The sequence below is a fragment of the Pseudoalteromonas sp. KG3 genome, from assembly GCF_030436385.1.
Lineage (GTDB): Bacteria > Pseudomonadota > Gammaproteobacteria > Enterobacterales > Alteromonadaceae > Pseudoalteromonas > Pseudoalteromonas prydzensis.
In genome coordinates, this window is record NZ_CP098523.1 from 2,447,501 (window position 1) to 2,875,000 (window position 427,500).

General features: G+C 41.3%; 378 protein-coding genes, 7 tRNA genes, 10 rRNA genes, 14 pseudogenes and 1 riboswitch (1 of these 410 running past the window's edge). Of the genes and pseudogenes, 205 read left to right on the forward strand and 204 right to left on the reverse strand.

All coding sequences use genetic code 11. The annotated features are described in order from the left end of the window. The first annotated feature begins 286 nt into the window (after positions 1–286). Positions 287–766 carry an RNA-binding protein gene (locus NDQ71_RS11640; protein WP_064668535.1) on the forward strand — a complete coding sequence of 160 codons (480 nt, stop codon included), beginning with the start codon at positions 287–289 and terminating at the stop codon, positions 764–766. On the opposite strand, the gene murI is transcribed toward NDQ71_RS11640, so the two are convergent. Continuing rightward, positions 729–1,520 (reverse strand): glutamate racemase, encoded by a 792-nt coding sequence (gene murI / locus NDQ71_RS11645; RefSeq protein ID WP_192542685.1) that lies wholly within the window; start codon positions 1,518–1,520, stop codon positions 729–731. The two genes, NDQ71_RS11640 and murI, sit on opposite strands and share 38 nt — an antisense overlap. A gap of 63 nt (positions 1,521–1,583) precedes the next feature. Then, a complete protein-coding gene (locus NDQ71_RS11650; protein WP_192542684.1) occupies positions 1,584–2,705 on the reverse strand; it encodes a DUF5610 domain-containing protein in 1,122 nt (373 codons plus the stop codon). Positions 2,706–2,870: 165 nt separating this feature from the next. Between NDQ71_RS11650 and trmA the strand changes: the two genes are divergently transcribed. Further along, complete coding sequence (gene trmA, locus NDQ71_RS11655; RefSeq protein WP_192542683.1) at positions 2,871–3,971, forward strand: tRNA (uridine(54)-C5)-methyltransferase TrmA; 1,101 nt, start codon at positions 2,871–2,873, stop codon at positions 3,969–3,971. Positions 3,972–3,979: 8 nt separating this feature from the next. Here the strand turns inward: trmA and NDQ71_RS11660 are convergent, their stop codons facing one another. The 5 genes from NDQ71_RS11660 to ccoG all read right to left on the reverse strand — a co-directional run bounded on the left by NDQ71_RS11660 (position 3,980) and on the right by ccoG (position 8,271). Continuing rightward, positions 3,980–4,429, reverse strand: a complete 450-nt coding sequence (locus tag NDQ71_RS11660) for a DUF523 domain-containing protein (protein ID WP_192542682.1) — start codon at positions 4,427–4,429, stop codon at positions 3,980–3,982. A gap of 60 nt (positions 4,430–4,489) precedes the next feature. Beyond that, positions 4,490–5,125 (reverse strand): thiol:disulfide interchange protein DsbA/DsbL, encoded by a 636-nt coding sequence (locus NDQ71_RS11665; protein ID WP_192542681.1) that lies wholly within the window; start codon positions 5,123–5,125, stop codon positions 4,490–4,492. An 18-nt stretch (positions 5,126–5,143) separates the two neighbouring features. Continuing rightward, positions 5,144–5,767, reverse strand: a complete 624-nt coding sequence (locus tag NDQ71_RS11670; RefSeq protein WP_192542680.1) for a thiol:disulfide interchange protein DsbA/DsbL — start codon at positions 5,765–5,767, stop codon at positions 5,144–5,146. Positions 5,768–5,794: 27 nt separating this feature from the next. Beyond that, the gene (locus NDQ71_RS11675) at positions 5,795–6,772 is read right to left on the reverse strand and encodes a serine/threonine protein kinase (protein WP_192542679.1); all 978 of its coding nucleotides are present in this window, start codon (positions 6,770–6,772) and stop codon (positions 5,795–5,797) included. A gap of 68 nt (positions 6,773–6,840) precedes the next feature. Beyond that, positions 6,841–8,271: a cytochrome c oxidase accessory protein CcoG gene (gene ccoG / locus NDQ71_RS11680; RefSeq protein WP_192542678.1), complete on the reverse strand. Its 1,431-nt coding sequence runs from the start codon at positions 8,269–8,271 to the stop codon at positions 6,841–6,843. Between the two features lie 292 nt (positions 8,272–8,563). Between ccoG and NDQ71_RS11685 the strand changes: the two genes are divergently transcribed. Together NDQ71_RS11685 and NDQ71_RS11690 are read left to right on the forward strand one after the other, a co-directional pair. Beyond that, the gene (locus tag NDQ71_RS11685; RefSeq protein WP_064668565.1) at positions 8,564–8,923 is read left to right on the forward strand and encodes a hypothetical protein; all 360 of its coding nucleotides are present in this window, start codon (positions 8,564–8,566) and stop codon (positions 8,921–8,923) included. Further along, positions 8,923–9,126, forward strand: coding sequence for a hypothetical protein (locus tag NDQ71_RS11690; RefSeq protein WP_064668566.1), 204 nt, complete (start codon positions 8,923–8,925; stop codon positions 9,124–9,126). Before NDQ71_RS11685 ends, NDQ71_RS11690 begins: the two co-directional genes overlap by 1 nt. Positions 9,127–9,128: 2 nt before the next feature. Here the strand turns inward: NDQ71_RS11690 and NDQ71_RS11695 are convergent, their stop codons facing one another. The 13 genes from NDQ71_RS11695 to gspC all read right to left on the reverse strand — a co-directional run bounded on the left by NDQ71_RS11695 (position 9,129) and on the right by gspC (position 21,263). Then, on the reverse strand, positions 9,129–9,749 hold the full coding sequence (locus NDQ71_RS11695) for a UPF0149 family protein (RefSeq protein WP_192542677.1): 621 nt from the start codon (positions 9,747–9,749) through the stop codon (positions 9,129–9,131). Positions 9,750–9,767: 18 nt separating this feature from the next. Continuing rightward, entirely contained in the window at positions 9,768–10,526 is a 759-nt protein-coding gene (locus NDQ71_RS11700; RefSeq protein WP_192542676.1) for a type II secretion system protein N, read from the reverse strand. Between the two features lie 3 nt (positions 10,527–10,529). Then, positions 10,530–11,003, reverse strand: a complete 474-nt coding sequence (gspM, locus tag NDQ71_RS11705; RefSeq protein ID WP_064668569.1) for a type II secretion system protein GspM — start codon at positions 11,001–11,003, stop codon at positions 10,530–10,532. Continuing rightward, positions 11,000–12,208, reverse strand: coding sequence for a type II secretion system protein GspL (gene gspL / locus NDQ71_RS11710; RefSeq protein WP_192542675.1), 1,209 nt, complete (start codon positions 12,206–12,208; stop codon positions 11,000–11,002). Before gspL ends, gspM begins: the two co-directional genes overlap by 4 nt. Further along, positions 12,205–13,200, reverse strand: coding sequence for a type II secretion system minor pseudopilin GspK (gspK, locus tag NDQ71_RS11715; protein ID WP_064668571.1), 996 nt, complete (start codon positions 13,198–13,200; stop codon positions 12,205–12,207). Before gspK ends, gspL begins: the two co-directional genes overlap by 4 nt. Then, complete coding sequence (gene gspJ / locus NDQ71_RS11720; protein ID WP_192542674.1) at positions 13,190–13,915, reverse strand: type II secretion system minor pseudopilin GspJ; 726 nt, start codon at positions 13,913–13,915, stop codon at positions 13,190–13,192. The genes gspK and gspJ overlap by 11 nt, the downstream gene beginning before the upstream one ends. Further along, positions 13,916–14,293: a type II secretion system minor pseudopilin GspI gene (gspI, locus tag NDQ71_RS11725; RefSeq protein ID WP_064668573.1), complete on the reverse strand. Its 378-nt coding sequence runs from the start codon at positions 14,291–14,293 to the stop codon at positions 13,916–13,918. After that, positions 14,293–14,895, reverse strand: coding sequence for a type II secretion system minor pseudopilin GspH (gspH, locus tag NDQ71_RS11730; protein ID WP_192542673.1), 603 nt, complete (start codon positions 14,893–14,895; stop codon positions 14,293–14,295). The genes gspI and gspH overlap by 1 nt, the downstream gene beginning before the upstream one ends. Before the next feature lie 49 nt (positions 14,896–14,944). Next, a complete protein-coding gene (gene gspG / locus NDQ71_RS11735; protein ID WP_064668575.1) occupies positions 14,945–15,364 on the reverse strand; it encodes a type II secretion system major pseudopilin GspG in 420 nt (139 codons plus the stop codon). Positions 15,365–15,438: 74 nt separating this feature from the next. Continuing rightward, positions 15,439–16,674, reverse strand: coding sequence for a type II secretion system inner membrane protein GspF (gspF, locus tag NDQ71_RS11740; RefSeq protein WP_192542672.1), 1,236 nt, complete (start codon positions 16,672–16,674; stop codon positions 15,439–15,441). Between the two features lie 2 nt (positions 16,675–16,676). Then, positions 16,677–18,236, reverse strand: a complete 1,560-nt coding sequence (gene gspE, locus NDQ71_RS11745; RefSeq protein WP_301561661.1) for a type II secretion system ATPase GspE — start codon at positions 18,234–18,236, stop codon at positions 16,677–16,679. Beyond that, positions 18,229–20,292: a type II secretion system secretin GspD gene (gspD, locus tag NDQ71_RS11750; RefSeq protein ID WP_192542671.1), complete on the reverse strand. Its 2,064-nt coding sequence runs from the start codon at positions 20,290–20,292 to the stop codon at positions 18,229–18,231. The genes gspE and gspD overlap by 8 nt, the downstream gene beginning before the upstream one ends. A 23-nt stretch (positions 20,293–20,315) precedes the next feature. Further along, complete coding sequence (gene gspC / locus NDQ71_RS11755; RefSeq protein WP_192542670.1) at positions 20,316–21,263, reverse strand: type II secretion system protein GspC; 948 nt, start codon at positions 21,261–21,263, stop codon at positions 20,316–20,318. 251 nt (positions 21,264–21,514) lie between these two features. Between gspC and hslR the strand changes: the two genes are divergently transcribed. From hslR to NDQ71_RS11780, 5 genes are all read left to right on the forward strand, one after another. Next, positions 21,515–21,889 (forward strand): ribosome-associated heat shock protein Hsp15, encoded by a 375-nt coding sequence (gene hslR, locus NDQ71_RS11760; RefSeq protein WP_064668584.1) that lies wholly within the window; start codon positions 21,515–21,517, stop codon positions 21,887–21,889. Positions 21,890–21,901: 12 nt separating this feature from the next. Next, positions 21,902–22,747 (forward strand): Hsp33 family molecular chaperone HslO, encoded by an 846-nt coding sequence (hslO, locus tag NDQ71_RS11765; protein WP_192542669.1) that lies wholly within the window; start codon positions 21,902–21,904, stop codon positions 22,745–22,747. A gap of 254 nt (positions 22,748–23,001) precedes the next feature. After that, complete coding sequence (locus NDQ71_RS11770) at positions 23,002–24,540, forward strand: phosphoenolpyruvate carboxykinase (RefSeq protein ID WP_192542668.1); 1,539 nt, start codon at positions 23,002–23,004, stop codon at positions 24,538–24,540. A gap of 580 nt (positions 24,541–25,120) precedes the next feature. After that, positions 25,121–25,531: an MATE family efflux transporter gene (locus NDQ71_RS11775; protein ID WP_192542667.1), complete on the forward strand. Its 411-nt coding sequence runs from the start codon at positions 25,121–25,123 to the stop codon at positions 25,529–25,531. Positions 25,532–25,608: 77 nt separating this feature from the next. Then, positions 25,609–26,553 (forward strand): MATE family efflux transporter, encoded by a 945-nt coding sequence (locus NDQ71_RS11780; protein WP_192542666.1) that lies wholly within the window; start codon positions 25,609–25,611, stop codon positions 26,551–26,553. A 319-nt stretch (positions 26,554–26,872) separates the two neighbouring features. Here NDQ71_RS11780 and rrf (NDQ71_RS11785) read toward each other — a convergent pair. From rrf (NDQ71_RS11785) to NDQ71_RS11795, 3 genes are all read right to left on the reverse strand, one after another. Then, positions 26,873–26,987, reverse strand: a 5S ribosomal RNA gene (gene rrf / locus NDQ71_RS11785). A 204-nt stretch (positions 26,988–27,191) separates the two neighbouring features. Next, positions 27,192–30,180: ribosomal RNA gene (locus NDQ71_RS11790) — 23S ribosomal RNA — on the reverse strand. Positions 30,181–30,478: 298 nt separating this feature from the next. Then, positions 30,479–32,020, reverse strand: a 16S ribosomal RNA gene (locus NDQ71_RS11795). A gap of 589 nt (positions 32,021–32,609) precedes the next feature. Between NDQ71_RS11795 and NDQ71_RS11800 the strand changes: the two genes are divergently transcribed. After that, positions 32,610–33,143, forward strand: a complete 534-nt coding sequence (locus NDQ71_RS11800; RefSeq protein WP_192542984.1) for a gamma carbonic anhydrase family protein — start codon at positions 32,610–32,612, stop codon at positions 33,141–33,143. Here NDQ71_RS11800 and NDQ71_RS11805 read toward each other — a convergent pair. Both NDQ71_RS11805 and aroE read right to left on the reverse strand, forming a co-directional pair. Further along, on the reverse strand, positions 33,140–33,394 hold the full coding sequence (locus NDQ71_RS11805) for a DUF1488 domain-containing protein (RefSeq protein WP_192542983.1): 255 nt from the start codon (positions 33,392–33,394) through the stop codon (positions 33,140–33,142). The genes NDQ71_RS11800 and NDQ71_RS11805 overlap by 4 nt on opposite strands. After that, the gene (aroE, locus tag NDQ71_RS11810; RefSeq protein ID WP_301561662.1) at positions 33,391–34,215 is read right to left on the reverse strand and encodes a shikimate dehydrogenase; all 825 of its coding nucleotides are present in this window, start codon (positions 34,213–34,215) and stop codon (positions 33,391–33,393) included. Before aroE ends, NDQ71_RS11805 begins: the two co-directional genes overlap by 4 nt. A 66-nt stretch (positions 34,216–34,281) precedes the next feature. Here aroE and NDQ71_RS11815 point away from each other — a divergent pair, with 66 nt between their 5' ends. Then, positions 34,282–34,719 (forward strand): group II truncated hemoglobin, encoded by a 438-nt coding sequence (locus NDQ71_RS11815; RefSeq protein ID WP_192542981.1) that lies wholly within the window; start codon positions 34,282–34,284, stop codon positions 34,717–34,719. A 28-nt stretch (positions 34,720–34,747) separates the two neighbouring features. Here the strand turns inward: NDQ71_RS11815 and hemF are convergent, their stop codons facing one another. From hemF to NDQ71_RS11845, 6 genes are all read right to left on the reverse strand, one after another. Further along, entirely contained in the window at positions 34,748–35,698 is a 951-nt protein-coding gene (hemF, locus tag NDQ71_RS11820; RefSeq protein ID WP_192542980.1) for an oxygen-dependent coproporphyrinogen oxidase, read from the reverse strand. Between the two features lie 2 nt (positions 35,699–35,700). Beyond that, the gene (locus NDQ71_RS11825; RefSeq protein WP_192542979.1) at positions 35,701–36,267 is read right to left on the reverse strand and encodes an L-threonylcarbamoyladenylate synthase; all 567 of its coding nucleotides are present in this window, start codon (positions 36,265–36,267) and stop codon (positions 35,701–35,703) included. A 33-nt stretch (positions 36,268–36,300) separates the two neighbouring features. Then, the gene (locus NDQ71_RS11830; protein WP_283709769.1) at positions 36,301–36,873 is read right to left on the reverse strand and encodes a type I DNA topoisomerase; all 573 of its coding nucleotides are present in this window, start codon (positions 36,871–36,873) and stop codon (positions 36,301–36,303) included. Between the two features lie 73 nt (positions 36,874–36,946). Next, positions 36,947–37,420, reverse strand: a complete 474-nt coding sequence (locus NDQ71_RS11835; protein WP_192542977.1) for a DUF494 family protein — start codon at positions 37,418–37,420, stop codon at positions 36,947–36,949. 31 nt (positions 37,421–37,451) lie between these two features. Next, positions 37,452–38,534: a DNA-processing protein DprA gene (gene dprA, locus NDQ71_RS11840; RefSeq protein ID WP_192542976.1), complete on the reverse strand. Its 1,083-nt coding sequence runs from the start codon at positions 38,532–38,534 to the stop codon at positions 37,452–37,454. Positions 38,535–38,563: 29 nt separating this feature from the next. Then, positions 38,564–39,685 carry a LysM peptidoglycan-binding domain-containing protein gene (locus tag NDQ71_RS11845; RefSeq protein WP_192542975.1) on the reverse strand — a complete coding sequence of 374 codons (1,122 nt, stop codon included), beginning with the start codon at positions 39,683–39,685 and terminating at the stop codon, positions 38,564–38,566. 118 nt (positions 39,686–39,803) lie between these two features. On the opposite strand from NDQ71_RS11845, the gene def reads away from it, so the two are divergent. The 5 genes from def (at position 39,804) to NDQ71_RS11870 (ending at position 46,314) form a co-directional block, all read left to right on the forward strand. Beyond that, complete coding sequence (gene def / locus NDQ71_RS11850) at positions 39,804–40,310, forward strand: peptide deformylase (protein WP_064668282.1); 507 nt, start codon at positions 39,804–39,806, stop codon at positions 40,308–40,310. 28 nt (positions 40,311–40,338) lie between these two features. Next, positions 40,339–41,292, forward strand: coding sequence for a methionyl-tRNA formyltransferase (gene fmt / locus NDQ71_RS11855; protein ID WP_192542974.1), 954 nt, complete (start codon positions 40,339–40,341; stop codon positions 41,290–41,292). Beyond that, a complete protein-coding gene (gene rsmB, locus NDQ71_RS11860) occupies positions 41,285–42,574 on the forward strand; it encodes a 16S rRNA (cytosine(967)-C(5))-methyltransferase RsmB (protein WP_192542973.1) in 1,290 nt (429 codons plus the stop codon). The genes fmt and rsmB overlap by 8 nt, the downstream gene beginning before the upstream one ends. Positions 42,575–42,591: 17 nt before the next feature. Continuing rightward, positions 42,592–43,968, forward strand: a complete 1,377-nt coding sequence (gene trkA / locus NDQ71_RS11865) for a Trk system potassium transporter TrkA (protein WP_192542972.1) — start codon at positions 42,592–42,594, stop codon at positions 43,966–43,968. 195 nt (positions 43,969–44,163) lie between these two features. Beyond that, positions 44,164–46,314, forward strand: coding sequence for a TonB-dependent siderophore receptor (locus NDQ71_RS11870; RefSeq protein ID WP_301561663.1), 2,151 nt, complete (start codon positions 44,164–44,166; stop codon positions 46,312–46,314). Positions 46,315–46,386: 72 nt separating this feature from the next. Here NDQ71_RS11870 and NDQ71_RS11875 read toward each other — a convergent pair whose 3' ends face one another. From NDQ71_RS11875 to NDQ71_RS11925, 11 genes and pseudogenes are all read right to left on the reverse strand, one after another. Beyond that, complete coding sequence (locus NDQ71_RS11875; protein ID WP_064668278.1) at positions 46,387–46,602, reverse strand: EF-hand domain-containing protein; 216 nt, start codon at positions 46,600–46,602, stop codon at positions 46,387–46,389. A gap of 68 nt (positions 46,603–46,670) precedes the next feature. Next, entirely contained in the window at positions 46,671–46,883 is a 213-nt protein-coding gene (locus tag NDQ71_RS11880) for a calmodulin (protein ID WP_064668277.1), read from the reverse strand. Between the two features lie 484 nt (positions 46,884–47,367). After that, positions 47,368–47,838 carry an OsmC family protein gene (locus NDQ71_RS11885; RefSeq protein WP_192541294.1) on the reverse strand — a complete coding sequence of 157 codons (471 nt, stop codon included), beginning with the start codon at positions 47,836–47,838 and terminating at the stop codon, positions 47,368–47,370. A gap of 27 nt (positions 47,839–47,865) precedes the next feature. Continuing rightward, a pseudogene (locus tag NDQ71_RS11890) lies at positions 47,866–48,447 on the reverse strand (DUF998 domain-containing protein). 169 nt (positions 48,448–48,616) lie between these two features. Beyond that, positions 48,617–48,829, reverse strand: coding sequence for an EF-hand domain-containing protein (locus NDQ71_RS11895; protein WP_192541293.1), 213 nt, complete (start codon positions 48,827–48,829; stop codon positions 48,617–48,619). Between the two features lie 149 nt (positions 48,830–48,978). Beyond that, the gene (locus NDQ71_RS11900; protein ID WP_192541292.1) at positions 48,979–49,191 is read right to left on the reverse strand and encodes a calmodulin; all 213 of its coding nucleotides are present in this window, start codon (positions 49,189–49,191) and stop codon (positions 48,979–48,981) included. Between the two features lie 443 nt (positions 49,192–49,634). After that, entirely contained in the window at positions 49,635–50,315 is a 681-nt protein-coding gene (locus NDQ71_RS11905; RefSeq protein ID WP_192541291.1) for a flagellar brake protein, read from the reverse strand. 71 nt (positions 50,316–50,386) lie between these two features. Further along, positions 50,387–51,838 carry a TrkH family potassium uptake protein gene (locus NDQ71_RS11910; RefSeq protein WP_192541290.1) on the reverse strand — a complete coding sequence of 484 codons (1,452 nt, stop codon included), beginning with the start codon at positions 51,836–51,838 and terminating at the stop codon, positions 50,387–50,389. Positions 51,839–51,889: 51 nt separating this feature from the next. After that, positions 51,890–52,504, reverse strand: a complete 615-nt coding sequence (locus NDQ71_RS11915; RefSeq protein WP_064668269.1) for a YigZ family protein — start codon at positions 52,502–52,504, stop codon at positions 51,890–51,892. 61 nt (positions 52,505–52,565) lie between these two features. Further along, positions 52,566–53,888: a Xaa-Pro dipeptidase gene (gene pepQ / locus NDQ71_RS11920; RefSeq protein ID WP_192541289.1), complete on the reverse strand. Its 1,323-nt coding sequence runs from the start codon at positions 53,886–53,888 to the stop codon at positions 52,566–52,568. Between the two features lie 88 nt (positions 53,889–53,976). After that, positions 53,977–55,863, reverse strand: coding sequence for a transglycosylase SLT domain-containing protein (locus tag NDQ71_RS11925; RefSeq protein ID WP_283709764.1), 1,887 nt, complete (start codon positions 55,861–55,863; stop codon positions 53,977–53,979). Positions 55,864–56,057: 194 nt separating this feature from the next. Here NDQ71_RS11925 and fadB point away from each other — a divergent pair, with 194 nt between their 5' ends. The 3 genes from fadB (at position 56,058) to tusA (ending at position 59,831) form a co-directional block, all read left to right on the forward strand. Continuing rightward, complete coding sequence (gene fadB, locus NDQ71_RS11930) at positions 56,058–58,217, forward strand: fatty acid oxidation complex subunit alpha FadB (protein ID WP_283709763.1); 2,160 nt, start codon at positions 56,058–56,060, stop codon at positions 58,215–58,217. A gap of 4 nt (positions 58,218–58,221) precedes the next feature. Beyond that, positions 58,222–59,391 carry an acetyl-CoA C-acyltransferase FadA gene (fadA, locus tag NDQ71_RS11935; protein ID WP_283709762.1) on the forward strand — a complete coding sequence of 390 codons (1,170 nt, stop codon included), beginning with the start codon at positions 58,222–58,224 and terminating at the stop codon, positions 59,389–59,391. 200 nt (positions 59,392–59,591) lie between these two features. Further along, complete coding sequence (gene tusA / locus NDQ71_RS11940) at positions 59,592–59,831, forward strand: sulfurtransferase TusA (protein WP_192541285.1); 240 nt, start codon at positions 59,592–59,594, stop codon at positions 59,829–59,831. A 48-nt stretch (positions 59,832–59,879) separates the two neighbouring features. Here tusA and NDQ71_RS11945 read toward each other — a convergent pair whose 3' ends face one another. The 8 genes from NDQ71_RS11945 to dnaA all read right to left on the reverse strand — a co-directional run bounded on the left by NDQ71_RS11945 (position 59,880) and on the right by dnaA (position 71,048). Continuing rightward, positions 59,880–61,280 carry an IS4 family transposase gene (locus NDQ71_RS11945; RefSeq protein WP_301561664.1) on the reverse strand — a complete coding sequence of 467 codons (1,401 nt, stop codon included), beginning with the start codon at positions 61,278–61,280 and terminating at the stop codon, positions 59,880–59,882. A gap of 86 nt (positions 61,281–61,366) precedes the next feature. Beyond that, positions 61,367–61,816, reverse strand: a complete 450-nt coding sequence (locus NDQ71_RS11950; RefSeq protein WP_192541284.1) for a hypothetical protein — start codon at positions 61,814–61,816, stop codon at positions 61,367–61,369. 59 nt (positions 61,817–61,875) lie between these two features. Then, positions 61,876–63,945: a glycine--tRNA ligase subunit beta gene (gene glyS / locus NDQ71_RS11955; protein WP_192541283.1), complete on the reverse strand. Its 2,070-nt coding sequence runs from the start codon at positions 63,943–63,945 to the stop codon at positions 61,876–61,878. A gap of 2 nt (positions 63,946–63,947) precedes the next feature. Further along, on the reverse strand, positions 63,948–64,850 hold the full coding sequence (gene glyQ / locus NDQ71_RS11960; protein WP_064668260.1) for a glycine--tRNA ligase subunit alpha: 903 nt from the start codon (positions 64,848–64,850) through the stop codon (positions 63,948–63,950). Positions 64,851–64,993: 143 nt separating this feature from the next. After that, positions 64,994–67,420, reverse strand: coding sequence for a DNA topoisomerase (ATP-hydrolyzing) subunit B (gyrB, locus tag NDQ71_RS11965; RefSeq protein ID WP_192541282.1), 2,427 nt, complete (start codon positions 67,418–67,420; stop codon positions 64,994–64,996). Between the two features lie 12 nt (positions 67,421–67,432). Next, positions 67,433–68,527 (reverse strand): DNA replication/repair protein RecF, encoded by a 1,095-nt coding sequence (gene recF, locus NDQ71_RS11970; protein WP_064668258.1) that lies wholly within the window; start codon positions 68,525–68,527, stop codon positions 67,433–67,435. 6 nt (positions 68,528–68,533) lie between these two features. Next, positions 68,534–69,637, reverse strand: a complete 1,104-nt coding sequence (dnaN, locus tag NDQ71_RS11975; RefSeq protein WP_064668257.1) for a DNA polymerase III subunit beta — start codon at positions 69,635–69,637, stop codon at positions 68,534–68,536. Between the two features lie 13 nt (positions 69,638–69,650). After that, positions 69,651–71,048, reverse strand: a complete 1,398-nt coding sequence (gene dnaA / locus NDQ71_RS11980; RefSeq protein WP_192541281.1) for a chromosomal replication initiator protein DnaA — start codon at positions 71,046–71,048, stop codon at positions 69,651–69,653. A gap of 507 nt (positions 71,049–71,555) precedes the next feature. Between dnaA and rpmH the strand changes: the two genes are divergently transcribed. The 24 genes from rpmH to NDQ71_RS12100 all read left to right on the forward strand — a co-directional run bounded on the left by rpmH (position 71,556) and on the right by NDQ71_RS12100 (position 93,409). Further along, positions 71,556–71,690 carry a 50S ribosomal protein L34 gene (rpmH, locus tag NDQ71_RS11985; RefSeq protein WP_004335215.1) on the forward strand — a complete coding sequence of 45 codons (135 nt, stop codon included), beginning with the start codon at positions 71,556–71,558 and terminating at the stop codon, positions 71,688–71,690. Positions 71,691–71,697: 7 nt separating this feature from the next. Then, positions 71,698–72,123, forward strand: coding sequence for a ribonuclease P protein component (gene rnpA / locus NDQ71_RS11990; protein WP_016710423.1), 426 nt, complete (start codon positions 71,698–71,700; stop codon positions 72,121–72,123). Positions 72,124–72,249: 126 nt separating this feature from the next. Further along, entirely contained in the window at positions 72,250–72,525 is a 276-nt protein-coding gene (yidD, locus tag NDQ71_RS11995; RefSeq protein ID WP_064668255.1) for a membrane protein insertion efficiency factor YidD, read from the forward strand. Between the two features lie 8 nt (positions 72,526–72,533). Next, a complete protein-coding gene (yidC, locus tag NDQ71_RS12000; protein ID WP_301561665.1) occupies positions 72,534–74,168 on the forward strand; it encodes a membrane protein insertase YidC in 1,635 nt (544 codons plus the stop codon). A gap of 137 nt (positions 74,169–74,305) precedes the next feature. Beyond that, positions 74,306–75,670: a tRNA uridine-5-carboxymethylaminomethyl(34) synthesis GTPase MnmE gene (gene mnmE / locus NDQ71_RS12005; RefSeq protein WP_064668253.1), complete on the forward strand. Its 1,365-nt coding sequence runs from the start codon at positions 74,306–74,308 to the stop codon at positions 75,668–75,670. A gap of 307 nt (positions 75,671–75,977) precedes the next feature. Continuing rightward, positions 75,978–76,304, forward strand: a complete 327-nt coding sequence (locus NDQ71_RS12010) for a phage integrase SAM-like domain-containing protein (RefSeq protein ID WP_301561666.1) — start codon at positions 75,978–75,980, stop codon at positions 76,302–76,304. Positions 76,305–76,399: 95 nt separating this feature from the next. Beyond that, positions 76,400–77,299 carry an IS982 family transposase gene (locus tag NDQ71_RS12015; RefSeq protein WP_033103763.1) on the forward strand — a complete coding sequence of 300 codons (900 nt, stop codon included), beginning with the start codon at positions 76,400–76,402 and terminating at the stop codon, positions 77,297–77,299. A 189-nt stretch (positions 77,300–77,488) separates the two neighbouring features. Beyond that, entirely contained in the window at positions 77,489–78,121 is a 633-nt protein-coding gene (locus tag NDQ71_RS12020) for an isocitrate lyase/phosphoenolpyruvate mutase family protein (protein WP_301561667.1), read from the forward strand. A gap of 635 nt (positions 78,122–78,756) precedes the next feature. Further along, positions 78,757–79,206: a flavodoxin domain-containing protein gene (locus tag NDQ71_RS12025; RefSeq protein WP_064668246.1), complete on the forward strand. Its 450-nt coding sequence runs from the start codon at positions 78,757–78,759 to the stop codon at positions 79,204–79,206. Positions 79,207–79,634: 428 nt separating this feature from the next. Next, entirely contained in the window at positions 79,635–81,524 is a 1,890-nt protein-coding gene (gene mnmG / locus NDQ71_RS12030) for a tRNA uridine-5-carboxymethylaminomethyl(34) synthesis enzyme MnmG (protein WP_301561668.1), read from the forward strand. Between the two features lie 15 nt (positions 81,525–81,539). Further along, positions 81,540–82,160, forward strand: coding sequence for a 16S rRNA (guanine(527)-N(7))-methyltransferase RsmG (gene rsmG / locus NDQ71_RS12035; RefSeq protein ID WP_301561669.1), 621 nt, complete (start codon positions 81,540–81,542; stop codon positions 82,158–82,160). A gap of 14 nt (positions 82,161–82,174) precedes the next feature. Further along, positions 82,175–82,960 (forward strand): ParA family protein, encoded by a 786-nt coding sequence (locus tag NDQ71_RS12040; RefSeq protein WP_064668243.1) that lies wholly within the window; start codon positions 82,175–82,177, stop codon positions 82,958–82,960. A gap of 17 nt (positions 82,961–82,977) precedes the next feature. After that, a complete protein-coding gene (locus NDQ71_RS12045; RefSeq protein ID WP_301561670.1) occupies positions 82,978–83,895 on the forward strand; it encodes a ParB/RepB/Spo0J family partition protein in 918 nt (305 codons plus the stop codon). A gap of 142 nt (positions 83,896–84,037) precedes the next feature. After that, positions 84,038–84,418 carry an ATP synthase subunit I gene (locus NDQ71_RS12050; RefSeq protein ID WP_064668241.1) on the forward strand — a complete coding sequence of 127 codons (381 nt, stop codon included), beginning with the start codon at positions 84,038–84,040 and terminating at the stop codon, positions 84,416–84,418. A 15-nt stretch (positions 84,419–84,433) separates the two neighbouring features. Further along, positions 84,434–85,288 carry a F0F1 ATP synthase subunit A gene (atpB, locus tag NDQ71_RS12055; protein ID WP_192541264.1) on the forward strand — a complete coding sequence of 285 codons (855 nt, stop codon included), beginning with the start codon at positions 84,434–84,436 and terminating at the stop codon, positions 85,286–85,288. Positions 85,289–85,348: 60 nt separating this feature from the next. Further along, entirely contained in the window at positions 85,349–85,582 is a 234-nt protein-coding gene (atpE, locus tag NDQ71_RS12060) for a F0F1 ATP synthase subunit C (protein ID WP_004588071.1), read from the forward strand. 41 nt (positions 85,583–85,623) lie between these two features. Then, the gene (gene atpF, locus NDQ71_RS12065; protein WP_016710497.1) at positions 85,624–86,094 is read left to right on the forward strand and encodes a F0F1 ATP synthase subunit B; all 471 of its coding nucleotides are present in this window, start codon (positions 85,624–85,626) and stop codon (positions 86,092–86,094) included. A gap of 16 nt (positions 86,095–86,110) precedes the next feature. Continuing rightward, a complete protein-coding gene (atpH, locus tag NDQ71_RS12070; RefSeq protein WP_283709752.1) occupies positions 86,111–86,644 on the forward strand; it encodes a F0F1 ATP synthase subunit delta in 534 nt (177 codons plus the stop codon). 14 nt (positions 86,645–86,658) lie between these two features. Beyond that, positions 86,659–88,200 carry a F0F1 ATP synthase subunit alpha gene (atpA, locus tag NDQ71_RS12075; RefSeq protein WP_064668238.1) on the forward strand — a complete coding sequence of 514 codons (1,542 nt, stop codon included), beginning with the start codon at positions 86,659–86,661 and terminating at the stop codon, positions 88,198–88,200. Between the two features lie 60 nt (positions 88,201–88,260). Then, on the forward strand, positions 88,261–89,121 hold the full coding sequence (gene atpG / locus NDQ71_RS12080) for a F0F1 ATP synthase subunit gamma (RefSeq protein WP_301561671.1): 861 nt from the start codon (positions 88,261–88,263) through the stop codon (positions 89,119–89,121). A gap of 33 nt (positions 89,122–89,154) precedes the next feature. Further along, positions 89,155–90,540, forward strand: coding sequence for a F0F1 ATP synthase subunit beta (atpD, locus tag NDQ71_RS12085; RefSeq protein WP_064668236.1), 1,386 nt, complete (start codon positions 89,155–89,157; stop codon positions 90,538–90,540). A gap of 13 nt (positions 90,541–90,553) precedes the next feature. After that, on the forward strand, positions 90,554–90,976 hold the full coding sequence (locus tag NDQ71_RS12090; RefSeq protein WP_283709751.1) for a F0F1 ATP synthase subunit epsilon: 423 nt from the start codon (positions 90,554–90,556) through the stop codon (positions 90,974–90,976). Between the two features lie 343 nt (positions 90,977–91,319). Next, positions 91,320–92,678 (forward strand): bifunctional UDP-N-acetylglucosamine diphosphorylase/glucosamine-1-phosphate N-acetyltransferase GlmU, encoded by a 1,359-nt coding sequence (glmU, locus tag NDQ71_RS12095; protein WP_192541260.1) that lies wholly within the window; start codon positions 91,320–91,322, stop codon positions 92,676–92,678. A 185-nt stretch (positions 92,679–92,863) separates the two neighbouring features. Beyond that, positions 92,864–93,409 carry a DcaP family trimeric outer membrane transporter gene (locus NDQ71_RS12100; RefSeq protein ID WP_301561672.1) on the forward strand — a complete coding sequence of 182 codons (546 nt, stop codon included), beginning with the start codon at positions 92,864–92,866 and terminating at the stop codon, positions 93,407–93,409. Here the strand turns inward: NDQ71_RS12100 and NDQ71_RS12105 are convergent. Beyond that, a protein-coding gene (locus NDQ71_RS12105; protein ID WP_192543254.1) for an IS3 family transposase occupies positions 93,334–94,514 on the reverse strand; the annotation gives its coding sequence in 2 pieces (ribosomal slippage) (positions 93,334–94,256 and positions 94,256–94,514; 1,182 coding nt in all). The genes NDQ71_RS12100 and NDQ71_RS12105 overlap by 76 nt on opposite strands. A 47-nt stretch (positions 94,515–94,561) precedes the next feature. On the opposite strand from NDQ71_RS12105, the gene NDQ71_RS12110 reads away from it, so the two are divergent. Continuing rightward, positions 94,562–95,266, forward strand: coding sequence for a hypothetical protein (locus NDQ71_RS12110; RefSeq protein ID WP_301561673.1), 705 nt, complete (start codon positions 94,562–94,564; stop codon positions 95,264–95,266). A 40-nt stretch (positions 95,267–95,306) separates the two neighbouring features. On the opposite strand, the gene NDQ71_RS12115 is transcribed toward NDQ71_RS12110, so the two are convergent. After that, positions 95,307–96,209, reverse strand: coding sequence for a LysR family transcriptional regulator (locus tag NDQ71_RS12115; protein WP_192541258.1), 903 nt, complete (start codon positions 96,207–96,209; stop codon positions 95,307–95,309). A 197-nt stretch (positions 96,210–96,406) separates the two neighbouring features. On the opposite strand from NDQ71_RS12115, the gene NDQ71_RS12120 reads away from it, so the two are divergent. The 3 genes from NDQ71_RS12120 to NDQ71_RS12130 all read left to right on the forward strand — a co-directional run bounded on the left by NDQ71_RS12120 (position 96,407) and on the right by NDQ71_RS12130 (position 101,070). Beyond that, complete coding sequence (locus NDQ71_RS12120) at positions 96,407–98,113, forward strand: L-lactate permease (RefSeq protein WP_192541257.1); 1,707 nt, start codon at positions 96,407–96,409, stop codon at positions 98,111–98,113. Then, a complete protein-coding gene (gene dld / locus NDQ71_RS12125) occupies positions 98,110–99,882 on the forward strand; it encodes a D-lactate dehydrogenase (RefSeq protein ID WP_225736535.1) in 1,773 nt (590 codons plus the stop codon). Before NDQ71_RS12120 ends, dld begins: the two co-directional genes overlap by 4 nt. 288 nt (positions 99,883–100,170) lie before the next feature. Continuing rightward, positions 100,171–101,070 (forward strand): IS982 family transposase, encoded by a 900-nt coding sequence (locus NDQ71_RS12130; RefSeq protein WP_033103763.1) that lies wholly within the window; start codon positions 100,171–100,173, stop codon positions 101,068–101,070. Positions 101,071–101,177: 107 nt separating this feature from the next. On the opposite strand, the gene NDQ71_RS12135 is transcribed toward NDQ71_RS12130, so the two are convergent. After that, positions 101,178–103,283 carry a TonB-dependent siderophore receptor gene (locus NDQ71_RS12135; RefSeq protein WP_301561674.1) on the reverse strand — a complete coding sequence of 702 codons (2,106 nt, stop codon included), beginning with the start codon at positions 103,281–103,283 and terminating at the stop codon, positions 101,178–101,180. Positions 103,284–103,927: 644 nt separating this feature from the next. On the opposite strand from NDQ71_RS12135, the gene NDQ71_RS12140 reads away from it, so the two are divergent. The 7 genes from NDQ71_RS12140 (at position 103,928) to creD (ending at position 113,032) form a co-directional block, all read left to right on the forward strand. Further along, a 16S ribosomal RNA gene (locus tag NDQ71_RS12140) occupies positions 103,928–105,463 on the forward strand. A gap of 442 nt (positions 105,464–105,905) precedes the next feature. After that, positions 105,906–108,792 (forward strand): 23S ribosomal RNA (locus NDQ71_RS12145). Between the two features lie 238 nt (positions 108,793–109,030). Continuing rightward, positions 109,031–109,145, forward strand: a 5S ribosomal RNA gene (gene rrf, locus NDQ71_RS12150). Positions 109,146–109,207: 62 nt separating this feature from the next. Then, positions 109,208–109,322 (forward strand): 5S ribosomal RNA (gene rrf / locus NDQ71_RS12155). 185 nt (positions 109,323–109,507) lie between these two features. Next, a complete protein-coding gene (locus NDQ71_RS12160) occupies positions 109,508–110,188 on the forward strand; it encodes a response regulator (RefSeq protein WP_192541884.1) in 681 nt (226 codons plus the stop codon). Next, entirely contained in the window at positions 110,175–111,656 is a 1,482-nt protein-coding gene (creC, locus tag NDQ71_RS12165; protein ID WP_192541885.1) for a two-component system sensor histidine kinase CreC, read from the forward strand. The genes NDQ71_RS12160 and creC overlap by 14 nt, the downstream gene beginning before the upstream one ends. Positions 111,657–111,733: 77 nt before the next feature. Beyond that, on the forward strand, positions 111,734–113,032 hold the full coding sequence (gene creD, locus NDQ71_RS12170; RefSeq protein WP_192541886.1) for a cell envelope integrity protein CreD: 1,299 nt from the start codon (positions 111,734–111,736) through the stop codon (positions 113,030–113,032). Positions 113,033–113,145: 113 nt separating this feature from the next. Here creD and NDQ71_RS12175 read toward each other — a convergent pair whose 3' ends face one another. Further along, entirely contained in the window at positions 113,146–114,417 is a 1,272-nt protein-coding gene (locus NDQ71_RS12175; protein ID WP_192541887.1) for a LysM peptidoglycan-binding domain-containing protein, read from the reverse strand. 66 nt (positions 114,418–114,483) lie between these two features. Beyond that, positions 114,484–115,347 (reverse strand): LytTR family DNA-binding domain-containing protein, encoded by an 864-nt coding sequence (locus NDQ71_RS12180; protein WP_192541925.1) that lies wholly within the window; start codon positions 115,345–115,347, stop codon positions 114,484–114,486. A 183-nt stretch (positions 115,348–115,530) separates the two neighbouring features. On the opposite strand from NDQ71_RS12180, the gene NDQ71_RS12185 reads away from it, so the two are divergent. Beyond that, positions 115,531–116,811 carry an acyltransferase family protein gene (locus NDQ71_RS12185; protein WP_192541888.1) on the forward strand — a complete coding sequence of 427 codons (1,281 nt, stop codon included), beginning with the start codon at positions 115,531–115,533 and terminating at the stop codon, positions 116,809–116,811. 130 nt (positions 116,812–116,941) lie between these two features. Here the strand turns inward: NDQ71_RS12185 and NDQ71_RS12190 are convergent, their stop codons facing one another. Both NDQ71_RS12190 and NDQ71_RS12195 read right to left on the reverse strand, forming a co-directional pair. Continuing rightward, complete coding sequence (locus NDQ71_RS12190; RefSeq protein WP_192541889.1) at positions 116,942–118,258, reverse strand: PAS domain-containing sensor histidine kinase; 1,317 nt, start codon at positions 118,256–118,258, stop codon at positions 116,942–116,944. Positions 118,259–118,260: 2 nt separating this feature from the next. Continuing rightward, positions 118,261–119,679 (reverse strand): sigma-54 dependent transcriptional regulator, encoded by a 1,419-nt coding sequence (locus tag NDQ71_RS12195; RefSeq protein ID WP_192541890.1) that lies wholly within the window; start codon positions 119,677–119,679, stop codon positions 118,261–118,263. A gap of 225 nt (positions 119,680–119,904) precedes the next feature. Here NDQ71_RS12195 and NDQ71_RS12200 point away from each other — a divergent pair, with 225 nt between their 5' ends. From NDQ71_RS12200 to NDQ71_RS12210, 3 genes are read left to right on the forward strand one after another with little or no spacing between them, the layout of a single operon-like run. Then, positions 119,905–121,158 (forward strand): efflux RND transporter periplasmic adaptor subunit, encoded by a 1,254-nt coding sequence (locus tag NDQ71_RS12200; protein ID WP_192541891.1) that lies wholly within the window; start codon positions 119,905–119,907, stop codon positions 121,156–121,158. An 11-nt stretch (positions 121,159–121,169) separates the two neighbouring features. Beyond that, the gene (locus NDQ71_RS12205) at positions 121,170–121,874 is read left to right on the forward strand and encodes an ABC transporter ATP-binding protein (protein ID WP_301561675.1); all 705 of its coding nucleotides are present in this window, start codon (positions 121,170–121,172) and stop codon (positions 121,872–121,874) included. Position 121,875: 1 nt separating this feature from the next. Continuing rightward, entirely contained in the window at positions 121,876–124,278 is a 2,403-nt protein-coding gene (locus NDQ71_RS12210) for an ABC transporter permease (protein ID WP_301561676.1), read from the forward strand. 169 nt (positions 124,279–124,447) lie between these two features. Here the strand turns inward: NDQ71_RS12210 and NDQ71_RS12215 are convergent, their stop codons facing one another. After that, positions 124,448–124,975, reverse strand: coding sequence for a sugar O-acetyltransferase (locus NDQ71_RS12215; protein WP_192541893.1), 528 nt, complete (start codon positions 124,973–124,975; stop codon positions 124,448–124,450). A gap of 2 nt (positions 124,976–124,977) precedes the next feature. Beyond that, a complete protein-coding gene (locus NDQ71_RS12220) occupies positions 124,978–125,877 on the reverse strand; it encodes a pepsin/retropepsin-like aspartic protease family protein (protein WP_192541894.1) in 900 nt (299 codons plus the stop codon). Positions 125,878–126,112: 235 nt separating this feature from the next. On the opposite strand from NDQ71_RS12220, the gene NDQ71_RS12225 reads away from it, so the two are divergent. Both NDQ71_RS12225 and glmS read left to right on the forward strand, forming a co-directional pair. Then, the gene (locus NDQ71_RS12225) at positions 126,113–126,871 is read left to right on the forward strand and encodes a DeoR/GlpR family DNA-binding transcription regulator (protein ID WP_192541895.1); all 759 of its coding nucleotides are present in this window, start codon (positions 126,113–126,115) and stop codon (positions 126,869–126,871) included. Between the two features lie 113 nt (positions 126,872–126,984). Continuing rightward, a complete protein-coding gene (gene glmS / locus NDQ71_RS12230) occupies positions 126,985–128,805 on the forward strand; it encodes a glutamine--fructose-6-phosphate transaminase (isomerizing) (protein WP_192541896.1) in 1,821 nt (606 codons plus the stop codon). Positions 128,806–128,860: 55 nt separating this feature from the next. Here the strand turns inward: glmS and NDQ71_RS12235 are convergent, their stop codons facing one another. After that, positions 128,861–129,223: a hypothetical protein gene (locus NDQ71_RS12235; protein ID WP_192541897.1), complete on the reverse strand. Its 363-nt coding sequence runs from the start codon at positions 129,221–129,223 to the stop codon at positions 128,861–128,863. 3 nt (positions 129,224–129,226) lie between these two features. Continuing rightward, positions 129,227–129,418 (reverse strand): hypothetical protein, encoded by a 192-nt coding sequence (locus tag NDQ71_RS12240; RefSeq protein ID WP_301561677.1) that lies wholly within the window; start codon positions 129,416–129,418, stop codon positions 129,227–129,229. Here NDQ71_RS12240 and NDQ71_RS12245 point away from each other — a divergent pair. Continuing rightward, positions 129,409–129,903: pseudogene (locus NDQ71_RS12245) on the forward strand (tetratricopeptide repeat protein); the annotation flags it as partial. The gene NDQ71_RS12240 and the pseudogene NDQ71_RS12245 sit on opposite strands and share 10 nt — an antisense overlap. A gap of 112 nt (positions 129,904–130,015) precedes the next feature. Here NDQ71_RS12245 and NDQ71_RS12250 read toward each other — a convergent pair. The 6 genes from NDQ71_RS12250 to NDQ71_RS12275 all read right to left on the reverse strand — a co-directional run bounded on the left by NDQ71_RS12250 (position 130,016) and on the right by NDQ71_RS12275 (position 134,540). Then, the gene (locus NDQ71_RS12250) at positions 130,016–130,843 is read right to left on the reverse strand and encodes a hypothetical protein (protein WP_192541899.1); all 828 of its coding nucleotides are present in this window, start codon (positions 130,841–130,843) and stop codon (positions 130,016–130,018) included. After that, positions 130,836–131,522 carry an iron-containing redox enzyme family protein gene (locus NDQ71_RS12255; RefSeq protein ID WP_192541900.1) on the reverse strand — a complete coding sequence of 229 codons (687 nt, stop codon included), beginning with the start codon at positions 131,520–131,522 and terminating at the stop codon, positions 130,836–130,838. The genes NDQ71_RS12250 and NDQ71_RS12255 overlap by 8 nt, the downstream gene beginning before the upstream one ends. Position 131,523: 1 nt before the next feature. Beyond that, the gene (locus tag NDQ71_RS12260; protein WP_301561678.1) at positions 131,524–132,093 is read right to left on the reverse strand and encodes a 3-oxoacyl-[acyl-carrier-protein] synthase III C-terminal domain-containing protein; all 570 of its coding nucleotides are present in this window, start codon (positions 132,091–132,093) and stop codon (positions 131,524–131,526) included. Positions 132,094–132,180: 87 nt separating this feature from the next. After that, a complete protein-coding gene (locus tag NDQ71_RS12265) occupies positions 132,181–133,398 on the reverse strand; it encodes an IS4 family transposase (RefSeq protein ID WP_301562640.1) in 1,218 nt (405 codons plus the stop codon). Between the two features lie 75 nt (positions 133,399–133,473). Then, positions 133,474–133,980: a hypothetical protein gene (locus tag NDQ71_RS12270; protein ID WP_301561679.1), complete on the reverse strand. Its 507-nt coding sequence runs from the start codon at positions 133,978–133,980 to the stop codon at positions 133,474–133,476. After that, the gene (locus NDQ71_RS12275; RefSeq protein ID WP_192541902.1) at positions 133,977–134,540 is read right to left on the reverse strand and encodes a diguanylate cyclase; all 564 of its coding nucleotides are present in this window, start codon (positions 134,538–134,540) and stop codon (positions 133,977–133,979) included. Before NDQ71_RS12275 ends, NDQ71_RS12270 begins: the two co-directional genes overlap by 4 nt. Positions 134,541–134,828: 288 nt before the next feature. Here NDQ71_RS12275 and NDQ71_RS12280 point away from each other — a divergent pair, with 288 nt between their 5' ends. Further along, entirely contained in the window at positions 134,829–136,130 is a 1,302-nt protein-coding gene (locus NDQ71_RS12280; RefSeq protein ID WP_192541903.1) for a DEAD/DEAH box helicase, read from the forward strand. A gap of 54 nt (positions 136,131–136,184) precedes the next feature. Here NDQ71_RS12280 and NDQ71_RS12285 read toward each other — a convergent pair whose 3' ends face one another. Continuing rightward, positions 136,185–136,430 carry a DUF3297 family protein gene (locus tag NDQ71_RS12285; protein ID WP_192541904.1) on the reverse strand — a complete coding sequence of 82 codons (246 nt, stop codon included), beginning with the start codon at positions 136,428–136,430 and terminating at the stop codon, positions 136,185–136,187. Positions 136,431–136,513: 83 nt separating this feature from the next. Beyond that, complete coding sequence (locus tag NDQ71_RS12290; RefSeq protein WP_192541905.1) at positions 136,514–136,960, reverse strand: energy transducer TonB; 447 nt, start codon at positions 136,958–136,960, stop codon at positions 136,514–136,516. Positions 136,961–137,131: 171 nt separating this feature from the next. On the opposite strand from NDQ71_RS12290, the gene NDQ71_RS12295 reads away from it, so the two are divergent. The 3 genes and pseudogenes from NDQ71_RS12295 to NDQ71_RS12305 all read left to right on the forward strand — a co-directional run bounded on the left by NDQ71_RS12295 (position 137,132) and on the right by NDQ71_RS12305 (position 140,771). Further along, complete coding sequence (locus tag NDQ71_RS12295) at positions 137,132–139,210, forward strand: TonB-dependent siderophore receptor (protein ID WP_192541906.1); 2,079 nt, start codon at positions 137,132–137,134, stop codon at positions 139,208–139,210. After that, positions 139,200–140,345 (forward strand): annotated as a pseudogene (locus NDQ71_RS12300) (DUF1624 domain-containing protein). Before NDQ71_RS12295 ends, NDQ71_RS12300 begins: the two are co-directional and overlap by 11 nt. A gap of 84 nt (positions 140,346–140,429) precedes the next feature. Next, on the forward strand, positions 140,430–140,771 hold the full coding sequence (locus NDQ71_RS12305) for a hypothetical protein (protein WP_225736628.1): 342 nt from the start codon (positions 140,430–140,432) through the stop codon (positions 140,769–140,771). Between the two features lie 28 nt (positions 140,772–140,799). Here the strand turns inward: NDQ71_RS12305 and NDQ71_RS12310 are convergent, their stop codons facing one another. Continuing rightward, a complete protein-coding gene (locus NDQ71_RS12310; RefSeq protein WP_192541908.1) occupies positions 140,800–142,110 on the reverse strand; it encodes a mechanosensitive ion channel family protein in 1,311 nt (436 codons plus the stop codon). 169 nt (positions 142,111–142,279) lie between these two features. Here NDQ71_RS12310 and NDQ71_RS12315 point away from each other — a divergent pair, with 169 nt between their 5' ends. After that, positions 142,280–142,507 carry a hypothetical protein gene (locus NDQ71_RS12315; RefSeq protein ID WP_192541909.1) on the forward strand — a complete coding sequence of 76 codons (228 nt, stop codon included), beginning with the start codon at positions 142,280–142,282 and terminating at the stop codon, positions 142,505–142,507. 68 nt (positions 142,508–142,575) lie between these two features. Here NDQ71_RS12315 and nudB read toward each other — a convergent pair whose 3' ends face one another. From nudB to NDQ71_RS12380, 13 genes and pseudogenes are all read right to left on the reverse strand, one after another. Then, positions 142,576–143,019, reverse strand: a complete 444-nt coding sequence (nudB, locus tag NDQ71_RS12320) for a dihydroneopterin triphosphate diphosphatase (RefSeq protein ID WP_192541910.1) — start codon at positions 143,017–143,019, stop codon at positions 142,576–142,578. A 65-nt stretch (positions 143,020–143,084) separates the two neighbouring features. Further along, positions 143,085–143,813, reverse strand: coding sequence for a sulfite exporter TauE/SafE family protein (locus tag NDQ71_RS12325; RefSeq protein WP_192541911.1), 729 nt, complete (start codon positions 143,811–143,813; stop codon positions 143,085–143,087). 12 nt (positions 143,814–143,825) lie between these two features. Further along, positions 143,826–144,515 (reverse strand): pirin family protein, encoded by a 690-nt coding sequence (locus NDQ71_RS12330; protein ID WP_301561680.1) that lies wholly within the window; start codon positions 144,513–144,515, stop codon positions 143,826–143,828. Positions 144,516–144,634: 119 nt separating this feature from the next. Beyond that, entirely contained in the window at positions 144,635–145,531 is an 897-nt protein-coding gene (locus tag NDQ71_RS12335; protein WP_192541913.1) for a LysR family transcriptional regulator, read from the reverse strand. Further along, positions 145,524–147,062: pseudogene (locus NDQ71_RS12340) on the reverse strand (cation:proton antiporter); the annotation flags it as partial. The gene NDQ71_RS12335 and the pseudogene NDQ71_RS12340, both read right to left, overlap by 8 nt. Beyond that, entirely contained in the window at positions 146,959–147,798 is an 840-nt protein-coding gene (locus NDQ71_RS12345) for a DUF4097 family beta strand repeat-containing protein (protein WP_301561682.1), read from the reverse strand. The pseudogene NDQ71_RS12340 and the gene NDQ71_RS12345, both read right to left, overlap by 104 nt. A gap of 198 nt (positions 147,799–147,996) precedes the next feature. Next, positions 147,997–148,839 carry a DUF4198 domain-containing protein gene (locus NDQ71_RS12350; RefSeq protein ID WP_301561683.1) on the reverse strand — a complete coding sequence of 281 codons (843 nt, stop codon included), beginning with the start codon at positions 148,837–148,839 and terminating at the stop codon, positions 147,997–147,999. 46 nt (positions 148,840–148,885) lie between these two features. Further along, entirely contained in the window at positions 148,886–149,389 is a 504-nt protein-coding gene (locus NDQ71_RS12355) for a DUF2271 domain-containing protein (RefSeq protein ID WP_064666724.1), read from the reverse strand. Continuing rightward, positions 149,389–150,021: a PepSY-associated TM helix domain-containing protein gene (locus NDQ71_RS12360; protein WP_064666872.1), complete on the reverse strand. Its 633-nt coding sequence runs from the start codon at positions 150,019–150,021 to the stop codon at positions 149,389–149,391. The genes NDQ71_RS12355 and NDQ71_RS12360 overlap by 1 nt, the downstream gene beginning before the upstream one ends. 81 nt (positions 150,022–150,102) lie before the next feature. Further along, complete coding sequence (locus tag NDQ71_RS12365) at positions 150,103–150,492, reverse strand: YbaN family protein (RefSeq protein WP_192541914.1); 390 nt, start codon at positions 150,490–150,492, stop codon at positions 150,103–150,105. Further along, a complete protein-coding gene (locus NDQ71_RS12370; protein WP_301561684.1) occupies positions 150,489–150,707 on the reverse strand; it encodes a biliverdin-producing heme oxygenase in 219 nt (72 codons plus the stop codon). Before NDQ71_RS12370 ends, NDQ71_RS12365 begins: the two co-directional genes overlap by 4 nt. Positions 150,708–150,907: 200 nt before the next feature. After that, the gene (locus tag NDQ71_RS12375) at positions 150,908–152,260 is read right to left on the reverse strand and encodes a porin (protein ID WP_192541916.1); all 1,353 of its coding nucleotides are present in this window, start codon (positions 152,258–152,260) and stop codon (positions 150,908–150,910) included. A 120-nt stretch (positions 152,261–152,380) separates the two neighbouring features. Further along, positions 152,381–152,875: a MarR family winged helix-turn-helix transcriptional regulator gene (locus tag NDQ71_RS12380; protein WP_192541917.1), complete on the reverse strand. Its 495-nt coding sequence runs from the start codon at positions 152,873–152,875 to the stop codon at positions 152,381–152,383. 332 nt (positions 152,876–153,207) lie between these two features. On the opposite strand from NDQ71_RS12380, the gene NDQ71_RS12385 reads away from it, so the two are divergent. From NDQ71_RS12385 to NDQ71_RS12415, 7 genes are all read left to right on the forward strand, one after another. Beyond that, positions 153,208–154,059, forward strand: a complete 852-nt coding sequence (locus tag NDQ71_RS12385) for a D-hexose-6-phosphate mutarotase (RefSeq protein ID WP_192541918.1) — start codon at positions 153,208–153,210, stop codon at positions 154,057–154,059. 68 nt (positions 154,060–154,127) lie between these two features. Next, on the forward strand, positions 154,128–154,700 hold the full coding sequence (locus NDQ71_RS12390) for a PH domain-containing protein (protein ID WP_192541919.1): 573 nt from the start codon (positions 154,128–154,130) through the stop codon (positions 154,698–154,700). Next, a complete protein-coding gene (locus NDQ71_RS12395; protein ID WP_192541920.1) occupies positions 154,693–156,213 on the forward strand; it encodes a PH domain-containing protein in 1,521 nt (506 codons plus the stop codon). Before NDQ71_RS12390 ends, NDQ71_RS12395 begins: the two co-directional genes overlap by 8 nt. Positions 156,214–156,360: 147 nt before the next feature. Further along, positions 156,361–159,198 (forward strand): PD40 domain-containing protein, encoded by a 2,838-nt coding sequence (locus NDQ71_RS12400; protein ID WP_192541927.1) that lies wholly within the window; start codon positions 156,361–156,363, stop codon positions 159,196–159,198. Positions 159,199–159,482: 284 nt separating this feature from the next. Next, complete coding sequence (locus NDQ71_RS12405; protein WP_192541921.1) at positions 159,483–160,097, forward strand: PQ-loop domain-containing transporter; 615 nt, start codon at positions 159,483–159,485, stop codon at positions 160,095–160,097. A 96-nt stretch (positions 160,098–160,193) separates the two neighbouring features. Continuing rightward, positions 160,194–161,021, forward strand: coding sequence for a hypothetical protein (locus NDQ71_RS12410; protein WP_192541922.1), 828 nt, complete (start codon positions 160,194–160,196; stop codon positions 161,019–161,021). Continuing rightward, entirely contained in the window at positions 161,018–161,506 is a 489-nt protein-coding gene (locus NDQ71_RS12415; protein WP_192541923.1) for a pilin, read from the forward strand. Before NDQ71_RS12410 ends, NDQ71_RS12415 begins: the two co-directional genes overlap by 4 nt. 17 nt (positions 161,507–161,523) lie before the next feature. Here the strand turns inward: NDQ71_RS12415 and NDQ71_RS12420 are convergent, their stop codons facing one another. The 8 genes from NDQ71_RS12420 to NDQ71_RS12455 form a co-directional block, all read right to left on the reverse strand. Beyond that, positions 161,524–161,898 (reverse strand): TM2 domain-containing protein, encoded by a 375-nt coding sequence (locus NDQ71_RS12420; protein ID WP_192541924.1) that lies wholly within the window; start codon positions 161,896–161,898, stop codon positions 161,524–161,526. 10 nt (positions 161,899–161,908) lie between these two features. After that, the gene (gene yidD, locus NDQ71_RS12425) at positions 161,909–162,133 is read right to left on the reverse strand and encodes a membrane protein insertion efficiency factor YidD (RefSeq protein WP_301561685.1); all 225 of its coding nucleotides are present in this window, start codon (positions 162,131–162,133) and stop codon (positions 161,909–161,911) included. Next, the gene (locus NDQ71_RS12430) at positions 162,126–162,350 is read right to left on the reverse strand and encodes a DUF4177 domain-containing protein (RefSeq protein WP_192541768.1); all 225 of its coding nucleotides are present in this window, start codon (positions 162,348–162,350) and stop codon (positions 162,126–162,128) included. The genes yidD (NDQ71_RS12425) and NDQ71_RS12430 overlap by 8 nt, the downstream gene beginning before the upstream one ends. Before the next feature lie 95 nt (positions 162,351–162,445). Then, the gene (locus NDQ71_RS12435; protein ID WP_192541769.1) at positions 162,446–163,681 is read right to left on the reverse strand and encodes a PAS domain-containing sensor histidine kinase; all 1,236 of its coding nucleotides are present in this window, start codon (positions 163,679–163,681) and stop codon (positions 162,446–162,448) included. Further along, on the reverse strand, positions 163,668–165,023 hold the full coding sequence (locus NDQ71_RS12440; RefSeq protein WP_225736600.1) for a sigma-54 dependent transcriptional regulator: 1,356 nt from the start codon (positions 165,021–165,023) through the stop codon (positions 163,668–163,670). Before NDQ71_RS12440 ends, NDQ71_RS12435 begins: the two co-directional genes overlap by 14 nt. A 12-nt stretch (positions 165,024–165,035) precedes the next feature. Continuing rightward, entirely contained in the window at positions 165,036–167,531 is a 2,496-nt protein-coding gene (locus tag NDQ71_RS12445) for an FtsX-like permease family protein (protein ID WP_301561686.1), read from the reverse strand. Continuing rightward, positions 167,528–168,220 carry an ABC transporter ATP-binding protein gene (locus tag NDQ71_RS12450; RefSeq protein ID WP_192541771.1) on the reverse strand — a complete coding sequence of 231 codons (693 nt, stop codon included), beginning with the start codon at positions 168,218–168,220 and terminating at the stop codon, positions 167,528–167,530. The genes NDQ71_RS12445 and NDQ71_RS12450 overlap by 4 nt, the downstream gene beginning before the upstream one ends. Before the next feature lie 11 nt (positions 168,221–168,231). Further along, a complete protein-coding gene (locus NDQ71_RS12455) occupies positions 168,232–169,488 on the reverse strand; it encodes an HlyD family secretion protein (RefSeq protein ID WP_301561687.1) in 1,257 nt (418 codons plus the stop codon). 372 nt (positions 169,489–169,860) lie between these two features. Here NDQ71_RS12455 and NDQ71_RS12460 point away from each other — a divergent pair, with 372 nt between their 5' ends. The 5 genes from NDQ71_RS12460 (at position 169,861) to NDQ71_RS12480 (ending at position 177,591) form a co-directional block, all read left to right on the forward strand. Beyond that, on the forward strand, positions 169,861–171,039 hold the full coding sequence (locus NDQ71_RS12460) for an efflux RND transporter periplasmic adaptor subunit (RefSeq protein WP_301561688.1): 1,179 nt from the start codon (positions 169,861–169,863) through the stop codon (positions 171,037–171,039). 15 nt (positions 171,040–171,054) lie between these two features. After that, positions 171,055–174,210 (forward strand): efflux RND transporter permease subunit, encoded by a 3,156-nt coding sequence (locus NDQ71_RS12465; RefSeq protein WP_301561689.1) that lies wholly within the window; start codon positions 171,055–171,057, stop codon positions 174,208–174,210. 130 nt (positions 174,211–174,340) lie between these two features. After that, a riboswitch (cyclic di-GMP riboswitch) is annotated at positions 174,341–174,431 on the forward strand. A gap of 121 nt (positions 174,432–174,552) precedes the next feature. Next, entirely contained in the window at positions 174,553–175,119 is a 567-nt protein-coding gene (locus NDQ71_RS12470; protein ID WP_301561690.1) for a chitin-binding protein, read from the forward strand. 101 nt (positions 175,120–175,220) lie between these two features. Beyond that, entirely contained in the window at positions 175,221–177,302 is a 2,082-nt protein-coding gene (locus NDQ71_RS12475) for a S9 family peptidase (RefSeq protein ID WP_301561691.1), read from the forward strand. Positions 177,303–177,333: 31 nt separating this feature from the next. Further along, positions 177,334–177,591 (forward strand): hypothetical protein, encoded by a 258-nt coding sequence (locus NDQ71_RS12480; RefSeq protein ID WP_301561692.1) that lies wholly within the window; start codon positions 177,334–177,336, stop codon positions 177,589–177,591. A 33-nt stretch (positions 177,592–177,624) separates the two neighbouring features. Here NDQ71_RS12480 and NDQ71_RS12485 read toward each other — a convergent pair whose 3' ends face one another. Further along, positions 177,625–178,098 (reverse strand): Dps family protein, encoded by a 474-nt coding sequence (locus tag NDQ71_RS12485; protein ID WP_301561693.1) that lies wholly within the window; start codon positions 178,096–178,098, stop codon positions 177,625–177,627. 366 nt (positions 178,099–178,464) lie between these two features. Between NDQ71_RS12485 and NDQ71_RS12490 the strand changes: the two genes are divergently transcribed. Beyond that, the gene (locus NDQ71_RS12490) at positions 178,465–178,674 is read left to right on the forward strand and encodes a hypothetical protein (RefSeq protein ID WP_301561694.1); all 210 of its coding nucleotides are present in this window, start codon (positions 178,465–178,467) and stop codon (positions 178,672–178,674) included. Here NDQ71_RS12490 and NDQ71_RS12495 read toward each other — a convergent pair. The 8 genes from NDQ71_RS12495 to NDQ71_RS12530 all read right to left on the reverse strand — a co-directional run bounded on the left by NDQ71_RS12495 (position 178,671) and on the right by NDQ71_RS12530 (position 186,472). Further along, the gene (locus tag NDQ71_RS12495; RefSeq protein WP_301561695.1) at positions 178,671–179,267 is read right to left on the reverse strand and encodes an alpha/beta hydrolase; all 597 of its coding nucleotides are present in this window, start codon (positions 179,265–179,267) and stop codon (positions 178,671–178,673) included. The two genes, NDQ71_RS12490 and NDQ71_RS12495, sit on opposite strands and share 4 nt — an antisense overlap. 26 nt (positions 179,268–179,293) lie before the next feature. Then, positions 179,294–179,830 (reverse strand): YaeQ family protein, encoded by a 537-nt coding sequence (locus NDQ71_RS12500; protein WP_193050055.1) that lies wholly within the window; start codon positions 179,828–179,830, stop codon positions 179,294–179,296. A gap of 119 nt (positions 179,831–179,949) precedes the next feature. Then, positions 179,950–180,909, reverse strand: coding sequence for a siderophore ABC transporter substrate-binding protein (locus tag NDQ71_RS12505; RefSeq protein ID WP_192541780.1), 960 nt, complete (start codon positions 180,907–180,909; stop codon positions 179,950–179,952). Position 180,910: 1 nt separating this feature from the next. Then, positions 180,911–181,684 (reverse strand): ABC transporter ATP-binding protein, encoded by a 774-nt coding sequence (locus NDQ71_RS12510; protein WP_192541781.1) that lies wholly within the window; start codon positions 181,682–181,684, stop codon positions 180,911–180,913. Continuing rightward, positions 181,681–182,628, reverse strand: a complete 948-nt coding sequence (locus NDQ71_RS12515; RefSeq protein WP_301561696.1) for an iron chelate uptake ABC transporter family permease subunit — start codon at positions 182,626–182,628, stop codon at positions 181,681–181,683. Before NDQ71_RS12515 ends, NDQ71_RS12510 begins: the two co-directional genes overlap by 4 nt. Continuing rightward, entirely contained in the window at positions 182,625–183,578 is a 954-nt protein-coding gene (locus NDQ71_RS12520; protein WP_192541783.1) for an ABC transporter permease, read from the reverse strand. Before NDQ71_RS12520 ends, NDQ71_RS12515 begins: the two co-directional genes overlap by 4 nt. Before the next feature lie 26 nt (positions 183,579–183,604). Continuing rightward, entirely contained in the window at positions 183,605–184,282 is a 678-nt protein-coding gene (locus tag NDQ71_RS12525; RefSeq protein WP_192541784.1) for a TetR/AcrR family transcriptional regulator, read from the reverse strand. A gap of 102 nt (positions 184,283–184,384) precedes the next feature. Then, positions 184,385–186,472: a TonB-dependent receptor gene (locus NDQ71_RS12530; RefSeq protein ID WP_301561697.1), complete on the reverse strand. Its 2,088-nt coding sequence runs from the start codon at positions 186,470–186,472 to the stop codon at positions 184,385–184,387. A gap of 122 nt (positions 186,473–186,594) precedes the next feature. Between NDQ71_RS12530 and NDQ71_RS12535 the strand changes: the two genes are divergently transcribed. Then, positions 186,595–188,187 (forward strand): ABC transporter ATP-binding protein, encoded by a 1,593-nt coding sequence (locus NDQ71_RS12535; RefSeq protein ID WP_192541785.1) that lies wholly within the window; start codon positions 186,595–186,597, stop codon positions 188,185–188,187. A gap of 4 nt (positions 188,188–188,191) precedes the next feature. After that, a complete protein-coding gene (locus NDQ71_RS12540; protein WP_192541786.1) occupies positions 188,192–189,757 on the forward strand; it encodes an ABC transporter ATP-binding protein in 1,566 nt (521 codons plus the stop codon). A gap of 123 nt (positions 189,758–189,880) precedes the next feature. Here the strand turns inward: NDQ71_RS12540 and NDQ71_RS12545 are convergent, their stop codons facing one another. Then, a complete protein-coding gene (locus tag NDQ71_RS12545) occupies positions 189,881–191,980 on the reverse strand; it encodes a TonB-dependent siderophore receptor (RefSeq protein ID WP_192541787.1) in 2,100 nt (699 codons plus the stop codon). A gap of 144 nt (positions 191,981–192,124) precedes the next feature. On the opposite strand from NDQ71_RS12545, the gene NDQ71_RS12550 reads away from it, so the two are divergent. The 13 genes from NDQ71_RS12550 (at position 192,125) to ylqF (ending at position 207,904) form a co-directional block, all read left to right on the forward strand. Further along, the gene (locus NDQ71_RS12550; protein WP_192541788.1) at positions 192,125–192,307 is read left to right on the forward strand and encodes an AlpA family transcriptional regulator; all 183 of its coding nucleotides are present in this window, start codon (positions 192,125–192,127) and stop codon (positions 192,305–192,307) included. A 139-nt stretch (positions 192,308–192,446) separates the two neighbouring features. Then, complete coding sequence (locus NDQ71_RS12555) at positions 192,447–193,064, forward strand: hypothetical protein (RefSeq protein ID WP_193050058.1); 618 nt, start codon at positions 192,447–192,449, stop codon at positions 193,062–193,064. A gap of 264 nt (positions 193,065–193,328) precedes the next feature. Further along, on the forward strand, positions 193,329–194,804 hold the full coding sequence (locus NDQ71_RS12560) for a class I SAM-dependent DNA methyltransferase (RefSeq protein ID WP_301561698.1): 1,476 nt from the start codon (positions 193,329–193,331) through the stop codon (positions 194,802–194,804). Then, positions 194,804–196,960 carry a DUF262 domain-containing protein gene (locus NDQ71_RS12565; RefSeq protein WP_301561699.1) on the forward strand — a complete coding sequence of 719 codons (2,157 nt, stop codon included), beginning with the start codon at positions 194,804–194,806 and terminating at the stop codon, positions 196,958–196,960. The genes NDQ71_RS12560 and NDQ71_RS12565 overlap by 1 nt, the downstream gene beginning before the upstream one ends. Then, complete coding sequence (locus NDQ71_RS12570) at positions 196,957–198,420, forward strand: class I SAM-dependent DNA methyltransferase (RefSeq protein ID WP_152965240.1); 1,464 nt, start codon at positions 196,957–196,959, stop codon at positions 198,418–198,420. Before NDQ71_RS12565 ends, NDQ71_RS12570 begins: the two co-directional genes overlap by 4 nt. After that, positions 198,421–199,545: a restriction endonuclease subunit S gene (locus NDQ71_RS12575; RefSeq protein ID WP_301561700.1), complete on the forward strand. Its 1,125-nt coding sequence runs from the start codon at positions 198,421–198,423 to the stop codon at positions 199,543–199,545. Positions 199,546–199,547: 2 nt separating this feature from the next. Then, positions 199,548–202,508 (forward strand): type I restriction endonuclease subunit R, encoded by a 2,961-nt coding sequence (locus tag NDQ71_RS12580; RefSeq protein ID WP_301561701.1) that lies wholly within the window; start codon positions 199,548–199,550, stop codon positions 202,506–202,508. Between the two features lie 24 nt (positions 202,509–202,532). Then, complete coding sequence (locus NDQ71_RS12585; RefSeq protein WP_301561702.1) at positions 202,533–203,852, forward strand: hypothetical protein; 1,320 nt, start codon at positions 202,533–202,535, stop codon at positions 203,850–203,852. Between the two features lie 80 nt (positions 203,853–203,932). Continuing rightward, the gene (locus tag NDQ71_RS12590; RefSeq protein WP_301561703.1) at positions 203,933–204,541 is read left to right on the forward strand and encodes a DUF4433 domain-containing protein; all 609 of its coding nucleotides are present in this window, start codon (positions 203,933–203,935) and stop codon (positions 204,539–204,541) included. 7 nt (positions 204,542–204,548) lie between these two features. Beyond that, a complete protein-coding gene (locus NDQ71_RS12595) occupies positions 204,549–205,616 on the forward strand; it encodes a macro domain-containing protein (protein ID WP_301561704.1) in 1,068 nt (355 codons plus the stop codon). A gap of 184 nt (positions 205,617–205,800) precedes the next feature. Next, complete coding sequence (locus NDQ71_RS12600) at positions 205,801–206,454, forward strand: hypothetical protein (RefSeq protein ID WP_152609344.1); 654 nt, start codon at positions 205,801–205,803, stop codon at positions 206,452–206,454. A 14-nt stretch (positions 206,455–206,468) separates the two neighbouring features. Next, positions 206,469–206,729, forward strand: a complete 261-nt coding sequence (locus tag NDQ71_RS12605) for a hypothetical protein (protein WP_039488691.1) — start codon at positions 206,469–206,471, stop codon at positions 206,727–206,729. Between the two features lie 221 nt (positions 206,730–206,950). After that, positions 206,951–207,904 carry a ribosome biogenesis GTPase YlqF gene (ylqF, locus tag NDQ71_RS12610; RefSeq protein ID WP_301561705.1) on the forward strand — a complete coding sequence of 318 codons (954 nt, stop codon included), beginning with the start codon at positions 206,951–206,953 and terminating at the stop codon, positions 207,902–207,904. Between the two features lie 174 nt (positions 207,905–208,078). Here the strand turns inward: ylqF and NDQ71_RS12615 are convergent, their stop codons facing one another. Further along, positions 208,079–208,204 (reverse strand): hypothetical protein, encoded by a 126-nt coding sequence (locus NDQ71_RS12615; protein ID WP_301561706.1) that lies wholly within the window; start codon positions 208,202–208,204, stop codon positions 208,079–208,081. An 803-nt stretch (positions 208,205–209,007) separates the two neighbouring features. Then, positions 209,008–209,658 carry a hypothetical protein gene (locus NDQ71_RS12620; protein ID WP_192541802.1) on the reverse strand — a complete coding sequence of 217 codons (651 nt, stop codon included), beginning with the start codon at positions 209,656–209,658 and terminating at the stop codon, positions 209,008–209,010. A 258-nt stretch (positions 209,659–209,916) separates the two neighbouring features. Between NDQ71_RS12620 and NDQ71_RS12625 the strand changes: the two are divergent. The 4 genes and pseudogenes from NDQ71_RS12625 to NDQ71_RS12640 all read left to right on the forward strand — a co-directional run bounded on the left by NDQ71_RS12625 (position 209,917) and on the right by NDQ71_RS12640 (position 214,587). Further along, positions 209,917–210,681: pseudogene (locus NDQ71_RS12625) on the forward strand (transposase). 54 nt (positions 210,682–210,735) lie between these two features. Next, on the forward strand, positions 210,736–211,458 hold the full coding sequence (locus tag NDQ71_RS12630) for a response regulator (RefSeq protein WP_064666766.1): 723 nt from the start codon (positions 210,736–210,738) through the stop codon (positions 211,456–211,458). A 198-nt stretch (positions 211,459–211,656) separates the two neighbouring features. Then, entirely contained in the window at positions 211,657–213,741 is a 2,085-nt protein-coding gene (gene fusA / locus NDQ71_RS12635; RefSeq protein ID WP_192542815.1) for an elongation factor G, read from the forward strand. A gap of 414 nt (positions 213,742–214,155) precedes the next feature. After that, positions 214,156–214,587, forward strand: a complete 432-nt coding sequence (locus NDQ71_RS12640) for a hypothetical protein (protein ID WP_283709683.1) — start codon at positions 214,156–214,158, stop codon at positions 214,585–214,587. 40 nt (positions 214,588–214,627) lie between these two features. On the opposite strand, the pseudogene NDQ71_RS12645 reads toward NDQ71_RS12640, so the two are convergent. From NDQ71_RS12645 to NDQ71_RS12700, 12 genes and pseudogenes are all read right to left on the reverse strand, one after another. Continuing rightward, a pseudogene (locus NDQ71_RS12645) lies at positions 214,628–217,366 on the reverse strand (ExeM/NucH family extracellular endonuclease). 137 nt (positions 217,367–217,503) lie between these two features. Continuing rightward, positions 217,504–218,511 carry a porphobilinogen synthase gene (gene hemB, locus NDQ71_RS12650; RefSeq protein ID WP_301561707.1) on the reverse strand — a complete coding sequence of 336 codons (1,008 nt, stop codon included), beginning with the start codon at positions 218,509–218,511 and terminating at the stop codon, positions 217,504–217,506. A gap of 9 nt (positions 218,512–218,520) precedes the next feature. After that, positions 218,521–220,371 carry a diguanylate cyclase gene (locus NDQ71_RS12655; RefSeq protein WP_301561708.1) on the reverse strand — a complete coding sequence of 617 codons (1,851 nt, stop codon included), beginning with the start codon at positions 220,369–220,371 and terminating at the stop codon, positions 218,521–218,523. Between the two features lie 2 nt (positions 220,372–220,373). Continuing rightward, on the reverse strand, positions 220,374–221,156 hold the full coding sequence (locus tag NDQ71_RS12660; protein ID WP_301561709.1) for a TatD family hydrolase: 783 nt from the start codon (positions 221,154–221,156) through the stop codon (positions 220,374–220,376). Then, a complete protein-coding gene (locus NDQ71_RS12665; RefSeq protein WP_192542821.1) occupies positions 221,156–221,686 on the reverse strand; it encodes a hypothetical protein in 531 nt (176 codons plus the stop codon). Before NDQ71_RS12665 ends, NDQ71_RS12660 begins: the two co-directional genes overlap by 1 nt. Then, complete coding sequence (tatC, locus tag NDQ71_RS12670; protein ID WP_192542822.1) at positions 221,687–222,430, reverse strand: twin-arginine translocase subunit TatC; 744 nt, start codon at positions 222,428–222,430, stop codon at positions 221,687–221,689. It abuts the gene before it with no gap. A gap of 47 nt (positions 222,431–222,477) precedes the next feature. Further along, on the reverse strand, positions 222,478–222,810 hold the full coding sequence (gene tatB, locus NDQ71_RS12675; RefSeq protein ID WP_064666783.1) for a Sec-independent protein translocase protein TatB: 333 nt from the start codon (positions 222,808–222,810) through the stop codon (positions 222,478–222,480). Positions 222,811–222,815: 5 nt separating this feature from the next. Beyond that, the gene (tatA, locus tag NDQ71_RS12680; protein ID WP_064666784.1) at positions 222,816–223,055 is read right to left on the reverse strand and encodes a Sec-independent protein translocase subunit TatA; all 240 of its coding nucleotides are present in this window, start codon (positions 223,053–223,055) and stop codon (positions 222,816–222,818) included. A gap of 67 nt (positions 223,056–223,122) precedes the next feature. After that, positions 223,123–224,730, reverse strand: coding sequence for a ubiquinone biosynthesis regulatory protein kinase UbiB (ubiB, locus tag NDQ71_RS12685; RefSeq protein WP_192542823.1), 1,608 nt, complete (start codon positions 224,728–224,730; stop codon positions 223,123–223,125). A 17-nt stretch (positions 224,731–224,747) separates the two neighbouring features. Next, complete coding sequence (locus NDQ71_RS12690; protein WP_064666786.1) at positions 224,748–225,353, reverse strand: SCP2 domain-containing protein; 606 nt, start codon at positions 225,351–225,353, stop codon at positions 224,748–224,750. 40 nt (positions 225,354–225,393) lie between these two features. After that, positions 225,394–226,149 (reverse strand): bifunctional demethylmenaquinone methyltransferase/2-methoxy-6-polyprenyl-1,4-benzoquinol methylase UbiE, encoded by a 756-nt coding sequence (gene ubiE / locus NDQ71_RS12695; protein ID WP_064666787.1) that lies wholly within the window; start codon positions 226,147–226,149, stop codon positions 225,394–225,396. A 102-nt stretch (positions 226,150–226,251) separates the two neighbouring features. Further along, positions 226,252–227,238 carry a diguanylate cyclase gene (locus NDQ71_RS12700; protein ID WP_064666788.1) on the reverse strand — a complete coding sequence of 329 codons (987 nt, stop codon included), beginning with the start codon at positions 227,236–227,238 and terminating at the stop codon, positions 226,252–226,254. A 355-nt stretch (positions 227,239–227,593) separates the two neighbouring features. Here NDQ71_RS12700 and NDQ71_RS12705 point away from each other — a divergent pair, with 355 nt between their 5' ends. Both NDQ71_RS12705 and NDQ71_RS12710 read left to right on the forward strand, forming a co-directional pair. Continuing rightward, complete coding sequence (locus tag NDQ71_RS12705) at positions 227,594–229,372, forward strand: DUF885 family protein (RefSeq protein WP_301561710.1); 1,779 nt, start codon at positions 227,594–227,596, stop codon at positions 229,370–229,372. 122 nt (positions 229,373–229,494) lie between these two features. Further along, complete coding sequence (locus tag NDQ71_RS12710; RefSeq protein ID WP_283709676.1) at positions 229,495–230,976, forward strand: FMN-binding glutamate synthase family protein; 1,482 nt, start codon at positions 229,495–229,497, stop codon at positions 230,974–230,976. A gap of 87 nt (positions 230,977–231,063) precedes the next feature. Here the strand turns inward: NDQ71_RS12710 and mtnK are convergent, their stop codons facing one another. Beyond that, on the reverse strand, positions 231,064–232,281 hold the full coding sequence (gene mtnK / locus NDQ71_RS12715) for an S-methyl-5-thioribose kinase (protein WP_192540802.1): 1,218 nt from the start codon (positions 232,279–232,281) through the stop codon (positions 231,064–231,066). Between the two features lie 132 nt (positions 232,282–232,413). Here mtnK and mtnA point away from each other — a divergent pair, with 132 nt between their 5' ends. Continuing rightward, the gene (gene mtnA, locus NDQ71_RS12720; RefSeq protein ID WP_192540803.1) at positions 232,414–233,439 is read left to right on the forward strand and encodes an S-methyl-5-thioribose-1-phosphate isomerase; all 1,026 of its coding nucleotides are present in this window, start codon (positions 232,414–232,416) and stop codon (positions 233,437–233,439) included. Positions 233,440–233,442: 3 nt separating this feature from the next. On the opposite strand, the gene NDQ71_RS12725 is transcribed toward mtnA, so the two are convergent. From NDQ71_RS12725 to NDQ71_RS12745, 5 genes are all read right to left on the reverse strand, one after another. Further along, positions 233,443–234,507 carry a RelA/SpoT domain-containing protein gene (locus tag NDQ71_RS12725; RefSeq protein WP_192540804.1) on the reverse strand — a complete coding sequence of 355 codons (1,065 nt, stop codon included), beginning with the start codon at positions 234,505–234,507 and terminating at the stop codon, positions 233,443–233,445. An 81-nt stretch (positions 234,508–234,588) separates the two neighbouring features. Beyond that, positions 234,589–234,924 carry a gamma-glutamylcyclotransferase family protein gene (locus NDQ71_RS12730; protein ID WP_192540805.1) on the reverse strand — a complete coding sequence of 112 codons (336 nt, stop codon included), beginning with the start codon at positions 234,922–234,924 and terminating at the stop codon, positions 234,589–234,591. Positions 234,925–234,936: 12 nt separating this feature from the next. Then, positions 234,937–235,488, reverse strand: a complete 552-nt coding sequence (locus NDQ71_RS12735) for an acireductone dioxygenase (protein WP_192540806.1) — start codon at positions 235,486–235,488, stop codon at positions 234,937–234,939. After that, positions 235,485–236,171, reverse strand: coding sequence for an acireductone synthase (gene mtnC / locus NDQ71_RS12740; protein WP_192540807.1), 687 nt, complete (start codon positions 236,169–236,171; stop codon positions 235,485–235,487). Before mtnC ends, NDQ71_RS12735 begins: the two co-directional genes overlap by 4 nt. Next, positions 236,168–236,785: a methylthioribulose 1-phosphate dehydratase gene (locus tag NDQ71_RS12745; RefSeq protein ID WP_064666797.1), complete on the reverse strand. Its 618-nt coding sequence runs from the start codon at positions 236,783–236,785 to the stop codon at positions 236,168–236,170. Before NDQ71_RS12745 ends, mtnC begins: the two co-directional genes overlap by 4 nt. A gap of 90 nt (positions 236,786–236,875) precedes the next feature. Here NDQ71_RS12745 and NDQ71_RS12750 point away from each other — a divergent pair, with 90 nt between their 5' ends. After that, the gene (locus NDQ71_RS12750) at positions 236,876–238,018 is read left to right on the forward strand and encodes a methionine aminotransferase (protein ID WP_192540808.1); all 1,143 of its coding nucleotides are present in this window, start codon (positions 236,876–236,878) and stop codon (positions 238,016–238,018) included. Then, the gene (locus tag NDQ71_RS12755) at positions 238,006–238,782 is read left to right on the forward strand and encodes an amidohydrolase (RefSeq protein ID WP_192540809.1); all 777 of its coding nucleotides are present in this window, start codon (positions 238,006–238,008) and stop codon (positions 238,780–238,782) included. The genes NDQ71_RS12750 and NDQ71_RS12755 overlap by 13 nt, the downstream gene beginning before the upstream one ends. A gap of 21 nt (positions 238,783–238,803) precedes the next feature. On the opposite strand, the gene NDQ71_RS12760 is transcribed toward NDQ71_RS12755, so the two are convergent. From NDQ71_RS12760 to NDQ71_RS12775, 4 genes are all read right to left on the reverse strand, one after another. Beyond that, positions 238,804–239,340 carry a sugar O-acetyltransferase gene (locus NDQ71_RS12760; protein ID WP_301562671.1) on the reverse strand — a complete coding sequence of 179 codons (537 nt, stop codon included), beginning with the start codon at positions 239,338–239,340 and terminating at the stop codon, positions 238,804–238,806. A 636-nt stretch (positions 239,341–239,976) separates the two neighbouring features. Next, positions 239,977–240,069: transfer RNA gene (locus NDQ71_RS12765), tRNA-Ser, on the reverse strand. A gap of 51 nt (positions 240,070–240,120) precedes the next feature. Next, positions 240,121–240,211 (reverse strand) — tRNA-Ser (locus NDQ71_RS12770). A gap of 211 nt (positions 240,212–240,422) precedes the next feature. After that, positions 240,423–240,563, reverse strand: coding sequence for a hypothetical protein (locus tag NDQ71_RS12775; protein WP_167542975.1), 141 nt, complete (start codon positions 240,561–240,563; stop codon positions 240,423–240,425). Between the two features lie 322 nt (positions 240,564–240,885). Between NDQ71_RS12775 and NDQ71_RS12780 the strand changes: the two genes are divergently transcribed. Further along, the gene (locus NDQ71_RS12780; protein WP_192540811.1) at positions 240,886–241,740 is read left to right on the forward strand and encodes a diacylglycerol kinase family protein; all 855 of its coding nucleotides are present in this window, start codon (positions 240,886–240,888) and stop codon (positions 241,738–241,740) included. Positions 241,741–241,817: 77 nt separating this feature from the next. Here NDQ71_RS12780 and NDQ71_RS12785 read toward each other — a convergent pair whose 3' ends face one another. Further along, positions 241,818–242,753, reverse strand: coding sequence for a DMT family transporter (locus NDQ71_RS12785; RefSeq protein WP_064666802.1), 936 nt, complete (start codon positions 242,751–242,753; stop codon positions 241,818–241,820). A 128-nt stretch (positions 242,754–242,881) separates the two neighbouring features. Here NDQ71_RS12785 and NDQ71_RS12790 point away from each other — a divergent pair, with 128 nt between their 5' ends. After that, positions 242,882–244,339 (forward strand): PLP-dependent aminotransferase family protein, encoded by a 1,458-nt coding sequence (locus NDQ71_RS12790; RefSeq protein ID WP_064666803.1) that lies wholly within the window; start codon positions 242,882–242,884, stop codon positions 244,337–244,339. Between the two features lie 64 nt (positions 244,340–244,403). Here NDQ71_RS12790 and NDQ71_RS12795 read toward each other — a convergent pair whose 3' ends face one another. Further along, positions 244,404–245,201, reverse strand: a complete 798-nt coding sequence (locus tag NDQ71_RS12795) for a YggN family protein (RefSeq protein WP_064666804.1) — start codon at positions 245,199–245,201, stop codon at positions 244,404–244,406. 407 nt (positions 245,202–245,608) lie between these two features. On the opposite strand from NDQ71_RS12795, the gene NDQ71_RS12800 reads away from it, so the two are divergent. Then, positions 245,609–245,797 carry a PA3496 family putative envelope integrity protein gene (locus tag NDQ71_RS12800; protein ID WP_029216238.1) on the forward strand — a complete coding sequence of 63 codons (189 nt, stop codon included), beginning with the start codon at positions 245,609–245,611 and terminating at the stop codon, positions 245,795–245,797. Positions 245,798–245,847: 50 nt separating this feature from the next. Here the strand turns inward: NDQ71_RS12800 and NDQ71_RS12805 are convergent, their stop codons facing one another. Both NDQ71_RS12805 and NDQ71_RS12810 read right to left on the reverse strand, forming a co-directional pair. After that, a complete protein-coding gene (locus NDQ71_RS12805; protein WP_192540812.1) occupies positions 245,848–246,339 on the reverse strand; it encodes a glutathione peroxidase in 492 nt (163 codons plus the stop codon). A gap of 67 nt (positions 246,340–246,406) precedes the next feature. Continuing rightward, on the reverse strand, positions 246,407–247,273 hold the full coding sequence (locus NDQ71_RS12810) for a LysR family transcriptional regulator (RefSeq protein WP_192540813.1): 867 nt from the start codon (positions 247,271–247,273) through the stop codon (positions 246,407–246,409). Positions 247,274–247,438: 165 nt separating this feature from the next. Here NDQ71_RS12810 and NDQ71_RS12815 point away from each other — a divergent pair, with 165 nt between their 5' ends. After that, on the forward strand, positions 247,439–248,593 hold the full coding sequence (locus NDQ71_RS12815; RefSeq protein WP_192540814.1) for an iron-containing alcohol dehydrogenase: 1,155 nt from the start codon (positions 247,439–247,441) through the stop codon (positions 248,591–248,593). Between the two features lie 16 nt (positions 248,594–248,609). Here NDQ71_RS12815 and NDQ71_RS12820 read toward each other — a convergent pair whose 3' ends face one another. Both NDQ71_RS12820 and NDQ71_RS12825 read right to left on the reverse strand, forming a co-directional pair. Further along, positions 248,610–248,909 carry an AzlD domain-containing protein gene (locus NDQ71_RS12820; protein ID WP_192540815.1) on the reverse strand — a complete coding sequence of 100 codons (300 nt, stop codon included), beginning with the start codon at positions 248,907–248,909 and terminating at the stop codon, positions 248,610–248,612. Next, entirely contained in the window at positions 248,906–249,613 is a 708-nt protein-coding gene (locus NDQ71_RS12825) for an AzlC family ABC transporter permease (protein ID WP_192540816.1), read from the reverse strand. Before NDQ71_RS12825 ends, NDQ71_RS12820 begins: the two co-directional genes overlap by 4 nt. A 123-nt stretch (positions 249,614–249,736) precedes the next feature. On the opposite strand from NDQ71_RS12825, the gene NDQ71_RS12830 reads away from it, so the two are divergent. After that, positions 249,737–250,393 carry a cytochrome b/b6 domain-containing protein gene (locus NDQ71_RS12830; protein WP_192540817.1) on the forward strand — a complete coding sequence of 219 codons (657 nt, stop codon included), beginning with the start codon at positions 249,737–249,739 and terminating at the stop codon, positions 250,391–250,393. Positions 250,394–250,656: 263 nt separating this feature from the next. After that, the gene (locus NDQ71_RS12835; RefSeq protein WP_192540818.1) at positions 250,657–254,331 is read left to right on the forward strand and encodes a S8 family serine peptidase; all 3,675 of its coding nucleotides are present in this window, start codon (positions 250,657–250,659) and stop codon (positions 254,329–254,331) included. Positions 254,332–255,213: 882 nt separating this feature from the next. Here NDQ71_RS12835 and NDQ71_RS12840 read toward each other — a convergent pair. Further along, positions 255,214–255,666, reverse strand: a complete 453-nt coding sequence (locus tag NDQ71_RS12840; RefSeq protein ID WP_192540819.1) for a cytochrome c — start codon at positions 255,664–255,666, stop codon at positions 255,214–255,216. A 124-nt stretch (positions 255,667–255,790) separates the two neighbouring features. Further along, complete coding sequence (locus NDQ71_RS12845; RefSeq protein ID WP_192540820.1) at positions 255,791–256,261, reverse strand: DUF2721 domain-containing protein; 471 nt, start codon at positions 256,259–256,261, stop codon at positions 255,791–255,793. Positions 256,262–256,512: 251 nt separating this feature from the next. Here NDQ71_RS12845 and NDQ71_RS12850 point away from each other — a divergent pair, with 251 nt between their 5' ends. The 3 genes and pseudogenes from NDQ71_RS12850 to NDQ71_RS12860 all read left to right on the forward strand — a co-directional run. Next, entirely contained in the window at positions 256,513–260,568 is a 4,056-nt protein-coding gene (locus NDQ71_RS12850) for a S8 family serine peptidase (protein WP_192540821.1), read from the forward strand. A gap of 156 nt (positions 260,569–260,724) precedes the next feature. Further along, entirely contained in the window at positions 260,725–262,917 is a 2,193-nt protein-coding gene (locus tag NDQ71_RS12855; RefSeq protein WP_301561711.1) for a S9 family peptidase, read from the forward strand. A gap of 186 nt (positions 262,918–263,103) precedes the next feature. After that, positions 263,104–263,397, forward strand: a pseudogene (locus NDQ71_RS12860) (DUF4870 domain-containing protein); the annotation flags it as partial. A gap of 24 nt (positions 263,398–263,421) precedes the next feature. On the opposite strand, the gene NDQ71_RS12865 reads toward NDQ71_RS12860, so the two are convergent. Next, positions 263,422–264,390, reverse strand: coding sequence for an IS30 family transposase (locus NDQ71_RS12865; RefSeq protein WP_086959932.1), 969 nt, complete (start codon positions 264,388–264,390; stop codon positions 263,422–263,424). A gap of 64 nt (positions 264,391–264,454) precedes the next feature. Between NDQ71_RS12865 and NDQ71_RS12870 the strand changes: the two are divergent. Together NDQ71_RS12870 and NDQ71_RS12875 are read left to right on the forward strand one after the other, a co-directional pair. After that, a pseudogene (locus tag NDQ71_RS12870) lies at positions 264,455–264,562 on the forward strand (DUF4870 domain-containing protein); the annotation flags it as partial. A gap of 65 nt (positions 264,563–264,627) precedes the next feature. After that, positions 264,628–265,062 (forward strand): YqaA family protein, encoded by a 435-nt coding sequence (locus NDQ71_RS12875; RefSeq protein WP_192540824.1) that lies wholly within the window; start codon positions 264,628–264,630, stop codon positions 265,060–265,062. Here NDQ71_RS12875 and folX read toward each other — a convergent pair. From folX to NDQ71_RS12905, 6 genes and pseudogenes are all read right to left on the reverse strand, one after another. Then, a complete protein-coding gene (gene folX / locus NDQ71_RS12880; RefSeq protein ID WP_192540825.1) occupies positions 265,059–265,418 on the reverse strand; it encodes a dihydroneopterin triphosphate 2'-epimerase in 360 nt (119 codons plus the stop codon). The genes NDQ71_RS12875 and folX overlap by 4 nt on opposite strands. Before the next feature lie 4 nt (positions 265,419–265,422). Continuing rightward, positions 265,423–265,977 carry a GTP cyclohydrolase I FolE gene (folE, locus tag NDQ71_RS12885; protein ID WP_064666818.1) on the reverse strand — a complete coding sequence of 185 codons (555 nt, stop codon included), beginning with the start codon at positions 265,975–265,977 and terminating at the stop codon, positions 265,423–265,425. Between the two features lie 22 nt (positions 265,978–265,999). Then, positions 266,000–266,719, reverse strand: a complete 720-nt coding sequence (gene folM / locus NDQ71_RS12890) for a dihydromonapterin reductase (RefSeq protein ID WP_192540826.1) — start codon at positions 266,717–266,719, stop codon at positions 266,000–266,002. 197 nt (positions 266,720–266,916) lie between these two features. Further along, complete coding sequence (nadE, locus tag NDQ71_RS12895; RefSeq protein ID WP_192540827.1) at positions 266,917–267,747, reverse strand: ammonia-dependent NAD(+) synthetase; 831 nt, start codon at positions 267,745–267,747, stop codon at positions 266,917–266,919. A gap of 53 nt (positions 267,748–267,800) precedes the next feature. Continuing rightward, complete coding sequence (locus NDQ71_RS12900) at positions 267,801–268,430, reverse strand: YceH family protein (protein ID WP_192540828.1); 630 nt, start codon at positions 268,428–268,430, stop codon at positions 267,801–267,803. A 37-nt stretch (positions 268,431–268,467) separates the two neighbouring features. Further along, positions 268,468–271,024 (reverse strand): annotated as a pseudogene (locus NDQ71_RS12905) (response regulator). Between the two features lie 259 nt (positions 271,025–271,283). Here NDQ71_RS12905 and NDQ71_RS12910 point away from each other — a divergent pair. From NDQ71_RS12910 to NDQ71_RS12920, 3 genes are all read left to right on the forward strand, one after another. After that, positions 271,284–273,575, forward strand: coding sequence for a penicillin acylase family protein (locus NDQ71_RS12910; protein WP_301561714.1), 2,292 nt, complete (start codon positions 271,284–271,286; stop codon positions 273,573–273,575). 183 nt (positions 273,576–273,758) lie between these two features. Next, entirely contained in the window at positions 273,759–275,291 is a 1,533-nt protein-coding gene (locus NDQ71_RS12915) for a bifunctional GNAT family N-acetyltransferase/carbon-nitrogen hydrolase family protein (protein ID WP_192540829.1), read from the forward strand. Next, complete coding sequence (locus NDQ71_RS12920) at positions 275,291–275,608, forward strand: multidrug efflux SMR transporter (RefSeq protein WP_064666825.1); 318 nt, start codon at positions 275,291–275,293, stop codon at positions 275,606–275,608. Before NDQ71_RS12915 ends, NDQ71_RS12920 begins: the two co-directional genes overlap by 1 nt. A 55-nt stretch (positions 275,609–275,663) precedes the next feature. On the opposite strand, the gene NDQ71_RS12925 is transcribed toward NDQ71_RS12920, so the two are convergent. Continuing rightward, entirely contained in the window at positions 275,664–276,545 is an 882-nt protein-coding gene (locus NDQ71_RS12925) for a DMT family transporter (protein WP_084448173.1), read from the reverse strand. Between the two features lie 260 nt (positions 276,546–276,805). Between NDQ71_RS12925 and NDQ71_RS12930 the strand changes: the two are divergent. Continuing rightward, a pseudogene (locus NDQ71_RS12930) lies at positions 276,806–277,189 on the forward strand (MAPEG family protein). Positions 277,190–277,258: 69 nt separating this feature from the next. On the opposite strand, the gene NDQ71_RS12935 reads toward NDQ71_RS12930, so the two are convergent. From NDQ71_RS12935 to NDQ71_RS12945, 3 genes are all read right to left on the reverse strand, one after another. Next, positions 277,259–278,470: a TonB family protein gene (locus NDQ71_RS12935; protein WP_064666828.1), complete on the reverse strand. Its 1,212-nt coding sequence runs from the start codon at positions 278,468–278,470 to the stop codon at positions 277,259–277,261. 9 nt (positions 278,471–278,479) lie between these two features. Next, the gene (locus NDQ71_RS12940) at positions 278,480–278,854 is read right to left on the reverse strand and encodes a BlaI/MecI/CopY family transcriptional regulator (RefSeq protein ID WP_064666829.1); all 375 of its coding nucleotides are present in this window, start codon (positions 278,852–278,854) and stop codon (positions 278,480–278,482) included. 80 nt (positions 278,855–278,934) lie between these two features. Further along, the gene (locus NDQ71_RS12945; RefSeq protein WP_192540830.1) at positions 278,935–279,627 is read right to left on the reverse strand and encodes a pseudouridine synthase; all 693 of its coding nucleotides are present in this window, start codon (positions 279,625–279,627) and stop codon (positions 278,935–278,937) included. A gap of 85 nt (positions 279,628–279,712) precedes the next feature. Here NDQ71_RS12945 and NDQ71_RS12950 point away from each other — a divergent pair, with 85 nt between their 5' ends. Continuing rightward, entirely contained in the window at positions 279,713–280,018 is a 306-nt protein-coding gene (locus NDQ71_RS12950) for a DUF6482 family protein (RefSeq protein WP_192540831.1), read from the forward strand. A 121-nt stretch (positions 280,019–280,139) separates the two neighbouring features. On the opposite strand, the gene NDQ71_RS12955 is transcribed toward NDQ71_RS12950, so the two are convergent. The 8 genes from NDQ71_RS12955 to NDQ71_RS12990 form a co-directional block, all read right to left on the reverse strand. Then, positions 280,140–280,520, reverse strand: coding sequence for a HopJ type III effector protein (locus NDQ71_RS12955; RefSeq protein WP_064666835.1), 381 nt, complete (start codon positions 280,518–280,520; stop codon positions 280,140–280,142). A gap of 18 nt (positions 280,521–280,538) precedes the next feature. Then, positions 280,539–281,657 (reverse strand): TIGR02281 family clan AA aspartic protease, encoded by a 1,119-nt coding sequence (locus tag NDQ71_RS12960; protein WP_192540835.1) that lies wholly within the window; start codon positions 281,655–281,657, stop codon positions 280,539–280,541. A gap of 12 nt (positions 281,658–281,669) precedes the next feature. Beyond that, positions 281,670–282,377: an HAD-IA family hydrolase gene (locus tag NDQ71_RS12965; RefSeq protein WP_064666837.1), complete on the reverse strand. Its 708-nt coding sequence runs from the start codon at positions 282,375–282,377 to the stop codon at positions 281,670–281,672. 24 nt (positions 282,378–282,401) lie between these two features. After that, positions 282,402–283,355: a tyrosine recombinase XerC gene (locus tag NDQ71_RS12970; protein ID WP_064666838.1), complete on the reverse strand. Its 954-nt coding sequence runs from the start codon at positions 283,353–283,355 to the stop codon at positions 282,402–282,404. After that, entirely contained in the window at positions 283,352–283,975 is a 624-nt protein-coding gene (locus tag NDQ71_RS12975) for a DUF484 family protein (protein ID WP_064666839.1), read from the reverse strand. The genes NDQ71_RS12970 and NDQ71_RS12975 overlap by 4 nt, the downstream gene beginning before the upstream one ends. Next, complete coding sequence (gene dapF / locus NDQ71_RS12980; RefSeq protein WP_064666840.1) at positions 283,972–284,802, reverse strand: diaminopimelate epimerase; 831 nt, start codon at positions 284,800–284,802, stop codon at positions 283,972–283,974. The genes NDQ71_RS12975 and dapF overlap by 4 nt, the downstream gene beginning before the upstream one ends. A 62-nt stretch (positions 284,803–284,864) precedes the next feature. After that, positions 284,865–286,118 (reverse strand): diaminopimelate decarboxylase, encoded by a 1,254-nt coding sequence (lysA, locus tag NDQ71_RS12985; protein ID WP_192540836.1) that lies wholly within the window; start codon positions 286,116–286,118, stop codon positions 284,865–284,867. Beyond that, positions 286,118–286,312, reverse strand: a complete 195-nt coding sequence (locus tag NDQ71_RS12990) for a lipoprotein (RefSeq protein WP_192540837.1) — start codon at positions 286,310–286,312, stop codon at positions 286,118–286,120. The genes lysA and NDQ71_RS12990 overlap by 1 nt, the downstream gene beginning before the upstream one ends. 148 nt (positions 286,313–286,460) lie before the next feature. Here NDQ71_RS12990 and cyaY point away from each other — a divergent pair, with 148 nt between their 5' ends. The 9 genes from cyaY (at position 286,461) to add (ending at position 297,275) form a co-directional block, all read left to right on the forward strand. Continuing rightward, entirely contained in the window at positions 286,461–286,784 is a 324-nt protein-coding gene (gene cyaY / locus NDQ71_RS12995; RefSeq protein WP_064666843.1) for an iron donor protein CyaY, read from the forward strand. Continuing rightward, positions 286,781–287,437, forward strand: coding sequence for an alpha/beta hydrolase (locus NDQ71_RS13000; protein ID WP_192540838.1), 657 nt, complete (start codon positions 286,781–286,783; stop codon positions 287,435–287,437). The genes cyaY and NDQ71_RS13000 overlap by 4 nt, the downstream gene beginning before the upstream one ends. A gap of 24 nt (positions 287,438–287,461) precedes the next feature. Continuing rightward, a complete protein-coding gene (locus NDQ71_RS13005; RefSeq protein ID WP_192540839.1) occupies positions 287,462–288,325 on the forward strand; it encodes a DUF2914 domain-containing protein in 864 nt (287 codons plus the stop codon). Positions 288,326–288,419: 94 nt separating this feature from the next. Beyond that, a complete protein-coding gene (locus tag NDQ71_RS13010; protein WP_086959932.1) occupies positions 288,420–289,388 on the forward strand; it encodes an IS30 family transposase in 969 nt (322 codons plus the stop codon). A gap of 87 nt (positions 289,389–289,475) precedes the next feature. Next, positions 289,476–290,414 carry a hydroxymethylbilane synthase gene (gene hemC / locus NDQ71_RS13015; protein WP_192540852.1) on the forward strand — a complete coding sequence of 313 codons (939 nt, stop codon included), beginning with the start codon at positions 289,476–289,478 and terminating at the stop codon, positions 290,412–290,414. Next, complete coding sequence (locus NDQ71_RS13020) at positions 290,415–292,280, forward strand: uroporphyrinogen-III C-methyltransferase (RefSeq protein WP_301561715.1); 1,866 nt, start codon at positions 290,415–290,417, stop codon at positions 292,278–292,280. Further along, positions 292,277–293,386: a heme biosynthesis HemY N-terminal domain-containing protein gene (locus tag NDQ71_RS13025; protein ID WP_283709645.1), complete on the forward strand. Its 1,110-nt coding sequence runs from the start codon at positions 292,277–292,279 to the stop codon at positions 293,384–293,386. Before NDQ71_RS13020 ends, NDQ71_RS13025 begins: the two co-directional genes overlap by 4 nt. A 40-nt stretch (positions 293,387–293,426) precedes the next feature. After that, the gene (locus NDQ71_RS13030) at positions 293,427–296,123 is read left to right on the forward strand and encodes a CHASE domain-containing protein (protein WP_301561716.1); all 2,697 of its coding nucleotides are present in this window, start codon (positions 293,427–293,429) and stop codon (positions 296,121–296,123) included. A 150-nt stretch (positions 296,124–296,273) separates the two neighbouring features. Then, positions 296,274–297,275 carry an adenosine deaminase gene (add, locus tag NDQ71_RS13035; protein ID WP_283709643.1) on the forward strand — a complete coding sequence of 334 codons (1,002 nt, stop codon included), beginning with the start codon at positions 296,274–296,276 and terminating at the stop codon, positions 297,273–297,275. Positions 297,276–297,310: 35 nt separating this feature from the next. On the opposite strand, the gene NDQ71_RS13040 is transcribed toward add, so the two are convergent. The 8 genes and pseudogenes from NDQ71_RS13040 to ubiD form a co-directional block, all read right to left on the reverse strand. After that, complete coding sequence (locus NDQ71_RS13040; protein WP_064666850.1) at positions 297,311–297,715, reverse strand: CBS domain-containing protein; 405 nt, start codon at positions 297,713–297,715, stop codon at positions 297,311–297,313. Between the two features lie 121 nt (positions 297,716–297,836). Then, positions 297,837–298,511, reverse strand: a complete 675-nt coding sequence (locus NDQ71_RS13045) for a YafY family protein (protein WP_301561717.1) — start codon at positions 298,509–298,511, stop codon at positions 297,837–297,839. A gap of 318 nt (positions 298,512–298,829) precedes the next feature. Next, positions 298,830–299,150 (reverse strand): hypothetical protein, encoded by a 321-nt coding sequence (locus NDQ71_RS13050; protein WP_192540844.1) that lies wholly within the window; start codon positions 299,148–299,150, stop codon positions 298,830–298,832. Positions 299,151–299,227: 77 nt separating this feature from the next. Then, entirely contained in the window at positions 299,228–299,611 is a 384-nt protein-coding gene (locus NDQ71_RS13055) for a DUF86 domain-containing protein (protein WP_301561718.1), read from the reverse strand. Beyond that, positions 299,598–299,741, reverse strand: coding sequence for a hypothetical protein (locus NDQ71_RS13060; RefSeq protein ID WP_301561719.1), 144 nt, complete (start codon positions 299,739–299,741; stop codon positions 299,598–299,600). The genes NDQ71_RS13055 and NDQ71_RS13060 overlap by 14 nt, the downstream gene beginning before the upstream one ends. 39 nt (positions 299,742–299,780) lie before the next feature. Further along, positions 299,781–299,852 (reverse strand): annotated as a pseudogene (locus NDQ71_RS13065) (nucleotidyltransferase domain-containing protein); the annotation flags it as partial. 164 nt (positions 299,853–300,016) lie between these two features. Next, on the reverse strand, positions 300,017–300,730 hold the full coding sequence (gene fre, locus NDQ71_RS13070; RefSeq protein WP_064666854.1) for an NAD(P)H-flavin reductase: 714 nt from the start codon (positions 300,728–300,730) through the stop codon (positions 300,017–300,019). An 86-nt stretch (positions 300,731–300,816) separates the two neighbouring features. Next, positions 300,817–302,283: a 4-hydroxy-3-polyprenylbenzoate decarboxylase gene (gene ubiD, locus NDQ71_RS13075; RefSeq protein WP_064666855.1), complete on the reverse strand. Its 1,467-nt coding sequence runs from the start codon at positions 302,281–302,283 to the stop codon at positions 300,817–300,819. A gap of 165 nt (positions 302,284–302,448) precedes the next feature. Between ubiD and NDQ71_RS13080 the strand changes: the two genes are divergently transcribed. Continuing rightward, positions 302,449–305,079: an EAL domain-containing protein gene (locus NDQ71_RS13080; RefSeq protein ID WP_301561720.1), complete on the forward strand. Its 2,631-nt coding sequence runs from the start codon at positions 302,449–302,451 to the stop codon at positions 305,077–305,079. Here the strand turns inward: NDQ71_RS13080 and NDQ71_RS13085 are convergent. After that, entirely contained in the window at positions 305,076–307,097 is a 2,022-nt protein-coding gene (locus NDQ71_RS13085) for a methyl-accepting chemotaxis protein (protein ID WP_192540847.1), read from the reverse strand. The two genes, NDQ71_RS13080 and NDQ71_RS13085, sit on opposite strands and share 4 nt — an antisense overlap. Before the next feature lie 76 nt (positions 307,098–307,173). Next, on the reverse strand, positions 307,174–307,458 hold the full coding sequence (locus tag NDQ71_RS13090; protein WP_064666858.1) for an MliC family protein: 285 nt from the start codon (positions 307,456–307,458) through the stop codon (positions 307,174–307,176). Between the two features lie 121 nt (positions 307,459–307,579). Between NDQ71_RS13090 and NDQ71_RS13095 the strand changes: the two genes are divergently transcribed. Continuing rightward, positions 307,580–308,500 carry a DUF808 domain-containing protein gene (locus NDQ71_RS13095; protein ID WP_064666859.1) on the forward strand — a complete coding sequence of 307 codons (921 nt, stop codon included), beginning with the start codon at positions 307,580–307,582 and terminating at the stop codon, positions 308,498–308,500. A 49-nt stretch (positions 308,501–308,549) separates the two neighbouring features. Here the strand turns inward: NDQ71_RS13095 and NDQ71_RS13100 are convergent, their stop codons facing one another. Further along, on the reverse strand, positions 308,550–309,839 hold the full coding sequence (locus NDQ71_RS13100; RefSeq protein ID WP_301561721.1) for a hypothetical protein: 1,290 nt from the start codon (positions 309,837–309,839) through the stop codon (positions 308,550–308,552). A gap of 169 nt (positions 309,840–310,008) precedes the next feature. Between NDQ71_RS13100 and NDQ71_RS13105 the strand changes: the two genes are divergently transcribed. Then, complete coding sequence (locus NDQ71_RS13105; protein ID WP_225736490.1) at positions 310,009–311,970, forward strand: S9 family peptidase; 1,962 nt, start codon at positions 310,009–310,011, stop codon at positions 311,968–311,970. A 37-nt stretch (positions 311,971–312,007) separates the two neighbouring features. Here the strand turns inward: NDQ71_RS13105 and NDQ71_RS13110 are convergent, their stop codons facing one another. Together NDQ71_RS13110 and NDQ71_RS13115 are read right to left on the reverse strand one after the other, a co-directional pair. Next, on the reverse strand, positions 312,008–312,949 hold the full coding sequence (locus NDQ71_RS13110; protein WP_192540849.1) for a tetratricopeptide repeat protein: 942 nt from the start codon (positions 312,947–312,949) through the stop codon (positions 312,008–312,010). A 95-nt stretch (positions 312,950–313,044) separates the two neighbouring features. Beyond that, the gene (locus NDQ71_RS13115) at positions 313,045–314,448 is read right to left on the reverse strand and encodes a M20/M25/M40 family metallo-hydrolase (RefSeq protein WP_064666862.1); all 1,404 of its coding nucleotides are present in this window, start codon (positions 314,446–314,448) and stop codon (positions 313,045–313,047) included. A 225-nt stretch (positions 314,449–314,673) separates the two neighbouring features. Between NDQ71_RS13115 and dbpA the strand changes: the two genes are divergently transcribed. Beyond that, a complete protein-coding gene (dbpA, locus tag NDQ71_RS13120) occupies positions 314,674–316,062 on the forward strand; it encodes an ATP-dependent RNA helicase DbpA (RefSeq protein WP_064666863.1) in 1,389 nt (462 codons plus the stop codon). Here the strand turns inward: dbpA and NDQ71_RS13125 are convergent. Beyond that, positions 316,059–316,649 (reverse strand): DNA-J related domain-containing protein, encoded by a 591-nt coding sequence (locus tag NDQ71_RS13125; RefSeq protein ID WP_192540850.1) that lies wholly within the window; start codon positions 316,647–316,649, stop codon positions 316,059–316,061. The two genes, dbpA and NDQ71_RS13125, sit on opposite strands and share 4 nt — an antisense overlap. Positions 316,650–316,730: 81 nt before the next feature. On the opposite strand from NDQ71_RS13125, the gene NDQ71_RS13130 reads away from it, so the two are divergent. Next, positions 316,731–319,550 carry a tetratricopeptide repeat protein gene (locus tag NDQ71_RS13130; RefSeq protein ID WP_192540851.1) on the forward strand — a complete coding sequence of 940 codons (2,820 nt, stop codon included), beginning with the start codon at positions 316,731–316,733 and terminating at the stop codon, positions 319,548–319,550. Between the two features lie 114 nt (positions 319,551–319,664). Here the strand turns inward: NDQ71_RS13130 and rho are convergent, their stop codons facing one another. After that, positions 319,665–320,924 (reverse strand): transcription termination factor Rho, encoded by a 1,260-nt coding sequence (gene rho / locus NDQ71_RS13135; RefSeq protein ID WP_064666866.1) that lies wholly within the window; start codon positions 320,922–320,924, stop codon positions 319,665–319,667. Positions 320,925–321,104: 180 nt separating this feature from the next. Beyond that, on the reverse strand, positions 321,105–321,431 hold the full coding sequence (gene trxA / locus NDQ71_RS13140) for a thioredoxin TrxA (protein WP_029216246.1): 327 nt from the start codon (positions 321,429–321,431) through the stop codon (positions 321,105–321,107). A gap of 90 nt (positions 321,432–321,521) precedes the next feature. On the opposite strand from trxA, the gene rhlB reads away from it, so the two are divergent. From rhlB to rrf (NDQ71_RS13175), 7 genes are all read left to right on the forward strand, one after another. Continuing rightward, on the forward strand, positions 321,522–322,799 hold the full coding sequence (rhlB, locus tag NDQ71_RS13145; RefSeq protein WP_064666867.1) for an ATP-dependent RNA helicase RhlB: 1,278 nt from the start codon (positions 321,522–321,524) through the stop codon (positions 322,797–322,799). Positions 322,800–322,846: 47 nt separating this feature from the next. Next, a complete protein-coding gene (gene gppA / locus NDQ71_RS13150; protein WP_064666868.1) occupies positions 322,847–324,340 on the forward strand; it encodes a guanosine-5'-triphosphate,3'-diphosphate diphosphatase in 1,494 nt (497 codons plus the stop codon). Positions 324,341–324,870: 530 nt separating this feature from the next. Further along, positions 324,871–326,412 (forward strand): 16S ribosomal RNA (locus NDQ71_RS13155). A 76-nt stretch (positions 326,413–326,488) separates the two neighbouring features. Next, positions 326,489–326,565 (forward strand) — tRNA-Ile (locus tag NDQ71_RS13160). A 111-nt stretch (positions 326,566–326,676) separates the two neighbouring features. Continuing rightward, a tRNA-Ala gene (locus tag NDQ71_RS13165) sits at positions 326,677–326,752 on the forward strand. Positions 326,753–327,057: 305 nt separating this feature from the next. Beyond that, a 23S ribosomal RNA gene (locus tag NDQ71_RS13170) occupies positions 327,058–329,944 on the forward strand. 238 nt (positions 329,945–330,182) lie between these two features. Beyond that, a 5S ribosomal RNA gene (gene rrf, locus NDQ71_RS13175) occupies positions 330,183–330,297 on the forward strand. A 226-nt stretch (positions 330,298–330,523) separates the two neighbouring features. On the opposite strand, the gene NDQ71_RS13180 is transcribed toward rrf (NDQ71_RS13175), so the two are convergent. Next, a complete protein-coding gene (locus NDQ71_RS13180; protein WP_301561722.1) occupies positions 330,524–331,387 on the reverse strand; it encodes a chemotaxis protein in 864 nt (287 codons plus the stop codon). Between the two features lie 10 nt (positions 331,388–331,397). On the opposite strand from NDQ71_RS13180, the gene NDQ71_RS13185 reads away from it, so the two are divergent. Together NDQ71_RS13185 and NDQ71_RS13190 are read left to right on the forward strand one after the other, a co-directional pair. Then, positions 331,398–331,856, forward strand: coding sequence for a winged helix-turn-helix domain-containing protein (locus NDQ71_RS13185; RefSeq protein ID WP_301561660.1), 459 nt, complete (start codon positions 331,398–331,400; stop codon positions 331,854–331,856). Positions 331,857–331,881: 25 nt separating this feature from the next. Next, positions 331,882–332,415, forward strand: coding sequence for an IS630 family transposase (locus NDQ71_RS13190; protein ID WP_301561659.1), 534 nt, complete (start codon positions 331,882–331,884; stop codon positions 332,413–332,415). 148 nt (positions 332,416–332,563) lie between these two features. Here the strand turns inward: NDQ71_RS13190 and NDQ71_RS13195 are convergent, their stop codons facing one another. Genes NDQ71_RS13195 through uvrD form a run of 3 tightly spaced genes read right to left on the reverse strand, consistent with a single transcriptional unit; the run spans position 332,564 to position 337,878 of the window. Beyond that, a complete protein-coding gene (locus tag NDQ71_RS13195; protein ID WP_192543009.1) occupies positions 332,564–333,673 on the reverse strand; it encodes an ABC transporter substrate-binding protein in 1,110 nt (369 codons plus the stop codon). Further along, positions 333,642–335,735, reverse strand: a complete 2,094-nt coding sequence (locus NDQ71_RS13200; RefSeq protein ID WP_192543008.1) for a GNAT family N-acetyltransferase — start codon at positions 335,733–335,735, stop codon at positions 333,642–333,644. The genes NDQ71_RS13195 and NDQ71_RS13200 overlap by 32 nt, the downstream gene beginning before the upstream one ends. Then, positions 335,713–337,878: a DNA helicase II gene (uvrD, locus tag NDQ71_RS13205; RefSeq protein WP_192543007.1), complete on the reverse strand. Its 2,166-nt coding sequence runs from the start codon at positions 337,876–337,878 to the stop codon at positions 335,713–335,715. Before uvrD ends, NDQ71_RS13200 begins: the two co-directional genes overlap by 23 nt. Positions 337,879–338,187: 309 nt before the next feature. Here uvrD and NDQ71_RS13210 point away from each other — a divergent pair, with 309 nt between their 5' ends. After that, complete coding sequence (locus NDQ71_RS13210; protein WP_064668528.1) at positions 338,188–338,412, forward strand: hypothetical protein; 225 nt, start codon at positions 338,188–338,190, stop codon at positions 338,410–338,412. 112 nt (positions 338,413–338,524) lie between these two features. Next, entirely contained in the window at positions 338,525–338,893 is a 369-nt protein-coding gene (locus tag NDQ71_RS13215; protein ID WP_192543006.1) for a YacL family protein, read from the forward strand. Positions 338,894–338,925: 32 nt separating this feature from the next. Here the strand turns inward: NDQ71_RS13215 and NDQ71_RS13220 are convergent, their stop codons facing one another. Then, on the reverse strand, positions 338,926–339,555 hold the full coding sequence (locus NDQ71_RS13220; protein WP_192543005.1) for a peroxiredoxin-like family protein: 630 nt from the start codon (positions 339,553–339,555) through the stop codon (positions 338,926–338,928). Between the two features lie 122 nt (positions 339,556–339,677). Here NDQ71_RS13220 and NDQ71_RS13225 point away from each other — a divergent pair, with 122 nt between their 5' ends. Beyond that, positions 339,678–340,301 (forward strand): dUTP diphosphatase, encoded by a 624-nt coding sequence (locus NDQ71_RS13225; RefSeq protein WP_064668525.1) that lies wholly within the window; start codon positions 339,678–339,680, stop codon positions 340,299–340,301. Here NDQ71_RS13225 and yrfG read toward each other — a convergent pair. Beyond that, positions 340,298–340,948 carry a GMP/IMP nucleotidase gene (yrfG, locus tag NDQ71_RS13230; RefSeq protein ID WP_192543004.1) on the reverse strand — a complete coding sequence of 217 codons (651 nt, stop codon included), beginning with the start codon at positions 340,946–340,948 and terminating at the stop codon, positions 340,298–340,300. The genes NDQ71_RS13225 and yrfG overlap by 4 nt on opposite strands. Positions 340,949–341,009: 61 nt before the next feature. On the opposite strand from yrfG, the gene nudE reads away from it, so the two are divergent. The 5 genes from nudE (at position 341,010) to NDQ71_RS13255 (ending at position 342,969) form a co-directional block, all read left to right on the forward strand. After that, positions 341,010–341,582, forward strand: coding sequence for an ADP compounds hydrolase NudE (nudE, locus tag NDQ71_RS13235; RefSeq protein ID WP_192543012.1), 573 nt, complete (start codon positions 341,010–341,012; stop codon positions 341,580–341,582). Next, positions 341,575–342,372: a 3'(2'),5'-bisphosphate nucleotidase CysQ gene (gene cysQ / locus NDQ71_RS13240; RefSeq protein ID WP_192543003.1), complete on the forward strand. Its 798-nt coding sequence runs from the start codon at positions 341,575–341,577 to the stop codon at positions 342,370–342,372. The genes nudE and cysQ overlap by 8 nt, the downstream gene beginning before the upstream one ends. A gap of 142 nt (positions 342,373–342,514) precedes the next feature. Continuing rightward, positions 342,515–342,591: transfer RNA gene (locus NDQ71_RS13245), tRNA-Met, on the forward strand. A gap of 78 nt (positions 342,592–342,669) precedes the next feature. Then, positions 342,670–342,746, forward strand: a tRNA-Met gene (locus tag NDQ71_RS13250). 146 nt (positions 342,747–342,892) lie between these two features. Continuing rightward, a tRNA-Met gene (locus NDQ71_RS13255) sits at positions 342,893–342,969 on the forward strand. Positions 342,970–343,315: 346 nt separating this feature from the next. Here the strand turns inward: NDQ71_RS13255 and NDQ71_RS13260 are convergent. Beyond that, positions 343,316–343,588, reverse strand: coding sequence for a hypothetical protein (locus NDQ71_RS13260; protein ID WP_192542487.1), 273 nt, complete (start codon positions 343,586–343,588; stop codon positions 343,316–343,318). A gap of 12 nt (positions 343,589–343,600) precedes the next feature. Next, on the reverse strand, positions 343,601–344,176 hold the full coding sequence (gene nfuA, locus NDQ71_RS13265; protein ID WP_064668520.1) for a Fe-S biogenesis protein NfuA: 576 nt from the start codon (positions 344,174–344,176) through the stop codon (positions 343,601–343,603). Between the two features lie 145 nt (positions 344,177–344,321). On the opposite strand from nfuA, the gene NDQ71_RS13270 reads away from it, so the two are divergent. Beyond that, positions 344,322–346,874, forward strand: a complete 2,553-nt coding sequence (locus NDQ71_RS13270; RefSeq protein ID WP_192542486.1) for a M14 metallopeptidase family protein — start codon at positions 344,322–344,324, stop codon at positions 346,872–346,874. Positions 346,875–346,890: 16 nt separating this feature from the next. Here the strand turns inward: NDQ71_RS13270 and NDQ71_RS13275 are convergent, their stop codons facing one another. Then, entirely contained in the window at positions 346,891–347,592 is a 702-nt protein-coding gene (locus NDQ71_RS13275; RefSeq protein ID WP_192542485.1) for a ComF family protein, read from the reverse strand. A gap of 58 nt (positions 347,593–347,650) precedes the next feature. On the opposite strand from NDQ71_RS13275, the gene bioH reads away from it, so the two are divergent. From bioH to NDQ71_RS13310, 7 genes are all read left to right on the forward strand, one after another. Continuing rightward, complete coding sequence (gene bioH, locus NDQ71_RS13280) at positions 347,651–348,388, forward strand: pimeloyl-ACP methyl ester esterase BioH (RefSeq protein WP_192542489.1); 738 nt, start codon at positions 347,651–347,653, stop codon at positions 348,386–348,388. A gap of 100 nt (positions 348,389–348,488) precedes the next feature. Then, positions 348,489–348,797 carry a hypothetical protein gene (locus NDQ71_RS13285; protein ID WP_064668516.1) on the forward strand — a complete coding sequence of 103 codons (309 nt, stop codon included), beginning with the start codon at positions 348,489–348,491 and terminating at the stop codon, positions 348,795–348,797. 6 nt (positions 348,798–348,803) lie between these two features. Beyond that, positions 348,804–349,676, forward strand: coding sequence for a putative metalloprotease CJM1_0395 family protein (locus NDQ71_RS13290; RefSeq protein WP_192542484.1), 873 nt, complete (start codon positions 348,804–348,806; stop codon positions 349,674–349,676). Positions 349,677–350,062: 386 nt separating this feature from the next. Beyond that, a complete protein-coding gene (locus tag NDQ71_RS13295; RefSeq protein ID WP_301561723.1) occupies positions 350,063–352,714 on the forward strand; it encodes a S8 family serine peptidase in 2,652 nt (883 codons plus the stop codon). Positions 352,715–352,828: 114 nt separating this feature from the next. Continuing rightward, entirely contained in the window at positions 352,829–354,667 is a 1,839-nt protein-coding gene (locus NDQ71_RS13300) for a hypothetical protein (protein ID WP_301561724.1), read from the forward strand. A 17-nt stretch (positions 354,668–354,684) separates the two neighbouring features. Beyond that, on the forward strand, positions 354,685–355,512 hold the full coding sequence (locus NDQ71_RS13305; protein WP_301561725.1) for a GlyGly-CTERM sorting domain-containing protein: 828 nt from the start codon (positions 354,685–354,687) through the stop codon (positions 355,510–355,512). Positions 355,513–355,713: 201 nt separating this feature from the next. Further along, entirely contained in the window at positions 355,714–356,499 is a 786-nt protein-coding gene (locus NDQ71_RS13310) for a hypothetical protein (protein WP_301561726.1), read from the forward strand. Between the two features lie 64 nt (positions 356,500–356,563). On the opposite strand, the gene NDQ71_RS13315 is transcribed toward NDQ71_RS13310, so the two are convergent. The 4 genes from NDQ71_RS13315 to greB form a co-directional block, all read right to left on the reverse strand. Beyond that, complete coding sequence (locus NDQ71_RS13315) at positions 356,564–358,897, reverse strand: Tex family protein (RefSeq protein ID WP_301561727.1); 2,334 nt, start codon at positions 358,895–358,897, stop codon at positions 356,564–356,566. Positions 358,898–359,060: 163 nt separating this feature from the next. After that, the gene (locus NDQ71_RS13320) at positions 359,061–359,642 is read right to left on the reverse strand and encodes a CBS domain-containing protein (protein WP_064668511.1); all 582 of its coding nucleotides are present in this window, start codon (positions 359,640–359,642) and stop codon (positions 359,061–359,063) included. A 50-nt stretch (positions 359,643–359,692) separates the two neighbouring features. Continuing rightward, a complete protein-coding gene (locus tag NDQ71_RS13325) occupies positions 359,693–360,004 on the reverse strand; it encodes a hypothetical protein (protein ID WP_064668510.1) in 312 nt (103 codons plus the stop codon). A 143-nt stretch (positions 360,005–360,147) separates the two neighbouring features. Next, the gene (greB, locus tag NDQ71_RS13330) at positions 360,148–360,627 is read right to left on the reverse strand and encodes a transcription elongation factor GreB (protein ID WP_064668509.1); all 480 of its coding nucleotides are present in this window, start codon (positions 360,625–360,627) and stop codon (positions 360,148–360,150) included. Positions 360,628–360,816: 189 nt separating this feature from the next. Between greB and ompR the strand changes: the two genes are divergently transcribed. From ompR to NDQ71_RS13345, 3 genes are read left to right on the forward strand one after another with little or no spacing between them, the layout of a single operon-like run. Next, positions 360,817–361,545: a two-component system response regulator OmpR gene (ompR, locus tag NDQ71_RS13335; RefSeq protein ID WP_301561728.1), complete on the forward strand. Its 729-nt coding sequence runs from the start codon at positions 360,817–360,819 to the stop codon at positions 361,543–361,545. A gap of 6 nt (positions 361,546–361,551) precedes the next feature. Continuing rightward, a complete protein-coding gene (gene envZ, locus NDQ71_RS13340; protein WP_192542479.1) occupies positions 361,552–362,850 on the forward strand; it encodes a two-component system sensor histidine kinase EnvZ in 1,299 nt (432 codons plus the stop codon). Positions 362,851–362,898: 48 nt separating this feature from the next. Further along, positions 362,899–363,174 carry a hypothetical protein gene (locus NDQ71_RS13345; protein WP_192542478.1) on the forward strand — a complete coding sequence of 92 codons (276 nt, stop codon included), beginning with the start codon at positions 362,899–362,901 and terminating at the stop codon, positions 363,172–363,174. 120 nt (positions 363,175–363,294) lie between these two features. Here NDQ71_RS13345 and NDQ71_RS13350 read toward each other — a convergent pair whose 3' ends face one another. Then, positions 363,295–365,337, reverse strand: coding sequence for a glycoside hydrolase family 97 protein (locus NDQ71_RS13350; RefSeq protein WP_301561729.1), 2,043 nt, complete (start codon positions 365,335–365,337; stop codon positions 363,295–363,297). Positions 365,338–365,525: 188 nt separating this feature from the next. On the opposite strand from NDQ71_RS13350, the gene NDQ71_RS13355 reads away from it, so the two are divergent. The 3 genes from NDQ71_RS13355 (at position 365,526) to NDQ71_RS13365 (ending at position 369,043) form a co-directional block, all read left to right on the forward strand. Further along, on the forward strand, positions 365,526–366,155 hold the full coding sequence (locus tag NDQ71_RS13355) for a methylamine utilization protein (RefSeq protein WP_192542477.1): 630 nt from the start codon (positions 365,526–365,528) through the stop codon (positions 366,153–366,155). Continuing rightward, a complete protein-coding gene (locus NDQ71_RS13360) occupies positions 366,142–367,371 on the forward strand; it encodes a hypothetical protein (protein ID WP_192542488.1) in 1,230 nt (409 codons plus the stop codon). The genes NDQ71_RS13355 and NDQ71_RS13360 overlap by 14 nt, the downstream gene beginning before the upstream one ends. Positions 367,372–367,441: 70 nt before the next feature. Next, positions 367,442–369,043, forward strand: a complete 1,602-nt coding sequence (locus NDQ71_RS13365) for a methyl-accepting chemotaxis protein (RefSeq protein WP_192542476.1) — start codon at positions 367,442–367,444, stop codon at positions 369,041–369,043. Positions 369,044–369,123: 80 nt separating this feature from the next. Here NDQ71_RS13365 and speE read toward each other — a convergent pair whose 3' ends face one another. Further along, the gene (gene speE / locus NDQ71_RS13370; protein WP_192542475.1) at positions 369,124–369,987 is read right to left on the reverse strand and encodes a polyamine aminopropyltransferase; all 864 of its coding nucleotides are present in this window, start codon (positions 369,985–369,987) and stop codon (positions 369,124–369,126) included. A 201-nt stretch (positions 369,988–370,188) separates the two neighbouring features. Here speE and speA point away from each other — a divergent pair, with 201 nt between their 5' ends. The 3 genes from speA (at position 370,189) to NDQ71_RS13385 (ending at position 374,414) form a co-directional block, all read left to right on the forward strand. After that, the gene (gene speA / locus NDQ71_RS13375) at positions 370,189–372,066 is read left to right on the forward strand and encodes a biosynthetic arginine decarboxylase (RefSeq protein WP_192542474.1); all 1,878 of its coding nucleotides are present in this window, start codon (positions 370,189–370,191) and stop codon (positions 372,064–372,066) included. 63 nt (positions 372,067–372,129) lie between these two features. After that, a complete protein-coding gene (locus NDQ71_RS13380; RefSeq protein WP_192542473.1) occupies positions 372,130–373,023 on the forward strand; it encodes an acyltransferase in 894 nt (297 codons plus the stop codon). Positions 373,024–373,154: 131 nt separating this feature from the next. Then, positions 373,155–374,414 (forward strand): mechanosensitive ion channel family protein, encoded by a 1,260-nt coding sequence (locus NDQ71_RS13385; protein ID WP_192542472.1) that lies wholly within the window; start codon positions 373,155–373,157, stop codon positions 374,412–374,414. Here NDQ71_RS13385 and chrA read toward each other — a convergent pair. After that, complete coding sequence (gene chrA, locus NDQ71_RS13390; protein ID WP_192542471.1) at positions 374,377–375,528, reverse strand: chromate efflux transporter; 1,152 nt, start codon at positions 375,526–375,528, stop codon at positions 374,377–374,379. The two genes, NDQ71_RS13385 and chrA, sit on opposite strands and share 38 nt — an antisense overlap. 122 nt (positions 375,529–375,650) lie before the next feature. On the opposite strand from chrA, the gene NDQ71_RS13395 reads away from it, so the two are divergent. The 3 genes from NDQ71_RS13395 (at position 375,651) to NDQ71_RS13405 (ending at position 377,393) form a co-directional block, all read left to right on the forward strand. Continuing rightward, positions 375,651–376,445 (forward strand): ABC transporter substrate-binding protein, encoded by a 795-nt coding sequence (locus NDQ71_RS13395; protein WP_192542470.1) that lies wholly within the window; start codon positions 375,651–375,653, stop codon positions 376,443–376,445. Positions 376,446–376,521: 76 nt separating this feature from the next. Next, a complete protein-coding gene (locus tag NDQ71_RS13400; protein WP_064668498.1) occupies positions 376,522–377,154 on the forward strand; it encodes an OmpA family protein in 633 nt (210 codons plus the stop codon). 32 nt (positions 377,155–377,186) lie between these two features. Continuing rightward, positions 377,187–377,393 carry a hypothetical protein gene (locus NDQ71_RS13405; protein ID WP_301561730.1) on the forward strand — a complete coding sequence of 69 codons (207 nt, stop codon included), beginning with the start codon at positions 377,187–377,189 and terminating at the stop codon, positions 377,391–377,393. Here NDQ71_RS13405 and NDQ71_RS13410 read toward each other — a convergent pair. Beyond that, positions 377,364–379,145, reverse strand: coding sequence for an ABC transporter transmembrane domain-containing protein (locus tag NDQ71_RS13410; protein WP_192543023.1), 1,782 nt, complete (start codon positions 379,143–379,145; stop codon positions 377,364–377,366). The genes NDQ71_RS13405 and NDQ71_RS13410 overlap by 30 nt on opposite strands. Before the next feature lie 88 nt (positions 379,146–379,233). Here NDQ71_RS13410 and NDQ71_RS13415 point away from each other — a divergent pair, with 88 nt between their 5' ends. The 5 genes from NDQ71_RS13415 (at position 379,234) to NDQ71_RS13435 (ending at position 388,308) form a co-directional block, all read left to right on the forward strand. Continuing rightward, positions 379,234–379,632, forward strand: a complete 399-nt coding sequence (locus NDQ71_RS13415; protein WP_192543024.1) for a DUF3224 domain-containing protein — start codon at positions 379,234–379,236, stop codon at positions 379,630–379,632. Positions 379,633–379,826: 194 nt separating this feature from the next. After that, positions 379,827–380,444, forward strand: coding sequence for a LysE family translocator (locus tag NDQ71_RS13420; protein WP_192543025.1), 618 nt, complete (start codon positions 379,827–379,829; stop codon positions 380,442–380,444). A 302-nt stretch (positions 380,445–380,746) separates the two neighbouring features. Beyond that, entirely contained in the window at positions 380,747–383,629 is a 2,883-nt protein-coding gene (locus NDQ71_RS13425; protein ID WP_301561731.1) for a TonB-dependent receptor, read from the forward strand. Between the two features lie 21 nt (positions 383,630–383,650). Next, entirely contained in the window at positions 383,651–387,655 is a 4,005-nt protein-coding gene (locus tag NDQ71_RS13430; protein WP_301561732.1) for an alpha-1,6-glucosidase domain-containing protein, read from the forward strand. Positions 387,656–387,765: 110 nt separating this feature from the next. After that, entirely contained in the window at positions 387,766–388,308 is a 543-nt protein-coding gene (locus tag NDQ71_RS13435) for a PH domain-containing protein (RefSeq protein WP_192543028.1), read from the forward strand. 574 nt (positions 388,309–388,882) lie between these two features. Here NDQ71_RS13435 and NDQ71_RS13440 read toward each other — a convergent pair. Beyond that, the gene (locus NDQ71_RS13440) at positions 388,883–389,557 is read right to left on the reverse strand and encodes a hypothetical protein (RefSeq protein WP_013463096.1); all 675 of its coding nucleotides are present in this window, start codon (positions 389,555–389,557) and stop codon (positions 388,883–388,885) included. A gap of 120 nt (positions 389,558–389,677) precedes the next feature. Further along, entirely contained in the window at positions 389,678–390,190 is a 513-nt protein-coding gene (locus NDQ71_RS13445) for a hypothetical protein (RefSeq protein WP_024604506.1), read from the reverse strand. A 361-nt stretch (positions 390,191–390,551) separates the two neighbouring features. On the opposite strand from NDQ71_RS13445, the gene NDQ71_RS13450 reads away from it, so the two are divergent. The 4 genes from NDQ71_RS13450 (at position 390,552) to NDQ71_RS13465 (ending at position 393,437) form a co-directional block, all read left to right on the forward strand. Then, positions 390,552–391,343 carry a transposase gene (locus NDQ71_RS13450; protein WP_301561733.1) on the forward strand — a complete coding sequence of 264 codons (792 nt, stop codon included), beginning with the start codon at positions 390,552–390,554 and terminating at the stop codon, positions 391,341–391,343. Positions 391,344–391,435: 92 nt separating this feature from the next. Continuing rightward, complete coding sequence (locus NDQ71_RS13455; protein WP_301562640.1) at positions 391,436–392,653, forward strand: IS4 family transposase; 1,218 nt, start codon at positions 391,436–391,438, stop codon at positions 392,651–392,653. Continuing rightward, positions 392,643–393,119 carry a hypothetical protein gene (locus NDQ71_RS13460; RefSeq protein ID WP_301561734.1) on the forward strand — a complete coding sequence of 159 codons (477 nt, stop codon included), beginning with the start codon at positions 392,643–392,645 and terminating at the stop codon, positions 393,117–393,119. The genes NDQ71_RS13455 and NDQ71_RS13460 overlap by 11 nt, the downstream gene beginning before the upstream one ends. Before the next feature lie 33 nt (positions 393,120–393,152). Continuing rightward, the gene (locus NDQ71_RS13465; RefSeq protein ID WP_301561735.1) at positions 393,153–393,437 is read left to right on the forward strand and encodes a transposase; all 285 of its coding nucleotides are present in this window, start codon (positions 393,153–393,155) and stop codon (positions 393,435–393,437) included. A 437-nt stretch (positions 393,438–393,874) separates the two neighbouring features. Here NDQ71_RS13465 and ltrA read toward each other — a convergent pair whose 3' ends face one another. The 4 genes and pseudogenes from ltrA to NDQ71_RS13485 form a co-directional block, all read right to left on the reverse strand. Continuing rightward, entirely contained in the window at positions 393,875–394,864 is a 990-nt protein-coding gene (gene ltrA, locus NDQ71_RS13470) for a group II intron reverse transcriptase/maturase (protein WP_301561736.1), read from the reverse strand. A gap of 620 nt (positions 394,865–395,484) precedes the next feature. Further along, on the reverse strand, positions 395,485–395,652 hold the full coding sequence (locus NDQ71_RS13475; RefSeq protein ID WP_301561737.1) for a hypothetical protein: 168 nt from the start codon (positions 395,650–395,652) through the stop codon (positions 395,485–395,487). Between the two features lie 346 nt (positions 395,653–395,998). Next, positions 395,999–397,786 carry an alkaline phosphatase gene (locus NDQ71_RS13480; RefSeq protein WP_301561738.1) on the reverse strand — a complete coding sequence of 596 codons (1,788 nt, stop codon included), beginning with the start codon at positions 397,784–397,786 and terminating at the stop codon, positions 395,999–396,001. Between the two features lie 62 nt (positions 397,787–397,848). Beyond that, positions 397,849–398,115: pseudogene (locus NDQ71_RS13485) on the reverse strand (rhodanese-like domain-containing protein); the annotation flags it as partial. An 84-nt stretch (positions 398,116–398,199) separates the two neighbouring features. On the opposite strand from NDQ71_RS13485, the gene NDQ71_RS13490 reads away from it, so the two are divergent. Then, positions 398,200–399,336: an ISAs1 family transposase gene (locus tag NDQ71_RS13490; RefSeq protein ID WP_024602346.1), complete on the forward strand. Its 1,137-nt coding sequence runs from the start codon at positions 398,200–398,202 to the stop codon at positions 399,334–399,336. A gap of 8 nt (positions 399,337–399,344) precedes the next feature. Here NDQ71_RS13490 and NDQ71_RS24415 read toward each other — a convergent pair. Continuing rightward, a pseudogene (locus NDQ71_RS24415) lies at positions 399,345–399,428 on the reverse strand (rhodanese-like domain-containing protein); the annotation flags it as partial. Position 399,429: 1 nt separating this feature from the next. Then, positions 399,430–399,618: a DUF2892 domain-containing protein gene (locus NDQ71_RS13495; protein WP_054562832.1), complete on the reverse strand. Its 189-nt coding sequence runs from the start codon at positions 399,616–399,618 to the stop codon at positions 399,430–399,432. A 133-nt stretch (positions 399,619–399,751) separates the two neighbouring features. On the opposite strand from NDQ71_RS13495, the gene NDQ71_RS13500 reads away from it, so the two are divergent. Genes NDQ71_RS13500 through NDQ71_RS13510 form a run of 3 tightly spaced genes read left to right on the forward strand, consistent with a single transcriptional unit; the run spans position 399,752 to position 404,399 of the window. Continuing rightward, positions 399,752–400,057: a metalloregulator ArsR/SmtB family transcription factor gene (locus NDQ71_RS13500; RefSeq protein ID WP_062568294.1), complete on the forward strand. Its 306-nt coding sequence runs from the start codon at positions 399,752–399,754 to the stop codon at positions 400,055–400,057. A 3-nt stretch (positions 400,058–400,060) separates the two neighbouring features. Next, positions 400,061–403,348 carry an efflux RND transporter permease subunit gene (locus tag NDQ71_RS13505; protein WP_192542539.1) on the forward strand — a complete coding sequence of 1,096 codons (3,288 nt, stop codon included), beginning with the start codon at positions 400,061–400,063 and terminating at the stop codon, positions 403,346–403,348. Further along, positions 403,338–404,399, forward strand: a complete 1,062-nt coding sequence (locus NDQ71_RS13510) for an efflux RND transporter periplasmic adaptor subunit (protein ID WP_192542538.1) — start codon at positions 403,338–403,340, stop codon at positions 404,397–404,399. Before NDQ71_RS13505 ends, NDQ71_RS13510 begins: the two co-directional genes overlap by 11 nt. Here NDQ71_RS13510 and NDQ71_RS13515 read toward each other — a convergent pair. Then, positions 404,392–405,069 (reverse strand): annotated as a pseudogene (locus NDQ71_RS13515) (nitroreductase family protein). The gene NDQ71_RS13510 and the pseudogene NDQ71_RS13515 overlap by 8 nt on opposite strands. 182 nt (positions 405,070–405,251) lie before the next feature. Here NDQ71_RS13515 and NDQ71_RS13520 point away from each other — a divergent pair. Then, positions 405,252–405,704 (forward strand): hypothetical protein, encoded by a 453-nt coding sequence (locus NDQ71_RS13520; protein ID WP_192542537.1) that lies wholly within the window; start codon positions 405,252–405,254, stop codon positions 405,702–405,704. A 68-nt stretch (positions 405,705–405,772) separates the two neighbouring features. On the opposite strand, the gene NDQ71_RS13525 is transcribed toward NDQ71_RS13520, so the two are convergent. Further along, the gene (locus NDQ71_RS13525) at positions 405,773–406,147 is read right to left on the reverse strand and encodes a YfeK family protein (protein WP_064668481.1); all 375 of its coding nucleotides are present in this window, start codon (positions 406,145–406,147) and stop codon (positions 405,773–405,775) included. Then, positions 406,128–407,003, reverse strand: coding sequence for an endonuclease/exonuclease/phosphatase family protein (locus NDQ71_RS13530; RefSeq protein ID WP_192542536.1), 876 nt, complete (start codon positions 407,001–407,003; stop codon positions 406,128–406,130). Before NDQ71_RS13530 ends, NDQ71_RS13525 begins: the two co-directional genes overlap by 20 nt. 203 nt (positions 407,004–407,206) lie before the next feature. Between NDQ71_RS13530 and NDQ71_RS13535 the strand changes: the two genes are divergently transcribed. Together NDQ71_RS13535 and NDQ71_RS13540 are read left to right on the forward strand one after the other, a co-directional pair. After that, positions 407,207–407,521 (forward strand): Bor family protein, encoded by a 315-nt coding sequence (locus NDQ71_RS13535; protein WP_192542535.1) that lies wholly within the window; start codon positions 407,207–407,209, stop codon positions 407,519–407,521. Beyond that, a complete protein-coding gene (locus NDQ71_RS13540; RefSeq protein ID WP_064668478.1) occupies positions 407,518–407,847 on the forward strand; it encodes a hypothetical protein in 330 nt (109 codons plus the stop codon). Before NDQ71_RS13535 ends, NDQ71_RS13540 begins: the two co-directional genes overlap by 4 nt. Here the strand turns inward: NDQ71_RS13540 and NDQ71_RS13545 are convergent, their stop codons facing one another. The 3 genes from NDQ71_RS13545 to NDQ71_RS13555 are packed head-to-tail and all read right to left on the reverse strand — an operon-like array spanning position 407,848 to position 410,889. Beyond that, positions 407,848–409,086 carry an ABC transporter permease gene (locus NDQ71_RS13545; RefSeq protein WP_064668477.1) on the reverse strand — a complete coding sequence of 413 codons (1,239 nt, stop codon included), beginning with the start codon at positions 409,084–409,086 and terminating at the stop codon, positions 407,848–407,850. Continuing rightward, positions 409,079–409,786: an ABC transporter ATP-binding protein gene (locus tag NDQ71_RS13550; protein ID WP_064668476.1), complete on the reverse strand. Its 708-nt coding sequence runs from the start codon at positions 409,784–409,786 to the stop codon at positions 409,079–409,081. Before NDQ71_RS13550 ends, NDQ71_RS13545 begins: the two co-directional genes overlap by 8 nt. Further along, positions 409,786–410,889, reverse strand: a complete 1,104-nt coding sequence (locus tag NDQ71_RS13555; RefSeq protein WP_301561739.1) for an efflux RND transporter periplasmic adaptor subunit — start codon at positions 410,887–410,889, stop codon at positions 409,786–409,788. Before NDQ71_RS13555 ends, NDQ71_RS13550 begins: the two co-directional genes overlap by 1 nt. A gap of 80 nt (positions 410,890–410,969) precedes the next feature. Between NDQ71_RS13555 and NDQ71_RS13560 the strand changes: the two genes are divergently transcribed. Continuing rightward, entirely contained in the window at positions 410,970–412,106 is a 1,137-nt protein-coding gene (locus NDQ71_RS13560) for an ISAs1 family transposase (RefSeq protein WP_024602346.1), read from the forward strand. A 127-nt stretch (positions 412,107–412,233) separates the two neighbouring features. Here the strand turns inward: NDQ71_RS13560 and NDQ71_RS13565 are convergent, their stop codons facing one another. Beyond that, positions 412,234–412,944 (reverse strand): YIP1 family protein, encoded by a 711-nt coding sequence (locus NDQ71_RS13565; protein ID WP_064668474.1) that lies wholly within the window; start codon positions 412,942–412,944, stop codon positions 412,234–412,236. A 168-nt stretch (positions 412,945–413,112) separates the two neighbouring features. Between NDQ71_RS13565 and NDQ71_RS13570 the strand changes: the two genes are divergently transcribed. Continuing rightward, complete coding sequence (locus tag NDQ71_RS13570; RefSeq protein ID WP_192542532.1) at positions 413,113–414,006, forward strand: aldo/keto reductase family oxidoreductase; 894 nt, start codon at positions 413,113–413,115, stop codon at positions 414,004–414,006. 148 nt (positions 414,007–414,154) lie between these two features. On the opposite strand, the gene NDQ71_RS13575 is transcribed toward NDQ71_RS13570, so the two are convergent. From NDQ71_RS13575 to NDQ71_RS13590, 4 genes are all read right to left on the reverse strand, one after another. Further along, complete coding sequence (locus NDQ71_RS13575) at positions 414,155–414,832, reverse strand: TorF family putative porin (protein WP_301561740.1); 678 nt, start codon at positions 414,830–414,832, stop codon at positions 414,155–414,157. A 290-nt stretch (positions 414,833–415,122) separates the two neighbouring features. Then, positions 415,123–416,286 (reverse strand): hypothetical protein, encoded by a 1,164-nt coding sequence (locus tag NDQ71_RS13580; RefSeq protein ID WP_301561741.1) that lies wholly within the window; start codon positions 416,284–416,286, stop codon positions 415,123–415,125. A gap of 150 nt (positions 416,287–416,436) precedes the next feature. Continuing rightward, positions 416,437–416,637 (reverse strand): helix-turn-helix transcriptional regulator, encoded by a 201-nt coding sequence (locus NDQ71_RS13585; RefSeq protein WP_016710191.1) that lies wholly within the window; start codon positions 416,635–416,637, stop codon positions 416,437–416,439. An 8-nt stretch (positions 416,638–416,645) separates the two neighbouring features. Further along, on the reverse strand, positions 416,646–417,071 hold the full coding sequence (locus NDQ71_RS13590) for a hypothetical protein (RefSeq protein ID WP_283709595.1): 426 nt from the start codon (positions 417,069–417,071) through the stop codon (positions 416,646–416,648). A gap of 223 nt (positions 417,072–417,294) precedes the next feature. Between NDQ71_RS13590 and NDQ71_RS13595 the strand changes: the two genes are divergently transcribed. From NDQ71_RS13595 to rpoA, 17 genes are all read left to right on the forward strand, one after another. Beyond that, on the forward strand, positions 417,295–419,235 hold the full coding sequence (locus NDQ71_RS13595) for an AsmA family protein (protein ID WP_301561742.1): 1,941 nt from the start codon (positions 417,295–417,297) through the stop codon (positions 419,233–419,235). Positions 419,236–419,510: 275 nt separating this feature from the next. Continuing rightward, the gene (gene rplN, locus NDQ71_RS13600) at positions 419,511–419,879 is read left to right on the forward strand and encodes a 50S ribosomal protein L14 (protein WP_011329449.1); all 369 of its coding nucleotides are present in this window, start codon (positions 419,511–419,513) and stop codon (positions 419,877–419,879) included. 10 nt (positions 419,880–419,889) lie between these two features. Beyond that, positions 419,890–420,204, forward strand: coding sequence for a 50S ribosomal protein L24 (gene rplX, locus NDQ71_RS13605; protein WP_016710194.1), 315 nt, complete (start codon positions 419,890–419,892; stop codon positions 420,202–420,204). Positions 420,205–420,220: 16 nt separating this feature from the next. Continuing rightward, positions 420,221–420,760 carry a 50S ribosomal protein L5 gene (gene rplE, locus NDQ71_RS13610; RefSeq protein ID WP_016710195.1) on the forward strand — a complete coding sequence of 180 codons (540 nt, stop codon included), beginning with the start codon at positions 420,221–420,223 and terminating at the stop codon, positions 420,758–420,760. 10 nt (positions 420,761–420,770) lie between these two features. Further along, entirely contained in the window at positions 420,771–421,076 is a 306-nt protein-coding gene (gene rpsN, locus NDQ71_RS13615) for a 30S ribosomal protein S14 (RefSeq protein ID WP_058562128.1), read from the forward strand. A 21-nt stretch (positions 421,077–421,097) separates the two neighbouring features. Further along, a complete protein-coding gene (rpsH, locus tag NDQ71_RS13620; RefSeq protein WP_064668469.1) occupies positions 421,098–421,490 on the forward strand; it encodes a 30S ribosomal protein S8 in 393 nt (130 codons plus the stop codon). 13 nt (positions 421,491–421,503) lie between these two features. Continuing rightward, the gene (gene rplF, locus NDQ71_RS13625; RefSeq protein WP_064668468.1) at positions 421,504–422,037 is read left to right on the forward strand and encodes a 50S ribosomal protein L6; all 534 of its coding nucleotides are present in this window, start codon (positions 421,504–421,506) and stop codon (positions 422,035–422,037) included. 9 nt (positions 422,038–422,046) lie between these two features. Continuing rightward, positions 422,047–422,397: a 50S ribosomal protein L18 gene (gene rplR / locus NDQ71_RS13630; RefSeq protein ID WP_008115388.1), complete on the forward strand. Its 351-nt coding sequence runs from the start codon at positions 422,047–422,049 to the stop codon at positions 422,395–422,397. Positions 422,398–422,406: 9 nt separating this feature from the next. Further along, a complete protein-coding gene (gene rpsE, locus NDQ71_RS13635) occupies positions 422,407–422,913 on the forward strand; it encodes a 30S ribosomal protein S5 (RefSeq protein ID WP_002959485.1) in 507 nt (168 codons plus the stop codon). Between the two features lie 3 nt (positions 422,914–422,916). Further along, positions 422,917–423,099 (forward strand): 50S ribosomal protein L30, encoded by a 183-nt coding sequence (rpmD, locus tag NDQ71_RS13640; RefSeq protein ID WP_016710201.1) that lies wholly within the window; start codon positions 422,917–422,919, stop codon positions 423,097–423,099. A gap of 5 nt (positions 423,100–423,104) precedes the next feature. Beyond that, a complete protein-coding gene (gene rplO / locus NDQ71_RS13645) occupies positions 423,105–423,539 on the forward strand; it encodes a 50S ribosomal protein L15 (protein WP_064668467.1) in 435 nt (144 codons plus the stop codon). A gap of 10 nt (positions 423,540–423,549) precedes the next feature. Next, the gene (gene secY / locus NDQ71_RS13650) at positions 423,550–424,878 is read left to right on the forward strand and encodes a preprotein translocase subunit SecY (protein ID WP_064668466.1); all 1,329 of its coding nucleotides are present in this window, start codon (positions 423,550–423,552) and stop codon (positions 424,876–424,878) included. Positions 424,879–424,900: 22 nt separating this feature from the next. Continuing rightward, entirely contained in the window at positions 424,901–425,014 is a 114-nt protein-coding gene (gene rpmJ / locus NDQ71_RS13655; RefSeq protein WP_002959476.1) for a 50S ribosomal protein L36, read from the forward strand. 125 nt (positions 425,015–425,139) lie between these two features. Then, complete coding sequence (gene rpsM / locus NDQ71_RS13660) at positions 425,140–425,496, forward strand: 30S ribosomal protein S13 (protein ID WP_016710204.1); 357 nt, start codon at positions 425,140–425,142, stop codon at positions 425,494–425,496. A 12-nt stretch (positions 425,497–425,508) separates the two neighbouring features. Beyond that, on the forward strand, positions 425,509–425,895 hold the full coding sequence (gene rpsK, locus NDQ71_RS13665; RefSeq protein WP_002959471.1) for a 30S ribosomal protein S11: 387 nt from the start codon (positions 425,509–425,511) through the stop codon (positions 425,893–425,895). Between the two features lie 21 nt (positions 425,896–425,916). After that, the gene (rpsD, locus tag NDQ71_RS13670; RefSeq protein WP_016710205.1) at positions 425,917–426,537 is read left to right on the forward strand and encodes a 30S ribosomal protein S4; all 621 of its coding nucleotides are present in this window, start codon (positions 425,917–425,919) and stop codon (positions 426,535–426,537) included. A 24-nt stretch (positions 426,538–426,561) separates the two neighbouring features. Beyond that, positions 426,562–427,500 carry the 5' portion of a DNA-directed RNA polymerase subunit alpha gene (gene rpoA / locus NDQ71_RS13675; protein WP_064668465.1) on the forward strand. The gene runs 48 nt beyond the window's last position, so only the first 939 of its 987 coding nucleotides appear in the window; the start codon lies at positions 426,562–426,564; its stop codon lies off the right edge, out of view.

A 427,500-nucleotide genomic window follows, 5' to 3' on the forward strand; every position in this document is an offset into this window, starting at 1 on the left:
CTAAGTAGCTCATGCCCCGCTATGCGTTGCGCTCTGCCGTCTCAGTGGGGTCGCATTATAGGGAGTTCCAAAAACAGATCAACCCTTTTTTTCGATCTTTTAATCGTTCGCTCAAAAAGCATGCAAAACCGCTTAAAAAATACATTTCCCCCCCTTTTTATGAGCTTTTTTTGATGCAAATTAAATAATTTCACACAAATAACATTGCTATGTTCATTTATCGCGTTAAGATAGCAAGTTCACAATGTTAAATTAATGTTTATTTCCTGTTTATTGGTAGATCAAAATGAAATTACCCGATCAAAAATCTCTTATCTCTTCAGTTATCCTTGCTGTTATTGGTTTCGTTATAGTTAACTTTGCACTTTCAAGCCTACAATTAAGTCCTGCATTATTATTTGCTGCTGGTTTATTAATTGGTGGTGTGGTTGTTGCTGCAATGTCGTCTGGCGATGTGGAAGAAGCCGAAGTAAAAACAAAAACACTTTATGTTGGCAATCTTCCTTATCGTGCAAATGAAGGTGTAGTACGCACTTTATTTGAAGAACAAGGCAAAGTATTTAATGTTCGTTTATTAAAGGATAAAAATACTGGCAAACGTCGTGGCTTTGGTTTTGTTGAAATGGCAGAACTAGATGCAGATAACGCCATTGCTAAACTAAACGATAGCGAGTTCCAACAACGTACGTTGAAGGTTCGTGAAGCAAAACAAAAACAAGATGATGAATCTAACTCTTTTCGTTCTGAGTCAGATCAATCAGCGTAACTAGCTTCACTGGTTGCTTATCAATACAAATAGAAGCCGTTGCATAATAATGCAGCGGCTTTTTTTTGTCTGTAAAACTAACTTTTTGTTCGGCTAATAACGCCATCACTCTATTTGCTATCGCAGCTCCAGAATCCAACAAAACTACCGTCTTGTTAAAATAGCTATTTATACCCTCTGCTAGAATAGGAAAGTGTGTGCATCCCAATACCAGCACATCAACACTTGGATGAATAGCGAGCTCATTAAGTTCTGCTGCTAATCTTTTTTGGTCTAGCTGTTTAGTTATATATGCTTGCTCGGCAATAGTGACCAACTCCACACTTGCATAGAGGTGCACCGTAACGTTTGCTGCGTACTCGTTTATTAGTTGCTGTATATAACGACTTTGTATCGTTGCAGGTGTTGCTAGTAATGCAATATGCTTTGTTTGCGTTACTAAGGTGGCTGGTTTTATTGCCGGTACAACACCAACAATGGGAATATCGGTTAATTTCCTAACTGCTGACAGAGCTGCTGTTGAAGCGGTATTACAGGCGATCACTATGATATCAACCGCTAATTGATTAACTGCGATAAACTCAAGCAAAGCACTAAGACGGTTAATGATGGTTTGTTGACTTTGCTTACCATAGGGTAAGTAGGCATTATCCATAAAATAACTAAATTGTGCATCGGGCAGCGCGCGTTGAATATGCTCAAGCACTGTGGTGCCACCAAGGCCTGAATCAAAAACCAAAATATGTGCAGACAAACTACTCGCCTCGTGTTTACTTTAAGCGAAGCAGTTTGCCATGCAGTTAAGCAGAAATAAAGTTTACGCTTCGCTTTCTGACGCTGCTGAACGTAGCTTATTCATTTGCTCAAACATCGATTTAGTGTATTCAACCAACTTACCAATCTCTTCTTTATCTTGGTTTAACCACTGTAAGATACCGGCAAGTTCATTTTGTAAACCTAGATCGCCCGCCTTATTAAACGCCTCTTTTAAGTCATCATTAAATGGCGCGATTTTTTCAGCAACCTTTTTCTCTGGTGCAGGTTTATTCTCTTCATAACCCTTTATAGCTGCGAAGGTTTTGGTCTGTCTTAAATCCATTGAAAACACCACCAGCTGTTCATTCCCAAGATTTAGCTCTTGTGCTTGCTCAAACGCCTGTTCAAACGACCCAGAAAAGAAGGTTTGGCTCACACCTTGTAAGTCTTCCATCAGCTCATTAATAGCCTGCTGTTCATCCTCGTTCAAATCACCATTGACCGACATACTAAATGATAACTCGCGCGATTGTGATGACTCACTGGCATAGCCTTCATTTTGGCCATTACGTTGATAGCTACTAGCAGATTGCTGTTTAAAGGCATCGGCAAAGCTAATCGTCACTTCATCACCCTCTGCAGTGGTAAAGTTATATTCTGCGTTATTACTTAAACTTAAATACTGTGCTTGGCTCACACTCACAGATTCGGGTTTTGGGTTAAATAAGTTCTCTTCAAATTCATCGAGGCCACTAAAAATACCTGCTTTTGATTTTTCGATGCCTTCTTCTATTTCGTCATTTAAAACCCCTGTGCCTTTGAGCTCTTCATAAGCATCATCGATACCTATTTGCACACCTTTACGAGCATCGCCTAACATGCCTTTGAGTTTTTCATCATCGGCACCATTAGCTTGGGCTTTTTTTACTGCACCAGTTACAAACTCCAGTACATTTTTGACGATTGCGTCAAAATCAAATAGCGGCTTGTCCTTTTTTTCTTCAGCGACAGGTAAACCTAGGGCTTGTGCCATTTTATCGCCTAATACTTTTGCGGCTAACTCCCTACCACGTTGCTGGTAACTATCTTGGGGAGACTGTATTGTAGGTTGCTGTAATGCAGCTTTGTTACTGTATTTATTGACATTGTTATTTGGAACAAAGCCAAAGTTACCAATTTTCATGATCCGACTCCTATAGTTGCATTCTTTAGTATCGGCCTAAAAATAAATAACTGAAGCGAAATGTACAAAAAAACAGCAGTATTCATTACGCAAAACTAGACAAATACTCCCTGCCCCCTACAATAGCGCCGATAAATAGCTTAAAGATAGAAGGTAGTGGGCATAATGGCAGTTATTAAGATCGATACATCAATATACGATGCGCAATTAAGCGAAAAAGAGCAGCGTATTATTGCGCAATTCCAACGCTTTGGGGTTGAGCAGTTAGAAGTATTTGGCTCTGAGCCTATTCACTACCGTCAACGTGCTGAATTTAGAGTCTGGCATGATGGGGATGATTTATTTCACATTATGTTTGACCAAGCTAGCAAAGAAAAAATTCGTGTTGATAGCTTTGATCCAGCTGCACCGCTAATTGGCGAAGTTATGCAAGCGATGATCGAAAATTTAAAGGGTTGTGAGATATTACGCCGCAAGTTATTTCAAATAGATTATTTATCAAGTCTCAGTGGTGAAATTCTTGTAAGCTTGCTTTACCACAAACCATTAGATGATGAATGGCTAACAGCCATTAAAGCGTTAAAAGTGGCGCTGAGTGAACGCTTTAAAATTGATTTTATTGGCCGTGCCCGCAAACAAAAAGAAGTGTTGGGTGATGACTTTGTTACTGAGCGCCTAACCGTTAATGGCCAAGAGCTTATTTATCAACAAGTAGAAAATAGCTTCACCCAGCCTAATGCCAAAGTAAATATTAAGATGCTAGAGTGGGCTCAGGATTTATGTAAGCCATTAAAAAATGATTTGCTTGAGCTGTATTGTGGCAATGGTAATTTTTCGATTGCATTGGCAGGCTCGTTTAATCGTGTGTTAGCTACAGAGATCTCAAAGTCATCAGTGCACTCTGCGCAGTACAATATTGCCAAAAACAAGGTGACTAACTTAGATATTATTCGCATGTCGAGTGAGGAATTCACCCAAGCGATGAATGGCGAGCGCACGTTTTCACGCTTAGAGGGTATTGATTTAACAAGCTACGACTGCCAAACCATTTTAGTTGACCCGCCACGGGCTGGCATGGATACACTCACCTGTGATTTAGTGGCTAACTATGAAAGCATTATTTATATTTCATGTAACCCAGATACCCTCGAGCGAGACTTAGAGCATTTAACCCGTACTCACGAAGTTAAGCGCTTTGCTATTTTTGACCAATTCCCTTATACCCACCACATTGAATCTGGGGTATTTTTACAACGTAAATTGTAAGGTACTTATTATGCCAGTGCTTGTACTAGCGCTGGCATTTGCTGCTCACTAAACACTTTAATACCATTCTTTTCTAATAACGAAGCCGTCAAGCCCATTCCCGTTATTTTACGACCACTGTGCGAACCATCGTAAATTGTATTACGACCACAAGAAGGGCTTGATTCCTTTAACAGTGCAAAGCGAATATTGTGCTGCTGGCAAAGTTGTAGCGCTTTGCGTGCACCTAACTTAAATTCAGTGGTCACATCATCACCCGTATTGGTAATCACTTTATCATTACTAATTTCTGCTGGATCTCTGGGAGTAGGTAAACCACCAGCAACCTCTGGGCAAAAAGACACTATCAGCTTTTGCTGTTGCCAGGCCATTATTTGCGGATGAAGCAATTGCTGTCCGGTGCCATCGTAACGCACAGGTGTGCCAAGCAAGCAGCTTGAAATCAGGATTTTATGCATTGTTATTTTTGCCAATAAAAAAGCTCCGTGTACGGAGCTTGTTATAAAATTTAACTGCGCTTATTTTGCAGCTAAATAGTTAATTAATTTACTAATATCTTCTGGCTCGGTAATACCTGATTCACGGCCTAAGTTAAGCTTATATTTACCATTTACGATAAAAGTGGGTACACCACGCAGTGCGCCTTTTTCTTTGTAGTAATCTTGGTCACGCTTCATTTTTGAGCTCATAGTACGTACTGAAAAGCTTTTATAAAGTTTGTCGAATTTATCGCCGTCAACGCCTTGCGCTACAAACACATCTTTAACATCGGCTAACTCATTAAACTTAGCGCGCTTAACGTGAACATGGCTGAACATAGCTGCAATGATGGCATCTTTTTGTGGTAACACTTCGGCGGTTGCCAGTGCTTGAGAAATCATTTGTTGATTTTCAGTATCGCGAACCCCAACAAAATCGACATGACTCTTTTTGAACTCTACGTTTTTATCCAGTTTTGGTTTTACGTCAGCCAATAAAGACTCATAGTTATTACAGGCAGGGCAATAAAATGAGAAGAACTCTTTTACTTCCGGTTTTTTACTCGCACGTTCTGATACTACATCGTAATGCACACCTTCTTCGTACGTCGCTGCAGCATTTGCTGCTAATGGTAATAACAGCGCTAGTAATCCAGCTTTAACTAATTTGATCATTGCTAAAAACTCCAAAAATTATTGTTTTAATAAAAAGGCAACTAACTCATCAAGCTGCTGTTGGCTCTTGATGGTATTGATATTAATTTTGTATTTATCGTTAACGATAAAGGTTGGCACACCGGTTAAAGCACCCATTTGTGAGAATTTATTCTGCTTATCTTGCATTGCTTTTTCAGCACTAATAACTGGCATGCTGGCAATATCTTTATCAAATGTATCGCTATCAATACCATTAACGTCGAGCAATGCTTTTACATCTTTAATATTATCAAGCGGCGCACGTTGTACATGGATGCTCTGAAAAATTTGCTCAGCAACTTGCTCGCCCTTGTTATGCTGCTTGGCAATAATGTAAGCATAACTCAGGTTAGATTGCACCTCAGGTGCTAAGCCACCTAAAAAGTTAACGTGGTTTTTTACAAACTCAGTGCCTGCAGGCAAGCTTTTTTCCATCGCTTTCGCAACGGCTTCAAACTTAAAACAGTGCGGACAATAAAAAGAAAAGAACTCGGTTACTTGAGGCGTTTTACTTTTTTCGATATCTAATACCGTATAGTCGTCACCCGCTTTGAAGTCCGCGGCCATGGCGGCAAAGGGTAGACATAATATTAGTAAACTCAGTTTTAGTTTTTTAAGCATTGGACTCTCGTTTCGATATTTTAATAATTAGTTAGGTAACAACTTTAACGGTGGCTCTTGCAGTGCAGAATATTGCTCTTTTAACGCTAAAATCTGTTGTTCCCAGTATTTGTCATCAGCGAACCACGAAAAGTTCCGTGGAAATGCCGGATCTTCCCAGCGTTTAGCTAGCCACCCCATGTAATGAATCATACGCATAGCGCGTAAAGGTTCAATTAATTTGAGCTGAGTGTGATCAAAATCACAAAATTCTTCATAGGCTGCGACTAAGGTGTCTAACTGTAACAGTTGATTGTGTCGATCGCCACTGAGCATCATCCATAAATCTTGAATGGCAGGTCCTTGACGGCTATCGTCTAAATCTACAAACATTAAAGCATCCCCTGCCCAGAGAATATTACCAGCATGGCAATCGCCGTGTAGGCGAATCGTTTCGACTTGTTGATAGAGCGATTTCGTTTTTGCGATCACCATATCCAAAATAGTATAAAATGCGGTAGTTAAACTGCTAGGCACCAGATTACTGTTTTGTAACTGAATTTTAGCTGTATCTAAATATTCATCACACCCTATGACCGGCCGCTTGCTAAAAACATTGGCTTTAGCTGCTTGGTGCATGCGACCAATCAAACGTCCTAACACATCTAACTGGTCAAGATTGTCCATTTCAAAGATGCGCCCACCAACACTTGGGAACAGCGTAAATAGGTAACCATCGTGTTCGAATAAACTTTCGCCATCACGAACAATAGGTGCAACAACAGGCACCTCGGCATCAGCTAACTCAAATGTGAAGCTATGCTCTTCTAGTATTTGCGCCTTACTCCAACGCTCTGGACGATAAAACTTCACCACATAACGCAGACCATCGTCCGCTTTAAATTGATAAACACGATTTTCGTAACTATTCAGTGCAAGTAAGCCAGATTCAGCATAAATGCCAATACTTTCTACAGCATCTAAAATCGAATCGGGGGTAAGATCTACAAAACTAAATTTACTCATAATTCTCATCAGTTATAAAAAAAGCGAGAACATCCCGCTTTTTATGTGCTTATCTATAGTGTACTTAACTATCGCGCTTTAAAGAAGTTACTCGGCTGCGATATTTGTGAACTAGGGTCATTTACTGGTGACAACACAAAACTAAACTCTGTCATTGGCGCTTTCAAATCATAAGGGTCCATGACTAAAGACAGTGGTACATTGTGCGACTCGCCCGCTTGTACGGTAAAGGTTTGCTTACCAATGTATTTAAAGTTCTCCAACCCTTCCACTTTAATATTAAAAGTTTGCTCATATTGCGCTTTGTTGATCACCTTAAGTGTATAGGTGTTTTCAACAAGGCCATTAAAATCAACACGGTATAATTGATTACGATCGCGAATAATATCTAAATCCATAGGTTTACGCATCACGATATTAGCCACCAGCGCAGCACTTAACACCACTAAGATAACACTATAGCCGATGATTTTAGCACGCAGCGGATTAGTTTTATTCTCTGGCGTTTCTAAATTACGCTCAGTGGTATAAGAAATAAGGCCACGTGGATAATTCATTTTATCCATAACCCCATCACACGCATCAATACAGGCGCCACAGTTGATACACTCTGCCTGTAAGCCGTTACGAATGTCGATCCCTGTTGGGCATACTTGCACGCACAAATTACAGTCAATACAATCACCTAGGTTAAGCTCTTCTCGATCTTGTTTACGACTACGTGGCCCGCGGTTTTCACCGCGCTTTTCATCATAACTTACCGTATAAGTATCTTTATCAAACATTGCCGATTGAAAACGTGAATATGGGCAGATGTGCAAACACATAATTTCCCGCATCCAGCCAGCATTGCCATAAGTACATACCGTAAATACAACAATACTGACTAGTGCATAACCACCAACATTAAAGGTAACAAAATCAGGTAAAAGCTCACGTATAGGCGTGAAATAACCGACAAAAGTCAGCGCAGTGTACAAAGAGAATGCCACCCAACTAGTATGTTTGGCTGTCTTACGCCAAAACTTATCAAAGTCCATTGGCCGTTGATCTAGCTTTTTGCGTTGATTGGCGGTGCCTTCAAACTTTTCTTCAAACCAAATAAAAATAAAGGTCCAGACTGTTTGCGGGCACGTGTAACCACACCAAACCCGGCCATAAAAGGTGGTCACTAAAAATAATGCAAATGCGGCAAGCATGAGGATAAAGGCAAGGATGGTGAAATCTTGCGGCCATAACGTTAGCCCAAAGATATTATATTTTTGACCAATAAGGTCAAACAACACAGCTTGCTGGCCGTTAAAGTTTATCCATGGCAAAGCCATAAACGCCAACATGCCAAGAAAACCTATGCGCTGTCTTAATAATTGATGTAACCCAGTTACCGCACGCACATAAATTCTATTACGAGGGTTAAACCTATCCTGCTGTGCATGCAGATCGGGCTTTTCGATCTTTACCTCACTGGGAATATTTTTTACTTTTATTTGCTTGTCCATCGAAGTTCCTCAACGCCGCTTAGAGAATGAAAGTCAAACAATCATATAACGCCATTTTACTAGCGAATCACTCCGCTAATCTTTAAAAATAGTGCAAACTGAACCACAATGCAGTAAAAGTTCAGAGATTTCTGAAAAATCTAATTGTTCCTGTCCATTATACCTACTATTACTAAAAATGCTGAAGTTGATCGCTAATAATTTATTCATCTAACTTACTTGCTTTACAAAGGTGCAGTTTATTACACTGGTGGTCAATTCGTACCCGTTCAGATCAAAGTTTACTTACAATATGAAAAAATTCCTTGTACTCGTAGTAGTGATACTCGCATTATTTACAATTGATCACCCAATGATAAAAGAGCCTAGAGAAAAGCTGCTAGGTGAAGGTGTGGGTCTATTAAGTAGCGCTAGTAACGTAAACCGTGGACCTGCCGCCAGCATGGCCAAAAACCGGATTAAATCTGAATTAACACTCTCAGAAACAGAATTAGATTATCTTGAAGAAACCATGCAAACTGATGAGCAGTTACAGCTATTTCACACCCGCTATTGCCGCAGTAAAGATCTCAACTTATATTTTTACGAAGATCGTTTAAATACAGTGTGTGACATTGTTTCAACATCATTAGCTGAGCGTAGAGGTAAATAGTGGACTTTTCAGCTTTAACAAAAAAAAGCAGTGCGTCCTTTAATCAGCATAAAAATCTGCTGAAAAAGCTCGCTAAGGGACAAACGGTAAAGTGTGAAGTGTGCCAAGGCACACTAACATTGGATTTAAAAACTCAGCAACCCGGTCAAGGGGTTGCTAAATGCCCGAAGGGCTGCACAGAAATCGTGTTGGATTTAGCATAACGCTAGCTCCAACTCTCTTCTTCATCGGTATATAGGCCACTTTGTACCGCGATGATCTCTATTAGCTCTGCAAAGCCTAATGCAAAATCTCCCATAACAGCAAACTGTTGCTGACTTAGCTGTACTTCACTAAGCTGATTTTGCTCAGCAATTGTTGTAATAAGCTGTGGCTCTAAAGCAAAAAAACCTAAGCTCGCATAAGCAGTTTGCAATGCTTCAATTAAATCGCTCGTAAGAGTATCTGCTTGCAACAGTTTATCAATATAGCTTTGTGCGCCTTGTACAAAACCCTCGCACCATTGCTGACACTCATGTAAATCAAGGTAGCTGTCATCTTCGCCACTGACTTGTAAACTAACAGGTAGCTTAAATCCCGTCTCATACACTTGTTCACTGATCTGATGGTACAAGGCCATAAAAGCAAATAATACTTGCTCTTCTAACTGCCCATTTGTATTTGGCACAATCTGTTCAAGCCACTCATGAACATCTAATGGCTCGGGTGAACATATTACCGCAAACAAGTACCCTTTACTTTGCACTAAGGTCATAGCACCGTCATGACCCGCTAAATAGCTACTTAACTGTTGGCCATGTTGCGCTGAAAACTCAGGGATTTGCATATAACACTCTAACCTTACTTAAAAATTTAATGGATAACGGCCATCACTATCCGCACGGCCCAAAAATTTAGCGGCATCATGTACTTCTTTGGGTAGCGATGCTTCAGGTTTAATAAAACCAGCTACTTTGAAATCTAGATTAGCTTTTAAAGTGGCGTCGGCGGCTAGTCCTAAACGATTTTCTGGATCAACTAACACAGCAATGTCACCTGATTTACAACTTAGCTTGCCGCTTAGTGGGCCCACACTAAACCAACCAGATAGTCCTTGCACGTCTATGTTTGGGCTAGCAATTTCACCGCTTAACGCCTCGCAATAAGGCAGCCCAGAATTATATTGATCTAATTCAACAATCACCCGACCTTTAGCGCTAATCGGTAATGGTAACTGCAAGCGCTGCATCGCACGTTCAACACTTAAGCGTAAAGTGGCGTCATTTAAAGCCACGGCTTGATTAAATAAGCCATAACTAAAATCACCACGGCCAGACATTTCATCAGTGTTACGCACATCACCAAACTTCAAATTGCCCTTGAGCTGACCGGTGAACAATGCCCAACCAGACACATCCCAGTTTAGATTATTAATTTGCTCGCCCTGATAACGCAGCTGCATGATCCGACCCTGCCAAATACTGCCCGAAGCTTTACCTATTTGCAGATCTTTTGGTAAATAAGGGTTTGCTAAATTAAGTGCAACGGCAGCAGGCGTTTTTAATAATGCAAAAAAGATAAAAGCAAACAAAAACACTACTATAAGAATCGCTATTTTTTTCATTCTTTACTTCTCTAATACCAATCGGCTAACACGCACATAGCCTGGTTTATCGTCGCGACTAAGATCTAAATTTTCAATCAATACGCCTTTTGTATTTACTAGCTCATCCAGCCATTGCACAAGTTTATTAAACTGTACTGAGTCGATGGTTAACCTTAGTGAATTATCGCTAGGTTGCATTTTGCTAATGGTAATATCAAAACGGCCACGGGTGGCATTCACGATTTGACTCAAATTTTGATTACTTGTAATAGCACGCGCATTGCCAGCTTTGAGCTTAACAATGCTGCTATCAACCCAAGTTAATAACTCTTGCTGTTTAATTTGATTTTTTTCAGCTTCTGCAATGGCATTATTTAATGGTCTAAAAATTCCCATTACTAAAACAAAGATAACAAAAATAACACCCGCAACCATCACTAGTTGTTGCTCTTGCTCTTTTAAGCTACGCCACTGTTTTAAAAGTTGTTGTTTCATGCAGCACCTCGTAGTTTGATTTCACCGACTACAAAGTCGCCGTCATTATTTAATGAACCCTGATCAACCGTTAAACCTCGTTGTTCGAGGATTGATTTAACTTTGCCAAACGTTTGAAAGTCTTTGCCCCGAGCACGAATTCTGAGTTCATTACGACGTTGGTCATAACGTAACGTCTCTGGGGTAAAGTCTTTAACCTGATTAAATACCCCGACAAGCTCATTGGTTAAATCAAGAAAACCAGCGCTGTTGCCCCCCTCTAATTTAGCCAGTTCACCCTGAATTTGATTTTTAATTAAATGTGGGCGCACGGTTTTACCTGGAAAAGCAGTTTGGTAACGCGTAACGACTTGTGTTTTAGCAATCTCAAGCTCGCTATTTAACTGGTGTAATTCAAAGCCTTTAACAGCAACGGAGCCAACTAAGGCGATACTTGCTGCAATGGCTGCACTTTGCCAATACCCCCACCATAACGCGCTTTTCTTTTTCAGTTGATACTGACCTTGACGTAGGTTGAACTTAATATTCGGTAATTGCTTGGCAAATAACGCCAATGGTAAATCATAGGCATCAGTTTGTGCTGTAAGAGTCACGGTCTCTGGAAATTGTGATGCAGGGCTGTAATGAGCAACATCAGGATGACCTAACGCAGTTAAGTATTCAGCTAACCAACTTTGCTCTACAGCACTAATGCGCCATGAACCTTGCTTACACAGCCACTGATTATTAAGCTCTATAACACTTAGGCCGCCATTTTCAGCAATAGGTAATAATAATGCATCTGGTAACAGTTTGAATACTTCTATGTCATGCTCAGCAAATACAGTTAGCCAAGTTTCAAACCAGTCCCTATCTGTCATGGCTACTTTAATCGCATGTTTATCTTCCACCATCGTCGGCTCAGCAATGGCTATAAATAAATCATCTACATCACATGCAATTTCTTCTTCAAGCATATACGGCAGTGCTTGCTCAAGCTTGCGATTGAATTTAGTAGGTAGTATTACCGTTTTTAGTTGCACTTGATCGCAAGGCAACAATACAACAACTTCACGGCTTTGTGATTTTTCAGCAAGCTCACTTAGTTGCTCAGCGTTGGGCAATTCGCCACTGGCAATTATTTCTTGTTCTAATGGTGAGTAAATCAGCCAATTAATACTATCTTGTTGAGTTTGACCCGTGCGGATCAACAGTATTTCTGTCACTGTACGCCTCCAAATTTTCGCGCCAGTATAGTTACTTCGCCATTTTTGGCTTGCAGTAAAGTGGTCATCGAAAAACGCAGATCGACAAATTTAGCCTGCGCTTGTAGTTTAAAATATTCGCTCTTTATGGTGAACAAGTTCTCAACGGACTTAACATTTTGCGCCCCTTGTTGATTAACTTGTTCAAAAAATTCTTCTATATCAGTAAAACCATCTTCTGGTCGAGCAGATAACACAGCTTGTGCCCCTGACTCACTTAGGCCATCAATCAATGCGCTCAATAATAATGCTTGCTCAGGAGCGAGGGTATTGACATTAATCGCTAATAATTCGCTGCCTGGGATCACACAAACATAAGGTAATACTTTTTCCATTACTAAGGGGTTAAAGCCTTTTACTAAGCGTAACTCTGAGGTTGATGCAAAATAACTATTCGCGGTCATATAAGGAGTTTGACGAGATAAGTACTCGTCCTCTTCTGCACCCGAGCGATACGTAATGCTGTCTTCATCTAACCAGTCGTATACGCTGTCTGCCATTGCTTCTTCTGATTCTTCGGCTGGCAAATTTTCAATATTTTCCAATAATGCTAATAGCGCCGAATGGGCAGGGTTGGTTTTATTCGTACTACCGCTACCCGTTTGCGGAGCTTGGGCTCGTAATGCGTTAAGGTTCAAACACGCCTGCAAATCAGTGATATTACCTTGCAAGGTACCATTATCAACCGGATACGGTATATCACCTTGCTGTGCCCATATTTGTTTTAAAGTGGTTTTATCAGGATCATCTTTTTTGCTCTGTAAAATAGCTTTTATGGCAAGCTCTTCAGCTGCATAGGCATACCACTTAGCTTGCTGGTGACCTTGTATATTGGTACTTTTTTGCACTTGAACGAGTAAGTTAGCACTCATCTCAACAGCTAGAATAGAGGCTAAAGCAACAATAAATAAAACAATGATAAGCGCAGCACCACGGGAAGATCTAATTGCCATTAGCCCCCCCTCGCTGGTTTTGCCCACTATTACTATTACCGCCTGTTCCACCATTACCAGTATTATTGCCGTTATTGCCCGCAGCACCATTTCCGGCAGATGCTTGTACAGTAACTTTCCCATCACCAGGGACTAAAAATACACGGCGAATAGGCTCGGCCTCAATTTGTTGCATTGTCACTGCAATCGCTTTTGGCAATGCTTTAATTTGCCATTGCTCTTGCCATTCATTCTTGTCATCTAAAAATTCAAACTTAAGATCTTCAATATCATGAAGGATCACTTGTACACGCGGCTCAATATTATCGAGTTGATCAACATACACACGGTAGACACGTTCAAGATTATCATCAACTACCCGATAGCCAACGGCTTGAAGCTCTGAGCGTGGCAGTAAATTAATTGGGTTGATCCAGCCATCACGTACAAAGCCAATGCCATCATATTGGCTATCTAAAGTGTAACGTCCGGCAAGTATGTATAGCTCTTGCACATCACCCGCTTCATTACGCACTGCGCGCTTGGTCATTTGGCTAAAATCTTGATCCATTAATCTAAAGGTGGTTTGCAGCCCATTTAACTCAGCAATTTTTTCATCTGATGCATCTTTAGCTTTAGTAGTTGAATCCAGAATTTGGTGAGTCGCTAACACTACAAAGGCCAAAATACCCAGCGCTACCATCACTTCTAAGAGTGTAAAACCGCGCTGCTTCACTTATTTGCTGCCTTTATTTAAATAGCTGGTTAACTCATAAACTGAGTGCTCTAGCTTTTCATCACTAAATACATTAATCGTGACTTTTAAAAAGCTTTTATCAGCTGTTGCTTCAGTATCTTGGCGCCAATACCAATCTATACCGGCCATTGTTTCAGTGCCTTTGGTGCCATTTTTACCTTGCCACTTTTCACCTAAGGTACGCTGTTCAATCAATACATTTTCAGCGACCCAAGATGCATAAGTTTGCTCTTCGAGGCTTGATAAGTGATTAATATGCTCACCAGTCGCTTGCATCGCTGCGATGCCGGCCATAGCGCAAATACTTAGCGCCACCATAACTTCTAATAAGGTAAAACCTTGATATTTGTTATGCATTATTCTGGCTCTCTACGTAAGTTAACCGGCGCCGAAAACTCTCCTTCAATGAAGTACACAGGTTCTTTTTCGTCTTGTAATTCATAGATAAGTTGAAAGGCACTTACTTCACCTGAAGATAAAAGTAGTACTTGTGGAATTTTCATTTTTTGTAATTCGAGTAAACTTTCGTCGTCGCCACCACTCATTAGCTCACGCCAATTGGATTGCTCTAGTAAGTTATCCTGTGACCATGCTAAATCGTCTAAATTGAGAGTTAGTTTTAAACGTTCATCGACGGTGATTGGCGCAAACAGTTTTTCACGATCAAAGGTGATCCACTTTTCACCATCAAACACTAAAAACTCAAAGGTGTTTTTATCCAAGTGGAAACCGAGTTCAAGCTGATTTAATATCGCAAATTCAGAGGCCATATTAATAGTGGTATGCAGTCTCAGCGCCTGTTTATCAAGCTCATCTTCGTCGCCGCCATCAAGGCTGTATACCACCATTTTAGTGGCAAAAGCTATCACCACTAGCACAACTAAAATCTCAATTAAGCTAAAGCCACGATTCGGTGACTTTAGCTTTGCAAGGCGTGACTCATTAGCACTTAACAGCATATTAAGCTCAGTGCAGAGTGTAATAACGCCTTTAGTTCACTGCGCATTATTATTTTTCTTCATCCCAGTTACCAATGTCATCATCAGTACCTACTTCGCCATCTGGTCCCATAGAAAAGATATCAATTTTACCAATTTCCCCTGGGCTGATTAACTGATACGGGTTACCCCATGGATCTTCTGGTAATTTAGAAATAAAGCCACCTTCAGGAAAACGCTTTGGTACTGGCTCAATGCTAGTTTTAGTTACTAAGCCTTCAAGACCTTGCTCTGTGGTTAGGTACGCTTTGTTCTTTAATTTATAAAGACTCATAGCATCTTCTAGTTGCTGAATATCAAGATGCGCTTTATCTAACGCCGCTTCTTCTTGCTGGCCCATAATATTGGGTGCCACGATTGACATGATCATGCCAATGATAACCAGTACCACCATAACTTCGAGTAATGAGAAACCTGCTTGTTTATTCACGTACATACCTCTGTTGTTCTTAATAATTAACCATCGTAACACGCTGAAAATGCATTACGAAATCCCTAAAAATATTAAAGTCCAATCGCTTTATTCATAGCCATAATCGGTTGCAATATAGCCATAACGATAAACAATACAATAACCGCCATAGACGCTATCATCGCAGGCTCTAAGAGTTTTAGCGAGACATTTACCATGGTTTCAAATTCGCGATCTTGGTTGTTTGCAGCGCGCTCCAGCATCTGCTCAAGTTCACCTGATTTTTCACCACTGGCGATCATATGCAGCATCATCGGCGGAAATAATTTTGTTTGCTGTAGCGATGCTCTTAAGCTCGCCCCTTCACTAACACGTGTGGCTGCATCGGCCACTGCTTTTTTAATTTTTTCATTGATCAATACGCCACCAGAAATACGCATACCTTCGAGTAATGGCACCGAGCTTGACGACAAAATACTTAAAGTACGAGCAAATCGAGCGGTATTGATACTGCGCGCTACTTTACCGATACCCGGCATGATCAAAATTTTCGAATCATACCAAAAACGGATCTTAGGCTGTTTTAATGCGTGTTTAATACCAATCACTGTCGCGGTAAATAATACTAAAGTAATGAACCAATAATTTTGTACATAGTTACTGGCAGCCATTACCCACTCGGTTGTCCAAGGAAGAACCTGTTTTGACTTTTCAAATGTCTTTAATATCTTAGGCACCACAGTACCTAATAGTATTGAAACAATACCAATGGCAAATATCACTAAGATCACCGGATATACCATTGCTTGCGTTATTTGACTACGCATGTGCTGGCGCTGTTCCGTGTAATCGGCCAAACGGTTTAATACCGCGTCTAAGTGGCCTGACTTCTCACCCGCAGCGACCATGGCGCGATATAAATTATCAAACACATGCGGAAATTCTGACATACCGTCAGCAAGCGTATAACCTTCAACAACTTTTGAGCGTACCGACATTAGCATACGTTTCATACGCGGTTTTTCACATTGCTCAGCCACTGCCATTACCGCCCCTTCAACTGGCAGTGCCGATTGAATTAAGGTCGCTAATTGACGAGTGATTAGTGCAAGATCAGAGGTGGATATTTTTGGCTTAAAAAAGCTGCCAAACAGTGTGCTTTTCTCACCTTTGACGTGCTTTTCACCTTCCGCCGCCGGAACGACTTCAAGTGGAGTAAGCCCTTGCTCGCGTAAGGACTGGCGAATTTGTTTCGCAGTATCCGCTTCTTGAATACCTTTTTTTTCTTTGCCACGACTATCGAGTGCGCGGTATTCAAATGCTGCCATGGTTAACCTTCCTCACGCGTTACACGTAATACTTCTTCAAGGGTCGTTTTACCAGCTAATACACGACTACAGCCATCTTGGCGAATACTTGGCGTATGTTTACGAATGTATTTTTCAACACTTTGCTCGCCTTTACCGCTGTGCACGAGCTCGCGAACTGTTTCATCAACAACCAGTAATTCATGAATACCGGTACGGCCACGGTAACCATTAAAGTTACACTCTTCACAGCCTACAGCGCGGTAAATTGTCGGAGGCTCAGCAAATGGTACACCAAGCAATTCACACTCTCGCTCATCGGCAACATGTGCTTCTTTACAGCTGTTACATAGAGTACGTACTAGTCGTTGTGATAGCACGCCGAGCAAAGAGGATGATAATAAGAAAGGCTCTACGCCCATATCTTCCATCCGAGATATAGCACCGGCTGCGGTATTGGTATGTAGCGTTGACATCACTAAGTGACCCGTAAGTGAGGCTTGTACGCCAATTTGCGCGGTTTCAAGGTCACGTATTTCACCGACCATCACCACATCAGGATCTTGACGTAATATGGCGCGCAGGCCACGGGCAAAGGTCATATCCACTTTAGTATTTACTTGTGTTTGCCCAATACCAGGAATTTCATACTCGATAGGATCTTCAACGGTAAGAATATTACGATCGCGAGAGTTAATTTGGCTCATGCCCGCATACAGCGTGGTACTTTTACCGGAACCTGTTGGCCCGGTCACCAAAATAATACCGTGGGGTTTGCTGATCAAATCAGAAAATAATTCACGGTTACGCAGCGTCATACCTAAATCTTCAAGATTTAGACGGGCGTTATTTTTATCTAGTAAACGCAGTACTACGCGCTCACCGAAACTTGACGGCATAGTTGATACCCGGACATCAACGGCACGTCCGGCAATTCGCAAACTAATACGACCATCTTGTGGAATACGTTTTTCAGCAATATCGAGTTTCGCCATTACTTTAATACGCGAAACAAGTAACGAGGCCAGCTTGCGGTTTGGTTTCAGTACTTCTTTAAGCACACCATCGACTCGGAAACGGATCACCAGCTCTTGCTCAAAGGTTTCGATATGAATATCCGAAGCACCTTCTTTGATAGCTTCACTGAGCATCGCATTGATCAGCTTAATGATTGGCGCATCATCATCGCCCGCTAATAAATCTTCGGTCTGCGGCATCTCTTCAGCAAGGGAAAACAAGTCAACCTCGTTGCCAATATCTTCCATCATTTGCTGGGTTTCAGAACTATCGCGTTGATACGATGCTTCTAATAACAACTCAAATTTATCATCAGGCAATTGCTCAAGCGTAAAACCATGACCAGCGATACGTCGCACCTCTAACAGTGCATCAATATCAAGCTCGCCGCGGTAGAAAACCACTCGGTCATCATTATTTTTACTTAATAACATGCCTGCGCGTCGTGCATAGGAAAATGGCAATCGCTTATTTGGCAGCTCGACCAAGTCGTCACTGGTCATCAATTCGCTGTTATCTAACGGCGTAGCTTGCTCGTCGGTGATCTCAGTGATTGCATCAGTCATTATTGCGCTCATCTGCATTTTGCTGTTTTAAATATTCTTCGTACGTTGGTGGCAGCACAAGTGCATCATTCCACTCAGGTAAAATAGGTGCTTCCGTAAGCGGCATTAAATCAATGCCATCTTCTTTCTGTTTATACTGCTCACCACGAATAAAGTTATACTTACTGTGGCTTAATTTATTCATTTTAATGCCATCACGAACGATAGTTGGGCGAATAAACACGATTAAGTTACGCTTACGTTTACTAGTACTGGTTGAGCGGAATAAATGGCCTAGAATTGGAATATCCCCTAACAATGGTACTTTAGAGACACTTTCCTGCACGTCTTCATCGATTAGACCACCTAGCACTACCATGCCACCATCATCAGCCATTACTGTGGTTTTAATTGCACGTTTATTAATTGAAATATCAACCGAGGTAGCACCACTGACGCCAGACACTTCTTGCTCGATAGTCAACTGTACAGCAGTACCGTCATTAATCTGCGGTGTTACTTTAAGTTTTACACCCACTTCTTGGCGTTCAACTGTTTGGAATGGATTTGAGTTATTAGAACCGGTTTGTGAGCCGGTGATAATAGGCACTTCTTGACCAACAATGATTGACGCTTCTTCGTTATCCATAGTGGTTACAGAAGGCGTAGCAAGAATATTAGAGTTAGTATCGGTAGAAACCGCCTGAATAATCGCACCCCAGTCATTTTTGATAATACCCATGGCTAAGCCATTGATACCCCCTAACAACTCACCTAACGGGCCAAGATCACCTTCTACAGTTTTCTGAATTGGAGTAACTACTGCATTGTCAGTGCCTATAACGTTATCAGTAATGGTTTTATCACGGGCTTGCTGAGCTGCCACAGCTAAAGAACCAACTGGAACGGTTGTGCCGTTATTAAACTGCACCATACCACCTTGCTCTGAAATCCACTGTAAGCCAAAGTTAATCCCATCAGCTTCCATGACTTCAACAATGATTGCTTCAACAAGTACTTGCGCGCGGCGAATATCTAAACGCTCAATAACTGATTCAAGTGAACGCATGGTATCGGGCTGTGCGGTAATAACTAACGAGTTAGAATCTGGATGAGCTTCAATACTGGTTTCATTTTGACTGCGACTACGGGTTTTAGTTGCCGCGCCTTGACCTTCTTCGGCAAGGGTTTTACTCACCCCTTGCAACACTTTAACTAAATCTTCAGAGTTAGCGTAATTTAGGTAGATAACCTTAGTATTACCTTGGTTTTGCAATTCACCATCAAGGCGTTTGATCAATTCAATGGCGCGAGTTCTAGCTTGGCCTTCACCGCTGACAATCACACTATTTGTACGACCATCGGCAACCACTTTAGGGATCAAAAATTCTGGAATACTGCCTTTACCGCTATCTTTATAAATATTATCAACGACGGAAACTACATCATCAGCGGTGGCAAAGTTTAGCTTAACGATATCAACCCGCTTATCACCTGCTTGGTCTACAGAGCGAATAATTTCAACCAGACGATTCACTGATGCTGCGTGACCGGTCAACATCATGACGTTGGCGGCGTTGAAGTTAGCGACATGACCACCATCTTTTTGATCGCTGAACTGACGTACTAATGGGCCGAGCTCTTGCACACTGACGTTTTTAACGCGCACCACACGGGTGATCATCATGTCACCGCGAGCCTGATCATCTGCAGTGACTAACGGCACGCTTGACTTTTTAGCATCAGAGCTTTTTTCTATCTTTAAAATGCCATTATCCATTTCGACGACTGAATAGCCGTAAACTTCTAAAACATTTAAAAAGAATTGATAATAAAGTGCTTCGTCCATCAATTCATAACTGCGTACATTTACTTTACCACGCACGTTAGGGTCGATAATGACGGTTTTATTCAGATTCTTACCAACGATATTTATAAACTCGTTAATATCGGTCCCTTTAAAGTTTGCAGCGTACTCAACGGCTGACACCGATAGAGATAAACTAGCCGCAAAAAAAAGTGTTGCGTACTTAGCTAACCCTTTTCTGATTTTTTTGAGGTGTAGCGCGTGAACCATTATATTAGAACTCCAAAGCTAGGTTATTGCAGGCTAAATTGTACATCGATTTGCTCGCCATCACGTTCAATCGTGATATTTGCATCGGTGCTATTACGCAGCTCATTAATAGCTGACATGGCCTGTTGTAAATCATTGAGTTGATAGCCGTTAATCGAAACAGCTAAATCATTATTTTGTAATCCCATCTTCGTAAATAAAGCGGGGTCTTTGCCTGGGCTTAAACGGTAACCAATTAACTCACCGTCTTTCATGGCCTGAGATACACGAATATAGTCAAATAGTTTACCGGGATCTTTTAATAGCTCTTCGCGGGTTTCTATAATCTCTTCTTTTACATCTTGGTCCGCTGTTACATCAATTTGGCGGTCACTTTCCATTTGCGGGCCATCGTCAAGTTCTGGCTCATCATTTTCGCTCTCTGCAAGTACAGGCATTGATACAGTTTTAGTAAAGTCCATGCCATCTAGCATTAATGTCTCAAAACGACCGCTGACATCTAAAATCACTCGGTCAGGCAATACTTGAGCAAGCTTTGCTCGTGTTCCTTGCACAACGTCATCAACTAGATACGTTGTTTGTTGACCTTGAGATTCTATAATTGCTAAGCCAGTCAGGTCGTTACCACTGACCGCAACAATACCAGTTAAATTAATGCTTAATCGTGTTTCTGGCGCATTGTTAATAACTTGTACTTGTTTGTTTGCTGGTTTTTTAGCCACGGCATCAGCCTTGCCAAACAAGTTTTGTTCTAAAATGGATTGCGTATTAACACGCTCAGATTTACCTGTAGCAGTGTTTATATAGCTGGGGGAAAGGCTTGAATTAGCAGGCACTGGCCATATTAACCAAAATAGTTTTGCAGCTAAAAAGGCAATATAAACAACGGCTAAAAGCGTTACCGCCCAACTCAATTTAGCGTGGGGTAATTTACTTACTAAGTGTTTTAGCTGTTGTAATTGTTGTTCCATAAATGATGTTCTTATTTTAATTTACTGCTTTATCGCTGGCCTATAGTACCTTTTCATTTTTCATTCAACAAGCGCACTAATATTAAACTTTGTAAACAGGGTAAATTAACGCTTACGTTGAGTGTGAAAAGCTTCGACTATTTCTTTGTTAGTAAGTTTCATGCTAAATTTTGCCTTACAGAACCGCGCGTTAAAAGAGTACAATTGTGTCAAAAAGTAACACTCGTAATACTACGTCAAAAGATGAAACAATGAGTATCCGTTTAGACAAGTGGTTGTGGGCTGCACGCTTTTATAAAACCCGTGCCATAGCACGGGACATGGTGCAAGGCGGCAAAGTGCATTATAATGGTCAGCGCACTAAACCTAGCAAAATAGTTGAATTAGATGCCGTGATTAAACTTGCCCAAGGAGTTGATGAAAAAGTTATCACTGTGCTTAAATTACTTGATAAACGCTTAAGTGCCCCCATTGCTCAAACCTTGTATCAAGAATCAGATGCAAGTATCGAAAAACGCGAAGCCAATAGCATCGCGCGCAAAAACAATAGCTTTTTTGCACCGCATCCGGATCGAAAACCAGATAAAAAGCAAAGACGCGAACTTTTAAAAATGAAATCAAGTTAGGTAAAGCCACTCATGCAACAAGATCTACTTCATCGTTATACATTTGATCAACTAGACGTCCGCGGCGAACTCGTGCAAATAGAGCAAGCTTATAATGAAATGATTGCCAACCATAATTACCCAGCCCCCGTGCAAGCTTTATTGGGTGAATTACTGGTGGCAACTTGCCTACTTACTGCCACCTTAAAATTTGAAGGTGATATAGCCGTGCAACTGCAAGGCGATGGTCCTGTTAAATACGCAGTGATCAATGGTGATCATAAACAAAATATGCGCGGTATTGCCCGCTTACAAAGTGAAGTAACAGGCTCAACCATTCAAGACTTAATTGGCAATGGCGTAATGGTATTAACTATTACTCCAACTAAGGGTGAGCGCTACCAGGGTATCGTACCGCTTGAGCACGATACCCTAGCTGCATGCCTAGAAGCTTACTTCACCCAATCAGAGCAACTACAAACGCGTTTGTGGTTTGCAACTGACACAACACAAGGTCACGCGAAAGCTGCTGGTTTACTACTACAGGTGTTACCTGTAAATAAAGAAAAGTCGATTACTGACTTTACTCACCTTGAAGCACTCAGCAATACGATTAAAGCTGAAGAGTTGTTAGAGCTTGATGCTGCTACTGTCCTTACTCGACTTTATCATGAAGACAATCCGCGTGTTTACGAACCGCAAGCAATCCAATTTAAATGTGGTTGTAGTCGAGAAAAAACCATCACTGCACTTGTTAATGTAGGTCAACAAGCATTATTAGATGATGTTGCCGAAAATGGTGAAGTAAAAATCAGCTGCCACTATTGCTTAAAAGATTATGTTTTTAATGAGCAAGATGTGAAGAGTATTTTCAACTAACATAACTGTACAAAATAGCAGCAAAAAACCAACCGCATTTATTGCACTAAAAATTGATACCGGTGTCATGAATTGTATTACTTTTATGACACCGGTATCATTGAAATTATTCATGTTTTTTACCAAATATATGTGTTTTTAGGCCTTTCATAGGCTCGAATATCCCTAATCCATCTGTTACTATAATTACAGCTTAAAGGGAAACAAGAACCCCAGAGCTATCCCGTTCAATCTCACACAATTTAGGTATAAACATGACTTCAAGCGCTACTCGTTTTGTCGATCTAACTGCAGCTGAACTTGTCGAACACGCGATCCGTCGTGGCGAAGGGACTTTAGCCGCCAATGGAGCTTTTGTTGCGAACACTGGTCGTCGTACTGGCCGTTCTCCAAAAGACCGTTTTATTGTTCAAGAATCAAGTACTGAAAATGAAATTCAATGGGGTAATGTAAACCGCCCTTTCGATGCAGATAAATTTGACGCTTTATGGGCACGTGTAGAAGCACATGTGCAAAGCAATGACCACTTCATCTCTCACCTTGAAGTTGGCGCTGATCCTGAGCACTATTTACCAGTTGTTGTTACAACTGAAACTGCATGGCACCATATTTTTGCCAAAAACATGTTTATCGAGCCTAAATCTTATAATGCATCTGATTTACCCCAATGGCAGGTAATGAATGTACCTTCTTTTGTCTGTGATCCAGAGCGTGATGGCACAAACAGCGATGGCACAGTAATTATCAACTTTGCACAGCGCAAAGTACTGCTTGCAGGTATGCGTTATGCCGGTGAAATGAAAAAATCAATGTTCTCTGTTCAGAACTTCCTACTGCCAGCGAAAGGTGTATTACCAATGCACTGCTCAGCTAACGTAGGTGAAGCTGGTGATACCGCATTGTTCTTTGGCCTATCAGGCACAGGTAAAACAACTTTATCAGCCGATCCAACTCGCTTTTTAATCGGTGATGATGAGCATGGCTGGGCACCTGGCAGTGTTTTCAACATCGAAGGTGGTTGTTACGCTAAATGTATCGATCTATCACAAAAGAATGAGCCTGTAATTTGGGATGCTATCCGCTTCGGTACTATTTTAGAAAACGTAGTACTTGATGAAAACCGCGTACCAGATTTTAACGATACTAGCCTAACGCAAAATAGCCGCGCAGCTTATCCGCTTGAGCACGTTGAAAAGCGTAAAGTAGAAAACCGTGCTGGCGAGCCAAAAGCAGTGGTATTTCTAACTTGTGATGTAAGTGGTGTATTACCACCAGTATCAATCCTTAGTGAAGAAGCCGCAGCGTTTCATTTCCTAAGCGGTTACACAGCTAAAGTAGGTTCTACCGAGATTGGCTCTACAAGTGATATTGAATCAACATTTTCAACCTGTTTCGGTGCACCTTTCTTCCCACGTCCAGCTGGTGTGTACGCAGAGCTGCTGATGAAACGTGTACGCGAGTTCGGCGCTAAAGTTTACCTAGTTAATACAGGTTGGACTGGCGGCCCTTACGGAACAGGCAAACGTTTTGATATTCCAACTACGCGTGCAGTAGTGGATGCTATCGTATCTGGCAGCCTTGTAGGTGTTGAAACACAACATATTGACGTGCTAAACCTAGACGTACCCGTTGCAGTACCTGGTGTAGACAGTGAGCTACTTAACCCAATCAATACTTGGGAAGATAAAGCTAAATACGCAGAATATGCAGCTAAACTAGCAGCAGACTTCACTGAAAACTTCGCAAAATACGATGTTTCAGACAAAATTAAAAATGCCGGACCAAAAGCGTAATAATTCGCTTTAAACCGAATTTAAACGCCAGCCTCGTGCTGGCGTTTTCGTTTACTTGCAATAGGCCTGCTATTGACGCGGAAATTCACCTTGTTATTGCTAAAAGTCTCCAGCTGGGGACTGATACCAATCGACTTAAATACTTAACCATTCTAGCGAAGCTAAATAAAGCGCTAACTGCGTTATAAATTTTTCATGTAGAACAATGACAAATACATTCGCTCTTTAATACCAATACATAAGTACATCTCTTAACCAAAGTTCCGATTAAATATCTTTATATATCAAAGATAAAACAGCATTATCGCGATTTGTTAAAACTTCCACAATTTTTTATAACGATAATATTGGATACAATACTTTGGTCGAATCTAAAACTTAGCTAGAGTAGAAAATAAACTTAATCGCTTACCAATGTCCGTGCTAATTTTACCGTTAGCAAAAACCCACAATCATCAAACTTGAGCTAAACGCACAATAAAAAGTATCGTCTTAATTGTTTTGATTTGTCGATTGTGTGCTTACTCATGCGACTACTAAGTAGAGATCTATTGTCATTTAAATTCAGGAAAGTTAAACAATGCAAGGACAAAATCTAACAACAGGCCCTATTCCAAAGCAGTTATGGTCTTTGGCATGGCCTATGATGCTCTCAATGTTTTTTCACTCGCTCTACAACTTAGTGGACGCATTTTGGGTTGCGAAAATTTCAGCTTCCGCCATTGCCGCGGTATCAATTTCACAAATAATTTTATTTATTATGATCAGCTTGGCAATGGGCATCTCTGTTGGCACTTCTGTCTTAGTTGGGCAAAATATTGGCGCAAAAAAAATAGCCGTCGCAGAGCGAGTACTTGGTCAAGGCTTTCTATTAACCATTATTGCGGCACTACTTTTTACCATAATCATTTTTAGCTTCAGTAATGAGTTTCTGATTATTTCAGGCGCAGTTGGTGACAATTACCGCTCGCAACCCCCTACTTCACAGTAATTACTGCGGGATCGATACTGACATTTTTAATGATGATGATCTCGATTTCTTATAATGCCCAAGGTGATAACTTCACCATGACTAAACTCTTCGCCCTATCTACTATGATTAATATGGTGCTTGATCCCATTTTTATTTTTGGTTTTGCTGGCTTCCCAGCATTGGGTATTGTTGGTGCCGCGTATGCAACCTTGATCTCTCAAGCTGTTTTTATTGTGTTAGCCTTAAGGTTGTTGATGAAACCCAGCATGATGGTGCCACTACACCTAAAGTATCTACAGCTAAATTGGTCCTCGGTAAAAAAAGTCATCGATATTGGATTACCTGCCTCGCTCAACCAAGTGCTGAATCCGCTAGGTTTTTCTGCATTAATGTTTCTTGTTTCTGCTACTTTTTTAGAAGCGGGAGCCGCCGCATTTGCCATCGGTTTTAGAATAGAGTTTTTTGCTTTCATTCCCGCAATTGGCTTTGGTTTTGCTGCAATGTCGATGATTGGACAAAATATCGGAGCAGGTAATCATGATAGAGTTCGCGCAGTTTTAAATGTGTCTGTATGGTATGGCTCAGGCTCTGCCTTGCTGTTCAGTTTACTCGTGTTAATTTTTGCTCCTTATATTGTAGCCATTTTCACAGCCGATCCGCTTGTCACAGAATATGCCCTGCAATATTTTCGCATCGTGCCATTAGGCTATCTCTTTTTTGCCGTTGCTTTCATTGAAGCCAGTATTTTTCAAGGTATAGGAAAGTCATGGCCAGGTTTTTGGATTACATTTGCAAGAATTGGCATTGCTCTCGCCATTAGCTTTATTACCATTAACATATTTGAGTTAGAAATTTGGACTGTTTGGATAGCTATCGTTGCTGGTAGTGTCATTGCTTCTTTATTTGGGCTGCTATGGCTTAAACGTGCACTCACATCGGCACAACAAGAAGCGCAACAAGCAGATAGAAGCTTAGGCACCGAGGAAGCAATTACCATAACAAAGCTAAGAGCTGATGATAATGCCATTCCTAGTGAGTGAATGGCTTTATCCAATTCGCTTATACCAATCGTATTAAGTTGTTTGCGGGTTTGCGAGTTTGCGGGTTTGCGGGTTTGCGGGTTTGCGGGTTTGCGGGTTTGCGGGTTTGCGGGTTTGCGGGTTTGCGGGTTTGCGGGTTTGCGGGTTTGCGGGTTTGCGGGTTTGCGGGTTTGCGGGTTTGCGGGTTTTGTCAGAATGAATTTTTAAACACGGTAGTCAAGTACTTCGTCTCTTTACTCTCGCTAACTTTCCCCTAGCTAACTAAGCAATAAACGTAAAAAAGCCGATTCATTTCTGAAGCGGCTTTCTTTAATTTGGAGCCTGGCGATGTCCTACTTTCACATAACAAATGCTACACTATCATCGGCGCTGTTTCGTTTCACTACTGAGTTCGGCATGGGGTCAGGTGGGTCCAAAACGCTATTGTCACCAAGCAAATTTGGTGTAAGTTCGATTTAATCAAACTTACTAAAATTTGGAATTTCTGATAATAAAAAGTCTTCAGTAATCTACTTTAGTTCTATTAACTTCTGCGCTTAAACTATCACATAAAAATCTGTCTGGAACAGATTTTAACGCACGTAGTGCGGCTTTAATAATTTACATGGACGTAAATTATAAAACGCGTTTGGCGTTGTATGGTTAAGCCTCACGGGTAATTAGTACAAGTTAGCTTAACATATCACTATGCTTCCACATCTTGCCTATCAACGTTGTAGTCTTCAACGGCCCTTCAGAGACTTTAAAAGTCTAGTGAGAACTCATCTCGAGGCCTGCTTCGCGCTTAGATGCTTTCAGCGCTTATCAGTTCCGAACGTAGCTACCGGGCAATGCCATTGGCATGACAACCCGAACACCAGCGGTTCGTTCACTCCGGTCCTCTCGTACTAGGAGCAACCCCTCTCAATTCTCAAACGCCCACGGCAGATAGGGACCGAACTGTCTCACGACGTTCTAAACCCAGCTCGCGTACCACTTTAAATGGCGAACAGCCATACCCTTGGGACCGACTTCAGCCCCAGGATGTGATGAGCCGACATCGAGGTGCCAAACACCGCCGTCGATATGAACTCTTGGGCGGTATCAGCCTGTTATCCCCGGAGTACCTTTTATCCGTTGAGCGATGGCCCTTCCATTCAGAACCACCGGATCACTATGACCTACTTTCGTACCTGCTCGACGTGTCTGTCTCGCAGTTAAGCTGGCTTCTACCATTACACTAACCGTACGATGTCCGACCGTACTTAGCCAACCTTCGTGCTCCTCCGTTACTCTTTGGGAGGAGACCGCCCCAGTCAAACTACCCACCAGGCACTGTCCGTAACCCCGATTCAGGGGCCAACGTTAGAACATCAAAACTACAAGGGTGGTATTTCAAGGACGACTCCACAAAAACTAGCGTCTCTGCTTCTTAGTCTCCCACCTATCCTACACATGTAGGTTCAATGTTCAGTGCCAAGCTGTAGTAAAGGTTCACGGGGTCTTTCCGTCTAGCCGCGGGTACACAGCATCTTCACTGCGATTTCAATTTCACTGAGTCTCGGGTGGAGACAGCGTGGCCATGGTTACACCATTCGTGCAGGTCGGAACTTACCCGACAAGGAATTTCGCTACCTTAGGACCGTTATAGTTACGGCCGCCGTTTACCGGGGCTTCGATCAAGAGCTTCGTCCGAAAACTAACCCCATCAATTAACCTTCCGGCACCGGGCAGGTGTCACACCGTATACGTCATCTTGCGATTTTGCACAGTGCTGTGTTTTTAATAAACAGTCCCAGCCACCTGGTCACTGCGGCTCCCGTCCGCTTAGAGAGCAAGTCTCATCACAGATAGGAGCGTACCTTCTCCCGAAGTTACGGTACGATTTTGCCTAGTTCCTTCACCCGAGTTCTCTCAAGCGCCTTAGTATTCTCTACCTGACCACCTGTGTCGGTTTGGGGTACGATTCGGTATAATCTGAAGCTTAGAGGCTTTTCCTGGAAGTATGGCATCAGCAACTTCATCACCTTAGTGACTCGTCTCGTGTCTCAGCCTAACAGCAACCCGGATTTACCTAAGTCGCTAGCCTACTCACTTTCACATGGACTACCAACGCCATGCTTGCTTAGCCTGCTCCGTCCCCCCATCGCAATTATACCAAGTACGGAAATATTAATCCGTTTCCCATCGACTACGCCTTTCGGCCTCGCCTTAGGGGTCGACTTACCCTACCCTGATTAACATGGGATAGGAACCCTTGGTCTTCCGGCGTGCGGGTTTTTCACCCGCATTATCGTTACTCATGTCAGCATTCGCACTTCTGATACCTCCAGCATACCTCCCGGTACACCTTCAACGGCTTACAGAACGCTCCCCTACCACTTGAGCATACCCCGAAACTATCTTTTATCATCACCGACTCACGTTCGGGTGACGCTTGAACGTTGTGCGCTTCGCGCTGTCAACGTTAATCAAAATAGCTTGGGTGGTATGCTCAAATCCGCAGCTTCGGTGCATAGTTTAGCCCCGTTACATCTTCCGCGCAGACCGACTCGACCAGTGAGCTATTACGCTTTCTTTAAAGGATGGCTGCTTCTAAGCCAACCTCCTGGCTGTCTGGGCCTTTCCACATCGTTTCCCACTTAACTATGACTTTGGGACCTTAGCTGGCGGTCTGGGTTGTTTCCCTCTTCACGACGGACGTTAGCACCCGCCGTGTGTCTCCCGGATAGTACTTTACGGTATTCGGAGTTTGCAAAGGGTTGGTAAGTCGGGATGACCCCCTAGCCTTAACAGTGCTCTACCCCCGTAAGTATTCGTCCGAGGCTCTACCTAAATAGATTTCGGGGAGAACCAGCTATCTCCCGGTTTGATTAGCCTTTCACTCCTAGCCACAGGTCATCCCCTAACTTTTCAACGTTAGTGGGTTCGGTCCTCCAGTTGATGTTACTCAACCTTCAACCTGCCCATGGCTAGATCACCGGGTTTCGGGTCTATACCTTGCAACTATTCGCCCAGTTAAGACTCGGTTTCCCTACGGCTACCCTAATCGGTTAACCTCGCTACAAAATATAAGTCGCTGACCCATTATACAAAAGGTACGCAGTCACAGAACAAGTCTGCTCCTACTGCTTGTACGTACACGGTTTCAGGTTCTATTTCACTCCCCTCACAGGGGTTCTTTTCGCCTTTCCCTCACGGTACTGGTTCACTATCGGTCAGTTGGGAGTATTTAGCCTTAGATGATGGTCCACCTATATTCAGTCAAAGTTTCACGTGCTCCGACCTACTCGATTTCACTTAAAATGTCTTTTCATGTACGGGACTATCACCCTGTATCGTGGCACTTTCCAGAGCCTTCCATTAACACATAATAAGCTTAAGGGCTGTTCCGGTTTCGCTCGCCGCTACTTCCGGAATCTCGGTTGATTTCTTTTCCTACGGGTACTTAGATGTTTCAGTTCTCCGCGTTCGCCTCGTTAACCTATGTATTCAGTTAACGATACCTGCAAGCAGGTGGGTTTCCCCATTCGGAAATCCTAGTCTCAAGTGCTTTTTACTAGCTTGACTAGGCTTATCGCAAGTTAATACGTCCTTCATCGCCTCCAACTGCCAAGGCATCCACCGTGTACGCTTAGTCACTTAACCATACAACCCAAACGGGTCTTTGTTTTGTCACAGTTTAACTTCGCCAGAAGTTAATATTGAATACTAAAGTAGATACCAATCAATCAACTCCTAAGAGTTAACTAAATGGCACTGAATGATACTGCTATCATTCTTTTTTACTTTTGAAAACTCTGTACAAATACAAATGTATTCATACGAATTTTATTATCAGCTTTTCCAAATTTTTAAAGAGCATATTAATTAGTTAAACCCAATGGGCAAAACTAACTAACAATCATCTGTGTGGACACTACGAACAAATAAGTTCTAAATCGTATAAGGAGGTGATCCAGCCCCAGGTTCCCCTAGGGCTACCTTGTTACGACTTCACCCCAGTCATGAATCACTCCGTGGTAAACGTCCTCCCGAGGGTTAGACTATCTACTTCTGGAGCAACCCACTCCCATGGTGTGACGGGCGGTGTGTACAAGGCCCGGGAACGTATTCACCGCGTCATTCTGATACGCGATTACTAGCGATTCCGACTTCATGGAGTCGAGTTGCAGACTCCAATCCGGACTACGACGCACTTTAAGTGATTCGCTTACTCTCGCGAGTTCGCAGCACTCTGTATGCGCCATTGTAGCACGTGTGTAGCCCTACACGTAAGGGCCATGATGACTTGACGTCGTCCCCACCTTCCTCCGGTTTATCACCGGCAGTCTCCTTAGAGTTCTCAGCATTACCTGCTAGCAACTAAGGATAGGGGTTGCGCTCGTTGCGGGACTTAACCCAACATCTCACAACACGAGCTGACGACAGCCATGCAGCACCTGTATCAGAGTTCCCGAAGGCACCAAACTATCTCTAGTAAGTTCTCTGTATGTCAAGTGTAGGTAAGGTTCTTCGCGTTGCATCGAATTAAACCACATGCTCCACCGCTTGTGCGGGCCCCCGTCAATTCATTTGAGTTTTAACCTTGCGGCCGTACTCCCCAGGCGGTCTACTTAATGCGTTAGCTTTGAAAAACAAGTCCGAGGACCCGAGCTTCTAGTAGACATCGTTTACGGCGTGGACTACCAGGGTATCTAATCCTGTTTGCTCCCCACGCTTTCGTACATGAGCGTCAGTGTTGACCCAGGTGGCTGCCTTCGCCATCGGTATTCCTTCAGATCTCTACGCATTTCACCGCTACACCTGAAATTCTACCACCCTCTATCACACTCTAGTTTGCCAGTTCGAAATGCAGTTCCCAGGTTGAGCCCGGGGCTTTCACATCTCGCTTAACAAACCGCCTGCGTACGCTTTACGCCCAGTAATTCCGATTAACGCTCGCACCCTCCGTATTACCGCGGCTGCTGGCACGGAGTTAGCCGGTGCTTCTTCTGTAAGTAACGTCACAGCTAAGCTCTATTAAAACTTAACCTTTCCTCCTTACTGAAAGTGCTTTACAACCCGAAGGCCTTCTTCACACACGCGGCATGGCTGCATCAGGCTTGCGCCCATTGTGCAATATTCCCCACTGCTGCCTCCCGTAGGAGTCTGGGCCGTGTCTCAGTCCCAGTGTGGCTGATCATCCTCTCAAACCAGCTAGGGATCGTCGCCTTGGTAAGCCATTACCTTACCAACTAGCTAATCCCACTTGGGCTAATCTTTTGGCGTGAGGCCCGAAGGTCCCCCACTTTGGTCCGTAGACATCATGCGGTATTAGCAGTCGTTTCCAACTGTTGTCCCCCACCAAAAGGCATATTCCCAAGCATTACTCACCCGTCCGCCGCTCGTCAGCAAAGTAGCAAGCTACTCTCTGTTACCGCTCGACTTGCATGTGTTAGGCCTGCCGCCAGCGTTCAATCTGAGCCATGATCAAACTCTTCAATTAAAAGTTTTTTCTGTCCCGAAGGACATGCTCAATGAATTCTGAATTATTTGTTTTTGTTGCCAAAAACGAATTGACTGTGCTGCAATAAATAAATTTATTGCTGTTGGTCACTCAGTTCAATTGAGACTCTAAATTTGTTTGCGTCATCTAGCGAACTAGAATCGGCTGTTAGAACTCAATCTGTACGAGTGCCCACACAGATGATTGCTTTATATTGTTAAAGAACGTTGCGATTAAAGTTAAACTTTATCTCGCTAGGGCTGCGCATATTACGCTTTCCTATTTTTTTGTCAACACTTAAATTTAAACTTTCTAAAAAAGCTAAATCAAGTTTTACTCGACTTACTAAGTAGCTCATGCCTCGCAATGCGTTGCGCTCTGCCGTCTCAGTGGGGTCGCATTATAGGGCGCGGCGGATTTTACGCAAGCGTTTTTTAAAGAAAACTTCAAATAAAGTGCTGTTCGCCTGTTTTACGAGCTAAAGGCATCAAAAGTGATAGTTTTCTGAGCAAACGCTTTGCCTCTGGCCATTTTATAGGCTCTGCTGATACACTCAGGATTACTTACTCCAATATTTTTAGGTGCTCGAATGACAATCCGTTCATATAAAGGAATGACTCCTACCTTTAATCAATCAGTCTATGTTGATGAGTCTGCCGTTTTAGTCGGTAATATTACTTTGGGAGACAACAGTAGTGTATGGCCTCTAGTTGCTGCCCGTGGTGATGTTAACTATATACAAATTGGAGAGCGGACAAATATACAAGATGGCAGCGTATTGCATCTAACTCGCGCCAGTAAAAGTAATCCCGATGGCTACCCATTAATTATTGGTGATGATGTCACCGTAGGACATAAAGTAATGCTACATGGTTGTCGCCTGGGGAACCGTATACTAGTAGGTATGGGTGCCATTGTAATGGATAACGCTATTGTTGAGGATGATGTGATTATTGGCGGTGGCTCATTAGTGCCACCAAATAAACGTTTAGAGTCTGGCTACCTTTATGTTGGTAGCCCTGTAAAGCAAGCACGCCCTTTAACAGAGCAAGAGCTTGGCTTTTTAAAAATATCAGCAACTAATTATGTTGAACTTAAAGATGAATATTTAGCTGAAGATTAATTTAGTACAGTAACGATAATTTGTCCTGCCGAGTTATACGCTTCATCTTCGATTTGTTGCTCGGCAAGTTCTTCATAATCAAAACGCCATAATTCAAAGTGTTGCTTTGCTGCGGCACTATCTGAAATAGCTAAGCTTTGCGTATCAATAATGCATTCCACCATTAAACCGTTCACTTGCGCGTAAAAGGTTAAAAGCTGAGCTTGCGCATTAAACTCCATGCGATCTATAAATTGAATCGCTTGGTTCATTTCAGCCCTCCTGATTTTAATGCTTTAACTACTGGCAGTATTTCAGGCATTTTATTGCGCCATACAAAATAAGCTTGTGCAGCTTGACCAACTAGCATGCCGCTACCATCTAATAGTTTAATATCTGCTTTATAATCCTGTGCCCATTGCATAAACAGCGTGTTTTGCTGTGCGTAAAACATATCATAAACGTAATTACAGCTATCTAAGTGCTGCTGTTTTAGTGCTGGTAACTCTCCGAGCATACTGCTAGATGTAGAGTTTATGATTAGTGAGTAATCACTTGCAGGCAAGTCATCAAATCCGAAGCCTGTCACTTCGCCATATTGTGCAAACAGCTGAGCTAATGCTTTTGCTTTTGCCGCTGTGCGGTTAACTATAATTATTTCAAGGGGTTGTTGCGCCAACAAAGGGAGTACAACACCACGCGCAGCACCACCAGCACCGATAAGTAAAACTCTTTGATCTTTTATAGTCACGTTATTTGCAAGTAAATCATTCACAAAGCCAATACCATCGGTGTTATCACCCAATAAACGGCCATCGTCTAATAACTTTATTGTATTCACAGCCCCTGCAATGGTTGCCAATTCGGTGCGCTCAGCAACGAGATCAAATGCTTGCTCTTTAAATGGCACGGTTACATTAGCGCCTTTACCGCCGCTTGCAAAAAACTCAGACAGCGCTTTTTCAAACTCATCAATCGGTGCTAATATTGCGCTGTATTCAATTTGTTCACCTAGTGAGGTTGCAAATTGCGTATGTATCGCGGGTGATTTTGAGTGTTTAATGGGATTTCCAAAAACCGCATATTTGTCCATATTTGAGCAACCTCTTTGTGCAGTAATCTACCTTGTAAATTACGGCTTATTAACGATGATAAAATTATGATTAGACGACTTTTCTCAAAATCGAAACCAGCTGAACCACAACAAGCCCCAACGCCAGAAAAAACCCCCTACCAGATGATGGGTGGCGAACAAGGTGCGCGTGCTCTATCTGATAGATTCTACGACATAATGGCAACAGATGAATACGCTAAACCGTTATATGATATGCATCCTCAACCATTAGATCGTATACGCCAAGTATTTTTTGAGTTTTTATCCGGTTGGTTAGGCGGCCCAGACCTGTTTGTAGAAAAGCACGGCCACCCAATGTTACGAAAGCGCCATATGCCATTCCCGATTAATCAGGACTTACGCGATCAATGGATGCATTGTATGAATAAAGCATTGGATGCTGAAATTGATAACCCATTACTGCGTGAAGGGCTGCGGAAATCACTGGCACAATTAGCCAGCCACATGATCAACCAGCATTAAAAAGGCGCATTATGCGCCTTTTCATTATTTATAATTGCCACTGTCTGGCTATTAATTCACTTGGTTTACTGGTTAACCACGCTTGAGGACGTAAGTAATATTGATATAGCTGTGCTTCGGGGCTATCAGGTGCAGGAACATAATTATATTCCCAGCGGGCCAGTGGCGGCATCGACATTAAAATAGATTCAGTTCGGCCACCTGTTTGCAGGCCAAACAAGGTACCTCTATCCCAAACCAAATTAAACTCGACATAACGGCCACGGCGATATAACTGAAAGTCACGCTGTTGTTGGCTGTACTCGTCATTTTTACGTCGCTCAACGATAGGTAGGTAGGCATCTAAAAAGCCATTTCCTACCGCTTGCATAAAGGCAAAGCTCTTTTCAAATCCGTGTTCGTTCAAGTCATCAAAGAATAAACCGCCGACACCACGGGTTTCGTTGCGGTGTTTGATATAAAAATACTCATCACACCATTTTTTATAATTAGGATAAACGTCATCGCCAAACGGCACACAAAGATCATGAGCAGCCTGGTGCCAATGTTTAACATCATCAAAAACAGGGTAAAACGGTGTTAAATCAAAACCTCCACCAAACCACCAAATTGGCTCTTCACCAGCTTTTTCTGCAATGAAGAAGCGTACATTGGCATGGCTGGTCGGTATATGTGGATTTTTTGGATGAATAACCAAAGAGACACCACAGGCATGAAAACTGCGTCCTGCAAGTTCTGGGCGGTGCGCTGTTGCTGACGCAGGCATTGAAGCACCAAAAACATGAGAATAATTAACCCCACCTTGCTCTATGACATTGCCATCACGAATTACTCGAGTACGACCTCCGCCACCCTCTGCACGTTGCCAACTGTCTTCCACAAATTGCGCTTCGCCGTCAGCTTGCTCTAAGCCTTGGCAAATTGTATCTTGCAGAGCCATAAGGTAGGTTTTTACTTGCTCTAGTAAATTACTGTGCATGTTTATCCTCTAAATACTTTGCCTGTCATGGCATCTTTAATGGTGCTTGGCTGAGTGTTACCACCGAGCGCTTCATCAACATAAAACGCCACTTGCTGGCCAAACTCTGTTTTTGCCATTGCAATACTGGTTACAGTATCTTGGCCTGATAAGTTCGCACTGGTAGATACAAGCGGCTTACCAAATTGTTGGCATAACTGCTTTACTGTTGGGTGATTAGTAACGCGTACAGCAATTGTATCAAACTGACCTGTTAACCATTTTGGCGTGTTTTTAGCAGCTGGCATAACCCAGGTTATGGCACCTGGCCACTGTGAGAAAATATCAGCGCGCTTATCCATAGGGATTTTTGCGTCATCAACGTATTTTAATAATTGACCGTAATTATCAGCAATTAAAATGAGACCTTTTTCTACTGGGCGTTGTTTTATTGCCAACAAGCGCTCAACCGCTTGTTGATTATCTGGGTCGCAACCTAAACCATAAACGGCCTCGGTTGGATAAACAATAACGCCACCTTGCTCTAACGCAGCAACGGCCGTGACAGGAACTGAGGTTGAATCAGTCACAAAAAATCTCCAATACTAAAAATAAGCGGGTAATTATTGATCGACAGTAAGTTTATGCGAACAACTTTTCTGCGGGCATTGTAACACAACACGATTAGTCATTTGTTTTTGCATCATCACCGGCCACTGACATGCAGGGCAACTATGTACAACGGGTTTGAAGTTCAACGTATATTTGCAGCTTGGGTAGCTGTTACATGAATAAAAGGTTTTACCAAATTTATTGCTACGTGAGACCAACTGGCCTTTTTTACACTTAGGGCAAGCTGGCAGGGTCTCCTCATTAGGCTCGGGCTCATCATGGGCAATATAATGACAATTAGGATAATCAGTACAGCCAATAAACATGCCGTAACGACCGTTTTTAACCACCAATGGATTGCCACACTCTGGGCATGGACTATCCTCTAGCACTTTAATTTGATGATTATCATGCTGGGCAAGCGAGCGAATAAAGTCACATTTAGGGTAACTTGCACAACCAAGGAAAGGACCTGACTTACTATTACGAATTACAAGCTCTGACCCACATTGCGGGCAGACTTCGTATTCTTTTTCTAAGGCATGTTGGTTTGCAGAGAAAAGCGATTGGTCGATTTTACTCATGTGTTTCCTAAGCAGCTGGCTAATTTTCGCCTAATATACCCAAACTAATTAAAGATACAAGCGCAGCAGAGGCTTAATGTAGTACCTCTGCTGGTTCATCAAAAATCAGTTCTTCCATTTGTGCATAAGCCTGCTCTGAACCTGGCACATTAAACAACACCATGAGTACCACCCATTTTAAATCATCAAGTGATATATAAGGCTTATCTAACGCGAACAAACGGTCCATTACCATCTCACGGGTGGCGCTATTGATCACTCCGACTTGCTCAACAAACATCAAAAAGCCACGACACTCAGTGCTGAGCATCTGACATTCACTGTCAGTAAAAATGCGAACTGCATGCTGTGGATGGGCATTTAAATAGGGGAATTCATCGCTATGCTGTAAATCAGCAAGCTGCTCCAGCCAATCAAGTGCTTTGTATATTTCTGGCTTATTAAAGCCAGCCCTTAGTAACTCATCAGCGAGTTCATTGTGCTCAACAAAGACTTCAGCTTCGCTGTGAATATAGTTTTCAAATAAATACATGAGGATGTCGAACATATTATTTTCCTCCAAACTAGTACACTAACGCTTATCGAATTCTAATATAGCCATCTAATACACGCTCTACTCTATCTTCTAGTTCAAGATCAAGCAAACGAGCTTGCACTTTATCTATTGACCACTGGCTACGCTGAGCAATTAAATCCACTGCAGTCACTTCATAACCCACACTGTTGAGTACTTGGCAGGCAGCTTCGTCAACTGTGAGCTCTTCTATATTATATAGACTGTTTTCACAAAAAAAGCTCACTTCATCGAGAATATCGCTGACATTTTCAACCAGTTTTGCACCTTGTTTAATTAAAAAGTGACTGGCTTCGGAGAGTGGGTTTTTTATTGAACCTGGTACAGCAAACACTTCTTTATTTTGCTCCAACGCATAGCGCACAGTGATAAGCGAGCCACTTTTAATTTGCGCCTCGACAATCAAAACCCCCAGCGATAAACCAGATATTATTCGGTTGCGCCGTGGGAAGTTATTGGCGTTAGCAGCGGTGCCGGGCAAAAACTCACTGACCAATAGCCCCCGCTCACAAACTTGAGCATTAAGTAGTTTGTGTCGTTTAGGATAATCAACATCCACACCGGTCCCTAACACAGCAAGGGTATTGCCACTGCCTGCCAACGCCCCCTTGTGAGCGGCACCATCTATACCAAGTGCCATCCCAGAAGTAACAGTGAGACCAGCCAGCGTCAATTGATGAGCGAATTCAGCTGCAATTTCCAGCCCGATGGGCGTCGCATTACGACTGCCAACAATCGCAATTTGCGGGCTTGCTAATAACTCCACGTTACCACGACAAAACAATAATAAGGGCGCGCTGGCAATTTCTTTCAATAAAGGCGGATACAGAGGATCAAAGTAATTAATTGCGATTATTTGTGCTTGTTTGATTAAATCTTGGTAATGGTCAACCTGCTGCCAATCAGTGGCCAATAAATTGCTGGCAACCTGCGGGTTTAAACCACATTCGATGAGTTGCTGATGAGTTAACTTAAATAAACTATCAAGCGGCTGCTTTTGCGCTAACGCGAGCAGGGTTTTCACCCCTAATCCTTTACATAAATAAAAGGCAAGCCAATGACTTAGCTTTCCTGATGAATCTTTCATGCTCCCTCCTTAGAGCACTCAAACCTGATTTAATTTATAACTGCAAAATCACCGACTCGGATTGGGTGCTGGTTTTTTACGATTAAAGCGTAGCTAACGTTGTTATAAACTTTAAATACCATTAACTCACCGACTTTCTCTTTTGGCATATGCCACACTTGCGTATCTTCATCTGGTTCTGCGCCAAAAAATTCGTTGGTATTTGTCACTAGTTTTTCCAGACTATTTGAATCTTCTTTATAACGCGGACCATTGCGACCATCAAAAACCGTTGGTGATTGACGCTCAATGTCCAAAATGTGGCCTTCTTCAATTGCCTGCTTTGACCCTAAGTTTAGCACTACAATGTCCATCGTGCTGAATTCTCGCAAACCACTGACTGATGCTATGATTGTTCCTTCTACTGGTTGCTTAGGACGGTGGATATTAAAATAAGCAGGTAATAACTGACCATCCAGTGCAGGCATTAAAAAATCAGCCGGTTTAATTTCTTGTTTTACCTGTTCAAGTTTAACTGAAGCAGGCACTCCGTTTGCAACATCACCCTTCCTAAATACTCGGCCTACAGCCACCAACTGCGTATTATTAGCGAGCACTTCATTGGTGTTTGGATCAATAAACTCTTGGCCTTTACGATAAATGGCGTACGATTCGTAAAGCTCTAAATCACCTTTAACGTAAACAATATGCCCTTCGGTGTTCATTTTAGTATTAACATTAGCACCTAGAATATACGGTTTCTCAGCAATTTCTTTTGCATCAATTGCCTGCTCGTAGGTCAGGTAAGGACGTAATAATTCAAGTGGCAACGTCGGCACCGCATTTTTACCTTTTGGTGTAATACGACCATGTGGAGAAAGCTTTTTATAGCCAGAATTAACCACCAAACGCGGATTACCATGCTCATCATAAATCAAAGATAACGCATCACCTGGGTAAATCAGGTGTGGATTGTTAATTTGCGGGTTCATTTGCCAAAGCTCAGGCCATTGCCACGGCTGTTCCAAATATACCCCTGAAATATCCCATAACGTATCGCCTTTTTTTACAACGTATTGTTTAGGCGCATCTTTTTTTATTGTTAATACATCAGCTAACGATGGAAAAGTAACACTTAATGCCAACATTGCCGCGAATAATGGGTATCTCATTGAGCTTCCTTGTGGTGTTTTTTCATTATTATCAACCAAAACCTGTTAAAGGTGAACGCGAATGGCTAAAATAAGAGCATACAATACCCTAAATTAAGCACAAGTGAAAAAGGTTACTATGGCTAGGTTAGAAGTTTTAAGATTTCCAGATGAGCGTTTACGTACTATAGCAAAAGAAGTCACACAAGTTGACGATCAAGTTCGCCAAATTGTAAAAGACATGCTGGAAACTATGTATGATGAAAACGGCATTGGATTAGCTGCCACACAAGTTGATATTCATCAACGAATTGTGGTCATTGATGTCTCTGAAGAACGTAATGAGCCATTAGTGCTGATCAATCCTACTATCACTAAACAAGATGGCAATACGGTTAGTGAAGAAGGCTGTTTATCAGTACCTCACTCATATGCAAAAGTTGACCGTGCAGAAACCGTCACTGTTACCGCACTAAACGAACAAGGCGAAGAGTTCAGTTTAGATGCCGATGAGTTATTAGCAATTTGTATTCAACACGAATTAGATCACTTACAAGGCAAATTATTTATCGATTATTTATCGCCACTCAAGCGCCAACGTATTCGTAAAAAGCTTGAAAAAGAAGCTAAGTTAGCAGCGCAATAAGTACCTTAGTAAATAATTAGGAATTTCAGTGACACAACCATTACGCATTATTTTTGCCGGTACGCCCGATTTTGCTGCGCGCCATTTACAGGCTCTAATTGATTCTGAGCATCAAATAGTTGGTGTTTACAGCCAACCTGATCGCCCCGCTGGTCGCGGTAAAAAACTCAAAGCCAGTGAAGTAAAAGAACTTGCTTTACAGCACGAGTTACCCGTTTTCCAACCCGCTTCATTAAAAAGTGACGACGCACTTAGCGAATTAAGCAGTTTAAATGCCGATATCATGATTGTGGTCGCCTATGGCCTATTATTGCCTAAAGCTATTTTAGAGGCGCCACGGCTTGGTTGTTTGAATGTACATGGTTCAATTTTACCACGCTGGCGTGGCGCTGCACCGATTCAACGCGCTATCTGGGCGGGCGATGAAGAGACCGGCGTCACTATCATGCAAATGGATGAAGGCTTAGATACCGGCGATATGTTACACATCAGCCGCTGCCCTATTGATGCCGCTGAGACCAGCGCTAGTTTATACACTAAGCTTGCCGATTTAGGCCCGGGTGCATTAATCGACACCATTGCTAAACTAGCCAATGGCGAAATTACCCCGCAAGTACAAAATGACGAACTTGCCAATTACGCTAAAAAACTATCGAAAGACGAAGCAAATATTGATTGGTCGATGGACGCGGCGCAAATAGAGCGCAATATCCGCTCATTCAATCCTTGGCCAGTGTGCTTTACACAAATGGGCGACAACACGGTTAAAATCTATCAAGCCAATGTTGTTGAACAACAAGGTAACGCCGGTACTGTGCTACAAAGTGATAAACACGGTATTGTGATTGCCTGCGGGACTAACTCACTGAATATCACTCAACTACAGCCACAAGGCAAAAAGCCAATGGCCGTTACAGACTTTTTAAATGGTCGAGCAGACTGGGTAACCCCTGGCACACTAATAGGCGAACACAATGAGTAATGTCAGGGCGCTGGCCGCCGAAACTTTATATAACGTGGTTGATAAAGGCTCGTCACTCAATCAAGAGCTACCGTTTGCAAGCCAAGGTTTATCGCCTAAAGATAAAGCCCTTTTACAACAAATTTGCTATGGCGTATTGCGTTATTTACCAAGTTTAGATAACTATTGCCAACACTTAGTTGAGCAACCGCTTAAAGGCAAGCGCCGTATTTTCCAGTTCTTGCTGTATGTTGGTATTTACCAACTACAACATATGCGGGTTCCACCGCATGCTGCCATTAGCGAAACCGTTAATGCCTTAGAACAATTGCGTGCGTTGGGTTTAAAAGGTTTGATCAACGCTATTTTACGTAGTTTTCAACGCCAACAAGCAGAGCTAGAAGAACAAGCCAAGCAAATACCGGTGTGTTTATACAACCATCCAAACTGGTTTATCAAACAAGTAACAGAAGCTTATCCTGATTCTTGGCAAGCACTGCTAGAAGCCAATCAGCAACAAGCACCCATGTGGTTGCGAGTTAATCAGGCGCAATATAGCACCGCTGAATATAGCGAAATGCTCACGGCTAATGACATTGAACATACGCTAAACTCTGATTTTCCAGACGGTATTAAATTAGATAAGCCACGTGATGTATTCTCGTTGCCAGAATTCGACAGCGGCGCATGCTCAGTACAAGATGCCGCAGCGCAACTTGCAGCACGCTTTTTAGAGCCAAAAGCCGACGAGCATATTTTAGATGCCTGCGCAGCACCTGGCGGTAAAACGTGTCATATTTTAGAGCTCGCAGATGCCGATGTACTGGCATTGGATAGTGATGCCACTCGCCTTGAACGCGTTAAGCAAAACTTGGTACGTATTGGTTTAGGTGCCGATTTACAATGTGCCGATGCGTCACAGCCACATAAATGGTGGGATGAGCGTCAGTTTGATCGTATATTACTAGATGTGCCCTGCTCAGCAACGGGTGTAATTCGTCGTCATCCAGATATAAAATGGCTACGTCGTGCGTCTGATATTAATGATCTAGCGACATTGCAAGGCGATATTTTAAATAGCATTTGGCCGTTATTAAAACCAGGCGGCACGCTAATTTATGCAACCTGCTCAGTATTGCCGCAAGAAAACCAGCTGCAAGTAGCTAAGTTTTTAGCAAATAATAACGATGTTGAACATATTCCGCTTCATGATAACGATACCCCAAGCAACCCTGGACTGCAGTTGCTGCCAGGCGAGAGTGACGGATTTTATTATGCCAAGCTTGTAAAAACACACTCATAAGAAGCTTTTAGTAAACCATGAAAATAATCATACTCGGTGCAGGGCAAGTAGGCGGTACACTCGCTGAAAATCTGGTAGGTGAACAAAACGAAATCACAGTTGTAGATATTGATGGCAACCGATTACGTGAGTTACAAGATAAATACGATCTACAGGGAGTTAGAGGTCACAGTGCTCACCCTGATGTATTACGCCGCGCCGGTGCGGAAGACGCCGATATGATCATCGCAGTGACCAGTTCAGATGAAGTGAACATGGTCGCTTGCCAAGTCGCTTATAGTATTTTTAATACACCCACTAAAATTGCCCGAATTCGCTCAGAGCAATACTTAAAGTACCGCGAAAAGCTCTTTCAAAACGATGATTTACCTGTTGATCACTACATTGCACCAGAGCAATTAGTGACTAAGTATATTCGTCGTTTGATTGATTATCCCGGCGCATTACAAGTATTGGAATTCGGTGATGGTATGCTCTCACTGGTGGCCGTTAAAGCCTACTACGGCGGCTTACTGGTAGGTTATGCACTATCCGCATTAAAAGAGCACATACCCAACGTTGAAACCCGCGTTGCTGCGATTTATCGCCAAGGTAAAGCCATCAAGCCGCTAGGTACCACAGTCATTGAAGCAGATGATGAAGTCTTTTTCCTTGCGGCCACCAAACATATTCGCGCTGTAATGAACGAACTACAAAAACTAGAACGTTCATACAAAAAAATTATGATTGCAGGTGGCGGTAACATCGGTGCTGGGCTTGCTCGCTCCCTTGAGAGAAACCACAGTGTAAAATTACTTGAACGTAATAAAGAACGCGCCGAACAACTATCGGAAGTACTTGATAATACGGTAGTATTTTATGGTGATGCGTCAGATCAAGAGTTGCTATCAGAAGAGCACATTGAACAAGTTGATGTATTCATTGCCGTTACCAATGATGATGAAGCAAATATTATGTCTGCCATGCTGGCCAAACGCATGGGTGCGCAAAAAACCATGGTACTTATTCAGCGCGGTGCATATGTTGACTTAGTGCAAGGTGGCGAAATTGATATTGCCATTTCACCACAACAAGCGACCATTTCAGCCTTGTTAACACATGTTCGCCGTGGCGATATTGTTAATGTGTATTCATTGCGTAAAGGCGCAGCAGAAGCCATTGAAGCGGTGGCCCATGGCGACGAACACACCTCAAAAGTTGTCGGCCGGGCAATTGCTGATATTAAGCTGCCTGCAGGTACCACTATTGGCGCGATTGTTCGTAACGATGATGTACTCATTGCTCACGATGATACGGTTATTCACTCGGGCGACCACGTTATTATGTTTTTGATCGATAAAAAACATATTAATGTCGTTGAAAAACTATTCCAAGTTAGCGCTATCTTTTTATAAAAGCCACTACTCACCTTTCGGAACAAAGTTAAAGTATCGAAAGGTGCACCCCTAAACATGCAAATGAAAATAAATCTCAAAAGCATTTACTTTCGTACCTAAATCCATTACCCTGCTGCTGTTTGATAATCAAGCAGCAACTCTTTCTGTGAAAAGTTAATTTCACCTTATTTAACATTAAATGGATTTCCTCAGATGATGCACCCAGCTTTAAACACCCCTCTTTGTACTCTATATTGCAGCGTTATTAGCATTCTTTTGTGCGGACTCTCGGCTAATGCACATGCCGAAACAAAAACAGACATTGAAAAACTCACCGTGGTTGGCGAGCAAAATAGCGGCTATAAAGTCAGCTCAATGAGCTCAGCGACGGGGTTAGATTTGTCCCATCTACAAACCCCGCAATCGGTTATCGCTATCACCAGTGAATTTATGGCCGATCAACAATTAAATAGCGCTATTGAAGCCATCACCAGCGTAACCGGCATCAACGCCAGAGAAGCCGACAACGGTAAATATTCAATTTCAGCCCGAGGGATTAGCGTTACCAGTATTTTATATGATGGCATAGCAACAACTTATGATACCCGATTTAATTACGGCGATAACTTAACAGATACTGCTATTTATGAGCGAATTGAAGTTGTTCGCGGTGCCACAGGGTTAATGCTCGGTGCAGGTAATCCATCAGCAGCAATTAACTTAATACGTAAGCGCCCTACCGTACAAAACCAAGTAAAATTCACTGCATCCGTGGGATCTTGGCAGAATTATCGCGGTCTTGTTGATGTATCGGGTAGTTTAAATAGCAGTGAAACAGTGCGTGCCCGTGCCGTACTCGCCTATCAAGATCAGCAATCATATCAAGATAGGTTCAGCCAAGAAAAAACCACGTTATACGGTATTGTTGAAGCTGATTTAACCGATAACACGCTATTAACGGTGGCTATTGATAACCAAAAAACAACGCCTAAAGGCACGATGTCTGGTGGTTTGCCTATTTTTTATAGCGATGGCAGCCGTACTAACTATGACCGAGAAACTTCAACAGCGCCTAGTTGGTCATCATCAACAACCGACGCCCTCAATAGCTTTATAAAGATTGAACACTACTTCAATGCAAACTGGCAGCTCAGTGCTAGCTATATATATGGTAACAACGAGTTGGAATACGATGTATTTTGGGCAACTGGCCACCCTGACGCACAAACCAATATAGGTATGACACCAGGTTCATTAAACTTTATCGATGCCAAGCGGATTCAGCGCACCTACGAGATAGAGCTTACCGGTAGATTTAACTGGTTAGGTCAAAGCCACCAAGCCATGTTTGGTTACAATAGCCAAGAGCAAGATTTTGCAACCCCCTACTTCCCGGGGCAAGAAAAGGCAGAAATCATCGGCGATTTTACAGCCCCAAATTATGACTACCCAAAACCAACTTGGCAAGCTACCCCCGCCTTTGGCTCTTATGGCACAACAGAGCAAAATGCTTTGTACTTTGCTTCACAACTTAATCTAACAAATTCACTTTCATTAGTTTTAGGAAGCCGATTAAATCAATGGCAAACAAACCAAGATAACTTTGGCAGCCAACATGATTATAAATTAGATAACGAGCTGACCAATTATTTAGGTGCTACTTATAGCTTGGCAGATAATTGGGCACTTTATGCTAACTACACCGATATATTTACCCCGCAAAGCCGCGTCGATAAAAATGGGAATTACCTTGACCCAATTCAAGGTCAGAATTATGAGCTGGGTATCAAGGGCTCATTATTGGACGAGCGTTTAGACATTGCACTATCGGGGTTTGAAATTCAGCAAGACAATGTGGGCGAATATACTGGCGAAACAATTCCAGACACTCTTCAGGCAATTTATCAACCAATTGATGGTACTCTCACCCAAGGGCTTGAGTTTGAACTTAATGGTGCATTTACTGATAGTTGGAACGGTTATTTTGGCTACACTTATAGCGAAGGTGAAACGCCCGAAGGTGACAATCTCAATACTACAAACCCAAAAAATCAATTTAAGTTATTTACCACTTATAAATTAGATCACCTCGTAACAGGGTTGAAAGTCGGTGGCGGTTATCGCTGGCAAAGTCGCAGCTATGATGAAGTAAAAAACCCAGTACACGGTCAAGTTGAAGTAGAGCAATCAAGTTATGGCATCGCAAGCCTTATGAGTAGTTATCAAATTAACTCTCAAATGTCTGTTAGCGTAAATATAGATAACTTATTTGATAAAACCTATTACAACCAAATTGGTTTTTATAACCAATATCGCTACGGCACCCCGCGAAAATTCTCCCTGCAGTTTGACTACAGCTTATAACCATTCAAGTTAACCAAAAAAAAGCAGCTTAACTAAGCTGCTTTTTTGTGTAGGAGTGTTATTTCTATCAGTTTATTGTACTTTGGCAAACTCTTCTTTTGACAATTCACCGTTGCTATCAGTATCTAAATCAGAGAAGATTTCAACTAATTGTGCATTTACTGATGCTTCTTTTTGGCTGATAACGCCATCGCCATCTGTATCAAAAGTATCGAAGCTAACTGCTGCAAACGCAGTTGATGAAGCCGCTAGGGCAATAATTGCAAGTGCTGTATTAATGTGTTTCATAGTGTTATTCCTAATAATTTAAAATAAGAGAAATCCTTTTCAGAGATCCCTGTTTGTGGAAACTGAAATTACGCTTTTGAAAATTCTTCTTTTGATAACTCACCGTTTTGGTCAGTATCAAGCTCTGCAAACTGGCTCATCAGCTTAGCATCAACGGCCGCTTCACTTTGGCTTATAGTGCCACTACCATCAACGTCTAACGTATCAAAATCAGTGCCAGCGAATGCAGCAGAAGAAGATGCTAATGCGATAAGTGCTAATGTTTTATTTAATGTGTTCATAATAAATCTTCCTTCAAAGTTTATGGTGGTGAACGTTGTAGTGATAATCACCTTTTCGTTCAATACAACTAGAGTATTACAACTTCGATGCCAACATTTAATTAACCTTACAAATCAATGATTTATACTTATTTATTGGTGGTTTTTTGAAATTTTTGCGACTTTACTTGTTGCAATTTAGCAACGCAGATTTCATGAGGATTAATAAACACATTAAAATCAAATAGTTAAAATTAATTAAAATGACACATAAACAGCTGTACTAGCAAAAACAATTGAATTTTCTACCCCAGCGACCCAAACCACAACTGAACAGCAAATTTAGTTAATAAAAAATAAATATTTTTTAATTTATAACCAATTGAAAGATAATAAAAATAAAATAAAATTCGCGAAACAAATAAGAAAAGCAGGCTTTTTTATTTAAAAAGTGGGGATTGTTGCCATTATGCGAAAACAATAGCAACGATATGACAGGAGTTAGTTAAGGCTGGACAATTTCAATCACAATAGCGGTTTTCACTGAATTGGCGATAAAACACAATTCATGAGCCTGATGATGCATGGCCTCCAAATCCACTATGCTAAGTTGCTCATTATTAGCAAATTGCACACAGGGTTTTAAAGTGACTTGCGTCATCGACATGCGGCCATCATTAGTGTGCTGCATTACACCAACTGCGTCATCCTGATAGCTATCAACCGTAAGTTTATTTTTCGCCGCAATAGATAAAAAGAACAACATATGACAACTGGATAGTGAAGCAATAAACGCCTCTTCTGGATCAACATTTGCCGCAACTGAATAAGGTAATGGTACGATATCAGGTGAAGACGATGCAGCAATAGTTGCTCCACCATCAAATTGCCACTGGTGAGCGCGGCTATATTTATTATCGATAAACAACTCATTTGCTTGGCGAGACCAGACAACACTTGCTACATACTCAGACATTAAGTACCTCCTACTAAAAAACGAGAATTAAATCACTAACGAAAATACGCTTAACCATAGTAATTGCACACCATAGGCAAGCCGTTGATACAAGCCGGCATTAGCTTGTTGCTTAAAAGCACTTGCCAACAAAATTACAAGATAGCCGGTAATACACACACAAAATTGAAAAAAGCCGAAATGAAATACTAGTATATGAACTTACAGCAACAAGAATTGGCGCAATAAGTAAAGACATCAGCATTACCAAGCCAGCCCAAGAGTGAATTCGACAACTCAAAGTCGGTGTTTTGGTTTGAGGATCCGCATCCATAGGGTAATAACCGGCAACCCACGTACTTACACCATGAATAATGACAAGAAAACCAACCAATGTAATTAATACTGGGGTATTTTTCAGTTGCAAGACATACCAGCCAAACAAGCAAAACAATAAACCAAGTGGGTAGTTATTAATAATAGGAGAGAGTTTTTCTGTAGGACTACCAGCAGCTCCGAGCTCGCTGCAAAACTGTTTTGTATGGCTATAAGCTTGCCAGCGGTATACACCCCAACAACAATCCAGACACTGGCAATAAATGCACCGTATAAGCCAAAGTAACTTAACATAATCAACGTCCATCCTTGAATCAAGAACTTGATAGTAAGCTGATTTAGTTAAACTGTAAATTGCTGCCAAATTATACCAACAGAAAAAAAGCAGCCTGGGGGTGGTGGCTGCTTTTGAACGTAATCAATGTAAAATCCTTTTCGAGATTCCTTGTGCGCGAAGGTTGAATTACGCGTTTGAAAACTCTTCTTTTGATAACTCACCGTTACCATCAGTATCAAGTTCAGTAAACTTGCTCATAAGCTCTGCATCAGCAGACGCTTCGCTTTGGCTGATTGTGCCACTGCCATCAACATCCAAGGTATCGAAGTCTGTTGCAGCAAATGCTGCTGAAGAAGATGCAAGTGCGATTAGTGCTAATGTTTTATTTAATGTGTTCATAATTAATATTCCTTCAATGTACTATCAAAAAATTGGTTTCAATACTGGTTTTCAATGTGAGTAAAGATCTTCCTTGTTATCCTTTATCATAGGGTCCTTTCCTACTTAGGTTGTCTTTGGCAACTCAGGATAAACTCTGTATTAAGTTATTAAGCTTTTGAAAATTCTTCTTTTGAAAGTTCACCGTTGCCGTCAGTATCAAGCTCTGCAAATTTGCTCATTAGCTCTGCATCTACTGATGCTTCGCTTTGGCTGATTGCGCCGTTGCCATCAACATCTAATGTGTCAAAGTCAGTACCAGCAAATGCTGCTGATGAAGATGCTAATGCGATAAGTGCTAATGTTTTATTTAATGTGTTCATAATTAATATTCCTTCAATGTTTATGGTTTCGAACGTTAGTGGTAATCACCATTTCGTTCTGTACAACTAGACTATTACAACTTCAGTGCCACAATTTAAAACACATTAAAAATCATAAAGTTAAAATTAAATTTGAGTTTTTATTGAATATTTTTACTATTTTTTGTTGCTATTTAGCAACACGCAATGTGTTATAAAAGTTTTATCATTTAAAATCAAAAAGTTATAAAAAACAAAAAAGACGCAAATTTAATAAAGTTCACTTTAATACGCGCAAGCGGAATGATAGCCGGCAGGATTAATACACTAGGAAATAAATACTGAAATAAAAAACACAAAATAACCCATTGATAAAAAAAGACTATTAAAATAAATTCACAGGGAAATGAGTGGGGTTGCGTGTTATTCGCTATTTTGTTGCAAAATAGCGAATATCTACAGATTTAGACTAGCGTTTCGAGCACCGAGAGGTCAATAAAGTGTTTTTTCATAAAGGCTTTCATTTCGTCTTCGCTGGCAGTTAATTGAATTCCAAACTGCGCGCCAGCGGCTCGGCTTTTAATGCTGCATATTTGTCCGCTGAACTCAGTGATGCCTTTATCTTTTTCATCGAGCACAATATTACACTGGGTATTTTTTAATTCACTCAGATCATCCAGGCCTTTTATATCAAACATCACCCCTGTTACGGAGATATCTTTAATAACGCCATGTAGTTCACGTTCGTCACTGAGCTTTAATTTTGCAGGCAATAAAGTGGGGATCCGAGTTTCTGAGCGTAAACTAAATAATTGTACTTGGCTTGGGAAGTTGAGATAAATAAGCCGTGCGGGGTGTGATGATACCGACATAACGTGCTGTCGAAATGCGATAACTTGCCCACCGCCACTTTCAAGTACGGCTCTAACAATCACTACCACACCATCTTTAAGGTACTCAGTGGCATTACTTAAACGCTTTGCCGTTGGGTAATTTAAAATAACAAAGCGGTCATGCAGTAAGCCAACAAACTCCGTTTTAATTCGCTTGCTGGTTGTTGGCGTTAATATTTCAACATCAACGATACTACCAGCAGTGATCAGTGCAAGATTTTCTAAATTTAATTGGTGTCTTGTTTTTGGCATTTACCTTTCCAACTACAAATAATTAATTAAGAACACATAACAAGCTTTACAACGCCATGGCTAACTCTTTATTAGCCACGCCAGAATGTCGGTGTAAACAACACTAACAAGGTAAATATTTCTAACCGCCCAAACACCATAGCAATGGCTAATAACCATTTAGCGCCATCACTAATTGCACCATAGTGTGCAGCAACATCACCTAAGCCAGGGCCTAAATTATTTAAACAGGCGGCGGTGGCAGAAAATGCCGTTATGTTATCCATCCCCGTGCCCATTAATGCTAGCATGATGATCACAAACACCAAGGCATAGGCAGAGAAAAAGCCCCAAACAGCTTCAACAACTTTATCTGGTAACGCCTTACGTCCCAGTTTTATAGAGTAAATAGCACGAGGGTGGACAAGCCGGTTAAGCTCACGCACCCCTTGCAGGTAAAGCAAAAATACCCGCACTACTTTCATACCTCCACCAGTGGAGCCCGCACAGCCGCCTATAAAGCTAGAAAATATCAACAGTATTGGCAGGAACAACGGCCAAGCTGAAAAGTTATCAGTAGCGAAGCCTGCGGTGGTGCTAATTGATACAGCCTGAAACAGTGCCTGATCAAGCGTTTCGTCGCCATTGGCATAAATATTATTCGATGACAGTACCGCAAAGCACACCACAACTAGCACCAGTTGAATAAGCAAAAACACTTTAAACTCAGGGTCACGTATGTACACTCTGAGATTTCGACTAGAAACGGCCGCATAATGCAAGGTGAAATTAGCGGCAGCGATAATCAAAAAAATCACGCAAATAAAGTTAATTAATGGACTGTCAAAGTGCCCCATAGAGGCATCGTATGTGGAGAATCCACCAATCGCGACTGTGGAAAATGAATGACAAATTGCATCAAACCAGTCCATTCCAGCCGCCCAATATGCCAACGCACAAGCAATGGTGAGTGACACATAAATATACCAAAGGTGTTTAGCGGTATCGGCAATACGTGGCGTCACTTTCGAGTCTTTTATCGGACCTGGAATTTCAGCGCGATATAACTGCATACCACCGACCCCAAGCATTGGTAAAATCGCAACCGCTAGCACGATTATCCCCATACCGCCAAACCATTGCAGTTGCTGGCGATAAAACAATACCGACTTTGGCAAGTATTCTATTCCGGTGAGCACTGTGGCTCCCGTTGTGGTTAAGCCAGAGAAGGCCTCAAATACCGCATCAGCTAAAGATAAGTTAGGTTCTTGTAGGAAAATCAAAGGCAGCGATGCGAACGCCCCTAGTACCAACCAAAATAACACCACGATTAAAAAGCCTTCTCGCGCTTTTAAGTCGCCATGCTCTTGTCGATTCGGGTAATACGCAGCTAAGCCAATAATCACGCTAAAGATAAACGCCAATACAAAAGGGACACCGCCACCATCTTTATAAATTAGCGATACAATTGCCGGCGGCACCATAGTAATACTAAACAGGACAACCAATTGGCCGAGAATTTTAATGATGGTACGAAATTGCATGTAGCTATCGCTTTTATTATTAGTTAATCGTTCTGATGGATTGTTATTGTCTTACTGTTTAATACTTAACTCAACCGCGCCATGACTCAAATCAAAAATATCTTTAATCGCTTGTGCAGCTTGGCGGCTATCAATAGTGATAATCCATTCAATATTAGCAGTAAATTGCTTTTCTATATTAAGAACTTGAAATTGTGTTTTTAATAACTGCTCGATTGCCCCTTGAGCACTGTAATCACTATAGCCAATCAACTCAACACTCGGTACCTTTACTGTCGTTGTTAACTGCGCCAAAGCATTATTCAACGATCCACCGTATGCTCTAACGAGGCCGCCAGTGCCCAGCTTTATGCCGCCAAAGTAACGAGTTACGACTGCAGTCACTTCGCCGAGCCCAGAGCCTATCAACACATTGAGCATAGGTTTGCCAGCAGTACCATTGGGTTCGCCATCATCAGAAAAGCCATAAACATGACTGCCACCTGGATTACCTGCGACATGTGCCCAGCAATTATGACGCGCATCACTGTATTTATTTTCAATTTCGCGAATAAACGCTTTTGCTGATGCTAGATCAGGCGTGTGTGCAATATGCACAATAAAAGTACTTTTTTTTATCTCTTCTTGATAAAAAACAGGAGCTGCGGGGTAATTATATTCAGGCATTATTTTATGTACTTATACAAAAATGGGGCCGATAGGCCCCAATTCTAACCCTGACAAACGATTAATCTAATGCTAGATCGCGAGTCATATTTTCAAGGTTGTCTTCGTGAACGATGATGTTATCTTCGATTCGAATCCCACCAAATGGCTTAAACGCCTCAACTTTATCCCAGTTAACAAACTGCTTATGGTCGGTTTGCGCTAGGTCACCTAACAGTGAATCGATAAAGTATAAACCAGGCTCAATTGTAAACACTTGGTTTTTCTCAATTAAGCGAGTACAGCGTAAGAACGGGTGTCCTTCTGGCGGTGCTTGATGAGTGCCCTTCTCGTCAGCCATAAAACCACCCATATCATGAACCTGTAGCCCTAAGTGGTGACCAAGACCATGTGGGAAGAAGGTTGAAGTAATACCACGTTCAACAATTTCCGCCGCTGGTAGCTTAACAATATTAAAATCACTGAGTACTTGTGCAACACGTTGATGGCAATCTAAATGCAATTCGCCGTATAGCATACCGGGCTTTAATGCTTGACCCAAAGCGATTTGATGCTGTGTCATAGCTGCAATTAATTCAGCAAACTCACCAGATTTTTTAAAATCATAAGTACGCGTAATATCGGCAGCGTAGCCATTAAAATTGGCACCCGCATCAATTAAAAATGAATGATGTGTATGCGGAGCTTGCGGCTCAAAATGAGTGTAATGCAAAATCGCGCAATTTTCGTTAAGTGCCACGATATTGCCGTATGGCATTTCATTTTCACTTTGGCGTGTCGCAATTAAGTAGGCTTGCTGAATATCAAACTCAGAGCCACCATTAAAAAACGTATCGCGTGCAGCTTTATGGCCATCTACGGCAATACGGTTTGCTTGGCGTAAACATTCAAGCTCGTATTGCGTTTTATAGGCACGGTGGTAATTAAAAAAGTTTAATACCGGCTCAGGGTTCATCACGCTAAAACCAAGTGCTTGGGCTACTTCTAGATACTCACCAATATACGCATAATTTGCTTTATCGTAAGGTAACAGCTGTTCAACTTGATCAGGCTTTAATAATAATTCGATATCAAAATAATCAGCCCAAAAATCGCGAGGTTCATCTGGTACTTTATGCCAAAAATCAACCGGGCGATAAAAAATAAGCTTTGGTTTATCACTGCCATTAATAACAATCCAGCAATGTGGATTATCAATGACCGGTAACCAAGCTTTAAAATGCGGGTTAACTTTAAACGGATAATACATATCGTCTAAAAACTGGCGTTTAGCTTGTCCAGAATGGATCACTAAACCCTCTAATCCTTCACGCTCAATAATAGTACGAGTACGCTGCTGCAGTGTTGCAATATGTTCGGCGTATAAAACGGCTAATTTATCCATAGAAAACCCATCTGTTAAATTTAACTTATTTCAAGTCTAACATAGACCCTGTTTAACCCCAATGCAGATGCGCTAAAGCACTTGTGCCTTAGCCGCCCATCTTCATATCCAATATTGGTGCCAATATGTTTCCTTCGCGTCCTAAACGCGTGTGATAAACTTGACGATAAGCATAAACATTTTTTACATACTCTCGCGTTTCACGATACGGAATAAGTTCTATCCATAATTCAGCCGGTATAGCCTCATCAGGTAGCCACTTCTTGATTCGATGATAACCCGCGTTATACGAAGCCGTTGCCAGAATTTCATTACCGTGATTTTTCTTTTTTAAATACTCTAAATACTCAGTGCCTAAGCGTATATTCGTTTTCGGCTGATTTAACCGCTTACTAGAGACTGTGCCTTTATTTACATATTTTGCTGTACTTGGCAGTAACTGCATTAATCCACGGGCATTAGCATGGGAGCGCGCATCAGGTGCAAAAGAGCTTTCTCGACGCGAAATAGCAATACTCCACGTTACATCAATGTGATTGCGTTTACTGTAGCGCTCAAATAAATCTTGAAAAGCAAATGGAAATCGCAATTCCACATAGTCCCATGCTTTAATTTGCGCCAAGGTATAAATTGTACTGTCGTACCAATCTAATTCTGCCGCTAGTTTTGATGCGGCTAACTTTTCTTCATCACTCGAGGTACCCGTTAAGTAGTTCCACTCTCTGCGCGCTGAAGTAAAACGCTCAAGTTCATAAAAAGCTTTTGCTCGTTTAAAACCGGGTGCCTGCGCTACGTCAGCCACTAATTTATCACTAACAAGCAATGGCTGGTTATTAAGCTCTACTGGTAAACCCAATCGTGCAGCGGCTAAAAAGCCATAATAATCGCGCTCTTTCGCTACGGTTTGCCAAATTACTTTAGCGCGTTCACTATCGCCACGTTGCTCTAAACTGTAAGCCAACCAATACTGTTGGCCAAGACTTAAGTTTTCTTTGCCAGTAAAAAGCGCAATGATACCTGGCCAGTCTCGGGTTTTCAGCATGTTGCCTAATTGCCATTGCATTAGTTTACGATCTTGACGATCTTTAGGGACTTTACTCAACCAAAAACGCGCCTCGGGGTGGCCACTTGATGCCAGCGCTAAAGCAAAGGTATAATACACATCGGCTTTTTGCTCGTCTGAATAATCAAACATTTTATCTAGCTTTTCCCATGCTTTAAGCGCTAAGGTTTTATCTCGCCAAATTAATCGCTGAATACCGTAATGGGCAATTTCACCTTCTTTCGCTGTTTTATTTTTATAGCGGTACATGCCCGCAGCGGCACTCGGATCGCTACGTACTTTGCGATAAAAATCAGCTAAGTATTGCTCATTTTTCGGTAATAAGGTTTTTAGGTATGGCAGTAAACTTTGTGAGCCCCCTTGCGCAGACAAAGTAATACGCTGCCATATTAGCGCTTGGCTCATATAACCTTTTTTACGCCAGGTATTAAATAGTGGGTCACATTCTTCTGGTTGTGACTTACCAACAGCCCACAAATCAGTCACTTGATTCATAATCGCTTTTTCAGGCGCTCCTAGATCAAGCTGATATTGCAAAAAAGTACAGGTCAATTCACTGTTTGAGGTTTCGCGGTAATTATTAATAAAAGCCGCTTTGCGATTTTGCTTTTGTAAATTCAGCAACCAGGCTTTACGCACTGGCCATTCCAAGGGCGTATTTTCATAAATAGTTAAATAACGCTCAATTTCAGATTGGTGTTCAATATCTGGATGGCGTTGCCAATATGCTTTTTCAACATAAGGCTTTAATGGGTGTTCGAGTTGCTCAACAGCTTCCTTAAACTCTTGATAGCTTCCATATCTAGCTGTTTTCTCCGCATCTAAAAATGCGTCATGTTCTGTATTAGCCTCGGCAGAAAATAAAGGAAATAATAATGCAGCTGCCGCAAAGCTTAAAAATTGTTTTTTCATGATGACCTTAAATATTCAAAGGTAAATAAAAGACAAACACTTCTCCTACACCTTAGCACCAAACAAGCTATATTTTAACCAGTAGAAAGCTTGGTGGGTAAATTTTTCGTTGCATTTTTAATTTAAAGCAAGCACACTGATTGAAATGCAAACTCATCGTACCAGTCTTAGTTCACACACTAGGGAGAATAATAATGTTATATAAAAGCGATTCCTTTGAAGTTGCTTTCATCAAGGATAATATCGCCGAGTTCAAGTTTTGTGTTGCAGGTTCTGTAAACACTTTGTCTCAGCAAACCTTGAAAGATTGCGCATCTGCATTAAAAGAATTAGCAGCAAATACTGATATCAAAGGCATGATTTTTACCAGTGATAAAGACCACTTTATTATTGGTGCCGATATTTTCGAGTTTTTACCTACCTTTACTAAACCAGAAGCTGAATTAGTTACCTGGATCAAAGATGCTACTGATGTTTTTGATGCATTAGAAGATTTACCTTTCCCAACTCTAAGCGCTATAAACGGCTTAGCACTTGGTGGTGGGTGTGAGTGGGTACTTGCTACCGATTATCGCGTTGCAAGCTCTAACGCTAAAATTGGTCTTCCAGAAGTGAAACTAGGCATAATGCCTGGATTTGGTGGCACAGTTCGTTTACCACGCATCGTTGGTGCCGATAATGCCATGCTTTGGATCACTTCAGGTGCTGAAAACCGCGCTGAAGATGCCCTTAAAGTAGGTGCAGTTGATGCAGTAGTTAGTGCTGACAAACTTTTAGAGTCAGGTATTTCAACGCTTGAATTAGCAATTGCTGGCAAACTGGATTGGCAAGCAAAACGCAACGTTAAGCTGCAACCGCTTAAATTAAACCGCGTTGAGCAAGGTATGAGCTTTGCAATGGCTGAAGGCATGGTAATGGGTAAAACCAAAGGCCATTACCCTGCTCCAGTTATGGCTGTACGCACCATTAAAGCAGCCGCTAACAGTGAGCGCGCTGAAGCAATGGCAATCGAAAATGCCAACTTTGCTAAGCTTGCTCGCACCCCAGAAGCGGCCGCACAAACGGGTATATTCCTTGCTGATCAGTTCATCAAAGGTAAAGCACGTAAGCAAGCTAAAGGCAGTGATGTAACAATTAATCAAGCAGCTGTACTTGGCGCAGGTATCATGGGCGGCGGTATCGCTTACCAATCTGCGTATAAAGGCACGCCTATTATCATGAAAGACATCCAACAAGATGCGCTTGATTTAGGTATGGGTGAAGCCTCTAAGCTGCTTGGTCAAAAAGTACAACGTGGCCATATGGCTATGGAAAAAATGGTTGCGACTTTAGGCAAAATTAAACCTACCCTTAACGATAGCGACTTACAAAGTGCTGATATTATCGTTGAAGCGGTTGTTGAAAACCCGAAAGTTAAGCAATCAGTGTTAGCACAGCTAGAAAAAGACATGCCAGCAGGCACTATTTTAACCTCTAACACTTCTACTATTCGTATTGACGAGTTAGCAACAGCTCTTGAAAAGCCAGAAAATTTCTGTGGTATGCACTTCTTTAACCCAGTGCCAAAAATGCCATTAGTTGAAATTATCCGCGGCGAGAAAACGTCTGAAAAAACCATTAATGCAGTTGTTGATTACGCCTTAAAGCTAGGTAAATCACCAATTGTAGTTAACGACTGCCCTGGCTTCTTTGTAAACCGCGTTTTATTCCCATACTTTGCAGGCTTTAGTAAATTAGTTGTTGAAGGCGCTGATTTTGCCAAAGTAGATAAAGTGATGGAGAACGTATTTGGCTGGCCAATGGGTCCAGCTTACCTACTTGATGTTGTCGGTATTGATACAGCTTACCATTGTACTGGTGTAATGGCAGATGGTTTCCCTGAGCGTATGTCTCGTGCAGAGAAAGATCCTGTGACTGTTTTTGCTAACGAAAAACGTTTTGGTCAAAAGAACAAAGCAGGTTTCTATCAATATGCGCCTGACAGACGTGGTCGCTTGAAAAAAGCCCAAGACCCGCAAGCAGTTGAATTACTTAGCTCAATCACAGATGCTCCAAAAGAGTTTGATAAGCAAGAAATTATCGACCGCTGTATGGTACCAATGATCAACGAAGTACTGCTTTGCTTGCAAGAGAACATTGTAGCTTCTCCACAAGAAGCTGATATGGCCCTTATTTACGGTATTGGTTTCCCTCCATTTAGAGGCGGCGCGTTCCGTTACTTAGATCAAACAGGACTGGCTAATTTTGTTGCTACGGCAGACAAATACGCTCACCTTGGTGCGATTTACCAAGTATCAGAACAAACTCGTAAATGGGCTGAAGAAGGCCGTGTTTTCTATAAGGTGGAAGGATAAGACCATGAATATTCCAGTAATTGTAGATTGTATCCGTACGCCAATGGGCCGTTCAAAAAACGGTGTATTTAAAAATAAGCGTGCTGAAGATTTAAGTGCTCACTTAATGAAGGGCCTACTTGATCGCAACCCAGCGGTTGATCCAGCATCGATTGACGACATCTATTGGGGTTGTGTACAGCAAACATTAGAGCAAGGTTTTAACGTTGCTCGTAATGCCGCATTACTTGCTGGCATTCCACACACAGTGCCTGCGGTAACCGTTAACCGTTTATGTGGTTCATCAATGCAAGCATTGCATGACGCAGCTCGCGCAATTATGACCGGCGCCGGTGATACTTACCTAATTGGTGGTGTTGAGCACATGGGCCACGTGCCAATGACTCACGGTAATGATTTTCATCCAGGCCTGGCAACGTCGATTGCCCAAGCATCTGGCTCTATGGGTTTAACTGCTGAGTACCTTGCTACTATTCACGGCATTAGCCGTCAGCAGCAAGATGAATTTGCTTACCGCTCGCATCAGCGTGCTCATGCAGCAACAGTTGAAGGACGTTTCCGCCGTGAAATTCTTGCGATGGAAGGTCATGACGCAGACGGCTCACTGATTTTAGTTGAAGATGACGAAGTAATTCGCCCAGAAACAACCGTAGAAGGCTTATCACAGCTTCGCCCTGTGTTTAATCCGGCATCGGGCTCAGTAACAGCGGGAACATCTTCTGCACTTTCTGACGGCGCATCAGCAATGTTAGTAATGAGCGAAGAAAAAGCTAAAGCATTAGGCTTGCCAATTCGTGCACGTGTTAAAGCAATGGCGGTTGCTGGTTGCGATCCATCAATCATGGGTTACGGCCCAGTACCAGCAAGTAAAAAAGCACTCGCGCAAGCCGGTATCACTATTGATGATATCGACGTTGCTGAGCTTAACGAAGCATTTGCAGCACAATCACTACCAGTATTAAAAGATTTAGGTCTTGCCGATGTAGTTGACGAAAAAGTGAATTTAAACGGCGGCGCTATCGCTCTTGGTCATCCTTTGGGTTGTTCAGGCTCACGTATTAGCACCTCATTAATCCACTTAATGGAAGACAAAAACGCAAAATACGGTTTAGCGACAATGTGTATTGGTTTAGGCCAAGGCATCGCCACCGTTTTTGAACGTGTTCAAGATTAATTAGCTGAAACACGTTAACCATCTCTTGGTATAAAAAGCCGCGTTGATTTACAAATCAACGCGGTTTTTTTATGTGCTTTTTCAAATTACCTTTATGGCCGAATATGCATTCGTGATGTGACTTTATTTATTGCGATTAGGCCGTTAAACTAGCAACCTTAAATTAATCGTTAAGCGCCACTATCTTTAAGGTCACCGCCATGAGTTTTGATAACCCCGATCACCAATTAGACGCCATCGGCCTACGTTGCCCAGAGCCTGTAATGATGATCAGAAGCGCGGTACGCAAAATGGAAAATGGCGAAACCTTATTAATTATCGCCGACGACCCCTCCACCACCCGCGACATCCCCAGCTTCTGCCGGTTTATGGATCACACATTAGTCGCCAAAGAAGTCGATACTGTGCCGTATAGATACTTAGTGAAGAAAGGGTTGTAACAGCTATCAGCTAAACTGAAAGCTGACGGCTTAAAGCCTGTCTCTTGATCACAAGTCGAGTTCCTTCATAAAAGCATAGGACTCGACTAAAAATACCAACTTCACCCAGCCATCCCACATGGCTTTTGTGCCAACACGCCCTGTTCGTTTACTATCGTGCCAACCTCCCAATTTGGCTATCGCATAATATGCCCACTTTAACGACGGGGCTTTCTTCGGCAGTGCAGCCTGCTGATTTGTCGCTTTAAAGAGTAATTTCCAACTTAATGTGTCTAAATAGACTTCGCAGCTGATTTTTTCTGCTTCTTCTCTATTTTGAGCAAGCTCCCTTAATTGCAAAAGTCTGACCGCTATAAATGCCTCTATTACTGCTGCCTTTTTTAAATTATCTAAGTGTTGCATGCGTAACTTTTCAACTTCTGTTCCTTCCGTTTTCCAAATCTTATGGAACTCTTCTATGCGCCACCTTAACTCGTAATAACGCGCTATTTTTCTTGCTTCTACTGCATTTGTAACCGACTCTGTTGTATACAGTAACCACTGTAATTTATTCTTGTTGTCGTTATTTTGTTCCGTGCATACCACGAGGGTCAGCGGGGCTTCTTTTTCACCTTTTGCTCTTTGTGGTTTTTTCAATTTAATCGATGTAAAGCTTACATCTATATGGGCTGTTCGTGCTTTTCTCCCGCCTCTTTGTTGAATATCTATTTCATACTGACCTGCGGGAGTGAGTGTCGGTAAAATATCTTCTAATTTATGATATTCACCTACAAGACGACGATTGTCTTTTGCTCTGACAATAAAGCGGTGTTCATTTTGTATTTGGTAATCAAGGTATTCATACATGTCCGCTTCGCGGTCACATACGTCTATTACATTACTTAAATCACCAAGGCGCTCTTTAACTTCTTCAACATTATTTTGCCATTTGTAGCTTTCTTTTAGCTCTCTATCACGGCATTGCAGCGTATTTTGTTTACCCGTTTGTTTCTTCTCTCTATACCAGTAATGTTGGTATGCAAGCCCTATTGCTTTTTCTTCATTTGCATCGAGCATCAGTGTTGAGTGAGCGTATAAAGTGCGACCTTTAGAGCTGCGCTTTTCATCAGATGCCGAATTGACCTCACCTAATTCATCACATACTGAATGTTTATAGCTCAGCCCTGTTGTATCTTGAAGAGCAAGCACGAGTGGTCGCTCTTTAACGATGGTGTCAGTATGCGCAAACCCAGCTTGCGCAATGTCATCAGCAGAAATATTATCGTTACGGATAAAGCGATATGCGCCTTCAATACTTGCAGGGTCTGGACAAGATGACATTAAGGACTTACCGGCATTACTTGCCAAAGAAGCGGCTATCTTTACAAGGCGTTTAGTGCGGCGAGGATCGTTAAGCTTAGCTTTACTGAAAATAAGTTGCGCCCATTCGAGAGATTCATTGCTTACCATATTCATGACCTATTTTTTTTGTATATTAGATCATGAATATAAGAAAATAGAAACTTCTGTATAAGAGACAGGCTTAAAGCTTACAGCTATTTTTTAGTTATCGTCACTTTCGGCTCATCGTAATTGCGATAATCGATGCTGACGATGTAGCTGCCTTTTATTGCTGGGGTGAAGCTGAAGTAGTTATAGGTCGTATCACAATCGGCGATAACACTTTGTCCAAGAGTCAACGCTTGGCCAGATGGATCTTGTTCGCTGTATCCACAGTTATAACCTGCGCTCCAATCCATATCGGCAATTTTAAATTCGTATACTTTGCCTGGTGTTGAAAATTTTACGTTCGCTTGATATAGCGCGGGAGCCACTTGGGCAAATTCGTATTGCGTTTCCGCATCCCATAAATTGAAATCACCACGTAAGTACATGCTGCGATCAAGCTCTTGATCTGGCAGTACGTCGCTAATATCTGGTAATTGTATTTGGCTTGAACAAGCACTTAATAGCGCAACCATAGCCACTGTTAATATACGTTTCATCGGTTATCCCTTATACAAAAAAGCCAGCATAGCTGCTGGCTTTTTAAGCTAAGCTGAACTTACTTCTGCAATACAGAAATATCAGCAATATCTAAAAATAAGCCACTTAATTGGCTAAGTAATGCTAAACGGTTTTGCTTCACGGCCTCGTCGTCCGCCATTACCATCACATTATCAAAGAAGTTATCTACACTTTCGCGGATACCTGCTAATTGTGTCAGTGCTTCTTGATAATTACCAGCGGCATAAAGTGGTGCTAACTCGGTAGCAAATTTAGCCACTTGTGATGCTAAGGCTTTTTCAGCATCATCGCTTAGCAAGCTCTGTTCTACAGTGCCTTGACTGGTGATGTCGTTCTTAGCGAGAATGTTGCTTACGCGCTTATTAGCCGCTGCAAGCGCTTCTGCGGCGTCTAATGTGCGGAAGTGACTTACCGCTTTAACACGACGATCAAAATCAACAGGTTTCGTTGGACGACGTGCAAGTACGGCTTGAATAACATCGATTTCGATGCCTTCGTCTTGATACCAAGCGCGGAAGCGACCAAGCATAAATTCAAATACATCCGCAGATACATTTAAGTTAGTTAGCTTATCGCCAAACAAAGTTTGTGACTTGGCAACAAGATCTAAAATATCAAGTGATAGCTCTTTTTCTACCATGATACGCAAAGCACCAATCGCAGCACGACGAAGTGCAAATGGGTCTTTATCACCTTTTGGTGCTTGGCCAATACCAAAAATACCCACCAGTGTGTCAAACTTATCAGCAATTGCGACGGCACAACTGATCACGTTTGTTGGTAAGCTGTCGCCAGCAAAGCGTGGCATGTATTGCTCATTTTGCGCAACCGCAACATCTTCGGCTTCACCATCATGGCGAGCATAATGCATTCCCATTACGCCTTGGATATCGGTAAACTCCATCACCATTTCAGTCATTAAGTCTGTTTTACTCAATAAACCCGCTCGCTCAGCCAGTGCTTTATCGCCACCCAATTGCTCAGCAATGTAACCTGCCAATTCACTGATACGCTCAGACTTATCTTTAAGTGTACCAAGCTGCTTTTGAAACAGTACACTATCAAGTGATTCTAGACGACTTTCTAGGGTTTTCTTTTTATCTGTTTCAAAGAAGAACTGCGCATCCGCTAAACGTGGGCGTACTACTTTTTCGTTACCAGAGATAACCACACTTGGGTTTTTGCTTTCGATATTTGAAACAAATAAAAACTTGTTAAGTAGCTTGCCATCTTGATCAAGTAACGGGAAGTATTTTTGGTCGTCTTTCATGGTGTAGATCAGCGCTTCGGCTGGTACATCTAAAAACGCTTCTTCAAATGTAGCTGTCAATGTGACAGGCCATTCAACCAATGAGGTTACTTCTTCAAGTAAATCTTCATCCATTGCAACTACTGCATTAACTGCTTTTGCCGCGGCTTCAATTTGGCTGCGGATTTGTGCTTTACGCTGCTGGTAATCAGCAACAACGTATGCAGATTTAAGCACCTCAAAAACATCATCAGCATGGTTAATACTAATTTTTTCTGGGTGATGAAAACGATGGCCTTGCAGTTTATTGCTCACTGTTTTACCAAGCACTTCGCCTTCGATTAACTCACTGCCAAACAAAATAGTTGCGGTATGAACTGGACGAATAAACTGTGTTTTATTCGCACCCCAACGCATTGGTTTAGGGATAGGTAATTTCGCAAGCGCTTTATTTACAACGTCATTCATTAATGCCGTTGTTTGTTGCCCTGCTACTTTTGCGATGTGTAACAACCAAGCACCTTTGTCGGTTTCAAGTGTTTGGGCATCCTTAACTTCGATACCACAACCACGTGCCCAACCTATTGCTGCTTTAGTTGGATTACCATCTGCATCAAATGCGGCTTTGGTTGCCGGGCCACGTTTTTCAACTTCTTTATCTTGTTGTTGTGCTTCAAGCGCGGTTACTTGTAAACCTAAACGACGTGGCGATGCATACCAACTCACACCTTGGTGAGCGAGTTCTAAGCTCTCAAGCTCAGCGGTTAAGTTTGCTGCAAATGCTTCAGCAAGTTTACGCAATGATTTTGGTGGCAACTCTTCAGTGCCAATTTCTACTAATAAATTTTGTGCTGACATGCTTACTTATCCTTACACAGCGGGAAACCAAGCGCTTCGCGTTTATCATAATAACTTTGAGCGCACGCTTTAGATAACGCGCGAACACGTAAGATATAACGTTGACGCTCTGTTACTGAAATCGCGTGACGTGCATCTAATAAGTTAAATGCATGTGATGCTTTCATTACTTGCTCATAAGCGGGTAATGGTAGGCTTGCTTCAATTAGCTTTTGGCTTTCGGCTTCACATTTATCAAACTGTGCGAATAAGTCTTCTACATTTGCATGTTCAAAGTTGTAAGTTGATTGCTCAACTTCATTCTGATGGAATACGTCACCGTAAGTAACACGTCCCATTGGACCATCAGCCCAAACTAGATCATAGATACTATCTACGCCTTGAATGTACATAGCTAAACGCTCAAGACCGTATGTGATCTCACCTGTTACTGGCGAACACTCTAAGCCACCGACCTGCTGGAAATAAGTAAACTGAGTTACTTCCATGCCATTTAACCAAATTTCCCAACCTAGTCCCCACGCACCTAATGTAGGTGACTCCCAGTTGTCTTCTACAAAGCGTACTTCGTCAGTTAGGGTATCAATGCCAACAGCGGCTAAAGAGCCTAAATAGAGCTCTTGGATGTTCTCTGGCGATGGTTTTAATACTACTTGGAACTGATAGTAATGTTGCAGGCGATTTGGGTTTTCACCATAACGACCATCAGTAGGACGACGACATGGTTGTACATACGCGCTCGACATCGGCTCAGGGCCAATCGACTTTAAAAATGTTTGTGGGTGGAATGTGCCCGCGCCAACTTCCATATCAAGTGGCTGAATAATGACACAGCCTTGCTGTGCCCAGTAATCCTGTAAAGCCAGGATCAAACCTTGAAAGGTTTTAACGTCATATTTTTGCATATTTGGCTTTTAGTATCTGCTGTGATGTAGCGTGAAAATTACCCTCAGTATACCTTGTGCGTAGTCATGTTTTAAGCAGTTTGTGCAATTGCAGCCAATAAAAAAGGAGCCAATTGGCTCCTTTTCAAAATTATTACTCGCAATTATACGTCTAGGTTAACTACACGTAGTGCGTTAGTTTCGATAAACTCACGACGTGGCTCTACCTGGTCACCCATTAAGGTTGCGAATAATTGGTCTGCACCAACTGCATCTTCAATGGTAACTTGCAACATGCGACGAGCTGATGGATCCATGGTTGTTTCCCACAGCTGATCAGGGTTCATCTCACCAAGTCCTTTATAGCGCTGGATATAGAGTCCACGCTTAGATTCAGCAATTAACCATTCCAATGCATCCACAAAGTTATCAACAGCTAATGTTTTCTCACCACGCTGAATATACGCACCTTCCTCAAGGATATTTGCAATGTTAGTACCCGTCACTGCAATGCGTTTATAGTCACGAGAAGTGATGAAATCATGGCTAAGAACATGTGCTTTATCTACACCGTGTTGGCGAATATTGATCACTGGGTAAAATAAATTACGTTCAGTGTCATGCTCAGTTGCCGCAGCAAAGATTGTTGCATCTTCATCGCGGTCTACTAAATCATCAACAAGCTCTTTAGTCCAAGCGATTACTTTCGCTTCATCAGCAAGGTCAGCTTCATTCAGCTCTGTTTGATAGATTAAACGCTCCATTACCGTATTTGGATATTTACGTTTTAAGCGTTCAATTACTTTAACTGTGTTTTGATAATCGTGAACCACTTTTTCTAATGCTTCACCTTCAAGCGCTGACGCATCGGCACTGGTATAAAGTGCGGCACCGTTTAAGGCTAATGAAGTTAGGTAATCTACTAATGCAGGATCATCTTTGATGTAGCGTTCTTGCTTACCTTTTTTCACTTTATAAAGTGGCGGCTGAGCAATATAAATATAGCCACGTTCAACGATTTCTGGCATTTGGCGATAGAAGAAGGTCAATAGTAGCGTACGAATGTGCGAACCATCGACATCAGCATCGGTCATGATAATGATGCGGTGATAGCGTAACTTTTCAGGGTTATACTCATCACGGCCGATACCACAACCAAGAGCTGTGATTAATGTTGCTACTTCTTGTGAAGACAACATTTTATCAAAACGTGCTTTTTCTACGTTTAGGATTTTACCTTTAAGTGGCAGAATCGCTTGGTTCTTACGGTTACGACCCTGCTTGGCTGATCCGCCAGCAGAGTCCCCTTCCACTATGTATAGTTCTGATTGCGCTGGATCTTTTTCCTGACAATCAGCTAGCTTACCTGGTAAACCGGCTAAGTCCATTGCGCCTTTACGACGTGTCATTTCACGAGCTTTACGAGCCGCTTCACGGGCACGTGCTGCATCAATGATTTTACCTACAACGATTTTCGCATCCATTGGGTTTTCTAATAAAAACTCAGTGAATTTTTCAGCCATTGCTTGCTCTACAGCAGACTTAACTTCGCTAGATACTAACTTGTCTTTTGTTTGTGAAGAGAACTTAGGATCTGGAACTTTAACACTTACAACTGCAGTTAAGCCTTCACGGGCATCATCGCCTGTTGCATTACTGGTTGTTTTAGCTTTTTTGTTAAAGCCTTCTTTTTCCATATAGTTATTTAGCGTACGAGTAAGCGCAGATCTAAAACCGGCTAAGTGAGTACCGCCATCACGTTGTGGAATGTTATTAGTAAAACAATAGATGTTTTCTTGGAATGCGTCGTTCCACTGCATTGATACTTCAACACTAATACCATCTTCTTCACGTTCGTGTGTGAAGTGGAAAACACCTTTATGAACTGGCGTTTTATTACGGTTTAAGTACTCAACGAAGGCACGAATACCCCCTTCATATTTGAAGTGGTCAGTTTTATTTTCTTCGCGTTCATCATTTAAAATGATGCTCACACCTGAATTCAAAAATGATAATTCACGTAAGCGTTTCGCTAAAATATCATAATGAAAATCAAGGTTTGTGAATGTTTCACCGCTTGGCCAAAAACGTAGTTCAGTACCTGTTGTTTCTGATTCACCAATTACAGCTAATGGCGCGTCAGGAACACCCATAGTGTAAAATTGCTCATGCAGCTTGCCTTCACGACGTACTGTAAGCTTTAACTTTTCTGAAAGCGCGTTTACTACTGAAACACCAACACCGTGTAAGCCACCTGATACTTTATAAGAGTTATCATCAAACTTACCACCGGCATGCAGTACCGTCATGATTACTTCAGCAGCTGACACACCTTCTTCTTCATGAATTGAAGTTGGAATACCACGGCCGTTATCTCGAACGGAGACTGAACCATCTAAATGAATAGTAACGTAGATGTCATCACAATGACCTGCTAAAGCTTCATCGATAGAGTTATCAACGACCTCAAACACCATGTGGTGTAAGCCTGTGCCATCATCGGTGTCCCCTATATACATTCCAGGACGCTTTCTTACTGCGTCTAATCCTTTTAGTACTTTAATACTCGACGAATCGTAATTCTCAGACATGGTTAATCCCACTTATCTTGTTATTAGGTTGCCATGTTTCACGTGGAACATTTGTAGTTCTCGTTGCATGGGTTCCACCACAGCAGAAATACTTTCAGATTGAATTGTAGAGATAAATATTTGAGAGCTACAGTGTGACAATAATTGTCCTACTTTCTCTTTCGTATCTTCCCCTAACTCTGAAGGTAGATCATCTATTAGCAATATTGATTGCTTTTCTGTCTCTGACTCAATCAAACTATTTTGCGTTACTTTTAACGCATAAAGCAATAGTTTCAATTGACCACGTGAAAAGGTATTTTCCACACTGTTGCCAGCGACACTAAAACTGAAATCTGCTTTATGTGGGCCTTTATTGGTAAACCCTTGGCGACTATCGCGCTCAAAGCTTTGCTCAAGCGCCTCAGTTAGAGATTCGCTCTCTTTCCAGCCCGCATAAAAACTTATTTCTAAATCGCGTATAAGCGTTAATTCTGCACACATTTTATCAAAAAATTGCTGCTTAAACCTACTTATATACGCAATTCGTAAATTATTTATTTGTTCTGCCAGTCTAACAAATTCTTTATCCCAAAACTTGATTTGGTCAAAATAATTCTTAGGCTTGCTTTTCAGCAATGCATTACGCTGTTTTAAAACTTTATTAAAAGATTGCCATAAGTAAAAAAAATCTTGTTCCACGTGGAACAATCCTAAATCTAAAAACTTACGGCGCTCTTTTGGACCACCAAAAAATAATGAATAACTTTCTGGGGTGATCACTTGTACTGGCATTAACTGTGCAAGTTCAGACACGCGACGACTGGACTTACCCTGTATTTTTAATTCAGTCTCGCCACTTAATGTCTTACTAATACCAATCGGTATCGATAAGTTATAAAGTGACTTGCGACCATGAATGGTAAATTTTTCTTTCTGGTGTTGAATGATACTTTTGTGCTTTGGCGTACGAAAAGACTTGCCATGAGAAAGGTAATAAATAGCCTCTAAAAGGCTGGTTTTGCCACTGCCATTTTCACCATAAATTACATTAATACCATTCACTGGCTCTACAGTGATCGCCTCAATATTACGAAAATTATTGAGGCTCAAATGACTTAAACTCATAGTGCCTTATAAGCGCATTGGCATAACAACATACATGGCTTCTTCATCGCCGGCACCTTCAATCAACGCACTACTGTTAGAATCAGCAAGCGTAAATAAAACGTCTTCTGTTTTTAATGTATTTAATACATCTAAAACATACGATACGTTAAAGCCAATTTCTAAATCATCGCCTTGGTAACTAACTTCAACCACTTCTTCAGCTTGCTCTTGCTCTGGGTTGTTGGCAGTAATTTTTAATAGTCCGTTCGATAAGTTTAAGCGTACACCTCTAAACTTCTCGTTTGATAAAATAGATACACGTTGAAAAGCACTGCGTAACCATTCCCGATTAGCAGTAATCACTTTATCGCCACCACGCGGTAATACTCGGCGGTAATCAGGAAAACGGCCATCGACTAATTTACTAGTAAAAGTAAATTCAGTATCTAAAATACGAATATGATTAGCGCCAAATTGAATGGTTACCAATTCATCATCAGCAACCATCAAGCGCATAATTTCTTGCACGCCTTTACGTGGAATAATTAGCTGACGCTGAGTATTTAATGATTGCGGTAATTGCTTTTGCGCAATCGCTAAACGGTGGCCATCTGTTGCCACTGTTTTAATATCCGCATTATCAACTTCAAACGACATACCATTTAAATAATAACGTACGTCTTGATTAGCCATTGAGAAATGAGTGCTTTCTAATAACTTACGTAGTTCTAAGCGAGTAAGTTGAAACTCAACCTCACCATCCCATTGCTCAAGATTAGGAAAATCTTCAGCAGCAAGTGTGGTTAATGAAAAACGACTTTTACCACTGGTCAATAATAATTGGTGATCTTGACTGCTCAACGTTAAATCTGAACCGTCTGGCAGACTTTTACAAATATCGAGTAATTTTTTAGCTGGCAAAGTCAATTTAGCATCGGCGGTATCATCGCCAACAAAAACCTTTGCGACAAGTTCAATTTCAAGGTCTGTCCCTGTCATTGAAAGTTCACCATTTTCAACCTCTAACAAAACGTTAGATAAAATAGGCAAGGTATGTTTGCGCTCAATTGCACCCGACACTTGCATCAAAGGTTTTAAAAATTGTTCTCTTGATATAGTTATTTGCATAATAAAGTCAGCCCTAAGATGACAATGTTCTTATTAGGTTTTGGTAATCTTCTTTTACTTCGTGACTTTCATCACGTAGTGATTTTATTTTTCTGCACGCATGCAATACCGTAGTATGGTCACGCCCACCAAAGGCATCGCCAATCTCAGGTAAGCTGTGATTAGTGAGTTCTTTAGACAATGCCATAGCTACTTGGCGCGGCCTTGCTATAGAGCGGCTACGGCGCTTTGATAGCAAGTCTGAAACACGAATACGGTAATACTCTGCCACAGTACGCTGAATGTTATCGATGGTGACCAGCTTATCTTGCAGAGCAAGCAAGTCTCGCAGTGCTTCTTTTACAAAGTCGATCGAAATTGGTCGGCCTGTAAAGTTTGCATTGGCAATCACACGGTTAAGTGCCCCTTCTAACTCACGTACATTTGAGCGTAATTTTTTGGCGATAAAAAAGGCCACTTCATGGGGTAAATTAATTTTACTCTGCTGGGCTTTTTTCATCAAAATAGCCACTCGCGTTTCAAGCTCTGGCGGCTCAATCGCGATGGTTAAACCCCAGCCAAAGCGTGACTTAAGGCGGTCTTCAACCCCTTCAATCTCTTTTGGATAACGGTCTGAGGTTAAAATAATCTGTTGGTTACCTTCAAGTAACGCATTGAAAGTATGAAAGAATTCTTCTTGAGAACGTTCTTTATTAGCAAAGAATTGGATGTCATCAATCATTAATGCGTCAACACTGCGGTAATAACGCTTAAATTCTTCAATGGCATTATTTTGCAATGCTTTCACCATGTCTTGCACAAAACGCTCTGAATGCATGTAAACAATTTTAGCATCTGGCTTATTTGCCATAATACCATTGCCAACCGCATGTAATAAATGCGTTTTACCTAAACCAGTACCACCGTATATAAATACCGGGTTAAAGGCTGCACCTGGATTATCAGCCACTTGAGTTGCGGCGGCTTTAGCCAGTTGGTTAGATTTACCTTCAACAAAACTATCAAAGGTGTAGTTTTCTTTAATGTTTGATTTATAACCAGATTTAGGCGCTGGCTCAACCACAACTTTAGCTGCTTTTGGTTGCTGTTTATTAGAGGCAGACTGGTTTGTAGGCGCTGAAGAAACACTGGCTCCTGTTGGCGCTGCAACTTGTGTATTCAGAATTGGTTTACTACCAACATCAAATCGTAGCTCTGGTGCTTCATCTTTACATATTTCGACGAGTAGCTCGTTAATGCGGTTTAAGTACTTTTCTCTCACCCAATCGAGTACAAAACGATTAGGTGCGTAAATCGTCAGGGTATCTTCGGTACTTTCTGCTTGAAGTGGTCTTACCCACATACTGAACTGCTGCGAAGGCAGTTCATCTTGCAATACATATAAACAACTTTGCCAAACCGACAGATACACAGTTAAACTCCCAAGGATTTAGTATTTATTCCCGTTCATCTTTAATGAAGGAAAATCATACGTTTATTACTATTATTTAGGCAATTTATTAACCCAAGACCGAGTATTATGAAGGCACTTTATCCACAAGTACAAGATTGATTTTTTTGAAAAATATGATCTCGCCATAAAAAACAATCAATACACTGATTTTAAACAACAATTATTTTTAACTCGAAACCATGATCATAGCAAAAAAGGGCTTAGATCGCGATCAAATAATGTGATCTATTTTAGTTACCCCAAGCTTTTATGCACTTTTTATACAGAGCCTGTGGAAAACTTCTTAAATATAAGGATCCTAGCAGATCCCGCAGCTCTATCTATTATCCCCTCTCTATTATAAGTGCGATTATGGTTGACTTTAAGGCGCTTCATCGATAATATCTCGCGCTCGCAATGGCACCTGTGCCAGGATCGCGACCTGCATAGGATGTTTTAACCTTTAACCGATCGGATGGAATTGTTATGAAAAGAACTTTTCAACCTAGCGTTTTAAAACGCAAACGTGCACACGGTTTCCGTGCTCGCATGGCAACTGTAAATGGCCGTAAAGTATTAGCTCGTCGCCGCGCTAAAGGCCGCAAAGTTCTTTCTGCTTAATATATAAGTGGAAGACTTTAACTTTGGCAGGGAGTTACGTCTGTTAACTCCCTCGCATTACTCTCGCATCTTTAATGAACCCGCTCGGGCCGCAACTCCTTTCTTTACCTTATTAGCAAAACCCAATGACCAAGCAAAACCTCGCTTAGGACTCACAGTCGCTAAAAAACGGGTTAAAAAAGCTTGCCAACGAAACCGTATTAAACGTCTTGCTCGCGAAAGTTTTCGTTTAAACCAACATACTATTGATAATATCGATATTGTGCTGATGGTTAAAAGTGGTATAGATGAACAGTCAAATGAAGAGCTAACCAAACAACTCACTAAATTATGGCGTAAAATTAATGAACGCTGTAAACCAGGTGCACCAAAACCACCGCCGTTTAAAAAACGCCCCAACAAATCGGCTAAATCCAATAAACAAAGCCAATAGCAATAGAATTATAGGGTTAATTAAGGTATCTTTAGCTCACCTTTTAATCATGCATTTAAAATTCTATATTGGGCGTTTAAATTCATGGTATCCATTCACTAAATATTACGCAGAGGCTAGAACATCATGAGGTTACTAAAACCACTTGTTGCTTTTCCTAAGCGCTGTTTAGTGTTATTAATTCGTGGTTATCAAAAGTGGATTAGTCCGCTGTTAGGTCCGCATTGTCGTTTTAATCCAACCTGCTCCAGTTATGCTATTCAAGCAATTAATTTGCATGGATCAGTAAAAGGGAGTTGGTTAGCGGTTAAACGCATATTAAAATGTCATCCTTTACATTCAGGTGGGGATGATCCCGTACCTGAAAAATTAACCCATATTAACCACCAACACGAGAAATAAGAGCTGTTATGGAATCGCAACGCACGTTTTTATTCATCGGCTTGATGCTTGTATCGTTTTTATTGTTCCAAGAGTGGAATAATGACTACAACGCACCAAAAGTCGATCCTAGTGCCAACACACAAACACTACAAACAAATTCCCCTGACTCAGATGATTACGTTCCATCATCAACTGACGGTGAATTACCAACTGCAGCAACCAGTGCAAAACGTTCAGTAATCGATATTACAACTGACGTATTCACAGTAAAAATTGATACCCGCGGTGGTGATATTGTTGAATCAGACCTACTCCAATATGAAGAAGTAAAAGGTGAAGAAACACCATTTATGCTATTGGGTGAGTTTGATGGCAACCAATACTTCTCACAAAGTGGTTTAATTGGTTTAAATGGCCCAGATGCCTCAAAAGAGGGTCGTCCAGTTTACAGTACTGAACAAAAAAGCTTTACCCTTGAAGGTAATGAGCTTCGTGTTCCTTTAACGTTTACTGATAGTAAAGGGGTTACTTTTACTAAAACCTACGTATTCAAAAAAGGTGAATACGATGTTGCTTTAGAATACACAGTAAACAACACCACTGCTGAGCCAATTCAAGTACAGCTGTACACGCAAATTAAGCGTACAGTTCAAGAAAAAGGCAGCTTAGTTGATCAAAATTACCTTGGTGCTGCTTATGGCTCAAGCGAAGAAAAATACGACAAATACAGCTTTTCAGACATGGCTGATAAAAACCTTAGCATTAATACCCAAGGTGGCTATGTTGCCTTTATTCAGCATTACTTTGTAAGTGCTTGGGTACCTGTACAAGAACAACAAAATACACTTTACAGTTTAATTGCGTCAGGCAATGCTGCAATCATAGGTGCTAAAGGTGAGCCCGTAAATATACAAGCTAACCAACAAACTACCATTGGTGCTACTTACTACATGGGCCCGAAAGAGTCTGATAAGTTAGAAGCTATTCACCCTAACCTAGATCTAACTGTAGACTACGGTTGGTTATGGTTTATCTCACAGCCATTATTTGTATTACTAAAATGGTTGTACGGCATTTTAGGTAACTGGGGTCTGGCGATTATTGCCATTACTATTATTGTTAAGTCATTAATGTATCCACTGACTAAAGCACAATACACGTCAATGGCGAAAATGCGTGCTCTGCAACCTAAAATGGCCGCACTTAAAGAGAAGTATGGCGACGACCGTCAAAAGTTCGGTCAAGCAACAATGGAAATGTACCGCAAAGAGAAAGTAAACCCTATGGGTGGCTGCTTCCCAATTTTGCTACAAATGCCAATCTTCTTAGCCTTATTCTACGTATTCTTAGAATCAACAGAACTGCGCCATGCTGAGTTTGTATTATGGTTAACTGACTTATCAGCAATGGACCCATACTACGTATTACCCGTTTTATTTGGTGTAAGTATGTTTGTGACGCAAAAGCTACAACCAATGACAGTAACCGATCCGATGCAACAAAAGATGATGACCTTTATGCCGGTTATCTTCTCTGTGTTCTTCCTTTGGTTCCCATCTGGTTTAGTACTTTACTGGTTAGTGTCTAACCTGATTTCAATCGCGCAAATGCTGATCATTTACCGCGGTATGGAAAAGCAAGGAATAAAAGTAAGGGGCTAATAGCTCTTTAACTTAGAAAAAGGCGGCTTCGGTCGCCTTTTTTATTGGCTGTTTTTAGCCGCAGCTATTCGCTACAAATAACGGCATAGGTTACAATACGCACATATCGTTATTCATTTAATTGGCAAATTATTAGCATGATCAATCAAGATACAATTGCAGCACAAGCAACCGCCCCTGGTCGTGGTGGCGTTGGTATTATTCGCGTTTCTGGCAATTTAGTAAAAACCGTTGCCGAGCAGATTATTGGTCGTTGCCCTAAAGTGCGCTACGCCGATTACGTGCCATTTAACAGTCTTGCTGGCGAGCAACTTGATCAAGGTATCGCTATTTATTTTGCCGGGCCTAACTCATTTACTGGCGAAGACGTACTGGAACTACAAGGTCATGGTGGCCCTGTTGTACTGGATATGCTACTTAAAGAAATTAGCCAGATTGAAGGCGTACGATTAGCCAAGCCAGGTGAGTTTTCTGAGCGCGCCTTTATGAACGACAAAATGGACTTAACCCAAGCAGAGGCCATTGCCGACTTAATTAATGCAACGAGTGAACAAGCCGCTAAAAGTGCCTTACAATCACTGCAGGGTGAGTTTTCAAAGCATATTGATACCTTAGTCGAAAAAGTCATTCACTTGCGTATGTACGTTGAAGCGGCCATTGATTTTCCTGATGAAGAAATCGATTTTCTATCCGACGGTAAAGTCGCCGGTGACCTAAATACCATTATTGAACAACTTAATAATGTTACTAATCAAGCTAAGCAAGGCAGCATCATGCGTGAAGGTATGCGCGTGGTAATTGCAGGTCGCCCTAATGCAGGTAAATCGAGCTTACTAAACGCTCTTGCAGGAAGAGAAGCCGCCATCGTAACCGAAATTGCCGGGACCACTCGTGATGTGCTACGAGAACATATTCATATTGATGGTATGCCACTACATATTATCGACACTGCAGGCCTTCGTGAAAGTCCAGACCGAGTTGAGCAAATCGGCATTGAGCGGGCGTGGGATGAAATAAACCAAGCTGATCGCGTACTATTTATGCTTGATGGCACTGATACCAAAGACACCGACCCGCACGCTATTTGGCCAGAGTTTATGGCCAAGCTTCCGCAAGGTATGGGGGTCACTGTGATCCGTAATAAAGCCGATTTATCGGGCGACGAAGTTGGTATGAGCGAAAACCAGCAATATCCAGTGATCAGCTTAAGTGCTAAAAATGCTGATGGTATAGAGTTAGTTCGTACTCACTTAAAGGCATGTATAGGGTTTCAAGGGGCTACCGAAGGCGGCTTTATGGCGCGTCGTCGTCACTTAGATGCGCTCGACAGCGCAGCTCACCATTTACAAACAGGTAAAGACCAATTAGAGATGCATATTGCCGGTGAAATTCTTGCTGAAGAACTGCGTTTAACACAAAACTACTTAAACGAGATCACCGGTGAATTTACCTCAGATGATCTACTAGGTAAAATATTTAGCTCATTCTGTATCGGTAAATAACAAGGTAAACCAAAGGAAAGAAACATCCAAATAAAGTTAAAATATCTAATATATTCATAAATTTAATAACTTTTTCATCTTTCTCTAGCTTCCTTTAGTTTCATAATATGGGCCTCGAATGGCCCACCTACTTCTTTCTTGTGGGCCACTATTGGTCCACCAAAGAGGAAGTTATTATGAAACTAACCATCGAGAAAAAATCAGCTGATAGCGCAGGCCGCCAACAACTACTGTTAACCAGAAATTAGGTTCTTACCTAAACGAAAACGGCAAACGAGTAAAACGCCGTAAAAGACAATCATTAGACTTGTTTATTTATGCCACTCCTAAAGACAAGTTTGAACGAGATCACAATAAAAAGACCCTAGATATTTCTGAAAAGATAAGGGCACAAGCAGTTGTCGATTTAGCTAACAACAAGCATCATTTTGAAGACTCAGAAAAACAGCAAGAAAGCTTTTATAGCTACATGCAGCAAATAATAAATGACAAAGAGCACACAGACAGCAAATCAAACGTATCCCTATGGGAATCAGCATTAATCCATTTGCAAAAGTACTGTGAGGGTAACCCTTTATCCTTTGCTGACTTCGATGCTGATGTGTTATTAGGGTTCAGAACATACTTAACCTGAGCTTCGGATAAGAAATTACTAATTTAAAGGAACTAAATGCTCGTTCCATGATCCGATCATTCGACCAAGAGTGATTAGAACAAAAAGGAACGAGCATGAACAAGTTAGTTGAAACGTACTGTGATGTCGATGATTTTTCAAAGTTATTTTTCCCAAGCTGGCAGCGTATATTGCTCGAAAATGGTGAAATTAAACGTCGAAGAGCATGCCGCTTATCTCCGTCAGAGGTGATGACTATTATCATCCATTTTCACCAGTCACATTACAGAGATTTCAAAAACTACTACCTTCACTATGTTTGCCGTCAACTTAAAGCCTATTTTCCAGAGTTGCTGAGTTACACAAGGTTTCTCGCGCTTATGCCTAGTGTGGTGGTTCCGATGTGCAGTTACCTCACATCAAAACTTGGCAAGCCCACAGGTATACAATTTGTTGACTCCACTAAAATAGAAGTGTGTCACATCATCAGAGCTAAAAGAAATAAAGTGTTTGAAGGCGTTGCTCATCATGGAAAAGGCACTATGGGTTGGTCATATGGATTCAAACTACACTTAATAATTAATCATTTAGGTGAGATTGTGGCGCTAAAGCTCACAACGGGCAATGTGGATGATCGAGAGCCTGTTTCTGATATGGCGGACTCTATCTTCGGAAAACTCTATGGCGACAAAGGTTATATCAGCAAAGCGCTCTCTGGTGAGTTACTAGAAAAAGGTGTCGAGTTAATCACGACGGTTCGAAAGAATATGAAGAAAAAATTTATTTCATTGTGGGACAGGGCTTTATTGAAAAAACGATTTATAATCGAAACGGTGAATGATCAATTGAAAAACATTTCTTACATTGAACACTCTAGACACCGCAGTATGCATGGCTTTATGCTAAATTTACTTGGTGGATTAATTGCCTATTGCCTAAAAGAGGAAAAGCCGTCATTAGATTTAACATCGCAAGAACTTGAAATTTTAGAGAGTAATAATCTAATGTTGGCTTAACCAGATCTCAGGTTGTATTAAGTATCCCTGATTCAACAGGCTACCAAAAACAATGGCAGCTTTATGGTAATTAAATAACCAGAAGTATTAAAAAGCCTTAGCAGCAGTGCTAAGGCTTTTTTTATGCCAATAGCGTTAAAAGTAGCTGCTGGAGATAGATTTATTGGTTAAATATTAAAGTCGGGTATTATGCCTCGATTAGCGTTCAATACCGAATATGGTGAGCAATGCTCATTTGCAGAATTTTTAAATCAACTAAAACCAATTGTAAATGCGGTTAGCATCCCTATTTCTGTCGATATAGAATCAGGCTACAGTAATGACATAAACACTATTTGTCAGCATGTTTTAGCCGTGGCTAAACTAGGCGCTGTCGGTATAAATATAGAAGATTCAGATAAAGTAACGGGGAAATTACGCCCTCAAGAACAGCAAATAGCGATACTAGTCGCCATTAAAAATACCTTAAATCGGCATGGATTTTCGCAATTATTTATAAATGCACGAACAGACTGTTTCCTGCAAACAGCTAAAATTGGCCCAACAATAACAAGATCTTTAGCATACCAAGCGGCCGGCATTGACGGAGTATTCGTCCCTGGATTAACTGATTCAGCAGCAATAAAACAACTAACAACTGCGTTAAGTGTGCCTGTAAATATAATGGCTGATGAGCTAGCAAGCGATTCGCGCAGGTTATTTGCTCAAGGCGTGCAACGTTTTTCGCTTGGTAATGCCCTATTTGATGTGACAAAACACTTTATTTTAACGGCCAGCTGTTCCTTTAATAACTCTAAAAATTGCGATCATTTGTTCCAGTGATAGTTTTTCAACGCAAAATAGATAACGCAAAGATCAAAATTAGTGACGGAAATACCAACAAATCTGAAAATTGATCTAACAGAGCCCAAATTGTTATCCACAATTTGGGCTTTTTTGCTCATTTTTAACAAAGCGAGCAATAAAAATCAGATTATTTATTAGCGTAAACCAACAATTTAGTACAATAAATCCACGAAATCGTTATTTATAGCCGTTAATTTTTAAATCAGCCGCCTTTTTAAAGTGATTTTTAACTTTTTTAAAATTAATTTACAGCAACAATGATCGTTATCAACAACTGATCTATCCACATCTAGATCGTCACTTTAAAAATTATAAACAATCTCGTCATTCTGCTTTTATAAAAATAAAAATCAATTACTTAGCACTGTTTAAATATCAAAAATAATGGTTATGATCTTACTTTCCCACTTTTTATCAACAGCTTGATCATAAGATTACACATTGGAATATTTTATTTATTAATCTAAATATCAATTAGTTACAATAAAAATATAAAAAAACACAACATCTGTACCTAAAAAACTTATACAAAAGTATATTCAAGGCTTTACTGCTGACTAAACTCAGTTATCATAAGCGCACTAATAAGCAGTTATGTGATCAGATCAAAAATGAACTCCGTCAATATCATTATAGGCAGCCAAATGGGATCAGCTGAGTATGTAGGTGAACAGCTTGCAGAACAGCTAATAACACAGGGGATCAACACTGAAGTTCATGATCAACCTAACTTTTCTGAAATAAATCAAGAAAATACAATTTGGTTACTCTGCACATCAACGTATGGTGCGGGAGATTATCCTGAAAATCTCTTAGCTTTCGTAGAAGATATTAATCAAGTCGATGATTTAAAAGGTTTAAATTTTTCAGTTATCGGCTTAGGAGATACCAGTTACGATACTTATAATCTAGCTGGACGTAACCTTGAACAACTATTACTAAGCAAAGGTGCTCACCGTATTGCCGATCGTTTAGAGTTGAATATTCTTGATGAACAACTCCCAGAAGACACTGCATTAGCTTGGTTACCAAGCTGGATCGAAAAAGTCAGTAGTATTTAATTAAGATCACGATATTGATCCACAATAAAAGTTACCCACAATTTACTGAGTATTTAGATATGATTGTGGATAAACTATGATCTAACTGCGTTTTAAAGGTATCTTATCCATTGGATAAGATCTGATCCAACACCCTCTGTGTATAAACAGCCTTTTTGATCAGAGCTTGTAATCAGTTAGATCCGATCATATTAACACCTTTAGATCCGATCTAACTTTATGTTTTAATAAGTGAATTAAACCTTATCAACAGAAATGTTGCTCAGTAGTAGTAACAGTAATAAAAGATCTCTTTAAAAGATCCTTTATATTATTAGAGATCATTTACTTAGATCTTGCCCATAGTTTAATCATTTATCTTCTGACAATTTATAGGTAGAATACGCTCCCCCTTGGAAGTTTGCTGGTTGATTAAGTAGGATCCCGAAATGATTTTTCACGAAAATTTTGATGTTATTGTTGTTGGTGGTGGACATGCAGGTACAGAAGCTGCGTTAGCTGCTGCACGTATGGGTATGAATACTCTACTGTTGACTCATAATATGGATACCCTTGGTCAAATGTCATGTAATCCAGCAATTGGTGGGATTGGCAAAGGTCATTTGGTTAAAGAAATCGATGCCCTTGGTGGCGCAATGGCCCAAGCGATCGATAAAGGTGGCATCCAGTTTCGTACTTTAAACTCTTCTAAAGGCCCAGCAGTACGAGCGACTCGTGCGCAAGCTGATCGCGCATTATATAAAGCCGCTATTCAAGATATTTTACAACATCAAGAAAACTTAAAGATCTTTCAACAATCGTGTGATGATCTTATTGTAGAAAATAATCAAGTAACCGGTGTTGTAACCCAGATGGGACTACGTTTTAGCGCCCCATCAGTTGTGTTAACTGTAGGAACTTTCCTTGGCGGACAGATCCATATTGGTTTAGAAAACTTTAAAGGTGGTCGTGCAGGTGATCCACCTTCAATTGCTTTAGCAAATCGGTTACGTGAATTACCATTTCGCGTTGATCGCTTAAAAACCGGCACACCACCACGTATTGATGCACGGACTGTTGATTTTAGCAAAATGCAAGAACAACCAGGTGATGCACCAACACCGGTATTTTCATTTATGGGTAAACAAGCTGATCATCCACAACAAATAGCGTGTTATATCACTTATACTAATGAAAAAACCCATGAAGTAATTCGTAACAACTTACACCGTTCACCTATGTATTCTGGTGTAATTGAAGGGATTGGCCCACGCTATTGCCCGTCTATCGAAGATAAAATTGTGCGTTTTGCTGATAAAGACAAACACCAAATTTTTGTTGAGCCTGAAGGTTTAACTTCTTATGAACTCTACCCTAATGGTATATCAACAAGCTTACCGTTTGATGTGCAATTAGAGATTGTGCAATCGATCACTGGTTTTGAAAATGCCCATATTTGTCGCCCAGGTTACGCTATCGAGTATGACTTCTTCGATCCTCGCGATCTTAAAAAGTCGTTAGAGACCAAGTTTATTGACGGTTTATTCTTTGCTGGCCAAATAAATGGTACTACTGGCTATGAAGAAGCCGGTGCACAAGGCTTAATTGCAGGTATGAATGCGGCATTGCAGGTACAAGGTAAAGAACCTTGGACACCACGTCGCGATGAAGCTTATGTTGGTGTACTAATTGATGATCTTACGACGCTAGGCACTAAAGAACCGTACCGTATGTTCACCAGCCGTGCTGAATACCGCTTATTATTACGTGAAGACAATGCTGATATCCGTTTAACCGCTAAAGGTCGTGAGTTAGGTTTGATTAATGACGAGCGTTGGCAGGCATTTAATGACAAAATGGACATTATTGCTAAAGAATCACAACGTATTAAAGACGTTTGGATCCATAAAGATCACGCAGTTATTGAGCAAGTGAATAGCTTGCTTAAAACACCATTAACGCGTGAAGCGAGTTTAGAAGAATTATTACGTCGTCCTGAGATCCGTTATAATGATCTGATGGCGATCGATGGCTTAGGATCAGAGTTTGATCACGCTGCTGCATTAGAGCAGGTTGAGATCCATACTAAGTACGCAGGTTATATTGCCCGTCAACAAGATGAGATCAATAAACAGCTTCGTCATGAGTTGACTATTCTACCGAAAGACTATGATTATTCGATTGTTTCAGGTTTATCAAATGAAGTGGTCGCAAAATTAACCGAAGCGCGTCCTGATACGATAGGCCAAGCATCGCGTATTTCAGGTATCACGCCAGCGGCGATTTCGCTATTATTAGTGTATCTGAAGAAGCAAGGCTTGCTGCGCAAAATTGCGTAGCCATTAAGGAATACTGTGTTACAGCAACAATTAACCACTTTGTTAGCGCAAACTGATATTGCGCTAACCGAAAAACAACAGCAACAACTTGTTCAATATGTTGAATTACTTAACAAATGGAACAAAGCTTATAATTTAACCTCAGTGCGTTTACCTGAGGATATGATGATTAAGCATATTATGGATAGCTTAGTTGTTGCTCCTCACCTACCCGGTCATCATTATATTGATGTTGGTACAGGTCCTGGTCTTCCTGGTATCGTGTTAGCGATTGCATTACCTGAGACACAATTTGTGTTATTAGATAGCTTAGGCAAGCGAGTGCGTTTTTTAATGCAGGTAAAACATGAGCTAGGTCTTAAAAATGTAACCCCAGTGCAGTCTAGAGTTGAAGATTATCAACCAAGTGTTAAATTAGATGGTGTATTAAGTCGCGCATTTGCATCTTTACAAGATATGGTTGACTGGTGTTCGCACTTGATTGATCATTCAGGTAAATTTATTGCTTTAAAAGGCGTGTTTCCAAGCGAAGAGCTAGAGTCATTACCGGCGGGTATTAAATTCGAGCAAAAAATCGCCTTGGAAGTGCCTAAGTTAGATGCGCAAAGGCATTTAATTATTTTATCTAAAGACTAGGGATCAGAGACACTGTGGCAAAAGTCATCGCATTAGCAAATCAAAAAGGTGGAGTAGGTAAAACTACGACTGCTGTAAATCTCGCTGCGTCTATGGCTGCAACCAAACGCAAAGTGCTGTTAATTGATCTTGATCCGCAAGGTAATGCGACTATGGGAAGTGGCGTAGATAAGTATGGTGACGTGCCAACTATTTACGACTTACTCATTGAAGATAAACCTATAGATGACGTTATCATCAAAGAAACGTCAGGCGAATACCATATGATCGCTGCAAACGGTGATGTAACCGCAGCAGAAGTCAAATTGATGGAACTCTATGCCCGTGAAGTGCGGTTACGTAACGCGCTTGAAAAAATTCAGGATCAGTACGAATTTATTTTTATCGACTGTCCTCCTTCACTGAATATGTTAACAGTGAACGCCATGGCAGCCGCCGACTCTATTTTAGTTCCTATGCAATGTGAATATTATGCCCTAGAAGGCTTAACTGCATTAATGGACACCATTACCCAATTAGCCAAGTTAGTTAATCCAAAACTACAGATTGAAGGGATTTTACGTACTATGTACGATCCTCGTAATCGTTTGGCCAATGATGTATCAGAGCAGCTTAAACAGCATTTTGGCGATAAAGTATACCGCACAGTGATCCCACGTAATGTACGTTTAGCAGAAGCGCCCAGTTTTGGTGCACCAGCTATGTATTATGACCGGGCATCAAGTGGTGCTAAAGCGTATTTAGCACTTGCTGGTGAAATGTTACGCAGAAAAGAAAAAATATCCCCAATCGTCGCCTAACTTGAGGTAAAAAGAACATGTCTGCTAAAAAACGTGGCTTAGGCCGAGGACTCGATGCTTTATTAAGTTCGTCAAAGCCTGCACCGAGTATCGACAAAGAACAACTCAATACGAGTGAGCAGGATGTTATTGTTCCGCCAACCAGTAGTGAGTTGCAAAAGCTACCCATTGAATTCTTACATTCAGGTAAATATCAGCCACGTAAAGACATGTCAGAAGAAGCGCTCGAAGAACTAGCCAGTTCAATTCGCTCGCAAGGCATTATTCAACCTATCGTAGTGCGTCCGGTTGCAAAGGACAGCTATGAAATTATCGCCGGTGAACGTCGCTGGCGCGCTGCACAAATAGCCAAGCTTGATGTAGTGCCATGTATAATTAAAGACGTACCTGATGAAGCGGCTGTGGCTATTGCACTGATTGAGAATATTCAGCGCGAAGATTTAAATGCAATGGAAGAAGCGGTTGCGTTACATCGTTTATTAACTGAATTTGAATTAACCCATCAACAAGTAGCAGATGCAGTTGGCAAATCTCGCACTACCGTTACCAACTTATTACGACTAAATAATCTTAATGATGATGTTAAAATATTGTTGGAGCATGGTGACATTGAAATGGGCCATGCACGCTGTTTATTAGCCCTTGAAGGTGAAGCGCAATCTGATGCTGCCCGACTGGCTGTTGCTAAAGCCCTCACCGTCCGTGAAACTGAAAAACTAGTACGTTCAATTTTAGAGCCTGCACCTAAGAAAGAGACTGTGGAAAAAGATCCAGATGTCAAACAGTTAGAACAGCAATTGGCTGATAACTTAGGGGCTAAAGTAGAAATTAACTACAACAAAAAAGGCAAAGGGAATTTGGTTATTTCGTACACTAATCTAGAAGAGTTAGACGGAATTTTAAGCCGTATAAACGCTGAGAATTTCGAGCATTAATAAATATCATGTCCAAAAAGAGACATTCGTCGTAAATTTGCACCACAATACACCGACTCAAGTTGCAAAACTGGCAGGAATCAGTATAATTTCGCCAGTTTTCATGCCCTGACAAATAGAATGCCAATAAGGTTAACTAAACGTGACAAATAAGTTAGCAGCGCCTTATCGATTGGCTGCGTTAAAATTAATCTATTTGCAAGGCTGTGTAGCTGTAGTTGCTGCCATAATCGTATTTTTAGGTTGGGGAGTAAGTGCCGGTCTCTCAGCATTAGCTGGAGGCGCTGTAGCCGTACTTCCTCACTGTGTATTTGCCATCTATGCATTCAGATATATGGGTGCAAGCAGAGCAGATCAAGCGTATGCCTCGTTAAAACGTGGTAACGGACTAAAATTTATGCTGACAATCATTTTGTTTGCGCTAGTACTAAAGCATTTTCCGGTAATTTTATTACCTTTCTTTAGTAGTTATGTACTGGCGTTATTTACTGGATTGTTTGCACCCGTTTTTTTTAAACATTAACTTTTGGGATATAACATGGCTGAAGAAGTGACTATATCAAGCCATATCCAGCATCACTTAACCAATGCTAAGATGTGCTCGACCGATACCGGTCTAGCCTTCAATAAAGCATGTGCGGACAGTGGTTTCTGGACATGGCATATAGATACCCTTGCATGGTCTATCGGACTAGGTCTAATATTTTTATGGATCTTCCGTAGTGCCGCTAAAAAATCAACAATTGGTGTACCAGGAAAATTTCAATGTTTTATTGAAATGATCGTTGAGTTCGTTGGTGACAACGTACGCGATACCTTCCACGGTAAGAGCAAGCTTATTGCACCATTAGCATTAACAATATTCGTTTGGATATTCTTAATGAACTTAATGGATTTAATACCAGTTGACTTCTTACCTGCATTTGCCGGCTTCGTTGGCGAAAACGCATTTGGTATGGATTCTCATGATGTATACATGAAAATCGTACCGACAACTGACATCAACTTAACCGCTGCTTTAGCGTTAGGCGTGTTTATTCTGATGATCGGTTACTCAATTAAAATCAAGGGCATTACCGGTTTTATTGCTGAGCTTACACTTCATCCGTTTAGCTCAAACAATAAGCTTGCAATGATTTTCTTAATCCCTTGTAACTTATTACTAGAACTAATTGCCCTTGTGTCTAAGCCTTTCTCGTTAGCACTGCGTTTGTTCGGTAACTTATATGCTGGTGAGTTGATATTCATCTTGATCGGCGCAGTTGGTTTAATGCAACTACCGTTGCACTTTGTTTGGGCTGTTTTCCACATCTTAGTAATCGTGTTACAAGCATTCGTATTTATGATGCTAACGGTTGTTTATCTAAGTATGGCAAGTTCAGACAATCACTAATTTATAGCTTTACAAATTTACTTTTAACTTTAATTTACAATTGAAACTTTGGAGAAAAAAATGGAACTAGTATTAGGTCTTAAGTATATCGCAGTTGCTTTACTTATCGGTTTTGGTGCTATCGGTACTGCAATCGGCTTCGGTAACATGGGTGGTAAATTCCTTGAAGCATGTGCGCGTCAACCTGAGCTTGCACCTTCACTACAAGTTAAGATGTTCATCCTTGCTGGTCTAATCGATGCTGTTGCAATGATCGGTGTTGGTATCGCGATGGTAATCTTGTTCGTACTTTAATTTTATTTTTTGAACAGCTTACTATTTAAGGAGGAGCGGTCGTGAACTTAAACGCCACTCTTATCGGTGAACTAATTGCATTTACGGTGTTCGTACTTTTTTGTATGAAATTCGTATGGCCACCACTAAACGGTGCAATTGAAGCTCGCCAGAAGAAAATCGAAGATGGTTTAGCTGCCTCTGATAGAGCCGAAAAAGACTTAGAACTTGCGCAAAAGAAAGCTGCTGAACAGCTTAAAGATGCAAAAGCTCAAGCGGCTGATATCATTGATCAAGCTAAAAAGCGTGCCGTGCTAATTGTTGACGAAGAAACAGTTCGTGGTCAGCAAGAGCGTGAAAAAATTATTGCTCAAGGGCATTCTGAAATCGAATCAGAGCGCAACCGCGTAACAGAAGAGCTACGTAAACAAGTAGCTACTCTGGCAGTGGTTGGTGCTGAACGTATTTTAGAGCGCGAAATCAATCAAGCCGCACATAGTGACATCGTTGAAAAACTTGTCGCTGAGCTGTAATTAGGAGGGTATGAGCATGTCTGAATTGACTACTATCGCTCGCCCATACGCTAAAGCGGCTTTTGAACTTGCCGTTGAAAAAGGCACCATTGAAAGTTGGAACGACATGTTGTTCTTTGCTGGCCAAGTAGCCAGCAACGAACAAGCATCAAGCGTTTTAGCTGGTATGCCTACTGCTAAAGCACAAGCTGAGTTATTTATTAAAATTTGTGCTGAGCAGCTCAACGAACAAGGTCAGAACCTAGTTAAGGTGATGGCTGAAAATGGACGTTTGATAGCCCTACCTGCAGTTGCAGAGTTATTTGCTAAGTTTAAAGCAGAATACGATAAAGAAATCGAAGTAGACGTGATTTCGGCAACTCCTCTTGCTGCAGCGCAGCAGGATACATTGGTAGCGGCACTTGAAAAACGTTTCGCACGCAAAGTTAAGCTGAATTGTAGTGAAGACGCAGCAGTGGTTGGTGGGCTTATTATTAAGTCTGGTGACACTGTAATCGACGGCTCAATACGCGGTAAATTAAACCGCTTAGCCACAACACTACAATCGTAATTGGGAAAAAGAGCATGCAACTTAATTCCACTGAAATTTCAGATCTGATCAAACAACGTATTGAGCAGTTCGAAGTTGTAAGTGAAGCTCGTAACGAAGGTACTATCGTATCTGTTACAGACGGTATCATCCGCATTCACGGTCTAGCTGACTGTATGCAAGGTGAAATGATTGAGCTTCCTGGCAACCGTTATGCTATCGCACTAAACCTTGAGCGTGACTCAATTGGTGCAGTAGTAATGGGTCCATACGCTGACCTTACTGAAGGCGTAAAAGTTTATACAACTGGTCGTATCTTAGAGGTTCCTGTTGGTGCTGGTCTACTTGGTCGTGTTGTAAACACACTAGGTGCACCTATCGATGGTAAAGGCGCTTTAGATAACGACGGTTTTGAGCCTGTAGAAAAAATTGCACCAGGTGTAATCGAGCGTAAATCAGTAGATGAGCCAGTACAAACTGGTTATAAATCTATCGACGCTATGATCCCAGTTGGTCGTGGTCAACGTGAACTTGTTATCGGTGACCGTCAAACAGGTAAAACTGCACTAGCAATCGATGCAATCATCAACCAGAAAAACACAGGCGTTAAGTGTGTGTATGTTGCGGTTGGTCAAAAAGCCTCTACTATTGCTAACGTAGTACGTAAATTAGAAGAGCACGGTGCACTTGCAAATACAATCGTAGTTGTTGCATCTGCTTCTGAGTCTGCGGCACTTCAGTACTTAGCTCCGTTCTCGGGCTGTACTATGGGTGAATACTTCCGTGACCGTGGTGAAAACGCATTAATCGTATATGATGATTTATCTAAGCAAGCTGTTGCTTATCGTCAAATCTCATTGCTACTTAAGCGTCCACCAGGTCGTGAAGCATACCCAGGTGACGTATTCTATCTTCACTCTCGTCTTCTTGAGCGTGCATCGCGTGTAAACGCTGAGTACGTTGAAAAGTTCACCAATGGTGAAGTGAAAGGTAAAACAGGTTCATTGACGGCATTGCCAATCATTGAAACTCAAGGCGGCGACGTTTCTGCGTTCGTACCGACTAACGTTATCTCTATCACCGATGGTCAGATCTTCTTAGAAACTGACTTATTCAACTCAGGTATCCGTCCGGCAGTAAATGCTGGTATCTCGGTATCGCGTGTTGGTGGTGCTGCACAAACTAAAATCGTTAAGAAACTAGGTGGCGGTATCCGTCTAGCCCTAGCTCAGTACCGTGAATTAGCTGCGTTCTCGCAGTTCGCGTCTGACCTTGATGATGCAACACGTGCTCAACTTGAGCATGGTGAGCGTGTAACAGAGCTAATGAAGCAGAAACAGTACGCGCCAATGTCTGTTGCTGAAATGTCTTTGTCGTTATTTGCAGCTGAGAAAGGTTATCTGAAAGATATCGAAATCCCTAAAATCATGGATTTTGAAGCAGCTTTACTTTCTTATGCAAACAGCACATACGCAGAGCTTGTGGCTCAAATCAATGAAACTGGTAACTACAACGCCGAGATCGAAGCGCAACTTAAAGAACTTCTAGAGAAGTTCAAGTCTACGCAAACTTGGTAATTTAGTTATTAATGGTGCGCTTTAGTTTGCTAAAGCACACCTTGATTCGGAGAGAGAGTCATGGCCAGCGGAAAAGAGATTAAAAGCAAGATCGGCAGTATTAAAAATACTCAAAAGATCACCAGCGCAATGGAAATGGTTGCTGCGTCTAAAATGAAAAAGGCGCAAGAACGAGTGGCTTCAAGCCGTCCATACGCTGACAAATTACGTAAAGTGATTGGTCGTGTTGCTCAAGCAAATCTTGATTTTACTCACCCGTTCTTAGAAGAACGTGAAGTAAAACGAGTTGGTTATATTGTTATCTCTACTGACCGTGGTCTGTGTGGCGGTTTAAACTCTAACGAGTTTAAAAAAGTTGCACTAGATGTTAAAGCGTGGAAAGAAAAAGGCGTAGATGCTGATTTTGCTACTTTAGGTAGTAAAGCAGCTGGCTTCTTTCAACGTTTTGGTGGTCAAGTGCTTGCTAAAAAAGCGGGTTTAGGAGATAAACCTTCAGTACAAGACATTATTGGTCCTGTAAAAATAATGCTAGATGCATTCTCTGAAGGCAAAATTGACCGTTTATTCTTGGTATATAACAACTTCGTTAATACCATGAAGCAAGAGCCAATGATAGATCAGTTACTCCCTTTGCCAAAAGCTGAAAAAGAAGTATCTGCTTACACATGGGATTACTTATATGAACCAAACCCAGAGGCTATTTTAGAGTCTTTGTTAGTGCGTTTCATTGAGTCTCAAGTATACCAAGGTGTAGTTGAAAACGCTGCCTCTGAACAGGCCGCCCGTATGGTTGCAATGAAAGCTGCAACTGATAACGCTGGCGACCTTATGGATGAGTTACAGCTTGTTTATAACAAGGCCCGTCAAGCGGCAATCACACAAGAAATTAGTGAGATTGTTTCTGGCTCAGCCGCAGTTTAATGCTTCTGGCAAAGATTAACGAGAGGAATAGACATGAGTTTAGGTAAGGTCGTCCAAATTATCGGTGCCGTTGTGGATATTGAGTTTTCACAAGACAACGTGCCAGCCGTATATGACGCGCTAAAAGTAACAGATGGCGATTTAGCTGGTTTGACTCTAGAAGTTCAACAACAGCTAGGTGGTGGTGTGGTACGTACTATCGCACTAGGTACTACAGACGGTTTACGTCGTGGTGCATTAGTATCAAACACAGGTGAAGCGATTCAAGTTCCAGTTGGTAAAGCAACACTTGGTCGTATCATGAACGTACTTGGTGAGCCAATCGATGAAGCTGGCCCAATCGGCGAAGAAGACCGTATGTCTATTCACCGTGCAGCGCCTACTTACGAAGAGCAATCAAGTTCAGTAGAACTTTTAGAAACTGGTATCAAGGTAATCGACCTTGTATGTCCATTTGCTAAAGGTGGTAAAGTTGGTTTATTCGGTGGTGCCGGTGTTGGTAAAACCGTAAACATGATGGAACTTATCCGTAACATCGCAATCGAGCACAGCGGCTACTCAGTATTCGCAGGTGTTGGTGAGCGTACTCGTGAGGGTAACGATTTCTACCATGAAATGAACGATTCAAACGTACTTGATAAAGTATCGCTTGTATACGGTCAGATGAACGAGCCTCCAGGTAACCGTTTACGCGTAGCGTTAACTGGTCTTACTATGGCTGAAAAGTTCCGTGACGAAGGTCGCGATGTACTTTTCTTCGTAGATAACATCTACCGTTACACGCTTGCTGGTACAGAAGTATCTGCACTACTTGGTCGTATGCCATCAGCGGTAGGTTACCAACCTACACTAGCTGAAGAAATGGGTGTACTACAAGAGCGTATCGCTTCAACGAAGACTGGTTCAATTACTTCAATCCAAGCGGTATACGTACCTGCGGATGATTTAACGGATCCATCTCCAGCAACTACCTTTGCTCACTTAGATGCAACAGTAGTACTTTCACGTGATATCGCATCACTTGGTATCTACCCAGCGGTAGACCCACTTGATTCATCTTCACGTCAACTTGATCCATTAGTAATTGGTCAAGAGCACTACGATACAGCACGTGGCGTTCAAACAGTTCTTCAGCGTTATAAAGAACTTAAAGACATCATTGCAATCCTAGGTATGGACGAGCTTTCTGACGAAGATAAGCAACTTGTATCTCGTGCACGTAAAATCCAACGTTTCCTATCTCAGCCATTCTTCGTGGCAGAGGTATTCACAGGAGCGCCGGGTAAATACGTGTCACTTAAAGACACAATTGCTGGCTTCAAAGGCATCTTAAACGGTGAATTTGATGATATGCCAGAGCAAGCGTTCTACATGGTTGGCTCTATCGAAGAAGCTCAAGAAAAAGCCAAAAGCATGTAATTAGGAGGGTAGTATGGCAGCTATGACTGTACATCTTGACGTAGTAAGTGCTGAGCAGAGTTTATTTTCTGGTTTAGTTGAATCTATTCAAGTAAGTGGTAGTGAAGGTGAGCTAGGTGTTAATGCTGGTCACGCTCCACTACTAACTGCCCTTAAACCTGGTATGGTACGTTTAGTTAAGCAATTTGGTGAAGAAGAATTCATCTATATTGCTGGCGGTACACTAGAAGTTCAACCGAACATAGTGACCGTACTTGCTGATACAGCAGTTCGTGGTGAAGACCTAGACGAACAAGCTGCAGAGCAAGCTAAACGTGACGCTGAAGCCCAAATGGCTAAAGGCGGTTCTGCTGAGTTTGATTATAATCAAGCCGCAGTGCAACTTGCAGAAGCAATTGCACAACTGCGCGTTATTCAGCAATTACGTAAAAAGTAAGCCTATCTGGTTTTTAAAAAGCCCACTTTATGTGGGCTTTTTTGTGTTTGTTTTATGAGTACCGTAAAAATTATTAATATGATTACGTTGTCATTTTTTGATTAACCCTACGTAAATTGATTTAATTTACTTTAAGAGGTATTTAGCCTTGTTTTTACTTATATCCTTCACCAATCCTCGCTACAATAGTCACAAATAAAGCGAAGAATGATTTCAGCTTAGATTCAGTGGCTATTGCTAGATTGCCATTGTGTAAGTGCACATGATGTGACTTACTCAATCTTTTTTGAATTTACAAACGCTTACTCATTTCATAAAACAAAGAAAGAAGGAAATTGTTTTAATGTCTCTGACTACAGTGATTCTTGCTGCGGGTAAAGGTACTCGTATGCGTTCAGCTCTACCTAAGGTATTGCATAAAGTGGCGGGCAAGCCAATGGTGCAACACGTTATCGATAATGCCAAAGCGCTTGGTGCAAGCTCTACTAATTTAGTTTTTGGTCACGGCGGCGAACGCTTACAACAACAACTTGCCGATAACAACGTAAACTGGGTACTGCAAGCTGAGCAGCTTGGTACTGGGCATGCAGTGGCACAAGCAAACCCACATATCAATGATGAAGACACAGTATTGGTTTTATACGGTGACGTACCACTGACAAAGCAATCAACCCTTGAGCGCTTATTAGCCGCAACACCTAAAAATGGTTTAGCTGTATTAACGGTAAATTTGGTAAACCCTAATGGTTATGGCCGTATGTTACGTGTTGATGGCAAGCTAGTGGGTATAGTTGAACAAAAAGATGCAACCCCAGAGCAATTACTTATTAACGAAGTAAACACCGGCATCATGGCTGTAAATGGTAAACTATTAAAAAGCTGGTTAGGTAATTTATCTAACGAAAACGCGCAAGGTGAGTATTACTTAACAGACATCGTTGCTATGGCACACAGTGAAGGTGTTGAAATTAGTTCAGCACAGCCAGACCACCCAATGGAAGTGGAAGGTGCGAATAACCGCGTACAACTTGCCGCTCTTGAGCGTGCTTATCAAGCATGGCAAGCAGAACAGTTAATGCTTAATGGTGCAACGCTTGCCGACCCTGCCCGCATTGATGTTCGTGGTGAAGTAACAACCGGTGAAGATGTACTAATTGATGTAAACGTTATTTTTGAAGGGAAAGTTACCCTAGGTAATAACGTTGATATCGGCCCTAACTGCGTTCTTAAAAATTGCACTATTGGCGATAACGTGATTATTAAAGCCAATACCTTAATTGAAGATGCCAGCGTTGCTGATAAATGTACGCTAGGGCCTTATGCTCGCCTACGCCCTGGTGCAGTTATGGAAGAAGACTCACATATTGGCAACTTTGTTGAGATGAAAAAAACCCGTTTAGGTAAGGGTTCTAAAGCAAACCACTTAAGTTACTTAGGTGATGCGGAAATTGGCGAAAAAGTGAATATTGGCGCCGGTACAATTACTTGTAACTATGATGGTGTAAATAAAGCCAAAACCATTATTGGCGATAACGCTTTTATTGGTTCTAATTCATCATTAGTTGCACCCGTAAATATAGGTGCAACAGCAACAATTGGTGCCGGTTCAGTAATCACCAGTACTGTTGAAGATGAGCAGCTCGCAATAGCACGCGCTAAACAACGTAATTTAACGGGCTGGAGCCGACCGGTTAAAAAATAAAAACCTTTAAGACATAATAGCGAATGCCTACATTCGCTATTATGTTGACATACATATCTCATATGTATCATTTTCTGTTTCAATTATGTTAATTTTGGAAAAATAGAATAGCTTTTTTATTGTTTACCAATAACCTATAACCCTCTAAATTGAGAGTCCTAGGACTATAATTAAAAAGGTATAACATGAAACACACAATTACAGCGCTGTCTTCCTCTATTGCATTATCGCTTATTTCTTTAAGTTATTCTTCATCTAGCCAAGCTGCGATTGAGTTAGCAAATATTGATATCGGCGGTCAAAAAACAAAAGTTGAACTTGGCGGATATGCAAAAGCAGATGTACGCCATGTTTCTGGTGATATAGCTTACCAAGATTATTGGACGGGTAACCTCCCGCAAGGTGAGCCTATTGATACCTCCCATACCGGCTTTAATGTTAAAGAATCAAGAATCAATTTAAAAATTCAGCATGGAGAAGTTATTGGTTTTGCTGAAGTAGATTTCTATGGTGGCGGTGGTAATGAAGTTGTAAGTAATTCTTCTAATAATCGTCTTCGCCACCTATATATTCAATATCAAGATTGGCTTGTTGGCCAAACGTGGTCAACATTTATGCCATTGGTTGCAATTCCAGAAACGCTAGACTGTAGTGGTCAACTAATTTTGGCCACAGTTTTAGAATCTTGGTATCTAACCTCAGATTCATTTGGCGCTAAACCAGCATTATAATGATGCGGTCTAACATTATTGTAATATCCATTTATGTAATCGCTTACGCTATATTTAGCTTCTTTAAAGTTTTCATATCCAACCTTTGGCATCCATTCCGTTTTAAAGCTTCTAAAAAATCGCTCCATAGCCGCATTATCCCAACAATTTCCGCGTCGACTCATACTTTGTGTAATTTTATAGCGCCATAAACGTTGGCGGTACTTCAAGCTCGTATAATGGCTCCCTTGATCTGAGTGAAACATCAACCCACTTGGCTTACCTCTACTTTCATAAGCGAGTTCAAGCGCCTTTAGTGTTAAATTAGTATCTGGCGACAACGACATTGCCCAACCAACCACTTTACGCGCAAATAAATCAATAACGACCGCTAAATAAGCCCAGCGATTGCCTGTCCAAATATACGTTACATCACCGCACCACACAGTATTCGGTTCAATAACATCAAACTGCCTATCAAGCAGGTTTGGGATTTCAAGGTGTTCATTACCACCGCGCTTATATGAATGTTGAGGAATTTGGCAACTTTCAAGCTTTAACTTAACCATTAGCTTAGCAGCACGATAACGGCTCAATTCAAAATCATTGTTTGTCGCTATTGTAGCTATTGTCCTTGCACCTGCTGAGCCTCCACTCATTCTATGTATTGCTTTAACTTCAGCCTCTAACCTTACTTGCTCAGGTGTCGGCGTTGTATCGCGTATAGCCCAATATTTATAGCTGCTGCGATGCACATCGAATACGCCACATAGCACGCTAATGGGATAATGCTCTCGTTGATTTAACTTCTCGATTAACGAGAATTGTTCAGGGAGTCGGACATCAAGAGAGCGGTAGCCTTTTTTAATATGTCCTTTTCTAATTCAATGCGTTGGATTTGCTTTTTAAGTTCACGAATTTCAATTTGTTCGGGCGTCATTGGTGAAGCCGATAGTGACTGACCATTACGCTCTTGCTTTAATTGAGTAACCCACTTACTTACGGTTGATTTACCAACACCCATAGCCTTGGCTGCATCTTCTTGCGTATAACCTTGGTCGACTACAAGCTGAGCCGTTTCTAATTTGATTGCCGCAGAATACGTTGCGCGTTTTAATTTCGTCATTTTTTCACCCAAATTTGTATGCTTATTAGCATAACATTTCTTTCTTAATGGGTGGCCAAAATCACTGTACCACTACAGACTTTGGTGGTCCTCATGTTGGTGAGGTTTTCGTTCGTCAAACACAAATTCGTTATAGTCATGGTGGATGGCAGTTTGCGATTGAAAGTCCTGAAACAAATGGTGATGGTGATACTGGGGCAGCCTCTAGTGGCGTTGGTGTGACAGGCGCAGACGCTGATAAGGATGAATCAATTCCTGACTTTGTTGCTCGCTACAACTACAAAAAAAGCTGGGGTGAATTATCCGTTGGGGCATTACTTAGAAAGGTAGATCAAGGCGGCATAGATGAAACATCGATCGCTGGTAGCTTTTCGGGGAAAATAAATACATTTGGTAACGATGACTTTCGATTCCAACTAACTGTGGGTGAACCAGGTCGTTATACTGGTGCAGGATTTACACCTGATATCGTAATTGAAGATGGTACAGACGTTGTTGTTGAAAAAACAACGGCATACACTGTCGCTTATAAACATGTTTGGGTTGATAGCTGGCGTTCAACGCTATTTTATGGCGGAGCCACTACAGACGTTACAGAAAAAGACCGCTCTCATATGGGGGTTAACTTAATAACCAATGTAACCGACGATTTAAATGTAGGTGTTGAATTGGGTCAATATGCTATTGATGATAAGAATATGGAAAGTATTGATTCTAACTATTTACAATTTTCGGCTAAATATACTTTCTAAGATTATATAAGCAACGGTTAAAAATAATAAAAAAGCACACTTAATCATAGTGTGCTTTTTTTTGTTGCAGCGACTCTCGTAAGTGCGATACCAATAACTTTAATTTTTTATCAGGCTGCCTTACTTTGGGGTACATGGCGTACATGCCCATTTTTTTATGTGTAAAAGGGCTTAAAATTTGTGTTAATGAATTATCGTTTAATTCTTCAAATACCAGCGCTAAAGGTAAATAGGCGATACCTAAATTACTAAGCGTAGCTTGCTTTATTGCATTTAGGTTATTACTTCGAAAGTGACCATTAACAGGGAGTAATTGTTCTACGTCATCAATTAATAATGGCCATACTTCATTGCTTTTATTTTCAAATGTATAGAGCAAACATTGATGACTTTGTAGGTGCTCAGGGACTGAAGGTGTACCAAGCTTTTTTAAATAGCTCGGAGTAGCACAGATAATCCACTGGCTATCAATTAAACGTCTTGCAACTAATGATGAATCTTCAAGTTTAGCGGTTCTAATGGCTAAGTCATAACCTTCTTCAATAAGATCAACTAAACGATTGGTAACATTTAACTCAACTGAGACACCTGGATAGATTTTACAAAACTCAGCAATAGATTGACTGAGAATTAAGTCTGCAGAAACGACAGGTACTGTCATTCGTATATTACCTTTAATTTCATCACTATAACTTGTGATTGCATTTTCAGCTTCTTGAAATGCACTTTTCGCTATTTTTGCTTTATCGTAGAGTGTTTTACCTGCATCTGTAAGGCTTAATTTTCTGGTTGTTCTGTAAAGTAACTGGGTATTTAAACTTTCTTCTAAACGAGCTATGCGCTTGCTGACAACTGAGTTCGTTAACGATAGTTTATCCGCAACTTTAGAAAATGAGCCCTCATCAACTACTTGAACTAATAAAATCAAATCATCAGCTTTCATTATAATTAGTTCCTTAAATAGTGTAATTTTCATTTTATTATATCAAAAAAGGAAAATGATTTTACCTTTTGTTGCAATATATCAATTAATTTACAAGGAGTAGAGTATATAAAGGCTATTTTCGCCTAATAAAATTAGAACTATAGTGAGAAAGAGGTTTTTATCAAAATGACACACACAATAATAAGGATCGAGCTATGAGTCAGACAATGTATGGGTTACTTGCACTATTGCCTATTGTGCTTTGTGGTATTTTATTGCTGGGTTTACAGTGGTCCGCTAAAAAAACAATGCCGATGGTGCTTGCTGTGACCGCTACTATTGCTATTTTTGTATGGGATATGACTTTAAACCGCGTTTCGTCGTCGATGCTACAAGGTTTAATTATTACCGTATCAGTTTTATGGATAATATTCGGTGCATTGTTTTTATTAAATACGCTAAAACATACCGGTGCAATTGGAATTATACGTTCAGGCTTTACTAATGTGTCGCCCGATAGACGTATTCAAGTAATTATAATCGCTTGGTGCTTCGGCACATTTATCGAAGGTGCGTCTGGGTTTGGCACGCCTGCCGCTATCGCAGCCCCCTTATTGGTTGCTATAGGGTTTCCAGCCTTAGCAGCGGTATTAATGGGAATGATGATTCAAAGTACCGCGGTCTCTTTTGGTGCTGTAGGTACGCCAATCATTATCGGTGTAAATAAAGGACTTGATACCACTGCGATCAGTGCCTTACTGGCAAAAGAAGGCTTACAGTGGCAAGATTTTTTGCAATTAGTAACAAGTCAGGTTGCCATAATTCACGGGATTGTAGGTACATTTATGCCCCTAATTATGGTCATGATGCTAACTCGCTTTTTTGGTAAAAATAAAAGCTGGAAAGAAGGCGCGGCTATTTGGCCATTTGCCATTTTTTCCGGGTTAGCTTTTACCGTTCCTTATGCCTTAACAGGGGTTTTCTTAGGGCCTGAATTTCCTACTATCATTGGTGGTTTAGTTAGCATCGCTATTGTCATTAATGCTGCTAAACGAGGCTTTTTAACTCCTAAACAAACATGGGATTTTGAGCCATCACAAAACTGGCCCAAAGAATGGTTTGGAAAGCTAGTTGTTAATACTGATGATGTAGCACCTTCTAAGTCAGATAAAAATATTTCTGCGGTTATGGCATGGTTTCCTTACCTTCTTGTTGCAATATTACTTGTATGTTCGCGCGTATTTGTCGAGTTTAAGGAATTACTGCTTAGCGCGACAGTCGACTTTTCAGCCATATTAGGTGAAGAAGGGATCAGTGCAAGTCTTAGCCCACTGTATTTGCCAGGTGGCATATTGTTAGTGAGCGCACTTGTTGCGGCTATTTTTCAAACTAAAAAGCCAGCCACAGCGCTAAATAACGCATTTAAAGAGTCGGGTAAAACGGTATTAGGTGCAGGTTTTGTGCTTATTTTTACTATACCAATGGTAAGAATTTTTATTAATTCAGGCACTAACTTATCTGACGTTGTCAGTATGCCGGTTGCCAGTGCAGAATTATTTGCGGGTATATTAGGCAATGCTTACCCATTAATAAGCTCGACTATTGGTGCGCTTGGTGCGTTTATCGCAGGCTCAAATACGATTTCAAATATGATGTTTAGTCAATTTCAATACGAAGCAGCAATGAACCTAAGCATATCTCCTTCAACAATTATTGCATCACAAGCTGTGGGCGCAGCGGCTGGTAATATGATTGCTATTCATAACGTAGTTGCTGCATCAGCCACAGTTGGTTTGCTAGGTATGGAAGGTTCAACACTAAGGCGGACTATTCTACCGACAATCTATTATGTGTTATTTAGTGGAATTATCACTATGGCTGTCATTTACATTTTTGGTTATCAAGGACTTTTAGCTGTATGAATCATGAAATAATTCAAGAACAGGGTAAAAATATATATTCTTCAAAAGCTACTTTTCAAGCTAAGCTGAACCCTGACCAAGTTTTGGACAAACTAACAAATATATTAGGTGCTAGTAATTTACAGGCTGATCCTGATAAAAACGAGCACTACAGAGTGGGTTGGCGCTCTGGGGGAGGAAACGCATTAGCGGTACTATTCCCACAGACTCTATTAGATATTTGGCGTAGTTTGGAGGTTTGTGTAGAAGGTAATTGTATAATTATAATGCAAGCCGCTAAAACAGGCTTAACCGAAGGCTCAACCCCCAGTGGTAATGATTATGACAGGCCTGTTGTTGTCATCAATACGCTGGCTATGGATCAGCTATTTTTAGTCAACGAAAATGAACAAGTGATTAGCTTACCTGGCGCGACTTTACATCACTTGCAAAGAGAACTAAGTGCCGTAAATAGAACTCCTCATTCAGTTATTGGTTCATCAACACTTGGAGCTTCAATAATTGGTGGTGTTTCAAATAACTCTGGTGGGGCACTTGTTAAGCGCGGACCTGCTTATACTGAGCTCTCATTATTTGCCCAAGTTAATGAAAAAGGTGAGTTAACTTTAGTTAATCACCTCGAAGTTGAGTTAGGTAATTCTCCTGAAGAAATATTAACTAACTTGCAAAGTGGTAATTTTGATAAAACTAAATTACCTCAAAGTGAAAAGCTTGCATCAGATAAAGAATATATCGCTAGAGTAAGAGACGTTAATGCCAATACACCGAGTCGCTTTAATGCTGACAAACGAAGACTTTATGAAGCGAGTGGTTGTGCCGGAAAGCTTGCAGTATTTGCAGTACGCCTAGACACGTATCCAACAGCTGTAAAAGAGAGAACTTTTTACATAGGTACCAATAGCGTTAGTGAGCTTGCGCAGTTGAGAAAACAAATATTATCTACCTTCAAAAACATTCCTGAAGTGGGTGAATATATGCATCGTGATATATTTGATGTATCAGCTAAATACGGTAAAGACACATTTTTAAGTATTAAGCACCTTGGAACAGATGCATTACCTAAATTGTTTTCTATTAAAGGGCGTATTGACTCCAAACTTAATAAGTTATCTTGGATGCCAAAACATTTTACCGATAAGGCTATGCAGCTAGTCAGTAAAGTATTTCCACAGCATTTACCTAAACGAATGCTAGAATACCGCGATAAGTACGAACATCACCTAATAATGAAAATGAGTGATGATGGCATAGAAGAAGCGCAGACTTTCTTAAAGTCATTTTTTGAAACTTCTGAAACAGGTACTTATTTCGAATGTAATAAAGAAGAGTCTGAAAGCGCCTTTTTGAATCGTTTTGCAGCAGCAGGTGCAGCATTAAGGTATGAAGTAATGCACGAAAAAGAAGTTGGTGAGATATTAGCGCTTGATATTGCAATACCTCGTAATGAGTTAGACTGGCTTGAAACGCTCCCTAACGAAATTGCACAACACCTAGAAAAGAAACTCTACTACGGGCACTTCTTTTGTTACGTGTTTCATCAAGACTATATATTAAAAAAGGGCAGCGATGCTAAACATGTCAAGAAGATGATGTTAACGCTTTTAAATGAGCGAGGCGCAAAATATCCTGCTGAGCACAATGTAGGGCATTTATACGAAGCAGAACCTGATCTGCAAAACTTTTACAAAAGCTTAGACCCAACGAATACGTTTAATCCAGGTATTGGTAAAATGCAAAAAAACAAGCGTAATTGTTCGTGCTGTTTATAGATATAAATAAAATTACTATTAGGTTACTTATTTATAAGTAACCTAATGCATTAATTATAATAAAATAGTTTGTAAATTTAAAAACAGCTCCTAAGCTCAGATGCCGTTAAAGGAAGAATACTTAAACATTGGTAGCTTCGGCGAAATTGGCGATAACGCCTCATGGCCTTTAACTCATCACTAGCTAACCTGAGCTTCGGATAAGAAATTACTAATTTAAAGGAACTAAATGCTCGTTCCATGATCCGATCATTCGACCAAGAGTGATTAGAACAAAAAGGAACGAGCATGAACAAGTTAGTTGAAACGTACTGTGATGTCGATGATTTTTCAAAGTTATTTTTCCCAAGCTGGCAGCGTATATTGCTCGAAAATGGTGAAATTAAACGTCGAAGAGCATGCCGCTTATCTCCGTCAGAGGTGATGACTATTATCATCCATTTTCACCAGTCACATTACAGAGATTTCAAAAACTACTACCTTCACTATGTTTGCCGTCAACTTAAAGCCTATTTTCCAGAGTTGCTGAGTTACACAAGGTTTCTCGCGCTTATGCCTAGTGTGGTGGTTCCGATGTGCAGTTACCTCACATCAAAACTTGGCAAGCCCACAGGTATACAATTTGTTGACTCCACTAAAATAGAAGTGTGTCACATCATCAGAGCTAAAAGAAATAAAGTGTTTGAAGGCGTTGCTCATCATGGAAAAGGCACTATGGGTTGGTCATATGGATTCAAACTACATTTAATAATTAATCATTTAGGTGAGATTGTGGCGCTAAAGCTCACAACGGGCAATGTGGATGATCGAGAGCCTGTTTCTGATATGGCGGACTCTATCTTCGGAAAACTCTATGGCGACAAAGGTTATATCAGCAAAGCGCTCTCTGGTGAGTTACTAGAAAAAGGTGTCGAGTTAATCACGACGGTTCGAAAGAATATGAAGAAAAAATTTATTTCATTGTGGGACAGGGCTTTATTGAAAAAACGATTTATAATCGAAACGGTGAATGATCAATTGAAAAACATTTCTTACATTGAACACTCTAGACACCGCAGTATGCATGGCTTTATGCTAAATTTACTTGGTGGATTAATTGCCTATTGCCTAAAAGAGGAAAAGCCGTCATTAGATTTAACATCGCAAGAACTTGAAATTTTAGAGAGTAATAATCTAATGTTGGCTTAACCAGATCTCAGGTTAGCTAGAAGGAACCCGTTAGAAGTAATAATATTTATGTTAGAGAATAAAAAAAGCGAGTCAAAACTCGCTTTTTTACATAAATTCAATACAGTCTAAAAAGAAGCATTTAAGCTCAGCTCTACACTTCGCTCTGTACCCATCCAGCAACTATTAATGTCATAACATGCACCAACATAGCGTTTATCAGCTAAGTTACTCACGGCTAAGCCCACTTTATAGCTGTCATTAAAGCGGTAACTGGCAGCGACATCTAATAAAGTGTAACCAGGTACAGTATCTGAGTTTTGTGCATCAAGCTGGCTTTCACCTACATAGCGTATGCCGCCATTGAATTCCAGCGCATCACTTAAGAAGTAATTTAACCATAATGATGCTTGTTGCTCAGCCACCCAAATAGGTGTTTTTCCTTCTACTGTCTGATCTTGTGGGTTGTCGGTTACTTCAACATCCATATCAGTAAGGTTTAAGGTAATATCTAGTGAATTGCTAAGCTGTTGATAAACACTTACTTCAAAGCCTTTAGATTGTACTTCACCATTTTGCGTGTATTGCATAAAGTCAGGGGTATTAACAACGACATCTTTTTTGCGTAGATCAAAAAATGCCGCCGTTACTTTAGTGCTTGAATCATTATTGTGATATTTAACCCCAGCTTCAATTTGTTCTGCTGTAGTGGGTTTGAATGCTGAACCGGTTAAGGTGTCGACACCAGAGGTTGGCTCAAATGACTCTGAGTAACTCGCGTATGGAGCAATGTTATTATCAAAAGTATAAATAGCTGCCATTCTGAATGTAGTATCACTTTGATCTATTTCTTGATTACTTGTTGCACCGCTCACCGTACTGTTGGTTAAGCTGTAATAATTATCATGGCGCAGACCTGCAATAACGGTTAAAGCGTCAATTTTTATTTCGTCTTGTAAATAAAACCCACGTTGTGATTGATGCAAACGACTAAATTGACGATAAGTATCTAAGGCAGCTGTTGTATCAGCATTAAATTGTGCGTAATCAGGGTTTGATAAGTCTAAGCTTGGCGTATCTACACCAAAGGTATCTGCATAATCGAAGGTTGAATCAAGCGTTTGATACTCAAAGCCAAATAATAAGTTATGGCTGGTATTTGCTATGTTAAATTGGCTTGCTAGTTGGTTATCAACGACAAAGCCTTCAGCATCCTCGATAGTTTTATACGCTGTACGGGTTAATATTTTATCATCATCGGCCAGGCCATAATCATAACTATTTTGCTGCGTGGCATCGGCATTGGTATAGCGAAAGTTTTGTAAAAATGACACTGAGTCAGAAAACTCATGGTTTAACTTATAACCGATCATAGTAACGTCACGAGCAAACTCGGCCCAATTTTTATCACCAGCATATGCATCAGCCTCTAATTTTCCATAACTGGTTTCATAAAGAGCGCCTTTAGCCGGCAGAGGCGTAGAAGGGACCATTTCAGGATCGTCTTGGTAGTATAAATTAAGGTTTAAGTTAGTACGCTCGCTGAGTTCAAAAGTAACTGACGGTGCTATCGTTATTCTTTGCTCTTCTGTGGTTTGCTGTTGACCGTCACTATTACGGGCAAGTGCAATAAACCGATAGTTAATGCCATCAGTTATAGCGCCAGTACTATCGAGTGCGAGCTCTGCTAAGTTATTGGTACCAATGCGGGCTCTTATATTATGCTCAGAAGTCGCTTGTGGTGTTTTGGCTGTTTGGTTAACCATACCCCCTGGAGGGGCTGAACCATATAAAACCGATGCTGGGCCTTTTAAAACCTCGACGCTTTCGGTGGCAAATGCATCGACCTGCGGCGCGAGGTTATATATCAAATTATATTGTAGCGGCAGACCATCATAAAAATTACGATAGCTTTCAAAGCCACGAATCGTGTATTGATCAAAAATAGTCACAGTACTGCGATTTTCAGGTGTAACACCTGATACATAGCGTAATGCTTCATTTACTGTGTCGACTTGTCGTAATTCAAGTAGTTTATTGTCGTAGACTTCAAAGCTCATAGGCGACTCTATCGGTGTTAAATTCGACTTAGTCCCTGTAGAACGGTAGTTTTTACCGTATATCGCAATGCTTTCTATATCCTCCTCAACTGCTGTTTCAGCGGCAAAGCCATAGTTACTGCTAAGGAGGGACAATGAAATAAGAGATAATTTAAATACAGAGCGTCTAAACACAAGAGATCCTTTTTGTTTATCAATACACAACCAAATAAGTATGATATTGATTATCATTAATCATGGCAAGAGGTTTAAAGATCCATAATTACTTATAATTTTGAGGCTTGAATCAATAAATAGACAAAAATCTCCCTAGAACACTTGATTTGTATACCTTTCAAACAAAAATAAAATTAATTTAATAAAACTGAAATAAAGCGTTGACGGTTTCCAGATAATCCCTATAATGCGACCCCACTGACACGGCAGAGCAGGCAACGCTTAGCGAGGCAAGCAGCAAGTCAGTAAGTCGAGTAAAACTTGAGTTTAGATTTTTTAGAAAGTTTAAAATTAAGTATTGACAAAAAAATAGGAAAGCGTAATATGCGCAGCCCTAGCGAGGTAAAGCAATGCGCTTTAATCGCAACGTTCTTTAACAATATAAAGCAATCATCTGTGTGGGCACTCGTACAGATTGAGTTCTAACAGCCGATTCTAGTTCGCTAGATGAGGCAAAAAATTTAGAGTCTCAATTGAACTGAGTGACCAACGGAATAAATTTATTTATTCAGCACAGTCAATTCGATATCGAAAGATATTAAATAAATTCAGAATTCATTGAGCATGTCCGCTCCCTTTATGGGAAGGACAGAAAAAACTTTTAATTGAAGAGTTTGATCATGGCTCAGATTGAACGCTGGCGGCAGGCCTAACACATGCAAGTCGAGCGGTAACAGAGAGTAGCTTGCTACTTTGCTGACGAGCGGCGGACGGGTGAGTAATGCTTGGGAACATGCCTTGAGGTGGGGGACAACAGTTGGAAACGACTGCTAATACCGCATAACGTCTACGGACCAAAGAGGGCTTCGGCTCTCGCCTTTAGATTGGCCCAAGTGGGATTAGCTAGTTGGTGGGGTAATGGCTCACCAAGGCAACGATCCCTAGCTGGTTTGAGAGGATGATCAGCCACACTGGGACTGAGACACGGCCCAGACTCCTACGGGAGGCAGCAGTGGGGAATATTGCACAATGGGCGCAAGCCTGATGCAGCCATGCCGCGTGTGTGAAGAAGGCCTTCGGGTTGTAAAGCACTTTCAGTAAGGAGGAAAGGTTAAGTTTTAATAGAGCTTAGCTGTGACGTTACTTACAGAAGAAGCACCGGCTAACTCCGTGCCAGCAGCCGCGGTAATACGGAGGGTGCGAGCGTTAATCGGAATTACTGGGCGTAAAGCGTACGCAGGCGGTTTGTTAAGCGAGATGTGAAAGCCCCGGGCTCAACCTGGGAACTGCATTTCGAACTGGCAAACTAGAGTGTGATAGAGGGTGGTAGAATTTCAGGTGTAGCGGTGAAATGCGTAGAGATCTGAAGGAATACCGATGGCGAAGGCAGCCACCTGGGTCAACACTGACGCTCATGTACGAAAGCGTGGGGAGCAAACAGGATTAGATACCCTGGTAGTCCACGCCGTAAACGATGTCTACTAGAAGCTCGGGTCCTCGGACTTGTTTTTCAAAGCTAACGCATTAAGTAGACCGCCTGGGGAGTACGGCCGCAAGGTTAAAACTCAAATGAATTGACGGGGGCCCGCACAAGCGGTGGAGCATGTGGTTTAATTCGATGCAACGCGAAGAACCTTACCTACACTTGACATACAGAGAACTTACTAGAGATAGTTTGGTGCCTTCGGGAACTCTGATACAGGTGCTGCATGGCTGTCGTCAGCTCGTGTTGTGAGATGTTGGGTTAAGTCCCGCAACGAGCGCAACCCCTATCCTTAGTTGCTAGCAGGTAATGCTGAGAACTCTAAGGAGACTGCCGGTGATAAACCGGAGGAAGGTGGGGACGACGTCAAGTCATCATGGCCCTTACGTGTAGGGCTACACACGTGCTACAATGGCGCATACAGAGTGCTGCGAACTCGCGAGAGTAAGCGAATCACTTAAAGTGCGTCGTAGTCCGGATTGGAGTCTGCAACTCGACTCCATGAAGTCGGAATCGCTAGTAATCGCGTATCAGAATGACGCGGTGAATACGTTCCCGGGCCTTGTACACACCGCCCGTCACACCATGGGAGTGGGTTGCTCCAGAAGTAGATAGTCTAACCCTCGGGAGGACGTTTACCACGGAGTGATTCATGACTGGGGTGAAGTCGTAACAAGGTAGCCCTAGGGGAACCTGGGGCTGGATCACCTCCTTATACGATTTAGAACTTATTTGTTCGTAGTGTCCACACAGATGATTGTTAGTTAGTTTTGCCCATTGGGTTTAACTAATTAATATGCTCTTTAAAAATTTGGAAAAGCTGATAATAAAATTCGTATAAATAACAGTGTTATTTGTACAGAGTTTTCAAAAGTAAAAAAGAATGATAGCAGTATCATTCAGTGCCATTTAGTTAACTCTTATGAGTTGATTGATTGGTATCTACTTTAGTATTCAATATTAACTTCTGGCGAAGTTAAACTGTCACTAACGTATGACTAAACTTTATTGTTTAGTATTGCGACGTGGATTTGATGCTTAGGCAACGCCGCTAATATTTTTGTCGCTGGGCGCATAACGTGTTATGTAACCAAGCAAAAATAGAAAGCAAGGCAGCATAAGTAGCAAAGACCAAGCAAGACCCGTTTGGGTTGTATGGTTAAGTGACTAAGCGTACACGGTGGATGCCTTGGCAGTTGGAGGCGATGAAGGACGTATTAACTTGCGATAAGCCTAGTCAAGCTAGTAAAAAGCACTTGAGACTAGGATTTCCGAATGGGGAAACCCACCTGCTTGCAGGTATCGTTAACTGAATACATAGGTTAACGAGGCGAACGCGGAGAACTGAAACATCTAAGTACCCGTAGGAAAAGAAATCAACCGAGATTCCGGAAGTAGCGGCGAGCGAAACCGGAACAGCCCTTAAGCTTATTATGTGTTAATGGAAGGCTCTGGAAAGTGCCACGATACAGGGTGATAGTCCCGTACATGAAAAGACATTTTAAGTGAAATCGAGTAGGTCGGAGCACGTGAAACTTTGACTGAATATAGGTGGACCATCATCTAAGGCTAAATACTCCCAACTGACCGATAGTGAACCAGTACCGTGAGGGAAAGGCGAAAAGAACCCCTGTGAGGGGAGTGAAATAGAACCTGAAACCGTGTACGTACAAGCAGTAGGAGCAGACTTGTTCTGTGACTGCGTACCTTTTGTATAATGGGTCAGCGACTTATATTTTGTAGCGAGGTTAACCGATTAGGGTAGCCGTAGGGAAACCGAGTCTTAACTGGGCGAATAGTTGCAAGGTATAGACCCGAAACCCGGTGATCTAGCCATGGGCAGGTTGAAGGTTGAGTAACATCAACTGGAGGACCGAACCCACTAACGTTGAAAAGTTAGGGGATGACCTGTGGCTAGGAGTGAAAGGCTAATCAAACCGGGAGATAGCTGGTTCTCCCCGAAATCTATTTAGGTAGAGCCTCGGACGAATACTTACGGGGGTAGAGCACTGTTAAGGCTAGGGGGTCATCCCGACTTACCAACCCTTTGCAAACTCCGAATACCGTAAAGTACTATCCGGGAGACACACGGCGGGTGCTAACGTCCGTCGTGAAGAGGGAAACAACCCAGACCGCCAGCTAAGGTCCCAAAGTCATAGTTAAGTGGGAAACGATGTGGAAAGGCCCAGACAGCCAGGAGGTTGGCTTAGAAGCAGCCATCCTTTAAAGAAAGCGTAATAGCTCACTGGTCGAGTCGGTCTGCGCGGAAGATGTAACGGGGCTAAACTATGCACCGAAGCTGCGGATTCATCTTAGGATGAGTGGTAGGGGAGCGTTCTGTAAGCGGTTGAAGGTGTACCGGGAGGTATGCTGGACGTATCAGAAGTGCGAATGCTGACATGAGTAACGATAATGCGGGTGAAAAACCCGCACGCCGGAAGACCAAGGGTTCCTATCCCATGTTAATCAGGGTAGGGTAAGTCGACCCCTAAGGCGAGGCCGAAAGGCGTAGTCGATGGGAAACGGATTAATATTTCCGTACTTGGTATAATTGCGATGGGGGGACGGAGCAGGCTAAGCAAGCATGGCGTTGGTAGTCCATGTGAAAGTGAGTAGGCTAGCGACTTAGGTAAATCCGGGTTGCTGTTAGGCTGAGACACGAGACGAGTCACTAAGGTGATGAAGTTGCTGATGCCATACTTCCAGGAAAAGCCTCTAAGCTTCAGATTATACCGAATCGTACCCCAAACCGACACAGGTGGTCAGGTAGAGAATACTAAGGCGCTTGAGAGAACTCGGGTGAAGGAACTAGGCAAAATCGTACCGTAACTTCGGGAGAAGGTACGCTCCTATCTGTGATGAGACTTGCTCTCTAAGCGGACGGGAGCCGCAGTGACCAGGTGGCTGGGACTGTTTATTAAAAACACAGCACTGTGCAAAATCGCAAGATGACGTATACGGTGTGACACCTGCCCGGTGCCGGAAGGTTAATTGATGGGGTTAGTTTTCGGACGAAGCTCTTGATCGAAGCCCCGGTAAACGGCGGCCGTAACTATAACGGTCCTAAGGTAGCGAAATTCCTTGTCGGGTAAGTTCCGACCTGCACGAATGGTGTAACCATGGCCACGCTGTCTCCACCCGAGACTCAGTGAAATTGAAATCGCAGTGAAGATGCTGTGTACCCGCGGCTAGACGGAAAGACCCCGTGAACCTTTACTACAGCTTGGCACTGAACATTGAACCTACATGTGTAGGATAGGTGGGAGACTAAGAAGCAGAGACGCTAGTTTTTGTGGAGTCGTCCTTGAAATACCACCCTTGTAGTTTTGATGTTCTAACGTTGGCCCCTGAATCGGGGTTACGGACAGTGCCTGGTGGGTAGTTTGACTGGGGCGGTCTCCTCCCAAAGAGTAACGGAGGAGCACGAAGGTTGGCTAAGTACGGTCGGACATCGTACGGTTAGTGTAATGGTAGAAGCCAGCTTAACTGCGAGACAGACACGTCGAGCAGGTACGAAAGTAGGTCATAGTGATCCGGTGGTTCTGAATGGAAGGGCCATCGCTCAACGGATAAAAGGTACTCCGGGGATAACAGGCTGATACCGCCCAAGAGTTCATATCGACGGCGGTGTTTGGCACCTCGATGTCGGCTCATCACATCCTGGGGCTGAAGTCGGTCCCAAGGGTATGGCTGTTCGCCATTTAAAGTGGTACGCGAGCTGGGTTTAGAACGTCGTGAGACAGTTCGGTCCCTATCTGCCGTGGGCGTTTGAGAATTGAGAGGGGTTGCTCCTAGTACGAGAGGACCGGAGTGAACGAACCGCTGGTGTTCGGGTTGTCATGCCAATGGCATTGCCCGGTAGCTACGTTCGGAACTGATAAGCGCTGAAAGCATCTAAGCGCGAAGCAGGCCTCGAGATGAGTTCTCACTAGACTTTTAAAGTCTCTGAAGGGCCGTTGAAGACTACAACGTTGATAGGCAAGATGTGGAAGCATAGTGATATGTTAAGCTAACTTGTACTAATTACCCGTGAGGCTTAACCATACAACGCCAAACGCGTTTTATAATTTACGTCCATGTAAATTACTAAAGCCGCACTACGTGCGTTAAAATCTGTTCCAGACAGATTTTTATGTGATAGTGAAACAGCGCAGAAGTTAATAGAACTAAAGTAGATTTTACGCAGCTGTAAGCGATAAGCTTAAAGTTGTAAGAAAACAATTATCAGCCATTTTCCAAATTTTAATTAATTGGCTCGAAGAGCGAATTAATACCAAATTTGCTTGGTGACAATAGCGTTTTGGACCCACCTGACCCCATGCCGAACTCAGTAGTGAAACGAAACAGCGCCGATGATAGTGTAGCATTTGTTATGTGAAAGTAGGTCATCGCCAGGCTCCAAATTTAGTTGAAGAACTTTAACCTTAAAAATTAGAATAAGAAAATTGAAAAAAATTTTCTTGGTGACAATAGCGTTTTGGACCCACCTGACCCCATGCCGAACTCAGTAGTGAAACGAAACAGCGCCGATGATAGTGTAGCATTTGTTATGTGAAAGTAGGTCATCGCCAGGATCCTAATTGAAGAAACCCGTTTCAGAAATGAAGCGGGTTTTTTGTTTGTCCTAAAAAAAGTTCTAGGGGCTAGGTCGCTAGGAACTAGGATAGGCCATGTAGTGGTATCTAGCAATTGACTACATGCTTGCTAACTGTAACTATTAAAAGCTGTTAACTCAGTTTGTAAAATGGAATAGTTGCGTATGTCTAGCAGTCGGGTTGTGATCATTGAAGATGAAAAAGCGATCGCTGATACACTGATCCACACCCTAGAAATTGATGGCTTTGCTGTGCAGTGGTTTGCTACGGCGGGTGAGGGGCTTGAGTATATTAAAAACAGCATGCCATCCTTGTTGATTTTAGATATTGGCTTACCTGATGCTAATGGTTTTGAGCTATGTAAGCAGATAAGAGAGTTTTCTGCGCTGCCGATTATCTTTCTTACAGCCCGCAATGATGAAATAGACCGTGTGGTGGGATTAGAAATAGGCGCAGATGATTATGTTACTAAGCCATTTAGCCCGCGAGAAGTGCTTGCAAGGGTTAAACTTAGAATTAGACATAGCGAAACTGCGATTAAAGCATCTATCTCCTCAGAGCCTGTCTCAGGGCTTTATGCTGAAAATTTCGATTATCATTTCCAAAACCAAGCATTGGCTCTCACAGCATTGGAATTTAAATTGCTGGATAAGCTAATTAGTCATCCGCGCCAAGTATTCTCCCGCGAGCAATTATTGTTGGCGGCGCAAAATCACCAAGATGCTATCTATGCTCGTAATGTAGATAGTCACATCAAGGCTATTCGCAATAAACTGCGTGCGGTATCGGCTCCTGAATGTATTCATACTAAACGTGGCTTTGGTTATTACTATGAATCCACCTAAGCCAACAAAGACAGTATTCTCTCGTCTTAAAAGATGGCCTAAGATCCCGCTTGGACTGAGGCTATTTTTACTCTATTTTGTGTTAGTGATTTTAACCGCTTACTTGGTTAGCTCGACAGTTATGAGAGAGATCAAACCAACGGTACGCCAAGCGAGCGAAGAAACGCTGGTCGATATGGCAAACATACTGGCTGTAATGGCAAGCAACCCAATGGCGAACGGGGATATTGCTCAGAGCGCTTTTGCTAAGCAAATCAACTTTTATGGTTTACGTGACCCTGATGCTGCTATTTGGGGAATTGAAAAAAAATCAGTTAATCATCGAGTTTATATAACTGATCAACAAGGCATTGTGGTGCTGGATTCATGGCAGCAGGATGTTGGTAATGATTTTTCTAAATGGAATGACGTTTACCTCACCCTACGTGGTGAGTACGGGGCACGCTCAACTGCATTAGACCCCAATGATCCGCTATCAACCGTCATGCATGTAGCGGCACCTATTCTCTATAACAATGAAATAATTGGCAGTGTTACAGTTGCTAAAGCGAACCGCTCGGTACAGCCATTTATTGATATTTCCAAGTATCGGGTATTAACTTGGTTAGCGTTAATGAGTGTACTCGCGCTTATAATTGGAGCGTTAATCGCGTGGCGTATAAATACGGCGTTATATAAGCTGGCAGACTACGCTGATAAAATGGGCCGAGGTGAAAAAACCAGTAAACCCACCTTTAGAGTTTTTTATGAATATAGCTTACTTAGTGATGCACTTGAAAATATGCGTCGTCAGCTCGATGGTAAACGATACGTAGAAAATTATGTGCAAACTCTAACACATGAGTTAAAAAGCCCATTGTCAGCGATCAAAGGGGCTAGTGAAATACTACAAACCCCTACCACGGTAGATAAACAGCAATTATTTGCTCAGAATATTGAAACCGAAGCTACGCGCATGCAGCAATTGATCGATAAGTTGCTAGCACTAACTAGGCTTGAACAACTCCCAGAACTTGAACAGCGGCAATTAATTGATTTACCAGCTTTGATTGAGCAGATAAAGGCCTCTTGTATCAGCAGGCTAATGACCAAACAAGTAGAATTAAGCGTTGTATGCGATAACAAAGTCGCTTTTGTGGGGGATCAATTTTTAATACAGCAAGCTTTGTACAATTTGTTTGAAAACGCGCTGGATTTTGTATACGAACAGGGCAAAATCAAGATCACTGTTACGCACACTGTAAGCGAGCTTTGTATTAACGTCGAAAACACTGGTCCGAAGATACCAGATTATGCGTTAGAGAGAGTAACTGAACGCTTTTATTCGCTTGCCAGAAGTAACGGACAAAAAAGTACCGGCCTTGGGCTTAACTTTGTAGAACAAGTAGTTAAATTACATAAAGGCAAGCTAATAATAAATAATACTTCACAGGGGGTATCTGTTCAGCTGTTCTTACCAACTCCATAAAGACTCCACATAAGCACCACTTCAACTCCATGTTTGTTGATTATTCTGTAGTTATAACAAACACGGAGTAAATAACAATGAAACAAAAACTGGAAACAAAATTGGTGATTATCATAGGTCTAATTGTACTGCTATTAGTGCCTATTTTTATGATCCAAAATCTAATTGATGAACGTGCAGAGCTACAGCAACAAGTGCAAGCTGATATTGCTAAAAGTAGCAGCGGCGAGCAACAAGTCATTGGGCCGTTTATTCAAGTACAATTTATAGAAACACATACTTTGGAAGGCAACACCACTGAACAGTTAAGAACGCTGTTGTTGCTACCTGAAACCTTAACAATAAACAGTGAATTATCTTCTTTTGAAAAATACCGAGGTATTTATAAGGCTTTGCTATATCGCTCAGCGAATCACTTTGCGGGGCAATTTAATACCGAGGCTTTAAATGAAATAGCCGATAAAAAGATAAAGCAGGTACATATGATCATGGCGATTAAAGATATTCGCGGTATTGGTCAAGGTAGTGCTATGCGTATAAATAACCAAGAATATGCCTTACAGCCAGGTACTAAGCTACTGCAATTGCCCGAAGGTGTTAATATTGAGCTCGATTATAGTGCTTTACTTGAGCAGCAGACGTTGGATTATCAAATTGATTTAAACCTACAAGGAATGCGTAAACTGGCTATTGCCCCTGTCGGCAAAGAAACCAGTCTCAGCATGCAAGCCGATTGGCCACATCCAAGCTTCGTTGGTGATTATTTACCTATCGAGTCAAGTATTTCAGAACAAGGTTTTACAGCCAGCTGGCAAACAAACTACTTTGCTAGCAACTTAAAAGAGCTGTTTCAGCATTGTGTTTTTCAAAATCAGTGCGAGCAATTTAAGCAGCGTAGCATGGGGGTTAACCTTGTGGATGGTGTGGATCATTACTTAAAAAGCTATCGCGCCAGTAACTACGCAATTTTAGTGCTGATACTGGTATTTGCCAGTTTCTTTTTACTCGAAGTGCTTCGCAGTGAACCTGTTCATCCGGTGCAATATGGCTTTGTAGGCTTAGCATTGGCCGTTTTTTACTTATTGTTGATATCGCTAGGTGAGCACCTTGGTTTTAATCTTGCCTATTTACTATCAGCATTAGCGTCTTCGTTATTACTAAGTATTTATGTGGCTGGAATGTTGAAAAATACTAAGCATGGGGGGTTATTTCTGCTTGGCATACTGTTTTTATACAGCTTACTGTACGGGCTACTAAGTGCAGAAGATTACGCATTGTTGATGGGCAGTTTACTGGTGTTTGTAGTGCTGAGTTTGATTATGATGCTGACCCGCACAGTAAATTGGTACCACACTAAATCACAAGCTGATGATTAATCACTGTTTGCAAAGGGCTGCATGATTGCAGCCCTTTAATTATATTCAGGCCTAACACAGTTAGCATTGGATATAGCCGCTGAAGAGAGGCTTATTATCCAGCGTTCATGTTATTAACTTGCTGATAAAAATACGGTTAGCTTCTCGCCTACTTTTAAGCGATCGCCTGAAAGGCTGTTCCATTGTTTTAGCTTAGTGATGCTGACTTTGTAATGGTTGGCTATTTTCCATAAGCTTTCACCAGATTTTACTTTGTGCTCTATTTGTGTATCGGCTAACTGCGGCAGCACCAACTTTTGGCCAATACGTATGGTACTACTTTTTAAATTATTGAATGCTTTAAGCTGACTCACACTCACTTTGTAGCGTTTTGCAATAACACTCAAACTATCGCCACGTTTAACAGTGTAATGCTGCCATTGGTTGTAATCGTTGCTTTTTTGATTTGCGATCATGGTTTCAAATTGTACTTTCTCGCTGGCAGGAACGACGATATGCGGCGCATCAATAATTGCTGGGAAGCGAATAACCCCGTAATTTAAAGACTCTAACTGTTGCCATTGGGCTTTATTATCTAAAATAACTGAGCCAGAAATGGCCACTTTGGCTATCGCATCTTTATTTGCGATTGCAGGGAAGGCCATCTTTTGGTTTTTTAATAATTGCGCAGCAGCAAGTAGCTTTGGTACATATTGACTGGTTTGTTTAGGTAATTTTAAACTAAAAAAGTCAGTCGGTTTGCCTTGCTTTTTATTGTTGCTGATTGCTCTAAGTACACGGCCTTCACCTAAGTTATAGGCTGCTATAGCGTGATACCAATCGCCATCAAAGCGTTTGTATAAGTACTCCATAAAATCCAGAGCAGCACGGGTACTGTCTATCACATCTTGGCGACCATCGTACCAAGGGCTAATTTTTACCTTAAAATACTTAGCTATTGAAGGGGTTAATTGCCAAAGCCCAGATGCATGCTTGTGCGAATAGGCACTGGCATCAAAGTCGCTTTCAATCAGCGGCATTAGCGCTAATTCTATCGGTAGATCCCGCTTTTCAACCTCAGTGACTATATAGTAAAGGTAAGGCTCAGCACGGCGACTTATTTCATCCATGTAATTTGGGTGCGATAAATACCAAGCAATGCGCTTTTGTACATCAGGGTGGCTAGAGTTGGCAAATGTTAGCTGCGCACGAATACGTTGCCACACATCATCAAGTTCTTTTGCATTTAACGGTGCTATTTTCTCAATGGGTTCGCTTTGTTTACTAACAATAGTGGCAGGTTCAGCCTTAATAGCTGGTTGAGACGATGGTTGTTCTGGTGTGGTTTCACAACCTGATAAAATAACAATCAATGGCAGAATGCGGATAAATCGATTTAAATACACGTACTAAACTACTCCGAAAAAATGAATGCGGCTAACCTAAAGCAAGTTAGCTTAACATAAGGTGAGTTAAAAATTAGCGGTGGCTGAATTTATGTTGCCTTTAAACTGCTCTTTATAGCGACGTGATAAATTAAGCACTTTGCCCGTTGTAAGTTTCACTTCACTATCACCGCTTGGTAATGGCGTGATTGATTCAACCACATCTAAACGAATGGCATAGGAGCGGTGAATACGGCAAAATCCTTGCGGCTCTAACTGAGTTATAAGTTGGCTCATGGTTGCACGTAACGGATAAATTCGTGCGCCAATATGTAGATTTACGTAATTGCCGCTGGATTCAAGCCAGTCTATTTGTGCTACGCGGACAATAAATTCTTTTCCCAGTTTTTTTACCAGTAGTCTGTCGAAATTTAAATTTTCAGGCGTATCTTCGCCTTGTTTGATCGGCGCCGCTTCACCGGTTAATTGGTTCACTACATATTGGTAGGCTTTAATTACAGCAATTAAAAATAAGAACCCCCACAAGTCTTTGCGGTATTCATAAAGTAATTCAAACCACACTAATCCAAAGTCATATTGCATACCTTGTACGGTGTAAATGAGCTTGCGAATAGCGACCATGATCCCTACATGCAATAACGAAAAAATAACGCTTGCGAATAAATAAATGAGTAATGACCGAGTGATCTTTTGCCAATTAAATGGCTTAGCTTTTAATAGCCAAACTAAAGCGGGAAACAACAACAAGGTGCCAATAGCGCTGGAATACTCCCATACAAATGGCTCCCAGATCATAAACGGAAGTACGCCATCGCGCTGGGCTTCCATAATGTTTGAGCTGGCATTAATGGTATTGTTGATAAAAATATAACTACATAAAAATAGTGTCGCATACCAGGTTTGGTAACGCTGAAAATACGTTAAGGTGATCATTATTATTGTTACTCTTAAGCTGCCTCACTATTAGACTATCAATATAGTGATAAATCACCAAACTTATCATCCCTGTATCCCGCCGCTTATCCCTACTGACTGTTTTATCAGCCTTTTTTAATTTTTTAGCGCGGTAAGAGGGGCATAGTTGTAATTAAGTAGTCATTAATTAAATCAACCATGAAACTTATAATAGCAATTAAAAACACGCTACAAACCCTATTACAGCCATGGCTAAATGCGTTTAATCAAGCCGTTGAGTTACCACTGCGCCGCTATGATTTAGATTGGCTGCGGGTGCTTGCGTTTGGTTTATTAATTTTCTACCACACCGGCATGCTATACAGTGAAAGCTGGGGCTTTCATTTTAAAAGCCAGTATTTATCCAGCAACATAGAGAATGCCATGCTGTTGCTGTCACCATGGCGAATGGGATTAATCTGGTTTATTTCAGGTGTGGCGCTGCGTTTTATTATTGCGCGTTTTAGTTTAAGCATGTTTTTAATAACGCGCAGTGTAAAAATATTACAGCCTTTATTGGTTGGCATTTGGTTTATAGTGCCGATTCAGCTTTATGCGCAAATGAGCCAAGAGGCAGGCTTAGCAATGAGCTTTTGGCAGTTTTACTTGCAGTTTTTTGATTTAACTAACCCTTTATTTAACCAATACCAAGCAGGTATTTGGCCGCATGTTGATGTAAACCACCTTTGGTATTTACGTTCCTTATGGCAATTTACTTTATTGCTGGTGTTAGTGCTGCCGCTGCTTCATCACGCTACTGCGCGAGCAATAATCATGCGTTTATGTGAGCGATCGTTAGTTATTGTTTTTATTGTATTGCTATTGCCGCTGTGTATTTTAAAACTGAGCTGGCCGAGTGATACATTCCGATATCCCATGGGCGCGTTGTTTTTACTTTACGGTTACTTGCTTGCGTGGCAGCCTGCATTTTACAGCAAATTGCTACGTCACTGGCAGGCGTTATTAGTGGTATTCATTTTAGGTTATTTAGTTGTAGTGCTGGGTTATCACATGATTTGGCAAAATCCTGCTGTTAGCCAATGGCAAATTACCAGCATGGATATGCTGTATACCGCGCAGCGACTATTGGGTGTGTTATTGATGCTGGCACTAGCACAACGTTTTTTGAATCACGATCACCCTAAACTGGCTTTATTAAACTCAGCCGTATTTCCGTTTTATCTATTACATCAAAGTGTGATTATTGGCTTAGCCTTTTATATATCTGAACTGCAACTAGGTGGTTTTTTGGAGCCATTACTTATACTAAGTCTCACATTCATTATTTGTTGGCTAGTGTTTATTGCTGCGCGTCGTATCGATTTATTAAGCCCATTTTTAGGTATTAAAGTCACAGGCAAATATAAAGCATGGCAAGTTAAAGCTGGCTTTTGTTGCGGACTAATATTGGTAAGCCCACTGATCTTTAGGTTAGTTTAACTACCTATATTGCAAGTTAATTGTCGCCGTAAACGACGACCTACAAGATATGCTGTGCAATTAAGTAGGTCGTGCTTTAGCGCGAAAACACTAATGCTAATGAGTCGTCACCTTAAATGGTGTTCTACACTCAACCAAACACACACCTAAAACATGCGCCTTGTGGTTTTTGTACATAAATTAAATCACCGCCGTGGTTGAGCATAATTTGCCTTGATAGGCTCAAGCCAATGCCAGAGCCTTGCTGCTTGGTGGTAAAAAATGGCACGAAGATCATATCTACCACATGTTCGCTAATGCCTGGGCCGTTGTCGCTAATTTCTATATAGAGTTGTTGGCTAGTGTTTTGTGCCAAGCTAATTTTGATCCTTGGTTGAACGACATTCTCAACGCTGTACTTTTGGCTACTCTTTAGTACTTCAAGAGCATTTTTTATTAAGTTTACTAATACCTGTTCTACTTGGCTGCTATCAAGCATTACTAACTGCTGATTTTTAATCGACAGTTCAATATGGGTGTGTTGTTCGCGTGCTTGTTGTTGATGCAAGGTGACAATACGCGCTAGCATATTGGCTAAATTTTCAGGCGCTAAATTAGGTTTAGGTAAGCTGCTAACTTGGCGAAAACGAGCAATAAAGTCGCCTAAATGTGCCGTTCTTGATGCTAAGGTGCTTAGTGCAAGCTGTAAGTCTTGTTTATCTTCAATATCAATAAAACACAGTTCTTGTGGTAGTAAATTGCTGCACGTATCAGCTAACGATGAAAGCGGGGTAATAGAGTTGGCAATTTCGTGCGTAAGTACTTTAGTTAAGCGTTTATAAGCTTGTTGTTCTTTAAGTTGTAATTGATCATGGATTGATTGCAAGCTCACTACTCGGCGTACTTTACCTTGTATTTCGGCAATACTCAGTTGAATAGAGAGGGTATCGTGCTGCTCGCCATTTTGCCAATAGGTGGTGCTGCGAATATTATTACTGGCGTTCAAAATTAGCTCGCCAACAGCGCCTAACTCTTGCAAATGTTGAAAATTTTTCCCCAGTAACTTACTAACGGCTGGGTTTGACTCGATCACTTTGCCATTGTCATCACATACCATAACGGCTAAATCAACATGGATGAGCAAAGCTTGTAGAAACTGTGCTTGTTGCTCGGCATTAAAACGTGCCGTTTGCATTTGAGTTTTTACTTGCTCAAATTGCTTAAGCATTGGGTGTTGTTGGCCAAGGCCCAAGGTGCTGTCGCCATTGGCTAAAGCGCGGATCACCATTTCAGCTTGTTTTTGTTGGCGCTTAAATAGCGTAAAAATATGCGCTATTAACGCTACGGCGGCTAAAATTATTAATAATGTCGTCGCTGAAAAACCATGCTTTTGTAATGCATAACTAAGCAATGCACTTGCACTTATAAGTGCGATAATGTTAAACGAAAGCAATAAATTAGCACGCATGATTATAGCCCATACTTTTCAAGGCGACGGTACATCGCGCCGCGAGTTAAACCAAGCGCTTTGGCTGCATGGCTAACATTCCCCTGATGATGCTTAAGGGCTGCACGTACAGTACGTTGTTCGAGTATTTCTAAATCAAAGGTATCGTACTGCGCTACATTGTTTAAACCCCCTGTACTTTGTGTATTCTCGTCAGTACTAACTGATGCTGAATTACCAACCACTGAGCTTATATCGAGTTTATTCCCTTCAGTTAAAATAACCGCACGCTCTATAGCATGAGCCAATTCACGTACATTACCTGGCCACGCGTACTGGCAAAGTGCATTCATATCATCATCGCTAATGGTTAAGTCGCGTTTATATTTTTGCGCAAAGTGTTTTAGATAGTAATTAGCTAATAATGGAATGTCATCACTGCGCTCTCTCAGTGCCGGTAGCCGAATTTCAACGGTGTTTATTCGGTATAGCAAATCTTGGCGAAAGCGCTCGTCAATAACTGCTTGCTCAAGGTTATCGTTAGTGGCGCAAATCAGGCGAATATCTATATCAACGGCTTTGCTGCCGCCAACTGGTGTTATTTGCCTATTTTGTAATGCGGCCAGTAACTTAGCCTGGTGTTCAAGTGGTAAATTACCGAGTTCATCTAAAAATAAGCTACCGCCATGGGCAAGTTCAAACTTACCAATGCGATCGCTTTTTGCATCAGTAAACGCGCCCTTTTTATGGCCGAATAATTCACTTTCAAATAAATTCTGTGCCACGGCGCCCATATCTAAGCTCATAAAGGTTTGATTATGGCGCATACTTGCCTGATGAATGGCATGGGCGGTGAGTTCTTTTCCTGTGCCACTTTCGCCAGTTATTAATATATTGGCATCTGTTTGTGCGGCTTTTTCGATGGTGGCAAATACATGTTGCATTGCTGCACTTTGACCTAAAAATTCAAAGTTGGGGGTGTTTAAGGCTTGGTTTAGACCTTGCTTTTGGCGGGTCAGAGTGCCCACTTGCTGTTTATCTTTGGCGTGTGAAAACGCGGCGGCAACGGCGCCAAGTAATTGCTCGTTTTGCCAAGGCTTGGCAATAAAATCAGAAGCTCCCGCTTTAATTGCATCTACGGCTAATTGAATATCGCCGTAAGCGGTCATTAATAAAACAACGATATTAGCGTCTTGTTCGATAATTTTTTTCAGCCAATAAAAGCCTTCTTTGCCACTGATTGAGTCTTGGGTAAAGTTCATATCAAGCAGTATTACGTCAACGGGTTGCTCGAGCTTGCGTTGCTCGTTAATGATGCCTGCAATGTCAAATGGATTGTCTGTGGTTTTAACACTTTGATAATGCTGTTTTAGTAATAAACGTGCTGCAATGAGAATGTCTGGGTTGTCATCAACAATTAGAAGAGAGCCTGTGTGTTTCATATTTTTTATTCTTATAGAGTTTTATTTAGCCTAAAACAAAAAGGGGACAGTGTCCATAAATGGACGTTTATAAAATAAAAAAGTGTTCTATTAGCGGACACTACAAATATGTGAACAATAAAAATAAACATTAACCGTTTGAATTTATTGGTTAAATAAAACTGGCACAGCGTTTGTAATAACTATCGGTAATTAGTTTATTAAACCTGTATCAAGGTAGTCGACATGGACAAAAAAATAGAACGCTCATTTACGCAAAAGTATTTAAAAAAATTTACTTTTGCAGCTCTTACTTTAGGTGTTGCTGCGGCTGCATATGGTTTTACGCAAAGCAGTGATACAGGCCGTAGCCAAAATATCGAGCGTAGTGGTTTAACGGTTAGCACGGTTAAACAAGGTGCCTTTAAAGATGCCTTAAGCTTACGCGGTCAAGTTGTGCCAAAAACCAGTATTTATCTCGATACCATTGCTGGTGGTCAAGTGGAAGAGCGATTAGTCGAGCAAGGTGAATATGTTGAGAAAGGCCAACCGCTCGTGCGCCTAAGCAATACTAACCTACAACTGGATGTAATGAGCCGTGAAGCACAAGTTACCGAGCAGCTTAACTTTTTACGTAATACGCAAATGACCATGGAAACCAGCCGGTTAAACTTACGCCGCGACTTATTAGAAATCGAATTAAAAATTACCCACTTAACTCGTCGATTAAAACAAACTAAACCTTTGGTTAAAAGTGGCGTATTAGCGCAGGAGCAACTTGCTGAGCTGGAAGAAGATTTAAATTATTACCAAGCCCGTAAAGAGCTTACCCTTGAGCGCCAAAAGCAAGAAAACTCAATCCGTGAGGTGCAAGTGGCACAGCTTTCTGATAGCGCTAAAATGCTCGAAAAAAATCTGCAATTTGCGCGTCGAAATCTCGACAACTTATTAATCAAAGCACCGGTATCGGGTTATTTAAGCGAACTTGATGTGGAAATTGGCGAATCTAAAAACAGTGGTGCGCGGTTAGGCCAAATAGATATTCCTAATGAATATAAGTTAGTGGTGCGCATGGATGAATTTTATTTAAACCAAGTGCAGCGTGACATGGCGGTAATGATTGAGCTTGAAAGCGGCACGGTGAATGCAAAAGTGAGCAAAATCGATAGCCGCGTACAGCAGTCGCAATTTCAAGTAGAAGTGGACCTACCCAGTAACACTAAAAGCATTAAGCGCGGCCAAAGCATTGATATTGAGTTAATGCTAGGGGATGACAATAACAATGCCTTACTGCTTAAACGCGGGGCTTTTTTTACTAACTCGGGCGGTAACTGGGTTTATGTAATCGAGCAAGGCGGTGATAAAGCAGTGCGCCGTGATATTCGCCTAGGCAAAAAGAATCAACACTATTTTGAAGTGCTTGAAGGGCTCAATGCTGGGGAACAAGTGATTACCTCTAGCTACAGTAACTTTGATAAAGCACAGCAACTACAATTTTAAGGAAAATAACAATGATCAAACTAACTAATTTAAGCCGTGTATTTCGTACTCAAGATGTTGAAACTACAGCGCTAAGCAATATTAACTTAACCGTAAACGAAGGTGATTTTTTAGCGATTATGGGGCCCTCTGGCTGTGGTAAGTCAACCTTGTTGTCTATTTTAGGTATGTTGGATTCGCCAAGCTCAGGAAGCTTTGATTTTGCGGGAACTGACATTGCAGGCTATAGCGAAAAGCAACTAGCAGAGCTACGTAAAGAATCAATTGGCTTTGTATTTCAAAGCTTTAACTTGATTGATGAGCTAACAGTTTATGAAAACGTAGAGTTGCCATTACAGTATCAAAAAATATCAAAAAGTGAGCGTAAGCAACGCGTAGAAACCATTTTAAAACGCGTAGGCATTGATCACCGCGCCGAGCACTTACCACAGCAACTGTCGGGTGGTCAGCAGCAACGGGTAGCCGTGGCGCGTGCATTAGTGATTAATCCTAAACTCATTTTAGCCGATGAACCAACCGGTAACCTCGACTCTAAAAATGGCGATGAAGTCATGGCGATGCTGCGCGAATTAAATAAAGAAGGTACCACGGTAATTATGGTGACCCACTCAGAGAAAGAAGGCGCGTATGCTGACCGTTTAGTACGCTTACTCGATGGCCAAGTGATGCTTGATAAAGCGAATGTTGTGCAGCAAAGCGCTGCTGAGGTTGCTTAACATGTTTATTAATTATTTAGTGACAGCCCTACGGGCATTTAAACAGCAAAAACAGCATTTTTTACTTAATATTATTGGCTTAAGTGTTGGTTTGGCTGCAGCTATTTTAGTGGCTATGTTTGCTTTTAATGAAGCTTCTTATGATGAGCAACAACCGAATGCTGATCGCGTGTATCGTGTATATCAATATTTTCCATCACTTGGAATGGGGGCACCCGTAGTCAATAAAGATGTGATCGCGTCTTTTAAAGACATGGCTGAAATTGAAGACATACTCTCACTTGATCTGGTTCCGCCTGGTTCTGAGTTTATTCGTGACGGTGTTGGCTTTAAATTAGAAAATGTACTCGCGGCGCGTAGTAACGTGACTGATTTTATCAATATCGATATTGTAGCTGGGGATCTGACAAAAGTACTTACTACGCCAAATATGATTGCTCTCAGTGAGCAGTACGCAATACGGATTTTTGGCAGCACAGCGATTATTGGTGAGACCTTAATACAGGGTAATAAACGTTGGCAAGTCGGTGCGGTATTTGCCGATCTTCCAGATAACACTCATTTTTTCTTTCAAGCATTAATTAAAGAGCCACCAGCAAATAGTAACTTTCAAAATAACAATGGCTATACCTATATTCGGGTTACTCCTGGCGCTGATGCTGGCAAGCTTGCAAAAGCTATTGAGCAACGTTATAGAGAGGTTGTTTATAAAGACTCTGATTATGACTCAGCGCAGCTTACGTTGAACCCTTTAACAGCCCTACATTTAACTGCCAGCTCTAATTTTGAAATGAAAATGAATGGCTCGCTTTCAACGCTGCGTATTTGTATTGGTTTAAGTATTTTGTTGGTGCTGCTAGCGGCTTTTAATTTTATCAATATGAGTATTGCGCAATCTGCAAAGCGCGCAAAAGAAGTCGGTGTTCGTAAGGCGCTTGGCGCGAGCAAATCACAAATTGTTTGCCAATTTTTAGTTGAATCATTACTTATTACCATTATTGCAGCACTGATAGCGTGCATGTTGGTTGAATTGGTAACGCCTGCTTTTAATCAATTAGTTGATCGTCAGCTAGCGCTTAATTACAGTTCAGCTTTAGGCGCAGCAATTGCAGTTGTTACCTTGTTGGTAGGTTTGCTTGCGGGGATTTATCCTGCGATGTTTATGTCGGCGTTTAGTGCCAAACGAGTACTTAGTGGTGATATACAACGCGGCCGCACAGCCATAGCGGTGAGAAAAAGCTTATTGGTTTTACAGTCTGCGTTGTCGGTCGCACTGATCATTGCCGCCTTATTGCTACAACAGCAGCTGGCACATTTGCAATCACTCCCTGTTGGTTACGCAAAAGAAGGCAAGCTGATGATCAGTGATATTGATGCAGGAGATATATTCTATAACCAAAACAATGTGCTGTTAGATCGCATTAACGCTATTGATGGTGTGAAACAAGCCAGCGTAATAGATATTTCACTAACCGGTGCTTATAACTCGTCTCGCACATTTACGGCTGATAACGGTCAGTTTACTAAACAAACATTACCCTTTATTGGTGTGGGTAATGATGCTGTGAGTGCTTTGGATTTATCACTGGTAGCTGGGCGTGACTTTAGTGCAAAAATGGGAGCTGATTGGTTTAATAAAGTCAGTGATACTCAAGCGACCGCGTCAGCAATATTGACCGAATCTTTAGCTAAACAAGCGGGCTATGCAACCGCAGAAGATGCAATTGGCAGCATTTGGCGTACTGACACAGGTTACGGCCAAAAACTTACCATAACGGTTGTTGGCGTTGTTAAAGATATAAAAGTAGGTAGCGTTAAAGATACACAGCCCTCAACTATCTTCATTTGCGGTTACACCAGTAGCTGGGTTGGTAGAATTATCGTTAATCTGGATTTAACACAGCTCCCGCATGTTAAGTCACAGCTTGCTAATATTTTGGCCGAAACGCTTGATATTTATGACCCAAAAATAGAAATGATGGCTGACAATTACCGTGCGCTTTATCGTAATGACGAACGCGCCACTGAATTTGTCACTTTGTTCTCCGGCTTAGCTGTATTTTTAGCGTGTGTTGGCACATTTGGTTTAGCATCATTTTCGGTATTACGCCGCCAAAAAGAAGTGGCAGTACGCAAAGTGCTGGGCGCATCACGCATCAGCATTATGAATCTTCTAGCCAAAGAGTTTTTGATTCTAGTGTTAGGGAGTGTAGCTATTGCATACCCGCTTACTTATTGGCTGGTGGGTGACTGGCTCGCAAACTTTAACGAGCGGGTTGATCAAGCGCTATGGGTTTATTTGGTTGCAGCTTTGAGTGTTGCTGCGATCACTTGGCTGACGGTTGCAAGCATCGCCTTTAAAGCCGCCAGTACACGGCCATCACTTACTTTACGTTATGAATAATTATTAACAAACTCCCAACTCCAAGCCTAGCAATATTGCTAGGCTTTTTGCTGTTATATTTGTCGCCATAAATGGCGACCTACAATTTGAGGGGGATAGGTAGCAGCGGGTTTATCCCGCGACAGGAATTTAAATCGAGCTTTTTGCTCGCAAACTTGAGTTGTAAAGTTTAAATATCTTTAATTCTTATCGCCGGATTACCAGCAACCACTGTATTTGCTGCAATATCTTTGGTTACTATCGCCCCTGCGCCTACCACGGCATTATCACCAATACTAACACCCGCTAAAACGATAACTCCCGCGCCAATCCACACGTTATGACCGATAGTAATGGGGGCTGCAAAGTTTTCTTTATTGAGCCGCTCTATGTGATTTACTGCATGAGAGACCGCTAATAGCTGTACATTGGGACCAATTAAACAATCACTGCCAATAGTTATAGCGCCTTCATTAATTGGAGCATCTAACACAGTGCAGTTAATGTTTATAAAAGTACGATCACCAATTTGCATTTGACTGCCATAGTCAAAATGTAACCCCGCTTCAATAATCACGCCTTCGCCACACTCAGCAAACATGCTTTTAATACGTTTCAAATTGCCTTTGCTGGGGCTCTTTGCAAACATGCGGCAAGTCTCATGGGCAGTTTTGCGTTGCTCTAAGTATGACTTATCAAGGCTATTGAATTTATTCATTATTACTCTTCAGGTAAGCCAATATGGGCGTGGCCATTTTTATAATCGATAGTGATTAAAAAGTGCTTTAGTACATCATATCCGATCAAGCCTTGAACTTTACGACCTTTAATACGTGAGCCGGTTGTTTCGTATTGGCTCTCAAGGTACGCCGTTTGTCCTTCAGCAGGAACGCTCACTAATACATTTTCAAGCTCATAAGGGCCAAATTTTAAGGAGGGAATTCTAAAGCTTTCTGTTGTTGCTAGAGTGTTTGCCCCCATGCTGATAGCTGCTTCGACGTCTAAATTATCCAACCAGCCCATTTTTCTTGCCACTTTGCGATCGATAACAATACCGCCGTTATTTCCGGTATCCAGTAATAGCCAAACAGTTTCACCATCTTGCAAGCCAACTTCAACAATAGGCATACCAGAGCCTTTTTGTGTTTGCATTTTTATGTTTTCAAGCTCTCGCAGTTTAATAGAATCATGGGTTATTAAGCGCATTTTTTGATTTGGATAATCAAGCTGCATTACAAATTGTTGAAAAAAGCCCGCGCCAAGTAACAAAGAAGTTGTGTGAAAACCCAAATTAACTTCGGTTAAGTTATCAAGCTCAGTGGTGATACCAAAAAAGCTAGTTGGTACGTTATTGTAGGATGTTTTATCTTCAATACCATAAATTCCTTTAACCCTGACTTTTTTACCTTTATCAAAACTTAATTTATGTTTATTGATAAAGCGAGGGTTTATAGCATTGAGCTGTGCGCCAGTATCTAAAAGTGCATAACCGTCTATTTCAGCGACGACAACGGGTATTTTTACATGGCCATTTTCGAGCGTGAAATCAATCCACTGCGTTGCGCCAGCAACGCTTTTTACGCTATAAAAAAATAAGCTCAAGACTATGAGTAACTTCATTTTTATTCCTTTAAATTATTGTTATTTATAACAATGAGTGTACATAGGTTACACTTTTTAATCGAGAGATGTTTAGTATTAATAGGCCTAATTTGTTTCAAGCAGGTTTATTAAAACAATAGAGCTAGCTAATTTATTGCATAAGTTGGCGGTATTTTTATACATTCACTTGCCATTTATATAGTTTCGTTTAAAATCTCGTAACTTTCGAAACGAAACTTAAATGGTTCACTTAATGACTAAACGAAACACCCAGCAACGTCGTCACCTTATTCTTACTCAAATTAATGAGCTAGGAGAAGTAGCTGTTGATGTACTTGCTGAACAATTTCAAACCTCTGAAGTGACCATTCGTAAAGACCTAACCGCACTGGAAAAAAGTGGCTTATTACTGCGCCGCTATGGTGGTGCGATAGCATTACCACAAGAAATTGTCAGCGATGATATTGATTCAAAACGTAAAGTTGCGATTGCAAAAGCGGCAGCAGGGCTGATTAAAGATCACAATCGCATCATTATAGATAGTGGCCGCACAACGGCGGCAATGATCCCTGAGCTTGGCAATAAGCGCGGTTTAGTGGTGATGACCAATGCCATTAAGGTCGCTAACCGATTGTTGGCGCTGGAAAACGAGCCTACACTTTTGATGACCGGTGGCACTTGGGACCCACATTCAGAGTCGTTTCAGGGGCAAGTAGCTGAGAATGTTTTACGCTCGTATGACTTTGATCAACTATTTATTGGTGCAGATGGCATTGATGTAGAGCGCGGTACTACTACCTTCAATGAGCTTGTGGGCTTAAGCCAAGTAATGGCAGGCGCTGCCCGTGAAGTTATAGTGCTGGTGGAGTCAGAAAAAATCGGCCGAAAAATCCCTAATTTAGAATTACCTTGGCAGCAAGTGACTACGCTTATCACCGACAGCAACTTGGCGCTTGATACTCGCCAAGCTATCGAAGCATGTGGTGTGCAGTTGATTTGCGCTGAGTTATAAATTTACAAATTCGTGTTCATCACAGGCCGACAACACCTGTGATCTACATTTAAATATTAAACAACACATACCAACCCAAAGTTAACGCTTTGGCATGTGCAAAAGGAGAGACTATGTGTGGAATCGTTGGGGCCGTTGCAGAACGCCCAGTAAATAAAATTTTAGTAGAAGGCTTAAAGCGTCTTGAATACCGTGGTTACGACTCAGCAGGCGTGGCATTGCTTGAAGGCAACAGCCTAAATACCGTAAAAGCGGTAGGTAAAGTAGTTAACCTTGAAAACGCGCTAAATGAAGCTGCTGTAAAAGGCACAACCGGTATTGCTCATACTCGCTGGGCAACTCATGGCGGCGTAACAGAAGCAAACGCCCACCCGCATATTTCAAATAGTGAAATTGCTTTAGTACATAACGGTATTATTGAAAATCACGCCAGCCTGCGTGAAGCACTAAAAGGCGATGGTTACGAGTTTTTATCAGACACAGATACCGAAGTGATGGTGCATTTAATTCACCAACTTCGCCAGCAACACACCACTTTACTTGCATCAGTACAAGCCGCAGTTAAGCAGTTTGAAGGTGCATTTGGTACTGTAGTATTTGATAAAGCCAACGATAACGAAATTATCGTAGCACGCTCAGGTAGCCCGTTAGTAATTGGTTTAGGACTTGGTGAAAACTTTATAGCTTCTGATCAACTTGCATTATTACCTGTAACGCGCAGCTTTATTTACCTTGAAGAAGGTGATGTTGCACGTATTACTCGTGACAGCGTAGAGATTTTTGATATAGATGGAAACGCTGTTGAGCGTGAAGTGATCGAATCAAACATCACTCAAGATGCGTCAGGTAAAGGTGAATACCGTCACTACATGTTAAAAGAGATTTACGAGCAGCCACTTGCTGTACGTAATACCCTTGAAGGACGTTTAAATGACGACCGCGTAGCGATTGATGCCTTTGGCGACAGCGCCCAACAAATTTTTAAAGATGTAAAACACGTACAAATTATTGCCTGTGGTACCTCTTACCACTCAGGTATGGTTGCACGTTACTGGCTTGAGCAATTTGCAGGCGTTAGCTGTAACGTAGAAATTGCCTCTGAGTTTAGATACCGCCAATCTTACGTACATGAAAACAGCCTACTTGTGACAATTTCACAGTCGGGTGAAACAGCCGATACTTTAGCAGCGCTGCGTTTAGCAAAACAGCAAGGCTACATGGCATCAATGACCATTTGTAACGTACCAGGCTCATCACTGGTGCGCGAATCAGACCTTGCCTTTATGACCAAAGCCGGCGCTGAAATTGGTGTTGCTTCTACTAAAGCATTTACCACGCAATTAGTTGGTTTGTTAATGCTTACTGCGTCTATAGCGCAAGAAAAAGGCTTGGATCAAAGCACTATTGTGAACGCAATTAAAACCTTACCAAACAAGTTAGAAGAAGCGTTATTACTTGCTGATGGTATTGCAGACTTAGCTGAAGAGTTTGCCGACAAGCACCATTCACTGTTTTTAGGCCGTGGTTCACAATACCCAATTGCAATGGAAGGCGCACTTAAGCTTAAAGAAATTTCATACATTCACGCAGAAGCCTACGCAGCCGGTGAGCTTAAACATGGCCCATTAGCACTGATTGACGCCGACATGCCCATCATCGTTGTAGCACCAAACAACGAATTGCTTGAAAAGCTTAAATCAAACGTAGAAGAAGTCCGTGCTCGTGGCGGTATTATTTACGTATTCGCTGATAAAGACTCACACTTTGAGTCAGACGAGACAATGCGTGTAATTAATGTAAACCACGTAGATGACATCATTGCCCCAGTTGTATATACAATTCCACTACAGTTACTTTCTTACTACGTAGCAGTAATAAAAGGCACCGACGTTGACCAACCACGTAACTTAGCCAAATCGGTTACAGTTGAGTAAAATCAATAAGTTGGTAATTACCTGTTAAAGCTAAAAAGGCGCTTAATGCGCCTTTTTAATATGCGCGCTCACCTAAGTCATAAGCAAAATAGCCATAAATGGCTAGGGTCATCATTATTATGAAAGAGTAATGCATTGTGCGAGCTAAAATTAAATCAATAGGTCTGGCGTGTCGTAAAATGGCTTCATCATTAACAACCGTAGCTTTCGCAGGTTTTTGTCGTCTAATTACTTTTCCATACATGCTCACTCTTATACCTAGCCCTTTATCCCAAAGTGGCTCATGTATCCCTTCTTCGCGCATTTTTTTCTCAATATGCTTCATTGAAATGCGAGTGAAGCATAAAGTTGAAATGAGAAAAGCAATTAAAGATGGTCCAGCTAAAATCCAGAAAATATTTTCAGGTATAACATACATAGTTTAAAACCAATTTATATCAGTACTAACATCATAAATTAGTCCTGAAAAACCTTGCCCTAGAGCATCAGCAACTTTACCTGCGGCATAACCAGTAGCTAAACCTGCTCCAATTAATATAACCCAGCCAACGGGGCCCATAGCAATTGCTATACCTACGCCAGCGGTAACTACTGCGCCCCCCGCAGCAATCACTGCAATCACATAAAGCGCGGGGGTTACGCTTTTTTAATGATGCGTTTGATGGTATCTCGCATGGCTTAACCTCTGCTGCAGGCATATTTAATGCTTATCACAACTTATTTTTTCCTAAACAAATGCCAATGAGCGCTTTAACTGACGATGTTGCGTCTATTGATGCATATTATAAAACATTATCTCAGCAATGGGGCGAGCAAATATCCCCACCAGATCGCGCTGTTAGATCACTCGGTTATAACTTAACGGGCAGCAAGCAGTTTACCCGTGCAATTGAGGTGTTTAAGTACAATTTAAAAAACCACCCCAAATCCGTCGATGCGCTTTCAGCTCTATCTTATGGTTATGAAATGCAAGGTGATACTCGTCAAGCGCTTGAACAGATGGAATCTGCTTTGGCCATTGCAGATGACTCATACCCTTATATAAATTACTTAAAAGATACAAAAGCTAGGTTGCAAGCAGAGCTGAGCAAGAACTAATAATATTGCCAACTTAGTTGTTGGCTTTTTATGAAAGCCTCTATGGGTTTGAGGCGCTAACAGGGATAGTCAAATAAATTACTTTGAGGATCTCGCTAATTTTATTGATGCGCTAGTCAGTCATTTGTTCTTTTCTCAAAGCTTCAAGCTTAGCGTACATGTGCTCTGTAAAAAAACCATGCATCAGAAAGCGTTGCCCAAGGTTCCAAGGGCCAACTAAGTAGTGTGGGTATTTATTATAAGCGTACTCTGTGAGTGAGTTATCGTTAATTATTCTGCCAATTCTAATCGCTATACTTTGATCTAAGTTGAAGCCATTGATTGCATCACGGTATTCATCACGCTTTAAGAGTAAACAAAATAGGCACATAAATAATGCGTGAGCTGTCTCAAAGTCAATCACTTGTGTTGCTTTACGTTCAATCAAAAAGTCACTCATATTGATAGCTTGCCAACTATCCCATTTATATGGGGGGGCTACTTGGGTATCTGTTGGTATTTTCCCAAGCTTTGCAAATGACTCGAATAGTTCTTGGTCATGATCAACAAAGCTATTATCTAGCATTTCAGCTATTGTTTTGGGGTATAAATTCACCCTGTGATCATGTCCTGTGTTCTCGGCTAAAAAGTTTAAGATATTCGACTCTGTAGCAAAGTGCCTTAAAATTAATTGGTTAGCTTCAATAGACACAAAGTGTTTGCAAAACCAGCAAATTGTTTTCTGTAAAAATATATGTGCGCTAAATTGGGGTAAGGGAAGCCGCTTAAAGAACCAAATAATATGCAGTAGTATTGCAAATACAAATTGTGCGATTGGCCTGAGTATCCAGCGAAAGCCATTTTCTATATCTTTGTGCCAAAGTAAAAGTGCTTCTTTTTCTATCGGTATAGAGTCATCTGCTTTTATTGCTTTAAGGTAAGCACTTTGTTTGTTACTCATTATGATCTACTTCCTCAAGCTGCAGACAATAAAGGCGTCCAACTACTTTTGCTGTTTTTACTATGGCGTCTATTTGCTCTTCAGAAGAGGTAACGCGATCTATTAATTGATACAGCTCTTTTAGATGATCGGCATCATTTTGTCCGTGATATTCTAAAAAACGAGTGATAGTTGATGGGGGATCAAAGTATTCGTTAATGAGCTTAGCCCATTTCAATGACATTTTATTACCGAGCCCTTCGATAATCCACATTGCGCCAATAAGAGAAACGGGGTTTGGTAAGCTTGCTGTATACATTAAATAACCATGAAGTGCTTCCGAACCTATGTTTTTAGTGCCCGCTTGTATGTCTGAAAGCAGCCCTCCCGCAGCAACATAGTCTTGCTCAATCATGAGATAATCTTGATGTTCATCATATGCGTGATGAATTACCGCAGAACGTACGTCACTATAATGGCGATCAAAACTTGATGCGCTTCTGCTAATCCACCGAGAGCCTTCAATTACTTGTTGGCGCATATTTAATAAGAGTTCGCGGTAATCTTCTTGGCTCAGTTTGCCTGTTTCTAGGCGCTTAATAATAGGTACTTTTGATAAGTTTTTATCAAAATCAAGCCAAGTATTAAGCAGTTCATGAAGGCATTTTTTGCCAAGATCTGTTTGTATAAATTGTTCCATATTAATTCTCTACAGTGAGCAGCATATAAGCGCAGTTGAAGCGGCCTGACTCAGGCACCATGCAAAGTATTTTTGCACCCGAGTTTAACTGGTGTGTTTTTATAAATTCATCGAGCATGATAAACAAAGAGGCGCAGCCTGTGTTGCCCCGTTCGTATAGGTTGGTATACCATTTTTGTTCAGGGACCATAGCGCCAGCTTGCTCTAACATCTCAAAAATTTTACCTTTGAAATAATGAGACGAAAAATGACACAATACATGGTCTATTTCGGCTACTTTTATATCTCCAGCACTAATTAGCTTTAAAAAACCATTCACTCCTACAGAGACGATATTGTCTAATAACCTTACATCTTGTCTGAGCATGAGTGCGCCTGCACTTTCTGCTTCTGAATAGTTAGGGTAGTCTTGCCACGTTTTTATTTGCTCGTCTTTGCTTTTACCAATCGACATACAGGTTGAGTATGCATCAGCGTGAGAAAAGCTTTTGATCCATTCAATTTTTAAGCTGGTTGTATTTGGTCTAGGGATATTTTCGAGAAGTAGTGCTCCTGCGCCATCAGATAGCATCCATCGTAGAAACTCAGCGTTGAAATCGATGCTATTATTTTCAAGTGCTTCATAGCGCGTGTGCTAAGGGATCCCCAGAAATAATCATTAAGTTTCAATTACATCACTCACATCCATATTTTTCCAATCGAGTTGCACTACCACCTGTACGAAATAGGCTAGTCCTGCCAAATAATCTCGCCGTCGCAGTTTAATGGACTGTTTTTTGAAGTATCGCAGCCCAACAAATGCCCATGACACTACTCGTCTTTTTTTGGTTGAATTAGCTTGAAAAGCGCCTGTCTTTCCTGCTTTGTCTATCACTGCCCCCAGCATCATTGAGAACCAATGAGCCAGTGTGGCAAGCAGCAACAGTATGTCTAATCGATAGAGTTTGTTTGTCCTGTGCAGATCTGAGCCTAAGCCGAACCTAACACTTTTTTGATCTCGAAATCCTGCTTCTATCTGCATTCTCATACCATATAATTTGAGTACTTTTTCGAGAAAGTGGTGCCTCTTTGGAAGAGAAGAAACGAGTAGCCAAGGCTCCTTATAACCACGTTTTTTATCTCTTTTTAATAACTTATGTCCCTTGCCAACCAGCACTGCATGAGTTTGATATTTTGCACTTTTGGTCAACTCGGTCGCGCCAAGATACTGGCTCTTACGTTGATTGCTCTTGAATAGTGACTGGCATGGAACAAACTCATCGCTGCCCTGCGTTTTCAAATGTGCCGTACCTCGAACACGGCTAATATAATGCCAGCCATTGTTTCGCACGGCTTTGAGCCAAGGAACTTTAAAGCCCGCATCCGTCACAATTACGGGCCGGCAGTCACCCGGCAAGATCAGTTTGAGCATCTTTAAGAACCGTTTTTGAACTTTTGGGCAATGATACTGAAAACTGAATGCACTTTCCTGATACAGGGTCAAAGAACGACCTTCACTGGCAATGCTGGCACGCAGAATACAGTATTTGGTTTGTGTATCTGCATGACTCCAATCAACCAAAATGACGGGATGCTTTTCAGTGACCACAAAACGGCTTAAGCGAACATAAACCGATGTCGACTCACGCAAAAGCTCGTGGTTATTGAGTAGTCGATCAATACGTTTAATATCATGTTTTTCAGTTGTTTTTGAATCCAAATTGCGACCAATAGATGTCAAGGTGCATTGCTGACAGTGCAAAAGAGATTTAACGGCAGCGACTAGAGTATTAAATCTGGCTTTATGAATAGAGTTAGGGGTGACAGCGCGGAGCATATTGTGCAAAATAGTAGACGCATTCATGGTGTTTAGTTCTGTTGTTTTTAAGCGATTCATAAGATCACAAAACACCATGAATGTTCCCTCACTACCCATATTTTTTAACACTATTAGTTCATTGATATATAAAGGCTAATTTTGGGGATACTTTAGGCGCGTGTGTTTGAATAAGCGAGAAGCGAATTCACTGGCAACTACCAGTGCATTGCTACTTAAGTCGGCTTTAACATTTGCATAAGCATATTTAAGCGCCATCATGCTGCTAGAGCAAATACCATGGCTGGTATTAATTTCAAGCTCGGGAATATCTAACTCGGCTTGTAGCATGCTGCTAAAGCCAGGTAAAACCATATCACCTTGGCTGGTGGCAGAGCTTAGCAACTGTATTTTTTTTCTAGCAACAAAACTATTTTCAATGCACTCTATTGCTGCTTTTGTTGCAAGGTCGCAGTTTGTTTCGACGGTTTCTTGGTTAGTATTTATTGCGTAATGGCGAAATTTAATCCCATTTGATTTTAAAATTTTATTTTTTAATCGACTCGGCTTTTGATTGACTAAACCCAGCACGTCTTCGATTTTATCGTTTCCTATCGGCTCACCAGGTAAGTAGCTGCCTGTACTATTTATATAGACGTTCAATTTTTTCTTCCCTTAAAATAAACATAGAGACAGCGAATATTTTCTTCCATGTAAGGGAAAATACATACAATAGCCATAAATGTTAAGTAAGCTGGTAAATAACTAGCCGTACCGTAAGGGCTATCAAGTAGTTTAAAAGTAATCTCACCTGCAAAATCAAGTGTGATTAATTTTAAAAAATGATCCCAATTAATAAGGATAATGCTAGTTAGCATATATAAAGGTAAAGAGCCCAAGTAAGTATGCGCATGCATTTCCCAAATAGATATTTCTCTTATTGGAGATGCGTATCTAACGTCCATGTGAGCAACAATTTCGTGTAACACCCACGTAATGGTGCAAATTAATAGAATTAAAGCATTAACATCAAATACGAGGCAAAGAACAATAGGCAGCCCCATTTGGATGCCCATAACAGAATGCATTAGTGTTTCTTTAATACCAGAAGTGTGCTCTATTTTGGTGGCTCTATGACAACACCAGTCAACAAAGCCTGCTATTCCCCACAGAGGTAAAAAGAAGTAAAGCAATGCGCTTATTAGTAGTAAGGAGGTATCCATACAAAACTGTCCCTGTTAGATTTACTAAAGATATTATTGAGTTATTGGTTTTGAGTCAAAATTATATTAATTGGATAAACGCTGTAGTATGAAAATGAACATAGTGATAAAACGTTCAGAGCAATTTATATTGCTACTGATGACTTATTTACTTTGGCTTTTGATAATAACTGATTGATTTAGAGGAGTGAATGCTCTCTTTGTATATTTAAATCACTAATCCCTACTTAACGGGCAATAAATACGCTAAAATTGCAGGCTATTTTTAGTAATGAGCCCGCACTTTTTATGACCTCAGCCGCAAACCCTAGTACTTTCAACGAACTTGGCCTAATTCCAGAGCTAATTGCTCGATTGTCTGATCTTGAATACACGCAACCTACGCCGATTCAGGCAAAAGCAATTCCAAGCATCTTGGCGGGCAGTGACTTAATTGCAGGGGCGAATACCGGCTCAGGTAAAACAGCAACGTTTGCATTGCCTATGCTACAAACGCTGTTTTTAGCAGAAAGCGCTAAAAAAACTGCTAGCAAAGGTAATTTTGTTTCAGGGCTGATTTTAGTACCTACACGTGAGCTGGCAGTGCAGGTGGCCGATAGTGTTAAATCGTATTCTGCTAACTTTAATGGCGCAATTAAAACGGTGGCGGTATTTGGTGGTGTGTCTGTTAATACCCAGATGCAAGCTCTACGCGGTGGAGCTGATATTATCGTAGCAACCCCAGGGCGTTTGCTTGATTTAATCTCAAGCAATGCGATTAAGCTCGATAAAGTAAAAACTTTAGTGCTTGATGAAGCCGACCGCTTATTAAGCTTAGGCTTTACCGAAGAGTTGGCTAATTTATTAGCGCTTATGCCTGCTAAAAGGCAAACCATGTTGTTTTCAGCGACTTTCCCAGAGCAAGTTAAGCTATTAACGCAAGAGTTGTTAAACGACCCTGTTGAAATTCAAGTTCAAAACAAAGGTGAAAGCACGCTTGTTCAGCGGGTATTTACGGTAAATAAAGGTGAAAAAACTACGGTTTTAGCGCATTTAATTAAGCAGCATCAATGGCGTCAGGCGCTGATTTTTGTCAACGCTAAAAAAGACTGTGAGCACTTAGCCAGTAAGCTTGAAAAACGCGGCGTGAATGCGCAAGTATTCCATGGCGATAAAGGCCAAAGTGAACGTACTCGAGTAATCGAAAAATTTAAAAATGGCGAAATTGAAGTACTGATTGCCACAGACATTGCTGCCCGTGGTTTAGATATTGAAAAGCTACCAGTAGTCATTAACTTTAACTTACCGCGCAGCCCTGCTGATTACATGCACCGTATTGGCCGCAGTGGCCGTGCAGGTGAAGTAGGTTTAGCGTTATCACTGATTGATTATGAAGACTTCCATCATTTTAAAATTATTGAAAAGAAAAACAAACTACGTTTAGAGCGCGAAGAGGTAGCAGGCTTTGCCGTAAACCAAGCGAATCTTGATGCTGCACAGGCGCTTAAAAACGATAAACCCATGGCCAAACCTGAAGGCACCGGTAAGAAAAAGCAAAAAAATAAAGCCGATGTTGAAGATGTATGGAGCGGCTGGCGAGGCCGTAAGTAACAAGCACAAAAAAGCCGACTCAGTCGGCTTTTTCATTTACAGTAAACAGTTAGCTTACTTATAAAACGCTTCTACTGTGCCTTTTACTTTCATAAGTAGTGGCTGGCCGCGACGGTCTAGCGCTTTAGGTGCGGCTACTTTGATCCACCCTTCACTAATGCAATACTCTTCAACGTCAAAACGTTCTTTGCCGTTAAGGGTTATGCCTATTTCATGTTCAAATACGTCTTCTACATAAAACTTGCTGCGTGGGTTGATCGAAAGTTGATCGGGTAATTCTGGTTTATTGGTATCAGTCATAATTGTGATCTGCATTGAATAGATTGTGCGCCATTGTAGGCAATACAGGCCTTAGGCTCAATATACTGATCAAAATAAATGAGTTAACTACACACTTGCTCAGATTGTTTGATGCAGTAGTTAATTATTTCATCACGAGTAAGGTCGCTATCAAAGCAATAATCAAACCGCATAGTGAGATTAACCTGTTGCTCTTGCTCAGGCCAATGCCATTTACGAACAAGTTGTCGGGTAGCTGTTTGTAACTGACGGCCATAGCGTATTGGGTCGGTATTATTTATTTTTATATCTTTCACTGTGCCGCTTTTTGAAATAACAAAGCTGGTTTCTGCACACCCTTTACCCTGAATATTTAATAATTCTAGCGGGTATTCATGGTTAGGTATTTTTTGTAGACGCTGCCAAACACCTTGCTGATCTAGGTACTGAGCTTGAATGTCTGCTATGGGCCTTTTGTCTGAAATATCATTGCTTTGTGAAAAAGCAGCAAATGAAAAAATTAAGCTGGCGCAGTACACGATAGTTTTCATAATTATCCTTAAATATTGCTCAGTAATAGAACTTTAGCGTATTCCGCTTATGATTAATAGCTTGAATTTTAGCCAGATTTATTTGTTTAAATTAAACGTTATAGTATATCATTGTTGTTATAATATGTTATATTATATCCAAGCAAACCTAGCAACTATTAAAAGTGGATCATGAAGTACTCAGCATTAACTTTCGCATTTTTAGCAATTTCTTTCGGCTCTGCTGCCTCTGAGTCAGATATAGAAACCATCACCATTGCACATAAGCAAGCCTTTAGAGGCGATATTCCGCTTAAAGAATTACCACAGTCAATTACCACATTAAGTAAAGAAATGATGGTTGATAATGGTATTACCAAGTTTAGGGATGCGCTGGATTTTTCAGCCAGTATTTCTCGTAAAAATAACGGCGGTGCACTGTGGGATAGTTATTCTATTCGCGGTTTGTCAGGTAATGAAAATATGCCGTCGGGTTACTTAATCAATGGCTTTAGTGGTGGTAGAGGATTTGCGGGTCCACGGGACGTGTCAAATATCGAATATATTGAGGTGCTTAAAGGTCCTGGCTCGGCTTTATATGGTCGTTCTGAGCCTGGTGGCACAATCAACATTATTACTAAAAAGCCACAGTTTTATCAGCAAGGCCAACTAAAAGCTGAGCTTGGTAGTGACAATCATAAGCGTGTACAAAGTGATTATACCAACGGCCTTACTGATGATATCGCGTTTCGAGTTAACGGGGCATGGCAAGATAGTGACAGTTTTAGAGATTATGTGCACCACGATAAGTTTGTGATCACGCCTTCGCTTTATTATCAACTGAACGACAAGTCATCATTAACCTATGAATTTGAGTATGTTGATCAACAACAAATGTATGACCGCGGCATTGTAGTTCTTAATAATGATTTTAATACCGTGCCTGAAAATCGTTTTTTAGGCAATCCGAATGATGCACCAACTAAAGTACACTCTCGGGGTCATCAACTTAATTATAGCTACGATTTTGATCGTGATTGGTCGCTTTTACTTGGTAGTAGCTATCGCACAGCCACACTCACAGGCTATTCGTCGGATGCCGAATTATCACCCTCTCGTCAGTCATTGTTTGATGATGGCAGAACTTTAACGCGTCAGCATCGCTATCGCGATTACAAGTCTGATGATTTATCGCTGCGTTTTGAATTAAGTGGTCACTTTGAACTGGCGGGTATTACTAATCATGTTTTAGTGGGGGCTGATGCTTATGACTATGAACTGCGTACTGGACTTTATCGCTACCGTGGTGGCAAAGGCACCTACACGATTGATATCTATGAACCAGATTACGGTACCGAGCAAGGCCCTGATGTTGAAATGCAGTATGAAAACAACGAAGAGCAAAATGCATACGGTATCTACATGCAAGACCAACTCGATATTACTGAGCGCTTTAAGGTAATGGTAGGTTTGCGTTTTGATGAAATTGAGCAAGATATTTTTGAAACTAAGTCAGGTGTTGCCTCAAATAGTAAAGAAAACAGAATCAGCCCTCGCTTTGGTATGGTGTATGAGCTAAACGATGCGATTAATCTTTATACCAGTTATTCGGAAGGTTTTTTGCCATTAAGCGGTACTGATGCGCAAGGTGAACCGTTTGGTTTTGAAGAAAGTGACTCGTTTGAAGTGGGTTTGAAATTTGGCTTTGATGATATCAGCGGTACGATTGCACTATTTGATGCCAGCAAAAGCAATATGCTAGTGGCCGATCCGGTGAACGTTGGCTATTCCGCACCTGTAGGTAAAGCGACCAGTAAAGGTGTGGAAGTTGATGTAACTGGCAGTTTAGGAGCTAATACTGAATACACAATCTCATACGCCTACGTAAAAGCTGAAACAGCAAATGATGTTGTGAATGTTGATTGGTTAGTGCCAATTCCAAAAGGCAGCCCGTTAGTTAATGTGCCAAAAAATAACTTATCTGTGTCGCTAAAGCACGATACTCGTGTATTTGACCAAGACGTTACTATTGGTGGTCATTACCAATATATTTCTGATCGCTTAGGTGACCCTGCTGATTTAACGTTTCGTTTACCAAGCTACCAGTTAGTCGGTTTATTTGCTAAATGGCAAGCGACGCAGCGCATGGCTGTATCGCTTAATCTTGATAACATTTTTGACGAAACGTACATTGCCAGCAGTTACAATGCCTTATGGGCATACCCAGGCGCACCAACACAGTTTAAGCTAGGTTTAACTTATGACTTCTAAGCAACTGAAAGCTCGCATTCACAGTATCGATATTATGCGTGGTGTGGTTATCTTACTTATGCTACTTGATCATGTGCGAGAGCGATTCTTCTTGCATATGCAGGTGTCTGATCCTATGGATGTAGATACAACCAGCCCAGGGCTTTTTTGGAGTCGCTTTGCTGCACATTTTTGTGCGCCGACCTTCATCTTTTTAACTGGGCTTTCGGCGTGGCTTTATAGCCACCCAGCTAACGGGGTAGCTCGTTCAGCGCGGAGCTTTTTAATTAAGCGCGGGTTGTTTTTAATTGCTCTTGAAGTAACCATAATTTGTTTTTCGTAGATGGGTTATTTTCATACTATTTGGCTGCAAGTGATGTGGGCAATTGGTTTGTGCATGCTTACTTTAGCGTTACTTATTAATTTGCCGCAACGACTATTGTTAGCATTGGGGCTATTGATCGTTTTTGGCCATAATTTACTTACACCAATTAGCTTTAATCCAGAACAGTGGGGTTATACCTTATGGACAATATTGCATGACCGTGGCTATATCTCTCAAGGTGGTTTAATCGATGTAAAAATCAGCTATCCAGTGCTGCCTTGGATTGGCGTAATATTACTTGGCTATTGCGCAGGCCCGCTGTATGCACACACTCGTGACAGCGATGATCGCAAACAGTGGTTAATTGGTTTAGGTTTGGCGTGTGTCGCATTATTTGCAATTTTACGCGGCTTAAATATCTATGGCGAAACCTTGCCTTGGCAGCAATTTTCAAGCACAGCGCAAACGGCTATGTCGCTATTTAACGTGACTAAATACCCGCCCTCATTGAGCTTTTTATTGATCACTTTAGCAGTAATGTTTTTTGGCCTGTGGTTATTTGAGCGTCCGTTAAATCGCTTTAGCAATGCCTTAAGGGTATATGGCTCAGTACCTATGTTCTTTTATATTCTTCACCTTTACGTTTTATTGATTTTATACACTGTGGGTAATGCTATTTGGGGTACCAATCAGGGCAGCTATTTTGGTGTTAATGATATTACTTGGGTGTGGCTTATCTCGGTGGTTTTAGCAGTTGCTTTATATTGGCCAACTAAAGCATTTAGCGACTATAAACGGGTCGCTAAAAAACCATGGTTAAAGTATTTATAGGAAAAATACAGTGCTTACTTCGCAGGCTATTTATCCATGTGCTATACCTAATCATTAGGGTTGGGTATAGCAAGGATATACAGTATGAAAAGGTTTAGTTTAGCAATCATTCTATTATTACCATTTGCGGTTACAGCGGGAGTTGTTGACCCTGAGTGCACCGCAGGAAAAGCAGTAAAGAGCGCAGCTACGAAAGCCGCCGTTGGTGTTGGCGGTCGTTGTAATCCGGCGGAAGCCGCGAAAGATAGCGCAGGAAAAGCGGTAGAAAATGCGCTACCAGATAAAGGTGTTGCTGGAAAAGCGATTGATAAAGCAACTGGCCGTAATGATACACTCAAAGATAAAGCTGCGGATGCCGTCGATGAGAAAGTTGATGAAGTGGTGCCTGACAAGCTACAAAAAGATAAAAAGAAGGGTAAAAAATAGAATAAGCGGTGTATGTACACCGCTTAGTTTAAATCTTACTAACAAAACCCTCATTAAGCACTCTAACTTCGCGTTGCGGGAATGGTATTGCAATATCATGGGCTTTAAGGGTTTCTAGGATAATTAATAACAAGTCGCCACCGACCCGATTTTTACCGTCATCAATTCCTTGCATCCAAAATTCCACAAACATATTGATGCCATTGTCGCCAAAGCTATCTATTTCACAGTCAGGGCACTCTTCAAATGGTATCTCAGGGCCGCTAATAACTTGTGGGTGCTGGGCAACTGCCTCTTTAATTATTTCTACCATGGCTCTAACATCAGTGGCGTATGCCACACTAAAGTCAACTCGGTAGCGCTGTTTTGGATCTTTATGAGTCCAGTTGGTCAACAGCGATGAAATAAAGGTTTCGTTGGGAACCAGTATGTCTTTGCCATCGTAAGTTTCTAAAATTGCATGACGCATTTTGAACTCTCTAACAAAGCCACTTTTACCGTTCTCTAACTCAACAAAGTCGCCAATGGTGAGTGACTTATCGAGTAAAATAATGATGCCAGAAATAAAGTTAGAGGCAATTGATTGCAACCCTAAACCTAGGCCAACCCCCAATGCACCGCCAAACACAGCAAGGGCGGTGAGGTTAACGCCCATAATATTAAGCAGTAATAATGCGATGACGCAAAATAAGCCTACTTCAAAGAGTTTGGTAAACACTTCACGGGTGCTGATATCCAGCGTTTGCTGGTTACGAATAATAACTTTACCAACATTACTGGAAGCGCGGCCTAACCAAAATAAAATAGCGCCAAAAAATAATACCCGAGTGAGTCCATATAAACTGACTTGGATATTGCCCAAATTAATGGAAACTGCTTCAAGGGTTTTTATAAATGCAGGCAAAAAGCCCAGTAAATGCAACAGTAAAACGGGCAGGCCAACCAATTTAAACAGCGCTGACATAAAGGGGTTGCTAACAAACTCTTTAATAATTGAGTAAGCAAACAGTAGTATGGCAATGTTGAGCGCGGTATTCATTAACCACACTTGAAAGTCAGCAGTGATGCCAATAGCGGTAAATATCTTTAATAAAATAATCGCTACTAGTGGGTAAACAATATTGCTGAGTCGAAACAGCATAATGTTTATTGGGTGATCAGACGCCACTTTAGTGTGCTTATCAACGCGCTGCTTAATTGTTTTTGAATAAATCCAGTAGGCAGCAGCATAGCTGGTAATGATCACCAATAATTGCAGATAGGTTGCTTGTTGGCTAAGCATTGATTGGATCAATAACCAAACAGACTCAAATTGTTTGGAAAAAAACTCACTATTCATAAGGCATACTTTTTCGATTAAATTAGATGCTTTACTATGGCTGATAAGTTTGAAAATTTACAGAATTATTCGTCCTTGTGGGTAATTTTTAACTACAATTTCCACTGTCTGTTGCTAGTAATAATTGTTGGCTACATCAGTTAAATTTATTTTTTATAAGGAATATAGGATGGCGAAGATATTGTTAATTAGCTTAAGTGTGTTGCTTGCTGCCTGCAGTGAGCCTGCGCCTAAATCGGTTGGAAGTGATGTTGACGAACATGGTTGCAAGGCGTCAGCGGGCTATCAGTGGTGTGGTAAAACACAGCAATGTGAACGCCCTTGGGAGTTGGCTAAAAAACATGACTTTGAAAATTCTCAAAGCCAATTTACAACTTTTTGCGCTAAAGCCGAGTAATCGTTTATTTGGTGCAGATGCCTATCGTTTTTGAGCTGCTTAGGGCTGAGCTCAAAATAGGTGAGGCATTATAACGCCAGTATTGCATCGCGATTACTTGGCGACCATGCTTTAGCGGCCGCTTGTTGCTGTGTTAGCCAAATAAAATCTGTGTGCTCATTCGGATCTAAAGTGATGGTGATATCATCGGGTACGCAAACGCTAAAAACATATTCGGTATTAATTAATGCGTTGGCTTGATAGCGATGTCGCCATGACTCTCTAATCGTATATTGATTGGTTTTTTGATGGTCATGAATGGTTAAACCAAGGGCATGAGCATCTATTCCTGTTTCTTCTAAAAGCTCTCGATACGCAGTTGTGATAGGTGTTTCACCTTCATCAATACCACCGGTGACTGATTGCCAAAAACTAGCGTCATCGGTACGTTGAATTAGTAAACAATCTTTATTTTCTTTATAAATAACAACCAGTACAGAGAAGGGTTTGCGAAGTGGCCGGTTATCTAGCAAAGTGGAATCTCAAATAGCGTATGTTAGGTGAGTTTACCTGAGCGTGAATTATTTAACTAGCCAGATCACATGGCTAATAACCAAATCCCTAGGAGCAGTAGCAGGAAATTCATAACGTTCAGAAACTGCGTGGTATTGAGCTTACCTTGTAGCCAAATTCCTAAGCGGTTACCCAAAAAAGCAATTGGTAGGCTGGCAAGTGCGATTAATGCCCACTTTACTTCAATTAAACCAAGGCTAATAAAGCCAATTAGCTTAATGGCATTCATCATCGCAAAAATAATCGCAACAGTCGCTACAAACTGTTTAGCCGGTAGTTTTATGCTGCTGAAATACATGATTAATGGTGGCCCGCCTGCATGTATTAGCGTGCTAGTGGTGCCAACTAAAAAGCCCATACTGGCAGCGCCAATTCGGCTATTTATAGCATTTGCAGTAAATTGACTAAATGCTAAGCTACGGATCGCAAACACAATACATAAAATGGCGATGGCTGTTTTTATTACTTCGGCATCGAGCCAGCCAATTAAAGCGTGAGCGATTAACACACCGGTTAGCAAACCCGGCAATAAGCGTTTTAGTTGCTGAGTATGCCATTGTCGCCAGTAGCTTTTTAGACTAAAAATGTCGGCAACGATAAGTACTGGGAGCATTAAGCCTATTGCAGCAACAGGGGGCATTACTAACAGCAACAATGGCACTGCAAACACCCCAAGCGCTCCGGCAAACCCTGATTTAGATACGCCAGTGAGTAATACAACAAAAGCAATGATCACTAAGGTTGTTACTGTCATTTATTTCCTTACTTAGGCTGGTAAATCAAACCATAACGCCTCTAGCTGATCTTTAGCTGTGAGTGTTACTTGCTGATCAAAGCTTAAGGCAAATGCATCTCCTGAGCTAAAGGTATCAGTATTCGCGTCAGCAGAGCCTGAGATAACATGAAAGTACCCTTTACGGTTACTGGTTTGCAAGTTATATGTTTGCCCAGCCGTCAGTTGTAAACGATATAAACTGGCATCTTGATTTATACTAACGCTGCCTTGTTCGCCATTAGGTGTAACTAATGGAGTGAGTGGCGCCGTTTGAATAATGCTTTTTTGTTGATAACTTGGTGTGATACCGAGCAGTTTAGGTTGGATCCAAATTTGTAAAAAATGCGCCGCTGCTGAGTTTGAAGCATTGTATTCACTGTGCATTATGCCGCTGCCTGCGCTCATTCGTTGAATGTCTCCTGCGGGCACAATATATTCATTACCTGTGCTGTCTTTATGCTTTAGGGCGCCGGAAATGACATAAGAGATAATTTCCATATCACGATGGCCGTGAGTGCCAAAGCCTTGGCCAGGACTGACGATATCTTCGTTAATTACTCTAAGGGTTGAAACGCCCATATGTTTTGGATCAAGGTAACGGCCAAATGAAAAGCTATGCTTACTTTGCAGCCAACCAAGATTTGCTTGCCCGCGCTCGTCTGCTTTGCGGATGTAGTGCATAACTTAACTCCTGATTAAACGCTAATTTTAATAGCAGTAGTATAAGTCTTATACGAGAGATTAAAATCGCTTTAAAAAGGACTATTCGTTCTATTAAATCGAATTAAAGCCCTCGATAATTAACAATCTAGTTCAGCCTGCATGACTTGGTAGCGTAACTCGCCAATAAATGTGCGAGCAGCTGGGCCTAAGCGATCCCCGTCTTTAAAGAGTAAGTGGAGCATAGCGCTACGCTTACTATTGTGGCTAAGATTTAGGGGCTTGAGCCGATTTTGCGCTAATTGATTGGTGATCGCTGTGCTAGGTAACCAAGCAAAGCCTAAGCCGTTGCTGATCATATCTATTGAAGTACGCATATGGCTGACTGTCCAGCGCTGATCTGCGCCTAACCAGCCTCCATCTTGCTTATTATGCAAGGCTGAATCACGCACTACAATTTGCCGGTGTGATTTCAAATCTTCTAGGGTGATAGGTCGAGTGATGCTATGTAAGGCATGGTCGGGATGCGCCACAGCAGTAAACTCTATATTACATAACTCTTCACTAAATCCTGCTTTTTCAGTGAACCCCGATATTGCAATATCGGCACTGGTGTTCTCTAGTAATTCATTCGCGCCAGTAAGCACTGATTCGTACAATTCAATTCGTAATAATGGATACATTGCCGAGGTATTATTGAGCACTTTATAAAGTAGCGCTTGCGGGAAAATTTCATCGACCGCAATACGCAGTTTGCTCTCAATACCCTCACTGAGAGTCTGGCCAATAGCTTCTATTTTGGCAGCTTCATCGAGCAAGTAGTTGGCGCGACGCAGCATCATTTCGCCCGCTTCGGTGATCACGGTTTTTCGCCCTGCAATGGTAAATAGTTTAACCCCTAATGCGGCTTCAATTTTGCCAACCGAGTTATGAATGCTCGATTGGCTTTTATGAATTTTTTGCGCAGCTTGGTTAAAGCCTCCGTGCTCTACAACGGCTCTAAACATACGCCATTGTTCTAAAGTAATTCTAAGCATCTTTGTTGTGGTCCTCGCAATCGCCTTGATCGCATGTATTTAATGATTCGCGTGCTTGTTTATCTTGGTTTAATACTTGTTTTAGATCTTCAGTTCGTTGGCGTACAGCCACACCATAGCTGTGATCGTCGCCCCATAACTTGGCTAGTTGTAGCACCGAGGCTCTGTCATGCTCTCTAAATAAGTGCCCAGCACGTTGTGCATCTTGCGTTGAATTACCTAATAACTCTAGCGTTTCAACCCCGAGATTGATAGCTGAATCTACGGTTTCGCGGTTAAAGGCATCGACTTCTAATTGCAGTAGTTGATAAGCATGGCGACGATCGATTGCACGGGCAACAATTTTTAACTGAGGAAAGTGTTTGCGGGCAAGTTTGACTATCTCTAAAGTTTTATCGGCATTATCAATCGCAATTACTAATAGTTGCGCAGTTTCTGCACCTGCTGCTTCGAGTAGCTCTTTACGGGCGGCATCACCATAATGCACTGTGTTACCAAAGCGGCGCAGTAAATCAATTTGACTCGGACTGTGATCGAGCACGCTGATATCATAACCTTGGGTACTCAATAAACGTCCTATAATTTGCCCAAAGCGACCGTAGCCGGCGATGATCACATGTTTTGCTGGGCTGATCTGCTCAGGCTGATCAAAATCTGGTTTGGTTGTTGTGTTGCTACGTTTTTGTAGGATGTCGTAAAGCATTAATAGTAATGGCGCGATCAACATGGAAATAGCCACCACCAAAGTGGTTAAACTGCTTTGTTCAGGGGTTAAAATTTGCAATGTATTAGTCATGGTGAGGAGTACAAATGCAAATTCACCGCCTTGTGCAAGTGCTAAGGTAAACAGCAGTTGCTGGGTGTGATGGATTTTAAAAATCCGTGCTAATGCATAGAGCACGGCCGCTTTTACTAAAATCAGCGCAACAACAAGTAGCGCGACTATGGCAAATTGATCAAATAACAAGGCAAAATCAATCGATGCACCCACTGCCACAAAAAATAAGCCAAGCAACAAGCCTTTAAAAGGTTCTATATCGGCCTCTAGCTCATGGCGAAATTCACTTTCAGCCAGCACCACTCCGGCTAAAAAAGTGCCCAGCGCAGGTGATAGACCAACGCTTTGCATGATCAGCGCAATCGCAACCACTAAAAATAACGCAAACACAGTGAATATCTCGCGCATGCGCGTTTCTGCAATGTATCTAAATAACGGTGCAGAAATGTATTTACCAGCGAGTATAATGGCTGCGATCACCGTAACTGATGCGGTCACTTGGCCCCACACCGGCCAATCTGCGGTGACTGAGTGATTCATGCTGGTAGCGTTTAATGGTGGCTCAAATGCAAGCAATGGCAGTAAAGCTAGAATGGGAATAACCGCAATATCTTGGAACAACAACACCGAGAAGGTGTTTTGTCCGGCTTCATTCTTTAGCCAGCCTTTCTCTTCGAGGCTTTGCAATACAATGGCGGTTGATGAAAGTGCCAGCATTAAGCCAATTGCCAAGGCGCTTTGCCAGTGCATCGCCAGAGTCATCTTCAATTGTTAAGTAACTACCCAGTTGTTTAGCTGAGATACTTCCTGAGTTATCGTCGATATCAACGCTGCCAGTGATATCAACTAAATTGATATCCCCAGAGCCATCTTCGATTTTTAGATTACCCGCAGCATTGTTAATTGTGATACTGCCAGAGCCATCGCTTATTTTGAGGTTGCCAGTAATACTCTGTACGTTGATATCACCAGAGCCATCGTCAATTTTAATATGATTGCCCTGAATAATATTAATACTACCAGAGCCGTCATCAATATCTATATCGCCTTGCACACCATTAATATCGATATCACCGGAGCCATCTTCAATATCTAAACTAAATGAGCTTGGCACTGTAACGACTAAATCAATACTCGGTGAATTACCTTGATATATCTGCATACCAGAAGACTGATTATTTTTGGCTGTAAGTACTGCTTTACCGCTTTTTTGTTCAAGAGTTAGGATGTAAGGGTCATCACTTTTTACAGTATAAATCGTCGCATCTACAGTGATTTCGGTTGCAGTGCTTGAGCCTATAACTCTAACTGATCCTGCTTCACTTTCAATGTCGAGGCGCTGTAATTGTGCTGCTGATATTGAGCGTTGTTGCTGCTGTTGTATATTGGCATTTGCTGTTGAAATATGTACAACACAGCCACTAAGCAATAGTAAGCTGGTGGCAATAGGCAGTGATTTAGTTAGTAATGAAAGAGATTTATTAGTCATTTTTTTGTGCACTCATTTTTAGTAAGACATTGCATATAAGCTAGTAATAGCAAAATTGAAGCCAAAAATTAAGTGGTTGTTTTATAATTATTTTTATTATGTCGGTGAAGTGGGCTGACTATAAAATAGTGTATAGTGCTAATTAATAGTGAAACTAAAAGTGGTTAGCAGGCGCTAACCACTTGTTTATAAACCTAACTATTCAGGTGCCACATCTAAGGTAGTAAATAACGAATAGCGTACGCTATCGATATCTTTTTCAGATGAATCTTCACTCACACTTGCTTCAATCAGGTATAAACCTGGATGTTGCCATGTGTTAGTGAAAAACCCGTCTTTATCTGTGGTTACTTTAACTTCGCCACGTTCGTTACGATAACGTGTATCACCTTTTAAGATGACAAGTTCTACGTTTGCTGCAGGTTTACCGTCTTTTAATAACTGAAAACGCGCCTGTTCACCAACAAATAAATCATTAGGGTGAGTTGGGCCGCTTATTTCTAAGCCTTGACCAAGTAACGCTGGTTTTGAGGTGCCATTGCGGCTTACAAAGGTGTCTACAGTGGCAATCGATTTTGTGGTTTTTATATCGGTTGCGCCAGCTGGGATATCTTTACTGTTTTTAGGGCCAAACACACGGCCACGTTCGCCTTTAGCATCTTTATAAAAAGTCATTAGACGCGGCTCTTGGCTCATTGAGATATGATAAGTACCTTCGCCGCTTAACTTAACTGCCGCAGAATTTTTACGTTGTAGGTAATAAGCACGAATGGTGTCAGTAACAGGCTTGCCATCAGGGCCGATTGCCATGATCAGGTTATCATCATATTCTGCGCCTTTTTGCTCTGGGCGGTATGCTTTGTCTGGCGCAAAAATTTCATTAGAAATACTGGCATCGATCATCACATAATGGGCTTTGTCACCTGAAAGAGAGGTGTGCGAAGGCACTAACCAGCGTGCGTGTGCGTTGGCATAGCTAGATGCAAGGGCTGTGAAAGTAAGTGCGCCGATAAACGCGCTTTTAAGTAAATTGATTTTCATAATCTTTCCTTATTTAAATAATCTGCAGCTTTGTTTTACTTGCTAGTTATTTGGTTTTGATAGTGACGAAGCTTTGTGAAAACTCGTTTGTACCTTCGATGGTCATTTTACCGTCTTTATTTAGATCAAGTTCTACACGGGTGTAATCACGGCCACCTTCTTCGCGAACGACTTCTAAATTAAGTAAATACTTGCCTGCAGCTACGGTTTTGCCTGCTAAGTCAGTGCCATTCCAGTTAATGGTGTAAGTACCTGGGCGCTTGGTGGCGCCGGTTACACCATCAAAATTAGCGTCACTTTTTCCGGCTTTTCGCCACCATTGACGCAAGTCTTTAAACCATTCAGCCTTTTCAACCCATAATGCCACTGTGGTAACGTGTTTACGCTCGGGGGTTTCTAGCCACACGGCGACATAGGGGCGGTGATAAGGTTGTACATCTAAATCTGGTAGGGTAAGTTCAATTTCAAGCTCTGCGGCATTCGCATGAGGTTGAAACAAAGCAGCTGTAAATAAAACAACAGCACCAATTAGGGTATTAAGTTTTAGCATTAAGATACTCCTTTAAGTTGCGGGACCCAGCAGAGATAAATGACTGCCGGTGTCGCGACCCCAAGCACTGTTAGCCATATTCCTACTAGGCGTTTTTTTCTATTTTGAAATAAAATAATCATTCCGGTGATAGCAAACAAAATCATTAACACGGCTGATATATCAATTACCCAACTCCATGCTTCGCCGGTATGACGACCTTTATGCAAGTCACCAATTAAGCTTAATAAGCCCCCTGTTTGGTACTCAAGGTTTAGCTCACCACTGATAAAATCAAGTTCAGCAAACGCAAAGCCTGCTGGCAGTGGGTAGTCGAGCATGACTAAGGCGTCTTCCTTTTCCCAATCAATGCTTTTTACTTTAGTTAAACCATGTTCAGTCGCTAAGTAAGCTTCTATTTGCGGATATAATGTGGGTAAGGTGTCTAAGTTGGCTTTAGCTTGGACGACTAGCTCGGCAGGTAGTTGCACGGTTAGCTGGCCGTCACTTTTATCGCCTTCAAGCCAATCTACATGGTTAAGAACAATGCCGCTGACACAAAATAGGATCAGTAAAAACAGTAATGCTGTTGATAGGTAAATATGTAACGCACGGCTGGTGCTGTATAAAGTTCGTTTATTTATTAACGGCATAAATAATGTGGTTGCTTGCAATAATTATCATATAGTAATCATTTGCATTATCTATAACAACTTTATTTACGAACTTTACATTTATATGAGTTTTGAAGGGCGAGAGAGTAAATAAATCATCACGGCTATTTCTATGCTGGCTACCATTACTAACACCCACCAAGCTGGTGAAGAAAGCAGCAATAATATAAAGCCAAATAACATTCCCGTACCTGCGAACCATTTTGCTTTTACCGGTACTACTTTATGTTCCTGCCAATGACGCAAGGTTGCGCCATAGCGAGGGTGATTAAGTAACCAAGCCGCGAGTTTTGGTGATGAGCGAGTAAAGCAGGCTAATGCCAAAATGAAAAAAATAGTGGTGGGCATTACCGGTAACACAATGCCAATAATACCCAGTCCAACCAAGGCGAGCCCTAACAGTTGGTAGCCAACATTTTTATACGTGACTAAAGTTACCTTTAAACTCATGAATAGACTTGTGCCTGATAAAGTTGAAAACGGCTAAATGCTTGGCGAGCACCATCGATCAGTGCTTGCTCTTGAGCTTGTGTAAGTTCAATGTTGTCAATTAATTGTACTAAATGGCGCCATGCACTGCCACGTCCAGCACCTGGGCCTGCTAAATAGCGCGCAGCAAACTCACCGCTAAAGTGTAGTCTAGCTTGCACTTGCCTTCCTAACATTGTGGCGCCAACTTTGAGCTGATGAAGGGGAGGAGTTTAATCACCGTTGAAAATCATGACTCTATTGGTGTTGGCTGTTTTTGAGGTTGCTAATAATTGGCTGTATAGGTTCAGGGTCTAATGTCTCGTGTGGTATTTTTGAAAAAAGTGATGTAGCAAAAGTAAATCACCCAACCATAGTGGCTGGGTGATGAGGGTGATTAAAAATAATAACCAACGTTGATGTTAAAGCGGCGCTCTGTTTCATCACTATCACCAGCGACTGAGCCGCCAACAAAGGGCTGATTTTTAGCAAATACATAATCGAAATAGGTAAATAAGCCACCCGCTGCGACGGACACTCCTGTGACATTCATCCAAGTATCAGCGCTGTTATCGGATTTATCGTAAATAATCCCGTAGTCATTGTAAAACTGTAGGTTTGTTACTGGACCCCATTCAACGGGCACACTGTAAGCGATATTGGCATTAGTCATCGTCGCTTCGGCAGCAATACTGTCGTAAAATCCATATGCGCCGACTGCCATACGGTTGACGTTATCAATATCATATTGATACTCACCATGTTGCAGTTGTAAATTCCAAGCACCTATTGTGCTATTAAGGTGCACTGCCCACGCATGGTAATCACCTGCACGGTCAACGCCATCGTGTAACCCACCAGCTAATGCAGAGACACCTAGTTCAGTGGTGCCACTGTCGTGCTCAAAGTGGTAACCATAACGGCCTGAGAAGGTGTTGTATTCGCCAATTGGATTGCCAAGTGAAGTTCCATCTTCACCTTTAGATGCTGGGTCGGCATAGATACCTTCATCGGCATTTCTAAAGCCAACAACGTCGTATGAATAGCGATCACTGCGATCATCGACATAACCGTCAACACCCCCTAGTTCATCATTTTTGAAAAAACCAAGATCGAGTTGCCAATTGTCGGCAATTTTGCGTTTAAATAGCACGCCTAAATCATGATCGTCTTCAAGGCCGATATAGTAGGTTGTACCAAAAAAGTAGTTGTGTGAATTATACGGCCAGTTACCAAAAGGAACTTTTGTGATACCCGCTTGTACTTGCCAGTCATCAGCAAAATCATAGGCGGCATAAGCGTATTTTACCGCAGTCATATAATCAAAAAAGCGAATTTCGGCATTCAGCGTAACATCGCCAACATCACCTGAAAAGTTCACCCGGAAAATGTCAAAGTCAAAATCGCCACCTCGGTTTTTGTTGCCATCATCATATGAAGTGTGACTAAAGTTGGTACGTACTGCACCACCAACACGAATACCTTGCGGTTTTTTTGTAACCTGACTATCCGCTGCAGTATCTTTTTGTTCTACTTGCTGTTGTTTGGCTATTTGTGTGTCAAGCTGCTGTTGTTTTTGCGCTTGTTGCTGGGATTTTTGTTGTGCTTCTTGAAGTTGTAATTGTAGTTGCTGCATTTGCTGCTGCAGTTGATTAAGTTGAGCTTGCATAGCTTCAATGTCTGAAGCGTATGAGGCGCTTGTTGTTGCGCCTAGCATAGTCGCGAAAGCTAACTTTGATAGTTTAAGCATGATAAATCGCTATTCTAGGTATGAGTATCTATAGGATAGACTAATTGTACCTTTAACCCAAGTTAACTAGTCATAGACTTGTAGGGTAATGATTTGTTTACTATGACATTTACGGGCGGTTTATTCTGCGATTTTACCTTCGGCAGCACGAGTCAATATACCTACTTCTAGCAAAGGGGCGGCATCAATACTTTGTGCGTCCATCATAGTCGCAATACGCTGCATAGATGAAAGTAGTTGGCTTTGTTCCCACTCTTCTAACGCTGAAAACTGCTCGATAAAGTGCTCTTGAAGTGGCTGTGGTGCGTGTTGCAAGATCTCTTTGCCACTATCGGTAAGGTACAGACTCACGCGGCGCTTATCTAATTGGCTGCGTACCCGGGTTACTAAGTTGCGATTTTCTAAGCGATCTAAGATATTGGTAACTGTTGCTGGGCTTAAGTTAACATTTTGCGCAATACGGCTGGCGGTAATGCCGTCAGTTTGAGCTACTTCGGTCATAATTAATAGCTGCGGGCCAGTCAGGCCTGACGTTTTATTTAATTGCTTAGAATGCAGATCGATCGCGCGGATCACTTTACGTAGAGAAACTAGTAACTCGTCATATTTTTTCATTTTTATCTCATTAGCGGCTGTGTACAGTCAGGCGTGATCGCAATCAATAAATATTACACATCTAATAAATAGAGTTCAAATAGATGAGTGCGATTAACCGTGTATTATTGGCTTTACAGAGTTGTTTGGTGGTTTTTTATTTTGTTTGAGCTGAAATTAATTTTTCTTAGATCATCGTTACTTAATTAAAAGTTGTTGTCAGTTACTTTACTTACAGGTGGTGACAGAGTGAAAAATTATAAATTTGCTATAAAAACTCACTAAATAATACTTACTAACAGGCTGGGTATTGGGTAAGGTGGGCTAGGCTTTTCATTTTTATGGGACGTATTATGAAGTTATCTCCATCTGTAAGCATTGAACAAACAGACTCAGGCTTAGAGTATATTAATGTTGCAAGCGAGTTTTGTAGCGCTAAAATTTTTCTGCAGGGCGCACAACTCACCGAGTTTACGCCAGCCGGCAAAAAACCTTTAATTTGGGTATCAAGCGAGGAAGATTACCAAGAAGGTAAAAGCGTGCGTGGTGGTATTCCTATTTGTTGGCCATGGTTTGGCGTTAACCCAAATCCGGATTGGCCAATTCATGGTGTAGCACGTACTAGTTTGTGGCGCGCTGATGAAGTAACAGAGCAAGATGAGCAGATCAACGTTAGCTTAACCTTGCCGATGACTCTGGTGGATGAAACTTATTGGCCGCATAAATCAAAACTAAAAGTAGAGTTTGTGCTCACAACTAAACTGGAAGTGCGTTTAACAACAACAAATTTAAGTAATCAAACTATAACGTTTACGCAAGCACTACATACCTATTTTCCAACCCCTGCGATCACAGAAACGCAAGTAGATGGCCTGCAGGGGTCACAATACATTGAGTTTGGCGAGGGGCCATTTGAGCAAAATGAATTAGTTGGTTTTGCTCGCGAAACGGACATGGTTTATACCCAAGCAGCAAATATGCAGCGTATCATCACACCTGATGGCATCATTGAAGTTGGTCGTGAAAACTCAAGCTCGTGTGTGCTTTGGAACCCATGGATTGATAAGTCAAAACGTTTATCTAATTTTGCAGATGACGAATACCATACAATGCTGTGCTTGGAAGCGGCGAATGTTATGGATGACAGTGCAGTTGTAGCACCAGGTGAAAGCCACACCTTAACAACCACAATTCGTTGGGTTTAATAAATCGGTTATAGCGGCATTACAAATCTAAGCCAACGTATCAATACCTTGGCTTTTAAGGAATCAAAGTGTTCGAAAACCAGCAACTAGACGTGTTACCCCAACACCAACAAATCATTTTTAAACCGCTTGCGGCAAAGGCTCTACTGCACGCACAGCTTAATTGGCTGTTATTTTATATTCCATTGATGGCGGTGCTCGCGGCAATTTGCTTTTTTAATAAAGGCTTTGCGGAAGTTGCGCAAACACCGTTATTGATTGCTTTACCAACCATTTTAGCTACCTCTTTACTTTATAATGTTGCCAGTATTCGACTCAAAGGGATTGCGATGCGAGAGCATGATATTGCTTATCGTAAAGGGGTTATATGGCAGCAAGTCACTATATTACCGTTTTCACGGGTACAACATACAGAAATACATCGCGGTCCGTTAGAGCGAAAAATGGGCTTAGCAAGCTTGCGTTTGTACAGTGCTGGTGGCATGAGTGCCGATCTTAATATTGGTGGTTTAAGCCATGATGATTGCAAAAATATTCGTCAGTTTGTGCAGAAGTACATTGAACGAGGACAAGTCGTTAATAATACAAGTACTCAAACCGATGATCATCCATTAGCGCCAGATGAGTCGTTAAATGGATAAGCTAAACTGGCAACGCGTCTCGCCGTGGGCGTTGGTTTATTTTATTGTGCATTTTGCTTTTCGGTTTGTGAAAGACGGCGTATTTAACCTGTTACCTATTATGATTGTGTTTGTAACTCAGGTTGAAAATAAGTTGTTCTGGGGGCAAATAGCCATAGCAGTTGCGGTTGTCGCGTTATTAATTTATTCGTTCGCTTATTACCTGAACTTTCGCTTTTGTATCACCGATGAGCATGACATTTTACTTAATAAAGGGGTGTTCAAAAAAGAGCGTTTAACGCTTAACTTTTTAAGAGTGCAGAACGTTAATATTGCTGAACCATTTTACTTTAAACCGTTAAGCTTAGTTAATTGTATTTTTGATGCGGCGGGCAGCACCAGCCAAGAAGCTGTATTGCCAGGCGTAACAACCCAGTATGCAGAGCAGCTGCGTGAACAAGTATTAGCCTATAAAGCAACTCAGCAACAACAAGCTTATGCAAAACAGCAGACAGATGATTTAGAAAGTACTGAGCCGCAACAGTGTTTAACGTTGAGTAATAAAGAGGTGGCAAAGTTTGGCTTGATGTCGAACATGGCTATTTTAGCATTGGCAGCGCTTGCGCCTATTATGAACGTGGTGTTTGAATTTCTAGAAACAGCAGTGATCAATCGTTTAGAGTCCTTCTATCAGCAACAAGTAGGTATATTGGTTGATGCGGCTGCACTCGCTGTTTTTTCAATACTTGTGCTAATTGTATTGATTGCGGTTTTGCTATCGGTATTGATGTCGTTAATTCGTTTTTATAATTATCAGCTTTATTTTCAAGCTGGAAAATTTAAACGTATTGCAGGGCTTTTAGAACGGCATCAGTTATCAGTGAGCCTAGATAAAGTACAATCGATAACCATTAAGCAAAATTTAATTGCACGTTTATTAAAGCGTTACACTGTGCAGTGTTTTCAGGCCTCAAGTGGCGGCTTTGCTGCTGCGAAAAGCAAGCAAAGTTTAGTTATGCCAGTATTGGATACTGAGCAGGTTAATCAAGTGTGCCAATGGCTATATCCTTGGCTTGATCTGAAAACTCTGAACTTTAAAGGGGTTGAAAAAGCATTGCTAATTAAAAATTGGCTTTTTTATGCCTTGCTACCAAGCTTGGTTTTTGCCGTACTAAGCGTACTTGGTGATATGTTAACACCTGTGTATGCGCTGCTGAGTTTGCTGCTTTTAAGTGGTTTAGTGTATTTATCGTATAGTCGCTATGGTTATCACTTTTATCAGCACGAAGGCCGTTTTTATGGTGTTTTCCGCAGCGGCATGGTGAGTGTGCAATATCGTGTATTTGAATTATATAAAGCCCAAAGTACTCGCAGTATTAGCACTTACTTTATGCGTAAAGGCGGTTTAAAAAGCTTGTCTATACAACTTGCTTCGGACACGGTTTATCTACCCTATCTGAAAACAGCGCAAGCCAATGAGGTTATCGACTTTACTTTGTATCAGGCTGAATTTGAGCAACGCAGCTGGATGTAATTCTTCTCATTAATAACCTAAAGCTGGCATTGTTTTGCTGATGCCAGCTTGAGCACTCACGTTTTCTTACATTTTTGCACTCTCTTTTTCAGCTCAGTTATGGCAATAATAGTGATATGAGTATTAATAATAAAATCAGGGATTATGATGAAAAAAACCTTACTCGCTACAGCGCTGTTATTATCCGCACATGCAAAAGCCACGGTTCAGTGGCAAACCATACATACTGAACATTTTAATGTGCATTACAGCCAAGAAAACGCTGATTGGGCGCGATCTGCTGCCAATGAACTAGAAATAGTACGAAGCAAAGTGCTTGAGCAACAAAATCGTGCTTTAGATGAAACGGTGGATGTGGTGGTGTTTGACCCACTTAATGCAGCCAATGGTTTTGCTTTACCTGTCTCTAATAAGCCGCTAATGGCGCTTTTTACTACGCCCCCACAGTCAGATACAGTGGTATCTAATAATAGCGGTTGGCAGCAACTACTTGTCCTGCATGAATATATTCATCTAGTACACTTAGCCCAGCCAACCCGCAGTAACTGGCGGCAAGAGCTTAGGAATACTTGGGATTTATACGACATAACATATAGTGAGATGCCGCGTTGGGCAGCAGAAGGCTACGCGACACTACTCGAATCAAAAATGACTGGCCGTGGGCGGTTGTTTGATAATTACAGCGAAGCAATTCTAACTGAATTTGCTCAGCAAGGGGCATTACCCAGTTATGAGAAGTTAAACAGTAGCGATGGTGGCTATTTGGCCGGGTCTATGGCGTATTTAATGGGCGCTCGATTTTTAGCTTGGTTAGAAAAAACCTATTCAGAGCAAACCCTTGATGCGGTATGGACGCGCATGCAAGGGGTTAAGCAACGCGACTTTGATGAAGCTTTTACAGGTGTGTTTGGGGATTCTGCAAGCAAGCTCTACAGGCGCTTTATTGCTGAGTATACCTATCAAGCTATGAGTAAAGAGCAGAGTGAACAGTCACTCACTAGTGAGCTTTGGTTAGCGTTAAATCTATATGCAAGCAATCCGACTTTATCAGCAAATAACGAACAACTTGCGGTGGTGGAACGCGATAAAGACGGTAAAACGCAGTTATCTTTGTATAGCACGGAAGATAACCTCAAGGCCGCTGAAGAGTTTCAAAAAACACAGCAAGCGTTACTAGCCGATGACCCTAAAGATATTGCGGATAAGCCACCACAAGTATTTAAGCGCAAGCAAAAGCAAGTATTGAATCAAATCAACCGTGCGGGTATCCAAAACCCACAATGGCTCAATGATGATGTGCTGTATTTTTCAGCTTATAGCAGAGTTGATCATATTGATCATCAGCGACTGTCTGACATATTTAGCTGGCATACGAAAACTGGTGAAGTTACCCAACTTACTGAATCAGCTGGATTGAGGCGTTTTACTATCACAGATGACGGGCAAGCCCTCTATGCTGAACAAGTGAAAGGCGGCTACTCTGAGTTAGTACGGGTTGACTTGCAAACAGGGCAAAGCCAGCCATTATTCGAAAAAAGCTTAGCAACGGTTTATGACTACCCAATAATTAGCCCTGATCAGCAGCAACTGGCGTTTCTTAAAACTGAGTTTAATCATAACTGGCAGTTGTATATACAAGATCTAAATGGGCAAAAATCAATTGCCGTACCGATGCCTAAAGGATATCAATATTTATCACAGCCAAGTTGGAGTGCAGATGGTAAGCTGCTTTATTTTGTTGCCGGCCTTGCGGGGGCAACCGATATTTATCGTTATGATTTAACCGCGCAGCGTTTGTATAAGCTAACTCAAGGTCAGCAAGCGGTGGCGAATCCTTTGCCATTCAAAGCAGACGAATTACTGTATTTTTCAATCAGTAGTGATGGCCCTGATATTATGAAGTTGCAAATGAACGGCATTGAAGAAGTGACCGAATTTGCCACTACGAGCATTGCGCCACTATTGCTAGTCAATCAGCACACTTTACCGCAAGCGAAAGTATATCAACAACCTATAGGGGAGCAAACGCGTTATGATATATGGCAGCAAAAAGCAACGTTTGCATTAGGTGAGCAGTATCACTCTGCTTCGGCTGCTGTACTGAGTGCGAGCATCAAAGGCAGTGATTTACTCAAGCAGCTTGATTGGCAGTTAGGTTACAGCATTGATTTACATGACACCGCGTTAAAAGGCATTTATGCCCAAGCGCGCTATAGCGCGCTGGCCGTTAAATTTGACAGTCAGTTGTTCTCTTATGATTTAGATGCGAGTAAGCAATATCAGCGTAGCTTGTTAAATGAACAGTCAGTACAAGGTGGTTACCTTGCTGCGAGTTTACCACTGCGCTTTGGGGAATTTAAAATACAGCCAGAATTGGCTTATAACTACTCAGACATAGATAATGCAAATAGCAATCAAGAGCATAGTTCACAGTGGCTTAGAGTCGGCCTGAAGCAATCGTGGCAATATGACCAGCAAGACTATGCCATAGGTCAAGCTGTCAATGCGCGCTGGTATAGTGGTGATAGTGATGCACAAAGCTGGCAAGGGTACGATGTGGCTGCGCAGTTATTTGGTAAAGCGTGGGCGATACCTATGTATGCAAATTATAGTCAGCAATATCGAGATGATATCGACCTGATATTAGGTGGTTTTAGCTCTTCGTTATTATCAAAGAATGTTCGTAGTGATTATGTATTTGCTCCTGAGTTACCGTTTTACAGCGCCATCGGCAAGCGTTATCAAGGTTATGGCGGCGGTATTAGCTGGGAAGAGGGAATGCCATGGCTTTATTATCAACAGCACCAAATTGATCAACAGGTTTACGGACAAAGCTATGGTATTAAGTGGCAAGGACCATTTAGCTTTGGTTTAGGCCCCGCGGGTTTAAATGATGTAAAACTTGATTTTGGTTTGGTCAGGGTTGAAGGTGATAGCTTTGATGATGAACTCAGAGGGTGGCTCGGGTTTTATTATTCACTCTAATTTACTTGCGAGCGTGAACAATTGAGCTTGTTCACGTTCTAATCTAATGGTTTTTATGCACTTATTAAAGTGCAGCATGGTGATGTGCAACACTGTAAATTCGCTGTATTAAAAACTTGCCAATAATCGACTCTCTATATTGCTGCTAAGATTGCCTTTTATGTAGCATTCTCTACAATGCCGCGCTCAATTAAAGCTATTTAAAAACAGTGGTTTACTTTGTTTTAACTGTGTTTTTATAAGCTGCTAACGTGTTAACTATTTTGTAACTAGCGAGGTTTGCTTTGGCGCATTATCTGCCGATTATTTCATCATTTATTTTAGCATTTAGCTTTTTTCCATTGCTAAAAAAGATCCGTAAAAACCGCAGTGTGTCGGGGGTCTCTTTGTTGATGATGACGTTTGGTGTTGCACAAAGTACATACTTTATTGCTTATAACTTGTACTTTGAACGTTTTTACATGGTATTGCCTTTTGTGGTGACGGGTATGCTGAGCGGCTTAATTTTATATTACTTCGCACGTTATAACGCCAAACAGCAAGAGCGTTTACTGTTAGCCGGCATGCTTGGTTTTTCGTTGTTGCCATTTTTATTATTACTCACGCCCCACTTAGACACGCCAACAGTATTGAATGGCTTAACTTTTGTAGGATTAGTGATGAGCTCAATACGGGTTATGCCGCAAACTTACAAAACCTTAAAAAGCGGCGATATTAGCAATTTGAGTGCACGCTATTTTAGTTTGCAATTTGTAGCCGGCGTATGCGGTTTGCTGGCTGAACTTGTGATGGCAACACCAAGTACTTCTCATGTTTTGACCTTTGTGATGATCTTATTGACCAATGCTGCTCAGTTAGGCTGTATTCAGTATTATAAAATGCGACCAACAATGGTGTGAAACGAGTTTAGCTCAACTATTAATTCCAAACTTACTGGTTTTATGGCAAGTTACCCTATCTAGGCTGAGTGACGGTGAAATAGATAAGGATAGGGTATGAACTGGCATCAACTCGGTTATTTGTGCAGGCTTTATTCAGCCACAAATAACCTTAGTGCAACACAGCAAAGTCAGTTAAGTGAGGTTAGTCACTTGCAAATCTATGGACATGCTCAGCGCCACAGCGCGTTGGCAAAAAAATTAGCTGACGAATTAATCAATAGCTCGAATCAACAGCAGCAAACTGTACTTGCCGATTGTTATTCTAGGTTACCAAAGGCGCTCGCTAAGTCGCACTTTGAATATAAGAAGCAGCTTCTTTATATTACCGCAGTGTTCGCTACATTCATTGCTATTAGTTTTATTTATCAACTGTATGTAATCCCCACATTTACAGAAATACTCAGCTCCCATCAACTTTATTTTGATAACCCATTTAGCTGGTATAACGAGTATTGGTACGGATTTTTGCTGCTGTTAGCAATACTGTTTGTGATACTGTGTTTAACTATTTTTAAATTACGAGATGCGTGTTATTTGAGCTTGTCGGAGCCATTTTGTGGTGTGCTTGGATTACTTATCCCTCCAAAAATTAAGCAAGAGTATGCGATATTAATGGCGATACTGAGCTTTCCTGCCAAGCTTTCGCAAGATAATTGCACATTACCTGAACTCATTCATTTAGAAAGTTGCCGATTACATGGCCTGAACGTTAACGAAGAATTTGGATGTTTAGTAAAACAAAAAGTTTTGTTGTTACATAGCCTAACGCAAAAGTATATCAGTGCACTTATTATGCTTTTTACAGTGGTAATGGTTGTTGCGATTTATTTATTTTTAAAAGAAGCCTACCAACCTATTTTTATGATTGGAGAAATAGTATGAGATATAAAGGATTTACACTCATCGAACTGATGGTAGTTGTTGCTATCATTGGTATTTTGGCATCGGTTGCGTTGCCACAATACAGTAAATATTTGCAGCGCAGTGAGCTGGTTGATCCTTTAGCTATGGCAGCGGTATTACGGGAAGATGTGACGACATTTTATCTTGAGCATGGGCGTTTTCCTGAAAATAATGCACAAGCAGGCGTACCACAAAGCCAGTTTTTAATCGGTAATCGGGTAACTGGTATTATGATTGACGCGGGAGCAATCCACATTAGTCTAGGTAATAAAGCGTCAGCACCCTTACAGGGTAAAATATTAACTTTTCGCCCTGCGGTGGTTACTGGCAGTCCTACGAGCCCAATTGCGTGGTTATGTGGCTTTGATGAACCTGTAACAGGGATGCGGGCAGTTGGAAAGAATAACACCACGGTACCAAAAGAGGTGTTACCTTCTTCGTGCTTAAATACTAGTAATTTTTAGAGAGTTTTATAAAAGGCTTAGTGATTGGATTCTTGCAGCTCTTGTAAAAGCGTTTTCATTACCCGATTGTTATAAGCATGGACAATTTGCTGGCTTTTGAATAGCTGCGGTAGTTCTATTAAAAACACCAATAAAATAAGCAGTAAACCCACGCTTTCAATCCATAATAAGCCAATTAACATTAGCGTTAGGTTAACCACGCCTCGTGGGTAGTTTGCTAAATAAAAGTGATGCAAGCCAGCAACAAAAAACCAATTTAGCACGGCGTATGTATCGGGATCTTTTATGCGCTGTTGCTGCTGTTGATAGAAAATTTTACGCGTGTCGTTGCTGAGTTGGTTAACTTGTGAGCGTAGCTGTTCTTCTTCATCTTTGAGTTGCTCGGGAGTCATACAGTTACCTTTATAGTAGCGGGTCGTGTTTAGTGGTCACGCAATCGGGATCATTACAACGTTTAATTCGCTTAAGCCCTAGTATGAGCCCTTTACACACACCATAGTGACTAATCGCTTGATGTGTGTACTCTGAACACGATGGCGAGAAATTACAGCTTAAATTGAAGTGCGATTTTGCCCCGCCATTTTTTTGATAGCGGCGAATTGCACTCAAAATGTATGCTTTAAGCACGTTTTCTACCTAGCGTAATGATCACTGCTTCACGGGACCAAAATAGCCAAAAGCGTTTATTTTCTATCACTTGAAAGACCAGTTGCCAACCATCTTGTGCTTCAACATTTAACGTTGCTTCAAGCTTTTTAAGTGGTAAGCCACTTGAGCCAAGCAATAATGTCCCACAACCACCTTCAACCACGTGGATCACTTTATATTCATCGAAATTCGACATATATTTCCCTTTTGATTTATAGTTTTATCCAAATGCCATGTTAATTATAGTGAAAAAATAACGCAATTAAAAAATACCGATTAAGCAAATGCAGACTAACCTTGTGGCAGTTTAATGGTGATTTTCGCGCCATGCTCTGTGTTAGCCAATAGCAGTTGGCCGTTGTGTTTTTGCACAATATCATTACATAACGCAAGGCCGAGGCCATTACCGGTTTTTTTGGTGGTGTATAAGGGGTGGATGGCGTTTTCAATATTGGCAAAACCGGGGCCGTTGTCTGTTAGCTGTAATATTTGCATGTCGCCTTGCGCAAAGCAGCGTAACGTAATGTGAGCTTGCTCAGTGCAGGCTTCAGATGCGTTTTTAAATAAATTAATGAGTAGCTGTTCAATCAGTAGTTTATCTGCAAAACATTGTGATTCGCCAGCATAGTTAAGCTGAATGTGTTGCTCTATGGCATTGAGAGTTGCCAGTGTTTTTAAATCAAAGTGTTGCGGCTTTGCGCTGGGTAAGCGAGTTAACTCTGCATAGGCTTTTATGAAAAGTAGTAGTGATTCGCTGCGTGATTTAATCCGTGTTAGCACTTGCCTTGTTTGTTGTTCGTTTAATTCATTAGTATTTAGTAAAGTATCTGCCATTGAGGCCATTGGCGTCAGTGAGTTATTCAGTTCATGAGACAAAATACGAATTAAATCAGCTTGTGACTGGCGTTTAGCATCTTGTAATTGATGGCCTATATAGCTGGCAGTGATCAGTGTTTGTTTAGCATCACTTAGGGTAATGCGTTGTATTTGCCAATTCTGGTCTAATTTAGCATGGTTGCACTGTTTATTATTAAAGCTAAAACCGCACTCAGTGAGTGTCATACCCCGTAATAATGGGGTTTTCAGCTGTACGTACATTGGGTGATTAAAAAATATCAATTGGCTTTGCTGATTAAATAATGCGATTGGGTGTGGCCAATGTTGGAATAACCCGTCAATTAAGTGCTCAGATTGCGGTTGTGGTGTTGTAAATAACGTTTCAATTTGTGCGCCGAGTATTGCCCATGGTGAACTAGGATCGCTATAGCCTAAACTGAGGTTACTTTGTCCTTGTTGTTTTGCATCTATATACGCTTGTAATTGGGTGACTGGCGTAAAATGACTATGAAAGAGTCGATAAGCGCAAATGATGAGCGCGTAACTTAAACAAATAGCTAAAGTGACGGTGAGCAGCGAGTCTTGACTTAGTTGGTACACTAAAGCTGTAGTCGGGGTGAGGATTGCGGCAAATACGGCGCTTAAAATGGCAACCACTTTGGTTTTATGGCTTATCTTAAAACGACTCATCTTGACCTTCGAGTTGGTATTTTTCCATCCGCCGATAAAGCGCATTACGAGAAATACCTAAGCTTTTAGCCGCCGCTGTAATTTGCTGATTATGCTGCTGTAATACCTCAACGATGCGTTGTTTTTCTAGCTCTTCTAAAGTAAGCGCAGGGATTGATTGGCTTTGTGTCGCTTGGTTATCGAGCATGATATGGCTGACTTCAATCGTTTCACTGCTACAGACAAGCACGGCACGTTCCATTACATGGCTTAATTCACGGATATTGCCAGGCCAAACATGATTTTTTAATATCTCGCTGGCACTGCTTGATAATAGCAACTTGGGCTTGTTGTATTTAGCTGCAAACTGCTTAATAAAATACTCGCTCAGCGGTTCTATATCGTCCTTGCGTTCACGTAGTGCGGGCAGGCGAATAACAAAAGTATTCAAGCGATAATATAAGTCTTGGCGAAATTGGCCGTTAGTAATTGCGCTGGCTAAGTCTTGGTTGGTGGCTGCGATTAGTCGCACATCTACCTGTTCGCTGGCGTTTGCGCCAAGGGGAGTAAACTCACCGGTTTCCAGTACCTGTAATAACTTTGGCTGTAAATGAAACGGCAAAGTGCCTATTTCATCCATAAACAAAGTGCCATTTTTAGCGCGACTAAATGCGCCGATGCGGTCTTGTTTGGCATCCGTGAAGGCACCTTTATGATGACCGAACAGTTCGCTTTCAAATAACGACTCGGCTAATGCGCCCATATTGAGGCTTACTAGCGGCGCCTCGCAGCGGCTACTGAGCTGATGAATACGCTGTGCTAATTGCGATTTCCCGGTGCCATTTTCACCTAAAATTAGTAGGTTTGCATCAGTCGGCGCCAGTTGCTTGATGAGTGTATCGAGGGATTGCATCGCACTGGATTGCGCAATCCAATTATTGTCCACAGGCTTTGTGGTAATAGATTTTATATGGTTGGCAATTTGGCTAAGTAGTTTTTCTTTACGCCATGGTTTTTCAATAAAGTCTTTCGCGCCATTTTGTAAGCCACTGACTGCCAGCTCAATGTTAGCCCAAGCGGTCATTAAAATAACAGGAATATTCAAAGGGTTAATTTGTGCAAGTAACGCGAGTCCTTCTTTGCCTGAGGTGGTATCACGAGTAAAGTTCATATCCAATAACACCAATGCTGGCGTTAAACGGCTAAGCAATTGCATGCATTGCACCGGTCCATCTGCTTCAACCACGCGATAACCGGCTTGCTCTAACAGTAATGTTAGGGCAAAGCGGATATCGTCATCGTCATCCACAACCAAAATAGTGGGTTGGTTCATAATGGTCGTAATGGCAGCGCTTGCTGCCAACTCCTTAAAAGTTTATTGCTCTCTAAGTGCACGCATAGGATCAGCATTTATGATACGCCATACTACCAAAATAATGGCAATAAAGACGATAGCAATCAATAAACTAGTGAATACAGTAAGTGCCTGCCAGGAAAAAGCCGGTAATAAAGGTATTTGTAATTGCAGCAGCAAATAAATACCGCAAGCCAGTGTAATCGCAATGACAAGTGCGCTCAGTAGTAAACCATTAAAGCTTTTAATGGTACGTTTCATAAGATTACTACGACTTGCTCCAGTTGCCATACGAATGGCAAGCTCAAAGCGTTTTAGTTCTGTAAAGTTCATTGCCATACCGTTACTGCCCACTGCGGCTAACAGTAGCGTTAATATCGATAATGCACTGATAAAGTAAAACTGTACACGTGCCGGCATTGTTTGTTCGTCCCAGCGTTCAGTCAGTGTACGAGCTTTAACTTCGTTGACTTGTGGATGAGCACTTTTAATTGCTTGAATAATAGCGCTCTTAGCAAACTCTTGCCCCTGGGGCAGTTGCATCACTAAGTTTATTGTTGAGGTGTTGCTCTTGTCAGTATAAAGCATAGCTGGGTAGCCTTGGTTTTTAGCCATAATAGTATAGGTATCGGCAACCACTCCAATGATGCGTCGGCTAGCAATTTTTTTATCTATGACAGATTCAAGCGTGCCGTCAGTCGAGATTTGTTTGGCGAAGGTCTCGTTGATCAGCGCCACATCATCTAAATCTTGGTATTGTGTTTGGCTAATATTTTGCCCAGCTAGTAGGCTCAAGCCAAATGTATCCACGTAATCAGCCGCTATATTAATATTCATAAAGGTGAACCTTTTTTGGGTTTCATCATCCTGATTCATGCTAATTGTGGTATTAAAATTAAACGGCTCACCTTGGCTTTGTAATATGGTTATAGTTGGTTGAAGCTTTTGTACAGCTTGACTTAATTGGCGCTTTATATCGAGTGTGCCCAAAAAGCGTTGTTTCGCTTTTTGCTCGCTGTCTGGGTCATTATCTAGCTCGGCTTTTTGTGCTTCCAACTCGGCATTAGTTAAAAGAGCTTTCTCGTTATTGTGTAGGCTTATTTGGGCAACAAGTGTATTACCAGGGGTAAAACCTAAATCGACATTTAAGGTGTTATAAGCCGCATTCGCTAGCATGGCGGTACCCGTTAATATCACTGCGGCAGAGCTTAATTGTGCAATAAAAAGTATGCGACTAAGCATGGTTATTTTCCCTGCATTAACGCCTTTATTACCGTTATTTAAATTACTAATTAGCTGTGTTTGATCAAATTGTCGGGTTGATAAAAATGCAAAAAATAGATTGATAGTTAAAACCGCCACTAGCGCAACTAGCATGGTTGAAGCGTCAATTTTGACTAGTTCGAGCATCTCGATATTACCACCACTGATTATCGGTAAGATGCGGATCAACCACGCAGCGCCCAATAAACCTAATACTGCGGCAAGTAAAAAGGTGCTGAGATTTTCTAAGAAACTCATCACCAAGAGCTTATTTCGGGTAGCGCCCATACACAGATGAGTAGCAAATTCTTGCTCACGCTGTTGATAGTGAGCAATAAACAAATTGAGCAGGTTTAAGCTTGCCATGATGAGTAGAATGGTGACAGTGGCGAGTAAAAACCAGATCATAGTTTGCTGTTCAGCCATTAGGCTCTCTCGATAGAGCATGACAGTGCTTTTAGGGTTCATACTTTCAAACATTTGCTGCATTGGACCAAGTTGATCAGCTTGTTGTTGGTAATATTGCTGCCAGAATTCTTCGATGTCGTTCGCTGTGATTGCTCGTTGAGTTCGTCGAAACAGCGGCTGTAGGCTGCCATCAATAGTCATTTGTGTTGGCTTTGCGGCTTGCTCTGCTAAGTCGTAATACAGCCATATTTGCTGGGCGTACTTTTCGTCATTTTCGGATGTGAAAGACGAAAAATCAGCAACGACACCACGAACTTGTAGCGACTGGCCTTCAAGTTGCAGGGTTTGCCCGATTACATTAGCATTATTTTGAAATGCGCTGCGCCATAAGCTTTGAGAAATCCACACTGCATTTTGGCTGTTTTCTAGGTTTGGCAATTCACCGAGTAATAGTTCGCCGCCGACCACTGCCATAAAGTTATCACTGGCATCAAAGCGCGATACAGGGTAAGCAACGTCATGTACTTTTATCGCGCTGTCATCTACTTGAAAGCCTGCAAATTGGCCATACTCTTTATATTGTTCAGCTAATAGTGCAAGGCGCTTGGTGGTAAATATTGATACTCGCATATCCTCTGAGACAGCCATAGTGCGGTTAATTGCATAGAGGCTGTGTTCGTCTTTAATATCGGGTAACGGTTTAAAAATCAGATTACTACTCATTGCTACCACAGTTAACACCGCTGCCAGCGTGAAACTTAGCGTGATTAAAATAGGCAAAGATAAGCGTGGTAAGGTAAATAACCTCAAAACGCCATGGCGTAGAGCGCGAAGGTAAAAACTCATGCTACCGCCTCCTGATGCTCAACTAACACCTTGCCATCAAATAAGCGAATTTGACGCTGCGCCATTTGGCTATAACGTTCGTCATGGGTCACCATGACCACGGTGGCGCCTTGCTTATTTAGATCAAGTAGTAGCTGCATAACAGCATCGCCATTTTGGCTATCTAAGTTACCTGTCGGCTCATCGACAAGTAGTAAGTCTGGGTTGCCAACAAGCGCGCGGGCAATCGCAACCCGTTGCTGCTGCCCGCCAGAGAGTTGGCTTGGTTTATGATTTAAACGGGCGCTCATGTTAACAGCTGCTAATTGTTGTTCTACAGCGGCTGTTATGTCTTTGCTTGGCGTACCGCGATGCTCCAGCGGCAGAGCTACGTTTTCAAATACAGTTAAGCTATCGATTAAATTAAAGGACTGAAATACATAGCCAATGTGTTTGTTTCGTACACTTGAGCGTTGATCAACATTAAGGCTGTGGGTATCAATATTCGCAAGTTGATAGTGGCCATCGGTTGGCGTATCTAGCAGTCCTAAAATACTAAGTAAGGTTGATTTGCCGCAGCCAGATGAGCCTGATATGGCAATAAATTCGCCTTTATTTATTGTTAAAGAGACATCCTGTAGTGCATGGGTTTTAACTTGGCCTTTGCTATACACTTTATTGATGTTGTTAATGGTAACGAGTGCAGTCATGGTATTGTTCCTTAAAGTTTTGCTGTATCTAGCGCCAAGTGGCTGTAAGTATGCCATTGGCTTAAATCATTTGTGATAATTTTTTCACCGGCGTTTGCACCGGCGATGATGAGTAATTCTGTGCCTGTTAGTTCGCCAAAGGTGATCTCTTGTTGCTGTAGTTGTGCTTGATTCGCTAAGTGTTTGTAGAGCAGTTGCGCACCAAGTGGTTTTAATCCTGGTTGCTGGCTTACATAGAGGGCGTTTTCTTTACGCTCAACAAATACCAATGCATTGACAGGCTGCGCAGGGCGCAGATTGGTCGGTAGTGGTTCACTCAGGTGTACTTCGGCAATAATAAAGCCGTTTTCGACCACGGATGCCAATTGTTTTACGGTGCCTTTTAACATACCCGATGGGTGCTTTAGGTCGACTCGGGCACCAAGTTGAATACGCTCCGCCATGCGCTGAGGAATATTTAACTTAACCATTAGTTGGCTTTTTGATCCCACTCGCGCCATTGCTTGCCCTTGGTTGACACGTTGACCAAGTTCAATATCTAAACGTTGTAATGTGCCTGCTATTCCTGCGGTGATTGTTAATGCCGTCACTTTATTACTGACTAAATCTACTTGTTTTTGCTGCTGTGTTAATAAAATTTGTTGCTGCTGCAGTTCTAACTTGTGCATTTCTTTTTGCTTTTCAAAACGGTAGTTTGCAAACTCAAGGCGCTTCTGAAGTTGTTGGTATTTCAACGTGGCACGCTCTAAATCAATTTTGGCGGCAATACCTTGCTCTGATAAGCGCTGATTGACATCAACATCTAATTTAGCGCTCTGTATTTGGCTATCAGTATCGGCAAGTTCAGCTTGAAAAGTGAGTTGCTCATTTTGTTTTTGAAACTTAAATGCCGCGAATTCAGAATGCATTCGCTCAAGCTTGGCTTGAGCTTCATAGAATTGCTGTTCTAGATCTGGGTTGGTGAGTTTGGCTATTACAGTGTCGGCTTCAACATCTGCGCCAGCGCGCAGGTAAATTTCACTGACTTGACCCACGGCAGGGGCACTAATTAGCCGCTCATAGCGTGAGGCATATTGACCATACACTGGCGTCATAATATCAATATCACCTTGTTGGACGGTCACTACATTGAGCGTACTAGCATTTAGCTGTGGCATAGCTGGTTGCACCGTAAAATACCCGATGCAGGCAAGTAGTATCAGTGCCGTAACAATGAGGGTTATTTTGAGTTTGTTTCGTTTGGTGGTGTGCTCAATATTAATATTCATAATCTACAAATCTGCGTGGTTGATAGTGTAGTGAATGAAAATTTGATGCCAAAAATAAATAGTGTTTATTTTCAATTGTTTAATTTTATTTTTGGTGATTCTAAAATGATGATTGTTCGATATCGAACACGGGGTTGTGCGGTTTTGAAAACAACAATGACATCGTTTGTCTATGTTGTGTATAAAGTGATTGTTCTGGTGAATAATTGATCGCTTGAGATTAACAGATAAAGCTAAAGTACTTGTTATAAAGATCGACAGTAAAGGCTGTAAAAAATATGTAGGGTTTGTAACAGTTGCTTACAAATGTCACGTTAATGTTTCATCCAGCTCTGTTATTATGGCCCTAGTAGAAATTTAGGGGTATTGATTATGCGAACAAGTATTTTGAAATGGGCGCTTCCTTTTGTCGCGCTGAGCGTAGGAATTGCAGGTTTTGCTGGGATAAATGCAATGGCTCAAGAACCAGAAAAAAAAGAAGTCGCTGATACTCGACCGGTTGTAAAAGTGGAACCTGTCGCCGCTAATGACCATCAAGTTATGATTAATAGCTATGGTGAGGTTAGGCCATTAGAGAGCACCTATTTATCAGCACAAGTATCGGGTGAAGTGGTGAGTTGGCATCCGAATTTTGTGGCGGGCGGTATCGTAGCCCGCGGCGAAACATTATTCAGTATTGAAAAAGATAACTATCAGGCTGCTGTATTACAGGCAGAAGCCGAACTTGCCCAAGCTCAAGCACAACTGATTGAAGAGCAAGCGCAAGCACAAGTCGCTGAAGATGAAGCAAAACGTTTTCCAGGTAAAGAGCGTACGGCATTATTTTTACGCGAGCCACAAGTGCTCAGTGCACAAGCATCGGTTAAATCTGCACAAGCACGGTTAAAGCGCGCGCAACGTGATTTAGATAATTGCGAAGTCACCGCTCCTTATGATGCACTAGTTGTGAACCGTGAAATTGGTGTTGGCCAATATATTAATATGGGCACTCAAGTTGCGGAACTAAATAATATAGAAACCGCAGAAGTGATCATCCCTATTGCAGGTTTTGACAGTGTGTTTTTACCCGAGCGTGTGAAAGGTATTACTGCCACGGTTATAAAAACCGGTTTGCATGGTTTCACCCGTGAAGCAGTGATCGACCGTGATTTAGGAGTGGTTGATAACGCCACGCGCATGAGTAGCTTGGTGGTGCGTATTGAAGATCCCTATGGTTTAGTGAATAAACAACATGCGATTAAATACGGCAGCTATGTACAAGTAAGCTTTGCTGGCACCACGTTGCAAAATATTTATCGTTTACCGCAAGAATTAGTAAATAATCAAACTGTGTGGATTGTAAATGACGAGCAGCAGCTGGAGCCTCGTAAAGTAAAAGTAATTCGCGAAGAAGGCGAATACTTTTATATTAGCGATGGTTTAGAAGCCAATGATCAGCTAGTGCTTACTTTACCTGAATATCCACAAAAGGGCATGGCAGTAAAAATCGCTGGTGTTCAGGATGTAAAAAAAGTTGAGGCACTTGATAGTGCCGCCACTGAAAAACTATAAAAGGTAGACTGCGTTATGACTAACACTGAACTGCCAAACAGTGAAAAACAAACAGGCCTAATCGCTTATTTTGCCAATAACTCTGTCGCGGCAAATTTAATGATGGTGTTCATTATTGCGATGGGGCTTATTAGCTTTGCAACGATGCAACGGCAGATGTTCCCAAACATTGAAATTAACTATATTACTATCAATGCCAATTACCCTGGGGCATCGCCGCAAGAAATGGAAGAAAGTATCTTAATTAAGATTGAGGAATCTTTAAAAGATATTACGGAAATTAAAAAAGGTGTGTACCGCGCGTTTCGTAATGGCGGCAGTGCTCAGCTAGAAATAAGCACTGATGCTGAGCTTACTGAGGTGCTGGATAAAATTAAATTGCGGGTAGATGGCATTGCGACATTTCCTGCGGGGATGGAGCCGGTCACCATAAGTCAGATTGAATTTCGTCAAGATGTAATCGGCATGACGTTAGTCGCTGACTTACCTCTTAATGAGCTCAAACCCATAGCTAATCGCATCGAAAATGAGTTGTTGCAGCTTTCAAATGTGTCATTAGTGGTCAATGATGTTCCACTGGATGAAATTGCCATTGAAATTGAACCTGACACCCTACGCCAATACAACTTAACGTTAAGTGAAGTCGCTAATGCTGTGCGTCGATATTCAGCTAACTTTTCAGCCGGGCAATTAACAACCGATGCCGGGGTTATTTCGGTTCGGGTTGAAAATCAACTGTATTCTGGTGAGGAATTTCGGCAAATACCGGTAAAAATTGGTGATAATGGCGCTAAAGTGTTGTTGCAAGACATTGCGACGATTAAAGACCAGTTCACTGAGGGCGAGCGCTACTTTAAATTTAATGGTGAAAATGCAGTTTATTTATCGGTAAAAGCAACGGAAGATCAAAGTATTATTCCTGTTGCGGATTCAGTAAAGGCATTTATCGATCAAAAAAATAAAGAGTTACCACCGGGGGTGCGTTTAGAGCCATTAATGGACATGACTTACTATCTTAATGCGCGTTTAGAGATGATGGTAAATAACTTAATCCAAGGGGCTATTTTAGTCGCCATTATGCTGTCGTTATTCCTTCGCTTTAAGTTAGCTTTATGGGTAATGGTTGGTTTACCGTTGTGTTTTTTAGGTGCCATGATGATGATGCCATTATTTGGTGTCACCATTAATATTTTGTCATTATTTGCCTTTATCATGGTGCTAGGGATTGTGGTGGATGACGCCATTGTCATCGGAGAAAGCGCCTACACTGAGATAGAGAAAAAAGGCGGTGGTGTGGTTAACGTCGTTAACGGCGCTAAAAAAGTCGCCACTCCAGCCACCTTTGGTGTATTAACCACTGTTGCGGTATTTGCGCCATTTACCTTATCTTCAGGTCCTGAAAGTGCGTTCTTTTACGGTATTGCTGTAGTCGTTATGCTGTGTTTAATATTCAGCTTAATCGAGTCAAAGCTCATTCTACCTGCACATATTGCCCATACTAATTTTCCGCCAATTAAACCTGATAGCTGGCGTGCTCGTTTTAATAAACGCTTTTTTGGTTTTGTTAACGGCCCATACAGACGCTTTATTGTGCGTTGTGTTGAATGGCGTTGGGCGGTATTTTTCTCGTTTGTTGCGTTACTAATTATCACGTTTGCCTTAATTGCATCAAATCAAGTGCGTACCGGCTTTATGCCTAAAATACCACATGATTACCCGCAAATTAATTTAGAGATGAACGACAATGTATCAGATATGCAAACCATTGAAGCAATTCGCGAAATTGAGGCCATGGTGGTTGCTGTAGATAAAGAAACTGAGCGTGAATATGGGCAAAAGCTGATCAGAGATGTACTGGTGTTTAACCAAGGCCGCACAGAAGCACAATTGCTTGCGCCTTTAGTTGAAGAAGATTTACGCCCTTATAACGCTTTTGAGCTTTCGCGGCGCTGGCGTGAGCAGATGCCGGTTATTGCCGGTGTTAAGTCGTTAACGATTTATGATGATGTGAATAGTCAAGGTGGTGGCGATGGTGAGTTTGGTTACTTACTATATGGCTCAGACATCGACACTTTAAATGACGCTGGACGCCGTTTTATTCAATTATTGCAGCAGCAAGAAGGCTTATTTGATATTAGCTCAACTATCGACCCTGCCAGTAAAGAAGTGCAAATGAGCTTAAAGCCAGTCGCGTATGATCTAGGCCTGGATTTAGCGTCGATTGCTAATCAAGTCGGTGCTAGCTTTTACGGTGGTGAAGCGCAGCGCGTAATTCGTCGCGGTGAAGAAGTACGCGTAATGGTGCGTTACCCTAAACTGACTCGCGAAGCATTTTCATCGCTTAAGCATGCCGTTATTACAACCCCACAAGGCAAAGAAGTGCTGCTAGGTGATGTGGTTGAGCTAACAGAAACACCGGGTATCAGCTATATTCGTCGTGAAGGTGGTTATCGTACTGTTTACGTGTATGGCAATATTGACGAAGAACTCATTGAGCCAAACGAAGTCATTAAGCAAGTTAAAGATAAACTGCTGCCACAACTTAAAGACGAATTCCCAAGTGTTAAGTCAGAGCTTGGTGGCGCTATTGAAGAGCAACAAGCACAAGCCAACCAGCAAAAAATGTTCTTTGTCGGTGGTATGATCCTAGTGTATATCTTATTAGCTGTACCACTGAAAAGTTACGCACAACCTTTGATTGTGATGTCGGTTATTCCATTTAGTTTAACGGGCGCAATTTGGGGGCATTATTGGTTTGGCTTAGATCTGACCTTAATGTCTGGCTTCGGTATTATTGCCGCAGCGGGGGTGGTTATTAATGACTCGCTGGTGATGACCGACTTTGTTAACCAAGCCCGCCGAGAAGGTATTACGATTAAAGATGCGGTAATAGAAGCCGGTTGCGCACGTTTTAGGCCAATACTACTGACCTCTATCACCACCTTTGCGGGTGTACTACCGATCATGTTTGAAACCAGCCTACAAGCTAGATTTGTAATACCGATGGCTGTCGCACTTGGTTTTGCGGTGATGTTTGCTACGCTGATCACATTACTACTTGTGCCGTGTTTGTACATTATTATGAGCGATGTCGGTAAAGTGTTTAAAGCAATTTTTGCTAAAGTAGTTCGCCTATTTAAACGTAGACAAGCAGCGCAGTTAGATCGATAGTTTTAAGTTTTCACTATTTCAAAAGCCAATACTTTATGTATTGGCTTTTTTGTTTTATAGACCTAAGTATTGGTTTTTATTGGCGGTTACATTCTTTAGTTTGATCTTTGTACTGTGTCACATTATACTCACGATGTTTTGGCAAACTAATCGAAAGGTTAGGACGCAAAGTTTCCGGTCTAAGGTTTTAGCATTAAAACTAAGATAGCGGGGTCGTCGCACAGGGTCATTTTTAACCTCGCTGTGTGTCATCAGCCCCTACAATGTAGTTAAAAAGTATTTCTTTTATCCAATAAATACTGGATAGTAGCTATTAGATGTTCTTAAGGTGTTGCTTTGTTTATGCATACGTCATTGGCCTGTGGAAGTTGGGTGCCAATAGGTTGTCTAAATCATCATACCCAATTATTTGTGGGTGATATGGTGACAGTGACTTTTTATGACACGCAAGGAGAGCTAGTCGATTTATCATTTAAATATGAAATTATCACTGAAGAACAAGGTGAGCCACATAATTGGCCACGCTATGTTGCGGAGTATATTAATACCCATATACCGTTAGTTGAAGCCGGTAGAATGACAGAGCAAGGTTTAGTTGTCGCTTATCGTTCAAATCAGATCTATACGCTTGAAGGTTGTGGTATTAATCGTGCCGAATTAACGTTTCAATGCATAGCTAAATGTGATGATTTTAAATCTGTTAAACCAGCATATGATTACATCTACCCTGAAAAGTGTAGTGTTTATAATGCAGGAGTAAAAGTATTACAGCCAAAAACCGGCCTAATCTATAAATGCAAACCGTGGCCTTTTAGCCAGTTTTGCAATGTGAAAGAAGAAAACAATCCACTTTATGAGCCCGGTGTGGGGCAAAGTTGGGATTTAGCCTGGCAGCAAGTTTCCCCTTAATGCTATTTAGCATTTTTCGCCCACTCATTGAGTGGGCTTTTTTATGTACTTTTGAAAATTATGTTAAACTCCAGCCATCGAAATTTTTTATTGGTTTTTCTGTGGCTCTATCAAACTTATCGTTGTCTTCACTTTTAAATGCTCCGGTTGCGCGTAAACAGCCGCACACGTTAACAACACACCAAAAAACACGCATTGATGATTATTATTGGATGCGTGATGACGAACGCACAGAGCAAACTATACTGGCACATTTAGCCGCTGAAAATGATTATTGCGAGCAGCAGTTGGCGCCGATTAAGTCACTGCAAACCGCATTATTTAACGAGCTAAAAGACCGTATAGTTAAAGATGACAATACTTTTCCCGTTAAAGATGGTCAATACTGGTATCACTCAGAAGTGCGTGGTGATGATGAGTATTCTCGTCACTACCGTAGTCGTGAAATGTCCGCGGCAGACAAGCAGCTTTTGTTAGACGTAAATTTGCTGGCGGAAGGCTATGAATTTTATGAGTTGGGCGAAGTGGCAATAAGCCCAAATGAGCAACTCCTTGCTTATTCAGAAGATACCGATGGTCGCCGCATTTATACGGTAAAGTTTAAGGCTATTGATAGCGATGATTTACTTGACGATGTATTAGAAAATACTGAAGGCCAAATAGTTTGGGCAAACGACAACAAAACCGTATTTTATGTTAAGAAAGATTTAAAAACCTTGCTCGGTTATCAAGTTTACCGCCATGTTATTGGTACTAGCCAAGCGCACGATGTGCTGGTTTATGAAGAGCAAGATCGTAGCTTTTTTATGGGCTTAGGCAAAAGTCGTGATGAAAGTCTCATTATTATTGATTTGGCTACCACAGAAACCAATGATACCTGGGTATTAGATGCCAATCAGCCGCTCGGTGAATTTACTCAATTAATGCCACGCGAAGAAGGTCACGAGTTTGATGTTGATAAACTCGGCGACACGTTTTATATCGTCACCAATTGGCAAGCTAAAAACTTTCGTTTGATGACTGCAACAGAAACAACTATTGCAGATAAAAATCAGTGGCTTGAACATACGCCTCACCGAGAGGAAGTGTTGTTTGAAGGGGTTGAACTATTTCACGACTTTTTAGTGTTAACTGAGCGAGAGCAAGGGCAAACTCGCTTTGTGGTGATCAATAAGCAACAGCAGCGTATGACCTTAGCGTTCGATGATCCCTGTTTTTACGCATCTGTGGCGATGAACCCTGAACCAAACTCGCAATCGGCACGTATCTATTATTCAAGCTTGACCACACCAGGGTCACTTTATGAGGTTGACTTAAGCTCTGGAGAGAAAACACTGCTTAAACAACAACAGGTGCTGGGTAGTTTTGATGCAGAGAATTATGCTTCCGAACGATTGATGATCACCGCCCAAGATGGCGTGAAAGTACCTGTGTCATTGGTTTATCGTAAACAGTTATTTAAAAAAGACGGCACTAACCCATTATTTCAATACGGTTATGGAGCTTACGGTATCACTATCGATCCGAGTTTTTCGAGTACGTCATTAAGTTTGCTTGACCGTGGCTTTGTGTACGCTATTGCACATGTTCGTGGCAGTGAAATGCTAGGACGTGATTGGTATGAGCAAGGTAAAAAGCAGCATAAGCAAAATAGTTTTAACGACTTTATTGATGTGACCAAAGCACTCGTTGCACAAGGTTATGGCGCGCAAGATAAAGTGTTTGCCTCTGGTGGCAGTGCGGGTGGTTTGTTGATGGGCGCCGTTGTCAATCAAGCTCCAGAGCTGTACTTAGGAGTGGGCTGCCATGTGCCATTTTTAGATGTGCTAACGACTATGCTTGATGAGTCTATCCCATTGACGACTAATGAGTATGATGAATGGGGTAACCCAAATGACTCTGAGTATTATGATCTAATAGCTGCGTATTCTCCGTATGATAATATTAGAGCACAAGCTTACCCAAATATTCTGGTGACTACAGGCTTACATGACTCCCAAGTGCAATATTGGGAGCCAATGAAATGGGTGGCTAAAGTACGAGAGTACAAAACAGATGATAATATTCTAGTATTTAAAACTGATATGGATGCTGGGCACGGCGGCGCATCAGGGCGCTTTAAAAGCTTAGAAGAAAAAGCCTTAGAAATGGCCTTTTTTATCAGCTTAATTAACAAAAAGTGACCAGTAGGGGGCGCCTTCAATAGGCATAACAATGTTCAATGCGCATGGTGATTGGCAATATTCAATCGAGCCGCCAATTATTTATATTAAAGTGATAGGCTGTTTTAATAGTGAAGGCGTCCAAGCCCGTGGCTACAAACGGGTTGACTACCTTCAACCTAGTTTAATTGCAAAAAATATGGTGGAGCATATTTGTCAAGGAAGTGATATGAACATACAGTCTTATCCTAGCGTTCAAAGCTACTTAGAAGACTACCCTGACTATGAATATGTAAAAAGCTGGCTTTAAAAAGAAGGCCCTTAATTAAGGGCCTTATTAATTTTAATCTAAGTATGCTTTTAACATCCAAACTAATTTTTCTTGCTCAGAAATATAATCACTCATCAGTGAAGCCGTACCTTCATCTTGTGCATCACTTGCTTGTTCTAAGATATCACGCTGCATCTTAATTAGCGTGCTGTAACCTGCTAATAAGTTTTCGACTGCTGTAACACCATCACTAATGTTTTTAGCTTCTTTAATCTCGCTGATCTCTAAGTAATCAGAGAATGCATGCAGTGGTGCACCATCAAGCGTTAAAATGCGCTCAGCGACTTCATCTACTTTTAAAAGTAATAGGTTATAAATTTCTTCAAACTTGATATGTAGTTCAAAAAAGTTGCGGCCTTTAATATTCCAATGAAAACCGCGGGCATTCATATATTGAATCTGGTAGCTGCTTAACAGAGTATTGAGTGATTTTACGATACCTTCACTTTTGGCGCTGTTAAGACCTATTGCATTTACCTGTGACATATTCTTCTCCTTAATAAAACTGTTAAGTGTGTTGCTCAATGGCTTAGGGTAAGTATCAGCCATTATTGCTCATGTGTAAAATGGTTAATATCAATAATATCTATAGTTTTTACCTATCAATAATTAAGCTCTATCTATAAGTTTATAAATTACCATGGTTGCTTAATAGAGATGGGACTTAATTCTGCAAAAAACACCCCTAGTAATGAAAACGCCCAGTTGATAAGTAAAAATAGATGCTAAATATGATCTAAAGCAAACTTTTTATCGCATTGTGGATTATGCCTTAGCATATTTGATTTAGGTCAATAGTTTGTTTTTTAGTCGGCGCATACTAAACCCAGTTAAATAACTGGGAGATTACTCATGCAAGCTAAAACACAAAAAGAAAGTAAAATGGAATTAGTTGTAATTGGTATAGCGTTGATTGCATTTGTAGTTGGCTTAGTTGGTCATTTGGCTGGAGCGAGCTTTGCTAATTTTAATACCTTTGGCTATATTGCTGCCCCAACTCAATTGTTATTAGCCATCATTGCATTCGTAGCTTATAAAATTGCTGCTAGCGCAGAAGATTAAACTAATAATTCAAGAATATAATTTATGACTTGGCGTGAGTAAATCATACTAGTATGGCTTAAATGAAATACTTTATGTTCTGCCATGCCTTGCAACTTGGTTTCATCAATTAATACAGTACCATCTGATTGACTGCCTTTAGCAATTAGTGGCATTAGGCCGATTGGTAAGTCGCCAGCAATACTATAGAGCTTTGCGTTAAATGGCCAATCACCATTTTCGGTAAGTAAAAAATCGACGCTATTTTTTAAAAACACATCAAAGCCTTTTTGCTGCATTCTGCGTGCGATATGGCTGCCCTTATGCGGGGTGCCTAAGGTAATGACTTTTTCAACATTTTGACTTTGCAGAGAATTAGCGGCCAAGTAAGCTCGCGCCACAAGGCCGCCCATAGAGTGACATACGAGTGCCGTACTTTTATTATCTATAAATGTATCAATTTGCTCAAAAATAGCTGCTCGATCGGGAGACAGCGTATTATAAGAAAGGTTAAGAATATTCAACCCAGACTTTTCGAGCTGCGAGCATAAAGGGCGCATAACAAAACCAGACATATACAATCCGTGAAGCACCACAGCGTGTTGAACAGCCATACACCCTCTTTTTTACAGGATACAATTTACATTAATTGTACGGGTTTAATCTCAATGTTCACTGAATCAGAGCTCACCCATACATCACCATCTTGAATAGTAATAGTCAGCGATATATTGCGATCAACCAATCCGGCAAGTGCCTGTGTTGCTGCAAAGTCTAAACTATAAATGCTTAAATTTTTAAATTCATACAGCTTAGGTTGATGTTTTTGCCACCAAATAGCTTGATTATTTTCACCATAAGTATAGAGCACGACTTGTTTAGATTTATTACAGGCCTTTTTAAGGCGCTTTTCATCTGGTAAGCCAAGCTCAACCCATAATTCAATCTCATCGCTGTAGTTTTTATGCCATAGCTCTGGTTCATCATCAGCCGATAAACCTTTAGTGAATTCTAAACCTTCACAGGCATTGAGTGCATATGCCAGCAAGCGGATCATCAAGCGCTGATCGTTTTCAGATGGATGCTGCGCCAAGGTTAAATTAAAGTCTTGGTAAAGGTGGCGGTCCATATCGCTTAGCGATAATTGCGCTTTAATAATCGTCGATTTAAGAGCCATAACAGTTTATTTGAAAAAATTTGCGTCAGTATAACGCAATAATACCCAAACCACCTCAAGATACAGAAACTCAGAGTGTAATATGATTTGGGTATATGGCCGCTACGAGAACTGAATTTTTAATTTACGTAACCTTGTGTAATATCGTCTAGCATTATCATTAATGAGCTATAACTAGCCCCCGTTATATACCACGCTTCGGAGTCAACAATACGAACGCGGTTATTTTTCCATGCGTTGGTTTTTTTGAGTAAGGGGTTATTTAAATCGTCTAAATTAACAGCTGCTTTGTTTTCCATCACTGCCGTACGGTCAATAACGTAAATAATATCAGGGTTGTATTTATACATAAATTCATGGGATATAGGTTGGCCGTGTGCACTTGTTGCCGTTTCTTGACTTGCGGGTTTAACACCTAGCTCATTATAAATAAAGCCATATCGAGATTGCACCCCAAAATAGCGTAACGTTCCGTTATTATGCAATACAATCATCGCCGACTCTGGGCGATCAGTTATTAATTGCTTAGTATCTTTTAACTTTGCGTTTAAAGTAGCCACTTTTTCTTGCGCTAATTCTTGCTTGTTAAAAATACGTCCTAAGTTGAGCATATACGTATTTATTTTTTCAATATGGTCAGCGCCACTATTTTGATAATCAATATCGAAATAATAGGTTGGCGCAAGTTCATTCAGTGCTTTGTAATGAGTAGCTTGCAGCGATGAAATGAGAATCAAATCAGGGTTTAAAGAATAAACGCGTTCTAAGTTTGGTTGTATAATTGCTCCGAGATCTTGAACGTTTGAATTGTTCTTATACGATGGTAAAAAATGTGGAATAAAGTCTTTTGGCATTCCTATTACGGGTATGTTTAACTGGCTGAGAGTATCTACAGCATTCATATCTAATGCTATAACCCTTTTTGGCGTGCTTTGTATTATTGTTTCCCCCAATGAATGATTTAAAGTCATGGCTTTAACTGAAGGTCTCTCTTTAGCCATCTCTGCACCCGTATTGGGTTCGCAGCCAGTAAGTAAGAATAAGATGATAAATATACTTGTTGGTAAAGCGTTATTCATTTTATGCGACTCCTGTCGAGTGAAAATAGTTACAAATCGGGCCTTGAGAGCTGGGCATGATCTCAATGTTAAATTCATATAAATCTTGAAGGTTTTTTTGGGTAACGACTTGCTCTACAGTGCCACTACTGTGTACTGACCCTTTTTTTAATGCGACAAGGTGATCTGAGTAATTAGCAGCAAAGTTAATGTCATGGACAACTAAAATAATAGTGCGCTTTTGTTCATCACAAAGGCGCCTTAACGCATTCATTATGTGGGATGCATGCTTCATATCTAAATTATTTAAAGGTTCGTCGAGTAACAAGTAGGGGGTCTGTTGCGCAATTGTCATAGCAAGGAAGCATAACTGTCTTTGCCCTCCACTAAGCTCATCAATAAAAGTGTTTTCTAATTGCGAAATTGATAAAAATGCTAACGCGTGATCAATTGCCTCATTATCCAATGTTGTTAATTTTCCTCGGTTATGAGGAAATCGACCAAATGCAACGAGTTCGCGTACTGTGATCCGTAAATCAATATTCGTAGTTTGTCTTAATGTTGCTATTTTTAATGCGAGTTCTTTAGTGGGGATTTCACTGATAGGTCTATGATTCAATGTGATGCACTTTTTATCACCCCCTAACAGGCGGCCAATAGACATAAGTAAAGTGCTCTTTCCTGCGCCATTTGGCCCGATTAAAGATGTTAATTGTTGCTCCGGAAAACATGCATTAATATTTTTGAGTACGCGCGTATTTTGATATGAATACGATAAGTTTGTAACAGTTATCATAGATGATTCCTTGGCCGTATAATTAAAACTAAAAAGTAAGCCGCACAAAATAAATTAACCAAAATACCTGCCGTTAAGCGGTAATTAAATACATGTTCCACTAAAACCTGTGCAATTAAGAACGCGGTTATTGCAATTATGCTAGCGACTTTTAATATGCACCAATGGCGAGCTACTTTAACAAGTGAATAGGCTAAGTTGGCAACAAAAATCCCCATAAAGGCTGTGGGGCCTAATAAGCTTGTAGAAACAGCAACTAATATAGCTATCAGCGCTAAATTTAATTTAATAAAGTGATGGGTATTGATGCCAAGAGATTGAGCCTGGTCTTGGCCAAGTAAAAGAATATCAAACCGACGATGTTGCTTTTGCAAGGATAATACAACTATCGCTGTAATAACAAAGGTCACAATAAGTTGTAGTAACTCAACGCGATTGAAAGATGTTAGACTAAAGCCTTGGAAAATAGCGAATTCACCAGGACTAATACTATAGTGAATAAGTTGTGTAACACTGTTGATAACTAAGGTAATTATAAGACCTGAAAGTAGCAGGAAGTAGACATTCTTTTGACCATTTTTAAAAAGCAATTGTTGTAGTGCAAATGAGTAAGTTAGCATTACAACTATACTTAAAAAGAAGTTGCTATAAGCGCCAATCACAATTTGACTTGCAGTACCAAATATCAAAATTAGCGTTGCTTGAAAGCACAGATAGATGGCTTCGTAACCCATAATTGCTGGTGTAATAATACGATTACCACAAATTGTTTGAAAGCAAATAGCGCTAAATGCGACGCATACACCACCGATGATGATTGCACCTAAGCGTATAAGTCTATTTGAAATAATATACTGAAAGTTAAAGTCGGATTGCCAAAAAAGAAAAAAACCAATAAGTAGTGTAAAACTTAAATAAAAGCCAAATAGGATGAGTTTTTTCATTTTTTTTGCCGCCATAAAATGAGCAAAAATAAGAAACCGCCTAGGCAACCAGCAGTTAAACCAATTGGAATTTCAAATGGGTAGATCAAGGAACGGCTGAAAATATCGCATATAATTAAGAATGTTGACCCACATAATGCATTGATAGGTAATGTCTTTTTTATATTGTCGCCAAAATACATTGCGACCAAGTTGGGGATCACAAGCCCTATAAATGGCAAACTGCCTACAGTAATCATAATTGCGGCGACACATAACGATACAATCACTAAAGCCACAGCCACCATAGAGAAATAGTTTAACCCTAAACTTATCGCTACGCTTTCCCCCATACCTATAATAATAAAGCGTTGTGCGAAAAAGTAAGTGAGTATCACGATGGGAAGAATAAAAAATAAAGTTTCATAGTTCCCTTGCACTATTTTCGAGAAATCACCCAATAACCACGCCTGCATATTTTGCATTAGGTTATTTTGATAGGCGTAAAAATCGGCTATGGCACTTAATACACTGGCATACATTAAGCCAATGATTGGGATCAACACACTGCTTTTTAGCTTGATACGACGTAGCAACAAGACAAACAAACCACAGCAAAATAAACAAAAAATAAAGGCTGCTAAAGATTTCCCTAGCGCGCCAGTATTTGGAAAATGGATCGCGGCAATAAGCATTCCGAGTTTTGCGGCATCTAGGCCACCTGTTGTTGCAGGTTCGGCAAATCGGTTTTGCACAACTTGTTGTAAGATTACACCACATATTGCTAACCCCGCCCCAGCAAGAATCAGTGCAGCTAAACGAGGCACTCGGCTAGTTGTCAGGGTAAACCATGCTTCTTCAGAGCCTTGGAAAAGAGCTGTGATAGGTAGCTTTGAAACCCCTAAAAATAATGAGCTTAAAGCGATTAATAGTGTACTTATAATAATTAATAATGATGATTTCAGAGGCATAATTTAATTGTTTGATGCGCTATTTGTTATGACGGGGGAAGCCTGAGCGCTATTGCATCTAATACAAGATCGCGCTTACGCTCCCACCACTGTCGTTGGCCTGCTTGCATAATGGCAACCATGGCATTAATTTGTTCTGCATGATGATGATTTTTGGCTTGTTCTTGCCATAGCTTAATTAATCGTTCACTGCGTGGCTTCCCTTTACTGTCTGGCTTGTTATTTGACCACCACCCTAAAAAACAGTCGCAAACCATATCAACGAGCATATCAACTGCGATTACAGCATCATCAAGAGCAAACCCTTTTTGTTGTAACCTAGCGACTGACTCAGCAAAGCCATGGATACCTTCTATTGGTGTTACTAAAGCTTGCTGTACCGCTTCGGCTAAGCCTGGGTTTTGTGTATAAAGTTGCCAAAGTGCATCTGTTAAAACTATTAGCTCTTCGCGCCAAGTTGCACCTTCTTGAGCCTCCCAGTTTAGCTCTTGAACAGCAATCTCCGTGGCTAAGCTCACCACATCTTTGCGGCTTTTGACATGATGGTAAAGTGAAGAGCGATCAACTTGTAATGCTTTAGCTATGTTCATTAAAGTGGCATCTTGTATACCTATATCGAGGGCCACTCGAGCAATGCTTTCGCGACTAATTCGGCTTGGTCTGCCGCGCTGTCGCGTATTGTTGTTAACTCGTTTTTCTATCATGTGCCAGAGCTCCTATATTTAAAAAATACATCTTAACCATTACCGCTGTTTGGTAAAATGTTTTTCATTTAATACAACAACATTACGCGACAATGCTTTTAGTTAGAGTGAGAGCCTAATACCAGCACCAAGCTCCCTTGGCTCTAGTAAATAGGCGGCTTCACCATTTGTACTTCTATCAAAATTCTTTCTAAGTGGAGCATGCTTGTCTAATGCATTTTTTACATAAATAAATCCAGATAGATTCTCATTAAATTGATATGCAGTGTTGAAGTTCACTACAGTGTAAGAGTTGACGCGTAGTTCAGGGTCATTGGTGTCAGATGAATAATATGAATCGGTATAACGCATATTGATATCTAGTGACCACGCTTCTGTGACTTTATATTCAGTACCCAAATTAAACATATAGCCAGGAGCCTTACTAAATTCATTACCGACAAATGACTCCCCTCTATAATCGTTAAACTCACTAATATCAGTCTCTAATAAACCTAAACCGCCATACAATGAGAGTTGCTCATTGGCAGAATAAGCCGCGTTTAACTCTACTCCGTAACTTGTCGCTTCATCGGCGTTGACAATTATTGAACCAAATGCACGACCATCTAAGTAGTCAGTCACGGCGCGTTGTGAGTCTTTAAATTGGGTATAAAATACGTTGGCATCTATGGTAAAACGTTGTTCAAGAAATGACATACGAGTAAATAGCTCGTAATTCCAAGCATACTCTTCATCAAAGGTATAATATTCGCCACCACGAAAGTTAATCCCCGTTCCGCCTGGTATGTATCCTTTATTTATTAATGCGCCAATATTTATTTCATCACTTACTTTATAAGCCAAAGACAATTTAGGCAGCAAAACATTAAATGTTTCTTCGTACTCATGTCGTTCAGGCACATAGCTCGCTAGACCGTCATGACTAATCGTATCTTCTTGATAGCGTAGCCCGCCAGTGAGTTCCCACTGGTTGGCGAATTGCCAAATTAACTCCCCAAATGCGGCGATACTTTGGTGTTCAAGGTCGGCATCGGCATTACCTAACACATTATTAAATGTATTTTTAGTTCTATCTTGCCAATAAAATAGCCCTGCGACTCCTTGAAAATCTTTGTTTTTATCATCAAATGTTAAACGTAACTCGTTCGAAACGTTTTTATTTGTGCGCTCAGCATCACCTGAAAAAGGCTCGGCAAATAAGTAATCGAAATCACCTTCTGAATATTGCAGTTGATTAACCAATGAGATGCCTTCATCAAACAAATATTCAATATCCCAAATGCCTGCATGGTTACTACTTGTTTGGTTATCTTGAAAAATAGAGGCATTTTCAAGGTTGTCGTAGGGTTCAGTGACTACTTCACTTCTTGGTCTATGAGTTTCGTTATAAGCGTAGGTGATCTTACTGGTTAAGCCGTCAATATTGCTTGGTTGCCATAAAAGCTTTGCGCGCAAATCTTTATTCTGCCAGTCGAGGTCGAAGTCATGTGCAGTAAAATTTGGGTTGGTGTAGGTTACAAATGTATCTCTAGCGCTGTAATCTATGGCGATACGGGCAGCAAAATCTTCACTTAAAGGTCCTGATACTAAAGCGGAAATTCTATGTTTATTACGACTCCCAACTAAAGCTTGCGCTGCAATTTCAGGTGTAAAAGTAGGCTCGTTAGTACGGATGACCACAGCACCAGCAATGCTGTTTGCACCTTGGTTTGTTGTTTGTGGGCCTCTAAATACTTCAACCGAAGCTGCATCCCATAAGCCTGCAGCCCCTAAATCGAGCTCACTAGCTGTTAAATACCGGCCATCTACGCTGATAGTTGCACTTGGAATAGGCTTTGAAAGGTAAGCATTTCCTGCACTAACAGGGCCTTTTGTATCATTGCCTCGAATAATAGGTGCATCGGTATTACCAGCATAAATAAGGTTTGCAGTACCAGGCAGGATTTCAGCAATTGTCGCAAGGTCAGCATTTTTTTTAAGTTCTTCAGCTGTAATGATTTGTACCGAACTTGCGGTTTCTTGCATTGTTCTGGCTAATTTTTGGCCATAGACAATAACGTGCTGAATATCTTCTTTTTTCTCTTCATTCTCATCTGCGTATACGTTTGTAACAGCAGCGCAAGAGTAAGTTAATACAAACAATCTTAGCAGTGAAACAGAAAACTTTTTTTGTATTAAAGGTGACACAAATTAATCCTTTAAGAGATAGGTTGATAATAATTGTTATTTAGATTACTCTTTGCTGAATTAATTATCAACACCGTGTTGATAATTAATTTTATCATTTAACTTTATCGTTTAGGTTGTTTATGTTGTTAGGATTTGCAAAGTACAAAAGGTTGCAGCGCACGCTAAAGCCCATTTCAACAGAGTTGCTTATAGGCACTTTATTCTCAGTGTGTAGTGGTATAGCAGGGGTTTTAGCACTTTTATCTGTGGTTAAGCTACTTTTAGGGGATGCAGATAAATGGTTATTGATAGCGTGTATAAGCTGGTTGCTTGCAGCTACTTTTGCAGGAATAAGCGCATGGCTCAGCCATAATGCAGAAGCTAAGTTCTCCGCCCAGTTACGCATTGATATCGCTCGCCAGCTTAGCTTTTTACCAGTTCATAGCTTGGTAAAATACCGCAGTGATAAGTTAAAGAAATTAATTAATGACGATGTAGCTAATTTACATTACATGATAGCTCACCTTCCATCTGAATTGACTGTATTGTTCATTATACCGCTTATTACATTAGGGGTATTGCTCTATACCACGCATATAAGTGCGCTTGTTGCTCTTATTCCGGGCGGGTTAGCAATACTTTGTTATCTTTTTATTATTCCGAGATTAGCTAAAAAGCAGGTTCAAGAGAGCACTAATGTGATGGCTCAAATAACGAGCAGTGTGACTGAGTACAGCAAAGGAGTATTGGTTTGTCGAACAACTCCAGCAGCGGCTGGCCCACTTGCTCGCTTAAAAAGCGCAACAACAAGTTTTACTCACGGTATGAAAAATCGAGTTAAACGAGTGGCAACCATCGTGGCGATAGCAACGGCAATGTTGCAAGCGGTCGCGACATATACATTGGTTTACTGGATTGGCAGCCAATGGGAGATTGATTCGCTCGCGCCGTTAATGCTTTTTAGTTTAGTGATTGTAGCGCCAGCACTTAAATTAGGCCACGGGCTTGATTACATTTATAAAGGTAAAATGGCGGCGAAAGATATTGAGGAGTTTTTAAATATACCCACGCTGGTGTTTGGTGAAAAAGAGTGTGCGCCTATTGAATCTAACAAGCTTGTTATTAGTGATCTGAACTTACAAATTAATAATGAATTACGCCAGCAAAGCATTAACTTATCGACTCAATCAGGTTCACTATTTGTTATTTCTGGGCAAAGCGGTGTTGGCAAATCAAGCTTACTGCGTGCAATAGCAGGCTTTGAACCGGCTTATTCGGGGGGGATTTTTATCAATTCTGAAAATATAAAACATCTTACCGAACACTCATTAAATAAATTGGTTATGTTGTTGCCACAAGGATTGAGTGTATTAGATGCAACGGTACAAGATAATTTAGCTCTAACAGGTGGCAGGGCTGCTGCAAATAAATACCTGAGCGCGCTACAGAGCGCCCAGCTTAATGTCGGTTTATCTCAACAGGCGAGCGCACTCTCTGGTGGTGAAAAACAACGCTTAAATTTAGCTCGTGTTTTTTTAAGCGAAGCAGCAATTTTGCTACTTGATGAGCCTACTAGCGCGTTAGATGACGAAACATCCATGCTAATTATCCAAGCATTGCAGCAACACGCATTAAAGTGCAATAAAATCATAATCATAGTGAGTCATGACCCCGAAATTAGCTTATTAGCTGATGATGAGCTTATCTTAAAAAGTAATCAAGGTGTAGGTTAAGAATATGCGTAAACCATCAATATTAACTAAGTCTGCATTTAAAGTGTTGCTGCCCGTGACAATCGGTTGGGGTGCTGTGGCTGTTTTAGAATCTCTGAGTTACATAGCAATTGCCTTGGCTATTTTAGGTGTGTGGCCTGCATACACAGTTTTATTACTGGGCTGTGTAACCATTATAATGACTATTTTGGTCTCTCGTTCAGGCTTTAATGTGGCAGTAAGCTTAATTGATGCACTTTATAGCGAGATAATAAACTGCATGACTCATATTAAAGTGCGTTGGTTTAAGGCGCAAAACCAAACTAAGTTAATCACTTTAATGGGCCAACATATTCCCAGTTTTATGGCGATACCTGCTCATCAGTTACAACAATTTATCCATGCACCATTAATTCCAATAGTGATCACTATAGGTATGATTTGGGTTGCTGGATACCAGATTGCTTTAATCTTGGCTGGATTATTAATGATTGCTTTGTATATACAGTTCATTTCTCAGCGGGCACTTTTAAAATCAGATCAACAGCGTAGTGGGTCAGAGCAAAAATCTAAGCATGCGGGGCAAGAGCTTGTTGATCATATTGAGCTGCTACGTAGTGCAACGGGTTGCATCAATGCAAGTAAGCGAGCTGAAGATGCTTGGCTTGCACAAAGTAAAGCATTAGCTTGCACCAATGAAGCTGCGGCAAAATCGACATTTTATGCCGCTGTAGCAGGTGCTTTACCATGCCTAGGGATACTGATTTATATGTTGGCAGCAGGCGTTTACTCAGGGGAATATGTTTTTGTAGTCACGTTATTGGCATTACGTGCAACCCTTCCAATGGAGGCGCTAGCTTTAGCCGCTTTAAGTGTAAATGAACATACCTCTGCAATAAAAAGTTACTTTAATGTGCTAGAAGCTCCCCAATTACAAGAGCCAATAAATAAGCAGCCTAAACAACTCCATAATTACAATATGAGGATTGATAAATTAACTTACCAGCCTGCACTTAGTTGTTTTTCAACGGAAATTGAAGCAGGTACTAGGGTATTGATCCGCGGAGAGAGTGGTGTAGGTAAAAGTACCTTACTTCATCTTTTAATGGGCTTTGATGTGCCTCAAAGTGGTAATATTCAAATCGGTAGCACTTCATTATCATCAATCACCAGTACTCAACGTGAAACATTGTTTGCTTATGTACCACAGTCGCCAGTTATATTTAATGGCACTATTGCGAGCAATATCCGTATGAGTAACCCAACTGCAAGCGATGAAGAAGTAGAAGATATCGCTCAAAAAATGATGTTAACAAACGTAATATCTCAGTCTCCACTGGGTATTAATCAGCCTGTGGTCGATGGTGGCGGGCAGTTATCTGGGGGCGAGAAACAACGAATAGGGCTTGCACAAGCAATATTAAAAAAAGCGCCTATTCTTATCTTAGACGAAGCAACCGCAGCGTTAGACACAGAAGTAGAAGAAGTCATTGCCAAGGAACTAATGCAATTAGACTGCACAATCATTGTTGTTTCTCATCGTAACCCAGCGATATGGCAAGCGCACAAAACCATAACGCTGGCTAACTGAAAGTCATGGACTAATATAATTAAATTATACAAACAGCAATTTAATCGCTCGGCAGCGTTATTCACCGAGCGATTAAAAAGCGTAAAACACTTCCAAATGGCAACTGCAACTCTGTAAGTATATTTAAAAACGGTAAGCTGCAGTAATACTCCCGCTCGTTGGCGCAGCATAAAAGCCAACATATCGCAAGCCTGTCATATACTTTTCATCCGTGATGTTGTCAATATTCGCTTGAATGGAAAGGTTATTTGATACATCCCAACGAGCAAATGCACTAACGAGCATATAAGCGTCTTGCTTTACTACTCCGGTTGAATTTTCAGTTTCTGATTGCCATCTACCGCCCAAACCTACAATAAGTTCAGGTACGGCAGGTAATGTATAATCTAGCGAGAATTTCATTGCGTTTTTTGGCTCCCATACGCTTGCATTGTCGCCAGCATCATCTTCTATATCCATATATGTATAGGCAAAAGTCGCATTAAGGTTTTCCGTCAGTTGACCAAGAACTTCTAACTCAAAGCCACTTGACTTCATCGAAGTACCTTCATAATAAGTTTTACCATCGTCATTTGTTCCGGCTCTTACGGCAATATTACTTTGCTCTGCACTAAAAAGAGCAACACTAGTCAATAAGGTATCATCTAACCATTGAGTCTTTAGGCCAATTTCATAGTTAACCCCTTTACTAGGGTCTAAATATTGATAATTTTTGTCATACCTGTCTTGTGGTTCATAGATATCTGAATAACTAATGTATGCATTGGTATCTTCAGTTATTGAATAAGTTGTCGCAAGGTAAGGGCTGATCTCATTTTCTTCATTGAGAACATCGCCACCTGAATTGTAACCTTCTCGGGTATAGTCGATAGCATTGAACCCTGCAATAACAAATAAATCATCATTAAGGTTTATTTTAGTTGAACCAAAAATACGAGTTAAGGTTATGTCTAAGCTTGCTGTTTCAATTTGCTCTCCCCATATTGGCTCAGGCGTTAAATCGAGCGGATAAGGAAAAACAGGCTTAATACCATAAGCAGGTGTGGTGGCTGTATCGTAAGGGTTTTTAAAACTAACATCGGTACTTTTTGATATGCTTGTGCCAAACATTAATTCATGTGTTTGGTTAAATAGTTGGTATTGACCTTTAGCGGTTAAATCAAATAAATCAGCAGTAAAGTCACCCGCATATCTACCCAAAGAAGTTCTTGTTACTTGGTTCGTTTCTCTATTTTCTAAGCCAGCGGCAAGAAATAACTTACTTTGATCGTTTGATTCTTGTCTGTTGTAGGTTGTTTTTATTTCCCAATCATTATCGAAGATATAAGAATATTCAACAAACGCGCTTATATTTTCGGTATCCCACATAGTCCAATCTTGAGTTGGGCTTACACTAACATCAAAATCAGCTTGAGTACCATCGGTATAAGCTAAAGGTAAACCGCCCCACATATTACCATCAGTATTTGCATCTTGGTATGAAGCGCCAAAGGTTACTGTTGAATTATCTGTAACTTGGCCATCAACAATTACAGACAAATACGCATGATCATCCTCTAAACCATCAAGGTATGATTCAGCATCCTCCATTACAGCAACAACACGTGCAGCCCAACTGCCACTTTCAGTAAGTAGAACAGAATAATCAGCTTGTAAGCGTTTCTGATCATAAGACCCAAGTGTCAGAGCGACTTCTCCTTCATTTTCATTGGTAGGTCGTTTACGAACATAATTAATAGTCCCCCCAGCATTACCTATACCGGTAAGTTGACCATTTGCACCACGAATAATTTCGACTTCTTCATACCCGTAGCTTTCCATTACTCCAACAACAATACCCCAACTATTAGGTAAACCAATACCGTCAAGTTGAGTGCTTTTAATATCAAAACCACGAGAGGTGTAACGAGTTCGGTTAGTTTCATTTTGCTGAACTGTTATACCTGTTGCCATTTGCATAACATCGTTAATGCCATTAGCGGCAAAGTTCTTAATTTGCTCAGAATCGATAACACTTATTGATTGTGGCGTTTCGTTAAGCTCCATTGTTAGCCCAGTTGCTCCTTTACTAACACGGTCTTGACGTACCCCTACAATTGAAATGATTTCTATTTGATCATCATTTTTTTCAATGCTTGTAATTTGTGATGATTCTTGCCCATAAGCAGGAAACCCCATTGCTAATACTAACGACGAAAGTGCAAAACAGCGTTTAAGTTTCATGATTACCCTTAATGAATATTTTTACGAATTAAAGTAATTTGCGAGATTATACAGGTGGAAAATACTAGTGCAAACGATAATCATTACCCATTATCGTTTGTGTCTTTCTTATTACTTTAGGTGGTAACCAACCGGAGAAATTCCATGCGTTTAATCAAATTAAAAGAAGTAATCGAAAAAACATCACTTGGTCGTTCAACAATTTATGAGTTTATGACTAAAGGTACATTTCCTAAGCAAGTTTCTCTAGGTGTCAAATCTGTAGCCTGGCTTGAGTCAGAAGTGGATGATTGGATAATGGAAAGAATTGGTGAAAGGGGGTTATAAATGCAGCCAATTTATTTATAAACTTAAGCAGCAGATCGATTTCATTGAGTTTAAGTAGTGTTATTTATATTAAAAGTAAGTAAGCTAAATTTAAAAAAACCGTCGAGCTTCTATGCTTGAATATATAAGGCAGGTTTGAATGACTTCAACTAGGTCAGTAAGAAAGGTTTTAGCTCGTGCAGTTAAAGTTAGTGCGCATTCTGCATATGATTTAACCGGGCGCTCAATTAATGATTTACCCGAGTACTTCCTTTCAGTGAAAGTGGCGGAAGAAGTACACAAGCACTTCAAGTCTTTCACTTTCTCAATGGAAACGCCTATGAGTCAGTTAGTGGAAGAAACTCAAATGGATATAGAAGGTGAATGTCCCAGCTTGAGGCTCGGAGGTAAAGGGAAAGTCGATATGGTTATTCGTGGGAATAAATCCAAGAATGTAAAGCATATTGTAGAATTCAAAAAACATATCGGCGTTAAAGAAATAGAAAAAGATGCATTAAGGTTAGCAGCAATTTGCCTGTGTATTCCTGGAGGACATAAGGCTGAGAAAAACTTTTTGGTAGTTGTTACTCACAGAAATGAAGCGCTTTTAAATGTAAGAGATATAAATATAAAAGCACTGATTAGTGAAAAATTTGGGGAAGGAACAATCAAAGTCACATTTGAAAAAATTGACTTGTCGCCATTAAAAAGCACTAAATCTAATGGTATCAACTGGCCACTATTAGGTGGTGTGTGGGAATTTAAATACGTAGGCTAAAAGTACAAGAGTATATGTTTGGCTGACAAAAGGGGGATGTTAATAAGTTGACTTAGGAGTGTTCAATTTATTAAGTTTGTTTTACTCTAACAATAATAAAGGATTGTTTAGCGTTAGATTGAGTCAGTAAAGCTTAATATGGATATAAGCAACAAACCATGCCACTGTATTTATTAAGCTTCCATCAACTACTCTGCTCATTAATGTATAATCTAGCCTAGAAATCCTCAGTTTATCGCAAGTTAAATACAACGAGATTTAATAATGGAAAAAATAACGCTCTCACAGTTAGAGCAGTACCTCTCAAAAGCAGCCTGGATCTTAAAAGGGCCAGTAGATGCTTCCGACTTTAAAGTATACATATTCCCGCTACTTTTCTTTAAGCGTATATCAGATGTGTATGACGAGGAGTACCGCCTAGCACTTGAAGAGTCAGATGGCGATGAAGATTACGCAGCACTACCAGAAATGCACCGCTTTGAAATCCCACAAGGCTGCCATTGGCAAGATATTCGTGAAACAACCAGCAACGTAGGTGCAGCGATTGAAAGCGCCTTACGTGGCATAGAGCAAGCTAACCAAGAATACCTTTACGGTATATTTGGTGATGCCCAGTGGAGTAATAAAAATAAGCTATCTGATGCCTTACTCATTGACTTAGTTGAACACTTTTCACAATACATATTAGGTAATCAAAACGTTGACCCAGATATGCTAGGTAATGCTTACGAATACCTCATAAAACACTTTGCCGATTTAACTAATAAAAAAGCGGGTGAATTTTATACGCCTCGCTCAGTGGTGCATTTACTAGGGATGATTTTAGACCCACACGAAGGCGAAACTGTTTACGACCCTGCATGTGGTACAGGCGGTATGTTGCTTGAGTGTGTAGATAACCTAAAACATAACAACGAAGATTACCGTACTCTCAAACTTTACGGCCAAGAAAAAAATCTAACGTCTAGCTCTATTGCCCGTATGAACATGTTTTTACATGGCATAGAAGACTTTGAAATATTACGTGGCGATACACTGCGTAACCCGGCTTTTTTTGAAGCAGATGGTCTTAAAACCTTTGATTGTGTAATAGCCAACCCACCGTTCTCATTAAAGGATTGGGGCGCTGAAAATTGGGCTAACGACCCATACGGCCGAAATATTGCCGGTGTACCACCAAAAGGCAATGGTGATATGGCGTGGGTGCAGCACATGGTTAAATCCATGAACAGCACCGGCCGTATGACAGTCGTATTGCCTCATGGCGCATTATTCAGAAAAGCCGCTGAGGGCCAAATACGTAAGCAACTGCTAGAGCAAGATATGCTAGAAGCCGTTATCGGTTTAGGGTCTAACGTATTTTACGGGACGCAATTAGCAGCCTGTGTCATGGTGTTTAAGCAAAACAAACCAGCCGATAAAAAAGGCAAAGTATTGTTTATAGATGCTTCAGACCAAATTCGTGTAGGCCGTGCGCAAAACTTCCTAGAGCCAAACCACGTTCAACAAATTTACGACTGGTATCACAATTATCAAGATGTAGAAAACTACGTAAAAGTAGCCTCTATGGACGAGTTAAAAGAAAACGACTTTAACTTAAACATACCACTCTACGTTGAAAAAATAATTGAAGACAATCTGCCATCAGTAGAAGAAGCAATGGCCGATTTAAAACAAGCCTGGCAAGCAAGCCTTGAGGCAGAAGATAAATTTAAACAAGTTCTAGCGAGGTTTTTGTAGTGAAAGAATTACAAACCTTGGAAGACATTTTTAATAAAAAGTTATTTCGAATTCCTGATTACCAACGAGGTTATGCTTGGGGTAAAAAGCAACTTGTAGAGTTTTGGGAGGATCTAATTAGTTTAGATAAGCGGCGTTCTCATTACACAGGTGTTTTGTCTATAAAGGAAGTGCCAGAGTCAACGACCTCAAAATGGAATGATGAACAGTGGCTTATTAAAAGGTATAAACCTTATTTTGTTGTTGATGGTCAGCAACGGCTTACAACAGTATCTATTTTTTTGCAGTGTTTAGTCGAGGCTGTTAAATCTCACCCAAGTAATGACGGTATTTCTGAGGAAGATATTTTTCTTGGTGATGATACGCTTAGCGAAGTAATAAAAAATTACATAGTCATCACAGAGCCAAAGCACCGTATCACTAAAACTTATAAATTTGGTTATGAGGCTAATAACCCTTCATTTGAGTTTTTACGTTATCGAATCTTTAACGAACAAAGTCCAGGAACACTTACAGAAACGTTCTACACGCTTAACTTAGAAAATGCGAAGGTGTTTTTTACTGAAAATATCAACAAGTACGTAATTAGTAACGGTATAGACTCTCTTTCCGATATCTACGAAAAGCTAACACAAAAGTTTTTATTTAACCTTTATGAGATTGATGACAACTTTGATGTTTTTGTAGCTTTTGAAACCATGAATAATCGTGGCAAAAAGCTATCTGATTTAGAGCTATTAAAAAATCGGCTTATATACCTAACTACTCTTTATACCCCAGAAGAGGTTAAAGAAGACGTAAAAGAGACAATACGTAAAAAAATCAACGATACTTGGGGTGAAATATATAATCAACTTGGTCGAAACAAAAAAGCACCATTAAACGACGATGACTTCCTGCGTGCTCATTGGGTAATGTATTTCAAATATAGTCGAGTTAAAGGTAATGACTATATTAGGTTTTTGTTAGATGATTTTTTCTCACCAAAAAGTGTGTTTGAAAAGCTTGATGTATCAACACAACAAATCAATGTTGTTGAAGAGTTGGTTGACGATACTGACCTCGATGATGATGATTCATTTGAAGAGTTTGGTACTGAAATAACAAAAAAAGCCAAGCTTTCTTTAAAAGATATTAGTGATTACGTTGACAGCTTAAAATCAGCTGCAAAATATTGGTATGCCGCATTTTTCCCCAATTCATCAGAGGTACTGTCACCTCAAGAACAGATAATAATGGATAAAATAAACCGAGTTAAAATCGGTTATTTTCGACCTCTTATTATGGCTTTATTTTTAAGAACAGAAAAAGGCGACCCACAAAGACTGCAAATATTAAATGCGATCGAGCGATTCATTTTTGTAGCTTTCAGATTATGCCGAGCACAATCTAACTATCGCAGTAGTTCATATTACCGTTTAGCTAGAACGCTATACACCTCTAAAAATGTCTCTGAAACACTGGTAAATATTAATAGTGAACTCACTCAAGATTTAGCCTGGACGTTAGAAGAGGACGGCACATTTAAAACTAGCCATTTTGAAACGTTTATTAATAAAAAGTTCGGTCCTAATGGGGAGGGCTTTTACGCTTGGAGTGATTTACGTTACTTCTTATTTGAGTATGAAGAAGAGTTAAAAAAATCACGCGGCGTAGCTAAGTTTGACTGGAAAAACTTTATTACCCATGAGAAAGACAAAATCTCTATAGAACATATATTTCCACAAACACCAAAAAGCGATTATTGGTTAACACGTTTTGGACACTTTACAGGTGAACAAAAGCGTTTTCTAAAAGGCTCCTTAGGTAATTTGTTACCACTTTCATTGAGTGTGAATATTAAACTGCAAAATGATGATTTCCCGGATAAAAAAGACACCAAAAAAGATAAAAATGGCCAAGTAATTCGTAGCGGTTACAATAACGGTTCTTACTCTGAATTAGAAGTTGCCGACTTGGGTAAAGATGATGAGTGGACGCCTGAAAAAATTAAAGATAGGGGTCTAGCATTATTAAGGTTTATGGAAGCCCGTTGGCACCTCAATATGGGTAGCGAAAGCAAAAAATTATCATTGTTACACTTATCCTTTTTAGATGAATCACCAGTGGCTAGTGCAGCAGAAGAAAGCGCATTAGAAGAGGAGCCATCAGCATGATGACCCAACAAGAATTAGAAAAATACCTTTGGGGCGCAGCTACAGCACTCAGAGGTACAATAGATGCCGGTGACTACAAGCAGTACATTTTCCCACTTATGTTTTTTAAGCGTATATCAGATGTATACGACGAAGAGTTTGAAAACGCACTTACAGAAAGCGATGGCGATTTAGAATATGCCGCCTTTGCAGAAAACCATAACTTTTTAATCCCTGAAGGCGCGCATTGGAACGATGTACGCGAAACCACTACTAACATTGGTTTAGCACTGCAAAATGCCATGCGTGCCATTGAAAAAGCCAACCCAGATACCTTAGACGGTATTTTTGGCGATGCCAGCTGGACTAATAAAGAACGCCTTTCTGACGGTATGCTTACCAACCTGATTGAGCATTATTCACAACAAAAGCTTAATTTAAAAAATGTACCCGACGACAAGCTAGGTAATGCTTACGAGTACTTAATTAAAGAGTTTGCTGACGATAGCGGCCACACCGCCGCAGAGTTTTACACCAACCGTACCGTGGTTAAATTAATGACCATGATTATGGACCCACAACCCGGTGAGTCAGTATACGATCCTACCTGTGGCTCGGGTGGTTTATTACTTAACTGTGCCTTGCACCTTAAAGATGAAGGTAAAGAATACCGCACCCTAAAATTATACGGCCAAGAGATTAACCTATTAACCTCAGCCATTGCTCGAATGAACATGTTTATGCATGGCATTGAAGAGTTCGATATAGTTCGTGGTAATACCTTAAGTAATCCCGGTTTGCTTGAAAATGACGAGCTGAAAAAATTCAACGTAATTCTAGCTAACCCGCCATATTCAATTAAATCATGGGATCGTAAAGCATTTGAAAGTGATCCTCATGGCCGAAATGTATGGGGTACGCCACCGCAAGGCTGTGCCGATTATGCTTTTCAGCAGCATATTCAAAAGAGTCTCGATTTAGGTAATGGCCGTTCAATCTCATTATGGCCACACGGTATTTTGTTCCGTGACGCCGAAACAGAAATGCGTAAAAAAATGATTGAGCAAGACCAAGTTGAATGTGTCATAGGCCTTGGTCCAAATCTGTTTTATAACTCACCTATGGAAGCCTGTTTGTTAATTACTAAAACAAATAAAATCGAGAGTAAAAAAGGTAAAGTACTAATCATTAATGCCGTGAAAGAAGTAAGGCAAGATAAAAACATTGCCTACCTTGAACAAAACCACATTGATCGCATTTACAATGCTTATCAAAATTATGCTGATGAAGATGGTTTTAGCAAAGTAGTTACCATAGACGAAGTGCTTAATCATAAAGCTAGTTTAAATATGGCGCTTTATGTCAGTAATGTTGATAGCAGTAAAGTACATATATCATTAGATGATGCACTCGCTAACTGGCAAACATCATCAGAGCAGCTATCAAACTGCATGGATCAGTTATTTAAGGAATTAGGTTAAATGTCAGAAGTGAAAATTGATTTAAATAACTTAGATAAGTCCAATTGGAAAACTTACCGCTTTGATGAAATTGCTAAAAATATTTCTGAGCGTGTTGACCCAAATAATACCGATTTAGAAGTGTATATTGGTCTTGAGCATATTGATTCTGAATCACTGCATATCAAGCGTCATGGTACACCTGACGACGTAAATGGGCAAAAGCTCAAATTTTACAAAGGCGATATCATCTTTGGTCGCCGCCGTGCTTATCAACGTAAGGCGGGCATTGCCACTTGGGACGGTTTTTGTTCAGCGCATGCTTTGGTGCTTAGGGCAAATCCTGATGTGATAGACCCAGAGTTATTCCCATTTTTCTTACACTCTGATTTGTTCATGAATCGGGCGATTGATATTTCAGTAGGCTCTTTGTCACCGACTATTAACTGGGGTACTTTAAAGCATCAGGAGTTTTTAATTCCACCTAAAGATATTCAATCGAGATTTTCTGAATTATTTAATTCGGTTGATAGCCTGATAGAAGCCGATGTGGATTTACTTTCACAAACTAGGATTAATAAAGGAATTGATTTTGAATCACTTGTCGCATCAACAAGTGGTGAATTGGTACCACTATCTAAAATTTTAAAGCAAAAGAAAGGCAAAAGTCCTGCTCCCCACAAAAGGTCAAAATATATTGGATTAGAGCATATTGAGTCAGGGGCCTTTTCCTGCTCTGAATTTGGCGACTCTAATGATGCCCAAGCGCAGTGTAATTTAGTCGATAAAGGCGATTTATGTTACAGCAAACTAAGACCTTATTTAGACAAAGCTTTCATCGCTGATTTTGAAGCAGTTTCAACTACAGAGTTATTGATATACGAAACAACCTTAGCTTCTAAATCATATGTTTTACACCATCTACATAGTAAACCTTTTATTAATTATGTTACCGGTAAAGGCTTCGGTACAAAAATGCCTAGGGTAAATCATAAGATAATTGGTGAATACAACATTAAAGTGTTGAATGAAGAAAGAACTGTTCTAGATAAAATGGCGCTATATGCAAATATAGAAAAGTCGGCACTTAGCAAAATAAGTCAAAACAAATGCCTCCAAAAAAGCTTAAACAATAAGGTGTTTTAGGTATGGGATTTACTGAATTAAATAGTGTGGAACACTACATCATCCATCAAATGACTGGCGTTAACTTAAATACTAACCAGGTTACTGAACCTCAAAAAGCGTTTGGAGTGCAATGGCAGTTTCAATCATCAGAGCAACTAGGCCGAGGTGTTAACGAGGTTTTAGTTGAATCAGTATTAGTTAAAGCGTTAATTCGCCTTAATCCAGAGATTGAAGCTAACCCCAATTTGGCTGATGAAGTAATACATAAACTCCGTGCTATTTTAATTTCGGTAAATCAAGTGGGCTTAGTAAAAGCCAATGAAGAATTTTTCGCTTGGATGACAGGTGAAAAAACCATGCCATTTGGTGAAAATAATCGCCATGTGCCAGTTAACCTCATCGACTTTGATGATTTAACCCGTAACGATTATGTGGTGACTAATCAGTTCCGCATTCACCACAGAGAAACCAAAATACCTGACGTGGTATTAATGATTAACGGTATTCCGGTTGTGGTAGGTGAAGCTAAAACACCGATTCGCCCATCAGTAACCTGGTTAGATGGTGCCCATGAAGTACACAGCATTTACGAGAATGCTGTACCGCAGTTGTTTGTCCCTAATATTTTATCGTTTGCTACCGAAGGGCGTGAGCTGTTTTATGGTGCAATACGTTGCCCATTAGAGTTTTGGGCCCCGTGGCGTGTTGAAGACGCACAGTTAACTCGTGCTGTTGGCTTATCGGGTGTTGGAGCAGAGCTAATCGATTTATTAAGCCCAGCACGCTTACTCGATATCATGCGTAACTTCTCGCTGTTTACCACTAATAAAAAGAAGCAGCGCATTAAGGTTATTCCTCGCTTTCAGCAATATGAGGGTGCGAATAAAATTGTTCAGCGTGTGATTGAGGGTAAAGTTAAAAAAGGTTTAATTTGGCACTTTCAAGGCTCTGGTAAATCATTATTAATGGTGTTTGCCGCACAAAAACTTCGCCGTGCTTCACAGCTTAAAAGCCCAACCGTAATTGTATTGGTTGATAGAACCGACCTGGATACTCAAATAAGCGGAACCTTTAATGCGGCAGATGTGGCCAATGTTGAAAGCACAGAAAGCATTAAAGAACTTCAACAAATGTTGGAGCGTGATACTCGTAAGATCATTATTTCAATGATACATAAGTTTCGTGATGCCAAGCCTAATATGAATGAGCGTGAAAATATCATTGTATTGGTCGATGAGGCACACAGAACCCAAGAAGGGGATTTAGGCCGACAAATGCGCGCCGCTTTACCAAATGCCTTTTTATTTGGTTTAACCGGTACACCCGTAAACAAAGCCGATAAAAATACCTTTTGGGCCTTTGGCGCTGAAGAAGACAAAGGCGGCTATATGAGCCGTTATACCTTCCACGACTCTATTCGTGATGAAGCCACCTTACCACTGCATTTTGAACCTCGTTTAGTTGATGTACACGTAGACAAAGAAGCACTCGATAAAGCCTTTAAAGACTTTAAAGAAAGCGCTGCGCTAACAGATGAAGAAGCCGATGCACTAAATCAAAAATCTGCAAAAATGTCTGCGTTTTTAAAATCCCCTGAGCGTGTAGAGAAAATAGTAGAAGACATTGCCATTCACTTTATGGATAAAGTAGACCCCCATGGTTTTAAAGCCATGATAGTTACACCAGACCGTTATGCCTGTGTGCAATATAAAGAAGAGCTCGATAAGCACTTTGATGAAGCAGCCAGCAAGGTGGTTATATCCACCAGCGCAAACGATGATTATGAGTTTAAGCAAAAGTGGGGCATAGACAAAAGCCAGCAAGAAAAGCTGGTGGATGAATTTAACGATGCAAAATCAGAGCTTAAATTTATTATTGTTACCGCAAAACTGCTAACCGGGTTTGATGCACCTATATGCCAAACCATGTATTTAGATAAGTCGATTAAAGACCACACTTTGTTACAGGCAATTTGTCGTACAAACCGTTTATACCCTAATAAAACCTTTGGCTGTATTGTTGATTACTTTGGTGTATTTGACGATGCCGCAAAAGCACTAGAGTTTGATGAAGAAAGCGTACAACAAGTTATCTCTAACTTAAGCGAGCTACGTGCAAAGCTACCAAAAGCGATGGCTGATACATTAGCTCACTTTACTGGAGTTGACAGAGCCATTGAAGGTTTTGAAGGCCTAGAGGCTGCACAGAACGCTATTAGTACAGATGATAAGAAAGATGCTTTTGCACTGGATTTTAAATACCTAGCCAAACTATGGGAGTCGCTTTCACCCGATAGCGTACTTGATGAATACAACGAAGATTACAAATGGCTGGCCCAGGTTTATGAGTCGGTAAAACCTGCCTCAGATAACATTGGTAAGTTGTTATGGCTAACGCTAGGCGCACAAACCACACAACTCATACACGACAACGTGCATGTTGGTAATGTACATAACCTAGAAGAGTTTGTGCTTGATGCAGACGTTATCGAAAACATATTTAATAACCCAGACCCACGTAAAACAAAACAGCTTGAGAAAGAGCTAGCAAAGCGTTTTAAAGACCGTGGCGACTTACCTGTATTTAAATCATTAAGTGAACGACTAGAAGCCCTGCGCGACAAAGCCGAAAAAGGCTTAATAGCCTCAATCGACTTTGTTAAAGAGCTTTGTAAAATAGCTAAAGAAACGGTACAAGCAGAGAAAGACTTAGACGACGAACTACAAGAAAAAACACCAAAAGCTGCATTAACAGACCTGTTTTTAGAGCTTAAAGACGACCAAACTCCAGCGGTAGTAGAGCGCATAGTAACCGATATAGACGCCATTGTACGCATTGTCCGTTTCCCTGGTTGGCAAACCACCACAGGTGGCGAACGCGAAGTACAAAAGTCACTACGCAAGGCATTACTTAAATACAAGCTCCACACAGACCAAATACTGTTTGATAGAGCGTATGGGTACATAAAGGAGTATTATTGATGACAATTATTTTAGGGGCTGGGTATGCAAGTTTTAGATGACATCTGGTCTACGATAAAAGGTAATGCAAAGACCAGAATCAAAGATCCCATAGCAGGAACGTTTATTGTTTCATGGTGTTTTTGTAACTGGGATAAATTAGCGCTTTTGTTTTGGGGTAAAGGTGACTTAGAGAAAAGAATAAATGCTTTAGTCGAAAGTATGTCTGTGTTGTCAAATCCAAGTCTATTAAAACAAGATTTAGATTTATTAGTAATACCGACTGTACTCACTATAGGCTACTTATTTATACTTCCTTGGGCTTCTTTATGGGTGAAAGAAAAGCAAAAAAAGACAGCTGTTTTGCAGCATTCACATGCTGTTGATTTAGATATCGAACATACTAAAAAGCAATGGGAGCTTAATAAAGAAAGACTTAGAACAAACCCTGAAAAAGACTTTTTAGCACAAGATGTAGCGTTAGATATTCAAAAAGAAAAAGATAGGGTAGAGCGAAGAAATAAAATTCGAGATTATATTGATAAGAAAGTTAAAGCAGCTACAGCAATAGCTGATAAAGCTAAAGCAGATGCTGAAGCTGAACAAATTAGTTTAGAGAAAAAGCGTTTAGAGCTAGAAGAAAAACAACGCAAAGCAACCAAAGAAAAGCAACGGTATGAAGAGCAGTCTGCAATTCATAACGCCACTATGGCTTCGCATCGGTTTCCAGCTGTTTTTTATTTTATGGATTTGCTGTCTAACTCTTTAAAAGAGGATGGGGTTGCACTTACAGCATCAGGGCTTGCCTCATGTATTGCAGCTGTTTTTGGCTATGAAATAGCTGATGACATTATAAATGACAAAGATTTTAATAATGAGAATCTGAGTAAACTTAAATATATCATTTTAGATAACGATTTAGCTAAAAAGTTAGATGATATATGTGAACTAGAAAATTCAGAGAATGAAGATTTAAGTTCGGATTTAATATTTGATCATATTCAAATGTTATTTGATAGCCTTCCTTTCAAGCTTGTATCAGAAGATACATTAGCCGAAGAAATCTCAGAAAGGGTTAATGAAGATTCATATGATTTGTTAATGGGAGATGAGTTATCAGGACCGATGGCTGAAACAGATACCATTTTTGATGAAATTGAGTTATCAGTTGATGTTTATAATTTTAATACAAGCTTTGATGTAAAGCTAAGTGGGTATGCGAGTGGCTCTCATAGAAAGGAGTCAGATGTTCCGGGAAGGGATATAACTGTAAGTGTTGAGGCTAAATGCCAGCCAGTTATGGGTTATTTGGGCTTACAAGATTACGAACTTACTGTTAACGGTGCGCCAAGGGATTACGGCTAGGTTTTTAGTTGTTATTTACGTTACATTGATTTCATGTTGGAATTTAAGCTAGTTATAGAATTTTGAGGTATAAGGATTTCATGACAGTATCAGTATCTCATATAACGCACATTGATAACTTGGCTAGCATTTTAGGTCAAGGTTGCTTATGGTCTGACGCTAAACGTATTGAGCTTGGTTTAGTTAACCAAAATATTGGCTATAACCATATTAAACAACGTCGCTTAGTGCGTCCTGTGAAAGTGGCTGCGGGTGGTACGATTGGTCAGTATGTGCCGTTTAACTTTTGCCCGCGTTCAGTCATGTTGTATGTTATTCATTGTGGGCATGATGATTTTGGCGGTGGGCAAGATAAGGTATTACACTTAATTAGTGACACAGAAACTGTGCGCCTGGGAAACCAACATTGCTTTTTTACTGATATACATGCTGATTTAGACTATGCAGAGCAAATTGATGATTTTACACGTATTAATGAGTTGGATATTAAACGTATTATTAATGAACGCTATTGGCAGGACTTTAAAGAAGAAAAACAAGCTGAGTTTTTAGCGTTTGAATCAGTACAATGGGCAGCTATTCGCCAAATAGGCGTAAAAACACAAAACGTTGCTAATGAAGTAAATATGCTACTTCAAACTGTGCAGCATAAACCTGAGGTCGTAGTTAGACCGCAGTGGTACTACTGAGGTTAAGATGATTACTTATCAAACAGGCAATATTTTACATGATCAAGCTGATGCTATTATCAACACAGTTAATACTGTAGGGGTAATGGGTAAGGGGCTTGCTTTGCAATTTAAAAAGGCCTTTCCTGATAATTTTAAGGTATACAAAAAAGCCTGTGATGATAAAGAGCTTATAACTGGTGAGGTGCTAACAGTTGATCTTAACTCTATTAATGCACCATTTTATATTATTAACTTTCCTACTAAAGCACACTGGAAAGGTAGTTCTAAGCTTGAGTATATAGAGCAAGGGTTGAACAGCCTGAAAGCTGAAGTAAAGCGATTAGGCCTTAAATCAGTCGCCTTACCAGCTCTGGGAAGCGGCTTAGGGGGCTTAGATTGGCGTGCTGTTGATTCACTTATACAGAACTCTTTAAGTGAATTACCAGATGTTGAATGGCGTGTATACCCGCCACAAAATGCTCCAACGGCCCAGGCGATGCCTAATAAAACTAAAAGACCTGAAATGACACTCGGTAGAGCCGCAGTGCTAGGTTTGATAGAACGTTATACCTCTACAGGGTTTGGTTATCGATTATCGCTATTAGAAGTACAAAAGCTTGTTTATTTTTTAACAGCGGCAGGTGAGCCTTTAAACAAGGTGATATTTCAAAAACATCATTATGGCCCTTATGCCGATGTACTTCGCCATGTGTTAGATAAAATGGAAGGCCACTTTATTACTGGTTATGCAGATGGCATAAATAAGCCAGATACGCCAATTGAGCTTAAAGATGATGCGGCTATTGAGGCGCTTAACTATTTGCAAGCATGCCCTGAAACAAAACAACGGTTTGATAAAGTCGCCAGGCTAATAGAAGGCTTTGAGTCGCAAAACGGTATGGAGTTACTTTCAACTGTACATTGGGTTGCAACGAATGAGCTTGAAGGTAATAACATTACTGACGACGCACTCATTAATGCAGTGCATAGCTGGAATGCTAGAAAGTCGCAAATGAAGCCAGCCCATATTCTTGCTGCCTGGAACAAGCTAAAACAAGAAGACTGGTTAAATTTAAAAGCACAAACAGCTTAAAACAATTTTAAAGGGAAGCGTGATGCTTCCCTTTTATGCCGTATTGCTGAACGATAAGGCCCAATCGGCTCAATATTCCCCAGCTTTATAGCTCTGACCTCTAGAGTTATACAAAAGCAGCTAACTTCACATTGTTACCTTTATAAAATACAATATAATAACGCTAATTATAAAGGACTGCATTGTGCGCATTCAGCATCTAATCATTTTTACTTTTCTTATCTTCATTGCATCTTGTAAATCTACTATGCAAGCGAGTTACTCTTCTCAAGTTGATCCTAACTTTAAGTTTTATACAGATACTTATATCGCTGTTTTTGCAGCACAAGGTGAGAATTTTAACACTCTTGAATCTAAATATTATATCGATCACGTTATTTACTCACTGAAGCAGAGAGGGTTTAAAAATGTATATTCCTATAAAGACCTTCCAGTACCTGGAGTTAACTTTGATGCTGTTGTTTATATTAACGTTAGTAAAAGTAATGGCTCATATCAGTATGAAACATCAAATTATGGTTTAATTGATAGTGGTTACTCTACAATCAATTGTACAGGTACTTTTTGTACTCAAAATAAACAAAAAACATTAGGTATAACAGGTAGTTCAACTAATACGGGATACTTCACTAATTACTACTTTTCTACAAATTGGTTTTCTGTAAATTCAGATGAAAAAATATTATTTAGTTTTTCCTCTTCAAGCCAAGAGGGTTGTTCAGATCGTGGCATGTATGAGTTTTTGATAGCACAGACAATAGATCGTTTAAATTTTAAAGAGCCGAAGGAATATAAATACTCGGTTGATATGCCATCTGAATATAGCTGCAATTACTAAGGAAGGTTGTTTTAATGGACAAGTTATTAGAAAAAATACCTTTTATTATAATGTTTGGTTTTGCCGCTACATTTGCTGTAATAGGCTTTATGGGTGATGGCTTTATAGGAGGTTTCAAAGGATGGTTTGGTGGTGTACTACTTAGTCTACCTATTATGATATTCATTATGATTTTAAGCAGCGATGTTAAATGGTACCTAAAATTTCCAAGTGCAATCATTGGAGCATTGTTATATCTAAACTATATTCTTGGTACGTTTAAAGGAATTTTTTAGCTAAGACTGTGGTTGGTATAGTGCTTTACTAATTTTTTATAGTTGGTATCTAAAGTTTATAAACCACTTTAAGTTTATCGTTTTTATTTTCTATGGGAGTTCAAGGCCGGTTTTGTAGTAAACTATTTGCAGAAAAGAAAGTACAAAAGCATAGTTTTACTTTTAGTACCCACATTGTTACCAACGGCCTAAGGCCTGAAATTAAAGGTCATATAAATCAAATGAGTAGAGCAGGAATACAGTGGTTCCCTGGGCACATGAACAAAGCCCGTAATGAAATTAAAGAAATCATGCCACAGATGGATGTGATCATTGAAGTGCTTGATGCGCGCATTCCTTACAGTAGTGAAAACCCTATGGTGACGAGTTTGCGTGAAGGTAAGCCGGTCATCAAAATTCTCAATAAAGCCGATTTAGCCGATTCTAAAATGACCCAAGCGTGGAAGGATTACTTTGAGCAAGAAAATGGTGTAAAAGCCATTGCGTTCGGGAATGATAAAGCGGCTGAAGTTCATCGTATTAATGAGCTGTGTAAAAAATTAGTACCACACAAGGTTGGCGCTGATAAGCAAATTAAAGCCATGATCATGGGCATTCCCAATGTAGGCAAGTCTACGCTTATTAATACCTTAGCAGGCCGTATAGTTGCCAAAACAGGTAATGAGCCTGCGGTTACAAAGGCGCAGCAACGTATTAAGCTTGAAGATGGTATTATGCTTTACGATACGCCGGGTATGTTATGGCCAAAAGTTGAAAACGAAAACTCGGGCTACCGTCTTGGTGCGACGGGTGCGATACGTGATACGGCGCTTGATTATGAAGAAGTGGCGAGCTACACCGCTGAATATTTATTGCATGCCTATCCTGAACTTTTAAAAGCGCGTTATAAAATTGCTGAATTACCGCAAAGCGATTGGGAATTTGTTGAGATGGCGGGCAAAAAGCGCGGTTGTATTCGCGGTGGTAACCAAATCGATACGTATAAAATGTCAGAAATTCTAATTAATGAATTACGTGATGGCATAATCGGTCGTATTACTATGGAAACACCAGCCATGCGTGAAGAAGAAGAAGTGATGGTTGCTGAACTTCGTGCTGCAGCTGAAGCTAAAAAAGCAGCTAAAGAAGAAGAGAAAAAACAACGCCGAGCGCGAGCACGTAAAAATCGTCGTTAGTTTTTGCTAAGGCTCTTCAAGCCATAAATCACAGACATAAAAAAAGCCCGTAAGGGCTTTTTTAGTTTCATATCAACCGTCACCGATATGAGCAATGTAGCAAGTAAATAGTAGGAGCGGTTACCCGTTATCAATATCAAGGGGCGTTGCGATTAATAACAGGTAACCATAGCTTTAACGTGGGCTACACGTTGTTTCAGGGTCGAGAAACAAATTCAGTTTATTCAGTACAAGCCGCTGTGCTTCATCGCCTTGTTGATATTGATTATCAGTTAGATTTAGTAAAGTGTCAACACCCATTTGAAAATAATTCTCATTAAGTTTTGGTTTTTGGGTATTTCTATTTAATTTAAGTAGTTACAGGAGAGAGAATTAATTTTTATAGGAATTTTAGACATAAAAAAAGCCCGTAAGGGCTTTTTTAGTTTCATATCAACCGTCACCGATATGAGCAATGTAGCAAGTAAAATAGTAGGGCGGTTACCCGTTATCAACATCAAGGGGCGTTGCGGTTAATAACAGGTAACCATAGCTTTAACGTGGGCTACACGTTGCTTCAGGGTCGAGAAACAAATTCAGTTTATTCAGTACAAGCCGTAGCGCGCTACAGTCTTGTTGATATTGATTATCAGTTAGATTTGATAAAGTGTCAACACCTATTTGAAAATAATTCTCATTAAGTTTTGTCTGTTGGTTATTTCTATTTAATTGAAGTAGTTACCAGGTGGATCTAATTTTTATAAGAATTTTAGGCATAAAAAAAGCCCGTAAGGGCTTTTTAGTTTCATATCTACCGTCACCGATATGAGCAATGTAGCAAGTAAAATAGTAGGGTGGTTACCCGTTATCAACATCAAGGGGCGTTGCGGTTAGTAACAGGAAACCTTAGCGGTTTACGTGCGCCACACGTGTTTCAGGGTCGAGAAACAAACTGTTTATTCTGTACAAGTGGTGATGCTTTACCGTCTTGTTGATATTGATTATCAGTTAGATTTGTCGAACTGTCAACACTCAATTGAAAATAATTCTCATTTATTTGTGGCTTTGTAAAAAGCTCAATAAAAGCAATGTATTGGCATTTAAACTAGTGTTGGGCTTTATAATTATGGTGTTTTCTGGTTATTCACTCTGCGATTTATTTGTGCCACCAACTCTTTATCTTTGCTTCCCTCGCTATCGACGATAAGTAAAAAGTGATCGCCTTGCTTATCTATCACTTTGATAACTGTATTTTCAAGTTGTGTTTTACCATAAGTTACTTCAACGCTAGCTATATCTTTAAAGTGTTTTAAGTTTGATTCAAGTTGGTCTTGTTCATTTTTCCAATAACTAAAAATATAGTTGTCGCTTATACCATTGCCGTCGTTACGAAAATCTACCCATGCATCGCTGTAAAAAAATAGCACATCTTCATCAATAGGCACTAATTGATGACGCTTCAAAAATTGCATTTGAAATGACCATAATTTATCGCCCTTAACGATCGCGGTACTCGGTAACAAGTAAACCTCTTCGAGCAAGCTTAAAAATAAAATGGGAGCCCAAATTATGGCGATAACAATATTTCTTACTCGCCATTTAGAGTTGTATGCAAGTGCGTCAGATGATTGGTTTAGGTGTTGAATGTAGTTAACTAATGGCAGCCAAATAAAAGGAATTATACACAGCGCAAAAGTTGAGTAATCGTCAAACCGTGTTGTTACTGTAAGTACTAAAAGGAGTAGCCATGCCACAATAGCTAGCGCATTAGGCATTATTTTGTTCTTTTTATGGTGCTCTTGACTGTGTGCAAGGAGCTCCAAAAATAAAGGATAGAAAAAGAACAGCGAAAAAATCCCGCGAGCAATCGGCATGATATGACTATTTTGCTGTATTTTAATTGCTTTCCAGTTGCGATAACTCCAGTAGTTAACCTGAGCTTCGGATAAGAAATTACTAATTTAAAGGAACTAAATGCTCGTTCCATGATCCGATCATTCGACCAAGAGTGATTAGAACAAAAAGGAACGAGCATGAACAAGTTAGTTGAAACGTACTGTGATGTCGATGATTTTTCAAAGTTATTTTTCCCAAGCTGGCAGCGTATATTGCTCGAAAATGGTGAAATTAAACGTCGAAGAGCATGCCGCTTATCTCCGTCAGAGGTGATGACTATTATCATCCATTTTCACCAGTCACATTACAGAGATTTCAAAAACTACTATCTTCACTATGTTTGCCGTCAACTTAAAGCCTATTTTCCAGAGTTGCTGAGTTACACAAGGTTTCTCGCGCTTATGCCTAGTGTGGTGGTTCCGATGTGCAGTTACCTCACATCAAAACTTGGCAAGCCCACAGGTATACAATTTGTTGACTCCACTAAAATAGAAGTGTGTCACATCATCAGAGCTAAAAGAAATAAAGTGTTTGAAGGCGTTGCTCATCATGGAAAAGGCACTATGGGTTGGTCATATGGATTCAAACTACATTTAATAATTAATCATTTAGGTGAGATTGTGGCGCTAAAGCTCACGACGGTTCGAAAGAATATGAAGAAAAAATTTATTTCATAGTGGGACAGGGCTTTATTGAAAAAACGATTTATAATCGAAACGGTGAATGATCAATTGAAAAACATTTCTTACATTGAACACTCTAGACACCGCAGTATGCATGGCTTTATGCTAAATTTACTTGGTGGATTAATTGCCTATTGCCTAAAAGAGGAAAAGCCGTCATTAGATTTAACATCGCAAGAACTTGAAATTTTAGAGAGTAATAATCTAATGTTGGCTTAACCAGATCTCAGGTTAAATACGCTGCTATTACAAGGCTAACATGAGTAATAAAAAATGACATATTCAGTAGTTATTATCGAAGATGAACTCGAAGTTGCACAACTTCTTGCTCAATACCTGCTTTTACCTAATGGCGTTGCGGGAAACCAAACTGCGCGGCAAAGCTTGCGACAAGGTCAGTACCAAGTAGTTGGTATTGCTGCAAATCTCAGCACTGCTACCGGGTTGTTACAGGCGATAGAGCCCGATTTGATCTTGCTTGATATCCACCTACCTGATGGTAACGGTCTGGATTTATTGACTGATTTACGTCGCCGCTCGATTAAAAGTGAAGTGATGCTACTGACTGCTGCCAAAGAAGTCGAAACTCTCGAAAAAGCAATGCAATTGGGTGCTTGCGACTTTTTGGTAAAACCGTTAATGCTTAATCGGCTTGATCAAGCGTTAGCTCGTTTTGAGTCTCGCCAGCAGTGCTTATCGGATGCCAATGAAGTAACACAATCTATGGTGGATACCTTATTTGGCTCAAGTGAACAAACAAAAGCACCGGTTAGACTGCCGAAAGGGGTTGATCAGCTGACTTTAAAAAAAATCATTGATGCCTTTAAAGAGCATAAAAAAACGCCTTTTACTGCCCAGCAAATGGGCGATTTAGTTGGGGTAAGTCGCTCGACGGCGCGACGTTATCTAGAGTATTTACTAGAGGCAGAGCAAGTAAGTGCCGACCAAAGCTATGGCAGCATAGGTCGGCCAGAACGTTGTTATAAAATGAGCTAAGTTTGTTATCACTTTGAATTTAAAGACTAAGTGAATAATAAGTAGAGCACTTTTTGACATCTTCTTGAAGCTAAGATGGAAACGTCAAAAATATTTTCTAGAATTGATTGCATTTTAAGCGACTTCTATGGTGATGTTCGCATTAAGTAATGCTATACTCCCGCCGAATAATTTTTCGACTTTATTAAGAGTAAAATAATGGCAGATTTATCGAAGTACAGAAACATTGGTATTTTCGCGCACGTTGATGCGGGTAAGACCACGACTACTGAGCGTATCCTAAAGCTTACAGGCACTATCCACAAAAGCGGTGAGACACATGATGGTGAATCGACTACCGATTTCATGGAGCAAGAAGCGGAGCGCGGTATTACTATCCAGTCTGCGGCAGTAAGCTGTTTCTGGAAAGATCACCGTTTTAACGTTATCGATACTCCTGGACACGTTGACTTCACCGTTGAAGTTTACCGTTCACTTAAAGTATTAGATGGCGGTGTGGGTGTATTCTGTGGTTCTGGTGGTGTTGAGCCACAATCAGAAACTAACTGGCGCTACGCGAATGAGTCAGGTGTTGCACGTATTATTTTCGTAAATAAATTAGACCGTATGGGTGCTGATTTTTACCGTGTAACAGCGCAAGTACAAAAAGTACTTGGTGCTACTCCACTTATCATGACTTTACCAATCGGTATTGAAGACGAATTCATAGGTGTTGTTGATGTTTTAAACAAAAAAGCATACATCTGGGATGAGACAGGTCTTCCAGAGAACTACACAATTGAAGACGTTCCTGCAGACATGGTAGAGAAAACTGATGAATACCATGAAATGCTTATCGAAACTGCTGTAGAGCAAGACGATGACCTAATGGAAGCGTACATGGAAGGTGAAATCCCTTCAATCGAAGACATCAAGCGTTGTATCCGTAAAGGTACTCGTGACCTTGCGTTCTTCCCTACATTCTGTGGTTCTGCATTCAAAAACAAAGGTATGCAACTTGTACTTGACGCAGTAGTAGATTACCTACCTGCCCCTACAGAAGTTGATCCTCAACCTCTTATGGATGAAGAAGGTAACGAAAACGGCGAGCATGCAATCGTATCTGCTGACGAACCTTTCAAAGCGTTAGCATTTAAGATCATGGATGACCGTTTTGGTGCATTAACATTCGTACGTATTTACTCTGGTAAGCTTAACAAGGGTGACACTATCCTTAATGCATTTACTGGTAAAACTGAGCGTGTTGGCCGTATGGTTGAGATGCAAGCAGATGAGCGTAAAGAGCTTACTTCAGCGCAAGCGGGCGATATCATCGCAATCGTAGGTATGAAAAACGTGCAAACTGGTCACACTCTTTGTGATCCTAAGCACCCAGTAACACTTGAGCCAATGGTATTCCCAACTCCAGTAATCTCGATTGCTGTACAGCCTAAAGATAAAGGCGGTAATGAGAAAATGGGTGTTGCTATCGGTAAAATGGTTGCAGAAGATCCATCTTTCCAAGTTGAAACTGATGAAGATTCAGGTGAAACTATCCTTAAAGGTATGGGTGAGCTGCACTTAGATATCAAAGTAGATATCCTTAAGCGTACTTACGGTGTAGACCTTATCGTTGGTCAACCACAAGTTGCTTATCGTGAAACTATCACTCGTGAAGTTGAAGATAGCTACACGCATAAGAAACAATCAGGTGGTTCTGGTCAGTTCGGTAAAATCGACTACCGCATCAAGCCAGGCGAAGCGAATTCAGGTTTCACGTTCAAATCAACAGTTGTTGGTGGTAACGTACCTAAAGAATTCTGGCCAGCAGTTGAGAAAGGCTTTAAGTCAATGATGAACGAAGGTGTTCTAGCTGGCTTCCCAGTACTTGACGTTGAAGTTGAACTTTTCGACGGTGGCTTCCACGCCGTGGATTCATCTGCAATTGCATTCGAAATCGCAGCTAAAGGTGCATTCCGTCAATCGATCCCTAAAGCGGGCGCACAACTTCTTGAGCCAATCATGAAAGTTGACGTGTTCACTCCAGAAGATCACGTTGGTGACGTAATCGGTGACCTTAACCGTCGTCGCGGTATGTTAAGCAACCAAGAAGCTGGTTTAACTGGCGTTCGCATTAAAGCTGACGTTCCGTTATCAGAAATGTTCGGTTACATCGGTTCACTACGTACAATGACATCAGGTCGTGGTCAGTTCTCTATGGAGTTCTCACACTATGCACCATGTCCTCAAAACGTAGCTGATACTGTAATCGCTGCAGAAAAAGAGAAAAAAGCTGCTAAGTAATTAGCCTTTTCACTCTTTGAAAAAACCCGCACTTGTTGCGGGTTTTTTGTTGCTATAATTTAAACAAGCAACACAAAAGTTGGTTCGTTTAATTGCATAGTGATGACGACTTTGCCCAGTGTGATTTCGTTGTCGAGTTTCCGCTGTATACCTTTTGTAGCCTCGTTCATACGCTCTTAATCATTTATTATTTACTCTAAAAATTTCATCAATCCATAAGTAGTAGTTTAAATGTTGATTGTTCAGGAAATGAAAACTAACCATATTTAACTAGGGAAAAAGTAGTGCAAATACTTGAATGAGGGTAGCTAAAACGGGTAAGATAGCAGCCTGTGGCCATCTGTATGGTCATAGAGGAGAAACGGAAGTCTCTCTAAGAAAGAGACATATACATGTACTGTTTAGGACGTTTATATGAACGCAATTAAATTGAGCCCAAATTGGTTGTTACAGCTAGTAATAATACTTATTGTTGCTATGGTGGCTTTATCATCAACACTTATCTTTACTGTTGATCAAACTGTTTTAGCTTTAACTATCGCTGTGATTGTATTTATGATCTCCATTGTGAATATAATTAATCTGCGGTTTTTGCACTGTTATAAAGCGGGGATCTATTATTCTCAAGGTATAGGAAAGAAATATATCAACGCAGACGAAATAGTTGATATTCACTTTCATTCATTAAAGCTATTGACCGTGCTTGTAGTAACGTTAGAAGACCAAAAGGTAGTTCGCTTTTATAACTGGCAGTTTGATGCTCAAGCTCAGCAGTCAATTAAGTGTTGGTATAGAAAAAAGAAAACAAGTTGTAATAAGTTACAACAAACACCGTGTAATGCATAAAAAGAAGGCCGCTGTTTAGCGGCCTTTTTCTATTTTACTACTATGCTTTTTTACGACGTAACAGGGTTAGCGGTAACGCTAGTAATGTTAGCCAAAACAGTGAGCCAGAATCATCATCATCTTCGTCATCTGATTTATCATTATTGATATTAATATAGACAAGTTATGCATTTGATAAGTTACCAGCACTGTCTTTAGCTTGTACCATCAATGTGATTTTTCTTTCAAATTCGAAATCCAAATCGCCCGCCACAATTAACTGTCCTTGTTGGTTAATAGTGATGGCATTATGGCCTTGGACTATAAATTCAACAACTGGCGTGTATTGGGCATCGGCGTCGCTGAATTCTAGCTGGCCTATAACAGTACCGATAGCGCTGTTCTCTAACACGTTGAAGCTTTGCTCTGGCGTTAGTACAGGCGCTTGTGGCTCTGGTATTGGTTGTTCAGCAACAGCAGACTTTATATCAACTATCACAGGATCATGATCCGAGGCTCTATATGCATCGCTTGCATATAAACTTACTTGTTGTGCAGCTGATTTAAACTCAACATTATAGTCTAAGCTGATTGGCTCATCGGCATTGATATGCCAGTCTGTTGCAGCCACTACTTTGGTTAGCAAGCTTGGGCTAGCTACAGCGTGATCTAGGCTACCCAGTCGGCCTGAGAAGCTATATGAATAGCCAAGTGTATTGCCGTCTAATTCTGCAACAACATTCTTGAACCCTTTATCAGCAAACGCGCGGATTGGATCTTCCATTGCGTAGGCGTTCATGTCGCCGACTAAGATGATATCTTCATCATCGACACCAGTCGGAGCAGTGTTTAGCCAGTCAGCGTAAGCATTGGCACCAGCCACTCGAATTTCATTCCAACATGCTTGGCCATCGCCTAAATCAGCATTATTGCCATCGGCGCTGCCGCAGCTACCTTTTGATTTTAAGTGCGCAACTGCAACAGTAAACACTTCATCAGTTGTTAATGACTTAAAGCTTTGCGCAATAGGTGCGCGGTTACTGTAATCAAACGGTGCTTGTGTAGTAATCGCAGCGTTGCCAACTTCGACGACTTTATTTGCACGGTAGATTAATGCCGTAGTGATTTGATCAGTACCTATTTGATTTACGTTAAAATCAACAAATGCGTAGTCATTTACAGAATCTTCGTCATTAAGCGCATTTACTAAACTGGCAATCGCGCTAAACTCGTCAAAGCCATCATTTTCGATTTCCATTAAACCGATAACATCTGCTTCTAATGCAACAATTGCACTGACAATTTTTGCTTGTTGGCGAATAAACTCAGCTTCACTATCAGCACCACGGCTAGTTGGGAAGCCTGCACCTTGACCATCACCGTTAAAGTAGTTTAGAACGTTAAAGCTAGCGATACGTAAGTCAGCATCAGCATGAAGTTCTGGTGCCTCAGTACGCGGGTTAGTTGCAACAAAAGTTGGTTGTACGGTTGGGTGAATACGATAGCGATCAAAGCTGTATCCTAGAACACCAGTAACGGTATTTACAGTATCGCCTAGGCGCAGCGTATTGTATGAATCTAAGCCAGTGCCTGGGTAGGCGATTGGATCAAGATTTTGTTTTGTTGAGCCATCATCAAGTAAGATTTGTTTTTTGCTGTTTTCGGCTTCTACAGCAGTAGCAGCATCGCCCGGCAGCGCAATTTGCGTTCCTTGATATAAACGCTCTGTTGCTAAGTCAACTTCACCGTAACGACCTAAACCATAGTTATTGGTCACAACAAGAGGTTGCTCTAAAGTCACTAGCATGCCTTCATGGGCTTCTAAATCAGCAACTTCGGTAACAGGCAATGATATTTTAGTTGCTGCGGTTACCAGACCTGTTGCGCATATTTCCACTTGGCTGACATCGCCAATTTGTGTGGCATTAAAGTACTCTGCGACACTGCCTTTCACGCGCACGTGGTCACCGACATTGACATCGGTATCAGCAAAGTACACAAAGACCCCTTCAGAAGTAAGTGGGTTTGTATCAATATCTGCATCAAGTGATGTAATAAAGAAGCCACTTAATTGCTCTGCGCCTTGAAAATCAGCAGTTACAACACCTTCCAGCTCTACTTCAGTATTCAATAATGGACTATCACCCCCTTCACCTTGAATTGCGTTGATAAGGGTTTTCGCTGCACCACACTCAAGTGGTGTAACCGGTTCTGGTTCCGGCTCAGGTTGATTGTTTTCACCATGAAAACCAAGACCACTGAAATCATCTTTATCGAATTGTAGCCATTGCTCACTGGGATCAAACGCGCTAGTTGCATCAGTGCGGCCAGAGGTGACATCTGCTTTACGGCGTAGGGTTTTATCTTTAGTTGCAACGCCACCAGCAGACCACTGACCATTATCAGGACGTGTGCCTATTTGGCCAAAGCTATCCACGACAGTATCATCTAACATTAGTGTAAAAGCGTCATCACCATTAAAATTAACGGCACCGCTGAATATGTCAGCTTTAGCCTTTAGATCATCAACAGCGCGAGTGTCAGAAGTCACAATGACAAACGTACTCTCAGCAGCAACAGTGCCTGATAATTCTTCGCTTGTTGAAACAGTCTTGCCATTTGAATATAAGTTGATGGTATAACCGTCTAGAGATACAGCTGCTGATGAGGTGTTATAGATTTCAATCGCTTTATTGTAACCGCCGCCTTCAACATATTCTGAAATTATTAAATTAGCGGAGGCTGGTGCACTGAGGCTTGCAATAACAAGCGCCAATGGCGTTATTTTTGTATTAAACATTTTTATTTTTCCCGTGTATTGTGTCCCGAATGGGACAGTCAGTGTAAGGAAAATTTATGACAAATAAAATACAAAAAGTTAATGAGATGAAAATAAAAAGAGCGCGTTAGCACTCTTTTTCAATTATAGTGAAATTATTACTTTTTAAGCAATTGAGCGGCTTGTTTAGCGAAGTAAGTCAAAATACCATCGGCGCCTGCACGCTTAAATGCGAGTAGTGATTCCATAATGGTTGCTTCTTCAGCGAGCCAGCCATTATCAATCGCCGCTTTATGCATGGCGTATTCACCGCTGACTTGGTAAGCAAACGTTGGCACACCAAACTCGTCTTTAACCCGGCGGACGATATCTAAATACGGCATGCCTGGTTTTACCATCACCATGTCGGCACCTTCTTGTAAGTCTAAGGCTACTTCACGCAATGCTTCATCAGAGTTTGCTGGATCCATTTGGTAGGTTTTTTTATCCGCGCCTTTTAGATTCCCTGCTGAGCCAATCGCATCTCGAAATGGGCCATAGTAACTAGAGGCGTATTTAGCTGAGTAAGCCATGATGCGAGTATGAACAAAGCCATCAGCTTCAAGGGCTTCGCGAATTGCGCCAATGCGGCCATCCATCATATCAGAGGGTGCAACAACGTCTGCGCCAGCCTCTGCGTGAGATAGCGCTTGTTTTACTAAAATCTCAGTAGTGACATCGTTAATTACATAGCCTTCATCATCAATAATGCCGTCTTGCCCATGTGTTGTAAAAGGATCAAGAGCACCATCAGTAATCACTCCCAACTCAGGGAAGGCTTCTTTAAGAGCGCGGACAGTTCGTTGCACTAAACCATCTTCGTTATAAGCTTCTTCGGCAAGCAATGATTTTTTGTCGCTTGGTGTTACTGGAAAAAGTGCGATAGCAGGAATGCCTAAATCGACCAGCTCTTTCGCTTCAAGTAATAGTAAGTCAATTGATAAGCGCTCGATACCTGGCATTGACTCAATCGCTTCGCGGCGATTGTTGCCTTCAAGCACAAATACAGGATAAATTAAGTCATTCACACTCAGTTGGTTTTCGGCCATCAAACGGCGAGAGAAATCATTACGGCGCATACGACGCATACGAGTGTAAGGGAAAAGGTCGAGACCTGATTGGGCCATTATTTGCTCCTAGTCTAAAATTGGAAAGCTAACTACACGATTACGACCACTTTGTTTGGCATGATAAAGTGCTTTGTCGGCGCAGCCTGTGAATAATCCTGGGTTATTAATGTCTTCAGCGATGGCGCTATACACACCAGCACTAATGGTAAACGTAATTTCAGTATTTGCTACGGTAATTGTAGCATCTAAGATTTCTTGACGTATTTGTTCTGCTAATGCAATGGCACCGCTGAGCACTGTATTGGGCAATAAAACGACAAACTCTTCGCCCCCATAGCGAGCCACTTCGTCGAGTGGGCGCTTTAAACGCTTTTTAATAATGTCTGCTACAGCACGAATAGTTTGGTCACCAATTAAATGACCGTAAGTATCGTTAATATTCTTAAAGTGATCTATATCGAGCATTATGACACTCAAAGTGGTTTGCTCGCGACGAGAGCGGCGTAAATCCATAACGAGTTTTTTATCAAAGTAGCGACGATTTTTGATTTTTGTTAGTGGATCTTCCATATTAATTTGCTCAAGTGCACGGTTTTTTTCTTCAAGCTCGCGTAAGGTAACTTGTAGCTCAAAGGTGCGCTCTTCAATATTTGCTTCGAGGTCTGATCTCGCTTGTTCTTGTAGCGCTAAACGCTCTTGTAGTAATGCATCATGCGCTTCACTTTGAGCTATTTTACTTTGTTGGGCTGCGACTTGCGCGTCACGTTCGATTAAAAAATGTTTTATGGTGGCAAAGCTCAGACTGAGTGAGCAAATTAAAAAACTAAAGAATACAAACGGCAAGCCACGGGTATTAAAATCATAAATATCAAATACCACAGTTATCAAATATAGCTGCGCAGTAAAGAGTACCAACATGCCACATAAAAGTGCATTCAGGGGCTGTGTTTGCTGCTGACGAATATCGATAACTAATGCTGTTATCTGCAAGAGCATAATAATAGGAGGTATAAATAGACAATAACTCAGCATGATATTGCTCGGCAGTAACCAAATAAAAAACAGGCTGATAAACAGTAACCTATTACCCCATGTATATAAGGGTTGTAATAATGTTGTTACTGGTTGACGTAACTGTTCGAATAATGGTGCGAATAAGCAAGTTGCCAATACGAGTAAACTTGGCACTGTCAATTGCTGTAGAGCAGGCAAAGATGGGTTGAAATAGCGATAGCCAAAGCCATATAAATAAATTAACAATAACCATAAAGTGATTAAAATAGTGCCGCACAGAGCAAAGTAACGTTTTCTAGAAAAACTAAACATAACTAAGCTTGTGATTGCCAACGATAAAATAAACCCGACTAATAAGCCATACAGTAAATTAAACTTACTTTTATCTTTTAAATACTCGTCTTGCTGCCATAGGCTCAGTGGTACTCTGACACCATCTAAACTTGCAACATGAAGCAATACAGTGGAATTACTGGATGGTGGTAGCGTGAGCTTGATTAGTAACGATTCTGTTGCAATTTGCCGATTGTTTAGGGGTAAGGCATCACCAATTTCTTTAGTCAATAAAGTGCGCTGTTTAACGTAGTGATGTACTGCGACTTTATCTAATAATGGATTATCAATAGACAATAAAACAGCTAGCTCTGAATCTTCTGTATTAACCAGTTGCAGGCGTAACCAGACGGCCTGGTTGGTTAGTCCTAAATTGAGTGCTTGATCTGTAAGCTGTTGCCACTGCGGACCCGTTGCTTGTTTAGCTTGCTCCAGCGTTAAGGACTGCAGGGAATACTGAAAAGGAATATCCTGTAAGTGTTTAAAGTGGTTATCTAAGGCAATATTAGTGGCATGAGAGGTAAATGTAATCAATAACAAGCTACATAGCAGCAACCAAACACGCTTCATTATCAGCCCTTGTGGTTGAATAACTGTTGGAAGTTAAGTGTAGTTTGCTTTGCAACTGTTGCAAATTCTAACCCTTTTAAAGCCGCAATAGTTGCGCAGATATGTGGTAAATAACTTGGTTCATTGCGGCGAGACTTTGGTTTTGGCGTTAACGTACGAGGGATCAAAAATGGCGCATCTGTTTCTATCAAAAGTCGCTCTAGAGGAATGCTTGGGATAAGCTGTTGCAACTGTTTGCCACGGCGTTCATCACATACCCAGCCAGTAATACCAATGTATAAGCCTAACGCTAAATATTGTTCAAGTGCGTGTTGATCGCCAGTGAAACAATGTAAGACACCACGAACAGAGTATTGCTGTAAAATTGCTAGCATATCTTCACTGGCATCGCGTTCATGTAAATAGACGGGCATGTCTAATGATACCGCTAATGCTAGTTGTCGGTGCAATACAGAACGTTGGGTTTCACGGGGGGAAAAGTCACGATTATAATCTAATCCACACTCGCCGATAGCGACCACTTCTGGGGCTGTTGCAAGTAAGCGTAATTGCTCTTCAAGTTGCTCATTGACTGACTTGGCATCATGCGGATGAACACCTGCGGTGGCGAGTAACGTGAACTGTTTTGCTAAATTTAAAGCTTGTTGGCTGGAATCGATATCGCAGCCAATTAACAGCATTTGGCTAACATTGTGTGCTTTTGCACGCGTTATGATAGCCAAATGTTGATCATCAAATTGATGATTGGTGAGGTTTACGCCAGCATCAATGAGGTGAGTGGTCATTAATTAGTGCGCTTTACGCGGATCGAACGATTCTGGCCTGCTTTTTTCAATAAAAAGGAGTTGAACATACCTCGTTCAATCACAACGGTATCATTATTTGTCAAACGTAAACGATCAGAGCCAACTTGACGCCATTGCTGACCATTGTCTAAGGTGATAATTAACTCGCCATAAGGCGCTTCTTCCACATTGGTTACCACGGCAGAAATTTCATCGTCGTTATCTTTGCTGACTTCTTTGTGTTCAAGGCCAAAGTCTTCGTTTTTAGTTTTAACGATCTGCTCGCCCGCAGCAACTGTGCCTGTTGCTGCAGCAACCGCTGGTGCTGCACTATTTGCCGGTGGTGTTAAGGTTTGCGAGGTGGTGGGTTTGCTTAACGATTTACCTGCCATAGTGTTGTCATAACAAAGCAGGCGGTTAAAGTCATTTTCAACAAACGTACAAGCCTGTAACGCCTGTAGATTCACTTCACTGGCATGTACCGTTGGAATGCTTAGCAAAGCAAGTATTGGTAGTAATTGTTTTTTCATTTATTCCTCTGACTCATTTTGCTGAGGCTTAGCGCTATAAAAGGATGCTAAAATTAACCCCAATTCAAATAACAGTAGCATGGGAAATGCTAATAATGATTGCGAAAGTACGTCGGGTGGTGTCAAAAACATCGCGACTACAAAAACACCGACCACAATATATGGACGCTTTTCTTTTAAACTCTGCGTAGTCGTAGCCCCACTAAAACACAACAGCATAATAGCCACCGGAATTTCAAAGGCGACCCCAAAAGCAAAAAACAGCTTTAAGGCGAAGCTTAAGTAGCTACTAATATCTGGCGCCAAGGTCATCATTTCTGGACCAACACTGGTAAAAAAACCCAGAATGATTGGTAGTACTACAAAGTAACAAAATGCGATACCACTATAAAACAATATAATACTTGATGCCAAAATCGGCATTAGCATGCGTTTTTCATGCTGGTATAACCCAGGTGCAATAAAGCCCCATATTTGGTGTAATATAAACGGAAACGCTGCAAATAAAGCGACAAATAAGGTTAACTTAAATGGTGCAAAAAAGGGTGCCGTTACATCTGTGGCAATCATAGTTGCGGTGCTTGGTAAATGCGCAACTAAAGGCGCTGCAACAAAACCGTATATATCGTTTGCGAAATAAACTAATGCAATAAAAAAAAGCAAAATAGTTAGTAAGGCTTTCATTAGCCTGTTTCGCAATTCAATTAAATGACTTACAAAGCCTGATTTTACTTGTTCAGTCATAATTTAACTCGTTACCGATATATAGACCACAGCTAACAAAAATAATTTCATTTTTGTTCATCAATATTCGCTTTTTTGGTTAGATCCGAGGCGGTTTTTTTATAACTATGGGTGACGGAGTCGGCGGCTTTTTGCAGCTCGTCAACAGAGTCTTTGATTGCTGGGTTGAGATCTTGCATGCCTTGCTGTTCAGCTTTTTTTAAATTTTGATGCAACTCATGCACTCTTAATTCTTCGTTGACCTCGGCTTTCACCGAGTTTGCCAAAGACTTTATCGTCTTTATCCAGCGGCTTACCGTGCGGATCGCAACTGGCAAGCGCTCAGGGCCAAGCACCACTAAGCCGACGATCAAAACTACAACCAGTTCCCACATACCCATGCTAATTAAGCCTTATGGTCTTCTTTGCTTTTATCAACAGATTCTTTATTTTGTATTGGGTTGTTTGCTTGCTCTATAGGTTCTGCAGGTTTATTTTGCTCATCTTCAGAGACCGCTTTTTTAAACCCTTTAACAGCATTGCCTAAATCACCGCCAATTCCACGCAACTTCTTAGTGCCAAAAAGCAACACAATGATTGCTAATACAATTAATAATTGCCAAATACTAATACCGCCAAAACCCATGGTTTACTCCAAATTTTATTGTATGTTTACGCTGATTATACTCAGCAGAATGTAAATAGCACTTAGTTTATGCGTTTCGCCACGCTAAAATAAAGCCAATTATTGAACAGCTTGCAGCAACACTTGCCGCGATAAAATCATGCTGTAAGTAACATAATCCCGAGACTATCATTGTTGCGCCTGCAAATACGCCAAGTAACAACGGCTTATGTGATGGCTGCGGCAATGGTGCTTGGTTGTTGTGCTGTTGTTGCTGCTTTAGGTTCTGATAAATTAAATCAGGCAGCTCAGGCATCTTTTCAGCCCAAAATGGTAAGTTTGCATACACTTGCTTAAACACCGACCAAGGACCTACCTGCTGTTTTACCCAATCTTCTAAAAACGGTTTTGCTGTTTTCCATAAATCTAATTGTGGATATAGCTGCCGCCCTAGACCTTCAACATACAGTAAGGTTTTTTGTAGCAGAACTAATTGCGGTTGAACCTGCATATTAAAGCGACGAGCGGTATTAAATAGATTAACTAGCACATGACCAAATGAGATCTCAGCGAGCGGTTTATTAAAGATTGGCTCACAGACAGTGCGAATGGCAAATTCAAACTCTTCGACGCTGGTATCTTTTGGAACCCACCCTGAATCAACGTGCAATTGTGCGACTTGACGATAGTCGCGATTAAAAAAGGCGATAAAGTTTTCCGCTAAATAGCGTTTATCTTCTTTATTTAACGTGCCAACAATACCGCAGTCGATACCGATGAATTTGGGATTTTCAGGGGTATCGTAAGAGACAAACACATTACCAGGGTGCATGTCAGCATGAAAAAAGCTATCTCGAAAAACTTGGGTAAAAAACACCTCCACACCACGCTCAGCGAGTAATTTCATATTGGTGTTTTGTGCAACTAATGCATCTGTATCAGACACTGGAATACCATAAATTCGTTCCATAACCAGTACATTTACACGGCTGTAGTCGCTATAAACAAAAGGAATATAAAGGGATTCAGAGCCTTCGAAATTACGTTTTAACTGAATTGCATTGGCGCCTTCACGCAGTAAATCCAATTCATCAAGTAAGGTTTTTTTATACTCTTTAACAACCTCAACAGGGCGTAATCTTTTTGCTTCGTTGATCAATTTTGCCACGACTTTGGCAAATTGTTCCATTAATGCCAAATCAGCGTCAATTTGTTCTCTGATATCAGGGCGAATGACTTTGATAACCACTTTTTGTGGTTGATTGTGTTCATCGATTAAGGTTGCAGTATGCACTTGCGCAATGGATGCTGATGCTAAAGGCGTTTGTTCAAAGTCGCTAAAGTATTCGCTAATGTCATTTATCTCAAGCGCGTTTTCAATTAACTTTTGCGCTAACACGCCATCAAACGGCTGTACTTGATCTTGTAATAAGGCCAGCTCTAGTGCGATATCCAGTGGTAATAAATCACGCCGAGTAGATAACATTTGGCCAAACTTGATCCATACGGGCCCTAATTGTTGCAATGCTAAGCGCAGCCTTAAACCAGCAGGCTTTTCTGGATGCTTGTTCTTTAGCCAAAACAAACATGCACGACTCACTTTGCCATACCAAGGTATTTTTTGTGGTGGTATTAACTCATCTAAACCATAGTTAAGAAGGGTTTTAGTGATGTTATAAAGCCGAGCAGCTGACACAAATAATCCTTACTGATTTATTTAGCTTGAAGTAATTGGTTAATTCGCAACTCAAGTTGCGCAGTATGACTTTTCAGTTGACGTGTGTGTTGCTTAAATTGTTCAAGCTCTAAAGGGTGAATAGTTACTTTGAGCTCGTCTTGACATAATGTTGTTAGCGTTGTCGCCAGCTGTTTGTTGGTTTTTTTGCCTTGTTGCTTTGCTTGCTTAAGCAACTGCCATAATTGCTGGGCTGGCGCATCACCTAGATAAGTTGATAAATGTTCTGGCCAGTCGATATCAAGTGCTGCAAAAGCATTGCTAAACCCCTGTGCTATATGTAAGTCGCCTTGTAAATCAAGCTTATCTTGGCGAATTAACTGAGTGAGCATGGCCGGATTTTTAAGTGCCATTAAGGTCTGAATATCAGCACTGATCATGCAATCAAATTGCTGCTCAGTGGTGTTATAAAGATGCAGTTGCTGGCCTGTAAATACCACTAAAAACTGTTGCTGCCAATCGCGTATATCAATTAATAGGCGTTGTTGAGCAATTGGGGCGAGTCTATCGCTAAGGGTTGGGTCAAGCTTAAGCGCTGTATTTAAAATACGTTCTACTAGTGCGACAATAAAATTATTTAACATACCAATACCTTAGCAATAAATGTTATGAGCTTGGCGGCTGTTAATATTTAAAGCCGCGGTGTAATGCCACAATCCCACCAGTGAGATTTTGATAAGTCGTTTGCTCAAAACCAGCGTCATTCATCATTGCTTTTAGTGTTTCTTGATCTGGATGCATACGAATAGATTCAGCTAAATATTTGTATGATTCACCATCATTTGCAACCAGCTCACCCATTTTCGGTAATAAGTTAAATGAGTAAAAGTCATAGGCTTTACTGAGTACTTCATGTTCTGGCTTAGAGAACTCCAATACCAGCAAACGGCCACCAGGCTTTAAAATACGGTACATTGAACGCAGCGCTTTGTTTTGATCTGTAACATTACGCAGACCAAAGGCAATGGTAATCAAATCAAAGCTGTTGTCAGGGAAAGGCAGTGCTTCGGCATTCATTTGCACGTAGTCGATGTTACCAACTAGTCCTAAGTTATGCAGTTTTTCACGGCCTACTTTCAACATTGATGAATTGATATCACCTAAAACAACTTGCCCGGTATCGCCAACAAGTTGGCTGAATTTAGCGGTTAAGTCGCCGGTACCACCTGCTAAATCAAGTACATGGTGACCTTTACGAACACCTGAGCTAGCAATGGTTTGGCGTTTCCATAAGCGGTGAATACCAAACGACATGAGATCATTCATTACATCATATTTAGTTGCCACAGAGTGAAACACATCGGCAACCATGGAAGCTTTTTCGGTTTCGGCAACGGTTTTATAACCAAAATGTGTGGTCTTTTCTGGATTCTCGTTCATGATTAATCTCTATCGTGGTAATAAAGACTAGTGTACTTGATTGTGCCTGTGAGGTGCAATTTGAATCTGGTTAAATTGCTTGTGGATCAAACTGATTAACGATTATTGACCGGCAATAAAGCTGCTTTGGCCAAGTGATCTTGCTTTATGTGCGGCGTTGGATGCTTTGCGGGCAAGGTTATTAAAATCTTTTTCATCTTGATGTTTAGCAATGCCTAAAGAAAGGTTGATTGCGGGTAGTTTAATACCATTTTTAGAACTGACAAAACGCAGTTTTTCTACACCATTACGGACTTTCTCGGCAATCACGTTGGCTGTATCTGGGTCAATATCAGCTAATAATATGGTAAAAGCATCTTTGCTAGTTCGCCCAGGTAGGCCACTTTCAAAGACATATTTTTGAATCTGCTTAGCGACCTTACTTAAAATCACTTCACCAATTACATCACCATAGTTATCAATAAAATGATCTAAATTATCGATTTGGATGGCAATGGCACACACCGATTTATTTTGGTCTAACCATAATTGGGTTTGTTGATTTAAATAGTGGCGTTTGAATAAGCCGGTTTGCTGGTCGGTAATATGTTTTTTGCGTAATTGCACAAGTTGCTGTTGGGTTTTTTCTTGTAATCGCTTTGCTTTGATCAGCTCTTGTTTAAATTGTTTATGTTGGGTGAGTAAGTGGGCTGTTTGTTTATTTAATGTCTCAAGCGCTTGACGACTTTGGGAAACATTATTTTCATCGAGCGAATGTACACAGTCACTGACTTGACTAGCAAAACGGATAATATCTTTTTCGGTTGAATGCGCGCTACGCGACAATGAATTGATAATACCGTCCACATTGCGCACCATACTTGTTTCGGCTTTGTGAGCGTGATCCATATAATCGAAATACAATTGCTCAATGTAGACACAGTCAATTTCTTGGCCTTGAGCAATAGCGCGATCAAGGGTGGCGTTTAAATTCGTATTAGCTTGACTAACGTAGGTATAAACGACGTGATAATTAAGTGGGGTCGGTGGTAATATGTGATGTTCTAAAAAGATACATACCTTGGTCATTTTTTCTTGAGCAATAGCCATGGAATCATGGAACATCATTGTATACACCAATTAAATATACGTAACAGTGAAATTAAAGAACTCCCTCCATGAGATTATTACGCAATCCTAGCGTTTGATATAAGCTTACATTAATCTGTATCGGTGATATTTAAAAGTAAAAAGATGTAATTTGGCGTCGAAAACTCTAATTTTCTTGTTCAATCGCTGGTTTTCTCGGCAATCTCGTTCAATCATTTTGAGGCTGACTAACTACTAGACGATAACAGCCGTTAATTTAACCTTGCATTTACTGTCCTTGGTCGCATTTTTTTGGTTATTTTAGCTAGCTAGGTTAGGTTAAATATCATGTTTTCTGTAGCAGACTCCTTATATTATGAAAAAATCAGCCACATTAGTTGTGCGACATTCTTTATTAAGTATTGCCTTGGCATGTACATTAACAGCTTGCCAAATGACCACGGTAGATAGCGATCAACAGTTTACGCAGGTTGCGCAATCAATCGTTGATTATCGAGAAAGTATCAGCCCGTATAGCCACCCTGAAGGTGTTGATGGCTATTTACTCACGAATTTATCTGCTGAATTTCTTGAAAAAAAATACCAACATAACACCGAATTATTGGCGCAGTTAGACGCAATTGATCAAGATAAGCTCAGCGATGAAAACCGCATTAATCTCACTATAATTCGCGGCCAAGTACAAAATAGTGTCGATGAGTATGTATTTAATAGTCATTACATGCCATTGACTTCAGAATATGGCTTTCACTCAAGCTTATCGTTTATGGTGTCGCGTTCAGATTATAAGAAGCCAGCAGACTATCAGCTTTATCTTCAACGTTTGCAGCAAGTTCCCCGCTTTTTTCAGCAAAATATTGGCTGGATGCGCAAAGGGTTAGAGGTTGGTTTAACGCAACCTAAAGCAGTGCTTGTGGGTTATCAAGATTCGATCAGTGCCTATATTGTTGATGATGTCACTAAATCTGAGTTTTATAAGCCATTTTTAAATAATACTGCTGGTTTAACTGACAGTGAGTTTTTTGCGTTACAGCAGCAAGCTAAAAAAGTGATTAAAGAGCAAGTTATCCCTGCTTATCAAGGCTATTTAACGTTTTTTAATGACGAATACCAACCAGGTGCACGTACTGACATAGGTATTTCTTCTACACCTAATGGCGAGGCTTTTTACGCTAATCGCGCTAAGTATTACACCACCACAGATATGACCCCGAAAGAAATTCATGAACTGGGTTTGCAAGAAGTGGCACGTATTCGCGCGGAAATGGATGAAATTATTAAAAAGGTTGGATTTAAAGGCACATTTGCTGAATTTGTGCACTTTTTGCGTACCGATCCACAATTTTACGCCAAAACACCTGAGGAGCTTTTAAAAGAAGCCTCTTACATAGCTAAAAAAATGGATGCCCAACTTCCGAAACTATTTCATACCTTACCACGCATGCCTTATGGCGTAGCGCCTGTGCCTGCAAGCATAGCGCCTAAATACACTACGGGTCGTTACTCTGGTTCAAGTCGTGATGACCAAGCGGGTTATTACTGGGTTAATACCTACGCATTAGATAAACGCCCTTTATATGTGTTAGAAGCACTCACATTTCATGAAGCGGTGCCAGGGCATCATTTACAAATTTCACTTAACGCGGAATTAGAAAACCTGCCAAGTTACCGCCAAGATGCTTATTTATCTGCTTTTGGTGAAGGTTGGGGGTTATATTCTGAGTACTTAGGGATTGAGGCTGGCTTTTATCAAGACCCATACAGTGACTTTGGTCGTTTAACTTATGAAATGTGGCGAGCAGCCCGTTTAGTGGTTGATACTGGCATGCATATGTATGGTTGGAGCCGAGATCGCGCGATGAAGTTTATGAGCGAAAACACCGCGCTTTCATTACACAACGTAAAAACTGAAACCGATCGCTATATTTCATGGCCTGCACAAGCACTGTCGTATAAAATTGGTGAGCTAACGATTAAGCGGTTACGCAAAGAAACTGAGCAAGCATTAGGGCAAGATTTTGATGTGCGCGAGTTTCATCATCAGATACTTCGTCATGGCTCTGTGCCGATGTCAGTACTTGAAGAACAAATCCAGTTATATATCCAATCTGAGTTAGCTAAATCTAACGCTTAACTCAACTCTTTATTTATAGGTCAGTAGTTTAATACTGCTGACTTATACATTTACATTGAATTATCTGCTCTAAATTGTATGCTCTTAATTAGGAATAAAAAATAATCAGCAAGGGGTGTTGCATGAGTAATTTTATAATTTTTAGTATTGATGTGTTTGCCAGTTTATTTATTGTAGTATTTGGTTGTTTAGTTTTACTGGTGATTTATTTTTACATTAGTGATGTTACTCAATCAAAACAAGCAATTAGGCGTAATTACCCGGTAATTGGCCGGTTTAGATATTTTTTTGAACGCCAAGGCGAGTTTTTCCGCCAGTATTTTTTTGCAATGGACCGTGAGGAAATGCCATTTAACCGCGCCGATCGGAGTTGGGTTTATAAAGCAGCTAAAAATGTGGATCGCACCACTGCGTTTGGCTCAACCCAAAGTCTAGAAGTCACTGGTACAGTGATGTTTATGAACTGTGCATTTCCTACCTTAGATGAAGAAGCGCTTGAGCCTAGTGCCATTACCTTAGGGCCTTATTGTGCAAACCCCTATATGACTAAATCACTGTTCAATATTTCTGGAATGAGTTTCGGGGCATTATCAAAACCGGCCGTGCGTGCGTTATCAAGAGGTGCCAAGCTGGCAGGTTGCTGGATGAATACCGGTGAAGGGGGGCTAAGTCCTTATCACTTAGAAGGTGGTGCTGATATCGTATTTCAAATAGGCACGGCGAAATATGGGGTGCGTGATGAGCAAGGCAAACTAAGCCATGAGAAGCTTAAAAAAATAGCTGCCCATGAACAAGTAAAAATGTTTGAAATTAAAATGAGCCAAGGGGCAAAACCTGGCAAAGGCGGCATGTTACCAGGCAAAAAAGTGACTGCTGAAATTGCTGCGATCCGTGGTATCCCTGAAGGCCATGATTCAATCAGCCCAAATGGGCATCCTGAAGTTAAAAAGCCTGCCGATTTACTGGATATGATTGCATCCGTGCGTGAGACCACTGGCAAACCGACTGGTTTTAAAGCGGTGATTGGTGCTTATGCGTGGCTAGAAACGCTATTTGCTGAAATCAATCATCGGGGTATTGAATCAGCACCTGATTTTATTACCATCGATAGTGCTGATGGCGGTACCGGTGCTGCACCACAGCCACTGATGGATTCAGTAGGATTACCGCTAAGAGAAAGCTTACCTTTAGTCGTCAATATGTTGGAAAAGCATGGATTGCGAGAGCGTATTAAAGTTATTGCGTCAGGTAAACTGATTGTGCCGTCAAAGGTTGCGTGGGCACTCGCATTGGGCGCTGACTTTGTTGTATCAGCTCGTGGTCATATGTTTGCTTTAGGATGTATCCAAGCACTGCAGTGCAATAAAGATACTTGTCCAACGGGTATTACTACGCATAATGAGCGCCTACAGCGTGGCTTAGATGTGAATGATAAAGCACAGCGAGTCGCCAACTATAATAAGTATATTCATTATGGTGCGGGTTTAATTGCCCACTCATGTGGCGTATTTAGTGCCCGAGAGCTTGGCCGCCAGCATGTACGCGTTGTGCAAGAAAACGGCTTGTCAGAGCCGCTTGATAAAATGTATGAAAATTATCAGTGACTTAAAGCGGCTAGGTTATAGGGCCTGACCAAAATAGATTAATAAAAGGCACTCAATAAAGTGCCTTTTTACTGTATTTTATAAAAACTAGTTTAGTTGGCTTATCAATAAAGAGAAAAACGCTTCCTTGTTATTGCAGGTATGGGCGTTGAGTACTAGCTGCTCACCTAGCGCTAAAGTATGGCGCTGCACGTCTAAACGCGCTTGCTCGTCTTCAATACCATCAATATCAGCAACGTGTGCTAAGCCAATAGTACGGCGAATCAGCTCGGTCCCGCAGTAACCAATCGCATCTTGCAGTACTTGTTGCATAAAATACTCACCGTATCCGGCGGCTTTTAAATTGTTATCAGTTGTTTGCTCTGCAATTAGCCTTAGCCACTGTTGTTCAAACAAAGAATAACTCTCTTGCAGGCAAGTCAGTAAATGGGTGTGATAGTTACGGCGCGTAACAAATTCACTAATACGGGCATTTTGGGCGCAATAGTTTAATAATAAGTTGCCGATAAATGAGCCAATATCAAAACCTATAGGGCCAAAAAAACCAAACTCAGGGTCGATCATCTTGGTCGTGTTTTGATCCACAAAAATGCTGCCGCTATGCATATCGCCATGTAGCAAGGTTTGCGGGCACGATAAAAACTTGGCTTTAAGTTTTGCAATCGCTAAATGCAGTGCGGCATTATTTTGCAATTTACTAACTGTGCTTTGTAGTTCGCTTGGGTAGTTATTGCGCTCATGTTCACGCAGAATATCGTTAAAAAATAAGTCTTCAGTAATTTGGCACAATTCTGGATTGGTAAACTGACTGACTTTGGCTTTTTTATCTTGCGCGGTTAGGTAAAAGTCTGAGTTATAAAAACCGGTATGGCTTAAGTAGTGAGCCACATGTTGACCTAATAGCGGAAATTGCTCTGCGTTTATTTGTGCGCTACGCAAAATTTGTAAGTGACCAAGATCTTCTAAAATGGTCAGTGCTTGCTCTGGATTATGATGCAATACTTTTGCTGTGTAGTCAGGGCTTAATGCGCCGTGATTGAGTAAAACCTCAGCTTCAATGCGTGCTCGGTCGAGCGTTAATGGCCATGATTCACCCACACAGCGCGCATAAGGCAAGGCTTGCTTTAAAATAACGCTATTACTTTGCTCGTCGCTTATTCTAAAAACGAGATTTAAATTGCCATCTCCAAACTCATACGCCGATAACGTTTGGTCAGGATCAAACAAATCATATCCATCTTTAGTTACAAGATTTTTAATATAATCAATCGCATGCTGTGCATTAAAGGCAACGTATTCGGCCATCGGCGTACTCTCAGAAAATGATAAACGATAGCATTCTATACCTTCAACCGTTTAGATGTCTACACTTCTGGGTTGTGCGTTTTAAAAACTACTGTAAAATAACCTCAGCCTTAAGATAATTCAGGACCAACCATGCAAGACCTCATCGCAAGCAGTTTAAAATATCAAAACAATACACTCAGCGTGTTAGACCAATACCTACTGCCGCATCAACAGGTATGGCACGAATGTAATGATGTCGACACTATGCGGGATTTAATTTTAAGTTTAAAAATACGCGGTGCACCGCTGATTGGTTTAGGAGCGAGTTTACTGGTTGCTCATTTGGCTGAGCAGGGCACAGCAAAAGCCACATTAGCCAAGGCAATTGATGATCTAGAAGCCACCCGACCAACCGCAGTAAACTTAATGCATTGCATGGCAAAGTTACGCATTGCGTTACAACAAGATGATTATGTAACGGCAATTGTAACTGCTGCGGTAACTTTGTTTAATGAAGATATCGCCTTGTGTGAAAGCATGGCAAATCATGGCGCAGCACTGGTTAACCGTGGTGATAATATTCTTACCCATTGTAATACAGGGGCGTTAGCGACTGCAGGTATTGGTACTGCTTTGGGGGTTATTTACAAAGCGCAGCAGCAATATGGTGATATTCATGTCTGGGTTGATGAAACACGGCCATTGCTACAAGGCGGTCGTTTAACCGCGTTTGAACTCGAGCGCTGGCAGATACCGTATACGCTTATTTGTGACAATATGGCAGCAAGCTTAATGGCCACAGGCAAAGTTGATAAAATATTTGTTGGCGCTGATCGTATTGCTGCCAACGGTGATTTTGCTAATAAAGTGGGCACTTATAATTTAGCCGTGTTGGCGCATTTTCATAACATCCCTTTTTATGTGGTGGCCCCGCTTACTACCCTTGATGTAAATACGGCATGCGGTGCCGATATTGAAATTGAGCAACGTAATAGCGCTGAAGTGCGCGGTGTAAGCGGAAGTTTTGGTGAGGCGCAATGGGCACCAACAAATGCTAACGTTTACAACCCAGCGTTTGACGTAACCCCTGCAAAGCTAATCACGGGCTGGGTGTTAGATACTGGCGTTTATAACCAACAACAAGTGTTAGCTGGTAAACTGAAAGATTTAAATTAAAATTTAACCCAGTAATACACGGCTGAACTCTGAAAGAAACTCTGAAGTGTCATTAAGGTAGTTGGGGTAGGCTTTTTCTATCGACTTTAAGTCACTTCCAGCTACTAGCAATACGTTGTTGTGTGTTTGTCGCTCTTGCTCTGCATAGTGCGTTAACGCTTCTTGTTTTTTATTGGCTGCGTACAAAAAGACCCGACCCATTTGAGTTTCGGTGTTGTGAACAAGTAAAGCAAACCCCGTATCTTTTGATTTGTTTTTAATTTCATCAACTTGGAAAGCGCGGTTAAACGCATCGAGTTTATGAAATGCTGCAAGCTTTTTGTTTAAGGCAGCTAACTCATCAATAAAGTTTTGTGATTGTTCATCACTTAATTGATTTGAGCCATCTTTAACGGCAAGAAATTCACCCATGATAAAAAATAATCGCTGCCAATCTGTATCAGCGGCTTGTGGGTTGGTTTTCAGTGTTTCTTTTTCAATGATATCGACTATCTCAACAGTGGTTGCCCATAGGTGTTGGAGTTGAGTGCGTAACTGAACTTCGATTTGAAAGCCTTTGTAATCGTGCGAATCTAGATTGTTATAGCTTTTATAAACGCGGTGAATGCCTCTATAGCCTGTGGTTTTAGGGTTTTCAATATAATCATATGACTTTACGCTATGGACTGTTCGACTGGAATCTAAACTCGTATTGAGCTTATACAGGTTATCTAAATTGTCTAAAATAACTCTGCAACCACCTATATCGTGCATGCGTTTAAGGCTGATGGCATTTTCATTTTTACCGTCTAATGACTCACGTTGCAGTTTATCAATAATTGTCGGTAAGCGTTTTAAGCGACGAACAATAGTAGCAGAATCAAGCAAGTTAAGTTTTTTTACGTGTTTCCATATTAAATTTTTGATGATGGTCAGTGGGTATAAATGGGCTGCGCGATAATTTTGAATGACTTCGGTAGCAAATTCAAAATCGCCTTCTTTTTTACGAAAAATACGGCCAGCTTTTTCAACCTGCTTACGAGAATACGCAAGTTGTTGCTTTGACTTTTGATATTGTTCGTTGACCATTTCACATTCACTTAATTGAGTAAAACTAACACTGAAAATATACTACAGAGTTAAGTTGTTTAAGTCATCTTTGATATGACGTTAGCTTTTTGCCACATACACCCATGCATCAATACCGTTGCTAAATGACTCTTCTATACGGATGTAGTCATCAACTTCATAGCTATCTGCGTTAGCAAGTTCCTCTAAGGTGATGGTAAAAATAGTGCCGGTTACAGTGTCTGTTGCAAGGCCCGTTTTAATTAATGCTGGATGAAACCGCTGGCCGCTGCTTTTTAACACAGCGGCGTCGGTGATCTCAACTTCGCCTACCACGTAGCCTTTTAGTGTATCGGCTTGACCTTCAAGCAAACGGCCAAAAGTATCAAGCTGTACTTGCGCTAATTGCAGTGTTCCGTATGAGAATAACCTTTCCATTTTATCCCTTTATTAACTGCTGCTGTCCAATAACGGAAATTGCTTAGCAATCTCAGACTCAGTACTTTGGGCCACCCAACCTTCGGTATTATTGAACAAACGGATCGCGGTGAACTCAGGATCGCTGCCCATATCAAACCAATGTGGGGTCAGCTCAGGAACTGAAATTAAATCACCCTGCTGGCAAAGCACTTGGTATACCTTGTCGTTAATATGTAGGCAAAATAGCCCTTGGCCTTTTACAAAAAAGCGCACTTCATCTTCGCTATGGGTGTGTTCAAATAAAAACTTAGCACGTAACTCGGCGGCATTTAGGTTGCCTTTTGCCAGCGAAATAACGTCTACAGTTTGATAGCCGCCTTGTTGTTTTAGGCGCTCAATATCTTTGCTATAGGCTGCAATAATATCTTCATGGCTGGTATCGGCGTTAATAACAGCGCTTGCTTGCCATTGTTCAAATCGTACATTTACTTTATTCAGCTCAGCGGCAATTTGTGCTGCATCTTGGGTATTTAATAATGCATTGCTGGCGTTACAATCGGCAAAAATAGTCAGTTGGCTCATGCTAAATGCTCCGCGGTAAATTGGCTGAAATCGTTAATATAGTTATGTGCAGGCGAGCTTGCTTGACCATCACGAATTAAGTGTAGGGTTTTTAAACCAGCGGCTTTAGCGGCATCCAGCTCTGCGGCAACATCACTTAAAAATAGCACTTCATGAGCGGCAAAAGGTAATTGGGCAATGATGTTTTCATAAGCGGTGGCTTCTTGTTTAGCGCCCACGTTAGTATCAAAGTAATCAGTAAATAAGGAGCGAATATCACCAAAGTCAGAGTAGTTAAAAATTAAATGCTGGGCTTTTACTGAGCCTGATGAATACACATATAGTTGCTGGCCAGCTTGTTGCTGCGCAACTAAGAACTGGTAGGCATCTGGGTATAAATGACCAGTAAAATCGCCATTTTCATAGCCAGTTTGCCAAATAAGGCCTTGTAACTGTTTTAATGGGGTGATTTTTTTATCGTCACGGATCCATGCAAGCAAAGTGTTAATTACCACATCGATGCTGGCATCAGGCTGCTCAATAATCGCTTTTACGGCAGCAATTTGCTCTGCTACCGCGCTTTGTGTTTGCTGAGCTTTTACAAATTCAGGAAGTTGTTTTGCTGCATATGGAAACAGCACGTCTTTAACAAACGAAATACGGGTAATTGTGCCTTCAATATCGGTCAGTAGTGCTTTGATCATGATTCTAATCCTACTAATTTTAAACGTTCTAATTCACATGCAAATAAGAACTCAAGACCTTCTAATTGGCGGCGAACTTCACCGATTGTACGACCCACAACATACAAACCGTGGCCGCGAATAAGTACGCCGTGCTCGATCGGGATATGTAGATGGTGATCGCTGACTAATAAGCTAAGGCGGTCAATGTCTTGGTCATTATCAAAAATTGGAATGCTTAAGGTGTCTAAATGTGAGGTTATGCCAGTTAATGATTTTTGCATTTCGTAGCCGTGTAAATCTAGGCTGTGGCCTTTAATAACTCGTGATAATACTGTTGCGGCGACAGAATGAGTATGTAATACATAATTAGCTGAAGGAATTAGTTTATACATACTTAAATGCAGTTCAGTTTCTGCCGATGGCTTGGCGGCACTAGCACTGCGATTACCTGCATGATCTAGTTCTATAAAGGTATGTGAGCCTAATTGTCCTTTGTCAAAACCGCTGGCAGTCACTACAAAGCCAGTATTGGTTCGCGCTGAAAAGTTACCACCTGTGGCCGGTACCCAACCACGTTGACTGATCCACTTCCCTGCTTCTATAAGTTCCGAAATAGCGGTATTGTTATGCATACATTCCTCTAGCTAATTTAGACGGCTATACTTCTGTTAACAGCAATGATAGCATCGCTTTGGGCGCAAAACCATCATTAAGGGTAACCAGTGTTTGAAAGTAAATTGCCAAATTTAGGCACCAGTATTTTTAGTCAAATGACCGCTTTAGCAAATCAATTTGAAGCCATTAATTTATCGCAGGGTTTTCCTGAGTTTGATGCGCCAGAGTTACTTAAAAAGCAGCTTAATCATTATGTACTTGAAGGCGTTAACCAATATTCACCTTCATCAGGTGTACCGCGTCTACAGCAACAAATTGCCCAGCTAGCAAAACGTAAATATGCAACGGGAATAGATGCGGCGCAGCAAGTAACCATCACCTCAGGTGCAACCGAAGCTTTATTTGTAGCCATTCAAGCATTAGTACGCAAAGGCGATGAAGTTATCGTATTTGACCCTGCCTATGACTCATATCAACCTGCGATAGAACTGGCTGGCGGTAAGTCAGTTCATATTGCTTTACAGGCTCCAAGTTATGCAATTGATTGGCAAGTAGTTGCTAGTGTAGTAAATAGCAAAACGCGGGCTATTATTATTAATACTCCACACAACCCAAGCGGGAAAACGTTAAAACAGCACGATATTAATGCACTTAAAGCCTTAGTAGCCGAGCATGATTTATATGTGATAAGTGATGAAGTATACGAACATATTACTTTTGATAACCAGCCACACTTAAGTGTGCTGCGTGATGAAGAATTGTTTGCTCGCAGTTTTGTGATCTCAAGCTTTGGTAAGACTTTTCATAGCACAGGCTGGAAAATGGGCTACTGCATCGCACCCGCTGCACTTGCGGTGGAGTTTCGTAAAATTCACCAATATGTGACTTTTTCAAGCTTCACCCCTGCGCAACACGCATTAGCCGATATGCTAGAGCAGCAAGGTGAGCATGTGGATGAGCTCAGTGAGTTTTATCAACAAAAACGTGATGTACTTAGTAATGCACTAAAAGAGAGTCGTTTTACCATTTTACCCAGTGAAGGCACTTACTTTTTACTACTTGATTACAGTGATGTATCAGATCTCAATGATGTAGAGTTTTGCCACTGGCTAGTAGAGCAAGCAGGGGTTGCCGCCATTCCACTGAGCGTGTTTTATCAGCAACCAAGCAACGATAAAGTTATTCGCTTATGCTTTGCCAAACATGACGCCACGCTATTACAAGCCGCGGAGATTTTATGTCAACTTTAACCCTAGCACTGATACAAACATCGCTTAATTGGTTAGATAAAGACGCTAACTTGGCACACTTTAGCGATAAAATAGCTGATATAGATAAATCAGTAGAGCTTATTTTATTGCCAGAAACATTCGCCACAGGGTTCGCTATTAACCTTGATTGCGCTGAACCCGAAAATGGTGCAGTGCTTAATTGGATGGTTGCGACGGCCAAGTCAACCAATACGGTGATAGCAGGCTCGGTGCTCGTGCAACAAGGTGATAAAAAAGCTAATCGCTTTTATTGGGTGTGGCCCAATGGCGAGGTTAAATTTTACGACAAGCGCCACTTATTTTGCTTAGGTAAAGAAGGCGATTTTGTGAAGGCGGGTGAGCGTCGAGAAGTGTTTACTCTCAATGGCTTTAAAATTCTGCCGCAAGTGTGTTACGACTTACGCTTTCCGGTCTTTCAGCGTAATTGTAATGACTACGATGTGATGGTGAATGTTGCCAACTGGCCAGCAGCACGACGCAAAGTATGGGATACCTTACTGATGGCTCGAGCGATGGAAAACCAATGTTATGTGATTGGCGTTAATCGTATTGGTGATGACGGCAATGGCGTCGCGCATAATGGCGGCACAGCCGTGTATGATTTTAAAGGCGATACGCTGGCAGCCGCTACAGATAACCAAGCTGAGGTGGTTATTATCACTTTGGACAAACAGCCGCTCGAGCTCTTTAAGCAAAGCTTCCCCGCGCATTTAGATGCCGATGGGTTTAGTTTGCAGGATTAAACCCGTTAACAATCATAGAGGCTATTTAGCCTCAATACTTCTGATCACTTTACATGGATTTCCCACCGCCACTGAGTTGGCAGGAATGTCTTTGGTTACAACACTGCCTGCGCCAACCACACAGTTATTACCAATACTCACCCCTGGTAATACTGAGACGTTGCCACCAAGCCAAACATCGTTTCCAATAGTTATAGGGCGGCCTGATTCAGTGATGCGTCGCTCAAGAGGGTCTATCGGGTGAGTGGCTGTTGAGATCATCACATTCGGACCAAACATCACGTTACTACCAATAGTCACTTTGCAGACATCTAAAATAGTTAAATTATGGTTGGCATAAAAATTATCGCCCAGCTCAATATTAAAACCATAATCACAGTAAAACATTGGCTCAAGATAGGCTTTACCTTTAAGTTTTAATAACTCGGCAATAAATTTAATTCGTACATGAGGTGTTGTTGGATCTGCTAAATTAAATTGATGGCAGAGTAACTTTGCATGTGTACGTGCTTTTGCGAGTTCTGGATCTGAGGCTAGATAAGATAAGCCCAGCTGCATTTTTTCAAGTTCGGTCATGGTTCATGGTGTTAGTCATAGTTATCTTTATCTAAATTGAGTTAGCTAAGCACATTAGCAAAAAGAAGTGGGGGAGCAAAGTTTTCGCTATAAATGACGTATCTACAGAAGCACAGTAGATATTACTTGTAGGCGAGTGGCTTACCACCGTGAATGTCATAAAGCTTGGAGAATTTATACTGAGATGCGAGTCAAACATGGGGATGGGCTTCCTTACGTCCATGTAATCAATCGCGGGAGGCGCTTTGCAGCGGCCCCAAATGTTCCTGACATTTGAAAAAAATACATCCCTATATTTTGCCCTTCGGGCCGCACTGCGTGCGTTTAACTTTGTTCCAGACAAAGTTTGGTCGAACCCTGGTCGAGGGTTCTCACCCGCCTTCATCGGTGTAAAGGTTTCGGGCATAAAACGATAGGCTTTTTAGACTAGTATTAGTGTCAAACGTGGGGATGGGCTTGCTTACGTCCATGTAATCAATCGCTTCGCGACGCTTGCAGCGGCCCCAAATGTTCCTGACATTTGGTCGAACCCTGGTCGAGGGTTCTCACCCGCCTTCTGCCATTTTTAACAACAAAAAAAGCCCCGCAATAAATTGCGGGGCTTTCTTCGTTATTAAATGGCGGAGAAGGAGGGATTCGAACCCTCGATAGAGCTACAAACCCTATACTCCCTTAGCAGGGGAGCGCCTTCGGCCACTCGGCCACCTCTCCGGCGCATAAACTGTCATTTTGATGATCGAGTGAACCACCAAAACGTAATAATGGTGGAGAGATAGGGATTTGAACCCTAGAGGGGCTATAAACCCCTGCCGGTTTTCAAGACCGGTGCATTCGACCACTCTGCCATCTCTCCGTTGGGAAAGAATAATACGCAGGTGATTGGGGTGTGTAAATAGGAAAAAGATCGTTTGCTGTTTTTTTGTTCTAAAAAGTGGTTTTTTTTATAAAAAAGGTGTTTTTAGGGAGTTTAAAGAAGGGGTTGCAGCAAACGAGGGAGCTAAATAAGTAGTTTCATTTAGTGGTTGGGTGTTTGCTGCACCGCTAAAGTAATCATGGTTGGGTGATTACTTGTATTGAACTGCGCCGCCAAGAGCTAGCTTTTTGCCGAAACGGTTTAGTCTGGCAAGCATTTTTGCTTTGCGATTGGTCGGTTTTACTGCAACATGGGTAGCTGCACTTTCGTTTAAAGTATTTACTGGGTTCATTACTTTGCTCCGGGTTATGTCTGTTTTGACAACACGGCTATTTTGACTCTAAATTGCACAAAAATAAAACGATAAAAATTAGGGTGGTCGGATAAAAATAACTAATGTGAAGTGCGGTTATTAACTTGCGGTTAAGTTTGCTTTATTAGTTCGTTTTGCATGGTTATGAATATTTTAAATGTATTAATACTTTAAATATAATGGCTTTATTTTATTTTTGATGTTTTTTATGCATTACAAAATACAAAAAGTGAGTAAGTATTCAGATTAATTTATCTTTTGAAAAGTCTATTTTTATGTTTTTAAGTGGTCGGGTAGTCAGATGCTAATAATTATTAAACCAAGCACGCAAAAAAAGCATAAAAAAAATTGCGCTTGGTTATTAGATCAATGTCAAAAACGTGGCATTGATAACACTATTTTTTATACAACAGGCCATTTTAGTGATGATTGTCAAAAAATAGCGGTTTTGGCGCGGTCACAAAAGCGTGTTGTTGTGCTTGGTGGTGATGGTAGCTTGCATTTAGCTGTGAACGCCTTGATGGCATTAAATTGCTCATTAGCGTTATTACCACAAGGAACAGGCAATGATTTTGCTCGTGGCTTTGGCTGCAGCAACTTGGCTTGGCGTGATGCTATTTTTAGTGATCACGAAGTTAAAATTGATATTGGCCAAATAAATAACCGTTACTTTATTAATATTGCGGGGGTTGGCTTTGATGCGCATGTAGTAAATGCATTGCAAGCTAAGCCTGCATTAACCCCATTAGGCTATAGTTTTGCTGGGTTTAAGCATCTACTAGCCTATCAGGCCGCGCACTTAGAGGGCCGCTTTGCTGGGCAGCAATCTCAGTATCATAACTTAATTACGGTATTTGCTAATTACCATTATTTTGGTGGGGGATTAAAAATAGCGCCTAAAGCACAATTAAATAATGGCTATTTAGAGTGTTACACAATGACAGGACGGGGTTTGCTTGGTAACTTATATAGTTTTATACGCTTATTACTGCGTAACCACCATGGTATGAAAGGGCTTAGTTATCAGCGTTTAAACACTGCGAATATCGATACCCCAGGTTTATTGATAGAAGCAGATGGGGAGCTAGTGGGGATGACCCCAGCTACTGTGACTATTCATCCGCAAGCGCTGCGTTTTTGCATGCCGCAGTGCTAAATTTAGATAATATGTTAGCAATAAAAAAGCGCCTAACAAGTAGGCGCTTTTGGCGTTAGCTACGTTATAAACGTATTCTAACTGGGGATGGAGCGTTTATTGGCAAGTGATGCCTTATGTAACTCGATAAACGCTTTAATTCTTTTTGTGGGTGTTAGTACAATTGCGTTACCCACTAGCACTAAACTAAAACCGATAAATGTATTGGCCTGCCAAATAAAACCTTCAAATAATGTGCTTAAAATCACTGCAACCAATGGAAATAACACAATGACATAACTGGCGCGCTCTGGACCGATATTTTTCAACAACGCAAAGTAACAAGCAAATGCGATGACGGTGCCAAACACTGCTAAATAGACTAATGAATACCAGTAGCTAGCAGGGGCAGAGAAGCTTAAGCTAGCATCAGCCATAAATACATAACATAGTAGTCCAATTGCACTGTAGAGCATGCCCCAGGCATTGCCTTGCATCACACCAATTTGTTGCTGGGAGTTGCGAACACTCACCATATTACCCAATGAAGCCACAAAGGTGCCGGTTAACGCAAGTAGTAAACCGACCAACGCCCCATTACTTAAGTCGAACTGCTGTAATTGTGGCCAGAACAAACTTACGATACCCACAACGCCAATTAATGCACCGCTGTAAATGCGTTTTGCTATGGGTTTACCAAAGAACAGGCGAGTATTTACTATATTCATTAGCAGTAACATTGAAAATGCGATAGACGCCATGGCAGACGTTAAATAGTTTTGTGCCCAATAAAGTACTAAATAATTTAGGCCAAAGTTACACAACGCCAGTAATACAAAAAAACCGTGATCGCGACGGCTATAATTCATAGGTAACTTTTTAACGCTTACCCAAATCCACATTAATATGGCCGCTAAACTAAAGCGATAAAACAGTGATACTTCAACTGCAATGTCACCTAATTGAAATTCAATTGCGAGCCAGGTAGAGCCCCAAATCAAAACTGTTAAAGTATAAAGCGCGATGCTTCTCATGGCCGATCCTAGCGTGTCGATTAAGTGTTTATTTTAATGTGCTTCTGTATACTTAACATATACAGAAAATTAGAAATGCAACCTGTACAGATTTTAACGATTGATAAAACTATTTTGAGAGGCATCAGATGTCATTAGTCGTAAGTAAAAGTAATCATGATTTTTTATACTTGCAAGTTATGCAGCTGATCCGTGAGCTATCAGAGCAAGGCACTTTACTACCCGGTGAAAAGTTACCTTCGCTACGTAAAATGGCCGACAAACTTAAAGTCAGTATTCCAACAGTTAAATTGGCTTATCAATCGCTTGAAGCACAGGGATTAGTAGAGGCACGTGAAAAATCAGGGTATTTTTTAAAGTCATCGGCTACCCAATTAGCGCGACCAAAGCGTGTAAAACTCAGTCGTGAGCCCGTTGCGGTGAATATGCAAGTGTTGATAGAGCAAGTTTATGATGCAATTCACCAAGCGGGGGTGGTGCCATTTGGCATTGCTAATCCGGTGGCGGCAGCGCCAACCGATAAAATGCTCAGTCGGACAATGCGCCGAGTTATGTCGATTGCCGGCAGTCGTGCCATTAATTATGGGGCTATTGACGGATTTGCTCCGCTGAAAAAGCAATTGATCCATCGCTATTTAGATTTTGGTATTGGTGTTGATCCACAAGAGTTGGTGATCACTAACGGTGCACAAGAAGCATTGGCGATTGCCCTTAAGTGTGTAGCAAAAGCGGGCGATGTGATTGCTATTGAGTCACCTTGTTATTTTGGCATTATTGAATTGATCGAAAGTTTAGGGTTGAAAGCACTGGAGATCCCGCTATGTCCTGATGATGGGATCTGGCTTGATGATCTGAGTCAGGCTTTGCAAGATCATGACATCAAAGCCTGTGTTTTCTCTACCTCGATCAATAACCCTGTTGGCAGTTTCATGCCTGATCTTAAGCGTAAAGATCTGGTCGCATTGTTAGAGTCTCATAATGTGGTATTGATTGAAGATGATGTTTACGGTGATCTACATTTTACTGCACAACGAGGCACCCCAGCGCAAGCTTATTCAACGAAAGGCTTAGTGCTTACTTGTGCCTCTTTTTCAAAAACGGCTGCACCGAGTTATCGCGTTGGCTGGCTGATTGCTGGTAAGTTTGCTGCTCAAGCTCGGCGCTATAAACGCGCATTGAGTTGCTCTACTTCGCTGATCAATCAGTGGACGTTATATGAGTTTGTGCAAAGTGGTGAGTACGAACGTAACCTTAAGCTACTCAAACAGCGTTTACGCAACAACAAAGAACGGATGATCTGGTGTTTACAACGAGCGTTTCCGAGCACTGCACGGATCAGTGATCCACAAGGAGGCTGTGTGATCTGGATTGATTTAGGCAGCGGGTATGACAGCGTTAAATTGTTTCAGCTAGCGCTCGAAAACGGGATCAGTATTACTCCGGGCTATATTTTTTCGGCCACCAATAAATACCGTAGTTGCATTAGGTTAAGCTATGGTTTGCCATGGAGTGAAAAACTTGAACAAGCAATAAATAGGTTGGGTGAACTTGTGCATTTAGCTAAAAATAAAAAAGCAGCACCTTAAAAAGAGTGCTGCTAAAGGGATATCAAACTTTTATTGGCTAGTTAATAGTTCGCTTAGAATCTGCTTAGTTATTTTTCTTATAACTAAACAATTGGTAATCTTTTAATTCTGGCACTAGCTTAACCAGTTGTTGCTCTTGCTCTGCAATAGTAGAAAAGTTACCGCACAATGCGTCAGCACGTTTTTCTAATTGATTCGCTTGTTGTTCAACTTTGGCTTCGATTTCTGCCCCCATGTTTTCCATGCGTTGTTCAAAGGCTTGCATATCACCACCTGAGCCCATTAGTTCTGAACCTACCGCCATTAAAATGCTGCCCATTGATTGCATCATCGCTGATTGCACGGCACTTTCTATTTGCTCATCAAACTGGCTTTCAAAGTTTTCACCAAATTGCTGAAAACTCTGCTGTCCCATTACAAATGTGCCTTGTTGATAAAAGGTGTTTTCAACTTCTATTTTAATATCAGCCATTAGATCATTAATGCTATCTAGCCCTTCAATATTGAATGCATTTGCCACTTCTTCAATGGCGACGCCAGCAATTTTTACACCTTCAAGAGCGATGTTCGCAACTTCTGGCAATTGGCTGCGCAAACTATTCGAATACGCCGTGATGGCTTGGCGCTGTTGGCCGTTAAGTGCCACAGTTTGGCCATTTATTTTTAGCTCACCTTGCTCGACAAAGCTCATCGTGTTGTTGTCTGCGGTGAAGATTTCTAGCTCATTTGGTTTGATGCGTACGTCATTTTTGAATTCAACGTCGCAAGAATCGCCACTGAAAGAAATATTAGTCTCATTATCAGTGTGCGCCATTGCCCCTGTAGCAATAAATAAAGAACCGATTAATAGTAATTTTTTCATTTTAATATCCTGCCAATGTGTTGATTTTAACGAGTACGTATTTTTCGTATTTAATACTAATCAAGTTTGATGCCAATAATTTTTAACCTTTAAAAACAATGAATTAATCTATTTTTGTCGGTTTTTAGCAGAGCTAAAAAATAATAATAAAACTACTTTTTAGTCATTTTGACTAATTTTGCCTCGTTAATAAAAGATGTTTATCGTTTCGATAAAAAACTCTCACTTTCCAGAATTAAAATTTAGCGCTATTTATTCACAATATTGACATGACACCATTTTAAGATTGGGTCGTGGCTTTATTTTGGTGCACTTTCGCGATATGAAATTGTGCTGAACATTTTTAATTTCACCAATGACAGTGATAAAAATCCTTAATTGGTCTCAAACACTTTATGGAGTGGGTTGTGGGTAAGACATTTAGTTACGATGCGCTAGATGACGATTTTGTTGAAGACGAGTACGAAATGGTCGGGCGTAATCAACACGACAAGAATAAGCAAAAGGTTAAGAAAAAGTTGGAAGACTACCTTGAGCAAAAACGCTTGCGTAAAAACTTGGGCGAAGATGACTTAGATGAGTATTTAAACGACTAAGTGATAATTTAGATAAAGAGGCAATTTGCCTCTTTATTGCTTTTAGTGGCTCACATGGTGTTGCTTTTAAGGGCTTTAATAATAGCGCCTTCGATTTGCTGCGGCTTTGTAAATGGTGCGAACCGTTTGATTGCCTCACCGTCACGGCCGACTAAAAACTTGGTAAAATTCCATTTTATTTTACGGGTTATAAATCCCGGTAATGCAGATTTTAAGTGCCTAAAAACTGGATGGGCATGCTCGCCATTGACATCAACTTTGCTCATCATAACAAAATCTACGCCGTAATTGATCAGGCACCCTTGCTCGATTTCTTTGGCGCTACCAGGTTCTTGCTTACCAAACTGGTTACACGGAAAACCAATAATTACTAAGCCTTGCTCGGCGTATTTTGCATGTAATTGCTGCAAGCCTTCATACTGTGGCGTAAAACCACATTTACTCGCTGTATTGACAATTAATACGACTTTGCCTGTAAAGTCTGAAAAATCAATTGTCTGACCTTGAAGGTTGCTGGCTGAAAGTTGGTGAAAGTCGTTCATGGTAATCACTTATTATTGTTGTTTGCTAAATTCTATCCTGAGTTGCGACAGACATACAGCTTAAATTCTAATCATTGAACTGTGCTAGCAAATGTTCGATCAATAATCGCACTCGATAAGGCATTAAGTCTTTGCGCGGATAGACTAGCCATGAAGCGTTGTCGGTTACTTGAAATTCATCAAGTAAGGTCACTAATTGCCCCTGTTGAACATACTCATCAACAATATCGGTGGCTAGGTGGGCAATTCCTAACCCTGCTAATGTTGCAGCAAGCAGTGCGCGAGGATGGTTGCTGCGCCAATTGCCCGCAACTTTAACCTCTTTTATTTCATTATTAAAATTAAAACGCCAGCGTTTTCCCAAAGCAATTAAACAATTATGCTCTGCTAACTGATATGGCGTAGTTGGGGTTGAATGCTGCGCTAAATATTCTGGACTGGCCACGAGGGTCATTATGCGGGGGCTAAGTGAGCGTGCTATTAAGTTGGAATCTTGCATACGGCCAAAGCGGATTGCTAAATCAAAGCCTTCTTCGACTAGATCGACATTGCGATTGTTAAAGTCCATATCTACTTCAACCTCAGGGTAGCGCTTTACAAACTCGACAATTTTAGGTGCGACATGACATGCAACAAATTCACCAGCACCAGAAATTCGAATGATCCCTTTGGGCTTACGTTGCTCGCCTTGCAGTTGGTTATTGGCGTCGATTAACTCTTGCTTGATTGCTTTGAGCTTCACGGCATATTCGCGGCCTGCATCAGTGAGGCTTATTTTTCGCGTGGTACGTTGAAATAGCAATGAGCCTAAGCGGTTTTCAAGTTGCTGTACTTGGCGACTAATATGAGATGTGGATACTTCCATGACTTTGGCTGCTTTAGTAAAGCTGCCATGTTCAACTACATGTAAAAATTCATCAAGGCCATGCCACATAAGTTAGTTCTCAAATATTAAGTAATATTAGTTTATAGCATCTATTGTTGCAGCTGTGCAAAAGTGATTCTCCGTCTTGCTCTTTTAATAAATCATTAAACCCCTACAATTATTAAGTCACCTAATTTGGCTCATGAGAGCAAACTGTCAAGCAATGGAGCAAGCATGTTAAATTTTAGTTTTGCAAACCCAACCAAAATTCATTTCGGCGAACAACAAATCGCTTTAATTAAAAATGAGATCCCAGCAGACGCAAAAGTACTGGTTACTTATGGCGGCGGTAGTATTAAAAGTAATGGCGTTTATGATCAAGTCGTTGATGCGTTAAGTGAGCATACGTGGTTTGAGTTTCCTGGCATTGAGCCTAACCCAAGTTATCAAACATGTATGAAAGCCGTTGCTTTAGTGAAAGAAAAACAGATTGATTACATTCTTGCTGTGGGTGGTGGTTCAGTCGCTGATGGCAGTAAGTTTATCGCTGCGGCGGCAAATTATGATGGTGAGCCATGGGATATTTTATCAAAAGGTGGCGAGATTAAATCTGCTATTGCGCTTGGTGTGGTATTAACCTTACCTGCAACCGGTTCTGAGTCAAACGGTAATAGTGTTGTTTCAAACCTGGATACTCATGAAAAACTTGCCTTTGCCAGCCCTCTGGTATTGCCAAAGTTTGCAGTGCTTGATCCTGCAGTGACTTTTTCATTACCGAACCGCCAAGTGGCGAACGGCATTGTTGATGCATTTGTGCATACTATGGAGCAGTATTTAACTTATGATGTAGGTGCTAAACTGCAAGATCGTTTCGCTGAAGGCATTTTAATGACCTTAATTGAAGAGGGTCCTAAAGCGTTCAGTGAGCCTGACAACTATCAAGTACGTGCAAACATTATGTGGTCAGCAACAATGGCACTGAATGGCTTAATTGGTGCGGGTGTGCCACAAGATTGGGCTACTCATATGATAGGCCATGAAATGACCGCTATGTATGGTCTTGATCACGCGCAAACGCTTGCGATTGTGTTACCACGGATGATGGCTGAGCAAAAAGAAACTAAGCGCGGTAAAATCTTACAGTACGCAGAGCGTGTATTAGGATTAGACATTAGTGATGAAGATGCCGCGATTGAGCAGGCAATTACTGCCACTGAAGCGTTTTTCCACAGTGTGAATATGCCAACGCGTTTAAGTGATTATCAGTTAGGCGAAGAAGTTGCTGATAAAATTGTTGAGCAACTTGAACGCCATGGTATGACGGCTATTGGCGAACGTGGGCAGGTCACTCTAGATAAAAGCCGCGCTATTTTATTAGCCAGCGTTTAAATTAGCCAAAAAGAGGCTAATTTAAGATCAAAAATAAACCCATACCAACTAAGGTTGTGTAGTAAATATTGTGTGTTTTATAGGCGACAATAATGGCTGCCACAGCGGCGCTAAGGTATGGGTTTTGCCAATCTACATTTATTCCATCATCGGTTACAAATACAATTGGTACCCAAATCGCTGTTAAAACAGCTGGCGCGCTAAAGCTTAAAAACTGCTGCATTTTTGGGCCAACTTTAAATGGTAGGGCGCGATGTAAAAATAAATAGCGGGTAAAAAAGGTGATACAGGCCATTAATAGAATCGTGGTCATCATACGATTTGCTCCGTTTTAGTTTGCGCACGACTAATAACATAGCCCACGGTCATCGCAGTTAATGCTGCGGTTACCAGCCATAATTCAAAGCCTTGGCTTTTAAGTAGCGTTGCCATCACTCCCGCGGTGATGACCGTTGCTAATGTGGCAAGGTTTTTAATGCCTGGGATCACTAAAGCAATAAAAGTTGCGGCGATAGCGAAGTCGAGGCCAAGATTAGTTAAATCCGGTAGTAAACTGCCCGCCACGATGCCAATTAAAGTCCATAAATTCCATGCGATATAAAAGCTAAATCCAGCACTGAGGGCATAAACTAATCGCAGTTTGGTGCGATACGCTTTACGGTGATGGGAAAATGCAAATAACTCGTCGGTCAGTACAAAACTGACCGGTAAACGCCAACGCATAGGCTGATCAATCACTTTATGGCGCACTGCCAAGCCATATAAAAAGTGCCGTGAGCTAATAATAAAGGTGGTAAATAAAATGGTCAGTAATGGCGTGTTACCCGCGATAAGCTCAATGGCAACGAGCTGCGCTGAGCCTGCGAATACCAGTAATGACATAGCCTGAGTTTCAATAGCAGTAAAGCCATTTTGGATTGCCAAAGAGCCACATAATATGCCCCATGGGATCACTGCTAAACACAACGGTAGCATATCTAAAAAGCCTTTTATGAGTGCGCGTTTGCTGCTAAGTGACATTAATATTATTCATTACGGTAATTAATGCCCTTAGTCTGCCATAGATCAATTAACCCTGAACAGCAAAGATGCTAAATTAACAAAAGTTTGAAATAATAAGCTTTTACGCAAAAGAGATTAAACATGCACAAAATTAAAGTATGGGATGGCTTTATCCGCAGTTTCCATTGGTTATTAGTGATTGCTATTGCAACGCTGTATTTTAGTGCTGAAGAAGGCATGATGGAACTACACTTTGTGGCTGGCTTTTTCACCTTAGCGCTGTTGTTAACTCGTCTTATTTGGGGAGTAATAGGGAGTAAAACGGCTAAGTTAACGGCACTGATTCACTCACCGAGAGCTGTACTTAAGTCTTTGCAACATGGTGATGCCAAGCTGGGCCATGGTGCTGCAGGTAGTTACATGGTGATTGCATTTTTTATTTTACTATTAGTGCAGCTACTCAGTGGCTTAATGACCACTGATGATATTTTAACGGATGGTCCGCTGGTGCAATATGCATCAAGCCAAGTTGTCGAATGGGCAGGTTGGCTGCATCATAAAAACTTTGATCTACTATTCTACGCGATTATTTTGCACGTAGTGGCGATTGTTATTTATCGCCTAAAAGGCAAAAAACTAGTCAAAGCGATGGTTACGGGCTATAAAGAAAAGCAAAGTCTAGCTCAAACTAATCAAGTTACTAAAGCACCATGGTTAGCCTTTGTTATTTTTTCCATAATATTAATTGTATTAATGCTTAGTTGGGGTAGAGATTCACTGAGTTATTTGTTCAGTTAAGTCTTAGAATGTAGTAAAGCAATGCTGTTGATTAAAGGCTTTTATCTAGTTGTTTTATGATAAAAGTCTACCCCCACTGTGTTTACAATTATTTACATCGCAAGTTGTTGTTATTTATTTTGTTTTTCATATTCAAGGATATATTAGTACCCTGTTTGTTGCTTTTGTGATTGAATCGGTGTTGGTGTTAACGGTTTTTTGCCAATTTGTGGCTTTATTTGTGTGTGACACCAATTAAAATAAAAACACTTCTAGGGGAATATATGTCTAAAATAATAAAAATCTCAGCTGTTGCAGCTGCAGTTGCTATTACATTTTCAGCAACTAGCACAATTGCAGCTACTACTTTTGATAAAGCTTATGGATCAGAAACTTCAAATATAAAGCAATACTCCAAAGATAAAAGTCAGCAAATCCAAACCCGCTATATTGTACAATTAGAGGATGAGCCTCTAGCGACTTATAGAGGTGGTGTAGTTGGTTTAATGGCTACCTCTTCATTAGTCACTGGTGATAGTAAAGTTCAATTAGCCTCAAAAGCAGCTGTACAATATAAAAGCTATTTAAAAGCAAAACAAAAGCAGCTTTCTCGAAGTATTACACAAGTAAGTGGGGCTAGAGTATCGAAGACATTTGATACTTTGTTTAATGGTGTTGTTGTTGAAGGGAAACCTGGTCAACTAGCTAAATTGTCATCATTACCTGGCGTTAAAAAGGTATTTTTAGATACCGAATATCATGCAGTCATGGACGCATCAATTGATGTGATCAAGGGTGTTGAAGCTTGGCAAGCATTGGGTGGTCAATCCGAAGCGGGTAAAGGTATTAAAGTTGCTGTAATTGATTCAGGTATCCGTCCCGAAAATCCAATGTTCTCTGCAGACGGTTTTGGTGAGCCTGAATTTACGGCTGAAGAGCAACAGTATTTAACTGACAATCCTGACTACTGTCGAATTCCAACTGGTGATGCTAGCTTCTGTAATAATAAACTTATTGTTGCACGTGCATTTGGACCCACTCCAGGTAGTATTCATCCTGATGAATACTTATCGCCTTTAGGATATGACGGGCATGGTACTCACGTTGCAGGTACTGCTGTAGGTAACCCTGTTGAGATTACATATCAAGGCAGTAACCTTGCTATTTCTGGTGTTGCACCTGCTGCGCAACTATTAGCTTATAAAGCGCTTTACCACACCATTGATGATCGCGCTAGTGGGACTACTTCAGCGCTTATGTCTGCCCTCGAAGCTGCTATTGCCGATGGCGCTGATGTAATTAATAACTCTTGGGGTGGAGGTGCCGGTGGTAACCCTGCAACAAGTGCTTATGCAGATTTATTTAAAGCAGCAGAAGAAGCCGGTGTTGTAGTTGTTACTGCCGCAGGTAATGATGGTAATGCACCACAAACTATCGGTTGCCCAAGTTGTATTGAATCTGGCTTAACAGTCGCAAATACGCAAACAGGTCGTTTTTTCTCGCAAACAGTGGAAGTTGCTGGCGAGTCTTACATGACAACTGAGGGTAGTAATGGTTTGTTAAAATCAGTACTTGAACTACCAATAATTTCAGCCCAAGTGATTGCACCTGATAACTTTGAAGGTTGTGAAGAATTTGCCGAAGGCGTTAGTTTTGCTGATTCTGTAGCGCTTATTTCTCGTGGTACTTGTTCGTTCTCAATTAAAGCAGCGAATGCAGAAAAAGCAGGCGCTAAAGCTGTCATTATTCATAATAATGTACCTGGCGGTGCAATGGGTATGGATATGGGGGATGCGACAATACCTGCTGTTGCTGTAAGTCAAGAAGATGGTGAAAGTTTTGTTGAGTTATTAACGAATGCAGAAGATATGTTGATAGCACGTCTTGATCCTACGGTAACTAGAACCATTGTTGAAAAATTTACAGATGCAGTGAACTCTTCAAGTTCACGAGGACCTAATGGCGAGCCTAATTTCTTAAAGCCTGATATAGCAGCTCCAGGAACTGATATTCTATCAGCATTCTCTCCAGATGAAGGAAATGGCATAACATTTAGTTCGTTGACTGGTACTAGTATGGCGAGTCCGCATGTTGCAGGTGCTGCAGCATTAATGAAACAAAAACATCCACAGTGGAATGCTGTACAAATTAAAACGGCACTGATGAGCACATCTAAAATGGATGGCTTACACAAAGAAGATTTAATTACTGAGGCAGACCCTTTTGATGTAGGTGCTGGTCGACTAGACATACCAAGCTCTTTTGATGCCGCACTGACATTTGGACATGGCTCATATGCCGATCCAAGTTGCTTAAATGTATGTAGTTTTTCTAATACGATGACTAATATGCTTGCTGAAGCTGGTGAGTGGAGCGCTAAAGTTGTTACTGATATGGCTGGGGCTGAAATTAGCGTCTCACCAAATGTAATAAACTTAGGTGCACTAGGCAGTGAAAATGGAGGTGATACTGCAGAGTTTAATCTTGATATTGATACTACCTTTAATAGCGTCAAAGGCTGGAATTTTGGTCATGTAGTATGGGCTCATACGTCAGGAAAAGTAGCGCACCTGCCATTTGCAATTCATGATGATGAAACAACTAATGCAAGTGTGTTTAAAGTATCTGTCGATGCTGATTCGTTAAACTCTTACACGCCAGCAAAAGTTAATGTTGAGTTTAATAACACGGTATATAGCGATGACTTTGAAGTCAATATTGCACTAGGTGAAAATGCAGAAATGTTAAGTGGCTCTCAGCCAGTAGCGACTGTTACAAATGGCTCAGGCGAACTCACTTTAAGCGATGATAAACGTACTATCAATTGGCAGGGGGCACTGACAAGAGAAAGCTTTGTCATTGAGAGTGAAGACTTTTTAGGTACTACATCCTTAACAGGTTTCGACATTGAACCCTTCGCATGTACAGGTGATTGTGATGAATTTAGTGTCAAAGTAAATGCAAACTTTATATTTGATGGTCGTGAATACTCATCTTTTACAGTTTCTGATAATGGTTTTATTGCAGTTGGTGATGCAGATACTACAAACTCATTTTCTCCTCAGATGATGCCTGATGCAAAAACTCCTAATGGCGTGATTGCTCCATTGTGGGCTGATTTTGATTTAGCTGGAGGTTCTACAGGTGGTGGGCAACTGTATCTTGGTTCACTCAGTAATGCTGCCGGAGATGTTTTTTATATTGTAGAATGGCATAACGCTGAGTTATATGAGGGCACTGGCGAGCAATATACTTTTCAGGTAATAATCACTGAAGGTACAGATGAAATCCGTATTAATTATATTGATGTACCACAGCTTCCAAGCGTTTATTCAGCAGGTGTTGAATCTGTTGATGGAAAAATTGGCGCGCAACTTGAGAATATCCCAACCGGTAATAACATTGGTAAAGGGTATATCCTTAATAAAGCTGAGGGTGGCTCTGTAGCGGTTGACTTCCAAGTGTTTGCAAAAGACCGTAGTCATTTTACTGCTAGCGATTCAGTTGTTGTTGATGAAGAGCAAACGGTTACTATTGATGTGCTTGAGAATGATTTAGCTGAATCTCGCTTTGTGTTTGATGCAAAAGCATCTTCAGAAACTTCAACGTCAGAATTTTTAGCTCATAAAGGCGCTCGAATCAAAGGTAGTCTTGAGGCATCAACAGTTAAAGTTGCTGCGCAGCCTAGTAATGGCAGCGTTGTAGTGAATGATGACGGCTCTATTGACTATACACCTAATAGTCAATTTTCTGGCGAAGATAGCTTTACTTATACCGTACGCGAAGCTTCAGGCACAACGTCAGCTGAAACGACAGTATCTATAACTGTAAATGATACAATTGCTCCACCTCAACCTGAACCTGAAAAAGAAACGGGCAATGGTTCATCAGGTTCGTTAGGTTGGTTAATCTTGTTAGCTACACCACTTACAATGCTGCGTCGTCGTATAAAAAAATAGTTCGATGGTGGTATTAAAAAAGTAGTTGTAGAAATAAGTAGTGTCATTTAGCTGGATGCTACATTATGCATCGAACAGGCCTGATTCCGATACTTAATCGGATTCAGGCTTTTTAATTTCAAATTATAGTGCGCTTATATCCATCTGACTTCGCACCCATATACTACAGCAAGCACAAATCATTCAGACCCCTAAAGCCTCATAGTTAATTCCATCACATTTTTATTCTGAATGGGATTAGTTGTCTGGCATGCCATGTCTAGCAACTGTTACTTTTGTATTTGAAATACACCCATATAATTTGAGGTTTATCTGAGTTCATAAGCATTGCCTACATTTATCAACATAACAAGGTTCATTTTCTTGCGCCAATGAATCGTTTTTATATACCACTAAGGAGAGTCTAAATTAGCCTTTTCATCAGTGTGCTTTATTTTGAGGAAAGGTAAGAGCCTACGTAGTGCAGTTCTGCCCTATAAGTATTCGATAACGCAGCATAAATGCCAAACATGTGCGCGCTGCCAGGAAGTTTCTACCTAAGGGACGGTTAACTCTTTGCTACTTTACATGGTGTAAGTAATGGCGATAGCAGGATACCGTAGCTAACTCGGTTTTTACTTAGCCCACAAGGTTACAAACCTTGAAGCGAGATTAAATTTCCTTAATAAACAGCTGATTAGTAGTATGCTTGCTGAGGTGATAAATTAAACATGAATTCATGTTATGTGGAATATTTTTAGTTTGCACCTAGCTAGTCGTAATTTTGCTCTGTAATGTATCTAGACATAAAAACCCCAGTAAGTTGCACGTCCGATCATTGGATCGCTTCAAAGCAGCTTAGAATTAGTACAGATTAAGCTGCTTTTATATGTTTAAATTTAATTAATCTTTAAATGATGTGTGGCAATCTTTACAGCCTTTAGCCCATGGGCCAAACGCTTTAGCGATTACTTTTTTATCGCCCGTTTGTGCTGCAACGGCAAGTTCGTCAGCGTATTGCTGGAACGCTGCGGCTTTTTTCATGAAAGTTTCGTTATCACTCCAAATGGCTGGCAACGCAGATGTATCACCTTTGTCTGAGCCTGCAACAAACGCTTCCCAAGGCATTTTTGCTAATGCCGCGGCATTATTCGCACGGTGTTTAAAGCGCTCCGCATCAAAAGGCACTTTGCCTTTTAACATATCGCCCATATCGCCAATTTGGACACGGATCATTGAAAACGCTGCTTGGCGATATTCAATTGCGTCACTTGGCTTTTCAAATGCTGAATTGGCAGTTGCACCAAATGTGAGTGCACTTAGTGTTGCACCTAAAAGTAATTGCTTTAATTTCATTCCTTTTGCCCCTTATTAGTAATTCATTGCTTGAATAGAATAGCTGCTGTTGTATATCAGCAAGTTCGATTATTCAAGTTTATTGCGGTTAAACTGAACTGCTATTGAACTTAATAATTAAAATCTAATCATTGATATCAATATCAGCAAATATCATTCCTCTGCGCATGCTTCTAGTTGCTAAGAATACTTCACCTAGTAGCGACATAAAGGCACAAATAAGTAATGCCATTGCACCAACAAAACAGCTGCCAATAGTAACACCTAAATTAATAGATTGAATATGCGATAAAAACAGTAGCATAACCACTGCACATACAAGCACAGCACTTAATACACTTAAGCTAAAGGCAATATGAATACAGCGAGAGCGTTTTAACAATGCTCGTAGCTCAGTGGTTAGCGACGAATTAAATTCTTCATCGGTACTGACTTTTAATTTACGTTCAAGTTGGCGAGCACGGTCTGTAATACGCGCTAAACGGTTAGAAAGCACCCCGAGAGTTGCCGCGATACCGGTTATTAAAAAAACGGGAGCTACGGCAGTTTGGATTACTTTTGCCATAGTTAAAATATTTATAACGTCGGAGTTCATTGTTTCTCTATTCGGATTTTAGGTTACATTTGTTTACAATGGTTTACAATGGTTTACATTTTGTTTTTTGTGGTTTTAATTATATTTAACAGTGAGTTAATTTAATTCTGTGTAGCTTGATTATGATTTATGTAATTTGTATGTAATCGAACTGTTGTTATTTTGGGTTGCTAAGCTCTATATTAGACCCTCACTTATTTTTCGATCATTTATAAGTAGAATAATACATAACATATCCTAGGGGAAATATCATGTCTAATAATTTAATCAAAAGAACGGCGATTGCAACCGCCGTATCTAGTATCTTAATTGCTGGCGCTGTAAATGCAAATACAACAACTAATAGCGCACTTAAACATACTAGCTACACACCGCTATCACAGGCTGATGTTGCTAATAAAAATGAACCATCAGCGTACTTAGTTGTACTTAAAGCAACTACTGCAGCTGACATGATGGAGCAGGGTGTATACCGTGTTTCTGAGGCTCGTCAAAGCTACGATAATGTTGCAGCGTTACAAAGCCAAGTTCAAGATAAGCTTTTTACTCTTGATAGTAATGTAAAAGTACTTGGCTCAACTAAAATACTGGCGCCTACACTTATCGTACAAGCTAGCCAAGGTGCATTGGATCGTATTTCGCAAGATTCTCGCGTAGAACGTGTATTACCTATGTTTGATTATGATTTACATGTTGCGGCAACAGCTGATTATATTAAGGCATCACCAATTGTAACCAGTGGAACGCATACAGGTGCAACACAAACAGTGGCGGTATTAGATACCGGTATCGATTACACACATAAAATTTTTGGTGGTGAAGGAACTGTTGAAGCGTATGAAGCGGCTCAAGCAGATCCAACTGCTGTCACTTGGCCACAAGGCCAAGTTATGGGTGGTTATGACTTCATGCGTGACGATGCCGACCCAATAGAGAATGATCCATCAATTGCACCAGCAACTGGTGATGCTACTAGTCACGGTACATCGGTTTCTCACTCTGTAACCGGTATTGCTCCAGAAGTAGAGCTTTATGTGTATTCAGTATGTGGCGGCGGTTGCCCTAGTGCAGCACAGGTTTCTGCATTAGAAGCGGCGATGGATCCAAATGGTGATGGTGATTCATCAGACCGTGTTGATGTAATCAATATGTCTCTAGGTGGAGAGTTCGGTGATACTTACATCGGTGGTGGCACTCAATTCTTAATTCAGCAAGCTGTGGAGGCAGGCGTAAACGTTGTAATCTCCGCGGGTAACGATGGTGATCATCCGTTCCGTATCGGTGGCCCATCGACAACGCCTAATGCGCTTTCAGTCGGCGCAATGACGCATCCTGCAAACGACATTGCAGTTGCATCGGGTACTATTGCGGGTGAAGAGACAATCATTCAGCCTTCAGGTTTTGGCCCGCAAACGGCTTTTGTTATGACGGATGCTGATGCTGAAGTTGTTTACCCAGATGAAAACCAAGATGGTTGTGTTGAATTCTCTGCAGAAACTGACTTTACCGGTAAAGCAGTTATTATTGATCGTGGTGCATGTAACTTTACTCAAAAAGTTTTAAGTGCTCAAAACCGTGGTGCAGCATTTGTATTTATTGCTAATAATACCGATGATGGTACGCCAGCACCTATGGGTGGTTTTGATGCGGAAGTAACAATTCCAAATGTTGGGATCAATTTTGCTGCAGGTGCTGCAATGAAGGCGGCACTTACCGCTGGCGAATTACCTACTTACAATATTGAGGTTGAGCGTAAAGTAACAGCCGGTGCTGTAGCTTCTTTCTCATCGCGTGGCCCATCAATGGATGGTTTATTAAAACCTGAAATTACCGCGCCAGGTACAGCGATTATGGTTGCAGCCACGGGTACGCAAGATCAACTTGCCCCAGCTACAGGTACTTCATTTTCTGGTCCTATTACAGCAGGTGCAGTTGCACTTGTGCGTGAAGCGCACCCAGAACGTAGCGCGCTTGAAATTAAAGCGACGATTATGAACGCTGCGGACTTAAACGTGACTGTTGAGCCACTTAGTCTTAACCCAGATTCGCCGCTTGCACCAATTAGTTTAATTGGTGCTGGTTTAGTTGATGTGGAAAAAGCAGTTAACCTTCCGGTTGCTGCATGGGTTGAAGATACGATATTTGACACCAAACAAGCTGCATTATCATTTGGTTTAGAGCGCATGACTGAAGTAACGAGCTTTACTAAAACTGTGACGCTGAAAAACTTCTCGGATGAAGATAAAACATACGACCTTCGTATTGAAGAGCGCTACATGAACGATGTTGATAGTGGTGCGGTAAGTTTTGATATTCCTCGTAATGTTACTGTGGCAGCAAATGCAGTAACAACATTTGATGTAACTATGACTGTAGATCCAACTAAGTTACCTGCTTGGACTCTAGATAATCCATTTAGCCAAGATGATCTAGCGGCTCGTAGTCCGTCACTGACTATGGCTGAGTTTGATGGTGCCTTAGTGTTCGATGACACTTCAACAGCAGATACAGACCATGATCTCCATATTGTTTACCATGCATTGCCTAAAGCGGGTGCTGAGTTAGCTTTCTCATATGAAGAAGTGAATGGCATTGGCGAGTTAGTAGTGACTAATATAGGTGCGTCAGTTGCAATGCCAGGCGCCGAGTCTGTGATTGCTACAAGTGTAGAAAACCGTGATGCAGACTTTGATATTCTCACAACTACATTTGCTGCTTATGCGTCTGAGACATGTGATTCAGGTGTTTTCATCACCACTTCAATTCAATTACGTGATGAGATTACCCATATGCGTCAAATCGGTGTTCGGATGAATCTCGATATTGATAATGACGGTGTTTATGATCATGTGATGATGAACTATAACGATGTAGGTCGTACTGCTGCTATCCCAGGACGAAGCCGAACAGTCATTGGCGAAATTGACTCTGACGGTGCGGACCAATTGATGTGGCTTACACCTATGTACCATTCTGCTGGTGAAGATACAGTGACTTTCTCTGGTTGTAGTGAGTTAATGGGCTTAAATGCGAATATGCTCGGTAGCACAATTAACATTGCTGCTTCAGTAGGTTACCCAAATTATCAAGCGGGTGTTTTCTCCGAGACTGATAGTGTAGTTGGGTCTACCGTATTTACAGGTAACCCAGCAGTTTCTCTAGAGTCGACAGAAGATGCCGAAGTTAAATTGTCACAGCTAGCTCCAGGACAAAAAGCGGTTGTTAGAGCCAATGGTAACTTTGCATTGACCTCTATTGCTGGCACTGATGTTTATATTAATTCTGTAACGGGTGTTCCAGCAGTCCCTGCTGTTCCTAATATTGTAGCTAGTGAGTTTGCTATAAATGAAACGGCACTTGATGGTATTACTATTGGCCGTGTGAGTTTCGAAGAGACTCCAGCTCTGCGTATTACGAATTTTGCTCTTGTGAATATGTCTGCACCAGGCTTAATGCTTGATGCTGAAACTGGCGATATCATGATTCAAGATACTAGTATGTTAGATTTTGAATCTGATGTTAAAGAAATAATTTTAACAGTGAAAGCTACTGATTTACTTGGTAGTGAATCAGCAGAAGCGGATATTAAAGTAACGATTACTAATGATGCTGATGAGTTGCCTGTTGTCGCTAAAGGTCAAAACTTCAGTGTTATTGAGTCTGCAGCTGAAGGAACTGTGATTGGTCTTCTTGAGCACAGTATATTTGAAAGTGCTGCGACGACTGTTACTGGTGGCACCGTGGCAAACACAAACTCAATTAGCATCAATGAAAAAGGTGAGTTAGTTGTTACCGGTAGCCTAAGTTACTATGAGACTCCAACTCTGACTCTTGATGTAACAGTAATGGATGATAGTGGTCTAGAGTCTGAAATCGTTCAGGTTATGCTAAATGTTACTGCTGATCCTAAATCTCATGCTCCAGTCATAGAAGGTGGTCAAAAATTCAGAACTGATGAAAATGTTGCCATTGGTACTGTGCTGGGTCAATTAGCCTTCTCTGATCCAGATATGGATATTTCACCAATTACTCGCTTTATTGTATCGGGTACAACATTAGTTCGCGTTGAGCTGGACGGTTCAATTGTAACTATGGGTGAAATTGATTATGAGTTTGATGAAGAAATTGTCTTTAGTGTTCAAGCTGAAGATAGTAAAGGTTATGTATCGAAAGCTGTGAGCGTTGAGATTGACGTTAATAATCTTCGTTCTAACGATGACGATGATAACGATAGCTCAGGTTCATTAGCGTGGTTAACATTACTTGCAGCACCTTTCGCATTTATGCGTCGTCGCAAACAAAAGTAATCACTGAAGTAATTGTTACTTATCAGTAACTGAAAATGCAATATAAAGGGAGCTTAGGCTCCCTTTTTACATTGTTTTACAAACTGATATAGGTAACTAGACAGTACTTAGATATATTGCTAGTAGTGAAACAATAATAACTTTAGGGAAATAATAATGAAAAAAGGGTACTCATTTGCGTTAGCGATTTTGTCGCTTGCGGTCTTAGCGGGTTGTAATAAAGCACCAGAACAAAACTCAACAATCGTAGCCCAAAATAAGCAAGCTGCGGCACAAGAAAATGTAATGCAGGAAATTACAGCGCCAGTAGCCAATAAAATACCATTTGCAATGACTATTCATGATGATACGCGTATCGATAACTACTATTGGATGCGTGACGATGAACGTCAAGACCCTGCGGTAATCGCGCATCTCAACGCAGAGAACACTTATACAGAGGCAATGCTTAAACACACTGAGTCTTTGCAAGCCACCTTGTTTGAAGAGCTCAAAGGGCGCATTCAAAAAGATGATGACTCCGTGCCAACTAAACGTGGTCAATATTATTATTCATCACAAACGCGAGGGGATAATGAATACCCGACTTATGTTCGCAGTGGCGATGACAAGGGCACTGATCAACACGTTATATTGGATGTTAATGAGCTGGCGAAAGGTCATGACTATTATGCGGCAACCGGGTTATCAGTTAGCCCAAATGGTAATTTATTAGCCTATGGCGAAGATACGGTAAGCCGTAGAATTTACACCATTTTAGTCAAAGACTTGAGCACAGGGAAACTGCTTGAGGATAAACTTGAAGGCACGGATGGTGATATCGTTTGGGCTAATGATAATAAAACCTTTTATTACATTAAAAAAGACTTACAAACCTTATTAGGTTACCAAGTCTATCGCCACACGTTAGGTACTGCGCAAGCTGAAGATGAGTTGATCTATGAAGAGACCAATACCAGTTATTATACTGGTATTGGTAAGAGTAAAGACCAGCAAGAAATTTATATTTTCCATGCTAGTACCAATGCTTCTGGTGTATCGGTAATTGATGCTAATGACGTCAAGGCGCAGCCCAAGCGGTTAATTGAACGAGCAGAAAACCTTGAGTATAGTATTGAAAAATTGGCTGATTTTTATTATATCGTGACCAATTTGAACGCCGTGAATTTTCAATTAATGAAAGTACACAAAGATCAGGCGCATGATAAAGCAAATTGGCAAACAGTGATCCCAGCTCGTGATGCAGTGAAGCTTGAGGGGATTGATTTATTTGCTAATCACTTAGTGTATAAAGAGCGTGAAATGGGCCAATCTCGTTTAACGGTGCGTAATTTAACCACGGGTGATGAACAGCAGCTGAGCTTTAATGACAGCAGTTATAGGGTTACTACATACGGCAATAATGAGCTCGATAACCCAAATCTACGTGTTTACTACACTAGCATGACCACCCCCGCTAGCACCTTTGATATTGATTTAAACACAGGAGATAAAACATTATTAAAACAGCAACAAGTCATTGGTGAGTTTAACGCTGATAACTATGCATCGGAGCGGTTATTTATTACAGCGCGTGATGGTGTAAAAGTACCGGTAAGTTTAGTTTATCGTAAAGATAAGTTTAACAAAGACGGCACCAATCCACTGCTACAATATGCATACGGCTCGTACGGTGCAACCATGGATCCAAGTTTCTCAAGTGGTCGTTTGAGTTTACTCGATCGTGGTTTTGTATTTGCTATCGCGCATATTCGCGGTTCACAAATGCTTGGTCGCCCTTGGTATGAAGATGGCAAGCTACTTAATAAAAAGAATACCTTTAATGACTTTGTTGATGTTACCAAAAGCTTAGTTGCCCAGCAGTATGGCGCACCCGATAACATATTTGCTATGGGCGGTAGTGCTGGCGGCTTATTAATGGGGGCGGTGGCAAATCAAGCGCCAGAGCTTTATAAAGGCATGGTTGCCGCAGTACCATTTGTAGATGTGGTAACAACTATGCTTGATGCTAGTTTACCGCTGACCACCAATGAGTACGGTGAATGGGGGAACCCAAACGACAAAGTGTATTATGACTATATGCTGTCGTACTCCCCGTATGATCAAGTAAGCAAACAGGCCTATCCAAATATGTTAGTAACGACTGGTTTACATGATTCTCAGGTGCAGTATTTCGAACCTGCAAAATGGGTTGCAAAACTACGTGAGTTTAAAACGGATGATAATAAATTACTGTTCAAAATCGATATGGAAGCGGGGCACGGTGGTGCCTCAGGGCGTTTTAAAAGCCTAGCGGATACCGCACTTAACTATGCTTTTATTTTAGACTTAGCCGGTATTAAAGAGTAATAACTGGCCCTAGCGTTTTACAATTAAGGTGTGACTTAGGTTACGCCCTAATTCTTTGTCTAAATTGAGTGTGTTTGTTTTGCTCACTTATTGCAGTTTAGCAGTAGTGACGACGCTGATTAAAATCTAGACATTAAGGCTGAAAAAGGTCAGCATGTAGGTGTTAACAAAAACAAGGAGATGATAATGGAAGATAATCAACAGGTTGAACCAGTTGTGGTAGATAAAGAACAGCGTACGTGGGCTATGTTATGCCATTTAAGTGCATTGGCGGGATTCATAATCCCAATGGGCAGTATTATTGGTCCATTGATTGTGTGGTTAGTGAAAAAAGATGAGATGCCATTAGTGGCGGAGCATGGCCGTAAATCGCTTAATTTTCAAATCACTATGCTTATTGCATATATAGTGTGTTTTATTTTGATGTTTGCAGTTATTGGGGTGATTTTATTACCTATAGTCGCTATTTTCTCATTTCTTGAATTCAAGTATTAAGTGCAATCATTATGCAGCCACCAGAACTTCTGATTGCCCCGTAAATAATTCATGAGGGGTTTTATACCCTCTTGTTTTTCTTGGCCGATGGTTGAGCTTATCAACTGCCGCCTGTATCTCTGCTTCACTTAGCGCCATAAAGTCAGTTCCCTTGGGGAAGAAGCGTCTAAGTAAGCCGTTGGTATTCTCATTTATGCCCCGCTCCCATGATGAATAGGGATGAGCGAAATACACATCAGCTTCTAATTTTTGTGCAACATGCTCATGGTGAGCAAACTCTTTTCCATTATCTAACGTCACGGTAATAACCTTACCTTTATATGGTGTCATACACGTGATCAGCGCATCGGCTGTTATTTTCGCATGCTTGCTTTCAATTCTGTGAACGACTGTATATAACGTTTTACGTTCAACCATTGTGACAAGCGCATTTTTACGCCCTTTACCTATCACTGTATCGCCCTCCCAATCACCAATCCTAGACTTTGAATCCACAATACTTGGGCGTTCATCAATGCTGACTCGATTAACTATCTGTCCACGTTTATCATAGCTTCCATAGCGTTTTTTATACTTTTTACATGCACGAGTGAGTGTCTTATGTAGCTTGCCACCACGAGCCTTGTCTCTGTAAATATATTGATAAATTGTTTCATGATGTAAAACGACCTGTTTCTCTAAAGCTAAGCGGCCTGCCACTTGCTCAGGGGAAAGTCCGTCATGCAACAATTTATTAATCCAGTGAGTGACGTCCTCTGTTAACTTACTTGCTTTGAAAGATGACTTACGTCTTTGTTCAGCAAAGTTATTGGCTTGGTTAGGCCGATAGCCTTTAAGTCCTTTATTGCGTTTTAGCTCTCTAGAAATAGATGACGGTGAACGAGTTAGTTCTTCAGCTATCTGCTTTTGGTTATTTCCTGCTTTTATTAACGCGTAAATCTGGTATCTTTCTTCTTGTGTCAGCTGTTTATATTTCATTAAAGCAATTTCCTTTGGCGAGAAAATGGCCGAATTATAACAGCTGGCCATCTAATCTGAGAAATTGCACTTATTATCCGAATTTAGGTTTATTATGGTGGTGATTGGCGCAATAAAAACTAATGACGGTAAAGAGTTTAACTATCCATTTAGTTTAAATTTGATAAAATAAAGCATACTTTATTTTACTGAAACCCAGCTTCTGCTGGGTTTTTTATACGCTTTAAAAAGGCTTAGATGGCTTATTTAACGTTATTTTTTACCGCGTTTGTATCTGCAACCTTGTTGCCCAGCTCATCAGAAGTGGTACTGACGGCGATGGTCACCAAAGGCGAGTATTTACTTTGGTTGTTGTGGCTCACTGCAACGGTGGGCAATGTGTTAGGGAGTTGTGTTAATTATTGGTTGGGCACCCAAGTGATCCGCTTTAAAGACCGCAACTGGTTTCCGGTATCACAGGCTAATATTGATAAAGCGCAGCAGCGTTTTGAAAAATATGGCGTGTACAGCTTATTTTTAGCATGGGTGCCGATTATTGGCGATCCATTGACTGTAGTTGGTGGAATTTTTAAGGTTCACTGGTGGACCTTTTTATGGATTGTTACCCTTGGCAAAGGCGCTCGTTATTTAGTGGTGCTGGCCTTTGCCTTAGGTTTAGAGCAATTGATTTAATTTTTAGCCCAATCGAGTGTTAGTGACACTGAGTCTGCAAAGCGCAAGGCGTGGGGTTTATCAACCCGCGCTTTAGCGTAATTGACGCTAGAGTGACGATGACACACTTCTAGTATCTCTGCGACCAACTTCTCCAGCAGTAAAAAGTGCCCTTGTTCGACCAGTGAAATGACTTCTTTGGTGATCACTTTGTAGTTCAATGCTTGTTCTACTTGATCGGTTTCACAGGCTTGTTCTGCGGGGTAGTGAATTTCTAAATTGATCACTACATCTTGCTTTTTTTCACGCTCATCGGGGTTAAAGCCGATAAAAGTACGCAGCCGTAAGTTAGTTACATTAATAATTGCATTGGCCATAGATTTAGCCTTTTACAAGCTGCAAAAACTCATTGCGGGTTTTTGGGTCTGCTCTAAAGTTACCTAGCATCACTGATGTCCGCATGCTGGAGTTTTGCTTTTCAACCCCGCGCATCATCATACACATATGTTTTGCTTCAACAATGACACCCACGCCTTTGGCACCAGTTACTTCTTCTACCGCTTTAGCGATTTGATGAGTCAATTGCTCTTGAATTTGAAAGCGGCGAGCGTACATATCAACAATACGCGCAAACTTCGACAAACCCAGAACTTTGCCGTTAGGGATATAAGCAATGTGGCAGCGGCCAACAAAAGGCAGTAAATGATGCTCGCACATTGAGTAAAGCTCAATGTCTTGTACTAGCACCATATCGTCAGCATCAGAGGTAAATACGGCATTATTGGTGATTTCGTCTAACGTTTGACGATAACCTTTAGTTAAATACTCCATTGCTTTGGCGGCACGTTTTGGTGTATCTAGTAGCCCTTCGCGTTGTGGGTCTTCGCCTACGGCGGCAATGATCTCTTGGTAACTATTTTTTAATTCATTATGCATAAATTTCTCAGTTTTAAATTAGTTATTTTAAGTGCCTGCCGCCATCAACGGGTAATGAGCGCCCGGTGATGTAATGGCTATTTAGTAATAAATCGACACTGTTAATGATTTCACGGCAACCTGGTTCGATGCCCATTAATGATTTTTTCAACGTTTTAGCACGGTACGCTTCATCATCGTGTTCATTAAAAATAATTAGCGAAGGTGCAATTGCATTGACTTTTATCTGTGGCGCATACTTAGCAGCAAACGATTTAGTTAAATTATCAAGCGCTGCTTTACTGGCTGCATAGGCTAAGTGTTTTGGGCTACCAGTATCGACAACATAATCTGTTAAATGAATGATGTCGGCTGGCTGATGATATTGCTCGTAGTGGCATTGCAATAACTCACTGCAGGCAAGATTGATCAAATAAGGCGTCTTAGCATGAATGCGCATCATATTATCAAATAGTGTCGCGCTGTCTGGATTATTGGCTTCACAATCCCAGCTTGAGGCGTTATGAATAATCGCTTTGAGGCTAGCAGTATGGCTTTTTAATAGCTCAATAAACTCTGCAATAGCATTATCATCAGTAAAGTCAGCAGCGATACAAATAGCCCCTTGTTGCGCTAAATCGTCAATTGTTTTATGGCGAGTACGGTAAGTCACAATAATAGCTTGGCCAGCGGCAATAAAATGCTGAGCCAGTGCTAAGCCAATACGTTGGCCTGCGCCAGTGATTAAAATGGGCGATGTCATAAAATGCTGTATTCTCTATGTTACGCGATTTACTTATAGGGATAACTATAAACTAAATTACAGTAATGTTTCACCTATTAGCATGGCAAAGTCACCACTGTATGACTGTGTTGTATATTACGGTTGACGATAAGAGAAGGATCATGAGTGCAGGCTATTTATTGCTTTTGGCCTACACTCAGTTTCGTCTTGTGAAATTAATCGTAAATTGTTGGAATGGCTTGGCGTTTATGTTGAGTGCGATGATAAATAGCAATGAGCTTTTCAGTGACTTCATCACTGACGTCTTTGCCTTCTAAAAAGTCATCAATTTGTTCATAACTTAAACCAAGAGCTTCTTCATCGGTAAGACCTGGACGATCGCATTCTAAATCAGCTGTGGGCGCTTTATTTACCAGTAAATCAGGTGCTCCCAATTGTTTTGCCAGAGCGCGCACTTGGCGCTTTGATAAACCAAATAGAGGGGCTAAATCACAGGCGCCATCACCAAATTTAGTGTAAAAACCAGTGATGTTCTCAGCACTATGGTCAGTACCTACTACCAGCCCTTGGCAAAAGCCGGCAATTTCATATTGCGCAACCATACGTTGGCGCGCTTTAACATTGCCTTTAATAAAATCAATTTGTGCTTGTTCAGGCAGTGTTTCACCACAGCCAACCACCGCCGCCAATGCTTGTTGATGCATACCGTCTGCGGCCGGTTTGATATTAACCGTTAGGCGTTTACTTGGTTGAATGAAGTCAACCGCAAGTTGTGCTTCAGCTTCGTCGGCTTGAATGCCGTAGGGCAAGCGAACAGCTATAAATTGATATTGGTCAGTTTGTTGCTGTGCATTTAATTCATTAACGGCGAGTTGGCATAAACGGCCACAGGTAGATGAATCTACGCCACCACTGATCCCCAGCACCAGAGAGCGTGAGTGTGCTGCCACAAGGCGGTTTTTGATAAAGTTAACGCGTCGGGTTATTTCTTGCTCAACGTCTATCTTCGGTTGAACTTTCATTTCAGCCATGATCTCGGCACGCATGCTGGCTCCTAATAGTTTATGTTGTCATTATTATGTTATTGCCAGAGGCTAAATTAAAGCCCTAGGTGTTGTTTAATTTTTTGTAATTCTACTTTTAACTCATCAATTTCTGTTAGTAGCTCATTGAGTTCAGCTGCTTTAAGTGAGGGCAACTCAGGTGGCTCAACAGCAACAGTAATGGCGCTTTGTGGATCAGCAAATAAATGGCTGTAACGGCTTTCACGTTTACCTGGTTCGCGAGGGTGTTTTACTACAAACTCTAAGTCGATTAAGGCATTTAGTGTTAATTCAACTTCATTCACATTATTGAACTCTGCAAGTCGATTACTGCGGGTTCTTAATTCACCAGGCGTTTGTGGGCCACGTAATAACATGAGACAAATAATGGCGCGCTGTTGTTCTGTAAATTGTAAGTTACCAAACTCGGTGTTGCAAAAACGATGTGCAAATTTAGTAACGCGTCCCGACAACCCTTCATCTTGTGTGACTAAGCGCTGCGCGATTAAAGTGTCTAGCGCCTCTTGTACTTGTGTTTCACTTAGGGTTAATACCGGCTCTCGGTTCGATTTTTGATTACATGCGTTAGTCAATGCATTGAGAGACAACGGGTAATGCTCTGGCGTGGTGCTTTGTTTTTCAAGTAAGCAGCCAATCACACGTTGTTCAATAGCTGTAAGTTGCATAATAAATCCTTCTGTTGTTATGCCTAAGCTTACACTTTTATTGTTTATCAAGCCATTGTTGAAGTTTCGGATTAAGCGTCTCAAAATTGAGCGGTTTGGTTAGATAATCACTCATACCTGCTTGTAGGCATTTATCTCTATCGCCTTGCATCGCATTGGCGGTTAAAGCAATGATCGGAACATTTTTATAATGCGCTCCAGCATCCCCATTACGAATAGCACGAGTTGCTTGATAGCCATCCATTTCAGGCATTTGGCAATCCATTAATAGTAATTTGTATGGCTGGGCAACATTATTTTTTAGTTTTGCTATCGCCTCAAGGCCGTTTTCAGCGATATCAAAATTAACTCCAGCTTGCTTTAATAAAGCAGAGGCAACCAGTTGATTGACCTTGTTGTCTTCTACGAGCAAAATTTTCTCTTGATTTGCAGAGTCTAGGTTGTTAATTGCAATCTTGGTATGTGGTACGGGGTTACTTTGCTGTTGCTCAATAAACTTGTCATTAGCCAGAGAGTCAAATAAATCAGAGGGAGTCAAAGGCTTAAATATCATGCAGTCAATATTAATAGGCAAGCTGGTGTGTGCTTGCGAGAAACTCATTGGCGCCATTAGGATTAGTTTTATTTGATGCTCATTTAGGTAGTTTTGGAGTGCTTTTATTACTGCGCTATCAACTTGTTTAATAAAGCTATAATCAAGTAATATAGCATCAATTTCAGCTTTGCTAGTTGTTAAATACGTAGTGATAGTTGGGTAATGACTCACAATTTCAGCATGTGCACCCCATACTTGCAGCTGTTTATGAGCAAGTGCACTATTTAAAGGGCAGCTATCAATAATTAAAATGTGCTTATTTTTAATTAAAAGCGGCCACAGCGATTAGAAAACTTTCTTCGTTTCTAGACCATGTGCGTGGATGCAGGCAATGCTCTGCACAGACAATACCAATGGCGCCGCTCCCTGCTGGAATAGAAGCACTTAGCATAGATTGTATTTCTAAAGGCGCTAAATAGTGCTCTGTGAGTGGCGTTGTCAGTTCGTTGCTAAGTGTATTAGGGGCGCAGATCACCGCTTGATGATTAATGGCGGTAAAAAAATGTGGTAGCTCACTTTGCTGCCATGTTTGCAATATCGTATTATCTGGAGCGTGCTGGCCGTGGAGGGCAAATAACTGTAATTGATCCTTTGAATCATTGAACAGCCAAATACTGGCGCGTTCGACATTTAAGGCATCGCACACTGATTGGGTAATAATAGCTTTTGATTGTTTTAAATTCCCCGTTAACACTGCGCTATTAACGGTAAGAGAGGCAAGAGCTTCGTTGTGCAGGGCGGTTTTATTATTTTCTAGTTCTATACATTTACGGGTGTTTATATTTTGCAACGAACCAAAAATCCGCACACAGCGGCCATTACGAATTTCTGCTTCGCCATGCACTAATACCCACACGGATTGGTTTTGAGCATTAATGACTTCCAGTTCTACTTCATAACTTTCCCCGTATTTGATCGCTCTTTCTACCAGTGCTTTGATCGTGTCGCGGCTTTCTCCGGCTTTAAAGTAAGCCAGGTTTTTTGGCCAGCTAGGTTGCTCATCTAAAGGATACTTGAAAATTTCTTTGGTCATATCTGACCAATATACTTGTTGCGTTTCTAGGTTAAATGACCAGGCGCCAATTTTTGCTAGGCTACTCATGGTGACTAGCATCTTTTCATTTTGTAGCTGACGATTGAGCATTTTTAAGAAAACTAAAAATGCCAAAATTAATAGCCCACAGATCGTAAAAATTGCTAACCTTAACGGCCAGATTGCAGAGCTTGGTGGTGTCCAGCCTGCTTTTGGAGAAACAAAAATTATCCATTCTCCTCCTTGAAAAGTTAAGCTAAACGAAAGTGGGTCATGCTCTAAAATTTTCGGATCTCCATGGAAAAACTCCCCTTGAGACCCTAAGCCATTACGCCCTTGAATGGCCACATCGTAATGTTCTTCTAATTCGTAGATACCTGCTTTAGTGTATATTTTGTCAATGTCGAGTACCACAGAGAGTAATCCCCAAAAATGTTTATCAGGGGGAAGATAAACAGGGACTCGGGCAATTAAGGCCTCGCCACCTTGAACTAAAGTGAGTGGGCCTGCCATCACTATTTCATTGTTATCACGCGCGCGAATTGCATCAGCACGTTGCGCCTTATTTTCTAAAAAATTTAGGCCAATCGCTTTTTCATTGCCTGCAAGCGGATAAGTCATGCGGATCACCATATCAGGTGCACCGCCGATATTACGCAGCTCGGACGAGGTTTCGAATAATGGCGCGGCGATTTGTGCAAATCTGTGTTGATCTAAATTAGGCTCTGCGGCAACTGCTACGGCTAAACCTCGCACTAGTTGAATATTCGACACTAATGTTGATTCTAGCTGAGTTTTATAGCTACTCACCTCAGATAGAATCAATAGCCGATGAGACGCTTGAGCACGGTTATAACTAATCTGATCGATGGCTAGACCGATCAATAATATAAAAAACAGCGAACACCAAAATGTCAGTTTAAATTTATAGATCTGTTTGTGATCATGAGTATGTAACAATGGCATTTGCGACTTGTGCATTTAAGAAACGGCTGTTCAACTATAGTCAATTAATCGTGTAAATAAAAATAGTACTGATAGATAGGGTTGTTTATTTTTTATTTAAATAACCGCATGTTAGCTGCCAGATGAACGAGCTTACCGTCATTGTGAAGGAGCTAAATATGGAACGCTGTAATTTATTTACGCGAAAATTAGTGCAGAACATTATTTTTCATAAAACTATGGTTATGATAGAGCTAACTCACAGTGAAAGGACTGGTTCATGTTTAAAATAATCAAGTGGTTGGTGTTGGCAATCGTTATTTTAGGGTTAGCTGCAACGGCTGTTATTTATGGCGTGTTGGCAATCAGTTTACCGGCGTTAGATGGTAAGGGGCGAAGCCATAATATAAGTCAGGCGGTGAAAATTTCTCGGGATCAACTTGGCCAAGCGGTTATTTCAGCCGAGAACCGACTTGATGCTGCCTATGGTTTAGGTTTTGCGCATGGTCAAGACCGGTTCTTTCAAATGGATTTATTGCGTCGTAATGCGGCAGGTGAATTGAGTGAGTTATTTGGTAAGGCGGCAATAGGGTTAGATAAGAAAATGCGTTTTCATCAATTAAGAAAGCGCAGTGCGGCCATTGTTAAGCAATTACCAGAGGCCGATCGAGCATTATTAGTAAGTTACACTGCAGGCGTTAATGAAGGCTTAGCGCAAATTGGTTTTACTAGCTTTGAATACATCTTAACGGGCGCAGAGCAAAAACCTTGGCGTAGTGAAGACAGTTTGTTGGTGATCTTCAGTATGTATTTAGACTTACAAACTGCGACCTTTGAGCGGGATCAGGCGCTTATTCAAATTGCTGATATTTATGGTACTGAAATGGTCAGCTTTTTAACGCAACCCAGTCAGTATCAAGCGGCTTTAGATGGCAGTAACCTCCCCCCATATACATTAGGTATTCCAGAGTTTCCTAAGCAAAGCTTGCAAGCGTTATTAAGTATCGATGCAAACCAAGAGCGTGGTAGCAATAACTGGGCAGTGACTGGGCAGTTAACGACCACTGGGGCTGGGATGCTGTCGGATGATATGCACTTGTCGATGGCGGTGCCGGTTATTTGGTATCGTGCGCAACTTAACTATGCAATGGCAGGAGAAGCGAGCCAAGTGACAGGGGTTTCCTTACCTGGCGCACCCGCCATTGTGGTAGGCACTAATAACAATATTGCCTGGGGGTTTACTAATGGCTACCTCGATACTGCGGATTGGATTGCATTAACGGATAACAATAAAACATGGCAAGTAGTTGAACACTTAGCGTTACCCGATGGATCGTTTGAGGAATATCCGCTTACACTGAGTGAGTTTGGGCCCGTTAAAGAAATTAATGGTCAGCCTTATGCGCTTAGTTGGGTAGGGCATCAACCCTACGCCGTTGATATGAATTTATTGAAATTAGAACAAGCAAAGACCGTGGATGATGCATTGAGCATAGCCAGTGACGTAGGGATCCCGGTACAAAACTTAATGGTGGTAGATGGCCAAGGTAATGCGGCTTGGAAAAATATGGGGGCAATTCCTAGGCGTATTAAACCCAGTGAGTTGGCGGTAGCGGCCAGTGATTATTCAACGGGTTGGCAGCAAAATGAACAACAAAGACCAGCGGTTAAAAATCCTGTTGATGGCCGTTTATGGACTGGAAACTCTCGAGTGGTATCGGCTGAAGATGATTTACGTTTTGGTAATGGTGGGTATGCGTTAGGGGCTCGTTCGAGCCAAATTCGCGACCGTTTATATGAAAAACAGCAATTTAATGAAGCTGATTTTAACCAATTACAACATGATAACCAGGCGCGTTTTTTACAACCTTGGCATAGCCTCTTGCTAAAACAGCTGAATAAAAATAGTACGGCTAATCAGCAATACATAGCAGAGCTTGAAAACTGGCAAGCATGCGCTTGTGCAACGTCAATAGGTTATACCTTGGTTAGGCGTTACCGTGATGAAGTCATTAATAGCGTGTTTTCAGCTATGCAAGCGACATTGCATACTCATGATGGCTCGTTAAAGTATGTTAAGCGAGATTTAGAACCGGCGATATGGCTGTTAATTGAGCAGCAACCAAGTAGCTGGTTAAACCCACAATTTAGCGATTGGGATGCGCAGTTATCTGACTCATTTAATCAAGTTGTCAGCAAGTTAACCGCAGAGTTTGGGAGTAACTTACATGCTTGGCAGTGGGGTACAGTGAATGCATTAGTTATTGAGCATCCATTCGCCCAGCAAATACCGCAGCTCAGTAAATTATTAAATATGCCGACCGCCGCAGGGTTTGGCGATAGTTATATGCCAGCAGTGCAGGGGCGAAGTTTTGGGGCGTCGCAGCGCTTTATTGCTCAGCCTGGGCATTTAGAAAACGCCATAATGGCAATACCTGGGGGCCAGTCAGGGCATCCACTATCGCCATTTTATCGCGCAGGATTTGATGACTACGTAGCTGCGAAACCAACGCCGCTATTACCGCAAACACTAATTCATGAGATCACAATCTTACCTGTAAGTGAGCTTTAAATGTGCAAAGAGGTGTAAAATTAAAAATTATACCTACTTATACTTACTTCAATACAGTTGTTGGTGCTATCTTAAAAATAAACCAGCGCTAAGTATGCTGCACTAAGCAAACGTTCAGAGCTGAACAGGTATGATCTCGTATTGAATATCAAATTTAATGTCCTACGCCTAAAGGAGTTGTGTATGTCGGCAGAAAAAACCCATCTTGAGATATGTAATTTAACGAAAGAGCAGTATCCACAAGTAAAAACCTTGATGGATCAAGCTTATCCAGATTTAGGTGGTGCATGGCCAAGCCATACTATATTTCGGTTGATTGACCAGTTCCCAGAAGGGCAGTTGGGCATGGTGGATGATGGCGTGCTGGTAGGGATTGCGCTGAGTGTGCAAGTGGATTACACGCGTTTTTCTAATCCGCACACCTATGAAGATATTGTTGACGGCCATGACCGGGTATTTAGTGACCCTGATGGTGATGCGCTGTATGGGTTGGATGTGGTTATTTCGCCTACTCATCGTGGTATGCGTTTAGGGCGCAGGCTTTATGATGCGCGTAAAGAATTGTGTCGTCAGTATAATCTGCGGGCTATTTTGGCTGGTGGACGGATCCCACGTTATTACAATCACAGTAATGACATGAGCCCAACAGAATATATTGCCAAAGTTGATCATAAAGAGTTGTATGACCCAATTTTAAGTTTTCAATTATCGAATGATTTTCAAGTGAAGCGTCTACTTAAAAAATACCTACCTGAAGATCAAAACTCGGTTGGTTATGCCACGTTATTGGAGTGGAATAACATTATGTTTGAACCGACTGATACGGTACTTGAATCAACAAAATCGATAGTACGTGTTGGTGCGGTGCAGTGGCAAATGCGCAGTGTTGAGTCGGTTGAAGAAATGCTTACTCAGGTTGAATACTTTGTAGATACTGTGTCTGATTACAAAAGTGATTTTATTCTCTTCCCTGAATTTTTTAATGCGCCATTGATGGGGCTGTCAGAGCAAAGAAATCAAACCGAGGCTATTCGTTATCTCGCTGAATATACAGAGACTTTCCGTGATGCGATGTCGCGTATGGCAATTGAATATAACGCTAATATTATTACCGGCTCAATGCCCTTGGCCGAAGGCGATAAAATTTATAATGTCAGTTATTTATGTCACCGTAGCGGTAAAATTGATGAACAACGTAAAATTCATATCACCCCGCACGAACAAAATGACTGGGTGATCCAAGGCGGTGATAAAATAGCGGTATTTGATACAGATGCCGGACGTGTTGGTATTCAAATTTGCTACGATGTGGAATTCCCTGAACTGTCGCGTATTTTAGCGCAACAAGGGTTAGATATTTTGTTTGTGCCATTTTGGACTGACACCAAAAACAGTTATTTACGAGTGCGTCACTGTGCACAAGCACGGGCGATTGAAAACGAATGCTACGTGGTTATTGCCGGCTCTGTGGGTAATTTACCGGAAGTAGAAAGTCTTGATGTGCAGTATTCACAATCAGCAGTATTAACACCGTCTGATTTTTCATTCCCTCATGATGCGACGCTTAATGAAGCAACCCCCAATACTGAAATGCTGTTATTTAGTGATTTAGATATGGATAAATTAAAAGTGCTGCACAGTGAGGGCACAGTGCGTAATTTAAAAGACCGTCGTAAAGACTTATATGACGTAATATTGAAAAAGAGAGAAAGTTAATGGCGTGGATTTATTTAATTATTGCCGGTTTATTGGAGATTGGTTGGCCTGTGGGGTTAAAAATGTCACAGGATGGAGAAAACCGCTGGTTGGGTATAGGTATCGCAGTGGTGTTTATGGTCGCCAGTGGTTTTATGCTGTGGCTGGCGCAACGTGATATCTCCATGGGTACTTCTTATGCGGTATGGACTGGTATTGGTGCTGCTGGAACATTTATTGTCGGTATTTTATTTTATAACGATGCGGCGACATTTGGTCGTATTGCCGGTGTGTTGATGATCATCAGCGGCGTGATCACCTTAAAAATTAGTCATTAATCCAGTGGATTAAAAAATGAAAGGCGGCCACGTTGCAGTGAGCCGCCGTTGTTGCTTATATCGAAGGCAACATCACTAACACCGCCGCAATGGCAATTAATAGCAGCCCTGCGCTGTCTTGGCGTTTTAATGGTTGCTTGAGCCACAACACTGAGATCAAAATAGTAAAAAATACTTCTACTTGCCCTAAGGTTTTAACATAGGCGACATGTTGTAAACTCATCGCACTAAACCAGCCAATTGAACCAATGCAACTAAAAAAGCTGACGGCACTGGTGGTTTTTTTATGTTCCCACATTGCGCGAAATGTAGGGCGTTCCCGTACAGCTATGTAGCCACAGAGCATGATAGTTTGTAGGCTAATAATAAGCAGTAAAACCCAGGCGGCAGAATAAGGAAACGCAAGTCCTGAGCTTAGGCTTGCTTCTCTGATCCATGATGAAGAAAGGGCGAATGCAGTGCCACAAGCTAAACCTAACAAGGCGGTTTTGAGGCTAAAGTGCTTAATATTAGTAATACCACTTAATAACAATACTGCAATTGAACCTAGAAATACGCCAAGCCAGCCGAGTAAAGATAGTGTCGCGCCAAAAAATAACACTCCTAAAATAGCAGCAACCAACGCTTCACTTTTCGCAAGTCCAGCACCAACGGCAAAGTTGTTCATTTTAAATAATTTTACCATCAGCCCTGTGGCAATAATTTGTACTATGCTGGCGCCAATAATGTAACCCATAAAGCTAACATTGAAAGTGGGCAGTGGCGCATCTTGGTAGCTATATAATGCAATTAAATAAGCTAATGCAAGCGGACTTGCCAGTATAAAGCGCGCTAAAGTAACGCCGGCAACACTGACATGTGCACTTAGCTTACTTTGTAAAGCGTTGCGCCATGACTGCATAAAAGCGGCTAAAATTGTTAAAAATATCCAAGTCATAATGAAAAAACAACAAGTAAGGGAGTTGGATACGGTATCAGTGCCGAGGTTCTAAAGCGAACTAAGAATAGCAAAAATGAAAATATCTCAACTGCGACAATATGTCACAGCTGCAAAATACTCGCACTGAGCTATAGTTAAAGTGATGTTATTGTTAGCCGCCATTGTTTAGTAAGCAATGGCGGCTTTTTTATTGCTCGATTTTTTACACTATCCACTTAGCTATGTTAAGTTGATGAGAATAATGATAAGGAGCAACAATGACTACTTTATTAATTTGTGCGCTACTCGCTGTGTTGATGCCTTACCTTGCAAAAGCACCCTTAGCGATTGCGATGAACAAGCTAAATGGCTACGACAATAAACACCCAAGAGAGCAGTAGTCTAAACTAACGGGCCTTGGTGCAAGAGCGTTGGCTGCACATCAAAATTGCTTTGAATCACTGGCAGTATTTGCAGTGGCGTTAGCGGTTGTTTTAGGAACTAATAATGTTCATCAAGTTACTGAATTATTAGCTATCGCCCATATTATTTTGCGTGTTTTATATTGTATCTTTTATTATCTAAATTTAGATGTATTGCGCTCATTAGTCTGGTTTGCTGGATTAGCAACCGCAGTTGCCATGATTGTTGTGTGTATTTAAAAACAACTAAAACGCCAAAGCAAGCGGCTTAAACAAGGCGCTTGCTTTAGGGTCTTTGCGTTTTATTACCTATTTAGCCGCGACGGTTATTTTTTCAATTAGATCTTCTGATGTGTAATGCTTATCTATAGCAAAGTCTAGCTGTACCAATACATCTTTAAAGCCTGAATCTGAAGGCTTGTATTGCCACTGCTTTAATGCTTTTTTCGCTTCCCTATTGAATACGCCTTCAGGCTTAGCATTAACTACCGAGATATTGGCCGTATTTCCTGCTGGATTAATATCGTACTTTAAAACCACTGAACCACTTATACCTTGTTCAGCAGCTTGTATTGGGTAGAAAGGCTCAATTCGCATAGTCGGTGAAATTGCTTGCTTAGCGGTTTTTGCTGCTGGTTGTTTAGCAATCGCCACGCTGCTTAACATGCCTGCGGCGAAAATCAGCAGTGCCCCTTTGGCAATCATTGAACTATTGCCGTTATGTTTGATTTGATTGAGTCGTTGTAACATAGTGTTTTTATCTCCATAGTATGAATAAGCCATCAAGCCTGCACGGCTATTCGCAGCACAACTTATGAGGGCCTTGCTATATAAAATTCGTTGTTGGGTGCTCTTATTGATTAGTACTTTTTCGTCACATGAAAGCTCTTGCAGGCGTCTAAAGCTCAAGTATCCTAGCCATGCTAATGGGTTAAACCAAAACAGCAAAGTCGTCATCAGTAGCAACGTATTGAGTAGATTATCGGCGCGCTTTATATGTACTTGTTCATGTTCAATGATGAGTTTTAACGAAGCGCTATCGGTTTTCTGCAGATAGCCCGTTGGCAGCACTAACTGAGTACGTAATAAACCAATCACCATCGGTGTACTGATAGCATCACTTTGTAGTAACTGAATATCTGGATTATCCTTAGCAAATAGCTCATCGTTAAGAGCAGTCAAACGCAGTTGTTTGATAAAGCGTTGATGTGACAACATGGCGATAAAAGCTAATAAACACAATACAAGGCCATATAGCAGCGCCCAATTAATACTGAAATCAGGCAGCAAGGCTTGATTTGGGGTGATCAGCATAGTGCTTATTGCGGCATTTTGGAGTGGTTTTAAGTGCGCTGGTAAATTAGCGAGTAGCAGCGTAACGGGAATTAACAGCCACAGCTTATAGACAAAGTTTGCACTGAGCCATTTTAATGCATAGCGCTCTAAAAGAAGCAGGCTAATTATCAGGATGCTGAGCAGGCACTGTTGCTCAATAAGCCAGTTAAAAGTTATTTCTAGCATCTTGAATCCTTACTTTTGCTGCTTTTCCCAGTCATCAATGACTTTTTTAAGCTCGTTGATGTCTTGTTGAGAAAGTTGCTCTGATTTCGCAAAACCACTTACTAAAGGTGCAATGCGGCCACTAAAAAATCGTTCAATAAAGTTTTGGCTTTCTTTGAGGGTGTATTCAGCACGTTCCATACAGGGGGTATAAATATATTGGCGGCCATCTTTTTCAAAGCTCAGAGCGCCTTTTTTAACAAGACGACCGAGTAAGGTTTTAATGGTTTTTTCGTGCCACTGCTTTTCATCGCTTAAACGTTCAATGATCTGGCTTGCTGTAGCTGGGTAGCTAAGCCAAAGTGCATCAAGTACTTCAAACTCTGCTTTGGATAATTCAATCATCAATATAGCCTACAAATGTAATCTTTAAATTAAGATTACACCTGTAATCATTTTTTGCAACTAATTTGTGCAAAAATTAATTAATTTTTTAAAATATCGAATTTATTGATTTTAAGGTGATTGTTTTCGGCTAAATCGAGTGTTGCTAAATTAAGATCGCTAATTTGCTCTCGATAGAGGTCTATAACTTTATAGCCGCAGTAATGCGCCATTTTCCGGATTTGGCGATTAAGGCCTTGCTTTAAAATAATACTGAACTGGCATTGAGCTATTTTTTCCACCGTACAAGGTAAGGTGATTTGTTTATTTACAGGAACACCTTGGGCCATTTTTTGACAAAAGTCGTCATCCAAAGGTTTATCAACGGTGACCAAATAGCGTTTTGGTTGGTGAAAGTCAGGGTGGATCAGCTGATTACAAAACTCCCCATCGTTAGTCAGTATTAGCAGGCCTCGAGAATCTTTATCTAGTCTGCCAATTGGATAAACTCGGGTCGCTGTTGGTAGATGATGAATTAAGCTGCTTGGATCATGTTGATTAAGCTTGCAATCGATCCCCACAGGTTTGTGGTAGGCATAATAAACCAGTGCGGCTTTACCTTGAATGCGCTTGCCATTGACACGAATATCGTCGCTATCATCAACGTGATCAATATGGTTTGCAGGGCGAGAATTTACGCTTACTAGCGCGTCATCAATTAAACGTGAGGCTTGTTTACGAGAGCAGACGCCTGCATGGGCAAGGTATTTAGCTAGGCGGGTTTTCTCGCTCATTAATTAATTCACTACGATTTAAATTGATCAAAGTATATCAAAACTGCGTACAGATAACTTAATCTACTGTTAAAAGGGTTACCCGATGGCGATTAAATTATCAGAACTTAAAAATCACCAGCCTTTGCAAAAAGTCATTGTACATTCACTGGAAATGGCGCTGTATCAAGTTTCTGTGATGATTAATAACGTTGAATACTATGTTACGGACGACAAGGGCGATTTTATTCGCGGGTTAAGCCCACTGCATATTCAAAAACGCTTTGAGCACCTCAGTTATATGCAAATGCTACTGCGACATATTAGTGCCTATGACGAAATGTGTGGCCAGAGCGAGAAAATAACCAGTAATATGTTAGAAGTCCCTTATGGGAAAAATAATTTATACTAAGGTTTTGATTAATGACTAGGTGCTTATGTACACACTGATTGATGATGCCAGTGAGGAATTTTTAATACAACTGAAAGGCCGGGTTGTTGCCTTTAATCAAACACATTTTGAATTATATACGCTATTTTTCGGTTTCGCTGCCAATAGATGTAATAAGTACGTTTTCTTGCTCAAAAGTCAGCCCTAAGAATGGCGTCGCTTCTGGTGCCAACATAAAAGTACGAATGTTCATATGATCGTGGCCGTCAGGGTTACCTAATACATCCTCGCGGTAAAATGCGCCAAAGCAATCTAAGGTATTTTGTTTACTCAGTTGATTGAGCTTTGCAAACGCAAAGATTTTGCACGAACCATTATTTTCACCAGCAGCACTTTTTAAACCGTGGTTATTAAAAGCGCTCGGTGTAAAGCTATAATTCGCTTCGATCACTGCCATACTGTCACTAAATTCAAGCTGTTGTGGTTGTTCAGCTAAGCGGCTTAAAAAATCGTTGAGTGTCATGGTTGTCCTTAATATAGGTTATTGTTTTTCTAGTTCAAGCTGATTGTCGAGCTGATTAATATTAAATTTAAAGTGTTGTAAAAAGTTCATTCCTAATAGGCCATAGCCACTATGATTGTTGATCACCAAAATGTCAAAGTCGTGCAAAATTTGTTGGCCAATTTTAATAGTATCAACTCGGTAGTGCTCTGCGTTTACTTGGCCATTTGCCGTATTTACGCTCATATTGTTGATATATTTTGGTTGTGGGTACAGAGATTCTAGCAGTTGCTTTGGTAGCACCGTAAAGCTTGCGCCAGTATCTATCATCAGTTGCGTATTTACATCGTTATTAATAGTGATATCAATAAGATAATGTGCCCCTCGTTTTTCTAAGGGAATTTTATCAAGGCCGTTAATGGCATTGTTAATTTGTGTCTGTAGTGCTGCTGTTTGGCTTTGCAGGGGATGCTCTATTGGTAAACGGTCTAAGCTTGACTGCGCACTGGCCAGATCATTGAGCTGATAATAAGCATGCGCAAGGGCGAATAGAAAACGTGGATTTTCATTATCATAATCAAGCCATGCCAGAGTTTGCTCAGTAATAGTTTGCCATGCTCGGCGTTCATGCAGCGCTTTTAGTTGCGCAATAGTGAGTTGCGTTAAGCGCATATTGATGGCGACTAGCTGGCTTTCATTGGCAAGGGGTTTAATTGCTAACAATGCCACTATCGCTTGGTTGGGCTGCTGGTTTTTTACTAAGCGCTCGGCATCAAGTTGTAACATGTTGACGTTGTATGGATGGCTGGTTAAAAACGCATGCAAAAAACGCTCAGCGGTTGTTAGTTGATTATCGTTAAGCCAATCTTCAACGCTATTTAGCCATTGAAAATACAGCTGCTCAGCTTGTAGTGGCTGTGCAGCTTGCAGTTGTTGATAACTAGCAACGGCGGCACTAAATTGTTGTTGGTTAAAATACTGTATCGCTTGTTGGTAGTGAGGGCTATGTAAATTAGCCAGCGGTTGCTTTAATTGAGGCTGTGAAGCAACTTCTATATTGGGCTTTACTAATTCTGTTGGCCATAATAAATAGCCATTTAGTACAATAGATACCGTAAGCACTATAACGAGTATGCCTGTGGAGAATGTCCTTTTCATGTTAAACCTCAGCTACTTTAAAAAATACTTTAGTGCTTGAATATCTTTAATTTCAACGTCGGCTAGCCCCTTATAAGCATAGTTTGCAGCTTGATTATTTAACCACAAAGATTGGCAGCCAGCGTTGTGCGCGCCGTGTACGTCAGTATCTAGACTATCACCAATATGTAAAATATGCTGTGGCTTTACGTTTAAATGGCTGCATGCTTGCTCAAACATGGTCGCGTGGGGTTTTGCTTTGCCATGAATGCCTGCTTGTAGCACCAGCTCAAACACACCATTTAAGTTAAACCGTTCTATTTCAACATTACCATTGGTTATAGCAATTAAACGGTAATGCTTACTTAGTTGTGCAAGTAATTCGAGAACGTCATTACCGACTGTGATCTGGCTGCGTGCATCGGCAAATGCTTGGTACGCATTATTGGCATGTTGTTCAAGCTCAGCGCCTTGATAGCCTAACTTGGCAAGTGCGACGCGAAGGGTGCTTTTCCGCCATTGTGTGACGTTATCGACAAGCTCAGGGTTATCAATTGCAGCTTGTTCTCGGCATTGCTGCCAATAGTCTTTGCCTTGTGCCTGCCAGTTGGGGAGTGTGTTTAGGTAGTCAAATTGCGCTTGTACAGCCGCTTTGATGATTGGATGGTTGTTATATAAAGTGTCATCTAAATCAAAACTGAGTACAGAAAAAGGGGTAATGGCACGGTTAAAGCGGATCATATCAGCTCCTTGTTCGTCGGTATTTTAGCGTTTTTTAGCGCGAGGGTGAGTGTTGTCGTACACTTTTGCTAAATGTTGAAAATCTAAATGCGTGTACACTTGTGTTGCTGATAAGCTGCTATGTCCTAGTAACTCTTGTACAGCTCGTAAGTCGCCTGATGATTCTAGAATATGTGAGGCGAATGAATGGCGCAATTTATGCGGATGTACTTGGCTGCTAATACCTTGTTTTATACCCCATTCTTGCATGCGCAGGCGTACATGGCGGGCTGAGATCCGGCATTTTTTACTGCTGACAAAGATGGCCACTTCATCTGGGTGGGCAAATTGTGGGCGAAGTTTTAGCCACTTATTTAATGATTCGAGTGCTTTGCCGCCGACAGGTAACAACCGCTCTTTATTACCTTTACCTCTGACTAAAATCTCAGCTGAACTACGGTTAATATCTTGCAAGTTAGCGCCTACTAGCTCGCTGATCCTCAAACCAGAAGAGTACATTAATTCCATTATCGCTTGGTCACGTATTGCCAGCGGATCGTCGTCGTGAATATCAAGTAACCGAGCCATCTGATCGACATCGAGATTTTTCGGTAATGGCTTGGCAAATTTAGGCCCCTTGATTGCGTCTGCTGGATTATGGTAATGAGCTTGTTGGCTAGTATTTTTAGTTTTTAAAAATTTATACAAGCTGCGAATACAGCTAAGTTTTAAGCTAATTGTGCGCCCGCTTAATTGTTTGCTGCGCAGTTGCATACTGTAACGACGAATATGCTCGCCTTGCACATTTGACCAATCATTGCAAAGTTTGCTGAAATACAAAGCGGCAAAGCCAAGCTGGCTGGTGTATTGAATTATTGTGTGTGGAGAGTATTGTTTCTCAAATTTTAGGTAGTCGCTAAATTGTTGAATAGGCGTACGCCATGCATCGCTCAGCTGTTCGCAAAGTTCATCTATATCAGGCGGGAGCTGTTCGCTCATGCAAGTTCCTGTTCCAGCTCCAGCAATCTAAGTTGTAATGAGCGTACAAATTCAAGCACAAACAAACTGTCTTTTGCTGGTTCGAAGTGGTTAGGATCTTTACTACCAAACGCCAAAATAGCGATTGGGTGTTGACTGTTACCAATTAAATAGAGGGCGGTTGATTGGATCTCAACGTTAAACAGTAAGTCGCGCTCTTGCTGATTCACGCGACCTAGATAAACGCCGTCAGGTTGTAAACGATGAGCAATTAGCTTATCAAATTGACTTTCATACCTTAGCAAGTGACATTCGCTAATGGCAGGATTAGTGCAAATAATATTACGCAGGTTAATTGCTAAAGTTTTAAAGTCGTAGTTAGTCCACAGTTGGCGATGACATTCGCTAAACAGGCTATAAATGAGCTCATTTTCTTTGGCATGTGCAATTAAGGTGGCAATTTTACTCTTAAGCATCGTATTGTGCTCTCGTAATTGCCGTTGCTGAATATGTACTAATGAAGTCGCACCTTGTGCATGTTGCTGGAGCTCTAGTTGCGCCAAAAGGTCGTTATTTTGCTGCAAAAAACTAGGGTTTTCACGTAAAAAATCAGCAACTTGTTCAGGTGTAATATGACTCATAAAGCAACTTGTCCATCAAATACATGTTCAGCAGGGCCTGTCATCCTTACCGGGTGGCCTTCACCTTGCCAACGAATTTGCAAACTACCGCCAGGCAAATCGACCTGTACCGTGGTAGAGAGCTTACTTTGAATTTGGCCTATCACCATAGCGGCACAAGCGCCGGTACCGCAAGCCAGCGTTTCGTTAACGCCGCGCTCCCATACCCGCAGTTTAATATGCTCAGGGTTGATCACTTGCATAAAACCTACGTTAACTCGCTGTGGAAAACGTTCGTGGTTCTCAAGCAACGGGCCTAAAGTCGTTACATCTGCGGTGTTTATATCGTCAACTTCAAGTACACAATGCGGATTACCCATAGAGACTGCACCACTAAATACGGTATGTTCATCAGCACGAATAATATAAGTGAGTTCACGCTTAGTGGCTTTGAGCGGAATTTTGCTTGGTTCGAAATTTGGATGGCCCATATTTACTGTAACTTGGCCATCTTTTTCGATATACAACGTGAGGTTGCCTGATTTAGTCGATACAGTGACTTTATGCTTGTTGGTAAGGCCTTTCATCCGCACAAAACGAGCAAAGCAGCGAGCACCATTGCCACATTGTTCTACTTCGTTACCGTCGGCATTGAAAATACGATAATGGAAATCGAGATCGGGAGAGTAAGGCGCTTCAACCATCAATAGCTGGTCAAAGCCGATGCCGAAGTGGCGATCTGCCAGTTTTTTTATTTGGTCTCGTGACAAGAAAACGTTTTGTGTAATGTTATCAATCACAACAAAATCGTTGCCTAGGCCGTGCATTTTGGAAAAATTAACTAACATAGCGCTCTAATTCGGGTTGCTCTGCGCTAATCATGCCACAGAGCAGCCTGGTTACAAAAAGTTTATGGTAAAATTTTCTCACCTTGCCATAGACTTTCAAGAGTTTCACGGGCGCGGATCAAATGACTTTGCTCGCCATCAACCATAATCTCTGCCACACGAGGGCGCGAATTATAATTAGAGCTCATAGTAAAGCCGTATGCACCAGCACTGCGCTGCGCAAGTAAATCACCTTGTTGCAATGCCAACATGCGATCTTTACCTAAAAAGTCACCTGTTTCACACACAGGGCCAACAATGTCAAAGTTACAGGTTGGTGTGTCGTCATTACGCGGTGTTACCGGCACAATATTTTGCCATGCTTGGTATAAAGCTGGGCGCAACATATCGTTCATACCTGCATCAACAATTGCAAAATACTTATCTTGGTTTTGTTTAATAAACTCAACTTTAGTTACTAAAATTCCCGCATTGGCGGCAATGGCACGGCCTGGTTCAAAAATCAGCTCTAGGTGTTGGTAGTTGGTTAAGCGCTCGGTGATATGTGCCACATATTCACTCGGGTGTGGTGGGGTTTCACCGTTGTATGGTACGCCTAAACCGCCGCCAATATCTAAGTGACTGAGTTCAATACCGTTGGCTTTTAAATCGTCAATTAGAGCCAGTACTTTGTCTAGCGCTTCGAGAAATGGTTTGATCTCTGTTAGCTGCGAGCCTATGTGGCAATCAACACCAGTGATTTTTAAACCAGGTAAAGACGCAGCGTATTGATAAACGCTAACAGCGGTCAAAATATCAATACCAAATTTATTCTCTTTCAAACCTGTAGAAATATATGGATGAGTTTTAGCGTCGATATCTGGATTAACACGAATCGAAATAGGTGCGACCAAGTTAAGTTCGCTGGCAACCTGAGAAATGCGGTCTAGTTCAGATACAGACTCAACGTTAAAGCATTTAATACCCAGCTTTAGTGCATAGGCAATTTCGTCAGCTGTTTTAGCAACCCCTGAAAACACCACTTTTTTAGCATCACCACCGGCTGCAATGACGCGTGCAAGTTCCCCTTTGGAAACAATATCAAACCCTGATCCTAAACGAGCTAACACGTTTAACACCGCGATGTTTGAATTAGCTTTAACTGCATAACAGACTAAGTTTTTGTGATTGCTAGCAGCCTCGGCAAAGGCAAGGTAATGGCGCTCAAAGGTTTTACGTGAATAGATATAACACGGGGTGCCATATTGTGCTGCAAGCTCATTGACAGCGATGTCTTCAGCGTGCAGTTGATTATTTTTATAGTCAAAAAAGTCCATTAGTGGTCCTGTTTCGATTCGGTTGTTGATGATGGTGTTTTGGTAGCGGGTGGCGCTACTTGTTCTTTTTGATTTGGTTCGACTTTATCGTCTGGTAAATACAATGGCCCGCTTTGTCCGCAACCAGCTAAAGCGATAAGAAGTACACTGAGTGGGGAAAGTCGTTTTAATTGTTTAAGATGCATCTCTTTCATTAGATTAATCGCGTTGCTGGCTTTATAATCGCAGATTAACAGAATATCTAAAAAATGCAGCTATTCGCGGATGAATTTATTCCTGTTACACTGTCTGCATGCAATTCGTACCGAATACCTGGCTAAATGCCCGTAAAAGGAAACAATTATGACTGATCATGAATACCACCAATTAGCCGAAGCACTTATGTTCACTATTGAAGAACAAGTGGATGACTGTGAAGCCGACTTAGACTATGAATCTGCCGAAGGTATTTTGGAAATTATTTTTGCGGATCGCAGTAAAATTGTCATTAATAAGCAAGCGCCTTTACATCAAGTATGGGTTGCGACTAAGTTTAATGGTCATCACTTTGAATTACGTGGTGATCAGTGGATTGATAACCGCTCAGGCGCTGAGTTTTGGCAATTTATGAATGAAGCAGCAACGCGTCAAGCAGGTCAAACTGTGCAGTGGCAATCAGAGTTATGAGTTTAGCGTTTGTAGAGTACCCAGCTAAGGGTGAACATAAAGCGACGATTATCTGGTTACATGGTTTAGGTGATTCAGGCGATGGTTTTTTACCTGTTGCCTCACAACTTGCGTTACCTGATGAGCTAGGTTTGCGGTTTGTGTTTCCTCATGCGCCAGTGCAACCGGTCACCATTAATGGTGGTATGGCAATGCGTTCTTGGTATGATATTAAATCAATGGATTTAGACAAACGGGCTGATGAAACTGGAGTTCGTGAATCAGCAGCTAAAGTTGAGCAGCTAATTAACCAAGAGCTTAATAATGGTATTGCTGCGGATAAAATTATTTTGGCGGGTTTTTCACAAGGTGGCGTTATTACGCTGCATTTAGCACCGCGCTTACAGCAGAAGCTGGCTGGTGTAATGGCGCTGTCGACATACATGTGCGTGCCTGAGAAATTAACCGCAGAAGCAAAACACACAGATTTAAATGTATTTATGGCTCATGGTAGTCAAGATCCAGTTGTTCCTTGTGAGGCTGGTCGTCATGCGTTTGATGTATTAACAGCGCATAACATGGAGGTAAGTTGGCAAGATTACCCAATGGGCCACCAGGTCTGTGGGGAAGAACTTTTGGCGATCCGTCATTGGTTGATTGCTCGCTTAAGTTAATAGTGTTGAGTAGCCGAGGCTAAAATGAAACAAAAAATAGTGATCACAGCAAATATGAGTCGTGCGGCAGCACCTATCGCCCCTGAAGTAACCTATCAATGGCACTGGAAGCGCATTGTGACAGTTATGTTATTAGTGGTATTTGCGTTAGTTATTTTTACTTATAGCCTATTAGGCTCGGTTAACGCAGAGCAGAATGAACAACAACCAACAGACAATCCGACTCCGTTAGTTAGTGAAGTCGTTGCAGATGAAGCCATACCACTTGCTACATCAGATAATGAAGGTGAAGAGCTTGAACCAGCCCCGGCAGCGCCCGTTATCGCAGCCGTTAGTGAAAACAACCAGGGTGATATTACTGCATTAGTAACTGAGCCAGAGCCACAAGTTGTTGCTGTGAGTGAGCCTGAACAAAGTGAGACTCCAGCAGTTAGCACTGTAGTTACACCTGATAGCAATGATGAGTTGCTAGAACAAAGTGGCGTAGCAGACCCCGTTGATAGCTTTGCCGATTCAGCACATGTTGCCAGTGTTGCACTTGGTGCACGAATTGATACTGACAAAGTAAGTCGTGCGGTACTGACGCGTGAAGTTGTGGATCGTGAACCTGTGAATGTATTTAAAGCAGATGTACGTTTCAATGAATTTATTGACACGATGGCATTTTTTAGCGAACTTAAAAATCTGCAAGGACAAAAAGTAAAGCATGTTTGGCGCTATGAAGATGAAGTGCAAGCAAGCATTGAACTTGATGTGACCTCTCCTCGCTATCGTACTTTCTCAAATAAAACTATTTTACCTGAACAAGTTGGTAATTGGCGCGTTGATGTTGTTGATGAACAGGGCCGTTTATTGGCACAAAAAGAATTTCGCATTTTAGCTGAGTAATTGATTCCTAAATTCGGATAATAAGTGCAATTTCTCAGATTAGATGGCCAGCTGTTATAATTCGGCCATTTTCTCGCCAAAGGAAATTGCTTTAATGAAATATAAACAGCTGACACAAGAAGAAAGATACCAGATTTACGCGTTAATAAAAGCAGGAAATAACCAAAAGCAGATAGCTGAAGAACTAACTCGTTCACCGTCATCTATTTCTAGAGAGCTAAAACGCAATAAAGGACTTAAAGGCTATCGGCCTAACCAAGCCAATAACTTTGCTGAACAAAGACGTAAGTCATCTTTCAAAGCAAGTAAGTTAACAGAGGACGTCACTCACTGGATTAATAAATTGTTGCATGACGGACTTTCCCCTGAGCAAGTGGCAGGCCGCTTAGCTTTAGAGAAACAGGTCGTTTTACATCATGAAACAATTTATCAATATATTTACAGAGACAAGGCTCGTGGTGGCAAGCTACATAAGACACTCACTCGTGCATGTAAAAAGTATAAAAAACGCTATGGAAGCTATGATAAACGTGGACAGATAGTTAATCGAGTCAGCATTGATGAACGCCCAAGTATTGTGGATTCAAAGTCTAGGATTGGTGATTGGGAGGGCGATACAGTGATAGGTAAAGGGCGTAAAAATGCGCTTGTCACAATGGTTGAACGTAAAACGTTATATACAGTCGTTCACAGAATTGAAAGCAAGCATGCGAAAATAACAGCCGATGCGCTGATCACGTGTATGACACCATATAAAGGTAAGGTTATTACCGTGACGTTAGATAATGGAAAAGAGTTTGCTCACCATGAGCATGTTGCACAAAAATTAGAAGCTGATGTGTATTTCGCTCATCCCTATTCATCATGGGAGCGGGGCATAAATGAGAATACCAACGGCTTACTTAGACGCTTCTTCCCCAAGGGAACTGACTTTATGGCGCTAAGTGAAGCAGAGATACAGGCGGCAGTTGATAAGCTCAACCATCGGCCAAGAAAAACAAGAGGGTATAAAACCCCTCATGAATTATTTACGGGGCAATCAGAAGTTCTGGTGGCTGCATAATGATTGCACTTAATACTTGAATTCAAGATTAGCATATTTTAAGACTTAGCAAAGAAAATTAATTGGACTCCTTTTATGACTGAAAAAGTGACACAAAAATCTCAACTTATCCGTATTGCTACACGTAAAAGTGCCTTAGCATTATGGCAAGCTGAATTTGTAAAAGCACAACTTGAGCATTTCCATGCTGACCTTACTGTTGAGTTAGTGCCTATGTCTACCCAAGGCGATATTATTCTCGATACACCTTTAGCAAAAATTGGTGGCAAAGGACTGTTTGTTAAAGAGCTTGAACAAGCCATGCTAGATGGCCGTGCTGATATTGCCGTGCATTCGATGAAAGATGTACCGGTAGATTTCCCACAAGGTTTAGCATTACACACTATTTGTGAGCGTGAAGATCCACGCGACGCGTTTGTATCAAATAGCTTTGATAACATTGCACAGTTACCACAAGGTGCTATTGTTGGTACATCTAGTTTACGCCGTCAGTGCCAAATACGCGCATTGCGACCTGATTTAGAAATTCGTGATTTACGTGGTAATGTGAATACTCGTTTAGCTAAGCTTGATGATGGCCAATATGATGCGATTATTTTAGCCGCCGCTGGGTTAATTCGTTTAGAAATGCATGACCGTATTAAAGCCTTTATTGAGCCTGAGCAATCACTACCAGCCAATGGCCAAGGTGCAGTCGGTATTGAATGCCGTATTGATGATGAAGTAACCAAAGCGCTACTTGCACCACTGGAGCACAATGAAACACGCATTCGGGTAAATGCAGAGCGTGCCATGAATCGCCGTTTAGAAGGCGGTTGCCAAGTACCCATTGGCGCTTATGCTTTAGTTGATGGCGAACAAGTGCATTTACGCGGCTTAGTTGGTGCGATTGATGGCAGCGAAATATTACGCGCAGAAATCAGTGGTAAGGCAATTGATGCAGAACAACTGGGTGTACAACTGGCCGAGCAATTACTTGCATTAGGCGCAGATAAAATTTTAGCAGACGTATATAGAGACGCATAAATGTCACAGATCCTGATAACTCGCCCACATGGAAAAGGCGCTGATCTTGCGCAGCAACTGTCGCAGGAGGGTTATCAGGCGACCTTATTTCCGGTTTTAAAGATTGATTATTTCACTCCAAGCAACACCCAGCTCAGCCCCTTATTGAATGCCGATAAAATTATTTTTATCTCTCAAGATGCTGTTAATGCGCTGCTGAGCCTTAAGCCGGATATAAATACCAAAGCACAGTTTTATGCCGTTGGTGAACAAACCGCAGAAGCCATTTGGCAGGCATTTGGCGTACGTGCCGCGGTCCCGAAGCAACATGATTCAGAAGGGTTGTTAGCGCTTAAGTCATTACAGCAGATTGATGGGCAGAATATTGTTTTAGTGAAAGGCAAAGACGGCCGCCCTACTATTGCAAAGACTCTCAAGCAGCATGGTGCATTTTTAAATAATTTAGTGGTTTATCAACGTAGCCCTGTTGAGGGGAATTCAACTGACTGGCTAGACCACTGGCAAAGCATTGATGTTAAAGGTATAGTCATAACAAGTAATGCGGCCGTTGATGCGATTTTTCGCCAGCTCAGCGTACAGCAACTAGAATGGTTAAGACACTGTCAGTTTTATGTTGCCAGTGCTCGCATTAGCGAACACCTTGCGGCGCAGCAGATTGACTCGGCAAATATACACATTGCCGCGGGTGCAAGTGATAGCGCAATGTTTACTTGTATCAGCGAAGGTACCCTTATGAGTGAAGATAAACAGCCAACATCTCAGCCTGCTGACACAAAGGCAGCACAAAGCAGTACAACCAAAGTGAATGCGAAGGTTGCAGACTCTCCTTCGGCAACAAAAAAAGACTTTGCTATGAATCAAAAAACAAACCCAACTAACAAACAAAAAGTAAGTAAAACTGGCAGCTTAGCATTATTAATTTCGTTGATTGTGGCATCTGGTGTGGGTTATCAGTTTTATCAAAAATTAAATACGCAGCAGCAAGCCAATCAATTGATCAATCAGCTATCAGCTGACAATCAACTACTTAGTAAGGAATTACAAGTCGTTAAAGTTGCTCAGCAAACCTTGCAACAAGCGTTGTTTAATAGCGAGCAAAAAGTGACCGCAGCTTTAGCTGCAAGCAAGACTGAAACACAGCAGCAATTAGAAAGCGCGTTACAGCGAGCAGAGCAACAAGCGTATAGCCTTAACCCACAAGAAGTAACCAGCTTGCAGCGTATGGCTGAGTTTAAATTGTGGGCTGAAAAAGATTACCAAGGTGCAACGGCCGTACTAACTCGCTTAGATACGTTACTTGCCGAACATCCGGGCACGGGCGCTATTCGCCAAGCGATACACCAAGACTTGCAAGCACTTAGCACCGTTGAACCCGTTGCGATAGAAGCAATTTATTTACAGTTACATGGCCTGCTAGGACAAATCGATAAACTTGTTTTTAATGCTGTAGCATTACCACAAGAAGTGGAGCAAGAAGATCAGCATGCATTGAGTGAAAACGTCAGTGATTGGCAGCAAAACTTAGCTAATTCTTGGCATCAATTTAAAGATAACTTTATTAAAATTCGTCAGCGTGAAGATATTGCTATAGAGCCATTATTGACAGAGCAAGAGCGTCACTTAATTCAACAACGATTAAGCTTATATTTAGCACAAGCGCAGGATGCACTGTTGACGAAACAAGCCAGCGTTTATTTTACGGCACTGAGCCAGGCTGAAGTATTAGTAAAAGATTATTTTAAACACGATGATGCGCTAACTAAAAGTACGCTTAAAGCACTGCAGGAGCTGAGCAAGGAACAATTAAACTTTAGCCCATCTATCACCTTGCAAAGTACTGAGCAGGTCAAGGAGTGGGCAAAATGATCCGCTTAATATTAGTTATTTTAGCTATTGCAGTTTTACTTGCTGTATCGCCTATGTTGATAGGTGAAGTGGGTTATGTATTAATCTCGTTTAATCAAACCACTATTGAAGGATCGATCGTCGCATTTTGCGCGACCATTTTGGTTATCGCGCTCGGTTTATATTTAACTTATAAACTTATTCGCTATATATGGTCTATGTACAGCAATACTCGTCATCGTTTTTTCGCTCGCAGTGAGGAGCGTAAACAAGCCGCGATAGAGCAAGGTGTTTGGAGCTTAGTAAATAGCGACTATGAACAGCTTGAACTGGCGCTTGCCAATAACAGTGTGGCAGAGCCTTGGCAGGATCTACGTCATGCGATGCTTGCTAAAGCAGCGCTACAAAATAATGATGCCAGCAAAGCAATCGAACAGTTAGATAAAATTAGTCCAGACAATCAGCTTAAAGCTGCCAAGTTATGGCTTGCCAGTGGTGACAGCAGTACTGTAACAGGTGAATTGAAAGCCTTGGCAGAAGCTAAAAAAGCCACCGCCTTGGAACTAAAACTGTATGCCGAAGTACTTGTACAACAGCAAAAGTGGGCTGCGCTTGAGCAGTTTATGCCGCGTTTACTGAGTAAAAAAGCGTTAACTGACAGCCAGTGGTCGATATTATTAACCAGCTATTTTATGGCACAACCAGAATCGCAATTAACCGATAAGTATCAGCAACTATCTAAAAACCTAAAAGTTAAAGCGCATAGCTGTTACTTAGCTGCGATGGCAAAAGCAGGGCGCTTAAATGAAATAGAGCTCAGCTTATTAAAAATGCTGAAAAAACCAGAGCAGCACAACGAGCTTGCTCAGGTTTTAAAAGTATCAGCGCCTGGGGATGCACTTAAATTACAAGCAAGTTTACAAGATGCATTGAAGAAAGACCCAGACAATCAAGCATTGTTACTCGCGCTTGCTTGTCTGGCGAATGCTCATGGTGAATACGATCTCGCTGCGCGGGTATTTGATAAAGCGTTAACTCGAGATAATAGCAAAGCATATTTGGCCCAAGCCCAGCTTAGTTATAGTAAAAGCGCACAACCACAAAAAGCACTCGATCTATATTTGTAAGGCGTAGTGTTATCCATACCAGCAAGGGAGCGTCAGAGCATTGAAAAATATATTTACTCTGACGTTTAGTCTTGCTTTTACTTATTTTATTACCGGCTTCTTTAGTAACTCCTTACTGGCAATCGATGGTTATGCGGTTGCTTCTTGGCCGCCGTCAGGTATTGCACTGGCTGGTTTTTTATTGTGTGGGCGACGTGCTTTTTTAGGTATTTTACTGGGGGCACTGCTTACTAATTTAATTCATCTCGACCGCGTTGTAGACATTTTACATTGGCAAGTGTTCTTACAAGCCTTACTGGTTTCACTAGCTGCAATATTACAGGCTTGGCTAGGTTGTTTTATTATAATTAGAATAATCAAAGCGCCATTAGATTTATCTTCTTTAAAGCACAGTGTGCAAAGCTTAATCATTGCCGGGCCTGTTTGCTGTGTTACAGCAGCTGCTATTGGCACTAGTTTATTAGTCTTTAATAATGTAATTCCTGTGCATGTTGCCTTTGATAACTTTGTCGCGTGGTGGATTGGTGACAGTATTGGGGTGTTAATATTTACGCCATTAATACTCGCCGCGTTTAATTACGCGCAGATGCGTCACCGTTTACAAGTTATTTTACCGGCGATACTTATTTATATAGTGATCAGTATCAGCTTTTATGCGGCAGCCAGCGTTAAAAGAGATAAAGATATTCAAAAGCAGGAAGCGAAGGTTGCAGAAGTGCAGTCAGAAATAAACCATAAATTAGATGAGATTACCGGGCACTTAGCATTACTTTCAACTTTCTTTGCCAGTAGTGATGGAGTAAGTAATGATGAATTTGAGCGTTTTACTTCAAAACAGCTGGATTACAGTAATGAAATTCTCGCCTTTGAATGGGTGCCTTACGTACCTGCAGGGCAAAGTCGTGATTATCAACAGAGCGTTCGCCAGCAGCAAGCTGAGCAAAGTAAGTTTTACATTAAAGAGCAATCTTCAGCAGGACACTGGCAGCCCGTTAGTGAGCGAGATGTTTATTACCCAGTGCAATACACCTATCCAATTATAGGTAATGAAGAGATTATTGGTTTTGATTTAGCGTCGAGCAGCCAGCGCCGCAGCGCATTAATGTTGTCAAAATCATTGAATGAATTAGTGGTTACTGAGCCGATTAAGCTATTACAGAATAAAACGCGCGAGCAGGGCGTGTTGTTTATCAGCCCAGTATATAATGATTTAAATACACAAGTTGATTTTAGAGGTTTTGTGGTCGCGGTGGTGAGTTTTGCACGTTTAGCAAACACCTTACAAATAAATCATCACAGTCAAATAAGTGCACATTTTTATGATGTCACTGATGCGCAAAATAGATTATTAATTTATCGCACTGATCGTACTGATATTGAACTGTTACGAGAATACCAATTAGAGCTTGGTGAGCGAATTTGGCAAATACAATTACTTGAGCCAAAAACAAAAACGTCATGGATAATGTACTGGTTTGCGCAAATACTAGGAATGTTATTTGTTTGGTTACTGATCACTTTCTTAATTTCAGTAACAGGCACTAATATTCAAGTGAGGGAGCAAGTGGCTCAACAAACTCGCGTTTTACGGCAAGAAAAACAAAAAGCAGATGAAGCCAGTCAGATCAAAAGCCAGTTTTTAGCCAATATGAGTCACGAAGTACGCACGCCAATAAATGGTATTAAAGGGTTGCATTATTTAGCATTGCAGCAGCAAGACTGGCAACAAGCACGTCGTTATATAGAACAGGCCGATGGCGCACTAAGCGTGTTGCTACGGGTATTAAATGATGTGCTGGATTTTTCAAAGATGGAAGCAGGTAAGCTAGATCTAATGCAAGAATCCATTGCATTAGATAAGTTAATTGATGAGTTAATTAATTTAGTGCAATTTGAGGCCGATCTAAAGTCGCTGCAATTGAAATTAGAGATCGACAGTGATACTGATCTGCAACTAGATTCTGATCCCATCCGGTTAAAGCAAGTGCTGCTTAACTTATTAAATAATGCGATTAAATTTACCACTGCGGGGGCTATTACATTAAAAGTGTGGCAACAAGGCGACAGCATCTACTTTAGTGTCAGTGACACTGGTATTGGTATTAGCCAAACGGCGCAACAGCAGCTCTTTCAACCTTTTGCTCAAGCTGATAGCTCAACCTCGCGACAGTTTGGTGGCACTGGACTAGGGTTAAGCATTTGCAAAAAGCTGGTTGAATTAATGGGCGGGACGATTAGCTTAGCTAGCGAAGAAGGGCAGGGCTCAACGTTTACCTTTACTTTACCGCTCAATTCACCGTTGGTTAAAGCAGAGCAATTAGAGCCGCAATTTAATGATATTGATACAAGCAACTTATCTTTTGCTGCATTTAAAATATTATTAGTCGAAGATAACCCGCTAAACCAACATGTTGCTACTGCGATATTAAAAACCAAAGGTTGTATTACTGATGTGGCCAGTGATGGTTTTGAGGCAATAGAGAAAGTCTCTGAAACACGTTATGATTTAGTGCTAATGGATATTCAAATGCCGAATATGGATGGCTTGCAAGCAACCAAAGTGATCCGTTATGAATTATTTATGCATCAGTTGCCTATTATTGCTTTGTCTGCAAATGCCCATGATGACGACGTTAAAAAAGCGCTCGCGGTTGGTATGGACGGTTACTTAACAAAACCAATCGATGCAGAAAAGCTATTTAAAACCGTGTGGCACTACTTACATAAAGATGTTTAACGCCATCGTTCACTTCGTAAATTACTGTTTTGTGTTTTTATTGTTATAGGCTGACATATGACCTCAATAATACGCACAAAATCATCTAAACTTGAATTACCGATTTAAGTGCGTATCATCCGCGCAAATTAACTGAACTGAGTGCTAATTATGATCAATAAAAAACTCCCTTTGCTAGATATCCATCGCCACCTTGACGGTAACGTTCGCGCACAAACGATTCTTGATTTAGGTCGTCAGTTCAATATCCAACTGCCTGCTGACAATGTTGCAGCACTAATCCCCCATGTACAAGTTATTGATCCTGAACCCAATCTAATGGCTTTTTTACAGAAACTTGATTGGGGCGTTGCTGTATTGGGTGACTACGATGCATGTCGTCGTATCGCGATTGAAAATATCGAAGATGCCCAAGCGCAAGGCTTAGATTATGTTGAGCTGCGCTTTAGTCCTTATTATATGGCGCAAAGCCAAGGTTTACATCCACAAGGTGTGGTTGAGGCGGTAGTTGATGGTATTAAAAGTGCCACGCAAAATAGCACTCTAAAAGCGAACTTAATAGGTATTATGTCGCGTACTTACGGCACTAAAATTTGCCAACAAGAGCTTGATGCGTTACTTGCGTTTAAAAATGATTTAGTGGCGGTTGATTTAGCCGGTGATGAAATTGGTTTCCCAGGCGAGCTATTTGTTGATCACTTCAAACAAGTGGCTGATGCTTATTTAGCGGCGACTATTCATGCTGGCGAAGCGCTTGGCGCGGCAAGCATTTGGCAAGCGATTAACGAGCTAGGTGCAGGACGTATTGGTCATGGTGTTAAGGCGATTGAAGATACAAAATTAATGGACTACTTACGTGATAACCGCATTGGTATTGAGTCGTGCTTAACCAGTAACGTGCAAACCAGCACCGTGGCAAGTTTAGACGTGCACCCACTGAAACAATTTTTAGACCATGGTATTTTGGCTTGTATTAATACTGATGATCCTGCTGTCGAAGGTATTGAAATTGAGCATGAATACGCAATCGCAGCTCCAGCAGCAGGGCTAACTCAAGCCGATATGGAAAAAGCTCAAGCTAATGCACTAGCAATAGCTTATTTGAGCGATACAGAAAAACAATCACTCAAGCAAGCTGCTGCCGCACGATAAAAAGGCAGTTAGGCGCATTTATGCGCCTCTGGTTTTTATTGGCAACTTAGGTAGTTGTCATACATTGCTTTGAGAATATCACTGCGGCCAATCATGCCTATCACTGTGGTCCCTTCAACAACGGGGTAGTTTTTTGGCTTTCCCGTTTTCATTTGCTCTGCAAGCTCCAAGATGTTGGTGTCGGCATTGACGGTAACAACTGCTGTTTGCATCAGTTGTGCAACTTTCACTACACCATCACAAAAATAGCTATTCTGCATTAATGGTTTTAGTAATTCCTGCTCAGAAATAAAACCCACTAAACATTTATTATCATCAAACACGGGAGCGCCCAGTAGTTTAAACTTTTGTAATTCTGCTATTGCTGTAGTCATTTCTGTTTCAGGGGTGATATGTGGCAGTTTACGCTGCATAAAATCTTTTACTTTGGTGTTCAACATTTGGGTCTCTCCCCGTTAATTACTTAACTATAAGTATGGTTAACGAATGAGTTTTTGTGAAATTGTTTATGCTGATTAGTTTGATAGTTAAAAACAATCATAGCTTCTTTTAACAAGGACGTTACTCACCTGGCTTGGCCTGATATTTAGCCTCGATTAATGCCATATAATGGGCTAAGTTTTTTTCCGGGGTCGTTTCAAACTCGTTGCTAAGAGCGACAATGCTTTGAATGCGATCTAAGCGAAACTCGCGATAGTCACAGCGTAACTGACAATAAGCAATTAACGTCCACTTGGCACCCCAATACACAAGGCCTAAAGGGTCAGCAATACGATGGCTCGGTTGTTGGTTAGCGTCAAGGTAATCAAATTCAACGCTGGTTTTATTAGCAATTGCTTGGCGCAGTAATAAGGTGGTTGCTTGGTGACTTTTTCCATGATGGAAGCCTGATACTAAGTAAGGAAGCTGCTCTACTTGCTGCTTTAGTTGTTGTGGTAATACAGCATTTATTTTTGTGATAGCAGCTTGTGCCTTAGCTGCAAGTTGCGGATCGGTCCAAGCACTGACCATTTTGCTGCCCAGCAATAGTGCTTGTAACTCTTCTAAGGTAAACATCATTGGCGGTAGGTCATAATCGGCAATTAGATAGCCTGTGCCGGCCTCACCTTCAACGGGTACGCCCGAACTCTGTAAATGCTGAATATCGCGATAAATTGTTCGCTGAGATACCTGTAATTTATTGGCAAGTTCGTTTGCGGTGATCGCAAAGCGGCGACTTTTATATACCCAAGCCACCTCAATATGCGAGTTTCAGTTGGAATTAAAAGCGATTTAGACAAGGCATTGATTGCAAGTAATAGTGGTGGTTCTATTGTTAAAATTAATAACGCAGTATAAATCGCTTTTAAACCAACCCGTTGGGCGTTTCACAGGAACTTACTCTCATCGTTGTTACTTCTTAAAAGGGACTGCCATTCTTGCAAACTAACGCCTTGATATTAAGGCCCTGTGAAACGCTGAATTCTGCATCTTGAGGTGGTTTGGGTATTCTATTACCAATTGAAATAGCCGCTCTGATTTATGCACTGCTTTTCGTTCCTTAAAATAAAGCTACTAGCTTTGCTGACAAGCCGTTTGGCTAAGTACTTCAAAGCTGTCTAATTTTATCGATTCTTTTGCAATTAGAGATGTGTACTGTTGGCAAATAGCACTATCAAAAAATGTATCACGCAGCTTTTGGGCATCGGCAACCGTGGCAAAATAAATGATACTACTATATTGCTGAGTATCGGCTTGTTTAGCAAGTGAGCGATAAAGCACGCCTGGTTGGTTATCAATATAACGCTGAAAATCACTATTAGCGATGTGGAACTGCGCTAAGTTTGTATCAGTATTTAGTTTAAAATTTACAACTTCGATTAAATTTGTGGTCATTGTAGTTCTCCTTATTTAAGAAGAGCTAAGTAAATCATAGCAGGCTGTCAGGGAGTGTCAGTAATGCAATCGCAGCTTTAAATTAGTGTTTGTTGGGCAACTTCTTTACTGTATTTTTCAAAGTCTGAGAGGTGTTTATTAATCACGGCAATATTACGCAAACCAACCATTTTTTTAAGTGCTGTGGCACTATCGGTAGAGATCAACCCTGCATTAGCAATTAACTCAAAGCTATTGCGCGCTGATTGTGGAATGCCTAGTTTATGATATTTGATGAGTATATTGGCAATATTAATGCATGCTTCACAGGCGCGTTGTAAGTTTAATATCACAGAATCTTGCTTGGTGTAGTTCTGTTTAAATTCAAGCTCATTCGTAAACTCATCATTAATACGGCCTAAGCAGCGCTTAATCGTCGAGAGCTTATTAATTATTACATCTTGCATGTTAGTTATACTCATTTTTGAAATCATCAACAATTGCTTGTCTGTCTTCTTGCAGGCGACCATACATACTGTAAATTTGCGCGGCGTATGTAATGTCAAATACTGATTCACCAAATAACTTTTTACCAGTTGATATCACTTGCATCTGCAACACGGTTGATGCTGAGTTTAAGTCAACGAGGTCAATATCACTATTGTTGTTGGCGGTCCCTTTACTATGAGAGCCAAATAAATAGATCAGCTTTATGCCTTCAATAGTTTAAGTAAAAAGGTCACAATACGCTGTTCGATTGCTGAAGTCATAAAACGGCACTGATTTTATTTATTAAGTTAATTGAGTATAACTTTAAAGGATAGGATTTGTATATTTAGTAAAATCACTATAAAAAGCGCCACCAGGCGCTTTTTATAGTGTGTATGTTACTTTATAAATGCAAATGCATCGGCATACATGTTCTCACGAATTGCACCATGTGCTAGGAAGTCATCGCGAACGATACCTATCATGTCAAAACGCCCAGCCATATAAATATCGTATGGTGCAAGTGACATTATATCGCTCATAACGGCTTTGTGTACGTAGCCAGTATGACCAGTCCAAGTATCAGTTGGATTTTCAACCACAGGAATAAACTCAAAGTTTTTGCGGCTATCAGCCCATGCTTGCATTTCAGTATGCGCATAAAGGGCTGATTCTTCACGAACGCCCCAATAAAATAACACTGGGCGATCACACTCAATTTCACTTAAATGATCGGCCATTGATTTAGCGTATGAAAAGCCTGTGCCACCGGCAAGTAAAATGATTGGTCGCTCGCATTGTAAGCGTAATTGCGAAATACCTAAGCCAGCTTCAATGGTTACTAAGCGTTTATCAGCATGCGCCGCGCGAAGGTGTTCAAGGGTTTGCATTGCGTATGAATCAACGGCAGATGCGCCAATGTGTAGCTCTAGTTCATCACATTGTGAAGGGCGGCTGGCAATTGAAAAGGCACGCTTGTCTTTTTCGCCAAGTACCACCTGTAGGTACTGACCAGCTTCGAAAGTGACGCTTTGTGCTGGTTTTAAAATGACTTTGTGAACAAATTCGGTTAATGGGCTGATAGCGACAACTTCAGCGTGTAATGTTTGCATGTTTTACCTTAAATTAGCGGATACGCACTTTATTTGAGCAATAGTAGCATATCCGCAGGGTGAGTTTATAGCCTCTAACAGCGCTGTTAGAGAATATCTAAGCTTTGCCAAATTTCATCGACGCGATCTTTAGTGGCTTGATCCATAACGATAGGCTCACCCCATTCACGGGTAGTTTCGCCTGGCCATTTATTGGTTGCATCCATGCCCATTTTTGAACCTAAGCCTGATACAGGAGAGGCAAAATCAAGGTAATCAATTGGCGTGTTTTCAATTAAAGTGGTATCGCGAGCTGGATCCATTCGTGTGGTGATAGCCCAGATTACATCATTCCAATCGCGTGCGTTGACATCATCATCGCAAACAATGACAAATTTAGTGTACATAAATTGGCGTAAAAACGACCATACTCCCATCATCACCCGTTTTGCATGACCAGGATATTGCTTTTTCATAGTCACTACGGCCATGCGGTAAGAGCAACCTTCAGGCGGTAAGTAAAAATCGACAATTTCAGGGAACTGCTTTTGCAAAATTGGCACGAACACTTCGTTAAGTGCAACACCTAAAATAGCCGGTTCATCAGGCGGGCGACCAGTAAAGGTACTGTGATAGATAGGATCTTTACGATGTGTCATATGAGTGACGGTCATCACCGGGAAGTCATCTACTTCGTTATAATAACCAGTGTGGTCACCATATGGGCCTTCAGGTGCCATTTCGCCAGGCATAATATAGCCTTCTAACACTATTTCGGCACTGGCTGGTACTTGTAAGTCGTTTGATATGGATTTAACCACTTCAGTTTTGCTGCCGCGCAGCAAACCTGCAAAAGCATACTCGCTTAAGGTATCGGGCACGGGGGTAACGGCGCCTAAAATAGTTGCAGGATCGGCGCCTAATGCTACGGATACTGGATAAGGTTGGCCTGGGTTTTCTTTACACCACTCTTGAAAATCAAGTGCGCCACCACGGTGTGATAACCAGCGCATAATGATTTTATTTTTGCCAAGCAGTTGTTGGCGATAAATCCCAAGGTTTTGGCGCTTTTTATAAGGGCCTTTGGTGACAGTTAAACCCCATGTTATTAACGGCGCTACATCACCTGGCCAACAATGTTGGATAGGAAGCTTCGTTAAATCAACATCATCACCTTCAATAATAACTTGCTGGCACGGCGCTTTTTTAACTTCTTTGGCAGGCATATTTAATACTTGCTTAAAAACGGGGATTTGACCAAATGCTTCTTTTAAGCCCTTTGGTGGTTCCGGTTCTTTTAAAAATGCCAGTAATTTACCCACTTCACGTAGTTCGCTGACATCTTCTTTACCCATACCCATAGCGACACGTTCTGGGGTGCCAAATAAATTAGCCAATACCGGAATATCATAACCTTTCGGATTTTCAAACAGTAAAGCAGGGCCTTTAGCACGCAAGGTACGATCGGCAATCTCGGTCATTTCTAGATAAGGATCAACTTCTTGTTGAATACGTTTTAATTCACCTTTTTTTTCGAGTAAATCGATAAAATCGCGCAGATCTTTGTATTTCATTATGGGCCGCTTTAAAGCTTAAAAAGACTGCTGGTATTATACTTAAATAACCGAGGTAAGCGAATTTATGAGGTGTTTTATGGATTATTTCAAAGAGGGTTTTTATTACATTATTGAATGAGTAAGCTATAGTTTAGAGCAAATGTTTGAAGTGCGTTTTAAAGAATGGGTGGGCTTATCGTAAAAACATTTATTAAGGTTGTTATTGCATGCTCTGTAATTGCCCTTGCAAATCAAACCGCTGCTAAGCAGTCATTAGATCCTGCGATCAATATGTCGCTTTTTAATGAGCATAGTGCTGTGATGTTAGTGGTGGAGCCTCAAAGCGGTGAAATTAAATTTGCCAATAAGGCGGCGGCTGAATTTTATGGCTACAGCATTGCGCAGTTGCAAGCGATGCAGATCCAACAAATTAATATATTTACCGAGCAGCAAGTAGCGCTGGAGCGCCAAGCTGCACTGAGCAAAGGGCAAAACTACTTTGTTTTTAAACATCGTTTAGCAAATGGTGAAACCCGTACTGTTAGCGTTTATTCGGCCCCCTTTACGATTAATAATAAAGACTTCTTATTTTCTGTAATACATGATATTTCATCTCAACGCAGTCTTGAAAAAGCGCTTTGGCATTATCAAGAAAACCTCGAAGAATTGATGGCCAGTCAAACCAATGAAATCGAAGAAAAACGCGCTGATCAATTGATGCTAGCATTGATATCGATTTCGTTACTTATGATATTGTTGGCTACGCTAATGGTGTTGACTACCCGGTTACGTATCGCTAAAAAGTCGGCCCAAAAAGATAGTGCAATGCTGAAAGCTATTTTTAATAGTATTGATGACCTGCTGATTTTTACTGACACTGAACATGTTGTAATTACAGCTAACACTATGGCTATTCAAAAGTTAGCTGCAGGAGAATCACTCAAGGGACGCAATATTTACTCATTTATTGAGTGTCCGAAAGGGGTGGTTGAGGTTGATAGTGAGTGTCAATTCCATGGCGTCAAAGAGGTATTCTGGGGAGACGCACGTGTAACCGCAGTAACGGATGAAACAAATAGCAAGGTAGGTGAGATACATTTAATCCGAGATATTACTATGCAGCTAAAAGCACGTCAGCAGCAGCGTCTTGCGAGTACGGTATTTTCGGCAACAAATGAAGGTATTTTAGTCTCTAATCGTGATAATAAAATTCAAGCTATAAACGAAGCATTCACGCAGATCACTGGTTATCAAGAGCAAGATATAATTGGTAAATCCCCCGCAATCTTAAACTCAGGTCGCCATAAGCCATCCTTTTTTAAGTTACTATATCAACGTTTAAGCGAGGAAGGACACTGGGAAGGTGAGGTATGGAACCGTCGCAAAGATGGTAGCATTTACCCAAGCTGGCTAAATATTTCTGTGGTTTTTGACGAGGAAAAAGACATCGAGCTTTATGTAGCCTTATTTAATGATATTTCTCTACGTAAAGAGAATGAACAGGAAATGTGGTTACAAACTAATTTTGATAGTCTTACTGGTTTGGTAAATCGGTCTTATTACAATAATAAACTGGATCAAGAGATGATCCGTGCGAGTGCTGATAATAAGCGTTTGGCTATTTGTTTTATTGATTTAGATCGTTTTAAAAACGTTAATGATACTTTGGGGCATAATAGCGGTGACTTACTGTTACTTGAAGCCGCAAGAAGGCTTAAAGCATGCATGCCTAACTCTGATGTGGTCGCGCGGTTTGGTGGCGATGAATTTGCGTTGTTATTACCAGGCATTAATGCGTTGGCAGATATTGAGCGATTAGCTAAAAAAGCACTCAAGGCACTTAGCTCCTCTTTTCAAATCGCAGAGCAAGATGTATTTTTATCAGGCAGTATGGGGATCACTATTTTTCCTGATGATGGCATAGATCGTAAAATATTATTACGAAATGCAGACAGCGCTATGTATAAAGCAAAAGAGCAGGGGCGAAATTGTTTCGAGTTTTTTACTAGTGGTTTACACGAACAAGCAACCGCCCGCAGCAAGCTTGAAAATGCGCTTCATAAAGCCTTAAAAAATAATGAGTTTACTGTTTATTTTCAACCAATTGTTAGTCATGACAAAAAAACAGTAGGCTGCGAAGCCTTGTTAAGGTGGCATAGTGATGAATTGGGAGCAGTGTCTCCGGCCCAATTTATTCCGGTATGTGAAGAGTTGGGATTAATAATTCCAATAGGTGAGTGGGTGCTCAGAGAAGCATGCCGTGAGGCTGCTAGCTGGTGTCGCTGCTATGGGGATGGATTTTTTGTTACGGTTAACATGTCGAGCGTGCAGTTTATTCGTCAAGATATTGAAACTCTGGTAAAAACCGTTCTTCAGGAAAGCCAATTATTACCGCAGTGTTTAACACTTGAAATTACTGAAACGTTACTTGCAGATAATAGCTCAAATACTCTACAACAGCTGCAAGCACTGCGTGCTATTGGGGTTGGTTTGGCAATTGATGATTTTGGTACAGGCTACTCGTCGTTGAGTTATTTGAAGCGTTTTCCGTTAAGTAAATTAAAAATAGATCGAGAGTTTATTAAAGACTTGCCCGATGACCTTGAAGATTGTGCGATGGTGAGTGCAATAATTTCTATGGCAAGCAATCTACATCTAAAAGTGATTGCTGAAGGGGTTGAAACATCTGCACAGCGGGCTTTTTTAACAGCCTTAAATTGTGATTATATTCAAGGTTTTTTATACAGTAAGCCACTTCCCGCTGCGTTATTTGACCAATACATCAAAGCGTTTATTGCGCAGCAGCAAACTTAAAACTTAAACCTTTCAACCGCACTGGTAAGTGAGTGGGCGAGTTGGTTCACATCTTCACTTTGAGTTGCTAGGGTACTTGCCTGCTCGGCATTGCTTTGCGCTTGAACAGTCACTTGGGCCATGAGCTGTTTTATATCGTTACTGTTATCAAGCTGATGATGTGATGAAGCCGCAATTTGTGTGCTCATTTGGTTAATTGTCACTAAGGTACTTTTTATTTTATCAACGGCTTGGTTTAGTTCGCTACTATTGGCAACACAGTCTTTTGCTTGTTGTTGGCCGTCATTGATCTCATGGTGGGCATTGCTTGCCTGTTGTTGTAGCGTTTGGATCATCGCGTGAATTTCACTGGTGGAGCTTTGTGTACGTGCTGCTAAAGAGCGCACTTCATCTGCGACAACAGCAAAGCCACGACCATTCTCACCCGCGCGGGCAGCTTCAATTGCAGCATTAAGGGCGAGTAAATTTGTCTGTTCAGCAATACTGCTAATTGTATCTACTATCGCACCAATTAATTGAGTGTGTTGCGTCAGTTCGTTGGTGCTTTGTACTGCTTGATCAAGACGAGCTAGTAAAGCGGCAATACGTTGGCTGTTGCGATCTGCTATGTGATTTACATCATTGGCAAATTGCGAAGCGTTTGCAACTTCACTGGAAGTATTATCAGCTTGCTCACTTACGGCTTGGGAGTTGCTAAGCATGTTTTGAGCGAGTGTACTGGCTTGTGCAATGTGATCTAGCTGCTGCTGCGCGGCTTCAGTCATATGTTGGCCTTGCTCACTGGTTTGTATAGCTGATTGATCTAAGGTGTGAGCATTGTCACTGATTGCACTTAATAACGAACTTAAATCATCACTTAATTGGTTGATATTAGTTAACAGTAGACCAAATTCATCGTCGTTAATGGGTTTTGTGCGTTTCGATAGGTCACCGGAAGCGATGCGTGATAGCGCTTTATTGACCGCATTAAGCGGCTTTAGCATTGCGCGTGTAGTTAAAATGCAGATCAGCGCAGCAAATGAAATGAGCACTAAAGTTATAATAATGGCAAGTGTTGAGCCTGTGTTGATGACCGATTGAGCATCCGCTTGTAAGGTGTTAAAGCGTTTATCGGCTAATTGGTTGAGCTCAATAATGAGTTGTTCAGTTAGTTGAAATTGCTGCTGAAATGCTGAAAAAGCTTGCTCAGCCTCAACTTTGCTGGTTAAAAGCCTTGTTTGCTGCTGATATAGCGTTGCTAATTGTTGATTGACTAAGTTGAGTTGCTCTTCTAGGCTGGCAAAATTGGTTTTATTTTCAAGCTCGCTGGCTTGTTGCTTTAGATAAGTAAAATTCGATTGAATATTATCGAGCAAAAACTGGGTATCTTGTTGATGGCTACTGAGGGTTTGTAAGTTATTTATATGGCTGATATTCTTAACGTTATTCCCTAAAGTGAACAATAGATCATCAATGCGAGTCGCGGTGCCAACAATCGCGGCTAATAATGTTTGTTGCTCAGCTGCTACTTCAATTAGTTCTAAATCAAGTAAGCCATTACTTAAATCTTTGAGGTTATTGGCGTAATCAGTGGCCAATGCAGTGACCTGAGCTGTAGCGGTTAGTCCTTGCTGTTTGGCGCTAAACATTGTTGCGCTGGTAGTATTAAACTGTTGATAGCGTTGTTCTATTTTTGATAGTAGCTGCTGCATTTGCGGTTTATCATTAAGCTGTGAGTTTAACTCTTTCAGCTTGTTGGCAAATAATACTTGGTTTTCAGCGGCGCTTTGCTGTTGCTGTTTTAAGCTGCTTTGCGTTGTTTGACTATAGGCAACAGCATTAAATTTGGTTATTGATAACAGTGATAAACGCAGCGCATTACTTTGCTGTTGTACGGGGACTGCTAAGGTTTCAATATCTGAAGTTGCATGATTAATCTTCCCGAGCGACCAGTAAAAAAAACCACTGCTGGCAAGCATTAAAAAACCGATTGTGGCAAAGGCAAAAATCAGTTTTGTTTTTATAGCAATAGCGCGCATAGCTAACTCGTAAATACTTAAGTATTTATGAGTGTAGCAGTATTTTTGTAAATTATAAGCGCTGCAAGCGGATGCTTTACTCTAAATTACAGTGATATTTGTTGCCATCGATGATTAACATAGCTTCATTGCCTTTGGTCCAAAAAAGCACATCATCATTGGTATATTTGGCACCAGAGGCGCTGATCTGTTGCGTTAATTGGTAGGTAACTTGATTGTAAGCTAATGATGCTGTCTCTTCAGTTTCGCTGGTTATAACCGCCGTTAGTTGACTATCGCAAGAATAAGATTGGCTGTTTTGTTGTTCAGTACATGCACTAAGACTCAGAACACCGAGTGCAATTAGTAAGCTTTTATACATAAATTGGTACCTTAGTAAGTGGGTTTATCGACTAGCATAGCAGATGAAAATTAACCGTTGGTGAAAGTGGCCGTTTAGGCTATGTTGATTAATATAAACATTTAAGTACAAAGGAAATTAAATGGCAGGTACAAATTTATTAACCTTGTTAGACGACATCACCACGTTATTAGATGATATTGCGACAATGAGTAAAGTTGCGACAAAAAAAACCGCTGGTGTTTTGGGCGATGATTTGGCGCTAAATGCCCAGCAAGTTACCGGAGTTAGTGCAGATCGTGAACTGCCAGTAGTATGGGCTGTGGCAAAAGGTTCGTTCCTCAATAAGGCTATTTTGGTTCCTGCCGCTTTATTGATCAGTGTATGGTTGCCTTGGCTGATTACGCCATTATTAATGATAGGTGGATTATTTCTGTGTTTTGAAGGCGCTGAAAAGCTGGTTGAAAAGTTTTTACCACACCCACAAAGCGACGTTATGACTGAAACTGAAAATTTAGACTTAGCGGAATACGAGAAACAAAAAGTGAAAGGGGCTATTCGAACCGACTTTATTTTATCGGCAGAAATCATAGTTATCACTCTAGGTACAGTGGCGGGGGCAAGTCTAGTAAATCAAGCGCTAGTTTTGAGTGTTATCGCAGTGATCATGACTATAGGCGTTTATGGGTTAGTGGCAGGGATTGTAAAACTCGATGATGCTGGTTTGTATCTACTCACTCAAGCTCAGCAAACAGGAAATCGATTTAAAGAATTATTAGGGAAAGGCTTACTCGCTGCGGCACCACGTTTAATGGCATTTTTAGCATTTGCAGGGACGGTAGCGATGTTCTTAGTCGGCGGTGGTATTTTAGTGCATGGCATAAGTGTACTGCATCATTTGCAAATATTGGTTACTAAATTTGCACTAATAAATTTAGGCACAGTGGGTGAAGTGCTTGCCCCGTTATTATTTGATGGCGTATTAGGAATATTGGCTGGTGCTTTAGTTGTGCTAATTCATCATGCCGTTGTGAGCATGAAAACAAAAAAGCCGGCAAATTAAATCTGCCGGCAATGGCTTAGCAAGGGAATGCTATGAAAGTCATTTATAATTAGTGATCGTGCTCTGCTACCTCAGCAATACCTAACCAGGTTATTTTGCTCGGGGTAAAATCAAGGGTAAGAATTGTTTCGGCCGTTTGTTCATGAGTATCGACGCTTAGTACAGTTTGATTATTGGCATCACTAATAAATACAGTGTCATCGGCCGCAGATGCCGCTAGTGCATAGCTGCCTGCGGGGCTGTCGAGTACTTGAAAACGAGCACTGACTTGCCAATCATCCTCAGCATGCAGTATCGATAAAAAACCATCACTTTCCAGAACGTAAAACTCACCCGTAATAGTATTAAGTGTACTGGCTAGAACGGTGTTTTCAGTATTTTGCTGCCACATTAGTTGTGTCATTTCAGCTGATTCTGGGTCGATGGTGTAAAAAAGCTTACTTTGTGCAATACCTAAAAAGAGCTCGCTGTGCTCGCTACCTTTAATACTACCAATCCGTGCACCTTCGGCAAAACTATCGAGGTTAGCTACTTTAGTAGCGTTAAATGCACCATTGTGTTCTTCAATAACTAATACACCATCACCACAACCAAAGGCAATGTGATGATGGTTTTGTGCGCTGCCATGCAGTGCAGGGCAATCTAGCTCAAAACGCTGTTCTTGATGGAAGTGATCGCCATGAATATGCAGTTGTTCCACATAATTTGGCTGCACGCTAGTTACATCTTCACTGCGATAGGTGGTGATCACTGAGTCACCGCGAATTTGTGCCGTACCATGCATAGCATTAGCAAAACTATGTGTGGCCAGTGTTTCACCATTTGCGATTGATTCGTCAGTTAGAATCGCAAAGCTTGCAGCAATACCGGCATCTATATTGCCATCAAAAAATAGCGCTGCTTGCTGTTCACTGACATCAAAGTGAGTTGGTTTGTCATTTGTTAATGTAAAGCCTGAAAATGCAGGGGCTTGCTTATAATCATGCAGGTGATCACCATGATCTTCTTGATATAAACCGCCATCAATAAACTCTACGTAGTTATCATCGCGTTGTATCAATACTGCAAAACGATTGTTAGGACTTGCATATAAGCCGCTAACAATATTGGTAGTATTAAACATTTCAAGTAGTGCGTTAGTGTCAGTATCGAAAATTGATACGTTGGCAGCATCAGCGTGACTAATGGCTAAACGCCCTGTTGAAGTGATTTCGGTATGCTCATGGTCATCTGACTGTCCAGCATTTTTATCTACAAGATCATCAATTTCACTATTACAGGCACACAGTACAGCAACCATAGAGGCAATTAAGCTAGTTTTAAAGTTTGGTAACATCATTAACGGTCCAATGTTTTGTTATAGTATATCGGTAATGTTATATTGTAACCAAATTAAAGTAAATAGTTACTCTTTGTTCTTTGCTTAAGTATTTAGATGGATATTTATGTAAATTTTTATTAGGTACAATTACTGTAATTATAAAAATACAAATTTAAAAGGATGTTGTATGAATAAAATAATGCAGTTTATTGTTGTTATTGCGTTGTTGGTTACTAGCTTCATAAGCGATGCAAATCAGTCAGGTCCTACAGTCGAGGACTTCAGCCGCAGCAGTGAATATAGCCAAGTTAAAATCTCCCCTAAAGGCAGCTACCTTGCAGTAATTATGCAACCTCAAGGTAAAAAGGTGTTGGTAATTTTAGATGCTAAAAAATTCACAGTTCATCATGCTGTTAATTTTCAGGGGAATGCCCAAGTTGGCGCTTATCACTGGGTAAGTGATGAGCGTGTTGTGGTTGCAAAAGAATATTTGCGCGGTTGGCAAGATCACCCTGAATATTATGGTGAGTTATATGGCGTGAATGCCGATGGCTCGAAAGCTAAATATTTAGTTGGCTATCAGGGCGAAATGCAAACTGGTTCTCGTATCAAAAAAGCAACACCGCTTTATGGCACCTCTTATTTGCTAGATCCTTTGCTCCACGATGACGATAAAATGCTTATAGTGACTTATCCGTGGACATCAAGTAGTGAACCACACACTGTTGTTTATCAGGTTGATGTTTTTACAGGCAAGCGTCGTAAAGTGACTCGTTCACCGTCACGTATGGCCAACTTTTTGACCGATCATGAGGGAAATGTCAGAGTTGCGGTTTCCAGTGATGATTACATTAAGCCTACCATTCATACCCGTGAAAAATCAGGCGGCAATTGGCAAGCACTTAATTTAGGTGATTTGACGTACAGCGATGTGAGCTTACATGCGTTTGATAACAGTGGCGATGCTGTTTATGTTACAGCATCAGTAAGTGGTGAAGCGAAAGGCTTATATAAATTGAATTTAAAAACCAGAGTAATTGATTTAATTCATAAAGAAGAGGGCGTCTCACCAAAGCAAATATGGGTTGATGAAGCATCAAAAGAGTTATTTGCGATTGAAACCGAACTAGGTTATCCAACCTATGCTTTTATCGATGGGCAATCTGACAAGAGTATGCGTTTAAAAGCTTTGATCTCCGCTTTACCTGGTGAACAAGTACAGCTTGTAAGTAGTACTGAAGATGGCGATACAAATATTATTTTTGCTTCGAATGACCGAAACCCTGGGCAATATTATTTATTTGATGCCAAAAATAATAACTTACGATTTTTGTTTGCATCGCGTAGTTGGCTTGATGCAAAGCAAATGGCACAGACCAAGCCTGTGAGTTTTACCAGTCGAGACGGTTTAACCATTTATGGTTATTTAACAGTGCCGAATAACACTTCAGAGAAAAACTTACCTTTAGTGGTTATGCCACACGGTGGTCCACACGGTCCTCGTGATTGGTGGGGATTTGACCCCGATGCACAGTTGCTTGCAAATCGCGGTATGGCTGTACTAAAAGTTAATTTTAGGGGCTCTGGTGGTTTTGGCCGTAACTTTGAGCATGCAGGTCATCAAAAGTGGGGGGCTGAAATCCAATTTGATATTATTGACGGTGTGAAGTATTTAATTGAGCAGGGCACGGTTAATAAAAACAATATCTGCATTATGGGAGCAAGTTTTGGCGGATACTCAGCGTTACAAAGTGCGATTTTAGAACCAGATATGTTTAAGTGTGCAATTGGGGTAGTTGGCGTTTACGATTTGCCTTTAATGTTTGAAGAAGGGGATGTTGCAGAGCGTGACAGTGGCCAACGTTATTTGCAGAATGTATTGGGCACAGATGAAGCGCAATTAAAGGCATTTTCACCTAGTTATAATATTGATAAGTTAAAGGCTCCAGTGTTAATAGTGCACGGTGGCGAAGATAAGCGAGCACCGATTGAACAAGCTGAATCACTGATTGCAGCGCTTAAAAAAGCGAAACACCCATATATTTATGAACTACTTGAAGATGAAGGACACGGGTTTTATAAAGCAGAACACCGTACACGTTATTATCAACAAGTACTGGCATTTTTAGATCAACACTTAACTCTTTAGAAGTTTGGGTATATGGCAAGCCTTTAGCTTGCCATATTTATTTACAGGCGTGCTCTATGCAGAGCTCTTTGAGTTGTATTTTTGCTTTGTGGTTATTTTGCTCGGCAGCTTGTTGGTACCAATAAATAGCTTGGCTTAGGTCTTTTTCTACCCCTTCACCATCACGATACATTTGCGCTGTATTAAGCTGGCCCCACTGTGAGCCCTCTTTGCTGGCAAGTAAAAAGCTCTCAAAAGCATCTTCGAATAACCCATCCTTGTAATAGATGATGCCTTGCTGGTTATTTTTATTAAGCTTCACCCCTTCATATAAAGGTTTAGGGCGTGGTGGGAACATCACAAAGCCGCCATATAAGCTATATGCATAAGGGCGTAGTACATCATAAATGGTACCTTCATCATATAAACGCTGTACTTCGCTGCGCGGTAAAGTCATTTTTTTTGATGAAAAATAGCCTTTTTGTACCAATAAACTAGTACGCATAGCCATAGTTATGCCATTGTCGCGTTTATAGCGGTAATTACTGATTTGAAAAGTGATAGTTTGGTCATCAAACTCGAGTACTTGAGCTACTTTGAGGTTCTCAGGGCGCAATGGTTCCTGAGAAAACTTATCTGCATGTACCAAGTAAGTATCAAATGCTTGCGGCTGGCTTAATATTGCTTGTTTGGTTTTTAGTTCATCAAGATGTTGTGTATAGAAGAAGATAACTAACCAGATAAGCAATAGAGTGCCTATAAAATATTTGATTAAAGAAAGCTTTTCTAACCATGGCAGTTGCATAATTGAAAGCGGCATACTGTGCTGACAATGATTACATTGGTATTGATAATGCCATGCCAGTGGCAGCATAGGGACAATTGAAAAGCGCAAGAAACGGCTGTGATTTTGTAGGCGGTAGTCATTGTGATGACAGTGTGGACAGGTTTTGGTTTGGCTGAAAAACGACAATGAATCGCAGGTATTGAAAAGTAGCATTTGAGGCCCTCTGTCCCTTCCTTGTTTTACGTTAAATTAAAACAAGGAAGGTGAGATGCAAAGCACAAAACTGTAAGCAAGTATGTTTGGTTGGCTTATTTACTTGCTACAGGCTTTGCTTTAATAGTGGTTTTTGCATCTGCCGCCATAAAGGCAAATACAGCATACGCCGCGGTATTTTGCTTTAGTTTAGCCGGATCTACTTTATCAAGCGTATCATCAGCAGTGTGATGGTAATCAAAGTAATCAGTGCCATTTTGATGCAGTTCAAAAATTGGTGCGCTGGTGGCATTTTTGAATGGAATTAAGTCAGGCCCGCCATTGGCGCTATTTTTACCAATGTATTCTACGTTAAGTGGCGCTAGTTGCTTGGCTATTGCACGTACTACTGGCAGTGACGCTGCAGATACATTCGACTCAAAGCCATACACTACATCAGCACCAAAGTCAGATTCAGCCGCGGCAACAATTTTATCAAGCTCATTTGCATGCTGTTTAAAATAAGCTTTAGCACCCCATAAGCCAAGCTCTTCAGCGGCAAATAGCACCACCCGAATGCTACGTTTTGGGCGTTTTATTTCGCTAATATGCTTAGCTGCCGCCATTGTTAGCGCAACACCTGCACCGTCATCAAGTGCACCAGTGCCTAAATCCCAAGAATCTAAGTGACCGCCAATCAGCACATACTGCTCTGGATTTTGCGTGCCATTGAACTGACCAATCACGTTATAGCCAGTACCTTGACCACGATCTTCAGTTTGTACATTAATATTAACGGTAACATTTTTACCAAGTGCGATAAGGCGGGCTATTTGGTCAGCATCCGGATTGGCAATGGTTACGTTAGGAATTTTGGTTACGCCATCTTGGTAATGGCTGCCACCGGTATGCGCAAAACGGTGATGAGCCGTACTAACTGAGCGCATCATATAGCCAATCGCGCCTTTTTTAGCGGCTTCTACAGAGCCAGTTGAGCGAGCACGAACCGCAGGGCCATAACCGTTGCCATCGATATCACGATTCATACGGTAATTTATATAAGCAATTTTTCCCTTTAAGCTGTTTGCGGGAGCGGCAATCAACTCATCAAGGGTTTCAAATAATATAACTTCAGCAGTAATGCCGTCTTTTGGTGTACTGACACTATGCCCTAAAGCGGTTAAATGCAGTGGTTGCTCACTTGGCGTTAGGATTTTGCCGCTTTCATTAAAACGACGCCATTCTGGGAAGGTCGCTTCTTCAAGCCATACCTTATCAAAGCCAAGCTGTTTAAATTTAGCTTGGGCCCAGGCAACGGCTTTTTTATCATTTTCAGTGCCTGGTAAACGCGGGCCTATTTCAGTCGTAAGGGATTCTAGTAATTGGTAGCTTAAATCACTATTGCTAGCGTTATCTCTAAGCTCGGCAACTTGCTTAAGTTGTTTAGCGTTAAATTCAGGCTCTGCGGCGCTGGCTAAAAAGCTACTAGCAAGTAGTAACCCTGTGATGATTTTTTTCATTATTGACCTTGGCGGTATTTTCAAGTGTGCGCTATTAAAGCATTTAATACTGAGTAGCAAAAGCAGATGAGATAAAAACGCGAAGGCGGCTTTTCAACATTGCAGGTTTATTGATAATCTTGCCAGCTTAATGGTAGCAATTTGTATATTCTGCTATTATGCAGCATAACTAAGTCGGGCATCTGCAGCGGCTTTTCATGTTTACTTTTTGCACTGGAAATTACTTTGACCGCTACAGCTTTTTCATCTCTCGCTTTACCATCTGGGTTGGTAGATAACTTATCAACATTAGGTTATACCCAAATGACAGCCGTACAGGCGCAAAGTTTGCCGCCAGTTCTTGAAGGTAAAGACATTATTGCACAAGCCAAAACAGGCTCAGGTAAAACGGCAGCGTTTAGTTTAGGCGTGCTTGCTAAACTTAATGTGAAACGTTTTCGTATTCAATCATTAGTACTTTGTCCAACCCGTGAGCTTGCCGAGCAAGTTGCTGTAGAAATGCGTAAATTAGCGCGCGGCATTCACAATATTAAAATTTTAACCTTGTGTGGTGGCGTTTCAATTGGGCCGCAAATAGGTTCCCTTGAGCATGGCGCGCATATTATTGTTGGTACACCTGGGCGTGTAGATGACCATATTCGCAAAGGCACTTTGCGCTTAGATGATGTTGAAACTTTAGTGCTGGATGAAGCCGATCAGATGCTTGATATGGGCTTTCAAGATACTTTAGATGCGATTATCGATTGTATTCCCAAGCAGCGCCAAACGTTATTATTTAGCGCCACTTTTCCACGAGCAATCGAAGCGATTGCTAAACGGGTGTTAAGCAATCCTGTGATGGTGAAAGTGGAAGAAGAGCAAGAAAAGAGCACCATTAAGCAGTACTTCTATAAAATGGATAATAACAAGCAGCGCTTTAATACGTTAAAGTTGTTATTGCTTAAATTTCAGCCTGAAAGTTGCGTGGTGTTTTGTAATACCAAAGTTGAAACACAGCAGGTCTGTGATGATTTAGCCGATGAAGGCTTTAGTGCGGTATCATTGCATGGTGATTTGGAGCAACGTGATCGTGAACGCACACTTATTCACTTTGCCAATAAAAGTGCCTCAATCTTAGTGGCCACCGATGTTGCGGCACGCGGTTTAGATATTGATGATATGGACATGGTGATCAACTATCATCTTGCCCATGACCCGCAAACCCATGTGCACCGTATTGGTCGTACCGGTCGCGCGGGTAAAAAAGGTATCGCTTGTTCAATTTATGGTGATGCAGAGCAATTTAAAGTGGCGCAAATTGGTGACCATTACGAATGTGATTTCTTGCCTGAGCAATTACCGCCATTTAGCTTACTTGAAAAACCACCATATAAACCGCAAATGGTCACCTTGATGATTGATGCGGGTAAAAAGCAAAAAGTGCGTGCCGGTGATATTTTAGGCGCACTAACGGGCAAAGATGGCGTTGCAGGGCGTCAGGTTGGTAAAATTAACGTACTTGATAACGTGGCTTTTGTTGCTGTTGAACGTAATTCTTCAAAACCAGCACTACGCAAATTAACTGAAGGCAATATTAAAGGCCGTAAAATACGCGCTCGTCGCCTAACTCGTTAATTCTCGATTGTTGAGCAGCTTGCCTTAAGCTGCTCATATTCATTCTTTAGCTCTTTAAACTTTTCTGTATCGCCAGTTTCTTTATCTGGGTGGTACTGCATGGCCAGTTGTCGCCAGCGTTTCTGTATATCTTTCAAACTACATTGTTTCGCCAATTGCCAACGATGTAACAGCATGTCATAAGCTTTACGGTCCAGTGCTTGCTGTGGTTTTTTATGGCTTGCAAAACGTTGCCAGAAGTCATTAAGCAACTCTTCGATTTCATCACTGGTTGTTTCGTAATTTTGCCAATCTAGATAATAGTCTCGCAGCGGATCAAGCTGTTGCACTGAGTTATGGGGAGCCGTATCTGTCAGAGTTATTTGTAAGCTGGCGATAGCCAAGTGCTGAGCTGGTTGCAGTTGCTGCTGTAGTTGATACAGGGCATTCATGATTAAAAAATTACGTTTAAATAAATCACGCTCTGGTTGCACATCAAGCGTGCTGATAGAGCCTTGCTGTTGTAATTTCAATGCTAAAGTATGAACCATCCACCTCTCTTGCGTTAGAATAAGCTCAAAAATCTCATCTATCAGTGGGTTAAGCATTGTTTGCAGTCTAGTTATTAGTGTATCTTGGCTAAATTATCATAGCTTAACACTACTAACAAAATTCCAAGGAAAAAAATTATGCTAGGTCAGTTCAAGCGCCTACTATTTATTTGCTTTATTATTGTACTTGGCGTTTTTTCTCAATTTAGTAATGCTCAGCAGCAAGTAACGCTGTTGGAGCAATTTAAGCTTACTAATGAGTGGTCGGAAAAGCAGCAGCTAGCAAACCAACTACTTGCCACAGAACTTACAAACCAACAACAAATCGACATTTATGCTAGTTTAGCTGAGCGTGCGTTTGAACTAAGTAATTACCCCCAAGCATTGCATTATTACCAGTTATTAGAGCAAAGCAGTACATTTGAAAGGCAGCCTGAGTTACATTTTAGAGCAATTAAAATGCAAGGTGTAGTGCAGTATTTTCAAGGCTTATTGCAGCCAGCCATTATTAGTTATAACCGAGCCCTAAATTTGGCTGTGCGTTTAAAAAGCCCATTAAAGCAAGCTAACTTATTGAGTAATATTGGCTTGGCATATTTTAATATGCATAACATGGAGCTTGCGTTAGAGCATTACCAACAGGCAAAAACATTGTATGAAAACGACGGGAGTGAAAAAGACAAGGCGGATATTTTGCATAATATTGCTGGTGTCTACATTCGTTTATCACGTTATGATTCAGCACTCGAAATATATCGCCAAGTAATTGATGTATTTCAACAATTAGGTGATGAAGAGGGCGTTTCTCGTGCCCACGGTAATATGGCCGTTGCTTATGCGGAGTCAGGTCGAAACCAATTAGCGCTGCATTATTATCAATTGGCATTACGTTACTATCAAAGCGTTGATGATGCTTACCAGCTATCAGTACAGCATACCAATTTAGCGGGTATAAACTTAACAATAGGTGAGCTTGATGCTGCTTTGTACCATGCAAAAGCGGCTCAAAAATACGCTAAGCAAATTGATAATAAATCGTTACGATTAGCAGCCTTACAAGTTTTAGCTAAAGTGCAATTAGTGATGGGGGATATTGATACCGCCAAGCAGAATTTAGAGCAATCAATCGCACTGGCAAAAGAATATAAAGATGAGCTACGAGTCAAAGATGGCTTAGGTATTGAAGCGTTATTAAGTGCTGGAGCCGGTGATTACAAGCGAGCGATTCAGTTACATCAGCAGTTTATTGATTATCAGCGCGGTATAACGAGTGAAGAGGTTATGAAAGCGTTACGTACATTTCAGTCTCAGTTTCAATCGAGCCAGTTAAATCAGGAAATTAAACAGCTTAAACAAGAGCGAAGCTTACAAGAGCTAAAAATAGAAAAACGTTCACAATTGACTATTTTGTTATCAATTGTATTGGTGCTGGTGTTGATCTGTGCTGTTGCATTATATCGTCGTGCAGTTGAGAAAAATGCCAAAACTCAATTAGAACAAAAAGTTGCGCAGCGTACTCAAGAGTTACAATATGTGGCACAAGAATTACGTGCTGCGAATCAAGTGAAGAGCCAATTTTTGGCAAATATTAGTCATGAAATACGCACCCCGCTTACCGCTATATTGGGGCAAACAGATGACTTATTGAATGGTTTGTACGAGCCTCAGCAACTACAAGCTGAGTTGTTGGTTATTAAGAAACACAGTGATCATTTAAAAGGTCTGATCAATGATGTGCTCGATCTAAGTAAAATAGAAGCCAACCGCTTAGATTTAGATGTTAGCGAGTTTGACCTTGTGGTCATTGTTAACGATGTTTACGCTATGTCGAGTTTGCAGGCCAAAAATAAAGGATTAACGCTCTTATTAGAAAATAACTTAGGGCCAAGCTTTTGGACAAAGCTCGATTTGATCCGCGTTAAGCAAATTCTGATTAACTTACTAACGAATGCGATTAAATTCACTGAGAGCGGTATTGTCACTTTGTATATTGATCATACTGAGCAAGGTGTTTGCTTTAAAGTTGTTGATACTGGAATTGGTATGACGACAGCGCAAATAAAAAATATTTTTGAGTGTTTTCAACAAGGTGATAATACGATAAGTCGCAGGTTTGGAGGTTCAGGGCTGGGTTTAAGTCTCTCGCAACAATTAGCAATTATGATGGGGGGCTATATCAGTGTTGAAAGTGAGCTGGGTAAAGGTAGTGAATTTACTTTTAATGTGCCATGTAAACAATATCCGCCAGCAAAAGTTTCAAATGAAGATGAAATACCAGAAAATATAACCGGCCTTGTTGGACGAGTGTTGTTAGCAGAAGATCATCCAGACAATCGCAGGTTAATAGCACGCTTTTTAAAGTCGACTGGACTTGAAGTGATCACAGCGAATAATGGTGAACAAGCCGTAGAGCTTTGCCTTAGTGAGTTCCCCGATATTGTTTTATTGGATATACAAATGCCAGTTATGGATGGCCTGAGTGCATTTGAGTTATTGAAAAAGTGTGGCTTTACTAAACCAATCTTCGCGTTAACGGCTAATGCAATGAGCCATGAAATAGATGATTATTTAGCGATGGGATTCACAGGCTATTTAAGTAAGCCAATCGAAAAAGAAACCTTCTATCGCACACTTGCCTTGTATTTGGATAGCGCTATAGAGCTACCTTCAAGCAACCCAGATATTAGTGATTTAGTGGACAGTTTTATCGCCAGTTTTGATGACGAAATTAAGTCACTGACAGTGCATTTTTCAGCAAAGGACTTTATAGCGTTACAACAAGATAGCCATCGAATTCTTGGTGCAGCACAAATATTTACACTCACAAGTGTGGCAGATGCAGCGATGAACTTAGATAAGGCGTTATTAGCGAAAGATCAACCTGCAACTGATGCAGAGGTAGCTGCGTTGGTAGATGAATTAATCCAGCAATTATCAAAATCATCTGCTGTAGGGTAACTGTAACGCTTGATATTTGACATTAACTTGCCGCTTTTTTATAAAGCCTCAATAAGGAATTTTTGGCAAAAAAATGCCTGTATTAACAGGCATTTTAGAATTCTGTAAACGGAATTACTGACGTTTCATCGAATCAAAAAACTCATCATTGGTTTTGCTCATAGAGAGTTTATCAATTAAAAACTCCATCGCATCAATTTCAGACATTTCATGAACGATCTTACGTAAAATCCACATTTTTTGTAGCTCGTCTGGTTTCGTCAGCAATTCTTCACGACGTGTACCTGAGCGGTTAAAGTCAATAGCAGGGAATACACGCTTTTCAGCAATCTTACGATTTAAGTGTAATTCCATATTACCGGTACCTTTAAACTCTTCGTAGATTACTTCATCCATCTTAGAGCCAGTATCGATAAGCGCAGTCGCGATAATAGTTAAACTACCACCTTCTTCAACGTTACGTGCAGCACCAAAGAAACGCTTAGGTTTATGCAGGGCGTTCGCATCAACACCACCGGTAAGTACTTTACCAGATGAAGGAATTACCGTGTTGTATGCACGAGCTAAACGGGTGATTGAATCCAATAAGATGATGACATCTTTTTTGTGTTCAACCAGACGTTTGGCTTTTTCGATTACCATTTCAGCAACTTGTACGTGACGGCTCGCTGGCTCATCAAACGTTGATGCAATGACTTCACCTTTAACAAGGCGTTGCATTTCAGTTACTTCCTCTGGACGCTCATCAATAAGTAATACCATTAATGTTGCATCAGGGTGGTTATGAGTAATTGATTGCGCAATGTTTTGTAGTAGCATTGTTTTACCCGCTTTTGGCGGCGCTACTAATAAACCACGTTGGCCACGGCCAATTGGTGAGGCTAAATCAAGTACTCGAGCGGTAATATCTTCAGTGCTACCATTACCACGTTCCATACGTAAACGTTCATTTGCGTGTAGCGGGGTAAGGTTTTCAAAAAGGATTTTAGTGCGAGAGTTTTCAGGTTTATCAAAATTTACTTCGTTTACTTTTAGTAAGGCAAAGTAACGTTCGCCGTCTTTAGGTGGACGTATCAGACCCATTATAGAATCACCAGTACGCATACTAAAACGACGAATTTGGCTAGGTGATATATAAATGTCATCAGGACCCGCAAGGTAAGAGGCTTCTGATGATCTTAAGAAACCAAAACCATCCTGTAAGATTTCTAGTACACCACCGCCAAAAATGTTCTCTCCACTTTTGGCGTGGGCTTTAAGGATAGCAAAGATAATATCTTGCTTTCTTAAGCGGGCTACGTTTTCGAGCCCCATGGACTCAGCTAAGTCTACAAGTTCTTTGATCGACTTGTCTTTTAATTCGCGTAAATGCATATTGGTGGGTTCTTTATTACAGTTATCATGCTCATATAATCGATATTGATTAGTGAGAGAGGTTTGTTGGTAAACTAAGGATTAGTTGGCTTTATAAACTAGCAGGTCACTGGCTAGGCGTCCAGTCTTTATACAAAAAAAATGTAAAAAAGGGCAAAAAGCCCTTTTTTACATCTGTATTTAGATGTTGTTTTCTAAAAACTCAACTAGTTGAGTTTTAGAAAGTGCACCCACTTTAGTTGCTGCAACTTGGCCTTCTTTAAAAAGAAGTAGCGTAGGGATACCACGGATACCAAATTTAGGTGGTGTACCCGCATTTTGGTCGATGTTTAATTTACCGATAACAACACGGCCATCAAACTCGTCTGCTACTTCATTAAGAATAGGTGCGATCATTTTACATGGTCCGCACCATTCAGCCCAAAAATCAACTAAAACAGGCTTGTCTGATTGTAATACGTCAGCTTCAAAGCCATCGTCAGTTAATTGAATAATTTTCTCGCTCATTGCGCTCTCCGATAAGTTAGGCGAATTATTTAATGCGTATTTAAACACTCTTGTTTCTTATTGCAAGTTTAAACGTTATGCTTAAACGCTATGACTAAGACACATTTGACCGATAAAAAGTTTTCAGACTTTGCTATTGCACCGGAAGTGGTTGCCGGGTTAACCGAAAGTGGGTTTGAATATTGCACACCCATACAAGCTAAATGCCTACCTTTTATTTGTGATGGCCGCGATATTGCGGGCCAAGCACAAACAGGTACAGGCAAAACGTTGGCGTTTTTAACCGCCACGTGCCATCGGTTATTACAATCTAGCAAAGCACCTAGTAAACATCCAAGAGCCCTGATCATGGCCCCTACTCGGGAGCTTGCGATTCAGATCCACAAAGATGCAAAAATTTTAGCGCCACACTGTAATCTTAACTTAGGTTTAGTATATGGTGGCGAAGATTACGAAAAACAACGTGCACAGTTAGAAAAAGGCGTTGATATTTTAATTGGCACCACAGGTCGCTTAATCGATTTATATAAACAAGGGTGTTATACCCTCAATGAAATCGAAGTAGTGGTCCTTGATGAAGCCGATCGTATGTTTGATTTAGGTTTTATTAAAGATATTCGTTATATGTTCCGTCGCATGCCGGATACATCGCAACGTCTTAACTTATTATTCTCTGCGACACTATCGTATCGTGTACAAGAATTGGCGTTTGAACATATGACAAACCCAGAGCATGTACAAATTGAACCAGATGTAAAAACTGGTAAGCGTATTGAAGAAGAGTTATTCCATCCTTCGCAAGAAGATAAAGTTAAGCTGTTATTAACCTTGATTGAAGAAGAATGGCCTGAGAAAGCAATTGTATTCGCAAATACTAAACATAGCTGCGAAACCGTCTATGCATGGTTAAAAGCGGATGGTCATCGTGTTGGTATGCTAACCGGCGATGTAAATCAGAAAAAGCGCCAATCAATTCTAGCGCAATTCACTAAAGGAGATTTAGACTTCTTGGTGGCAACCGATGTTGCGGCACGTGGTTTACACATTCCAGAAGTAAGTCATGTATTTAACTTCGATTTACCAGATGATTGCGAAGATTATGTTCACCGTATCGGCCGTACTGGTCGTGCAGGCGCATCAGGTAAAGCAATTAGTTTTGCATGTGAGCAGTATGCGTATAATCTTCATGAAATTGAAGAATACATAGAGCACAGTATTCCTTTATCGCATTATGATAAAAGTGCATTGCTTGATGATGTAACTAAGCCTACTATTCAAAGAAAACGTAATTATTCAACAGGCCCACGTAGTCGTAGTAATAACAACGGACGTAGACCAAACAATAGTTACCAAAAAGCACGGTCGTAATTGCGACCGTCGTTATAGTCGTAGTAGTAACTAGAGGTTTTTGAACGGTGGGGCAACTTAAACCGCAAAAAAATGTTTATGCAGTAATTGATTTAGGATCTAACAGTTTTCATATGTTGATTGCTAAATCAATTGCTGGCGGCTTGCAAACCATAGGCCGCGTTAAACGTAAAGTCAGATTAGCCGCAGGGCTAAATGAAGATAACCTATTGAGCAAACAAGCGATGGAACGAGGCTGGGAATGTCTCGCGTTATTTGCTGAACGCCTTCAAGATATTCCAAAACAGAACATCACAATTGTTGCCACCGCTACTTTGCGCTTAGCAACCAATGCTGATGAATTTAAAATCAAAGCCGAACAAATCCTCGCCCATAAAATTAATGTTATTAGTGGTGAGCTAGAAGCACGCACCATCTATAAAGGCGTAGCGCACACTTCCTCGTGTAGTGGCCGTCAATTGGTTATTGATATTGGCGGTGCCAGTACCGAAGTGGTAATTGGTAAAGGTTTTGACGCACTGCATTATAAAAGCCTCAATATTGGCTGTGTCACTTTCCTTGAGCGTTACTTCAAAGATTGCAAGCTTAATGAAGCAAACTTCAATGCTGCAATTAAAGCGGCAAGAGTCGTTATTGACGATATCGCACCAAGCTATAAAGTGGCAGGTTGGGAAATTGCATCAGGTGCATCAGGTACTGTGCAAGCGATTCAAGAAATTATGGTCGCACAATCACTCGATGACACATTAAGTCTAGATAAGCTTAATGAAATTAAAAAACAGTCAATAGCCTACAACACAATTGCTGAATTAGACCTACCAGGCTTAAGTGAAGAGCGCCGTCTAGTTTTTGTTTCAGGGTTAGCGATTCTAATTGCACTATTTGAAGCACTTGAGATTGATAAGATGGGTTTAGCCGGTGGGGCACTTCGTGAAGGTGTGCTCTACAGTATGATCCCTGAGTTTCATAATCACGATATTCGCAAGCGTACAGTCGATGGCTTAATGAGTCGTTATCATGTTGATCAAAAGCAAGCGAATCGAGTTGCAGAGCTTAGCATCCAGCTTGCTGCCCAAGTTAGTGAGCAGTGGTTATTGCTCGATAATAATGGCTTGCCTTTACTTAAAGCCATTGCACAGTTACATGAAATTGGTTTGTTAATTGAATATAAGCAGTACCAAAAACACACCGCCTATATTCTTGAAAATACCGATATGCCAGGTTTTTCACAATCTGAGCATAAAATTATTGCAGCGGCCGCTAACGCACACCGTTCTGATCTGCAAAAGAATGTATTTGAGCATTTAGGCTGTCATGCACAATTAACACAATATCTAACACGCTTGATTAGGATCGCTGTGATCTTATCAATGCGTCGCCAAGATGACGTATTACCAAAACTAACCTTAACTGTTCATAATGAAGCTTTAACACTCATATTTGAAAATGATTGGTTAAAATCACATCCATTAATGGCAAGTGAGCTCCAGCAAGAGTGTAAACAGCAAGCAAAAGCGGGCTGGAAGTTTATAGTTAAATAATAAAAGGGCTGTAATAGCCTTTTTATTGTATTAAAAAACACCGTTGTGTAGTAATTTTGTGCGAACAGTCAATAAAATCAAAAAAGATCAAAAAAACAGTTGATCTGTTTTTGGATCTCCCTATAATGCGACCCCACTGAGACGGCAAACAGCAACGCTTAGCGAGGCACTAGCTACTCACAGAGTTAAATAAAACTTCAGTTTTAAACCATCGAAAGAAAATTTAAAATTAAGTGTTGACTCGAAAAAATAAGGATGTATTATACGCATCCCTAGCGACAACGTCGCAACGTTCTTTAACAATATAAAGCAATCATCTGTGTGGGCACTCGTACAGATTGAGTTCTAACAGCAGATTCTAGTTCGCTAGATGACGCAAAAAATTTAGAGTCTCAATGTGTTTTCTCGAAAGAGAAACTGAGTGACCAACAGAATAGTTATTTTAATAATTATTCAGCACAGTCAATTCAATATCGAAAGATATTAAATAAATTCAGAATTCATTGAGCTGTCGAAAGACAAAAAACTTTTAATTGAAGAGTTTGATCATGGCTCAGATTGAACGCTGGCGGCAGGCCTAACACATGCAAGTCGAGCGGTAACAGAGAGGTGCTTGCACCTTTGCTGACGAGCGGCGGACGGGTGAGTAATGCTTGGGAATATGCCTTTTGGTGGGGGACAACAGTTGGAAACGACTGCTAATACCGCATGATGTCTACGGACCAAAGTGGGGGACCTTCGGGCCTCACGCCAAAAGATTAGCCCAAGTGGGATTAGCTAGTTGGTAAGGTAATGGCTTACCAAGGCGACGATCCCTAGCTGGTTTGAGAGGATGATCAGCCACACTGGGACTGAGACACGGCCCAGACTCCTACGGGAGGCAGCAGTGGGGAATATTGCACAATGGGCGCAAGCCTGATGCAGCCATGCCGCGTGTGTGAAGAAGGCCTTCGGGTTGTAAAGCACTTTCAGTAAGGAGGAAAGGTTAAGTTTTAATAGAGCTTAGCTGTGACGTTACTTACAGAAGAAGCACCGGCTAACTCCGTGCCAGCAGCCGCGGTAATACGGAGGGTGCGAGCGTTAATCGGAATTACTGGGCGTAAAGCGTACGCAGGCGGTTTGTTAAGCGAGATGTGAAAGCCCCGGGCTCAACCTGGGAACTGCATTTCGAACTGGCAAACTAGAGTGTGATAGAGGGTGGTAGAATTTCAGGTGTAGCGGTGAAATGCGTAGAGATCTGAAGGAATACCGATGGCGAAGGCAGCCACCTGGGTCAACACTGACGCTCATGTACGAAAGCGTGGGGAGCAAACAGGATTAGATACCCTGGTAGTCCACGCCGTAAACGATGTCTACTAGAAGCTCGGGTCCTCGGACTTGTTTTTCAAAGCTAACGCATTAAGTAGACCGCCTGGGGAGTACGGCCGCAAGGTTAAAACTCAAATGAATTGACGGGGGCCCGCACAAGCGGTGGAGCATGTGGTTTAATTCGATGCAACGCGAAGAACCTTACCTACACTTGACATACAGAGAACTTACTAGAGATAGTTTGGTGCCTTCGGGAACTCTGATACAGGTGCTGCATGGCTGTCGTCAGCTCGTGTTGTGAGATGTTGGGTTAAGTCCCGCAACGAGCGCAACCCCTATCCTTAGTTGCTAGCAGGTAATGCTGAGAACTCTAAGGAGACTGCCGGTGATAAACCGGAGGAAGGTGGGGACGACGTCAAGTCATCATGGCCCTTACGTGTAGGGCTACACACGTGCTACAATGGCGCATACAGAGTGCTGCGAACTCGCGAGAGTAAGCGAATCACTTAAAGTGCGTCGTAGTCCGGATTGGAGTCTGCAACTCGACTCCATGAAGTCGGAATCGCTAGTAATCGCGTATCAGAATGACGCGGTGAATACGTTCCCGGGCCTTGTACACACCGCCCGTCACACCATGGGAGTGGGTTGCTCCAGAAGTAGATAGTCTAACCCTCGGGAGGACGTTTACCACGGAGTGATTCATGACTGGGGTGAAGTCGTAACAAGGTAGCCCTAGGGGAACCTGGGGCTGGATCACCTCCTTATACGATTTAGAACTTATTTGTTCGTAGTGTCCACACAGATGATTGTTATTGTAAAGAGAACAAACACTTATTGTTTGGGTCTGTAGCTCAGTTGGTTAGAGCGCACCCCTGATAAGGGTGAGGTCGGTAGTTCAAATCTACTCAGACCCACCACTTCTTCTTAATATTGCGTTGTAAGCCTCGTTGTTTAGTGAACTAAACGGCCTCAACTTACGCCTTGTCTTAAAAAGAAGTCGGTATACAAACAATAAGACCAGCATATGTGGGGCTATAGCTCAGCTGGGAGAGCGCCTGCCTTGCACGCAGGAGGTCAGCAGTTCGATCCTGCTTAGCTCCACCACTTACTTCTTAAAAATAAATATTCTTTATCGGGTCCTTAAAAAGCCTGAGAATAGAGTGTGTTTAATTTTGAGAGGTTTTTTAATCTCTTGCTCTTTAAAAATTTGGAAAAGCTGATAATAAAATTCGTATGAATACATTTGTATTTGTACAGAGTTTTCAAAAGTAAAAAAGAATGATAGCAGTATCATTCAGTGCCATTTAGTTAACTCTTAGGAGTTGATTGATTGGTATCTACTTTAGTATTCAATATTAACTTCTGGCGAAGTTAAACTGTGACAAAACAAAGACCCGTTTGGGTTGTATGGTTAAGTGACTAAGCGTACACGGTGGATGCCTTGGCAGTTGGAGGCGATGAAGGACGTATTAACTTGCGATAAGCCTAGTCAAGCTAGTAAAAAGCACTTGAGACTAGGATTTCCGAATGGGGAAACCCACCTGCTTGCAGGTATCGTTAACTGAATACATAGGTTAACGAGGCGAACGCGGAGAACTGAAACATCTAAGTACCCGTAGGAAAAGAAATCAACCGAGATTCCGGAAGTAGCGGCGAGCGAAACCGGAACAGCCCTTAAGCTTATTATGTGTTAATGGAAGGCTCTGGAAAGTGCCACGATACAGGGTGATAGTCCCGTACATGAAAAGACATTTTAAGTGAAATCGAGTAGGTCGGAGCACGTGAAACTTTGACTGAATATAGGTGGACCATCATCTAAGGCTAAATACTCCCAACTGACCGATAGTGAACCAGTACCGTGAGGGAAAGGCGAAAAGAACCCCTGTGAGGGGAGTGAAATAGAACCTGAAACCGTGTACGTACAAGCAGTAGGAGCAGACTTGTTCTGTGACTGCGTACCTTTTGTATAATGGGTCAGCGACTTATATTTTGTAGCGAGGTTAACCGATTAGGGTAGCCGTAGGGAAACCGAGTCTTAACTGGGCGAATAGTTGCAAGGTATAGACCCGAAACCCGGTGATCTAGCCATGGGCAGGTTGAAGGTTGAGTAACATCAACTGGAGGACCGAACCCACTAACGTTGAAAAGTTAGGGGATGACCTGTGGCTAGGAGTGAAAGGCTAATCAAACCGGGAGATAGCTGGTTCTCCCCGAAATCTATTTAGGTAGAGCCTCGGACGAATACTTACGGGGGTAGAGCACTGTTAAGGCTAGGGGGTCATCCCGACTTACCAACCCTTTGCAAACTCCGAATACCGTAAAGTACTATCCGGGAGACACACGGCGGGTGCTAACGTCCGTCGTGAAGAGGGAAACAACCCAGACCGCCAGCTAAGGTCCCAAAGTCATAGTTAAGTGGGAAACGATGTGGAAAGGCCCAGACAGCCAGGAGGTTGGCTTAGAAGCAGCCATCCTTTAAAGAAAGCGTAATAGCTCACTGGTCGAGTCGGTCTGCGCGGAAGATGTAACGGGGCTAAACTATGCACCGAAGCTGCGGATTCATCTTAGGATGAGTGGTAGGGGAGCGTTCTGTAAGCGGTTGAAGGTGTACCGGGAGGTATGCTGGACGTATCAGAAGTGCGAATGCTGACATGAGTAACGATAATGCGGGTGAAAAACCCGCACGCCGGAAGACCAAGGGTTCCTATCCCATGTTAATCAGGGTAGGGTAAGTCGACCCCTAAGGCGAGGCCGAAAGGCGTAGTCGATGGGAAACGGATTAATATTTCCGTACTTGGTATAATTGCGATGGGGGGACGGAGCAGGCTAAGCAAGCATGGCGTTGGTAGTCCATGTGAAAGTGAGTAGGCTAGCGACTTAGGTAAATCCGGGTTGCTGTTAGGCTGAGACACGAGACGAGTCACTAAGGTGATGAAGTTGCTGATGCCATACTTCCAGGAAAAGCCTCTAAGCTTCAGATTATACCGAATCGTACCCCAAACCGACACAGGTGGTCAGGTAGAGAATACTAAGGCGCTTGAGAGAACTCGGGTGAAGGAACTAGGCAAAATCGTACCGTAACTTCGGGAGAAGGTACGCTCCTATCTGTGATGAGACTTGCTCTCTAAGCGGACGGGAGCCGCAGTGACCAGGTGGCTGGGACTGTTTATTAAAAACACAGCACTGTGCAAAATCGCAAGATGACGTATACGGTGTGACACCTGCCCGGTGCCGGAAGGTTAATTGATGGGGTTAGTTTTCGGACGAAGCTCTTGATCGAAGCCCCGGTAAACGGCGGCCGTAACTATAACGGTCCTAAGGTAGCGAAATTCCTTGTCGGGTAAGTTCCGACCTGCACGAATGGTGTAACCATGGCCACGCTGTCTCCACCCGAGACTCAGTGAAATTGAAATCGCAGTGAAGATGCTGTGTACCCGCGGCTAGACGGAAAGACCCCGTGAACCTTTACTACAGCTTGGCACTGAACATTGAACCTACATGTGTAGGATAGGTGGGAGACTAAGAAGCAGAGACGCTAGTTTTTGTGGAGTCGTCCTTGAAATACCACCCTTGTAGTTTTGATGTTCTAACGTTGGCCCCTGAATCGGGGTTACGGACAGTGCCTGGTGGGTAGTTTGACTGGGGCGGTCTCCTCCCAAAGAGTAACGGAGGAGCACGAAGGTTGGCTAAGTACGGTCGGACATCGTACGGTTAGTGTAATGGTAGAAGCCAGCTTAACTGCGAGACAGACACGTCGAGCAGGTACGAAAGTAGGTCATAGTGATCCGGTGGTTCTGAATGGAAGGGCCATCGCTCAACGGATAAAAGGTACTCCGGGGATAACAGGCTGATACCGCCCAAGAGTTCATATCGACGGCGGTGTTTGGCACCTCGATGTCGGCTCATCACATCCTGGGGCTGAAGTCGGTCCCAAGGGTATGGCTGTTCGCCATTTAAAGTGGTACGCGAGCTGGGTTTAGAACGTCGTGAGACAGTTCGGTCCCTATCTGCCGTGGGCGTTTGAGAATTGAGAGGGGTTGCTCCTAGTACGAGAGGACCGGAGTGAACGAACCGCTGGTGTTCGGGTTGTCATGCCAATGGCATTGCCCGGTAGCTACGTTCGGAACTGATAAGCGCTGAAAGCATCTAAGCGCGAAGCAGGCCTCGAGATGAGTTCTCACTAGACTTTTAAAGTCTCTGAAGGGCCGTTGAAGACTACAACGTTGATAGGCAAGATGTGGAAGCATAGTGATATGTTAAGCTAACTTGTACTAATTACCCGTGAGGCTTAACCATACAACGCCAAACGCGTTTTATAATTTACGTCCATGTAAATTACTAAAGCCGCACTACGTGCGTTAAAATCTGTTCCAGACAGATTTTTATGTGACAGTTTAAGCGCAGAAGTTAATAGAACTAAAGTAGATTTACTGGCAGCTGTAAGCGAGAAGCTTAAAGTTGTAAGAAAACAATTATCAGCCATTTTCCAAATTTTAATTAATTGGCTCAAAAGAGCGAATTAATACCAAATTTGCTTGGTGACAATAGCGTTTTGGACCCACCTGACCCCATGCCGAACTCAGTAGTGAAACGAAACAGCGCCGATGATAGTGTAGCATTTGTTATGTGAAAGTAGGACATCGCCAGGCTCCAAATAAGAGAAACCCGTTACAGCTATGTGACGGGTTTTTTGTTGTTTAAAAGAAAGGTTCTAGGTCCTAGGCGCTAGGTTGCTAGGCGGTCATTACGTAAGTGTCCGGCAAACCACACCTAGCATATCGAGCTCAGTATTGAAACGAAACAGCGCGATGAGAGTGTTGCATTTGTATGTGGCTCTCTACCGCTGTGGGCACTACGTCATCGCCAGGCTCCAAATTAAAACAATCCATATTCTTCGGTTTCTTCTGCCTGTTGGTGCATTAAGTGCTGTGGTCTGAAAATCGCACTTGGGTCTATGAGTACGCTATGTTTATTTTCCAGTTTGATTAGGCCGCGCATCATATTCTTTGTTTGTGGATCAATATCAAAGCCGACATCTGTGAGTTTGTCTAACGGTTTGATATCTTCTTTTTTATAGCTGATGTTATCTTCGACTTTATCAACGAGTAAACCTATATGAGGGGTTCTGCCATCTTTTGTGGTGAAGATGATAATGGGTTTATGATCGAGTAAGATCTGTTCTTTGGCTGATTCAAACAATCTGATGAGTTGCATGTAGTTGCTGTTACGCTCTATGCTCAGTTCAACTAGCGCTTGTTTTTCGTTGTTTTGTTTTACCAACTCAATTAATTTATTCGCTCTTGCGTATAGTCGGTTATGCGGGGTTTTAAAGCGCTCTATAATTGCTTTTAGATCTTCGTTTTCAGTTTTGAAATGACTGTACCATTTTGCAAAATTTGATTGCTGAACATCAGTATTATGATTAAACGGTTGATTATGTTTGATACTGTTTTCCAGTGCAGTAAACCATTGTTGTTGCTTTTGTTGCCACTCGCTAAATAATTCGACCAATGATTGATTGGTTTCTTGTGTTGATTGTTTATTAAGAATAATCCCTAAATCAAAGATCGGGGTTGGGGTTTCCATATAACCTTTAACACCAATAAAGCTTTTATTGTCGTTTGGTAATGAGGTTAAATTATCTTCAAAGCGTTCAGTTATACCAAACATATTTAATTTATGATCTATTTTAATTACCTTCTTTTTATGATCTAATACCCATACATTTGTCATTATCATTGAGTTTAGCTTGTCTACTATTCCTAACTTCCCGTATACCAGAGATGCCCGATTAAAAACGCGTTATGAAGTTATTCGCCTCTTTCTCGAAGTAAAAAATCGTACTGTTGTCGCCAAAACCACACGCGTTAGCCGTAGACTGGTCAATGAGTGGGTTACTGCATACTTATCCGATGGACTTAAAGCGCTTGATATTAAAAAACAATCAGGTCGCCCTTGTGGCTTAACATTAAAACAAAAGTGCCAGCTTAAAGATTATATCTGTGCGCACGCAGTGAAAGAAGAAGGTGGGAGGTTGATAGGTGAAGATATACGCAAATACATTTACGATACATTTGGTGTCCAATACAAACTCAATAATGTCTACCGTTTGATGTGTGAGCTTAATCTTTCATGGATAACGTCTCGTTCTAAACATCCTAAACAGTCAATTGAGGCACAAAAAGACTTTAAAAAATTTCCATTATAATACGATCATCACAATTCCAGGCCACGTGGCGCTTGATAGAGTGGATGTGTGGTTTCAAGATGAAGCGCGATTTGGGCAACAAAATACCACCTCAAAAATTTGGGCTAAAAAAGGCACTAGGCCACGTGTTGTGAAGCAACAGCAATTTCTATCCACTCATATTTTTGGTGCAGTATGCCCCGCAACAGGGCAAACAGAGGCGATTATAGCCCCTTATTTGAGTAAGGATATAATGAAACAACACTTACAACTCATTTCAGATGCTACGCCATGTGGACGGCACGCAGTGGTTATTGTTGATCGCGCAAGCTGGCATATGGGTAATGTTGGTGAAGGGATTAAAAATGTGTCGGTGATACCGTTGCCTCCTTATTCACCAGAACTTAATCCGGTTGAGCAAGTATGGGCATGGATGCGAAACAGAGAGTTATCTAATCGTACTTTTTCAGATTATGACGACATTGTGGAGCAAGTAAGTAGAGCGTGGAATGTGTTTCGTTCAAATATTACTAACGTTAAGCATATGTGCTTTAGAGCATGGACAAATTTGATCACTTAATAAATAGTATTGGTATTAAAAGGATGTCGAGAATTTTTAATGAAATCGTCTTTTGGCCTACCCTAAAATTAATTAAATCCATACAGCCCTCATCTCCTAGATTGATAGATTAAGAATAGAACATTATTTAGAAAACGCAGTTATTTTGTTACAGCACAGAGCGGTAGACGATATGTTTATTTTTATCAGTTTTATTGATGAATAACGCGTTTATTTGTTTATCATCACTGAAAATAATATTTAAGCGCTGCATCAAACAATTATGTCGCAGTGGTTGAGGACAGCGTTGTGCCGCGGTAGTAAATACCATCGCATTCAGGTAGCCTTCAAAGTGGATGCGATTTGGTTTGTTAATATTAGCCAGTGCCATATCTTTTAAGAATTCACGGCACCAATAGGCGCTGCATTTATGTGGGTTTGGCACGACTTCGGTGACCATCACTTCACTGGGATATTTAAGTAGAGCAAGTAGGTCTGAACTTGAAGCAAAAGATACGCTGCTATATTCAGGGGTAAATTGTTGCTCATAGGCGTTATTTATAAACTCTGATAATGGCTTATAAGTACCTACTAAACTAATGGCAGTCACGCCACTGGCTTTAAGTGTTTTTAAAGCATTTGCAATATCATGGCTATTACGTTGAAAGCGTGCGACTTTGACTGGTTTTAGATTAAATTTAGCGAGTGACTTTCTTAGCCCTGATTCTACTACGAAGCCAAACTCATCAGCTTGAATTAACAATCCAATACGACTGTGATTCTTTTCTTCGACCAGGTATTTTATTTGTTCGTCAGCTTCATCTTCATAGCTGGCGCGTAGATTAAACACGTTCATTTTTGGCTGGTAATGCAAAAATTCGGCGCCGCTGTAAGGCATTAAATAAGGAGTTTGTAACTTTTCAAGCAGAGCAGAAACCGCGAAACTTGTTGGTGTGCCCATCGCTCCAAATAGCGCATCGACTTTGTCTTTATAAATAAAGTGACGAGTATTACGAACTGCTCGTCTTGGTTCGTAACCATCATCGGCAACAATAAGCTGCACTTGAACTCCATTGATGCCGCCACTTTTATTTACCTTGTTAAAATAGACATTACTACCTTGGTAAAGTTGCTCACCAATTTGTTTAGCAGGTCCTGTTAAGGCGGTAGACATACCTAGCTTTATAACTTGTTTATCTTCGGCATAGGCACAGTTGTCGTTAAACAATAGCAACAATAAAACAACGCTAAGGTAATTTCTTAAGTAAATATTGCTCATACCAATTAGTCACAGCCTGTTTAAATTGTTTATCGAGTGATTTTTTACCGCTGATCTGTAGCGCTATTTGTGCCTTTTTAGGTGACCAGTTTTGTAATATTAGCCTAATAAAAATGCATTTGGTATTTTCATCACAAGTTAACAAGCTGCGAGGTGTGCACCAATATGCCCGCCATAGTAGAGGTTTTATGGCGTGTAATTGATAGTCTGTTGTTAATAAAGATTTTAATCGTTTATCTAAGTGGCGATCCACATGGCATGGCATAAAGGCTGTCAGTATTTGCTCGACCAATTGCTGATCTAGCTGGTTAAAATGATCGAGCAGGTGCAATGCAAAATCAGACTGAAATTCGCTTTCTAGTTGATCGTTTAAGGTATTGTCTCGATTTAAACTTTTTAGTACTAGTGCCGCATGTTCTGCGGTTGCTTTATCTTGTTTGAACCCCAGTTTGACCAGATTAAAGCCCGCCGCTTGCCAAAACTTTAGTAAGCTGGCATTTGCACCAAAACTGGCACCAAACCAATGGCAGCTTGCAGTTAATTGTTGCTCGCAATGCGCAAGTAGCTTTGAACCAATCTTGTTGTTATGGTGCGATGGCGCAACAGCAATGCGGACTACACGAGCGCAGCTTAAGGTGAGTATTTTTGGCTCAACAGTTAGTTGTGCTAAGGTTTGCGCCATTAAATGGCCTTGCGGGCGGCGTTGGCCACTGGTGATCTGCTCGCTTATTGTTGCACTTAAACCGCCTTCAATAGTAATTAAACATACCCCAAGAAGCGTATCACGTTGTTGGCAGACAAAAATTCGCTGTGCTGTGGCATCCAGTAGATGGCGTAAATCATTCACGCTAGTTTGATAGTGCGCTAACGACAATAAACCCATGACTTGGCGAAGTAGCGCTTCATCGTGGGCTAATTCCGTTGCTTGCAGCTCGCTAAACTGAAGTGCCGCATTATTAAACTCACTGCTTGTATAGTCTGCATCTAGGGCTAAGAGTTTACAAATATGCTGTTCGAGTGGATCTGCTGGGGCAAAACGAATGGGTAGTTCTAAATTAACACTACGCATATTTTTATAGTGCCGTTCTAAATAGCGTTTAAAACGCAAAGTATAACCACGACCGTTACCTTCATAGCCAATCATAGTGCTGGCAAATACGATGCGTGGGTAATGAGCGAGCATTTTGATAAGCATGGGCACCGGGATTGCCGCGGCTTCATCAACCAGTAGTACATCGCACTGAGGCAGCTCACTTAATAACTGGTCTGGTGCAATGTAGCGTAAGTTACTGAACTGTTTTTGTTGTGCTTGATAATGGCAGCCTCGCGCAACAGCAAAATGTTTAAAGCAGCTATGTAGAGCTGTAAATTGCTGTGAGCAGATAATAATGTTTTTATCGCTAAGCTTTGCTGCTGCAAGGCCGAGTGCCGCAGATTTTCCGCGGCCACGATCAGCACTGATCAATAATGGCCGGTTTGCTCTTCCTGTTGCGGTTTTAATTATTTGCTCAACACAATACTGTTGCTCTGTCAGTGAAAGTACGCCAGCTTCTGTGCTCACTTTAGGAAGTGGTTGCCAACCTTCTGTTTGGCTAAAATGCAGTAGTGAGTTATTGGTGAGTAAACCCGCTAAACGTTGATTAAAGTAACTGTGCTGGCGTTGTTGCGCAAATGATTGAAAGGTCTCGAGGGCTGGATCGCACCAATGCTGTAAATCAGCCAGCTCTGGTAATAATAAAATAAATAACCCGCCAGCTTGCACTGTGCCGCTGAGAGCGGCGAGTTTATCTGGGGCTAAGCCACTAAAGCCATCATAAATAACATGTTGAAATTCTTGGCCGAGGATCTGATGAGTATGTTCAGTCCAGCTACTATTTTTGAGCTCACGGCTGGCTGATAATACCTTATATTGGACGGGAGCCAGTTGTTGGAGTAACTGATTGGCTTGCTGGTAACACCAATTTTGCTCGCCAGTAACTAATAGCAGTTGCCTATGTCTTGCATAGGCAAGTTGCGTGAGGAAAGATGCTAATTGCGGACTAAATAGCTTGCAGTCGTGCATAAACAGTTACTAACCACTTACTACCAGAGTCATCAAAATTCACTTGTACGCGAGATTGAGCGCCACTGCCTTCGTAATTAATAACTGTTCCCATACCAAATTTAGCATGTAATACATGCTGCCCTAAGTTAAAGCCACTTTCTTCAAATGCTGCATGACTCACCGATGAGCTAAATCGGCCAGCTGCAGGCGGGCGCGATACTTGGGTTTTTATACGAATTTCTTCAATGCAATCTTCAGGCATTTCTCGTAAAAAGCGTGATGGGCTGTGGTATTTTTCTTGACCATAAAGACGACGGCTTTCAGCGTGACTGATGTAGAGTTTTTCCATTGCGCGAGTCATACCTACATAGCAAAGACGTCGCTCTTCCTCTAAACGGCCTGATTCTTCGTTGCTTTGCTGTGATGGGAACATGCCTTCTTCAACACCAACCATAAATACCAGCGGGAACTCTAGGCCTTTCGCTGAGTGCAGTGTCATCATTTGCACGGCATCTTCATGCTCTTCAGCTTGGCCATCACCCGACTCCAGGGAGGTATAAGCCAAGAATCCTTGCAGTGGTGAGCTAAACTCTTCATCTTCCGGGAGTTCGTATTGGCCACAGGCGCTGATCAGCTCTTCTAAGTTTTCTACCCGAGCACGGCCTTTTTCGCCTTTTTCAGCTTGATACATTGCCATAAGGCCCGATGTTTGAATCGCGTATTTGGCTTGCTCTTCTAGCGTGAGATCGCCAATTTTGTCTTCAATGTGCTCAACCAGCTCAACAAACTTAGTTACAACACTAGCCGCACGCCCTGATAGGTGCTGTTGCTCAACAATGGCTTTTGCAGCGTACCAAAGCGGCAGTGATTCACTGCGTGCACAATCACGAATATGGCTTAGGGTTTTGTCGCCAATACCGCGGGCTGGGGTGTTAATAACACGCTCAAAAGCGGCATCGTCTTGGCGATTGCCAACAAGGCGTAAATACGCCAGTGCGTCTTTAATCTCTTGGCGTTCGAAAAAGCGCATACCGCCGTAAATGCGGTATTTTAAGCCTTCTTGTAGCATGGCTTCTTCAAGTACCCGCGATTGCGCGTTACTACGGTATAAAATCGCTGCGTCTTGTAATGCATTACCTGCATTGAGCCAGCTGCGTAATTTGCTGCTGACAAAGCGCGCTTCGTCTAATTCGTTAAAAGCGGCATAAACAGAAATAGGCTCGCCATCATTGCCATCGGTCCAGAGGCTTTTACCCATCCGGTCTGAGTTATTTTGAATAAGCGCATTAGACGCTTTTAGAATAGTGGCGGTAGAACGATAGTTTTGCTCGAGGCGAATTGTTTCGGCTTCAAAGTCGGTTAAAAAGCGCTTAATGTTTTCAATTTTTGCACCGCGCCATCCGTAAATACTCTGGTCATCATCACCAACAATCATAATGCTGTTGGTATCGCCAGCGAGTAATTTAAGCCATGCATATTGAATGGTGTTGGTATCTTGAAATTCGTCTACTAGCATATGGGCAAAACGTTGCTGGTAGTGACGTAGTAAAGTTGGATTGTTTTTCAGAACCTCAAAACTACGCAGTAATATTTCGGCAAAATCAACTAATCCAGCACGGTCACAGGCTTCTTGATAAGCGGTATAGACCTTAAGCATCATTTGCTCATTGATATCATAAGCTTGAATATCTTTTGGTCGCAGGCCTTCATCTTTCTTGGCGCTGATATACCAACCAAACTGCTTTGCGGGCCATTTTTTGTCATCAATATTCATGGCTTTTAATAAGCGTTTGATCATGCGTAGCTGATCGTCTGAATCTAAAATCTGAAATGCTTCAGGTAAATTAGCTTCACGGTGATGGGCGCGTAAAATACGGTGTGATAAACCATGGAAGGTACCGATCCACATACCACCGACAGGCGCTTTAAGAGCTTCTTCAACTCGGGTGCGCATTTCTTTAGCGGCTTTATTGGTAAAGGTTACTGCAAAAATACTGTAAGCAGAGGCTTGCTCTACCTGCATAAGCCATGCGATGCGATGAACAAGTACTCGAGTTTTACCTGAGCCTGCGCCAGCCAGCACCAGCATATTTTGCAGTGGAGCAGCTACGGCATCCCGTTGTTTGTCATTTAAGCCATCGAGTAATTCAGAAACGTCCATCATCACGCCTTTTCAATCAATATTAAGGGCAGTATAACAGGTGTTTTTGTTAGGCTAAATAAAATACTGTTTTTATAAACAGTTAATTTTAAAATGTTCTTTATTCTATTTAATGAGTTTTTTAGCTAAGCTGTTGTAATGAGCGCTATTAGCTGTAGCCAATTTGACTGATATTTAGTAAAAATCACGATTTAGTAAAAACTATTAAAAATATTTTTATTGTAACCTACTGATTTTTAATTACTTAAATAATTGGCATGATGTGTGTAAGTATCTAAAAAGAAAATTAAATTAATAATTGAGGTTAACATGGCAGAGCAAGGTTCAGGCGGTAATGTAATTGCGGCGATTTGTAATATATTTTTTCCAGGTCTTGGGCAGTTAGTTCAAGGGCGTATAATGGCCGCTATTTTCTTTTTCTTAGCTTGGGTTATTAGTGGAGCACTTATCTACGTAGTGGTAGGTTTTGTTTTACTCCCTATTGTCTATATTTGGGCAATCATCGATGCGGCTCGTTTCAAAAGTTACCGGTAGCTGTATCACTTGAAAAGAATAGCGCTTTTTAGCGCTATTTTTGTATCTGGCTTTAGTGATCCACAACCGCCTAGGGTATAATTCTGGGTATTAGTTGTATTTAGGTAAAGTTATGGAATACCAATTTATACGCGATCCAATAAGTGGCTTACGTATTAAAATTAGCAGTGAGCATGCTGTTATTGGCCGTTGGCTAAATGAAGAAATCGGTAAAGATAAAATCAATATGGTGCAGGCTTTAATCGCCTCAGTTGCGAGTAGTTTTGAAGCGCTGACACTGCAAGGCCAAGAAATTGATTTGATTTTAAATAAAGATGAAGCCATCTTTGAAGCACATGCCTTACATCAAGATTCTGAAGATTTATTTGCTTATCAAGATGATGAATTGATGCTTGAAGAAAACGGTTTGAGTAGCGGCTGTGGTTTTGAAGATTTTGTTGATCTGATTAATTCATGGCAAGAATTTATCACCGGAAGGTAAGTAGAGAGCCGCAGCTCTCTACTAGTGTTATATTATTGCTCCGCAACTGGTTTTACTGCCGCTAATAGTAAGTTTTCGGTGAGGCGAACTTTGTAATTTGGGTTCGCGTATTGAAAATGCACTAAGCCTTTTTGATCAATGACAAAAACGGCTGGCACAGGTAAGGCTACTTTTGCCTTACCATCAAGAGACACAAAATTCACACCGAGCTTATTGCGATAAATAGTCGCTGTTTTATCGTCCAGATAAAAAGCTAAACCTAGCGCCTGACTTAACACTAAACTATCGTCTGATAAAAGTTGATAATTAGGCGAATCAATTTTAGTTTCAGCTAATTTTTCTGGACTATCGGGTGATACTGCAATAATTTGCGCGCCTAAATCAGCTAGCTCAGCTTCAATTTTTTGCACATTCGCTAATTGCTTCGAGCAATATGGGCACCAACCGCCACGGTATACGATAAGCACTGTGGTTTTTTCAGCAAACCGTTCCGCTAAAACAACATTCTTACCATTTTGATCTTTGAGTGTTAAAGCTGGAATCGTTAAACCTGGCATTAACGGACTGGCTTTTTCAGCAGCAGGCGCGATATTCAATGAAGTATTAGCACTTACATGAAACGTGAGTAAAAATATACAACTTAATAGAATTGATTTTAACATGATAGTGTTTACTCATCTTTAGTTAATTATTGTAATCATAGAGTAGTAGAACGACTTGGAGGTGTTTTTCTTTCATCTTACCCTGTATTATTACCGCAATTAAAATAGTAACTGGAAGAGATATGTCTGCCAATTTAAATAAACTAGTGGTGATGCTAGAAATGCAAAATGCGATGAACACCAAAGTTCATGAGCAATGGTTTAGCCAAGGCTTTGAATGGTATCGTGCTATTTGGGTTGAATGTGCAGAAATGCTTGATCATTACGGTTGGAAATGGTGGAAAAAACAAACACCAGATACTGAACAAGTTATTTTAGAGCTCGTTGATATTTTTCATTTTGGTTTATCGCTACGTATTGATGGTGAAACAAGCTACTTAGAGCTTGCTAAACAGCTTGAAGCACAGTTAAGTGCACCGCAACAAGCCGATGATTTCAAGCAAACGTTAGAAACGCTAGCTGCATCAGCTGTTGCAGATAAAACCTTTAATGCAGCAGCTTTTGCTGGCTGTATGGCGCAAATTGGTATGGATATCGATGACTTATATCGTGGTTATGTTGGTAAAAATACGCTTAACTTTTTCCGCCAAGATCATGGTTATAAAGACGGTAGCTACATCAAAGTTTGGAATGGTCAAGAAGACAACGAGCATTTAGTTGAGGTGGTTAAAAGCCTTGATACTGAGCATGCTGATTTCGCAAAGCTTGTTTACCAAGGCTTAGAGGCTCGTTACCCGAAAAACTAAGGGAGCAGAGTCCGAAAGTCAGTCACGTTTAGGTAGTCACTGAGCTCATTGTGCGGTTGTTTGCTATCAGGGTTAGCAACCGCCAATAAATGACCTATCCCATACTCTTTAGCTGCATTTAGCACGGCTAAACTATCATCAACAAATAACGTTCGTTGTTTATTAAAACCTAACTCAGCTTGTACATGCTGCCATAATGGTTGGTGCTCTTTACTAACTCCATATTGATGCGTTGAGATCACGCCATCGAGATAATTATCGATGTTGGTTTGTGCAAATTTAAGCATCACACTTTCAGGGTGTGCATTGGTCAGTAAGATTAACTCTTTACCAGCTTGTCGTAGTGCGGTCAAAAACTCTGGCACATCTTCACGTACTTTGATCAAATGCTGGTGTTGACGCTTTAGCTCCATGATTGGCAGGTTAAGTTGTTGTTCCCAGTAATCTAAACAATACCACTGAATTTGCCCGCTGACCGCTTGATAACGTTTAAGAATATCTGCTTTAGCTTGCGCTAAGCTAATGTTTTGTACAATGGCATGTTGTTCAGGGATCACGGTAAGCCAAAAGTGAGTATCAAAGTGGAGATCGAGTAAAGTACCATCCATATCTAATAGCACTGTATCGATTTTCGACCAATTTAGCATAGGAATTTCATCTTATAGGGTTTATTATTGAACTAACTGCCATGATAGCAAATTAATGCCAATGACACAGAAAAAGCACCCAACACCACCACAGATCCTTAGCACCGAAGTCGTTGCTAAGAGTAGATTATTTACGGTGGAATCACTTGAATTAAAATTTTCAAATGACGAACAGCGTCAATATGAGCGCATTCGCGGCGGTGGCCGAGGCGCTGTAATGATTGTACCATTAACGGCTGAAAATGAACTGCTGCTGGTGCGTGAATATTGTGCCGGCACTAATGACTACCAACTCGGTTTTCCGAAAGGATTAATTGACCCTGGCGAAACCCCAGAGCAAGCAGCTAATCGAGAACTAAAAGAAGAGGTAGGCTTTGGCGCAGAGCAGTTAAAGTCACTAAAGACAGTGTCTATGGCGCCAAGTTACTTTAATGCCACCATGCATATACTATTTGCCCAACAGCTTTACCCACAAACATTAGTTGGCGATGAGCCAGAGCCTTTAGTGGTTGTTAAGTGGCCATTAACAGATTGGCAGTCATTATTACAACAATCAGACTTCACCGAAGCACGAAGCGTTGCAGCTTTGCTATTATTAACTAAGCATTTAGAAGTGGGAGCTGCGAATGATTGAATTACTTGAGCCATGTATTGAGCTTGCGCAAAGCGCAGGAGCAGCAATAATGGCAATTTACAAGAAAGATGATATTGGCGAGCAAGAAAAGTCAGATCATACACCCGTCACTAAAGCTGATTTAGCCGCTAATGATGTACTGGTTGCTGGATTAAAAGCACTGGCGCCAGATATTCCTATCATGTCGGAAGAGACGCCGATCCCTGCTTTGGCAGACAGGAAAAATTGGCAGCGTTACTGGTTACTCGATCCAATGGATGGCACGGGTGAGTTTATTTTAGAAAGCGGTGATTTTGCCGTAAATATCGCCCTGATTGAAAATAATCGTCCGGTACTTGGTGTGATTTATTGGCCTGCGAAAGAAACTACTTATTTTGCCAGTTATCAAAATGGTGCATTTAAACGTATTGATGGTAACGATCAGCAAATTAATGTTGCCACCCCAGATAACTTAACCTTAGCGGTAAGTCGTCGACAAAAAATTGAAGCGGTAAGCCAGTACTTGAATATGCAATTTACAACGGTTGCTGTTGGTTCATGTTCTTTAAAAGCCTGCATTGTCGCAGAAGGTAAAGCGGATTGTTTTTTACGGATCGGGCCGACTGGAGAGTGGGATACAGGAGCATCGCAAATAATTGTTGAAGAAGCGGGGGGCTGTATTACTGATGCTGAGTTTAAGCCGTTAACCTATAATCAACGTGAGAGTACAGAGAATCCTGACTTCATAGTAATGGGCCACCCTGATTGGGAATGGCAAAAAATGATAAATCCGCACCAAAGAGCCGTTTAATCACTCTGTTTGTTTGCTTTTTGTGCGGTTGAACAGCTTTAAGCAGTTTAACTGTTGCATTATAATTTGATTCCTATACTATAGCGCTCTCTTCGAAACAGGCTCGCAAAAAGCGCGAAATTGTTGAATAAGAAATTACAGGCGCGGGATGGAGCAGCCTGGTAGCTCGTCGGGCTCATAACCCGAAGGTCGTCGGTTCAAATCCGGCTCCCGCAACCAATTCTTTTAAAGAAGCGGTTACTGTAAACTCTTGGTGAGAGTTAAAAATCACTAGTCGATAGACTTAAAATATACAGGCGCGGGATGGAGCAGCCTGGTAGCTCGTCGGGCTCATAACCCGAAGGTCGTCGGTTCAAATCCGGCTCCCGCAACCAATTCTTTTAAAGAAGCGGTTACTGTAGGTAGTTTATAAAGGTCGTCGGTTCACTCTTCACCTTTCACAGCTCCCGCAACCAATTTTTTAGGGATTGGCTGACTTCTTTAATCAAGTAAGAAGTAAAATAACACTTAATATTTCAGGCGCGGGATGGAGCAGCCTGGTAGCTCGTCGGGCTCATAACCCGAAGGTCGTCGGTTCAAATCCGGCTCCCGCAACCACTGAAATCAAGTAATAATGAATCGACACTCTTAATGAGTGTTTTTTTATGTCTAAAATTCAGTGAATATCTTGTTGATGCTACTCATAACCCGAAGGTCGTCGGTTCGCTCTTCATAAACTCTGGCTCCCGCAACCACTGAAATCAAGTAATAATGAATCGACACTCTTAATGAGTGTTTTTTTATGTCTAAAATTCAGTGAATGCACGGTTGGGTTACTCATTACCCGAAGGTCGTCGGTTCGCTCTTCATAAACTCTGGCTCCCGCAACCCTTTTATGTCAGCATTTGATAGAACCTAGAACCTAGAACCTAGAACCTAGAACCTAGAACCTAGAACCTAGAACCTACTTCCAAAGATCAGGATCTTCTTCTGTACGGGAACTTTGTCTATCTAATACCTGTGAGAATCGATTAGCAAAAATACCAAGGTAACCCCAGGCTGCGAAGAATAGTGCGATAGCTAAAATTACTAAGCCTATGATTTGTAAGCTGAAGTGGGTGTAATACCCAAGAGCAATAAATATCACGGCCAGCACAAACAGTGCTAGGCCGCGTAAAAAGCGTTTTAAGCTGAGCTTAGGTTCAGAGCCTAAGCGATAAATCAGCTGCTTTAACATGATGATGGGCGATTAATAGTAAGAATGATCGCCAGCTTTGTGGTCTGTGATATCAGCAACACCGGTGATCTCATCAAACTTAGCAATCATTTCTTTTTCAATGCCTTCTTTTAGCGTAACGTCGATCATTGAACAACCATTACAGCCACCGCCAAATTGTAGTACCGCAATACCTTCAGCGGTTACTTCTACAAGGCTTACTTGGCCACCATGATTAGCAAGTTGAGGATTAACTTCTGTTTCTAGCATGTGCTGAATACGTTCGTTAAGGCTTGCGTCATCACCGATTTTACGGGCTTTTGCATTAGGGGCTTTAAGTGTTAACTGTGTGCCCATTTTATCGGTAACGAAATCAATTTCAGCTTCTTCTAAAAATGGCGCGCTTTCAGCGTCAACAACAGCATCAAAACCGTTAAAAGGAAGGCGAATGTCAGTGGCTTCTACTGCATCTTCTGGGCAATAAGAAACACCACATTCCGCTTGTGATGTGCCAGGGTTAACAACAAATACACGAATATTTGTTTTTTCAGCTTGGTCAGCTAATAATTTTGCAAAATGCGATTGTGCGGTTTCGGAAATAGAAATCATAAAACAACTATACTTGACTAAATTACTCGGATACTGGTTATCATACTCCGCTCATCGCGTTGTCGCCAGTGTTGAGCGTAAAAATTTGGCATCTATTTTAAGCAGTGGTAGCGTGCAAACATTGATCATTTACTGAGTGTTTTATATGCGTTTGATAATAACAATCTTTACACTATTGCTGAGCTTTTCTTGTTTAGCGCAACCGCTTTCCTATTATTTCAATAATGATGTGAAATTTGATCCAACAATCCCTACTCCAGAGCAGGTTTTAGGTTATGAAGTTGGGCAGTGGCATGTCCGCCATGATCAACTCGTTCGCTATATGGAGATATTGGCAGAGAAGAGTGACCGTATTAACTTTGAAGTGATTGGTCGCACTCACGAACAGCGCCCGCTTGTTATGCTAACTATCACCGCAGCTGATAAGTTGGGGAATGTAGAGCAACTCCGCCAAGCACATTTAGCTCGTTTAGCAGATTCAGAAAAAGCCAAAAACACAGATCAACCTGCCGTGGTATGGATGGGTTACAGCGTGCATGGTAATGAGTCATCGGGTAGTAATTCAGCCTTATTAGTGGCGTATTATTTAGCTGCTGCGCAAGGTAAAGAAATAGATACGCTATTAAATAATACCGTTATTTTACTCGATCCTTCATTAAATCCCGATGGCTTAGCGCGTTTTGCTAATTGGGCTAATAGCAACCGCGGCATGAACTTATCGTCTGATCCACAAACGCGAGAGCATATTGAAAGCTGGCCAAGTAGCCGCACTAATCATTACTGGTTTGATTTAAATCGTGATTGGTTACTGCTACAGCATCCAGAGTCGCGAGCACGAATTGCTAAGTTTCATCACTGGAAGCCAAATATATTGACTGATTTTCATGAAATGGGCCCTAACAGCACCTTTTTCTTTCAACCAGGTATTCCATCGCGCAAACACCCGATCACCCCTGATGAAAATGTTAGCCTTACAAAGGCTATCGGTAACTACCATGCAAAAACATTAGATGAACATAATGCATTGTATTTTACCGAAGAAAGCTTTGATGACTTTTACTATGGCAAAGGCTCTACCTACCCAGATGTAAACGGTGGCGTGGGCATTTTATTTGAGCAAGCCAGTTCACGGGGTCATGTACAGGAAACACAAAACGGTACTTTAACTTTTCCTTTCACAATTAAAAATCAGCTGCTTACGAGCCTATCTACATTTCAGGCGGCGATAGATAACCGTCAAGCGTTACTGGATTATCAAGCCAGTTTTTATAACAATGCTGTAGAGCTTGCTAATGATGAAGATTATAAGGGTTATGTTGTGCAAAGTGGTGCTGATACTACCCGTATGACGCTGTTTTTAGATTTATTAAAGCAGCATCAAATTCAGGCATACCCACTCAATAAAGCAGTAAAAGCAAATGGGCAAAGCTTTGCAGCGGGGAGCTATTTTGTACCACTTGCACAATCACAATTTCGTTTAGTAAAAGCGATTTTCAGTGAGCAAAAGCGCTTTGTTGATAATACTTTTTATGATGTATCAGGTTGGACTTTAGCTCATGCTTTTAATTTAGAGTTTGCAGCTATAAAAAGCGGTTGGGGCTTGGACGTTAGCAAAGATGCATGGCAACAGCCTGAGCAAGCTCAATTTCAAGCATTGGAGGCACAGTATGCGTTTGGCTTTAAGTGGGATAATTATTTAGCACCAAAAATGCTTAATAAGTTATTACAACAAGGCGTGCAGGCGCGTGTCGCTTTAAGTCCATTATCAGCTAAATCACTTACCAGTACTGAAGAATTTGCCGCAGGGAGCATTATTGTTCCTGCAGGGATTCAAACTAATCCACAATGGGTTACATTATTAAATGATGCGCAAAATGAATTTGGTATTGCCATCACGCCAATTACCTCGGGCTTGACTTCACAAGGTGCCGATTTAGGATCACGAACTCTTGCGGTCGTTAAAGCACCTAAAGTGTTGCTTGTGGGCGGCCAAGGGACTAGTCAATATGAAGTTGGCGAAGTGTGGTATTACCTTGATCGTTTTGTTGGCGTGTCACCGACGATTGTTGAAATGGGACGTTTTGGTAATTTAGAGCTTAGCGATTACAGCCATATTGTTTTAGCGCATGGAAATTACAATAAGCTTTCTGATGCAGACAAAATAGCCATTAAAAGCTGGGCGCGTAAAGGTGGTGTAATATGGGGGCATAAAGGCGGAGCTAAGTTCTTAGTTGACCAACAACTATTAAAAACTACCTATTTATCACGCCGAGATGTAGCCAGTGCCTTCAAGACAGATGGCTTACATTATGGTGATAAAGACCACTTAGCAGGGCGCCAACGTATTGCTGGGGCGATATATAATACTAAAGTAGATTTAACCCACCCACTTACTTTTTCATTACAGCGTAATACTTTGCCAGTATTTAAAAATAGTACTTGGTTACTGGAGATGTCAGCAGCACCATTTGTTAATGTCTTGCAGTACACGCAAAAGCCATTACTAGCTGGTTTTACCGATGACGTAAATATTGAACAAGTTGCTGGTGCGGCTGGTTTAGTCGCTCATTCGTATGGTCGTGGTAATGTAATTGGTATGACAGATAACCCTGTATTCAGAGGTTATTGGTACGGCACGAGTCGGTTATTGAGTAATGCGTTATTTTTCGGTCATACATTTAGCGCAAATGCAGAATAATTACTCCGTTTAAGGATTAATCCCCCAATGGTGTTAAGCAAGTCACAAATGCCCAGACTTGCTTAGCGCCCGCTTGTTTAAGTGCCACAGTGGCTGCATTCAAAGTGGCGCCTGTGGTCATCACATCATCAACAATAGCCACGGTTTTTCCTGTCATATCGGTATTGCATATAAACGCACCCTGTAAGTTTTTTATTCGTTTAGCTTTGCTGAGTGATGATTGCGCTTGTGTTTTTTTACTGCGCTGTAAACTTAGAAAATCAACCTGCTCATCTTTTAAGCAAGGTAACCAGCATTGTGATACTTGATTAAAGCCTCGCTGTAAAAACCGCTGTTGGTGTAAAGGTAAAATAATAAATAGCTCAGGCCATGACTCGCTGGTGTGTTTACTGATAGTAAATTGCAGGCTAATTATTAGTGATAAGGCTTTTTTATAATGAATTTGGTTACTAAACTTTAGTTGGCTGAGCCAGTTATCAAATGGAGGACGATACCAAGCACAAGCAAATAGATGATCAAACTGGCAGTCAGGGAACAGCTCTACTATATCAGGACGGTACAATAGATTTGGATGTGCATGTAAATCGAGTAGCGATAAATCTGCTAGGCACTGTTCGCACAGGCTATATTTACTATTAACAGCGCACTGGCATTGCACGCAAAAAGAAGGGAAAAACCAATCTCCTAGCTGCTGAAGACATTGATTAAAAGCAGTCATTGCATTCATTTCCTTAAGCGCTATTATGAGCGCTAAGTTTGGAACAGGGTCGGTGAAAATGCAAAATGAGTTAGTGTTATTACATGGTTGGGGAATGAACCAAGGAGTGTGGCAGGTTATTTTACCTGAGCTTGAGTTTATTCATGCCGATACCGTGCGCTGCCTTGATTTACCGGGTTACGGCAATAGTGAAGCATGGCCAAAACCGTATAGTTTACATGCTGCTGCGTTACAATTAAGTGAGCAATTGCAACCAAACTCAACTTTAATGGGTTGGTCGCTAGGTGGTTTATTTGCTGTCTATATTGCTAAACATTGGCCTAAAAAAGTGGCGAAAGTAATATTAGTTGCCGCAACGCCATTGTTTGCTGAAACCGATGATTGGCCTGGGATCAAAGACAATGTACTCACTGCGTTTAAAGATCAATTAGTGACCCACCGCGAAAAAACCATAGAGCGATTTTTAGCGATACAAGCGATGGGCAGTGACAGCGCCCGTGATGATATTAAGCAGCTGAAAAAATTATTAAATGAATATCCAGCACCGCAAGAAAGTGCCCTAAGTGTTGGCTTAGACATTTTACAGCATGATGATTTACGCAATACATTTGCTAATTGTGCGGTGCCAATTCGCGGTGTATTTGGTCGTTTAGATGCACTAGTGCCGTATCGCGCAGTCGCTAAAATGCAGGCGTTAAATAGCGACTTTGAGTATGAAGTGATAGATAAAGCCTCTCATGCCCCTTTTATTTCGCACAAAAAAGAATTTTTATCCGCCATCAAATCAATGCTTTAAAAAGTAACGCTAAAGGAGTCCCAAAAACTCTAGTGGAAAGCTTTATTTTGGCTGTTTTATGAGCGATAATTAACCAATATATCATTGGTGGGAGTTTAATATGCCAATCGGATCTGTTTTTAATAATGGTGTTGAAGGTTTTAATCGTGCCAGTCAGGGCATTGAAAAAGCCAGCGCAGAAATTAATCGCGCCAGCATAGAGCAACAAGATGATGCACAGCTTGCCCAGCAGCGTCAGCTTCAAGCTGCACGCCCAGAAGAAGCGGTCACCGCTCCGGTATCGCAACCTGCTCGCATTGATGAAGCCTTGGTGAATTTGAAAGTTGAAGAGTTTAACGCCAAAGCGAATACACAATCAATTCAAACCGCGGACGAAGTGCTGGGGACTTTGATTGATATTCGTGTTTAATTTGCCATGAACATTGTCACGCCATTTCCTAATGTAAATATAAACACCGCTAATGTTTATACGGAAACCGCTCGGCGTGACAACCAACTTCGGGAAGTTATCCCGCCACCTGCTGCTGCAAAACCGAGTAATGCTGAAAACAAAGCTCTCGGTGATAATGAAAAAACCAAACAACCCGGTAGCAATGATACCGGCACATATGATGCTAAGGGTAAACTTGCCGATGAAAAAGTAATTCAACAGCGTCAGCAAGGTGATGCACAGCAAAATCCAGAGCAAAGCGAAAAACAGCAAGAAGCTAAACAAGAAGCGCAGCAACAAGCACAAGCTGCACAGCAAGAGCAACAAGATGCTGAGCAAATTAAAGAGCTCAAAGCGCGTGATACCGAAGTGCGTATTCATGAACAAGCGCATGCCTCCGTTGGTGGTCAATATGCCGGCTCACCTAGCTATGAATATCAGCGCGGCCCCGATGGCACTAACTACGCTGTTGGTGGTGAAGTTCAAATTGACGTTGCGGAAATTGAAGGCGATCCGCAAGCCACTATAGAAAAAATGCAAACGGTACGTGCTGCAGCACTTGCTCCAGCAGAGCCTTCGGGTGCTGATCGTGCTATTGCGGCTGATGCCACCCAAAAGCTTGCCGCAGCGCAAGCTGAGCTTGCTAATACTGATAAAGTTGACGCAACTGATGAACAAAATAAACCATCATTTAAAATCGATAATGAGTTTGCTGCGAGCGATTCTATAGATGATGACGCTATTGAAAATTTTCCGCAACGCTCTGCTGATGTTGAGGCGCGTGCAGGTCGCATTGCTCAGTTTTATCAGTTCACCACAGAACCTCGTAGTAATAGTCAATTTTCTACCACCATTTAATCTCGACGCGTTAGATTGCCTCCCCCTCATATAACCCTTTTAAAATATTGACGTTTTTATTGAAGTTACCAGTTATAAGATACAAATTGCTACATTTTATATAAAAGCAATGCAAAGCCAAGCTGCATGTGACTTTTTTGTTTATTGAATGTTAATTTTGTGTATTTTATAGGTCGCAGTAAAATTGACCGTTAAAAAATCCCGTTGTATATCTCATCCTGCTAATTAGATTTAGCACCAACAGCAATAATTCAAAGCAGAGTATCTGCCTAACAAACGAATTTAATAGGATGAATATGCAACCGTGCAATAACAAGAAAGTGCATTTCAAAAAAAGCTCTTTGGCTATATTTACAGCAATATATGTCGGAGCTACAGGATATGCAGTGGCCGAACCTGGCTTTAAAAAGGCGACAAATGTCGACTTATATGAGCCAACATTTACATCACAAGATGTAGCAAACTATCAAGAACAAAAACAAGCAATTGAAAACAATGGTTTGCTTCGTGGTAATGTTGGTCGTTTAAATCAGCAGTATCAAAACCAAACACCTGAGCAGGTATTCCAACCTCAACAAGGTGTTACTGGTAAGCAAACTTATATTGTGCAACTTGATGAAGAACCGGTAACGAGTTACCAAGGTGATATTCAAGGTTATGCTGCAACAGCGGTAAAAGAATTACGTTCAGTTATGGTACGCGAGCGTGCTAACACGCAATCTCATGCAGTGCGCAATTATCAAACATTTTTAAAGCAGCGCCAAAATGCGGTACTCAGTAGTGCTCGTGGGCAAGGTGCGAATATTGTAGTTAAGAAGCAGTTCACACTGGCAAATAATGCGGCCGTTGTCGAAATGACCCAACAAGATGCATTGTTACTCGCTAAGCAGTCAGGGGTTAAACGTATTACTCCTAACCGTATTTTTGAACTACGAACAGACCGTGGGCCACAATTTATTGGCGCTGACCGCATTTGGCAAGGTGATAACGATATCGGCGGAATTGCAGCTAAAGGTGATGGCATGGTTGTTGGTATTATTGATACAGGTATCAATACCGATCACCCAGCGTTCGCCAGTGATGAGCAATTTTCACAAATGAATCCACTCGGTGCAGGTAACTTTGTTGGTGACTGCGTTGAAGACGCAACGCTATGTAATGATAAGTTAATAGGTGTTCGCTCATATCCGGAAATAACCTCAGCAAATAGAGATTCTATTTTTGATCGTGATGATCGCCGGCCAGAAAATGGTGAAGATTACAATGGTCATGGCTCGCACACGGCAAGCACGGCTGCTGGTAACACTTTGTTAGATACACCGTTGCAAGCCGCAACTGGCGAAAAAGTAAGTGATGGTGAAAACTTACCATTTACCTTTGCACAAACTAGTGGTGTAGCGCCGCGTGCACACATTATTTCCTATCAAGTCTGCTGGGCAGGTAATGGCGGAGATCCATACTCAGGTTGCCCAGAATCAGCCATTCTTTCAGCATTTGAAGATGCCATTGCTGATGGCGTTGATAGCATTAACTTCTCGATTGGTGGTGCTGAGAGCTTCCCGTGGGAAGATCCAATGGAGTTGGCTTTTTTAAACGCCCGTAAAGCGGGTATCAATGTTGCTGCAGCAGCTGGTAACTCTGGCCCTTCATATTATACTGCCGACCATGCTTCACCTTGGGTTACCACGGTAGGTGCTTCAACTCACGATCGTGTTGCGTCGTTTGGTGATAAAACTATTAGTAACTTCCAAGGTGAAAAAGCGCCTAATCCAGATGAAATAACAGGTAAAAGCTTCACGGGTAGCATAACTGGAGCCGTTGTTCTTGCAGAAAATTACCCTGATCCAGATGAGTCAGATGCATTTAATGCAGCATCATGTAATGTGCCTTTCCCGGCTGGTACGTTTACAGCAGATCAAATTGTTATTTGTGAGCGAGGGGATGCCCCTCGTGTAGATAAAGCGAAAAATGTTGCCGCTGGTGGTGCTGGTGGATTTATCTTGCAGAACATTGTTTCATCAGCAAATGATTTAGCAACAGATAGCTATGTAATTCCAGGTATTCAAGTAACGACATCGGCACGTTATAAACTTAGAAACTGGGTGAATGCTAATCCTGTTGGTGAAGCTATCGCGACTATTTCAGAAGCAGAGAATAACTATGACCTTGATCCTGTAGCGGGTAACCAATTAGCTATCTTTAGCTCTATGGGGCCAAGTAGAACGAATAATACTCTAGTGCCCGTTCTAACCGCGCCTGGTGTTGGTATTTACGCTGCAAATGCGGATGAGCAACCGTTTACTGCAAACCCGCGCGCATCAGACTGGACGTTTATGGGCGGTACCTCAATGGCTGCCCCACACGTAACTGGTGCTATGACACTATTAGCGCAACTACACCCTGATTGGACTCCAGCAGAAATACAATCAGCGCTAATGATGACCGCGCATAATGTGAAAATTATGACTAACTCAGGTTTGATTGACCCATACTATAACTTTATGGCGGGCGCTGGCGGCATCAATGTTGCAGATGCGGCTAAGTCAGGTTTAATTATGGATGTTGCGCTGGAAGATTATGAAGCGGCAAACCCTAATAATGGTGGTCTGGTTAACTGGCTAAACTTACCTTCAATGGTTGAAATGGATTGTGAGCTAACCTGTAGCTGGATGCGAACGGTAACTGCAATAAAGGATGGTAGCTGGAATGCAGAGGCATTGGCTTGGACGGCACTCGGCCTTACGGAAGAAGCGGGGGTATCTGCTACTGTAACGCCAACGCAATTTGATTTAAAAGCGGGTGAATCACAGGACTTATTGATCACCATGTCTTTACCGAATGCTATAGAGCATAAGTTAGATCCTACAGATCCAGGCGCTCCTTGGGAAATGTTGCAAAATATAGGTGCAATGTTTAATGGTAAAGTCGTTTTAACCGAAATAAATGGTGCAGCACCCGATGCTCATTTACCGATTGTAGCCCGCAACAATTTAGATGAATTACCATTATCTGAAGAAATTCACATGGCACGAAATTAAGCTAGTGAAACAATCTTAGTTAACACAGATAGTTATAGTGAATTTACGCCAAGCTATTACGGTCTCGTAAAACCAACCGAGTCAACCTTTGAAGTTGAAGCTGTTGCACCGTTTGTGACCCCAGACCGTATCGAAGCTGGTTGGAATATTCAACTCATTAATGTTCCAGAAGGCACAAAACGTTTAGTGGCAAAAGTGCCTGAAACTAAACAATTAACGGGGTTGAATGATATCCAAGATGAGCGCTTTCAACGTGCTTATGCACATTTAATGATAGGTGCAGACCGAAACAACAGTGATGGTTTTATGCCATCGCAAGAAGAAATAGACAACAACGTTGCGGCTATCAAAGACGCACTTTATGAAGAGATGGTTTGTTATTCATCAAGTAATGCAGAAGCTAACTATTGTAGCATTATCGATCCCGCACCAGGTCAATATTGGATTGCGACAGCAAACTTAGGTGGCATTCGTGGTGAAAACTATCGAGCAACTATGCATTACGCTGTAATAGGTGAAGATACAAACACAGGTAATATTAATATTACTGGTCCTGCGTCACATGACGGTAATGGCTATTATCCGTTGGAAATAAACTGGGACATTCCTGAAGCTCAAGCTGGTGATGTTTACTATGGCGGTTTTGAGCTTGGTGATATGCCCGGTGCCGAAGGTAGCTTAGGTTTTACTGCGCTTGACTTATACCGTGATGCAGATGCAATAGCATTGAACGTAAGTCAAGACACAGCTCGTAGTATGGATGTTGTTGATGTTAACGTTAAGCTTAAAGCTAACTTTGAATCAGCGCAGCGTGCCTATGATATGTCAGTAACAGTGCCAGAAGGTCTTCGCTTAGCAGCTGATACATTGCAAAGTAATAACCCTGAAATTGCTGAACTTATTAGCATTGATGACAACAAACTGACCATTAAAAGTAACCAAGAAGCAACGCGAAACATTGCACGAGAATACAAAGTAACAACCAATGTCACAGACACTATGTGTCACACACTATTGATTGATGAGTATTCAACGGGGGGCTATATCGATTTACATGAGTTCGGTATGCAACCTAATGCTGAGTGGTATGTAGGGGCTGACAAGTCATACTTCGATGTACCTGTTGATTGGTTATTTATGTTAGATAACGCTAAGTTTGAACTCTATAACCAACCTAATATTAATGAAATTCGCATGCACACAGTGGGAGCGTTACAGCTTACGCCTTACTATTGGATTATGAGCCAACACCGTGGGCCTGGTTTCTTATTAGAAGCGTTAGCTCCATTTTGGCGTGGTTCGTTTGAAGTTGATTACTTACGTCATCCAGATGATCCAAAAGGGTTGACGCTAGCAACTCAATATAAGAGTGATCGTCCAGACTTAGGCGACTTGCTGTTCATGGAATTTGATAATGTAACAGATAAAAAAACCGGTGAATCTTTCGACTATGAAGTGATTTTACGCAGTGGTATTGATGATCACCCAGGTATGCATGAAATGATTTTTGCCTACGATAATCTGGGGGAAAATGTTGCAGAAGGTGCTATTTTTGTTGAAGGTGGTGCAAGTGAATATTCCCGTAATTATGGTTTCAAAGACGGTGATTTATTCGAAATGCTTGGTTATAACAACCTTGATCAATTACTTCATGATGATTTAGTGATTTGTTTTGACTATGTTGGTCCTGAACAAAGTGAAGTTGAATTAAGCTTTAAAGCGGCAGTAAAACCAGAAGCGAAAGGCACAATTCAAAATATCACCCTCGATTATCAATTAGGTAATAGTGACGCTAAGGCAGTAACGCATTCAATTACTGTTGCAGGTAACCTGAAAATCTCAGCATTAGATGATATGACAGTGGCTGAAAATGGCCGTATTGATGGTATCGAGGTAATGGTGCTGGATGCGGATCAATCACCAAATGAGCTAGTAATTACTGGTGAGGCGTAACTGCTGAAGTGAATGGTATGTCATTTAACTTAATTCCAGCCCCTTACTTCTTTGGCGAAACATACGTCACAGTCACAGTGCAAGATAAAGCAGATCCAACTGATAAAGCCTCAACTGAGTTCTTATTGACGGTTGAATCTGATGGTGAAATTGCACCTGTGATGGTAAACGACATTACTGATATGAGCGTGATGCAAGGTGATATGCTAGAAAACATTGCCGTGTCTCTTTCACGTGAAACAGAAGAGGTATTTAGTTTGAGCGTAGATGCTAGCAACGCCACAACGATGGTTGATGGTATGGCATTTAGCTTAAAACCAGATGCGGATTTCTTTGGTGAGATTCCAGTAACTGTGACGCTAACAGGCGAAAATAACACGCTGACTACCGAGTTTATGGTTACGGTCACTGCTGTGGATCTTTCGATTGTTGAACTTGCGGATATGACGGTGATTGAAAATGGTAAACTTGAAGGCATTAACGTAGCCCTATCGCGTGAAACTGCCGAACAGTTTAGCTTGTCAGTGGCAGCTGAAAATGCAGCTGTTACGGTTGATGGCATGTCATTTAGCATTGAACCAAATACTCACTTCTTCGGTAATATTCCAGTGCAAGTAACATTAACCAGCGGTGAGAAATCACTGATGACAGAGTTCACTCTATCTGTTATTTCAGATGGTATTGAGCTTGGTTGTACGGATCCAGCAGCAACCAACTTTGATTCAGAAGCTAATACAGATGATGGTAGCTGTACTTATCCTGAAGTTGAAGAAGACGATAGTGGCTCATTTGGTTACTTAATGTTGTTACTACTTCCATTATTAGGCGCACGTCGTCGTAAATAATTAGTAGTCATCTATTAGGTGAGCATCAGCTTCCCTAAACGTAATAAAAGCCGCGAATAAAATTCGCGGCTTTTTTATTGCAGGAATTTCAACCAATATGTAAGTTGTTTTACATTGATTTACTTTAAAACAAAACCTTATATTGTCGAAACATTACGAAGCTGCTACTTTTGTGGCGATTTTAGTATGGAAGACAATTAAATGAAATATGCAGTAATCGCAGGGGCTTTATCACTTTTCTCAATCACCGCCGCAGCAAACCAAACATCACTTTTAAGCTACGATTATGTTGAAGTTGGCTATACAAAAACTGACGTTAAAAGCAATGATAAAACGGACCCTGATAGCCCAGAGTATTCTGGCTACGATGGATACGTTATTAATCTTAGCAAACAAGTTTTTGAAAATTGGTACGTGACAGGCTCGTATTCTCAAAGTCGTGTTGACTACTCTAGCACTACTACATTTACATCATTTGCTCCTCTACCAGATGGCACTTATACATCTAATATGACAGATTCTTACTATGAAACAACGGATATGAGTTTAACTCGTTATAATCTTGGCTTTGGATACATTCAACATTTTTCAAGAGAAACTTCTGTTGACTATGCCCTGAAATATGGGAAAAGTAAGATTAAGACTGAGGAAACATTTGTACATAGACTTGAATCTGATGGTAATGTTTTTGATGTTTCAAAAACATACTATGAAGGTTCAGAAACAGCTGACTCCTTTGAAGTAACTGCACAAATTCGACATTTATTGAGCGAACAATTTGAAGTAAATGCAGGCGTTGGTTATGAGCGTTTGCATGGAGTAGGTGCTGGTTATGTACGTTTACATGATGCTGAAAGTGAAAATAACCTCCTGTTAAAAGCGGGTATAAATTACGCAGTCACTGAAAAAATAACGTTTGCTGCTTCCTACAGTTACACAGATAAATACGCTGACATCGCAGCAGCAGCATTTCGTTATTATTTTTAAAGAAAATTTAAATCGCAGAATAGAAAACGCCACAAACTGAGTTTGTGGCGTTTTTACTTACACGTTATTTTTTCACTTTTGCATTTGCGAAGGCGTCTGCAAATGCATTACCCATTATTGCATTACCGGTATCGCGTTTCGGTTTAGCAGCGCGGGGTTGTTGAGCATTGTTACGACTATTAGCTTGCGGCTTTTGACTGGCTGATGGCGCGGGCTTGTTGCTGGTATCGATGTCATCGTCCAAACGCATGGTAAAACTAATACGTTTACGGGCAGCGTCAACCTCCACTACTTTTACTTTTACAATATCACCGGCTTTAACTACTTCACGCGGATCAGAGATAAACTTATTAGTGATCGCAGAAATATGCACTAAACCATCTTGGTGTACACCCACATCAACAAAAGCACCAAAGTTAGCTACGTTTGAAACCACGCCTTCTAAAATCATCCCAGGCTTTAAGTCACTGATTTTTTCAACACCTGCTTTAAACTCGGCGGTTTTGAAATCAGGGCGAGGATCTCGGCCTGGTTTATCTAGCTCGCTGATAATATCAGTGACGGTTGGTAAACCAAATTTATCATCAATGTAGTCATTCGCAACTAGCTTATTTAACAGCTCTGAGTTGCCAATTAGGGTATTTACATCCAGACTATTTTGCTCACAAATACGCTTAACAACAGGGTAGGCTTCCGGGTGAACGGATGACTTATCAAGCGGATCGCTACCATTACTAATTTTTAAGAATCCGGCTGCTTGCTCAAATGCTTTTGGCCCTAAACGTTCAACTTTTTTCAGTTCTGAGCGCTTAGTGAATGAGCCATGAGTATCGCGGTAATTAACAATGTTTTGCGCTAAGGTTTTATTTAGCCCTGATACGCGAGCAAGCAGAGGCACAGAGGCCATATTTAAATCGACACCTACCGAGTTAACACAGTCTTCTACTACAGAAGTTAGCGTTTGTCCTAGTTGGCTTTGCGATACATCGTGTTGGTATTGGCCTACACCAATTGATTTAGGCTCAACTTTAACCAGTTCGGCAAGTGGGTCTTGCAGGCGGCGAGCAATAGACACTGCGCCACGTAATGAAACATCTAGATCAGGAAACTCATTAGCGGCAAATTCTGATGCTGAATACACCGATGCACCGGCTTCGCTAACCATGATTTTATTTAGTTTAAGCTCGCTGTTCGCTTTGATAAGTTCAGCAACCAGTTTGTCCGATTCACGTGATGCAGTACCGTTACCAATGGCGATTAGCTCGACCTTATGTTGACGACATAGTTGCTCTAGCGTACGTACTGATTTATCCCAATGGTTTTGTGGTGCATGTGGGAAAATTGTTTGCGTTGCCAGTAATTTACCTGTGCTATCCACGACGGCAATTTTACAGCCCGTGCGTAAACCAGGATCAAGCCCTAAAGTAGTACGTGCGCCAGCAGGAGCCGCCATCAATAAGTCTTTTAAGTTTTTCGCAAAGACATCAATAGCACCGGTTTCTGCTTTTTCGCGCATCGCCGCTAAAAATTCATTCTCTAAATGCAGACCCAGTTTAATTTTCCATGCCCATTGCACAACGCCAAGCAACCATGCACTTGCTGCTTGGTTATTAATATCAAGGCGGTAGTGATCGGCAATCATTACGGCACACATATGAGCTGGGTTTTCTGAGCTTGGCTCTGGATTAATACTCAGTTGTAAAACACCCTCATTACGCGCGCGCAGCATAGCTAATGCACGGTGCGAAGGCACTTTTTTAAGGGCTTCTTGATGATCAAAGTAATCACGGTATTTAGCGCCAGCTTGTTCTTGACCTGCAATAATACTTGCTTCAATTTGGCCATGCTGGCTAATGTGATTACGGAATTTTGCTAGCAGTTTTGCATCTTCGGCAAAGCGTTCCATTAAAATAAATTTAGCGCCATCCAGTACTGTTTTTTCGTCGGCAAAGCCCGCTTCTGGGTTTAAATAACGTGTTGCTTGTTGTTCAGGATCTAATGAAGCATCTTTGAAAAGCGCATCAGCGAGAGGCTCAAGACCAGCTTCAATTGCTATTTGGCCTTTAGTGCGGCGCTTGGCCTTGTAAGGTAAATACAGATCTTCTAACTCAGTTTTACTATCTGCATTATTAATATCCGCCGCTAAACTAGCAGTGAGCTTATCTTGTGATTTGATGGTCGCTAAAATAAACGCTCTACGTTCTTCAAGTTCACGTAAGTAAGATAAGCGCTGCTCTAGTAAACGTAATTGGGTATCGTCTAACCCCCCCGTTACTTCTTTACGATAGCGGGCGATAAAAGGTACGGTTGAACCTTCATCGAGTAATTTTGTAGCAGCAACAACTTGTTGCTCTTGAGCATTTAGCTCAGTGGCTAAACGTGCAGAGATATTGCTCATGCAAAAACCTTATTAAACAATTTGAAGACCAGAACGAGAGTTTTGGCGTAAATAATTGCTTGAATAATATCACAGCAGGGCTTAATAAAAAGGCCTTAAAGCATGCTATTTATATACTTTAAGGCCTTTTCAAGAGGGGACTCAATTAAACATGTATCCGTGCTTAATGAGGGTGTTCAATATGTTCCATTACTTCACTAAATGAGTGAGCAATTGGGCTAATATGAACCGGAATTTGCAATGTTTTTGCAATCTCACGCGCAGAGATCAAACCACAGATCTCATTGTGTGCTGTGGTAGCTAATAAAAACATAATGCCGTTTTGCTCCATCGTTTGTAGCGCATCTCCGATACATGCATAGCTTAAGCTTTGCATGCTCACACCCGTCAAATGACTAAGCGGAGTCATTACGTGACGTAAGCTAACTTCATTGCGCGCGACATTTAAGCGCTGTGCTAAGATCATTATTTTTGAGCTTTGTAAATCGGCACTAGAGGCTATGCCCACAAGTTTTTCGTTGTCATCGACCACCAGAATAAAGTCGGTATGTTGGCTGGTTATTTGTTTTAATGCATCCACAATGCTGGTTTCAAAGTGCGCGCGTAACGGATCTTTTTGAGTGAAATTATTCACCATTTTTAGAGCCGGAGACGTTAAATCAATTAACGGCTGAGTTTCGCTGTAAGTATGAGATAAAACGCCTTTAGAAATATCTTGAGTACGAAGTTCTTTAAAGTTAGCCATAGTAATCACCAATTATGTTATTAAATTTAATAAAGTTTTTAAGCAATAAATTAAACTAAATAACTAGGTGGACCACGTTGGTAAGCTTGGCTAAAAGGTTGTGTTAAAGTAGCACTCACATAAAGTGATGAAGTATTTTCAGGGAGTGGTTGAAGCACCCTGATAGAGATCCCGTCAACCTGTGTGTCTAAGTCAAAGTCAGGGTTGGTTTGCTCTGCTGTGTCACAAGCAAAGTAGTGTGGGGTTGGAGAAGCTAATTCTTTAGAATTGTTACCGTCATGCGCAACAGAAGTCAAACTCACACTTAGTAAAAGTGCAAACAACATGGCATTACTTATGATGCGATGTATTGCGTTTGACATAACTACGACCTTCCAATTCCAAACTCAAGTGCGAAATACTTTACTTGAGTATCTTTATTTATAGTCTACAAATTCACTTTAGACAATCAATAATTAACCTTATCTGAATAATAAATGGGCTACTGTTATATTTGCACTAAGCGTCATTCGGCACCTGGATAATAAATGCTGTTCACGTACCACTCTTTTTTACCCTGCGGGGTGGTAACATAAAACTCATCGTCTACTTGTTTTTTTAATAGCGCGCGCGCCATCGGTGAGTCAATGGAAATATAGTCTTTTCGGTCATAAATCTCATCAGGGCCAACAATTCTAAACTTGAGTATTTCACCTTGTTCATTTTCAATTTCGACCCATGCGCCAAAAAACACTTTGCCAGCTTGCTCAGGAGAATAGTCAATAATTTTTAAATCGGGCATGCGCTTACGCAAATAACGTACGCGACGATCTATTTGCCTAAGTAAACGCTTATTGTACTGATAGTCTGCATTTTCAGAGCGATCACCCAGGCTTGCGGCCCAACTTACTATTTTAGTGACTTCTGGGCGTTTTACATTCCATAAATGATCGTGTTCTTGTTGTAGCTGTAAATACCCTTCGCGGGTAACTAAATTAGTTTTCACGTTGCAATTTTTTACCTTAGGAAACACGTAAGCAAGGTATAAAAATCTTGTTGGCTTGTCGAGCTGATTTTCACTGTTGTCAGTATTTAAGCCTGCTAGAAATGTTCAGTAACAATCTAGTGACCTAATTAGTTTTTTATTATCAAGTTTTTCATTTATATTAATCAGTAACAGTACAAAACAATAAGAATGAAAGTAATGGGACATGAAACCACAAAAGTATTAGTCGTTGATGATGATATGCGCTTACGCAGCTTGTTGGAGCGCTACTTGGTAGAGCAAGGATTTATTGTACGTACAGCGGGTAATTCAGAACAAATGGACCGCCTGCTAGAACGTGAAAACTTTCACTTAATGGTGCTTGATTTGATGCTCCCGGGCGAAGATGGCTTATCTATTTGCCAACGTTTACGTCAAAAAGAAAATGAAATCCCCATTGTAATGCTTACCGCTAAAGGTGATGAAGTTGACCGAATTATTGGCTTAGAACTTGGCGCAGATGACTACATTCCAAAGCCATTTAATCCGCGAGAATTATTAGCTCGTATTAAAGCTATTTTACGCCGTCGCACCAAAGAGGTACCCGGCGCGCCTGCCGCAGAAGAAAATGAGATCATGTTTGGGGAATTTTCACTTAATTTAGCGACACGAGAAATGAGCCAAGGTGACAAAACCATGTCGTTGACCAGCGGTGAATTTGCAGTATTGAAAGCGCTGGTTACACATCCGCGAGAGCCGCTTAGCCGTGATAAGTTAATGAACCTAGCACGTGGCCGTGATTACAGTGCACTAGAACGTAGTATTGATGTACAAGTATCGCGCTTGCGCCGCATGATTGAAGTCGATGCCGCTAATCCACGTTACATCCAAACTGTGTGGGGCTTAGGTTACGTATTTGTACCTGATGGTGAAAAATAACCTGCTATGAGTATGTTTCCCAAAAGTGCATTTGGCCAAACGGTGTTTTTGGTAGCAGCATTATTGCTGATCAACCAAGTTGTATCGTATATCACGGTGAGCCTTTATGTCGTTAAGCCCACTATCGAGCAAGTTAATCTGATTTTAGCCAAGCAGATCAAAACCGTGTTTATTGATTGGGAAGATGGCGTTGAGATCAGCGATGAAGTATCGAATAAGTTTTTTGAAATAACCGGTATCGAAGTTATGACCCAGCGCCAAGCAATGAGCGAAGGTCTTGGTCAAACTCGTGAGTATTCAATGCTATCACGCAGTATGTCTGAGCAGCTAAATGGCTCGGCCCGAGTGCGCATAAGTCAAACAGATCCGCTCGTGTACTGGGTTGAAGCACCACAAGCACCGGGTTACTGGGTTAAAGTGCCGCTTACTGGCTTTCAAGAAAATAACCTCGAATTTTTAACTTTCTATTTATCCAGTATCGGTTTTTTAAGTGTGCTTGGCGGCTGGTTGTTTGCCCGTCACTTAAACCGGCCATTAAAGGCATTACAACAAGCGGCAGTAAAAGTGGGGGTTGGAGATTTTTCCACTAAGCTTGAAGAGCATGGCTCAACTGAAGTGATTGAAGTAACTCGCGCGTTTAATCAGATGTCGCGGGGTATTGCAGCGCTTGAAAACGACCGCCGATTATTGATGGCGGGTGTCTCACATGACTTACGTACGCCACTAACACGAATTCGCCTCGCTACCGAAATGATGTCGGATGAAGAAGATTACCTGCGAGAAGGGATCATCTACGACATTGAAGATATGAATGCCATTATTGATCAATTTATTGAGTATTTACGCCACCACAAACGTGAAGAGCTCGCGCTTGAAGATCTTAATGCGATTGTTTCAGAAGTGGTGCACTCAGAGCAAAAACATCAACGCACCATCACTTTTACTGAAAACCCTAGCATTGGCAATATTCCTTTAAGCATGGTGGCAATTAAGCGAGTTGTTACCAATATGATTGAAAATGCTATTCGTTATTCAGATGGCGATATTGAGGTTGAAACGGCGATTAGCAGCGATAAAAAATACGCTGTGGTGATGGTAAATGATCATGGCCCAGGTATTCCTGAGAGTGAACTAGAAACTGTATTTGAACCGTTTAAACAAGGTGACGCAGCCAGAGGCAGTGAAGGCAGCGGCTTAGGTTTGGCGATCATAAAGCGCATAATTGATATGCACGGCGGTAAAGTTAAACTTGTTAATCGCCCAGAAGGTGGTTTAAGTGCACAAGTTTTTCTCCTTTTGGTTTAAGTAATCTGAAGCAATGTTCAGTCTGTTAGTATAGGAGTTATAAGCAGAATGGAAGATGATAAATTTAATAAATTAAGGCGGCTATTGGATAAAGGTAAGTGGCATTATATCTTTGTACACGGCATGCTAGGCTGGGGTGTTTCGACAGCTATTTTATTTTCGCTACTACAAGCTTTTTTAGGTGAAGTTGCTTTTTTAGATGTAATGGTATTTTCTCTAATCATGTTCCCAATAGGAGGTTTGTTTTGGGGGCTTTATATGTGGTCTTACTTTGTTAGACTATATACTAAATCACTAAAAGAACGTAATTCAGCATTACCTTAGTCTAGGTAGTTGGTTATCTCTATCAGTTACTTTTTTACTTTTGCAATGATGAAGTTAAAAGTGCGATTTTCAATCGCACTTTTAACTTATCGATAATGTAGAGATCTTTACTTCAAACTTTTAAAGTGCTTTAAATCTAATCGCTGTACCACCGCTGGTGGCAAGGTTGAGAGTTAGCTTATCAGCCGCCGTAACAACGCGTGTTTCTATTGTTAAATCGTATGGGTTATTTTTCCACTCGGCTTTATCGCCATCACGATAAATCTGCGCTGCAAACTTTTTGCCTTTATCTAAAAAGTCGAGCTTTACTTCAAGTGTACGTGCTTGTCCGTCGGTCACTGCACCTAAGTACCAATCGTTACCTGAGTAGCCATCGCGTTTACGCTCTTTACGAGCAAATACTACAAAGTCACCAACTTCACCATCGAGAGCAATACTTTGCTGCCAATCGGTAGGTACGTCTTGAATAAACTGAAAAGCATCAGGCTTAGCTAAATAATTACGCGGTAAGTCAGCGGCCATTTGAATTGGGCTATACATCACTACATATAAAGCAAGTTGCTTGGCTAGTGTGGTTTGTGGTCGGTTGGTATCTGCACCTAACCCGTTAAAACTCATATCAAAAATACCCGGAGTGAAATCCATCGGCCCTGCCAGCATACGCGTAAAAGCGAGCATTGGAATATGCTCAGGTGGGTTTGGCGGTGTGCCCCAGGCATTAAACTCTTGGCCGCGAGCACCTTCACGAGCAATCCAATTTGGATAAGTACGGCGCAGGCCGGTATCCTTTATTGGTTCATGGGTGTTAATGCTAATTTTATGTTTAGCAGCGAGTTTTATGCTGTGTAGGTATTCGTTCACCATAAACTGGCCGTCATGCCATTCTTTTCGGATAATACCGTTTTCATCAATACGTTTGATGTTACCACCATCTGCTACATAGCCCGTTTTTACTTGGCTGACGTTAGATTTTTCGTACAGTGCGTAGGCGTCTTCCATTTGCTCGCGGTAGTTGGTTACGTTGCCTGAGGTTTCGTGGTGGCCGATTAGCTGTACGCCCTTTTCTTTGCCATAGCGAGTAAGCTCTGCAATATCAAAATCATCGTAAGGTTTAGTAAAGCTAAATACATCACCGTTGAAGAACCAGTCGCCATCCCAGCCAATATTCCAACCTTCAACTAATACGCCATCAAAACCGTATGTAGCCGCAAAATCCATGTATCGCTTGGTTTCTTTGGTGGTTGCGCCATGTTTTTCACCGCTGCCCCAAGTGTTCTCATTGATGTGCATTCCCCACCAAATACCGACATATTTACCCGGTTTAACCCAAGACACATCGCCGAGTTTGTTTGGTTCGTTAAGGTTTAAAATAATATCTGAGTTGATCAAATCAACGGCTTTCTCGCCAATTTGAATGGTGCGCCACGGTGTATTAAACGCGCCGTGTTTTTTAACCGCAATGCCATCAGACCAAGGCGTTAAATCGGCTTGTAGAGTACCTGGGCGGCGTTGATTTAATACCATCCCCGCGTAATCAACCAGTGCTGCTTCGTGAATGCTCACATGCACACCATCAGCATTTTTAAATGTAAATGGTGTGTGCACTAGCGCAGCTTGTTGTAGTGGGGTGGTGTTATAAACATATTCATAACGGTTCCAGCCACGCGCAGGGATCCACCAGGCAGTGGCTTTATCAGCACCCGCAATGGCAAATTCGGTAAGCTCTTTGGTTATTTCGATGTTTTCAAACCCTGCCTGTTTAGGTACTTCGTAGCGAAAACCTACGCCATCATCAAAAGCTCTAAAGCGAACTGTGTAAGTACCGGCGTGAGGGGCTGCTTTACTAAAGGTAACGGCGATTTCGTTATGCTGGTCAATAATTGTTGCTCTCTCACCCCAAGGCTGTTGCCATTGACTGTCATGTTGAGCGTTTTTTACGTCGATTATTTTGAAGCCTTCAGCAAAGGCGGCTTGTTGTTTAAATTCAAAGCCAAGAGAAGAGTTTTCAATAACATGTTTGCCGTTAAAGCTAATTTTATAGCTTGGCATAGCTTGCTGATCCGAAATGGTTATTTTTATATTTCCGTTCGGGGATTGAATCGTCGCGTCTTTAGCAAAGCAAGCACTTGAAAATCCAAGTAGAAGTAGCAAAGGTAATCGCATAGCTGTTCCTTGAGGTGTAACCTAATTGAATCATTTAGCATAAAGCGCAAGCGCCTTGATTACGAGATGGCTGCATACGTATTCAATTTATTAGTTGGCCAAGTTTTAGCTAAATATGCAAAATAAAATTAACAAAGTATTAATTGAATCGGTCTATAATGAATAAAGTCAAATAATAAGACATTCAGATGAGCAAACTATTTATCGCTACTTTATTTATTTTTATGATGAATAAAAGTCATGCTGTAACCATCACCATTAATGGTCAAAACCAGCAGCCACTTGCGAATGCGGTGGTGTGGCTAACTGCGACAGATAATTCTCTATCAACCTTGCCAGTGAGCTCGCCATTTACTATGACGCAAAAAGAGCGGCAGTTTACTCCTCATATTTTAGTGGTACCGAAAAATGCACAGGTTGAGTTTCCCAATGCGGGTTCTATCATGCATCACGTTTACTCTTTTTCAAGCGCCAAATCATTTGAATTAAAGCTGTATCGTGAACAACCGCAAGCCCCGATCCGCTTTGAGCAAACTGGGGTCGTTGAGCTAGGTTGTAATATTCATGATTGGATGTTGGGTTATATTGTGGTGGTTGATAGTCCATTTTATGGCGTTACCAATAACCAAGGGCAAATTGAACTGACTCCAGATCACGGCGAGTTTAAGTTTAATGTATGGCATGAAGGATTCAGTGATATTAGTCAAACAGAGAGCAAAACTATCACCCTAAGCAGCGCAGCGATTGTCTATCAAATAGGACAATCTATCGTTCCTCGTATTACGATTGGTGTTGATGAATTTGATGACTATGAATAAAACCATTTTGGCTTTTAATCTACTGGGATTAGCGTTCAGTTTAAATGCGGTTGCACAGGTTAAAGGTTTACTACAGTTGAGTGCAGTAAAAGGTGATCCACAATTGAGTTGGCAGCAAGGTGGAGTTGGACTGTACCGGTATGACACTGATAATGATGGTATTGTGATCTCCCAAGGTTTGCTTGATTTCAGAGTCGATTTAAGTACCAGTTGGTCGGCACATGGGGTTATTAATACCTACCAAGATCCGCAGGCGACGTTAGGTTTTAGCCAAGCTTATTTCCAGTATCAACCACTCACAGCAAGTAATTATAAATGGCATGTACGCGTTGGTGCTTTTTACCCGCAGTTGTCATTAGAAAACCCCGATATAGGTTGGCTCTCGCCTTATAATTATACTAACTCTGCAATAAACTCATGGGTAGGCGAAGAAATACGTACCTTAGGCGTAGAGGCAACCATTAAGCGTCCTGGTCGAAGCTTTAATAGTGCCCATAGCTTTAGCTTTGTGGGCGCGAGTTTTAAAGGCAATGATCCGGCTGGAACGTTACTTTCATGGCGTGGATTTGCATTACATGACCGTCAAACGACTCTCAATGAAAGTATCTCTTTTGCACAGATTGCATCTTTCAATACACCACAATTGCAGCATCAAGCAAACCAGGTTTTGCCCTTTGAAGAGGTTGATGGACGGTTTGGTTATTACTTGGGAATGCATTGGGATTACTTAAAAAAATCACAATTTCGCTTTTATTATTTTGATAATAATGGCGATCCGACTGCACTTAATTATGCTACAGGTCAATATGCATGGGATACGCGCTTTGCCAGTGCAGCTTGGCTTTATAAATTTACAGCTCAAACCCGCTTAATAGTGCAAGCTATGTCTGGTAAAACGGCAATGGGCAAAAATCGTGGTGTTAACAATGATTTTTACAGCCATTTTGCATTACTTAGCCATAAAACCGAAAAACACCGGATCTCTGTACGGTATGATTTTTTTGAGGTAACTGATCATGATGATTGGGCGTTTGATCCAAACGCTAGTCATGGTGAAGGTATAACTGCAACTTGGCGCTATCAATTAACCCCGCAATGGCAATTGGGCATTGAAGGTTCTGCGTTACATAGTCAGGCCGATAATCGTGAGGCGATGGGGGTTGCTAAAAAGTTATCGCAACAGCAGCTGAGCTTAAATGTGCAGTGGCGCTATTAATGGTAATTTTTTTGCATTTGAACTACCTTTAAATATCGATTGATACTGAATTTTTAGGTAAAGGTGAGGCATGAAATTACAGAGTATTCGTATTAAAAGCTCCGTTCCAATTGTACTACTTGGGGTTGCAATAATTGTGCTGATCACAGGTTACACATATTTAATTAATCTACAAAAAGCGGCTTTAGATGCACAATCTGAGCGGTTTCTAAATGCAATTTCAGTAGTCGTTAATGGCGATCGCGATCTCTATCAAGCCAAAGTAGCAGAGTTACATCTAGTTACTAATAAAATAGGCAGTAAAGAAGAGCGACAAGAACATCAAGAAAATGCCGAGCAAGTGGCTGAAAGATTTAAGCTATATTTACAGTATTTATCAGCTTATCCAGAAGTTACAGCGCAATTTACAAATTTTAACCGCGCTTTTGATAACTGGCTGTCGGCATCAAATGCATATATTAATGATCCACAAAATCAGCAAAAGAGCCTTCAAGCTGATACAGAATACGCGGCACTACGTGACATTTTAGATAAAGCCGGTGAGCAAGCCGAACTAACATCTAAAAACGAAAAGCAAAAACTGCTTGAAAAAATCACCACCACCAAAGGATTTTTATTGATTATGGTAGTAGTGTTGTTAGCTATCTCTGGTTGGTTTAGTTATAGCATTCCGCGGCAATTAACGAAGCAAATGAATTATGTGACTGCGCGAATCAACGATATCGCCTCAGGTGATGGCGATTTAACCGGGCGAATAGCAGTGAAAAGCAAGGATGAGTTTACTGAGTTAGCCACGGCATTTAATCGTTTTTTAGATAACCTACAACAGCTTATACGAGATATTTTAGAGCAGGCAAAAGAGCTAAATCACTTAGGTGTTGATCTCAATCAATTTGCTAATCAAAATAATCAGATCAACCAAAAGCTCAGCCAAGCATCTGAGTCTATCGTCAGTGCGGTGCATGAAATGAGTGTCGCTAGTCGCGAAGTCGCTAATGTGGCGCAGCAGTCATCTAAAGAAGCCGATAATTCACAACAACTAGCTAAACAGGGGTTGACGGCGGTGGCTAATTCGAGTGATAAAATAGTCGCGTTATCTGACAACATGGAACACGCGAGTAATAAATCAACCGAGCTACAGCAAAGCTCTGATAATATCGCCAAAGTACTCGAGGTGATCCGTGCAATTGCAGAGCAAACTAATTTACTTGCGTTGAACGCTGCTATTGAAGCTGCAAGAGCGGGAGAGCAAGGTCGAGGCTTTGCGGTGGTGGCTGATGAAGTCCGGACTTTGGCAACTCGCACCCAAGAAAGTACTAATGATATACAAAAAATGGTGGAACAATTTGCCAATAGCGTAGAACAGTCGTTAACGGCAATTAATGGTGGTAAGCGCTTCGCTGATGAAGCGGTAAGCTCATTTACGCAAACTAATGATGTGCTAAATGCTATGCAGCAATCATCAATAAAAGTGAATGATATGGCGATGCAAACAGCGCAAGCAACCGATGAGCAAACCGCGGTTGCTGAAGAAATTAGCCATAATTTATCGTCCTTAAATGACCAAACTATGCAAGGTGGCGAACTTGCGCGTTCCACCGAGGAAGTGGCTGTAAGAATGAATCAATTAACCGATGAGCTGAATCGGTTGGTACAACGTTTTAAAGTTTAGCCCAAAGCAGCACATACAGTGACAGGCCATAAAAAAGGGTTCGCATGAACCCTTTTTTAGATCAATCAAATATACAAAGTTTACTGTTTAGCAAAAGCACGCTTCATATAATTAGGAGTTGCCAGTGCGCCGTGATGAATACCGCTGTTATAGTATTCAGTACCTTGGGCAAGCTCTGCGGCCGCATCTTCTCTAAAGCCTGCGAAAGGTTCATCTTTACGCGCGAGTGTCACTGACCATAAACCACTTGGGTAAATCGGCTGTGGGAATGGCAGAGTTTGTAAGTCTTTAAAGCCAACGTCTGTCATTGCATCGCGCATTTCTACTAATAATGGCATGTGCATAAGTGGTGATTCACTTTGTTGCACCATAATGCCGCCAGTGCGCAGGGCGTTTAAGCAGCTAGTGTAAAATGCATGGTTGAATAAACCTTCACCTGGGCCTACCGGGTCTGTGCCATCAACAATTACTACATCAATTGAATCAGCAGCAAGCTCACGCATATATTTAATACCATCGTCAAACATTACTGTAGCGCGTGGATCTTGGTTTGCTTCACATAATTCAGGGAAGTATTTTAATGACATTTGTGTCACTACTTCGTCGATATCGATTTGGGTAACAGACTCAACGTCAGGATGCTTAAGCACTTCACGTAAAGTACCACAATCACCACCACCAATAATCACTACATTTTTTGGGTTTGGATGAGCAAGCAATGCTGGGTGGCTGATCATTTCATGGTAAAAAAAGTTTTCGCGACTACTTACCATAGTACAACCATCAATAATCATTAGGTTGCCAAAGTCAGTAGTTTCATACATTTCAACCTTTTGAAAAGGTGATTGCTGCTCTTCTAACTTTTTGTTGATGCGCAGAGAAAACGCACTGCCGTCACGTTCACTGATTTCGGTAAACCATTTACTTTGATCTAAATTTGCCATGTCGCTAGTTACACTTTTGAGTTGAGTATGAAAAAGGGGCAATTCTGCCAGTGCTTGGCGTTTTGCTCAATGAAATTTTAACCAGTATAGCGAATATTTTATCCTTGCTTTGGTTTAAAGGTCATTTTTTGTTAGCGTAGGGAGTTATGACGTATTAAAATACGCGATTCCGCCAAACAGTTAACTATAGAAGAATTTGCCATGACCTGGGGTTTAGATACAGCACGCTCTACATATAACGTCGCACATTGGAGCGATGGTTACTTTGATATCAATAGCCAAGGTGAACTTGTTGCCTATCCGGATGGCGATCAAACTAAAGCCGCTATTTCATTAACCGAGTTGACTGAGCAATTCAAAAAACAAGGGTTAACCTTACCTGTATTGGTGCGTTTTACCGATATTTTGCAAAATCGGGTTGATACTCTAACCAGTGCATTTAGCAGTGCCCGCAATGCGCGTGCTTATCAAGGGCAATATACTTGCGTTTACCCGATTAAAGTAAACCAACAACGTTCAGTGGTCAGCAAGCTATTAGCACACCCGAGTGGCTTGGTGGGTTTAGAGGCTGGCTCTAAACCTGAATTAATGGCAATTTTGGGTGTCGCGAAGCAACCGATCACGATTGTGTGTAATGGCTATAAAGACAGTGAGTTTTTACGTTTAGCTTGCATTGGCCAAGCAATGGGTCACAAAGTAAAAATTGTGGTTGAAAAACTCTCCGAATTAACAACCTTATTAGCTGAAATTGAAGATTTAGGCATAGAACCCGCTATTGGTATTCGTATCCGTTTAAATTCAGTGGGTAAAGGCAAGTGGCAAAATACCGGTGGCGAAAAAGGTAAATTTGGCTTAACGGCTGGGCAAGTGTTAACTGCCGTTGAAGTACTTAAACAACATAACAAGCTGCATTTAATGCAAATGGTGCATTTTCATATTGGTTCGCAAATTGCCAATATTCGCGATATTCACCGTGCTTTACGTGAATGTTCACGTCACTTTGCCGAATTAAGCCAATTAGGTGTGCCACTTAATACGGTGGATGTTGGTGGTGGTTTAGGTGTTGATTACGAAGGTTCTGGTTCACGTAGTGCCTGTTCGATGAATTACACGGTTGAAGAATATGCCCGTAATGTAGTTAATGCGTTTGCAGAAGTCTGTGAGCAGCATGAGCTTCCGCATCCAGCGATTATTACAGAATCAGGTCGTGCACTCACTGCGCACCACGCAGTGTTGATCACTGATGTTATTGACGTAGAACAAGCACCTAATCACAGTAACCCAAGTGCGCCTGCGCCAAATAGTGCCTTAGTACTTGATGAGATGTGGCAATGTTTGCAGCGTTTAAACCCACGTATGGCACTGGAAATTTATCACGATGCGATGCATTTATTTAGCGAAGCACATGATCAATACGTTCATGGTTTAGTCAGCATGTTGGAGTGGGCAAAAATAGAGCAGCTTTATTTTACTATTTTGCATCGTGTTCGAGCTTCATTAAGCAATGCCCGTGCGCACCGTGAAGTGCTTGATGACCTAAACGAAAAATTGGCAGATAAACTGTTTGTGAATTTTTCATTATTTCAGTCATTGCCAGATGTCTGGGGGATTCAACAGTTATTTCCGGTAATGCCGATTGAAAACCTTGATAAGCCGCTAACACAACGCGCCATTATTCAAGATATTACCTGTGATTCTGATGGTCAAATTCGTGAATATGTTGAGGGCGCAGGGATTGAAACCAGCTTACCTATCCCACAATATATACCAGGGCAGCAATACCACATTGCCATGTTTATGGTAGGGGCGTACCAAGAGATATTAGGAGATCTGCATAACTTATTTGGTGATACTGATTCTGTGCACGTTGAACTCACCGAGCAAGGCTACCAGCTTACTAATGCGATTAAGGGGGATAGCGTTAAGGATGTATTAAAGTTTGTTGATTATGATAGCGATATTTTTTCGGATAACTTTGCTACCACAGTACAGCAGTTAGCTATTAGCGAACCTGTTAAGCAGCAATATTTAGCGGAGCTAAATGCGGGCCTTGAAGGGTATACCTATTTTGAAGATTAATTGCGATATTGCGTATTGCGTTATAAATTGCCGTACAGTTTTAATGAAAGGAATTAAGTAGTAATGTCTTTGCTCCGTTGTATTTTTAGCATCTTTTTTTACACCATAAATACGATAATTTGGTTTGTGCCAATTTTGATCTGCGGCTTAATAAAGTTAATCCCGTTCAAGCCACTGCAAAAAGCAATGAGCTGGATAGCTAAAAAGTGTGCCAGTATTTGGGTGTCTTGCAATTCAATTAATCAAAATATTTTTACCCCTCATCAGCTAAACGTAACTGGGCTTGAAGAAATAAAGCTAAAAGATTGGTATTTGGTTATTGCCAATCACCAAAGTTGGGTTGATATTTTGGTGATGCAACGTGTACTTAATCGTCGTATTCCATTTTTAAACTTCTTTTTAAAAAAAGAGCTAATCTATGTGCCGTTTTTAGGCTTAGCGTGGTGGGCACTGGACTTCCCATTTATGACTCGCACCAGTAAAAGCCAGCTTAAAAAGAACCCAAAACTGCGTGGTAAAGATTTAGAAACGACACGTAAAGCCTGTGAAAAATTTAAAGAAATGCCAGTCAGTATTGTTAACTTTGTCGAAGGTACACGCTTTACAACACAAAAACACGCCCGTCAAAACAGCCCGTTTCCGCATTTATTGAAGCCAAAAGCGGGTGGTGTGGCATTTGTCATGCAAGCTATGGGTGAGCAAATTTCAAAAGTAGTGAATGTCACTATTCAGTATCCAGATGGCATACCAACTTTTGTTGATTTTGCCAGTGGTCGAGTAAAGCAGATCAACGTGCATGTTGAGGTAATACCGGTAAGTGAAGAATTAATTGGCGATTACAGCGGGGACTCTGAGTTTAGAATACGTTTTCAATCAGAGTTAAACCGTTTATGGCAAGAGAAAGAGCAGCAGCTCACTAAGCTTGAACAAAACGTTAAGTCACAGCAACAAACGTGATCAGCGCAGAGACTAATAGCTAAGCAAATCAGCACAACATTATAAATGTGTGGCTGTTACAGTGTGAAGCAACGAGCAAGGTAGTTAAAATGACAGTTATTCAGCATCACGCAGCAAGGAATTAAATTACCATGACGACTCCAACTCATTTACAGCAGCTTGTGCAACCTTGGTTTGAAGGGGTGCCTGATACGGCGTTGTTTAGCTCTTTGACCGCTACCGCGATCGGGGTGTTCTCACTGCTAGTTGTGTATTTATTTACCCGTCGCTTAATGTTGCCTGGCATTCAAAAAGTGGCCACTAAACTATCCCCTGAGCGAATTGGGGTATTGGCGCCAATGCTGACTAAGCTCAATCGCCGCTTTGCAGGAATGCTCTGTTGCGTATTATTCTTGGCAACTTTTGACAGTGTTTACCCCGTTGGTGAATTTGCCGCTGAGGTATTTAAAACGATTGGTCAAACGCTGCTGATTATTCATGTTGGTTTTATCATTAGTAGTATCGTCAGTATTGCGGGTGGTATTTATAACCAGCTGGAATTTGCCCGTGAAGTGCCAATTCAAGGTTTAATTCAAGTTGTTAAATTAATTACTTTTATGATCTGCGCAATCTTGATTGTGAGTATTGTACTGGAAAAATCGCCGACTTATATTCTCTCTGGTTTTGGTGCTATTGCAGCGGTTACCTTATTGGTATTTAAAGACACTATTTTAGGCTTTGTCGCCAGTATTCAAATAGCCGCCAACCGGTTAGTAACCTACGGTGACTGGATCCAAGTAGATAATTACGGCGCAGATGGTGAGGTTATTGATTTAGGTTTAAACACCGTAAAAGTACGTAACTGGGATAACACCATTACGACCATTCCGACTTATATGCTGGTGGCAGGCTCATTCAAAAACTGGCGAGGTATGCAAGAGTCGGGGGGACGTCGTATTAAGCGTTCACTCAACATTGATATGAACAGTATTCGTTTAGCTGACGATGAGCTTACCAATAGCATTGCTCAAACTATCGCGTTACAAGAGTATATTAAAATGAATATGCTACCTGATCCGGTATCAAACCTAGGGTTGTTTCGCCGTTATGCTGAAGGGTATTTAAAGCAGCACAGTAAAATAAACACGTCACTGACATTAATGGTACGAGAGTTACAACCGCTAAATCATGGCTTACCGATAGAGTTTTATTGTTTTAGTGAAGATAAACGTTGGATATCGTATGAGCACTTACAAGCAGAGATCATGGATCATTTACTTGCAGTGCTGCCTATTTTTGACTTGCGTGCTTATCAAAGTGTCAGTGGGCAATTTAGTCCTGCGGCGATTACTCCAACCGGTATTAAGCCCACGATTAAAGTGGCAAATAATACTGAAGCAGACCCACACTAATAAAGGCAATTAACAGCCACCAAATTGGTGGCTTTGCCAGTCTTAGCCATGCAAAAGCAGCCGCAACAATTACAATGTGCCAAATATTGTGAACGGCTGATGTCCAAATCGGTGAATACAGTGCTGCTGCTAAAAATCCCACTACAGCCGCATTAAGCGCGGCAATACTGCTCGCAAAGCGCGGTCTTTGTGCTAATTGTAACCAGCTTTTTTGAAATGCTAACATCAATAAAAATCCTGGGGTGAAAATTAGCAAGGTGGCAATCACTGCCCCCATTAATGGCTGATTATTATTGAGTTCAGCACCGAGGTAAGTTGCAATGGTAAACATCGGTCCCGGCACGGCTTGCGCACTCGCGTAGGCACTTAAAAATTGCTCGGTTGGTAAACTTGGTAAGCCAGCTTGTAAAACCGGCAATACCACATGACCGCCGCCAAATACCATAGCTCCCGCTTGATAAAAAGGTGCAAAAGCCGAAAATTGAGAACCTAATGGTACGAAACTAATCAGCAATAACAGCGCAAATAATATTAAGGCGGGCCAATTTATAGCGAGGCTTTGGCTCTCACTAGAGGCTTCATCTGGGGCTAGTTTGAGCAAAGGATAAAAAGCGCCAATTACCGCTGCAATAACGAGTACTAAAATTTGGCTGCTTAAGTTAGGAACTAATATCAGCACTGAAGTACTCAATACGGCAAGCGCTTTGAGAGCCCAGCTGGTACAAAAACTTTTTGCCATGCTGAGCGTTGCATCAGCGACGATCACCACAGCAAACAATTTTAAACCGGCAATAATTGCGAAATAAATAGCGTCAAATTGATGGGCGCTGATGGCGAGCAACGCCATGATCAAAAATGAAGGTAAGGTAAAGCCAATAAATGCAGCAATGCCACCGAATACCCCAGCACGTTCTACACCAATTGCGAAGCCAACCTGACTTGAGCCAGGCCCAGGCAAAGCTTGACTAAGGCTGATCAGTTGCGCATAACGCTGAGCATTGAGCCATTGTAAGTTATCAACAAAGTGGCGTTTAAAATAACCTAGGTGTGCCGCAGGCCCACCAAAGCTCATGCAACCGAGTAAAAAAAACTGCTTAAAAATAGCTAGTAACATGAATTCTCTCATTTCTTATTTCTATAACAGCTAAGTATGACAAAATTTCGTGACAATTTTATGGTTTTTAATCTTTGTACCTGTCTACAATGTAAAAAAGGCTTTGTTAAAGTTAAGTAGTTATGCGATTTATTGTTTATATTTTTATAGTTTTTGCCTTTGTAAACTACGCCTATGCTGCAATTCAACCTAATGCGGCTGTGCAAAAAATATCGTTAGCCGTTGATCACGCACCACCGTATAGCCAAATTAATCAAAATGGTGAAGTATCAGGCGCGATTGTTGATATCTTTCAGGAGATGAAAAAGCAACTGCCTTTTAAGTTAGAGCTGGTTGGTTGCCCATTTTCACGTTGTGTAAGAATGTTAGAGCAAGGCGAAGTTAATGCGATGGGCGGTTTGATCCTAACCGCTAAGCGCCAACAAAGGATACAATTTGTAACACCACCTTATATGGTTTTAAGCTCTTCATTTGTATTTTACGCGCGCCAAGATAGTCAATTACAAATCAAAAACTACGATGATTTATATGGTAAGAAAATCGCAGTGATGCGTGGCGCTGCACATTTCAAACGTTTTGATGACGATAAGAAGTTGATTAAAGTGCCTGTTTTGGCTGAGAGTACTGCCATTGAACTGTTATTAAAAGATCGGGCAGATTTAGTTATTGCAGTCGAAGACACCGCAGATCATGCCATGAGCGTGTTAAATCAACCAGCCAATAAATTGCTTAAAATGCAGTATCGTTTTAATGATACAATCTATGGCTACCTTGCGCTAAGTAAGCAGTTTTCAACAACTCTACTTGCGCAACAGATTGAAGTATTAATGAAAACCATGGCGACTAATGGTCAGCTCAATCAAATAATTGCCCCCTATAAGTTGCCGCCACTTAATGAACAAGCGCTGCGCTTTTAACATCTTCTTCATATTTCGTTCATTGCAATTGTTGCATAATAGATGTTAATGAAAGAAATAATAACCAGGAGATACCATGACTTTAACCAAACCATTACTAACGGCAACAATTGTTGGGCTATTACTAACCGGTTGTGAAACCACCAACACAGGTATGGGCGCAGGCATTGGTGCAGCTACCGGTGCTGTGCTTGGTAAGGCAACGGGAGATCATGATGATAAACGTATCTTTATTGGTGCCGCTATTGGTGCGCTAGCAGGCGCAGCTGTTGGTGATTACATGGATAAGCAAGAAGCAGCATTTCGTGATGAACTAGCAGGCTCAGGTGTAGAAGTTGTGCGTGAAGGCGATAACTTACGTTTAGTGATGCCATCAAATATCACTTTTGCGACTGATCAATCGTATATTTCATCAGGGTTTCATAACACTTTAGATGCTATTGCAAAAGTGATGAACAAATATGAAAAAACCTACCTAAGCATCGAAGGTCATACAGATAGCACAGGCAAAGACAGCTACAATATGAACCTATCTGAGCAGCGTGCGCAGAGTGTTAAAAGTTACTTAGTGAATCAGCAAATTCTAGCGGCACGTATTAGTACTCGCGGTTACGGCGAAACTCGCCCAATCGCCAGTAACGACAGTGCCAACGGCCGCGCGCAAAACCGCCGTGTAGAAATTCAAATCGTACCTAATACTGAAGGTTAGTGTTTTATCTCAATCATTTGCTACCTAAGCAAATGATTGAGATTATTTACCGCTTACCGCTTACCGCTTACCGCTTACCGCTTACCGCTTACCGCTTACCGCTTACCGCTTACCGCTTACCGCTTACCGCTTACCGCTTACCGCTTACCGCTTACCGCTTACCGCTTACCGCTTACCGCTTACCGCTTACCGCTTACCGCTTACCGCTTTCAATCCCTATTAAACTGCAACTCACATAATTTTTGATATAGCGGATTTGTCGCTAATAGCTGTTGGTGACTCCCCGTTGCGATGATTTCTCCTTGTTCCATCACTACAATCATATCTGCATGTTTTACTGTGGCGAGGCGATGAGCAATGATCAAGGTGGTTCTGTTTTGCATTAAGTGTTCCAGCGCGGCTTGCACATGATGCTCACTTTGTGCATCAAGGGCGCTGGTTGCTTCATCAAGCAGTAATATTTCAGGATCCTTTAAGATTGCTCGCGCAAGCACAATACGTTGCTTTTGCCCGCCAGATAAACGCACCCCTTGCTCGCCTAAAAAGCTTTCGTAACCATTAGGTAGTTGCGCAATAAACTCATCGGCATGGGCGTGTTTGGCTGCGGAATATACTTGTTCGTCGGTTGCATCTGGGTTGCCATAACGAATGTTATGCATTACATCAGAGCTAAACAATATCGGGTTTTGTGCCACCATGCCCATGCTGTTTCGTAGCGTATTCAGTGAGAGATCTTTTATATCAATGCCATGGAATTTTATAGCGCCAGTGGCAGGGTCGTAAAAACGTTGTAGTAATTCAAATAACGTGGTTTTACCAGCACCAGAAGGGCCTACAATCGCCACCGTTTGCCCTTGTTGAATACTGAGTGATACATTTTTAAGTGCACTAACATCAGGGCGAGACGGGTAGTTAAAGGTAATATTACTGAGCTCTATGGCGGCTAAATCAGTATTGTTGTGTAACTGGTCATCAAGATGTTGTACTGGGTTAACTATTTCGCTTTTTACCGCGAGTAATTCAAGTAGTCTTGCTGCGGCACCCGCCGCGCGTTGCAGCTCGCCATAGACCTCGGCCACCGTTGCTACCGACATTGCTACCATAATGGCATAAAACACAAATGCACCTAACTCACCACCACTCATAGTCCCTGCCAGTACATCACTACCACCGACCCACAGCATCACACTAATGGCGCTAAAGGTTAAAAATATCACCGCTGCAATTAAAAATGAACGTTGTTTAATACGGCTTTTCGCAACCTTAAAGGCTTTTTCGGTTTCAGCGGCAAATGCGGCTTGCTCACGTTGTTCATGACTATAACTTTGCACTACTTTAATATTTTGAATGATCTCACCTGCATAGGTGCTGATATCGGCAATGGCATCTTGGCTAGAGCTGGCAAGTTTGCGCACTTTACGGCCAAATACCATCATTGGCACTAACACCAGCGGCACACAGGCAACTACCACTAAAGTGAGCTTTAAATTAGTAAATAGCAACATGGCTAAACCACCTACCAACATCAGTGCGCTGCGCAGTGCCATGGAAAATGACGAGCCAATGATTGACTGCAATAAAGTGGTGTCGGTTGTTAAGCGCGACATTAATTCGCCGCTGCGGTTCTCTTCAAAATAGCTTGGATGCAAAGTAACTATGCGATCAAATACCGCTTTACGAATATCGTTACTCACGCGTTCACCAATCCACGACATTAAATAAAAGCGACTGAATGTTCCCACTGCGAGTAAGCTAATTAAGCCAATCAGCACTATGATGGCTTGTTTTAACTGTTCTTGGGAGCCTGCAATAAAGCCATGATCGATTACAAATTTAACCCCTTGGCCCAGTGATAAATTAACCCCAGCGGTTACAAGTAGCGCTACAAGCGCCGAAAATACCACCCATTTATAAGGCTTAATAAACTGAAAAATCGGAATTAAACTACTAAAAGCTGCTTTGTCTTTTGGCTCGGCTTTATTGGTGCTCATGCTGGATTCTTTTTGTGCAATAGGGTATAGATATGGTTACTTAAATCATAATTTCAATAACTAACTTCATAACAACTAAGGGACTAACATGGCAACTCATAAAGTAACCGGTGAATTTAACGTTAAACTCAACCCCATTGAAGGCTATGCAAAAGGTATTGATGGCGTAAATTTAGGTCGTATGTCGATTGATAAAACCTTTACTGGGGAGCTTGAGGCGACCAGCACCGGCGAAATGCTCAGTGCCATGACCGCAACTCAAGGTAGTGCCGGTTATGTAGCAATTGAACAAGTGGTTGGTACACTTGCAGGCAAACAGGGCAGTTTTGTACTGCAGCATTTTGGCACTATGGACAAAGGCCAAGATCGTCTAATTTTAGAAGTCGTGCCAGATTCTGGCAGTAATGAACTTGCAGGGCTTAGCGGAAAAATGGCAATTCGCATCGAAGCTGGTATTCATTTTTATGATTTTGAGTATCAACTTTAAAAGGTTATAGCAGTGCAAAAAGTAATAGAATTTTAAAAGACGCGTTTTTTGGTGGCGCAGATATTGAAGCACTTAATGAAAAGATATATCAGTTAAACCAAGATGGCTGGAAAGTCATAAATGTAAGCTCAATCACAGGGTTTTTCGGTGAAGCGAATGGCTATGCTTTGCTCATTGAAAATAACGAGTTGTAGATGACACTATCATTTTGGCTCAGTTTAGTCGCCATTTGTATGATGGGCGCAATGTCACCTGGGCCTAGTTTGGCTGTGGTGTTAAAACACAGTATTCATGGCGGTATGAAGAACGGCATGTTGGCGGCGCTGAGTCATGGTGTGGGGGTCGGTTTTTATGCCACGGCGTCGTTACTTGGCCTCGGCGCATTTATGATGCAATTTCCCACTGTGTATCAAGTACTGGTGTATTTAGGCGCCGCGTATTTAGCTTATTTAGGGATTAAAATACTACTTGCAAAGCCAAGCGATGGTGAGCTCCAAGTGGCTCAGCAAAGTGGTAGCGCTCAACAGGCTTTGCAAGATGGTTTTGCTATCGCATTTTTGAACCCTAAACTCGCTGTATTCTTTTTAGCCTTGTTCTCACAGTTTATTGACCCTGTAAACTTAACTTTTCAGGTTGGTATGATCATGTGTTTAACCGTGTTGTTGATTGATACCGGCTGGTATTTGCTTGTTGCAGCCTTGACAGAGCTTTCAAAAAAGCGTTTTGCTTTTACTAAATCATCCCCTTGGCTTGATAAAATATTAGCGGTGGTTTTTATAGGGTTGGCAATAAGAGTGGTGCTTATGGTGTAGTTTATTCAATTTTAGCAATCCTTACCGCTTACCTTAAAAACTGTTTTAGTAATTTTTAATGCTCCTGTGAAATAACGACGTGTGGCTGACTTTTCCTTTTAGTTGGTCGATATATTTTACGCTATCCACATGATCGCAGCACTTCATGACTAAGTTCCTTTCCTTGCTAGCTATTGCCCTTGCTGGTGCATACGTATTCATCACACTTAATTTACTATTTGGTTACACTTTATTGGTTTTATTTTATCCACAAATTAAAAATAAACAGCACACAATTATAAAATCAATAGGGTAGGAAACTCATGGGGAAATTCAAACTGAGTGCGTTAATGCTCGCGATGTTTGCAACCTGCAATGCATTGGCTGCGGCTGAAAGTGACGCACCAAACACCGTAAAAAAACCACAACTAGAAGAAGACCTTGAAGTCATTGAAGTGCGTGGCTTTAGTCGTAGTTTAATCCAATCACTTAATCAAAAGCGCTTTACCGATACGGTATCAGAGCAGTTGTCGGCGGATGATTTAGGCGCTTTGCCTGATGTATCTATGGCTGATGCGCTGACACGACTGCCGGGGATCTCTGCGGTACGAACCGGTGGCCAAGCGGCAGAAATCAATATTCGCGGTATGTCCGGTGGCTTTGTATTTTCAACTTTGAATGGTCGCGAGCAAGTATCAACTAGCGGCAGTCGCAGTATTGAGTTTGATCAATACCCGTCTGAGTTGATCAGCTCAGCTGCGGTGTATAAATCACCAAAGGCGTCATTAATTGAAGGCGGCGTGGCAGGTACGGTAGAGCTGCAAACAGCCAGCCCGCTTAATAATGATCAGCAACACAAGTTTGTGGTTAACGCCAGAGGTATGTACAACGACCGAGCGTCAGAGGTGAACGATGCCACTGAGTTTGGCGATCGCATCAGCTTTTCCTATCAAGGTAAGTATCTTGACGATACTTTAGGTGTCGCCCTTGGCTATGCACGGTTATTTCAACCAAGCGTAGCAACACAATTTATTGGCCAGGCCTATAACGATCATAAAGATGTCGACGGTGTTGCTAATGATACTAATGGCCCTGAAGTAAAACCAGAAAACGAATATATCAGCGAAGGCTTTGAGCTCCAGCATTTAGGGGGTGAAGAAACCCGTAACGGTTATATGGCGGCGATTGAGTGGGTGCCGGTGGATAATTTTAAATTAAAAGGAGACGTGTTTTTATCACGCTTTGATACTGAGTCATTTGCCCGTGGTTTACGAGTAAAGTTAGGCGGCCCAACGGCCACTTATACAAACGCTCAGCTAGAGGGTAATTCAGTGGTTGGCGCCTCTGTTAATCGTACTTCAAAAGGCTACACTCGCGTTGAAATTCTGAATGATGATAATCAAGATTTTGATGAAGTAGACAGCTACGGTGTTAACGCCGATTGGCAAGTGACAGAGCGCTTAAACGTTAATGTTGATGTGTCGTTGTCACGGGCTAAAAGTAATTTCCGCAATGGCTTATTGTGGGCGCTAGTTGCCGAAGATGCTACAGCGCAAGAGCCGGTGTTAGATAAAAACGTATCTATAAACTACAAACTTAATGGGCTTAATTTACCAGATGTAGGCTTTAATCAAGCCGCTGCATTTAGTGATATCGACCGGGTAATGGTCAGTAAGTACGGTATTTACCCTTATCAAAATGAAGATGAAGTAAAAGCTTATCGCCTTGATTTTAAATACGAGTTGGATAACAGCTGGTTTAGCTCTGTGGAATTTGGTGCGCGTTATTCAGATCGCGAATACAGCAACAATCGTTCGGTGTTTGAATACGGCAATGACGGTGATTTCTCAGCAACTGAGCCGCCACTGCGTTTAACCAATGACATGGTAAATGTTGTTGATTGGGAAGGCAAGTTTAGCTACTTTCCATCCTATTTAGCGATTGATGTAGATAAAGCGCTCAATGCGTGGTTCCCAGAAGGTGCGCCTACACCGGTGACCACCTGGGGTAACGCAGATGGTGTAGTAGATCCACAAGGTTACACCACTAACTACTCGTGGACTATGTTACAAAGTGGTTCGGTATACGAGGAAGTGCTTTCAGCTTACGCCATGCTCAATATTAATACTGAAATTGGCACTATGCCAGTGCTGGGTAATATTGGTATTCGCCGTGTAGATACCGACCAATCGGCCACTATTTTAGAAAACGTTAATGGTGATTTGGCACTGGGTGCGCAAAACATTACCGACAGCATCGGCATCATAAATCAAAATTATTTACCTAATGTACTTGGCACAACGTATACCGATTATCTGCCATCCCTTAATTTAAACTTTCAGCTAACGGATAACACGCAATTACGCTTTGCGGCGGCTAAAGTGATGTCGCGTCCACCGATTAATCGCCTAGCGGGAGATGCCAGTGCACAAGCTGATGAAACTACTGGAAAAATTAACGGATCAAGTACCAATAACCCATTCTTAAAACCATTTTATGCCGACCAATACGATATCTCTTATGAGCATTATTTTGATGAGTCAGATGGTGCGCTAGTGATCGCAGGTTTTTATAAAAACATTGATTCGTTTATCGATACCATCGCCATTGAAGGGTTTGACTTTAAAGGTAACGGTTTTAACGTTCCAGACTATATAGAAAACCCCGTCAGCGGCGAGCAAGTTGCCACAACTAACGGCACTTACACAACGGCGGTAAATAACGCCAATGGTGGTTATATTCGCGGTATTGAACTTGCCTATACGCAAGTATTTTCGTTTTTGCCCGCGCCGTTTGATGGCCTCGGTTTTAACGGGAGCTACTCATACACCGAAAGCGAAGTTGAATCGATTACTAGCTTAGGTGGTGAAACGGTTACACAAGGCTTACCTGGTTTGTCTAAAAACGTGTTAAACGGCACTATATTTTACAGCTTAGATAATTTTGAAACCCGCCTTAATGTGCGTTACCGCTCAGACTTTGTCTCAGAGCAAGTGGCGATCAATGAGCAGGTGGTCAATTTTGATGCTGAGACCGTGGTCGACTTTCAAACCTCTTATCAATTTACTGACTCATTTGGCATGTTGCTGCAGGTTAATAACCTTACCGATGAACCAACCCAAAGTTACTTTGGCAATGAAAATATCACCGGTACTACCCAGTACTTTGGTCGTCAGGTTTATTTAGGTTTTACCTATAGCCACTAATAGCAAATTGGAGCATAAATAATGAATAAAATAACTAAATTGACTCATTTGCTATTAGCGGTGAGCTTAACACTACTGTTTGGCTGTGGTGGCTCAGGCAGTAGCGATGTCAAAGCAGGTCAAGCCTTGTTGACTTGCGATGTACCACAAGTGCCTAACTCAGCAGGCACTCAATGCGTTGACCCAGAGCCTATCTCTTGCGACGCACCGTTATTTCCAGATGCAAATAATGAAAGCTGTACCAGTGGCTATAACCCCGACTTACCAGACCCTGTGGTATTTGCAGGCGAAGGCGAGGCTATTTTATTTTATAAGCGCCCTGAAAATGAAGGGTACGAAGGTTATCGATTACACTCATGGAATACCGACGGCTGTGATGCTTACGCGCCACCGTTTGATGCTACAGAGTGGTCCGATGGTCACGAATACGACGGTATTGATCCTAACTATGGTGCTTACTGGATTGTGGCACTAAGAGACGGTTACACCGAGTGTGCTAATTTTATTATTCATATTGGCACAGAAGGCTCAGGCAAAGCACATGGTGATGTGGATTTAACCATGCCACTGATGCAAGACGACGAGCGTTTTGTGCGTATGAATTTCACCTTTGACGGTGAGCCATCTGTATTTGAATACCCAGTTGCAAGCCTTGGTGAGCGCCCAGTTGCAATTGACGGTGCATCAGCTCACTGGATTGATTTAAATACTGTACTGTATAAGCCAAGTAATAAGCTTACACAAATCATTAAGCTGCATTCATCTGCTGCCGCCGAATTGGTTGTTGATGTTGATACAGGCTTAAATGGTAAAACCGTTGAATTAACGACAACGAGTTTAACCGATGCACAGGCAGCGAAAGTACCGCACTTAACAGATTGGACTGCCTATCAAGGTAATTGGGATGGCGAAACCGCCAAGCAACTCATTAAGCAGCAGTTAGCCGTTGCAGGCTACGATGCTGATGGCAAGCTACTTGAAGCAAGTTTTGTGCAAACCGCCAAAGCGTTGGATGCGCTGTACACGCAAGGCGAAAACGATGCGAATGAAGCCATGCTGGGCGTGCATTATAACAATAATCTCATAGATGTATCCGTATGGGCGCCGACCGCGAATAACATGACGATCAATGTGTTTGACGCTGATAAAACTCAGGTACACAGCAGCGCGATGACCTTTGATAGCAGCACCGGTATTTGGTCTGTGAGCCTAGATAGTAACTATGACCGCCATTACTACCGCTTTGCATTTGATGTTTATCACCCTACTACTCAAGCGATTGAAAGCTTATGGAGCACCGATCCATACTCACTGAATGTATCAAGCAATGGTTTGTACTCACAGTTGATCAACTTAAATGATGACGATACCAAACCACAAGGCTGGGATGAGCGCAGTGTACCAACAATTACCAACCCAGAAGATGCCATTATCTATGAAGGTCATGTCCGTGATTTTAGTATTCGCGATACGTCAGTAAGCGCAGCAAACCAAGGTAAGTATTTAGCATTTACTGAGCTTGAAAGCATCCCTATGCAGCACCTTAAGCAACTAGCTGACAAAGGTTTAACGCATTTTCACTTACTACCAGTCACTGACATTGGCACCATTGAAGAAGATGCTGATAAGCGCGTTGAAATCACTGACACCCTAAGTAAGTTATGTGAGCGAATAGACGATGCCGCCGATGCTTGTAAAATCGAAGATAAAAACAGCATCATTGCTCATTTAATGCAAAGCTACTTTTCTGGTTCTGATGATGCACAAGCACTTGCCAGCGCGATGCGTGATTTAGACGGCTTTAACTGGGGTTACGACCCGCATCATTTTATTGCTCCTGAAGGCTCGTATGCATCAAGTGCTGAAGGCGTTGCCCGTGTTTTAGAAACTCGTGCTATGGTGCAATCACTGCAAGAAATTGGCCTGCGAGTTGCACTTGATGTGGTGTATAACCATACAACGTCATCAGGGATTTGGGAAAAATCAGTCTTCGATAAACTCGTGCCTGGTTATTACCACAGATACAGTGAAATAACGGGCGATATTGAGCGTTCAACCTGTTGTGAAAACACCGCGACTGAACATGTGATGATGGACAAGTTTGTTAGCGATTCACTGGTAATACTTGCTCGTGATTTTGGTTACGACAGCTTCCGTTTTGATGTGATGGGGCACATGCCTAAATCATCAATTTTAGCAGCGCGCGAAGCGGTGCAAGCTGTTGACCCTGACAACTACTTTTATGGCGAAGGCTGGGATTTTGGTGAAGTCGCTAATAACCGCTTGTTCACTCAAGCTAAGCAAGCTGATATGGCAGGCTCTGAAGTTGGCACATTCAATGACCGCATTCGTGAGGCTGTGCGCGGTGGGGCTATGTTTAGCAATAACCCAACCGATGGCAATTTAGCAGACCAAGATACCTTACGTTTATCACTGGCGGGTAATCTACAAAACTATATCCTGAAAGACTTTAAAGGTAATTCGGCAAAAGGTAATAGCTTTAGCTGGAATACACAGCCGACGGCTTATGCTTTAGACCCAGCAGACACCATTAACTACGTATCAAAGCATGATAACGAAACACTGTGGGATCAGTTGCAATATAAGCATGCATCAAGCATGAGTATTGAGCAACGTGTGCGTGCGCACAACATGGCGTTGTCTATTCCACTTATGAGCCAAGGCATTCCGTTTATGCAACTGGGTGCTGATTTACTGCGTTCTAAGTCAATGGATCGTGATAGTTATAATGCCGGTGATTGGTTTAATGCTGTTGATTTAACCAAAGAGAATAATAACTGGAACATTGGTCTACCTAACGCAGAGAAGAACCAAGAAAAATGGTCTGAAATAATGCCTATTTCAGCTAATGCAGATGCACAGGCGATGCCACAAGACATTGCCTATGCAGGTGATGTATTCCAAGAGTTCTTAGCTATCCGTAGCGCAAGCCCGTTATTTAGACTCACCACAGAGCAAGATGTTATTGACCGTGTAGGTTTTCACAATGTTGGTAAAAACCAGCAACATGGTTTGATTGTAATGAGCATTGATGACGGTCAAGGTTTTGCAGATTTAGATAACCAAGTTGACGCGCTCGTAGTAGTAATTAATGCAACTGAGCAAGCGCTTTCACATACAGTACCAACCGCTGCTGGGTTTGAATTACATCCTATTCTTAAAAATGGTGTAGATAGTACCATGGCGGGAGTGAGTTTTAGTGCAAACGAAACTGAAGGCACGTTTAATGTACCTGCTTACACCATGGCTGTGTTTGTTAAACCACAAGGCGAGAGCCAAGGCGCTGGCTTGAGTGCTGATGCAACTGTTGGTGCGCCAGATATCGTCCCTTATGGCAGCACTGAGGTGTATCTTCGTGGTGATTTAAATGAGTGGGGGCTCTCTGATCAATTTGAATATGTTGGCAGTGGCGAGTATCAAATTATGAAGGCGCTGACAGCTGGGGAAAGCTTTGGTTTCAAAGTTGCTTCAGAGAGTTGGGAACTCGTGAATTTTGGTGCTAATTCAGAGCAAGAGGCTGTTGTTCAATTGGGAGTAGAAAAACAACTTAGTTTTAATGGAGCTAATATTAGTTTTACGGCTGACACAGCGGATAACTATTTGTTCTCGTTTAATGCTTCAGATAAAGAAAACCCAACTCTGACAGTGACAAAAATAGGGCCATTTGGAAATGTGTCGTTGTATTTACGTGGCAGTTTAAATGAGGCAGATAGTTTGTGGGGGACAGGCGATCAATTCACATACACAGGTGATGGTTTATATACTTTTTCTAAACAGCTAAGTGCACAAAGTGATGCATATGAGTTTAAAGTTGCTACCAGTGATTGGAGCACTGTCAATTTAGGAGCTGGTGGAGATAGCTCAGAAGTAATATTAGGGAGTGAAACACCTTTAGCGGCTTCTAATAATAACTTGAGCTTGTTAATTGAAACCGAAGGAGAGTATCGCTTTGTGGTTAATGCAAATGATCTCGAAGCGCCTTTTATTATTGTTAACTTACAATAAGCTTTCACTAAGATAGCCGAAGCCGAGTTTTATACTCGGCTTTTTTATTATAGTTGCATTCAGCCACAATATTCCCTAGGTTAATAGAATAAATATCAAGGAGGTAATGAATGTCTGAGTTAGCCCTGAAAACCGCCAGTTTTAACCCTAAAGTAAAATCTTACTGGATCACGCTAGGAGTTATTACCTGCTTAGTGTGTTTGGTTGGGATCCCATTAATCCCAATTGTAGCGTTAATAATTTGGATCGTGGCTGGGCGTATGCTTGCGGCTATGTCAGCTAACTTATTAGAGCGTAAGCTAGTAGTAAAACGCGGTGTGTTTTTTAAAGAAGAAAAGTCCATCCCACTTGAAAAAATAACTGACGTCGGGTTAAGCCAAGGCCCGTTGATGCGTTTATTTGGTTTATATCGACTAAGCTTTGAAACCGCAGGTCAGTCTGGTCATGGCGCATTAGTATCGTTACTAGGGGTAGTTGATGCCAGTGAGTTTCGCGAGGCCATCTTAACGCAAAAAGACAATCTAGCCGAAACAAAGCCAAGCAAGGCTAAAGCTGATGAACCACAAAGCCAAGTCGAATTACTCCGAGCTCTCACCTACAGCGTAAAAAACATCGAGCAAATGATGGTCACGCTATTGGATGAGAAAAAGTAAAATTAACTTATTATTGTACTGTGTTTTGCACAAAGAGAAGAAAATGAGAAGTGAATGAGGGTAGAATATTAAATCAATTGACCAGATCAACTTAGCATGAAAGTCGCCATTTATGGCGACAGTAGTGTAATTTGAATAAGTCTTAACTTAATCTGTCAGATGTGATTTTTAGATTTTGATCAAATCTGATAGTCGAATATGTGCCAAAAGCAGCTATTCAGGTATAACTCGTTTCTGCCCCTTTTCGAGTTAGCAAATTGCATATTTTGCAAATTGGTTTTGCCCCAAAACGTGTTGAGGCGAATGCCTCAAAAGAGCGATAAGCGGACACTGAAAAAGTTAAATTAATAACTACTTCTTTGAGTAGGAGCCTAATTTTGTCCGATAACATTATTAAACGCCGTTTTGGGGCAAAATAACATGCTTAATTCCTAGCTGTTTTAATTACTTGTTTACAAAGGTAATTATTGGTGAAATTATCAGGGTATGTAATATACGCCGTTTCGGTGTGTTATAAACCACCAAAATGGTGTTCAATAAGCTGTTAGCTGTTTTGCTATGTTCTAGGCTTTTTTCAAATAAAAACATCGACTTTCTTTTTGTCGGTTAACAATAAAGCAGCCTTTTCTTGATATAAATCAAAAGTATCGTCTGATATAAATTTATCAAACGTATTAATTATTTCTTTCATGTAAGAGGCTCTTACTTGATAAGTCTGACGTTCAGGATATTCTTTAGCAAGTCCATCTAATTTCTCTGAACTATTAGAAAAATACTCCATAACATTAATTTTTTTATCAGGATCTACATCCCCTCCACCATAAGAAAGGATCCTAAGTTTAGACTCTAAACTATTCATATCTTCTCTTTTTTTGGATATTATGGGGTTTCCTGACTTACCTAATCTAACTGGTTCATCACTATCGTATTTTTGTGTGTATTCTCGTTCCATTTCATTCACATTTTTAACAATACTATGAAGTTCTTTTATACTCATATTAGAAAAGTTGAGCTCTTCTTTTTTAAATACTTTTTCATATGCACTTCCCTCAATTAATGATGAATCAAAAGCATTATTGTCTTTTTTTTCTTTAACTTTAGGATCAAGGTGAGTTGTGTTTATATTAATTTTTAAGCCACTTTCGCTTGTTTTAGTAGAAAAGCTTTTTATTTTTTCATCATCACTGTTTGTAAAAATAGATATTTTACTTTCAAATAGAGTAGGTAGTAGATTGGTGCTGATTTTCATAAAAATCCTTTTTCATATGTCGTTTTCTTTTATCGACATAATTTTATAAAACTTAAGCTTTTATTTTAGATTGTTTTCTATTAACGACTCATAGGGCTGAGTCATTAATAGAAAGTTTAACTAGCCACCAGATCTTACTTCATAAGTAATTCCACCATAAGTAGATCCAGTTGTTGTTTTATTTTCAACTTCCCAATAATAAGTGCCTGCATTAAAGATAGAAGTGGAAACTGCTACGCTATATCCGCCAGCAACTCTATCTCCATTGCTATCAACCAAAGTCACTTTGAAATCATGTCCGTCATAGTTTCTTAAAATTGCAAAACCGTATCTACGGCAATTACCACCATCATAAGTAAAGCTTGCAATAGTTCGAGTCTGCTCCAATTTAAGACTAGTGTATCTAGTGTAAATTGTAGGGCTACAACGTTCATATTCACTGGTTGTTTGCTCATTTTTAGCTGCTTCTTCAAAATCAAGAATAGAATTCAATGATGCAACTTGATCATGTTGCTCTTGTACTTGAATCGAAGATGACTCTGTAACCGAAGTATCAGCACTGATTGCATTGAAAGAAAAACTTGCAGCAGCAACAACAAACATTGTTGCAGGGAGTAAATGTGAATATTTCATAACTTAAAATCCTTTATTGAGTTAGTTTACAAAAAGCTATAAATATTTATAGCTCAAATAATACTAATATACTTTTGATAGAGAATCATGTTTTAATTTGGGCAACAGGCAACAGGCAACAGGCAACAGGCAACAGGCAACAGGCAACAGCTAAGCCATTCAAGCAGGACAAAAAACAGTTGGTTTTTGCTCGTGCCTCGCTATTATAACCAACTATTTTTTGCCTCTTAATGGGGCGTTGAGGCTGTAGAATTACTCTTTTTAGGAACGTATCTTACTATTTCGAATTGATTGCTTTTTAACCTTGAACCCATCCGTTCGCTGTGATCTAATAGATATTATTCACCCACGGTAAATCGTTATGGCCAACTACAAGCCTGACTTATCCTGTCAAAATAAATTCATTCCTATCAATTTTGCTGAGCAAATTTTGCCTGGCACATTTGAATATGCTCTTTGTTATATTGTCGAAAACAAGCTCGATTTATCGGGCTTTGACGCGTGGTATAACAACGACAAAACGGGCGCGGCGGCGTATCCGCCATCGGTGATGTTAAAGATTATTTTACTGGGTTATGCACATGGATTAATTAGTAGCCGTCGGATTGCAAAGGCTTGCGAGCATAATATTTTATTTATGAGTGTATCGGGGGATATCCAGCCGCATTACACATCTATAGCGGGTTTTGTGGCTAAAATGCATGAACAGATTGAGCCGCTTTTTACGCAAGTGCTGATGATATGTGATGAGGAAGGCTTGATAGGCCGCAACATGTTTGCCATTGATGGGTGTAAATTAAAGTCCAATGCGAGTAAAGAGTGGAGTGGCACATTCGATGAGTTAGGTCGCAAAAAAGCAAAACTAGAACGCGCAAGCAAACGTATTATTGAACGCCACCAATCACAAGATGGGCTGGGCGAAGAATTGATAACTCAGGATTTAAAACAAAAAGAAAAGCTAGATAAAAGTGCAGGTAAAATCACCGAGTTTTTAGCCACTCACGAAGAGAAAACAGGCAGTAAAGGCAAGCCAGTTAAAAGTAATATCACCGACCCCGACAGCGCGAAAATGACGACCTCAAAAGGGACAATTCAAGGCTACAACGGCATCGCGATAAACGATGATAAACACCAAATTATCCTGCAAGCCTAAAGTATCCCCAAAATTAGCCTTTATATATCAATGAACTAATAGTGTTAAAAAATATGGGTAGTGAGGGAACATTCATGGTGTTTTGTGATCTTATGAATCGCTTAAAAACAACAGAACTAAACACCATGAATGCGTCTACTATTTTGCACAATATGCTCCGCGCTGTCACCCCTAACTCTATTCATAAAGCCAGATTTAATACTCTAGTCGCTGCCGTTAAATCTCTTTTGCACTGTCAGCAATGCACCTTGACATCTATTGGTCGCAATTTGGATTCAAAAACAACTGAAAAACATGATATTAAACGTATTGATCGACTACTCAATAACCACGAGCTTTTGCGTGAGTCGACATCGGTTTATGTTCGCTTAAGCCGTTTTGTGGTCACTGAAAAGCATCCCGTCATTTTGGTTGATTGGAGTCATGCAGATACACAAACCAAATACTGTATTCTGCGTGCCAGCATTGCCAGTGAAGGTCGTTCTTTGACCCTGTATCAGGAAAGTGCATTCAGTTTTCAGTATCATTGCCCAAAAGTTCAAAAACGGTTCTTAAAGATGCTCAAACTGATCTTGCCGGGTGACTGCCGGCCCGTAATTGTGACGGATGCGGGCTTTAAAGTTCCTTGGCTCAAAGCCGTGCGAAACAATGGCTGGCATTATATTAGCCGTGTTCGAGGTACGGCACATTTGAAAACGCAGGGCAGCGATGAGTTTGTTCCATGCCAGTCACTATTCAAGAGCAATCAACGTAAGAGCCAGTATCTTGGCGCGACCGAGTTGACCAAAAGTGCAAAATATCAAACTCATGCAGTGCTGGTTGGCAAGGGACATAAGTTATTAAAAAGAGATAAAAAACGTGGTTATAAGGAGCCTTGGCTACTCGTTTCTTCTCTTCCAAAGAGGCACCACTTTCTCGAAAAAGTACTCAAATTATATGGTATGAGAATGCAGATAGAAGCAGGATTTCGAGATCAAAAAAGTGTTAGGTTCGGCTTAGGCTCAGATCTGCACAGGACAAACAAACTCTATCGATTAGACATACTGTTGCTGCTTGCCACACTGGCTCATTGGTTCTCAATGATGCTGGGGGCAGTGATAGACAAAGCAGGAAAGACAGGCGCTTTTCAAGCTAATTCAACCAAAAAAAGACGAGTAGTGTCATGGGCATTTGTTGGGCTGCGATACTTCAAAAAACAGTCCATTAAACTGCGACGGCGAGATTATTTGGCAGGACTAGCCTATTTCGTACAGGTGGTAGTGCAACTCGATTGGAAAAATATGGATGTGAGTGATGTAATTGAAACTTAATGATTATTTCTGGGGATCCCTTAGCCTGCAAGCTCAAGCGTGGGGTTCAGTGGGTGAACAACAAACCTTACAGCCAGCCATTGCACAATTAAAACAGCAGCTTGCTAAACTCAATACAGAAAAACGGGCAGATGAACCCACGATTAAATTCACTGCAGACAGTGGGTTTAACAGCGAAGTGAATCTTGAATTTATGGCGCAAAGCGGGTTCGATACCTACATTGCGGATAACCAATTTAGAAAAAGAAACCCGCTGTTTAAAGCCAGCGAAACATACGAAACGGAGCAAGAAAAGCGCAGATTAAAACGCAGTAAAGGCAAACCACGACTATTTACCTCAGATGATTTTCATTATGATGAAGCAACCCAAACATGCCGCTGCCCTGCAGGCAATGCCATGTGGCGAAGCGGTATAAATGTAAACAGCCATAACCAAAAATACACCCGGTTCTGCGGTTACTTATAAGACTGTAAAACGTGTCCGCTACAGCAACAATGCATGCGAAAGCCGCCCATTAAAACAGGGCGACAAGTGCAGTTTATCAATAATGAATCACGCAAAAAGCTGAGCTATGTAGACAAAATGAAAGTAAAAATAGACAGCCCGATAGGTCGACGACAATACAGTAAACGACTTGGTTGTATTGAGCCGGTGTTTGGCAACATTACAGTGAATAAAGGCATGAATAAGTTGACCTTACGGGGTCAAGCGAAAGTGAATGCGCAGTGGCAACTGTATTGCCTTGTTCATAATATAGAAAAACTGCAAAACACGATGCATTAAGAAGGGGAAGCCCTTTTAACCTAAAATAAAGCCACTTAAACACCAGTAATAGCTTCCAAAATACCAATTAAAACAACATCAAACACCCACTTTATATTCTGCATAAAATAAGTAATCGATTGAACCAAAATAGGAACTCAGCTATGGTTTGTTTATCAATAAAAAACAAATAAAAAAACGAGTAAATCTACAGGCTCGTTATATTTTCAATCGGAAATGGAGTAATAAATGAATTCAGAAGTCAAAATAGATATATTATTTGCGGGATTATTATTAATTCCGGTATTAATCTTAGCTATTCCATATATTAAAAATAAACTGGTTATTCTTTCACAAGGTAAAGCTTTTTCAATTTTGTCTTTACCTATATCGGCTTATCTAATTTATGATATTTCAATCGAAAGTAACGTTTTCGGCCTAATCGGTTTGTGTGTAGCTTATATTGTTTTCTTTTCTACGTATGCTGCATCAATATCGTTATTGGCTGTTTCAACAAAAAGCGAAGACTTGGCGTAGTAAAAATATAACAAGCCTGATACTGGACCCACTCGACTTTTCGATTCGTTCACTTTGAGCTTTAATCGCTTAGTGATGAACGCAGTAATTTCCCGCTGGATTATTAATCCTTCGCTTTTCGTTTTTACTAAAATGATTATGTCATCAGCGTAACGTGCAAACTTAAGGTGTTTGTAGGTTAGCTTCTTATCTAATTCATCGAGTAAGATGTTGGAAAGCAAAGGGGATAATGGCCCACCTTGAGGGACTCCTTTGGTTGACTCAAACCACAGACCTGTTTCGCGCTCTGCGATCCCCGCTCGTAAGTATTTACCGAGTAGGCGCATGAGTGCTTTGTCTTTGATTTTACGGCTAACACGATTCATCAGCATGTCATGATCTACTTCATCAAAGAACTTAGACAAGTCGATATCAACCGTTGTTTTATAACCTTGTTTAACACAAGATTGAACATGGTTTACTGCTTGACTGGCTCTTTTATGAGGGCGATAACCATAACTATGTGGTGAAAATAGAGGCTCAAAATAAGGACTAATCACTTGAGCAATAGCTTGTTGGATCACTCTGTCGATAACTGAAGGGATCCCAAGCATTCGCTCACCGCCATCAGGTTTGGGTATCATCACGCGTTTGACTGGCAAGGATTGATAAGTGCCGTTAAGTAATTGTTGTTTAATTCCCAGCCAATGTAACTTAGCGAAGTGATTAAATTCTTCAATACTCATATTATCAATACCAGCAGCCCCTTTATTGCGCTTAACATGTTGCCATGCAGCGCCAATATTGTGGTTGCTCAGTACCCTTGTCATCAGGTCATGATTTGTTTGGTTGTATTCATTCGAGGTATTATTCACAGCAGAACGCTGTTCATCACTATCACAACACGGTGATCTATGTGAATTCAAGTTCAATTGTAGTATCTCCTCTGGTTAAGATGTTCAGGCCTTCACCGTGTCCCCTCCATTACGATGGGCGTTTGGCTACTATGCCGTCTGCTGACTTCTGATAAATCACTTTAACGATTACTCGATAAAGCGCGTCTAAACTAACGCTTGTTTACTGCTATTTCGCTCGCTGTAGGTCGCAGCAACCAGAGCGCCTAGGGTTGATCAACCAGCCCCTAACTGGTAATCTCCAAGCGTTAGCGCGGATGCGTGTTTATCAGATCTCCCCGAATAAGGTGCATCGACTTTCTCTGCACAACTGCATCATTTACGGTGGCCGTTAGATCACATGACTTCGCTATCTTGTGCTAGCTCGTCTCCAGCCTACGCCTCATATGATGTTTTTGTTCATCAGCTCACAGATTTGCTAGCGGCTTCCTTCAGACTATCTCTCGCGATTTAGCCCTTGCCATTCGCTAGTAGTTATCGTTTAATAACAGTATGTTATTTAAACGGTGATCTTCCTACAGAGGACTTTCACCTCATAAGTCAATGCCCATGTCGGGCGTACACAAAGCGTTTAAGACAGATTCGCAACGCTTGGCATTTTCAGTTCAAGTTGAGTTTTGTGTTTTCGGTGCAATGGTTTAGGTTAGGTGTTGGTGTTGCTCACTACTTAACGCGGCGTTACGAACGTCCAGAAATGGCACAGAGCCGTCCTTCGGCTCTAACTCATTTCTGTCCAAAAACGAGTTTGAGCGACTGTCTGTTTCTCGCTCATGGCTGTCTGTCAGATGAAGTCTAAACCTATTCATTTAATCTGTAAGCTCAGATATGATCTAGTACATGTAATTAACGCGCTAAAGTACGACCTACGAAAATACCAGCACCTAGGAATTCGTTATCTAATCTCTTAACTTAGGTCTTTTCTCTAAAGCGCAGCGTCTCTTAATCTCTTTGTGAATAAATCATTTTAAGACTTTTGCATGTTTTAGCGAAAGTATATATCCGATAATCCAAGGTAATTCGATTAACTGCAAGGGATACGCATTTCGATGGCTTCGTTGCACTCAAATCAACCCGGCGATCAGCTGATCGCCGGGCTGTTTTAATCTTTCACCTAGAACCTTTCCCCTAGCTCCTAGATACTTTCTTGAGACTTTACCCTTGTATTACTGGCTGACCTGCTAGCATACGTAGTTCTTTACTGCGCTCGGTTTGCATTTCGTATGAAGCGGTTTTAATGCTGCTCACGTAATTCCACTTAGCGGTGGCTTGCTCTGGGGTAAAGGTCACGGTTAAGTAACCTCTATCGACTAAGTTGTTATAGATAAGATCATTGACTAATAGTGCAATAACTTGCTCCATTTGTGCCGTAACTTCAGGTTCTTGTGTATTCAGCGCTAGGTATTCTTCAAGACCAGGCGAAGACACCGAAGAGGTAGCAAATTCTACACCGGCATTTTGTGACGCTGCAATTGGGTTTGCAGCATCAGTAACTAATTGCCCAGCCCAACCGTTATGAGTATCACCCGCTAAAACCACTAAGTTCTTTTGTGCGGCAATGGCAGTACCAAGCAGCACTTCACGTTCGTAGGCGTAACCATCCCATGCATCTAAATTGTATGGTGCAGTAGTATCAACTCGAGCGCGTTCGGCATCAGTAACACTTGGATCGCCTGCAAGCACGCGGCCTTTGATTTGTGCAAGTTCAGCAAATAATGCCGATGCTTGTGCTAATAATGCATTAGTGTCGCCGCCATTTGCTTGGCTGATTTGTAAGCTCACTAGTAGTTGCAGTACTTCAAACGGCAAATGCATTTTGGTCATCAGTACTTGTTGGCCAAGTACCTGCCATTTTGAGTTTGATGTTGTCATGCCATCAGTGAGCCAAGTAAGCTGCTCATTGCCAAGTAATGCGCGCGTTGGTGAGCTTACTGCGTTTGCAAAATCACTTTGTCCTTGTGCACTGGTCAGGTCAAAATCAGCATAGTTTAGTTGCTCATCACGGGCGAGTACACGCGTGTCTAGCATGTATAAAGAGACTAAATTACCAAACTCAAAGCGACGGTAAATTCGTTCTTTATCTGCAACGTTACGGATTGGCATCCATTCAAAATAGGCCTGTAGGGCATGTAGCTTACGTTCGCTAAATTCACCTTCTCCTTCATTATGGTTTTCTGCGCCATTTTGCCATGTGTCATTGGTAATTTCGTGGTCATCCCACACAGTAATAAATGCACAGCGGCTATGCGCAGCTTGCAGGTTTTCGTCTTTACGATAATGGGCGTAACGTTTGCGATAATCCGCTAAAGAAATGATTTCATCGCTATTGTCATCAGGCAATAAACGACCAAGTTCGGCGGCATCTTCAGTGGCATAACCTGTATTACCATATTCATAGATGTAGTCACCTAAGTGAAGTACTGCATCTAAATCGGTTTGTTTTGCGATTTCACCATACACATGAAAGTAGCCAGCAGGGTAGTTAGCGCAAGAGACAACGGCAAGTTTTACTTGTTCTATATTGCTAGTTGGAAGCGTTTTACCTGCTCCCGTAGGTGAAGTTTTACCATTACTTATGAAGCGGTAGTAATAGGTGGTGTTGGCATCAAGACCTTGCAGATCAACTTTTAAGGTGAAGTCGGTAGCATCGCTTACCTGTGTTTCGCCATCATGGCTTATGGTTGTGAAGTTAGCATCTTTTGAGGCTTGCCAAACTACGTTAACACTCGTGACGTTTTCAAGTGGAGTTATGCGAGTCCAAATAATCAGACTGTCAGCGAGCGGGTCGCCACTGGCAACACCGTGATCAAAGCTGACAGGGGTTTGCTTTGTGGCTTCGTCATCATCGTCATTGAGACTACAGCCCGTTAAACCGAACGATAAAACGGCGGCGCCAAAACCCGCCGCCGATGCTTTTAAAAAACGTCTCCGTGTAAAAGTCATTGCTCTGTACCTATGAGTAGAAAAGTACGAGCTTATCCGACCAGTGTTACTATTCTATGAAGCTAAAACACTTGGCAAATTTGTTCTGTATTACAGGTAATTACCGTAACATTTTCGTAGCCAACACGAGTTAGCGCTTCGGCACTGAGTGTGGCACGGGCACTACTTGCACAGTGTAAATAAATGGGTCTTGCAGGATCTTTTTCAATTTCCATTAATTTCATTTCAAGTACACCGCGTGGGATATTAATTGCACCTGTTGCTGCTTTAGTGGCGTGTTCAGCAGGCTCACGTACGTCAATTAATAAACCATGGTTTTCGCTTAATTCTCACGGCAAGATCATTATAAATTGAACTTATAGAATATGTAGTGATCAGATCAAGGCATAATAATCACCTTGGTCACGTAAAATATGAGCGCTACTTTTCTGAAACACTTTAATTCAATTACCGATCCTCGCATTGAACGCTGTAAAAAGCATGAGCTTATCGATATTCTCCTTTTAGCCATTAGTGCAGTAATCTCCGGTGCACAAGGATGGGAGGATATTGAAGACTTTGGGCATCTAAAACTTGATTGGTTAAAAAGATATGGCGCTTTCAACGCGGGTATTCCAAGACACGACACCATAGCCCGTGTCATTTGTCGGTTAAAATCAGATGAAATAGAGCATGCATTTCAATCTTGGATATCTTCACTTATTGAAACCACGGGTGCTGATATTATTGCTATGGATGGAAAAACTGCACGTCGTTCATTTACAACCAAAGATAGAAAAAGTGCTTTACATACCGTCAGTGCATGGAGCTGCCAACACCAGTTAGTTTTAGGGCAAACAGCCGTTGATAGCAAAACAAATGAAATCACAGCCATACCTGAGTTACTCACCATGCTAGATATTGAAAATAGCATCATTACACTTGATGCTATGGGCTGCCAGCAAGAAATAGCGAAACAAATAATTAAACAAAAAGCTGATTATATCCTAGCGCTCAAAGGTAACCATTCAGGTATGCAGAGTGAATTAGAAGCTTGGTGGCACAAGAGTGAGCGCGAAGGATTGACCAATAGCAACTATGATAAACATACCGAAATAAGCTCAGGGCATGGGCGCATTGAAACAAGGGTTTGTCAGCAATTGCTTATTGATAAAAGCTGGTTAGATAAAATCTACCAATGGTCTGGCTTAAAGAGTGTTATTCAAGTAACCGCTGAGGTTCACGATAAATCATCAGGTACAGACACGATAGAAACGCGTTGGTATATTAGTTCGTTAGCGTTAGGTGCGGAGCAAGCACTTAATGCGGTACGAAGCCACTGGCAGGTTGAAAGTATGCATTGGATGTTGGATATGAACTTTAGGGAAGATGAATCAAGAATCCGTAAGAAGCAAGGACCCCTTGTTTTTAACGTAATGAGAAAAATAGCCATGGCGTTATTTAAACAAGATACAACTAAAACAGCCAGTATGGCGAGAAAAAAGAAAATGGCAGGGCTAGACGATGATTATCGCTCAACCCTGTTAGAATCTGGGATTAAAATGCGCTAGCCGTGGCTTAATTCTTGTTTTGCTTGATTAGCGCTAATGCGACGCTGGTTTGGAGCAATAATTTTCATTAAGTCAGGAATTGGGGTCAGCATACTAATCCTCCATGCCAAGTTTGCGTAAAATGGTGATCATTGGGCACCACTTAGTGAATGCGGATTGAATTAAGTTTAGAGCAATAAATACCGTAAACCAAATCCACAGCGGACTGTGAAACTGTTGTAGCAACAATGAAATACAGATCATTACACCAGCAATTAAGCGAAGCGCGTCATTTAGTTTCATAATAAGACCTCGATAACAGAGTGGTGTATTTAATATATTAGATAACACTACATTAGTAAATTCTAATATTAGACTTTTCTAATATATCAATCTATACTTTAGCGGTATTTTAAGAATATAGAGTAGTGTGATTATGAACATCGATTTTGCGGCTATGGCCGACAATGTGGAACAAGCAGAGCAAATGCTAAAGATACTGGCGAATAAAAATCGCTTGATGATCTTATGTTCCCTACAAGATGGTGAAATGAGCGTGAGCGAATTAAACGAAGCTGTGCCGTTGGCGCAGTCAGCATTATCGCAACACTTAGCGGCGCTGAGAAAAGCTCAGATCGTCGCGACTCGACGCGAAAGCCAAACCATCTATTACCGTGTAATAGATAAGAATGTAGTGGCTATTCTTGCAACTTTATATGGTTTATTTTGCAAAGGTAGTTAGGTAATGAATGCTATCGATAATGCAGTAAAAAACAGCTTGAGCGGTCGCCTCCCTGTCATTATTTTTATTATGTCGGTGCTGCTTGGCTTAATGGCATTAAAGCAAACCCCTCGTGAAGAAGAACCGCAAATTGTGGTTCCTATGCTTGATATATATGTGGCAGCGCCAAACGTTGAAGCGCCAGAAGTAGCCAGGCTGGTAACTGAGCCATTGGAGAAGTTATTGGCGCAGTTAACGGGCGTTGAGCATATTTACTCGACTACACAAAGTAATGCTGCTGTTGTTACTCTTCGCTTTGAAGTCGGTCACGATCGTGAGCAAGCCATCCTCGACACTTACGCTAAACTCTATAGCTATCAACACACGATGGCGTCAGTGATCAGCTCATGGCAAATACGGCCGGTTGAAGTGAACGATGTGCCCATTGTGATGCTGGGCTTATTTAGTAAAGATCCAAAACTTTACGATGACTATCAACTAACTCGTTTTGCTAACGAAATCGCTAACAGTTTACAGCGCATCGAAAATACCAGCGAAGTGAAAGTGATTGCTGGTAGAACACGTCAATTAACGATTAACCTTGATGCAAGCGCCCTTGCTGCACACCAAACAACCCTAACCGATGTGTACTATGCGCTTAGCGTATCTAATCAATTGGTGAACGTGGGCAGTGTTGTTGAAGGTAAGCAGCAAATTGCCTTACAAGTGGGTGATGTTTTACGCTCTCAATCTGCGATTGAACGGCTTGTTGTCAATGTGGTTAATGGTAAGAGTGTTTACCTAAGTGATGTGGCCCAGGTGAGTGATGGTCCAAGCGAAGCACAAAGCTATCAATGGTTGGCTCATTCAGATAATCAGCAACAACTTCCTTTAGTCACCATAAGTGTTGCTAAGCAAGCAGGTACCAATGCGGTAGCTGTAGCCAATGAAGTGCACAGCATGATGGATAGCTTATCGGCTAATCTACTACCAGATGAACTGGGCTACACCGTACTGCGTGACTATGGCCAAACAGCGAACGAAAAAGTAAATAACCTTACCTCGAGCTTAGTGTTTGCGGTATTTACCGTGGTTATTTTTGTTGGCGTATTTTTAGGTTGGCGACCAGCAATTGTGGTTGGTTTAGCGGTGCCTATTTGCTACGGCATTACCCTGACACTTGATTTTGCCTTTGGCTATACAATTAACCGAGTCACACTGTTTGCACTAATCCTTTCTTTAGGTTTATTGGTTGATGATCCTATTACGGGGATAGACAACATAAGTCGTTTTTTAACGAAAAAAGGCGATAAGAAACAGCGCATAGTTGATGCCATGAGCGAAATACGTGTGGCGCTGTTTATGTCTACATTGACCATTATGGTGGCATTTATCCCACTTGCGTTTATCACCGGCATGATGGGGCCGTACATGGCACCGATGGCATTCAATGTACCGGTCAGTGTAATGGTTTCAACCATAGTGGCATTTTTTGTCACGCCATGGTTGGCCATGAAATTACTTAAAGCGCCAGTTGATGACAGCATGCAACTAGAAGCTAATCCCCATAGCTTATACGAGCGCATGTTATCGCCATTACTTGAGTCTAAAGGCCGCGCCAAACTCGTTCTATGGACCACATTAGCTTTGTTTGTCGCCAGTGCCATGTTACCCATAATGCGTGCAGTGCCTTTAAAGCTATTACCGTTTGATAATAAAAACGAGTTACAAGTTTTAATCGATATGCCAGAAGGCACAAGCCTTGAACAAACCGCTGCTTTCACTCGACAAGTACAAACCATCACTTGGCAATTAAATGAAGTAAGCGAGGCGGCAGCCTACGTTGGTCAGCCATCAAGCATGGACTTTAATGGTATGGTGCGTGGCTATTATCGACGTGAAGCTGCTAATTTAGCTGAGCTCAGAGTATTACTGCTCGATAAAACTGAGCGTGATCATCAATCTCATGGCGTGGTCATGCGCTTGCGAGCGGCATTAACGCCACTGGCAACCGATGGCATTGTTATTAAAGTGGTTGAAGTGCCACCTGGTCCGCCGGTTTTAAGTACCTTAGTGGCCGAAGTTTACAGTGAGCCATTTGTTGATACAGGCACTCACTATCAAGCAGCCCTTGCCGTTGCAGCAAGGTTAAAGCAAGAGCCGCATGTGGTTGAGGTTGATACCAGTATTGCTGCCAATGCGCCGTTACAACGTTTTGTTACTGATAAAAGTAAAGCGTCATTGTCGGCGGTGTCTACGCAAGATATTGCCCAGACCTTAGCCATTGCCTCGCATGGGCAAAATGTTGGGGTGTTATATGTTAGCGGCGAAACAGACCCTGTTGATATAAAGTTACAACTGCCATATCAAGACCGTAACCAATTTGCTCAATTGCTGGCATTACAAGTTCGTGGCGATAGGGAGCTTGCAAAAACCAGTGACGAATTTGGGCTGCAAAGTGCACCGCGTCCGCTGGTGGCGCTATCTGAGTTAGGTGAATTTCAGCATCAAGAGGTTGCCAAGCCAATTATGCGTAAAGATCAGCGTAATGTTGTGTATGTAATGGCTGAGCTAAATGGCCGTACACCCGCTGAAATTATTGCTGACGTTAATGCTGACTTAGGCATTAGCGCTGACGAATTTAGCCAAACTGACTGGCAAAGTAGGCACTTTTTCAATAATGGTGGTAGCCAAGCTTGGCAATTACCTGTTGGCACTGACGTGACCTTTAGTGGTGAAGGTGAATGGCGAATTACTATTGATGTATTTAGAGATATGGGGATTGCCTTTGCGTTTGCGCTCACTGCAATTTTCATCATCTTACGCATTCAAACAAACTCTGCGAGTTTGTCACTGATCATCATGTCGGCTATTCCATTAACCGTAATAGGGATCATGCCGGGCTTTTGGCTATTAAATCAATTTGGAGAGCGCAGCATTGCTGGTGCTCCAGAGCCGGTGCTATTCACCGCAACAGCCATGATAGGCATGATTGCACTTGCCGGTATTGTGGTTCGTAACTCACTTATTTTAGTTGAGTTTATTAATCAAGCTCGCGGCCAAGGTATGGCAATTAAACAGGCTTTAATCGCCGCAGGCACCGTGCGTATGCGCCCTGTGTTACTAACAGCGGGAACCACCTTATTAGGTAACTTGGTGATCACCTTAGACCCGGTATTTAGCGGTCTAGCGATCGCAATTATTTTTGGTATTGTGGCATCAACATTGTTCTCATTATTTGTTGTGCCGCTGGTTTATTATTTAGTGTTTGCAAAGGATGCAGCCAAAGAGGAACAAGCTCATGCAGGGTAAATCGAAACTTATTGGTTCAATTATCGCGTTATCAGTGATTATTGTGGCGGTACTTTACATGGCGGGCAGTTTCTCTGATAAGCAAGCTGCAGGCATGAAAACCCCATCAGCAAATGATTACACTGGTCAGTTAGTCACAGTAACATTGGCAGATATTGCGCGTGATGAAGTTGTACCGGGTACTGTGATTGCCAAACAAAATACGCAAATCTCATCACGGGTTATGGCACAAGTTGAGCGTTTAAATGTACGCGCTGGTGATACTGTAAAACAAGGTGACGTGCTAATTACCTTGCAGCAAGATGACTTTAAAGCAGGGCTTGCTCAAAGCGAAGCACAAATAAATGCGATTAATGCATCGCTGACTCAAGCTGAAAAACAACTAAAGCGTATTAACGATTTATACAAGCAAGGCTTGGTATCTGTTAGCGAATACGACGATGCAAAAGCAAGGTTCGATAATTTAACGGCGAACCTAGCGATTGCTAAACAGCAGCAAACACAAGCGCAAGTTGCATTGAGTTTTACGCAAATTAAAGCGCCGATTTCAGGTGTTGTGGTTGAGCGTTTTGCAGAGCCCGGCGATACCGCAACTCCTGGCACGCCATTACTCGCACTGTATAACCCACAACAATTGCAATTAGCATTTAATGTCAGAGAACAGCAAGCAATTAAGTTGAATGTTGGGCAAACTCTAACAGTCAAATTACCCGCTTTATCTACGTCAATGCCTGCCACAGTGACAGAAATTGTGCCTGTTGCTGATAGTGCTGCGCGTAGTATGGAAATCCGTTTAGAAACAGATGCCCAAACTGGGTTAATGCCTGGGCTTTATGCACAATTACAATTACCGCTCGCCACTGAAAAAGGCGTGTTGATTGACTCAGGCTGGGTGCATCAATATGGCCAATTGAGCATGGTCTATTTACTTGAAAATAATCAGATAGTGCGCCGCTACGTACGCCTTGGCGAAATGGTCGATGGCCAGCAGCACATCGTTTCAGGTTTAAACCCGGGTGATGTGCTGGCTGTTGATTTTAAAACTAAATAAAGGTCGCTATTTCGTCTAGCGACTTTTTCACTAAGGCATGCTCAGGGATGGTTGCATCTGTGCCTGGGTAGCCTGCAATAAGTAGCATATAAGGGCGCTCATTATCTTTATCACGGCCACAAATGTCGGTTAAAAAGCTCATTGGTTTAGGTGTGTGAGTTAGTGTTGCAAGCCCTGCGCGATGTAATGCTTGAATTAAAAAGCCGGTGGCAATACCGACTGACTCATGCACATAGTAGTTGGTGTTTTTATCATCAGTATTTAAGCCGCCTTTCTTTTGGCTGAATACGGCAATTAGCCAAGGTGCATGCTCTAAATAAGGTTTGCTGGCATCAGTGCCTAATGGCTTTAGAGCATCTAACCACTCTTCACCAGCGCGGCCTTCATAAAATGAGCGTTCTAATTTCTCGGCTGCTTCACGAATTTACTTTTTCACATCACTACTATTAATTGCTACAAAATGCCACGGTTGGTGGTTTGCACCACTTGGTGCTGTAGCTGCGGCTTTAATGCAGGTTTGAATAATATCTTTTGGCACCGGTCGGTCGCTAAAACTACGAATACTATGGCGGCGTTGGCTGGTTGCTAAAAACTCTTGTGCGCGCTCCAGCATTTCATCGTGTGGATATTCGGTAAAGTCATTAAGTGGTTGATTATCATGTTGCTGCATGGCTTTTCGCTTCTTATAAAAGTATGTGTGGTTATTTTTATACCTAGTCGCAAGATTAGGTGCAAGTAGTATCTACTTTACAGTTTCGCTCTTTTGGGTTTTTCTGTTTGTTTATCGAACGTTGTGTTCACAAAACATTCACCTATCTTTGCATATAGTGTCGATCTAGATGGAGAGAGATCATGAACATTCAAGCCGCTAATCAAATCAATCAATATCAACTTAACACCCGTTTAGGTGATGCAAATAAACAGTTTGCAACAGCACAAACCACGCACGTGGAGCAAGCAACTAAGACTGATATGATTCAAATATCAGCACAAGCACGAGCTTTGAATGCTCAACCTATCACACCAGAAGTCCCTGCATTTGGTGAAATCAGTCAGGCTGTAAACAATAAGGTGCAGCAATATTTAGATATTCAAAAGTCGCTCGCTAAGGCGGATGCAGTTGATAACTTTACGGATGATAACTTTTCAGTCGGTGAAGCATATCTTGCTAAAAATAATGACACCGTTCGTAATGCCTATTTAGCAAAAGACAAAATTGAACAAACTAATGATATTGCTGACATTATGATTGATTCTATTGATCAGAATGAAGAGCAAGATGAAAATAATTTACTACAATATTAATCTTTAATTTTTTAAACGATATTTCAGAATTTAAATCACCTCTCCTAAAGAGTGAAACCAAGCCGCATTTATTGCGGCTTTTCTGTTTTTCTAAAAAGTATTAATTCATCACTTAACCACTTGTTGGCAGTGAGTGTCGTGCCATCGGCTAAGATCACAGTGTAAGGCTTACCACTCCATGAGCTCTTGCTGGCAAGGTTCGCGATAAAGTCATCGGCGGTTTTTGCGTAGCGTTTAGCTTTGCGGTATTTCATGGCTAAGTGCTCAGCTGCTTCTTCACTGGTATGTTCATCACCATTACGGATAAAGGTTGCCTTACTTTGCTCAATAAAACTGATTAAGTGACTGACTTCCTGATCTGCGCTTGCTGCCATACTAAGCTGACTAACACAGAGTAAAAGGCAGGCAAGAACAACGCGTATATTATTGGGTAAGTGTTTCATCTATAACCTTATTTAGGTGTAAAGTTACTAGTATTGGGTTGTGATCAGAGCTTTGATACTGTGGCACGCGGGTCGTGTTGATAGTCACACCGCGAGTCCATACTTGATCAAGGGCCAAGCCAAACGCTTTAGTGCGTTTATCGTCAAGGTATAGCGCTTCTGAAAGGCCTAGTTTTGATAATGCGTTAATCACCACCGCTTGTCTTGCATCACTCCATGTATTTAAATCACCCGCAAAAATAATGGGTCCTTGGTGTTGTTGCATTACTTGTACAGCAGCATCGATTTGCTGTTCATAGTCTTCAGTACCTAACGTGAAATTGATACCGTGTAAATTTACACTTAATAATCGCTGCTGGTCCGCCATCGCATACTCAACAATATTGGTCGCTTTTGGACTACGTAGCCACGGCTCTGTATGTGTAAAAGTACAATGCACTGTTGCAGGCCATCGACTTAGCGTCATAACCCCTGATTGCACATCGCCACTTTTGTAGCCTGGTGAAAAACGCCAATAGGGTTTTAGGGCACTGAGACGTTGATCTTCAATCGCTTCTTGCAGCAATACAATATCAGCCTGTTGGTTGAGTTGTGCTAAATCGCGATATAAGCCCTGAATTTGAGCTTTGTAAATATTCCAGCTAAGTAGCTTTAACTGCTCAGGGATAATATATTTTTTGCTATACGTTTGTTGCCTGCTGGCATTTAGCTGCTGGGCACATTGCGTGGCTGTATTAGCTGTTTCAGTAAAGCCTTTATCTTCATCCGACAATGGTGCTGTAGCCAGTGCTGTGATGCTTAGTAAAGCAATGACAGTCGCAACAACAGTAATAAAAGAAAATGATTTTTTCTGCATCAATGACCTTAAAGCAATATGACTAAAACTGTGGTTATAACAGTGGTACTGCGTTTTAGGCACTCTAAATAAGATAAAGTTCCTAAAAAAGCTTGCCAAGCTAATGAATACAGCCTGTTGTCTACATTTTCAATACAGTTTCTTACTTTTTTAGTACCCATTCACTTTACACTCTGTACCACTTAATTAATCAGGATAAAGTTATGCGAATTTTTTTAACTAGTTTGTTATTTATTGTGCTTGGCGGTTGTTCAGCAGTAACAATTCAACCACAAAAAATAGCGAAATTGACTTCAGAGCCGACCTACCAAGATAGCCGCCCATTTTTTATGTGGGGACTAGTTGGTGAACAGCGTATTGATGTAAAAAAAGTATGTGGCGATCAAACTGTGGTGCAAATGCAATCACAACAAACATTTACCGATGGTGCGCTTGGGTTAGTCACGTTAGGTATTTATGCACCGCACACAATTAAAGTCTGGTGTCAGCAACAAGATAGCGCAGGAGTAAGTATATGAAACAGTTAACAGGGTTGCTCGCAATTGTATTTATTGTCGTGTTAGCGGGGTGTACTAATATTCACTTTGATAACGGTGAGTATGATGACTTAGCTGAAAACCATAAAAGTGAGCAATGGCATCACAACTTTGCCGCCGCCCTTTATGAGGGCTCGAGTGCGGTTGATTTATCTGAAATCTGTACTGACTCGCAGTGGCAAAGTGTGCACTCCTATAAATCATTTACTAATGGCTTAGCAGAATTGGTTGTTAACGAAGTTGGCCCTATTTGGTACCCAAAAACAGTAGAAGTAAGCTGTGCTCAGGTACCTTATAAAGTGCAATGATCATTCGTAACGTAATGCATCTATTGGATTTAGCCTTGCTGCTTTAATCGCCGGGGCTAAGCCAAATACAATACCAATCAGTGAAGTAAAGCCGAATGACAGCATCACTGCCCACCCAGGGATATAAGCGTCGGGCATGCTGGGTACCATAAACGAAATGAATGCTGCAGCGCCATAGCCAATAGCTAAGCCGATCAAACCACCAAATAACGACAATACCACCGCCTCAACTAAAAACTGTAGCATTATAAAGCCAGGTGTTGCGCCTAACGCTTTTAAAGTACCGATAACACGGGTACGTTCAGTTACAGACACCAACATGATATTCATAACACCAATACCACCCACAACTAAGCTAATACCGACGATTCCAGCGGTAATAGCCGTGGCGCTGCCGGTAAACTTATCGACATTGGCGCGTGCTTTTTCAGCTGTTTCAAATTCAAAATCGTTCTCCTCGCCGTCTTTTAATTTATGTAATTGCCGCAAAATACGGGTGATTTTAGCAAGGACGAGCTCTTCGTCGCTATTTTCTTTAAGTCTAAACATAATTTGTACATTACTGGTGCTGCTCGCGCCTTCTAATGCACTCATGGTACTGATAGGGATATTGATATAATCGTCTTGATCAAATCCAAGTAAGCTACCTTGCTTTTCAGCAACGCCAATAATCCTAAACCATTCGCCACCAAGTTTTATATATTCGCCAACGGGGTTTTCTGGCAGGTTTAGTTTTTCTATGATTGATGGGCCAATAAAAGCTACACGGCGGCGTTTTTCATCATCCTCTGCACGTATAAAGCGGCCCAACTCAGGGAATGTGCGGTATGCTTTTTGATAATCTTGCTCTGTGCCCATTACTCGTGATGAATGGCTTTTATTCCCATACTCAGCGCCCCCTGAAAATCGCCAAGTGAACATGAGTGCAGTGAATGTTTCGGCTTCTTTTACTCGTGCTTTTAAGGTTAAAAAGTCTGTGTAGGTGAGTTTCGCATTTTTACCTACCATTTCTTGCTCAATGCTAGTAAATGGTTTGATAGACGTAACATCTGGGGCCATGTCAGCCAATTGATCATTGATTTGTTTAGTAAATCCCTGCATAACGGCAACCACGGTGATAACTGCTGCAACGCCGATGATAATACCTAAGCAGGTGAGCGCACTGCGCATTGCATTGGCTTTGATTGCCATCAACGCCGCTTTAGTACCTTCCATGATGGCAAGAGCAGATTTAAACATGTTGTTTATTCCCCTCACCTTTACGTACATCACTGACCACTTTGCCGTCAACTAGGCGAATGACGCGCTGACAATGATCAGCAATATCTTGCTCGTGAGTTACCAAAATAATAGTGTGGCCTTCACTATGTAGCTCATCAAACAACGCCATGATCTCGGTCGTTGTCTTACTATCTAGATTTCCGGTTGGTTCATCGCCAAGCAAAATATGTGGCTTAGTTACTAGCGCACGTGCAATGGCGACACGTTGCCGCTGACCACCCGAAAGCTGGCTTGATAAGTGATCAACTTTATCGCCTAGACCAACACGTTGTAGTGCTTCTCGAGCTTTTTGCTTGCGTTGTTTAGCAGCAATAAAGCGATATACCAAAGGCTGCATTACGTTTTCTAATGCCGATGCGCGAGGTAGTAGATTAAAACTTTGGAAAATAAAACCAACGCTTTCATTGCGCTGATGTGCCAGTTCTGTTTCCGTCATGCTTTTTACAAGTTTGTCTTTTAAATAGTAATCGCCGCTCGTTGGTGTATCTAAACAGCCTAGTAAATTCATTAAAGTTGATTTCCCTGAACCTGAAGGGCCAATGATTGCCACATATTCATTTTCAGCAATTTCAACATTTACATCATCAAGGGCTTTAAATATCTGTTCTCCCATTTTGTATTGCTTGTTGATATGCTTAAGTTGGATCACCGCTGACATTATTGTGTATCCTTGGCGGTAGGTTGCTTCACTTTAACTAGGTCATTTTCATTCAACTTGCTAACAGGACGAGCTGGACCTATTGCGATACGTTGGCCTTTTTCCAAGCCTTTGGTTATTGCTTGTTCAATATCAGATGAAATACCCACTTCTACATAGGCTTTAGTAACGGTGTTATCGTCATTTAAGCGCCATACAAAGTACTTGTCATCTTCTTTTTGTACCGCTTCGATTGGTAGTTTTAGGCCATCAACGGCAATACTCGTGGCTATTTCTGCACGACAACTCATGCCCGCATACAGTTGCCTATCGGTTTTATCGAGCAGTACTTTCACTCTAAATGATAACCCTTGCGAACCGGTTTGGTTTTTAGCAGAAGTACCTATATTTATTACTTTGCCTGTGAAAGGTTGATTTGGGTAAGCGGCTGCATAAATATCTGCATGTTGGTTAAGTTTAATTCCTGCAATATCAGTTTCATCAACCCTCAACTCAGCTAAAATAGCACTGGGGTCGGCTACTAGCATAAGGTCTGAGCCAATAATGTTAGTAGTACCTGCAATGACCGTTTCACCTTCTTTAATATTTACAGAGGCAAGTAAACCACTCATTGGTGCGCGGAATACACTTTTACTTAGCCTATCTTCGGCAATGGAGAGAGATGCTTTAGCCTGATTATAAGCTTCAACTCGCGCTTCTATATCGATCTTGGCAAGGTCACGCGCATTTTGTAGGTTTTCGTATACTTCTTGGCCCGCAAGACCTACATCATATAATTCTTTTTGGCGCTTCAACTGACGCTCAATATTTACTAGCCGGGTTTTACTGTGTTTAATTTCGATTTCACTGGCACGTAAAACGGCTTGATTACGGGTGACTTCTGATTCAAATGCTGTGGTATCAAGGCGCATTAAAATATCACCTTGTTGGACACTTTGCCCTTCTTCAACAAATACTTTGTCTACACGACCGGTCACTTCAGAGCGCAACTGTACTTGAGTATTAAATACCAAATTACCAGAGGCCATAATAGAGTCGGCAATACTGCCTTGTTCAACTAACGCTATATTTACTTCAGGTGCATCTTTACTGCCTGTAATCACGGCAAGATCATTATAAATTGAACTTATAGAATATGTAGTGATCAGATCAAGGCATAATAATCACCTTGGTCACGTAAAATATGAGCGCTACTTTTCTGAAACACTTTAATTCAATTACCGATCCTCGCATTGAACGCTGTAAAAAGCATGAGCTTATCGATATTCTCCTTTTAGCCATTAGTGCAGTAATCTCCGGTGCACAAGGATGGGAGGATATTGAAGACTTTGGGCATCTAAAACTTGATTGGTTAAAAAGATATGGCGCTTTCAACGCGGGTATTCCAAGACACGACACCATAGCCCGTGTCATTTGTCGGTTAAAATCAGATGAAATAGAGCATGCATTTCAATCTTGGATATCTTCACTTATTGAAACCACGGGTGCTGATATTATTGCTATGGATGGAAAAACTGCACGTCGTTCATTTACAACCAAAGATAGAAAAAGTGCTTTACATACCGTCAGTGCATGGAGCTGCCAACACCAGTTAGTTTTAGGGCAAACAGCCGTTGATAGCAAAACAAATGAAATCACAGCCATACCTGAGTTACTCACCATGCTAGATATTGAAAATAGCATCATTACACTTGATGCTATGGGCTGCCAGCAAGAAATAGCGAAACAAATAATTAAACAAAAAGCTGATTATATCCTAGCGCTCAAAGGTAACCATTCAGGTATGCAGAGTGAATTAGAAGCTTGGTGGCACAAGAGTGAGCGCGAAGGATTGACCAATAGCAACTATGATAAACATACCGAAATAAGCTCAGGGCATGGGCGCATTGAAACAAGGGTTTGTCAGCAATTGCTTATTGATAAAAGCTGGTTAGATAAAATCTACCAATGGTCTGGCTTAAAGAGTGTTATTCAAGTAACCGCTGAGGTTCACGATAAATCATCAGGTACAGACACGATAGAAACGCGTTGGTATATTAGTTCGTTAGCGTTAGGTGCGGAGCAAGCACTTAATGCGGTACGAAGCCACTGGCAGGTTGAAAGTATGCATTGGATGTTGGATATGAACTTTAGGGAAGATGAATCAAGAATCCGTAAGAAGCAAGGACCCCTTGTTTTTAACGTAATGAGAAAAATAGCCATGGCGTTATTTAAACAAGATACAACTAAAACAGCCAGTATGGCGAGAAAAAAGAAAATGGCAGGGCTAGACGATGATTATCGCTCAACCCTGTTAGAATCTGGGATTAAAATGCGCTAGCCGTGTGCCTGTAATTTGTTTGGACACTATGAGTGTGACAAAAGCGGCAATTGCCAAGATGATGATTATAGCTTTTTTCATTGTTATTTCCGTATATGTTCGTGGTAAGCAAGCTTACCCAGTCAATTTAAAGCAATGCAATAATTGTCCAAATCACATAAATAACAACACTGGGTAGGGCTGCAAAAAGAATCGCTTTGTTTAAGCTGAAATTAGTCCAACATTTGAGACCAATAGCAGCTAAAGCAATTCCCCAGATACTAAAGATATTTAAACTTTCCATCATGGTATAAAATGGATGGCCAAGCTCTAAGCCTAGCAATAATTGATTTATAGAAGCGTAACTAAACAATCTCACCGAGAGTTCGTTGGTCGTTGCCGTAAAAACTAGCGCTATAATGCCGAGACTTGAAATAACCATTGGCATCATGGCCCAAAAACCAAACCCATACCAAGCGCCATAACCATACTCAGCATCTGGATCTTGTTTTGATACCAATAGATAATATCCAGCGAGCAATGCATTTATAATTATGAGTCCGAAGATACCTCCGCCAATGGCAAACCACACTTGGTTATCAATACTTTGCTCCATGCTTTGGCGAATCATTTTCTGTTCGCCAATTGTGGCGTCTACGCTGGCCGCAGCAATTTGCTCTTCTAAAATAAATTGCGTATCTGCGTGACTGTAAAATACATAAGTACTAATAACGAGTGCTGCGGCTATGAGTGTAAAAGCAAGCCAAGACCAACCTCTTGCGTCTTTTAAACCGTTAAAAGCTTTACTTGGGCTGATAAAAATATCAACGCAAGCAGTTAGGGCGTTTGATGATTTCATTGTTATTATTCCTTTTTAGCCATTATATTGGTACATACATTATTGCTATTAATACCTTATTAAGTCGGTAGAATAAAGCATAACCCTTGCATAAATACGGTTAAAATGTAACGGTTTATTAACGTTCGCTTAATTGTTGAGATATTAATTAATAAAATGAAGGTAGAGATGAACAACGTAGAACGAAAAATAGATGAGTTAGTGCTTGGTTTTTGGCGACTACTTGATTGGCAAGTTTCACCACAACAATGTTTAACGTTTCTTGAGCAAGCTATTGAGGCGGGCGTAAAACATACCGATCATGCTGATATTTATGGTGAATATGGTTGCGAGGCCGAATTTGGCAAAGCTTTGGCACTAAAGCCGAGTATCCGTGATGAGATTAAAATTATTACCAAGTGCGGTATTAAACCAGCATTCCCGAGTCTCGGTTTAGCAGGCCAAGCTAATCATTATGATTCAAGTGCACAGCATATCATTGCCTCAGCACAGCGCTCTCTTAAACATTTTAATACTGACCGTTTAGATGTTTTACTTATTCACCGCCCTGATTACTTGATGGATGCCGATGAGGTAGCTCAAGCATTTACTACCCTGAAGCAAAATGGCGATGTATTGGAGTTTGGTGTATCTAACTTTACCCCTTCACAATTGAGCTTATTACAATCGCGTTTAGATTTTGAGTTAGTGACAAACCAGATTGAGTTTTCACCTTATGAAATGAAAGTACTCGATGATGGAAGTTTAGACCAATGCCAGTTATTGGGTATTAAACCAATGTGTTGGTCACCGCTTGCAGGTGGACGTTTATTTGCTGAAAACGATGAAAAAGCTATTCGTTTGCGTCATGTACTCGAACAAGTAGGCAGTGAAATAGGTGCAAGTTCAATAGATCAAGTCGTATATACATGGTTATTAATGCACCCAAGCAGCCCATCAGTGGTACTGGGCACAGGTAATATTGCACGAGTTAAATCAGCTGTTGCCGCTAAACAATTAAAGCTTAGCCGAGAGCAATGGTATCGTATTTGGCAAGGTTCTACAGGGCATAGCGTGCCATAGGAGTGGTAAGTTTTAAGCAGCCTGAGTTTAAGGTAAGCCTTGACATAAAATCTGGATTGATTAGTTTCTTTGACTTATGGCTTACCGCTTACCAAGATCGAGAAAGGGCCTTTCGGCCCTTAGTGTTGCAGCAAGTAACACATTCTTTTTATAGGCTAAAATCCATTGCAAAAGCAACGTAAGCCTTAATATCACTGTCATCCATATCGGTATCTGAGAGGCCAAAGGTAAAGCCATCTTTAGAGATAGATACGCCGTAGTCTATGATGTCGTCATCACCAATAAAGTCACCTGAGTAATGACCTAAGTGTAAAGCCATTTCAGTACCATTACTGCCAATTGCAAAACCGTAATCTGCAGTTAGGTATAGCGAATCACCAAAGTCTGTACCATCGCCACTTGCCGCTGATGTTGCAAGTACTGATGCACCAAAACTAAAGGCACCCATGCTGATGCTGCCGTAAATTTCTGAAAAGTCTGCATCGGCGCCAGAAGCTGCATCAGGGTAAGCGTAATAGATGTAGCCAACGTCGTAGCTCATGTTTTCATTAATATCGCCACCAAAACCAGCGTAAAGGTCAAGCTCGTAGGTCATTTCATCGGCCCAGCTGGCGTTAGACGCCCAAGTTCCGGCATAAAAACCTGACTCGCTAGCGTAATCAATACCGCCTGATATAGCTGCGTCACCGCCAGTTTGTTCTTGGCCACGCCATAAGTAGTTTGATGTTGCTGCCGCATTGGCAGTTACTTCTGCATAAGCTGCTGTAGATGTAGCGGCCATAAATGCAAGGGTGCTGATAGCAATCGCTGATTTTAGTTTTAACATGTTTGGTATCCTGTTGTTATGCTGATTTTTTGGTTCGCAATTATTTATTAGATTGCAGTCTAGTAATTGCTGATCCCATTTCTAGTTGTCTAATAGGATATTTGCACTGCTTGTGCCAAGTTAAATGAAAAGCTCTAAATTAAATTTAAAATCTATTGAAAACATCTGGTTAAATTCAGTGCTTAGAGGAGGGATATAATCATGGTTGCTTGTTACGCACTTAGTTGGTGCATAAAAAAACCCGCATGCACAAATCAGTTGCAGCGGGTTTTTGTATTCTTTACTGTGGTTTAACCAAATATAGTACGCATCAGGCTGATGGTCTCAGCAACGCCACGGCCTTTTTGTACTTCGCTGATAATAGAATCACGTTTTGCGCGGATATGCTCAGGCATATCATCGGCAGCAAGGGCGCGGTCAACCAGTATTTCAGCTGACTCTTTGCCACGGCGCACTTTTTTAGTGGTGCTGCTAGTAGTACGCTTTGGTTTACTCAATAACTTGATGTAATTTGAGTTTTCAGCACTGTTGGTGTCTGCATAATAGAAAAAGCACGGAACTAGCGCTTTGATTGCCACAAGTTGTTGATCCAGTTCGCTGTCACCATTGGCCATTTTAAACCAAGACATAGCATGAATCGCTTGCACAATATCTTGCCAATAGCGTGCAAAATCACGATTGTTTAATTTGGTTATCGCTAACGCTGCACATAAGGCATCTAAGCGTGAGTTGTTTAGCGGTGTAAATACATCAGGGCGACGCATGGCCAATAAACGAGTTGCCGGTGCTAAGGTTGGCTTTTCATTGTTGTCAGTAAAAGCGTGTACGTATTTTAGCACAAACTCTTGGTAATCAGCTTCGGTTACTTCGCCTTCAAGAGGAATATGCGCTAACGCCTCATCAAATAAAGCAGGAAGGTCAGCAAGCATTTGATGGAAAGCCTTGGCGCTCTTTGTTGAACTAAACCATTCAACATCAAAGTTATAGCTGCTTGGATCAAGCGATGAAGTATGTTTACCAGTAAAGGTTAATAAATCTTCAGGGATCATTTCTTTTAATGATTGCTCACGAATACCAGCAATATACTGGGTCAGACGCAATTGCTCATCAAGCGCTAATACGTCTTTATGTTGCTCAATAAATACACTGACCACAGGCCAAGGTGCAACACGTAATGTTTTCAATTGTAAGAAGCTAATAGCTGAAACGAGTAACTCATTAAGCTTTTTTAAAATAGGTAACTGATTGGTTTCTAGTAAATCATGATTAATACGGTCACGGCTAGCATTGAGCAATTCATAGCACCAACCTAAGAAGTCTTCAGGATGATTTTCTATTTTCACCGCCATCAGGTTTAAGCTGATTTCAGAAGCCTGCTTTAGAATATTTTGATAAATATGGCCTTCTTGTTCGCCTAATGCCATTTGTGAAGGTGAAATGAGCAGTTTTTTCATGCCTGATGGTACTCCGGTTAGATACATTTTTCATGTTGTTCAATTTTAGCGCAAAACGCCCTAAAACAACAGGGCTGTGCATCATACCGAAGAATAGAAGGGATGCAATCAAGATAGTTCTGAAAATCTCAAGATTGCATCATTGCTGTATTAATCGTGCTCATCGAGTATAAATAGACTCTCAACCGAGGTATTAAAGTGCAGTGCTATTTTCAACGCAATGATCACCGACGGTGTAAAGCGCGATGTTTCGACCGTACTAATGGTTTTGCGCGAAACATTAATCGCATCGGCTAGTTCTTGCTGCGATAGCCCCGCGGCTTTGCGAAATTCTGCTATATGGTTTTGCACATTAACTCCTAATCACGACTTTGCCAAAGCAGTGAGACGCCATATACCAAAAGCATAACTCCCATATAGATCATCGCCATAGTTGCATGGGAAACTTCGTTGGCAAAGTTATCACTTGTAAAATAAACTCCACCCATGCAAAACGAGAGTGCTATACCTGAATGTTTATAAGCAATTGTATCTATGGCATTCAAGAATTCATCTTTATAGGTAAAACTAAAGCTTCTACTAAGTGAAAAACCCCCTCGAGTGAAAAATATAGTCAATATAACTATAAAAAGCAGAGGGCCGACAACTAAAAGCCATGGAGCAGCACTTAATTGTTTTATTAATGGGTAAGCACTAGCGAATAAAAATGAGCAGGCGATAAATATAGAAAACCATGCATTATGGCTCATAAATTTTTCTTCGGTTTTAATATCTTGTTGCTTCATACATTTCATCCTTTGAAAGATTGTAACCTACAGGTATCAATGTAACCTTGAGGTATCATTTGGTCAAGTTATTTTTGTAACCTAAAGGTATCAAAATGTTTCAAGGTGAATTTATATTGCAGGTGTAACAGCGAGGAAATGGCTTTTTTATAGCTATAGCAATGATTTTAATGCTAACTCCCGCTATGATAAGAGTATTATTTGCACATTTGAAAGGACCATCATGAAAACCTTATTTAAAGTTATTGGCGTTATACTGTTATTGCTTGTTGCTTTAATCGTTGCAGCGCCGTTTTTAATCCCTACCGATGCAATCTTTAACAAAGTTTCGCAACAGGTAGAGCAAACCACAGGGCGAGCTCTGACCATTAAAGGTGACAAAACCTTATCTGTTTTTCCGTCATTAAAACTTGAGCTTGAAGATGTGCACTTTGCCAATATGAAAACGGGCTCACGCGCTGATATGGCAAGCATGCAGCAACTGGCAATTCATATTCCGTGGTTTTCGCTATTTGGTGGTGAACTGAAACTAGAAAAGTTTGTGATCAATGAACCAAATATTCTGCTTGAAACAGATAAAAATGGTAAAGCAAACTGGCAATTATTTGATGCGGTTGCAGAGCAGCCAGCAGCGCAGCAACAAAATAGTGGCCCAGTTAAGCTACCTGAAAACTTTGATATTGAATTAGGTGAAGTGGCCATTTACGGCGGTAAGTTTGTATACTTAGATGGTGCGACTGGCGTTAAGCAAGAGATCAGCGATCTTGAGTTAGCGATTTTACTGCCTTCATTACATAAAACATTAGCGGTGAAAGGCGCAATTACTTATATGCAAGAGCGCTTTGAACTGGATGTAACGGTTGATAACCCAGCTAAAGCCATTGCAGGTGATACCTTTAATGTGACTAAAAGTGTGACTTCTCGATTGGTCGATGTTGAGTTTAAAGGCTCAATTGCTGAGCAAGGCAAAGATATTCAAGGTCAATTAGCACTTAGCGGTGATTCCGTTAAAGATATTGCTAAATGGCAAGGAGTAGAGCTGAACGCTAAAGAAAGCGCATTTAATGCCTTTAGCGTTAGCGGTAAAATGCGCATGCAAGGTGACAAGTTTAACCTAGCTGAATTAGTTGCGACATTGGATTCGTTAGAGATCAAGGGTAAAAGTGAGTTAAACCTTGGCAAGCGCCTAGCTGTTACGGCAGATATTGATTTAGGCATGCTTGATTTAAATCCATACCTACCAGAAGCGGTTGCACAAACTGAAGCGCCAGAGCCTGCAAAGGATGCTCCCGCGCAGCCAATTGTTTGGGATGACACAAAAATGGATTTAAGTGGCTTAAATGCCCTTGATGCTAATGTCGTGATCCGCTCAAGTGGTTTAAAAGCGAATGAAATAAAGCTAGGTGCCAATCAGTTTACAGTTAATCTTAAAAACGCGGTTGCTTCCGTTAGTCTAGATAAATTTGCCGCTTACGAAGGTAATGGTAAAGGCACAATAACGGTTAATGCGAAACAAGCACCATATAAAATTGCCACCAACTTCTCATTAGATAAAATCGATGCCCAACCATTGCTAACCGATGCTGCTGGTTTTGATAAGCTAATGGGTAAAGGCTCGTTAAATTGGGACTTAGCAACATCAGGTCAGAGCCAAAAAGACTTTATGAGTGCTCTGCAAGGCAAATTGGCATTTGAGTTTGCCGATGGTGCAGTCAAAGGTGCCAATATCGCTGAAATGGTACGCAAAGGTAAAGAGCTAATTAAAGGCAACCTTGGAGCAGTATCAGAAGGGCTAGATACTGGCTTTGATAATTCCCAGCAAACCGATTTCTCAGCACTGACTGGTAGTTTTAACTTTACCAATGGCGTTGGCAAGAATACGGATCTTAGTTTACTAAGCCCGTTAGTACGTATCAGTGGTGAAGGAGATATAAACCTTCCAGCTACGACGGTTAACTATCGCTTAGTCACTGGCATTGTTGATTCACTTGAGGGGCAGGGCACGACAGATGATAGCACTGGCTTTAAAATACCGGTGCGTATCAAAGGACCATTCCATGATGTTGGCATTAGTTTAGACGTAAGCAAAGCCGCAGAAGACGAAGTTAAAGAAAAAGCAAAAGATAAAATTAAAGATAAATTAAAAGGTTTATTTGGCAATTAAGCCGATTTTATTCGGTGATAAAACAATCAGGGCATAAATTTGCCTTGATTGTTTTATAATCAATGAAAAAATAGCAAAAACTGTTTGCCAAGCAAAATAACCACCCTCGTATTTCTAAATTAATTAAAAAATAACCTACCACTACCCCTCCAATGCTGATACAATTGCCCGCCCTTGGAATGCAACTAGATTGTTTTTCGAGTGGTTTTTAACCTAAATGCCTTGATTTTAAACGATTTAAGGCAGTTGTAATAACTACACCGGAGGTCATTAACATGATCCAAATGCAAACTCAGCTGGAAGTTGCTGATAACAGCGGCGCTCGCAAAGTGCAGTGTATTAAAGTCTTAGGCGGTTCGCACCGTCGTTATGCAGCGATTGGTGACATCATTAAAGTTTCTGTTAAAGAAGCAATTCCTCGCGGTAAAGTGAAGAAAGGTGATGTTAAAAACGCGGTAGTTGTGCGTACTAAGAAAGGCGTTCGTCGTCCAGATGGTTCTTTGATCCGTTTTGACAGCAATGCGGCTGTTATCTTAAATGATAACTTGCAGCCAATTGGTACACGTATTTTCGGCCCTGTGACTCGCGAACTTCGTAATGATAAGTTCATGAAAATCGTTTCACTAGCCCCAGAAGTACTGTAAGGAGTCAATCATGGCAGCAAAAATCCGTCGTGATGACGAAGTAATCGTTCTAGCAGGTAAAGACAAAGGTAAGCGCGGCAAAGTGCTTTCAGTTGTTACCGAGTCTGGTCGAGTATTTGTCGAAGGCATTAACTTAATCAAGAAGCACCAAAAGCCGGTTCCACAATTGAACCAGCCTGGCGGCATTGTTGAGAAAGAAGCGTCTATTGACGTATCAAACGTTGCGATCTTCAACTCGGAAACGAGTAAAGCAGATCGTGTAGGTTTCAAGATTGAAGATGGTAAGAAATTACGTATCTTTAAATCTACTGGTAAAACTATCTAATAGTTGGAGTAGAATGATGGCGAAACTGCATGAAGTATATAAAGACAAAGTAGTTGCTGAACTTCAAGAGAAGTTTGGTTTCAGCTCTGTCATGCAAGTCCCTCAGATCGAAAAGATCACATTGAATATGGGTGTGGGCGAAGCCCTAGCTGACAAGAAAATTTTAGATAACGCTGTTGCGGATCTAGAAGCTATTGCTGGTCAGAAGCCACTTATTACTAAAGCACGCAAATCTGTTGCTGGCTTTAAAGTACGTGAAGGCTACCCAATTGGCTGTAAAGTAACCTTACGCGGCGAGCGTATGTGGGACTTTTTTGAGCGTTTGGTTTCAATCGCTATCCCACGTATCCGTGACTTCCGTGGTGTGAGTGCTAAGTCTTTTGATGGACGTGGTAACTACAGCATGGGCGTACGTGAACAAATCATCTTCCCAGAAATTGATTATGATAAAGTAGACCGTGTACGCGGTATGGATATCACAATCACTACATCTGCGAAAACAGATGAGGAAGGCCGTGCGTTGTTAGAAGCGTTTAACTTCCCATTCAAGAAATAAGGGTAGGGTTATGGCAAAGAATTCTATGAAAGCGCGCGAAGCAAAGCGCACGAAATTAGTTGCTCAGTTCGCTGAAAAGCGCGCAGCACTAAAAGCTATCATCAGCGATGTGAAAACATCTGACGATGATCGTTGGGACGCGGTATTAAAGCTACAAGCTTTACCACGTGATTCTAGCCCTGCACGTCAACGTAATCGTTGTAACATTACGGGCCGCCCACATGGTTACCTTCGCAAATTCGGCATGAGCCGTATTAAAGTTCGCGAAGCAGCTATGCGCGGTGAAATTCCTGGCCTTAAAAAGGCTAGCTGGTAATAGAATCACGGGAGTAAGACTATGAGCTTGCAAGATCCTATCGCGGATTTGTTCACACGTATCCGTAACGGTCAGTCAGCGAAGAAAGTATCTGTAACGATGCCTAATTCAAAACTGAAAGTAGCATTAGCTAAAGTATTAAAAGATGAAGGTTACATCACTGATTTCGCAGTAAGCGGCGATGTTAAACCTGAGCTTTCTATCGAGTTGAAATACTTCGAAGGCAAAGCTGTTATTGAAAATATCCAGCGTGTTAGCCGCCCTGGTTTACGTATCTATAAGAGACGTGACGAATTACCAAAGGTAATGGGTGGTCTAGGTATCGCTATCGTATCAACTTCTAAAGGCCTAATGACAGACCGCGCCGCACGTAGTGCTGGTGTTGGTGGTGAAATCATTGGTTTTGTAGCTTAATCGGAGGGGAACTATGTCTCGCATAGCAAAGGCACCAATTAATGTTCCTGCCGGTGTAGAAGTTACATTAAAAGGCCAGGACATCACAGTTAAAGGCAAAAACGGCGAATTAACGCGTACTATCAACGATGCAGTTGAAGTACAACTTAATGACAACGTTATTACAACTTTACCTCGTGAAGGCGTAGCCAATGCATGGGCACAAGCAGGTACTGCTCGCGCTCTAATCAACAACATGGTTGTTGGTACGCATGAAGGTTACGAGAAGAAACTTCAGTTAGTAGGCGTTGGTTACCGTGCTGCAGCTAAGGGTAAAACATTAGATTTAACTCTTGGTTTCTCACACCCAGTTAATTTCGCAGTTCCTGAAGGAATTACGATTGAAACTCCAAGCCAAACAGAAGTTCTAGTTAAGGGCGTAGATAAGCAGTTAGTTGGTCAAACAGCTGCTAACATTCGTGCATACCGTAAACCTGAGCCTTATAAAGGTAAAGGTGTTCGTTATTCAGATGAGAATGTACGCCGTAAAGAGGCTAAGAAGAAGTAAGGTAAGACGATGGATAAAAAAACAGCTCGTCTACGTCGTGCTAAACGCACTCGTAGAAATTATATTGAACAAGGCACAACGCGTCTTGTTATCCACCGCACGCCACGTCACATTTACGCTCAAGTTGTAAACGCTGAGGGTAATGTACTGGCTGCTGCTTCTACTGTTGAAAAAGCTATTAGCGAAACAGTTAAAGGCACAGGCAACGTTGCAGCTGCACAAGCAGTTGGTAAAGCGGTTGCTGAACGTGCGGCTGACAAAGGCATCGAAAAGATTGCTTTTGATCGCAGTGGCTTTAAATATCACGGCCGTGTGAAGGCGCTAGCAGATGCTGCGCGTGAAGCCGGTTTGCAATTCTAGGAGTAGACAATGGCTAACGTAGAAGCAAAGCAACAACAGCCTGATCTAGCTGAAAAGCTAATCGCGGTGAACCGTGTGTCTAAAGTAGTTAAAGGTGGTCGTATCTTTAGCTTCACTGCACTAACTGTAGTTGGTGACGGCGCAGGTAAAGTAGGTTTCGGTTATGGTAAAGCACGTGAAGTTCCAGCTGCTATTCAAAAAGCAATGGAAAAAGCACGTCGTAACATGATCAACGTAGACCTAAATGGCAACACATTACAGCATCCTGTTAAAGGACGTCATGCTGGCTCTCTTGTGTTTATGAAACCAGCCTCTGAAGGTACTGGTATCATCGCAGGTGGTGCTATGCGTGCAGTACTAGAAGTTACTGGTGTGCAGAACGTACTTTCTAAATGTTACGGTTCTACTAACCCGATCAACGTTGTACGTGCAACGATCTCAGCTCTTGAGAATATGAATTCTCCTCAGTCGATCGCTGCAAAACGTGGTCTTCGAGTAGACGAGATTCTGGGGTAAACCATGGCTAATAAAACTGTAAAAGTAACACAAGTAAAGAGCTCTATCGGTCGTTTACCGAAGCATAAAGCTACATTACGCGGTCTTGGTTTACGTCGTATCAATCACACTGTTGAGTTGGAAGACACAGCATGTGTACGTGGTATGATCAACCAAGTTTCATACATGGTTAAGGTTGAGGGGTAATTCGAATGCATTTGAATACACTTTCTCCTGCTGCAGGATCTAAATCTGCTGGTAAACGTGTTGGTCGTGGTATCGGTTCTGGTCTTGGTAAGACTGGTGGCCGTGGTCACAAAGGTCAAAAATCACGTTCTGGCGGTAAAGTACGCGTTGGTTTTGAAGGCGGTCAAATGCCTATGCAACGTCGTCTGCCTAAGTTTGGTTTCACTTCTCGCAAATCTTTAGTATCTGCAGAAATTAACCTATACGAAATCGCTAAAGTTGAAGGCGATGTGGTAGACCTAGGTACGTTACAGGCAGCTGGTCTAGTTAAAAAGAACGTTCTGTTCGTTAAAGTTGTTAAATCTGGCGAAGTTTCACGCGCTGTTACCGTTAAAGGCCTTAAAGCCTCTAAAGGTGCTCGCGAAGCTATCGAAGCCGCCGGAGGCAAGGTAGAAGACTAAGGAAGTACTAATGGCTAAACCAGGTCAAGATATACAAAGTGCACAAAGTGGGCTTTCGGAATTGAAACGTCGATTACTATTCGTATTGGGCGCTATCATTATTTACCGTCTAGGTTCATTTGTGCCAATCCCTGGGATTGACGCCGCTGTACTTGCCGATTTCTTCGAGCAACAAAAGGGCACCATTGTTGAAATGTTTAACATGTTCAGCGGTGGTGCGCTTGAGCGCGCTTCGGTGTTAGCACTGGGTATAATGCCTTACATCACAGCTTCAATTATTACGCAACTATTAACGCATATGTATCCTCCGTTTATAGAGCTTAAGAAAGAAGGTGAACAAGGTCGTAAGAAAATTAGCCAGTACACACGCTACGGCACGCTCTTGCTTGCTACTATCCAATCAATCGGTATTGCCACAAGCTTACCGGGTATGATGGACGGGTTAGTTGTTAACCCTGGTCTCGGATTCTATTTCACCGCAGTGGTGAGTTTAGTAACCGGTACTATGTTCCTGATGTGGTTGGGCGAGCAAATAACTGAACGTGGTATCGGTAACGGTATCTCAGTTCTGATATTTGTTGGTATTGTAGCTAACCTGCCGTCTGCTATTGGTTCGACAGCCGAAATGGCGCGCCAAGGTGATTTACATGTTTTAGCACTGTTATTGATTGCGGTAATCGTATTCGCTGTTACTTATCTTGTAGTGTTCTTTGAACGTGGACAACGTCGTATCGTCGTTAACTACGCAAAGCGCCAACAAGGTCGTCAAGTATTTGCTGCCCAAAGCACGCATTTACCACTAAAAGTAAACATGGCGGGTGTTATTCCACCAATCTTTGCTAGCAGTATAATTCTGTTCCCTGGTACTATTGCCAGCTGGTTCGGCCAGGGTGAAGGTCCTGTCGCTGATGTGCTACAAGCGATTGCTACAACGTTGACTCCAGGTCAGCCTTTGTATGCAATAGTTTTAGCTGCGGCTATTATCTTCTTCTGCTTTTTCTATACAGCGTTGGTGTTTAACCCACGTGAAACAGCAGATAACCTGAAAAAATCTGGCGCATTTATCCCAGGTATTCGTCCAGGCGAGCAGACATCGAAATACATTGATAAAGTGATGACACGCCTGACATTGGCAGGTGCTTTGTATATAACCTTTATCTGTCTGGTGCCCGAATTCATGACGATGGCATGGCAAACGCCATTCTACTTCGGCGGTACATCAATTTTGATTATCGTTGTTGTCATCATGGACTTTATGGCACAAGTACAGACTCATATGATGTCTCATCAATATGATTCTGTGCTGAAAAAAGCGAACCTTAAAGGCTACGGTCGATAAGGTCAGTTTACGGAGTTGAGCAATGAAAGTACGTGCTTCCGTTAAGAAAATATGCCGTAACTGTAAAGTTATTAAACGTGCCGGTGTTGTACGTGTAATTTGCAGTGAGCCTAAGCATAAGCAAAGGCAAGGTTAATTAATAAGTCGTGCAGGCTGAGGTTTCTCGGCCTGTGTTTTCAATTGTGATTTGGTCTTCGTTTGAGTATCCTTACGGGCTCTTCAAACAGATGATAACCAAATTCAAATATAGGAGATGTGTTAGTGGCCCGTATCGCTGGCATTAACGTCCCTGATCATAAACATGCAGTTATTGGTTTAACAGCTATTTATGGCATAGGTAAGACTCGCTCTAAGGCTATCTTAGTAGCGACTGGTATCGCCGAAACCACAAAAATCGGTGAACTTTCAGACGAAACACTTGACGTACTTCGTGAAGAAGTTGGCAAGTACACTGTAGAAGGTGATCTTCGTCGTGAAGTTACTTTGAATATCAAGCGCCTTATGGACCTTGGTTGTTACCGTGGCCTACGTCACCGTCGCTCTTTACCACTACGTGGTCAAAGAACAAAGACTAACGCGCGTACCCGTAAGGGTCCTCGTAAGCCTATTAAGCGATAAGGGGATAGTATTATGGCTAAGACACCAATTCGTCGTAAAAAGGTTAAAAAGCAAGTTGCTGATGGTATGGCTCATGTTCATGCTTCTTTCAACAACACTATTGTTACAATTACCGACCGTCAAGGTAATGCACTATCATGGGCTACTGCCGGTGGTTCAGGTTTCCGTGGTTCACGTAAATCTACACCATTCGCTGCTCAGGTTGCTGCAGAGCGTGCAGGTACTGCTGCTCAAGAATACGGTTTAAAAAATCTAGAAGTTTTCATCAAAGGTCCAGGTCCAGGTCGTGAATCTGCTGTACGTGCTTTGAATGCTGCTGGTTACCGTATCACCAACATCACTGACGTGACGCCAATACCACACAATGGTTGTCGTCCACCGAAGAAACGTCGCGTTTAACAATAGGTTAGGAGAAATAACATGGCAAGATATTTGGGCCCTAAGCTCAAGCTGAGTCGTCGTGAAGGTACTGACCTGTTCCTTAAGAGCGGCGTAAGAGCTATCGACTCTAAGTGTAAACTTGAGACTGCACCTGGTCAGCACGGCGCTCGTAAAGGTCGCTTATCTGATTACGGTTTACAATTACGTGAAAAGCAAAAAGTACGTCGTATCTACGGTGTATTAGAAAAGCAATTCCGTAACTACTACAAAGAAGCTGCTCGCCTTAAAGGCAACACAGGTGAAAACTTGTTACAGCTTTTAGAGCAACGTTTAGACAATGTTGTATACCGCATGGGTTTTGCTAGCACACGTGCAGAAGCACGTCAGTTAGTAAGCCACAAAGCGGTTTTAGTTAATGGTCGTGTTGTGAACATTCCTTCATTCGTAATTACTCCAGAAGATGTAGTAGTTATCCGTGAAAAGTCTAAGACACAAGCTCGTATCATCGCTGCTCTAGAACTAGCCGAGCAACGTGAAAAACCGACTTGGGTTGAAGTTGACGGTAAGAAAATGGAAGGTAATTTTAAACGCCTACCAGAGCGTTCAGACCTGTCTGCGGACATCAATGAACAACTAATCGTCGAACTTTACTCTAAGTAAAGTTAAGAGTTAAGAGAGGATAAAATGCAGGGTTCTGTTACAGAATTTCTAAAACCAAGGTTAGTCGATATCGACGCTATTAACCCAACTCGTTCTAAAGTCGTTTTAGAGCCATTAGAGCGTGGCTTCGGTCATACTCTTGGGAATGCCTTACGCCGTATACTTCTTTCGTCAATGCCAGGATGTGCAGTAACCGAAGTTGAAATCGACGGTGTGTTGCACGAATACAGCGCGAAAGAAGGCGTACAAGAAGACATCATTGAAATTCTGTTAAATCTTAAAGGTCTAGCAGTTACTTTGGAAGGTAAAGATGAAGTTTTTCTTACCCTGACTAAGTCTGGTGTAGGCCCTGTGACTGCGGCTGATATTCAGCACGATGGCGATGTAACCATTGCTAACCCAGAACATGTTATTTGTCATTTAACGGCAGATAACAGTGCGATCAGCATGAGAATTCGTGTTGAACGTGGTCGTGGGTATGTGCCGGCATCTAGCCGTTTATCCTCTGATGACGATGAGCGTCCAATTGGTAGATTGTTGCTTGATGCATCATTTAGTCCTGTTGAACGTATTGCGTACTCGGTTGAATCAGCACGTGTTGAACAACGTACAGACTTAGACAAGTTAATCATTGATATGGAAACAAACGGCACTATCGATCCAGAAGAAGCGATCCGCCGTGCGTCTACTATCTTAGCTGAGCAGCTAGAAGCATTCGTAGATTTACGTGATGTTACTGAGCCAGAAGAGAAAGAAGAGAAGCCAGAATTCGATCCTATTCTACTTCGTCCAGTTGATGATCTTGAACTAACAGTGCGTTCAGCAAACTGTTTGAAAGCCGAGCAAATTCAATATATCGGTGATTTAGTTCAGCGCACAGAAGTCGAGCTTCTTAAAACGCCTAACTTAGGCAAGAAGTCTCTGACTGAAATTAAAGACGTGCTAGCTTCACGTGGTCTATCT

What these genes read in the sequence shown, in the direction of transcription:
- NDQ71_RS11640 (WP_064668535.1), top strand. Translation starts at nt 287, where the DNA reads ATGAAATTACCCGATCAAAAATCTCTTATCTCTTCAGTTATCCTTGCT.
- NDQ71_RS11650 (WP_192542684.1), bottom strand. Translation starts at nt 2,705, where the DNA reads ATGAAAATTGGTAACTTTGGCTTTGTTCCAAATAACAATGTCAATAAA.
- trmA (WP_192542683.1), top strand. Translation starts at nt 2,871, where the DNA reads ATGGCAGTTATTAAGATCGATACATCAATATACGATGCGCAATTAAGC.
- NDQ71_RS11660 (WP_192542682.1), bottom strand. Translation starts at nt 4,429, where the DNA reads ATGCATAAAATCCTGATTTCAAGCTGCTTGCTTGGCACACCTGTGCGT.
- NDQ71_RS11665 (WP_192542681.1), bottom strand. Translation starts at nt 5,125, where the DNA reads ATGATCAAATTAGTTAAAGCTGGATTACTAGCGCTGTTATTACCATTA.
- NDQ71_RS11670 (WP_192542680.1), bottom strand. Translation starts at nt 5,767, where the DNA reads ATGCTTAAAAAACTAAAACTGAGTTTACTAATATTATGTCTACCCTTT.
- NDQ71_RS11675 (WP_192542679.1), bottom strand. Translation starts at nt 6,772, where the DNA reads ATGAGTAAATTTAGTTTTGTAGATCTTACCCCCGATTCGATTTTAGAT.
- ccoG (WP_192542678.1), bottom strand. Translation starts at nt 8,271, where the DNA reads ATGGACAAGCAAATAAAAGTAAAAAATATTCCCAGTGAGGTAAAGATC.
- NDQ71_RS11685 (WP_064668565.1), top strand. Translation starts at nt 8,564, where the DNA reads ATGAAAAAATTCCTTGTACTCGTAGTAGTGATACTCGCATTATTTACA.
- NDQ71_RS11695 (WP_192542677.1), bottom strand. Translation starts at nt 9,749, where the DNA reads ATGCAAATCCCTGAGTTTTCAGCGCAACATGGCCAACAGTTAAGTAGC.
- NDQ71_RS11700 (WP_192542676.1), bottom strand. Translation starts at nt 10,526, where the DNA reads ATGAAAAAAATAGCGATTCTTATAGTAGTGTTTTTGTTTGCTTTTATC.
- gspM (WP_064668569.1), bottom strand. Translation starts at nt 11,003, where the DNA reads ATGAAACAACAACTTTTAAAACAGTGGCGTAGCTTAAAAGAGCAAGAG.
- gspK (WP_064668571.1), bottom strand. Translation starts at nt 13,200, where the DNA reads ATGGCAATTAGATCTTCCCGTGGTGCTGCGCTTATCATTGTTTTATTT.
- gspI (WP_064668573.1), bottom strand. Translation starts at nt 14,293, where the DNA reads ATGCATAACAAATATCAAGGTTTTACCTTATTAGAAGTTATGGTGGCG.
- gspH (WP_192542673.1), bottom strand. Translation starts at nt 14,895, where the DNA reads ATGCTGTTAAGTGCTAATGAGTCACGCCTTGCAAAGCTAAAGTCACCG.
- gspF (WP_192542672.1), bottom strand. Translation starts at nt 16,674, where the DNA reads ATGGCAGCATTTGAATACCGCGCACTCGATAGTCGTGGCAAAGAAAAA.
- gspE (WP_301561661.1), bottom strand. Translation starts at nt 18,236, where the DNA reads ATGACTGATGCAATCACTGAGATCACCGACGAGCAAGCTACGCCGTTA.
- gspD (WP_192542671.1), bottom strand. Translation starts at nt 20,292, where the DNA reads ATGGTTCACGCGCTACACCTCAAAAAAATCAGAAAAGGGTTAGCTAAG.
- gspC (WP_192542670.1), bottom strand. Translation starts at nt 21,263, where the DNA reads ATGGAACAACAATTACAACAGCTAAAACACTTAGTAAGTAAATTACCC.
- hslR (WP_064668584.1), top strand. Translation starts at nt 21,515, where the DNA reads ATGAGTATCCGTTTAGACAAGTGGTTGTGGGCTGCACGCTTTTATAAA.
- hslO (WP_192542669.1), top strand. Translation starts at nt 21,902, where the DNA reads ATGCAACAAGATCTACTTCATCGTTATACATTTGATCAACTAGACGTC.
- NDQ71_RS11770 (WP_192542668.1), top strand. Translation starts at nt 23,002, where the DNA reads ATGACTTCAAGCGCTACTCGTTTTGTCGATCTAACTGCAGCTGAACTT.
- NDQ71_RS11775 (WP_192542667.1), top strand. Translation starts at nt 25,121, where the DNA reads ATGCAAGGACAAAATCTAACAACAGGCCCTATTCCAAAGCAGTTATGG.
- NDQ71_RS11780 (WP_192542666.1), top strand. Translation starts at nt 25,609, where the DNA reads ATGACTAAACTCTTCGCCCTATCTACTATGATTAATATGGTGCTTGAT.
- NDQ71_RS11800 (WP_192542984.1), top strand. Translation starts at nt 32,610, where the DNA reads ATGACAATCCGTTCATATAAAGGAATGACTCCTACCTTTAATCAATCA.
- NDQ71_RS11805 (WP_192542983.1), bottom strand. Translation starts at nt 33,394, where the DNA reads ATGAACCAAGCGATTCAATTTATAGATCGCATGGAGTTTAATGCGCAA.
- aroE (WP_301561662.1), bottom strand. Translation starts at nt 34,215, where the DNA reads ATGGACAAATATGCGGTTTTTGGAAATCCCATTAAACACTCAAAATCA.
- NDQ71_RS11815 (WP_192542981.1), top strand. Translation starts at nt 34,282, where the DNA reads ATGATTAGACGACTTTTCTCAAAATCGAAACCAGCTGAACCACAACAA.
- hemF (WP_192542980.1), bottom strand. Translation starts at nt 35,698, where the DNA reads ATGCACAGTAATTTACTAGAGCAAGTAAAAACCTACCTTATGGCTCTG.
- NDQ71_RS11830 (WP_283709769.1), bottom strand. Translation starts at nt 36,873, where the DNA reads ATGAGTAAAATCGACCAATCGCTTTTCTCTGCAAACCAACATGCCTTA.
- NDQ71_RS11835 (WP_192542977.1), bottom strand. Translation starts at nt 37,420, where the DNA reads ATGTTCGACATCCTCATGTATTTATTTGAAAACTATATTCACAGCGAA.
- dprA (WP_192542976.1), bottom strand. Translation starts at nt 38,534, where the DNA reads ATGAAAGATTCATCAGGAAAGCTAAGTCATTGGCTTGCCTTTTATTTA.
- NDQ71_RS11845 (WP_192542975.1), bottom strand. Translation starts at nt 39,685, where the DNA reads ATGAGATACCCATTATTCGCGGCAATGTTGGCATTAAGTGTTACTTTT.
- def (WP_064668282.1), top strand. Translation starts at nt 39,804, where the DNA reads ATGGCTAGGTTAGAAGTTTTAAGATTTCCAGATGAGCGTTTACGTACT.
- rsmB (WP_192542973.1), top strand. Translation starts at nt 41,285, where the DNA reads ATGAGTAATGTCAGGGCGCTGGCCGCCGAAACTTTATATAACGTGGTT.
- trkA (WP_192542972.1), top strand. Translation starts at nt 42,592, where the DNA reads ATGAAAATAATCATACTCGGTGCAGGGCAAGTAGGCGGTACACTCGCT.
- NDQ71_RS11870 (WP_301561663.1), top strand. Translation starts at nt 44,164, where the DNA reads ATGATGCACCCAGCTTTAAACACCCCTCTTTGTACTCTATATTGCAGC.
- NDQ71_RS11875 (WP_064668278.1), bottom strand. Translation starts at nt 46,602, where the DNA reads ATGAAACACATTAATACAGCACTTGCAATTATTGCCCTAGCGGCTTCA.
- NDQ71_RS11880 (WP_064668277.1), bottom strand. Translation starts at nt 46,883, where the DNA reads ATGAACACATTAAATAAAACATTAGCACTTATCGCATTAGCATCTTCT.
- NDQ71_RS11885 (WP_192541294.1), bottom strand. Translation starts at nt 47,838, where the DNA reads ATGTCTGAGTATGTAGCAAGTGTTGTCTGGTCTCGCCAAGCAAATGAG.
- NDQ71_RS11895 (WP_192541293.1), bottom strand. Translation starts at nt 48,829, where the DNA reads ATGAACACATTAAATAAAACATTAGCACTAATCGCACTTGCATCTTCT.
- NDQ71_RS11900 (WP_192541292.1), bottom strand. Translation starts at nt 49,191, where the DNA reads ATGAACACATTAAATAAAACATTAGCACTTATCGCATTAGCATCTTCA.
- NDQ71_RS11905 (WP_192541291.1), bottom strand. Translation starts at nt 50,315, where the DNA reads ATGCCAAAAACAAGACACCAATTAAATTTAGAAAATCTTGCACTGATC.
- NDQ71_RS11910 (WP_192541290.1), bottom strand. Translation starts at nt 51,838, where the DNA reads ATGCAATTTCGTACCATCATTAAAATTCTCGGCCAATTGGTTGTCCTG.
- NDQ71_RS11915 (WP_064668269.1), bottom strand. Translation starts at nt 52,504, where the DNA reads ATGCCTGAATATAATTACCCCGCAGCTCCTGTTTTTTATCAAGAAGAG.
- pepQ (WP_192541289.1), bottom strand. Translation starts at nt 53,888, where the DNA reads ATGGATAAATTAGCCGTTTTATACGCCGAACATATTGCAACACTGCAG.
- NDQ71_RS11925 (WP_283709764.1), bottom strand. Translation starts at nt 55,863, where the DNA reads ATGAAAAAACAATTTTTAAGCTTTGCGGCAGCTGCATTATTATTTCCT.
- fadB (WP_283709763.1), top strand. Translation starts at nt 56,058, where the DNA reads ATGTTATATAAAAGCGATTCCTTTGAAGTTGCTTTCATCAAGGATAAT.
- fadA (WP_283709762.1), top strand. Translation starts at nt 58,222, where the DNA reads ATGAATATTCCAGTAATTGTAGATTGTATCCGTACGCCAATGGGCCGT.
- tusA (WP_192541285.1), top strand. Translation starts at nt 59,592, where the DNA reads ATGAGTTTTGATAACCCCGATCACCAATTAGACGCCATCGGCCTACGT.
- NDQ71_RS11945 (WP_301561664.1), bottom strand. Translation starts at nt 61,280, where the DNA reads ATGGTAAGCAATGAATCTCTCGAATGGGCGCAACTTATTTTCAGTAAA.
- NDQ71_RS11950 (WP_192541284.1), bottom strand. Translation starts at nt 61,816, where the DNA reads ATGAAACGTATATTAACAGTGGCTATGGTTGCGCTATTAAGTGCTTGT.
- glyS (WP_192541283.1), bottom strand. Translation starts at nt 63,945, where the DNA reads ATGTCAGCACAAAATTTATTAGTAGAAATTGGCACTGAAGAGTTGCCA.
- glyQ (WP_064668260.1), bottom strand. Translation starts at nt 64,850, where the DNA reads ATGCAAAAATATGACGTTAAAACCTTTCAAGGTTTGATCCTGGCTTTA.
- gyrB (WP_192541282.1), bottom strand. Translation starts at nt 67,420, where the DNA reads ATGTCTGAGAATTACGATTCGTCGAGTATTAAAGTACTAAAAGGATTA.
- recF (WP_064668258.1), bottom strand. Translation starts at nt 68,527, where the DNA reads ATGAGTTTAAGTCATTTGAGCCTCAATAATTTTCGTAATATTGAGGCG.
- dnaN (WP_064668257.1), bottom strand. Translation starts at nt 69,637, where the DNA reads ATGCAAATAACTATATCAAGAGAACAATTTTTAAAACCTTTGATGCAA.
- rpmH (WP_004335215.1), top strand. Translation starts at nt 71,556, where the DNA reads ATGAAAAGAACTTTTCAACCTAGCGTTTTAAAACGCAAACGTGCACAC.
- yidD (WP_064668255.1), top strand. Translation starts at nt 72,250, where the DNA reads ATGAGGTTACTAAAACCACTTGTTGCTTTTCCTAAGCGCTGTTTAGTG.
- yidC (WP_301561665.1), top strand. Translation starts at nt 72,534, where the DNA reads ATGGAATCGCAACGCACGTTTTTATTCATCGGCTTGATGCTTGTATCG.
- mnmE (WP_064668253.1), top strand. Translation starts at nt 74,306, where the DNA reads ATGATCAATCAAGATACAATTGCAGCACAAGCAACCGCCCCTGGTCGT.
- NDQ71_RS12015 (WP_033103763.1), top strand. Translation starts at nt 76,400, where the DNA reads ATGAACAAGTTAGTTGAAACGTACTGTGATGTCGATGATTTTTCAAAG.
- NDQ71_RS12020 (WP_301561667.1), top strand. Translation starts at nt 77,489, where the DNA reads ATGCCTCGATTAGCGTTCAATACCGAATATGGTGAGCAATGCTCATTT.
- NDQ71_RS12025 (WP_064668246.1), top strand. Translation starts at nt 78,757, where the DNA reads ATGAACTCCGTCAATATCATTATAGGCAGCCAAATGGGATCAGCTGAG.
- mnmG (WP_301561668.1), top strand. Translation starts at nt 79,635, where the DNA reads ATGATTTTTCACGAAAATTTTGATGTTATTGTTGTTGGTGGTGGACAT.
- NDQ71_RS12045 (WP_301561670.1), top strand. Translation starts at nt 82,978, where the DNA reads ATGTCTGCTAAAAAACGTGGCTTAGGCCGAGGACTCGATGCTTTATTA.
- atpB (WP_192541264.1), top strand. Translation starts at nt 84,434, where the DNA reads ATGGCTGAAGAAGTGACTATATCAAGCCATATCCAGCATCACTTAACC.
- atpE (WP_004588071.1), top strand. Translation starts at nt 85,349, where the DNA reads ATGGAACTAGTATTAGGTCTTAAGTATATCGCAGTTGCTTTACTTATC.
- atpH (WP_283709752.1), top strand. Translation starts at nt 86,111, where the DNA reads ATGTCTGAATTGACTACTATCGCTCGCCCATACGCTAAAGCGGCTTTT.
- atpA (WP_064668238.1), top strand. Translation starts at nt 86,659, where the DNA reads ATGCAACTTAATTCCACTGAAATTTCAGATCTGATCAAACAACGTATT.
- atpG (WP_301561671.1), top strand. Translation starts at nt 88,261, where the DNA reads ATGGCCAGCGGAAAAGAGATTAAAAGCAAGATCGGCAGTATTAAAAAT.
- atpD (WP_064668236.1), top strand. Translation starts at nt 89,155, where the DNA reads ATGAGTTTAGGTAAGGTCGTCCAAATTATCGGTGCCGTTGTGGATATT.
- NDQ71_RS12090 (WP_283709751.1), top strand. Translation starts at nt 90,554, where the DNA reads ATGGCAGCTATGACTGTACATCTTGACGTAGTAAGTGCTGAGCAGAGT.
- glmU (WP_192541260.1), top strand. Translation starts at nt 91,320, where the DNA reads ATGTCTCTGACTACAGTGATTCTTGCTGCGGGTAAAGGTACTCGTATG.
- NDQ71_RS12100 (WP_301561672.1), top strand. Translation starts at nt 92,864, where the DNA reads ATGAAACACACAATTACAGCGCTGTCTTCCTCTATTGCATTATCGCTT.
- NDQ71_RS12110 (WP_301561673.1), top strand. Translation starts at nt 94,562, where the DNA reads ATGGGTGGCCAAAATCACTGTACCACTACAGACTTTGGTGGTCCTCAT.
- NDQ71_RS12115 (WP_192541258.1), bottom strand. Translation starts at nt 96,209, where the DNA reads ATGAAAGCTGATGATTTGATTTTATTAGTTCAAGTAGTTGATGAGGGC.
- NDQ71_RS12120 (WP_192541257.1), top strand. Translation starts at nt 96,407, where the DNA reads ATGAGTCAGACAATGTATGGGTTACTTGCACTATTGCCTATTGTGCTT.
- dld (WP_225736535.1), top strand. Translation starts at nt 98,110, where the DNA reads ATGAATCATGAAATAATTCAAGAACAGGGTAAAAATATATATTCTTCA.
- NDQ71_RS12130 (WP_033103763.1), top strand. Translation starts at nt 100,171, where the DNA reads ATGAACAAGTTAGTTGAAACGTACTGTGATGTCGATGATTTTTCAAAG.
- NDQ71_RS12160 (WP_192541884.1), top strand. Translation starts at nt 109,508, where the DNA reads ATGTCTAGCAGTCGGGTTGTGATCATTGAAGATGAAAAAGCGATCGCT.
- creC (WP_192541885.1), top strand. Translation starts at nt 110,175, where the DNA reads ATGAATCCACCTAAGCCAACAAAGACAGTATTCTCTCGTCTTAAAAGA.
- creD (WP_192541886.1), top strand. Translation starts at nt 111,734, where the DNA reads ATGAAACAAAAACTGGAAACAAAATTGGTGATTATCATAGGTCTAATT.
- NDQ71_RS12185 (WP_192541888.1), top strand. Translation starts at nt 115,531, where the DNA reads ATGAAACTTATAATAGCAATTAAAAACACGCTACAAACCCTATTACAG.
- NDQ71_RS12190 (WP_192541889.1), bottom strand. Translation starts at nt 118,258, where the DNA reads ATGCGTGCTAATTTATTGCTTTCGTTTAACATTATCGCACTTATAAGT.
- NDQ71_RS12195 (WP_192541890.1), bottom strand. Translation starts at nt 119,679, where the DNA reads ATGAAACACACAGGCTCTCTTCTAATTGTTGATGACAACCCAGACATT.
- NDQ71_RS12200 (WP_192541891.1), top strand. Translation starts at nt 119,905, where the DNA reads ATGGACAAAAAAATAGAACGCTCATTTACGCAAAAGTATTTAAAAAAA.
- NDQ71_RS12205 (WP_301561675.1), top strand. Translation starts at nt 121,170, where the DNA reads ATGATCAAACTAACTAATTTAAGCCGTGTATTTCGTACTCAAGATGTT.
- NDQ71_RS12210 (WP_301561676.1), top strand. Translation starts at nt 121,876, where the DNA reads ATGTTTATTAATTATTTAGTGACAGCCCTACGGGCATTTAAACAGCAA.
- NDQ71_RS12215 (WP_192541893.1), bottom strand. Translation starts at nt 124,975, where the DNA reads ATGAATAAATTCAATAGCCTTGATAAGTCATACTTAGAGCAACGCAAA.
- NDQ71_RS12220 (WP_192541894.1), bottom strand. Translation starts at nt 125,877, where the DNA reads ATGAAGTTACTCATAGTCTTGAGCTTATTTTTTTATAGCGTAAAAAGC.
- NDQ71_RS12225 (WP_192541895.1), top strand. Translation starts at nt 126,113, where the DNA reads ATGACTAAACGAAACACCCAGCAACGTCGTCACCTTATTCTTACTCAA.
- glmS (WP_192541896.1), top strand. Translation starts at nt 126,985, where the DNA reads ATGTGTGGAATCGTTGGGGCCGTTGCAGAACGCCCAGTAAATAAAATT.
- NDQ71_RS12235 (WP_192541897.1), bottom strand. Translation starts at nt 129,223, where the DNA reads ATGTATGTTATACCTGAAAATATTTTCTGGATTTTAGCTGGACCATCT.
- NDQ71_RS12250 (WP_192541899.1), bottom strand. Translation starts at nt 130,843, where the DNA reads ATGAGTAACAAACAAAGTGCTTACCTTAAAGCAATAAAAGCAGATGAC.
- NDQ71_RS12255 (WP_192541900.1), bottom strand. Translation starts at nt 131,522, where the DNA reads ATGGAACAATTTATACAAACAGATCTTGGCAAAAAATGCCTTCATGAA.
- NDQ71_RS12260 (WP_301561678.1), bottom strand. Translation starts at nt 132,093, where the DNA reads ATGCTATCTGATGGCGCAGGAGCACTACTTCTCGAAAATATCCCTAGA.
- NDQ71_RS12265 (WP_301562640.1), bottom strand. Translation starts at nt 133,398, where the DNA reads ATGAATCGCTTAAAAACAACAGAACTAAACACCATGAATGCGTCTACT.
- NDQ71_RS12275 (WP_192541902.1), bottom strand. Translation starts at nt 134,540, where the DNA reads ATGGATACCTCCTTACTACTAATAAGCGCATTGCTTTACTTCTTTTTA.
- NDQ71_RS12280 (WP_192541903.1), top strand. Translation starts at nt 134,829, where the DNA reads ATGACCTCAGCCGCAAACCCTAGTACTTTCAACGAACTTGGCCTAATT.
- NDQ71_RS12285 (WP_192541904.1), bottom strand. Translation starts at nt 136,430, where the DNA reads ATGACTGATACCAATAAACCAGAATTACCCGATCAACTTTCGATCAAC.
- NDQ71_RS12290 (WP_192541905.1), bottom strand. Translation starts at nt 136,960, where the DNA reads ATGAAAACTATCGTGTACTGCGCCAGCTTAATTTTTTCATTTGCTGCT.
- NDQ71_RS12295 (WP_192541906.1), top strand. Translation starts at nt 137,132, where the DNA reads ATGAAGTACTCAGCATTAACTTTCGCATTTTTAGCAATTTCTTTCGGC.
- NDQ71_RS12305 (WP_225736628.1), top strand. Translation starts at nt 140,430, where the DNA reads ATGAAAAGGTTTAGTTTAGCAATCATTCTATTATTACCATTTGCGGTT.
- NDQ71_RS12310 (WP_192541908.1), bottom strand. Translation starts at nt 142,110, where the DNA reads ATGAATAGTGAGTTTTTTTCCAAACAATTTGAGTCTGTTTGGTTATTG.
- NDQ71_RS12315 (WP_192541909.1), top strand. Translation starts at nt 142,280, where the DNA reads ATGGCGAAGATATTGTTAATTAGCTTAAGTGTGTTGCTTGCTGCCTGC.
- NDQ71_RS12325 (WP_192541911.1), bottom strand. Translation starts at nt 143,813, where the DNA reads ATGACAGTAACAACCTTAGTGATCATTGCTTTTGTTGTATTACTCACT.
- NDQ71_RS12330 (WP_301561680.1), bottom strand. Translation starts at nt 144,515, where the DNA reads ATGCACTACATCCGCAAAGCAGACGAGCGCGGGCAAGCAAATCTTGGT.
- NDQ71_RS12335 (WP_192541913.1), bottom strand. Translation starts at nt 145,531, where the DNA reads ATGCTTAGAATTACTTTAGAACAATGGCGTATGTTTAGAGCCGTTGTA.
- NDQ71_RS12345 (WP_301561682.1), bottom strand. Translation starts at nt 147,798, where the DNA reads ATGACTAATAAATCTCTTTCATTACTAACTAAATCACTGCCTATTGCC.
- NDQ71_RS12350 (WP_301561683.1), bottom strand. Translation starts at nt 148,839, where the DNA reads ATGAAAATCAATTTACTTAAAAGCGCGTTTATCGGCGCACTTACTTTC.
- NDQ71_RS12355 (WP_064666724.1), bottom strand. Translation starts at nt 149,389, where the DNA reads ATGCTAAAACTTAATACCCTAATTGGTGCTGTTGTTTTATTTACAGCT.
- NDQ71_RS12360 (WP_064666872.1), bottom strand. Translation starts at nt 150,021, where the DNA reads ATGCCGTTAATAAATAAACGAACTTTATACAGCACCAGCCGTGCGTTA.
- NDQ71_RS12365 (WP_192541914.1), bottom strand. Translation starts at nt 150,492, where the DNA reads ATGAGTTTAAAGGTAACTTTAGTCACGTATAAAAATGTTGGCTACCAA.
- NDQ71_RS12370 (WP_301561684.1), bottom strand. Translation starts at nt 150,707, where the DNA reads ATGTTAGGAAGGCAAGTGCAAGCTAGACTACACTTTAGCGGTGAGTTT.
- NDQ71_RS12375 (WP_192541916.1), bottom strand. Translation starts at nt 152,260, where the DNA reads ATGCTTAAACTATCAAAGTTAGCTTTCGCGACTATGCTAGGCGCAACA.
- NDQ71_RS12380 (WP_192541917.1), bottom strand. Translation starts at nt 152,875, where the DNA reads ATGAAAAAATATGACGAGTTACTAGTTTCTCTACGTAAAGTGATCCGC.
- NDQ71_RS12385 (WP_192541918.1), top strand. Translation starts at nt 153,208, where the DNA reads ATGAAGTTATCTCCATCTGTAAGCATTGAACAAACAGACTCAGGCTTA.
- NDQ71_RS12395 (WP_192541920.1), top strand. Translation starts at nt 154,693, where the DNA reads ATGGATAAGCTAAACTGGCAACGCGTCTCGCCGTGGGCGTTGGTTTAT.
- NDQ71_RS12400 (WP_192541927.1), top strand. Translation starts at nt 156,361, where the DNA reads ATGAAAAAAACCTTACTCGCTACAGCGCTGTTATTATCCGCACATGCA.
- NDQ71_RS12410 (WP_192541922.1), top strand. Translation starts at nt 160,194, where the DNA reads ATGAACTGGCATCAACTCGGTTATTTGTGCAGGCTTTATTCAGCCACA.
- NDQ71_RS12415 (WP_192541923.1), top strand. Translation starts at nt 161,018, where the DNA reads ATGAGATATAAAGGATTTACACTCATCGAACTGATGGTAGTTGTTGCT.
- NDQ71_RS12420 (WP_192541924.1), bottom strand. Translation starts at nt 161,898, where the DNA reads ATGACTCCCGAGCAACTCAAAGATGAAGAAGAACAGCTACGCTCACAA.
- NDQ71_RS12430 (WP_192541768.1), bottom strand. Translation starts at nt 162,350, where the DNA reads ATGTCGAATTTCGATGAATATAAAGTGATCCACGTGGTTGAAGGTGGT.
- NDQ71_RS12435 (WP_192541769.1), bottom strand. Translation starts at nt 163,681, where the DNA reads ATGAGTCGTTTTAAGATAAGCCATAAAACCAAAGTGGTTGCCATTTTA.
- NDQ71_RS12445 (WP_301561686.1), bottom strand. Translation starts at nt 167,531, where the DNA reads ATGAGTTTTTACCTTCGCGCTCTACGCCATGGCGTTTTGAGGTTATTT.
- NDQ71_RS12450 (WP_192541771.1), bottom strand. Translation starts at nt 168,220, where the DNA reads ATGACTGCACTCGTTACCATTAACAACATCAATAAAGTGTATAGCAAA.
- NDQ71_RS12455 (WP_301561687.1), bottom strand. Translation starts at nt 169,488, where the DNA reads ATGAATATTAATATTGAGCACACCACCAAACGAAACAAACTCAAAATA.
- NDQ71_RS12460 (WP_301561688.1), top strand. Translation starts at nt 169,861, where the DNA reads ATGCGAACAAGTATTTTGAAATGGGCGCTTCCTTTTGTCGCGCTGAGC.
- NDQ71_RS12465 (WP_301561689.1), top strand. Translation starts at nt 171,055, where the DNA reads ATGACTAACACTGAACTGCCAAACAGTGAAAAACAAACAGGCCTAATC.
- NDQ71_RS12470 (WP_301561690.1), top strand. Translation starts at nt 174,553, where the DNA reads ATGCATACGTCATTGGCCTGTGGAAGTTGGGTGCCAATAGGTTGTCTA.
- NDQ71_RS12480 (WP_301561692.1), top strand. Translation starts at nt 177,334, where the DNA reads ATGTTCAATGCGCATGGTGATTGGCAATATTCAATCGAGCCGCCAATT.
- NDQ71_RS12485 (WP_301561693.1), bottom strand. Translation starts at nt 178,098, where the DNA reads ATGTCACAGGTAAATGCAATAGGTCTTAACAGCGCCAAAAGTGAAGGT.
- NDQ71_RS12490 (WP_301561694.1), top strand. Translation starts at nt 178,465, where the DNA reads ATGCAAGCTAAAACACAAAAAGAAAGTAAAATGGAATTAGTTGTAATT.
- NDQ71_RS12495 (WP_301561695.1), bottom strand. Translation starts at nt 179,267, where the DNA reads ATGGCTGTTCAACACGCTGTGGTGCTTCACGGATTGTATATGTCTGGT.
- NDQ71_RS12500 (WP_193050055.1), bottom strand. Translation starts at nt 179,830, where the DNA reads ATGGCTCTTAAATCGACGATTATTAAAGCGCAATTATCGCTAAGCGAT.
- NDQ71_RS12505 (WP_192541780.1), bottom strand. Translation starts at nt 180,909, where the DNA reads ATGAATAACGCTTTACCAACAAGTATATTTATCATCTTATTCTTACTT.
- NDQ71_RS12510 (WP_192541781.1), bottom strand. Translation starts at nt 181,684, where the DNA reads ATGATAACTGTTACAAACTTATCGTATTCATATCAAAATACGCGCGTA.
- NDQ71_RS12515 (WP_301561696.1), bottom strand. Translation starts at nt 182,628, where the DNA reads ATGAAAAAACTCATCCTATTTGGCTTTTATTTAAGTTTTACACTACTT.
- NDQ71_RS12520 (WP_192541783.1), bottom strand. Translation starts at nt 183,578, where the DNA reads ATGCCTCTGAAATCATCATTATTAATTATTATAAGTACACTATTAATC.
- NDQ71_RS12525 (WP_192541784.1), bottom strand. Translation starts at nt 184,282, where the DNA reads ATGATAGAAAAACGAGTTAACAACAATACGCGACAGCGCGGCAGACCA.
- NDQ71_RS12535 (WP_192541785.1), top strand. Translation starts at nt 186,595, where the DNA reads ATGTTGTTAGGATTTGCAAAGTACAAAAGGTTGCAGCGCACGCTAAAG.
- NDQ71_RS12540 (WP_192541786.1), top strand. Translation starts at nt 188,192, where the DNA reads ATGCGTAAACCATCAATATTAACTAAGTCTGCATTTAAAGTGTTGCTG.
- NDQ71_RS12545 (WP_192541787.1), bottom strand. Translation starts at nt 191,980, where the DNA reads ATGAAACTTAAACGCTGTTTTGCACTTTCGTCGTTAGTATTAGCAATG.
- NDQ71_RS12550 (WP_192541788.1), top strand. Translation starts at nt 192,125, where the DNA reads ATGCGTTTAATCAAATTAAAAGAAGTAATCGAAAAAACATCACTTGGT.
- NDQ71_RS12555 (WP_193050058.1), top strand. Translation starts at nt 192,447, where the DNA reads ATGACTTCAACTAGGTCAGTAAGAAAGGTTTTAGCTCGTGCAGTTAAA.
- NDQ71_RS12560 (WP_301561698.1), top strand. Translation starts at nt 193,329, where the DNA reads ATGGAAAAAATAACGCTCTCACAGTTAGAGCAGTACCTCTCAAAAGCA.
- NDQ71_RS12570 (WP_152965240.1), top strand. Translation starts at nt 196,957, where the DNA reads ATGATGACCCAACAAGAATTAGAAAAATACCTTTGGGGCGCAGCTACA.
- NDQ71_RS12575 (WP_301561700.1), top strand. Translation starts at nt 198,421, where the DNA reads ATGTCAGAAGTGAAAATTGATTTAAATAACTTAGATAAGTCCAATTGG.
- NDQ71_RS12580 (WP_301561701.1), top strand. Translation starts at nt 199,548, where the DNA reads ATGGGATTTACTGAATTAAATAGTGTGGAACACTACATCATCCATCAA.
- NDQ71_RS12585 (WP_301561702.1), top strand. Translation starts at nt 202,533, where the DNA reads ATGCAAGTTTTAGATGACATCTGGTCTACGATAAAAGGTAATGCAAAG.
- NDQ71_RS12590 (WP_301561703.1), top strand. Translation starts at nt 203,933, where the DNA reads ATGACAGTATCAGTATCTCATATAACGCACATTGATAACTTGGCTAGC.
- NDQ71_RS12595 (WP_301561704.1), top strand. Translation starts at nt 204,549, where the DNA reads ATGATTACTTATCAAACAGGCAATATTTTACATGATCAAGCTGATGCT.
- NDQ71_RS12605 (WP_039488691.1), top strand. Translation starts at nt 206,469, where the DNA reads ATGGACAAGTTATTAGAAAAAATACCTTTTATTATAATGTTTGGTTTT.
- ylqF (WP_301561705.1), top strand. Translation starts at nt 206,951, where the DNA reads ATGAGTAGAGCAGGAATACAGTGGTTCCCTGGGCACATGAACAAAGCC.
- NDQ71_RS12615 (WP_301561706.1), bottom strand. Translation starts at nt 208,204, where the DNA reads ATGGGTGTTGACACTTTACTAAATCTAACTGATAATCAATATCAACAA.
- NDQ71_RS12620 (WP_192541802.1), bottom strand. Translation starts at nt 209,658, where the DNA reads ATGCCTAATGCGCTAGCTATTGTGGCATGGCTACTCCTTTTAGTACTT.
- NDQ71_RS12630 (WP_064666766.1), top strand. Translation starts at nt 210,736, where the DNA reads ATGACATATTCAGTAGTTATTATCGAAGATGAACTCGAAGTTGCACAA.
- fusA (WP_192542815.1), top strand. Translation starts at nt 211,657, where the DNA reads ATGGCAGATTTATCGAAGTACAGAAACATTGGTATTTTCGCGCACGTT.
- NDQ71_RS12640 (WP_283709683.1), top strand. Translation starts at nt 214,156, where the DNA reads ATGAACGCAATTAAATTGAGCCCAAATTGGTTGTTACAGCTAGTAATA.
- hemB (WP_301561707.1), bottom strand. Translation starts at nt 218,511, where the DNA reads ATGGCCCAATCAGGTCTCGACCTTTTCCCTTACACTCGTATGCGTCGT.
- NDQ71_RS12655 (WP_301561708.1), bottom strand. Translation starts at nt 220,371, where the DNA reads ATGAAGCGTGTTTGGTTGCTGCTATGTAGCTTGTTATTGATTACATTT.
- NDQ71_RS12660 (WP_301561709.1), bottom strand. Translation starts at nt 221,156, where the DNA reads ATGACCACTCACCTCATTGATGCTGGCGTAAACCTCACCAATCATCAA.
- NDQ71_RS12665 (WP_192542821.1), bottom strand. Translation starts at nt 221,686, where the DNA reads ATGAAAAAACAATTACTACCAATACTTGCTTTGCTAAGCATTCCAACG.
- tatC (WP_192542822.1), bottom strand. Translation starts at nt 222,430, where the DNA reads ATGACTGAACAAGTAAAATCAGGCTTTGTAAGTCATTTAATTGAATTG.
- tatB (WP_064666783.1), bottom strand. Translation starts at nt 222,810, where the DNA reads ATGGGTATGTGGGAACTGGTTGTAGTTTTGATCGTCGGCTTAGTGGTG.
- tatA (WP_064666784.1), bottom strand. Translation starts at nt 223,055, where the DNA reads ATGGGTTTTGGCGGTATTAGTATTTGGCAATTATTAATTGTATTAGCA.
- NDQ71_RS12690 (WP_064666786.1), bottom strand. Translation starts at nt 225,353, where the DNA reads ATGTTAAATAATTTTATTGTCGCACTAGTAGAACGTATTTTAAATACA.
- ubiE (WP_064666787.1), bottom strand. Translation starts at nt 226,149, where the DNA reads ATGAACGAGAATCCAGAAAAGACCACACATTTTGGTTATAAAACCGTT.
- NDQ71_RS12700 (WP_064666788.1), bottom strand. Translation starts at nt 227,238, where the DNA reads ATGGCTATTGCTCAAGAAAAAATGACCAAGGTATGTATCTTTTTAGAA.
- NDQ71_RS12705 (WP_301561710.1), top strand. Translation starts at nt 227,594, where the DNA reads ATGAAAAAATCAGCCACATTAGTTGTGCGACATTCTTTATTAAGTATT.
- NDQ71_RS12710 (WP_283709676.1), top strand. Translation starts at nt 229,495, where the DNA reads ATGAGTAATTTTATAATTTTTAGTATTGATGTGTTTGCCAGTTTATTT.
- mtnK (WP_192540802.1), bottom strand. Translation starts at nt 232,281, where the DNA reads ATGGCCGAATACGTTGCCTTTAATGCACAGCATGCGATTGATTATATT.
- mtnA (WP_192540803.1), top strand. Translation starts at nt 232,414, where the DNA reads ATGCAAGACCTCATCGCAAGCAGTTTAAAATATCAAAACAATACACTC.
- NDQ71_RS12725 (WP_192540804.1), bottom strand. Translation starts at nt 234,507, where the DNA reads ATGGTCAACGAACAATATCAAAAGTCAAAGCAACAACTTGCGTATTCT.
- NDQ71_RS12730 (WP_192540805.1), bottom strand. Translation starts at nt 234,924, where the DNA reads ATGGAAAGGTTATTCTCATACGGAACACTGCAATTAGCGCAAGTACAG.
- NDQ71_RS12735 (WP_192540806.1), bottom strand. Translation starts at nt 235,488, where the DNA reads ATGAGCCAACTGACTATTTTTGCCGATTGTAACGCCAGCAATGCATTA.
- mtnC (WP_192540807.1), bottom strand. Translation starts at nt 236,171, where the DNA reads ATGATCAAAGCACTACTGACCGATATTGAAGGCACAATTACCCGTATT.
- NDQ71_RS12745 (WP_064666797.1), bottom strand. Translation starts at nt 236,785, where the DNA reads ATGCATAACAATACCGCTATTTCGGAACTTATAGAAGCAGGGAAGTGG.
- NDQ71_RS12755 (WP_192540809.1), top strand. Translation starts at nt 238,006, where the DNA reads ATGTCAACTTTAACCCTAGCACTGATACAAACATCGCTTAATTGGTTA.
- NDQ71_RS12760 (WP_301562671.1), bottom strand. Translation starts at nt 239,340, where the DNA reads ATGCAGCTGGGCTTATCTTATCTAGCCTCAGATCCAGAACTCGCAAAA.
- NDQ71_RS12775 (WP_167542975.1), bottom strand. Translation starts at nt 240,563, where the DNA reads ATGAACCCAGTAAATACTTTAAACGAAAGTGCAGCTACCCATGTTGCA.
- NDQ71_RS12780 (WP_192540811.1), top strand. Translation starts at nt 240,886, where the DNA reads ATGCTAATAATTATTAAACCAAGCACGCAAAAAAAGCATAAAAAAAAT.
- NDQ71_RS12785 (WP_064666802.1), bottom strand. Translation starts at nt 242,753, where the DNA reads ATGAGAAGCATCGCGCTTTATACTTTAACAGTTTTGATTTGGGGCTCT.
- NDQ71_RS12790 (WP_064666803.1), top strand. Translation starts at nt 242,882, where the DNA reads ATGTCATTAGTCGTAAGTAAAAGTAATCATGATTTTTTATACTTGCAA.
- NDQ71_RS12795 (WP_064666804.1), bottom strand. Translation starts at nt 245,201, where the DNA reads ATGAAAAAATTACTATTAATCGGTTCTTTATTTATTGCTACAGGGGCA.
- NDQ71_RS12805 (WP_192540812.1), bottom strand. Translation starts at nt 246,339, where the DNA reads ATGAACGACTTTCACCAACTTTCAGCCAGCAACCTTCAAGGTCAGACA.
- NDQ71_RS12810 (WP_192540813.1), bottom strand. Translation starts at nt 247,273, where the DNA reads ATGTGGCATGGCCTTGATGAATTTTTACATGTAGTTGAACATGGCAGC.
- NDQ71_RS12815 (WP_192540814.1), top strand. Translation starts at nt 247,439, where the DNA reads ATGTTAAATTTTAGTTTTGCAAACCCAACCAAAATTCATTTCGGCGAA.
- NDQ71_RS12820 (WP_192540815.1), bottom strand. Translation starts at nt 248,909, where the DNA reads ATGATGACCACGATTCTATTAATGGCCTGTATCACCTTTTTTACCCGC.
- NDQ71_RS12825 (WP_192540816.1), bottom strand. Translation starts at nt 249,613, where the DNA reads ATGTCACTTAGCAGCAAACGCGCACTCATAAAAGGCTTTTTAGATATG.
- NDQ71_RS12830 (WP_192540817.1), top strand. Translation starts at nt 249,737, where the DNA reads ATGCACAAAATTAAAGTATGGGATGGCTTTATCCGCAGTTTCCATTGG.
- NDQ71_RS12835 (WP_192540818.1), top strand. Translation starts at nt 250,657, where the DNA reads ATGTCTAAAATAATAAAAATCTCAGCTGTTGCAGCTGCAGTTGCTATT.
- NDQ71_RS12840 (WP_192540819.1), bottom strand. Translation starts at nt 255,666, where the DNA reads ATGAAATTAAAGCAATTACTTTTAGGTGCAACACTAAGTGCACTCACA.
- NDQ71_RS12845 (WP_192540820.1), bottom strand. Translation starts at nt 256,261, where the DNA reads ATGAACTCCGACGTTATAAATATTTTAACTATGGCAAAAGTAATCCAA.
- NDQ71_RS12850 (WP_192540821.1), top strand. Translation starts at nt 256,513, where the DNA reads ATGTCTAATAATTTAATCAAAAGAACGGCGATTGCAACCGCCGTATCT.
- NDQ71_RS12855 (WP_301561711.1), top strand. Translation starts at nt 260,725, where the DNA reads ATGAAAAAAGGGTACTCATTTGCGTTAGCGATTTTGTCGCTTGCGGTC.
- NDQ71_RS12865 (WP_086959932.1), bottom strand. Translation starts at nt 264,390, where the DNA reads ATGAAATATAAACAGCTGACACAAGAAGAAAGATACCAGATTTACGCG.
- NDQ71_RS12875 (WP_192540824.1), top strand. Translation starts at nt 264,628, where the DNA reads ATGGCTTATTTAACGTTATTTTTTACCGCGTTTGTATCTGCAACCTTG.
- folX (WP_192540825.1), bottom strand. Translation starts at nt 265,418, where the DNA reads ATGGCCAATGCAATTATTAATGTAACTAACTTACGGCTGCGTACTTTT.
- folE (WP_064666818.1), bottom strand. Translation starts at nt 265,977, where the DNA reads ATGCATAATGAATTAAAAAATAGTTACCAAGAGATCATTGCCGCCGTA.
- folM (WP_192540826.1), bottom strand. Translation starts at nt 266,719, where the DNA reads ATGACATCGCCCATTTTAATCACTGGCGCAGGCCAACGTATTGGCTTA.
- nadE (WP_192540827.1), bottom strand. Translation starts at nt 267,747, where the DNA reads ATGCGTGCCGAGATCATGGCTGAAATGAAAGTTCAACCGAAGATAGAC.
- NDQ71_RS12900 (WP_192540828.1), bottom strand. Translation starts at nt 268,430, where the DNA reads ATGCAACTTACAGCTATTGAACAACGTGTGATTGGCTGCTTACTTGAA.
- NDQ71_RS12910 (WP_301561714.1), top strand. Translation starts at nt 271,284, where the DNA reads ATGTTTAAAATAATCAAGTGGTTGGTGTTGGCAATCGTTATTTTAGGG.
- NDQ71_RS12915 (WP_192540829.1), top strand. Translation starts at nt 273,759, where the DNA reads ATGTCGGCAGAAAAAACCCATCTTGAGATATGTAATTTAACGAAAGAG.
- NDQ71_RS12920 (WP_064666825.1), top strand. Translation starts at nt 275,291, where the DNA reads ATGGCGTGGATTTATTTAATTATTGCCGGTTTATTGGAGATTGGTTGG.
- NDQ71_RS12925 (WP_084448173.1), bottom strand. Translation starts at nt 276,545, where the DNA reads ATGACTTGGATATTTTTAACAATTTTAGCCGCTTTTATGCAGTCATGG.
- NDQ71_RS12935 (WP_064666828.1), bottom strand. Translation starts at nt 278,470, where the DNA reads ATGCTAGAAATAACTTTTAACTGGCTTATTGAGCAACAGTGCCTGCTC.
- NDQ71_RS12940 (WP_064666829.1), bottom strand. Translation starts at nt 278,854, where the DNA reads ATGATTGAATTATCCAAAGCAGAGTTTGAAGTACTTGATGCACTTTGG.
- NDQ71_RS12945 (WP_192540830.1), bottom strand. Translation starts at nt 279,627, where the DNA reads ATGAGCGAGAAAACCCGCCTAGCTAAATACCTTGCCCATGCAGGCGTC.
- NDQ71_RS12950 (WP_192540831.1), top strand. Translation starts at nt 279,713, where the DNA reads ATGGCGATTAAATTATCAGAACTTAAAAATCACCAGCCTTTGCAAAAA.
- NDQ71_RS12955 (WP_064666835.1), bottom strand. Translation starts at nt 280,520, where the DNA reads ATGACACTCAACGATTTTTTAAGCCGCTTAGCTGAACAACCACAACAG.
- NDQ71_RS12960 (WP_192540835.1), bottom strand. Translation starts at nt 281,657, where the DNA reads ATGAAAAGGACATTCTCCACAGGCATACTCGTTATAGTGCTTACGGTA.
- NDQ71_RS12965 (WP_064666837.1), bottom strand. Translation starts at nt 282,377, where the DNA reads ATGATCCGCTTTAACCGTGCCATTACCCCTTTTTCTGTACTCAGTTTT.
- NDQ71_RS12970 (WP_064666838.1), bottom strand. Translation starts at nt 283,355, where the DNA reads ATGAGCGAACAGCTCCCGCCTGATATAGATGAACTTTGCGAACAGCTG.
- NDQ71_RS12975 (WP_064666839.1), bottom strand. Translation starts at nt 283,975, where the DNA reads ATGAGTCATATTACACCTGAACAAGTTGCTGATTTTTTACGTGAAAAC.
- dapF (WP_064666840.1), bottom strand. Translation starts at nt 284,802, where the DNA reads ATGTTAGTTAATTTTTCCAAAATGCACGGCCTAGGCAACGATTTTGTT.
- lysA (WP_192540836.1), bottom strand. Translation starts at nt 286,118, where the DNA reads ATGGACTTTTTTGACTATAAAAATAATCAACTGCACGCTGAAGACATC.
- NDQ71_RS12990 (WP_192540837.1), bottom strand. Translation starts at nt 286,312, where the DNA reads ATGAAAGAGATGCATCTTAAACAATTAAAACGACTTTCCCCACTCAGT.
- cyaY (WP_064666843.1), top strand. Translation starts at nt 286,461, where the DNA reads ATGACTGATCATGAATACCACCAATTAGCCGAAGCACTTATGTTCACT.
- NDQ71_RS13000 (WP_192540838.1), top strand. Translation starts at nt 286,781, where the DNA reads ATGAGTTTAGCGTTTGTAGAGTACCCAGCTAAGGGTGAACATAAAGCG.
- NDQ71_RS13005 (WP_192540839.1), top strand. Translation starts at nt 287,462, where the DNA reads ATGAAACAAAAAATAGTGATCACAGCAAATATGAGTCGTGCGGCAGCA.
- NDQ71_RS13010 (WP_086959932.1), top strand. Translation starts at nt 288,420, where the DNA reads ATGAAATATAAACAGCTGACACAAGAAGAAAGATACCAGATTTACGCG.
- NDQ71_RS13020 (WP_301561715.1), top strand. Translation starts at nt 290,415, where the DNA reads ATGTCACAGATCCTGATAACTCGCCCACATGGAAAAGGCGCTGATCTT.
- NDQ71_RS13025 (WP_283709645.1), top strand. Translation starts at nt 292,277, where the DNA reads ATGATCCGCTTAATATTAGTTATTTTAGCTATTGCAGTTTTACTTGCT.
- add (WP_283709643.1), top strand. Translation starts at nt 296,274, where the DNA reads ATGATCAATAAAAAACTCCCTTTGCTAGATATCCATCGCCACCTTGAC.
- NDQ71_RS13040 (WP_064666850.1), bottom strand. Translation starts at nt 297,715, where the DNA reads ATGTTGAACACCAAAGTAAAAGATTTTATGCAGCGTAAACTGCCACAT.
- NDQ71_RS13050 (WP_192540844.1), bottom strand. Translation starts at nt 299,150, where the DNA reads ATGACCACAAATTTAATCGAAGTTGTAAATTTTAAACTAAATACTGAT.
- NDQ71_RS13055 (WP_301561718.1), bottom strand. Translation starts at nt 299,611, where the DNA reads ATGAGTATAACTAACATGCAAGATGTAATAATTAATAAGCTCTCGACG.
- NDQ71_RS13060 (WP_301561719.1), bottom strand. Translation starts at nt 299,741, where the DNA reads ATGCAAGTGATATCAACTGGTAAAAAGTTATTTGGTGAATCAGTATTT.
- fre (WP_064666854.1), bottom strand. Translation starts at nt 300,730, where the DNA reads ATGCAAACATTACACGCTGAAGTTGTCGCTATCAGCCCATTAACCGAA.
- ubiD (WP_064666855.1), bottom strand. Translation starts at nt 302,283, where the DNA reads ATGAAATACAAAGATCTGCGCGATTTTATCGATTTACTCGAAAAAAAA.
- NDQ71_RS13080 (WP_301561720.1), top strand. Translation starts at nt 302,449, where the DNA reads ATGGGTGGGCTTATCGTAAAAACATTTATTAAGGTTGTTATTGCATGC.
- NDQ71_RS13085 (WP_192540847.1), bottom strand. Translation starts at nt 307,097, where the DNA reads ATGCGCGCTATTGCTATAAAAACAAAACTGATTTTTGCCTTTGCCACA.
- NDQ71_RS13090 (WP_064666858.1), bottom strand. Translation starts at nt 307,458, where the DNA reads ATGTATAAAAGCTTACTAATTGCACTCGGTGTTCTGAGTCTTAGTGCA.
- NDQ71_RS13095 (WP_064666859.1), top strand. Translation starts at nt 307,580, where the DNA reads ATGGCAGGTACAAATTTATTAACCTTGTTAGACGACATCACCACGTTA.
- NDQ71_RS13100 (WP_301561721.1), bottom strand. Translation starts at nt 309,839, where the DNA reads ATGATGTTACCAAACTTTAAAACTAGCTTAATTGCCTCTATGGTTGCT.
- NDQ71_RS13105 (WP_225736490.1), top strand. Translation starts at nt 310,009, where the DNA reads ATGAATAAAATAATGCAGTTTATTGTTGTTATTGCGTTGTTGGTTACT.
- NDQ71_RS13110 (WP_192540849.1), bottom strand. Translation starts at nt 312,949, where the DNA reads ATGCTACTTTTCAATACCTGCGATTCATTGTCGTTTTTCAGCCAAACC.
- NDQ71_RS13115 (WP_064666862.1), bottom strand. Translation starts at nt 314,448, where the DNA reads ATGAAAAAAATCATCACAGGGTTACTACTTGCTAGTAGCTTTTTAGCC.
- NDQ71_RS13125 (WP_192540850.1), bottom strand. Translation starts at nt 316,649, where the DNA reads ATGCTTAACCCACTGATAGATGAGATTTTTGAGCTTATTCTAACGCAA.
- NDQ71_RS13130 (WP_192540851.1), top strand. Translation starts at nt 316,731, where the DNA reads ATGCTAGGTCAGTTCAAGCGCCTACTATTTATTTGCTTTATTATTGTA.
- rho (WP_064666866.1), bottom strand. Translation starts at nt 320,924, where the DNA reads ATGCATTTACGCGAATTAAAAGACAAGTCGATCAAAGAACTTGTAGAC.
- trxA (WP_029216246.1), bottom strand. Translation starts at nt 321,431, where the DNA reads ATGAGCGAGAAAATTATTCAATTAACTGACGATGGCTTTGAAGCTGAC.
- rhlB (WP_064666867.1), top strand. Translation starts at nt 321,522, where the DNA reads ATGACTAAGACACATTTGACCGATAAAAAGTTTTCAGACTTTGCTATT.
- NDQ71_RS13180 (WP_301561722.1), bottom strand. Translation starts at nt 331,387, where the DNA reads ATGATAATGACAAATGTATGGGTATTAGATCATAAAAAGAAGGTAATT.
- NDQ71_RS13195 (WP_192543009.1), bottom strand. Translation starts at nt 333,673, where the DNA reads ATGAGCAATATTTACTTAAGAAATTACCTTAGCGTTGTTTTATTGTTG.
- NDQ71_RS13200 (WP_192543008.1), bottom strand. Translation starts at nt 335,735, where the DNA reads ATGCACGACTGCAAGCTATTTAGTCCGCAATTAGCATCTTTCCTCACG.
- uvrD (WP_192543007.1), bottom strand. Translation starts at nt 337,878, where the DNA reads ATGGACGTTTCTGAATTACTCGATGGCTTAAATGACAAACAACGGGAT.
- NDQ71_RS13210 (WP_064668528.1), top strand. Translation starts at nt 338,188, where the DNA reads ATGGCAGAGCAAGGTTCAGGCGGTAATGTAATTGCGGCGATTTGTAAT.
- NDQ71_RS13215 (WP_192543006.1), top strand. Translation starts at nt 338,525, where the DNA reads ATGGAATACCAATTTATACGCGATCCAATAAGTGGCTTACGTATTAAA.
- NDQ71_RS13220 (WP_192543005.1), bottom strand. Translation starts at nt 339,555, where the DNA reads ATGTTAAAATCAATTCTATTAAGTTGTATATTTTTACTCACGTTTCAT.
- NDQ71_RS13225 (WP_064668525.1), top strand. Translation starts at nt 339,678, where the DNA reads ATGTCTGCCAATTTAAATAAACTAGTGGTGATGCTAGAAATGCAAAAT.
- yrfG (WP_192543004.1), bottom strand. Translation starts at nt 340,948, where the DNA reads ATGCTAAATTGGTCGAAAATCGATACAGTGCTATTAGATATGGATGGT.
- nudE (WP_192543012.1), top strand. Translation starts at nt 341,010, where the DNA reads ATGACACAGAAAAAGCACCCAACACCACCACAGATCCTTAGCACCGAA.
- cysQ (WP_192543003.1), top strand. Translation starts at nt 341,575, where the DNA reads ATGATTGAATTACTTGAGCCATGTATTGAGCTTGCGCAAAGCGCAGGA.
- NDQ71_RS13260 (WP_192542487.1), bottom strand. Translation starts at nt 343,588, where the DNA reads ATGTTAAAGCAGCTGATTTATCGCTTAGGCTCTGAACCTAAGCTCAGC.
- nfuA (WP_064668520.1), bottom strand. Translation starts at nt 344,176, where the DNA reads ATGATTTCTATTTCCGAAACCGCACAATCGCATTTTGCAAAATTATTA.
- NDQ71_RS13270 (WP_192542486.1), top strand. Translation starts at nt 344,322, where the DNA reads ATGCGTTTGATAATAACAATCTTTACACTATTGCTGAGCTTTTCTTGT.
- NDQ71_RS13275 (WP_192542485.1), bottom strand. Translation starts at nt 347,592, where the DNA reads ATGACTGCTTTTAATCAATGTCTTCAGCAGCTAGGAGATTGGTTTTTC.
- bioH (WP_192542489.1), top strand. Translation starts at nt 347,651, where the DNA reads ATGCAAAATGAGTTAGTGTTATTACATGGTTGGGGAATGAACCAAGGA.
- NDQ71_RS13285 (WP_064668516.1), top strand. Translation starts at nt 348,489, where the DNA reads ATGCCAATCGGATCTGTTTTTAATAATGGTGTTGAAGGTTTTAATCGT.
- NDQ71_RS13290 (WP_192542484.1), top strand. Translation starts at nt 348,804, where the DNA reads ATGAACATTGTCACGCCATTTCCTAATGTAAATATAAACACCGCTAAT.
- NDQ71_RS13305 (WP_301561725.1), top strand. Translation starts at nt 354,685, where the DNA reads ATGTCATTTAACTTAATTCCAGCCCCTTACTTCTTTGGCGAAACATAC.
- NDQ71_RS13310 (WP_301561726.1), top strand. Translation starts at nt 355,714, where the DNA reads ATGAAATATGCAGTAATCGCAGGGGCTTTATCACTTTTCTCAATCACC.
- NDQ71_RS13315 (WP_301561727.1), bottom strand. Translation starts at nt 358,897, where the DNA reads ATGAGCAATATCTCTGCACGTTTAGCCACTGAGCTAAATGCTCAAGAG.
- NDQ71_RS13320 (WP_064668511.1), bottom strand. Translation starts at nt 359,642, where the DNA reads ATGGCTAACTTTAAAGAACTTCGTACTCAAGATATTTCTAAAGGCGTT.
- NDQ71_RS13325 (WP_064668510.1), bottom strand. Translation starts at nt 360,004, where the DNA reads ATGTCAAACGCAATACATCGCATCATAAGTAATGCCATGTTGTTTGCA.
- ompR (WP_301561728.1), top strand. Translation starts at nt 360,817, where the DNA reads ATGAAAGTAATGGGACATGAAACCACAAAAGTATTAGTCGTTGATGAT.
- envZ (WP_192542479.1), top strand. Translation starts at nt 361,552, where the DNA reads ATGAGTATGTTTCCCAAAAGTGCATTTGGCCAAACGGTGTTTTTGGTA.
- NDQ71_RS13345 (WP_192542478.1), top strand. Translation starts at nt 362,899, where the DNA reads ATGGAAGATGATAAATTTAATAAATTAAGGCGGCTATTGGATAAAGGT.
- NDQ71_RS13350 (WP_301561729.1), bottom strand. Translation starts at nt 365,337, where the DNA reads ATGCGATTACCTTTGCTACTTCTACTTGGATTTTCAAGTGCTTGCTTT.
- NDQ71_RS13355 (WP_192542477.1), top strand. Translation starts at nt 365,526, where the DNA reads ATGAGCAAACTATTTATCGCTACTTTATTTATTTTTATGATGAATAAA.
- NDQ71_RS13360 (WP_192542488.1), top strand. Translation starts at nt 366,142, where the DNA reads ATGACTATGAATAAAACCATTTTGGCTTTTAATCTACTGGGATTAGCG.
- NDQ71_RS13365 (WP_192542476.1), top strand. Translation starts at nt 367,442, where the DNA reads ATGAAATTACAGAGTATTCGTATTAAAAGCTCCGTTCCAATTGTACTA.
- speE (WP_192542475.1), bottom strand. Translation starts at nt 369,987, where the DNA reads ATGGCAAATTTAGATCAAAGTAAATGGTTTACCGAAATCAGTGAACGT.
- speA (WP_192542474.1), top strand. Translation starts at nt 370,189, where the DNA reads ATGACCTGGGGTTTAGATACAGCACGCTCTACATATAACGTCGCACAT.
- NDQ71_RS13380 (WP_192542473.1), top strand. Translation starts at nt 372,130, where the DNA reads ATGTCTTTGCTCCGTTGTATTTTTAGCATCTTTTTTTACACCATAAAT.
- NDQ71_RS13385 (WP_192542472.1), top strand. Translation starts at nt 373,155, where the DNA reads ATGACGACTCCAACTCATTTACAGCAGCTTGTGCAACCTTGGTTTGAA.
- chrA (WP_192542471.1), bottom strand. Translation starts at nt 375,528, where the DNA reads ATGTTACTAGCTATTTTTAAGCAGTTTTTTTTACTCGGTTGCATGAGC.
- NDQ71_RS13395 (WP_192542470.1), top strand. Translation starts at nt 375,651, where the DNA reads ATGCGATTTATTGTTTATATTTTTATAGTTTTTGCCTTTGTAAACTAC.
- NDQ71_RS13400 (WP_064668498.1), top strand. Translation starts at nt 376,522, where the DNA reads ATGACTTTAACCAAACCATTACTAACGGCAACAATTGTTGGGCTATTA.
- NDQ71_RS13405 (WP_301561730.1), top strand. Translation starts at nt 377,187, where the DNA reads ATGATTGAGATTATTTACCGCTTACCGCTTACCGCTTACCGCTTACCG.
- NDQ71_RS13410 (WP_192543023.1), bottom strand. Translation starts at nt 379,145, where the DNA reads ATGAGCACCAATAAAGCCGAGCCAAAAGACAAAGCAGCTTTTAGTAGT.
- NDQ71_RS13415 (WP_192543024.1), top strand. Translation starts at nt 379,234, where the DNA reads ATGGCAACTCATAAAGTAACCGGTGAATTTAACGTTAAACTCAACCCC.
- NDQ71_RS13420 (WP_192543025.1), top strand. Translation starts at nt 379,827, where the DNA reads ATGACACTATCATTTTGGCTCAGTTTAGTCGCCATTTGTATGATGGGC.
- NDQ71_RS13425 (WP_301561731.1), top strand. Translation starts at nt 380,747, where the DNA reads ATGGGGAAATTCAAACTGAGTGCGTTAATGCTCGCGATGTTTGCAACC.
- NDQ71_RS13430 (WP_301561732.1), top strand. Translation starts at nt 383,651, where the DNA reads ATGAATAAAATAACTAAATTGACTCATTTGCTATTAGCGGTGAGCTTA.
- NDQ71_RS13435 (WP_192543028.1), top strand. Translation starts at nt 387,766, where the DNA reads ATGTCTGAGTTAGCCCTGAAAACCGCCAGTTTTAACCCTAAAGTAAAA.
- NDQ71_RS13440 (WP_013463096.1), bottom strand. Translation starts at nt 389,557, where the DNA reads ATGAAAATCAGCACCAATCTACTACCTACTCTATTTGAAAGTAAAATA.
- NDQ71_RS13445 (WP_024604506.1), bottom strand. Translation starts at nt 390,190, where the DNA reads ATGAAATATTCACATTTACTCCCTGCAACAATGTTTGTTGTTGCTGCT.
- NDQ71_RS13450 (WP_301561733.1), top strand. Translation starts at nt 390,552, where the DNA reads ATGGCCAACTACAAGCCTGACTTATCCTGTCAAAATAAATTCATTCCT.
- NDQ71_RS13455 (WP_301562640.1), top strand. Translation starts at nt 391,436, where the DNA reads ATGAATCGCTTAAAAACAACAGAACTAAACACCATGAATGCGTCTACT.
- NDQ71_RS13465 (WP_301561735.1), top strand. Translation starts at nt 393,153, where the DNA reads ATGCGAAAGCCGCCCATTAAAACAGGGCGACAAGTGCAGTTTATCAAT.
- NDQ71_RS13475 (WP_301561737.1), bottom strand. Translation starts at nt 395,652, where the DNA reads ATGAATAGGTTTAGACTTCATCTGACAGACAGCCATGAGCGAGAAACA.
- NDQ71_RS13480 (WP_301561738.1), bottom strand. Translation starts at nt 397,786, where the DNA reads ATGACTTTTACACGGAGACGTTTTTTAAAAGCATCGGCGGCGGGTTTT.
- NDQ71_RS13490 (WP_024602346.1), top strand. Translation starts at nt 398,200, where the DNA reads ATGAGCGCTACTTTTCTGAAACACTTTAATTCAATTACCGATCCTCGC.
- NDQ71_RS13495 (WP_054562832.1), bottom strand. Translation starts at nt 399,618, where the DNA reads ATGAAACTAAATGACGCGCTTCGCTTAATTGCTGGTGTAATGATCTGT.
- NDQ71_RS13500 (WP_062568294.1), top strand. Translation starts at nt 399,752, where the DNA reads ATGAACATCGATTTTGCGGCTATGGCCGACAATGTGGAACAAGCAGAG.
- NDQ71_RS13505 (WP_192542539.1), top strand. Translation starts at nt 400,061, where the DNA reads ATGAATGCTATCGATAATGCAGTAAAAAACAGCTTGAGCGGTCGCCTC.
- NDQ71_RS13510 (WP_192542538.1), top strand. Translation starts at nt 403,338, where the DNA reads ATGCAGGGTAAATCGAAACTTATTGGTTCAATTATCGCGTTATCAGTG.
- NDQ71_RS13520 (WP_192542537.1), top strand. Translation starts at nt 405,252, where the DNA reads ATGAACATTCAAGCCGCTAATCAAATCAATCAATATCAACTTAACACC.
- NDQ71_RS13525 (WP_064668481.1), bottom strand. Translation starts at nt 406,147, where the DNA reads ATGAAACACTTACCCAATAATATACGCGTTGTTCTTGCCTGCCTTTTA.
- NDQ71_RS13530 (WP_192542536.1), bottom strand. Translation starts at nt 407,003, where the DNA reads ATGCAGAAAAAATCATTTTCTTTTATTACTGTTGTTGCGACTGTCATT.
- NDQ71_RS13535 (WP_192542535.1), top strand. Translation starts at nt 407,207, where the DNA reads ATGCGAATTTTTTTAACTAGTTTGTTATTTATTGTGCTTGGCGGTTGT.
- NDQ71_RS13540 (WP_064668478.1), top strand. Translation starts at nt 407,518, where the DNA reads ATGAAACAGTTAACAGGGTTGCTCGCAATTGTATTTATTGTCGTGTTA.
- NDQ71_RS13545 (WP_064668477.1), bottom strand. Translation starts at nt 409,086, where the DNA reads ATGTTTAAATCTGCTCTTGCCATCATGGAAGGTACTAAAGCGGCGTTG.
- NDQ71_RS13550 (WP_064668476.1), bottom strand. Translation starts at nt 409,786, where the DNA reads ATGTCAGCGGTGATCCAACTTAAGCATATCAACAAGCAATACAAAATG.
- NDQ71_RS13560 (WP_024602346.1), top strand. Translation starts at nt 410,970, where the DNA reads ATGAGCGCTACTTTTCTGAAACACTTTAATTCAATTACCGATCCTCGC.
- NDQ71_RS13565 (WP_064668474.1), bottom strand. Translation starts at nt 412,944, where the DNA reads ATGAAATCATCAAACGCCCTAACTGCTTGCGTTGATATTTTTATCAGC.
- NDQ71_RS13570 (WP_192542532.1), top strand. Translation starts at nt 413,113, where the DNA reads ATGAACAACGTAGAACGAAAAATAGATGAGTTAGTGCTTGGTTTTTGG.
- NDQ71_RS13575 (WP_301561740.1), bottom strand. Translation starts at nt 414,832, where the DNA reads ATGTTAAAACTAAAATCAGCGATTGCTATCAGCACCCTTGCATTTATG.
- NDQ71_RS13580 (WP_301561741.1), bottom strand. Translation starts at nt 416,286, where the DNA reads ATGAAAAAACTGCTCATTTCACCTTCACAAATGGCATTAGGCGAACAA.
- NDQ71_RS13590 (WP_283709595.1), bottom strand. Translation starts at nt 417,071, where the DNA reads ATGAAGCAACAAGATATTAAAACCGAAGAAAAATTTATGAGCCATAAT.
- NDQ71_RS13595 (WP_301561742.1), top strand. Translation starts at nt 417,295, where the DNA reads ATGAAAACCTTATTTAAAGTTATTGGCGTTATACTGTTATTGCTTGTT.
- rplN (WP_011329449.1), top strand. Translation starts at nt 419,511, where the DNA reads ATGATCCAAATGCAAACTCAGCTGGAAGTTGCTGATAACAGCGGCGCT.
- rplX (WP_016710194.1), top strand. Translation starts at nt 419,890, where the DNA reads ATGGCAGCAAAAATCCGTCGTGATGACGAAGTAATCGTTCTAGCAGGT.
- rplE (WP_016710195.1), top strand. Translation starts at nt 420,221, where the DNA reads ATGGCGAAACTGCATGAAGTATATAAAGACAAAGTAGTTGCTGAACTT.
- rpsN (WP_058562128.1), top strand. Translation starts at nt 420,771, where the DNA reads ATGGCAAAGAATTCTATGAAAGCGCGCGAAGCAAAGCGCACGAAATTA.
- rpsH (WP_064668469.1), top strand. Translation starts at nt 421,098, where the DNA reads ATGAGCTTGCAAGATCCTATCGCGGATTTGTTCACACGTATCCGTAAC.
- rplF (WP_064668468.1), top strand. Translation starts at nt 421,504, where the DNA reads ATGTCTCGCATAGCAAAGGCACCAATTAATGTTCCTGCCGGTGTAGAA.
- rplR (WP_008115388.1), top strand. Translation starts at nt 422,047, where the DNA reads ATGGATAAAAAAACAGCTCGTCTACGTCGTGCTAAACGCACTCGTAGA.
- rpsE (WP_002959485.1), top strand. Translation starts at nt 422,407, where the DNA reads ATGGCTAACGTAGAAGCAAAGCAACAACAGCCTGATCTAGCTGAAAAG.
- rpmD (WP_016710201.1), top strand. Translation starts at nt 422,917, where the DNA reads ATGGCTAATAAAACTGTAAAAGTAACACAAGTAAAGAGCTCTATCGGT.
- rplO (WP_064668467.1), top strand. Translation starts at nt 423,105, where the DNA reads ATGCATTTGAATACACTTTCTCCTGCTGCAGGATCTAAATCTGCTGGT.
- secY (WP_064668466.1), top strand. Translation starts at nt 423,550, where the DNA reads ATGGCTAAACCAGGTCAAGATATACAAAGTGCACAAAGTGGGCTTTCG.
- rpmJ (WP_002959476.1), top strand. Translation starts at nt 424,901, where the DNA reads ATGAAAGTACGTGCTTCCGTTAAGAAAATATGCCGTAACTGTAAAGTT.
- rpsK (WP_002959471.1), top strand. Translation starts at nt 425,509, where the DNA reads ATGGCTAAGACACCAATTCGTCGTAAAAAGGTTAAAAAGCAAGTTGCT.
- rpsD (WP_016710205.1), top strand. Translation starts at nt 425,917, where the DNA reads ATGGCAAGATATTTGGGCCCTAAGCTCAAGCTGAGTCGTCGTGAAGGT.